The 391954-nt window shown below is 43.6% G+C and carries 346 protein-coding genes, 9 tRNA genes, 2 pseudogenes and 1 riboswitch (1 of these 358 cut by a window edge); of the genes and pseudogenes, 157 read left to right on the forward strand and 200 right to left on the reverse strand.

The window, feature by feature from the left end; translation table 11 throughout:
* From fliD (HUO09_RS10585) to HUO09_RS10625, 10 genes are all read left to right on the forward strand, one after another.
* On the forward strand, positions 1-27 hold the final stretch of the coding sequence (fliD, locus tag HUO09_RS10585) for a flagellar filament capping protein FliD (RefSeq protein ID WP_188233967.1). 1311 nt of this gene lie to the left of the window's left edge; only the last 27 of its 1338 coding nucleotides appear in the window; its start codon lies off the left edge, out of view; the stop codon is at positions 25-27.
* Between the two features lie 21 nt (positions 28-48).
* Complete coding sequence (gene fliS / locus HUO09_RS10590; RefSeq protein WP_188233968.1) at positions 49-435, forward strand: flagellar export chaperone FliS; 387 nt, start codon at positions 49-51, stop codon at positions 433-435.
* Positions 428-733, forward strand: coding sequence for a LafD (locus HUO09_RS10595; protein WP_223159419.1), 306 nt, complete (start codon positions 428-430; stop codon positions 731-733). The genes fliS and HUO09_RS10595 overlap by 8 nt, the downstream gene beginning before the upstream one ends.
* 3 nt (positions 734-736) lie before the next feature.
* Positions 737-1810 (forward strand): flagellar hook-length control protein FliK, encoded by a 1074-nt coding sequence (locus HUO09_RS22305; RefSeq protein ID WP_223159389.1) that lies wholly within the window; start codon positions 737-739, stop codon positions 1808-1810.
* Positions 1811-1833: 23 nt separating this feature from the next.
* Positions 1834-2331: a flagellar basal body-associated protein FliL gene (gene fliL, locus HUO09_RS10605; protein ID WP_188233969.1), complete on the forward strand. Its 498-nt coding sequence runs from the start codon at positions 1834-1836 to the stop codon at positions 2329-2331.
* Positions 2332-2342: 11 nt separating this feature from the next.
* The gene (locus HUO09_RS10610; RefSeq protein WP_167412607.1) at positions 2343-3071 is read left to right on the forward strand and encodes a FliA/WhiG family RNA polymerase sigma factor; all 729 of its coding nucleotides are present in this window, start codon (positions 2343-2345) and stop codon (positions 3069-3071) included.
* A gap of 9 nt (positions 3072-3080) precedes the next feature.
* Positions 3081-3938: a flagellar motor stator protein MotA gene (gene motA / locus HUO09_RS10615; RefSeq protein WP_188233970.1), complete on the forward strand. Its 858-nt coding sequence runs from the start codon at positions 3081-3083 to the stop codon at positions 3936-3938.
* The gene (locus HUO09_RS10620) at positions 3938-4924 is read left to right on the forward strand and encodes a flagellar motor protein MotB (RefSeq protein WP_167412609.1); all 987 of its coding nucleotides are present in this window, start codon (positions 3938-3940) and stop codon (positions 4922-4924) included. Before motA (HUO09_RS10615) ends, HUO09_RS10620 begins: the two co-directional genes overlap by 1 nt.
* 79 nt (positions 4925-5003) lie before the next feature.
* Complete coding sequence (locus tag HUO09_RS22310; RefSeq protein ID WP_223159390.1) at positions 5004-5291, forward strand: hypothetical protein; 288 nt, start codon at positions 5004-5006, stop codon at positions 5289-5291.
* Positions 5292-5466: 175 nt separating this feature from the next.
* Positions 5467-5697 carry a glutaredoxin family protein gene (locus HUO09_RS10625; RefSeq protein WP_042488833.1) on the forward strand — a complete coding sequence of 77 codons (231 nt, stop codon included), beginning with the start codon at positions 5467-5469 and terminating at the stop codon, positions 5695-5697.
* Between the two features lie 21 nt (positions 5698-5718).
* Here HUO09_RS10625 and HUO09_RS10630 read toward each other — a convergent pair whose 3' ends face one another.
* Complete coding sequence (locus tag HUO09_RS10630; protein ID WP_188233971.1) at positions 5719-6588, reverse strand: LysR family transcriptional regulator; 870 nt, start codon at positions 6586-6588, stop codon at positions 5719-5721.
* A gap of 133 nt (positions 6589-6721) precedes the next feature.
* Between HUO09_RS10630 and HUO09_RS10635 the strand changes: the two genes are divergently transcribed.
* Entirely contained in the window at positions 6722-7939 is a 1218-nt protein-coding gene (locus HUO09_RS10635) for an MFS transporter (protein ID WP_188233972.1), read from the forward strand.
* A gap of 43 nt (positions 7940-7982) precedes the next feature.
* Positions 7983-8540: a DUF1415 domain-containing protein gene (locus tag HUO09_RS10640; RefSeq protein ID WP_188233973.1), complete on the forward strand. Its 558-nt coding sequence runs from the start codon at positions 7983-7985 to the stop codon at positions 8538-8540.
* Positions 8541-8602: 62 nt separating this feature from the next.
* Here the strand turns inward: HUO09_RS10640 and HUO09_RS10645 are convergent, their stop codons facing one another.
* A complete protein-coding gene (locus tag HUO09_RS10645) occupies positions 8603-14065 on the reverse strand; it encodes a tandem-95 repeat protein (RefSeq protein WP_188233974.1) in 5463 nt (1820 codons plus the stop codon).
* A 425-nt stretch (positions 14066-14490) separates the two neighbouring features.
* On the opposite strand from HUO09_RS10645, the gene HUO09_RS10650 reads away from it, so the two are divergent.
* The 4 genes from HUO09_RS10650 to HUO09_RS10665 all read left to right on the forward strand — a co-directional run bounded on the left by HUO09_RS10650 (position 14491) and on the right by HUO09_RS10665 (position 17610).
* Positions 14491-15816, forward strand: coding sequence for a TolC family outer membrane protein (locus tag HUO09_RS10650; protein WP_373563694.1), 1326 nt, complete (start codon positions 14491-14493; stop codon positions 15814-15816).
* A gap of 1 nt (position 15817) precedes the next feature.
* Positions 15818-16441, forward strand: coding sequence for an OmpA family protein (locus HUO09_RS10655; protein ID WP_188233975.1), 624 nt, complete (start codon positions 15818-15820; stop codon positions 16439-16441).
* 121 nt (positions 16442-16562) lie between these two features.
* Positions 16563-16913, forward strand: coding sequence for a DUF2750 domain-containing protein (locus tag HUO09_RS10660; protein WP_042488495.1), 351 nt, complete (start codon positions 16563-16565; stop codon positions 16911-16913).
* Positions 16914-17034: 121 nt separating this feature from the next.
* Positions 17035-17610 (forward strand): nucleoside triphosphate pyrophosphohydrolase family protein, encoded by a 576-nt coding sequence (locus HUO09_RS10665; RefSeq protein WP_167413724.1) that lies wholly within the window; start codon positions 17035-17037, stop codon positions 17608-17610.
* Between the two features lie 277 nt (positions 17611-17887).
* Here HUO09_RS10665 and btuD read toward each other — a convergent pair whose 3' ends face one another.
* The 6 genes from btuD to cobT all read right to left on the reverse strand — a co-directional run bounded on the left by btuD (position 17888) and on the right by cobT (position 23418).
* On the reverse strand, positions 17888-18643 hold the full coding sequence (gene btuD, locus HUO09_RS10670) for a vitamin B12 ABC transporter ATP-binding protein BtuD (protein ID WP_188233976.1): 756 nt from the start codon (positions 18641-18643) through the stop codon (positions 17888-17890).
* Positions 18630-19625: a vitamin B12 ABC transporter permease BtuC gene (btuC, locus tag HUO09_RS10675; RefSeq protein ID WP_188233977.1), complete on the reverse strand. Its 996-nt coding sequence runs from the start codon at positions 19623-19625 to the stop codon at positions 18630-18632. Before btuC ends, btuD begins: the two co-directional genes overlap by 14 nt.
* 103 nt (positions 19626-19728) lie before the next feature.
* On the reverse strand, positions 19729-20757 hold the full coding sequence (locus HUO09_RS10680; protein ID WP_188233978.1) for a succinylglutamate desuccinylase: 1029 nt from the start codon (positions 20755-20757) through the stop codon (positions 19729-19731).
* Between the two features lie 263 nt (positions 20758-21020).
* The gene (gene cobU, locus HUO09_RS10685; RefSeq protein ID WP_188233979.1) at positions 21021-21575 is read right to left on the reverse strand and encodes a bifunctional adenosylcobinamide kinase/adenosylcobinamide-phosphate guanylyltransferase; all 555 of its coding nucleotides are present in this window, start codon (positions 21573-21575) and stop codon (positions 21021-21023) included.
* A complete protein-coding gene (locus HUO09_RS10690; protein WP_188233980.1) occupies positions 21572-22372 on the reverse strand; it encodes an adenosylcobinamide-GDP ribazoletransferase in 801 nt (266 codons plus the stop codon). Before HUO09_RS10690 ends, cobU begins: the two co-directional genes overlap by 4 nt.
* On the reverse strand, positions 22372-23418 hold the full coding sequence (gene cobT / locus HUO09_RS10695) for a nicotinate-nucleotide--dimethylbenzimidazole phosphoribosyltransferase (protein ID WP_262926944.1): 1047 nt from the start codon (positions 23416-23418) through the stop codon (positions 22372-22374). The genes HUO09_RS10690 and cobT overlap by 1 nt, the downstream gene beginning before the upstream one ends.
* A gap of 150 nt (positions 23419-23568) precedes the next feature.
* Between cobT and HUO09_RS10700 the strand changes: the two genes are divergently transcribed.
* From HUO09_RS10700 to cdd, 5 genes are all read left to right on the forward strand, one after another.
* Positions 23569-24285: an NAD(P)H-binding protein gene (locus HUO09_RS10700; RefSeq protein WP_188233982.1), complete on the forward strand. Its 717-nt coding sequence runs from the start codon at positions 23569-23571 to the stop codon at positions 24283-24285.
* Between the two features lie 143 nt (positions 24286-24428).
* Entirely contained in the window at positions 24429-25853 is a 1425-nt protein-coding gene (sbcB, locus tag HUO09_RS10705; RefSeq protein ID WP_188233983.1) for an exodeoxyribonuclease I, read from the forward strand.
* 48 nt (positions 25854-25901) lie between these two features.
* Positions 25902-26267 carry a CidA/LrgA family protein gene (locus HUO09_RS10710; RefSeq protein ID WP_167412859.1) on the forward strand — a complete coding sequence of 122 codons (366 nt, stop codon included), beginning with the start codon at positions 25902-25904 and terminating at the stop codon, positions 26265-26267.
* Positions 26267-26944, forward strand: a complete 678-nt coding sequence (locus HUO09_RS10715) for an LrgB family protein (protein WP_167412871.1) — start codon at positions 26267-26269, stop codon at positions 26942-26944. Before HUO09_RS10710 ends, HUO09_RS10715 begins: the two co-directional genes overlap by 1 nt.
* Before the next feature lie 203 nt (positions 26945-27147).
* Positions 27148-28035, forward strand: coding sequence for a cytidine deaminase (cdd, locus tag HUO09_RS10720; protein WP_188233984.1), 888 nt, complete (start codon positions 27148-27150; stop codon positions 28033-28035).
* Between the two features lie 70 nt (positions 28036-28105).
* Here cdd and HUO09_RS10725 read toward each other — a convergent pair whose 3' ends face one another.
* Positions 28106-30835: an EAL domain-containing protein gene (locus HUO09_RS10725; RefSeq protein WP_223159392.1), complete on the reverse strand. Its 2730-nt coding sequence runs from the start codon at positions 30833-30835 to the stop codon at positions 28106-28108.
* 330 nt (positions 30836-31165) lie between these two features.
* Between HUO09_RS10725 and HUO09_RS10730 the strand changes: the two genes are divergently transcribed.
* The 3 genes from HUO09_RS10730 (at position 31166) to purT (ending at position 34745) form a co-directional block, all read left to right on the forward strand.
* The gene (locus HUO09_RS10730; protein ID WP_188233986.1) at positions 31166-32041 is read left to right on the forward strand and encodes an AEC family transporter; all 876 of its coding nucleotides are present in this window, start codon (positions 31166-31168) and stop codon (positions 32039-32041) included.
* A gap of 112 nt (positions 32042-32153) precedes the next feature.
* Entirely contained in the window at positions 32154-33467 is a 1314-nt protein-coding gene (locus HUO09_RS10735) for a ferric reductase-like transmembrane domain-containing protein (protein WP_188233987.1), read from the forward strand.
* Between the two features lie 102 nt (positions 33468-33569).
* Positions 33570-34745 carry a formate-dependent phosphoribosylglycinamide formyltransferase gene (gene purT, locus HUO09_RS10740; RefSeq protein ID WP_167412864.1) on the forward strand — a complete coding sequence of 392 codons (1176 nt, stop codon included), beginning with the start codon at positions 33570-33572 and terminating at the stop codon, positions 34743-34745.
* Positions 34746-34837: 92 nt separating this feature from the next.
* On the opposite strand, the gene HUO09_RS10745 is transcribed toward purT, so the two are convergent.
* Positions 34838-35485, reverse strand: a complete 648-nt coding sequence (locus HUO09_RS10745; protein WP_167412865.1) for a thiopurine S-methyltransferase — start codon at positions 35483-35485, stop codon at positions 34838-34840.
* Positions 35486-35804: 319 nt separating this feature from the next.
* Between HUO09_RS10745 and HUO09_RS10750 the strand changes: the two genes are divergently transcribed.
* Positions 35805-36578: a phosphoribosylglycinamide formyltransferase gene (locus HUO09_RS10750; protein WP_167412866.1), complete on the forward strand. Its 774-nt coding sequence runs from the start codon at positions 35805-35807 to the stop codon at positions 36576-36578.
* A gap of 94 nt (positions 36579-36672) precedes the next feature.
* Here the strand turns inward: HUO09_RS10750 and ihfA are convergent, their stop codons facing one another.
* The 4 genes from ihfA to HUO09_RS10770 all read right to left on the reverse strand — a co-directional run bounded on the left by ihfA (position 36673) and on the right by HUO09_RS10770 (position 42215).
* Positions 36673-36969: an integration host factor subunit alpha gene (gene ihfA / locus HUO09_RS10755; protein WP_042488443.1), complete on the reverse strand. Its 297-nt coding sequence runs from the start codon at positions 36967-36969 to the stop codon at positions 36673-36675.
* Positions 36970-37415: 446 nt separating this feature from the next.
* On the reverse strand, positions 37416-39803 hold the full coding sequence (pheT, locus tag HUO09_RS10760) for a phenylalanine--tRNA ligase subunit beta (protein ID WP_188233988.1): 2388 nt from the start codon (positions 39801-39803) through the stop codon (positions 37416-37418).
* 18 nt (positions 39804-39821) lie between these two features.
* Positions 39822-40805, reverse strand: a complete 984-nt coding sequence (pheS, locus tag HUO09_RS10765; protein WP_042488441.1) for a phenylalanine--tRNA ligase subunit alpha — start codon at positions 40803-40805, stop codon at positions 39822-39824.
* A 291-nt stretch (positions 40806-41096) separates the two neighbouring features.
* Positions 41097-42215 (reverse strand): GGDEF domain-containing protein, encoded by a 1119-nt coding sequence (locus HUO09_RS10770; protein WP_188233989.1) that lies wholly within the window; start codon positions 42213-42215, stop codon positions 41097-41099.
* Positions 42216-42480: 265 nt separating this feature from the next.
* Here HUO09_RS10770 and HUO09_RS10775 point away from each other — a divergent pair, with 265 nt between their 5' ends.
* Positions 42481-43557, forward strand: a complete 1077-nt coding sequence (locus HUO09_RS10775; protein ID WP_188233990.1) for a PQQ-dependent sugar dehydrogenase — start codon at positions 42481-42483, stop codon at positions 43555-43557.
* 487 nt (positions 43558-44044) lie between these two features.
* Here the strand turns inward: HUO09_RS10775 and HUO09_RS10780 are convergent.
* From HUO09_RS10780 to uvrY, 9 genes are all read right to left on the reverse strand, one after another.
* Positions 44045-44120, reverse strand: a tRNA-Gly gene (locus tag HUO09_RS10780).
* Between the two features lie 8 nt (positions 44121-44128).
* Positions 44129-44215 (reverse strand) — tRNA-Leu (locus HUO09_RS10785).
* Positions 44216-44277: 62 nt separating this feature from the next.
* Positions 44278-44353: transfer RNA gene (locus HUO09_RS10790), tRNA-Gly, on the reverse strand.
* Between the two features lie 8 nt (positions 44354-44361).
* Positions 44362-44448: transfer RNA gene (locus HUO09_RS10795), tRNA-Leu, on the reverse strand.
* 62 nt (positions 44449-44510) lie between these two features.
* Positions 44511-44586, reverse strand: a tRNA-Gly gene (locus HUO09_RS10800).
* A gap of 2 nt (positions 44587-44588) precedes the next feature.
* A tRNA-Cys gene (locus HUO09_RS10805) sits at positions 44589-44662 on the reverse strand.
* 280 nt (positions 44663-44942) lie between these two features.
* Complete coding sequence (gene pgsA, locus HUO09_RS10810; RefSeq protein WP_042488433.1) at positions 44943-45500, reverse strand: CDP-diacylglycerol--glycerol-3-phosphate 3-phosphatidyltransferase; 558 nt, start codon at positions 45498-45500, stop codon at positions 44943-44945.
* 46 nt (positions 45501-45546) lie between these two features.
* Complete coding sequence (uvrC, locus tag HUO09_RS10815) at positions 45547-47379, reverse strand: excinuclease ABC subunit UvrC (protein WP_188233991.1); 1833 nt, start codon at positions 47377-47379, stop codon at positions 45547-45549.
* On the reverse strand, positions 47379-48023 hold the full coding sequence (gene uvrY, locus HUO09_RS10820) for a UvrY/SirA/GacA family response regulator transcription factor (protein ID WP_167413385.1): 645 nt from the start codon (positions 48021-48023) through the stop codon (positions 47379-47381). Before uvrY ends, uvrC begins: the two co-directional genes overlap by 1 nt.
* Before the next feature lie 395 nt (positions 48024-48418).
* Here uvrY and HUO09_RS10825 point away from each other — a divergent pair, with 395 nt between their 5' ends.
* Positions 48419-50782, forward strand: coding sequence for a DNA polymerase II (locus HUO09_RS10825; RefSeq protein ID WP_188233992.1), 2364 nt, complete (start codon positions 48419-48421; stop codon positions 50780-50782).
* On the opposite strand, the gene HUO09_RS10830 is transcribed toward HUO09_RS10825, so the two are convergent.
* The gene (locus HUO09_RS10830; protein WP_188234155.1) at positions 50779-52797 is read right to left on the reverse strand and encodes an EAL domain-containing protein; all 2019 of its coding nucleotides are present in this window, start codon (positions 52795-52797) and stop codon (positions 50779-50781) included. The two genes, HUO09_RS10825 and HUO09_RS10830, sit on opposite strands and share 4 nt — an antisense overlap.
* Before the next feature lie 168 nt (positions 52798-52965).
* Positions 52966-53733: a nucleotidyltransferase domain-containing protein gene (locus HUO09_RS10835; protein ID WP_167413387.1), complete on the reverse strand. Its 768-nt coding sequence runs from the start codon at positions 53731-53733 to the stop codon at positions 52966-52968.
* Positions 53734-53933: 200 nt separating this feature from the next.
* On the opposite strand from HUO09_RS10835, the gene yeiP reads away from it, so the two are divergent.
* Positions 53934-54500 (forward strand): elongation factor P-like protein YeiP, encoded by a 567-nt coding sequence (yeiP, locus tag HUO09_RS10840; RefSeq protein WP_167413388.1) that lies wholly within the window; start codon positions 53934-53936, stop codon positions 54498-54500.
* Position 54501: 1 nt separating this feature from the next.
* Complete coding sequence (locus tag HUO09_RS10845) at positions 54502-54822, forward strand: HI1450 family dsDNA-mimic protein (protein WP_042488411.1); 321 nt, start codon at positions 54502-54504, stop codon at positions 54820-54822.
* Positions 54823-54898: 76 nt separating this feature from the next.
* Here the strand turns inward: HUO09_RS10845 and yqfB are convergent, their stop codons facing one another.
* Positions 54899-55216: a N(4)-acetylcytidine aminohydrolase gene (yqfB, locus tag HUO09_RS10850; RefSeq protein WP_188233993.1), complete on the reverse strand. Its 318-nt coding sequence runs from the start codon at positions 55214-55216 to the stop codon at positions 54899-54901.
* A gap of 229 nt (positions 55217-55445) precedes the next feature.
* Between yqfB and hutC the strand changes: the two genes are divergently transcribed.
* The 5 genes from hutC (at position 55446) to HUO09_RS10875 (ending at position 61753) form a co-directional block, all read left to right on the forward strand.
* Positions 55446-56165, forward strand: coding sequence for a histidine utilization repressor (gene hutC / locus HUO09_RS10855; protein ID WP_042488404.1), 720 nt, complete (start codon positions 55446-55448; stop codon positions 56163-56165).
* Positions 56166-56291: 126 nt separating this feature from the next.
* The gene (gene hutI, locus HUO09_RS10860) at positions 56292-57497 is read left to right on the forward strand and encodes an imidazolonepropionase (protein WP_188233994.1); all 1206 of its coding nucleotides are present in this window, start codon (positions 56292-56294) and stop codon (positions 57495-57497) included.
* Between the two features lie 163 nt (positions 57498-57660).
* On the forward strand, positions 57661-59358 hold the full coding sequence (gene hutU, locus HUO09_RS10865; RefSeq protein WP_188233995.1) for a urocanate hydratase: 1698 nt from the start codon (positions 57661-57663) through the stop codon (positions 59356-59358).
* A gap of 11 nt (positions 59359-59369) precedes the next feature.
* Positions 59370-60905 carry a histidine ammonia-lyase gene (gene hutH / locus HUO09_RS10870; RefSeq protein ID WP_188233996.1) on the forward strand — a complete coding sequence of 512 codons (1536 nt, stop codon included), beginning with the start codon at positions 59370-59372 and terminating at the stop codon, positions 60903-60905.
* Positions 60906-61033: 128 nt separating this feature from the next.
* Positions 61034-61753: a DUF3581 domain-containing protein gene (locus HUO09_RS10875; RefSeq protein WP_188233997.1), complete on the forward strand. Its 720-nt coding sequence runs from the start codon at positions 61034-61036 to the stop codon at positions 61751-61753.
* Positions 61754-61824: 71 nt separating this feature from the next.
* Here the strand turns inward: HUO09_RS10875 and HUO09_RS10880 are convergent, their stop codons facing one another.
* Positions 61825-62286, reverse strand: a complete 462-nt coding sequence (locus HUO09_RS10880; RefSeq protein ID WP_167412009.1) for an isoprenylcysteine carboxylmethyltransferase family protein — start codon at positions 62284-62286, stop codon at positions 61825-61827.
* Between the two features lie 225 nt (positions 62287-62511).
* Positions 62512-65553, reverse strand: a complete 3042-nt coding sequence (locus HUO09_RS10885; protein ID WP_188233998.1) for an FAD-binding and (Fe-S)-binding domain-containing protein — start codon at positions 65551-65553, stop codon at positions 62512-62514.
* 258 nt (positions 65554-65811) lie between these two features.
* Between HUO09_RS10885 and HUO09_RS10890 the strand changes: the two genes are divergently transcribed.
* From HUO09_RS10890 to HUO09_RS10910, 5 genes are all read left to right on the forward strand, one after another.
* Positions 65812-66489, forward strand: coding sequence for a DUF3334 family protein (locus tag HUO09_RS10890; protein WP_167412011.1), 678 nt, complete (start codon positions 65812-65814; stop codon positions 66487-66489).
* 120 nt (positions 66490-66609) lie between these two features.
* Entirely contained in the window at positions 66610-67293 is a 684-nt protein-coding gene (locus tag HUO09_RS10895; protein WP_167412043.1) for a DUF2786 domain-containing protein, read from the forward strand.
* Between the two features lie 116 nt (positions 67294-67409).
* Complete coding sequence (locus HUO09_RS10900) at positions 67410-68078, forward strand: OmpA family protein (protein WP_167412012.1); 669 nt, start codon at positions 67410-67412, stop codon at positions 68076-68078.
* A 287-nt stretch (positions 68079-68365) separates the two neighbouring features.
* Positions 68366-69379 carry a J domain-containing protein gene (locus tag HUO09_RS10905; RefSeq protein WP_188233999.1) on the forward strand — a complete coding sequence of 338 codons (1014 nt, stop codon included), beginning with the start codon at positions 68366-68368 and terminating at the stop codon, positions 69377-69379.
* Between the two features lie 215 nt (positions 69380-69594).
* Complete coding sequence (locus tag HUO09_RS10910; protein WP_188234000.1) at positions 69595-69783, forward strand: hypothetical protein; 189 nt, start codon at positions 69595-69597, stop codon at positions 69781-69783.
* 27 nt (positions 69784-69810) lie between these two features.
* Here HUO09_RS10910 and HUO09_RS10915 read toward each other — a convergent pair whose 3' ends face one another.
* Together HUO09_RS10915 and HUO09_RS10920 are read right to left on the reverse strand one after the other, a co-directional pair.
* A complete protein-coding gene (locus HUO09_RS10915) occupies positions 69811-71787 on the reverse strand; it encodes a GGDEF domain-containing protein (protein ID WP_188234001.1) in 1977 nt (658 codons plus the stop codon).
* A 22-nt stretch (positions 71788-71809) separates the two neighbouring features.
* Positions 71810-73777 (reverse strand): GGDEF domain-containing protein, encoded by a 1968-nt coding sequence (locus HUO09_RS10920; RefSeq protein ID WP_188234002.1) that lies wholly within the window; start codon positions 73775-73777, stop codon positions 71810-71812.
* 418 nt (positions 73778-74195) lie between these two features.
* On the opposite strand from HUO09_RS10920, the gene HUO09_RS10925 reads away from it, so the two are divergent.
* Both HUO09_RS10925 and HUO09_RS10930 read left to right on the forward strand, forming a co-directional pair.
* On the forward strand, positions 74196-74615 hold the full coding sequence (locus HUO09_RS10925; RefSeq protein WP_223159394.1) for a hypothetical protein: 420 nt from the start codon (positions 74196-74198) through the stop codon (positions 74613-74615).
* A gap of 324 nt (positions 74616-74939) precedes the next feature.
* Complete coding sequence (locus HUO09_RS10930; RefSeq protein ID WP_188234003.1) at positions 74940-76043, forward strand: phosphoribosylaminoimidazolesuccinocarboxamide synthase; 1104 nt, start codon at positions 74940-74942, stop codon at positions 76041-76043.
* An 87-nt stretch (positions 76044-76130) separates the two neighbouring features.
* Here HUO09_RS10930 and HUO09_RS10935 read toward each other — a convergent pair whose 3' ends face one another.
* Positions 76131-76523, reverse strand: a complete 393-nt coding sequence (locus HUO09_RS10935; RefSeq protein WP_167412044.1) for a transporter — start codon at positions 76521-76523, stop codon at positions 76131-76133.
* A gap of 187 nt (positions 76524-76710) precedes the next feature.
* A complete protein-coding gene (locus HUO09_RS10940; protein ID WP_188234004.1) occupies positions 76711-79059 on the reverse strand; it encodes a helicase-related protein in 2349 nt (782 codons plus the stop codon).
* 219 nt (positions 79060-79278) lie between these two features.
* Between HUO09_RS10940 and HUO09_RS10945 the strand changes: the two genes are divergently transcribed.
* The 4 genes from HUO09_RS10945 (at position 79279) to HUO09_RS10960 (ending at position 83133) form a co-directional block, all read left to right on the forward strand.
* Positions 79279-80967 (forward strand): NAD-dependent malic enzyme, encoded by a 1689-nt coding sequence (locus HUO09_RS10945; protein ID WP_167412019.1) that lies wholly within the window; start codon positions 79279-79281, stop codon positions 80965-80967.
* 95 nt (positions 80968-81062) lie between these two features.
* Positions 81063-81386 carry a DUF3392 domain-containing protein gene (locus HUO09_RS10950; protein WP_223159396.1) on the forward strand — a complete coding sequence of 108 codons (324 nt, stop codon included), beginning with the start codon at positions 81063-81065 and terminating at the stop codon, positions 81384-81386.
* Complete coding sequence (locus tag HUO09_RS10955; RefSeq protein ID WP_188234005.1) at positions 81359-82207, forward strand: ElyC/SanA/YdcF family protein; 849 nt, start codon at positions 81359-81361, stop codon at positions 82205-82207. The genes HUO09_RS10950 and HUO09_RS10955 overlap by 28 nt, the downstream gene beginning before the upstream one ends.
* 98 nt (positions 82208-82305) lie before the next feature.
* A complete protein-coding gene (locus tag HUO09_RS10960) occupies positions 82306-83133 on the forward strand; it encodes a DUF2797 domain-containing protein (protein ID WP_188234006.1) in 828 nt (275 codons plus the stop codon).
* Positions 83134-83205: 72 nt separating this feature from the next.
* On the opposite strand, the gene HUO09_RS10965 is transcribed toward HUO09_RS10960, so the two are convergent.
* The 3 genes from HUO09_RS10965 to HUO09_RS10975 all read right to left on the reverse strand — a co-directional run bounded on the left by HUO09_RS10965 (position 83206) and on the right by HUO09_RS10975 (position 85915).
* Complete coding sequence (locus HUO09_RS10965) at positions 83206-84447, reverse strand: cysteine desulfurase-like protein (RefSeq protein ID WP_167412023.1); 1242 nt, start codon at positions 84445-84447, stop codon at positions 83206-83208.
* Positions 84431-85087, reverse strand: a complete 657-nt coding sequence (locus tag HUO09_RS10970) for a 2OG-Fe dioxygenase family protein (protein WP_188234007.1) — start codon at positions 85085-85087, stop codon at positions 84431-84433. The genes HUO09_RS10965 and HUO09_RS10970 overlap by 17 nt, the downstream gene beginning before the upstream one ends.
* 438 nt (positions 85088-85525) lie before the next feature.
* Positions 85526-85915, reverse strand: coding sequence for an ACT domain-containing protein (locus tag HUO09_RS10975; protein ID WP_167412025.1), 390 nt, complete (start codon positions 85913-85915; stop codon positions 85526-85528).
* A gap of 170 nt (positions 85916-86085) precedes the next feature.
* Between HUO09_RS10975 and trxB the strand changes: the two genes are divergently transcribed.
* From trxB to cydC, 3 genes are all read left to right on the forward strand, one after another.
* Positions 86086-87045: a thioredoxin-disulfide reductase gene (gene trxB / locus HUO09_RS10980; RefSeq protein ID WP_188234008.1), complete on the forward strand. Its 960-nt coding sequence runs from the start codon at positions 86086-86088 to the stop codon at positions 87043-87045.
* Between the two features lie 376 nt (positions 87046-87421).
* Positions 87422-89224: a cysteine/glutathione ABC transporter permease/ATP-binding protein CydD gene (cydD, locus tag HUO09_RS10985; protein ID WP_188234009.1), complete on the forward strand. Its 1803-nt coding sequence runs from the start codon at positions 87422-87424 to the stop codon at positions 89222-89224.
* Positions 89217-90938, forward strand: a complete 1722-nt coding sequence (gene cydC / locus HUO09_RS10990) for a cysteine/glutathione ABC transporter ATP-binding protein/permease CydC (RefSeq protein ID WP_188234010.1) — start codon at positions 89217-89219, stop codon at positions 90936-90938. Before cydD ends, cydC begins: the two co-directional genes overlap by 8 nt.
* A gap of 298 nt (positions 90939-91236) precedes the next feature.
* Here cydC and rluB read toward each other — a convergent pair.
* The 3 genes and pseudogenes from rluB to HUO09_RS11005 form a co-directional block, all read right to left on the reverse strand.
* Positions 91237-92095, reverse strand: a pseudogene (gene rluB / locus HUO09_RS10995) (23S rRNA pseudouridine(2605) synthase RluB); the annotation flags it as partial.
* A 213-nt stretch (positions 92096-92308) separates the two neighbouring features.
* Positions 92309-92929, reverse strand: coding sequence for an L-threonylcarbamoyladenylate synthase (locus HUO09_RS11000; protein ID WP_167412030.1), 621 nt, complete (start codon positions 92927-92929; stop codon positions 92309-92311).
* A 2-nt stretch (positions 92930-92931) separates the two neighbouring features.
* Positions 92932-93819 (reverse strand): PHP domain-containing protein, encoded by an 888-nt coding sequence (locus HUO09_RS11005; RefSeq protein WP_188234012.1) that lies wholly within the window; start codon positions 93817-93819, stop codon positions 92932-92934.
* A gap of 332 nt (positions 93820-94151) precedes the next feature.
* Between HUO09_RS11005 and HUO09_RS11015 the strand changes: the two genes are divergently transcribed.
* From HUO09_RS11015 to HUO09_RS11065, 11 genes are all read left to right on the forward strand, one after another.
* A complete protein-coding gene (locus tag HUO09_RS11015; protein WP_188234013.1) occupies positions 94152-95738 on the forward strand; it encodes an anthranilate synthase component 1 in 1587 nt (528 codons plus the stop codon).
* A 15-nt stretch (positions 95739-95753) separates the two neighbouring features.
* The gene (locus HUO09_RS11020) at positions 95754-96332 is read left to right on the forward strand and encodes an aminodeoxychorismate/anthranilate synthase component II (protein WP_188234014.1); all 579 of its coding nucleotides are present in this window, start codon (positions 95754-95756) and stop codon (positions 96330-96332) included.
* Between the two features lie 72 nt (positions 96333-96404).
* Complete coding sequence (gene trpD / locus HUO09_RS11025) at positions 96405-97403, forward strand: anthranilate phosphoribosyltransferase (protein WP_167412034.1); 999 nt, start codon at positions 96405-96407, stop codon at positions 97401-97403.
* 112 nt (positions 97404-97515) lie between these two features.
* Positions 97516-98886: a bifunctional indole-3-glycerol-phosphate synthase TrpC/phosphoribosylanthranilate isomerase TrpF gene (gene trpCF / locus HUO09_RS11030; RefSeq protein WP_188234157.1), complete on the forward strand. Its 1371-nt coding sequence runs from the start codon at positions 97516-97518 to the stop codon at positions 98884-98886.
* An 83-nt stretch (positions 98887-98969) separates the two neighbouring features.
* On the forward strand, positions 98970-100160 hold the full coding sequence (gene trpB / locus HUO09_RS11035) for a tryptophan synthase subunit beta (protein ID WP_042488314.1): 1191 nt from the start codon (positions 98970-98972) through the stop codon (positions 100158-100160).
* A complete protein-coding gene (gene trpA / locus HUO09_RS11040; RefSeq protein ID WP_188234015.1) occupies positions 100160-100966 on the forward strand; it encodes a tryptophan synthase subunit alpha in 807 nt (268 codons plus the stop codon). The genes trpB and trpA overlap by 1 nt, the downstream gene beginning before the upstream one ends.
* Before the next feature lie 340 nt (positions 100967-101306).
* Complete coding sequence (locus tag HUO09_RS11045) at positions 101307-102602, forward strand: dicarboxylate/amino acid:cation symporter (RefSeq protein ID WP_167412036.1); 1296 nt, start codon at positions 101307-101309, stop codon at positions 102600-102602.
* 141 nt (positions 102603-102743) lie between these two features.
* Positions 102744-103289, forward strand: coding sequence for a septation protein A (locus HUO09_RS11050; protein ID WP_167412037.1), 546 nt, complete (start codon positions 102744-102746; stop codon positions 103287-103289).
* Between the two features lie 117 nt (positions 103290-103406).
* The gene (gene yciA / locus HUO09_RS11055; protein ID WP_167412038.1) at positions 103407-103808 is read left to right on the forward strand and encodes an acyl-CoA thioester hydrolase YciA; all 402 of its coding nucleotides are present in this window, start codon (positions 103407-103409) and stop codon (positions 103806-103808) included.
* A 96-nt stretch (positions 103809-103904) separates the two neighbouring features.
* Positions 103905-104201, forward strand: coding sequence for a YciI family protein (locus HUO09_RS11060; protein WP_188234016.1), 297 nt, complete (start codon positions 103905-103907; stop codon positions 104199-104201).
* A gap of 1 nt (position 104202) precedes the next feature.
* Positions 104203-104598: a GspS/AspS pilotin family protein gene (locus HUO09_RS11065; protein ID WP_188234017.1), complete on the forward strand. Its 396-nt coding sequence runs from the start codon at positions 104203-104205 to the stop codon at positions 104596-104598.
* A 75-nt stretch (positions 104599-104673) separates the two neighbouring features.
* Here HUO09_RS11065 and metE read toward each other — a convergent pair whose 3' ends face one another.
* Positions 104674-106983, reverse strand: a complete 2310-nt coding sequence (metE, locus tag HUO09_RS11070) for a 5-methyltetrahydropteroyltriglutamate--homocysteine S-methyltransferase (RefSeq protein WP_188234018.1) — start codon at positions 106981-106983, stop codon at positions 104674-104676.
* Positions 106984-107272: 289 nt separating this feature from the next.
* Between metE and HUO09_RS11075 the strand changes: the two genes are divergently transcribed.
* Positions 107273-108610, forward strand: a complete 1338-nt coding sequence (locus HUO09_RS11075; protein WP_188234019.1) for a hypothetical protein — start codon at positions 107273-107275, stop codon at positions 108608-108610.
* A gap of 324 nt (positions 108611-108934) precedes the next feature.
* Here the strand turns inward: HUO09_RS11075 and HUO09_RS11080 are convergent, their stop codons facing one another.
* The 17 genes from HUO09_RS11080 to HUO09_RS22555 all read right to left on the reverse strand — a co-directional run bounded on the left by HUO09_RS11080 (position 108935) and on the right by HUO09_RS22555 (position 123564).
* Positions 108935-109237: a hypothetical protein gene (locus HUO09_RS11080; protein WP_188234020.1), complete on the reverse strand. Its 303-nt coding sequence runs from the start codon at positions 109235-109237 to the stop codon at positions 108935-108937.
* 10 nt (positions 109238-109247) lie between these two features.
* Positions 109248-110171 (reverse strand): OmpA family protein, encoded by a 924-nt coding sequence (locus HUO09_RS11085; protein ID WP_188234021.1) that lies wholly within the window; start codon positions 110169-110171, stop codon positions 109248-109250.
* Positions 110172-110177: 6 nt separating this feature from the next.
* The gene (motA, locus tag HUO09_RS11090) at positions 110178-111032 is read right to left on the reverse strand and encodes a flagellar motor stator protein MotA (protein WP_188234022.1); all 855 of its coding nucleotides are present in this window, start codon (positions 111030-111032) and stop codon (positions 110178-110180) included.
* Position 111033: 1 nt separating this feature from the next.
* The gene (locus HUO09_RS11095; protein WP_188234023.1) at positions 111034-111729 is read right to left on the reverse strand and encodes a sigma-70 family RNA polymerase sigma factor; all 696 of its coding nucleotides are present in this window, start codon (positions 111727-111729) and stop codon (positions 111034-111036) included.
* Complete coding sequence (locus tag HUO09_RS11100; protein WP_188234024.1) at positions 111730-112194, reverse strand: flagellar basal body-associated FliL family protein; 465 nt, start codon at positions 112192-112194, stop codon at positions 111730-111732.
* Between the two features lie 4 nt (positions 112195-112198).
* A complete protein-coding gene (locus HUO09_RS11105) occupies positions 112199-113191 on the reverse strand; it encodes a flagellar hook-length control protein FliK (RefSeq protein ID WP_188234025.1) in 993 nt (330 codons plus the stop codon).
* Between the two features lie 2 nt (positions 113192-113193).
* Positions 113194-113481, reverse strand: coding sequence for a hypothetical protein (locus HUO09_RS11110; protein WP_167413261.1), 288 nt, complete (start codon positions 113479-113481; stop codon positions 113194-113196).
* 7 nt (positions 113482-113488) lie between these two features.
* Complete coding sequence (locus HUO09_RS11115) at positions 113489-113881, reverse strand: flagellar protein FliS (RefSeq protein ID WP_167413262.1); 393 nt, start codon at positions 113879-113881, stop codon at positions 113489-113491.
* Positions 113882-113890: 9 nt separating this feature from the next.
* Positions 113891-115228: a flagellar filament capping protein FliD gene (gene fliD, locus HUO09_RS11120; RefSeq protein WP_188234026.1), complete on the reverse strand. Its 1338-nt coding sequence runs from the start codon at positions 115226-115228 to the stop codon at positions 113891-113893.
* 106 nt (positions 115229-115334) lie between these two features.
* Positions 115335-116081, reverse strand: a complete 747-nt coding sequence (locus HUO09_RS11125; RefSeq protein ID WP_188234027.1) for a hypothetical protein — start codon at positions 116079-116081, stop codon at positions 115335-115337.
* 202 nt (positions 116082-116283) lie between these two features.
* On the reverse strand, positions 116284-117129 hold the full coding sequence (gene lafA, locus HUO09_RS11130; protein ID WP_188234028.1) for a lateral flagellin LafA: 846 nt from the start codon (positions 117127-117129) through the stop codon (positions 116284-116286).
* Between the two features lie 212 nt (positions 117130-117341).
* Complete coding sequence (gene pseI, locus HUO09_RS11135; RefSeq protein WP_188234029.1) at positions 117342-118391, reverse strand: pseudaminic acid synthase; 1050 nt, start codon at positions 118389-118391, stop codon at positions 117342-117344.
* Between the two features lie 7 nt (positions 118392-118398).
* Positions 118399-119904, reverse strand: a complete 1506-nt coding sequence (pseG, locus tag HUO09_RS11140; protein ID WP_188234030.1) for a UDP-2,4-diacetamido-2,4,6-trideoxy-beta-L-altropyranose hydrolase — start codon at positions 119902-119904, stop codon at positions 118399-118401.
* Positions 119888-120595 (reverse strand): pseudaminic acid cytidylyltransferase, encoded by a 708-nt coding sequence (gene pseF, locus HUO09_RS11145; protein ID WP_188234031.1) that lies wholly within the window; start codon positions 120593-120595, stop codon positions 119888-119890. The genes pseG and pseF overlap by 17 nt, the downstream gene beginning before the upstream one ends.
* Complete coding sequence (gene pseC, locus HUO09_RS11150) at positions 120592-121779, reverse strand: UDP-4-amino-4,6-dideoxy-N-acetyl-beta-L-altrosamine transaminase (protein WP_188234032.1); 1188 nt, start codon at positions 121777-121779, stop codon at positions 120592-120594. Before pseC ends, pseF begins: the two co-directional genes overlap by 4 nt.
* Before the next feature lies 1 nt (position 121780).
* Positions 121781-122794 (reverse strand): UDP-N-acetylglucosamine 4,6-dehydratase (inverting), encoded by a 1014-nt coding sequence (pseB, locus tag HUO09_RS11155; RefSeq protein ID WP_188234033.1) that lies wholly within the window; start codon positions 122792-122794, stop codon positions 121781-121783.
* 212 nt (positions 122795-123006) lie between these two features.
* A complete protein-coding gene (locus HUO09_RS22555) occupies positions 123007-123564 on the reverse strand; it encodes a type II secretion system protein (protein WP_188234034.1) in 558 nt (185 codons plus the stop codon).
* 387 nt (positions 123565-123951) lie between these two features.
* On the opposite strand from HUO09_RS22555, the gene HUO09_RS11165 reads away from it, so the two are divergent.
* The 3 genes from HUO09_RS11165 to HUO09_RS11175 all read left to right on the forward strand — a co-directional run bounded on the left by HUO09_RS11165 (position 123952) and on the right by HUO09_RS11175 (position 127893).
* Complete coding sequence (locus HUO09_RS11165) at positions 123952-125271, forward strand: 6-hydroxymethylpterin diphosphokinase MptE-like protein (protein ID WP_188234035.1); 1320 nt, start codon at positions 123952-123954, stop codon at positions 125269-125271.
* Positions 125252-125554: a hypothetical protein gene (locus tag HUO09_RS11170; protein WP_188234036.1), complete on the forward strand. Its 303-nt coding sequence runs from the start codon at positions 125252-125254 to the stop codon at positions 125552-125554. Before HUO09_RS11165 ends, HUO09_RS11170 begins: the two co-directional genes overlap by 20 nt.
* Positions 125555-125808: 254 nt before the next feature.
* Complete coding sequence (locus tag HUO09_RS11175) at positions 125809-127893, forward strand: flagellar biosynthesis protein FlhA (RefSeq protein ID WP_188234037.1); 2085 nt, start codon at positions 125809-125811, stop codon at positions 127891-127893.
* A 72-nt stretch (positions 127894-127965) separates the two neighbouring features.
* Here HUO09_RS11175 and flgA read toward each other — a convergent pair whose 3' ends face one another.
* The 19 genes from flgA to HUO09_RS11270 form a co-directional block, all read right to left on the reverse strand.
* Entirely contained in the window at positions 127966-128646 is a 681-nt protein-coding gene (gene flgA / locus HUO09_RS11180; RefSeq protein ID WP_188234038.1) for a flagellar basal body P-ring formation chaperone FlgA, read from the reverse strand.
* Entirely contained in the window at positions 128639-129058 is a 420-nt protein-coding gene (locus HUO09_RS11185) for an ATPase (protein WP_102962634.1), read from the reverse strand. Before HUO09_RS11185 ends, flgA begins: the two co-directional genes overlap by 8 nt.
* Positions 129058-129336 (reverse strand): flagellar biosynthesis anti-sigma factor FlgM, encoded by a 279-nt coding sequence (gene flgM, locus HUO09_RS11190; protein WP_167413271.1) that lies wholly within the window; start codon positions 129334-129336, stop codon positions 129058-129060. The genes HUO09_RS11185 and flgM overlap by 1 nt, the downstream gene beginning before the upstream one ends.
* 64 nt (positions 129337-129400) lie before the next feature.
* The gene (locus tag HUO09_RS11195; RefSeq protein WP_188234039.1) at positions 129401-130429 is read right to left on the reverse strand and encodes a hypothetical protein; all 1029 of its coding nucleotides are present in this window, start codon (positions 130427-130429) and stop codon (positions 129401-129403) included.
* 12 nt (positions 130430-130441) lie between these two features.
* The gene (locus tag HUO09_RS11200; RefSeq protein ID WP_188234040.1) at positions 130442-131461 is read right to left on the reverse strand and encodes a FliG C-terminal domain-containing protein; all 1020 of its coding nucleotides are present in this window, start codon (positions 131459-131461) and stop codon (positions 130442-130444) included.
* Complete coding sequence (gene fliF, locus HUO09_RS11205; RefSeq protein WP_188234041.1) at positions 131458-133149, reverse strand: flagellar basal-body MS-ring/collar protein FliF; 1692 nt, start codon at positions 133147-133149, stop codon at positions 131458-131460. Before fliF ends, HUO09_RS11200 begins: the two co-directional genes overlap by 4 nt.
* A gap of 19 nt (positions 133150-133168) precedes the next feature.
* A complete protein-coding gene (locus HUO09_RS11210; protein WP_223159398.1) occupies positions 133169-133519 on the reverse strand; it encodes a flagellar hook-basal body complex protein FliE in 351 nt (116 codons plus the stop codon).
* Between the two features lie 45 nt (positions 133520-133564).
* The gene (locus tag HUO09_RS11215) at positions 133565-134398 is read right to left on the reverse strand and encodes an OmpA family protein (protein WP_223159399.1); all 834 of its coding nucleotides are present in this window, start codon (positions 134396-134398) and stop codon (positions 133565-133567) included.
* A 6-nt stretch (positions 134399-134404) separates the two neighbouring features.
* A complete protein-coding gene (locus tag HUO09_RS11220; protein ID WP_188234042.1) occupies positions 134405-135310 on the reverse strand; it encodes a flagellar biosynthesis protein FlgL in 906 nt (301 codons plus the stop codon).
* Positions 135311-135322: 12 nt separating this feature from the next.
* Complete coding sequence (gene flgK / locus HUO09_RS11225; RefSeq protein WP_188234043.1) at positions 135323-136699, reverse strand: flagellar hook-associated protein FlgK; 1377 nt, start codon at positions 136697-136699, stop codon at positions 135323-135325.
* 3 nt (positions 136700-136702) lie between these two features.
* Complete coding sequence (locus HUO09_RS11230; RefSeq protein ID WP_223159400.1) at positions 136703-137284, reverse strand: rod-binding protein; 582 nt, start codon at positions 137282-137284, stop codon at positions 136703-136705.
* Positions 137284-138408: a flagellar basal body P-ring protein FlgI gene (locus HUO09_RS11235; protein ID WP_188234044.1), complete on the reverse strand. Its 1125-nt coding sequence runs from the start codon at positions 138406-138408 to the stop codon at positions 137284-137286. Before HUO09_RS11235 ends, HUO09_RS11230 begins: the two co-directional genes overlap by 1 nt.
* Positions 138408-139103, reverse strand: a complete 696-nt coding sequence (flgH, locus tag HUO09_RS11240) for a flagellar basal body L-ring protein FlgH (RefSeq protein ID WP_188234045.1) — start codon at positions 139101-139103, stop codon at positions 138408-138410. The genes HUO09_RS11235 and flgH overlap by 1 nt, the downstream gene beginning before the upstream one ends.
* A 16-nt stretch (positions 139104-139119) precedes the next feature.
* On the reverse strand, positions 139120-139905 hold the full coding sequence (flgG, locus tag HUO09_RS11245; protein ID WP_188234046.1) for a flagellar basal-body rod protein FlgG: 786 nt from the start codon (positions 139903-139905) through the stop codon (positions 139120-139122).
* A gap of 21 nt (positions 139906-139926) precedes the next feature.
* Positions 139927-140661, reverse strand: coding sequence for a flagellar basal body rod protein FlgF (locus tag HUO09_RS11250; protein WP_188234047.1), 735 nt, complete (start codon positions 140659-140661; stop codon positions 139927-139929).
* Between the two features lie 2 nt (positions 140662-140663).
* Complete coding sequence (gene flgE / locus HUO09_RS11255; protein WP_188234048.1) at positions 140664-141860, reverse strand: flagellar hook protein FlgE; 1197 nt, start codon at positions 141858-141860, stop codon at positions 140664-140666.
* Positions 141861-141875: 15 nt separating this feature from the next.
* Positions 141876-142565 carry a flagellar hook capping FlgD N-terminal domain-containing protein gene (locus HUO09_RS11260; RefSeq protein WP_188234049.1) on the reverse strand — a complete coding sequence of 230 codons (690 nt, stop codon included), beginning with the start codon at positions 142563-142565 and terminating at the stop codon, positions 141876-141878.
* A 3-nt stretch (positions 142566-142568) separates the two neighbouring features.
* Complete coding sequence (gene flgC / locus HUO09_RS11265) at positions 142569-142994, reverse strand: flagellar basal body rod protein FlgC (protein ID WP_102965586.1); 426 nt, start codon at positions 142992-142994, stop codon at positions 142569-142571.
* Positions 142995-143036: 42 nt separating this feature from the next.
* The gene (locus HUO09_RS11270) at positions 143037-143384 is read right to left on the reverse strand and encodes a flagellar basal body protein (protein ID WP_102969381.1); all 348 of its coding nucleotides are present in this window, start codon (positions 143382-143384) and stop codon (positions 143037-143039) included.
* A gap of 285 nt (positions 143385-143669) precedes the next feature.
* Here HUO09_RS11270 and HUO09_RS11275 point away from each other — a divergent pair, with 285 nt between their 5' ends.
* The 6 genes from HUO09_RS11275 to flhB are packed head-to-tail and all read left to right on the forward strand — an operon-like array spanning position 143670 to position 147718.
* A complete protein-coding gene (locus HUO09_RS11275) occupies positions 143670-144431 on the forward strand; it encodes a flagellar motor switch protein FliM (RefSeq protein WP_188234050.1) in 762 nt (253 codons plus the stop codon).
* On the forward strand, positions 144424-144792 hold the full coding sequence (locus tag HUO09_RS11280) for a FliM/FliN family flagellar motor switch protein (protein ID WP_102962650.1): 369 nt from the start codon (positions 144424-144426) through the stop codon (positions 144790-144792). The genes HUO09_RS11275 and HUO09_RS11280 overlap by 8 nt, the downstream gene beginning before the upstream one ends.
* Positions 144785-145537 carry a flagellar type III secretion system pore protein FliP gene (gene fliP, locus HUO09_RS11285; protein ID WP_188234051.1) on the forward strand — a complete coding sequence of 251 codons (753 nt, stop codon included), beginning with the start codon at positions 144785-144787 and terminating at the stop codon, positions 145535-145537. The genes HUO09_RS11280 and fliP overlap by 8 nt, the downstream gene beginning before the upstream one ends.
* 2 nt (positions 145538-145539) lie before the next feature.
* Entirely contained in the window at positions 145540-145809 is a 270-nt protein-coding gene (locus HUO09_RS11290) for a flagellar biosynthetic protein FliQ (protein ID WP_167413345.1), read from the forward strand.
* 16 nt (positions 145810-145825) lie between these two features.
* Positions 145826-146599, forward strand: coding sequence for a flagellar biosynthetic protein FliR (gene fliR, locus HUO09_RS11295; RefSeq protein WP_188234052.1), 774 nt, complete (start codon positions 145826-145828; stop codon positions 146597-146599).
* Positions 146600-147718, forward strand: coding sequence for a flagellar biosynthesis protein FlhB (flhB, locus tag HUO09_RS11300; RefSeq protein WP_188234053.1), 1119 nt, complete (start codon positions 146600-146602; stop codon positions 147716-147718).
* A gap of 158 nt (positions 147719-147876) precedes the next feature.
* Here the strand turns inward: flhB and HUO09_RS22320 are convergent, their stop codons facing one another.
* The gene (locus tag HUO09_RS22320; RefSeq protein ID WP_223159401.1) at positions 147877-148932 is read right to left on the reverse strand and encodes a hypothetical protein; all 1056 of its coding nucleotides are present in this window, start codon (positions 148930-148932) and stop codon (positions 147877-147879) included.
* Entirely contained in the window at positions 148925-149956 is a 1032-nt protein-coding gene (parM, locus tag HUO09_RS11310) for a plasmid segregation protein ParM domain-containing protein (protein WP_167413348.1), read from the reverse strand. The genes HUO09_RS22320 and parM overlap by 8 nt, the downstream gene beginning before the upstream one ends.
* Positions 149957-150290: 334 nt before the next feature.
* Here parM and metR point away from each other — a divergent pair, with 334 nt between their 5' ends.
* Positions 150291-151202, forward strand: coding sequence for an HTH-type transcriptional regulator MetR (metR, locus tag HUO09_RS11315; RefSeq protein WP_167413349.1), 912 nt, complete (start codon positions 150291-150293; stop codon positions 151200-151202).
* A 12-nt stretch (positions 151203-151214) separates the two neighbouring features.
* Here metR and HUO09_RS11320 read toward each other — a convergent pair whose 3' ends face one another.
* Both HUO09_RS11320 and HUO09_RS11325 read right to left on the reverse strand, forming a co-directional pair.
* The gene (locus tag HUO09_RS11320) at positions 151215-151415 is read right to left on the reverse strand and encodes a DUF4250 domain-containing protein (RefSeq protein WP_042488289.1); all 201 of its coding nucleotides are present in this window, start codon (positions 151413-151415) and stop codon (positions 151215-151217) included.
* Between the two features lie 91 nt (positions 151416-151506).
* Positions 151507-152190, reverse strand: a complete 684-nt coding sequence (locus tag HUO09_RS11325) for a hypothetical protein (RefSeq protein ID WP_167413351.1) — start codon at positions 152188-152190, stop codon at positions 151507-151509.
* A 172-nt stretch (positions 152191-152362) separates the two neighbouring features.
* Between HUO09_RS11325 and HUO09_RS11330 the strand changes: the two genes are divergently transcribed.
* Positions 152363-154702: a YgiQ family radical SAM protein gene (locus HUO09_RS11330; RefSeq protein ID WP_188234054.1), complete on the forward strand. Its 2340-nt coding sequence runs from the start codon at positions 152363-152365 to the stop codon at positions 154700-154702.
* Between the two features lie 97 nt (positions 154703-154799).
* On the opposite strand, the gene serC is transcribed toward HUO09_RS11330, so the two are convergent.
* Positions 154800-155894 carry a 3-phosphoserine/phosphohydroxythreonine transaminase gene (serC, locus tag HUO09_RS11335; RefSeq protein ID WP_188234055.1) on the reverse strand — a complete coding sequence of 365 codons (1095 nt, stop codon included), beginning with the start codon at positions 155892-155894 and terminating at the stop codon, positions 154800-154802.
* Positions 155895-156032: 138 nt separating this feature from the next.
* On the reverse strand, positions 156033-157298 hold the full coding sequence (locus HUO09_RS11340; protein ID WP_188234056.1) for a DUF945 family protein: 1266 nt from the start codon (positions 157296-157298) through the stop codon (positions 156033-156035).
* 212 nt (positions 157299-157510) lie between these two features.
* Between HUO09_RS11340 and HUO09_RS11345 the strand changes: the two genes are divergently transcribed.
* The 3 genes from HUO09_RS11345 to HUO09_RS11355 all read left to right on the forward strand — a co-directional run bounded on the left by HUO09_RS11345 (position 157511) and on the right by HUO09_RS11355 (position 160695).
* A complete protein-coding gene (locus HUO09_RS11345) occupies positions 157511-159448 on the forward strand; it encodes an ATP-binding protein (protein WP_188234057.1) in 1938 nt (645 codons plus the stop codon).
* A gap of 13 nt (positions 159449-159461) precedes the next feature.
* Positions 159462-159959 (forward strand): response regulator, encoded by a 498-nt coding sequence (locus HUO09_RS11350; RefSeq protein ID WP_167412324.1) that lies wholly within the window; start codon positions 159462-159464, stop codon positions 159957-159959.
* Positions 159960-160146: 187 nt separating this feature from the next.
* On the forward strand, positions 160147-160695 hold the full coding sequence (locus tag HUO09_RS11355) for a hypothetical protein (protein WP_167412325.1): 549 nt from the start codon (positions 160147-160149) through the stop codon (positions 160693-160695).
* Between the two features lie 64 nt (positions 160696-160759).
* Here the strand turns inward: HUO09_RS11355 and HUO09_RS11360 are convergent, their stop codons facing one another.
* Complete coding sequence (locus HUO09_RS11360; RefSeq protein ID WP_167412326.1) at positions 160760-161350, reverse strand: TfoX/Sxy family DNA transformation protein; 591 nt, start codon at positions 161348-161350, stop codon at positions 160760-160762.
* A 366-nt stretch (positions 161351-161716) separates the two neighbouring features.
* Here HUO09_RS11360 and HUO09_RS11365 point away from each other — a divergent pair, with 366 nt between their 5' ends.
* From HUO09_RS11365 to HUO09_RS11385, 5 genes are all read left to right on the forward strand, one after another.
* The gene (locus HUO09_RS11365; protein ID WP_167412327.1) at positions 161717-162637 is read left to right on the forward strand and encodes an HDOD domain-containing protein; all 921 of its coding nucleotides are present in this window, start codon (positions 161717-161719) and stop codon (positions 162635-162637) included.
* A 19-nt stretch (positions 162638-162656) separates the two neighbouring features.
* Positions 162657-163562, forward strand: a complete 906-nt coding sequence (locus tag HUO09_RS11370) for a lysine exporter LysO family protein (protein WP_167412328.1) — start codon at positions 162657-162659, stop codon at positions 163560-163562.
* A gap of 135 nt (positions 163563-163697) precedes the next feature.
* On the forward strand, positions 163698-164210 hold the full coding sequence (locus HUO09_RS11375; RefSeq protein ID WP_188234058.1) for a hypothetical protein: 513 nt from the start codon (positions 163698-163700) through the stop codon (positions 164208-164210).
* Between the two features lie 126 nt (positions 164211-164336).
* A complete protein-coding gene (gene panP / locus HUO09_RS11380) occupies positions 164337-165983 on the forward strand; it encodes a pyridoxal-dependent aspartate 1-decarboxylase PanP (RefSeq protein WP_188234059.1) in 1647 nt (548 codons plus the stop codon).
* A 301-nt stretch (positions 165984-166284) separates the two neighbouring features.
* Positions 166285-167139: a MurR/RpiR family transcriptional regulator gene (locus HUO09_RS11385; protein WP_042488260.1), complete on the forward strand. Its 855-nt coding sequence runs from the start codon at positions 166285-166287 to the stop codon at positions 167137-167139.
* 47 nt (positions 167140-167186) lie between these two features.
* On the opposite strand, the gene HUO09_RS11390 is transcribed toward HUO09_RS11385, so the two are convergent.
* The gene (locus HUO09_RS11390) at positions 167187-168431 is read right to left on the reverse strand and encodes an iron-containing alcohol dehydrogenase (protein WP_188234060.1); all 1245 of its coding nucleotides are present in this window, start codon (positions 168429-168431) and stop codon (positions 167187-167189) included.
* Positions 168432-168782: 351 nt separating this feature from the next.
* Here HUO09_RS11390 and HUO09_RS11395 point away from each other — a divergent pair, with 351 nt between their 5' ends.
* Together HUO09_RS11395 and HUO09_RS11400 are read left to right on the forward strand one after the other, a co-directional pair.
* Positions 168783-169049 carry a GrxA family glutaredoxin gene (locus tag HUO09_RS11395; protein WP_102940607.1) on the forward strand — a complete coding sequence of 89 codons (267 nt, stop codon included), beginning with the start codon at positions 168783-168785 and terminating at the stop codon, positions 169047-169049.
* 173 nt (positions 169050-169222) lie between these two features.
* Positions 169223-170905 (forward strand): aspartate:alanine antiporter, encoded by a 1683-nt coding sequence (locus HUO09_RS11400; RefSeq protein WP_167412332.1) that lies wholly within the window; start codon positions 169223-169225, stop codon positions 170903-170905.
* A 124-nt stretch (positions 170906-171029) separates the two neighbouring features.
* Here HUO09_RS11400 and fabV read toward each other — a convergent pair whose 3' ends face one another.
* The 3 genes from fabV to HUO09_RS11415 all read right to left on the reverse strand — a co-directional run bounded on the left by fabV (position 171030) and on the right by HUO09_RS11415 (position 175367).
* On the reverse strand, positions 171030-172232 hold the full coding sequence (gene fabV, locus HUO09_RS11405) for an enoyl-ACP reductase FabV (RefSeq protein ID WP_167412333.1): 1203 nt from the start codon (positions 172230-172232) through the stop codon (positions 171030-171032).
* Positions 172233-172409: 177 nt separating this feature from the next.
* The gene (locus tag HUO09_RS11410; protein ID WP_188234061.1) at positions 172410-174692 is read right to left on the reverse strand and encodes an acyl-CoA dehydrogenase; all 2283 of its coding nucleotides are present in this window, start codon (positions 174690-174692) and stop codon (positions 172410-172412) included.
* Positions 174693-174737: 45 nt separating this feature from the next.
* Positions 174738-175367 carry a TetR/AcrR family transcriptional regulator gene (locus HUO09_RS11415; protein ID WP_167412335.1) on the reverse strand — a complete coding sequence of 210 codons (630 nt, stop codon included), beginning with the start codon at positions 175365-175367 and terminating at the stop codon, positions 174738-174740.
* 475 nt (positions 175368-175842) lie between these two features.
* On the opposite strand from HUO09_RS11415, the gene HUO09_RS11420 reads away from it, so the two are divergent.
* From HUO09_RS11420 to HUO09_RS11435, 4 genes are all read left to right on the forward strand, one after another.
* A complete protein-coding gene (locus HUO09_RS11420) occupies positions 175843-176517 on the forward strand; it encodes a response regulator transcription factor (RefSeq protein ID WP_167412336.1) in 675 nt (224 codons plus the stop codon).
* Positions 176517-177779, forward strand: coding sequence for a HAMP domain-containing sensor histidine kinase (locus tag HUO09_RS11425; protein ID WP_188234062.1), 1263 nt, complete (start codon positions 176517-176519; stop codon positions 177777-177779). The genes HUO09_RS11420 and HUO09_RS11425 overlap by 1 nt, the downstream gene beginning before the upstream one ends.
* Positions 177780-177851: 72 nt before the next feature.
* Entirely contained in the window at positions 177852-178775 is a 924-nt protein-coding gene (locus HUO09_RS11430; protein WP_188234063.1) for a 1-aminocyclopropane-1-carboxylate deaminase/D-cysteine desulfhydrase, read from the forward strand.
* Between the two features lie 11 nt (positions 178776-178786).
* Positions 178787-179056, forward strand: coding sequence for a DUF1496 domain-containing protein (locus tag HUO09_RS11435; RefSeq protein WP_188234064.1), 270 nt, complete (start codon positions 178787-178789; stop codon positions 179054-179056).
* 62 nt (positions 179057-179118) lie between these two features.
* Here the strand turns inward: HUO09_RS11435 and HUO09_RS11440 are convergent, their stop codons facing one another.
* Entirely contained in the window at positions 179119-179835 is a 717-nt protein-coding gene (locus HUO09_RS11440) for a carbonic anhydrase (RefSeq protein ID WP_188234065.1), read from the reverse strand.
* Between the two features lie 192 nt (positions 179836-180027).
* The gene (locus HUO09_RS11445; RefSeq protein ID WP_188234066.1) at positions 180028-180867 is read right to left on the reverse strand and encodes an SGNH/GDSL hydrolase family protein; all 840 of its coding nucleotides are present in this window, start codon (positions 180865-180867) and stop codon (positions 180028-180030) included.
* 161 nt (positions 180868-181028) lie between these two features.
* Here HUO09_RS11445 and gltS point away from each other — a divergent pair, with 161 nt between their 5' ends.
* Positions 181029-182255 carry a sodium/glutamate symporter gene (gltS, locus tag HUO09_RS11450; protein ID WP_167412342.1) on the forward strand — a complete coding sequence of 409 codons (1227 nt, stop codon included), beginning with the start codon at positions 181029-181031 and terminating at the stop codon, positions 182253-182255.
* A gap of 97 nt (positions 182256-182352) precedes the next feature.
* On the opposite strand, the gene HUO09_RS11455 is transcribed toward gltS, so the two are convergent.
* The 3 genes from HUO09_RS11455 to HUO09_RS11465 all read right to left on the reverse strand — a co-directional run bounded on the left by HUO09_RS11455 (position 182353) and on the right by HUO09_RS11465 (position 185724).
* Positions 182353-182440, reverse strand: a tRNA-Ser gene (locus HUO09_RS11455).
* A 158-nt stretch (positions 182441-182598) separates the two neighbouring features.
* Positions 182599-183048, reverse strand: coding sequence for an L-alanine exporter AlaE (locus HUO09_RS11460; protein WP_167411034.1), 450 nt, complete (start codon positions 183046-183048; stop codon positions 182599-182601).
* Positions 183049-183306: 258 nt separating this feature from the next.
* Positions 183307-185724: a hybrid sensor histidine kinase/response regulator gene (locus HUO09_RS11465; RefSeq protein WP_223159402.1), complete on the reverse strand. Its 2418-nt coding sequence runs from the start codon at positions 185722-185724 to the stop codon at positions 183307-183309.
* Positions 185725-185911: 187 nt separating this feature from the next.
* On the opposite strand from HUO09_RS11465, the gene HUO09_RS11470 reads away from it, so the two are divergent.
* Positions 185912-186484, forward strand: coding sequence for a YecA family protein (locus HUO09_RS11470; RefSeq protein WP_188234159.1), 573 nt, complete (start codon positions 185912-185914; stop codon positions 186482-186484).
* A gap of 86 nt (positions 186485-186570) precedes the next feature.
* Here HUO09_RS11470 and nadA read toward each other — a convergent pair whose 3' ends face one another.
* The 16 genes from nadA to cysS form a co-directional block, all read right to left on the reverse strand.
* Entirely contained in the window at positions 186571-187632 is a 1062-nt protein-coding gene (gene nadA, locus HUO09_RS11475; RefSeq protein WP_167411036.1) for a quinolinate synthase NadA, read from the reverse strand.
* 189 nt (positions 187633-187821) lie between these two features.
* The gene (gene ybgF, locus HUO09_RS11480) at positions 187822-188598 is read right to left on the reverse strand and encodes a tol-pal system protein YbgF (RefSeq protein ID WP_188234068.1); all 777 of its coding nucleotides are present in this window, start codon (positions 188596-188598) and stop codon (positions 187822-187824) included.
* Positions 188599-188614: 16 nt separating this feature from the next.
* On the reverse strand, positions 188615-189157 hold the full coding sequence (gene pal / locus HUO09_RS11485) for a peptidoglycan-associated lipoprotein Pal (RefSeq protein WP_188234069.1): 543 nt from the start codon (positions 189155-189157) through the stop codon (positions 188615-188617).
* Positions 189158-189185: 28 nt separating this feature from the next.
* The gene (tolB, locus tag HUO09_RS11490) at positions 189186-190538 is read right to left on the reverse strand and encodes a Tol-Pal system beta propeller repeat protein TolB (RefSeq protein WP_167411038.1); all 1353 of its coding nucleotides are present in this window, start codon (positions 190536-190538) and stop codon (positions 189186-189188) included.
* A 14-nt stretch (positions 190539-190552) separates the two neighbouring features.
* A complete protein-coding gene (tolA, locus tag HUO09_RS11495) occupies positions 190553-191623 on the reverse strand; it encodes a cell envelope integrity protein TolA (RefSeq protein WP_167411039.1) in 1071 nt (356 codons plus the stop codon).
* A gap of 14 nt (positions 191624-191637) precedes the next feature.
* The gene (gene tolR, locus HUO09_RS11500; protein ID WP_102954755.1) at positions 191638-192081 is read right to left on the reverse strand and encodes a protein TolR; all 444 of its coding nucleotides are present in this window, start codon (positions 192079-192081) and stop codon (positions 191638-191640) included.
* Between the two features lie 3 nt (positions 192082-192084).
* Entirely contained in the window at positions 192085-192768 is a 684-nt protein-coding gene (gene tolQ / locus HUO09_RS11505; RefSeq protein ID WP_167411040.1) for a protein TolQ, read from the reverse strand.
* A complete protein-coding gene (gene ybgC, locus HUO09_RS11510; protein WP_188234070.1) occupies positions 192758-193165 on the reverse strand; it encodes a tol-pal system-associated acyl-CoA thioesterase in 408 nt (135 codons plus the stop codon). Before ybgC ends, tolQ begins: the two co-directional genes overlap by 11 nt.
* A gap of 169 nt (positions 193166-193334) precedes the next feature.
* Positions 193335-193640 (reverse strand): cyd operon protein YbgE, encoded by a 306-nt coding sequence (gene ybgE / locus HUO09_RS11515; protein ID WP_167411042.1) that lies wholly within the window; start codon positions 193638-193640, stop codon positions 193335-193337.
* Positions 193633-193740 (reverse strand): cytochrome bd-I oxidase subunit CydX, encoded by a 108-nt coding sequence (cydX, locus tag HUO09_RS11520; protein ID WP_000270285.1) that lies wholly within the window; start codon positions 193738-193740, stop codon positions 193633-193635. The genes ybgE and cydX overlap by 8 nt, the downstream gene beginning before the upstream one ends.
* Before the next feature lie 12 nt (positions 193741-193752).
* The gene (cydB, locus tag HUO09_RS11525; RefSeq protein WP_188234071.1) at positions 193753-194889 is read right to left on the reverse strand and encodes a cytochrome d ubiquinol oxidase subunit II; all 1137 of its coding nucleotides are present in this window, start codon (positions 194887-194889) and stop codon (positions 193753-193755) included.
* Positions 194890-194904: 15 nt separating this feature from the next.
* Positions 194905-196491, reverse strand: coding sequence for a cytochrome ubiquinol oxidase subunit I (gene cydA, locus HUO09_RS11530; protein WP_188234072.1), 1587 nt, complete (start codon positions 196489-196491; stop codon positions 194905-194907).
* 459 nt (positions 196492-196950) lie between these two features.
* Positions 196951-197955 (reverse strand): Holliday junction branch migration DNA helicase RuvB, encoded by a 1005-nt coding sequence (gene ruvB / locus HUO09_RS11535; RefSeq protein WP_167411045.1) that lies wholly within the window; start codon positions 197953-197955, stop codon positions 196951-196953.
* 84 nt (positions 197956-198039) lie between these two features.
* Complete coding sequence (ruvA, locus tag HUO09_RS11540; RefSeq protein ID WP_188234073.1) at positions 198040-198657, reverse strand: Holliday junction branch migration protein RuvA; 618 nt, start codon at positions 198655-198657, stop codon at positions 198040-198042.
* Between the two features lie 125 nt (positions 198658-198782).
* Positions 198783-199304 carry a crossover junction endodeoxyribonuclease RuvC gene (ruvC, locus tag HUO09_RS11545; RefSeq protein ID WP_042486630.1) on the reverse strand — a complete coding sequence of 174 codons (522 nt, stop codon included), beginning with the start codon at positions 199302-199304 and terminating at the stop codon, positions 198783-198785.
* Between the two features lie 98 nt (positions 199305-199402).
* A complete protein-coding gene (cysS, locus tag HUO09_RS11550; protein ID WP_167411047.1) occupies positions 199403-200785 on the reverse strand; it encodes a cysteine--tRNA ligase in 1383 nt (460 codons plus the stop codon).
* 201 nt (positions 200786-200986) lie between these two features.
* Between cysS and HUO09_RS11555 the strand changes: the two genes are divergently transcribed.
* The 4 genes from HUO09_RS11555 to HUO09_RS11570 all read left to right on the forward strand — a co-directional run bounded on the left by HUO09_RS11555 (position 200987) and on the right by HUO09_RS11570 (position 204119).
* Positions 200987-201481 carry a peptidylprolyl isomerase gene (locus HUO09_RS11555; RefSeq protein WP_167411048.1) on the forward strand — a complete coding sequence of 165 codons (495 nt, stop codon included), beginning with the start codon at positions 200987-200989 and terminating at the stop codon, positions 201479-201481.
* Positions 201482-201543: 62 nt separating this feature from the next.
* Positions 201544-202272, forward strand: a complete 729-nt coding sequence (gene lpxH, locus HUO09_RS11560) for a UDP-2,3-diacylglucosamine diphosphatase (RefSeq protein WP_188234074.1) — start codon at positions 201544-201546, stop codon at positions 202270-202272.
* 100 nt (positions 202273-202372) lie between these two features.
* Positions 202373-203587: an EAL and HDOD domain-containing protein gene (locus HUO09_RS11565; RefSeq protein WP_188234075.1), complete on the forward strand. Its 1215-nt coding sequence runs from the start codon at positions 202373-202375 to the stop codon at positions 203585-203587.
* Positions 203588-203651: 64 nt separating this feature from the next.
* Entirely contained in the window at positions 203652-204119 is a 468-nt protein-coding gene (locus tag HUO09_RS11570) for a YchJ family protein (RefSeq protein ID WP_188234076.1), read from the forward strand.
* Between the two features lie 83 nt (positions 204120-204202).
* Here HUO09_RS11570 and HUO09_RS11575 read toward each other — a convergent pair whose 3' ends face one another.
* Positions 204203-204814 (reverse strand): DUF2057 family protein, encoded by a 612-nt coding sequence (locus HUO09_RS11575; RefSeq protein WP_188234077.1) that lies wholly within the window; start codon positions 204812-204814, stop codon positions 204203-204205.
* 72 nt (positions 204815-204886) lie between these two features.
* Positions 204887-205894 carry a porin gene (locus HUO09_RS11580; RefSeq protein WP_188234078.1) on the reverse strand — a complete coding sequence of 336 codons (1008 nt, stop codon included), beginning with the start codon at positions 205892-205894 and terminating at the stop codon, positions 204887-204889.
* 511 nt (positions 205895-206405) lie between these two features.
* On the opposite strand from HUO09_RS11580, the gene dinG reads away from it, so the two are divergent.
* From dinG to rsmS, 4 genes are all read left to right on the forward strand, one after another.
* Complete coding sequence (gene dinG / locus HUO09_RS11585; protein WP_188234079.1) at positions 206406-208481, forward strand: ATP-dependent DNA helicase DinG; 2076 nt, start codon at positions 206406-206408, stop codon at positions 208479-208481.
* A 99-nt stretch (positions 208482-208580) separates the two neighbouring features.
* Positions 208581-209360: a TSUP family transporter gene (locus tag HUO09_RS11590; protein WP_188234160.1), complete on the forward strand. Its 780-nt coding sequence runs from the start codon at positions 208581-208583 to the stop codon at positions 209358-209360.
* Complete coding sequence (locus tag HUO09_RS11595; RefSeq protein ID WP_167411054.1) at positions 209357-209905, forward strand: primosomal replication protein; 549 nt, start codon at positions 209357-209359, stop codon at positions 209903-209905. The genes HUO09_RS11590 and HUO09_RS11595 overlap by 4 nt, the downstream gene beginning before the upstream one ends.
* Complete coding sequence (gene rsmS, locus HUO09_RS11600) at positions 209906-210076, forward strand: pleiotropic regulatory protein RsmS (RefSeq protein WP_167411055.1); 171 nt, start codon at positions 209906-209908, stop codon at positions 210074-210076.
* A 41-nt stretch (positions 210077-210117) separates the two neighbouring features.
* Here rsmS and HUO09_RS11605 read toward each other — a convergent pair whose 3' ends face one another.
* Complete coding sequence (locus HUO09_RS11605) at positions 210118-212238, reverse strand: methyl-accepting chemotaxis protein (RefSeq protein ID WP_167411056.1); 2121 nt, start codon at positions 212236-212238, stop codon at positions 210118-210120.
* Between the two features lie 252 nt (positions 212239-212490).
* Between HUO09_RS11605 and xthA the strand changes: the two genes are divergently transcribed.
* Positions 212491-213297 carry an exodeoxyribonuclease III gene (gene xthA / locus HUO09_RS11610; protein ID WP_188234080.1) on the forward strand — a complete coding sequence of 269 codons (807 nt, stop codon included), beginning with the start codon at positions 212491-212493 and terminating at the stop codon, positions 213295-213297.
* 96 nt (positions 213298-213393) lie between these two features.
* On the opposite strand, the gene HUO09_RS11615 is transcribed toward xthA, so the two are convergent.
* The 4 genes from HUO09_RS11615 to HUO09_RS11630 form a co-directional block, all read right to left on the reverse strand.
* A complete protein-coding gene (locus tag HUO09_RS11615) occupies positions 213394-214071 on the reverse strand; it encodes an ABC transporter permease (protein WP_167411058.1) in 678 nt (225 codons plus the stop codon).
* Between the two features lie 2 nt (positions 214072-214073).
* A complete protein-coding gene (locus HUO09_RS11620; RefSeq protein ID WP_167411059.1) occupies positions 214074-214805 on the reverse strand; it encodes an ABC transporter permease in 732 nt (243 codons plus the stop codon).
* A 125-nt stretch (positions 214806-214930) separates the two neighbouring features.
* On the reverse strand, positions 214931-215707 hold the full coding sequence (locus HUO09_RS11625) for an ABC transporter substrate-binding protein (RefSeq protein WP_167411060.1): 777 nt from the start codon (positions 215705-215707) through the stop codon (positions 214931-214933).
* Between the two features lie 83 nt (positions 215708-215790).
* Entirely contained in the window at positions 215791-216561 is a 771-nt protein-coding gene (locus HUO09_RS11630; protein WP_167411061.1) for an ABC transporter ATP-binding protein, read from the reverse strand.
* 610 nt (positions 216562-217171) lie between these two features.
* On the opposite strand from HUO09_RS11630, the gene HUO09_RS11635 reads away from it, so the two are divergent.
* The 3 genes from HUO09_RS11635 to HUO09_RS11645 all read left to right on the forward strand — a co-directional run bounded on the left by HUO09_RS11635 (position 217172) and on the right by HUO09_RS11645 (position 222494).
* Positions 217172-218719, forward strand: coding sequence for a DUF3360 family protein (locus tag HUO09_RS11635; RefSeq protein WP_167411062.1), 1548 nt, complete (start codon positions 217172-217174; stop codon positions 218717-218719).
* 321 nt (positions 218720-219040) lie between these two features.
* Positions 219041-221320 carry a formate C-acetyltransferase gene (gene pflB, locus HUO09_RS11640; RefSeq protein ID WP_188234081.1) on the forward strand — a complete coding sequence of 760 codons (2280 nt, stop codon included), beginning with the start codon at positions 219041-219043 and terminating at the stop codon, positions 221318-221320.
* 187 nt (positions 221321-221507) lie between these two features.
* On the forward strand, positions 221508-222494 hold the full coding sequence (locus HUO09_RS11645; protein WP_167411064.1) for a lipid A deacylase LpxR family protein: 987 nt from the start codon (positions 221508-221510) through the stop codon (positions 222492-222494).
* 23 nt (positions 222495-222517) lie between these two features.
* Here the strand turns inward: HUO09_RS11645 and HUO09_RS11650 are convergent, their stop codons facing one another.
* Positions 222518-224398, reverse strand: a complete 1881-nt coding sequence (locus HUO09_RS11650) for a methyl-accepting chemotaxis protein (protein WP_167411065.1) — start codon at positions 224396-224398, stop codon at positions 222518-222520.
* A 237-nt stretch (positions 224399-224635) separates the two neighbouring features.
* Between HUO09_RS11650 and pflA the strand changes: the two genes are divergently transcribed.
* The 3 genes from pflA to HUO09_RS11665 all read left to right on the forward strand — a co-directional run bounded on the left by pflA (position 224636) and on the right by HUO09_RS11665 (position 226782).
* Positions 224636-225376 (forward strand): pyruvate formate lyase 1-activating protein, encoded by a 741-nt coding sequence (gene pflA, locus HUO09_RS11655; protein ID WP_167411081.1) that lies wholly within the window; start codon positions 224636-224638, stop codon positions 225374-225376.
* Between the two features lie 115 nt (positions 225377-225491).
* The gene (locus HUO09_RS11660) at positions 225492-226157 is read left to right on the forward strand and encodes an energy-coupling factor ABC transporter permease (RefSeq protein ID WP_188234082.1); all 666 of its coding nucleotides are present in this window, start codon (positions 225492-225494) and stop codon (positions 226155-226157) included.
* Between the two features lie 124 nt (positions 226158-226281).
* A complete protein-coding gene (locus tag HUO09_RS11665; RefSeq protein ID WP_167411067.1) occupies positions 226282-226782 on the forward strand; it encodes a YfbU family protein in 501 nt (166 codons plus the stop codon).
* An 85-nt stretch (positions 226783-226867) separates the two neighbouring features.
* Here HUO09_RS11665 and HUO09_RS11670 read toward each other — a convergent pair whose 3' ends face one another.
* Positions 226868-227620, reverse strand: a complete 753-nt coding sequence (locus tag HUO09_RS11670) for a MipA/OmpV family protein (protein ID WP_167411082.1) — start codon at positions 227618-227620, stop codon at positions 226868-226870.
* Positions 227621-227946: 326 nt separating this feature from the next.
* Here HUO09_RS11670 and HUO09_RS11675 point away from each other — a divergent pair, with 326 nt between their 5' ends.
* From HUO09_RS11675 to HUO09_RS11685, 3 genes are all read left to right on the forward strand, one after another.
* Positions 227947-229881, forward strand: coding sequence for a PrkA family serine protein kinase (locus HUO09_RS11675; protein ID WP_167411068.1), 1935 nt, complete (start codon positions 227947-227949; stop codon positions 229879-229881).
* 122 nt (positions 229882-230003) lie between these two features.
* Entirely contained in the window at positions 230004-231275 is a 1272-nt protein-coding gene (locus tag HUO09_RS11680; RefSeq protein ID WP_188234083.1) for a YeaH/YhbH family protein, read from the forward strand.
* Between the two features lie 11 nt (positions 231276-231286).
* Positions 231287-232846, forward strand: coding sequence for a SpoVR family protein (locus HUO09_RS11685; RefSeq protein WP_167411070.1), 1560 nt, complete (start codon positions 231287-231289; stop codon positions 232844-232846).
* Positions 232847-232984: 138 nt separating this feature from the next.
* Here HUO09_RS11685 and kdsB read toward each other — a convergent pair whose 3' ends face one another.
* The 5 genes from kdsB to HUO09_RS11710 are packed head-to-tail and all read right to left on the reverse strand — an operon-like array spanning position 232985 to position 238941.
* On the reverse strand, positions 232985-233740 hold the full coding sequence (gene kdsB, locus HUO09_RS11690) for a 3-deoxy-manno-octulosonate cytidylyltransferase (RefSeq protein WP_188234084.1): 756 nt from the start codon (positions 233738-233740) through the stop codon (positions 232985-232987).
* Positions 233740-233919: a Trm112 family protein gene (locus HUO09_RS11695; RefSeq protein ID WP_102940655.1), complete on the reverse strand. Its 180-nt coding sequence runs from the start codon at positions 233917-233919 to the stop codon at positions 233740-233742. Before HUO09_RS11695 ends, kdsB begins: the two co-directional genes overlap by 1 nt.
* Positions 233900-234907 carry a tetraacyldisaccharide 4'-kinase gene (gene lpxK / locus HUO09_RS11700; RefSeq protein WP_188234085.1) on the reverse strand — a complete coding sequence of 336 codons (1008 nt, stop codon included), beginning with the start codon at positions 234905-234907 and terminating at the stop codon, positions 233900-233902. Before lpxK ends, HUO09_RS11695 begins: the two co-directional genes overlap by 20 nt.
* Positions 234908-234916: 9 nt before the next feature.
* Positions 234917-236665: a lipid A ABC transporter ATP-binding protein/permease MsbA gene (gene msbA / locus HUO09_RS11705; RefSeq protein ID WP_167411083.1), complete on the reverse strand. Its 1749-nt coding sequence runs from the start codon at positions 236663-236665 to the stop codon at positions 234917-234919.
* 32 nt (positions 236666-236697) lie between these two features.
* On the reverse strand, positions 236698-238941 hold the full coding sequence (locus HUO09_RS11710) for a DNA internalization-related competence protein ComEC/Rec2 (protein ID WP_188234086.1): 2244 nt from the start codon (positions 238939-238941) through the stop codon (positions 236698-236700).
* A gap of 8 nt (positions 238942-238949) precedes the next feature.
* Between HUO09_RS11710 and HUO09_RS11715 the strand changes: the two genes are divergently transcribed.
* Complete coding sequence (locus tag HUO09_RS11715) at positions 238950-239465, forward strand: DUF2062 domain-containing protein (protein ID WP_167411074.1); 516 nt, start codon at positions 238950-238952, stop codon at positions 239463-239465.
* Between the two features lie 146 nt (positions 239466-239611).
* Here HUO09_RS11715 and lolE read toward each other — a convergent pair whose 3' ends face one another.
* The 3 genes from lolE to lolC are packed head-to-tail and all read right to left on the reverse strand — an operon-like array spanning position 239612 to position 242743.
* A complete protein-coding gene (gene lolE / locus HUO09_RS11720) occupies positions 239612-240856 on the reverse strand; it encodes a lipoprotein-releasing ABC transporter permease subunit LolE (protein ID WP_188234087.1) in 1245 nt (414 codons plus the stop codon).
* The gene (lolD, locus tag HUO09_RS11725) at positions 240856-241542 is read right to left on the reverse strand and encodes a lipoprotein-releasing ABC transporter ATP-binding protein LolD (RefSeq protein ID WP_102953892.1); all 687 of its coding nucleotides are present in this window, start codon (positions 241540-241542) and stop codon (positions 240856-240858) included. Before lolD ends, lolE begins: the two co-directional genes overlap by 1 nt.
* The gene (gene lolC / locus HUO09_RS11730) at positions 241535-242743 is read right to left on the reverse strand and encodes a lipoprotein-releasing ABC transporter permease subunit LolC (protein ID WP_188234088.1); all 1209 of its coding nucleotides are present in this window, start codon (positions 242741-242743) and stop codon (positions 241535-241537) included. The genes lolD and lolC overlap by 8 nt, the downstream gene beginning before the upstream one ends.
* Positions 242744-242992: 249 nt before the next feature.
* On the opposite strand from lolC, the gene HUO09_RS11735 reads away from it, so the two are divergent.
* The 4 genes from HUO09_RS11735 to HUO09_RS11750 all read left to right on the forward strand — a co-directional run bounded on the left by HUO09_RS11735 (position 242993) and on the right by HUO09_RS11750 (position 248481).
* Positions 242993-243562, forward strand: coding sequence for a PilZ domain-containing protein (locus HUO09_RS11735; protein ID WP_167411077.1), 570 nt, complete (start codon positions 242993-242995; stop codon positions 243560-243562).
* A gap of 8 nt (positions 243563-243570) precedes the next feature.
* The gene (mfd, locus tag HUO09_RS11740; protein WP_188234089.1) at positions 243571-247032 is read left to right on the forward strand and encodes a transcription-repair coupling factor; all 3462 of its coding nucleotides are present in this window, start codon (positions 243571-243573) and stop codon (positions 247030-247032) included.
* A gap of 72 nt (positions 247033-247104) precedes the next feature.
* Positions 247105-247878 carry a peptidoglycan binding protein CsiV gene (locus tag HUO09_RS11745; RefSeq protein WP_188234090.1) on the forward strand — a complete coding sequence of 258 codons (774 nt, stop codon included), beginning with the start codon at positions 247105-247107 and terminating at the stop codon, positions 247876-247878.
* Between the two features lie 63 nt (positions 247879-247941).
* Positions 247942-248481, forward strand: a complete 540-nt coding sequence (locus HUO09_RS11750) for a GNAT family N-acetyltransferase (protein ID WP_167413311.1) — start codon at positions 247942-247944, stop codon at positions 248479-248481.
* Positions 248482-248577: 96 nt separating this feature from the next.
* Here the strand turns inward: HUO09_RS11750 and HUO09_RS11755 are convergent, their stop codons facing one another.
* The 7 genes from HUO09_RS11755 to hinT form a co-directional block, all read right to left on the reverse strand.
* Entirely contained in the window at positions 248578-249867 is a 1290-nt protein-coding gene (locus tag HUO09_RS11755) for an NAD(P)/FAD-dependent oxidoreductase (RefSeq protein WP_167413312.1), read from the reverse strand.
* A 340-nt stretch (positions 249868-250207) separates the two neighbouring features.
* On the reverse strand, positions 250208-250747 hold the full coding sequence (gene ycfP / locus HUO09_RS11760; protein ID WP_167413313.1) for an alpha/beta hydrolase YcfP: 540 nt from the start codon (positions 250745-250747) through the stop codon (positions 250208-250210).
* Between the two features lie 100 nt (positions 250748-250847).
* The gene (locus HUO09_RS11765) at positions 250848-251702 is read right to left on the reverse strand and encodes a phosphotransferase (RefSeq protein ID WP_188234091.1); all 855 of its coding nucleotides are present in this window, start codon (positions 251700-251702) and stop codon (positions 250848-250850) included.
* 35 nt (positions 251703-251737) lie between these two features.
* Positions 251738-252328, reverse strand: coding sequence for a penicillin-binding protein activator LpoB (gene lpoB / locus HUO09_RS11770; RefSeq protein WP_167413315.1), 591 nt, complete (start codon positions 252326-252328; stop codon positions 251738-251740).
* Positions 252329-252348: 20 nt separating this feature from the next.
* Positions 252349-252738: a YcfL family protein gene (locus HUO09_RS11775; protein ID WP_102968138.1), complete on the reverse strand. Its 390-nt coding sequence runs from the start codon at positions 252736-252738 to the stop codon at positions 252349-252351.
* A complete protein-coding gene (locus tag HUO09_RS11780; protein WP_373563695.1) occupies positions 252738-254153 on the reverse strand; it encodes a COG3014 family protein in 1416 nt (471 codons plus the stop codon). Before HUO09_RS11780 ends, HUO09_RS11775 begins: the two co-directional genes overlap by 1 nt.
* A 43-nt stretch (positions 254154-254196) precedes the next feature.
* The gene (gene hinT / locus HUO09_RS11785) at positions 254197-254547 is read right to left on the reverse strand and encodes a purine nucleoside phosphoramidase (protein WP_042486751.1); all 351 of its coding nucleotides are present in this window, start codon (positions 254545-254547) and stop codon (positions 254197-254199) included.
* A 265-nt stretch (positions 254548-254812) separates the two neighbouring features.
* Here hinT and HUO09_RS11790 point away from each other — a divergent pair, with 265 nt between their 5' ends.
* Both HUO09_RS11790 and HUO09_RS11795 read left to right on the forward strand, forming a co-directional pair.
* Positions 254813-256804, forward strand: a complete 1992-nt coding sequence (locus HUO09_RS11790; RefSeq protein ID WP_167413317.1) for a methyl-accepting chemotaxis protein — start codon at positions 254813-254815, stop codon at positions 256802-256804.
* 176 nt (positions 256805-256980) lie between these two features.
* Complete coding sequence (locus tag HUO09_RS11795; RefSeq protein ID WP_167413318.1) at positions 256981-258141, forward strand: DUF1887 family protein; 1161 nt, start codon at positions 256981-256983, stop codon at positions 258139-258141.
* A 43-nt stretch (positions 258142-258184) separates the two neighbouring features.
* On the opposite strand, the gene fadR is transcribed toward HUO09_RS11795, so the two are convergent.
* On the reverse strand, positions 258185-259024 hold the full coding sequence (fadR, locus tag HUO09_RS11800; protein ID WP_167413322.1) for a fatty acid metabolism transcriptional regulator FadR: 840 nt from the start codon (positions 259022-259024) through the stop codon (positions 258185-258187).
* Positions 259025-259664: 640 nt separating this feature from the next.
* On the opposite strand from fadR, the gene nhaB reads away from it, so the two are divergent.
* A complete protein-coding gene (nhaB, locus tag HUO09_RS11805) occupies positions 259665-261257 on the forward strand; it encodes a Na(+)/H(+) antiporter NhaB (protein WP_167413319.1) in 1593 nt (530 codons plus the stop codon).
* Positions 261258-261340: 83 nt separating this feature from the next.
* On the forward strand, positions 261341-261874 hold the full coding sequence (gene dsbB / locus HUO09_RS11810) for a disulfide bond formation protein DsbB (RefSeq protein ID WP_188234093.1): 534 nt from the start codon (positions 261341-261343) through the stop codon (positions 261872-261874).
* 73 nt (positions 261875-261947) lie between these two features.
* Here the strand turns inward: dsbB and HUO09_RS11815 are convergent, their stop codons facing one another.
* Positions 261948-264815, reverse strand: coding sequence for a DNA translocase FtsK 4TM domain-containing protein (locus HUO09_RS11815; protein ID WP_188234094.1), 2868 nt, complete (start codon positions 264813-264815; stop codon positions 261948-261950).
* 188 nt (positions 264816-265003) lie between these two features.
* Positions 265004-265498, reverse strand: a complete 495-nt coding sequence (gene lrp / locus HUO09_RS11820) for a leucine-responsive transcriptional regulator Lrp (protein WP_004726475.1) — start codon at positions 265496-265498, stop codon at positions 265004-265006.
* A 156-nt stretch (positions 265499-265654) separates the two neighbouring features.
* Here lrp and ald point away from each other — a divergent pair, with 156 nt between their 5' ends.
* Positions 265655-266779 carry an alanine dehydrogenase gene (gene ald / locus HUO09_RS11825; protein ID WP_188234095.1) on the forward strand — a complete coding sequence of 375 codons (1125 nt, stop codon included), beginning with the start codon at positions 265655-265657 and terminating at the stop codon, positions 266777-266779.
* A gap of 42 nt (positions 266780-266821) precedes the next feature.
* Here the strand turns inward: ald and HUO09_RS11830 are convergent, their stop codons facing one another.
* Together HUO09_RS11830 and cysB are read right to left on the reverse strand one after the other, a co-directional pair.
* Positions 266822-268024, reverse strand: coding sequence for a methyltransferase (locus tag HUO09_RS11830; RefSeq protein ID WP_188234096.1), 1203 nt, complete (start codon positions 268022-268024; stop codon positions 266822-266824).
* 54 nt (positions 268025-268078) lie between these two features.
* Positions 268079-269053, reverse strand: a complete 975-nt coding sequence (cysB, locus tag HUO09_RS11835) for an HTH-type transcriptional regulator CysB (RefSeq protein WP_188234097.1) — start codon at positions 269051-269053, stop codon at positions 268079-268081.
* 310 nt (positions 269054-269363) lie between these two features.
* On the opposite strand from cysB, the gene HUO09_RS11840 reads away from it, so the two are divergent.
* Both HUO09_RS11840 and HUO09_RS11845 read left to right on the forward strand, forming a co-directional pair.
* On the forward strand, positions 269364-270128 hold the full coding sequence (locus HUO09_RS11840; protein ID WP_167412754.1) for a DNA repair protein: 765 nt from the start codon (positions 269364-269366) through the stop codon (positions 270126-270128).
* A 71-nt stretch (positions 270129-270199) separates the two neighbouring features.
* Complete coding sequence (locus HUO09_RS11845; protein WP_188234098.1) at positions 270200-270970, forward strand: tRNA-(ms[2]io[6]A)-hydroxylase; 771 nt, start codon at positions 270200-270202, stop codon at positions 270968-270970.
* A gap of 41 nt (positions 270971-271011) precedes the next feature.
* Here HUO09_RS11845 and pyrF read toward each other — a convergent pair whose 3' ends face one another.
* From pyrF to tig, 13 genes are all read right to left on the reverse strand, one after another.
* Complete coding sequence (pyrF, locus tag HUO09_RS11850; RefSeq protein ID WP_188234099.1) at positions 271012-271707, reverse strand: orotidine-5'-phosphate decarboxylase; 696 nt, start codon at positions 271705-271707, stop codon at positions 271012-271014.
* 103 nt (positions 271708-271810) lie between these two features.
* On the reverse strand, positions 271811-272980 hold the full coding sequence (gene lapB / locus HUO09_RS11855; RefSeq protein WP_167412757.1) for a lipopolysaccharide assembly protein LapB: 1170 nt from the start codon (positions 272978-272980) through the stop codon (positions 271811-271813).
* A 12-nt stretch (positions 272981-272992) separates the two neighbouring features.
* Positions 272993-273280 carry a LapA family protein gene (locus tag HUO09_RS11860; RefSeq protein WP_167412758.1) on the reverse strand — a complete coding sequence of 96 codons (288 nt, stop codon included), beginning with the start codon at positions 273278-273280 and terminating at the stop codon, positions 272993-272995.
* A gap of 129 nt (positions 273281-273409) precedes the next feature.
* Positions 273410-273688 (reverse strand): integration host factor subunit beta, encoded by a 279-nt coding sequence (gene ihfB / locus HUO09_RS11865; protein ID WP_042486798.1) that lies wholly within the window; start codon positions 273686-273688, stop codon positions 273410-273412.
* Positions 273689-273996: 308 nt separating this feature from the next.
* A complete protein-coding gene (gene rpsA / locus HUO09_RS11870; protein ID WP_167412759.1) occupies positions 273997-275667 on the reverse strand; it encodes a 30S ribosomal protein S1 in 1671 nt (556 codons plus the stop codon).
* A 104-nt stretch (positions 275668-275771) separates the two neighbouring features.
* Complete coding sequence (gene cmk, locus HUO09_RS11875) at positions 275772-276452, reverse strand: (d)CMP kinase (RefSeq protein ID WP_167412760.1); 681 nt, start codon at positions 276450-276452, stop codon at positions 275772-275774.
* A 241-nt stretch (positions 276453-276693) separates the two neighbouring features.
* On the reverse strand, positions 276694-276951 hold the full coding sequence (locus tag HUO09_RS11880; protein ID WP_167412767.1) for a helix-hairpin-helix domain-containing protein: 258 nt from the start codon (positions 276949-276951) through the stop codon (positions 276694-276696).
* Positions 276952-277153: 202 nt separating this feature from the next.
* Positions 277154-279013: a peptidylprolyl isomerase gene (gene ppiD, locus HUO09_RS11885; RefSeq protein WP_167412761.1), complete on the reverse strand. Its 1860-nt coding sequence runs from the start codon at positions 279011-279013 to the stop codon at positions 277154-277156.
* A gap of 154 nt (positions 279014-279167) precedes the next feature.
* Positions 279168-279440 carry an HU family DNA-binding protein gene (locus HUO09_RS11890; RefSeq protein WP_042486811.1) on the reverse strand — a complete coding sequence of 91 codons (273 nt, stop codon included), beginning with the start codon at positions 279438-279440 and terminating at the stop codon, positions 279168-279170.
* Positions 279441-279632: 192 nt separating this feature from the next.
* Positions 279633-281987: an endopeptidase La gene (gene lon, locus HUO09_RS11895; RefSeq protein ID WP_167412762.1), complete on the reverse strand. Its 2355-nt coding sequence runs from the start codon at positions 281985-281987 to the stop codon at positions 279633-279635.
* A gap of 152 nt (positions 281988-282139) precedes the next feature.
* The gene (gene clpX, locus HUO09_RS11900; RefSeq protein WP_167412763.1) at positions 282140-283420 is read right to left on the reverse strand and encodes an ATP-dependent protease ATP-binding subunit ClpX; all 1281 of its coding nucleotides are present in this window, start codon (positions 283418-283420) and stop codon (positions 282140-282142) included.
* Between the two features lie 83 nt (positions 283421-283503).
* Entirely contained in the window at positions 283504-284130 is a 627-nt protein-coding gene (gene clpP, locus HUO09_RS11905; protein WP_042486819.1) for an ATP-dependent Clp endopeptidase proteolytic subunit ClpP, read from the reverse strand.
* Positions 284131-284237: 107 nt separating this feature from the next.
* Entirely contained in the window at positions 284238-285542 is a 1305-nt protein-coding gene (gene tig, locus HUO09_RS11910; protein ID WP_167412764.1) for a trigger factor, read from the reverse strand.
* A 525-nt stretch (positions 285543-286067) separates the two neighbouring features.
* On the opposite strand from tig, the gene HUO09_RS11915 reads away from it, so the two are divergent.
* Entirely contained in the window at positions 286068-287861 is a 1794-nt protein-coding gene (locus HUO09_RS11915; protein ID WP_188234161.1) for an ATP-binding protein, read from the forward strand.
* 14 nt (positions 287862-287875) lie between these two features.
* Positions 287876-289216: a sigma-54 dependent transcriptional regulator gene (locus tag HUO09_RS11920; protein ID WP_167412765.1), complete on the forward strand. Its 1341-nt coding sequence runs from the start codon at positions 287876-287878 to the stop codon at positions 289214-289216.
* A gap of 84 nt (positions 289217-289300) precedes the next feature.
* Here the strand turns inward: HUO09_RS11920 and HUO09_RS11925 are convergent, their stop codons facing one another.
* The 7 genes from HUO09_RS11925 to HUO09_RS11955 all read right to left on the reverse strand — a co-directional run bounded on the left by HUO09_RS11925 (position 289301) and on the right by HUO09_RS11955 (position 297717).
* On the reverse strand, positions 289301-290662 hold the full coding sequence (locus tag HUO09_RS11925) for a TRAP transporter large permease (RefSeq protein WP_188234100.1): 1362 nt from the start codon (positions 290660-290662) through the stop codon (positions 289301-289303).
* A 3-nt stretch (positions 290663-290665) separates the two neighbouring features.
* Positions 290666-291328 (reverse strand): TRAP transporter small permease, encoded by a 663-nt coding sequence (locus HUO09_RS11930; RefSeq protein ID WP_167413533.1) that lies wholly within the window; start codon positions 291326-291328, stop codon positions 290666-290668.
* A gap of 71 nt (positions 291329-291399) precedes the next feature.
* Complete coding sequence (locus HUO09_RS11935) at positions 291400-292398, reverse strand: TRAP transporter substrate-binding protein (protein ID WP_167413534.1); 999 nt, start codon at positions 292396-292398, stop codon at positions 291400-291402.
* A 248-nt stretch (positions 292399-292646) separates the two neighbouring features.
* Positions 292647-293894, reverse strand: a complete 1248-nt coding sequence (locus HUO09_RS11940; protein WP_188234101.1) for an ABC transporter substrate-binding protein — start codon at positions 293892-293894, stop codon at positions 292647-292649.
* A gap of 24 nt (positions 293895-293918) precedes the next feature.
* Positions 293919-295373 (reverse strand): ATP-binding protein, encoded by a 1455-nt coding sequence (locus HUO09_RS11945; RefSeq protein ID WP_188234102.1) that lies wholly within the window; start codon positions 295371-295373, stop codon positions 293919-293921.
* A 5-nt stretch (positions 295374-295378) separates the two neighbouring features.
* Positions 295379-296107, reverse strand: coding sequence for a response regulator (locus HUO09_RS11950; protein WP_188234103.1), 729 nt, complete (start codon positions 296105-296107; stop codon positions 295379-295381).
* Between the two features lie 140 nt (positions 296108-296247).
* Positions 296248-297717 carry a protein adenylyltransferase SelO gene (locus HUO09_RS11955; RefSeq protein ID WP_188234104.1) on the reverse strand — a complete coding sequence of 490 codons (1470 nt, stop codon included), beginning with the start codon at positions 297715-297717 and terminating at the stop codon, positions 296248-296250.
* Positions 297718-298201: 484 nt separating this feature from the next.
* Here HUO09_RS11955 and HUO09_RS11960 point away from each other — a divergent pair, with 484 nt between their 5' ends.
* The 3 genes from HUO09_RS11960 (at position 298202) to HUO09_RS11970 (ending at position 301426) form a co-directional block, all read left to right on the forward strand.
* Positions 298202-299734, forward strand: coding sequence for a bifunctional GNAT family N-acetyltransferase/carbon-nitrogen hydrolase family protein (locus tag HUO09_RS11960; protein WP_188234105.1), 1533 nt, complete (start codon positions 298202-298204; stop codon positions 299732-299734).
* A 169-nt stretch (positions 299735-299903) separates the two neighbouring features.
* Entirely contained in the window at positions 299904-300524 is a 621-nt protein-coding gene (locus HUO09_RS11965) for a LysE family translocator (RefSeq protein ID WP_167413540.1), read from the forward strand.
* Positions 300506-301426 carry a DMT family transporter gene (locus HUO09_RS11970; RefSeq protein WP_167413541.1) on the forward strand — a complete coding sequence of 307 codons (921 nt, stop codon included), beginning with the start codon at positions 300506-300508 and terminating at the stop codon, positions 301424-301426. The genes HUO09_RS11965 and HUO09_RS11970 overlap by 19 nt, the downstream gene beginning before the upstream one ends.
* A gap of 49 nt (positions 301427-301475) precedes the next feature.
* Here HUO09_RS11970 and HUO09_RS11975 read toward each other — a convergent pair whose 3' ends face one another.
* Together HUO09_RS11975 and HUO09_RS11980 are read right to left on the reverse strand one after the other, a co-directional pair.
* Positions 301476-302726, reverse strand: a complete 1251-nt coding sequence (locus HUO09_RS11975; RefSeq protein ID WP_188234106.1) for a dicarboxylate/amino acid:cation symporter — start codon at positions 302724-302726, stop codon at positions 301476-301478.
* A 728-nt stretch (positions 302727-303454) separates the two neighbouring features.
* A tRNA-Arg gene (locus tag HUO09_RS11980) sits at positions 303455-303531 on the reverse strand.
* 200 nt (positions 303532-303731) lie between these two features.
* Here HUO09_RS11980 and folD point away from each other — a divergent pair.
* Complete coding sequence (gene folD, locus HUO09_RS11985) at positions 303732-304592, forward strand: bifunctional methylenetetrahydrofolate dehydrogenase/methenyltetrahydrofolate cyclohydrolase FolD (RefSeq protein ID WP_167410884.1); 861 nt, start codon at positions 303732-303734, stop codon at positions 304590-304592.
* Between the two features lie 67 nt (positions 304593-304659).
* Here the strand turns inward: folD and HUO09_RS11990 are convergent, their stop codons facing one another.
* Together HUO09_RS11990 and HUO09_RS11995 are read right to left on the reverse strand one after the other, a co-directional pair.
* Positions 304660-305631, reverse strand: coding sequence for a lytic transglycosylase domain-containing protein (locus tag HUO09_RS11990; protein ID WP_188234107.1), 972 nt, complete (start codon positions 305629-305631; stop codon positions 304660-304662).
* A gap of 20 nt (positions 305632-305651) precedes the next feature.
* On the reverse strand, positions 305652-305933 hold the full coding sequence (locus HUO09_RS11995) for a YcgL domain-containing protein (protein WP_167410886.1): 282 nt from the start codon (positions 305931-305933) through the stop codon (positions 305652-305654).
* A 191-nt stretch (positions 305934-306124) separates the two neighbouring features.
* Between HUO09_RS11995 and minC the strand changes: the two genes are divergently transcribed.
* From minC to minE, 3 genes are read left to right on the forward strand one after another with little or no spacing between them, the layout of a single operon-like run.
* The gene (gene minC / locus HUO09_RS12000; RefSeq protein WP_188234108.1) at positions 306125-306787 is read left to right on the forward strand and encodes a septum site-determining protein MinC; all 663 of its coding nucleotides are present in this window, start codon (positions 306125-306127) and stop codon (positions 306785-306787) included.
* Positions 306788-306808: 21 nt separating this feature from the next.
* The gene (minD, locus tag HUO09_RS12005) at positions 306809-307621 is read left to right on the forward strand and encodes a septum site-determining protein MinD (RefSeq protein WP_188234109.1); all 813 of its coding nucleotides are present in this window, start codon (positions 306809-306811) and stop codon (positions 307619-307621) included.
* 9 nt (positions 307622-307630) lie between these two features.
* A complete protein-coding gene (minE, locus tag HUO09_RS12010) occupies positions 307631-307894 on the forward strand; it encodes a cell division topological specificity factor MinE (RefSeq protein ID WP_042486075.1) in 264 nt (87 codons plus the stop codon).
* A 71-nt stretch (positions 307895-307965) separates the two neighbouring features.
* Here the strand turns inward: minE and rnd are convergent, their stop codons facing one another.
* From rnd to HUO09_RS12050, 8 genes are all read right to left on the reverse strand, one after another.
* On the reverse strand, positions 307966-309084 hold the full coding sequence (rnd, locus tag HUO09_RS12015) for a ribonuclease D (RefSeq protein ID WP_167410889.1): 1119 nt from the start codon (positions 309082-309084) through the stop codon (positions 307966-307968).
* Positions 309085-309187: 103 nt separating this feature from the next.
* A complete protein-coding gene (fadD, locus tag HUO09_RS12020) occupies positions 309188-310876 on the reverse strand; it encodes a long-chain-fatty-acid--CoA ligase FadD (protein ID WP_188234110.1) in 1689 nt (562 codons plus the stop codon).
* 142 nt (positions 310877-311018) lie between these two features.
* Positions 311019-311879, reverse strand: a complete 861-nt coding sequence (locus HUO09_RS12025; protein WP_188234111.1) for an alpha/beta fold hydrolase — start codon at positions 311877-311879, stop codon at positions 311019-311021.
* A complete protein-coding gene (locus tag HUO09_RS12030; protein ID WP_188234112.1) occupies positions 311876-312439 on the reverse strand; it encodes a Slp family lipoprotein in 564 nt (187 codons plus the stop codon). The genes HUO09_RS12025 and HUO09_RS12030 overlap by 4 nt, the downstream gene beginning before the upstream one ends.
* A gap of 37 nt (positions 312440-312476) precedes the next feature.
* On the reverse strand, positions 312477-312773 hold the full coding sequence (locus tag HUO09_RS12035; RefSeq protein ID WP_042486082.1) for a hypothetical protein: 297 nt from the start codon (positions 312771-312773) through the stop codon (positions 312477-312479).
* An 89-nt stretch (positions 312774-312862) separates the two neighbouring features.
* Positions 312863-313564, reverse strand: a complete 702-nt coding sequence (gene tsaB / locus HUO09_RS12040) for a tRNA (adenosine(37)-N6)-threonylcarbamoyltransferase complex dimerization subunit type 1 TsaB (RefSeq protein ID WP_188234113.1) — start codon at positions 313562-313564, stop codon at positions 312863-312865.
* Positions 313565-313572: 8 nt separating this feature from the next.
* Positions 313573-315504: an ATP-dependent DNA helicase gene (locus tag HUO09_RS12045; RefSeq protein ID WP_188234162.1), complete on the reverse strand. Its 1932-nt coding sequence runs from the start codon at positions 315502-315504 to the stop codon at positions 313573-313575.
* Between the two features lie 158 nt (positions 315505-315662).
* On the reverse strand, positions 315663-315872 hold the full coding sequence (locus HUO09_RS12050; RefSeq protein ID WP_167410894.1) for a hypothetical protein: 210 nt from the start codon (positions 315870-315872) through the stop codon (positions 315663-315665).
* Between the two features lie 197 nt (positions 315873-316069).
* Between HUO09_RS12050 and purU the strand changes: the two genes are divergently transcribed.
* Complete coding sequence (purU, locus tag HUO09_RS12055; RefSeq protein ID WP_167410895.1) at positions 316070-316903, forward strand: formyltetrahydrofolate deformylase; 834 nt, start codon at positions 316070-316072, stop codon at positions 316901-316903.
* A gap of 75 nt (positions 316904-316978) precedes the next feature.
* Here the strand turns inward: purU and HUO09_RS12060 are convergent, their stop codons facing one another.
* On the reverse strand, positions 316979-318982 hold the full coding sequence (locus tag HUO09_RS12060) for an NADPH-dependent 2,4-dienoyl-CoA reductase (RefSeq protein WP_188234114.1): 2004 nt from the start codon (positions 318980-318982) through the stop codon (positions 316979-316981).
* A gap of 207 nt (positions 318983-319189) precedes the next feature.
* Between HUO09_RS12060 and sppA the strand changes: the two genes are divergently transcribed.
* Positions 319190-321037, forward strand: a complete 1848-nt coding sequence (gene sppA, locus HUO09_RS12065; protein ID WP_188234115.1) for a signal peptide peptidase SppA — start codon at positions 319190-319192, stop codon at positions 321035-321037.
* 120 nt (positions 321038-321157) lie between these two features.
* The gene (ansA, locus tag HUO09_RS12070) at positions 321158-322171 is read left to right on the forward strand and encodes an asparaginase (RefSeq protein ID WP_167410898.1); all 1014 of its coding nucleotides are present in this window, start codon (positions 321158-321160) and stop codon (positions 322169-322171) included.
* Between the two features lie 88 nt (positions 322172-322259).
* Here ansA and HUO09_RS12075 read toward each other — a convergent pair whose 3' ends face one another.
* Entirely contained in the window at positions 322260-322544 is a 285-nt protein-coding gene (locus HUO09_RS12075; RefSeq protein ID WP_167410899.1) for a YeaC family protein, read from the reverse strand.
* A 192-nt stretch (positions 322545-322736) separates the two neighbouring features.
* Between HUO09_RS12075 and HUO09_RS12080 the strand changes: the two genes are divergently transcribed.
* Positions 322737-323558, forward strand: coding sequence for a DUF2989 domain-containing protein (locus HUO09_RS12080; protein WP_188234116.1), 822 nt, complete (start codon positions 322737-322739; stop codon positions 323556-323558).
* 42 nt (positions 323559-323600) lie between these two features.
* Here HUO09_RS12080 and msrB read toward each other — a convergent pair whose 3' ends face one another.
* Positions 323601-324005, reverse strand: a complete 405-nt coding sequence (gene msrB / locus HUO09_RS12085) for a peptide-methionine (R)-S-oxide reductase MsrB (protein WP_167410901.1) — start codon at positions 324003-324005, stop codon at positions 323601-323603.
* Positions 324006-324341: 336 nt separating this feature from the next.
* Here msrB and gap point away from each other — a divergent pair, with 336 nt between their 5' ends.
* Positions 324342-325337: a type I glyceraldehyde-3-phosphate dehydrogenase gene (gap, locus tag HUO09_RS12090; protein WP_167410902.1), complete on the forward strand. Its 996-nt coding sequence runs from the start codon at positions 324342-324344 to the stop codon at positions 325335-325337.
* Between the two features lie 131 nt (positions 325338-325468).
* A complete protein-coding gene (locus tag HUO09_RS12095) occupies positions 325469-326353 on the forward strand; it encodes a D-hexose-6-phosphate mutarotase (RefSeq protein ID WP_167410903.1) in 885 nt (294 codons plus the stop codon).
* Positions 326354-326454: 101 nt separating this feature from the next.
* On the opposite strand, the gene HUO09_RS12100 is transcribed toward HUO09_RS12095, so the two are convergent.
* Positions 326455-328338, reverse strand: a complete 1884-nt coding sequence (locus HUO09_RS12100; RefSeq protein WP_188234117.1) for a methyl-accepting chemotaxis protein — start codon at positions 328336-328338, stop codon at positions 326455-326457.
* A 288-nt stretch (positions 328339-328626) separates the two neighbouring features.
* Here HUO09_RS12100 and rlmA point away from each other — a divergent pair, with 288 nt between their 5' ends.
* The 7 genes and pseudogenes from rlmA to HUO09_RS12130 all read left to right on the forward strand — a co-directional run bounded on the left by rlmA (position 328627) and on the right by HUO09_RS12130 (position 338786).
* A complete protein-coding gene (rlmA, locus tag HUO09_RS12105) occupies positions 328627-329445 on the forward strand; it encodes a 23S rRNA (guanine(745)-N(1))-methyltransferase (protein ID WP_188234118.1) in 819 nt (272 codons plus the stop codon).
* Between the two features lie 257 nt (positions 329446-329702).
* Positions 329703-330059 (forward strand): hypothetical protein, encoded by a 357-nt coding sequence (locus HUO09_RS12110; RefSeq protein ID WP_167410906.1) that lies wholly within the window; start codon positions 329703-329705, stop codon positions 330057-330059.
* Positions 330060-331047: 988 nt separating this feature from the next.
* A pseudogene (locus tag HUO09_RS22325) lies at positions 331048-331213 on the forward strand (type VI secretion system tube protein Hcp); the annotation flags it as partial.
* 113 nt (positions 331214-331326) lie between these two features.
* The gene (locus tag HUO09_RS12115; protein WP_188234119.1) at positions 331327-333378 is read left to right on the forward strand and encodes a type VI secretion system Vgr family protein; all 2052 of its coding nucleotides are present in this window, start codon (positions 331327-331329) and stop codon (positions 333376-333378) included.
* Complete coding sequence (locus tag HUO09_RS12120) at positions 333375-334232, forward strand: DUF4123 domain-containing protein (protein ID WP_188234120.1); 858 nt, start codon at positions 333375-333377, stop codon at positions 334230-334232. The genes HUO09_RS12115 and HUO09_RS12120 overlap by 4 nt, the downstream gene beginning before the upstream one ends.
* 2 nt (positions 334233-334234) lie before the next feature.
* Positions 334235-337702 carry a toxin VasX gene (locus HUO09_RS12125; RefSeq protein WP_188234121.1) on the forward strand — a complete coding sequence of 1156 codons (3468 nt, stop codon included), beginning with the start codon at positions 334235-334237 and terminating at the stop codon, positions 337700-337702.
* A complete protein-coding gene (locus tag HUO09_RS12130) occupies positions 337695-338786 on the forward strand; it encodes a hypothetical protein (RefSeq protein ID WP_188234122.1) in 1092 nt (363 codons plus the stop codon). Before HUO09_RS12125 ends, HUO09_RS12130 begins: the two co-directional genes overlap by 8 nt.
* A 155-nt stretch (positions 338787-338941) precedes the next feature.
* Here HUO09_RS12130 and HUO09_RS12135 read toward each other — a convergent pair whose 3' ends face one another.
* Positions 338942-339391, reverse strand: a complete 450-nt coding sequence (locus tag HUO09_RS12135; RefSeq protein WP_167410916.1) for a YcgN family cysteine cluster protein — start codon at positions 339389-339391, stop codon at positions 338942-338944.
* Positions 339392-339555: 164 nt separating this feature from the next.
* On the opposite strand from HUO09_RS12135, the gene HUO09_RS12140 reads away from it, so the two are divergent.
* Both HUO09_RS12140 and aqpZ read left to right on the forward strand, forming a co-directional pair.
* A complete protein-coding gene (locus HUO09_RS12140) occupies positions 339556-339804 on the forward strand; it encodes a YkgJ family cysteine cluster protein (protein ID WP_167410951.1) in 249 nt (82 codons plus the stop codon).
* Positions 339805-339925: 121 nt separating this feature from the next.
* Entirely contained in the window at positions 339926-340627 is a 702-nt protein-coding gene (aqpZ, locus tag HUO09_RS12145; protein WP_167410917.1) for an aquaporin Z, read from the forward strand.
* A gap of 52 nt (positions 340628-340679) precedes the next feature.
* On the opposite strand, the gene recR is transcribed toward aqpZ, so the two are convergent.
* From recR to HUO09_RS12175, 6 genes are all read right to left on the reverse strand, one after another.
* A complete protein-coding gene (recR, locus tag HUO09_RS12150) occupies positions 340680-341282 on the reverse strand; it encodes a recombination mediator RecR (protein WP_167410918.1) in 603 nt (200 codons plus the stop codon).
* A gap of 14 nt (positions 341283-341296) precedes the next feature.
* Entirely contained in the window at positions 341297-341626 is a 330-nt protein-coding gene (locus tag HUO09_RS12155) for a YbaB/EbfC family nucleoid-associated protein (RefSeq protein ID WP_167410919.1), read from the reverse strand.
* An 80-nt stretch (positions 341627-341706) separates the two neighbouring features.
* Positions 341707-343848: a DNA polymerase III subunit gamma/tau gene (gene dnaX / locus HUO09_RS12160; RefSeq protein ID WP_167410920.1), complete on the reverse strand. Its 2142-nt coding sequence runs from the start codon at positions 343846-343848 to the stop codon at positions 341707-341709.
* A gap of 90 nt (positions 343849-343938) precedes the next feature.
* Positions 343939-344484, reverse strand: a complete 546-nt coding sequence (gene apt, locus HUO09_RS12165) for an adenine phosphoribosyltransferase (protein WP_042486144.1) — start codon at positions 344482-344484, stop codon at positions 343939-343941.
* A 137-nt stretch (positions 344485-344621) separates the two neighbouring features.
* Positions 344622-345014 carry a YbaN family protein gene (locus HUO09_RS12170; protein ID WP_368484412.1) on the reverse strand — a complete coding sequence of 131 codons (393 nt, stop codon included), beginning with the start codon at positions 345012-345014 and terminating at the stop codon, positions 344622-344624.
* A gap of 361 nt (positions 345015-345375) precedes the next feature.
* Entirely contained in the window at positions 345376-346479 is a 1104-nt protein-coding gene (locus tag HUO09_RS12175; RefSeq protein WP_188234123.1) for a response regulator, read from the reverse strand.
* Between the two features lie 236 nt (positions 346480-346715).
* Between HUO09_RS12175 and HUO09_RS12180 the strand changes: the two genes are divergently transcribed.
* A complete protein-coding gene (locus HUO09_RS12180) occupies positions 346716-347591 on the forward strand; it encodes a LysR family transcriptional regulator (RefSeq protein ID WP_167410922.1) in 876 nt (291 codons plus the stop codon).
* Between the two features lie 52 nt (positions 347592-347643).
* Here HUO09_RS12180 and HUO09_RS12185 read toward each other — a convergent pair whose 3' ends face one another.
* The 3 genes from HUO09_RS12185 to fadI all read right to left on the reverse strand — a co-directional run bounded on the left by HUO09_RS12185 (position 347644) and on the right by fadI (position 351777).
* On the reverse strand, positions 347644-348192 hold the full coding sequence (locus HUO09_RS12185) for an NAD(P)H nitroreductase (protein WP_188234124.1): 549 nt from the start codon (positions 348190-348192) through the stop codon (positions 347644-347646).
* 154 nt (positions 348193-348346) lie between these two features.
* Complete coding sequence (gene fadJ / locus HUO09_RS12190) at positions 348347-350470, reverse strand: fatty acid oxidation complex subunit alpha FadJ (protein ID WP_188234125.1); 2124 nt, start codon at positions 350468-350470, stop codon at positions 348347-348349.
* Positions 350470-351777 (reverse strand): acetyl-CoA C-acyltransferase FadI, encoded by a 1308-nt coding sequence (fadI, locus tag HUO09_RS12195; RefSeq protein ID WP_167410953.1) that lies wholly within the window; start codon positions 351775-351777, stop codon positions 350470-350472. Before fadI ends, fadJ begins: the two co-directional genes overlap by 1 nt.
* A gap of 591 nt (positions 351778-352368) precedes the next feature.
* On the opposite strand from fadI, the gene HUO09_RS12200 reads away from it, so the two are divergent.
* The 4 genes from HUO09_RS12200 (at position 352369) to HUO09_RS12215 (ending at position 356800) form a co-directional block, all read left to right on the forward strand.
* On the forward strand, positions 352369-352968 hold the full coding sequence (locus HUO09_RS12200; protein WP_175579637.1) for a sigma-70 family RNA polymerase sigma factor: 600 nt from the start codon (positions 352369-352371) through the stop codon (positions 352966-352968).
* A complete protein-coding gene (locus HUO09_RS12205; RefSeq protein WP_188234126.1) occupies positions 352961-353683 on the forward strand; it encodes a DUF3379 domain-containing protein in 723 nt (240 codons plus the stop codon). Before HUO09_RS12200 ends, HUO09_RS12205 begins: the two co-directional genes overlap by 8 nt.
* 242 nt (positions 353684-353925) lie before the next feature.
* Positions 353926-355206 carry an outer membrane protein transport protein gene (locus HUO09_RS12210; protein WP_188234127.1) on the forward strand — a complete coding sequence of 427 codons (1281 nt, stop codon included), beginning with the start codon at positions 353926-353928 and terminating at the stop codon, positions 355204-355206.
* Between the two features lie 304 nt (positions 355207-355510).
* Entirely contained in the window at positions 355511-356800 is a 1290-nt protein-coding gene (locus HUO09_RS12215; RefSeq protein WP_188234128.1) for an outer membrane protein transport protein, read from the forward strand.
* Positions 356801-356861: 61 nt separating this feature from the next.
* Here the strand turns inward: HUO09_RS12215 and HUO09_RS12220 are convergent, their stop codons facing one another.
* Positions 356862-357329, reverse strand: a complete 468-nt coding sequence (locus tag HUO09_RS12220; protein ID WP_188234129.1) for a low molecular weight protein-tyrosine-phosphatase — start codon at positions 357327-357329, stop codon at positions 356862-356864.
* Positions 357330-357414: 85 nt separating this feature from the next.
* On the opposite strand from HUO09_RS12220, the gene cobO reads away from it, so the two are divergent.
* Complete coding sequence (cobO, locus tag HUO09_RS12225) at positions 357415-358020, forward strand: cob(I)yrinic acid a,c-diamide adenosyltransferase (RefSeq protein ID WP_188234130.1); 606 nt, start codon at positions 357415-357417, stop codon at positions 358018-358020.
* Positions 358021-358110: 90 nt separating this feature from the next.
* On the opposite strand, the gene HUO09_RS12230 is transcribed toward cobO, so the two are convergent.
* The 3 genes from HUO09_RS12230 to apbC form a co-directional block, all read right to left on the reverse strand.
* On the reverse strand, positions 358111-360252 hold the full coding sequence (locus HUO09_RS12230) for an AsmA family protein (RefSeq protein ID WP_188234131.1): 2142 nt from the start codon (positions 360250-360252) through the stop codon (positions 358111-358113).
* Positions 360253-360404: 152 nt separating this feature from the next.
* The gene (gene udk / locus HUO09_RS12235) at positions 360405-361046 is read right to left on the reverse strand and encodes a uridine kinase (protein WP_042486176.1); all 642 of its coding nucleotides are present in this window, start codon (positions 361044-361046) and stop codon (positions 360405-360407) included.
* A gap of 208 nt (positions 361047-361254) precedes the next feature.
* Positions 361255-362328 carry an iron-sulfur cluster carrier protein ApbC gene (gene apbC, locus HUO09_RS12240; RefSeq protein ID WP_167410933.1) on the reverse strand — a complete coding sequence of 358 codons (1074 nt, stop codon included), beginning with the start codon at positions 362326-362328 and terminating at the stop codon, positions 361255-361257.
* 422 nt (positions 362329-362750) lie between these two features.
* Here apbC and metG point away from each other — a divergent pair, with 422 nt between their 5' ends.
* Positions 362751-364814 (forward strand): methionine--tRNA ligase, encoded by a 2064-nt coding sequence (metG, locus tag HUO09_RS12245; RefSeq protein ID WP_188234163.1) that lies wholly within the window; start codon positions 362751-362753, stop codon positions 364812-364814.
* A gap of 263 nt (positions 364815-365077) precedes the next feature.
* Positions 365078-365884 carry a hypothetical protein gene (locus HUO09_RS12250; RefSeq protein WP_167410935.1) on the forward strand — a complete coding sequence of 269 codons (807 nt, stop codon included), beginning with the start codon at positions 365078-365080 and terminating at the stop codon, positions 365882-365884.
* Positions 365885-365967: 83 nt separating this feature from the next.
* Here the strand turns inward: HUO09_RS12250 and udp are convergent, their stop codons facing one another.
* From udp to moaA, 7 genes are all read right to left on the reverse strand, one after another.
* Positions 365968-366726 carry a uridine phosphorylase gene (udp, locus tag HUO09_RS12255; protein ID WP_188234132.1) on the reverse strand — a complete coding sequence of 253 codons (759 nt, stop codon included), beginning with the start codon at positions 366724-366726 and terminating at the stop codon, positions 365968-365970.
* Positions 366727-366990: 264 nt separating this feature from the next.
* Positions 366991-367407: a CBS domain-containing protein gene (locus tag HUO09_RS12260; RefSeq protein ID WP_167410937.1), complete on the reverse strand. Its 417-nt coding sequence runs from the start codon at positions 367405-367407 to the stop codon at positions 366991-366993.
* 156 nt (positions 367408-367563) lie between these two features.
* Positions 367564-368019 (reverse strand): molybdopterin synthase catalytic subunit MoaE, encoded by a 456-nt coding sequence (gene moaE / locus HUO09_RS12265; protein WP_188234133.1) that lies wholly within the window; start codon positions 368017-368019, stop codon positions 367564-367566.
* A 1-nt stretch (position 368020) separates the two neighbouring features.
* On the reverse strand, positions 368021-368266 hold the full coding sequence (moaD, locus tag HUO09_RS12270; RefSeq protein ID WP_188234134.1) for a molybdopterin synthase sulfur carrier subunit: 246 nt from the start codon (positions 368264-368266) through the stop codon (positions 368021-368023).
* On the reverse strand, positions 368263-368742 hold the full coding sequence (gene moaC / locus HUO09_RS12275; RefSeq protein WP_188234135.1) for a cyclic pyranopterin monophosphate synthase MoaC: 480 nt from the start codon (positions 368740-368742) through the stop codon (positions 368263-368265). Before moaC ends, moaD begins: the two co-directional genes overlap by 4 nt.
* Positions 368743-368754: 12 nt before the next feature.
* Positions 368755-369261 (reverse strand): molybdenum cofactor biosynthesis protein B, encoded by a 507-nt coding sequence (gene moaB, locus HUO09_RS12280; protein WP_188234136.1) that lies wholly within the window; start codon positions 369259-369261, stop codon positions 368755-368757.
* A 77-nt stretch (positions 369262-369338) separates the two neighbouring features.
* Positions 369339-370328: a GTP 3',8-cyclase MoaA gene (gene moaA / locus HUO09_RS12285; protein ID WP_188234137.1), complete on the reverse strand. Its 990-nt coding sequence runs from the start codon at positions 370326-370328 to the stop codon at positions 369339-369341.
* Positions 370316-370465, reverse strand: a riboswitch (molybdenum cofactor riboswitch). It overlaps the preceding gene by 13 nt.
* A gap of 250 nt (positions 370466-370715) precedes the next feature.
* On the opposite strand from moaA, the gene HUO09_RS12290 reads away from it, so the two are divergent.
* Entirely contained in the window at positions 370716-371606 is an 891-nt protein-coding gene (locus tag HUO09_RS12290; RefSeq protein ID WP_167410954.1) for a YvcK family protein, read from the forward strand.
* A 99-nt stretch (positions 371607-371705) separates the two neighbouring features.
* Here the strand turns inward: HUO09_RS12290 and luxU are convergent, their stop codons facing one another.
* The 3 genes from luxU to uvrB all read right to left on the reverse strand — a co-directional run bounded on the left by luxU (position 371706) and on the right by uvrB (position 375759).
* Entirely contained in the window at positions 371706-372059 is a 354-nt protein-coding gene (luxU, locus tag HUO09_RS12295) for a quorum-sensing phosphorelay protein LuxU (protein ID WP_167410942.1), read from the reverse strand.
* A 2-nt stretch (positions 372060-372061) separates the two neighbouring features.
* Positions 372062-373462: a quorum-sensing sigma-54 dependent transcriptional regulator LuxO gene (luxO, locus tag HUO09_RS12300; RefSeq protein ID WP_167410943.1), complete on the reverse strand. Its 1401-nt coding sequence runs from the start codon at positions 373460-373462 to the stop codon at positions 372062-372064.
* Between the two features lie 266 nt (positions 373463-373728).
* On the reverse strand, positions 373729-375759 hold the full coding sequence (gene uvrB, locus HUO09_RS12305; protein WP_167410944.1) for an excinuclease ABC subunit UvrB: 2031 nt from the start codon (positions 375757-375759) through the stop codon (positions 373729-373731).
* Positions 375760-376386: 627 nt separating this feature from the next.
* Between uvrB and HUO09_RS12310 the strand changes: the two genes are divergently transcribed.
* Positions 376387-376462: transfer RNA gene (locus HUO09_RS12310), tRNA-Asn, on the forward strand.
* Positions 376463-376601: 139 nt separating this feature from the next.
* Here the strand turns inward: HUO09_RS12310 and HUO09_RS12315 are convergent.
* Positions 376602-377840: a glycoside hydrolase family 5 protein gene (locus tag HUO09_RS12315; RefSeq protein ID WP_167410945.1), complete on the reverse strand. Its 1239-nt coding sequence runs from the start codon at positions 377838-377840 to the stop codon at positions 376602-376604.
* A 39-nt stretch (positions 377841-377879) separates the two neighbouring features.
* Complete coding sequence (locus HUO09_RS12320; protein ID WP_167410946.1) at positions 377880-378578, reverse strand: family 16 glycosylhydrolase; 699 nt, start codon at positions 378576-378578, stop codon at positions 377880-377882.
* A gap of 442 nt (positions 378579-379020) precedes the next feature.
* Between HUO09_RS12320 and HUO09_RS12325 the strand changes: the two genes are divergently transcribed.
* The gene (locus HUO09_RS12325) at positions 379021-381345 is read left to right on the forward strand and encodes a glycoside hydrolase family 9 protein (protein ID WP_188234138.1); all 2325 of its coding nucleotides are present in this window, start codon (positions 379021-379023) and stop codon (positions 381343-381345) included.
* A gap of 223 nt (positions 381346-381568) precedes the next feature.
* Here the strand turns inward: HUO09_RS12325 and HUO09_RS12330 are convergent, their stop codons facing one another.
* Positions 381569-384016 carry a molybdopterin guanine dinucleotide-containing S/N-oxide reductase gene (locus HUO09_RS12330; protein ID WP_188234139.1) on the reverse strand — a complete coding sequence of 816 codons (2448 nt, stop codon included), beginning with the start codon at positions 384014-384016 and terminating at the stop codon, positions 381569-381571.
* Between the two features lie 23 nt (positions 384017-384039).
* The gene (locus HUO09_RS12335; protein WP_188234140.1) at positions 384040-385134 is read right to left on the reverse strand and encodes a NapC/NirT family cytochrome c; all 1095 of its coding nucleotides are present in this window, start codon (positions 385132-385134) and stop codon (positions 384040-384042) included.
* Positions 385135-385839: 705 nt separating this feature from the next.
* Between HUO09_RS12335 and HUO09_RS12340 the strand changes: the two genes are divergently transcribed.
* The 5 genes from HUO09_RS12340 to HUO09_RS12360 form a co-directional block, all read left to right on the forward strand.
* Positions 385840-386358 (forward strand): Hcp family type VI secretion system effector, encoded by a 519-nt coding sequence (locus HUO09_RS12340; protein WP_167413861.1) that lies wholly within the window; start codon positions 385840-385842, stop codon positions 386356-386358.
* A gap of 141 nt (positions 386359-386499) precedes the next feature.
* Complete coding sequence (locus HUO09_RS12345) at positions 386500-388542, forward strand: type VI secretion system Vgr family protein (RefSeq protein WP_188234141.1); 2043 nt, start codon at positions 386500-386502, stop codon at positions 388540-388542.
* Between the two features lie 8 nt (positions 388543-388550).
* The gene (locus HUO09_RS12350) at positions 388551-389342 is read left to right on the forward strand and encodes a DUF4123 domain-containing protein (RefSeq protein ID WP_188234142.1); all 792 of its coding nucleotides are present in this window, start codon (positions 388551-388553) and stop codon (positions 389340-389342) included.
* Positions 389339-391447: a phospholipase effector Tle1 domain-containing protein gene (locus tag HUO09_RS12355; RefSeq protein ID WP_188234143.1), complete on the forward strand. Its 2109-nt coding sequence runs from the start codon at positions 389339-389341 to the stop codon at positions 391445-391447. The genes HUO09_RS12350 and HUO09_RS12355 overlap by 4 nt, the downstream gene beginning before the upstream one ends.
* The coding region (locus tag HUO09_RS12360; protein ID WP_188234144.1) for a DUF2931 family protein at positions 391416-391954 on the forward strand (539 nt) is incomplete at its 3' end. The genes HUO09_RS12355 and HUO09_RS12360, both read left to right, overlap by 32 nt.

Here is a 391954-nt window from a genome sequence, read left to right on the forward strand (position 1 = left end):
AATCAGACAATGTCGATGTTCGGCTAAGTCTGATCAAGGAGAGACTTTATGTTAATGGATTCTGGTTATGACTCATACCAACAAGTGGACTTAAACGCTCAAGCCGCAGCAGCAACTCCACACCAATTGGTCGTTATGCTTATAGACGGTCTACTCGATGAAGTAGAACGTATCCGCGGCCACCTTGCTGAGGGGCGTCTAGCGGCTAAAGGCGCAGCCATAAGTAAATGTATGAATATTTTAATTGGTTTAGACAGTGCTCTCGACATAGAGAACGGTGGCGAGCTAGCAGAAAACCTACATCAGTTATACGACTTCTGCCAAATCGAGCTTTATCAAGCAAGCGTACAGAAAGACGTGCAACGCTTAACCAATGTTGAAACTGTGATGGGCAACATTAGAGAAGGATGGGTCAATTTTGGGCAACATGCGTAAGGTTTCAGCGGAGCGTTTCCGCTTTCTGACTCAACGGATAACGATAGCGACAAAGATGCAGGATTGGCGTGCTATTGCCCGTTACGACTCTGAGCTTAGTGAGCTTTTAAGTGCGGGTAGAGACTCTCTAACAGACCCACGTATTGTCCCGCATGTTGCTGAGGTAAAGGCTGCACATAAAGCAGCTTATGACGCTCTAAAAGAAGCGAGTTCAAAATTGGAAGCTCAAATGTCCAAGGCTAACGAGCAACAGGAAGGCACATTGGCCTATCAGTTAGCGATGTCAATGGAGGACTAGTTTTTGCAAGGACTGACCACAACTCAACAAACAACATCACCTGTAAAAGAGAATGCCTCTTTTACTAAATCAGTGCACCAGGCGCGTAGTTTTAATAGCGATGGGCAAGCGAACTCTGAAGTCTTTACTCTTGTTCAAATTCCATTTAATTCCGCATTGTCTTTAACGGAACATAAGCCTGTAGTCGATGACAATCCACACGCCACAAAGTCAAACGAACAACAAGTCAGTGATGATACTCAACAAGAGTTAACTATGTTGGTTCCGCCTACAGTTAGTATTGTGCAAGAAACAACCAACCCTGAATCCAGAAGCAACGCACAAGCACAAGGTGTAATTGTAGCTGGGTTTAATTTTGCCAATGGACAATCTACTCAAGGCAGAAATATAACAGGGTCTGAAGCTGGCGCATTGAACAACCAGATATCAGTTCCCCAAGCTACAAACGCAAATTTATTGCAAACTCCGTTAACAAACCCAGAAGTTAACAGTAGGACATCAAATACGCCTGTTGCAGACATCAAACTTGTCAGTGCAATCAACAGTGAGCTCAGTAACATAGGAGCCTCACAGCTAGATCCAACAGCACAATCAGCCCCCCTACACTCTTCATCTACTACAAATGTAACAACAGTTGAAAACCGACCAGAATGGGCAACCGTACGCATTGATACTCAGGCCGGGAAATGGGGCGAGCAGATGCTTCAGGTATTGCATGATCGTGTAACACTGCAAGCTCAACAAAACCTTCAGGAAGCAAAGATTCGTCTCGACCCACCGGATCTTGGAAAACTGGATTTGGTCGTTCGCATAGAAGGAGACCGCCTAAGTGTACAAATCAATGCGAATAGCGCAGCGACACGAGAAGCGCTAGTGCAGGTTTCGGATCGTCTACGTACTGAGCTTCAGGAACAAAATTTCGTCAATGTTGATGTCAACGTCGGCTCAGATCAACGCAATCAACAGCAAAGTCAAACCTTTGAAGAGCAAAACGGCAGAATTTATGACGCGAGAGAAACCTCTTCAGACCAAGAGTATACGCCAACGTCTGAACATTGGCTCAGTGCACAAGCCTAAAGCGAATATCCTAGGAAATAGTTATGTCCAAAAAACAAATTATCACAATGTTTATCATGGTACTCGTCACTAACATGCTCGTTACAGGTGGTATCGTATTTGGCGGTATTATGTATCTAAAGTCCCCGAACAATAGCGAATCAAATAGTTGGTTTGCGCAATCCCCATTGTCTTTTCTAACCTACAACTCGCCAGAAGACGCTCAAGCTCCAAGCTTTCGTTCACTAGAGAAAGTAGTACTCAGTATTAAAGGGGAAAAACAAAATCATTTCCTTATGCTTGAAATTGCCGTGGAAACCAGATATCCGGAAGCCATTGAAAATATAAACGATTATATGCCTGTTGTTCATAACTCAATGATCAAACTGTTTAGCGATAAAACCTATGAGGATATTCAGCAAGACGGCATCATCGACAAATTGCAAAACGAAGTGAAACAGTCCGTTCTTTCAGCGTTTGATAAAACAGATATTCTTCACAACATCGACGATGTGCTTCTTACTAAATTTGTTGTGCAGTAAGGTCAAGACATATGTTGGACATGCAGTATCAAGACGCTTACAGTCACTCAGAAGACATAAACTCCCCTGCTGTTGCCATTGATGAAAATTACCTACTCAGTCATTTTCAACATCTAGTGAAAAGGGTTTCTAACCAATTGCGTGTTCATGCCAATACCCATTGCAGTATCGAAGACATGCAACAAGTCGGGTTAATTGGCTTACTCGAAGCAGGACGCCGCTATGGTGACATTGATGACCCAAACTTTCCGGCATTCGCCGTATGCCGTATCCGGGGAGCGATTCTAGATGAACTGCGCCGGCTCGACTGGCGCTCAAGAAAAACACGACAAGACGCACACCAACTGAATGATGTTACTCGTGACTTAACGAGAAAACTCGGAAGACAACCGTCTGAAAGTGAGATTATTCAGGCCTTGGGAACCAATGGGGAAGACTATCATTCTCGTCTAAATGCGTTAGTTGCTGGTGAAATGCAAAGCCTCGATCAACTGATTGAAAACGGCGTTGAGCATTTTTCCGAAGATGGCTACGACAGCATTTCACATGAACATACTCGTCGAAGCTTGGAACGATCAGTAGAGCAGCTCAATAAACGTGAACAACTACTGCTAACGCTGTTTTATCAACATGAACTTAACCTAAACGAAATTGCGCTCGTACTCGATTTAACACCAGCCCGTGTTTGTCAGTTACACAAACAGGCGCTCAACCAACTCAATCATCATTTGTCTTCTTAGGAGTCACTTATGCAAAAGTTTCTTGGCGCCGTCATTATTTTATTATGTGTATTTGGCGGCTATATGTGGGCTGGCGGCAGCCTAATTGCCATTTGGCAACCGGCCGAATTTCTTATCATTATTGGTGCAGCTTTAGGTTCAATTATCATTGGTAATCCACCACATGTGATTAAGGAAATACGTCTTCAATTACGCATGATTTTGCGTCAACCCAAAGATGAGCAGAAATACTACATGGAGCTGATGGCTTTACTTCAGATTCTTCTGGAGACGGTTCGTACCAGTGGATTTAAATCTTTGGACCAACATATTGAAGCCCCACAAAGCAGCACCATATTCTCTCGCTACCCTCGTATCGCTAAAGACTATAGAGTCGTCGCCTTCATTGCGGATAACCTTCGTCTCATGGCAATGGGACAGATGTCACCTCATGAACTTGAAGGACTGCTCGAACAGGAAATAGATGCTGTTCAGGCGGATTTAATGGTGCCATCAAGATCGATTCAACGTACAGCCGAAGCTTTACCAGGATTTGGTATTTTGGCGGCGGTAGGCGGCATTATTATTACAATGCAATCAATTGACGGTTCTATCGCCCTTATCGGCCATCATGTTGCTGCTGCTCTCGTTGGCACCTTTATCGGTATTTTTGGTTGTTACTGCTGCTTAGACCCACTAAGTAATGCCATGGCTCAAAGAGTTAAACGCAATATGTCTGCTTTCGAATGTATTCGGGCAAGCCTTGTGGCATACGTAGCAAAAAAACCTACGTTACTTTCGATTGACGCTGGCCGTAAACACATTCAGTTAGACATCAAGCCAACTTTTAACGAAATGGAAAAATGGCTAACTGAGCAGGAGGTATAATGCAAAAGGAGCATATAGTGTTCAAACGCGCTAAGGCGCATGAACACGATGAACACCATGGAGGAGCCTGGAAAGTTGCGTTCGCAGATTTCATGATCGCCTTAATGGCGCTATTCCTCGTACTGTGGATCATGCAGGTTTCCAACGAGAAGGAAAGGCAAGCTATCGTTGCTCAAATCGCGAAAGCCAGCATTTTTGAAAGCGCAGGAAACCCTTTTGACACGTCACAAAGTTTGTCTCCTATTGATTTGGAAACCAATTCATCGACAGTACCAAGTAAAGCTGATTCCAATCATACTGTTACATCGTTTTATAGTGGCGACGGTGAAGGACCTGAATCTGATTCACTGATTGATGGAACCTTTGATACTCAAGAAGAGTTAGCATTACTCGCTAAAGTGATCGAAAACATGATCAAACAGATAAATGCCGAAGGTAATGTGTTCGTTTCCGTCACACCACAAGGTTTACGCATCGTTCTACAAGATGACTTCCGACAACATATGTTTGATCGTGGGGGTACAGAGTTAACACCGTACTTTGAAGATTTGCTGTTGGCTCTGGCTCCGATATTTCAACGCGTGAAAAACTCTTTGATTATCAGTGGGCACACAGACTCCGTCGCTTTTAAGCGCGCATTTAGTCATAACACCAACTGGGAATTATCAGCGAATCGAGCCAATATCGCTCGTCAAACTTTAGTTGCAGGAGGCATGCCGGAAGAACGCGTGTTACAAGTTACCGGGATGTCAAATCGAGCTCTACTCAACCCTGAAAATCCTAATGGCAGTGAAAACCGCCGAATTGAACTGTTCGTTCTCACTACGACTGCTTCACTGGTATTGGAAACACTGTTTAAAAGCGAAGACAATGAGCTTGAAAAGGCGAAAGATAAAGCTGATTTCAATCAACCTGTCTTACGTCAGGAAGCAATTAACTACCCCGTAGAAGTCGATAACACAAACAGCAAACGCCAAAAATCTTAAACATATCTTCACCCTCTGGCCCTAATTACAAACCAGAGGGTGATCTCTTTAAGCGTCTTATAACTTTACTGAGTACACCATGGATCGACATAACAACGAGAGCTGCGAAAAAGCCAATCTTAAAAAAGCGCTTTTATGGCTCATTGTTGTTGACTATTTTTTACTGACTACCTTTCTTTTCCAGTTAACCCATTTAACTATTAATAGTGGCACTTCGATAAGTCTTCTACTTGTTATATACAACGTCATATTGACAGGTCTTTGCTTCCTGCAAACAACCAAATACGAAACTTATATCATTTATCCGACTATTACAGCTACACTGCTGTCGTTTATCTGTTTTCTTTACTTCTTCTTTCTAATTTAAATTAGTTGAAAACCTTAAAATAAAGCCCCACAACATAATGGGTACTTGGTGAAGATTCATGTACCAAGCTATCGTCAAAGCAGAGATAGGTTTGCATCATTATCTGTGTATCGGTAAACTTTGCCGCTTTTCTACGCCACCTTAACTAAGCCACCTTACAAGCAGAGCGAATACCATGAAACGAGTTGTTTTATACGTCAAAGACAAATGCCCACATTGCAAAGACGCACAACGATACCTTGATTCTAAAGGGATAAAATACCGCTTATGTAACGCGAAGATGGAACGTGGGCGTAAAGAACTCGATGCTATGGGTGCTCGCAGCGTTCCTGTGCTTAAAATTGGCGACCGTGTAATGATTGGTTGGAACCCGAACAACTTCGACCGCATGTACGGCAAAGGCTAAGGCTTACGGCGCCTTAATGCCCTAAACGTATTTTTTGACGAACTCAATAAAGGTTCTGTCTGCATTCGACAAATAACCTTCTTTTCTCCAAGCCAGTGCCAAATCTAAATAGACGGGCGGATTAAACGGTATCGCTCGAACTTCTGATTCATGGTCAGTCACTAGCTCAAGTAACGCGGTAATCGCGTACTCGTGTTTCACAATGCTAAGAATCATTGGCAGTAAGTTGGTTTCAAACGAGATATTGGCTGATAATTTGTGTTCTTTACAGGTGTTGTCGATGAAGTCGCGGTGGAAATAGCCTGGTTTAAACATCACCAATTCATGGTCAAAAAATTCTTTGAATTCAATTTCTTTCTTCTCGGCAAGCTCGTGTTCTTTACCCACCACAGCAACCATTTGCGAAGACAAAAGAGGGTCAACTTCAAGATCTGGCGGAAGATCGTGATTGAGGATAACGCCAATGTCGAGTTCACCATTAAGTAGCATTTTGCGAATCGACTGCGTACCCGCTTCTACCATGGTCATCTTTAAATTGGGAAAATAGCTTTTAAACGCCATGATGATTTCTGGAAAGAAATACGACCCCATCATACTGGGGGTGCCAAGCCGCACTTCTCCCTTCACTAACCCTTTTAGCTCATCTACCGCCAGTTGTGCGTCTTCCAGTTGTCGCAATATCCGTAACGCATGTTCAAGCAGTACTTCACCTTCATGAGTGAGGCTGACCTTTCTTTCATCACGCCTAAATAAAGTGACGCCCAGTTGTTGTTCAAACTTCTTAATCGCAATGCTTAAAGCGGGTTGAGCTATATGCAAAGCATTCGCTGCATGAGTAAAGCTCTGATGCTGTGCGACTTCGACAAAATATTTAAGGTGACGAGTTTCCATAATTGGGCAATCAGCTATCTATAAATTATTTATATCGTGATTATAGTTTTAATATATTTTATTAATTTCTTTCACGCTGATAATTTGTGATCGTCTTCCAGTTTTACTCACCTGATGGTTTATTGAGAGCGTTATGATCGAATTACAAAGCCCGCAATACAAGAAAGTTACTTTTGCTCTCGCATTTGGTTCATTCCTCGTATTCTGCAATCTCTATCTATTTCAACCCATGCTGCCCTATATGGCTAAGCACTTTGCGGTATCTGAAACGCAGATCAACTGGTTGTTTGCCGCTTCCACATTCGCACTTTCAGTCTGTTTAGTGCCTTGGGCGATTACCTCAGAAGCGATAGGACGTCGAAGAGTCATGTTACTCGGTTTATTCGCCATGCCTTTTATCAGCCTAGTGATGTTAATCAGCGGCGAATTTTGGGTGATGGTTGCTGCAAGAGCGTTGCTTGGCGTTGCATTAGCGGCCTTCGCTTCTGTCGCCGTTGCCTATATGGTGGAAGAACTTTCACCTCAAGCTTTTAGCAAAGCTATTGGCGGGTATATTGCGGCGAATTCATTAGGTGGGATCAGCGGACGTATATTCGGTGGTTTGCTGACCGACGCTTTGGGTTGGCAACAAGCACTTATTATTGCGGCTATCTTCACTTTGCTGGGTGCGGTTTTAGTTTTAATTCTGTTACCTGTTCAAAAGAATTTCAAACCACAGCGTGGCCTTTTCTTCCACCACAATCGCGCGTTGGTAAAACACCTATCAAACAAAACACTTTGGTTTGCAATGTTGATTGGTGGCGCTAACTTCGCTTTATTCGTCAACCTTTATTCGGTTATGGGTTTCAGACTGGTGAGTGAACCTTATAACCTACCTATTGGTTTGGCGTCACTGATATTCGTTTGTTACTTGGCTGGTACCTTGAGCTCAAAGTTAACATCCAACTGGAGCAAACGCTTCTCTCCTATTTCAGGTATGGTTGCTGGCGGTTTTATTAGTCTTAGCGGCATGCTCGTGGCAATTATCGATTCCATTCCTATGATGCTTATTGGCTTGATGTTGATTAGCTTTGGGGCGTTCTTTACTCACACTTTGGCCTATGCTTGGGTAAGTCAAAAAGCAACTGAAGCAAAAGCGACCGCAACCGCTTTGTATCTGTCCCATTATTATATCGGTGGTAGTTTAGGTGGATTCTACTTGCTCTATTTTTGGCAACACGGTGGATGGACTATGGTTGCCGCTGCAGGTTTGGTTATCTATGCCTCGATGTTTGCCTTATGTTGGAAACTAAGCCAGACAGCACGTAACCCAATAACGGGGCAATCAGTGGTACTCAATTCAACCCACTAAACTGTGTTATGCTTGCGGCAAATAATAGCACCGACACAGAAATATGAGCTCAACAACTGATAATCAGACTATCACTCAACAAGTTAATCAATGGTTGAATGACGTAGTAATAGGGCTAAACCTCTGCCCTTTTGCCGCCAAGCCACAACGTAACAAGCAAATTAAAATCTTCGTTAGTGAAGCGGCTAGCGAAGAGAGCTTGCTGCAAGATATCCTAGACCAGTTACTAGAATTAGATAACAAAGAGCCCAGCGAGCTTGAAACCACTCTCGTTGTGGTTCCGAATATGCTGAATGACTTTGTTGATTACAACTTTTTTATTGATTGGGTTGAAGCACTGATCAAACAGCAAGATTGGGAAGGTATTTTCCAGGTTGCAACTTTCCATCCTGATTACTATTTCGCAGGAACCGATCCTGAAGATGCCGAGAACTTAACCAACCGTTCTCCTTATCCAATCTTTCATCTGATTCGCGAAGAAAGTATGGAAAAGGTGCTTAAGCACTACCCAAATCCAGAAGATATTCCGGATATCAATATTGAGCGAGTAAGTAACCTCAGCCCTGAAGACCGGAAGAAGCTATTTCCTTATTTGTTTTGATTTTTAATTGATAGATGTGAAAAGACCGGAGATAACTCCGGCCTTTTTGTTTAGCTAAAGGGCTAGTCCACTTTGAGAGTGTACTCTTGATTGTTAAACAGAACAGATACGATATCACCCGACACAATGTGTGAGTCCGCGCCGAAACTGCCTGCTGAGTGCAAAGCACTGTTCTGGTCAGCAACACTGATGGTCGCGGAACCATCTCCATTAGCGGTAATGAATAATGAAGAGCTATCTGAGTTCAAATAAGCTTGGATAGCATCATGTTCGTTAGAACTATCAATGTTAAGAAGTTCTGAAATATCAACAATATCTTCTTGGACGTTAAAATCCATAATCGTATCTGAGCTATTTGAACCTTCTATAACAAATACATCGCTACCGGATCCGCCAGTTAGCTGGTCATGTCCGTTGCCACCAATGAGAACGTCATCCCCAGCCTCACCAAAAAGCTTATCATCGCCATCACCACCAACAAGAATATCATTGCCCAAACCACCATAGAGGTAATCTTGGCCTTGCCCACCATCTAGATAATCATTACCTGATTCTCCCGACAATAAATCATCACCTTGCTGACCATAAAGCTTGTCATCACCAGATCCGCCTGACAGGGAATCTTGACCGGAGCCGCCATCTAAGATGTCATTGCCACTGCCGCTGATCAAGTGATCATCACCCTCTCCACCTTCCAGCCAATCATCACCAGCACCACCAAACAAATGGTCTTGAGCACCTAAGCCTTGAATATGGTCATTGACTGCGGTACCCACTAGATGATCGTTGTTGCTTGTACCCACTGAGTTTACGTAGTCGGTAACTTCTACGTTGTAGTCTGAATAAGTTGGATACGCCTCACTACCAAGTAGTTCATAACCAGAACCATCATTTAGGGAAACCTCAAGGACATACGCGCCACCTTGGTCCCAATAGATAACTTCAATTTGGTGAATACCATTTTCATCGACACTAAAAATAAATTCTTCCGACCTCACCGACGTGTTCGAATCAAATGAGGCAACAGTATGCCCATCAATGATAATTCTATAACCGTCATCTGCATTTACTTTTATTGAATATGTTCCCGCATCTAGCGCTACACCACCAGTGAGACGAACCACAGCATCATTTGAGTCTGTCTTATTCTTAAACTCCACTGATTGAGCATCATCACCCAACCATGATTCTAGATTGGTAGACTCGTTCCACCAATCGTAATCACCAAGATCATCCCAGTCCTGCCCAATGTAACTGATTTCATAAGAAGTAAACGTAGCATTAGCGTTCTGATGTTCAGTTACGTAGACAGCTTGAGCAATAGTGCCAAGTTGATAACCTACGTTATAGAACTCACCTTTTAATCCAGATGTGAAATCGTTGTCTGTTCCGGTATTTGGTGAAGTAGACGATACGATATCTCCATCTGCATCAACGATATCATAGGTTATCTCAACGGAATCACCCTTTGCCAGTTCAGCAAACTGTCTATAAGACCACTCACCTGTGCTCGAATTAAGTTCTATTTCAAAAACCTTATCGCCATGGCTATCTACCCAGACTTGAGTTTTTACCCCATCCACAACATCAGTAGACCCCAGGGTTACAGGTAAACCATCCGCCGTTTTAATATTTGTATCGGCTACACCTGTTAACGTAATTACACCAGCGCCATCGGCACCAAAATCAGCGGTAATAGTTCCTTCATCGGTCGCAATTACAGGATCGACAATTAAACTTTCAAACGACACAGATTTAATTGAGTAATCACTGTTGTCTGAACACCAACCATTACCGTTTGTTACCGCTTCAAATCGTACTTCATCGAAACCAGATGCAACATTAAAGCTAGCCGAATAATTGCCATTACTATGAGTAGCAATCAGGTCTTCTTCCTGTACAACTTTACCACCTAATAAGAAGATGATCTTACCTTTCTCACCCTCATTGGAGTAGAACTCAGCCAAACTCACCTGCATTCCATAGGCGACTTTGTTACCCAACTCCATGACTATTTTTTCTGAATTACCATACTGATAATCGATTTCACCATCAGTTCTGTCGTTAATCACTCCAAAGACTGATGACGATTTGACTCCCATACCACTGTCATTGGAGAAGGTTAACTCTTCATGATGAGTTCCAAGCAAGCCGACTGCATATACAAAGACTGAGTTCCCTGAATTTGTATCAATAAATGTATACGCATTATTATTGTGACAACCTGAATCATTTGGTCGTTGAGTAAAGTTGAAGTCTCCCAACGAAACCGTTGTTGTTTCATTATGTTCAACTGCATCGACAACGATATTTACTGGAACGTCTGGAGAATCGTCTTCTACTGTCACTGTAATGGAATCTTTGACAGTATTTGTGCCATCAGAAACTTCTACACCAACATCAAAAGACAACGTATCTTCTGCTGTTTTATCTGAGTGATCTAATGAACCCAACAAAGTGACAGTGTAGCTGTATGAACTAGGATTCGAAGAATCCTGAGATAGGCTGATTACCAGTATGGTTTCATTACCAGCTTTACCGACTAGATTTCCATTTTCAGTTGACCATTCAATGGCGACATTGTTGGAGTACAAAGCCACATCTGGAGCTATCAGAGAGACCGACAGATCGCTACTATCTGTGTCAACATCACTTACAGCAAATGTACCTTGAGCAATAGAATCGTTAGTTGTGTCAGATGTGCCTTCAGAATCTGGGTTAGCACTCAGAGCAGACAAGCCTTCTTCAGAGACGACTACACTATCTTGACCACTTTCGAATGTAATAACAGGCGCATCATCAACTGGATATTCACCGTTAATGGTTAGAGTTGCTGTGTCACTGCCACCATCACCATCTTCAACCGTGTAAGTAAATTGTTCTTCAAAATCATTCCTAGATTCAGAATCCGTACCACTATCGATGAACGTTGCAGAAGTCACACCAACTACTCGATAAAAGTCTATATTGTTGCCTTTTCCATCATGATGAACACCTAAAACAACATACCCAATCTCAGAGTAGTTAGATGTTGTTATTGTTGCTGTAACCCCAGAATCATCACTATCAGGAACATAGGTATAATCTATGTCATTTTTCAGCAGATTACCGTCAGAATCATAGACAGAAATGACGATTTCAGATGATGTAGCTTGATTTAGCGATATAGTAGCAGCACTCACTGAACCACCAAAATCAACAATTAGAGACTCACCTTCACTAAGTTTGCTTCCATTACCGCTACCGACTCCAGTACCAGCCCCATTTGAATTGGTGTTTCCTGCGTTATCTTCCAAATTGGCAATGTAGTCTTCAACTACTGACAAATCACCCGAGTTAACGCCGTACATAGCGATGCCATTGAGCAATTTTCCATTTGACTCCTCATTACCTGCATCACTATTTGCATCAGCACTCACTTCAAAAGTATAACTACCATCACTATTAATAGTTAAAGTGCCAGAAGGCGTTGTGATTACGGCTCCTGTATTTTCATCAATCGGATAATCAACCCCACCATAATTTACCGATGTCACTTTCAGTTCTTCATGAGGGGTGTCAACGTCAGTATCATTATCTAATACGTTACCGGTAACCGAAGTTTGCTCTTCCGTTACTGTGCCTTTGTCATCATCGGCTACTGGTGGATCGTTTTCAGGAATAACATTTACTGTAACAGTAGCTGTATCAACACCACCCTTACCGTCACTTATGGAGTAGGTAAAGCTATCTACGCCACTAAAGTTACTATTTGGCTGATAAACAATAGTACCGTTAACTAAAGTGACTGTACCGTTATGTTCAGAAGTTGTTGAAACTAATGTAATCGAGATCGTATCACCATCTGGGTCACTGTCATTTGCTAACAAATCAGAGACATTAATCGTTAAAGCTGTATCCTCAGTAGTCACTAAATCGGCATCTACAACACCCGTGACAACAATGTTGTCAACTAAAGCACCATAGCTATCACTGTTACCTGAACCGGATAGAATCAAATCTGTACTACCATCTTCTGATGAAGGAAAATTCCCGCTAATATGGTACCAACCATCGCTATCTGGTCCTTGGATTGAAACAGAAACACCTTCATCAGATGTACTAACGGTACCGTCAGCAGAAACAAATACTAAAACTGTTCCAACAGCAAATGTCATATTTGAAGACGAATTACCATCATGACGAGGGTTATAGTCAAACTCTATTCGTACACTGTCTTGTCCAGTGGTATCAATTGTTGTCTTAATTGAAGTATTAATATTAGCATCCAGCTCAGCATAATATTTGCCATCACTAGCATTGGTCACAACACCATTTGCTTGGATTTCTAAACCATGGTTTGACTGCCATGCGCTTGTAGCCTCTAACTCGGAGTTAGACAAAATCATCCAGTGACCCGAAGATAGCGATGCCATATTCTCAAAGGACTCAGTAAACAATATTGTTTCTTGTGAAGATGAGTAGGTATCGTCTACGGCTATAGGCGCGTCGTTCACCGGGTTGACCGTCACCGTCACCTTAGCGGTATCTGTTCCACCCTGGCCGTCTGACACGGTATACGTAATGGTGTCGCTGCCGTTGTAGTCGCCGTTTGGCGTGTAGTTCAACGTGCCATCCGCATTGATGGTCACGCTGCCGTGCTCGGCGTTCGCCGCCGTCACCGACAGGGGATCGCCGTCCACGTCGCGGTCGTTTGCCAACACGTTAATGTTGCTCACCGGCGTGTCTTCGTCGGTACTGATTGCATCGTTGTTCGCCACTGGATCGTCGTTCACCGGGTTGACCGTCACCGTCACCTTAGCAGTATCAATTCCACCCTGGCCGTCACTAATGGTGTATTCGATGTTTGCTTTGCCGTTGTAGTTTTCTGCTGGGGTGAATACGAGTTTCCCGTCAACAATTACCACTGTTCCCTGTTCTTGAGGAACTGTCGCCGATTCGATTGTCAGCAGATCGCCATCTTTGTCGGTATCGTTACTTAATACATCGATAGTAACTGTAGTATCTTCATCTACTGAGATAGTGTCATTTTGGGCTTTTGGAGCTGAGTTTTTGTCTTCAGCTTCTGTAGTAGCATTGGAGTTTGAACGATTCAGATTGATTAAGGCGAGGCTTTGCGTTTGAGAAAATCCTATTGATTCAAATCCAGATGTACTGAAGTCAGTTCTAGCGATAATTTCTGGTCCAGCACGTTCAATGCTTGCTGAGTCTGTAGGTGAAGAACCCAGACTACTACCAGCTGCAGGTGCCAGTTCTTCGTCGATTTGCGTTGGGTCTTGGCCTTCTTCTAAGGCTGCAATTAACTGTGCAACATCATCGGTTACATCTTGAAGCTCATTATTTTGGCCAACGAGTTGAGTTGTAGGTTCATTATTGAAACCCGCTTCATCTCCTCTTTGGATGACAACCGATCCTTCAGGCAATTTCTCGCCAATCGTCGCTATTTTTAGATCGCCATTTTTGTCAATCACTATCATTTGATTTACAGCTAGACTTGCGATTGAAAATAAAGAATCTTTTGCCATATAAGCCTCAAAAATACACGTTACAAACAGTTATGTATTTAACCGTTTAATATTCGATATAACCTCGAATATTTTGTGGGAAAAATCTGACCTACGATATCATCGTTCCTTCTTCCAACAAAGGCGAAAATTGCATCAAAATAACATTTTATTGACACTTCTTATTTTTACGACAAACAATTCCATGAATTAATGTCACATTCTATGCTAGCATTCGTGTAAGATTTTTCTTATCGAACTGCATGCATAAAATACTTATTCATTAGTTAGTTACATACAACATTGAATATGCAACAACTCAAAATCATGCAAAAAATCTATGTTCGTCACATTTTTAGTCACATTTTTGACACATCTAAGTGTTCGTCTTATCAATGAGACTTCTTTTGTCTTAGACTCGGTGTCCGTTGTACATGTCATTTTTGATGGAGTTCATCTTGAAAGGGTTCCCAACTAAAACACTTTTCTGCTCTTTAGTGCTCGCAGGATCCGTTTCTGCACAGACACTTGAACAAGCAGTATCGCTCACTCTTGCTTCAAACCCTGAATTGAAAAGTGCGTTTAACCAATATAAAAGTCGCTTATCTGACTCCAATGCCTCTTCTGGTGCATATTTACCTAAAATCGATCTCGATGCAGGTATTGGATACGAAGGTATCAATCCCGCATCATCTACAGGTAATCCTGATACAGATATGACCCGTAAAGATGCAGCCCTCACTCTCAATCAACTTATTTGGGATGGTTCATCTACTTTAAATGATATGGATCGTACAGCTGCTGAGGCTGAATCAGACCGCTATCAACTTCTTGCGGATGCTTCAAATAAAGCTCTGGAAGTCACTGATGTTTATCTCGAAGCGACCAAAGCCTACGAAATTCTTGTCCTTTCAGAAAAAAACTTGGCAACGCATAAAGAAATCTATCGAGACATCAAAAAGCGGGCTGACTCTGGTGTTGGCTCTATCGCTGATGTGACCCAAGTTGAAGCTCGTATCGCTAAAGCTATGGGTAACTTACTTGCGGCACAAAACAATTTGTTCGACACGCATACTCAATTTCGCCGTTTAGTCGGCCAAGAACCATTGGGTTTAACTTTTCCACGTGCGGACAGTACCGCTATTCCATACACTATTGATGATGCTCTAAAAAAAGCGTTCAACGAACATCCTGTCATTAAGGTGGCACAAACAGATGTGGATGCAGCACGTTTTCAATATAAACAGTCAAAAGCGCCCTATTACCCAACCATTTCATTGGAAGCTTCTCAACGCTGGTATGACGATGCCGGTGGTAATGAGGGTAACAGTGATGAGCTTAGTGCTATGGTGAGATTACGTTACAACATCTATAACGGTGGTAGTGATAGTGACCAATCTAAAAGTGCTGCTTATCAACTCAACAAAGCCAAGGATTTGCGTGAAAACACATTCCGAGCTGTGGAAGAAGGCCTGCGTTTATCATGGAGTGCTCTGGATCTGACACTGCAACAGAAAGAGTTTTTAGCTGACCATGTTGATTCAACTTCTCAAACCGTTGCTTCCTATCGTAAACAATACCTAATAGGCCAACGCACGCTGCTTGACCTACTCAACACGGAAAATGAACTGTTTGAAGCTCGCAAAGACTATCTGGATGCTAAGTACGCTGAGCAATACGCGAAATATCGCGTTATGAATGCTACTGGTAATTTGTTAGATGCGTTGCGGGTTGACGTAGCTCCGGAATGGACAGAGAAGGTGAAATACTAACATGAAAGGCGCATTAATTATTCTTACAGCGACGTTAAGTGCTGCGATGTTCGCTTATGCTGAAGAAAATGTAGCGAGCGATGAATATGATTACATTGCTTTACCGCCAATCAACCAAATCGCAGACTTGGAAGATGATGATAACGATGGCGTTATCAACGCTAGAGATCTTTGTCCAGACACTCCTGCTCTATCGGAAATCGATAATGATGGTTGTGGTACCTTTGTCAAAACATCGAAACTACAAAGCTTACACATTCTTTTTGCTAATGATTCTAGTAATATACCGCCCGTGTTTATCAGCCAGATCCGCCAAATGGCTGAGTTTCTACACACTTACCCTTCGGCGTCTATTGAAATAAAAGGCTTTGCAAGTAAAGTTGGGAACAAGGATTACAATCTCAACCTATCTAAGCGACGCTCAGAGGCGGTAGAAGCTCAATTACTTCGCTATGGTGTTGAAAGAAATAGGGTCAGAATTGTAGGTTTCGGGGATACTGAACTCGCTTCTAAAGATGAGACTCAGGTCGGCCATGCCCTAAATCGTCGAGTGACTGCAACGGTCGTTGGTTATAAAGGCGCGATTGTCAAAGAGTGGAGCATATTTACGGCATTACCCAAGTAAACCGAAATCTCAAGAAAGGCGGCGCATTAGCCGCCTTTTTATTGCGAGTAATCCAAATCTTAATGGGAAAAAATGCCTCAAAGTGCTACCCTTCGTGCATCATTCTTAATGAGAAAACAAAATGAGCAAATTAACAGCAGATGTTCAAGCTAACCTAGAACTTTTCATCAAAGAAACCCAAGAAAACCAACTGGTTTGGGGCTTACGTAATGAAGAAGGTTGGTTATCTTGTGAATCAACAGAATTTGAAGAAAGCGAAGTAATGCCTTTCTGGTCTTCAAAAGAAGACGCTGAGCTGCACAATGTTGAAGAATGGGCAGACTTCGAAGTTCTAGAGATCCCACTGGATATTTTCGTTGAAGATTGGCTGATCACTCTTGATGAAGATGGTGTTCTTGTTGGTACTAACTGGAACCAAACTTTAGACGGCAAAGAACTTGAGCCTTCAGAATTGGCAAAAATGTATCTTTAAGTGAATGGGTATCCCCCTTTCATGACCATTTAAAACAAGACGCGATTAGCGTCTTGTTTTGTATTTGTGGTTCGAGCTTTGGTACTATGGCGACCTGTTAATTTTCAACTGGATTGAACCCATGCATTTATCTAAGCTGACACAAGAAATTTACGACCACCTATACCGCGACATCAACGAATTCCGTAGCACGTTTGACTTACCAGTAGCGGATCCTGAGAGCTTAGATGCAAAAGCAGATACCCTTCATACCTCATTAGCAATCGAAGAACTGACCGAACTAGCTGAAGCAGACTGCAAAACAGAACAAGCTGATGCGATTGTCGATAGCGTGTATGTACTTATGGGTCGCCTAGTGCACCTTGGTCATAGCAATATCAATGACAATATCGCCATTAGCTACTTGATCGACCTTTTACTGAATGTTGCTGTCAATCGTGGTATTGATTTTCTTCCTTGTTGGGATGAGGTTCATAGCTCGAACATGAGCAAAGTATGCCGTAACGAAAAAGAATATGGCGATACAGAAGCGTTCTACGCTGAGCAGGGTATCAAACTAATGGCGGTGCAAAAAGGCGACTACCTCATCGCAAAATGTGCAGAAGACTTCGTTTCTGATAGCAAAACCATTCGTCAAGGTAAAGTTCTGAAGTCCGTTTATTACCGTCCTGCAAACCTAGAAGCTCTAACTCAATAGTTTCTTAACTGCTTATTTTGAACGTCGGATAATTTTAAGCTACTGGTATAGCAGACAAAAAAAGGCCACCTTGGGAGCAAGGTGGCTAATGAGACTATAAAAGCCTAACAAGAACGAGAATGTATCACTCTTATTGATGCTAATTGCGTGCCAACTTTTACATTAATACTAACTTGTTGATATTAAACAAAATTACCCTAATCCTTCTAAAACAATCAATAAGTTCGTACACCAGCCCTCTGAAACCTGAACCAGATTTGTGCTCCATGCACCAAAATTAATCGAAAATTAAATACGGTTTACCATCCAGTGAGACACATTTCACAGAAGTGTTAAACACATTATGTAGATTCTCTTCACTTAAGACTTCCGTTGGCTCACCGATACTCTGTACAACACCTTGCTTGAGCAGCAGTACTTTATCTGCGTTGCGTAAACTTCGGTTCAAATCATGATTCGCCATAACAATAGCCAATCCTTCTTGCGCCATTTTTTCAATCAATTGATAAAGCATACCTTCTTGAGCGATATCGAGTGGAGCGCCAGGCTCATCAAGTATGAGTAACTGAGAATATGGATTGATAGCAGGCCAAACTTGCAAGCAACTACCCGCTAGTCGTACCCGTTGCCATTCTCCACCAGATAATTGATGAATGGATCGGTGGAGTTTATCGTCAATCTTCAAAACATGAGTAAAGAACTTCACAGCTTCTTTGACTTTAGAGTCATGAAGTGAGCTGGTGACAGGGAGAGATAAAGCGAGATATTGGAAAACATCGAGATTAAAAGTAGGTTTCTCACTTTGAGAGAGGTAAGCTCTGCGCAGAGCCAACTCACTGAGAGAGTTCTTCTTGATATCAAAATCACCAAGCAGAATCTCACCAGCGCTATCAATTACACCCGCTAATGCTGACAGCAGAGTGCTTTTACCACTTCCATTCGGGCCAACTACATGAAGAATTTCCCCAGCTTGGCATTGAAATGATAAAGGCAGCAAACGTTGTTTAACGTGCAGGCTATTAACGCGAATCATGACTTCTTACCAGCATCCAAATGAAAATAGGTGCACCAATGGTGGTGGTGACGACGCCTAATGGCAGCTCAGCCGAATCCAGAGCTAAACGCGCAACAATATCGGCCAATACCATCAGGAGAGCACCACTGACAGCACTCAGAGGCAATAGCATGCGGTTTTCAGAGCCTAGTGCTAGACGCAATAAATGGGGCACAACCAAGCCAACAAAGCCTATCACACCGCCTAGAGCAACCGCAGCACCCACCAAAATGGAGACCGCGACAATGAGTTTCCAACGAATACTGGCAACGTCTACACCCAATTGTTTTGCATGAGTTTCTCCAAGCATCAGTTTATCCAGTACTGAACCTTGATATAACAACCAAATCATAACAGGCAAAGCGATAAGGGTAAGTGTGTGTTGATACCAACTCGCACCACCAATACTTCCCATAAGCCAATACATAAGTTGGCGTAAGCTCAGTTCATCACTGAAATAAAAAGCCCATGTCACAACGGAACCAGACAAGATACCCAGTGCAACTCCCACCAAAAGCAGTCGAGTTGTTGTAAGTCTCATAGCGTTGGCGATAAATACCAGCAGTAAGGTAAAGATCAGAGCGCCAATAATCGCTGAAATCATGAATGCTTCAGGGCTAGCCACTGCTGGAAAGAAAAACAGCAAGATAACCATCGCAACACTAGCACCACCAGAGATGCCGATAATCCCCGGCTCTGCCAGCACATTTCCGAGTAACACCTGAAGGGTTGCACCAGAAACCGCAAGTGCAGCGCCAATCATCATGGCTGCAAACAATCTTGGCAGACGCAAATCAAAAACCAAACGCGTTTCGAGAGAATCAAAAGAACTGAAAGGCGAGATAAAGATTTCACCAACCATCAGATAAGCCACGCTGGCTAATACTAGCAAGGCGAGCAAAAGATACCCTGCGCGCGTCCAGCGCTGCTGCTTGAGCAGCATGAGTTGACTAAAATCCATAGACTTTCATGCAAAAAATAATGGTTCAAAAAAGAATGGCTTAACCTTACCGTTAAGCCATTCAAATATAAAGCATCAATATAAAAGACGAGCACCAATATGGTTAATCGTATACCGCTTGACCATCTTCATAACGAATTTTCACTTTGCACACCATTAAAGCAGCTCGCTCTCCCACCGCTGCATGGCGATTCGGGAACACGATCGCTTCCTCTTCGTTCTTCGCCATAAGTGGTTTGTCACCATCATGTCCAAACACTTCACCGTGCATAAAACTTGTGAAGTTAGAAATGTTATCGTCAAACAAGAAATCAAAATCGTCATGGATGCGAACAATCGTTCGGCTCACACGATACATTGTAGCCTTTCTTGGTAAATGCTCAGATTGGCTTCTGGAAATCAAATCACGTAGAGACAGATCAAATGCCGTTAGACACTGTAAATCGTTAGAACCGATTTCAGCGACATGACCGAGTTCAATCATCATTGCTTGTGCAGCATAGGTTTCCGCACTATACCAGCTAAAGGTGCTTGCTGGCGCATTAGAGAACATCACAGCATCAATGTGGCCACTCTCGACAAAATCCAAGAGCTCTTTGCTGCGCACTGGGTGACGCGATTTAGGGCTGACCGCAAATGAATAATGTTTTGAATCACGAAAAGCACAATGCAAATCTAAATGCCAGCGAGACTTTACATCGCTATCAGCATAAAAATCTTTCATCACCAATTTCAAATTATCTGCAATTACGAGTTCTTGGCTTTCTTTATGAGGTTTTTCGTCAAACAGATGATTCAGATCTTCATCTAATGAACGCACATGCAATTTGGTTGCTTTAGGATTCGCAATAATGAATAAACATCTTTCGTTTACTGTCTGGAAGCCGCTTAGAATATCATTCACGAGCTTATCGACTAGCTCCATCGGCGCAGTTTCATCACCGTGAACACCACAAGAAACAACAATATTTTTGGTGTCAGCATCGTAGTTCTCTGGCACAACTTCCAAAACACCGCGCTGAAGCAATTTGAGAGTGACACCCGCAGGTGTCGACACCGCTGTGGACTTTATCGATTGATCAAGATCTAGACTGTCGAAGAGAAAAGATTGGCGAAATAGAGACTTCGTCATGCGCTACTCCTTTATTGCACAGCGGTATGTTAAAGAATTGAGCAAACAATTTATGTTGAAGCGATCTCACTTATTGAGCTGAACTTCAATATAAAATGAAATATGCCTGCTGTACTTTGATAACCTGTTCGACTATTAACTGAATGACGTTGAGGCGAATTCTATCCTAACTGCTATTGAGACTCTATACCCTAGAAGTTCCAATTCGTTGAAACGCTTGTCTTAAATCTCAATTTTGGATTTTCTTTTGTATTCACTGCGGATTACAGCTCAGAGTTTGGTGCCTTCAGTACTTTTGCTAAACCAGCAGCAACGAAGATAACCTCAGTCGAGATCTCTCCAATCCATTGATTCATCAAACCTGCATGTTCAATAAATAGGTGCGATACCTCACCTTCAGGAGTTAACCCCATACCGACTTCATTGGATACCAAGGTAATATCTGCAGGACTCTGTTTTAACACATCAATAAGATGTTTGATGACCAGCTTTATTTGTATCGAATTGCGCATTTGCCCATGATTGTAAATCACGTTATTCAACCAAAGTGTCAGGCAGTCCACCAGCACTACGTCATCATTAGATAACAGCTTAAGCGTTTGAGCTAACTCATAAGGGCTTTCATGTTCAATCCAGCCTTCTCCGCGCTGATTTTGGTGATGTTGGATTCTAGCCACCATCTCCTCATCAAAGGCGATCGCTGTCGCCACATAATGCAAAGCTTTTGTACTATCAAAATGCACGTTGTTCTTTGCTAATTTCTCAGCAAAACTGGACTTTCCGCTTCTTGCACCACCAAGTATCAAACGTACCGTCACCACTCAGCTCCTAAAACGGAGAAACCATTTTGCGCAAAAACAACGACCATGAGATAGATCATCAATTCCATTAGCTGTTGTGCAGCCCCCAGACAGTCACCGGTAAACCCTCCAAGTCGACTGATCAACCAACGTCTGAATAACTGACGAAAGGTTAAAGCCAAAACAACAAGAGCCACTACTAAGTAGCCATCTAACAATACGCAAGGAATTAATCCTGTGAGAACAACAACCGCCAGCTCGTTGTAACTCTGTTTCTGGGCTAACGGCTTACTCTTGCTGGTATCACTGTCGGAAACATAGGGCGTATTGAAAATAAACGATGACGCAACAGCGCGGCTCAAGGTGTAGCCAACCAACCAAATGGGAGTAAGAGAAATAATGTCGCTGGCTGCAACCAGCAACACATATTTACCCAACAGAGCCATGATTAGCGCAGCGGAGCCATAAGTGCCGATCCGGCTATCTTTCATGATGCTTAGACGGCGTTCTACCGTCATCCCACCGCCTACTCCATCCGCCATATCCGCGAGCCCATCTTCATGGAAAGCTCCGGTTAACATCAGGCTTAGCACCATAGTCAAGAAAACGCTGATTTCAGGCGAAAGAAGGCGATCAACTAGCGCATAAAAGGCTGCACAGACGACCCCTAGAAGTATGCCAACCAGAGCAAAATATCGACCAGACTGATTCATTCTTTCGCTGCTATAAGGCAAGTCAGCGGGAACAGGAATTCGAGAAAAAAAACTGAGCGCCAAAAGAAACAGTTCAAACTGATATTTGAGTTTAGCCAGCATTACACTGTCACTCCAGCCTCAGCAAAGCTCGCCATGTTATTGTAAAACTCTGCTGCTGCATTGATTAGTGGAACTGCGAGAACCGAGCCAGTGCCTTCACCGAGTCTTAAATGCAAGTTCAATAAAGGCGTTGCTTCTAATAACTTGAGCACATTCTTATGCCCTGATTCGTCAGAACAGTGCGCAAAAATCATATAGTCTCGACACTCAGGTTCAATAAGCGTGGCAACATAAGCCGCAACCGTGACAATGAAGCCATCAACTAACACAGGCGTTCGTTTACGATAAGCACCTATAAATGCGCCGGCCATTTGAACGATCTCGTATCCACCGACCTCGGCAAGTACCTCTTTAACACCTTTACCTTTCGCGCGCTCTACACCTTTCGCAACCAATTGATACTTTTTCTCAAGCTGCTGATCGGAAATACCGGTTCCTTTCCCGACGCACTCCTCAACAGACAAATTGGACAGACTGGCTAATAGAGCAGCAGCACTTGACGTATTGGCAATGCCCATTTCGCCAAACATCACCAAATTGCTGCCAGCTTCGATAATGCTCTCAACCAGTGATTGGCCGTAATCTAAGCCCTGTTCAACCTGCTCTAAAGACATAGCCGCTTGGTTAGCAAAGTTCTCGGTGCGGACACCTAAGCGTTGAACAATAAAATCAGGATGCTGCGCGTCCACTGGCAACAAAATACCTGTATCAATAACTTTCATTGCGACATTGTTCGCCCGACAGAAACAATTGATGGCAGCGCCACCAGCCAGAAAATTCAATACCATCTGTTGTGTTACTGCACTAGGAGCAATACTGACCCCTTCATCGGCAATGCCATGATCACCGGCAAAGACCAGGACCGTCGGCTGCTGAATCGAGATGTTTTCAACCGCTTGTTGTTGCCCTTGGCTTTGAATTAATGCCAGTTGATAAGCAACTTGCTCTAACTGCCCCAATGCGCCTAGTGGTTTGGTTTTTTGATTGATACGGTGCCAAATTGCATCGTTAAACGATAGGTCTAACATTATTAATTCCCTGAACAATGCGCTAATTTTCAAATAAGAGATGACGCAGTCTACTCACAAAATCCATTAGACGCCAAACCTACAAAGGCTCAATAAATGAAATACTTGTATATTGTCGAGTAATTAGCTTAATTTCACAGCAAGACACTAAAATAAATGGAAGCAACGATGAAAGACGCCCCTTTTACCGCTACAAGCAAACCCGTTCTCATTATCGCGGGAGCTTCGGGTCTAGTTGGCTCATCTTGTCTAAACATAGCTTTAAATGAGCATGCTCTTGAACATATTTTCACCCTAAGCAGAAAGCCCCTTCCGCCAGAGATTATCTCCGCGGCAAATGGCAAGTTAACCCAACTTATTGATGCAGAACTGAGTATAAAACATTGGGAAGAGAGAGACACTCGCCCACAGTTAGGGATCATTGCACTCGGCACGACATTAAAGCAGGCGGGTTCAAAACAAGGGTTGGAAAAAGTCGATTTAGAACTTGTTTGTCATGTCGCTCAGCAAATGAAACTGCTTGGAGTTGAAAGGTTAGCGGTTGTTTCTAGTTACGGCGCTCATGCACGATCACGTTCTCACTATTTACGTTGCAAAGGTCGCATGGAAGAAACCATTCGCCAAATCGGCTTTACTCATGTCACTTTCGTCAGACCGGGACCGCTAGTGGGTAAACGCGCAATCACTCGCCCCGATGAAGTTCTGCTACAAAACTTTATGAGAGTCGGTAAATACTTGTTGTTTGGAAAACTCAGAAATCTTATTCCAATCACCGCAGAAGTAGTAGCCAGAAGCATGCTTTACAGCTTGTTCGATACAGAATCAAAACATGTCTCTGTACTCGATAGCATCGCGATGCACCACTTGCTTGAGAAATACGGTTAATAGCAGACGCTAACTTGCCTAATAGTTAGCCAGACGGTGGCATAAGTTACTGAACATAGGCTTGTAACACACCATGGTGATTGCTTAGTCGTATGGGGGATGTTCTAATACCTTTAAATCTTTCAGCGATTTGGTAATCACACATGCAGCAGGAAAATTCGCCAACTTACTTCTTCTTCGATTATGAAACTTGGGGCACTAACCCAGCGAAAGATCGTCCTAGTCAGTTTGCTGGCGTACGTACCGATATGGATTTTAATATTATCGGTGAACCATTAGTCATCTACTGCCAATTACCTAGTGATTATTTACCTGCACCCGAAGCGGCACTGATTACAGGTATCACGCCACAAAAGGCGATGGCTCAAGGTCTACCTGAGCCAGAGTTCATTGCTCGTATTCATCACGAACTATCTCAGCCAAATACCACCAGCCTTGGTTACAACAGTATCCGATTTGATGATGAAGTAACGCGCTACACTTGCTATCGCAACTTTTATGACCCGTATTCTTGGAGCTGGCAGAATAGCAACTCGCGTTGGGATTTACTCGATGTGATGCGCGCTTGTCATGCTCTTCGTCCTGAAGGTATTGTTTGGCCTGAAAACGAAGAAGGTTTTACCAGTTTCAAACTGGAACACTTATCAAAAGCTAACGGTATTGAACACGAAAATGCGCACGATGCGATGGCTGACGTGATTGCTACTATTGAGCTGGCCAAGAAAGTCAAAGCGGCACAACCAAAGCTATTTGATTACTTCTTTACTATGCGGCATAAACGCAAGCTCAATGAGTTGGTGGATATCGTCAATATGACACCACTCATGCATGTTTCTGGAATGTTAGGCAGAGAGTGCCAATACACCAGTTGGATTGTGCCTATTGCGTGGCATCCAACCAATCAAAATGCTGTGATCGTGGCTGACTTAGCCAAAGACCCTCAGCCGTTAATTGAGCTTTCCAGTGAAGAATTACATACGCGCTTATATACAAAACGCGACGAACTTGCGCCTGACGAACTGCCAGTACCTGTTAAGTTAGTGCATCTCAACAAGTGTCCTATTCTGGCACCGGCAAAAACGCTGACGGCTGAAAATGCAGAGAAGATAGGCATCAATCGCGAACAGTGTTTAGAGAACTTGGCACTGATTAGACAACACCCAGAAATCAGAGAAAAGCTGGTTGCTCTGTTTTCGATTGAACGTGAATATGAACAGAACACCGATGTGGATACACAGTTGTACGATGGCTTCTTTTCTCCGGCGGACAAAGCGTCAATGGAGATTATCCGTAGTACGCCAGCGGAAAATTTAGCAGCAATGGATATCACTTTTGCGGACAAAAGAATTGAACCTTTGCTGTTCCGCTATCGTGCCCGCCACTTCCCATGGACACTGGATGAAAATGAACAGCGTCGCTGGGCGAATCACTGTCGCGATTTTTATGAATCGCGAATTGAAGATTACATGCTCAATTTAGAAAACTTAGTTCATGAGCATGAGAGTGACGAAAAGAAAATCGCTATTTTAAAATCTGTCTATCAATACGTTTCAAAACTCGTTTCCTAGGGGCATTCCCCTAGGTTTACCTATACATATAAATGGCAACAACGTTTCATGGCTCAAACCGCACTTAAATACCTGGTATCAATGGGAATGATATTTCTCTGTTTACTGGCAGGTAATAACCTTCAATCTTGGTTAGGCATTTCTATTCCTGGTAGCATTATTGGCATGTTGATCCTGTTTGGACTTATGTCGAGCGGACTCTTACCTTCTTCTTGGGTAAAACCAAGTGCGAGCTTATTCATTCGTTATATGGTTCTGCTTTTCATTCCGACCAGTGTCGGTCTTATGGTGCATTTCGACATACTGCTGAACAACATCTGGCCTATCTTAGCCAGTGCCATCGGTGGCACCACCATAGTGCTTGTGATCCTAGCATTCTCTCTTGATCGCATTTTGAAGAAAGGAGAGCAATGATGTGGTTGTTGGTCACTATTGCAGCGTTCTTTCTCTCTAGATGGGTCGCTCGCAAGTTGAATTCACCCTTTGCCAATCCCCTATTAATAAGCATTGGCATCATCATACCTGCTCTCATATTTTTAAAAGTCCCTTACGAGACTTACGAGCAAGATAACCTATGGGTAAACTACATGCTGCAGCCTGCTGTCGTTGCCTTAGCTTATCCTTTGTATGAGCAACTCCCTCAGATTCGAGCAAACTGGAAAATCATCATGCTTGCCTGTGGTGTAGGAAGCGTGCTTTCTATGCTGACAACAGGGATCATTGCCGCGTCAATGAATGTTGATATCGCTTTAATTGCAGCACTAATGGGCAAATCCGTCACCACACCAATAGCGATGGAAGTGGCAAATAATTTAGGCGGAGAGCCAGCTATTGCAGCCATCATGGTACTGCTGGTCGGTGTATTTGGCGCCATTGTGGCGTACCCGATATATAACCTGCTAAGCATTACGCATCCTATCGCTCGAGGCTTAACCATGGGTAACGTCTCTCACGCACTTGGTACGGCAACTTGCGCGGAAAAAGACCAGAAAGACGCGGCCTTTAGCTCGCTTGCCCTAGTCGTCTGTGGCGTCATTACCTCAGTTCTTGCACCTAGCCTATTTGCTTTTGTACTCTGGTTTGTTCACTAACTCATTGGCATCGCTAACGAATTGGGCTCAGATTGTATTTATCTTAAACTCTGAGCCTAACTCCCTACTTCTTAGTTCACATGTGTGACATCACTCTAATTATGAAAACATGTAATCCGTTGCATCTTATAATGAGATTTTGATCGCAGTAAATCTAACGTATTTCCCTACACTAAAGCTCAATGTATTTATTAGGAATAACTATGAAAGGCCGTATTGAACAGGCATTAGCAAACATGCAAAAGCCGATGGCGGAGTTTTTGTCGCCAATCGTATTAGCTGATGATTTTGACGCGACTCTATCTCCTGACCAATTTAAGCAACTACTTTCCGTTACAGGAATGAGTGACGCAGACCTTCGTATTGAGTTACTGCCTATCGCGGCAGCATATGCTTATGTACCTATTTCGAAATTTTATGTTGGAGCTCTGGCTCGTGGATTGTCTGGCCGCATTTATTTCGGTGGCAACATGGAATTCTCCAAAGTTCAGATGGGACAAACCATTCACGCAGAACAAGCCGCTATCAGCCACGCTTGGATGAAAGGTGAAGAAGGTATCAGTGATATCACAGTGAATTACAGTCCTTGTGGTCACTGTCGTCAGTTCATGAATGAGCTCACCACTTCTAAAAGCTTGATGATCCAATTACCAAAACGTGATGCCAACTCTCTGCAATACTACTTGCCAGAATCCTTCGGCCCAGCCGACCTAGGTATCACCCAAGTACTCATGCACAAAAACGATCACGGTTACAACGGCGAAGACTTAGAGCCAATGATGCAATCTGCCGTTGCAGCACTCAACAGCAGCTATGCCCCTTACTCTGAAAATTTAAGTGGTGTGGCATTGAAATCGTCATCAGGTGAAACATATTTGGGCGCATATGCTGAAAACGCAGCTTTCAACCCAAGTTTGCCGCCACTTCAAGTAGCTTTGATTCAAATGAGAATGGCTGGCGAATCTTTTGACAACATTGAAGCTGCAACACTTGCTGAACTTGAGAAAGGCAGTGTGAGTCACTTTATCGATACACAAGCGACGCTTGCGTCACTGAGTTCTTCTTTGCAACTAAGCTATATCGCGCTTTAATCGAACCTTAGTAATGCAAAAGCCAGACACTCGTCTGGCTTTTTTGTTTTCAGTGATTGTCTCATCAAACCTACTTGGCAAACTTTTCTAGAGCTTGGTTTTTATCCATAGGTTTAAAGAAATAATAGCCCTGAATTTCATCGACCTTCCACACATTCAACTTACGAAGCTGAGAAGCGGTTTCGACACCTTCCGCCACGGTTGTCATACCGAGCTCCTGAGACATATGAATAATGTTCCTGACTAAGGTCTTTGCTTTGTCGTTAACATCTAAATTATCAATATACGACTTATCAAGCTTGATGATATCAAGCGGGAAGTTACACAATGAGCTAAATGAAGAGTACCCCGTACCAAAATCATCCAGCGCAAGCTGAACACCCAAAGATTTAATCGCTTCCATTCGTTCAACGATCTCGTCTTCAGCACCTAACAAAATACTTTCCGTTAACTCCAATACCAGTTGTCCCGGTAACAACTGGTATTTCTCTATCAGGTTGACTAAAGTCTCCACCAAACTCTTATGGTGGAAATGAGGTGTCGACAAATTCACATGGATACTCAACCTGTTTTGCGAAGAACTGGTGCTCTTTTGCTGAATATCACTGATAAACTGACACGCCTGTTCAAGAATCACTTCGCCTAACTCAACGATCAATCGGCGTTGTTCAGCTAGCGGCACAAACAGTCCCGGAGAGACCATACCTAGTGTAGGATGGTGCCATCTTGCCAGCGCTTCAAAACCAACCACCTGACCGTTACTTGCATTCACAATAGGTTGGTAATAAGCAACAATTTCACCACTTTTAAGTGCTTTCATTATGTCGCGATTCAAAGCTAGCGACTCTTGTGACCTTTTAATCAGATTATCATCAACGGTCACCAGCCCCTTTCTACCTGTCGATTTAATCTCTGTTAACGCATAAAGTCCGACATAGCTGAAGTCCTCAAAATTCGCAAAGCTCGAAGAAGAACGAACAAACACCGCTTTTAAACCGATATCGAACTCAAAACCAGAAACACTGATCTTTGATGAGTAGCTATCTAGCAATCTGTTTGCCACTCTTTCTAGTTGGCGATAGTCTTCTTCAACACACCAAACCAAGAACTCATTTTCGCTGATTCGGCCAGTGAACTCGTCACCAAAACGACTCAGCAAATTATCAGCAAGGTGTTTTAAAACGCTGTCATGAACCAGATGTCCGTAAACTTCATCGATCTCTTTGAGCCTAGAAGCGTTGAAATAGACGACTGAGAAATTCTGTTCTTGATCTGAACTGTGGAAAAAGCCCTTGATAAGATTGATCACAGTCGGACGATTCAATAGTCCTGTTGCCGAATCTCGATGAGTTAAGGAGTCAATTAATACCGCTTGTTGTTTCTGTTCACTAATATCTTTTATCGACAACATAACAGCCATCTTGCCGTCTTGTTCAAATTGGGTCGCTTCAATCACACAGTGTACGGTTTCGCCATAGCAGTTGTTAAGACCCGCTTCAAACTGACGTAAGCCCTGACTCAAATTGATAAACAGTTGTTCAGCGCTGCAAATAGAATCACTACTGTGAGCACACAGCGTTTCCACATGTTGACCTATCAAATCACTGCGCTGATATCCAAGCAAAACTAACAATGCTTCGTTCACGTCAGCAATCAATTGATCGACCACAAGCACCATACCCAGTGTTTGGCTGTGATATAGCGCATCGAATTTTTGCAACGTATCTTTTAGCTTACCTTCTGTTTTTGAGGAGTTGTTAGCCAAAAACTGTACCAAAGTCGTGATGCGTTCAAACTCATCCCTATGGCCTTCAAGGTTCACTTCCTCACTCGAAATCAGCGCTTTTATGTCCTGTTCAAAGTAACTGAATCTTTTACCCACGTTATTACGGAACAGAATAAACACAATAATAGAAACAAAGGTTGCTACCAGACTAATAGCAATAATCAGGTAGTAAAAAACCGACTCACCTTTTTGGTAATAGGTACGAGGCTCACGTGTTTCTAAAACAGCGATTTTTTCACCAGAAATGCTATTAAGTGGCGTGTTGTGGTAGAGCTCTGAGTCCGTACGGAAAATATCGATATCACCAATGCCCTCCTGATGAATGTGTTCAGGCACACGCTTGATCTCATCAAGAGATGTGACGATAGAGTTTTGAGCAGTTAAGATTCCCGCAAAGTCCGAAGGGAAACGGTCCGACAAAAGCTGCCCCCACAACATCCATCCGGCAAACGCAGCTTCACGAGTTCCGTTACGCACGGGGGTAATACTGACCACCCAGATATCGTCACCCTCTCGGATTAACCCGTAAATACCGCTTTTACTGCTGTCCAGAACGTGTTTCATTTTATTGAGATGTTGAGCAATCCCCTTATCTTCTAGCAGCTTCTGTGCGAAGCTGTTGGGGTCCTCAATACCCCGCCCAAGGCCAGTCACATACTCATGTCGACTATTAATAAAGGACATGAAATCGAGCCCCAGCGAGTCAAGACTATCCATATACAAGTTGCGTTCTTCAAAACCGGTATCCGATTGTGTGAGAAGATCGTAGGCCTCACTCCAGTAAGCCCAGTCATGGGAGGCTTCTTCCTGCCTAACACTCAATGAATCAATGACGGCATAAGCTTGTGAACTAGCTCTATGAATCTCAATATTTTCCAGTTCATTGAGACTGTAGAGAAAGAAATAGCGGGTGAGAAAAAGACTACTGAAAATGATGCTAGCAAGTCCAACCGCAAATAAAAATGCAGTTTTCGTATGCAGAGTAACAAAGCGTAAGCGAGATGGTGTATTCAAGTAGCGTTTCAACTCTCAAGTTAACATTTGCGATACAAATAACACAAATTGGCTAAGAATTTAATGATAAACGTCGAATTACAATATGAAATAAAATATAAAATCTATAAGTATTTGGAACCAATACCTCTTATTGGGTATCTTCTTACAATGAAAACTGTCAATTTAATATTTCTCTGTCGGGTCGTTTACTTGAACAGCGATAAGCAGATGTACACCCTATCAACATTTGTATACAAAGCGCACAGATTAATGCCTATGCCCATGACGATGAGTTAATAGCCTGATAATTTTACTTTCTTTTCGTGTCAAACACTCGTAAGGATACCTATGTTTGAACAAGTTGTTCGGATACTGTTCCCCGTAATGGCGCTTGTCATTATTGGCTATGTTGTTGGTCGTTGGCTCAAACCTGATTTTCGTCCGATAAACAGAATCAACATGGATGCCTTTCTTCCGGCTCTGGTATTTTCTTCACTCTCCACCATGCCAATTAGCGCTAAAGAACTTCCCCTTATTTATGCTTCATTAGTATCCGTGCTTATTCCCGGGTTACTTATGATTCCGATATGCAAATTTGGTGGCTGGAACTTTAAAGCCTGGGCCCCTCTGCATATGTTCAGAAACAGTGGTAACTTGGCCATTACTTTGTTCACCTACGCTTTCGGTTCACAAGCGCTTTCTTCTGCGGTACTGCTGTTTGTTGTTTCTGCTTGTTTACACATCAGCCTCGGATTAGCCGTATTAAGCAAAGGAAGCTCATTTAAACAGATTTTTACAGCACCAGTATTTATCGCCGCTACCGCGGCCATGGGCTTTAATTTGTCGGGAACCAATGTCTGGGAACCACTGTATGAAGCAACAAAACTTCTTGGGCAGGCAGCCGTGCCTGTTATGTTGCTATCATTGGGCGCACAGATGACCAACATGAAAATGTCCGGCTTGAAAGTGGGACTGATCTCAACCGCTCAATCACTTTTTACAGGTGCAATAGCATTTGCCTGTATTTACTACTTCATTCCACTACCGCCGATGCAGTTAAAAATGATGGTGTTATTCACTATGCTTCCACCAGCAGTAATGAACTATCTCTTTGCGGAGCGATATAAGATTGAAGCAACCAATGTCGCCTCCATGGTGTTGTTTGGTAATTTCCTCAGTATTTTTACTCTACCTCTGTTACTCATTTTTGCCTTCTCACTATAGAGAATGCGATATGTAAACTTAGGTCAACAAGAGTAAAACTATATAAAGTCGCTATCTTCACTGAAGTCGCGAAACTACAATTAAACCATAGGAAACATGTGGAATAATTGTCATGAAAAAAATAACCTTACTCATCATTCTGTTGTGGCTGCCATCGGTGTGGCTTACATGGCAACCCGATGCCAATTATTTCTACTGGCGTCATCAACTCACCATGCTTACAGGTGCACTTGGCTTTGTCTATATGGCTGTAGCAATGTTGCTGGCTATGCGAATCCCAAGTATCGAAGAGTACGTACATGGGCTAGATAAAGGCTACGCCATTCATAAACAAATGGGGATTGGTGCTCTAGTCACTATGGTGATGCATTGGTTATTGATTAAATCAGCGAAATGGTTGGTCAGCCTAGAGATCATTGAAGGCCAACATAAAAGACAACGTCTGAGCCAGTTCGTTGAAAGTATCAACTGGACTCACTGGGCAAAAGTGGTAGGCGAATACACTTTTTATGTCTTTCTCGCGTTTGTAGCCATCAGTCTTATCCAAGCGATCAGCTATCGAAAATTCCGTCTCATACACAAACTGGGTGGTGCTATTTTCCTCGCAGGAACATTTCACAGTGTGTTTCTACTTGATTATCAATGGAGTTCAGCTGGCCTTAACTCACTAATTTGGCTAGCCGCAATTGCAGGATCAATCTTTGCGTTTATTTCACTAACAGGCTCCATTGGTCGTGCGCGCACAGTGGCTGGTCAAGTGACGGCCATCGAACGCATTCAAGATCAAGCAAGTCAATCTCGAGTGCTGCATGTGAAAATAAAGCTCAACGAAATGATGAAATATCGTCCAGGACAGTTTGCTTATCTCAACTTCAATGATGGCGAAGCTCCACATCCGTTTTCGGTGCTTAACTACGATTCCCACAACCAAGAGATGGAGTTCGCGATCAAAGATCTCGGTGACTACACCCATGACCTCTATGACGATTTGTCTGTGGGGAGAAAGGTTGCTGTCGAAGGCGGCTATGGTCGCTTCCAAATACCAAAATCATCAAATCAAGTTTGGATTGGTGCTGGCATCGGTATTGTACCTTTTATCGCATGGTTACACAGTTTGGCTCACCTGCCTCGTTCGACCAGCAGACATATTGATCTGTTCTACTGTCGTGATAATGATGACCAGACGTACTTTGTCAAATTGCTGGAAAAATTGGTAAGCAGATTACCTTGTGTGACGTTGCATGTTTATACCGCTAGCCACAATGAATTCTTGTGTGCGGACCGAGTTGCTCAACACGTTGATTTATCCGAAGCTAGTATCAGTTTTTGTGGGCCTATCAATTTTGGTAACACCCTGAAAAATAGGCTTTTAGGTTTAGGACTTAGCAAGCGGAACTTTCATTCTGAACGGTTTGTGATGCGATAATTAGCTCTCAGACGAAAACAGCGCAAACGTTTGCTTTTGCGGGATATTCCAGTATGATGACGGCAGTTTTTAGTGACTACTACACAATTAAAAGGAATAACTATGTTTGGGACTGCTACACGTGACAATGCAACCCGTGTACTTTTACTTGGCTCTGGTGAACTTGGTAAAGAAGTAGCCATTGAATGTCAACGCTTAGGCCTAGAAGTGATTGCTTGCGACCGCTATGCCGATGCCCCTGCAATGCAAGTCGCTCACCGCAGCCATGTTCTTAACATGCTCGATGGCGACGCACTTCAGAAGATCATCGAACTAGAAAAACCTGATTACGTGGTTCCTGAAATTGAAGCAATCGCCACTCAAAAGTTGGTTGAGCTTGAAGCACAAGGTCTAAATGTAGTTCCTACAGCGAGAGCAGCTCGCCTCACTATGAATCGAGAAGGTATTCGTCGTTTGGCCGCTGAAGAGCTCTCTCTGCCGACCTCTCCTTTTAAGTTTGCAGATAGTTATGAAGATTTCGTTGCTGCGGTTCAACACGTCGGTATTCCATGTGTCTGTAAACCAGTAATGAGCTCTTCAGGCAAAGGCCAGAGCGTGATTAAAACGGAAGCCGACATTGATACTGCGTGGAAATATGCACAAGAAGGCGGTCGCACTGGCGCAGGTCGCGTTATCGTTGAAGGCTTCATCGACTTCGATTACGAAATTACTTTATTAACCGTACGTGCTGTAGACGGCGTTCACTTCTGTGCGCCAATAGGCCACCGTCAGGAGGATGGTGACTATCGTGAATCATGGCAGCCACAAGCAATGTCTGAAAACGCGCTTAAAGCCGCAGAGTATGTTGCAGAGCAAATCGTGAACGCCCTTGGTGGATACGGTATCTTCGGTGTTGAGTTATTTGTCAAAGGTGATCATGTTATCTTTAACGAAGTCTCTCCTCGCCCACACGATACTGGTTTAGTAACGTTGACGTCTCAAGATGTGTCGGAATTTGCATTACACGTTCGTGCTTTTACAGGTATGCCTATTGGTCAAATTACCCAATATGGTCCGTCTGCTTCAGTTGCGATTCTTGGTCAAGGCACGTCAACCAATATCCGCTTTGATGGCATTGGAGAAGCACTGTCAGTACCTCAATCTCAAATCCGCCTATTTGGAAAACCAGAAATTGATGGTCGACGCCGCTTAGGTGTCGCACTTGCTCGTGGTAAAGATACAACCGAAGCGGTAGACAAAGCATTAGAATGTGCGAAAGCTGTGAAGATAGTTTACTAATCTCAACGTCTGAAACCTTCACGACCACTCTTGGTAAAGGTTAAGCACTAAAAAAATAACCCAGCATTGCTGGGTTATTTTTGTTTCAGGATTTAGTTTTTGATCAACCAAACCTCTTCTGAAAATCTCGATAAACCTTTTTTGGCTCTTTTTGGATGCTGTGCGTTCGCACTATCCTGATGCAACCTTTCAACCGAGAATTCCGCAAACAGTTGCTCTATTTCACCTTGAGGAACACTGAACGGAGGCCCAGCCATTTCGTGTTGTTCGTAGTCCAAAGTGACTAACAGAATACGTCCCCCTGGATTTAGCAACGACTTGAGTCTTTCTATATACTCTTTACGCATCTCTTCAGGCAACGCAATAAGCGCAGCTCTATCGTAAACAATATCGTATGTCTCTACAGGCGCTGTGAAATAGTCACCGGTGTAAATCGATAGTTCGTCAAACTGATACAACTCGTGGTGCGCATTCAGTTGAATCACTAACGGAGTATAAAAATGTTCAGCAAAAAAAGAACGAACAGCAATAGAGCTTAGTTCCACACCATGCACTTGATTATGCTTTGTTGCCAACCACACTAAATCTTCACTTTTACCACATAAAGGAACAAAGACTTTTTCTTCTCTTTTAGGCTCGGTTCTGTGCCAGTGTTCTATCAATAGCGGATTGACGTCTTCAAGATGGAAACCAATCTGGTTGGACGCCCACTTGCTGTGCCAGAATTCAGGATCTTTCATCAACACTCTCTAAATATGTTTAGCTTGTTACCGCATAAGGTTAACCATTTCTCATTTACAGAGATAGTCAAATTTTACTCAGCATAAGAAGAAACATTCATTTACAACCGATTAGGGAACTCTAAACACCAGTTAATACTCTTATCTACACAAGCTAAAAATGTGAACTGATAGACAATAACTATATTGAGTCGGCTGCTTAGATTGAATTCAACGCATACAGCCCCATTTCACTAATACAGCTTCTTGAAATTTGTTAACTGAAAAACGCGCCTTTAAATGCCACTTTTGATTTTTCAGCACAAACCAAGGAGAGTGAATGAGCCAGTTCCTGCGCACTGCGGCTTTAATGCTTCTAGTATTGAGCCGAGCACCGGCATTCGCAGCTGTGCCCCCTACCATGCCAGCAGAGGCACAGGGCGGTGAATTTGAAAATCAACTCACCTCTAAGCGCTTTAAACACAGCTTAAGCGGTTTATATTCTATTTCCAGCACACAAGAATCCGTATATCAACCCTATACCGACTTCGATGTTCTTTACAGCAAATCACACTACGCGCAGGCAGAGCTCGAAACCTTATGTAAAAGTACTGCGCTATTAACCTCAACCGAAGCCTACTTTGCGGGCGTGAAATCTGCTCAGCGAGCCAAAGTAAAAGTTCTTACCGAACTTGATGGTGACGTCACTCGTATCACCGACTTAGCACGAGCAACCATTGTAGCGAACGATGTATCCAGTCTTATGGATGCGTATGAGACACTAAGCAAAGAAGCAACGATAGTTAAAGTGAAGAATCGCTTTAAATCTCCCGCTCCTTCTGGCTATCGCGATTTGAATATTCTTATCGAGTTACCTAAGACGGGTATTATTGCGGAAGTGCAATTTCACTTAAAAGCGATTGCCGATGTAAAGAGTGGCGCAGAGCATAAGCTTTATGAACAAATCCAGCACATTGAACGTGTTGCAAAACGAGAACAACGTCCATTAACTTCACTCGAAACAGCCAAGATCAAACGTATGCGTAGTGAATCGAAAAACCTCTATCAGCAGGCTTGGCAACCCTACATCACCACTCATATTCAAGCAGCATAAAAACTTCAACCACCGTCAAAGGTGGTTGATACTTCATAGAACACTTCATATAAAACAAAAGACCACGCGATATGGCGTGGTCTAATACTGGCGACTATTTCGCGACTTTTATGTTCTCAACGCGGGCTTTTAATTTTTGCCCCGGACGGAACGTAACAACTCGTCGAGCGGTAATCGGAATGTCTTCACCCGTTTTTGGATTTCGACCAGGACGTTCATTCTTGTCTCGTAAATCAAAATTACCAAAACCGGAGAGTTTTACCTGTTCGCCACTTTCTAGTGCTTTACGAATTTCTTCAAAAAACACTTCAACCGTTTCCTTGGCATCCCGTTTGCTAAACCCGAGTTTTTCGAACAGGTTTTCAGCCAATTCGGCCTTTGTGAGCGCCATAAAACTTCCCTCAAAGCTATGTTAAACCTTGCTGTCCTACGACAGCGCCAGAGCAATTTTGCTTAGCCAATCAACGACATATCAGCTTTACGAGAAAAGTGTATGCCAAGCTTATGATTTTCGCCAACTTTTTTATTTAACGCGAACTTGCTAAAGCATTAAATCACACACATATAATTCTGATGGGAGCATAATTTAAAACTAAAAAACCGATAATGAAAAACATAAACAACGCAAAAAAACTTAAATGCGTTTATTTTTAAGAATTTTAATCTTATTGCATGATTTTGAAAATTTTTTCGACCATACCAGAACAATTTAGATATTTATCAATAAATTACATTTTTCCTAAACTGGAGACAATTCAATGTTGGTTTCTCAACATTACAGCGAAAAAAAAGCAGGTTATACAACCTGCTTTTATGCGTGAATATATTTAGTTGAAATTAGTCACGTAGACTAGCACCAAACTGTTCAGATACCGCTTTAACGATAGCTTCTACTGCTGCAGCAATATCCGCTTCTTCCAGCGTACGTTCAACTGATTGTAGCGTCAGTGCGATAGCAAGGCTCTTCTTGCCTTCTTCCACACCTTTACCTACGTATACATCGAACAGTTTTGCTTCTTTTAGAAGTTCGCCGCCAGATACGTAACAAGCAGAGACAATATCACCAGATGCAATGTTTTCATCAACAACAACCGCAATGTCACGACGGTTTGAAGGGAACTTCGACACAGAAGCGGCTTCAGGAATCACACGCGAATTAATTGCATTCCACTCGATTTCGAATACTACTGTGCGACCGTTCAGGCCAAACTTACGCTCAAGTTCTGGGTGAACAGTACCAATCACACCCACTTGTTTACCATCTACGATAATCGCAGCAGATTGACCTGGGTGTAGCGCAGGATGACGAGTCGCAGCAAAGCTGTAAGCTTTTTCATTCGCAGAGAGCTCGAGAATAGCTTCTAGATCGCCTTTCAAGTCGAAGAAATCAACCGTTGCCGTTTCAATACCCCAGTGCTCTTCACCGCGAGTACCCGCAATAACACCTGCAAGCATCGGCTCTTGGCGCATGCCGTTTTCTGCCGTCTCACATGGGATGAAACGTAGACCATATTCGAACAGACGAACACGTGGTTGCTGACGTTTTTGGTTGTGAACAACGGTGTTTAGCAGACCTTGAATAAGACCTAAACGCATCGCTGACATATCCGCAGAAATTGGGAATGGCAGAATGAGAGGTTCAACATCGTTAACGATCAGTTTTTGTTGCTCAGGTTCAACGAAGCTGTATGTGATTGCTTCGTGGTAACCACGGTCAACAAGAAGGTCACGAACGCGTTTAAGCGGTAGATTCGCTTCTTTGTGATCATTCATGTTTAGCGCAGCAACTGGTGCTTGGTTTGGAATATTGTTGTAACCGTAGATACGACCAACTTCTTCAATCAAATCTTGCTCAATCGCAATATCGAAACGCCATGTTGGTGCGGTTGCAGTCCAACCAGCTTCTGTCGCTTCAACAGACATACCAAGACGCTCTAAGATCTCAACCACTTCTGCATCTGCAATGTGGTGGCCTAGAAGGTTATCAAGTTTAGTACGACGTAGTGATACTGTATTTGGTTTAGGTAGGTCTGCTTCAGACTCAACCGCAACAACAGGTGCTACTTCACCACCACAGATGTCAACTAGAAGCTGAGTAGCACGTTCCATTGCGTTTACTTGTAGTGCGAAATCCACTCCACGTTCAAAACGCATTGAAGAATCAGTGTGCAAACCGTAGCTACGAGCGCGACCACGGATATGGTCTGGAGCAAAGAATGCACACTCTAACAGCACGTCTTTAGTTTCAGTGCTAACGCCTGAACCTTCACCACCGAAGATACCTGCAATCGCAAGAGCTTGTTTGTGGTCAGCAACAACTAGCGTGTTGTCGTTTAGTTCAGCTTCTGTACCATCTAGAAGAGTTAGCTTCTCGCCCTGCTCTGCCATACGCACAACAATTCCACCTTCAACTTTTGCTAAGTCGAACGCGTGCATTGGTTGACCTTGCTCTAGAAGAATGTAGTTTGTGATGTCTACAACTGGATCGATTGAACGAATACCACAACGACGTAGCTTTTCTTGCATCCAAAGTGGCGTTTCAGCTTGTACGTTTACGTTCTTGATAACACGACCAAGATAACGTGGACATGCCGCTGGTGCTTTCACTTCGATAGAAACTACATCATCGATTGAAGGTGCAACTGGCGCTACTGGAGGTTCAGTGACGTCTGCGCGGTTTAGAACACCCACTTCACGAGCCATACCACGAATGCTGAAGCAGTCAGCGCGGTTTGCAGTTAAATCGACATCAACTGTTACGTCATTTAGACCTAAGAACTCACGGAAATCGGTACCGATAACCGCATCTTCAGCCAACTCCATGATGCCTTCTGACTCAACATCGATACCAAGTTCAGAGAATGAACAAAGCATGCCGTGCGAAGGTTGACCACGTAGTTTTGCTTTTTTGATTTTGAAATCGCCCGGAAGTACAGCACCTACAGTTGCAACAGCAACTTTAAGGCCTTGACGGCAGTTTGGTGCGCCACAAACGATGTCTAAAAGTTCTTCTTCACCCACGTCAACTTTAGTCACGCGTAGTTTGTCTGCATCTGGATGCTGACCACACTCAACAACGTGACCGACTTTTACGCCAGTGAATTCGCCAGCCACTGGAAGTACGTCGTCGACTTCTAGACCAGCCATAGTGATTTGGTGCGTTAGTTCGTCAGTAGTAACCGCTGGGTTTACCCACTCACGAAGCCATGATTCGCTGAATTTCATTGTGTATTTACCCTTGAATTACTTGAACTGTTTAAGGAAACGAAGATCGTTTTCGAAGAACGCTCGTAGGTCGTTAACGCCGTAACGAAGCATAGTTAAACGCTCTACGCCCATACCGAATGCGAAACCAGAGTATTTTTCAGGGTCGATACCAACACTGCGCAGTACGTTAGGGTGAACCATGCCACAACCTAGTACTTCTAGCCATTTGCCGTTTTTGCCTTTCACATCAACTTCTGCTGAAGGTTCAGTGAATGGGAAGTATGAAGGACGGAAACGGACTTCAACTTCTTCTTCGAAGAAATTGCATAGGAAATCGTTCAAGATGCCTTTTAGCTGAGCGAAGTTTACGTTCTCATCAACCAACATACCTTCCACTTGGTGGAACATTGGAGTATGTGTTTGGTCGTAGTCATTACGGTATACACGGCCCGGTGCGATGAAACGGAATGGTGGCTTACCATTTTCCATGGTACGGATTTGTACACCTGAAGTGTGAGTACGCAACATCAAATCTGGGTTGAAGAAGAATGTATCGTGGTCAGTACGAGCTGGGTGATCTTCTGCAATGTTTAGCGCATCAAAGTTGTGGAATGCATCTTCGATTTCAGGACCAGACTCAGTGCTAAAGCCTAATTCGCCGAAGAACTTCTCAATACGCTCGACAGTGCGGGTCACTGGGTGAAGACCACCATTTTCGATACGACGACCAGGTAGTGTCACATCGATAGTTTCTGCCGCTAGCTTAGCTTCTAATTCTGCGCTTTGCAGAGCGTCTTTACGCAATGCGATCGCTTTTTGAACTTCGGCTTTTGCCACGTTGATTTCTTGGCCAGCTGTACGACGTTCTTCTGGTGGTAGCTTACCTAGGCTTTGAAGTTGAACCGTTAGTTCACCTTTCTTACCCAGATACTGAACACGCACTTCATCAAGTGCAACTAACGACGACGCAGCTTCAATCGCTGTTGTCGCATTAGCAATAATCTCTTGTAGATGTTGCATCGTTTCCTCGTCTGCTGATTAGCAGTTTCCATAAGGAGCCCAAAAGGGTTCCTTCGACTCCAAAAAAGGGAGCCACAAAGAGTTACCGAATGGGTTTCTTGGGATATCTCAAATAGCTTTACATAGTAACGAAAGCTGGCGTCAAAGCCAAATTGAAATACGCTTCAGCCGCACTTTCGTCTAAATATTAAGCAAGAAAATTTGATATAAGTTGGACCAGCAAGAGGAATGTTCGAATCATTAAAATTCAGGCCTATTTAGCCCATAAAATTAGGGCCTGTTGACCCCGCTTTATTTGTTTTCAAATTTCGCGAAACACACTTGATTGCGTCCATGCTGTTTGGCTTGGTAGAGAGCTTTGTCAGCAAGGCTCATAAGTGCAGTATATTCCTTCATTTCTGGATGATACTGCGCCAAACCTACACTGATACTGCCTTGCCAGTTATCTTCGCCGAATGACACTTTCAACTGATTAATCTCCGCCAGTACTTGTTGTGCGATATATAACCCACCCTCTAGGTCGGTATTAGGACAGATGACAAAAAATTCATCCCCCCCTAAGCGGCAAACAATATCATCGTTTCGAAACCTCTGTTTTAGACAACGAGAAAGCGTTATCAACACGGCATCCCCCGCTTCGTGCCCCCAAGTATCATTAACTTGCTTGAAATGATCAGCGTCAATCATCATACAAGTGAGATTTGTGCCATCCACTTTAGCGCGCAGCAAACACTCTTGTAGCTGCTGCATTGCTTGTCGGCGATTTGGTAAAGAAGTTAGGCTGTCGGTTAAAGAGAGCTTCTCCAACTGTTTGTTGGCACGATGCAACTGGCGAGTACGTTCTTCAACTTTATCTTCAAGTGATTGATTCAAACGCACCAGCTCTTTGTTACGGGCAGACACTTGCTGAAATAGACCGTTCAACGCATTAAGAAGCGGTTCAATTGCCGCATCTCTCTCTCGTTGTTCGCGCTTATAGGCTTCAAAAGGATCTTCTCCGGCTTCAACCGCCTTGACTTGTCGAGCCATACATTGATCGATACCCAAAATATGATAAGCAAGCCAATGAATAAGAAATTCGAGTAGCAGAACCGCTGGTCGGTGATCGTCGTCGGCAATAAAAGCCTGCATGCTATTAATCTCAAGCATAAAAGAGCGATGAACCTGAATATGTTCGCTGAGATGCTCCTCAGCGATGCCCGCATTACGCATCAATTGTTCTTCTTCTTTGAAATGAAACTCGGCATAGCGTGCTAATTCAAACAGTGCCTTGCGCACATCATCTGTTGACACGTTATTCTCTGACAACAGCCCTCCGTACTGGTTAACGAACCCGACCAAATACAAGTGCTGTTCGTCAACTTCGCTGAGACCTGTTTCAAAATGCTTATCCCACTCAAACGACTTCATCTGTGTTTCTGTTCCTTTCACCAGTGCGAAATGTTCACACTCATATACCCATAAAATATGTAATGTTAACGTCTTTTATTTAAGCACTATACGTTAAGCAATGTTTAAAATTTTGTATTTGAAGCACAGATTGGTTCACATCTATCTGCTTGATACGACAGATTTGAAATACTTACACACAAATTTGAAATGGTCTCACCAAGCATCTATTTCCATTTCTAACTATTCTTTTCTCAGGTATTAGCCAAAGATAAGAGCACGTTTAATGAAAAAGAGATTGTGGCTTCTGTTACTCTGCGTTATTTCCATTCCTGCTCAGGCACAATATCGAGCAGAAAAGGTTATGCAAGGTTTGTTGGTTCCGTGGAGTATCAGTTTCTTAAATGAAAGCCAGGCTTTTGTTACCGAACGCAATGGGAATATTCTGCTCGTTGATTTAAACAAAGGGACAAAAACAGAATTACTTCACATTGAAGATGTTGCCGCGCAAGGACAAGGCGGTCTGCTTGATATAGCCCTATCTCCCTATGATCCCCAAACGTTTTACTTCACTTACAGTAAACGGACGAGTACTGGCGCTGATACCACATTAGCCATAGCAAAATTCAATGACGATAAAGTAATCCAGTGGAACGATCTGTTAGTCACCACTTCAAACTCTGACACTTCTCGCCATTTTGGCAGCCGGATCAGTTTTATTGATAAGCATCTGTTTTTCACCGTGGGTGATAGAGGTAAAAGACCTAATGGTCAGGATCTTTCTACCCATGCAGGAAGCATTCTTCGTCTCAATCTAGATGGTACGGTTCCTCAGGATAACCCGTTTGTTGGAGTCAAAAATACCCTCCCCGAAATCTGGAGTTATGGACATCGAAACCCTCAAGGATTGTTCTTTGATCCACAGACTCAACACTTATGGGAAATTGAACATGGTCCTCGCGGTGGCGATGAAATAAATCTTATCAAGAAAGGGGCAAACTATGGCTGGGCTAAAGCATCCTATGGTAAGGAATATTGGGGGCCAGTAGATGTGGGCGAAAGTAAAGAAGCAGAAGGCATTAAATCACCTGCCAAAGTTTATATTCCTTCAATCGCTCCCAGTGGCTTACTACTCTACCGAGGCGACCGCTACCCTGAACTTAATGGAAAACTCTTAACCGGAGCCTTAAAGCTTACACACATCAATGTGATTACCATGGATGAGAACCAATCCGCGATTAAAGAAGAGAGATTGCTGGAAGATCTGCAAGAACGAATCAGAGATATCAAACTCTCCCCTGACGGCTGGATCTATTTCACTACCGACAGCGGCAACATATATCGCCTAATACCTGAGAGTTAAATTGGATGATAGATTTCAGACATAAAAAAACCTCGAAAATTCGAGGGTTCTTTTACTCTGGAGCGACACACGAGGTTCCCATTCTTTTGAACTAATAGGCGTGACCTCAACCTTGGCAAGGTTTGCGCTCTATCAAATGAGATTGTGTACTCTGAATTTCAGGCATAAAAAAACCTCGAAAAATCGAGGCTTCTTTATTCTGGAGCGACACACGAGGTTCCCATTCTTTTGAACTAATAGGCGTGACCTCAACCTTGGTAAGGTTACGCTCTACCAAATGAGATTGTGCACTCTGTGAATTTCAGGCATAAAAAAACCTCGAATTAATCGAGGTTCTTTTATTCTGGAGCGACACACGAGGTTCCCATTCTGTTGAACTAATAGGCGTGACCTCTACCTTGGCAAGGTTTGCGCTCTATCACATGAGATTGTGTACTCTGAATTTCAGACATAAAAAAACCTCGAAATAATCGAGGTTCTTTTACTCTGGAGCGACACACGAGGTTCGAACTCGTGACCTCAACCTTGGCAAGGTTGCGCTCTACCAACTGAGCTAGTGTCGCAATTTGTATGGTGCCCCGGGCCGGACTTGAACCGGCACGACTCGAAAGTCGAGGGATTTTAAATCCCTTGTGTCTACCAATTTCACCACCAGGGCACACAATTCTTTTTGATGACTTTTGTCATCTTGATACCGCGTTACGCCATATCAATTTAATTTGGAGCGACACACGAGGTTCGAACTCGTGACCTCAACCTTGGCAAGGTTGCGCTCTACCAACTGAGCTAGTGTCGCAATTTGTATGGTGCCCCGGGCCGGACTTGAACCGGCACGACTCGAAAGTCGAGGGATTTTAAATCCCTTGTGTCTACCAATTTCACCACCAGGGCACACAATTCTTTTTGATGACTTTTGTCATCTTGATACCGCGTTACGCCATATCAATTTAATTTGGAGCGACACACGAGGTTCGAACTCGTGACCTCAACCTTGGCAAGGTTGCGCTCTACCAACTGAGCTAGTGTCGCAATGGAGGCGCGTACCGGAATCGAACCGATGTACACGGATTTGCAATCCGGTGCATAACCACTCTGCTAACGCGCCTTCGACTTCAGAAAACCGCTTTAATCTAGCGTTCCTCTTGAGTACGGGATGCATTCTACGGATTCGATGGAATGAGTCAACACAATTTTTTTGATTTTAAATCGTTTGTCTATTTTGCGTTCAAAAAGCACCAAATTGGTCAATTTGTTAGCGAAAAAGCTTATGTTTTCCATGAGATAACTGAAATAGACAACCACGAAACTGCCGCTTGCATCCCCTGATACAACGAAAGCTAAAACCCCAAGAATAAAAAAACGGGCTTACGCCCGCTTCTATCTGTCTAGTGGTTTTCTTCGTCGAGAAGATCGTCTTTGGCAGCCATCAAATATTGCGCCATAGACCAGTAAGTTAAGAAGGTCGCAATATATAATGCGCCGTAGCCTAACCAAACCATCCAGTCATCGTAGCGCCAAATAAGTACCCAAAGCGCAAACATTTGCGTTAAGGTCTTTACTTTGCCAATCCATGAAACGGCAACACTTGCGCGTTTGCCTATCTCCGCCATCCATTCACGCAACGCGGAAATAATGATTTCACGGGCGATCATAGTTACGGCAGGAATGGTAATCCAGATGTTGTGGTAGTACTCGGTAATTAAGATTAAGGCTGTCGCGACTAGAACTTTATCGGCCACTGGATCAATAAATGCGCCGAAACGCGAAGTTTGACCTAATTTACGTGCCAACATCCCATCAAGCCAGTCAGTAAAACCAGCTACCCAGAACACCATTGCAGCAGCAAAAGGAGCCCATTGATACGGAAGATAGAACACGACAACAAATACTGGGATCAGAAAAAGTCGTAGTAAAGACAGAATGTTGGGAATATTAAAACGCATATAATAAGGCTCTTGTCGACTGCCACTTAATGGTGCTGCATTTTCGTTATTGTTTCAATGCCTGATAAATATTTTCTGCCAAAGAATTACTGATTCCCGGCACTTTGGCAATTTCTTCGACAGTTGCTCGTTTCAGCTCCTGAAGCCCGCCCATATATTTGAGCAAAGCTTGGCGACGTTTTGGACCAACACCTTCAATACCTTCTAAGGCACTGGTACGGCGAGTTTTACCTCGTTTCGCTCTGTGTCCGGCGATAGCATGGTTATGACTTTCGTCGCGAATATGCTGGATTAAATGCAGCGCTGGCGCATCACTCGGCATATTGAATTCATCACCATCTACGGTAATCAAGGTCTCCAATCCCGGTTTACGGGTAACACCTTTGGCAATACCAATCAGCCTCGGGCGTTTTGGCCAGTCTTCCCAGCATTTAGCAATCACTTCATGGGCGCGATTAAGCTGACCTTTACCACCATCGATAAAAATGATGTCTGGGATTTTTTCGACGTCTAGTTGTTTCGAGTATCGACGCTCTAACACCTGTCCCATCGCGGCATAGTCATCACCACCGGTAATACCCGTGATGTTGTAACGACGGTATTCTTGCTTAACAGGGCCTTCATGATTAAACACAACACAAGATGCGATGGTGCTTTCACCCATCGTATGGGATATATCAAAACATTCCATACGGCTGATGTTATCCATGTCGAGTTCGTCTTGCAGCGCTTTAAAACGCTGGTTAATCGTCATCTTATGATTAATCTTGGTCGTAATGGCCGTTAACGCATTGGTATTCGACAATTTCAAATAACGAGCCCGTGTGCCGGTAGGGTTCACATGGAAAGTGATCTTTCTGCCCGCGACTTGCTGTAATGCCTCGCGTAAAGGAACTGAATCTTCTAGCAGACCTTCATTAAGGATAATTCGAGTAGGTATCGTCCGCGCTTCATTGTGGTTCAAGTAGTATTGACTCAGAAAACTCTCAAACACTTCCTCTTGAGAAGTATTGTTCGGAATCTTAGGAAAATGACTGCGGCTACCGAGAATTTTGCCCTGACGAATCATTAAGATATAAATACAGGCGATGCCATTTTCCTGCGCAAAACCCAGTACATCCATATCATCCGTGCTGTCTTCAGAAACAAACTGTTGTTCTTGAACACGACGGATAGCCTGAATTTGATCGCGATATTTCGCTGCCTGCTCGAACCGTAACTGCTGGCTGGCATTTTCCATCTTCTCAATTAGAATTTCGAGAACTTGTTTGTCCTTACCTTGCAGAAAGTAACGGACATAGTCCACCAGCTCAGCATACTCTTGATCAGAAATAATGCTCTTTACACAAGGACCCGCACAGCGGCCAATTTGATACATCAAGCATGGACGAGTTCGGTTGCTATACACCGTATCTTCACATTGACGTACTGGGAATATTTTCTGGATCAGATGCAGTGTTTCGCGCACAGCACCCGCATCTGGATAAGGTCCGAAGTACTCACCTTTGCGCTTTTTGGCACCACGATGCAGTGACAAACGCGGATGTTTGTGACTACTGATAAAAATATACGGGTATGACTTATCATCACGCAGTAGCACGTTATATTTAGGCAAATACTGCTTAATGTAGTTGTGTTCGAGAATCAACGCTTCCGTTTCGGTATGAGTAACCGTCACGTCAATCTTGGCAATGTTACTGACCAGAGCGCGCGTTTTCTCACTGTCGATTTTTTTACGAAAATAACTGGAAAGGCGTTTTTTAAGATCTTTTGCTTTACCGACATAAATAACATCAGCATCGGCGTTATACATACGATAAACGCCGGGCTGATCAGTTACTGTCTTTAGAAAAGAGACCGAGTCGAACACTTCTGACACTAGAGTTTCTCTGTGTCTAGCATTCCATGTCGAATAGCTAAGTGAGTCAACTCTACATCACCACCGATATCCAGCTTGGCAAACAAGCGATAGCGGTAACTGTTGACCGTTTTAGGACTCAGATTCAACTGCTCAGAAATATCGGTTACTTTTTGCCCTTTGGTGATCATCATCATGATCTGAAGTTCACGTTCGGACAAATCGGCAAATGGGTTTTCAGAAGCAGGTGAGAATTGACTCAAAGCCATTTGCTGCGCTATTTCTGGAGAGATGTAACGTTGGCCACTGTTCACAACACGAATGGCGTTAACCATTTCGTCTGGTGCAGCACCTTTGGTTAAATAGCCCGCGGCCCCAGCTTGCATAACTTTCGTTGGGAACGGGTTTTCAGTATGTACTGTTAATACGATGATTTTTACGTCTGGATTCATGCGTAAAATTTTCTTGGTCGCTTCTAACCCACCAATGCCCGGCATGTTCATATCCATTAACACGACATCAGCATGGTTGTTACGACACCATTTTACCGCTTCTTCACCGCTATCAGCTTCCCCTGCTATGTTCATTCCACGGACGTCTTCAATAATACGTCGTATCCCTGTGCGAACCAGCTCGTGATCATCTACAAGGAAAACACTAATCACTCTTGTATCTCCACACTTATCTATTTGGCTCTGCACCCACCGAGGCAGTGGATAACAGCTTGGCTGCCTAGTCTAACTCAAAATTGGATTTTTTCTCACACTGAATATGTGCTCAAACCCAAACTTTAGCAAGCACTTATTTATAGGCATTGCCACAAATTGAGAATTTATAAAAATATCAACTTGTTGAGCAACCCGACAAACATATCAGGCTATTCTTACTTTAAAAGTGACTTTTATAGGAAGTTTGAGCGAGCTCTTGTTCTGTTCAACCAATCGTTACCTTATTGCATACGTTTTAAGCAAGACGCATAGATTCTGCTATTTGAAGAACTTTTTGCTATTATGCCCGCCTGTACAAACCACAAGCTCACTCTCTCGCTCGGAACGACCATTTGACTATTCAGCAAGGCTTTCTGCTAACACGACAAGCACGAGACATACAATGTAAAACTCACATCGAGCTTTGGCTTGCTACAGACTCGGGGCCGACTCAAGTAATCATCAAAGATGAAAAGCCGGTGTTTTTTCTTGAACAAACGTCCGTAGCAGTAGCAAATGAACTTCTTGGTGCAAGCAATCTCTCTGCAAACATTCGTAGCCTCGACATGTTGTCGTTTGAACAACAACCACTGGCGGCCTGCTATTGCGAAACCATTCAGCAATCCAACGCCCTAAAAACACTTTTCGAACAATCAGACATCCTGACTCTTGAGTCGGATATCAAGTTGGCTGATCGTTTTCTGATGGAACGATTTATCCAAGGCGGCATTACCTTTACCGGTGATTTCACACGCTACCCGAACTATCAGAGAGTTCTTAACGCAAAGTGTAAAGCCGGTGATTACACGCCAAAGTTGAAAGTGGTTTCGTTGGATTTGGAATGTTCCGAGAAAGGCATTCTCTATTCTATTGGCCTCGATAGCCCGATGGATAGCCGAGTCATTATGATCGGCGAACCGCAAGACGCTGAAACCAACATTCAATGGGTATCAAACGAATATGAGTTGCTACAAGCATTATGTGCTTGGTTTGAGCAATATGACCCTGATGTTATCGTCGGCTGGAGTGTTATCGATTTTGACTTTCGACTACTACATAAGCGAGCGGAATGGCACAAAATGAAACTGATGCTCGGCAGAGGTAATCAGCCAAGCTTTTTCCGCAGCGCGAGCCAAACTCAACAAGGGTTTATTACCATACCTGGACGGGTCGTTTTGGATGGTATCGATACGCTGAAAACCGCCACGTATCAGTTTCGCTCTTGGTCGCTAGAATCGGTTTCTCAGGAACTGCTTGGCGAAGGAAAAGACATTCACAATGTTCACGATCGTATGGATGAAATCAACCGTATGTATCGTCACGACAAGCCTTCACTGGCGAAATACAACTTACAAGATTGCGTGTTGGTGAATAAAATTTTCCAACACACTCACCTACTCGATTTCGCCATTGAGCGCTCTAAACTGACTGGGGTTGAGCTGGATCGTATTGGTGGCTCTGTTGCGGCATTTACTAACTTATATCTTCCACAACTGCACCGTGCAGGTTACGCCGCACCGAATTTGCATTCAGAAAACTGGTTAGCAAGTCCGGGTGGCTATGTCATGGATTCCTTACCGGGGCTATATGACTCGGTGTTGGTGTTGGACTTTAAAAGTCTATACCCGTCGATAATACGTTCATTTCTGATTGATCCTCTGGGTCTCATCGAAGGCTTAAAACTGGAAATAGGCAATAGTGAAAACCAAGCAGTACCGGGTTTTCGCGGTGGTCAGTTCCACCGTAGCAAGCATTTCCTACCGCAGATGATTGAAAACCTCTGGGCAGCCAGAGATATCGCCAAAAAGAACAACGACAAAGCCTTTTCTCAAGCCATTAAAATCATCATGAACTCGTTCTATGGTGTATTAGGTTCCTCCGGTTGTCGTTTCTTCGATACTCGACTCGCTTCCAGTATCACCATGCGTGGTCATGAAATCATGAAGCAAACGAAGGTACTGGTCGAAGAACAAGGCTACCAAGTGATTTATGGCGATACGGACTCAACCTTTGTCTCACTCGGGCATGAACACAACCAAGCCGATGCGGACAAAATCGGTAAAAAGCTGGTCGCCCATATAAACCAGTGGTGGACATCGCATTTAAAGCAGAATTATGCCCTCACCTCCAAATTGGAAATCGAATACGAGACTCACTATCGCAAGTTTTTGATGCCAACAATACGTGGTTCGGAAACGGGTTCTAAAAAGCGCTATGCAGGCCTGATTGGTGAGGGTGAACAAGAAAGATTGGTGTTCAAAGGGCTTGAAAGTGCCAGAACTGATTGGACACCACTCGCGCAGCGTTTTCAACACACCTTATACTCAATGATTTTCCACGGAGAAAACCCTGAAGATTATGTTCGCCAAGTCGTAGAGGATACCCTTGCGGGTCAATTTGATGATGAACTGGTTTATCAAAAGCGCTTGCGCAGAAAACTGCATGAATATCAGAAAAACGTTCCTCCACAAGTGCGTGCAGCCCGTATAGCTGATGAAATAAATGCACAACTTGGAAGACCATTGCAATATCAAAACCGTGGAAGAATTGAATATCTGATGACACTCAACGGCCCCGAACCGAAAGAGTACCTAAAAAGCCGCATCGATTATCAGCACTACATTGATAAGCAGCTTAAGCCTGTCGCGGATGCGATATTACCCTTTGTCGGTTTGCAGTTTGAATCCATTAGTCTGCCGCAGTTAGGTCTCTTCTAACTAACTCGCTGCGCTTGCGTTATGGAAGGAGAAGCTTGTACGTAGTTAATAAAATCCTCAGGTTTCAAAGAGCGACTAAACAACCAACCTTGAATGGATAAGTTCGGGTGATCGGCAATGGCATCTAACTGCTGCTGGGTTTCTACGCCTTCAACCACAACCGCTAAATCAAGCTCAGTAGCGACAGATTGCAAACTGGCAAAGACCTTTCGCCCTCTTTGCGTGTCCAACGCCAGCACAAACGAGCGGTCAATTTTGATCGCATCAATATCAAAGCGATTCAGATAGCTAAGCGACGAGTAACCCGTACCAAAATCATCAATGTAGATTTTCACTTTCATCGCGTGCAGGCGTTCTAATGCACATTGCAACGCCCGTTCGTCCACTAGCAATGTCTCTTCAGTAATTTCAATGTGAATCTGGCTACTGACTGCACCAATCGCAGAGATAATTTTCCCCAGATATTCATCATCGACCAATGTATCGGGAGTGATATTAACGCTCACGGGCACATGGATACCCAATTGGTTCCAATACACAATGTCTTTTGCCACTCTTTTAAATACCCACAAGTCCATATCTTTCATTAACCCGGCGCTTTCTAACCAAGGAAGAAAACTGCTCGGCGGTAACAAATTTCCTTGATCATCCATAGCTCTTACGAGCGCTTCACAACCGACTACCGCACCATTATGTTTTGCAACCTGAGGTTGATACTCCAAACAAAACTCTTTTTGGCTCATATTCTGGATCTGTTTTTCCACTCGCGCTTGATGATGCTCTTTTTGCTGGGCAAGAACGATAGGATCATCAGCTAACGTTTTCGCTTCCTCCTCACGGCGCATATAGGTGGTATCGAGTGAGGCAATACGAATCTCCCTTTCGCCAAATACTTGGTTGGTCGCTCTGACTGCGGGCAAATAAATCAGAATTCCCACCGCAAGATTGATGGCCTGTAATGCCACAGAATGCCAATCACCATGGGTAGCGATCAGGGCATTGACTAAAACTGGAGCGTTAAAAGGTACAGATACAGAAGGAATTTGCACCAAACCAAGGTTAACAGCGGTTAAACCGATGATCACATTAGCCAGCGGCGCTAATAAAAACGGTATAAATAAACGAGGATTAAAGATGATGGGTAAGCCAAACAACAAAATTTCATTCACGTTAATTAAACCGATTGGGATACTTGCAATCGCGATAAGACGTAGTGTTTTCTGCTTAGAAAACAACAATAGAGCTATCACCAATGATAAGGTTGAGCCACATCCGCCAATAAATACAAAAGTGCCCATAAACGACAGGTTCATTGCGTAAGGCGCACTGCCGCCTGCTGCTACTGTGGAATAAGTTAAGTCGCTAGCTTGTTGTAATAACTCAACCATGGGGAGTAAGGCGTAATAACCATGAATACCAAAAAACCACAATGTTGAATTTAATACTGCAAACACAGAACCGAAGATATAGGGATCATTGGCATAATCGAAGGTAAGCAGCTTGTCTAAAGAAAAAAGCGACAGTGACTCAAGAATGACAAAATTCACCAACATCACCATCGCCAAAGTGATGATCGCTGGTAGCACTAGGTTTAACGACTCCTTCACCATGGAACCAGCGCTTTCTGACGAAGTCACATGCAAAGCTTTTAGAGAAAACAGATAGGCGATCAAAGGGATAGCGTATAACGGCGTCACGATTGCCATAACGATATAAAGCATTTCAAGCGTACTGTGCGTTTTGATCAACGAAGCACTAACCACCAGATAGAGGATACTCAGCAAAGCCATCGGTGGTCTTGGAATACGCCATTGCATAGCGAGCAAATAAGATGTTGTCGCCGTCATTAGATAGGGAAATACGTCGCCAACAGCACTGTTCATATCATAGAAAGCCTGCACCCAAGACGGGCGACCTCCAATGTAAAACTCAGCGATACAAGCAACAAAAAGAGCCAGTGAGGAAAGCATCAAACAGGGAATTAACCAAATCATACCTTGTCGTATGGCATGCATAGAGGAATACCCATATTTCAGTACACGACCGAACAGATGATTTGGTTTTTCTTTGAGACTAACTGGCATACAACTGCTCCACCAACCCCTACTCTCTAAAGTTAGCACAGCGAAAATTAACTATAGAATTAGTTCGTTATATTGATAAATTTACTTCTAGTCGAATGACTAACCGATACGAAATTCGGTTTTCTGATATTGCTGAACCAACCAAGGCCCAAAGCTATCCAGCAAACCAATCACAGATCGTTTAGGGATTACTCGGTCTTTCAAGAGCAAACCTAAACGATCGACCTCTAGCTTCATCTCTGGATGGTAATGGAGGAAATTGTTCCCACACTCAACAGGATCATCAAACCACTTCCTATCTTTGTACATAATGAGAGAGTAGCTTGCGCGTAGCAGTTTTTTCGCCATCTGCTTTTGTGCTTTTAGCTGCTCTTGAGGTGTATTTGCTTTTACAATCCGGTCACGCAGAACTGGAACCCACTCAGAAATATCCATATTCCAATGCTTAGCGATTTCCCAGCTTGGTTCAAAATCACCAAAACATTCCGCCAAGTTATCACCATAAACACAGACACAGCAGTGCCTGAGCATAAAACCCCAAGTGAAAATGCTGTCTAACGTGGTAATCTCGTCGACCAGAGCAGTCTTGATATTGACATCAGTTATAAACGGGAAGCTCTTTTGGAATCGCCAGCGAATCGTATTAAGCAGCGTCACTTTACGATCTTCAAAAGGTCGTTTAGTAACAATCACCACGTCCATATTTGACTGACCAGCCACTGCCGTTTTTCTCGCTACACTGCCGTACAGATAGATACTGTGCAATGCATCCCCTACCCCAGCACGTAAAAAACGAACCAAATCGTCAACGGCGGGTTGGAACTCAGGTTGAAAAGGCTGTTTAGGGTCAATAACCAAAAGCGTCATGAACGAGTGTTAGCTCCATAGAGTGATGAGGCTGTTTATGTTCCCTTAAGCAGAAGCATGAATCAATAGCTTAGATGGTGTGTGAACGATGAAATACAAATTTAATGCATTATTCTCGTCTCAAGTTGCAGTCAGATATTCCTTTTCTGGCATGGCTAAATGTATAATGCGCCGAAACGAAAAACGAAGGATAAGACTCCATGCCAAAGGCAAGTGAACTTAAAAAAGGTTTTGCAATTGTATCAAACGGCAAAACACTACTAATCAAAGATATCGAAGTAACAACTCCGGGCGGCCGTGGTGGTTCTAAGATCTACAAACTACGTTGTACAGATCTAAACACTGGCGCTCGTGTTGATGAGCGTTACAAGTCAGACGATTTCCTAGATACCGTCGACATGAACAAACGTAACATTTCATTCTCTTACGTTGATGGCGACGAGTACATCTTCATGGACAATGAAGACTACTCTCAATTCAACTTCAAAAAAGCAGACATCGAAGACGAACTACTGTTCATCACTGAAGAAATTCAGGGTATGCAAGTAGTGCTTGTTGATGGCAAACCTGTTGCTATCGAACTTCCTTCTTCTGTTGAGATGGTAATCGAAGAAACTGATCCTTCAATCAAAGGTGCTTCAGCTTCAGCTCGTTCTAAACCAGCACGTTTCTCTACTGGTTTAACTGTTCAAGTTCCAGAATACATCGCTAGCGGCGAGCGCGTTGTTATCAACACGACTGAACGTAAGTTCATGAGCCGAGCGTAATATGTCTGAATTGATCTCATTAGACGACGCAATCGAAGCTGCATACGACATTTTCTTAGAAATGGCTCCAGATAATCTGGAACCCGTTGATGTGATCCTGTTCACCGCTCAATTTGATGATCGCGGTGCGGCAGAAGTCGTAGAAATTGGCGACGACTGGGTAGAACAAGTAGGTTTTGAATTTGATAAAGAAACTTACGCGGAAGTCCGTATTGGCCTCGTCAATGAAGACAATGATGAACTGGATGACGTATTCGCACGAATGCTCATCAGTCTCGATCCAGACCATAAAGCTTGTCATATGATGTGGAAGCGCGATTAATCGCAATCTCCGTATCATCAAGTGTCAAACGCCAACCCTAGGGTTGGCGTTTTTTATCTCTGTAACAGTGAGCGCATTATTCCACTCGCTCATAGTGGATCACATACAGAGATTCAATGCCCGGATAGATATCATTAATCACTTGCTTTAACTGAGGCAAAGTCATGTTCTCCTGCTCAGCATGAAATTCATTGAGATCAGAAAACAGTACGGGTTCCACAGACTGAATCTTTAAACGGCAAAACCAACGCCCCTCTTCCAATGTGCTTACATCAACCACTGAACCGGGTTGATAATCTTTTTCGCTTTCATCACGAATAGTAATCACTTTTTTACCAGAGAGAATATCGGCTTCAAAACGGGCGAAAAATGTCATTGTTGTAGGAAATTGCATAACTTATCTCTAGCGTAAAAGGAGTGACTCCCCCAGCTTGATAGAACAAAGCAAAGCTGGACGGGAACAAAAACAAACCATTGAAGGAGTATACAATTAGATGATACTTTGTGCCCTATCACATAAATAAAAATTTATTTACTTCAATTGCATAAAGAGAAAATCTGCCATTGCATTTTTCTTTTAAGTCGTAAAGTATTTGTATATTCAATTACACTTTGAGCGCAGCATGTCTTCATCACCACTTTATACACAGATCAAACACTATATTCTCGACAAAATTAATTCTGGTCACTGGCCTGTTGGTCATCGCATCAGCACTGAACTTGAATTAACCGAGCAATTTAATGTCAGCCGTATGACGGTGAATAAAGCGATCCGAGATTTGGTGTCCGAAGGCAAACTACAACGCCGCCCTCGTCTAGGTACTTTCGTTTGTGTACCTGAAGAAAAGGCTGAATCGCCACTATTGGATATTCGCAATATTGCTGACGAAGTGTTGAGCCGTGGCAAGCAATACCACAGTAAGGTTTTACAACAACGTGCAATCGTTGCTGATGAAAATGTCGCGATAAAGTTGGGCATTATGGTGGGTAGCAATGTGTTCTACAGTGAAATCCTGCATTACGCCAATGACACGCCGCTGCAACTTGAAATCCGTTGGGTAAACAGCCGTTATGCTCCGAATTATCTCGAACAGGATTTTTCGCAAATCACCCCTAACCAATACCTTTCAGCGAACTGCCCGTTAAGTGCTATCGAGCATACCGTTGAAGCAATCGTCCCAGATAGCCACATCAAAGCCTCTCTGGAACTGAGCAGCAATGAACCGTGCTTACTTCTTAACCGCCGCACTTGGAGTGAAGACAAGTTAGTGAGCTCTGCACTGCTTTACCATCCGGGTTCGAAATATAAACTCACTTCAAAAGTTTTATTGAACGAGAAATAAAATTCTCACATTTTCACAACATTCCGCTTGATCAAAATCTTTAATTGCACTATTAATTGTATATACATTTAAACATACAAATAAAATTGCAACTCGATAACGATCGTCTAAAGAAGTAGGAATGTTATGGAACTTGTTTTAATTAACGCTCGCATTGTCAGCATGGAAGCTGGAGACAAAGGTTACCAACCTAGTCAGCCTAAAACGATCGTCATCAAGAACGGACGTATTGAAGCCATTACCGATCAAAGCGTCGATACAACACATAGCTTTGTGGTTGATTGCACAGGTAAATTGGTTACTCCAGGACTTATTGATGCTCACACCCACCTTATCTTTGAAGGCAACCGCGCTAATGAATTCGAAATGCGTCTGCAAGGTGTGCCTTACCAGACCATCGCAGCGCAAGGTGGCGGCATTCTTTCAACCGTTAACGCTACACGCAAAGCGTCTATCGACCAGTTAGTTGAAAATGCACTGCCAAGATTAGATGGCTTACTTCAAAGCGGTGTCACTTCCGTTGAAGTGAAATCTGGTTATGGGTTAACACTGGAAGATGAAATTAAAATGCTGCAAGCGGCAAAAGAGCTTGAACAGCATCGTCGAGTAAAAATCACAACAACGTTACTAGCAGCCCACGCACTGCCCCCTGAATATAAAGATCGCCCAGACGATTACATTGAGCATATCTGCCAAGAGATCATCCCTCTAGTGGCAGAGCAAGAACTCGCCACCAGCGTAGATGTGTTCTGCGAGTCGATTGGTTTCAACTTAGAGCAGACCGAAAAAGTATTCCGCTGCGCTATTGAGCATGGCTTAAAAGTAAAAGGTCACACAGAGCAACTTTCCAACCTCGGCGGCACGGCTTTGACTGCTCGCTATAACGGATTATCCGCAGACCATATCGAATATCTCGATGAGCAAGGTGTTGAGGCACTGGCACAGTCCGGTACGGTCGCCATGCTGCTTCCTGGCGCATTCTATTTCCTACGTGAAACACAAAAGCCACCGATTGAACTGCTTCGCCAACATAAGGTTCCAATGGCTTTGGCGACGGATATCAACCCGGGCACCTCTCCCTTTGCAGACTTAACATTGATGATGAACATGGGCTGTACTCTGTTTGAACTAACACCTGAAGAGAGTTTACGCGGTGTAACTTGCCACGCAGCAAAAGCTCTGGGTTATGGCGATTCACGTGGTCAAGTTTCTATCGGCTTTGATGCTGACCTATCCATCTGGAACATCGACCATCCGGCGGATCTCAGTTACCAAGTGGGTGTGCCTCGACTGTATGCCCGAATCGTGGATGGCACCATTTGCAACGATTAACAACAACGATTTCAAAGTAACGACTCGCTGAATGCCGTTACTCAATTAAATCTCTATCTGTATAGAAAAACATTTAAATCAAGCTCCACGGAAACCGAGCTTAAACCAAATGATGTTTGGCCTTCAAAAGGCCAAATCAATTAATGATGAAAAGGAGTCTCACATGACGCAGCACCAAAACCAAGGTTCACGTCTTGATACTAGCCGCACGATTCGTGCGCCACACGGCACAACGCTTCGTGCAAAATCTTGGTTAACAGAAGCACCGCTTCGTATGTTGATGAACAACTTAGACCCAGATGTTGCCGAACACCCACATGCACTTGTGGTATATGGTGGTATCGGCCGCGCTGCGCGTAACTGGGAATGTTACGACAAAATCGTTGAAGTTCTAGAACGTCTAGAAGAAGACCAAACTCTGGTTGTCCAATCAGGTAAGCCTGTAGGTGTGTTCCCTACACACAAAAATGCGCCACGCGTACTGATTGCGAACTCAAACCTTGTTCCTCACTGGGCAAACTGGGAACACTTCAACAAGCTGGATAAAGAAGGCTTGATGATGTACGGACAAATGACCGCAGGTTCTTGGATCTACATCGGTTCACAAGGTATCGTTCAAGGTACATACGAGACTTTCGTTTCGGTCGCGAAGAAACACTTCAACGGCGAAGCAAAAGGGCGTTGGGTTCTGACTGGTGGTCTTGGTGGTATGGGTGGCGCTCAGCCTCTAGCGGCTACCATGGCAGGCTTCTCTATGATCGCTGTTGAATGTGACGAATCACGTATCGATTACCGTTTACGTACTCGCTATGTTGATAAGAAAGCAACAAGCCTAGATGAAGCACTAGCGATCATCAACGAATCTGACGAACCGGTATCTGTTGGTCTACTCGGTAACGCTGCGGATATTTTCCAAGAGCTGGTTGATCGCGACATCACGCCAGACGTAGTAACAGACCAAACTTCTGCGCACGACCCGCTAAACGGCTACCTACCGCAAGGTTGGAGCATGGAATACGCTGCTGAAATGCGTAACAGCGACGAAGCAAAAGTCGTGAAAGCGGCAAAAGCGTCGATGGCGGTACAAGTGCGTGCAATGTTAGAGCTACAAGCTCGCGGCGCTGCGACTCTCGACTACGGTAACAACATCCGCCAAATGGCGTTGGAAGAAGGCGTAGAAAACGCATTCGACTTCCCAGGTTTCGTTCCGGCTTATATCCGTCCACTATTCTGTGAAGGTATTGGTCCATTCCGTTGGGCTGCACTCTCTGGTGATCCAGAAGATATCTACAAAACCGACCAAAAAGTAAAAGAGCTCATTCCAGATAACCCTCATCTACACAACTGGCTGGATATGGCTCGTGAGCGCATCAGTTTCCAAGGTCTACCAGCACGTATCTGTTGGGTTGGTCTGAAAGATCGTGAGCGTCTAGGTCAGGCATTCAACGAAATGGTTAAAAATGGCGAACTTAAAGCCCCTATCGTTATTGGTCGCGACCATTTAGACTCGGGCTCAGTAGCAAGCCCTAACCGTGAAACCGAAGGTATGATGGATGGATCGGACGCCGTGTCTGACTGGCCACTACTTAACGCGCTGCTTAATACAGCCGGCGGCGCAACTTGGGTTTCACTACACCACGGTGGTGGCGTAGGCATGGGCTTCTCTCAACATTCTGGTATGGTGATTTGCTGTGACGGTACTCAAGATGCTTCTGAACGTATCGCTCGCGTTCTTCACAACGACCCTGCAACGGGTGTTATGCGTCACGCGGATGCCGGTTACGAAATCGCAAAACGCTGTGCAAAAGAGCAAAAACTTGACCTACCAATGCTCAATGAAGAGCTGGCTAAACTGAAGTAAGGACATCATAAATGTTAAATTTAGTCATTAAACCGGGCACTCTGACGCTAAACCAACTGCGTAACGTTAGCCGTTCACCTGTGATTCTTTCTCTTGATCCAGAAGCTATTCCAGCTATCGAACGCAGCACTAAAGTGGTTGAGCAAGTGATTGCCGAAGGTCGCACCGTTTACGGCATCAACACAGGTTTTGGTTTGCTAGCAAACACCAAAATCGCCCCTGAAGATTTAGAGACTCTACAGAGAAGTATTGTTCTGTCTCACGCGGCTGGTATTGGTCAATTCATGTCAGACGAAACTGTGCGTCTGATGATGGTTCTTAAAATTAACAGCTTAGCGCGTGGTTTTTCTGGTATTCGTTTAGAAGTTCTAGAAGCACTGATGACGCTAGTTAACCACCAAGTTTACCCATGTGTTCCTAAAAAAGGGTCTGTCGGTGCATCCGGAGACCTAGCACCTCTGGCTCATATGAGCACGGTTCTTCTAGGTGAAGGTCAAGCGCGTCACAATGGTGAAATCATCTCGGGCTTAGAAGCACTGAAGCTTGCTGGTCTTTCTCCAATCACGCTTGCTCCAAAAGAAGGTCTTGCGCTGCTCAATGGTACTCAAGCGTCAACAGCGTTTGCGCTTGAAGGCTTGTTTATGGCGGAAGACTTATTTGCCTCTGCAACCGTATGTGGTGCGATGTCTGTTGAAGCCGCACTCGGCAGCCGTCGTCCGTTTGATCACCGTATCCACGAAGTGCGCGGTCACCAAGGTCAAATTGACGCAGCAGCGGCATACCGTCACCTATTAGATGAAACCAGTGAGATTGGTCAGTCACACACTTCATGTGAAAAAGTTCAAGACCCGTATTCACTGCGTTGCCAGCCTCAGGTGATGGGCGCATGTTTAACTCAAATCCGTAACGCGGCAGATATTCTGCAAACGGAAGCAAACTCTGTTTCAGACAACCCGCTGGTATTTGCAGAAGATGGCGACATCATCTCTGGTGGTAACTTCCACGCAGAACCTGTAGCCATGGCGGCGGACAACCTAGCGCTTGCTATCGCAGAGATTGGTAGCTTGTCAGAACGTCGTATGGCTCTGCTCATCGACAGCGCACTGAGCAAACTGCCTCCGTTCCTAGTGGATAACGGCGGTGTAAACTCCGGCTTTATGATTGCGCAAGTTACAGCCGCAGCACTTGCAAGTGAGAACAAAACTCTGGCTCACCCAGCGTCTGTAGACAGCCTGCCAACCTCAGCAAACCAAGAAGACCACGTATCTATGGCAACCTTTGCTGGTCGCCGCCTACGTGATATGAGTGAAAACACTCGCGGTATCTTGGCGGTTGAATATTTGTCGTCTGCTCAAGGTCTGGATTTCCGCGCACCAAATAAATCTTCAGCTCGCGTTGAAGAAGCAAAGCAAATCCTGCGTGATAAAGTACCGTTTTACGATAAAGACCGTTACTTCTCACCAGATATTGAACAAGCGAATACTTTGCTTGAACTGGCGGTACATAACCACCTGATGCCAGCAAACATTTTGCCAAGTCTTCAATAATCCAAACCGGTAACTAGAGCCCTTCGGGGCTCTTTTTTTAACTGTTCTGCACCTAATTTGACTGATTGGACCATTAAAATAACTTTAGCAGTTATAATCCACACAGTTTTTGTGAAATAGCGTAAATTATGTTTCTAACACCATACTTCTCAAGCCAAGACAAACAATTCCAATTCACTCGCGAACAGGCTAGCCATTTCGCGAAAAAAGTGGCGGGTGATTACAACCCTATTCACGATGAAGACAGCAAACGCTTCTGTGTACCGGGTGATCTCCTATTCGCAGTATTGCTACAAAAAGAAGGCATCAGCAAAAAGATGCGCTTCAAGTTTTCTGGCATGGTGAACGACGGCATTGCTCTGCACATTGAAAACAAATGTGAGAAAGAGAGCGCCGTGGTTGATGGAGCAGGTAAAGAATATCTGCACATGAGCCGAGAAGGTGAAGTTAGCCACAATCCAGCATTCATTGAACACGTTGTGACTAACTACGTACAGTTCTCTGGTATGAACTTCCCTCATATCATGGTGCCTTTGATGGACGAACAGCAGATGATGATTAACCCTCAGCGTCCGTTGGTTATCTATGAAAGCATGGAAGTGGAATTTGAGCGTCTAGACCTAACGCACCCAGAAGTGGAATACACTGGCGCAACTTTCGACGTGGATGGTAAGCGCGGCGTGGTAACCATGACTTTCGCATTTAAAGAAGAAGGTGTGGTTGTCGGTCACGGTGTGAAGCGTATGGTTGCTAGTGGTCTGAAACCTTATGAACAAAGCGAGATTGACGATCTAGTGAATCGCTTTAACGAACGCAAAGAGACCTTTTTGGCTCAGCTTGCCGCTTAATCGTTCTAAAGAATAACCAAGCCCTACTCCGTTGAGTGGGGCTTTTTATTTACGTCACAAATGGGTTTACTTCAAATCCAGCGCCGGACACGGGTTTTATAGTCAACATAAGGCTGACCGAAAATCTGCGTTAAGGTACGTTCCTCTGGCTCTATCTGAAAACGGTTCATATACCAAACGAACCCAATACAGGTAAGCAAACTCAAACCATTCTGTTGCCAATATGCAAAGCCTATCAAGAGCAGTAGTAGCCCTAAATACATTGGATTACGTGAATAGTGAAAGATGCCGCTTTCTACTATGCTCGTCGCTTGATGGGGTTTAGTCGGATTCACCGTTGTTTTCGCTTTACGAAACTCATAGATTCCAGCAATTCCGATAAACCCTGAAAGCACAAAACAGATGCTCCAGACCACGCCAACATAGGGTAATGGAACATGAGCAAACGTGAAAATATGGGCAAAGCGATTAATCAGCACCATGGCAATTACAAACACGGCTACTGGCGGAATTTTCAGTTCCAGTCGATGCATTGATTTTCTCCGTTAGCATTCAATCAATATACTTATACCCAAACTACTTGGAGTTGCAGGTAGGCGCATGTGAGTAAATCCCCATGAGCATAGATAACTATGTGATTAGGGAGCCCCCTATACCAAAACATAAAGCGCTGCAGCTTCAAGTAGGAAGGAGATAATCGTCTAATAATGATAGATAAAATTAAGCCCGACAATGTCGGGCTTAACGCTTTAACTTATTCAGAGTAACTCTAATAACGCTTGTAACGGATGTTTAGGCTTAATGTGCTCAAAACGTTTTACCTGACTACGGCAAGAGTAGCCGGTAATCAAGCAGCGTTCTTTTGGTAGCTTTTCTAAACTTGGTTTCCAGCTTAGTCCGTAAATGTCTTTCGACATTTGTAGCTTATCAAGCTCATGTCCAAACGTACCGGCCATACCACAACATCCAACCGGTACGGTTTGCAGTACCCCACCAAAGTGAGCGAAGATTTCTCCCCATTCCTTTTCGGCATTCGGTAATTTGGTTTTTTCAGTACAGTGTGCCAGTAAATACCACGCTTCACCGTTTTTACTTTCAGAAGTCGCTACAAACTCTGACAGACGCGGTTTCATCCATTCATGAACCGTGAGCACAGAGAAATCGCCACGTTTGTCACCAAGCACTTCAGCGTATTCATCGCGATAACAAAGCACCAAAGCGGGATCTACACCGACCATAGGAATATCAAGATCCGCCACCTTCTCTAGGAAGGCTGCTGTACTTTCTGCCGTTGCTTTAAACTGCTTCAAGAAGCCTTTGATGTGCTGTGCTTTACCGTTTGGCTTGAACGGTAACAACACCGGCTTCTTACCCAGTTTAATTGCTAATGCGATAAAGTCTTCTACCACTTCAGCATCGTAATAACTGGTGAATGGATCTTGAACGATGATGACATGTTGCTCACGCTCATCTTTTGATATGCCAGCTAAATACTGCATATCAAAGTTCGCCACTGGGTGACGACGAGTACGCTGAGCCAAAGTGGGTATGGTTAGCAAAGGAGCATCCACATACCCTACCGTTTTCGCGGTTAGGCTCTGAACCCATTTCTGCTCCAGCACACCATTGACCAACTTCGGTGCTTTGCCCATTAGCGGCAACATGGTTTCGATATTTGCCACCAAATAGTCTTTAACCGGACGTTGATAACGTGAGTGATAGATATTTAAGAAACGCGAACGGAAGCTAGGAACATCAACTTTGATCGGACACTGACTTGCACACGCTTTACACGCCAAACAGCCATTCATCGCTTCATACACTTCGTGGGAGAAGTCATATTCATGACGTTGGTTGATGCGGTTACGAATACGGTCAATCATAGTTTTGATGGTGGCCGTCTTAGTCAGCGTTTGATTTTCTAAATCCAGAATATCAATACCCTGCTCGGTAAGCTGACGTAACCATTCACGTACGAGTCCCGCACGACCTTTCGGCGAGTGACGACGATCTGCAGTGACTTTCATGGACGGACACATTGGAGAGCTGGTTTCGTAGTTGAAACACAAGCCGTTACCATTACATTCCATCGCTTGTTTAAAGCTGTCACGCACTTGGACATCGATTTGACGATCGTAATAGCCACGTTTTTTGTCTGACACTTTAACCAGTTCAAAATTGGTGTTGAGCGGCGTACAGATTTTGCCCGGGTTCATCTTATTGTGCGGATCGAAGGCTTCTTTTACACGGCGGAGTTCGGTAAAGAGCTCTTCGCCAAAGAATTCAGGGCCGTACTCAGAGCGGAAACCTTTACCGTGTTCACCCCACATCAAACCGCCATATTTCGCCACCAGCTTAACCACTTCATCCGAAATTTCGTGCATCATTAGCTCTTGTTTCGGATCGCACAGATCCAAGGCTGGGCGAACGTGCAATACACCTGCATCTACGTGACCGAACATCCCAAAGGCAAGTTGTTTTGAATCCAGCAACTCTCTAAATTCAGCAATGAAATCGGCTAAGTTTTCAGGCGGAACACAGGTATCTTCAGTAAAGGGGACGGGTTTAGCACGCCCTTTGGCTGCACCCAACAGACCCACCGCTTTTTTACGCATGTTGTAGATGCGGTTGATACTGGCTAAATCGGTACACACTTGGTAGCCGATAATCCCCGCTTGGTGATTGGCTAAAGCTTCATCAAGGCTTGCCGTTAATTTGGCAACCAACGCATTTACCGTTGCTTCGTCTTGGTCTGCAAACTCAACAATATTGATGCCTTGCATCTCTTTGCCCGGAACGTCCGTGATAAGGTCACTAACGCTGTGCCAGACGATATCTTCTTTGGCAAGGTTGAGAACTTTAGAATCTACCGTTTCAACAGATAAGGCATTCGCTTCGACCATGAGAGGTGCATTACGTAAGGCAGAATCAAAGCTGTCGTATTTCACATTCACTAAAGTACGTGCTTTAGGAATAGGCGTCAGGTTAAGTTTAGCTTCAGTAATGAACGCCAATGAGCCTTCCGCACCACAAAGAACACGAGTGATATTGAACTCTCCCGTTACTTCATCAATAGCATTTTTCAAGTCATAACCAGTGAGGAAACGGTTAAGAGGAGGAAACTTATCGACAATCTGCTGGCGCTTGTCACGACATACCGCTTCCGTCACCTGCATCGCTTGATAAGCGTAATTACCTTCATCTGGCGTGCCGTGTGACATGTCGGTTTCAAGAATCGAACCATCGGCGAAAACCGCTTGCAAAGACAATACGTGATCAGAGGTTTTACCGTATTTCAATGAACCCTGACCGGAGGCATCAGTGTTGACCATACCGCCTATCGTTGCGCGGTTACTGGTGGAAAGATCGGGAGAGAAGAAAAAGCCGTAAGGACGAACAGCATCATTGAGTTGATCTTTAATCACACCACTTTGTACACGAACCCAGCCTTCTTCAGCATTGATTTCAAGAATCTGATTCATGTAACGAGAAAGATCGACCACGATACCTTTAGTCAGAGCCTGACCGTTAGTACCTGTGCCGCCACCACGTGGGGAAAAAGTCACTCTTTCAAATTCAGGTTTAGCACTCATCTTACCGATTAAAGCCACATCTTCTGTGGATTTAGGCAAAATCACTGCTTGTGGAAGTTGTTGGTATACACTGTTATCAGTGGCTACTGCCAAACGGCTAGAATATTGAGTTTCGATATCGCCGGTAAAACCAGCAGCTTCTAGTTCATGTAAAAACGTTAATACAACCGGATCGACATCAGATTGAAAGTGAAGTCTTGGTAACATTTGCTTCCTGCCCGTAAGTCGCTGATCCAATCAGCTATGGGTTTATAGGTTAATTATATGAATTCGGTCACTTTACAACATTTGAAAAGGTGATCAAATCAGAATCTCGTTGACAGAGCGAATCAAATCCATTTTTCTAACTGTTCAATTTCGTTTCGCTTGAAAACATAAAGTTACAGCTGTGCAAACGTTTGCCAAAAAGCTGGACTAAAAAGTTGTTATGCATTACCAAGGCCGATTGGCCTTTACGGATACACCATGAGAAAAAACAAAATCGTAACCACGGAAGATATCTTGCTAAAGCTGTGTCAATCCGTCTCTTCAGTTCTGACTTCCGCAACCAGTTCCAACATCGGCTATTCAGCCATGGTTCAGAAAATCAACAAAACATCCCTTAAACCAGATTTTGGTTGTTTTGTGCTTTTTGATGGCGGCTTTTCAGGATTAGTTGTTATCAACTTCACTGCGAAAGCAGCCCTTGAGGTCTACACAAACTACATGCGCAGCATGGGCATGCCAGAAGAAGAACTGGCTATTTTGCACACCTCCGATGAAGTAGGTGATGTTTTGGGCGAGTTAATGAATCAGTTAGTTGGTGACTTCACTAACAAGATCCGCAAAGAGCTACAAACCAACATCACCCAGAACCAACCAAAAATGTTGTCTTTGAACAAGCAGGTAATTTTGTCTGTTGATACCAACCTAGACAGGCCTCAAGTAAGACGAGTCACCTTCTCTACTGAGAAAAACAATATTTTCTATCTTGAACTCGCCATGGACAAAACTGAATTTATCCAACTTGAAGATTTTGAAATGGACGAAGATGAAAGCCCAGATGACATTCTTGAAAGTGCACAAAAAAGCATGACAACCAAGAAAGAGAGCAAACAAGAAGATGACGTCGCGTCAGATCTGTTGGACGAGCTAGGCTTATAGTATTAGTTGCCACCGACAAAGGTGGCATCTTCCCTTCCCCTAATGCTGCAAAAACGTTAAAATATCGGACTTTTCTAATCTCGGTACTAGGTCAACAGACCCTAAAGTTTTTGAATGTCGATTGATAAAAAGAAAGCCCTGAAAAAAATTGCCAAGTGTTTAGAGCTTGGAAACTCAGCAAACGTAAACGAAGCTGCCAATGCCATAAAAATGGCGCACCGTTTAATGCTGAAATATGGTCTTGATAAAGATGATATTGAATTCATTAAACTGGGTAAAACACAGTCTAGCCACTTGCTACCCGCCTCTATCAGCTCGGGTATTTTACGCATCATTCGTGGTATCAATACTAAGTTTGGCGTCGAAGCTGTACTTATCAATCACAAAGGTTTAAAGCGTGTAGAGTTTATCGGTGAAGCCGATAGAGCTATTTTTGCTGCTTTTGCTTTTGATATTGTTTACAGAGAAATGAACGAACATACAGGACAGTTCCGCAATAGTTTTGCTGGAAGTGGAACTTCTTCACTAGAAGTAAACAGACGCGTTAGCTCTTTTGTTTCTGGATGGATTGAAGGTGCGTTGGAAAAACTGCCTGTCATCTCGCCGGATGAAGACTCTGCAAACAAAATCAACGATTACATTGATAAAGAATTTAAGAACGTTGACCGCGAAACGTTCAAGCAACAGCTGCGTGAAGCAATGAAAAACCTGACTGCGGATTATGAAGTGGGCTTAAAGAAAGGTCGCAGAGTTTCTGTCAATCGTCCGATAAATGGTGCTCAAGCACCTAAACTATTGAAGTAGACCTTTCATTTAAAGTTTTTCGTCAGCCCTACGTTAAATCAGACTTTTCCTAGTTGATCTTCTGCTTCGAATTTCGTCTGATGCATGCGGAAAAAATAAGACATGGAGTAGATACCTTGAAAAAAATCACATTAGCCCTAGCAGTGGCAATTGCATTATCTGGTTGTCAGGCAACTCAACGCCAAAACGCGACAACCGGTGAAACAGAAACTAACTCTGCAACCAAAGGTGCTTTGCTCGGTGCTCTAGCAGGTGCAGCCGCAGGTTTAGCGACTGGTGATGACGCCAAAGAACGTCGCAAATACGCACTTATTGGCGCTGCAGGCGGCGCTGCTGTCGGTGGTGGCGTTGGTTACTACTTTGACCAACAAGAAGCAGCGCTTCGCAAAGAACTATTAAACTCAGGCGTACAAGTTGAACGTGTAGGCGAAAACCAACTGCTTCTTCGTCTGGAAAACGGTATCGGTTTCTCTACCAACTCTTACCAACTTGATTCAAGCATTCATAACACCTTACGTGGTGTTGCTCGTATTCTTGTTGAATATCCTGATACCAGCCTTGTGATTGATGGCCACACTGATAGCACCGGCAGTGATAACACTAACCAAATTTTATCTGAACGCCGTGCTGAATCTGTTCGTTCATTCCTAATTTCGCAAGGTGTTGCTACTGGTCGAGCGGTTGCCCGCGGCAACGGTGAGCGTTACCCGCTTTGCTCAAACAGCACTGCGCAAGGTCGTTCATGTAACCGTCGAGTAGAAATCCAAATTCTTCCGTTGAAATAAGCCTTTTTACAGAAAAGTCCAATACCGCAAAAAACGGAGTTTGGTTGACTTCAAAAGTTAACTCCGTTTAACTCGCTAGCGACTAACGTTAAGATAGACTTAGTTTAAATCCCAGCTATAAGGCTGGGATTATACTCGAACTACTTGGAGTTGCAGGTAGGCGACAAGTGAGTGAATCCCCATGAGCATAGATAAATTATGTGATTGGGGTGAACGAACGTCGACAACACCGCTGCAGCATCAAGTAGGAAGAGTATATTCTCTGAAGTAGAACACGGAAGGTCATCTTGAATCGACTGATTATTGGACTTATTTCACTCTGCTGGGCTTTCTCTTCTTATGCAGATACGGCCAGTGCTCAAATCGCTGAACTAAAGCAAAGAGCCAGCAATAACGATGCTGCCGCTCAATATCAGTTAGCCCTTCACTATCAAAAAAGTGAAGGCACTCCGCAAGATTTAAACGAAGCCTTCTACTGGTTTCAGCAAGCTTCCGAAAAAAAACAATCTCAGGCGATGCATCAACTGGCAAAGATGTATTTACAGGGTCTAGGTACTGAATTAAATACTGCGGAAGGCATTTACTGGCTAACCCAACTGGCGACGCAAGGGGATACTAAGGCGCAATATGAGCTAGGAAAGCTATATCAGACATTGAAAAACGCCCCTACTTCGCAGCAGATGGCAGAAATTTGGTTCCGTACAGCCGCCGAATCACTTCCTGAAGCAGAACAAGCTTACGCTCAGATATTGGAAGATAAGTTTAACCAACAAAGAGCAAAACAAGTCTCAGCGATTGACCAGCTCAACAACGAGGCAGCTTCTCAGCAAGAGACATTGACTACACCATCCGATTTAGACTTAAACAAACTGAATTGGGCCTATGTTGTGATACTGGCATCGATTGCTCTGCTAATGCTTGTGGCCTCACTCTATCAGCGCAAAAAAAGACAAAAACTTGAGACATCTGCGTCAGACCAATTAACCGAGCAACAACAGCTAGAGCAAAAGCTCGCAGATCATACCGCCGTTATTAAAAAGCAAAAAAGACAACTCGAAATTCTTTATCAGGAGTTAAAACGGTCACAAAAAAACCAAGCGAGTTCAAACCAAGATCAGAAGTTTCAACTCGCCTGCTCAGTATTTGGCTATCATCCAAGTCAACTGCCTGATGAGAAAGCCATTAAGGTTCGCTATAAGCAATTATCCAAGATCTACCATCCAGATATGAAAGGTAGCGACGAAGAGATGAAGCGCTTAAATGGCGCTCTCAAAACCATCCTAAATAAAGTTAACAATTAGTTACAAATGGAAGCCATCAACATCCTCATCCTTTTAAATACTTACATTTTGCAATCGATAACACTCTCATTATTACAACATTTTATTAACTTAATTCACTTTACTGTGGCATAATCCGCGCAAATTTGGCGCCTAGCTAGGAAGCTTTTCAGCTCGCTCTCATTTTTTCGAAGAGACTGAGGTGAAGACCTTTTAATTATCAGTAAGGAGAAGAAATGTTTACTATTGGAGGCGTGTGTGACTGGTGTAAAAGACCGAGTTTACTACTGACTAAGCACGAATATGTAGATGGTAAAGCCCATCACTCTTGTGACCGTTGTAATGACTTTGCACGTATGGATGTAAGACAATTCAATATCGCAGAGCAAGCGGTGAGGGAGCGACAACAAACGCACTCCCTATAGTTTTATAAGTAATTAACTCATAAGTGATTAATTTCTATTTGTGGTTCGAAACCTGTGTTTAGATTCATACATAGATTGATCAGCGAGATTCAGCGCATCATCGAGGGGAAGGTTTTTCTCTAGATCATTAACCATCCCCATTGAAACACTCACCAACAACTCAGTTTCTGTAATACTGTTATAAAATGTAAACTGTCTGATGTTATCGAGCATTTTCTGCGCCCGTTGTGCATCAACACTCGCGACCAACACAAACTCATCCCCACCGATACGGTACGCTTCTCCTTTCCAAAAGCGTTTGATGTTCGTACTTAGCTGTTTCAAAACCTTATCGCCAACATTATGACCATAGCAGTCGTTAATCTGCTTGAATTTGTTAATGTCCAAGTAAACAAGAACTTTTCTCTTAGGGAATTGATTGCCATATTTCTTATAAAGCGCCAGTCTATTTCTTAATCGTGTTAACTCATCGGTAATTGAGCGACGATGAAAAACAAACACCACACAAACCAAGATAGAAATAATAAACAGAAATCTAACAATAGTATTTCTACTTATTTTCTTTTGAGTTTGTATCGTTGTATACCAATCTGGTGGAAAATCATATTTTTTTATTATAGTTTCAACATTAATTAAATTAATCGCTTTGGAAAATAAATCAGACAATATTCTCCCCTTTTCGTTTTTCTGAAACCCGAAGCCCAACTCATAAGAATAAAATGCACCGACATCTTTATCTTCGACAATAGGTAGAATGTTTTTAGAATAACGCAATTTGTGGTTGAATGTAGCTCTAATTATTGCAATGTAGTCTACTTCATTAGTCAATAAACCATTAAGTAAGTCATTTTGTGTCTTATAGTAGACAAATTTTTTCTCAGGCAGCATTTCATTTAGCAGTGAAGCTAAGAAGTTACCTTCTATCACACCTATTTTTTCGATAAACATTTCAGAAATAGAGTGATACACACCGTCTTTATAATTTTTTCGTTTTGCCAGTATCGCTTCTGGACTGTAATAGCCATCACTGAAAAAGAACAGTTCTTTGCGCTTATCAGTAATCGCGAGAGGTGACAATACATCAATAGAGTGGTCAACTAAGCTGGTATACATGCTAGCCCAAGATTCATCAGCTTGGCTGACTAGCTGACAGTCAAGCTGAAGTACATTGCAGGCTTGAAACAAAATTTCAGCTGCGATGCCATCGACACTGCCGTCAAATTGATAGTTGGCAAACAATACCATGTTTTCGAGTTTTATTTTAATAGGCTCTCTTACATCCAATCCGCTTTGAATAACTTGCTTACGCAGAGCCTGTTTTCGTACAGACAATTGGTAGTTATCAACGGATTCTCGCGACAATTTTTGAAAACTTGGCGTGTGAGCATGGTCTTCAATAAGACCTAACAAATCCTGATTTTTGCCTTTTGGTGTAACAACTGATACCGGGTACAACGATATGTGATCATTAAATAAATACGCATCAAAGCCAGACAACATCATTTTTTCTAACTGATTCATACCGTCAACCACCCCATCGACTTGATGGGAGTTCAACATAGCTATTGCGTCGTCAATATTCCGATATTCAATAAATTCCAAATCCGGAAAACCTTCCGCAATGGTACTCTTTATTGTGGTATTTTCAGGAACAGCAAGAATGGAGATATTATCAATATCTGCCTTGCCTATGGTAAAAATGTAAATGTATTCAATACCAATAGGTAGAGAAAAATCTAAATCTTTGGTTCTTTCTTGTGTATATGTCACGTTAGATAGGAAATCGACATAGCCTCGTTCAACCGCCTCTAATGCTTCAGAGAAATTGTCAAATTCTATGTATTCAAATTTTATATTATTTTTCTTAGATACAGAATCAAACAGTATCTTTGTTATAATATCTTCATGTTCGGTTCCGACCAAATAGCTCGTTTCATTATTTGCCAGAACTCCGAATGAAAATAAGGAGACAATAAGTAAAATAAAGCATCGAAATTTATACATCGACCACCCCAACTTTCCATAATTAAGCCATCTTGGCTTTATACATTTGAGTGTCGGCGATATGAATACAATCATCGATAGACAAATTATCGCCCTTAGATAAATAATAACCATAAGAAATTGTCACATTGAATTTTCGACTGTATATATCAGTAAATTCAAAACAACCAATATTTGATAACTTTTGCTCAATATCTTTTTCGCGGATTTGGCCGATTAAAATGAATTCGTCGCCACCTATACGATAGCTGTCGCAGTTCCAGTAGAAACGTATATTTTCAGCTATTTTCTTTAGTACCTCGTCTCCAACTGCATGACCGTAAGTATCATTTATCGTTTTAAATTTGTTCACATCGAAATAGACCAACACCTGTTCAGGATACAAACCGTGTTTATATTTTTTATACAAAGCCAAGCGATTTTTCAGTTTGGTTAGGCTATCTGTAATCGATTGTTTATGCCAAATAAATGAAAGTAAAATCAATGCAAGCGTTATCACTAAAAACAGCTGTTGACTCTGATTTGTGAACCTTTTTTGGCTTAGTAGAGTTAGTTGCCAGTCTGGTTGGTAATCGTATTTTTTTATTATGCTATCCATATCGATAAGTCGAATAGCTTCATTGAAGAGTTCAGCAAGTTTTCCACCTTCGCTATTTCTTTTAAAAGCGATACCGATTCCATAGCTAAAGAAAGTGCCAATGGTGTCATCTTCTATGATTGGAAAAATTGTTCGAGCATCGCGAACAAGTTCGTTATACGACAGACGTGACATGGCAATATAGTCAATTTCGTTAGCCAAAAGCGCTTGTAGTTGCTCTGTCGCGGTCGTAAAAGCGTGAAAAGACTTGTGCGGAAGCCTACGGTGAAGAATGGCTTCCGTCATTCCGTCTTGAATCACGCCAATACGTTCAGATATAAGTTCAGAAACAGAGCGATATACCCCATCTTTATAACCATTGCGTTTTACAACGATAAGTTCATTAGTATAAAAACTTTCACTCAAATGAACTTGTTCTTCCCGACCAGATACCAACGCTATAGGAGATAGGATATCAATTTCTCCACTGAGTAAGTTTTCATACCGAGATTGCCAATCACTTTCTTTAGCGGCTTTAACATCACACTCAATACGCATCAACAGGCAAGCTTCAATCATCACTTCAGCGGCGATGCCTATAACCTTTCCGTTGTCATTTTGTACACCATAGCGACGGTAGTCCTCGACAGCCACTTTGAAGGGGCGATTGATGTCAACGTCACTCAGCAGCACTCTTTTTCTCAATGCTTGGCGTTGAACGTTGAATTGGTAATTTTCAGCGGTTGTTCGAATAAGGCGTTGAAAATCTGGGTGGTGTATTCGCTGTTCGATTTTTCGTAGAAGTTCGACATTTTCGGGTTTAGCTGTCACTAAAGAGACTGGTTTTAGTGGAAACTGGTAATTGAGTAATTGGGCGTTCATACCGGCTAATGCCATAAATCTCAACTGCACAGCCGAATCAATGACTCCTTCGACTGTGCCATTCTCAAGCCACTCTTTTGCTTGAGCGATATTTGTGTATTTTACGATCTTAAGATTAGGATTATGAGTTAGCATTAACTCAGCGAACACTGTTCCACTGGGAATAGCTAATGTTGAAATATCCCTAATATTGGTTTTGCCTAAACTGAAAAGATAAGTGTATTCAATGTTAGTTGGTTCTGAAAATATCAGCTTCTTTGCACGTTCTTTTGTATAGGTAACACCGATAGCAAAATCAATCTCACCTGTAACAACGGAATCTAACCTTGGTGCATATTCTGCAAAACGAATAAGATCAAACTTTATCGACAGCTCCTGAGCTACTCTTTCCAATATCGTTTCGGATATAACATCATCAGTGCTGATGGCAATACTATAAGTCGATTCGTCAGCAGCAACAGCATTACCTACTAGACGAACCAATAAGCATAGAAAAATGATAATGCGGTAAAAATACTGGAGAACTTTCATTCGCGACTTCGACTTAATGAATACAACAGAGAGTTTAATGGATACAAGGCAGACCAGCCTATAGAGGCTCTCGTAGGAAAATTCTCTAAATCTTGATGACTCTGGGAAATATAACCCTAAAGCATATAAAACCGCTGAATAGTCTCTGACCCAACTTCTTGATTCAGAAAGTATTCCCGCAACCAATGCTGTATAGGCTGTATAAGACCAAAAATCTAACGTTCCTCAATAAAACTTGAAATGAATCCGCGCTCTGAAATCGGCGAATATGCCTACGGTTTTTTATCATTTATCAATGAATTAGATATCTAACTATAATTTTTGCTCAAATTTCCCACAAAAATATCAATTTCTTCTTGATCAGTATTTGGTTTAATACTACTGTATACACATACAGCATGTATAAAAGGACAGTGTTATGCTTAATAGTGAATTGGTAGTTAACAAATCATTCGGTGTTGAATCAAACGTAACTCATTTTGGCAATCCAACGTGTGGGCACTCATATTCCGCGACACAAGCCGCAGATATGTTAGTTCGCCTTTCGCGTCTATCCCAGCACAAACAGTGGATCCTATTTACTGGTGAATGCCCACGTCCTCAATACCACGAGCTATCAGCACACCAAATACATTGCAGTAGAATTCTTCATATGAAGCCATCACAGTCACAATCAGAAATCACCATTGTGATGAAAGCCATTCAATCTGGTAACGCGAGTGCCGTCGTTGCTTCTGGGAACATCGATATTGTCAGCCAAAAACTACTCAAGCAAATGGCAACAGAATATCGCTGTGAAGTATTTTTCTTAGAACCAACATCACCACAATTTCACTAATTTCTATCACTGCTTTTGCCCTCTCCATGAGAGGGCTTTTTCTTCTATTTCCTGAATGCTTTGCATCCCCCACTCTCTAGCATTTCATTTTGTGCATGTTTCTATGACTCTATTTTTACACCATGTCTACGAACAAAAAGATATTTAAGCAAACGTTTGCTTTTTATATGGCGACATAAAATAGTTCTGGTATGATGCGCGCAGTAATTGATATCTCACCGTGCTTAGATATCTTCTTTCTATACCCTCATCTCTTAAGGCTGCCACTGCGACAGTTTATAAGTAACGGGTATATGACGTTTGAAATAAGATAGGAATGTCTCCATGAGCCTTGCTGACCAAGTTCTTGCCGTCAATGACGATCTCCCAATTCGTACCCATCAGCCTGTTCATAGCGGTAAAGTTCGCTCTGTGTACTGGCTAACTGAAGAAGACAGCCGTCGCCTTATCAAAGAGAAAGGCTATGACGTCGCTGAAGATGCCCCACTTGCCATCATGGTAATTAGCGACCGTATCTCTGCGTTCGATTGTATCTGGCATGCTGAAGGCGGCATTGCAGGGGTTCCGGGTAAAGGCGCGGCACTTAATGCTATCTCAAATCATTGGTTCAAACTTTTTAAAGACAACGGTCTTGCGGATAGCCATATTCTGGATATCCCACACCCATTTGTGTGGATTGTTCAAAAAGCCAAGCCAATTAAGATTGAAGCCATTTGTCGTCAATACATCACGGGCTCCATGTGGCGTGCATACGCAAAAGGCGAACGTGAGTTCTGCGGTATTGAACTTCCTGAAGGTTTAGAAAAAGACAAAGCTCTTCCTGAACTGCTAATGACACCTTCAACAAAAGGTATTCTAAAAGGCATTCCTGGCGTTCCTGAAGCAGACGATGTGAACATCACTCGTAAAAATATCGAAGACAACTTCGCAGCATTCAATTTCAGCAAAGCGGAAGATATTGCACTGTACGAAAAACTTCTGAAAGAAGGCTTTAGTGTGATTAGCCAAGCGCTGAAAGAAATCGGCCAGATCTTTGTAGACACCAAATTTGAATTTGGTTACGTAACCGATGCTAACGGCGCAGAAAAACTGATCTACATGGATGAAGTGGGTACTCCAGACTCATCTCGTATTTGGGATGAAGCACAGTACTTACAGGGCAACATCGTTGAGAACTCGAAAGAAGGCTTCCGTCAGTTCCTATTAAACTACTTCCCTGACCCGGATATCCTACTTAACAAAGAGCGTATGCCTGAGCGCGAAGCACTGGCACGTGACAATGCCCTGCCACTAGAAGCACTAATGGATATTTCACGCACTTACTTGGGTATTGCAGAGAAAGTTGTCGGCCATAAAATTGAGCTAAGTGATAATCCTAAGCAGGAAATCATCCAGATTCTAGACGGGCAATATGGTCTGATTGATTAATCTTCTGCTCAGTAAAAAGGGCGTTTAACTACCAGTTTCCAAAAGAAACTATTTAGTTAAGCGCCCTTTTCATTTCTGAATAAAACATCACAGAGTGATAATAAATTCGTCTTGCTTTCCCGCTTTAATATGAGCTTCACAGTGAGATTGGATAGACTCAAGCTGTTGTTCATCCAATGCATATGGCATCACAAGCTTAATTTCTTCAATTCCTTCGCGTTTCGCTAACTTCACCAGTTCAATAAGATTTGACTCATCGCTGTGGTTACTTGATAAACGCTTTAACGCTATTTCCCAAAGCCTATCTTCAGGACTCATTCTTTCTTTTACCGATTCATTCCAGACAGTACCAAAAACCGGAGCAAACGATTTCAGCGCTTCAGAAAAGGTCCATTTCTTGGAACTTGAGGTTCCTAAAAAAGTGGTGTAATCAAACACTGCGCAAATTCGTTGTGGTTTATCCATTCTGTTCCCCGACATAATTGGCAACACAGTGTTATCAATATTAGACATCCCTAACTTTATAGCAATACGATATAAAAAAACGTTCTTTTATGCCCTTATTTTCATGGTCACTGATATATAAAAACCAAATTGGTAACAAAAAGTAGCTACAGCGTTCAACAACCTATGCCTTAATGATTAATATTTTAGATTTAAAACATATTCAGCGGATATCTACGACTCTGCTGGCTTTGCGGTATTGAACCCGATAACCAGACCAACGAGGCAACTCCCAGCGTTTTGGGTCACCTTTGCGTAAACCACTTTGGTATATGACGCACACCAGTTTTCGTTGTACGTGATATTCAACTTGAAGCTGAATATCACTGAGGATTATTTCGAGCGGATATAACTCGGCGAACTCTTCTTTTTCCCAGTATGGTATGCCTTCAAACGGGAAATCGTCGCCACTGAACATCTCTAACTCTTCTAGTGAGCAAATACCTAGTGCTGTCAATTGTTGTTCAAACCAAGTTTCGAAAGTCAGATCGTCATGTTTTTTCGTATTCTCATCCAAACCTAGTTCAACATAGATTTTCCACAATTCAATTTCGGTTGTACGCTGCTTAGCAAATCCAGCAAAACACTCTTCAGCCAAGACGGCTTTTACGATTGATTGAATGGCAAACTTGCCACTGGCTTCTACGTTTTTAGACTTGATTACGCGACCGGCATAAATAAGCTGTTGCTCAGACATCAGCACACCACTATCAAGGCTAGCTTCGACCTGCGCCCAATGCCCGAGTTGTAATTCCTCAATCACATCAAAAGAAACAGGCATCATCACTGTGGCTAGAGTCAGTGTCTGCTTCACTCCCCGTCCAGGCAAACTGTGCTGGTCAAGTACCAATGCAGCTTCTGCGTTATCGGAAAATCGACTGTTTCGACCAATCAGTACTTCCATCTGCCCATTGGCCAGCGCGTCTTTGCGTCTCTCTCTTCGCACAAATACCAACTCTGGATGAAGTGCAGCAATCGTTTGGGTCAAATCGCTTTGTTGATAACGAGAAGCCACTTCTAGTTGGGGTAACTCGTAGATTTCTCGCATTTGTTCAGACAATCCTCGAGCTTCTTTTAAGGCTTCAATATCGAGGCTAACCGCCGAAAATTCTCGTCCTCGAACCAGTTGAATTAACAACTGACCATCACAACATCGAGGTTCTTCTTGATTGAGTTTTTCTAAAGCATCTTCGTTTGATGAGAGTTTATAGACAGATGCCGGTACAGAAAGCGCGGCAGCGAGATCGATCATCGCTTCTTTTAACGCTCTGGTTTCCATACGTGCGACCAAATCGGCATAAAGGGCATCCACCGGAAGTGGAGCTATCTGAACACCATGCTCAGTAATGTTTCCATTCTCATCAATCGCTTTCATTCCTGTGAGAATATCCGTTGCCTGTGATCGCGTTTTCTCTGGTAACGTTTCTAAAAATTGTAAGTCCGATAAACGATGGCCACAGCTCGCGGCTGCTAGCATAGGTTCAACCAGCTCTTCACGTTGTAAAGAAGGGGGCGTTACCGCTTCCAACGCAGCATGTTGCCCATAGAGACGAATCGCAATACCATCCATCACTCGCCCTGCCCGACCGCTTCTCTGTTTGGCGCTGGCTTGCGAAATCTGCTTGAGAGTCAGTGTCGTTCGCCCGTTACGCTGCACATTTCTGCGTTCTAATCCGCTATCGATTACCGCTCCGATATTAGGGATAGTGAGCGACGTTTCAGCGACGTTGGTTGCTAAGACCACTTTCTGCTGGGTTTGTGGAGTAAGAGCGACATTACGTTCTCCATCAGAGACAGAAGCGTGCAACGGAGCCACAACAATATTTTCAATATTGCTCAGTATTTGCTGACACTGCTGAATCTCTTTGCGTCCGGGAAGAAAAACTAAGATATCTGCGCTGGTTCTTGTTAGCACTTCTATAACTTCTTTTTTTACCCGTTCAGCAAGGTGACGAGCGTCTGGTAGCTGCCTTGAATCAGAGGCCCTGTATTCGACCGCAACAGCATAAACACGCCCTTCGGCTTTAAGCCGAACCGCACCTAAGTAATCCGCTAAACGCTCGCCCTCTATCGTCGCAGAGGTAACAATCAATCGGATTCTTTGTTGCTTCTTGAGTAAAGCAACGAGTAGGTCGGTATCCCAACGTCTTTCATGAAACTCGTCCACCATGACAATATCAAAGCTCGCCAGTTTGTCTTCCGAAAACCAACGTAACGCTACACCCGGAGTAGCAAAAACCACCTGTGATTTTTCGCTATAGTGATTTTCCAGTTTTATGGAATAACCAACGCTTTCCCCGACTCGCTCTTTACGCTGTACCGCTAAATATTCCGCCAGAGAGGTGCAAGCAATTCTACGAGGCTCGATGACAAGTACTCTGCCTTGCTCAGCGGCCCAAATAGGCAAACAAGTCGACTTGCCCGAGCCCGTCTCCGCTTCAACAATGACAGGGGATTGGCTAAGCGCGGTTAAAAAGGTGGATTTCAACGGCTGAATAGGAAGTAACGGCATAATAAATAACAAGATTAAACAAACAATGGATGAATGAGCCTACGCGAACATAGATTCTAATCGCGGCTTATCGACAGTATTTCAACTACGATTAACGTCAGTTGCCTTAGAATAATGCAGCATAATGTTCTGAAGTCTAGGGGTTGTCTATTTACAAGACAGTCACCAAGCCGTTATCATTTTTGTGTCAACCTTTTCACATAAATCCATAGGCCAAAAATGAATAACGACAAACGCCCTCTGTATATTTCATATGCTGGGCCTGCTCTATTGAGCACACCTCTACTTAACAAAGGTAGCGGTTTCTCAGCCGAAGAACGTGCACAGTTCAATCTTGAAGGGCTACTGCCTGAAACAACCGAAACAATACAGGAACAAGTGGTTCGTGCCTACCAGCAATATTGTAGCTTTGACAACGATATGGATAAGCACATCTATCTGCGCAACATTCAAGACACAAACGAAACGCTCTTCTACCGCTTAGTGCAAAACCACATTTCAGAGATGATGCCAATCATCTACACGCCGACCGTTGGCGCTGCATGTGAAAACTTTTCTAACATCTACCGTCGTGGTCGTGGCCTATTCATTTCATATTCTAACCGCGATCGTATTGATGACCTGCTTAACAACGCAGCAAACCACAACGTTAAAGTCATCGTTGTTACTGATGGTGAACGTATCCTAGGTTTGGGTGACCAAGGCATCGGTGGTATGGGTATCCCAATTGGTAAGTTATCTCTGTACACCGCATGTGGTGGTATCAGCCCTGCTTATACCTTGCCAATCGTGCTTGATGTCGGCACAAACAACCCGCAACGTTTAGCAGACCCTATGTACATGGGCTGGCGTCATCCTCGTATCACCGGCGCGGAATATAATCAATTCGTAGACGAGTTCATTCAAGCCGTGCAACACCGTTGGCCAGATGCGCTTATTCAATTTGAAGATTTTGCACAGAAAAACGCGATGCCTCTGCTTGAGCGCTACAAAGATCGTATCTGCTGCTTCAATGATGATATTCAAGGTACTGCAGCTATTACTGTTGGTTCACTACTGGCAGCTTGTAAAGCCGCTGGCACACAACTGAGTGAGCAACGCATCACTTTCCTTGGCGCAGGCTCTGCTGGCTGCGGTATCGCGGAAGCGATCATTGCTCAAATGGTTTCTGAAGGTATTTCCGATCAGCAAGCACGTTCACAAGTTTATATGGTTGACCGTTGGGGCCTACTGGAAGAAGGTATGCCGAATCTGCTGGACTTCCAACAACGACTTGTACAGAAAAAAGCGAACACCAAAGACTGGGTTTCTGAAAACAACGGTTATTCATTACTTGAAGTGGTTCGCAATGCTAAACCAACGGTTCTTATCGGTGTTTCTGGCGCTCCTGGCTTGTTCAGTGAAGAAGTGATCAAAGAGATGCATCTGCACTGTCCTCGTCCGATTGTATTCCCGCTTTCGAACCCGACAAGCCGTGTAGAAGCAACGCCAAATGACATTATTCGTTGGACAGACGGCGAAGCATTAGTCGCAACAGGCAGCCCGTTCGAGCCAGTGGTTCATGAAGGTAAAACTTACCCAATCGCCCAATGTAACAACAGTTATATCTTCCCGGGCATTGGCCTTGGTGTGCTTGCTGTTGGCGCAAAACGTGTAACAGATGCGATGCTGATGGAATCAAGCCGTGCGCTAGCAACTTGTTCACCATTAGCAATTAATGGTCACGGTCCATTATTACCACCTTTGGAAGCCATCCACTCTGTATCGAAGAAAATTGCCTTTGCTGTGGCGAAGAAAGCCATTGAACAAGGTGTTGCACTAGAGATTACAGATGAAGCACTAGAACTGGCTATCGAAAACCATTTCTGGCAACCAACGTACCGCCGCTACAAACGCACAGCGTTCTAATTCGATAGACCTAAGCCCCCACAAACCAAATGCGGGGGCTTTTTATATAGCACAACCATTCACCCAATAAATAATCTTCTGTTTGGTAAATACCTATGTTAAGTTTCTTTGCTCCTGCCGGACATTACATTGCCCCGTATCTGAGTGACATTTCCGTTGCCTTAATCGCCTGCTTGCTGGTGATGCTGGGTGGAGAGATTAATGCTTTATTACGCCGTATCATGCGTAATCAGCACTTTATTTTTAGAACTGTCGCCTTTATCTTAGTCAATGCGTTTGGTTACGGATTAATCATTATCAAAGCTAGCCCTTACTTAACTCGGACACTCGCAAACTTAGAACAGGGCATGATGTTTTGTTTAGTCACTGGCAGTTTTGTTGTAATTGGATTATGGGCTCAAAAACATCGTCACATCTAAAATCGAATTCGCTCAGTATGCGTATGCTTAAATGCAAAAGCTGTAAGTTTAAAAACATGCCTTGGCTTAAGCGTGGTTTGCGACTTCTCTCCATATTCGTGATCCTAAGTGCACTCTCCATATATGGAATCGATCGCTGGGTAAGCTGGAGAAGTGAAGACCATATCATTAGCGATATCACACAGGTTCCTGAATTTCAGGTAGCTGTGGTTTTGGGTACCAGTAAGTATCTGGGCAAAACACTTAACGAATACTATTCACATCGCATCAATGCGGCCATCTCACTTTATGACCTAGGTAAAGTGCATCGTTTCTTACTCAGTGGCGACAATGCCCACCGTTCCTACAATGAACCTTGGACGATGAAGCGAGATCTGCTGAAAGCAGGCATTCCAGACGCCAGTATATTTTTGGATTACGCGGGGTTTAGAACTTTAGATTCCATCATTCGCGCAAAACGCATTTTTGACACCGATAACTTCTTAATCATCACACAACGTTTTCACTGTGAGCGTGCGTTGTTTATTGCACAGTATCACGACATTAATGCCACCTGCCTAGCGGTTTCAGACCCAGTTAATCATTCCGGGCTTAAGATCCGAACTAGAGAAGTTTTTGCACGCACAAAAGCGTTTTTCGATCTCTACATTTTTAATACTCAACCTAAGTTCTTAGGTCCTAAAGAGCCAATTGTTATAGAGTCAGAACCTAACTCCGAGTTAGAAGCTACGATTGATTCGGAGCAATCCACAGACTCAACACCACAAACTCAAACAGTTGAAGAAATGGCAGAACAACCGCCACAGGACGACTCGCAATAGCTTTTAGCTGACAATTCTTGGTTTTTTGCCACCATTATTTATTGTTGCCACCATTTTTTGTTACAGTTGGCGCAAACTAATAAAACACGAGTATTGTCATGTCAGTCATCGCATCGGGCGTATTAAACAAAATGCGCGCTCAACTGGGCGAAAATGTCCATTATCAATTGCCTGTCGGCGAAGGTTTTGTCGACCTGAATCCGTTCATCAATAAACCCATCACGTTAAAGCACACTGGCAATATTTTCTGTTGTTCATGCGGTAAGAAAACCAAGAAAAGTTATTCGCAGGGTCATTGCTATGTGTGTATGACTAAGCTGGCGAGCTGCGACATGTGTATTATGAAGCCGGAAACTTGCCACTTTGAGCAAGGCACTTGCCGTGAACCAGATTGGGCACAAGATAACTGTATGGTTGATCATTATGTTTACCTATCAAACACGTCAAGTTTGAAGGTGGGCATCACGCGTCATACTCAAATTCCAACCCGCTGGATAGATCAAGGAGCGACTCAAGGCCTGCCTATCTATAAGGTTAAAACACGCCATATCTCTGGTTTGATTGAAGTTGAACTGGCTAAACACATCGCCGACAAAACAAACTGGCGTACATTGTTAAAAGGGAATGGTGACCCGCTACCTTTAGAGGAACAGTTCTCTAAACTACGTCCTCTGGTCGAAGAGAAGATTGCCGAGATTAAACAACGTTTCGGTGACGATGCCGTTGAAGAGGTCAATGCTCAAATCACCGAGATTCAATACCCTGTTGAAGTATTTCCAACTAAGATCGCCTCGCATAACTTTGATAAAGAACCAGTTGTTAGCGGCGTACTGCAAGGTATAAAAGGCCAATACCTCATTTTGGATACAGGTGTTATCAACATTCGCAAGTTCACCTCTTATGAAGTCGAAGTAAGTGCAGAATAAGCTCTATTTATAAAGAAGAAAGGCTCGGTATATTACCGAGCCCTTCGTTTTAAAACTTTGTTATTTCAGAACCTAAAAGCTAGAAAGCACTTTAAACAGCTCGTCTATTTCACTTTTAGTGTTGTAGTGCATAAAGCCTATACGAATCACACCACCATTTTGTTCCAACCCAAGCTGACGAACCAATCCCAGAGCATAGAAGTGTCCGTTCCAGACACAGATGTTGTGCTCACCTAAGGTTTTTGCGACAAATTCCGGCGGGAAATGATTGATTCGAATAGCAAATGTTGGGGTACGTTTCTCACTATCAGAATACGGTAAACCATAAAGTGTCACGCCATTAAGTTGGCTTAACTTTTCTAGAAAGTAAGCACTTAATTGTTGTTCATGGTGATTATACTGCTCAAAGCTCGTAGCTAACCTTTGGCGCAAACTGTCTTCAGGATTTCCCCATTGGGCGAGATATTCAATCGCCGCAATCACACCTGCTAAACCTTCAAAGCTTTGCGTGCCCGTTTCATAACGACCCGGACCAATATTGGTTGCAGGTTCAACCTTATAAGGCTTCAACGCATGCAACCAGTGAGGCGCAACATAAGCAATACCCACATGTGGGCCGAAGAATTTATAGGCAGAACACGCAAGAAAATCACAGCCCAACTGCTGGACATCAATCAGGTGGTGCGGCGCATAATGAACAGCATCAACATAGACGATAGCACCAAAGCGGTGCGCTTCATCGACAATTCGTTTCACATCAACAATTGATCCAGTGGTATTCGAAGCGTAAGTCACCGCCACCAATTTGGTTTTATGGTTAATTAAAGACAGCAAATGTTCGGTATCCAAAGTGCAATCTCTTGTATCCACTTGTGCCTGATGAACAACAACACCTTTGTCCTGTGCTGCTTGTTGCCAGCTTGAAACATTTGAGTAATGGTCAAGGGCTGTCACTATGATTTCATCCCCCTCATTCCACTCACGGCTGATAGCTCGGCTAAGCTGAAAGGTCAGTGACGTCATATTTGCACCAAAAACAATGTTGCCTGATGACTCTGCATTTAAAAGCGCCTGAGCATGTTCGCGAGCTTGTTGCATCAAGTCGGTGGTAATTCGGCTCGAAAAATAGTGCCCACCCAAATTGGAGTTGTAGTGACCAAGGTAGTGCGACATCTTTTCAATCACAGAATGTGGCACCTGAGAACCACCCGGCCCATCAAAGAAAATGACAGGCTTGTCGTTATGCATTTGAGAGAGAGCAGAAAACTGCCCTCTCACTGCTTCTAAACTGAATGCATTAAGATTGGAGGGCATTCTTTGCTCCTTTCGCGGTTAATACGAATACGTCCATATGCCCTTCTTCACCATGTTCGACTGAACGAATCGGACGAGCGTTATGCCAAAGTATGTTGTCTGCCAGCATGGCAACTTCACCGTTATCTAACACTTTGCGGAAAAACGGCGCGTCATGGCAGTCTTGGTACAGCATGATCTCCCCGCCCACGATATTGTGTCGGTCGATACCAATAATGGCGATATGGTCAAAGCCATCTTGATGAACCCCTTCAGGTGCGACTTGAGTTTCATCGTAAATAGCCGCTATACGCATCTGGTGAATTTCAATTTCATGACCGTCTGGCAATTCATTGCTGGTTACAAACAGCTCGCACATTTCTCTCATGCCTTCGCTTTTCAAAATCGCGGGTAAGATCGGTTCAAAGTGACGTACGACATTACCTTGGAAATGATTAATCTCGTCAGACTGCATAAAATCGTGTTTCTTTGTAGCAACAACTTCGCCTCCAATGAAACGAACCACAGAGTAACGACGTAGTCGATACTGTCCGTCAGCATGTTCAGTGCGTGGCAAGTTGACAAAGGATGGCGCAAGCTGAGATAAAGCGTTTTGACTCAATTGAGTGATATGTAGGGTATTTAAGTGTGAGTGCAACATCATCGACTCCTTAATGAATACACTTTTGTTATTATTATATTTAACAATTGTTTTACATTTATAGTACGCATTAATTTGGCTAATTCCAGTTTTTACGGCAATAAAACCCGCATATTTAAACAAAAAAGAATAAAACACCATTAAAATCGGAATTATGGTTCATTACTTCAATCCACAACCTTTAGATAGGTTAAATTTGAACGCTTTACCTTAAACTCACCTAACATACTCATTTAAATATATTATTCTTCATTTCCAGAGACGAATTCGCTTAACTTTACTTATTTAAAGGGTGAAGAATTTTTCGCTATGCAACAGGTCAAACGAAGAGACGAAAGCCTAAAGCAAAAGCTCTAGACTCAAGTCATTATGAAGTCATTTAATATCAGGCGTGATACGCGAACAACGCCGAAGAAATTCCCGCCCTTTCTCTTCAAACTACCAATTTGATAGAAGCGTTAATGCCGTTTCGGCATGACAGGATTGAACAAAGATATGGTCGTGATAAAAAGCGGCAATCACATTCGCGCTAATACCATGAGAAGCTAATTTGGTAGACACGGCAGCCGTTAAACCCACAGCATCGAGGCTGGAATGCACCGTTAATGTGATTTGTCGGTATGTGTTTTCAAACTCGATGTGATTCTCCAAAGCCGTCTGTTTACGTATCACCAAACTTAAGCCTTCTTCTTCACAGAAAGTCGCAACGGGCTGCCAGTGCAGATACTCATCCACCCTGCCAGTTAGTGTGCAAAACACAAATTCCTCTTCAACTAAATGCGGCTGCATTGAACTAAGTAGTTGTTGTAAGTCTGTTATTCCTGCCATTTTTGCTCCATTCTCAAGCTGATGGCTCAAATCCCTTTTAAAAACAAGGAATTCAACCCTATTTATAATTCTAAACTATAACCATTTATTCGGCTGTTTCTCCTTTTATTCCTAGTAAATTATCCCTACAATCGAGTTAACTTTTCGATCATTAAACGATTGGAGCAATAATGAGCGACGTTAAACACTGCAAACTTCTTATCTTAGGTTCGGGCCCTGCTGGCTATACCGCAGCGGTATATGCAGCGCGCGCGAATTTAAACCCTGTGTTAGTGACTGGCATGCAACAAGGCGGTCAGCTGACTACAACAACTGAAGTCGAAAACTGGCCAGGTGATGCTGAAGGTCTAACAGGCCCAGCACTAATGGACAGAATGAAAGAGCACGCAGAGCGATTTGAAACAGAGATCGTGTTCGACCATATCAACGAAGTTGATTTCAGCCAGCGTCCTTTCCGTCTAAAAGGTGATTCAGGCGAATACACCTGTGATGCGTTAATTATTTCTACTGGCGCCTCAGCGAAGTATCTCGGTCTGGATTCTGAAGAAGCCTTTAAAGGTCGTGGCGTATCGGCTTGTGCGACGTGTGACGGTTTCTTCTATCGTAACCAAAAAGTCGCGGTTGTGGGCGGCGGTAACACTGCGGTTGAAGAAGCGCTGTATCTCTCAAACATCGCATCTGAAGTTCATCTAATTCACCGTCGCGATAGCTTCCGTGCAGAAAAGATCTTGATAAACCGTCTGATGGACAAAGTTGAGAACGGCAACATCGTTCTGCACACCGATCGCACTCTTGATGAAGTTTTGGGTGACGAGATGGGCGTGACAGGTGTTCGCCTAAAAGATACTCAATCAGACAAAACTGAAGACCTAGAAGTTATGGGCGCATTCATCGCGATTGGTCACCAGCCAAATACATCGATGTTTGAAGGCAAACTTGAAATGAAAGACGGCTATATTGTCGTGAAATCAGGTCTGGAAGGTAATGCCACTCAAACCAGCATTGAAGGTATCTTTGCAGCAGGTGACGTGATGGACCACAACTACCGTCAAGCGATTACTTCTGCTGGTACAGGTTGTATGGCTGCGTTAGACGCGGAACGCTACCTAGACAGCCTTAATGACAAATAAACAAACAATTAATTTGCTTCAATTGTCATAACGTTATGCACGAACTAGTTGAGATTGCAGGTAGGCGGCAAGCGATTGAGGCCCCATGAGCATAGATAACTATGTGATTGGGGCGAAAGAGCGCAGTCAACACCGCTGCAATTTCAAATAGGATGTGCATATCTTAAACCCAGCGGTATATCCGCTGGGTTTTCTTTTGTATACTACTCAGCCTCAACAAAGCCCCCAACTTATTGACGTAACAGCTCGGCGGCAAGTGAATAGACTCCATTTATCACCAGCCAATAGGTGATCGGAGCCACTGAACACAGGCAGAACCGATGTCACTCCATCAAGGAAGGGGATTACATAATGATTATGATTAAGCCTTTACATAATGGATAAGAAAAAACAACGTAGCTTGAACGCATGGCTCAAGCAGCAAAGTAAATTAGCCAAACGCTGGCTTATGATTGCTGTGGGGCTTGGGGTACTTTCGAGCCTATTTCTACTTGCCCAAGCCGCACTGCTCGCGACAATTTTGCATCAGCTGATTATCGAGCACGCAGACAAATATTCTCTAATCCCTTACTTTTTGGGTCTAGTGGTGACTGTTGCTGCACGCGCTGGATGTACTTGGGGACGAGAGATCGCAGGCTTTAAAGCGGGTAAAGAAATTCGAATTTATATCCGCCAGTTGATCTTCGATAAACTGCGTGAGTTAGGCCCTGCTTATATCAAAGGAAAGCCGGCTGGCGCATGGGCGACTCTGACACTTGAGCAAGTTGAAAACATGCATGACTTCTTTGCTCGTTACTTACCGCAGATGTCGCTTTCCGTATTGATCCCGTTTGTCATTCTCATCGTGGTATTTCCAGTCAACTGGGCTGCAGGTTTGATCTTCCTGATCACCGCTCCCCTTGTTCCGCTATTTATGGCGCTTGTTGGCATTAAAGCGGCTGACGCTGGCAGAAAGAACTTCAAAGCACTGCAACGCCTCTCTGGTCACTTCTATGATCGCTTACAGTCAATGACGACGATTCGTCTGTTTGACCGTACAGCAGCAGAAACAGAGCACATGCGCGGCGCATCTGAAGTATTCCGTAAACGGACGATGGATGTTCTACGCATAGCATTCTTGTCTTCAGCCGTTCTTGAATTCTTTACTTCAATTTCAATTGCTATAACTGCGGTTTACTTCGGTTTCAGCTTTATCGGCGAATTAGAATTTGGTTACTACGGCGCAGGCGTCACCTTATTCTCAGGTCTATTTATTCTTATCCTCGCTCCTGAGTTTTATCAGCCACTGCGTGAGCTTGGTACTTATTATCATGCGAAGCAGCAAGCAGTAGGTGCGGCTGAAAGTATTGTTGAATTCTTACAAACCGATGTGAGCAAAGTGGCTTCGGGCTCAACGCCTCTTCCGACGAATCACCAAGCGACCAATGATTCTGTTGAGATCGTTGCTCGTGATTTGGAAGTTCTTAGCCCCGAAGGTAAACGCTTAGTTGGTCCTGTTTCTTTCACTCTAAATAGCCATGAAACCACTGCATTAGTTGGCCCAAGCGGCGCAGGTAAAACCAGCCTGATAAATGCAATATTAGGGTTTATGCCATATCAAGGCAGTTTAACGATTAATGGTATCGAGCTTAGCCAACTCGATCATACAAGTTGGCGTAAAGCGATTAGCTGGGTTGGTCAAAATCCGTTACTGGTACACGGCACCATTCGTGACAACGTAACTCTAGGTAAAGACGATATCACTGACCAAGCCGTTCAGGAAGTGCTCGATAATGCTTATGCTTCTGAGTTTGTTAATAAGCATGGCTTGGATTATATGATCAGTGACCGCTCTGGTGGCTTGTCTGTAGGGCAGGCACAACGCTTGGCCCTAGCCCGCGCTATGCTGCAAAAAGGCAATTTCTGGTTACTGGATGAACCAACCGCAAGTTTGGATGCACGCAGCGAACAGTTGGTCATGCAAGGTCTTAATACTCAAATTGCTGACAAAACAGCGCTGCTTGTCACTCACCAACTACTCCCATTGAAATCCGTCAATCAAATCCTCGTCATGCGCGATGGCTTGCTTGAACAATCCGGAGATTTCAATACGCTCAGCCAACAAGAAGGTCTATTTGCCTCAATGTTAGCGTCCAATCAAGCCGTTCAAGAAGCTGATAAGGGGAATCTCGATGCGTGATTTACTGCCGTACTTAAAACTGTATAAAAAGCACTGGTTTGGTTTGTCTCTCGGGATGTTGCTGGCATTTTTAACCCTGCTAGCGTCTATAGGTCTGCTCACCCTTTCCGGCTGGTTCCTCTCTGCCGCTGCGGTTGCTGGCTTAACCATTGCCCGTGAAACATTCAACTATATGTTGCCGGGTGCATTCGTTCGTGGATTCGCCATGGGGCGTACTGCCGGACGCTGGGGAGAACGAGTCGTTAGCCATAACGCAACGTTCAAGCTGCTGACTGACTTGCGAATTTTCTTTTTTGAAAAACTCGCGCCTATGATTCCAGGCCGAATCTCAAACCTGCGTGATGCAGACCTTTTAAACCGTCTTGTTGCCGATATTGATGCAATGGACCATGTTTACTTGCGTCTTATCAGCCCAGTGACCGTTGGTGTACTCGGTATTGCTGCAATCACTGCCCTACTTTGCTGGTTTGACTCAAGCTTAGGGTTAGTACTGGGTTCCGTGTTACTTGTACTATTACTGCTTTGGCCAGTGATGTTCTACAAGCTTGGCAAACGTAACGGTGCTGAACTGACCCAAAATAAAGCGGACATGCGTATTGCAACCATGGACTGGCTACAAGGGTATAGCGAACTCACTATCTTTGGTGCGGAATCTCGTTACCGCGAAGCCATTTACATTGCGCAAGAAAAACTACTGACCAACCAGAAAATCAATGCGAGCTTTACTGGTTTAGCCCAAGCCCTTCTGTTATTAGCAAACGGCTGGACACTCGTTCTTATGCTTTGGTTAGCCGCTGACGGTGTCAACGGTCAGGCACCTGACCCAATGATTGCTCTGATGATCTTCGCCACAATGGCAAGCTTTGAGCTACTTATGCCAATTGCAGGTGCGTTCCAACATTTAGGACAAACACTGACTTCTGCCCGCCGTTTGAATGAAGTTATTCTTAGTGAGCCTGATGTTGTATTCCCTAAGCAGAATGCACCACATTCAGGCGAGTTTTCCGTTGAGTTCGACGGAGTGTCGTTCCAATATCCTGACAGCGAACAGCAAGTGTTGAATAGCGTCCAAGTTTCAGTACCAGCCGGCCACAAACTTGCCATTGTGGGTCAAACAGGTTCTGGTAAATCAACGCTGATCCAATTGCTCTGCCGTTACTGGGATACTAACCAAGGTGAGATTCGAATCGCCGGAACGCCTCTGAAACACTGGAGTGAAAGTGACCTGCGCGCATCCATCAGTGTGGTGAGTCAGCGAGTCGACGTCTTGAATGGCTCCTTACGTGACAACCTGTTAATGGCGAAACCGAAAGCTACGGACGAAGAACTGTGCGCTATTCTAGAGCGAGTGGGATTACAGAAGCTACTTGAAGCTCCGGGACTAGATGCATGGTTGGGAGATGGCGGACGTCAGCTTTCAGGAGGAGAGAAACGCCGTATTGGCATCTCACGCGCTATTTTGCATAACGCCCCTATTCTATTGCTGGATGAACCTACCGAAGGTTTGGATAAACAGACAGAACAACAAATCATGGATCTGTTTAAATCGCATTTCGCGGGTAAAACGGTCATATTCATTACGCACCGTCTGATTAATTTGGATCAAATGGATGCGATATGCCTGATTGAACAAGGTGACGTAGTCGAACACGGCAGCCATCAAGCGCTACTCGCACAACAAGGTCGCTATTATCAGCTGACTCAGACCTTATAAAAGGCAAAGCCCTTTAGTTTCCTAAAGGGCTTTTTTGTTCTCGCCTCCACCCATGAAAATATGTAGGCTTCAGATACAAAAAATCCCAAGCTAAGCTCGGGATTTTTCAAATTAGAGAATCTAACAAATTCAGACTATTTACGCGTACGAGGTGTATTCTTTTGCGCTGGCCTTCCGCCTGATCTGCCTTTACCACCTGCTTGACCTTTGCCAGCCGTACCCGCTTTTGCGCGCGAACCGTGTTCACCCGATGAAGACTTATTAGTCGCTGTAGTTGGTTTACGACGACCTTTTGGTGCTGGTGCAGTGATACGCTCTTCATGACGACGAACAGCACGACGGATTTTCTGACTACGAGAACGCTCACGCTTACGAGAGGTGTTGTCTTTATCTAGATCCAACATCGTTTCATCTTCTGGACGCAGATCAACCAGTTCACGCAAGTAGTTTACTTGCTTAAGCTCCAGTTCCATCCAACCACCACGAGGCAATTTCTTATCTAGGAAGATATCACCATAACGTACACGTTTAAGACGGCTAACTGTGGTCTCTTGAGATTCCCAAAGACGACGAACTTCGCGGTTACGACCTTCGTTGATAACAACGTAGAAGGTGTGGTTCATACCTTCGCCACCAGCGTATACCACGTCTTCGAAACGTGCTAAACCGTCATCAAGTTGAACACCACGAACAAGGTTGCGTACTTTATCTTCAGTTACTTCACCGAAAACACGCACTAAATATTCACGTTCCACTTGACGGCTTGGGTGCATCAAACGGTTTGCCAACTCACCATCTGTAGTGAATAGGAGCAGACCTGAAGTGTTTGCATCCAGGCGACCTACTGAAATCCAGCGCGAACCGCGAATTTTCGGTAGACGGTCAAAAACCGTACGGCGACCATCAGGGTCATGGCGAGTACATAACTCACCTTCTGGTTTGTAATACGCAAGTACGCGACATACAACTTCTTCTTGTGCTTTTGCAGATACGGTATGCCCGTCAATACGTACAACAGCGCTTTCATCTTCTAAGCGCTCACCCAACGTAGCTACCTTGCCATTAACACTAACACGACCAGCTCTAATCAGAGCTTCTAACTCACGACGAGAACCATGACCGGCGCGTGCTAAAACCTTTTGTAACTTTTCGCTCATTTATCTACCTTTGTGTCGTCTTCTCAGACGTCGAAATATTAGTATGCGATCTGACTTCAGTACCAGTTTTTCTGGCAAAAATCGCGGTCGCGTATTATTACAGATTACACCGACAAAAGCATCCAGTTTATCCCCAAACAAAGTAGAGATTTCACAAGGCAGCCTGAGTGGACGCGAGCGTGAACAAAAAAGAATTTTCTCTCGTTTCACCGCTTATTCAAACGGTACAGGATCACCCGAACCGACACGAACAACTTGTGGCTCATCATCGCTGAAATCGATCACAGTTGTCGGCTGTTCACCCAAAAATCCGCCATTCAAAATCACATCCACCGCGTGTTCAAGACGATCACGAATTTCTTCAGGATCAGATTCCGTGGTTTCATTACCCGGCAAAATAAGCGAAGTCGACATCAAAGGCTCGCCAAGAGCTTCAAGTAGATCCAACGCGATCTTGTTATCTGGAATACGGATACCGATTGTTTTTCGCTTAGGATTCATTAAGCGGCGCGGTACCTCTTTTGTCCCTTTAAAAATAAAGGTGTAAGGCCCCGGCGTATTGTTCTTCAATAATCGGAATGCGGTATTGTCTACGCGGGCATATAGTGAAATTTCAGACAAATCACGGCACAACAGTGTGAAATTGTGTTTGTCATCTAAACGACGAATCTGACAAATACGTTCTAGTGCCTGTTTATTTTCTAACTGGCAACCTAGCGCATAACCGGAATCGGTTGGGTAAACAATCACACCACCATTACGAATAATTGCAACCGCTTGATTGATTAAACGCGCTTGTGGGTTTTCTGGATGAACATAAAAAAACTGGCTCATTATTATTCCTCATTACCTAGGGTCTCTTGCCCTAGTCTCTCAGCTCTATCTTTAGAGAGTATTTCCCAGTCTTTCCAGACTGGTTCCACGCCAGAAGGCAGCCATAAGTTTCGCCCTAACTCCATCCACGGAGACGGGTAATGAAAGTCACTGCCTTGAGAAGCTAATAGATTGTATTGTATAGCATAATCAGCCAAAGTGCGTCTTTCTTGTGGCGCTTGCTGAGGTTGAGCAACTTCCATTGCGTCACCACCGGCTTCTACAAACGCAGCAATTAAGCGCTTAAGCCACTTAGCCGTCAAGTTATATCGCGCCGGATGAGCAAGCACCGCCAGCCCTCCAGCAGCATGTATCGCATTAACCGCGTCGGCCATTGAACACCAGTTAGGTGGCACATAACCTGGGTTATCGCGGGTTAAAAACTTCTTAAATACCTGCTGAAGGTTTTTCGCATAGCCGGCATCCACCAGCCACTTAGCAAAGTGGGCTCTCGTGATCGGCGCATCGCCTGCGATCGCTTTTACTTCTTCAAGTACGCCTTCTCGAGTCGATTTTTCTAATCGATGGGCAATCAGTTCCGCACGTCCGACTCGGTGCTCTTTCTGTTGCTCAATTAACCCTTGCAGATGAGGGTTAAGAGGATCGATATTTAAACCAACAATATGAATGTCTTTGTTCTGCCAAACCGTCGAGATTTCAATACCATTGATGAGCGTGATCGGATGCTGTTTATCTTCAATATAAGCACGTGCTGGCGCTAACGCCTCAATGGTGTCGTGATCTGTAATCGCAAGAACATCAACATTAAATCCGATAGCGCGCTCGATCAGATCTTCGTGAGACATGCGGCCATCAGACGCTGTCGTGTGACTATGTAAGTCTATTTTCATATTTTTTAATTTTGCCTGTTTTTAAGGCTTGACTTTCACCTCTCGCACTAGTTTACTAGTACACAAATACGAGAGCACAAATTAAGACTTGCTATGTTACAAGAAATCAACACAAACCCATATTCTAATTTAAGCACAGCTTCTGCTGAGCTTAATATTAATTGGTGGCGTATGTGGTCAGATTCATGGCGGGCAAACGTGCACTTCTAATTCAGAGAAACGCATTCATAAAGCCCGCAATTAGCGGGCTTTTATTTTATCAGTTGACATATCACTCCCTCTACTTTCAACTGGTTATAGAACAAATTCAGACGATTTAATAAGGAGGTCTTGTGAACAAGGCCATTGAAATTGAAAACCTTGCACAGTTGGAAGTCATCAAGACTTCTATCCCTTATACGCAAGATCCTACTGCACTATTCCACGCACTGTGTGAAGGCAAAACAGACTGTTTATTGCTTGAGTCTGCTGAAATTGATTCAAAACAGAACCTCAAAAGCCTGCTGCTGATTGACGCTGCTGTGAGAATCACGTGTTTAGACCATAAGGTAACTTTCCAAGCTTTAACCGATAACGGCATGCAACTGATTGAAATATTGAGCCAAAACGTTGTCAATGCGATACCAGCGACGCTGGAAGGTTCGCTTCTTACACTAAGCTTTGAAGCACCGTGCGATACGTTAGATGAAGACTCACGTTTAAAAGAGGCGTCTTCATTCGACGCATTACGCCTTGTTCAGCACAGCTTTGACCTCAGCAAACAAGACAAACATGCTATTTTCATTGGTGGTTTGTTTGCTTACGACCTTGTTGCCAACTTTGAACCGCTCGGTGATGCAACGCAAAATAACCAATGCCCTGATTACGTTTTTTATGTGGCAGAGACGTTAATGGTCGTTGACCACCAAACTGAGACTTGTCAGCTTCAGGCAACCGCATTCTCACGTACCACAGAAACTCACACCGCGCTTATCAATCGCCTAGCGGTTATTACCGAGCAAGCAGCGATTCCTCAATTGCAGCCGAAAGCGGAAAAAATTGCAGACGTGTCGGTTAACACTAATATCAGTGATGAAGACTTTTGCTCCATAGTTCGAGACCTGAAAGACTACGTGGTAAAAGGCGACATTTTCCAAGTGGTACCGTCTCGTCGCTTTACGCTGCCTTGTCCTTCTCCACTTGCCGCGTATGAACAGCTCAAAAAGAGTAACCCTAGTCCTTACATGTTCTATATGCAGGATGAACGTTTCACGCTATTCGGTGCTTCACCTGAAAGTGCGCTGAAATACGAAAAGGAAACCAATCAAATTGAAATCTACCCAATTGCGGGTACGCGTCGTCGTGGCAAGCGTGCTGATGGCAGTATTGATTTTGATTTGGACAGCCGTATCGAATTGGAACTGCGTCTGGATAAAAAGGAAAACGCAGAACATATGATGTTGGTGGATTTGGCCCGTAACGATGTGGCTCGTATCTCTCAAGCAGGCACTCGCCATGTGGCCGATTTACTACAAGTAGACCGTTACAGTCATGTGATGCACTTGGTTTCTCGCGTAGTTGGTCAGCTTCGTCAAGACTTAGATGCTCTACACGCTTACCAAGCATGCATGAACATGGGCACGCTGACTGGTGCACCAAAAATCCGCGCCATGCAGCTGATTCGTAACGTTGAGAAAGAACGCCGTGGTAGTTACGGTGGCGCTGTAGGTTACCTGACTGGTGAAGGCGATTTGGATACCTGTATCGTGATTCGTTCTGCTTATGTCGAAAACGGTATTGCTCAAGTTCAAGCCGGTGCTGGCGTAGTGTTCGATTCGGATCCACAAGCAGAAGCAGACGAAACACGCGGTAAAGCTCAAGCCGTCATTTCAGCGATTCAACACGCTCACCAAGCGCAATCTTCTTTAAATAAAGCGTAAGTAGGGGAATAACTCATGGCGAATATCGTATTCATCGACAACTTTGACTCATTCACCTACAACCTAGTTGATCAGTTCCGTTCATTGGGTCATCAGGTCACGATTTACCGTAACAACATTGCAGCGGATACCATTCAACATGCGGTGGAATCATTACTACAACCGGTCATCGTTTTGTCTCCGGGTCCAGGCGCGCCTTCTGAAGCTGGCGTAATGCCAGAAATTCTTAAACGCCTAAAAGGTAAAGTACCTATGATTGGTATCTGCCTTGGTCATCAAGCGATTGTGGAAGCTTATGGCGGTACGGTTGCTGGCGCTGGTGAAATCGTTCACGGCAAAGTGTCTATGATGGAACATCAAAACCACGCACTTTACCAAGGACTCCCGTCTCCACTGGCGATTGCTCGTTATCACTCACTGGTCGCGACTCATGTGACCGAAGAGTTAACCGTAACCGCTGAAGTCGATGGGTTAGTCATGTCGGTTGTACATGAACAAGACAAGGTGTGTGGATTCCAGTTTCACCCAGAATCCATCATGACGACGCAGGGAGCAACACTGTTAGAAAACGCGATTGATTGGGCGCTCAGCTAACCACTAAGACGAATTCAACGAAAAAGATTAGAGCCCAACAAGACAGTGGCGAAAAGGATAAGGAATAGAAACATGCAAAACATCATCAACAAACTTTACGAACAACAGTCACTAAGCCAAAGCGAAAGCCAAGAGCTGTTCGACCATATCATTCGTGGCGAAATGGACCCGATTTTGATGTCTGCGGTACTGACAGCTTTGAAAATTAAAGGTGAGACACCGGATGAAATTGCGGGTGCAGCCAAAGCTTTGCTGGCGAATGCCAATCCTTTCCCGCGCCCAGATTATGACTTCGCTGACATCGTTGGTACTGGTGGTGATGGTTCCAATACCATCAATATCTCAACCACTTCAGCGTTTGTTGCTGCCGCGTGTGGCGTAAAAGTAGCCAAGCATGGTAACCGTGGCGTTTCTAGTAAATCCGGTTCTTCTGACCTTCTCGATTCATTCGGCATCAACCTCGCAATGAGTGCTGAGAACACTCGCAAAGCTCTGGACGATTTGGGCGTCGCCTTCTTGTTTGCCCCTCAGTATCACGGTGGTGTTCGTCATGCGATGCCTGTGCGTCAAACCATGAAAACTCGCACCATATTCAACATTTTAGGTCCGTTGATTAACCCTGCGAGACCCAATATCGAATTAATGGGCGTTTATAGCTTAGATTTGGTTCGTCCTATTGCAGAAACCATGTTACAAATGGGTCTCAAAAGAGCCGCTGTGGTTCATGGCTCAGGATTAGATGAAGTGGCTGTACATGGTGAAACCCATGTTGCAGAGATCAAAGACGGTAAGATTGTTGAATACACTCTGACACCGCAAGATTTTGGATTAGAGACTTACCCGCTGGAGGCAATCAAAGGTGGGGAGCCTGAAGAAAACCGCGCCATCATCACTGATATCCTCAATGGCAAAGGAACGCCTGCACAACTCGCTGCTGTTGCTGTCAACGTTGCTCTTCTTTTACGACTATTTGGAAAAGAAGACCTCAAAGCGAACGCGGCGCAAGCCATTGACGTTATGAACTCAGGTAAAGCTTACGAATTAGTTCAACAATTAGCGAATCGAGGTTAACGTCGACATGTCTAACGAAACCAACGTCAGTAACGAACTTCTTGCTAACGAGAAAGCTCAGAGCGGGGAAACACAACAACTCTCTGAACATATTTCCGTTGAAAATACGAAAATGGCGGAAGTGTTAGCCAAGATCGTCAAAGACAAAGCGGTATGGGTTAAAGAACGCCAGAAAGAGCAGCCTCTTGAGAGCTTTAAAAATCTTCTGACCACATCTGATCGCGATTTCTACCAAGCACTGAATAACGGCAAAACAGCGTTCATTCTGGAATGCAAAAAGGCATCGCCATCAAAAGGCTTGATTCGTCAGCATTTTGATTTGGATTACATCGCATCGGTGTATAACCAGTACGCGAACGCAATTTCTGTTCTGACAGACGAAAAATACTTTCAGGGTGACTTTGAGTTTCTGCCACGCATTCGCTCTCAGGTAACACAACCAGTATTGTGCAAAGACTTTATGATCAGCACTTATCAGGTTTATCTGGCTCGTCATTACGGCGCTGACGCAATTCTGCTAATGCTTTCAGTTCTCAATGATGAACAATATAAAGAACTGGCGGCTGTGGCTCATGAACTCGGTATGGGCATTCTGACTGAGACCAGCAACGAAGAAGAAATTCACAGAGCGGTTGCGCTTGAAGCAAAAGTGATCGGAATTAACAACCGCAACCTACGCGACCTATCAACCGATCTCAACCGCACCAAAGAGCTTGCTCCGCTACTACCAAAAGGTACAACGGTTATCTCTGAGTCCGGTATTTACACCCACCAGCAAGTGCGTGACTTGTCGCCATACGCTAGCGGTTATTTGATTGGCAGCGCGTTAATGGCGCAGGAAAACCTTGAACTGGCAGTACGTAAAGTCGTACTGGGCGAAAACAAAGTATGCGGGTTGACTCACCCTGATGATGCAGTAAAAGCCTATCAAGCAGGCGCGGTATTTGGTGGTCTGATTTTTGTTTCTAAATCAAAACGTTATGTTGATACAGAAGCTGCACGTTTAACCATGGCAGGCGCACCGTTGCAATATGTGGGTGTATTTCAGAATCACTCAGTAAAAGAAGTGGCAGACACCGCCGCTGAGCTTGGGTTGTTCGCAGTGCAATTACACGGTGACGAATCGCAAGCATTTATCGATGAACTGAGAGGTGTTCTGCCCGAACAGGTAGAAATCTGGAAAGCCTACGGGGTAACCGACCAATTGCCTGCATTTATTGAAAACCATGTCGACCGCCATTTGCTGGATGCCAAAGTTGGTACACAAAGCGGTGGTACTGGAACCTCATTTGATTGGTCATTGCTGGCAAACGCATCGATGACCAATATCATGCTGGCGGGTGGCCTTTCTGCGGAGAATGCACAACATGCAGCAACACTAGGATGTATGGGCTTAGATCTAAATTCAGGTGTTGAATCCGAACCCGGTAAAAAAGATGCGGCAAAGTTGAAGCAAGCCTTCAGTGCAATTAGAAATTACTAAATTTTAGAAAATACGAACACATCGACGACTATTATCGTATCCCCGAATAGACAAACGGGGAGCGCAATTAAGGGATAATGAACATGGCAAAACTCAACGCCTATTTTGGAGAGTACGGTGGTCAGTACGTACCTCAGATTTTAGTACCGGCTCTAGACCAACTAGAACAAGCTTTTATTGATGCTCAAGAAGACCCAGAGTTCCGTTCTGAATTTATGACTCTGCTGCAGGAATACGCTGGACGCCCTACTGCATTGACGCTAACGCGCAACATCACCAAAGGCACAAAAACCAAGTTGTACTTGAAACGTGAAGATTTGCTTCATGGCGGTGCGCACAAAACCAACCAAGTTCTTGGTCAGGCACTGTTAGCAAAACGTATGGGCAAAACCGAAATCATCGCTGAAACCGGCGCTGGTCAACATGGTGTGGCAACGGCATTGGCTTGTGCGCTGTTAGATTTGAAATGTCGCGTGTACATGGGTGCAAAAGATGTTGAGCGCCAAAGCCCGAACGTTTTCCGTATGCGCTTAATGGGCGCGGAAGTCATCCCAGTACACTCAGGTTCGGCTACCTTAAAAGATGCTTGTAACGAAGCAATGCGTGACTGGTCTGCAAGTTATGAAAATACCCACTACCTGTTAGGTACGGCTGCGGGTCCTCACCCATTCCCTACCATTGTTCGTGAATTCCAGCACATCATTGGTGAAGAGACTAAGAATCAGATTTTAGCGCGCGAAGGCCGTTTACCAGATGCGGTGATTGCTTGTGTTGGCGGCGGTTCTAACGCTATCGGTATGTTCGCTGATTTCATCGAAGAAGAATCCGTTCGTCTCATCGGTGTAGAGCCTGCGGGTAAAGGTATTGATACCGACCAACACGGCGCGCCTTTAAAGCATGGTAAGACAGGCATCTACTTAGGTATGAAAGCACCATTGATGCAAGATGAATACGGTCAGGTTGAAGAGTCTTACTCAATTTCTGCTGGTCTGGACTTCCCTTCTGTGGGTCCACAACATGCATATCTGAACTCAATTGGCCGTGCAGAATACGACAGCATTACTGACGATGAAGCTCTGGACGCGTTCCAACTGCTTGCTCGTAAAGAAGGCATCATTCCTGCGCTTGAATCTTCACACGCATTAGCGCACGCATTGAAAATGGCGTTTGCTGAGCCAGAAAAAGAGCAGTTATTAGTGGTTAACCTGTCTGGCCGTGGAGACAAAGATATCTTCACCGTGGACAAAATTTTACAAGATAAAGGAGTGCTGTAATGGATCGTTATCAATCTCTTTTTCAGCGCTTAGCTGAGCAAAACCAAGGTGCATTTGTTCCATTTGTAACGATTGGTGACCCTTCTCCTGAGCTTTCTCTGCAAATTATGCAGACATTAATCGATGCTGGCGCAGATGCTCTTGAGCTCGGATTTCCGTTCTCAGATCCACTGGCAGATGGTCCAACGATTCAAGGAGCAAACAATCGTGCACTTCAGGCGGGTACTACTCCGGATATCTGTTTTGACCTTATCAAACAAATCCGAGTTAAGAACCCAGACACGCCAATCGGTTTGTTAATGTACGCTAACTTGGTGTTCTCTCGCGGCATTGAAAACTTCTATCAACGTTGTCAGGAAGCGGGGGTTGATTCAGTGTTAGTCGCTGATGTACCAACCACAGAAAGCGCTGAATTTGTTGCAGCTGCGGAGAAATTCGGTATCAAACCGATTTTCATTGCACCACCAACGGCCAGTGATGAAACGCTGAAATCCGTTGCTTCATTGAGCCAAGGCTATACTTATCTGCTTTCTCGCGCTGGTGTGACAGGTGCAGAAACAAAAGCCAATATGCCAGTGCATGCGTTATTGGATCGTTTGAACCAGTTTGATGCTCCACCTGCACTTCTTGGTTTTGGTATCTCGCAACCGGAACAAGTAAAACAAGCGATTGTGGCAGGCGCGGCGGGTGCGATCTCAGGTTCTGCTGTGGTGAAAATCATCGAAACAAACCAAAACAACCCTGAAGCGCTGCTGAAATCACTGGCTGACTTCATTACACCAATGAAACAAGCGACCATCAAATAGCTGCCAATAAGGTAGGGTTTAGTGACCCTACCTCCTTCTCTCAATGATCAATTTTTAACTGGCAACTTTTAACTATCCAAAGGTTATCACTTAGAAGTTGATCATATTTTTTTAACATTTAACCGACTACTTCCGTCAAGTGCTCCCTGCTGCATCGGCTACTCATTTTTGTTACAAACCCCCCAAGCAAACGTTTTCTATGCTCAATAATTAACCACTTCATCCACCAAAATGGGTGAATAAGTCAAATCCTACGCAGATGCATATTGCCAATTGTGAAATATAAGTGTAAAAAACCGAGCAACATAATTTTCCACTAATCGAGGATTGGTTAGTGGTTATGTCTACAAATTTACACATTATTAGCACAGGGGTTAAGGAAGTGTTAAAACAAAAGAATTTACTACAGAACATTGGTGTTCAAGTTGTGATTGCCATGGTACTCGGTACTCTTATTGGTGCTGTCATGGGTCACGATGCGACAATGTTTTCTCCGTTGGGTGCCATTTTCATTAACCTAATCAAGATGTTAGTTATTCCTCTGGTTGCTGTTGCTCTGATTTCAGGTGCAGCTGGCCTAGGCAATAGCCACTCAGCAGGTAAAGTGGGTTTCGTGACCCTAGGTTACTTTGCTGTGACTTCTGCTTTGGCAGTTGCTCTTGCACTGGTTATGGGTGAAGTATTCCAACCGGGTATGGGTATTGATGTTTCTGGTGTTGAAGGCATGTTCTCAGCAGAATACGCATCAAAAGGTGAACTACCTACGTTTTGGGCAACCGTTATCGGTATGATTCCGACTAACGTATTCCAATCTTTGAACGACGCAAACATTCTGCAAATTCTCGTTTTCTGCTTGTTCTTAGGTATTGCCATTTCAAAACAGAGCCCAGAGAAACGCGAACCTGTCATCAATGGTGTAAACACTATCGTTGATTCAATGGTGTGGATGATCAACAAGGTAATGGTTATCGCTCCAATCGGCGTATTCGGTCTGATGGCTGAAGCAGTAGGTACATTCGGCTTTGGTGCCCTAATGGTGGTATTCAAACTGTTTGTGGTTTACACAGCCGCTATCCTGGTTTTTGGTTTCATCGTTTATCCAGCAATGATTCATTTCTTCAGCAAAACTTCAGCTAAGAAATTCATCAGTGCAATGAAGAAGCCACAGGCGGTTGCTCTTTCAACAGCATCTTCTATGGCAACACTTCCTGTTACTATGGATACCGTTGAGAAAGAGCTAGGTGTACGTAACTCGACAGCGTCATTCGTTCTGCCTCTAGGTGCAACGATCAACATGTCTGGTAACGCAATCTACTACGGCTTGGTCGCAGTGTTCTTTGCTCAACTATTCCACATTGACCTATCAATGGGTGCTTACATTGCAATCATCGTGACTGCAACGCTAGGTGCTGTTGGTCAAGCGGGTGTACCTGGTCCTTCATTCCTTGTTGTAGCAGTTCTTCTTGCTGCAGGCATTCCAATTGAAGGTCTACCACTGCTATTCGCTCTAGACCGTATCTTCGATATGATCCGTACCGCACTAAACATCACTGGTGATGCAGCTTGTGCAGTGATCGTTGATTCTATGATTGAAGATTCTGAAGCTGAAAAAGTTTATCAAGATCAGCAAGCTTAATAGCTGAATTTCTAACAAAAACCGCTCATCAGAGCGGTTTTTTCATTTCTCTAATTTGTAACTAAATCGCTAATAGCTATTCAGATGACAGAGCAAATTGAGTAGACTGTCGGCAACGAAAAGTTTGGATGTACCCACATAATGAAACAACTGATTGAGTTTATTCCTCTATTTATCTTCTTTGCTCTGTTTAAGCTATACGATATTTATGTTGCAACAGCTGCACTGATCGCTGCAACCGCGATTCAAGTAGCTATTTCGTACTTTGTGTACAAGAAAGTTGAAAAAATGCAGCTCATCACTTTTGCTGTTGTCGCCATCTTTGGTGGTATGACAATTTTCCTTCACGATGACAACTTCATTAAATGGAAAGTAACCATTGTTTACACAGTGTTTGCTCTGGGTCTGACCATCAGTCATTTGATGGGCAAATCAGCAATCAAAAGTATGCTAGGTAAAGAAATCACTTTGCCTGACAGTGTATGGGCAAAAGTAAACTGGGCATGGGTCAGCTTTTTCGCCATCTGCGCCGTAGTGAATATCTACGTTGCTTATCAGCTACCTCTAGATGTTTGGGTGAACTTCAAAGTGTTCGGCCTTCTTATCGCAACATTTGTCTACACGCTACTGACTGGCGTTTATATTTACAAACATCTTCCTAAAGAACAGAAAAATTCCAATCAATAGACTGTTCTACATGACTCTTAGGGGTTAATAAGCAGCAGAATTTACTGCTATAATGCCCTCTTTTCTGACAGCGACTTGGTAAACTCAGTCGCTGTTTTGCTTACTACGGAATTTGAAATGAGTCAGGAAGTCGGTTCCCCTAAAGGCCAGTTATTACTTAGAACCGTCGCTATGCCAGCAGACACCAATGCAAATGGCGATATTTTTGGTGGTTGGATTATGTCTCAGTTGGACTTGGCTGGCGGTATTTTGGCGAAAGAGATTTCTTCTGGTCGTATTGTTACAGCCTCTGTTTCCAGCATCGCGTTTAAAAAACCAGTGAAAGTGGGTGATGTGGTCTGCTGTTATGGTGAATGTACTAAAATAGGTCGCACTTCTATGTCGATTAACTTAGAAGTTTGGGTAAAACCCGTTAAAGTCGACGGTATCGGTGACCGTTTCCAAGTGTGTGAAGCAACATTTAATTATGTCGCAATTGATTCCAATGGACGCCCTCGCCCGATTAACGCAGGAAACTGATCACAGAAACATCACCATCAAGGTATTAATATTGCCAAGTTTCAGTACATTAACGCTGTTAACTTGCCGTCTCAGTCAATTATAAGGATATGGATTATGTGGTATGTCATTTTTTCTCAAGACGTTGAGAATTCTCTGGAAAAACGTATGAGTGTTCGTGCTGCGCACTTAGAACGCTTACAAGTACTTCAAGATGAAGGCCGTTTACTGACCGCTGGCCCACTACCTGCTATTGATTCAGAAAACCCGGGAGAAGCAGGTTTCACTGGCTCAACCGTTATTGCTGATTTCAACTCGTTAGAAGAAGCCAAAGCATGGGCAGAGGCAGATCCTTATGTCGCAGCCGGTGTTTATGCAGATGTCATCATCAAACCGTTCAAGAAAGTATTTTAATATGAAAAAAAGTATTGCTGGGTTTATCGCTTTCGGCTTAGTCCTGCTCTCAGGTTGTAGTTCTAATTCAGACAACCAGAGAAATCTTGAACTACTTGCAGATAATAGAGCCAGCCTGCTGAGCGCTGAACTGCCTTTAGAATATGGTCCACTCAACATCATGCGTGCGACTGCCAAAGACACCACCATTGAAATGATGATGGTTTATAACGCTGATGATAAAAATGCCAAACCTGTCACTCAGGTTATGCAAAGCAGTATCAGCACCTTTTGTTCAGACAAGAATATCAAAGCAAACCTTGAAGTAGGTTTAAGTTACCGTATTAAAATGCGTAACACTCGCGGGCAACTGATGGTCGATGAACTCATCACTGAGCAAACTTGCGCTTCACAATAGCTTTACTCTCTAAAATGCTTTGTTCTAAAGACAAGGGGCTCATTTGAGCCCCTTGTTTGTTATTCCAACTAGCGATTATGCTGCGTTACTTTGTGCTTCTTCGCGCAAAGTTTTTGCCGCTAACACCATGTTGATCAGCGACGCTTCCACTTCTTTCCAGTTACGCGTTTTCAGACCGCAATCAGGGTTTACCCATAGTCGTACTGCTGGGATCTTGGCAGACGCTTTACGCAATAAGCCTTCAATCCATTCTTGTGTTGGAATGTTTGGCGAGTGGATATCGTAAACACCCGGACCAATTTCGTTCGGATAATTGAACTCTTCGAACGCTTTCAAAAGTTCCATGTTCGAGCGAGAGGTTTCAATGGTAATCACATCTGCATCCAGCGCTGCCACTGAGTCAATGATTTCGTTAAATTCGCTGTAACACATGTGTGTATGAATCTGGGTATGCGATGTGGCGCTTGCCGCAGAGATTTTGAACGCTTCTACCGCCCAATCTAAGTATGCCTTGTGGTCACGTTTCTTCAGAGGCAAACCTTCGCGAATCGCCGGTTCATCAATCTGGATAATATTAATCCCTGCATCCTGTAAATCAGATACTTCGTCACGCAATGCCAGCGCCAGTTGCTGTGCGATTTCTTTGCGGCTGATATCTTCACGAGGGAAAGTCCAACATAAGATAGTAACCGGCCCTGTTAGCATTCCTTTCATCTTCTTATTCGTTAATGATTGAGCATAACTTGACCATTCCACAGTGATTGGTTTATCGCGTTCAATATCGGCAACCACAATCGCAGGCTTAACACAGCGAGAGCCGTAGCTTTGTACCCATCCAAACTGAGTGGTTTGGAAACCTGATAAGTTTTCAGCAAAGTATTCGACCATGTCGTTACGTTCTGCTTCACCATGTACCAATACATCCAGCCCCAGAGCCTCCTGACGCTTCACTGCATCAGCAATGTGACCTTTGAGCGCCGAGATATAATCCGCCTCCGGTATCGCACCTGTGCGAAAAGCGCTGCGTTGAGCACGGATCTCTCCAGTTTGCGGGAATGAGCCAATAGTTGTGGTCGGAAATAATGGTAAGCCCAACTGCTTAGCTTGTGTCACCGCACGTTGCTTGTACGGCTCACTGCGCTCCGCCAATGAAGCCGTGATAGCGTTAACCCTCGATTGCACTTGAGGCTTGTTTACATGCGTTGCGGTTTTTCTATCAACAATAGGCAGACTATAAGTGTCACAAGCCAGAATCGCTTCTTGGTTGCCATCTAATGCTCGTCCAAGTAGTGCGACTTCGGTGACTTTTTGCTTAGCAAACGCAAACCAGCTGCGTACTTCTGTTGAGAGATCCTGTTCGAGTTCTAAATTCACCGGGCTGTGAAGTAACGAGCATGAACTCGCAATCCAAAGGCGATCACCCAGCTTATCTTTTATTGGCTGCAATCTGTTACGCAGGTTGCCTAAATCTGCACGCCACACATTTCTGCCGTTGATAGCCCCCACAGACAACACCCACTGTTGTGGAAGCTTCTCTAGTACGCTATCTAGCTGTTGTGGCGCAGCTGAAATATCAATGTGAAGCCCGTTAACAGGCAGTGCAACAATTTTGTCTAACGTATCAATCACCGAATCAAAGTAGGTCGTTAGCAGCACTTTTACATCACCTTGCAGTACCTGATACGCCAGTTTAAATGCATCTTGCCATTGGCTTTCTAACTCCAGTGACAGTACTGGCTCATCGATTTGAACCCACTCTACCCCTTGTTTAGCCAATTTAGACAAAATGCTTTGATAAGCCGTTAGCAAACGTGAAAGCAATGTTAAACGATCAAAATTGTCTTCCACTTCTTTCCCCAAGTAGAGATAACTCACTGGTCCCAAAAGCACTGGTTTTACATTTGCACCTGTTTTCACCGCTTCATTGACTTCTTCAAATAGCTGCGGCCAGCTCACTTCAAACTTATCGTCAGAACTGAATTCAGGAACGATGTAGTGATAGTTAGTATTGAACCATTTGGTCATGTCCGATGCCGCACTGCCGCTACAACCACACGAATTTTGAGACTGACCACGTCCAACTCGGAAAAGAGTATCAAGATCTGGAAAGCTATCTTTGTTATGAGACAGATGATGACGAGCAGGAACATGTCCAAGCAGCAAGGTGGTGGTAAGAACATGGTCATACCATGCAAAATCTCCGGCTGTCGTAAAGCTTAAACCCGCTTCTTTTTGTAAAGCCCAGTTGTTATGGCGGATTTCACTCCCCACCGCTTTTAGCTCTTGCTGAGTGATATCACCACGCCAGTATTTCTCTAATGCAAATTTAAGTTCGCGTTTTTCGCCAATGCGTGGATAGCCCAAAATATGTGTAATAGTCGCCATATGATCGTTCCTTCTATTAATCTGAGGTTAGACAAAAAGATGTCTGGATGGCTAAACTATTACCCTAGCCGCTAATTGAAACAATCAACTAATATTCAACTTGTTTATTAAAAATATTCATGCGCGCTAAATCACTTCAGCAGCAAAGTAACAAACCAAACGACAAATGATGCTGAACCCCACTGTGCAAGCAGCCTTTCCTTTGCGACAAACAGACTAATCCTACATACAGCAAAATCCCCACGGACCTAAAATAGTGAGTTGAGTTTTAACCCCCATTTGAGTTTGAGTGATGAAAAAAATCCTGCTGACAGTCTTAGTTAGTTTATGTCTGGGCTTATTATTAAATGCGCTGCATCTAACAGTAATAACTGATGGCCTTGTTAAACAAAAAATACACGACTTCAATAACTTCATTTCTGTTTTTGATGCTGCGCGAGACAAACTGCATATTACGGGAAGCAATATCCAATCAGAATTAAGTAAAGAGCAGGATGCTTCCATCGTTGAAAAGCAAAATAGAGACGTAAAATATCTATTCGACGACAACAACATTGACCTTACGGATGTGATCACACTTGATGCTCTGACTCAGCTCTACAACAGCGCTCCAGAGTTTGTGAACAGCCAATATGTTAATGCGCTTAGCTACCTTTCATTCAACTCCAAATCGATCTTCTATAGTGTAAAACCGACTGGACGCTCGACTTATAAAGAAGAGATTAAATGTAGCACTTCTGAGTACTGTTCATTTCTTTACGACAACAGTAAATCCAGCACTGGCACCTACACTTATGACATTTTCGAGAATACAAAAGCAGGCGGGATAACTCTGACACTTTCTACCGCAATTACGCACAATGGTGAAAAAACGGGTAGCTTGATTTTAGATATCCCTGTCAAAGAAGCATTTAACACCAAAGTACTTATCGAGAAAAAATACGAGAACGGCAAGAACATCTATGTGTTCTCGACCACTAAGAATCCTCTTTTCAACTATCACGAAAATTACAATATCGACCAAAAGAACATTCTTAGGTTAAAAGTTTCGTATCTTGAGCTCTGGTTTAGCAAAGCCTACTTAACCGTCGTGTATTCACTGATCGCTTTCTGCATTATCTTTATGATCATTAACAAGCGTGATTTCGACAAAATGACCATGAACATGGTTGAACGAAAAGAAGCTTTTTACGATGACGGTACAAAAACCTACCGTTTTGAAATAACAAAGACACGCCATTTAGAAGATGTGGTTAACGGCAATGAAGTGAACTCTCTGATCCTAATTAAGTATGATTTGGATGAAGCCAAAGAACATAACGCTCATTTGGTTGCACAAAAATTCATGGTGGATACCGTTAGTTCTTTTATCCGAGCGAGCGACTATCTTATCAAGAATCCAAAACACGAAGATGAGTTGATCATGCTGCTGCCGAAATGTTCAACTGAGAACGCCACGAAGATCTTGAATAAGGTTTTCTACAACCTCAATGAAGAAACCTACTCAGATAAAAAACTGAAACTCAAAGCAACGCGTGTCATTGCCAACCTTCAAGACACGGCAAGTATTGATAACTTGCTGTCTATCGCTCAAAAAGAAGTGATTAAAGAAGGAAACGAGCGTTAACCACTTCCCACTTGTTTTCGAATACACAAAAGCTCTGCGATTGCAGAGCTTTTTTTATACCTCATATTCAAACTATACAACCTCACAGGAAATATCTGGTTGTTATTTGCTTCAAGGCTTTTCATTGAGGCCTGAGGTGCACTTTCATATCAACAGTATTGCCGAAATGAAAGAAGACTTTCTAATTATTCGTTGATACTGAGAAAGACAGTAGGTTGCACCATAACTCGCCTATCGCTCATCAATGCCGCTTGGATTTGTTGTATGTATTAGCAGTAAGGATTTGTGGTGATGGTTTCGTTTCACAGCTGTAATAACGACAAGCTAACGCCAGACACTCACCACGATGACAGCGCACGCTGTAAACACGCTGACGACACAGGGCACAGCGAGATAACGGTGGCTTTTCATTACAAATGTGCGTTTAGGAATGGAAATAACCATGCGGACCAACAGGTAGTTGTAGCCCAATAAGGATGCACCAATCATGAATATCCAAGAGGAATTCACATGCGCAGCAGTGGCGTAGATAACCGCCAGTAAATAATTAACTAAGGTCAGCCATGCAACCCAACGTTTTATTTGACGAAGTGTCGCATTACTGACCTTATGTATGCTTCTAAACAAGTATCAAAGCCTAATAAGATGTGGGTAGCTGATTGTCCCGAGCAGCTTTTGCAGCCTCTCTTTCCTGACGTTCAATAGTATCCATTACTTTTTTATCTGCTTCTTTGCCCGCAGATTCAATCTTCGGTAAGTTCTTATACACTTCGCTCAATTGTTTCTGTGCGCTGGTAGTAAGAACAAACACTTCTATGCGTCGGTTATCTGAGCTCTTAGGATCTTCGGGGTTGAGCGGCGCAGTGTCAGCCATACCGGATACTTGAAATATCTGATCATTAGAAACTCCACCTTGCGTCAAAAAGTAACGAGCTTGGTTGGCGCGGTTTGCCGACAGTTCCCAGTTGGTTGTTTTCGAACCTACATAACGACTTGCATCCGTATGACCAGTAATAACCATCGCGTTGGTAACACGTTTAAATACTGGCGCTAAGTGCAGTAACAAATCTTGGTAAAACGGCGTCATATTAGCGCCACCACGGTAGAACATCTGACCTTGATCTGAGTCACTGATCATGATTTTCAAACCCTGTGGAGTCACTGTAACTTGAACACTCCCCATACCTTGAATTTCTTCAATCTGCTCTTCAATCAGGCGGGCGAAAACTTCCAGCTCTTGCTGACTGTCTACTTCACCTTCAATCAGAGAAGTATCTTCGACACGATGCATGTCAGATTCATGATTTGAGGTCGCTATCTCTTGCAAAGCGATTGGGCTAACTGAGTTGCCCAAGCCATCGGCTTGCAATTGACCCGTCTGAAAATACTCCACCAGATCCTGACTATCTTCAGAGTCCATAACTGACAGAAGCCAAAGAATAAGAAACAGACACATCATTGAAATCATCAAGTCCGCCATGGCAACCTTCCAGCCACCATGAGTTAGGTCTGAACCTTTATTCTTTTTCTTCTTAATTATTGTTACACCAGCATTACTCATAACGGATTACCTTAGGCTTTCTAGTGTTTGCTCTAAGTCTGTAAAACTTGGCTTAACGTGGCTTTCAATGTGCTTACGACCAGCGTTGACACACATATGTGGAGACAGGTTTTGCAGATAGCCCGTGATGATAGAGCGAATGCAGTGAAGCGGCGCTACCTGTTCTTCAGCAATATCGTGCATTGATGCAGACAAAGGACCAAACATACAGTAACAACCGAAAATACCAGTAAAAGTACCAACCAGCGCGCCAGCAATACTCTGGCCGATGATAGTTACATCCGCATCCAAGTTCTGCATGGTTAAGATAATACCCATTACCGCCGCTAAGATACCGATACCTGGCATGGCTTCCGCAGTTGCATGAAGTTTGTTACCTGGCTTCTCATATTCTTCCATCAGCACTTCAATTTCTTCTTCTAGCGCCGCTTCTAACTCATGCGCCGAAATTTTAGAACTGATCACTTGGCGGAACGAATCGATAATGAAATTCAGCGTAATGGTGTCTTTCATGATCGCTGGATATTTAGTGAAGATGCTACTTGCTTCAGGGTTCTCAACGTGGGTATCTAGCGCTTTTAAGTTCTGCATTTTAACTACGTTGATCAACTCGAACATCAAAGAAAGCAATTCGTTGTAGTACTCTTTAGTATAAATACTCTTACCAACTGATTGCTTTATTTGAGATAGCATTAATTTCAGCGTTGATGATGAACACGAAATAATCAGCCCACCAAAAGATGCACCAAAAATAACTATAATTTCTGATACTTTAACCAATGCGCCTAATCTTCCGCCCCACATGACAAATGACACACCAATAACTGCTAATATCCCTACGAATGCCAATATTTGCTTCATTCTAAATTCTCTCCGCGCGAGATTTAATTACCTCGACACCTTTGTGTTTTAATCTGTGAACTTTAACTTCACTTATTTCTAGTGCGAGTGCGGTTTCCTGAGTACTTAATCCCATCACATACATTAAATACATGACACGCTGAACTTCCTCAGGTAATTTTTCCAACTCTTGTTGAATAAATAATGCCAGCTCTTCTTTATTATCGTCTTCTGTATTATCAACACTGTCATACAGCTCAATATCGTCACTTAATACAAGATCAGACATCGCATCTAGATATTCCTGCGCCGTAATATTAAGCACTTTACAAATTTCAGACTGTCTCGGAGTGCGACCAAGCTGCCCCATTAGAGCCGATTCAGCTTTCTTGATATTGTTTGCCAATGTTCGGTTATCACGACTCAAATAATCGCGAGAGCGAAGCTCATCTATGATGGCTCCGCGCATTCTTACCGTAACCGACTTAATGAAGTCTTCGTTGACGATATGGTCAAATTTACGCAGCTCAGTAACAAACGTTATCAAAGCCGTTTGACGCAGATCTTCTAATGTATCTTCGTCTACTGCTCCTCTGTATCGCTTCAGTGAACGATTGATCAAGGGCAGATTAGACTGAATGGCCGCAGACTCAATAGCATGCCTATGAGCTGTGGGCTGTAATTCCGTCTTTTGGTACGCTTGTTTACCTAGCAACATTTATTGATATACCGCTTTGGTGACTAAAACTTCCTTAACTCTCCACTGCTTTTCCTTTTTAAACATGTAATCCAAATCATCTTGAAGATTCAAAATGAACATTTCATCACGGAAATATTCAGCAGGCTTCAAACTAAATACTTTTAAAATTTGGTTTTTAATCTTAGGAATATGATTTTTCAGCTCTTCTTCATTATTTTCCGGTGTATATAGATAAAGATCTAGCAACAACAAACTTTGACGTTTTGAGAAGGTGATAGGAATTAACATTCCATGTAAAGGCACTTCAACCGTTGGTATATTCAAATCAAAGTTCTGAGGCGCATCTTTGATGACTTCTACTTTTTGTTGATCTGTAGACTCACCAGAAAATAGGCCACCAATATTGATACCTGCGAAACTTAAACCGATAATTGCGCCAACGGTTAATAATACGGATGCTAATACCGCAATTACAATTTTCATAATATTACGCTCTTGCTAATTCATTGTTATCGATGTCTTCTACTGCATCTAATTCAAGGCCTGCAGAATTATCTACAACCATAAATTCATCACTGGATACGAAATAGTCCTGCTCGGTGTTTTGTTGCTGATCACCAGAAACAGATACGTCGACATTTAAAAAGTTTTGCTCAACCAGCTCTGCTCTTAAGCGATCAGATGTCATCTGAATTGACTCTCGAGTTGTATTGGATGAAGCATTGATTTGAATATGAAGCTTGTCATTATCGAGTTTCACAACCAGCTCGATTTTCCCAAGATCTGGTGGATCTAAGCGAATGGTCGCTGTAGGTGTTTTTGCATTGATCTGCACACTGACTTTGTCTGCAATCGTTGCGCTTAAACGCTCACCTAACTCCTGCGCTGAAAGGGACTTATCCATAACCGCTCTAAACTGCAGGTTAGCATTAAGCTCACTGCGAGCAGATTGAGAGTGATTATTTAACAATGCATCAGCGGATACCGTTTGCTCTTTTACCGCAGCAACGTCAATCAATCTGCTATCTACGATGTTTTGTGCAACCAGCGAACTCGTTGCCAATTGATTAGTCGCAACTTGAGCGGTTGTCAGAGAGGCACTGGTGCTCATCACGTTTGAAACTGCTGATACGAGAGAGTCTTTCGCTGAAGAAGACGCAGATACTGAAGGTTCCTTTGTCGCGTTTGCTAAGTGTGTTGTTGCGACAGCGACAGCCGTCAATGCAGCAGCTTCGTCATTCATCTCCGCAGAAGCGTCGTCTGCTAGCGTTGAAACGAGATCAAGAGTGTCACCGGATTCAGCCTCCGCTGCACCTACACCTAACTCGAACTCTAAGGTTTCAGAGTCGGTTCCCAAAAGTAAAGCAGCAAAGCTCTGAGGCTTATTAGCGCTTGAACCGAATCCTTGCTTAGAATTCAGCACGGTGCCTTCTGCGAGTGTAGTTGTATCTGTAGAACTATGGCTTAAACCATTAATCATAATTATCGACTTAATTGCGTTTTTTGATAGGCAAAGTCTCTTGCCCTATTGTTCCCTAAACTATCCATTTCTACTTTGATGAGATCCCTTTCATTTTGAATAAACAAAGTTGCCTCTAGGTGAACCTGTTTGAGCTTTGCAAGCACGTCCAGGTTCTCCTCTGCTGTTTGGTCCACAGCGGGTAAATGCTTCTGCAACAGATTTACGCTGCGCTCGATGTTTTCAACGCTACGCTCATTAAGTGCACGTTGATAAAAAGCCAACAATTTGGTTAATTCTTGCTGATTCATAATCAAATTAGCTCAAAAGCTTCATCGCCCCTTCCCAACCTTCTCGTAAATCTGCGAGTGGTTGTTTCAGGTCTTTGATCACTTGAGTGTCTAAGTCTTTAGAACCTTTAAACACAGTGGCAATGCTGTGTTCATAAAGATTATGAATGTTTTCAATCAGTTCGTTAGGATTGTCCAAATCTAAAGAAGCATCTAAAGCCATCAGAATGTCGATGGCTTTTTGCGCTGCCTTTGATTTCTTAAGGAAATCCTTCTCTTCGATAGCAAACACAATCGTATCTAGCTCGATAGCTAAGCGGTCATGCAGCATACAAATCAGTTCAAAGGTGTTTGACACTGACGCATTAGCTTGAATCTGCACATTGCTATATGCCGCTTGTTGTTGATTACCTAATAACATTGTCTACCTTTAAGCAAATAGTGTTGAAATGGAGTTCATCGAATACATCATGTTATTCAAACTAGTAAACTGAGTAAGATAACGTCTGTAATACATTTCATACTTAGTATCGAGTTCATCTAACTTATCATTGACGCGCTCTTGTTGTAGAGAGTTACGATCCTTCTTCGTCTTTAGAGAGCCCGTGTTGTAATCCGCATATTTTTCAACGGTTGATTCCATAGTCTTGAACAGACCGCCTTCACCAACAAATATTGCGTCTAAATCATAAAGTTCAGAGGCCTCATCAAACTTCTCCGCATCGAGTTCCAACTCGCCCTCTTTGTTGAGCGATAGACCTACTTCGAACAAGCTGACGCCATTGTACGAGGTACGAATTAGGTTCTTCAGTTCACTAGTAATGCCACGAATTGAACCATCTGAAGCTAATACACCACGATCTTCTGTCTCACTACCTGAACGTGTTGCTTCATTTAGCACTTTCAGTGCTTCGTTATACGCAGCAACAAACTCGTTCAACGTTTCGATTGTGGCGGCACTATCAGGACCAATAGAGAAGTTTGTCGTATCATCGCCAGCTGCATTCGCTTTTGTGATAGTGATATCGACACCATTCACAACGTTTTCAAATGTGTTGCTACTGTTAGTCAGCTCAATACCTGAACCGTAATCACCCATCCAGATGATGGCATCACGCCCTTCTTTAATCACTTTTTGGTTAGCGGTTGTAAAAGCGTCTAGTTCTCCGCTATCTGCATGTGACGCCGTTACCGTAAACTGATTCTCAACACCGGTTTCCTCAGAGCTAAACAGCAGTTTCATGTCTCCGCTCGAACGCACTAACGAAGCGCTAACACCACCATCCATCGTTTTATTGAAGTAATTAACCATTTCCTGATAAGAGACATTGCCGTCGCCATCATCGTCAGCCTCTGCGCCCAGAGTGATTTCTTTGTCCACTCCGTCAAAATTCACGGCGAGCGTTGTTTTACCATCCGCAACCGCAAAGATGTCTGAGGTTTCTGTACCTGTCGCGTTAACTGCTATTTGGTGCGATGCTGCCGTCTGTTCTACAAAAATATCCATGTTGATATTTTTTGCGTAACCTGCAGCATTTACCGAGAAAAACTCTTCACTCGACTGAGTCACTGCACTTTGCGCGAGCGTACCTTTCGGCTTGGTAAACTTGTACAGGATGTTATCTAACGCATCCAAAGCATTATCGATTTTACCGAGCATGCTGTTTTGACTTTGCAGAGTACTCAACTGTGTTGAGTAACGGTTTTGAGCCGCATAAACCTCGTAATAAGCGAGTTGGTCAGCATATGCTGAGGCATCGATTTGCATAATTCTCTCCAAAAACGGCTCAACCGTTATGACAGATCTTTCTATTTATATGATAGGGCGTTAGCCAAAGTGGTAACATCTACCCCTGCTGATTCCTATGTAGGAATTAGCTTAGGATTGAAACCGCTACCTCTGGTGTTGTCTGCGTTCCCGCTAGCTGTTGAGCTCCATTAGGCTCGAGCATGGTACTTTTGGATGCAGTACTTGCTTGTTGCACACTTTGGCTATCAGCTGTTGAGTGCGAGGCATATGCATCTTGCAGTTGTGTATCAAGTTCAGCGCGAGTTTTTGCCAATTGGCTCATCAGTCCGGCATCGCCAGATAAATGCTGCTTCGCGATAGGTTTAGAATCTTCCGTTAACTCGATTTTGCTCAACGTTTCAGCAATAGATGATATTTCACTACTGTTGAACTTAACCTTTACTTCTTTTTCTTCGCCTGTAGCCAATGTTGAAAAACCAGAAGCTTCAGGTGTATGAGCGTCTTTCAGCTGTTTATTTAAGTCTTTTAGCTGAGCCCGTAACTGAGCGATTTTTTCGTTACCTTGTGCATCGTCTTGGTCAATCGCTTCATTTAGCTGTGAAGCTACGCTTTCCATTTCAGATAAAACGCTCTTAGTATTTTGCATATGAGCTAAAGTGTTTTGCGCTTCTTTCTGTTGGTAAGCAGGTAAATTCGAACGCTCTGCTAAACGATCGGCAATTTTGATGCTTGTTTGCTCGTTGTCATCGACAACCGCGTTTACACGTTCATCAATATTATTGACAGCGGTACTAGGCTTATTCACATCCGCAGTTACGGTATTCTGAGTCGTGAGATAAGCTTGATTATTAGTGGGGACAGAAATAATCATGATAATTTCCTTTTAAATGGTTAAATCAGCTTTTCTACACTTATTTATAACGACCTATTCAATAGCTTTATTTCGCTTAGATCATTCAAATCAATGGTTAAGGAATATTCCCACAAAAAAATGTAATAACTCTTAGCCAGCATTAGAAATATAAAAAAACCAGCGGCATGCGCTGGCTTTTACATTCAGAACTAATTTTAAATTAGCCTAGCATTGACATTGCTAGTTGTGGAATTGTCTTCGTTGCACTTAGCATTTGAGCACCAGATTGCATTAGCATTTGGTTCTTAGACATATTGCCTGACTCAGATGCGAAGTCTGTATCCATGATACGACCTTTAGACGCTTCTAGGTTCTCTGTCATGTTTGCTAGGTTGTTGATGTTGTGCTCTAGGTTGTTGATTTGAGCACCGAACGCCGCACGTGAAGCACCAACTTTGTTAATGAAGCCTTCTAGTGCTGTCATTGCTGATGTGCTGCCTGTTGCTGTTGCTAGAGACATTGAAGCGAAGCCACTTAACGCCGCGTTCAATGATGCTAGACCAGTGCTTACTGCAACGTTTGTTGTCTCTGCAGTGGTTGAACCTGTTTGGAATGTTACTGCACCTTGAGCAAAGATACCTGATGTTGCATCAAGCAGCTTTTGACCACCAAAGTTAGTGTTCTTAGAAATTTCACCCATTTGTGAAGCAAGTGCTTTGAACTCTGCGTCGATAGCTGCGCGGTCTTCTGCTGTGTTTGAACCGTTCGCTGATTGCGTTGCTAGATCGTTCATACGGTATGCGATGTTGGTCATCTCATCCATTGAAGATTCTGCTGTTTGCATCATTGAGATTGCGTCTTGAGAGTTACGTGATGCTACTGACATACCACGAGATTGAAGCTCTAGACGGTTAGCGATTTGAAGACCCGCTGCATCATCTGCTGCTGAGTTTACACGGTAACCTGTTGATAGACGCTCCATTGAAGTTGATAGCGCGTTGTTTGTGCTGTTTAGCGTGTTTTGAGTAACTAGGTTAGCGTAGTTAGTATGTAGTGAAATAGCCATAACATTTACCTCTTAGAAAATTCGGTTAGATACTTTTCGTATCCCTTTCACTTATTAGTTACGTCCGGGTGATTTTATTTATTTCAAAAAAAACGAAAATTAAAGTATTAACGGAATATTCCTACAGGAAAAATAATTAATCTTACAAGCACCGGCCAAAATAATAAAAACCAGCTATAAGGCTGGCTTTTATTATTGATATTAGAATGGCATTACTTAAACATATCGAACCTGACAGGATCTCCATAACTGCAATCACACTTCGCCTCTTTACCAAGAATGTCATCAAGATATTTAGGTGCAATTCCGTTGCCCGGTCGAATTGAACGGACATGGTCATGAGTGAATATTTCGCCTGCTTTTATGTCTTGAACTATATAAAGTGAACGTCTGAACTTTACGTTCCCTCGTTCAGACTCTGTTCTTTGATAATTGATTTGCCCTAATGACTGCCAAGCAGTTTTTGCGTCCCGACATAAATTTCGCAGCTCTTGAGGTTCTAATGAAAAACTATCATCGGGACCACCACCATTTCTATCCAGAGTAACGTGTTTCTCAATCACACATGCTCCCAGCGCAACCGACGTCACCGCAGTAGCGTTATCAATCGTATGATCTGAGAGGCCTGCGAGTACGCCAAAACGTGATTGCATATCTGAAATAGTGCGCAAATTATATTGCTCTGCTGGTGCTGGGTAACCACTCACACAATGCAGCACAACTAGTTCAGAGCAACCGTTTTGCGTTGCAACGTCAATAGCTTGTCTGATTTCTTCTTCATCAGCCATTCCCGTTGACATTATCATCGGCTTGCCAGTTTGGGCGACACGCCTAATAAGCGGTAAATCCACCAACTCAAAAGAAGCAATTTTATAAGCAGGAGCATCAAGTTCTTCTAACAAATCTACTGCTGTGAAATCAAAAGGAGAGCTAAAAATGGTAATACCTAATTCCGCGGCCTTTTCAAATAAGGGTTTATGCCATTCCCATGGCATATGTGCACCTCTATATAGTTCGTAGAGTGTTTGACCATCCCATAATCCACCCTGTATTTGAAAATCTTCCTTGTCCGATTTTATCGTGATCGTCTCGTGAGTATAGGTTTGTAGCTTGATAGCATCAGCGCCAGCCATCTTGGCTTCTTCCATTATTTGGAAGGCTCGTTGAATGTCACCATTATGATTCGCAGATAGTTCAGCAATAATATAAGGGGGGAAATCAGGACCTATTTTTCGTCCGTCTATCTCAATGTAAGAAGTCATAGAATGCTTAATTCCGAGGTTCGCGTATAAAAGTATCACTCGTCAATCTTCTATACTTGGCGTTTAAAAATAACTTCTGCGATGCTTGGTTGTCTTTCATAACGGTGGCTTTTATCACTAGGTCAGAATGACGAGTATCGACAAGCCTCAAAGCTTCGGTTGCAATACCTTTCCCATATCGAAAAGGGTCAATGAAAATAGATATCACATAGTCTTGACCACTTTTATCAAGTCGAACCACGCCTACTTTTGAGCCAGTAGATATCTCGCAGATCATGTAAAAGAAATCGTTGTGTGACTTTAGCTTTGCATTCATCCATGCCAAATGTTCTTCCCAACTAGGCACATCCGGATTCAGCGCAAAACGGCGAGTATTTGGATGACGTTGCCACTCATAGACAATAGGAATATCGTCTATGCTGGCGGGAACAAGCTTATATTGATTTTCACTCTGTTGAAGAGGATGACAAAGATTGATCATCGCTAAAACCACCCTATTTGCCCCTAAACCGTCGCAGATTCTTAAATTTGCATCTACGTACTGAGGCCAAGAGGTTGTAATCAGGGTTAGCTTATCCACTAATTCGCTATCTATTTCATTCAGTTGAACAACTAGAGCAGCTCCAGCCGCTTCTAACTGTATGGATGTCTCTCTTTGATTTTCCGCCAATGGAATAACGATACTTGGCAATCCGAGGCAAGCTCTTTCCCAACTCGTTGTTCCTGGAGCTCCAATGGCGCAGTCATGGTCTAACATCAGTTCAGCCATGTTATTGGAGAAATCCAGATGGGTGACGTTGGGGATTTGTTCGCACATAGTTTTCACTTGTTGGTAATGTGGCGATCTTGGGTTAAGCAAAACAGTGAAATTAGCCCTGTATGTACCAACAACTGCATTTATCACTTGAGAGGTCGCATTCGGCAAGTCCACCCCACCCATAGAGATCAGAATGCGCGGGATATTGTCACTCATCTTTCGACAAAAGGCCTGATTTCTGTATTTAACAAATTGTGGGGATAGCAGTGCGTACGAAGTACCAGTAAGAACTCGTTCACAGGTTGGGTAGTCGTTGCTTTTACGTCCAAGCGTTTGATCAATAACTAAATCAGCACTATGGCTCCTGCGTAAGTCATCCAAAGCAACCAGTTTACATTGCAAAGCCTCACGCACTTTATCTTGCCATACATGGTCTATAGCGTAGTGATCCGTCACAACAAGATCGGCATGATTAATATTCGATATAAAGTCCGCGGCATCTTGTTCTTGTGGCCGTTGTAACCAAGCAGAGTAGTCCGCGTCATGCTGGATTGCGATCGGATTTTCAGGTAGTGAAAGCTGTGAAATGGGAAATCCACGTTGTTCTATGATCGAAAACAGATTTCCTTCGAGAGGTAGGCAAGCAAAAATTACTTCATGCCCAAGGCTTTTTAGCGCATCGGCCAAAACCAAGCAACGCATGATGTGTCCACTTCCAATCCAAACAGACGCATCAGCCCTAATCACTACTCGCATATGATTCCTTAGATAATGAGAACAAAGCTTCCGCAAACACCCAATCTTCTAACGTATCAATATCTTGGACTCTGTGTCTGGGCAGAAGAACCACACGTGAGTGTTCAGAAAAAATGGCTTTTTTGGTCATGAATGCCTCTTTCTTTCCCCAGTAAAACTGTCCTGCATCATGATACGCTTCTTGCAAATCTTGTGAACGGACCATTTCATTTTCAGGAGAAAACATACTTACAGAGCCATTTTCAGACAGCTTTATCGCTCTTTGAATCGGAAAAGAATAGGTTGCTGCACTAAATACGAATTCAACATTCCCACTGTTTACTAATTTCTCATAGCCCTGTTTTAGGTCGCTTGCTGTAACAAATGGAGCCGTTGCATATATACAACATACATGGTCAATATGGTCTCCATTGCTTTCACACCAAGTGAGCGCATGATAAATAACGTCCATTGTTGTTGCATGGTCATCCGAAATCTCGGCAGGACGTATAAAAGGCGTTTGTGCACCGTATTGTCGAGCAATCTCGGCAATCTCTTCGTCATCAGTGGAAACAATCACTCTATCAAAGCAACCTGAATTTAAGGCGGCTTCTATTGAGTAGGCGATCATAGGTTTGCCGTGAAAAAGCTTAACATTCTTACGTGGTATACGTTTACTGCCACCACGAGCAGGAATAATCGCCAATTTCATAAGTTATCTTTTTGAACTTGGGATAATAGTACTTGAGATAAAACTTCAACCACCCGACCCTGCTGTTCGTTTGTCATACCGTGAAACATAGGCAGAGAAATCGCTTCTCGATAATATTGCTCAGATTCAGGAAAATCGCCGTTTCTAAAACCCATATTTTGGTAATAAGGCTGTGTGTGAACAGGTATATAGTGCAGATTCACTCCAATACCACTTGCCCTAAGCGCATCAAATACTTGCTTATGGGTCAAAGAGATGTCTGCAAGTTTTAAACGCACCACATATAGGTGCAATCCTGAATAGGTATTATCCAATTGGTGTGGAAGAACGAGCGGAAGATCGACCAAAAGCTGGTTGTATCGGCGAGCCAAACTATGCCGTGCTTTAATGAACGACTCTAGACGTTTCATTTGAGTGACACCTAATGCCGCCTGCAACTCAGTCATTCGGTAGTTGAAACCCAAATCAACTTGTTGGTAATACCAAGCACCGTGACTCTCTCCTTGCATGCATTCAATATCACGAGTAATACCATGACTTCGCAAAAGCGCCATTTTATCAGCAAGTTTTTTATCGTTGGTTACAGCCGCACCACCTTCGGCAGTGGTAATGATTTTCACCGGGTGAAAACTGAACACAGTGATATCGGAGTACTCACAATTCCCAATAGGCTTGTCATGATAGCGACCACCGATTGCGTGGGAAGCGTCTTCAATCACTTTAAATCCATATTCTTTGGCTAGTTTGTGAATCGCTTGCATATCACAAGGCTGGCCACATAAATGCACTGGTACAACGATTTTAGGTAACGTACCTTTTTGTTTGGCAACGATTAGCTTTTGCTCTAAAGCTTTCGGACACATGTTATAGGTCGATCGGTCAATATCGACAAAATCTACCTTTGCACCGCAATACAAGCCACAGTTAGCTGAAGCGACAAAAGTTATCGGAGAAGTCCAAAGCCAGTCACCTTCGCTAAGACCTAAAGCTAAGCATGCAATATGCAATGCAGAGGTTGCGCTATTGACCGCGGAGGCATACTTAGCACCAGTGTGTTGCTTCAGCGCGCTTTCAAACTCAGGAACCTTAGGCCCTTGAGTTAGAAAATCCGATGTCAAAACCTCAACAACCCCATCGATATCTTGTTGAGTAATTTCTTGCTTACCGTAAGGAATCACGTTCATCTCACACTGAAAAATTCGGGTCAACGTGCTTTACAACCAGTTCGCGCAGACTTTCTACGGTTTCCCACTCTGCATTAGTCCCGGAATTATATTTAAATCCAAAGGGCACTTTTTTAGCTTTGTGGTGAGCTAGATATTGCTCTTCTGAATACGTGAACGACACCGATGGCAAAATTGCGTAGTATTTCCCGAGATCGATAGTATTCAGAGAGTCGGTATCAGTGATCATCTCCTCATGCACTTTTTCTCCTGGGCGAATACCAACCATACGGATTTCACATTCAGGCGCGACGGCTTTGGCTACATCTAAAATTTTGTAAGACGGGATCTTAGGAATAAAGATCTCCCCACCAAGGTGGTGCTCAAGCGCGTACATCACCATATTCACGCCATCTTGAAGAGATATGTTGAAACGAGTCATCTCTTCATGAGTAATTGGGATAACGCCTTCTTCGCGCTTTTTCATGAAGAAAGGAATAACTGAACCACGTGAGCCCATAACGTTACCGTAACGGACAACACTGAAACGTATTTGTTTCGAGCCTTTGATATTGTTCGCGGCAGTGAACAACTTATCGGATGCGAGCTTTGTTGCACCGTATAAATTGATGGGCGCACAAGCTTTGTCTGTTGACAGTGCAACGACATCTTTAACGCCACACTGCAACGCAGCTTGGATAACATTTTCAGCACCATCAATATTGGTACGAATACACTCAGTTGGGTTGTATTCGGCAGTATCCACTTGCTTTATTGCAGCGGCGTGAATGATGACATCGACCCCTTCACAAGCTTGAATTAAACGATTCCCATCACGAACATCACCAATGAAAAAGCGCAATTGAGGATAGTCATATTGCGGATATTTTTGTTTTAGTTCGAATTGTTTTAGTTCATCACGAGAAAATACGATTATTTTTTTAACTTGTGGATACTGGGTCAAAATGGTTTTTATAAACTGCTTACCAAAAGAACCTGTTCCACCTGTAATTAATACGGACTTACCATTTAACATATTTATAAAGTCTCACGTCTGCATTGCTAAAAATAGTATTTATGTCCATATATTTCTTAGGCTTGATTCAAGGGAATCCTATTCGTTGAGAATCACTGCGCTATTATCATTGAGTTGATATAAAAAAAGTATTCTGTTAAAAACAAAGCTAACCACACCTACAAACAAATAGGATCAATCCTACACATGAAATAGTTGTGATAAAATTTTTCTTAGCAGCCACTGTCAAACATATCTACGTGAACATCTGTATTTTGGGGCTTACCGTTTTCGGCAACAAAATAATAAGCCACCATACAGTTAGCCTGTTTAACCGTGTAACCTTTAGGTATAAAGGCCATACCATAACCACTCCGTCCAGAAACGATATGGCGCAATGGTACCTGATCAACAACACATACGGATTCCGTGCACGTCTCATCTAAAAATGCGCTATTAGTGTATCCATTCCCCAAATAGGTAAACCCATTCGTCATTAACAATTCAAGTTTATTGGGCCAGATCTCTTGCGGGTAACCATAATATGTTCGAATTTGGACACCATCGACTTTTGTATAGGTATCATAGGTCTGATCCGTACCCTGAATTACAGATTTGAAGTAAACACCATCAATTACAAGCTGCAATGACGCTTTAATACCTTTCATTACGCTGGCTTTTGCATCGTCTTGTAAGTTCAGAAAACGCGGCGCAGCCGTCACACTTAGTATACCTAAGATAACAATGACGATAACCAACTCAATTAATGTGAAACCCTTTGCCGTTTTCATTTACTCGTTCTCAATCAGCACACCAAAATAAATGGAGAGCTTTTTTACTCTAAGAGCGTTTAAAAATCTTGCGGATTAGTTAAAGTCATCCAAGACTTACACCCAATTAAGCCTAAACAAACCTGTTGTCATCCATCATTCCTACTTATAGATATCTTCTTCTGTTAACAGCCATACAAATATAAAGTGACAGCGATATTTGTTTTCAAAAAACATCTTCTATATACGAACATACAATCAGAATTGTCTGATGGCTTTCCCTGCTCATAGAAATAAAATGTTAGGTCGTTTATCGATATTTCCCTTGCTACTAATAAGCACGGCGTCAGTCAGATTTAGTGTGGTTGATGATTGATATAAACCATTAAACATCAATACGAAGGTTTTATGAGTACAGAGTTTTATAACAGCAACATCGCAATATTGAAGCACCGATTCCCTAAATTAGCCGAAGCTATAGAGCAACATGATATCAGCCACCTCGAATTTGAAGTGGTCGAACGTCAGTTTGCCACATTGGCAGTCAATGGTATTCAATTAAGCAGCGCTTATGACCCTGTCGAAGAAGCGCTCGCCTATCGCAGTACCACTTCAGGAAACATTTACCATATGTGGGGATTTGGTATTGGTTCTGTGCCCGAAGTTCTGCTGAATGATAAGAACCTTAAAAAGATTCATATCTACATCTATAACCTTGATGTGATCAAGTTGGTGTTAACTCTAATGCCAAAACCGTGGTTGGATGATGAGAGGATAGCTCTGCATTATGTGCATAAAGATATGCCGAATAAGCTCAAAGCACTTGAGTGTTTATTTGTAAGCGACAGCTTCATCATCAATGCAGACTTGCACTTGTTAAAATACGCTAAGTTGGACTTAAGCTGGTTAGTTCATAGAATTGAAAATCGACTATTAACCGAAGTGGTTAACCGTTCACATACCAGCAAGGAAGGTTGGGAAAAGCTTAATAAGATAGATAAAAGCAACTACCCACTCCTAAAAAAAATGCCCGTCATCGATCACCTAATTGAGGGCAACCATTTTAAAGAAGTTCTCTGTGTCGGCGCTGGTCCTTCATTGGATGCGGAAATCGAAAAGGTTAAAGCGCTGGCACTCAAACCTAACCGTCCACTGTTCATGGCACCTTCTACAGCCTTAAATGCCCTGATCAAACACGGTTTAAAGCCAGACATTCTGTTTATCATGGATATGGGTGTAAAAGCGGAAAGTATTCCGTTTAGCAAGTTCGCTAAAACAGCGACTTTAATCGGGTCAAGCCGAATTCAGAAAGACATCTTTGAGCAATGGAAAGGTAAAAAATACTACTGCCACATGGTTGATGAAACCTTTGACGACATTAATGAGAGATTACCTTCAAAGTATCGTTTAAGTGTTATGGGTTCCGTCATTCATCCTATGACAAACCTAGCGATTTTATTTGGCGCGAAAACCATTCGCTTCGTCGGTTGTGACTTTGGTTTTCCCGGTGAAATCCAGCACGCATCTACTGTGGATAATTACGAAATAGACATGAGTGTCACTATAGAAAATGGGCATGGTGAGATCATTAAGTCCTCGCCGACCTATCGCCTATTTTGTTCTGGCATTGAAAACCTTATCGCTGCATCACCTCATGTTGACTACATCAACATGAGTCGCATTGGCGCTAAAATTATTGGTGCTCGTTATGAAGACGGGGAGAAATAAAGTGGAATCCTTTGATATAGAATCAAACTTGAAGCAATCTGCGGTTGCGTATTATCGACACGAATACAACTTGGCATCACTGTTGTTGAAAGGCTGTTTGCGTCGACTTTCTTTGCTTCCTCTCAACGCTGAGCAGGCTAACTACCTAAACAGCGCGATTGAAAAGATAAATGCCACAGTAAAAAGATGCGACTATACGGGCCTAGCTGACATTATTCACTTTGAATTAATCCAAGAGTTCCCAGATTTTAACTCTTTACTGAAAAGCGGCTCGGAACAATAAGACTTATTTTTGATTCCTAATAGTAGCTGTCAATTAGGTTGTTAGTTTTAACTAACCGCCTAATTGATACCATGCGTTCCACTATACACCTCTCATGCTAGCCTCTGCGGACAAATTCTCGCCGCTCCCTACAGGCATTATCAGAAATGTCTGATAGTTTGCATTCACCAATAAAAATAAAATGTCTGACCTTATTTTCTTATCTTTCATACTGCTTAGTAATGAAAGTGAACACTAACTAGTGAACCTAAGACATGTTAAAAGGCTTACAGATATTTAATTCTAAACTCGCGATACCACTCGTGCTGTTGATGATACTGGCGATGGTTATCTTACCGTTGCCGGCATTGCTGCTCGATGGTTTTTTCACTTTTAACATCATGCTGGCCATTGTGGTCTTGCTGGTCAGTAGTACTGTTAAGCGAATTCTCGACTTCTCCGTATTCCCTTCGTTGCTGTTAATTGCAACCTTACTTCGTCTCACGCTGAACGTTGCCTCTACTCGTATCGTACTTCTCGAAGGTCACAACGGTGGCGATGCTGCCGGTAAAGTTATTCAATCGTTCGGTGAAGTGGTTATCGGTGGTAGCTACGTCGTTGGTATCGTTGTATTCGTTATCTTGATGATCATTAACTTTGTGGTTATCACCAAGGGTGGCGAACGTATTTCAGAAGTATCGGCTCGATTTACCCTAGATGCTTTACCGGGTAAACAGATGGCGATTGATGCCGACTTAAACTCAGGCAACATCGACCAAGAACAAGCTCGTGCCCGCCGTAAAGAAGTGGGTGATGAAGCAGAGTTCTACGGCGCAATGGATGGTGCGAGTAAGTTCGTTCGTGGTGATGCTGTCGCAGGTTTGATGATACTGTTCATCAACTTGATTGGTGGTGTGCTGATCGGTATGTTCGAGCACGGTCTGACCGTTAGTGAAGCATTCCAAACCTACGCACTACTGACCATCGGTGACGGCCTTGTAGCTCAAATTCCATCGCTATTACTTGCTGTTTCAGCGGCAATCATCGTAACTCGTATCAGTGATAACGAGAACGACATGGCTGAGGTGATCAACAAGCAAATTCTTGCTTCGCCTTCAGTGTTATATATGACGGCTGGCGTGATGTTTATTATCGGTAGTGTACCGAACATGCCTCACCTCGCCTTCTATAGTTTCAGTGTTACCGTTGGTTTCGTCGCTTGGCGGCAAAGCAAAAAAGATGAAGGCGTAGATATCTCAAAAGCAGAGGTTGAAGCACCGTTAGAAAAAACATCTCTAAAAGATCACCCGCTAGATTGGTCTATCATTCCTGCCGTAGACGCCATTGCTTTGCGTCTCGGCTTCAAATTGGTTCCTCTCGTCACTAACAAAGAACAAAACTCGTTGTTAAAGAGTATTCGTGGTTGTCGAAAAACACTGAGTGAGCAAATTGGCTTTGTGATCCCAGAAGTCGTGATTCGTGATGACTTAGCACTGAAACCCGCCGAGTACGTTATTTTGGTCGATGGTGATGAAATTGAGCGCGGTGAAGTATATCCGGATATGCTGATGGCTGTAGGCCCAGGCGTTACTTCTGCCAACATAGATGGCACGCTTGGTGTTGACCCGGCTTATCGCCTACCTGCGCTTTGGGTTTCAAAAGAAGATAAAACCAAAGCGATTAACTTAGGCTTTCAGGTAATCGACATTCACGATGTGATTGCGACTCACGTGAGTAAAGTGTGTACTGAACATCTTGATGGCATCTTTAACTATGATGATGTGAAAGCACTGAACAAACGTCTGTCTTATGAACATCCAGAATTAGCTGAAAGCTTATCAAGTACCTTAACACCGAACTTGCAGATGATGGTGATTCGTCAGCTTCTGGCTGAGCAAGTGCCTATCATCAACATTCGTACGATAGCAAACACCTTGATTGAGAGTGGCGATAAGATTAAAGACCCTATCCTGCTTTCATCGAACATTCGTGTTGCGCTAAAGCGTACTATTTTGAACTTAGTGTCACCGTATTCTAAGTCGTTGAATGTGTTTACGTTGGGCGGGCAAGTTGAGCAAGACATTAAAGCAGGGATTACCTTGGCTCAACAAAATGACCCGAACACCCCGCTCGATGGCGTTCCGCTTGCACCTGAGCTGCTACAGAAGTTCCAGAACCGTATGCCTTCCATTGTGCAAACAATGCAGGCACAAGGTATGACACCGGTATTGTTAGTGACACCAATGGCTCGTCCAATTGTCAGCAAGCTGGCTCGTGCATTTGCCAAAGGTTTGATTATTCTGTCATTTAACGAAATCCCTAACGAATATCAAATCAATCCGTTAGGTCAAATCGACTAACCGCAATGTTTCAACATGCAAAAGGCTTCTCAATTGAGAAGCCTTTTTATATCTATGAATATGGAACAGTAACTAGTTTTGCTCTACTCTGTTTTCGCCAGTGACGGTAACGCTCAGCTCTCTGCCGGACTCTGAGTTCATAACGCGAATTCGGTCGCCAACCATACCGTCTTCCAAAGCTACGCCTTGCGTTTCTAGTGAAAAGCTATCTGAATGAAGTGAAATAATGACATGATGACCTTTGGTCGCCGCGTATTCCAACTCTACATAGCGACGAGTAAGAACCTGATTCGCCTTTGCTGAACGTCTGAGTTTCGTTCCCACCACATCTTCAATGTGCTGATAGACGGTGCCTTTGAGACTGAGCGTCTCCACATTCAGTTTTACATCGCTGGCTTCGATTCTATGCCCTTTGCGTAAAGGGCTTTTAGTACTTACAACCTTGGTATCTACGCTGACATTTGTCACCGCTTTAATTCGCCAGTTATTACCACACTTTACCCACCAGGTTTCAGAACCCAGATAATTTCCCATTGCTTTATCTGAAAACAAGGGTTGTTCACAAGCAGGAAGATTATTTACAGCACTGGCGATACGGAAATTAATTTGCAGGTTTTGCAAAGCAGGAAACTGCCCAGTAACGGCAGCTTCGATTCTTTGAGACAGATAAGATTCTATTTGAAGTTGTGCTGAGTCTGCCCATGCGGGAGCAGAGGCAAACAGAAGAGATAGAGGGAGTAGTGAATTACGCATTCACCTCAACTCGCAGAGATTCAACCGCATCTTGAATAACCTGCTGCTGCTGTATCACTAATCGAGTATGTAACTCAGTTTTGTTTTGACACTCTAAGACTAGCTCGTGGAGTTCATCCGTCGCTTTTTTAATTGTCTCTTGAGCTTTGCCACTCATTCTATGAACAAGTTCAGTGGCATAACGGTTGTGATTACAACCTAATTTGCCTGCCAGTTCTTTACGTTCAAAGTGCAACTTACGCAGGGACTCACTCAGATCCGTCGCTTTCTGGTTATATTCGCTCACCTTCTCGTGATCGAATTTCAGACTGAATTGACGGATATCATCCAGCGTAGCAGATAATGTTTTAGCGATTTTCGCGCTTTCAACCGTTGCTTGAAAGTATAACTTTAGCAGTTCTTTTTTATCCATTATCGTAAGTTAGCTAAAACCTGAGCCAACTCTCCCATATCAAATTTGATGCTACCATCGGCAATCTGTGATTTGATGTCAGCCACACGAGCCAAATCAACGTCATCCATTGCCTTTAATGATGCACTACCTTCCGCAATGATATTTTGTTCGTGCATATTGATGTCTACTTGCTGTTTAGCCGGAGCAACCGTTTGTGCTTTATTCAGGTCAGCAGTACGTGAAACGTTCTGTACGTCTTGGACACTGTATAACGCGCTGTTATTGTCAATTTTCATGGTTGGCTCCTACCTATCTGTAATCTCTTCAATAATACATTACGGCAATGTTTTAAGTTTTATTTCACTTTTTTATTAAAGAAACGACATTTTCTCTGTTCGGCCCGACATAGTGCTTTTGAATGGCCTTTAATGCGGAAGTACCATTCATTACAAACATCGCTTTTATGTTCTGCCCGAGATCATCCGAAGCTTTATGACAGTAGCCAATCAGTTTATCCGCAAGATGACTTTGTGAGTTGAGTATTTCCTGTGCGTGGCTGTGCATCTCATTTACACGGGCGATGACACGCTCAATCGCATCCAAAGCATCACTTGCTCTGATATCAAGCATAGTGATCATTTCCACGGTTGGATAACGCGTCAGTGCGCTGACCGTAATTGGGTTACCTTCTGGGTAACGCCCACCCTGACCAGAAATAAAAATCTTAAGATCCCATTTACGCCACATCTGGTCCGGCATAGCGATAATCAAACCATTCTCTTCATCTCGGCGTAATCGCATTTGACCCAAGGAAAACATGACCGAAAACTGTTCAAACAGACCTTGGTCAGATTCAACACGATCGAATGCTAAAGGAATCATTTTGTTGTTGATGTAGAGCGTAACCAGCTCGTTGGTCAGACGTTCGCGCACAAAATCCAGACCAGGGACATAAAAATCAATCTCAGCAATGTTGGTCGTGACCGGAGCAAAAGACGAATCAATGATGTGTCGCCCAAAATGCTGGCTATTCACCGCGTTCATAATTTCACGCTTGTGAATATCAACATTGTTCAGGTCAGCCGCACTCTCGGCGCCCTTAGAAACCAATCGCTTAATTTCTACTGCTGAGCGCGCAATCTTTTTCAACTGCTCTACAGCCAACATCAAACCATTCACAGTACGATGAGTATCCGCTAACTCTGCAATTAACCTTGGGCGTTCTTTCAAACGACTCAAAGCATGCTGAGACAACATGTTTGCCGAAGAAACCCTATTAATTGAACTGGCTTTTTCTGTTTTTGATAGACGCCCAGCCACTACGCTTGCTGTGGTTTGCCCGCGTAGAGGAGAGGTAGAAGTCGAGTTAGATATTGTCTGTGAGCGCACTAAAACCTAACCTTATGACAAACGAACTTCGTTAGAAATACTGAGCTGAATCACACCTTCGCCTTGCAGACGACGTACGATATCCAGAATTTCCTTACGGGCTCCTTCCACTTGGCTAACCGGTACAGCTCCGATACGCTGAATGTTTTCTTTTAGCTGAGTTGCCAGACGGTTCGGCATGGTGTTGAAGATGTAAGCACGGTTCTCTTCAGGCATACCTTTCATTGCAAATGCCCATTGTTCAATGGTCACTTCATTGTTAATAGCATCGATCGTTTCCTGACTCTGAGTAAACAGAGAGTAGAAGTCGAACATCGCTTCCTGAATCTCTTCTGCCATCTTCTCATCACGCTGAGTAAGGTATTCAAAGATTGCAGCTTTATCACCCTGTAGACGGTTAATAATGTCTGCCACCACTTTGGTACCTTTGATGGTTTGAGGCGCGCCATCGTTGTAGTTTTCTTTACAGCGGGCAATCAGGTCTTTCAATGTCTCTGTGATACCGGATGTCAGCACCTGAGTTTGAGAAATCTGATAAATCAGCTCATTGCACTCTTCCACTGTGTATTGCTCAAGCACCTTAGACGCATAATCTAAGGGTAAGTGAGCAATCAGCAAGGCCTGCATCGTAATGTGTTCGTGACGTAAATCTTCCACCAAAATATCGGCAGGGATCCACGCCAGCTGCTCGGCGTGAGTACGAATCTCATCACCGTAGATTTCTGAAACCAAGTCTTTCGCTAAGTTTCCGTTCAACGTCTTATCGAGCACATTGGTCAGATACTGGCGAGTACCACCAATGATGCCTGAGTGCGAACGGAAGTCTTCAAAGAAACCGACGATAGAACGCAGTGCATCATTGGCTTTAATATCTTTCATCTTACTCATCGAATGAGCCAGACGCTTGATTTCATCATGCGTAAAGCCTTTCAACACTTCAGAGCTGATATCTTCGCCCATAGTCAAGATGAGCAAAGCTACACCTTCAACCGTTTGATGGGCATTTCTTGGATTTTCTATTTGTTCACTCATGCATGCATCCACGTTCTCAGAATTTCAGTGACTCGTTTCGGATCGTTTTGAGCGATCATCTTCAGATGTTGAATCTGAACTTCTAACGGGCTGTCTGACTCTGGTAAGTTGTCATCCATGGCTTTAATACCTGCAGCGTCTAGTGCAAGTGAATCCAATTTATTTTCTAATCCCGCAGCCGCTGCCGCACTGTTCGTGCTTAGTGCAGCCATTTCACCGGTAGAGCCGACTTCCAGCCCTTCGGTCAGTTCTTCAAGTTCAGAACCGTCGGTTTTGGTTAAGTACTGAGCCAGAGGACGCAGTACCAGCACAATCAACAGAGCAGCAACCAGTGCACCAAGCAGATACTTGATCGGCTGCAGAATATCTTGGTCTTTGTACCAAGCCGTTTGTTCTGCATCTGGCATATTTGAAGCCACAAATGGGAAGCTAGTGACGTAGATAACGTCGCCACGGTCCTCTTCATAACCGACAGCACTGCGAACGACGTTTTGCATTCTATCTAGTGTTGCATCAGACCAACCTGCTTCTCCAGCCATGCTCTCATTAACGATCACTGAAATCGTTAGCTTTTCGACAATACCTTGCTGATGCTGAACATGGGTGACTTTACCGCTCACGGCGTATTCACGCTTTGATTCATTGCGGCTGGCTTTGGCTTTGTTCGTCTGTCCTTCCTGATTTTGCGTATCTTGGTCAGTGACAGGAGGAGTATTGCTTAATGCTCCCGGAATACCCAAAGCTAAGCTGCCGTTGTTCTCATCGCTCATTAATGTTTCAGCTCGAACAACGGGTGTGCCATAGGTTTCTTCAGTTTCCTGACGTTTTGAGAAATCAACCTTTGCAGATACCTGAACACGAAAATTCGAGGCACCTAAGATCGGCGTAAGCATGTCTGATGCTTGTGACACCAAGTGCTTTTCAATGTTACGACGGTAATCGGTTTGACGATTGGTCGATACCGCTAAGTCATCAAGCGAAGTATCTTTTGATAACAGACGACCATACTGATCCACCACACGCACATTTTCAGCTTTCAGGCCAATCACAGCACCTGAAACCAAGTTGACGATAGAGTCAACCTGACCCGGTTTAAGATCCATACCTTCAATAAGCTGAACCATCACCGACGCGCGTGCTTGTTCTTGGTCTTTACGCTTAAACAGTGATGCTTTAGGAATTGCCAGATGCACACGTGCAACCGCAATAGATTCCATGGTCACAATACTTCTTGCTAACTCGCCTTCTAAAGCATGACGATAGCGGGCCGTTTCCATAAACTGGCTTTCGCCTAATGAATCTGTGCTTGCTAAGGTGTCAAAGCCACTCGGCAGTTGCTGCTTTAGACCTTTTGCAGCCAGAATCATCCTTGTTTTTGCGACTTCATTGCTCGGCACCATAATTTGGCCGCTGTCGCTGTTTAGCTCATACTTGAGCCCTGATTGATCTAGGAGTTGCAGTACCTGACTTGAGTCATAATTTGAAGAAGTACTGTAAAGCGGGCGGTACTCTTCTGCAGACGCCCATAACATGACGACAATGATCGCAGCTGAGATCATTGAAAATATTGTGATTATGACAACATTACGTTGCGAGCTGCTCCAGAACGACTTTACTCTCTCCACGGCAGATTGTAATTTGTCGGATGCATTAGAAGCTACGATCGTAACCCCTTTCTCATTTGCCATATATTAACGCCTATCGTCACTAAACCGACATCTTGATGATGTCATTGAAATTCGTAACCATCTTGTTTCGAACTTGCATTAATGCTGAAAAAGAAAGCTGCGCTTTCTGCGCAGCCACTGTCGCGCCAATAAGGTCATCACTTTGACCCAGTTCAACTGCGGTGATTTTTGCTTCAGCAGTCTTTTGGCGAGCGTCAACAGTATCAAAAATTCCTTTTAATGTGCTGCCAAACTCAAGGCTTGAGGACATTCCTACGCGACTATCAGATATTTCGACAAGTTTAGTTAACGGGTTCTGAGTAATCGCCTGATTTTCATTCAGACGATTGATCATCGATTGTTCGATACCCGTAATAGCGTGTATTTCCAAAACTTTTCTCCTTACGCCTTTCTGTTTGAAAAGCGTACATTTTTTCTATTTTCTAATCAGTTCAACTTCAACGCGGCGGTTTTCGTCTCGCCCTTCTGCTGTGCTATTGGTGGCAATTGGATAGCGAGAGCCATGCCCTCTTAGTTCCATTTTCTCTTCTGGAACCCCAGCCAACATCATCCAATACGCCACATCGTCAGCACGTCTTCTCGAAACACTTAAATTCACCACTGTATCTCCGTGGCTATCTGAGTGACCGCTGATCAGGACCTTCTTAATGCGCTTATCGAACAGTACCAGTTCACTGATTTCCGCTAACTGTTCACGTTGTGCTTCTGTCAACGCTAACGCACCAGACTTGAAGTTGAAGACTGTCTTACGCGCCTCTTGATAACTGATTGGCGGCAATGCTGTTGTGCAGCTTTGAAAGGTTTCAATTGCACTGTGCATGTTGGCTGCTGGAAAGGTGACGCTATGAAAATCATCACGAACCGTTAACCAAGCGCCACTCATTACATCGCGATAGACAAAGTCTGCCCCTTGAATGACTTCTGCCGATTTCTTCTTGCGAATGAACTCATTCACCATGGTCGATTCATACAGAGCGTTTCCCCACACTGGCGGCTCAGTTTCAATCACCATGCTGTCGTTAAATGAACCAACACTGCGTCCGGAGATCACAAGAGAAATAGACTTACCTGCAACCACATCAAATTTGGCGTTGATGCCTGAGTGAGTGTCTTCTACAGAGAGATAACAGGTGTCACCATCATTCACCGCTTGCCATTGCACCTCATCAAAAGGCACAACATAGTCAGCAGCACTAGAGACAAAAGCAGCGCTTGAAAGCGCTGCCGTTATTAAGGCTTGGTATTTCATACAAAATCACATCAAGTCAAACAGTGATGAACTGGTCATTACTTTGGCAAACACTGACTGCGATGCCTGTAATGTGTTCATACTTTCAGTCAAACGAACCGATGCTTCTGCATAATCCAATGCATTGATATCTGTCTTGACCGTTTCCGCATACAGAGCTGCATCTGCATTATTGACGGCCATTCGATCAAGAGAGTTATAGTTTGCACCAAGAATAGTCACGGTGTTGAGGATGCTTTTTTGAGTGGCATCGGTACTATCGATTGCAGCACCTAAAATGGCATTCTTGTTCGCGGTTGGATTTTTCAACTCAGCAATCGCTGCATCCAACGTTGTGAAGAAATCCAAGCTACCTTGCAGCGTTTCTTGAACAGTAAAGTTGCTGTTCATTGAACCATCTTCACTGATTTTGGTATTGCGGTGATCCGCATTGCCACCAAACGAATAAGTAATAGGATTGGTAGAATCGTCCACAATAATCGCTTCTGAATACACGTCAGTACCAGAGAAGATATAGATACCATCTGACTTCTTATTAAAGGTGTCTAAAGCTTGCTGTCTCAACGACTCAAGCTCTGCGATGATACCGCCACTTGATTCTTCACCTACTGTGGCGTTATTCGCCTGCAACAACAGGTCATGCACGTCTAGAGCCAGTTCATTGACCGACATCAGATACGTTTCATATTCGCTGTACTTTGACTGCACATTTGCAATGTTGCTTGAGTACTGCTCAGCACTAGAAATAGTTTTATCTAGGCTTAACAGTTTCATCGAACCACTTGGGTCATCTGACAAACTGTTAATTTTGTTACCTGTAGCGATTTGCTCTGCGACACGGTTGATCTCAACGTTTGAGTTCATCATCGCTCGCGTCATCATAGTGGTAAATTGTGAATCTGTGACTCGCATAATAGTCTCCGATTAGAATGAGTTGAGCACGGTGTCGAACATTTGGCTAGCGGTAGAGATAACCTTCATGTTTGCCTGATACGCATTCATATACATCATCAAGTTTGCGGCTTCTTCGTCTGAGCTCACAGCACTGATACTGTCGCGCGCGGCTTGCGCTTCGCTGATGCTGATAGATGCAGTACTAAAGTTATTTTGAGCTTGCTGAGTGGCAACACCCACATAACCGTTGATTTTTGCGTAAGCGTCATACACGTTAATATTTGAGCCGCCGATAGAAATCGGTTGGTTTGCCAAATCCGCAAGAGCGGTTGCAAAAGAACCATCACCAATACTGCCTGTACCTGACAGTGCCAACTCTTCGGCTGTAATGTCAGTCAGACTTAAAGAACTGGCTGGGTTATCTGGGTCATAAGTAAACAATGCTTGACCCGCATTGCCGTTGAGATCAGTGGCACCCGCAGACGTCAGAATAGCGTTCACCGCATCGGCAAAACCCGCAGCGATGTTGTTGACGTCTTCCATAATCGGGAAATACTGGTCATTTTTCAGATCAGCAATCGCCCCTAGCTCACCACCTTTCGGGTCATTCAACGTCACTGTTTGACCGTTAAACGTCAATACAAGATCAGTGTTATAAGCACCGCCAGTTGCTTCATTTAAACTGATTTGGGCAACACTTTGACCAGACACTAATGGCTGACCGGACTTAGTGGAAAGCTCAACGGTACCGTCTTCTTTCGCTAGTACATTGACGCCAATCGATTTAGAAATTTCGTTCAGTTGAAGATCTAATGCGTCTTGCAGACTCGCAATATCCTGACCTTGACCAGATGCTTTACGAATTTGCTCGTTGAGTTTGGCAATGTTATCTAGCTGGCTGTTCAAGCTCTCAATGGTTTGGTTTTGCGTACGCATCAAAGTGCTGAGTTCATTTTCAATCTGACTCATGGTGCCATTGAAACGTGATGCTAAACTGCCCGCTGTTGCCAGAATCTGGTTACGGTAAACCAGAGATTCAGGGCTTAGCGTGGCTTCATCCAGTGCTGCGAAAAACTCATCAAAACCAGTACTGATATTCAAACCTTCCATACCCAGAACGTTCTCAATACCTTGCATACCTACCATATACGTTTGGTTGTATTGCATTTCCTGACCCGCAGTACGTAAACGTTCGATCGCCGCTTGATCAGAAACGCGGCGAATACTTGCGACCGTTACGCCATCGCCTGCACCGTAGTTACCTGCGCCACCGTAGACGACTGTTGCTTGCTCAACCACTTTGCGTGTGTAGCCAGCTACAGTCATATTTGCTGTATTTTGCGCTGTCACGTTCATAGCGACTTGGTTCGTCATTAAGCCTGACAAGCCTATGTTATACATACTCATGTGTTATACACTCCCTACGGTTTGTCCAGACAGTTGTTGATACAACAACTCTGCTAGTCCAAATGAGCTTTTCTTCGTCACGGAAATCGCCAATTGATTATCTAATAGGTCTTGAAACATTCCGTTTGAGTTATTTGATAATGGGTTTTCTTCGTCACCCAAAGCTTCAGTTGCCGTTCTCATTCTCTTTAGCATTTCTTGCACGAAAATCGCTTCAAACTGCTTCGAGACTTCGCGCAATGCGGCATCTTCATCATCGTGATACTTCAACGAATTGAGCGATGTCGGGTCAAACTGAAGCGCAGTGTTGTCATCAAAATTCAATGACGATAAGTCACCTGCTGACACCATTGCTTCGTCATAAATCGACGCCATATTTTGATTTAAAGATGACGTCATTACCTGTTGTGCAGTACGAGTACCATGACTCGACGAGCTTGAAAATGGCTGAACCATAGGAACAGAATTCAGCTCAGCATAATCAGCAATACCTGACACTTGGTTTGGATTAACACTGATGTTTTCGACATTACCAACGGCATTCGCCGCCTTGGCACTTTCTATCGCGATAATTGGATTTGTCATTAGATCACCACCAGCTCACCGTTAATCGCGCCCACTTCATCCAGCGCTTGAAGTATTTGCATCAGCACCATTGGTGAAGCGCCGATTCGGTTTACCGCATCGACAATTTCTTGTAACTGTGTGCCTTCAGGCCAGACCATAGCGCCGTTATCCACTTCACTAATCGAGATGTTGGAATCATTAATTACGGTTGTTTGGCCCGGTGCATTAAAGCTGCCGGCAGAGTTAGGTTGCGATACCAGCTGATCTTCACGAATAGACACCGTGAGGCCACCTTGTGAAACAATCGCTTCGCTTACCGTGACACCTTTACTGATCACCACAGTACCTGTACGCGAGTTAAAGACGATTTTCGGTAGCGATTCACCTTCGTTTACGTCCAACTGTTCAATCATAGACAAGAACATGATGCGATCTTCGCTGTCCGTAGGCGCCGCGACTTCCACCAAACCTTTATTCACCGCTTTTGCTACGCCACGACCAAAGGTTTTGTTGATCACTTTAGATATGTTCAATGCCGTTTGATAATGAGGTTTCTTAAGTTGAAGATGCAGTGTCGGGTCTTCGTCTTCAGCGCCAATAGCCGCACGCTCTAGCGTTGCGCCATTTGGAATTCGTGCCGCAGTCGGAGTGTTGTTCGTCACGCTAGAACCATCGTTGGCAGTCACTTTGTAACCACCCACGATCAAATGCCCCTGAGCCACAGCATAGACGTTGCCATCCACACCTTTTAGCTCAGTCATTAACAGCGTTCCGCCTTGAAGGCTTTTTGCATCACCAATCGAAGCGACCGTGACATCCAGCGTTTGACCCGGACCTTTGTGAGAGCTTACTACCGCTGTCACGCTTACCGCTGCAACGTTTTTAGTTTTTGGCTTTGAGCCATCTTCCAACTGAACGCCAAACTGTTGAACCATGTTTACAATAGATTGCTGGGTGAATTTCACTTGTGATTTATCACCAGTGCCATCCAGACCCACAACCACACCGTAACCAATCAATTGGTTAGTTCGGTCACCGTATACATCCGTGATATGGCTAATCGGTACTGCGCTTGCACTACCGAAAAACAAACAGCCAAACACTGCCAAAATGCAGTGTTTGAAATTAAGTCTTTGTTTCATTAAAATGGTACCCACGGAGAATTGAAGAACTGTGTTAACCAACCCGCTGTGTTCGTATCGGCAAATGTACCTCTGCCGGAATACGTAATTCGGGCATCAGCAATACGCTGAGAAGACAAGGTGTTGCCGGAACCGATGTCACTTGCACGCACGTTGCCAGACAAGCGGATAAACTCATCACCTTGGTTTAGCTTGAGCCACTTTTCGCCACGCACGCGTAGCACACCATTTGGCAAAACTTGGTATACCGTAACGGTGATAGAACCGCTCAGACTGTTGCCCTGCTTAGAGGCCGCGCTGCCGCTGAAATCACGGTTTCCATCAATGCTTGCCGAGAAACGATCGTAAGTTCGGCCACCCACGGTCGGCACATTAAGTGAAGCGCCAGAGCTTTTGCCGTATTTGGTGGTTGCACTTTTGTCCGACTCGGTTTTCTCATCCAATACCACAGTCAAAATGTCACCCACACGATAGGCTCGGCGATCTTGAAACAGTGTCATTGAAGCATTACCCGCGTAAAGGCTACCTTTACTCACTCGTTCAACTTCGTAGTTGAGTTCAGGCGGCGCATACGCTTCATCATCCGGCTTCGGCGGTACAAATTCCTGCCCACGTCCAGCACAACCGGCCAATAGCAGAATTGACGCAATGACAGCTGAACGTTTAGCGATACTTACAAGGTTTGTTAAACACATAAAACTAGCCATTCGCTTAGGTATGGTTTGCTAGGTACTGCAACATGTTGTCTGCCGCACTGACCATTTTTGCGCTCATCTCGTACGCACGTTGTGTTGAGATCATATCCACCATCTCTTCAACCACTTGTACGTTAGAAGTTTCTAGAGCACCTTGTTTGATGTAGCCTGCACCTTCAGTACCGGCAGCCAGCTCCATTGCTTCACCTGACGCTTCTGTTTCAGCCAGCAAGTTACCACCAAGCGCCGTTAAGCCTTGAGGGTTCATAAACTTAACCAGAGTGATTTCACCCAGATTTTGAGGCTCTGTTTCACCGGGAATGGTTGCAGATACGGTACCGTCTTCTGCGATAGACACGAGAATGGCATCATCAGGAACTGTAATTTCTGGTTGCAGCAGATAACCTTGCGTGTTCACCATTGAACCATCAGAGTTGACGTGAAACTGACCGTTACGTGTGTAAAGCATTTCGCCATCAGGACCTTCGATCTGGAAAAATCCATCACCCATGATCGCTAAGTCATACTGCTGGGAAGTGTTGTTGATGTTACCCTGCGTAAATACTTTTTCAGTACCGGCTACACGCACACCATTACCTAACTGAATACCCGTAGGGTGTACGTTAAGGTCATCGGTGCCTGTACCCGCTTGCTTTTCTACTGCGTAGAACAAGTCTTCGAAGACAACTCGGTCACGCTTAAAACCGACTGTGTTTACGTTCGCCAGGTTGTTGGAAATCGCGGTCATTTTTGAGTCTTGAGCCGCCATACCTGTTTTTGAAATCATTAATGCGCTATGCATAACTTACCTACTAAATTCTTATTACGCTTTCAGCAACTGGTTGCCAAGCTTGTCTATCTCTGATGCGGTTGCCATCGCCTTTACTTGCATTTCGTACTGACGAGAAAGCGACATCATGCTGACCAACTCTTCCAAACTTGAAACGTTGCTCGATTCCAGATAACCAGAACGAACAGAGACATTTGGATCAGCCATCAAGGTGTTGCCATCTTTCGCAACGAACAGACCTGATTTATCCAACGTCATATCGAAGTAATCAGGGTTAACCAGTTTCAAGGTTGCGATTTCCATTTCCGCGCCGCCTCCCGGAGGAGTAATGCTCAGAACACCATCTTTAGAGACGTTAATCGCTTGATACTCCGGAACAACAATTGGACCACCATCACTTAGCACCTGACGATCACCCACCATTAAGTTACCTTCTGGTGTGAGATTGAAATTACCCGCACGGGTATACAGCTCTTCTGGCTCACCTTGTTTGCCTTCCAAAGCAAAAAAGCCCGTACCGTTAATTTGTACGTCCAGAGGGCGGTCAGTACGAATTTCCGTACCGTGTGCAAAGTTGTTAGAAGCCGAGTTAGTGCGTGTTGTTGTCGAAGACTCAAAACCAGAACCATTAACCTTCATTGGTGTTGAGTGTTCCATGATCGCTTTGAAGCCGACGGTATTAACTTGAGCAAGGTTGTTGGCTCGAACTTCCTGAGCCAACATCACTCGCTCTGCGCCTTTCGCTGCGGTAAACAGAATTGGATTCATAATTAAACCGCGTTAAATAGCGACTGCATCAGTTGATCTGATGTAGAAATCGTTTTGGTGTTTGCCTGGTAGTTACGTTGCGCAGTCATCAGGCTTACTAGCTCTGACGTTAAATCAACGTTTGAGCTTTCAAGCGCTCCCGATGCAAGTTCACCAAACTGACCGGTACCCGGTACACCGTACACTGGGTTGCCAGATGCGAATGTTTGCGTCCAAGAGGTGTTTGAGGTTTGTAGCAATTCTTGCGGCGCTGTGAAGTTAGCAAGAACTAACTGACCTTGAAGCAGAGATTGACCATTGCTATAAGTGGCGTAAACCATACCGTTTGATTCGATACGGATATCCGCAAAGTCACCCGCTGTGTAACCATTTGCGCTGTTTTGAGAAACCACAAAGTCACTGCCGTACTGGCTAAGTGATGAGATATCAATAGTGATATCAAGCGGGTTTGCGCCAGATGCATTTGCCGTTACCGTGTACGACGGGTTTGAAGTCAGCTTACCTGTGGTATCAAAGGTTACTGGTGATTCAGTGATGACATTAGTGGTATCACCATCGACAACCGAATGAATTGTCCACTCATTGTCTGCTGTTTTTACAAAATACTGAGTCAACGTGTGCTCATTACCTAAAGAATCGTACACAGGTGTTGTGTATGAGTTGGTATAAGAGTTCACATCTGACGGATCAAATGGATAAGTGGCCGTATCAACAACCTCTGAACGAGAATCCAAGTTTGAAGTAAACGTCATGCTATCAGTTGCTTTTGCTGGTAGTGAAGCACTGTCGATCTTCAGGTTGCCCACTGAACCTTCAAGCAAGTTATTGTTTCCATCTACTTGGTACCCTTGCAGGTTACCGCCAGTATTGGAAACAATGTAGCCATTCGCATCCATAGAGAATGCGCCGTTACGGCTATAGCTCATCTGACCGTTACCTTCTTGGATAACGAAGAAACCGCCGCCCGTTAACGCCATATCCAGAGATCGACCAGTACCTGCGATCGACCCCAGTGAATCAAAGTTCTGGCTGATGCCATTCACTTGCACACCACCCGCTTGGCCACCGTTATATACAGAACCAAACTCGGTACGAGACTCTTTAAAGCCCGTCGTTGATGAGTTAGCGATGTTATTTGAAATGGTATTTAGCTCTTGGTTAGAGGCATTTAGACCGCTCAGGGCAATATTAAAACTCATAAAATACTCTCTTAATTAACTGTTGTTACTTTTCTGCCCAAAAGAGGCAATTTCGTAAAATGGAATGTCGCCAATGCCGTTGATAGTCAAGACACTAGCACCACCCGTAGATGGGATAGAGACCATTTCAACAGTTCCGTTTAGCGTAATATTAGGTGTGTAAGTTTGGCCTTCATCGAGCAGTACTTTCATGCTGTACTTGCCTTCAAGACCTAATTCAGCTGTATCAATAGAAAAATCGACTTTGCCAGAAGAATGGCTGCCCAAAGCAATGTTGGTCACGTTGCCTTGTTCATCAGTCAGTTCAAGCGTTACCGTGTTAGATGGCGATGTCAGCTCAATAGAGCCGTCGTAAACAGTGCTACCATCCGCTTGTAGTGTATCGGTGCGGACAGACACAGTTTGCCCCACCAAATCTGCGGTCGTCAGTACTTGTAAGTTGTCCATCATGATGGCGTTGTTGTTCAGGATAGTTACCATGTTCTCAGTACTTTGCACCTGAGCAAACGTCGCTAGCTGAGATACATATTCCGTACCGTCAGCAGGATTCAAAGGATCCTGGTTCTGAACCTGTGCCACCATTAAGGTAATAAATTGGTTATACAATGCATCCGCGCTGTTCTGATTGGTTGCAACAGCGGAAGCGGAAGTGGTGGCCGATTGAACGGTGACGCTAGTGTCTGCACCAGCTACTACAGTTGCCATCGATTACACCTCCCAAATACGCATCAAAGATTGCTGCATTGATTTCACGTTGTTAAGCACTTCAACGTTCGCTTCAAAACTGCGTGTTGAGGACATCATGTCTGCCATTTCATTCACCACGTTTATTCCCGTGTGGTAAACGTACCCTTGATCATTAGCCAAAGGGTTATTTGGCTCATAGCGAGTTTGTGCCAGACCATCCAACTCAATCACATCTGCAATTTTTACAGGTACCAGACCTTGATCTTTTTGTGCTGCAGACAGCGAGTTAAACGCTGCAGAAAAAACTGGCTTTAATGGCTTGTACACATCGTTTGGGTTACTCGCGACCGAATCTGCGTTCGCCAAGTTACTAGAGATTGTATTCAAACGAATGGTTTGAGCCGTCATAGCTGAACCGGATGTTTCGTAAATGCCGTTAAAAGACATGGTGCCCCTTAAATAAATGACTTATGGTTCTGTTTCAGAACCTTATTGACCTTCAATCGCTCGTTTTAAGCCTGATACTTTCGACTTTAGAAACTGCAAACTCTGATGGTATTCCATACTGTTTTGAGCAAATCGGGCTTGTTCAGATTGAAGCTCTACTGTGTTTCCGTCTCGAGAACGTTGCACTGGTATTCTGTACATCGTATCGGTTTGAATACGGGTCGAAGATACGCCGCCAATTTCAGACATTACCGCATTAAACGTAACGTCCTTTGCTTTGTAATTAGGCGTATCTACGTTCGCAATATTCGAAGCAAGTACCGAGGTACGTTCAGTTCGAAATTGCAGCATTGTAGGGTGTATCCCTAAAGCATCGTCTAAACTAATCATGGCGCTACAATAAAATCCTAATAATGCATTCATGGTTATTTCTGCAATGCATTCATAACCTGAAAATAAAACATTCAACATTAATGATCTGCATTATAAATAAATGGAATCATTTCGAATGTAGGAATAGTCCCAAACTCCTTCGTAGATCTTCCTAACAATCCTTACATAGCAATATATTAAGAATAATGAGCTGTTTTTCATTTGAAGTAATATTGCGCTTATGTATAATCGCCCGCCTATTACCGAACCCTATAATTCGGTTTAGTTCTTTGGAGTATTTTCATGCAACATATCGCAATAACCGATATTGGCAATCCGAAAATTGCCATAAAAAAAAGGATTGTTGAGTTTCTTCAAGAACATGCGAACGTAATTAAACGTCAGCTACGTGGTACCTTTAATGGTGTATCCGTCGAAGTTGAGCCACGAGAGGAAGGCTCTTCTGAAGAAGACTTACACGAAATATGCCTTGATATAAGTAATATCGGCATTATTTCTTTTTCTTTATCCATCAGTACTTTGGATAAACTATTTTGCAAACATCTGAATATTCCTACAAATAGTTCAGATAGCAATGTGGGCATTAATTCAATTACAGTTTCACACAGTAAATTTTTCGAACGCTTTGTAAGTAAAATAATTAATTGTTTATTTCCTAGCGAAAAGATAAAAACGATTCAATGTGAAAAGATTAAACACACTGACATTGGAATTAATTGCGAACTTATTGTAGGCAATATACATGAAGATATGTTTATTACCTTCAGTGAAGAATCGTTGAAATATTTTTCAAATGGTTTAAGAAAATACAAACCATTTACACAGAAAGATGTCGTCGCAACATTGAATCAAGTGCCCGTTGATATCAGCGCCATTCTGATGAAAACAGAATTATCTATTGATGCGCTTGATACCATCTCTGTCGGGGACGTAATCGATTTGCAAAAACCTGAACAAATTGACGTGAAAGTAAGTGGCAACACTCTATTTAAAGGTCAACTTGTCATTGATGAACATGCTCAATTTGGAGTGAAGTATGAGTGATTTAGACCAACTAGATGATCTTGACCTGCTAAATGATGACCTGGATTTCGATGCACAGGATTCAGCGTTAACATCGAATAAAGCACCTAACACGTTAGATGCACCAACAAGCAAGTCAAACATTGGTATGATTCGCGACATTCCTGTTGAAGTAACAGTAGAAGTTTCAAGACGCAGCCTTCCTTTAAAGGAAGTGATGGCAATTGAACCTTCTTCTGTTGTCATGCTGGATAAGCATGAAGGCGAACCCGTTGATATCAAAATCAACGGTGTTTTATTTGGTACAGGAAGCATTATCACTAAGGATGGCAAATACGGTGTTCAAGTTTTGTCTCTAGTCGATAGTGGAAGCCATGAATAAAAAGCTTTTAGGATGGCTAACAGTCATCCTTTTTTTATTGTTGCCTAACATAGCAGCAGCAGAACCAGAACTGAGCCTGTTCACCATCAATGATGCTTCAGGCTCCAGTGAATACTCGGTAAAACTGCAAATCCTCATTTTGATGACGATGCTGAGCTTTATTCCAGCATTTATCATCATGTGTACCTGCTTTACACGCATCATCATTGTATTGGGTATTTTAAGACAAGCGCTCGGTTTGCAGCAGTCGCCACCAAACCAAGTATTGGTCGGCCTTGCTTTGATCTTTAGTATCCTGATTATGCGTCCGGTTTGGACAGACATTTACGACAATGCCTACCAACCTTATGCCAATAATGAAATCACCTTAGTTGATGCTCTGCAAAGAGGCAGTGTTCCTTTGCGTGAATATATGTTGGCGCAAACGCAAACCCAGACTCTTGAACAAGTCACCAAAATCGCAGACGAACCTTTAGCAGACAAACCCGAAGACATTCCGTTTTTAGTGCTGTTACCAGCTTATGTACTGAGTGAACTGAAAATTGCGTTCCAAATCGGTTTCATGGTGTTCTTACCATTTCTAATCATCGACCTTGTTGTAGCATCCGTATTGATGTCTATGGGTATGATGATGCTTTCACCATTGATTGTATCCCTACCTTTTAAACTGCTGATCTTCGTCGTTGTTGATGGTTGGGGAATGCTGTTGGGTAGCTTGTCTCAAAGCTTCTGGGTAGGAGGCTAAACATGACGCCTGAACTTTCAGTCACGATCGTCGCACGTGCATTATGGGTCGTAGTCTCAATGGTATCGGTACTGATTGTACCTAGCTTGTTAGTAGGTTTGCTGGTGGCTGTTTTGCAAGCGGTCACTCAGATCAACGAGCAGACACTCAGCTTCTTTCCACGTCTTATTGTTACTATGCTGAGCATCATTTTTGCGGGCCATTGGCTACTGATGCAAGTGTCAGAATTTTTCGAATACATTTTCTTCACTGTACCGACTCTGGCACAGTAAGAAGCGCGGCTGTTGCATGCTCGATCTCACCTTCACACAAATTACAGAATGGCTTGGCTTTGTTTGGTGGCCTTTTGTGCGCTTTGCTGGCTTCTTTCTGGTGGTACCTTTCTTTGGTGACACCCGCATTCCTGTTGTGGTCAGAATTCTGCTTCCCATGATCTTTTCGATCATGTGTGCAGGCATTATTGAGAATGTTCCTTCTTTCAACCCGTTCTCAATCCAAGCCTATGTATTTGCTATCTACCAATTTAGCTTTGGCTTCATTCTGGGTATGGTTGTACTGCTGTTTATGAATATATTCAGTATTGGTGGGCAGGCGGTCTCTATGCAGATGGGTCTAGCTATGGCAGTGATGAACGACCCTAGCAGTGGCGCCAGCGTGCCAATCACTGCTCGTATCTTCAATATCACAGCAATGTTGTTGTTGCTTTCGTTGGACGCCCATTTGATCATTCTGGATATCTTTGTCGATAGTTTCCGTCACTGGCCATTCGATACGGTTTACCCATTTGAAGGCATCAAGCATGTTCTCACCATGTTTGGTTGGATGTTCTCTTCTGCCTTGGTTATTGCCATCCCAGCTATGTTAACCATGATGCTCAGTAACGTTACCTTCGGTTTCCTAGGCAAAATTGCGCCTTCATTAAATATTTTCACATTAGGTTTCCCGATGACCATGCTACTGGGTATGTTTGCCTTGATGCTTTCGATCTTTGGTGTCGGTGATATTTTCTTTGATCTGGTCAGCGAAATGCGCGACCACATGAATTACGTGTTGAGCCTATAAATGAGTCAAGGGGATAAAACCGAACAGGCCAGTAGTCAGAAACTCACTAAGGCGCGTGCAGAAGGTCAGATTGCACGCGCTAAAGAGTTTACCACTGCGATATGTATGATCGTTGGTGTGAGCTATTTCTACATGTACGGGCCGGAGCTCAAGCGCTCGATCTTTCTGCTATTTGAAACTGCGTTTACCTTTGATTCTACGACCATATTCGACATTGAACCTAGCTTAGAACTTCTGGCTCAATCCTTGTTTATTCTCATCAAACTGTTTGCGCCAATGATGCTGTTCATAACACTGACCGCAGTCGGTGCAAGTAGTGTTCTTGGCGGTTTCAACTTTAACTTCAAACAAATCAGTCCGAAGTTCTCTAAAATCAATCCCGCTTCAGGTATTAAGCGTATTTTCTCTAAACAGACCTTCGTTGAGTTTCTCAAGAGCGTGGTAAAAATCGCCATCATTTTGTTCCTGCTCTACACCACACTCAATAACAATGTAGGGATTATTAGTGGTCTTGTCAGAGCCTCATTTCAGACGGTGACACAAATTGCTTTTGGTAACCTAATAACGCTTGTCATCATGCTGATTTCTGTTGCCGTTATTTTCGGTTTGATAGATGTTCCCTATCAAAAATTGACGTTTAGCAAGCAGATGATGATGTCCAAAGAAGAGTTAAAACAAGAACACAAACAGCAGGAAGGTAGCCCGGAAGTCAAAGGCCGCAGACGTCAAATTCAAATGCAATACGCTCGTAACTCGGCCAACAAAATGGTTCCAACGGCAGACGTTGTTTTAATGAACCCTACGCACTTTGCTGTCGCTCTTAAATACGATATCGAAAAGGCGGAAGCTCCGTTTGTCGTCGCCAAAGGCAAAGACGAAGTCGCATTCTACATTCGTTCTTTGGCAGACAAACATGAAATTGAAGTATTAGTCGTACCAGAAATTACACGTTCTATTTACCACACAACGCAAGTCAACCAGATGGTTCCAAACCAGTTATACCTTGCTGTGGCGCAAATTCTGAAATACGTTCAACAGCTACAAGCATGGCGTAAAGGCCAACAAGCGAAACCTAACAAACTACCAAGCTTTACCATTCCTGAGAATATTCGCTATTAAGTTATTAATTACTAAATTATTCGTCTTTAAATACTCGCGTCGTTTTGTTGTCATCCATCACCACCATCTGAGTTAAGTTGATTTCGAGCTGACAGCAAAAAGCCAGCACTCACATATGCTGGCTTTTTAGTGTTAACGTCACGCTAAGATGCGATTAATTAAAACACGCCTTTCTTTTTCAGGCGTTGAACTTTCTCCAGACGTTCCTCGACAGACTCTTGCGGTTCAGCGCGGTTGGAAGGTGTTGCGACGACGCCACCCTGTTGCTTAATTTGTTGCATCAACTGGTTAATCAGTGTGTTTTGTTGCGTCACTACGCTCTTAAGCTCAGAGATTTGCTGGCTGTGATCAAGTTTGTCGCCAATGGCTTTCGCAATATCATGGCTGAGTGCTTGTTGATCCACCGATGCAAGCTGAGAGCTTGATAAGGAGCCACCCATCAGCTGTTTTTGGTGCTCAATTAACTGGCTACTAATGATGGAGGCAATGTCTTGGCTCAGTGCCAAAGTATCAATATCGTTAGACGAGGAACTCGGCATCAGAGTGATCAGGTCACGAAGTGCTTTTTCATTTTCAGCGAACTTACCACTCATCGTGTTAACAATTTCTTGGCTTAACGCCTGTGCGTCTATCTTGCTCTCAAACTGAGTATTGGCATGAGCGGCAATGTGCTCAACTAATGATTGCTGATGCAGCGCCAACTGAGAACTCATATGTTCAGTAATATGAGTAAAATCAGGAACTGACGGAGTGGTGTTGGAAGAAAAATCTATTTGAGAGAGATGCTCAGACAGTTTCATTTCGAGCAGATGTTCAATTTTTGATGAAACATTATCAATCACAGTGTCAACATCAAAGGCCATGCGTTCCGTTGACGCACCGTCTTCCACTCGATTTGGGACACCATGAGGTTGAATCTGGTGCACCTTGAGAATGTCCAGAAGCGACTGCTCGGTAATTGAATCGTTAGACAATGCCATCGCAAAGCTGGTCGCCAGTTCTGGTTTCAGACAATGCAGAAACATGCCACTCATATAGATATCTTTATGAATGTGGACTAACTGATGCAATTCCATCGCAGCGGTTGAATCCGCTGCTAATTCTTTACGTTTTTTCGACCAGCCAATAAACGTATTGTAAGCAAAACTATCTGGAATAGATTGCAGCGGGTCGAGGTAGATCGCTAGAGATACGCGTTTGAAGCGCTTATTCATCAACAGCTTCCTCTACATTGCTGCTGTTCTCGTCTGCATGATACAAGCACATTTCTTGAGCCAACGCGGATTGAGCGTTATCAACAAGGATGACTCGGTCACCTAATGTTGGATACGCTTGTTTCACTGCATCATAAATGAGGGTTGCACCGCCACCCACGAGGTAAACGCGGTTCGGATTCTTGGCAAATTTCTTCGCTTCAGTGACAACTTGTTTACCAAGCTCGTGAATTTTGGCATTCATTTTTTCACGAACCATCTCGATTTGAGATTCGTCGTTAATCACTTCGGACGCAAATTCGTCATCGTGACGACGGCGGATAAGTTCATTTGCTACAAGGTAGCTTGAATCACTGTCTGCAAACGCTAATGCTTTACGAACCGTATTGGTCACCATAGATACGCCGATTTCGTTGTTACCGTATACGCCTGACACTTCGTCAAACTCACCAACAACAATACCCATGTCTAAGGTTGTTCCACCCAAGTCGATCACAAGAGAGCGCGTAAATTCATTGCAGTTAGAGTTCACCAGAGTAGACAGAACCGCAGGCAAGCTTTCCGGCATGACTTCTACTTCGACCACATTGAATGTCTCACCTTTGTTGAGTGAGATTTCACGCATCAGGTTTTGACGCTTACGTTCAATGTTCTTTTCATTCTTTTGGCAATCTTCAAAACGGTAGTATTCGGTGATCGGTAACGTCACAACCAAAGAAACGTTACAAGGCTCTAGACCTGTTTGAAGTAATGCATGATGAACTGCCAATAAGTTCAAATCATCGTACTGATAATCAACGTGTGTTGTTTCTAATGCTTTATCAGATGTGGCGTCGTAAGTGTATTTAAAGCCATCAATTGTGTAGTTGTAGACTTTTTTATCGTTTCTTAACGCTGCACTCTTCCAATCTTTTCTAAATGAGTTTGGCGATACCAAACTTTTAATTTCACCGTCAGCCAGCCAACTTACTTTTACGTTTGTTGAACCATCATCAACAGCAAATTTCATCAAAGTATTAGTCATGTGTGTAACCTTAAGATAAAAACCAACTAAATAGGATCGAAGGCGGATGTTAACTGAAGCATTACCAATTAACCTAACTTAGGCAAAATATCAAAACCACCGCAAAACACACTTAAGCCATTGTTTTTAATTAACATTAATTAAAACAACCAAACCCAAACCTCTAGGATGACAGCAAAATAAGAAAAGCCTCACAACGCAAAACCTACGCACTTACAGCCTTAACTGACATATCATTCAAATTCAAAATAGACGTCTAGATGTTTACAGCTCCAAAAAAAGGGCGTAAGTTAGTTTTAAATTCATGATGCTTACGGAATGATGAGGAAATCTCATGATAGAGCTAAAACATTTAAGAACGATTGCTTCACTGCGTGATACAGGATCATTGACGTCGACAGCGACTTCACTCCATTTGACTCAATCCGCTCTTTCTCATCAGATTAAAGACCTTGAAGCGAGACTTGGTAGCCAACTTTTCCTACGAAAAACACGACCGGTAAAGTTTACTGCCGAGGGCGAAATACTGCTTAAACTTGCCGATGATATTTTACCGAGAATCGCCAGAGGGGAAAATGAACTGGCGAGCTTAAAAGAAGACGTGAACGGAAGACTGCATATGGCGATTGAATGCCATTCCTGTTTCCAATGGCTTATGCCCGCGTTAAGAGAGTATCAAGTGACTTGGCCAAGCGTCGCATTAGACTTTTCATCTGGCTTTGGCTTTGAACCCCTGCCAGCACTGCTCGCTGGTGAACTGGACTTAGTTATTACCTCCGACATTCTTCCGCGCTCAGAAGTGCACTATGAGCCTCTGTTTGATTTCGAAATGCGCTTAATCACTGCCACGAATCACCCCCTTGCTATCAAAGAATCAATTGCACCAGAAGATTTAGCGGAACAAACACTATTGAGCTACCCAGTACAAAAGCAGCGTTTAGATGTGGTGAAACACTTCCTCCAACCTGCAGGTGTGGAGCCAGCAAAATGGAAGCAAGCAGATAATACCTTGATGTTGGTACAGATGGTGTCTGCGGGCTTGGGCGTTGCTGCGCTACCAAATTGGGCCATCAGCGAGTTTTCACGTCAGGGACTGATCACCAGTAAACCATTGGGTAACGGTTTATGGCGTCGACTGTTTGCGGCAGTGAGAAACAGCGATAAAGATAAACGCTACTTACAAACCTTTTTTGCGACGGCAAAACAGCAATGCAAAAGCCACCTTGAGGGAATCAAGATGGCTTAAGACTATAAAGAATTAACGACCTGAAGATTTGAACTGGTTGGTCAATGGATCATAGCGAAAACCAAGATGACTCAATTTACCAACCACGCTTTCAACATCCATTTCATAAGTGGAAACCAGCTCATCTAAGCTGTCACACTCCAAGCGTAGCTTCTCATTTACTATGCCTAAAAGAATAATACTGTCCAGCTTATTCACATTGCTCAGATCCATATCGGCACTCCTTTGAACAAAACCCACCTGTTAAGCCTAGTCTGGATTTCACACAAGAAAAGTGATTTTGCTCTAGATAGCTAAATTCCGATTATTGAATCAGATAGAGACTGTGGAAGCCTGTACTCGCTAACAATACCAGCAAAAATGCTACCGCTAACTGACCTTTCTCCGGCTTCTTAGCCGTAATAATATGCCAGCTCCAAAAAACAATGCCCGCAATCAGTAAACTGAAACTAATCACTAACGGCATGGTTAATTCGGCTAACTGTTCACTTTCAAGCGAGTAGGCAAATGGAACGATACACAACGTCGTTGTCATTGCAGACAAAATTCCCACCACAGGCAAAATTCGATGGAACGCGTCTAATCGGCTACGAGCGATGGACAAAAGCATGTTTGCGAATACCGAACCCAGCAGGAATATCATCATGAACAGTGATAAAGAAGCACTCCAGCTAGGTGCTTCACTAATCAACACGCCGACATAGGCCAGTGATAGGCCGTTAACCAAATAAAGAACCCAAAGAGGCCCTTCATTACGAGTTTTGGTCGTTTGCACGCGGGAATAGAAGTAGAAAATGGCAAACACCACCAGAAATGCTTCAATTTTAATTGAAGCAACGGCCAGCCAAAGCACACCAATTGAAGGCAACACTTTATGTAAACGCCCACGTTGACCAGGACAAATGTCACCTTTGACCAAAATCATCGTCAGAATAATTTGAGCGCCCAAAAGCATAGGAGCAAAAACAGAAAGTAGTGAATAAACCATAATTTCAAATAAGTGAGCCAAGTTTTAATAGAGGGCGATAATAACAAAGCACGGTTATCTTTCCTATCTCTACCAACATAGAAAAATCCCCAACAAAGATGAGGTGATGTTCCGCTAGATACTCCATCTTCAAGCCGCTATAATGCGCACCTCTCAAATACAAGGTCAAAATATGTACAGCGATATCACTCCTATCCATCAACACAAAAAGTACTGGGCAGAATGCTTCGGTACAGCACGCTTTTTACCTACCAGCCGTAAAGAGATGGATGCGCTTGGATGGGATAGCTGTGACATTATCATTGTGACCGGTGACGCTTATGTCGATCACCCAAGTTTTGGTATGGCAATCATCGGTCGTCTGTTGGAAGCACAAGGTTTCCGCGTCGGTATCATTGCGCAACCAGAATGGCAAAATAAAGACGCGTTTATGGCGCTGGGTAAACCGAACCTATTCTTCGGCGTTACAGCAGGCAACATGGACTCGATGATCAACCGCTACACATCAGATAGAAAATTGCGTCATGATGATGCCTACACTCCGAACAATGAAGGCGGTAAGCGTCCTGACCGTGCAACACTGGTTTACTCTCAGCGTTGTCGTGAAGCATATAAAGATGTGCCAATTGTACTGGGTGGTATTGAGGCAAGCCTGCGTCGTGTTGCGCATTATGACTATTGGTCAGACAAAGTTCGCCGCTCAGTGCTGTTTGATGCGAAAGCCGACATTCTTTTGTTTGGTAACGCAGAACGTGCTCTGGTAGAAGTGGCACACCGCTTAGCCGACGGTGAATCCATCAGCGATCTGACCAACGTACGCGGCACGGCCATAAACCTTGCGACAGTACCTGAAGGTTTCAAAGTTATTGATTCATCAAGAATTGATAAACCAAGTACGCCATTTGTACCGACCAACCCATACGAAGTTGAAACACAATGTGAAACCAAGAAAGAGGAAGAAGAAGCGAAACCGATTACCGTTCGCCCTTCTCGTCATGATTCGAAAACCACAGCTGTACGTTTGCCTTCTTACGAAAAGCTGATTAATGACCGTATTCTTTACGCTCATGCAAGCCGCGTACTGCACTTAGAGACTAACCCATATTCTGGTCGAGCCCTGATTCAGAGCCACGGCAACCGTGAGCTTTGGGTTAACCAAGCACCAATCCCATTGTCTACAGAAGAGATGGATTATGTGTTTGATCTGCCGTATGCACGTGTACCGCATCCTAAATACGGTAAAGATAAAATCCCTGCGTATGACATGATTAAAACGTCGGTCAACATTATGCGTGGATGTTTTGGTGGCTGTTCTTTCTGTTCTATTACTGAACACGAAGGTCGAATCATTCAGAACCGTTCAAAAGATTCGATCATCAACGAACTCAAAGAGATCCGCGATAAAGTACCGGGCTTTACTGGCACTATCTCGGATTTAGGTGGCCCAACAGCAAACATGTACCGTTTAGGTTGCTCAGATCCTAAAGCAGAAGCTAACTGCCGTCGTCCATCCTGTGTCTTCCCAGGTATCTGTCATAAACTCAATACCGACCACAAGCACACCATCGATTTGTATCGTGAAGCGCGTAAAGTGGAAGGTATTAAGAAAGTGATGATTGCGTCTGGTGTGCGCTATGACCTAGCCATTGAGTCGCCAGAATATGTGAAAGAGCTTGTTACTCACCACGTAGGTGGCTACCTGAAAATAGCTCCAGAACATACCGAAAAGAACCCGCTTGATCTGATGATGAAACCGGGTATGGGTACATTCGACCGTTTCAAAGAAATGTTTGATAAATACAGTGCAGAAGCGGGCAAGAAACAATACCTGATTCCTTACTTCATCTCTGCACACCCAGGAACAGAAGATGAGGATATGGTCAACTTGGCGCTATGGCTGAAGAGCCATAATTACGAGTGTGACCAAGTACAGAACTTCTACCCATCACCAATGTGTAATGCCACGGCGATGTATCACTCTGAAGTGAACCCTTTAAAACGGGTGAAATACAAAAAACGTGAAGATGTCACTATACCGAAAGGTGATCGTCAAAGACGTTTGCACAAAGCGCTTCTTCGCTATCACGACCCACTAAACTGGCCACTGATCCGCGAAGCTCTAATCAACATGGGCAAGAAGCATTTGATTGGAGATAAACCTAACTGTTTAGTGCCTGCTGAAGATGGCGACAAACTCACGCCAGCACAACGCCGTAAGTCAGGGCGTCACGGTTCAAACCGTTTTGCTACTAAGCATACCAAGTCGCAACCAGGATTTGATGCACTTCGTGGTGACAATAGTCGTGGTGAAAAAGGCCGAAAAGAGAATAATCGTGGCGATAATCCACGTGGAAACAAAGCATCAGGCAACAACAAATCAGGTGCAAAAGGTTCCTACGGCAGTTCACAAGGCAGCAATCGTCCTCAAGGAAACGGCCGCCCGCAAAACAACGCTCGACCAAATGCGAACAAAGGCAAAGGACAAAACCGCTCTTCTCAACGCACACAATAAAACGTTGGTTAATCGCAAAGCATAAAAAAGCGCAGCTCTCAGGCTGCGCTTTTTAGTCAATCATCTGTTGGTTTTTATAAGCACAAACTAACGCACGTTACGCGTACTGCTCTTCAAACTCTTTCATAAACGAAACAAGTGCTTGAACACCTTCAAGCGTCATTGCGTTATAGATTGACGCACGCATACCACCGACAACGCGGTGACCTTTTAGTGAAGTTAAACCACGTGCTTCAGCTAACTCAAGGAAAGTAGCGTCGAGTTCAGGCTTCGCTAACTGGAATGGCACATTCATTAGAGAACGGTTGTCTGAATGAACACCATTACGGTAAAAGTCGGATGAATCAACATAATCATAGAGCAGCGCTGCTTTTTCACGGTTGATTTTCTCAATCGCTTTCACGCCACCCTGTTCTTTTAACCACTTAAATACCAAGCCAGATAAATACCAAGCGTAAGTCGGTGGTGTATTGAACATTGAATCTTGTTCTGCCAACAGTTTGTAGTTCAAAATGCCCGGTACTAGGTCACTTGCTAGCTCCAACAAATCATCACGTACAATCGCGATACAGATACCCGCAGGGCCAATGTTTTTCTGCGCGCCCGCGTAGATAACACCGTATTTCGAGACATCAATCTCACGAGAAAGAATCGTTGAAGACATATCGGCAACGATAGGCTTATCGGTCTCAGGTAAGTCATTGATCTCGATACCGTCGATGGTTTCGTTTGGACAGAAGTGTACATACGCTGCTTCTGGATCAATTTTCCATTCACTTGCTGGCAAAATGGCAATTTTGCCGTCATTTTCTACTTTCGCGTCAAAAACATCGGTTTCGCAATATTTTTTCGCTTCTTTAACTGCGCTTTCTGCCCAGTATCCACCATCAATATAAGTCGCTTTCTTAGCATTACCCATCAAGTTTAGAGGCACTGCTGCAAATTGTGCACGTGCGCCACCTTGGCAAAAGAGTACTTTGTAGTTGTCTGGGATATTTAGAAGATCGCGCAAATCTTGCTCAGCTTCTTGTGCCACCTTGATGAAGGGTTTACTGCGGTGGCTAATTTCCATAACCGAAACGCCCATGCCGTTCCAATTAACAAACTCAGCCTGTGCTTTTTCCATCACGGCTTTTGGTAACGCTGCTGGACCAGCACTAAAGTTATAAACAGTGTCCGTTTTCGGCTCCATGTGTTCCTTGCTCCTGCTATCGATGATGAGTGTGATTAATACCACTTTTTTCATCGGATAAAAAGCAAGAAAAGAGGTCTTTCGACCTCTTTTCTTCAACTAACCTAAATTTCAAAGGCTTTACATTGCCATAGCGGATTAACGCGCCATCATTCCGTACATAAGCAAACTAAAAAGAGGCACTTTATTTCCGTTTGAGAAAACAACATTTCCTTCTTTGATGTCCGCTTTTAATTGGTAGCCTTTGTCGTCTTGCGTCATCATCTCCATCATTAGTAACTCATCCACGCCTTGTTGAATAGATGGATAGTCCTCAGCAAGTTGATTTGATACAAACGCTTCAAGATCACCCGTTAATGCAGACATAATCACACTCGGATCTTTTTGTACGTCATTGGTGCCTTCAGGAATGTTAAGCGTCATTTTTGACGAAAACTCTCCCTCGCCAAGATTAAGAGCAAAAGGTTTGATGCTGACAAAGAATCCTTTAGAAAATAGTGAATCAACGTGTGGCATCGCCTTTTCAAGATCTTCCGCTTCTAAATAGGGATTACTTTGATAGATGTTTGACAGCGCAAGGAAAGCCTCACTGTCCGCATCACCTAATGTAAAATCAAGTTGAATATTGTTCACTTCACCATCATTCGCAGATAGCTTGCCAACGTTTAGCTTATGGTTGCTAGTAAAACGAGATTTTTCAGTGTTGAACTTAGACTCAAACTGATAGGACGTGTTGTCAGCAGCAAACAAATCGGTTCCCATGCCATCATCAACGGTTAAGCTACCAAGAGTGATATTTTGTTTTCCAATCCAAAATCCTGAATCCTGTTTACCATTGCCTTGACCTGATAAATCAGAAATCAACATGTTCTCGCCAGTTTCAAAATTCAGAGCGATAGACGGGATGGAAAGATTGAAATCCACTTGCCCCAAAGCCGTAACGGTTCCCGTAACTTGCGATGAAACTATAGAAATCGCGACAGAATCTGGGCCTTCACTTTGATAATGCCAGTTGTCTAGTGTGGAAGAGAAACGGGTATTTCCATTTAGTTGCGTCGTACTGTTAACCACCAGCGGCGACTCTGGATAATCAGGGAAGGTAGACACAGAAGAAATACTCGCCAACCCATGTTGAATATCGCTGTCTACGGTAACTTCGGTTGGCAGCCCCTCGTGCTGCATTTGCAGCTTAAGAACCGGGTTGGTAACAGTAAAACGTGTTTGCGCATGAGAAGACAGGTAACCACGGTCATAACTGAACAGTTCTGCAGAGATATCGTTATTGCTGATGTGTTTTAAGCCGTCGCTAATCACATTCTGACCAATTTGCCCGACGGCTAAAGGCCAACATAAAGCCAGCGAGACTGCACCACCAACTGCACCAATTAATTTTAGTTTTTTCATATAAGTAGGTTCCTATCCTGTTTCATGCAGTCTACCGACAAGGTTCAACGAGCTCAAGACGGCGCTTAGTGAATTGATTGTAAAAGTGTTTGTCCTTCCAGAATATGAGGTGATAGTTGCCGTTGATTTAGCATTCTAAAACCTCGCTCTCAGTTCGTTTTACGCTCACTTGCTAGAGTAATGCTGTCAGATTTCAATATGATGAGAGCAACGTGAATCAATACGCCCTACTCTGCTTAGATAACAACCCTATTAGTATCGAACAATGGCGACATGAACTGCGCTCGTTCGCCACTAAGTTTGACCTTCATACAGCAGACTCTTATGAAGAAGCACAACAGGCTCTGGAGTATTTGGAAGCACAAAATCAGACGGTTGCGTTGGTTGTAGCAAGCCATAACGAGAACTTAAACGGTGCGGACTTTTTGATTCATTTGGACAGAATGGATAACACCAAAACCGCGCGTAAGGTGCTTATTAGTTGTGGGCAAGATATTCAGGCGATAGTCAGTGCTGTCAATGAAGGCAGGCTGGATTACTGCTTAACTAAACCCTTGCAAGACAACGTGCTCTATAAAACGGTCGTCCAAGAGCTCACCACTTATGTGCTAGAAAATGACAAAGATAACGCTCTTCACTACAGCAGCGTTCTTGATCAGCAAAGACTGTTGCGTTCGCATATCGACAACAAAATGCACTCTTACCGGCAAGGGTTTATCTCTGAGTACCATCAGTTAACCGACGCTGAACTCGCTGATCAAGTGATTGGCGCGTTATATCAGTTTTTTGATAAGCAAGATGACACGAAGGCTTGTCGGACATATTCCGCAGAGCACTTACTGACTGTCGAAGGTCAGGAAAACCGCTTCTTATGGTTTATCACTGAAGGAGAAGTGGCTCTTTATAAAAAAGATAAACATGGTCAACAGCGTGAGGTAGTGAGGCACCAAAAAGGGAATATCGTTGGAGGGATGTCCTTTGTGACTGGTGAGAACTCCTTCTCTACCGCAGTTACTTTGACTAAAACCGAGGTGATTAAGCTAGACCGAGATGTATTCGCCAAAGTCATGCACACCAATACCAGCTTACTGCCTCTTTTTACCAACCTGTTATTGCGTCACTTCAACCGACGCTTACAGAGAAGCATCAACACAAAAATACAACTACAAGAAACGCTCGAGTCACTGGAGTCTGCGCATCAACAATTAATTGAAGGTGAAAAGATGGCGATGCTTGGACAGTTAGTCGCCGGCGTTGCCCATGAACTTAATAACCCTGTGTCAGCAATTTTGCGCGGTACCGATACGCTCTCCAATAATATTGAAAATATTGTCGAGTCATACGCTGATTCAGCAACTAACCATCAAGGTTCACAAATGCTCAAAGCGGCTCTGGCCGCAAAACCCATGTCAACTTCAGAAGAACGTGAACTCGCAAAACGGCTGGAAAGCCAAATACACCACCGACTTCTCGCTAAGAAAATGGTTAAACTCGGCCTTGATAATAACGAAGAGTCCATCAGGCAAGCCAAATCCAATCCAGATGCCATGTTGAAGCACTTGGAATCGTTAGAGCGGTACCATCTGACGGGAAGCACACTGCGATCCATTAAGGTGTGCGCGCAAAGAATTACCGACATGGTTAAGAGCTTAAAAGGCTACGCCAGAGCCGATGATGAAACCTTCCATATAGTTGATATACATGAAGGTATTGAAGATACGCTGGTCATTTTTGAAAACCGATTGAAACTTCATAAATTAGTTAAAGAGTATTCATCTATTCCGCCCGTGCGCTGCCTACCGATTGCACTTCAACAGGTATGGACGAACTTGATTTCCAACGCGATAGACGCTTTCCCCGACAAAGGAGTATTAGAGATACACTCTTATTTAGGAGAGAAAGACGGGCAAACTTATGCCGTTGTTAGCTTTAAAGATAACGGTCACGGTATTTCAGAAGAAACGAAAGAAAAGATTTTCGAACTCAATTACACAACGAAACGTGAAGGCAATTTTGGCTTAGGTATTGGGCTTTCTATTTGCCAGCAAATTATGCATCAGCATAACGGCTGGATTGACGTTGAGTCTAAACTCGGCGAATACACAAACATGCGAGTATGGCTTCCTTTACTCCTCGCCAGCACTGATTAATAAGGAAAATAACATGAACAAATTCATGATTTTATGTGTCGATGATGAACGAGAAGTTCTTGATAGCGTGATGCAGGATATTGATTGCTTTGAAGAAAACTTTATTGTTGAAGCAGCACAGTCTGTGAGCGAAGCCAAGTCAGTAATTGAAGACTACCGTCAGCAAGACGTGACGTTGGCATTAATCCTGTGTGACCACATTATGCCGGAACAGACCGGAATTAGTTTTTTAATTGAACTGAATGATGAGCCTGACACGGCAAAAACTCGTAAGGTTTTGTTAACAGGGCAAGCCGGACTCAATGACACTGTTGAGGCTGTTAACCATGCTAGCCTAGATTTTTTTATTGCTAAACCTTGGATGGGTGAACAACTGAGGTTAGTAGTAAAAGAACAGCTTACTCAGTATGTGATTGAAAATGAAAAAAATCTTATGCCTTGGGTACAAGTTTTAGATACAGAAAAAATACTCAATGCTATCGCAGAAAAGCGTATGGACTTTGGAGAGTAACCTTCGCTTATAAACTGGCATTTAAATTGCTAGAAATCTACAAACGACAAAACTATGACATTTTTTGATGGTTTCTCTATACATCAATGCTTTATGATGTCAAAAGAGTTGAAGCTGGATTCAGGAGCAAGTACGAATCCTTCTTTAAAACCATGGAATTAACGATAAAAACAGGTTTACCGTAACTATGCGTAAAACAATCATTGCAGCAGCACTACTAATTGCTTCGGGACAAAGCTTAGCCGAAGTTGACCGTAACAGCCCATCAATTATGAGCAACTTTAGTTATGACTATGCGGAAGCTCGAATTGGTGCGAGCCCAATGACTTTTGGTGCTGGTATCAGCAAATCAATTCACCCAAATGCTCACGTAATTGGCCGAATCGATTCTGAACTTGATAGCGATTACGCTGCCGCTGCTGGTTTTGGCTTCCACGCTCCAGTAAACAACTGGGCTGATTTCACTGGTGAAATGCTTTTCCGCATTGAAGATAAAAAAGACGGCGCAAGTGCAGATACTGGTATGGAACTAAATTTGGGTATCCGCCAATGGTTAGGTCCACAACTTGAAGTAGGCGGCAAAGGCGGTTACGTTTCAATCGAAAACAACGATGACTGGATTGCTTCTTTCTACGCACGATTCCACTCAACTGAACTATTCTCAATTGGTGCTGAAGCTCGTTTCAACGACTCATACGGTGACCAAATTATGTTTACAACTCGCTTCAAGCTTTAATTTGAATCAAATCGTGACATAAAAAAGAAAAGCCGAAGATTATAACTTCGGCTTTTTAATTGGGTTAACGCTGGCAACTCTCTAATAGCTGACGTTTACGAGGTTCTTGCAGCAACTTCCAGTGAATACCTTCTATCGCACCGGCAAATTTCCACAACAGTTTAATATCTACGTCATTTCCATAGGTCTGACAAACCTTATTAAACACCGTAGCTGCGCCTAGTTTTATAAACGTATCTACATCATCTACACCGGACTTTTTAACCATTCTCTCCAATGTAAGTTGCATGTTAGGCAAATCTCTTAGACGACGATTAAGCGACGACTTTTGCACAACACGTTGAGAAACCGCGTTTTTAATTGACGTGCCAACAATGGCATCTAATTCCTGATAATTACTCGAGTAAAGATCTGTGATGTCATAGTAGTTCACTGTTGCTACCGTTTGTTTCTTCACATGACGGTACTTTTCACAACCTAACTCGGTTAACTGTTCGTCTAACTCCTCTCCACCACGGATATATATGCAATCGTTAGTCAACAATGCATACATAGCATCCTCTTGGAATAAACCTATACCACCAAACATTGAACGCTGTTGGCTTTCACCAAACTTATTTACATAATCGAAAAATGTTCGCTCTACCATAGTCATTGACCCTTTAATCAAATTCCCCGATTAAGAAAGATCACCAGATAGCAGTACAATTTAGCGAATAAAATTAATGAGTTAATTATTAGCACCCCATTGCAATGAGGATACCTACTTTGTTATGGCACTATGATAGTTAACGAAGCGAATTAAGTCAGGACATATCTCACACTCAACTACTTTTTATTTATCAAAAATGAGAAGTAAGTCGCATTGGTATTTTTTAACGCATTTCACAGTCAAAAACCCCTTCCATATTCCGATTTTCGGCTTGCAATAGAAGAATTTAGCAGCATTGAGAGGGAATCGGTTGCTTATACACATTAGCGATAGTTAAAATATGCCGACTTCTGCCTACTACTAATAATTATGAATCACTTATCTTTTTACTGGCTTCCAGACAACAAGCAACTTCTGATTAAAGGAGTCGAAAGCGAGTTTGCGAAACTTGTAGAAACCTCAATCAGCTCAGGGAAAATCACGCTCCCACCAATACCCGATGTGGTATTAAAAATTCAAAAGATGACGTCACAAGAATCGACGACAGTGTCGGACGTGGCAAACTGTCTTGCCGATGACCCTAGCCTTGCAGCTGTTGTTATTCGTATTGCGAACTCTGTCATTTTTAACCGTCGTAATATTACCTGCAATGATTTGACCACTGCCGTTTCACGACTTGGGATTCTGCGCGTTAGAGATATCGTGACAGCTCAAGCCATCGAGCAGCTCAAACACGCAACGAACCTGAGCAAAGAGTGCAACAATATGTTGATTCACAGTGCTACCGTTTCTCGGGAGTTCGGTGCGACTATGGTACTGGTCACTCAGGCTTTTAAAGAAGTGGATCCAGAGCTCTATCATCATTTGGAGCAGGAAAAATCTCTACTTGTTGGTTTGCTAGCTGACATCGGTTTGTTTTGCTTGGTCAACGAGTACCATCAGTATCTAGAAAATGGAAACTATCTTGATCAAGATATTGCTCTGCAAATTTTCCACTCTCGCTGTTCAGAAACAAGCCAATTGGTATTAAAACATTGGGGATTCGATGCTGACTTTTTAGACGTATGTTGCAACAAACAAAGTGTGGAACATTCTTTCGAAGTCAGTTACCTTGATGTAGCACGAATATCAAACCACTTGCTTATGTTTAGAAAACAAGACGATGCCCTTGATGACCACGAAGTGGAAATCAATACAACTGGTGCGGAAGTTCTCTTTAACCTGAGCAATCTTAGCGATGTGGAATTTAATTCAAAACTTAGAGCGGTTATAAACGCCAGCGGTTTCTAAACCTTATTTCGAGGAATGTATGCTTTCAGGGATGCTGTTTATCTTTGCCCCACTTGTAGTGGGGTACCTGTTCTCTATTCACAATAAAAATTGGCTAGTAAAACTCAACAGTGCGACGGCGTCGCTTGTTTATGTGATTTTGTTTCTCATGGGCTTAAGTCTGGCCTCTCTCGACAATTTGGGGGACAACTTACAGCTCATCCTTAAATATACAGCGGTATTCTTCCTCGTCATTGGTAGCTGCAACCTAGTAGTTTTGCCGTTTGTCGACAAACTTCTGCCATTAGAAACCGATGTCAGCCACACCAAATTACCCCTTTCCCGAATGGCGCTTGAATCTGCAAAGTTAATTTTAGTTGTGGGAGGAGGATTAGCCATTGGCGTGGTGCTTGGTTTTGATCTGAGTTGGGTAGATACCGCCAGTGAGTGGATTTTATTCATTCTGTTGTTCTTCATTGGTATTCAACTAAGAAACAGTGGACTATCTCTAGGCCAAATTTTGCTGAATAAACATGGCATGGTTATCGCCAGTGTCATTGTCGCGACAAGTCTTCTGGGCGGAATAATTGCTTCATTCATTTTGGATATCTCTCTTTATCAAGGGCTAGCGATGGCGTCAGGGTTTGGATGGTATTCTTTAGCCGGTATTTTGATGGGTGACGCTTTCGGCCCTGTTTTTGGCGGAGCATCTTTCTTAATCGAATTGCTACGTGAATTGATATCTTTGGTTCTTATCCCTATGTTTATTGGCCGTATGCCTTGCACATCTATCGGATATGCAGGTGCAACAGCGATGGACTTTACATTACCAGTCATTCAAACTACTGGTGGAGTTCGTTGTGTTCCTGTCGCTATCGTCAGCGGATTTATACTAAGCCTGCTCGTACCCGTTTTGATGCTATTTTTTGTATCTCTCTCTCACTAATTGCATGAGAATTTATGTACATTATGCAACGCTTATAAAAGACGAATTTGTCAGCCCAACATAAAAAAGAAATGCCAAGCAAATCAGAAAATGATGAGTAAGAGCATAATAACAATAGTTAACAAAGGAACCGTTATGAAACGCCTTCTATCCACGCTACTTCTTTCCGTCACTTCACTAAGTGCGACTGCCGCAGATAACCAGTGTTTCGCTGGTAAATATGACGCATACATTGATGCTTCATTGGGGTGGTATGAGGATCTTGCAAAACTGACTACGGATAATTACCCAGAACTGGCAGATGTTAGCCAATGGTTTTTAGAAGGCCGTAAACATCACTTCGAACTGAATCGAGCAGCGGTTCACTACTATTTAGATCACGATGCATCCAAAGTTGCAACTAGCCAACCTGTTGAAGCGTGGCTCAAACTCGAACAAAAGGACATTAAGGTGCTCGCATCACGCAGTGATGACTTAGGTAAAATTGCAAAAACGACCTTTGATGATCGCCAAGCAAAACCACACGAAAAAAATTATGAGTTACGTTCAGCATTTGCAGAACTTTTAAGCCACCCGAAACAAATCGATACTGCGCTTAATCGCTACAACAATGCGATTGCGAAACTCGAAAAAATTGAATGTAAGTAAAACTGCAATTTTTAGCTCACAATTTTCGTAATTTAGGCTTTCCGAATTAAGACGGGACATTAGTCCCGTTTTCGTTTAGATTGTCCCGCTTGCAACCCTAAAACTACAACTATATATAGACGCGACATGGTATCAGAACAAAGAACCGCTGATGCGAATTTCGAATCTCTGCTTCGAATCTTCACCGTACCAGAAGGGCCAGACTCAACGCTGACCAGAATAGAAGAAGAACTCTCACGCAATCTAAACAAGTTTTTGCGCGAGCATATCGTTGCCGAAGAGAAATCTCTCAAAGATATCGAAAAAGATTTTTCCGATGCTCACATTCCTGAGCAACCTGAATTTGTGTCTGACCATACGCAGCATCTGCTAGACACCCTAGTGTCCCATTCTGTTCATACCGCTTCCCCAAGTTTTATTGGTCATATGACATCGGCTTTGCCCTACTTCTTAATGCCGTTGTCAAAAATCATGATTGCCTTAAACCAAAACTTGGTAAAAATAGAAACATCAAAAGCTTTCACGCCGCTAGAACGTCAGGTTTTAGGCATGTTACATCGCTTGATTTACAACCGTGATGACAGTTTTTATTCCTCTTGGATGCACAGTGCAGAACACTCTTTAGGTGCTTTCTGCTCAGGCGGCACCATTGCCAACATCACCGCACTTTGGGTCGCGCGCAACAAAGCATTAAAAGCGCAAGGCAGCTTTAAAGGCGTAGAGAAAGAAGGCCTCTTCAAAGCCATGAAACATTATGGTTATGAAGGCTTGGCTGTGCTCGTCTCCGAACGTGGCCACTACTCTCTCAAGAAGGCGGCCGATGTTCTTGGAATTGGGCAAGAAGGTTTAGTGTCAGTGAAAACTGCAGATAACAACCGCATCTGCCCCAAAGACCTGCAAGATAAAATTGCCCAACTTAAACAGCAAAAAATCAAGCCGTTTGCAGTTATTGGTGTTGCTGGAACCACCGAAACTGGCAATATCGACCCGTTAAGAGAAATTGCGAAAATCTGCCAAGATGAAGGCTGTCATTTCCACATCGATGCTGCTTGGGGTGGTGCCACATTAATGTCGAATAATCACCGTCACCTGCTCGATGGTATCGAACTGGCGGATTCAGTAACCATTGACGCCCATAAACAGCTCTATATCCCGATGGGTGCAGGTATGGTGTTGTTTAAAGACCCTGACGCAATGAAGTCGATTGAACACCACGCTCAATATATCTTGCGTAAAGGCTCAAAGGATCTCGGCAGTCATACGCTAGAAGGTTCTCGCTCTGGTATGGCAATGCTGGTTTATGCAAGCATGCACATCATCAGCCGAGCGGGTTATGAGCTGTTGATAGACCAAAGTATTGCTAAAGCACGCTATTTTGCTGACTTAATTAAAGCGCAACCAGATTTTGAGTTGGTATCAGAACCCGAGCTATGCCTGCTAACCTATCGCTATTTGCCCGCACATATTAAACAGGCATTAGAAAAAGCAGATGCTAAGCAGAAGCTTGCTCTTAACGAATTGCTCAATGAGTTGACCAAATTTGTACAAAAAACCCAGCGTGAAACGGGTAAGTCATTCGTATCTCGTACTCAGTTGAATCCAAAGTGTTGGGATCAACTTAATACGATCGTTTTCCGTGTAGTGTTAGCAAACCCGCTAACGACACACGATATTTTACATTCGGTGCTCGATGAACAACGTAAAATTGCTCAACAGGCGCCTAACCTAATGCGTCAAATTGAACAGATGACGCAAAGTATCCTAAGCGCGTAAAAAGCTTTAAAAGTTACAGTGAATTTGAAAATTACTTTCGATTTACTGTAACTTTTTCATCATTCACTCGCTAATATTCTCTAATATCGATAAATCAAAGCTAAAAACTGTAGTTTTTTTCAATTTTTAGTTTGAGGCTTGTCATATTCTCATCATCCCGTAGATTTTTCGTTTCGGGATTCATACAGCTTAGGTTTATACTGACCTCATGGCGTTGGTATTAGGAAATTTATTATTTCCTTATTTTTAAATGGTTTAACCATGAAACCAACAAGTTGTTCTCTATGCCTGCGTGAACACTATGAATACATTAGAAAAAATTCAAAAAAATCTGGAAAATTTTAGCAAGTCAGAGCGCAAAGTCGCTGAAGTCATTATGGCTTCACCGCAGACCGCCATTCACTCTAGCATTGCAACATTAGCGAAAATGGCTGATGTGAGTGAACCGACTGTAAACCGTTTTTGTCGTCGACTAGACACAAAAGGTTTTCCTGATTTCAAACTACATTTAGCGCAAAGCCTCGCCAACGGAACACCTTACGTCAATCGTAATGTTGAAGAAGACGATGGCCCGGATGCTTATACCCATAAGATTTTCGAATCAACGATGGCGTGCTTAGATGTGGCTAAAAACAGCTTAGAGCCAATGCAAATCAATCGTGCTGTTGACCTGCTAACACAGGCGAAGCGCATTTCGTTTTTCGGATTAGGCGCATCTTCAGCGGTAGCCCGCGATGCCCAAAACAAATTTATCCGTTTTAATATTCCGATCAGCTGTTTTGAAGATATTGTCATGCAACGAATGAGCTGCATTAACTGCACTGATAATGACGTTATCGTTCTCATCTCGCATACTGGCAGAACGAAGAGCCAGGTTGAAATCGCAAATCTCGCTCGTGAAAACGGCGCGACTGTTATCGCGATTACAGCAAAAGATTCACCACTTGATAAAGCGGCGTCATTATCTATTTGTCTGGATATTCCAGAAGATACTGATGTGTATATGCCGATGGCGAGCCGAGTTGTTCAGATGACGATCATCGATGTTTTGGCTACAGGCTTTACTCTGCGTAGAGGCTCTGGTTTCCGCGAAAACTTGAAGAGAGTTAAAGAAGTATTGAAAGACTCTCGCTATGACAAGTCTTCACAATTCTAAAAAAACGGAGCTTCGGCTCCGTTTTTCTTTCCCTTTCATTGCGTTAACTATTCCGTTTTGGAACCTTCTTCTCGCATAGAATTATAGAGAAGTTCTACCTTACCGCTCATCTGAACCTCAGCTGGTTCTTGGCAAGCGCCGCTGCACTCGCAAACTTGATTCAATATGTACACTAAGCGCTCTTTGGTCAGTGGGATCGGGTTTCCCTTTATCGAATTGGATTGCAATGCATCTTGAGCCACTTTATCAAATGAGGTATTGCATACACCAAAGCTACTTAGTAACGGCAATCCCAGCCTATTGAGCATATCTTCAACCCAGGCGACTCCGTCTTCAATTTCTGCCTGATTGTTCCCTGTAAGAAGTTCCGCTAAGTGTTTGTATCGATGAAGAATGTCATTTCGGCCAGCTAATCGCGCGGCATTAACGTTTTCAAGCATGACATATGGCGAGAGACGCGCAGTAATGACACTGTGCGGAGCTTCCAGTTTGCCACAAAGTGCCGATGCTAACCCGTGAGCAGCACCCAGTTTAGCGTTAGTAGACGCCATACCTCCTAGCATGGCCGCAAAAGACAGATCAGCACGAGCGGTTTTATCATCTTGCAAACATGCTGGCAGTACTGCCCGAGCGAGTTTTCGCATCCCTTCTTCACACACCATATCCGTCAGTGGATTCGGCTCTCCGCAAACATACGACTCCATAAGATGCGTAAAGGTTTCCATTGCACCTCGCCCAGATATAAGCGGCTCTGTGCCATAAGTTAACGTAGGGTCAACAATCGCAACATCAGGGATCATATCAGGGCTACGCAGGCTCACTTTCACCTTATCCTGACCAGATTTTAGAACCGCTTTCCGCGTGACCTCCGAACCGGTACTGGCGGTGGTTGGAATCGCGATCATAGGTAAGGGTTTGGTTTTGAGAGGAACACATCGACCCAGCACTTCAACATAGTCATAAACGTTACCCTGATTGGGAATGATCGCCGCTAACGCTTTACCCATATCAAGAACGCTACCACCGCCTATTGCAACAACAAGATTCGGAGAAAAACGACGACCAATTATGGCTGTTTCTTCCACCATGGTGATATTAGGCTCACCGGAAATAGACACATGCTGATAGCGGAGCTTCTGTTGATTGAGGTAGTCAATAATTGGACGAGCGCGTTCGCTCTGCTTACCAGAAACTAAGAGAACGCTGTAACCAAACTGTTTAATCAATGAGAGGGAGTTTTCGAGAGCCCCTTCCCCAAAGATAATTCGGCTAGATGTCATAAACTGAAACATAGAGGAACTCCATTCCGCTACAATAAGTTGCAACTAGCTTGCCCCTATCCACAACGCTTTTTTTTGATGCAGGGCAATTCGTAAGCAATAACCACTTTTTTTACCTGAGAATATGCTCCAAATCACGTATGCCTAATTTCAGTGATGACGTCTCCTTTTCAGCCCTGCTTTAACAGAATAATAATTAACCGCAAAAAGTCGGCATTTTAGACAACTTATTACTTCATCAGTAACACGTCCAAAACGCCCTTCTTTCAATAGGTTTTAACTATTAAAACAAGTGATAAATGCAGCTTTATTTTCTATGTGGGATCGGGCATAGTAGTCTCAAATGAATTATAGGAGAAAGATATGTTCGCAGTTATTTTTGGTCGCCCAGCTTGCCCTTATTGTGTTCGTGCTAAAGAGCACGCTGAAACGCTAAAAGCAAAACGTGACGATTTTAATTACCGTTATGTTGATATTCATGCGGAAGGTATCTCAAAAGCTGATTTAGAAAAGACTGTTGGTAAACCTGTAGAAACGGTTCCTCAGATCTTCCTTGACCAAGTACATATTGGTGGCTGTACCGAGTTTGAAGCTTACGCGAAAGAACACTTAGGTCTTTTCGACGAGTAAGAATGCAAATTACTGCATAAAAACGATTGCTAAAAGGCCCGCAAAATTATGCGGGCTTTTTTATTGATGAACGACAGGTTTGCTCAAGAATTTACTTATTTTTTTCTGTTATTACGTTAGAATCGTCACACTTTATAGTTCTACTGTTGCACATGTAATAATTGAGATAATTTGTGAACATCGACGTCGTCCTTTTACTTGAACAAAACCCAATATTGCTAATTTTTGTCGTATTAGCACTTGGCTTAGCTATCGGCAAAATTCGTTTTGGCAGCTTACAGTTAGGCAACTCTATCGGCGTACTCATCACTTCATTGTTGATGGGACATTTGGGATTTTATATTAATCCTGAAATGTTAACCGTAGGCTTTATGCTCTTTATCTACTGTGTCGGCATTGAAGCTGGACCGAACTTTTTCAGTATCTTCTTCCGTGACGGTAAAGATTATCTCATTCTCAGTATCGTAGTACTCGCGACCGCAACATGGATCACCTATTTCGGTGGTTACTATCTCAATCTCGATTTTGGACTTGCCGCTGGTATGATGGCCGGTGCGCTCACCTCGACCCCCGTGTTAGTGGGTGCTCAAGATGCATTGAATTCTGGGTTGGCCACCGTACCTCGTAATATGGAGTTGTCGACCATTTTGGAAAATATGTCTGTCGGCTATGCGATGGCATACGTGATTGGTTTAACCAGTATGATTCTGTTTGCCAAACTGCTGCCTAGACTGCAAAAACAAAATCTTTCTGACTCAGCACAACAGATCGCTCAAGAACGCGGCATTGGTGGTAACAGCCAACGCAAAGTGTATCTACCTATTATTCGTGCTTACCGCGTAGGACCTGAGCTCATCAAGTGGATCGATGGTCGTAACCTTCGCGAACTGGGCATTTATGGTCAAACTGGCTGTTATATAGAGCGTATACGTCGTAATGGCATACTCGCGCATCCAGACGGTGAAGCTATTTTGCAAGAAGGCGATGAAATTGCTCTGGTTGGCTATCCTGATAGTCACGCTCGTCTTGATTCCAGTTTCCGTGAAGGTAAAGAGGTTTTTGATCGTAACTTGCTGGATTTACGTATTTCTGAAGAAGAAATCGTGGTTAAGAACGACAAATATGCACAGAAACGTTTATCCGATTTGAGCCTATCTGAATACGGTTGTTTCCTTAACAGAGTTGTCCGCGCGCAGGTAGAAATGCCGATGGACTTAGATATAGTGCTTGCTAAAGGCGACATCCTGCAGGTGAGTGGCGAGAAAAGCAAAGTTCTAGGTTTAGCAGAAAAAATCGGTTTCATTTCGATTCACAGCCAAATGGCAGATTTGCTAGCCTTCTGTAGTTTCTTCATCTTAGGCATAATGTTCGGCTTAGTCACCATGACTTTCGGTCAGGTCTCATTTGGTTTAGGGAATGCTGTTGGTCTTTTACTTTCAGGGATTACTCTAGGCTTCTTACGAGCAAACCACCCTACCTTCGGTTATGTTCCGCAAGGAGCATTGAACATGGTGAAAGACTTGGGCTTGATGTTCTTTATGGCGGGCATTGGTTTAAGCGCAGGTGGTAACATGTTCCAGCATTTATCTGAAGTGGGTGTGCAAGTACTTGGTCTTGCGTTCTTGGTAAGCTTCGTACCTGTAGTGTTTGCTTACCTAGTTGGTGCTTACTTGCTTAAGATGAACCGAGCACTTCTGTTCGGTGCCATCATCGGTGCCCGTACTTGTGCCCCAGCAATGGACATTGTGAACGACTATGCTAAGTCGACCATTCCGGCTCTGGGTTATGCAGGTACCTATGCGATTGCCAACGTTCTGATGACGCTGACAGGTACCATCGTTATTCTCTTGTTCTAGCTTTCAAATGCCGCTGTTTAGGCAGCGGTTTGAAGCGATGTCCAGAACTATAGAAGCCAAAAATCGATGAAAAGAAAAAAGGCGCTTATAATAAGCGCCTTTTGTTTATTTCGAATCCGAGGGATTAGATATCGATAACGTCAAATTCCACTTCTGGGTTAACGTCTGCATCGTAATCCACACCTTCAACACCGAAACCGAACAGTTTTAAGAACTCTTCTTTGTACATTTCGTAATCTGTCAGTTCTTTTAGGTTCTCAGTGGTAATTTGAGGCCATAGGTCGCTACAGTGTTTTTGGATATCTTCGCGAAGTTCCCAGTCATCCAGACGCAGACGGTTTTTCTCGTCTGTTTCTGGCACAGTGCCGTCTTCTTTATATAGACGCTGGCTGAACATGCGGTAGATTTGCTCCATACAACCTTCATGGATGCCTTCTTCACGCATTTTCTTAAATACCATTGCAATGTACAGAGGCATTACCGGAATTGCTGAACTTGCTTGAGTTACAACAGACTTAAGAACTGCAACATTTGCAGTACCGCCTGTTGCTGATAGCTTCTCATTCAGAGCTGTTGCTGCACGATCTAAGTCCATCTTCGCACGACCTAACGCACCATCCCAATAGATTGGCCAAGTTAGTTCAGTACCGATGTAGCTATAAGCAACGGTTTTACAGCCTTCAGCCAGAACACCACCTTCTTCAAGCGCTTGCATCCAAAGTTCCCAGTCCTGACCACCCATTACAGTGATAGTATCTTGGATTTCTTCTTCAGTTGCAGGCTCAACGCTTGCTTCGATGATGACATCTTTATTAGTATCAACCGCTGTTGAAGTGTAAGTCTCACCAATTGGTTTTAGTGAAGAGCGAACCACTTCGCCTGTTTCAGGCATTTTACGAACTGGAGACGCAAGAGAATAAACAACCAGGTCAATTTGACCTAGGTCTTGCTTAATAAGCTCTACAGCTTTTTGTTTCGCTTCGTTTGAGAATGCATCGCCGTTCAGGCTTTTCGCATATAGACCTTCTTCGTGAGCAAGTTTGTCAAATGCTGCTGCATTGTAGAAACCTGCAGTACCAGTCTTCTTCTCTGAACCCGGTTTTTCGAAGAAAACACCGATAGTTGCAGCACCGCCGCCAAACGCAGCAGCAATACGAGAAGACAGGCCGTAACCACTAGAAGAGCCGACAACAAGCACGCGCTTAGGCGCATTCTTGATTGGACCTTGTGCTTTAGTGTAAGCAATTTGTTCTTTTACATTAGCTTCACAACCCACTGGGTGCGTTGTTGTACAGATAAATCCGCGAATTTTAGGTTTGATGATCATATTCAACTTCCTTCAAAAATCTTCGCTAGGATAAAAGGTTCAACCACAATTCGCACCCTATTTCTGTAAAAATAGTCCGATTTAGCAAGTGGTTGGATCACTTTCCACCGACATTTGCCAAGCGACATGAAAAAGGCTTCACAATGGAAGCCTTTATGTAAGTGGACACTCTTATCCTTAAGCTACGTTGTTTAGCTTAGGTTTCACTGTCTGATTGGTCAAAACTTTTGAAAAATCATGGCTGAAGTGATCCACTTGAATCGCTTTATAGCGTAGTTTTTCTGCCGCTAAGATGGCATCAATTTCGTCAGCAGTGAGCACACCCGCTTCTTTGGCTTGGATTAAACGGTCTGCCAGTAAACCTTTACGGGTCACTTTACCCTCTTTCACTCCTCGATAGAGTTTCTTCTCAAGGCCTTGAATACCGTAAAGCGACAAGAATGCTTTTTCCATCAAGCCGACGCTGTCATCTTCTTCCTTACCTATGTAACAAAGGTGAGTTAAACGGTCACGATGAGCCCCCGGAATCATTAAGCTTTCTGCAACGGCTAAGCTTAAGTCATTGCTTGGTGCTTCATAATGATTACCCAGTGGGAATAACAAACCTTTCAGCAACTTACCTACCGCTTTAGACGGATAGTTTCGGTACACTTCGTTCAAAGACTTCGCAGCATGGTACAAACAATGTTGCATTGCGTAGTGTACGTAATTGAGATCAGATTGTTGACGACCATCATCTTCGTATTTCTTCAATACCGCAGACGCCATATACAAGTAACTCAAACCATCACCTAAACGCGCTGAGATCATCTCTTTGCGTTTCAGTTCTCCGCCAAGCGTTAACATTGCCATGTCAGCACTCACTGCCAATACACGGCTTAGACGAGTGAGCTGTTTATAGTAAGTCTTCGTTGGACCACTCATATGCGCTTTAACAAATGCAGAGCCCGTTAACGCCGCAGTAAGCGCACCAATCGAGTTTTTCGTTGCGTGACCAATGTGCTTGAATAGCAACTTATCAAATTGTTTTGCCCCTTCTTTTTCATCAGGGTTCGCCGCCGCTTCCATCTCTTTTAACACATATGGGTGACAGCGCGTCGCACCTTGACCAAAAATCATCAGATTGCGGGTAAGAATGTTTGCACCTTCTACGGTAATCGCAACCGGAACTCCGAGATAGTGGCTCGCCAGATAGTTCATCGGGCCATCCTGAATTGCGCGTCCAGAATGAATATCCATCGAGTCATTCAAAATTGTACGAGCAATTTCTGTCATATGGTATTTAGCAATCGCAGTCACAATACCCGGTTTCTCTTTGAGATCTAGAGATGTGGTGGTCAGTGTTCTGGTTGCTTCTAGCAGATAAGTTAAACCACCAATTCGACCTAGAGATTCAGCTACACCTTCAAACTTACCAATAGGCATGCCGAACTGTTTACGAACATAAGCATAAGCCCCGGTAGTACGAGCGGTTAAATGACCAATTGCAGTACCCAATGCTGGCAGAGAAATGCCGCGACCAGCAGACAAACATTCCACCAGCATACGCCAGCCTTTACCTGCGTAATCTGAGCCGCCAATCAGCCACTCCATTGGAATAAACACATCGGTGCCGCGTGTTGGTCCATTCATAAACGCAAGTCCGAGTGGGTCATGGCGTTCACCAATCTCGACCCCTTCGTGACTCGCAGGAATCAACGCACAGGTAATGCCGATATCTTCTTTGTCACCCAGTAACTTTTCAGGGTCGCTCAGTTTGAATGCTAAGCCCACTACCGTTGCCACTGGTGCAAGTGTGATATAGCGTTTGTTCCAGCTTAAACGAATACCCAGTACCTCTTTACCTTCGTGTTTGCCGTAACACACTACGCCTTGGTCAGGAATACCGCCCGCATCAGAACCAGCTTCTGGCCCTGTGAGTGCGAAACATGGAATGTCCGTACCGTCTGCAAGTCGTGGTAGCCAGTAGTCTTTTTGCTCTTGAGTACCATAGTGAGAAAGTAACTCACCTGGACCTAAAGAGTTAGGCACCATGACAGTCACAGCTGCGCTGATTGAGCGTGTCGCAATGCGAGCAACGATGGTTGAGTTCGCCAAAGCAGAAAACTCACGGCCGCCATACTCTGAAGAAATATTCAAAGAGAAGAAACGCTCTTTACGCATGAATGTCCAGACATCTTCTGGCAAATCACGGTCTTCTTTTACGATTTTGTAGTCATCAAGCATAGCAAGCAGGGTTTCCAGCTCGTTATCCATAAATGACTGTTCTTCAGCAGTAAACGACGGTTTTGGGTAATGGTGAAGCTTTTGAAAATCTGGTTGACCAGAAAACAGTTCACCATCCCACCAAACACTGCCCGCTTCCATTGCTTCTTTTTCAGTACTAGACAGCGGTGGCAATACCTTCTTAAACAACTTAAAGGCAGGGTCACTTATCCATTTTTGTCGTAGAGAGCTCATTGTTCAGATCCTTTTGTTCACGGGACTTTATTATTATTTTTTTGCTTATATTTTCGCTGCAACGCCAGCAGCAAGATATGGAATGATCTGGTCAACAACGACTTTTGCATCGACCTTACTTCCAAAATCATTTTCTGCGATATCTGCCAGCGCCTTACTTGAAGCCATAGTGAAAACACATGTGCCTAAGGTAAAGTGCAGACGCCAAAACAGAGTTTCGCGTGTTAATTCAGGGTTTGCTTTCATTACCGAGTCAGTAAACAATTTCAATACATCTTGATAACGAGTGGTGATAAACCAGCGCAGATGCCCCTGCACATCGGTATAGCCTCGTCCGATCAACAACATAAAGCGGCTCGTACCGTGAGTACTGACCTGGTTGAGGTTCTTCAAAGGCCCACGCAGTGATTCAAACACATCCTCCATTGAGTAAGACTCACGTTGATTCAATGCAATCAGAGCTTTGTGTACTTCAGGCATAAATGCCTCTAAGTAGCGGTTCAGCACTGCGCGAACCAAAGTTTTCTTATCACCGAAGTGATAATTCACTGAAGCTAAATTGACTCCCGCTTTACCAGTAATCGTTCTTAACGAGGTATCATTAAAACCTTGTTCAGCGAAAAGCCCTTCAGCTACATCCAGTATTTTTTCTTTGGTACTACTTCTCGACGCCATTCATCACTCACAGGAAACACTTAAATCAAACACCTGTTTGAAATATACTTCTGATACACAAAATTAACAACAGATTAACATCACACTTTCCGATCTTGCTTTGCCATTTCCTTCCATCACCTTGTAATCAACAAACAAAAACAAAAAACTTCATATTTTTTCATTTCCCAAGGAACTAAACCAAAAACGCACAGTCCTAATTAATGTACGTTGTTAGCGCATTAAGAGTTTCACAGGCCGTCAAACTGTTTTTCTTCTGACAACACGAACACCACTGCTTTTTCATATTTAACTCCATTTTGTATCCGCCCAGATCGCTTTATGTTCTGGGCTTTTTTTATGCGTTTCAAACACTCACTCGTTCATTCACAAGGGATTTCGGCTTTTCTTCGACGATGAATAGAGGCAAGATAGAACCAGATAAGTCTAGGCTTACGCTTTTAGGCGGTAGCGGTGCAATTGAACGAGCGTTGAAATGAGAAAAATATTACTGGTCGAAGACAATCGAGAAGTGGCGGGGATCTTGTTTGATTTCTTTGAAAGTGAAGGGATGGAGCTCGACTATGCCGATAATGGCGAGCTAGGCCTCAAACTGGCTTTAGAAACCGCGTTCGACGCCATCATTTTAGATTTGATGCTGCCGCGTATGGATGGGTTAACCGTCTGTGAGAAACTGAGAGAAGCCGGTAATACCACGCCAGTGCTCATGCTTACTGCTCTGGATAGTCGCGAAGATATGTTAAGCGGCTTTAAATACGGCGCAGATGACTACCTCACCAAACCTTTTGATCTCGAAATTCTTGAAGCTCGACTGCACGCATTAATTAAACGCTATAGAAGAACCGTGACTGAAACGTCTCTCGAATTCGCTAGTCTTCGCATCGATCAAAAAACGCATCAGGCGTATCGCGACGGCATCAAACTTTCATTAAATCCAACCACCTATTCCATTTTAGAACTGCTTTGCCAACGCGCTCCCGATGTGGTCACTCGTGAAGAAATTACAGATATGCTTTGGCAGGATAACGAACCAAACAACGATGTACTGCGAAGCCACATTTACCAACTGCGTAACCAGTTAGATAAACCTTTTGAGTCTTCTATGCTGGTCACCGTACCGAAAATTGGCTTCCGTTTGGAGAAGGTATAATGAACACCATTAGTTTTGCCAATACCCGTACTCTTACTGGCCAGTTAGCTCTGTTTTTTACTGGTGTTGCTTTGGTTATGGGCTTAGCCAGTTACATTATTTTTTATACCGCTCTGCACTGGTCAGAAGACAAAGTGGGTGAACGACGTATCGAAATAGATAAAAACGAAGCCATTGCTCGATTTATGAATGGTGAAGAAGGCAAAATCGCCATTGATGTTCTCACCACTGCCTATAACGATATCAACTTAGTTCCCGCTGAATATCATAAGTATTTTGAAGGCAGAGATAGTTTTGTAGGTGAAGTCGGTAGCGACCCAGATTCACGTATGGTGTTTTTCAGCTACTACTACAAAGATGGTTCCAGAAAGCCCGTCATCTTGCTGTCGGATATCAACCAGATAGAGTTCGGGAAAAATGAAACCTTATTCTCTGGCCTGATTGTTGTCACCAGTGTTGCAGGACTTCTACTCATCTTTGGCGGCCTACTATTACGACTCTCTCAACGTTTGATTGAACCGATTAATAGCCTCACAAAACAGCTGACAGAGCACAGTGGCAATGCTGCACATGTATTTGACATTCCCAGCGGAGGGGCGACTGAATTTAAAATTCTTGCCGATGAGCTTAATCAATATCGTCACGAAATTCATAACTTAATCAAACGAGAGCAAGCTTTTGCCCGCTACGCCAGTCATGAACTAAGAACACCACTAACCATAGTGAAAGGTGCATGCAAACTGTTGGAACGGAATGTATCTGACGATTTCCAAAAACGCCAGATCGTACGTATTAACGATGCAACATCACAAATGAGCACTATGGTTGACGCTCTACTCGGACTGGTTCGTTATGAACGCAGCGAAGATGAAGCAGTTGCAAGAGAAGTAAGTAAGATTGAATTTGAAACAATTATTGAACACAACAGTGCTCAGGCAAAAGACAAAGAGATCGACATTGAACTGATATTTCACCAAATGCCTCAATTAAAGGCTTCTCCTGCCGTTTTAAACATGGTGGTAGGGAATCTGCTACGAAATGCCATTGCAGCCACGCAACAAGGTGAGATCACACTGGAAGTCTCCGCAAACTCTTTATCCATAAGAGACAATGGCCCCGGTTTAAATCAAACAAAAAATCAAGACGGGCATGGCTTAGGCTTGTTGATAGTTGAAGACTTATGTCGCCGATATCTCTGGAGTTTTTCGATTAAGAATCGCCCTACAACTGGCTGTGAAGCCCTAATTACTTTTGGGCAATAAACTTACTTATGAGGTGAGTTGTTAAGGTTATAATACGCTTCCATTGGCTATTTCATTGCAACAGGAAGAGTTATGAAACTCGCAAACAGCCCTATTACCGAACACCATTTCAATGGTCATCATTTTTATCTAAAACGTGATGACCAATTGCATTCGCAGTTTAGCGGTAATAAAGCCCGAAAGTTCATGTCTCTACTCGACGCTGATTTGCCTCAAGTAACAAACCTGATTGGCTACGGCTCCGCTCAGGCTAATTCCCTCTATTCTATGGCAGCTTTAGCTCGCATTCGTGGATGGCAGCTAGAGTTCTATGTTGACCATATTCCTGCATGGCTAAAACAGCGGCCAATTGGCAACTACCGTGGGGCTCTGGAACTTAACGCTCACATCATAGAAACCCGTCCATTTGGTCTGCATCCCAGAGAGTATATTGAACAGATTCGACAGCCAGATGAAAGCTGCTTGTCAGTTCCTGAAGGTGGTCGTTCTAAGTTGGCCGAAGCTGGTGTCAAACAGCTGGCATCTGAGATTCTGGAATGGACTCGCATGCAACCTAAACAAGAATGGCGTGTTGCTCTGCCTTCGGGAACGGGAACTACGGCGCTATTTTTACACAAAGCTCTTCAACCCCATGGTGTTCAAGTCATTACTTGCCCTTGTGTCGGTGGCGCAGAATACCTTACGGAACAATTTCACGAGCTGGGCGAAACAAGCCATCCAGAGATACTGCATCTTGGCAGTAAGCATTACTTTGGTCATATCTATCGTGAAGATTTTGATATCTGGCAACAGCTTAACGAACAAACCCATGTGGAATTTGATTTACTGTATGACCCTCTCATGTGGCGCTGTTTAATGTCATGGCTGGAAAAAGAGAAATTAACACACTCAGATATGCGAACTGTAAATCGCCCTGCTCTCATCTATATTCATCAGGGTGGTCTGTTAGGAAATGAGAGCATGCTTCCTCGTTACCAACGCCAATTTGACCTATAAGGAACAGATGTATGCCTAAATATTTCGCCCTATTATTGGTACTTATTAGCCCAATTTCGCTCGCTAAAACAATCTCGACTCCGGCGACTCCCGTTCCTGTGGTTGTCGATGGCAATGTAGGTAAACGCGTTTGCTACTATCAGGACCAAGCGTATTCAGAAGGGGCATTATTGCAGGTTGGAGAGCTGTATATGGTTTGCCAATCAGCAAACAAGTTTGAAACTAACGGGCAGCTAAAGTGGGTTCAACTCAATAATGACAAGAAGTCTCACAAAGAGTGATTAATGTGTGAAATTAGGAAGCCTACTCGATACCAAACTTATCAAAGTAGGCTTCATAGCCGTTACTGCCCCATGACCACACGGGCATTAATTGCTTGAATTGGACGGTTGTTATGCCCCATTAACTGTTCAAACTTCTCAACCTGATCGGCTGAAATAGTAAGTGGCTGTTTCAATACCAACCAACGTACGCCTTCAGAACATGGCGGAGTGGTTAACGAGCCATTAAAACGGTAGTACTGCTTTTCTTTTGGTAACAGAGAAGTCACGTCAAACGGTTTTGACAAATCCGCTTTTGCTTCTTCTTTCGGCGCTACAGCCAGTAATTTTTCCAGCTCCGCGTTCTGCTCACCCAATTTAAAAAACAGAGAGACAACCGCTAAGTGACCGTCTTTATCAGCATGAACATAATGCGCTTCTAACGGATAAGACTGGCCATCAACATGGTTTTCTGAAGGCGTATGGAAATGAAACTGCTTTAACTCAAAAGCCTTATCATCAACCCACAATGTATTCTGTTCAGAGACGGAAGCTTGCAGAGTGTGACCGTTGTTAGTGACAGACACTGCCTGACCCGAATAATCAAACTTAAGGTTTTTCAGTTCTGCTTTTGTTACGCCACTGATGTCGATGGGACTTTGGTTTTGTCCTTGAGCACATATCGCAGAAACCTTACCCCAATGCTCAGGCGCATGCTCCCCGTGATATCCCCAATCAGAAGCTTGAACTTGGCTCATTGAAGCAAGCATCATTGCAGCAGCCACTAGCGTTTTTTTCATCGTTTATCCCTGTTAACTAATAGAAAAACCGGATAATTACACAGAGCAATAGCTGAAAAATCGATGAAATCTTTGATTACTCAATTGTGATAAATCTGGGTCACCGAAGTTAGAGACTGATGCAAATTTTCAATCAGCTAATAGCTATCTATTCGACTCCAAAACAGTGATAACTTTGTTCTCAGTCCTTTGCTAATCGTGAGTGAAATAGCTGTCCAGCATTGGCGTTAATAGTGACAACCACTTTCCATATGCATACGAGTTAAGGTGAAGGTCATCGGCACTGCAAGTTAATGGCAATACACCTTGCGGGCATATTACCGCATTCAAATCGATGTACTTTGCTCCAGTGTTGTTACACAGTTTGATGAGTTCTTGGTTCAACTGCGCAACAAGAGGATTTAACTCGTTTAGACGCTGACCAACAAATAGCGTCGATTGTACCCATACCTCGATATCTCTCTGATGCCAGTAGTTCAGCATTTGGCTATAGTTCTCTATAATTTCGTCTACGCTATAGCCTTGAGACAAATCGTTAATTCCAGCCATCATGCAGATGAGTTTCGGTTGACAAGCGGTGGTGCTTTCGATTCGATATTTCATGCCATCTGTTGTATCACCACTTAAACCACGGTTTGCTAACGTTATGCCTTGAATACCATCATGCCAAGGTCCCCATTCTGTTATGGAATCACCATACATCACCAGATCAACTGGTTTAGCAAAAGCTATGTGGTTATCGTTGGTTTGCATAAAACGGATTACCTTTTGAGTACGTTGATTAAGATCGAGCGACTGAGCTATTTGCTTAAACTGCTCTGGAGCGATATTGAAATCGTCAAACGATTGAGTGAGTTTCTCAACATCTGTTTTAAACCTCGACATTCGCGTAGTTAGATCATGTTCATCCCGTAATGTATAAAGTTTCTCGACCAGAGTATAAAAATGTTGGGAAGGGTTATCTTGGTAAAGCTTTACCAAATCTATGCATTCGGTACTCGTAAGTTCATTTAACAGCTCTTCTCTGGTCATTTTTTAACTCCTTTCTTCTCATCTGATGATAAAACCGATGAAAGTCTTACATTAGCTATCAATTTTTTCGGAAAATGCCTTTAAGGGCTTGCTATTACCCTACAAGACGCATAACACTCTTACCTCAAGAACGATGAATATAACCACGAATAAGGGGCAATATGAATCATTTGATATCAGTAAGTGCACTTGAGTCATTTTTAGTTGCAATCAGTGTACTTTTCCTAGGGCACTTCATTAATGCCAAGTTGCCAATTCTCAACAAGTTTAACATTCCAGAGCCAATTGTTGGCGGCCTGATCATCGCCTGCGCTATCACGGTACTGCATTTCTACGGCGTCGATTTGGAATTTGATTTACCGCTACAAAACACTTTTATGTTGATGTTCTTTGCCACGGTGGGTCTCGCTGCAAACTATACACAGCTGATGAAAGGCGGAGCGAAAGTCTTTATTTTCTTAGCTGTAGCTTCCGTCTATATCATCATTCAAAACGCTGTGGGAGTGTCACTGGCAACCGCTTTGGGTTTAGAACCACTAATGGGATTGATAGCAGGTTCAATCACCTTGTCCGGCGGCCACGGTACAGGTGCGGCATGGTCTCAGACTTTCCAAGATGTCTATGGCATGAATAATGTTCTCGAAATCGCAATGGCATCCGCTACCTTTGGCTTGATCATAGGCGGCATTATTGGTAGCCCTGTTGCACAACGTCTGGTGGAAAAGAACAACATCGAATCAGAGTATGGCAGAGGTTCAAAAACGCACGAGAAGTTCCCAGAACTGGTTACCTACAATGAGTATGAAGAAGACAAAGTGACAGCGAAAAAAGTCATCGAAAAACTGTTCTTTCTGCTCATCTGTGTGACAGGAGCCAAGTATCTCGAACAGTGGGTCAGCTCATATGAAATCTCATGGCTGATGATTCCTGATTTCGTTTATGCTTTGTTTATTGGTGTGATCATTACTAATTTCTTAGAAGTCACTAAAATCCGAAAATTGGATGCTGAAACCATCGATATGTTGGGCACAGTATCTTTGGCGCTGTTCTTAGCCATGGCACTGATGAGCCTTAAACTGTGGAACATTTTCGACCTTGCTATTCCATTCCTAGTAATATTGGCAGTTCAGTCAGCCATGCTGGCTGTATTTACCTATTATGTGACCTTCAAAATAATGGGCAGCAATTATGACGCGGCGGTCATCTCAGGTGGACACTGTGGTTTTGGTTTAGGAGCAACACCCACAGCGGTGATGAATATGGGATCTATCGTTAACCGTTTTGGCCCGTCCCCTCAAGCGTTCATGGTGGTTCCTATTGTCGGAGCATTCTTCATCGACATTGTTAACCTAATCATCCTGCAGGGCTACATATCGTTTTTAGGTTAAGCAACTCTAAAGGCTAGATCAAAGAAAGGTACGCATTGCGTACCTTTCTTTTTTAGATAAGAAAAAAGACGCCCTAGGACGTCTTTTTTCAAGAATGTGGCGGTGAGTGAGAGATTCGAACTCTCGATACGTTGCCGTATACACACTTTCCAGGCGTGCTCCTTCAGCCACTCGGACAACTCACCGTAGGTTAACCATATTGGCTAACGAGGCGCTAATTTAATGATTCAGCTAATGATCGTCAAGGAAAAATCCCAAAAAAAGCGTTCTAACTAAGTTATTTGCTTACTAATTGGCTAAATTGAATATTTTCCCTACAACTGTGTTTTATTTCTTCGGCGTATCACATAGCACGGTAATAACCGGGCACTTTAAACCAACGGCGACACATATCGAGGAAGTAGCCATAAATCACCCCCATACCGCAAGAAACCACAGCGTTACTCGCAACGGCTGTCACGATTTGGTCTGTTGAAGCACCAACTGTGTATAAGATTGCAGCATATACAGGAGATTGGAAAAGCACATAAGCAACCAAGTCAGACACATTTTTCATTACACTGGTTTCTGAAATACGGCGACCTTGCTTCAACATAAAATCTCGAAATACACCGTAAGGCCAAGCGATGGCGATATTTACGGGGATAGACAAAGTTCGCGACGCTAGTGACTGCTCAAATGTCATCTGAGAGATAAAGATTTCAATAATCATCCCCGATACAAAGCAGAATACAACCATAGCAAAAGTGTCCGCAGCAGCATGACGTATACAAAAAGGGCCACGAGCTTTCATTTATGTCCTCACAAGATAATAAACTGCAAAATTAGCGCTCTTATAACACATATCACCACCACAAAAAGATCGGGCAGTTGATGGCGCCATTAGAACACAACCAATGCAGTTTTTGATCTCGTATTTTTAATTAGTTGGTAAATAAACAACCATAAATGAAAAGTAAAGTAGCATCTCTCTCTTATTTCACACAGTTATAACAAATGATTCTTCTATGCTCTGATGTTTAGAAGCATAAACTGGGTAGTCTTTCGGGGCTTAATAATCTGACAGCAATATCGTTAATAAATCGATGGAGGATTTAGGAGGTAACTCGCCCTCAACCAGATGAGATTTTACGGCAATAAGTGCCGTTACCAACTGGCTTTCACTAGGGAGTTCTAGAGAACTTTCCAGCAACTCAACAATATCCAACGCTTCACTCAACGCTTTGTTTTCGATCGCGATATAGAGTTTGACTAACATTTCTTCGGCATTGCCACTGAATGTTACTTTAGGTATCTCTGAGTGGTATTGGTAAAGTTTGTTAATGTGTTTATAGAGAGTATCATCGAGTTCAACGGCATTGATGGGTTTGGCAACAATAGAGTCCGCTCCTGCGTTCATTAGGCTTTCTCTTGTGTCTTTGAATACATCTGCAGTACATCCGAGGATCAGAACTTTGGATTGAGGGCTTTCTAGTTTGCGTATTGATTGAATGGCCTCAACACCGTCTTTGACGGGCATGTGGTTATCCATAAGAATGAGGTCAAATTGTCCATTCGCAACCGCTTGTATGGCGAGTTCACCATTTTCGACACACTCACACTCAAAACCTTTATTTTTCATAAAAGTTTCGATAATCATCGTATTGGTGCGGTTATCTTCGACTATCAATACTTTCAAACCTGAATAACTTAAATGGCGTGAACGATTGTTCTCAAAGGCTTCGGGTTCGCAAACATCAATTTTCAAATTCACTTGAAAATTGGTACCGATATCCACTTTGCTGTTAACAGAAACCGTACCTTCCATAAGTTCAGCTATCTGTTTAACAATCGCTAAACCAAGACCTGTACCACCAAACCTTCGAGTAGTTGAAGACTCAGCCTGTTCAAATGGTCGGAATATTTTCTCCTGTGCGGCCTTCTCAATACCAATACCGGTATCACTGACTCTTATGCTTAAGTACAGTTGACCATCGAGTTTCACTTCACTGAAAAAGACTTCTACAAAACCGCGTGAGGTAAATTTCACCGCGTTGTTCAACAAATTAAACAGGATCTGACGAATTCTGGCTTTATCTGAAAAATACCAACGGTTTGCGGGTACTTCTGAGTAAACTTTAAACTGTAGGCCTTTCTCCTGGCAGAGAGAGGAATAAACACTGGTGACACTGCCAATTATAAATTCAAGTGGAAACTTGCTGTTGTCGAGCTCCATATGACCTTGCTCGAATTTGGAGAAATCAAGCATCTCATTAAGGAGCGACATCATATGTTCGCCAGATTCATATAGCGTTTTCAATTGTCTACGTTGTTGAGGCTTTAAGTCACCACGCAGTAGTATTTGAGCCATCCCGAGAACACCATTCATTGGCGTGCGAATCTCATGGGACAGAGTCGCGAGGAAAATACTTTTCGATTTTGTCGAAGCCTGCGCCTTAATTTTCTCGGCTTCCAAATAAACCGTCTTTTGATTGAAAGTATCAATTAAATAACGAATTTCATCTTGGCTATTGTACGCAATATCAATGGTTCCACCCTCTTTTGAATCATCAACTTTTTGTGCAATAACAACAATGGGTTTAATCAGATAGCGATTAATTAAGTAGTACCCCAACATTAAGCAAAAGAGCAAAAATGGCAGGATCCCTTTTTCGACACTCATCACTAAGTCATAAACGTCGTCATCGACCAAGCGATGAGAGTTAACAACATCAAGTTTCCAGTTGAAATCACCAAAAGTATACTTGCTGACATACGCGCCATCTCTTAACCGGAAGTTATGCTCAGCGATGTTTGAACCGTATGAGTCTCTCAATGAAACCCCTAGTTGATATCTCTCGGCGTGAAGAGCGATCAACTCCTTTAAGCTATGTAATGAAAGATCTACAGTGGCTACGCCAGCAAATTCACCGTTCACATAATAAGGTGAAGTTACTGTGATCATTTGGATTTGAGTGAAAGAGTCTACGTAAACAGGAGACCAGAATATACTACCGCTCGGTTCTTCCATTCCTGACACGTACCAAACTTCACTGTCATATCCACCTGCTTCAGGGTTATTCCAAGAATAAAGTTGATCGATTTTTCCATCTGTCGCTCTGTTGAAGAACAACCCTTTGTACTTGGCATCGGGGGCGATACTGAACGGCTTGGGCCAAATGCCGCCGCTGATAACCACATCATCAACAGTAGAAAATATCGAACGTAGCATGCGTGAAGCCTCTTCTTGGCTTTCTGAAGCTTGAGCAATACTAACAATACTTTGGAGAACGCCTACCGAACGATTGAGGGGATCTAAAACTTGTGACGACAAAAGCTCAGCGCGCACATCCAAATACTGCTTCAATTCTTTTCTGAAAGGTGAATCTACAGCTAGGTATGTTAGCGAGCCAATTGTGGCTAGGAAAAAGCACAAATACACGATGAGAGCCAACATGCTCTTGCGCTTTAATGATGAACGTATTTCCATAAGCCTTTGAAAAAAAATCCTTTAGCGACAGTATAGTGAAATTATATGGGATTTTTTCCATTCGAGGCTGCAAATATTAACTCAAACCACATTTTGTTTGCTAAAAACGGTTTCTTCTGTGAACTCGCATCAAAAGACGGTTAAAGGTAAGATAGCGTTAATTTTTCGCAGTAAAGTATGGAACCTTATTTTGACCTTACACGATATCCTTACCCAACCTGAATTTGAAGATAAGTTGCTTAACGAAGCTAAGTCACGTGGCTTTGTTGCCGCTATGTCCTGCGCGCCAAACATTCTTCCACCGCAGGAATGGCTTCCTTTCCTTTGGGGTGGCGAAGAAATCGCGCCTTTTAGCGATGGAGAGCAACTAGAAACCTACATCCAACATATTATTGATATGTGGAACCAGTATCGTTCTTCATTTTTAGAGGGTACTTGGGTTTGGCCTCAAGGTTATGACCTTGATGAAGAAGAAATTGTTACCGATTCAGTGCGTGATTTCTGTGAAGGTGTACTGCAGGGTTGGCAGCTTGCCCGTGATGATTGGGAAGTATTAATGCCGGAAGAAAGCCAAGACAATGCCCTACTGGGTGGCGTACTGCTTTCCCTCAGCATGCTTTACGATCCTGAGACGGCACTGACCACTTTAAATGAGCAAGGTATGGAAGGCTTAGATCAGTTTGAAGAGATCTACGCTGCGATCCCAGTCATGCTCTGCGGCTTAACTCAGCGCGGTGTTGCTCTCGCTGAAGCTCAATAGAACACATCTTCTATGAGAAACAAAGAAGCCAGCATTATGCTGGCTTCTTTCATTTTATTGGCTTATCAATTCGTTGGTAGCCGCGCTTAAGCGTTGCCTTTTACCTTGATATTAAGCTGCTCTGCGAAATCCAACATACGGTTTAGCGGGATCAACGACTTAACACGTAACTCTTCATCAACGAAAACTTCGTGTTCGCTTCCACCGTCTTTCAGTGCTTTTTCAATCGCTTTTAAGCCATTCATTGCCATCCAAGGGCAATGCGCACAGCTGCGACAAGTCGCGCCTGCACCTGCTGTTGGCGCTTCAATCAGCTCTTTTTCAGGTACGAGTTGCTGCATCTTAAAGAAAATACCTTTGTCTGTTGCGACAATCATTTTCTGATGAGGCAATTCTTTCGCTGCTTTGATCAATTGGCTTGTCGAACCTACAGCATCGGCAAGTTCTACCACACTTGAAGGCGATTCTGGATGAACCAAGATAGCCGCTTCTGGATAGAGGCTCTTCATCTTCTTCAGTGCGTCTGCTGAAAACTCATCGTGTACCACACACTCGCCTTGCCAAAGCAGCATGTCTGCGCCGGTTTTATTTGCAATGTAAGAACCAAGATGACGATCTGGACCCCAGATGATTTTCTTGTCTTCAGAATCAAGCTGCTCAACAATTTCTAAAGCAATACTAGAAGTCACTACCCAGTCAGCTCGCGCTTTTACAGCGGCAGAAGTGTTCGCATACACGACCACAGTATGGTCTGGGTGTGCATCGCAAAACTCTGAGAACTTGTCAGCAGGACAGCCAAGATCTAGTGAGCATTCTGCTTCTAGCGTTGGCATCAAAATTCGTTTCTCAGGCGTAAGAATCTTCGCAGACTCGCCCATGAAGCGTACACCAGCAATAATCAGTGTGCTTGCTGGGTGGCGGTTACCAAACTTTGCCATTTCCAGAGAATCACCAACAAAGCCGCCTGTGTCTTCCGCAAGGGCTTGGATTTCTGGGTCTGTATAATAATGCGCGATTAAAACTGCATCTTTCTCTTTCAGCAGCTTTTTAATACTCGCAAGGTAGGTTTGCTTCTCTTCCGCCGATAATGGAATCGGTTTTGGAGGGAATGGGTAAACCGTATCGATTTTATCTAATATATGGCTCATTGCTCATGCTCTATGCAACTTCCTTTAATTCGGGCATTGTACACCGACATAGAATAGATAGGCAAAAATGATTCCTTTGGGCAACGACAGAAAATTTTATTACTCGTCAGCGATATTCGTTGCTTTAGATAGGTGTAAAAGGAAAAAGAGGCTGCCATTTGGCAACCTCTTTTCTATCATCTGCTTTTATTATTTCAGATTTTCACTGGCGACTTTCGCTGAAGCACTGGTTGGGTACTCGTCAACCACTTGCTGATAGTACTTGGTAGCCTGTGCAGCGTTGTTATTTCGCTTAGCAATGTCTCCTAACTTCACTAAAGCATCCGCTCGCTTGTTAGAATCTTTATAAGAAACCACAGCAGCAAAACTGGTCACAGCTTCTTTATCTTGTTTCTTAGCAAAGTACAGTTGTCCTAACCAATAATGAGCATTGGGAGCAAAGTTCGAGTTTGGATAATCTTTTTGGAATTGTTGAAAAGCAGCTATCGCTCCGGCGTAGTCGCGTTTCTTCAGAATTAGGTCTACGGCATTTTGATAGGCCGCTTGTTCATCAGCATCACTGCTGAAAGTACCTTTAGGTACGTCTTCATCATTAGATGCAACCACCGCAGGTGTAGGCTTTTTCATTTCACCACGAACACGGTCAAGCTCGACAAACAACTCCCTTTGGCGTTGTAACATCTGCTGCATATCGTAGTTATTTTTTTCTATCTGCCCACGTAATTCATTAATTTCGAGAGCCATGTCGTCTAGCTGTTGCTGCATTTGCACTTGGAGGCGCGCACGATTTTCAAGCAGACGCTCTAATCGCTGAACTTCCGATTCTGAAGAAGCAGTCCGAGTAAAAGAGGCTTGGCTAGATGAATTATTGCTGAGATCAGATACTGGAGCTGGTGCAGCGAACGAACTGTTCGCTGCACTTGCCAGTAACGTAAGCGTGATCACGCGCTTTAAGTTACTGAACATGAGGTTCATCCCCGAATTAGTATACTAGAACTGCGCGGCGGTTCTTAGCATATACTTCGTCAGATTGGCCAAGAAGAAGAGGCTTCTCTTCGCCGTAGCTAACGATAGAAATTTGGTCAGCTTGAACACCTAGTGCTTCTAGGTATTTAGCTACAGCTTGTGCACGACGCTCGCCTAGTGCGATGTTGTACTCTGGAGTACCGCGTTCATCAGCGTGACCTTCAATAGTTACTTTAAGGCTTGGCATTTTGCTTAGGTAAGCTGCGTGAGCCGCTAGCATTTCTTCGTAGTCGCCAGCGATAGTTGCGTTATCGAATGCGAAGTAAATGGTTGAAGTTTCACGTAGAGCTTGCTCTTTAAGCTCTTGCTCAGAAAGCTGACCATTTTGATCCATTGGAGAAACAACAGTTGTATCAACTTGGTTAGCTGAACCTGAAATTGATTGGTTAGTTGTTTCTGAACCAGCGTTGCTTGCTGCGTCATCGCTTGAACTACAAGCTGTCACTGCTAGTACAGGTAGCGCAATTAGTAGCCCTTTAAGAACTTTATTAAGTTGCATCTTGTTTTCCTTTATTTTGTATTTTTCGCTATAAGAACGGAGACCAGGCAGGAGCGCGTACACGTCCATTGGTTGCCGGTAATCTAGCTTTAAATCTTCCGTCTATTGAGACCATCGACAATACGTTGGTCTTGTTGTAGATGGAACTGTATATAACCATACCACCATTCGGCGCAATACTTGGAGACTCATCAAGCAAAGTTTTTGTAAGAACTTGTACTGACCCTGTTTCCAAATCTTGTTTTGCCAGGTTAAAGCCAGAGTTTGAACGATTCACCATAACGAGGAATCTGCCATCCGGAGTAATCTGACCGCCTAAATTTTGGCTGCCCTGCCAAGTCAAACGCGTCGTCGCACGGTCTGACAAATTTACTTGATATATCTGTGGTTTACCACCCCGATCTGATGTAAATATGAGTGATTCACCATTCGGATGCCAAAATGGTTCCGTGTTATTTGAGCGACCACTCGTTATTTGCGTCAGCTTACGGGAAGCCAGATCCAAGGTATACACTTGTAGACTGCCTGTTTTAGACAGTACCAACGCCAACTGTTTTCCGTCAGGAGAAAATTTTGGAGCCCCATTATGGCGTGGGTATGACGTCACTTTTTCACGAGTTCCAGTGTAAATGTTCATCAGGTAAATTTCTGCGTGACCATTCTGGAAACTAACGTAAGCCAGTGTTTTGCCATCTGGTGACCATGACGGTGACATAAGAGGCTGCTTAGAACGAAGAACCAGTCTTTCGTTATAACCGTCGTAATCGGCAACACGTAGTTGATAAGGGTATGGATCTTTATCGTTCACGACCACATAGGCGATACGAGTTAAAAACGCACCTTTTTCCCCTGTGAGTTGCTCATAGACAAGATCTGAAATACGGTGCGCATACTCTCGTAGTCGCTTCGCGGGTACAGTAGCAACCTTGTTGAACAGCACATGATCTTTAGAAAGAACCAACTGACCGTCTGGGCTCAACGATTTACCTTGGCCTTGAGTCAACTGTCCACGAACAACATCTACTAGTTGATAATTAATAACATAATTGCCTTCAGCATTTTGAGTAATGCTTCCTGTAAGCAGCGCATCGACACCAATACTGGTCCAAGCATCGAATTTCACCTGTGCTTCAGTGTATGGAGTTTGTGGCATTTTGTTTGTAGGAATTGGGCTAAACTTCCCACTTCGTTGTAAGTCAGATGAAATAACAGCCGAAACATCTTGTGGTAAAGGAGCGGAACCTTCCCATTTGAACGGAACAATAGCAATTGGCCGCGCAGAATTGATACCGTCGGTAATAACCAGCTCCAACGCTGCATTGGCAAATTGCAGACTACTTGTGATGACAAGTACACATCCTAAAATCAATCGCTTAAACACAAGCTTTATCCTTTTTACTCTGGTACTACGGTTAAATTAATATTTTTCAGTTTTTCGACTACGTCAGAATCGTCTTTCGGTAATGGAAATGTTCCAACTTGCGCTACTGCACGTCTTGTTGCAGAACATAGGCGTGAATCACCGTTCATAACCGATAACTCTCCTACTATTGCGCCTGCACCTGTTGGTATCAAACGTAAGTTCACCTTACATTCTTTTCCTTTAAAACTGTCTTCCAGTAACAAATTTTGCTGAATCATCTGGGTATATATTGCGCCCCAACGTTCCGCTTCACTCATTACATATTGTGAACGAGCCGAGGTGTTTTGCTGAGCTTCACTTTCTAAGCCTGAAAAAATACTGTTCAGTGCTTTTTCTTGTTCCAAACGCTCTAGCCTTGCTTTTTCTGCTCTTTCTTTCTCTAGTCTCGCTTTTTCAGCCGCTTCTTTTGCCGCTTTTTCTTTCGCTATTCTTTCTTGCTCTGCTTTTTGCGCAGCCTCGCGTTCACGACGGGCTTTTTCTTGAGCTTCCTGAGCCGCTTTTTCCTTTGCTACTCTTTCTTGCTCGGCTTTCGCTGCCGCGGCCTCTTTCGCTACGCGTTCAGCTTCCGCTTTCTTCGCTGCTTCTTCTTTAGTTTTACGCTCTGCTTCAGCTTTAGCTGCTTGTTCTTTTGCTACGCGCGCTTTTTCTGCAGCAACCTTTTGCTGTTCTTCTTGCTCTTGACGACGCTTTTCCGCATCTCTTGCGGCTTTAGCCTCTTTGGCTTGCTGCTGTTTCAGCTTACGAATACGCTCTTCTTCCGCTTTGCGATTCTTTTCAAGCTGCTCGCTTTCCCTGCGTAGCTTGTCTAAACGCTCTTGCTCTTTTTTAGATGCAGCTTCGCGTTGACTACGGATTTTATTCGCTTGCTGCTTAACTAAGTTGGGGTCAATTACAACCGCTTGCACCATTTGTCCAGACGGTTCTGGTTTGGACATAGTGAAGTCTGTGCCCCAAAGTAAAGTGACAATTAAAATTACATGAAGGCCGACAGACAACGCTATCGGCTTGGTGTATGAGCTTTTCTTCGACTTATGATCTTTCATGAACGATGTTAAGCCTATTCCTTGATATCCGTTAACAACCCGACTTTTGGTATACCGGCTCGACTTAATTCATCTAACACAAGTACCACTTCTGCATACGGTGTGGCAGCATCACCGCCCACGGCGACAGGAGAATTTGGCTTAAGTGATAGCTCTGCTTTCACTCTGACAATAATGTCTTGTAGTGATAACCCTCGCTGAACCTCTTCATTGTTAACGCTCAACCCTAAGTTACCTTCTTTATCAATTTCTACAATGATAAAGCTCGCATCACTATCCCCAGCCATCTCAGACGCTGGTTTAGCCGTTGATGTTTTAGGTAACTCTACATCGACACCTTGCGTAACAAACGGTGATGTGACCATAAAAATAATAAGCAACACCAGCATAACGTCGATGTAAGGTACAACGTTGATTTCAGCGGTGAGTTTACGCTTTTTTGGCTGATAACCGGCCATTGATTATTCCCTACCCGCCATTGCTTGACGGTGTAAAATGCTATGGAATTCTTCAGAAAACGTTGCGTAAGCGTGCTCTAACTTGCCAACCGTATTGCTTAAACGGTTGTATGCCATTACCGCAGGAATGGCTGCAAACAGACCCATTGCTGTCGCAACCAACGCTTCAGCGATACCCGGCGCAACCATTGCTAATGTTGCTTGCTTTACTGCGCCTAACGCAATGAACGCATGCATAATACCCCAAACCGTACCAAACAATCCGATATAAGGGCTGATTGAGCCCACCGTTGCTAGGAATGGTAAGTTTGTTTCCAGCTCTTCTACTTCGCGTGCCACAGAAACACGCATAGCTCGCCCGGTACCTTCCATCACGAAGTCTGGTGAATCAGAGTTGGTTTTGCGTAGGCGAGCGAATTCAGTGAAACCTGAGTAGAAGATTTCTTCTGTACCCATAATCTCATCTTTACGTTTTTTCACATCTTGATAGAGAACGGCTAAATCTGTACCTGACCAAAACTTGTCTTCAAACGCTTCAGCATCTCTCGTAGCCTGTGACAAAACTTTATAGCGCTTGATAATCATCGCCCACGAAACAATCGACATTCCCAAAAGAATAAGCATGACCATTTTGACTAACAAACTGGCCTGAAGGAAAAGGTCGAGAATTGAAATATCAGCTTGCACAGTTGGTTAACTCCGAAATAATTAATTGAGGCATGGCCTTAGGTCTCATCTTCTCATTGTCGATACATGCTACCTTAACTATTGCTTTACACAACACCTTGTTATCAGGATTGACGAGCTCCTGACAGAATATTAGCGATGCTTTCTTGAGTTCTGAAATAGTCGTGACAACGTTGAGCTGTTCGTCCAATCGAGCGCCTTGTATAAAATCAATGTCGGCATGTCTGACAACAAATCCTATACGTTGTTCCAATAAAACTTGTTGGGATACACCGATGGCACGCAGCATTTCCGTACGAGCCCTTTCAAAGAATTTAAGGTAGTTCGAATGATAAACAACACCACCTGCATCCGTGTCTTCGTAGTAAATGGTGATTGGCCAATGAAACGCTTTCATAATTTTGGATTAATTGATTTACCGAATGAGGTTTTACTATAACGCAACTCGTCGTCGATAGTACAAGGGGGAATGAGTTAATTCGTAACAGTGTGTCAAAAAAATTAGCGCTACCTCAAAGAGAAAGCGCTAATTCGTTTATTTCTTCACCAACCGTTATTTCAATCACTTAAGCGAGAAGTCGTATCCCAGCGAAAATAACCAGTATTGGAAGTGAAATGTAAGGGCTAAACAATAGCTGCCAAACCCAAAAGCGTGGTTTAAACCCTACGCCGTAAACCATACTTGAGCACATTGCCCAGATGATCAATGGAGCGACGATGGCATTAAATCCACCAATACTATCAGCGTAAGATTCTGGGTTCCACATAATGGAAAATAAATGGTAGAACCCCAGAGCCAAGGATAAAACCTTGAATAAGGTTTTATCCATTGGAGAGTGGAACTTGGCAACCTGAGTCGACAAGTTATTCACTATCTTTATCCATCATTTCAGTGTGCTCTAGCCAAAGAGCATTGATGATGCCAAATGCACAAGCGAGTAATACGCCTAAAATCCATGCAAAGTACCACATAATTTTTGCTCCTTAGTAAAGTGAGTTCTTGTTTTCTTCAATGAACTTGTTGTCAAGACGACCAAACATCTTGTAGTAAGTCCATGAAGTGTAAGCCAGAATAATTGGCACCATTACAAATGCTACAACCGTCATTAGATTAAGAGTCAGTTCGCTTGATGTAGAATCCCACATCGTTAAGCTGCTCTTCGGATCTAAGCTTGATGGCATAACAAATGGGAACATAGCCAAACCAGCAGTGAAGATAACACCCGCGTTACCTAGGCTTGAAGCCAAGAACGCAAAGCCACCTTTCTCAAAACGAGAAGCTAAAGCTGCAAGTAGTGGCATTACCACACCTAATGCAGGCGCTGCCCACATTAACGGATATTGCTCAAAGTTGTTCATCCAAGCACCCACTTCACGCACGACTTCTTTGTTTAGAGGGTTAGACACTGCATTGCCGTCAATACCGCCAGCAATAACGTATCCTTCAAGACCCTGAACCCAGAAGCCAGCGGCAACAAATGCAACTGTCGTTAACAGACCCATAAGCTGAGCCACGCCACGAGCTCGAGCATGAACCGCATCTGTCGTCTTCATTTGTAGCCAAGAAGCGCCTTGTAGAAGGATCATGAACAAGCTAACTAGGCCACACAAAAGTGCAAACGGATTTAGCAGACCAAAGAATGAACCGTGATAAGTCGGCATAAGGAAATCATTCAGTTGGAATGGTACACCTTGTAGCAAGTTACCAAATGCCACACCAAAAATGATTGGTGGAACAAAACCACTGATTGAGATGCAGATATCCCATACATTGCGCCATTTTGGATCTTCGATTTTTGAACGGTAATCAAGACCAAGTGGACGCAACCAAAGCGCAGCCAAAGTCACAATCATCGCTAGGTAAAAACCAGAGAACGATGTTGCATAAACCAAAGGCCATGCCGCAAACAAAGCACCACCCGCTGTGATCAACCAAACTTGGTTACCATCCCAGTGAGGAGCGATAGAGTTAATCATTACACGACGTTCATTGTCGCTTTTACCGATAACCGGGACTAGCGCGCCAACGCCCATGTCAAAGCCATCTGTAATTGCGAAACCAACCAGCAATACACCAATTAGTACCCACCAGATTAGTCGCAAGATTTCATAATCAAACATGTGTTCTCTCCTTGCTTATGCTTCTACTTGGCGACTAACTTTGTCTTCTACAGAGTTAGCGTCCTGCTCAAAATGGTAACGACCAGTTTTCAGGCTGCTAGGGCCTTTACGAGCAAACTTAACCATTAGATAAACTTCAGCAATCAGGAATATTGTGTACAGAGCCAAAATCGCGAATAGAGACGTCAAGATTTCACTCGCACTTAGCGCAGAAGCGGCAACGTTTGTTGGTAAGATTTCACCAACGGCCCAAGGTTGACGACCGTATTCAGCTACAAACCAACCTGATTCGATTGCAATCCAAGGTAGCGGAATACTGAATAGTGCCGCTTTAAGAACCCAAGGTTTCTGTTCGATTTTTTGACGACATGTCTGCACGAATGACATACCAAATACAAACAGCATGATAAAGCCAACGCCCACCATCACACGGAATGACCAGAATAGAGGCCATACTGTTGGGATAGAGTCATCTGCTGCTGCTTGAATTTGCTCTTCAGTCGCGTCAGTAACTTTGTCTGTGTAGCGTTTAAGTAGCAAGCCATAACCTAGGTCATTTTTCACTTCATCAAATGCCGTCATGTTTTCTGATGATTTATCACCAGCACGAAGTTTTTCTAGCAGTTCGTACGCATACATACCGTTACGAATGCGATCAACGTGTTCATCACGAAGGTCACGCAGACCTTTTACTTCAGTATCAAATGAACGAGTCGCGATAATACCCATTACATATGGAATCTTAACTGCGTAATCCGTATGCATGGTTTCTTGGTTTGGAAGACCAAACATGGTGAACGCTGCTGGAGCCGGTTCTGTGTGCCATTCCGCTTCAATAGCAGCCAGCTTCACTTTCTGAACCTCACCGACTTCGTAACCTGACTCATCACCCAGTACGATTACTGACAAAATTGCCGCCATACCGAATGATGAAGCGATAGCAAAAGAGCGACGAGCAAAAGCAACATCACGACCTTTCAATAGGTAGTATGAACTGATACCAAGAATGAACATTGCACCCGTTGTGTAACCAGAAGCCACGGTATGAACAAACTTAACCTGAGCTACAGGGTTAAATACAACTTCAGCGAAACTCACCATTTCCATACGCATGGTTTCGAAGTTGAATTCAGCACCCACAGGGTTTTGCATCCAGCCGTTAGCGATCAAGATCCACAGTGCAGAGAAGTTTGAGCCTAGTGCAACTAACCACGTAACCGCCAAGTGTTGACGCTTAGTGAGTCGGTCCCATCCAAAGAAGAACAAACCAACGAAGGTAGATTCTAGGAAAAACGCTACTAAGGCTTCGATTGCAAGAGGAGCACCAAAAATGTCGCCTACGTAGTGAGAGTAATAAGACCAGTTGGTACCAAACTGGAATTCCATTGTCAGGCCTGTAGCCACACCCAATGCGAAGTTGATACCGAAAAGCTTACCCCAGAACTTAGTCATGTCCTTGTAGATCTGCTTGTCAGTCATTACATATAAAGACTCCATAATGGCTAGTAAAAAAGCCATACCGAGAGTCAATGGAACGAACAAGAAGTGATACATCGCTGTCAGTGCGAACTGCAACCGCGACAGATCAACTACGTCAATCATAGTAACTCCTTTGTGCCGGCTGAATGACACCTTATGACATATTACAACAACCAAACACCTGTTAAGGACAACGGTAAAATGTTGCCACTTAACAACCAGTTGTTGCATTTATGTGCTTTTGTGGTTAGTTAATTGTTAAGTAACAGCTAATATAGCTTGAGCTAATACTACTGAGAAAAAACCTACGTTTCAAAAGATTTCTCGTACAAAAGCGCTTTGACTTAAATCAATTTTATTGCGTGAATTTTATACAACAGAACAACAAAATGACCCAGATCAACAGAAACTGATATTTATTGTTAGCGTTAGGTAAAAATAGCCGAGGAGAGCAGGTTTTGAGCAACAAAGGGTTAACAAGCCAACAAACTATGATAACCCTTTATAACCTTTTAAGATTTTTGAATTGTGACACCAATCACAAAGCGCGTGTCTACAATTTAATCAAAAACAATTGTAACTTTATTTAACCAAACCGAAATGCAAATAAGCACGGTCAGTAGCAATACGTCCACGTGGTGTTCTTTGTAAATAGCCTTGTTGAATTAGATACGGTTCGATAACATCTTCGATGGTATCTTTCTCTTCACCAATGGCTGCAGCAAGGTTGTCGAGACCAACAGGACCGCCAGAAAACTTCTCCATGATAGCTAAAAGTAGTTTTCTGTCCATATAGTCAAAGCCCTGATTATCGACATCCAGCATATTCAATGCTTTGTCTGCAGTATCATCACATATGTGCCCGTTACCTTTCACTTCCGCATAATCTCGAACACGGCGTAATAATCGGTTAGCAATTCGAGGCGTTCCTCGTGCTCTACGAGCTATTTCCAAAGCCCCTTCGCTATCCATAGACAAACCTAGGCAATTTGCACTTCTCTGTACGATATGTTGCAAGTCTGCAATCTTGTAATATTCGAGACGCTGGACAATGCCAAAACGGTCTCTTAAGGGAGAGGTCAGCGACCCAGCTCTGGTTGTTGCCCCTATTAACGTGAATGGAGGCAAATCTATCTTGATTGAGCGAGCCGCAGGCCCTTCACCAATCATGATATCCAGTTGATAGTCTTCCATTGCCGGATAAAGAACTTCTTCAACCATAGGACTAAGGCGATGAATCTCATCGATGAAGAGCACATCGTTCTCTTCTAAGTTGGTAAGCAGTGCGGCTAGGTCACCTGCCTTTTCGAGCACAGGACCAGATGTGGTGCGAATGTTTACTTCCATCTCATTAGCAACAATATTCGCTAATGTGGTCTTACCCAACCCGGGAGGGCCGAATATCAACAGATGATCGAGCGCCTCACTGCGCATTTGCGCCGCTTTGATAAAAATTTCCATTTGATCACGAACGTGATTCTGACCTTGATAATCGGCCAATTTCTTAGGACGAATCGCACGATCAATCACCTCTTCATCTTTAAATGAAGGGTTCATTGGAGCAATAAGGCGATCAGCTTCAATCATATATACTTTCCTAACGTCTGCTCTTCGTCGTTGTTATGTGCCAATACTTCTAAGATAAAACACGTCCGCAATAATCCAATCATTCTAAACCATGGATTTCAATGCTTCACGGATAAGTTGCTCACTGGTCATCCCCGGTTTAGCAACTTGAGACACGACTTTAGCCGCTTGAGGTGCTTTGTAGCCTAGAGAGAGCAGAGCACTTACCGCTTCGTCTTCTGCTCCTTGCTCTTGTGAATTAGGCAGAGAATCCATTGGTGCAGCATCAGTTGCAGGCGTAAACAGATCTCCTGCCCCCCAACCTTTCAAACGGTCTTTCATTTCGACAACCAGACGCTCAGCGGTCTTCTTGCCGACGCCTGGGAGCTTAACCAAAGTTGAAATATCTTCTCTCTCAACACAAGAAACAAATTGAGATGCCGTCATACCAGACAGGATACCCAAGCCCATTTTAGGTCCCACCCCATTTGCTTTAATCACTTCACGGAACAATGCTCGTTCGCTAACAGTATTAAAACCGTAAAGAAGCTGTGCATCTTCTCTGACAACAAAGTGAGTATAAATGATGGCTTCTTCACCAATGTTTGGTAGTTCATAGAAACAACTCATCGGCATTTGCACTTCATAACCGATGCCGCCAACTTCAATTAATAGTTCTGGTGGTTGCTTTTCTATAAGAGTGCCACGAAGACGTCCAATCACTTGAGATTCCTTTGGTTGGGAAATTTGTAATGGGAAAGATGATAATAAATAACTGGATATATAGCCAGTAAAAGATAGGTAAGGAACATATCACACTCTCTTTAGTGTCAATGAGAGTTCAAACCTTATCGGTAGCGCCCTTTTCTGGCCCCTGTCGCTTTGCCAGCCAGAGCTATCAGGGTTTTATTGGTATTGGCGTGGCAAATCGCAACCCCCAATGCATCAGCTGCGTCCGCTTGTGGTTTGGCAGGTAACTTCAACATTTGTTGAACCATATGCTGAACTTGGGACTTATCTGCGCCACCCGTACCGACAACCGCTTGTTTGATTAGACGTGCGGCATACTCGTAAACCGGAAGGTCTGCGTTTACCGCTGCGACAATAGCACTGCCTCTCGCCTGCCCTAACTTAAGTGCAGAGTCAGCGTTCTTCGCCATAAACACTTGCTCAATAGCAAACACATCCGGCTGAAACTGGGTAATGATTTCGGTAACACCTGCATAGATTTGCTTTAGGCGCGTGGGAAGATCTTTCTCGGAGGTGCGAATACAGCCACTGCCTAAGTAATAAAGGTGTCTGCCTTGTTGTTTGATCACGCCATAGCCCGTTATACGAGAGCCGGGGTCAATCCCTAAAATAATCGACATTCAGTGCCATTTAAAATTTGAAGAACACAAAAAAGAATCTAGAAAACGAAAATAGTCTAGATAAAGAAAGTGGGCTTACGCCCACAATCTCTAATGAATTACTTACGACGCCAAGTTGTACCCGCTGGGCCATCTTCTAAAACGATGCCCATCTCGTTAAGCTTGTCGCGAGCTAAATCCGCATTTGCCCAATCTTTCGCAGCGCGAGAGTCATTACGTAACTTAATCAAAGCTTCAATTTCTGCCGCTTCATCGTCGTCACCTTGACCACCTTTTAGGAAAGCTTCTGGGTCTTGGTACAAAATACCAATCACATCTGCAAGTTCCCGCATCAATGCCCCAAGAGCACTCGCGTTGGCCATATCTTCATTCTTAAGGCGGTTCACTTCACGAGCCATATCAAACAGCACTGAATAAGCTTCAGGTGTGTTGAAGTCATCATTCATCGCAGCAGTAAAGCGGCTAACATACTCTTCACCACCAGCCGCTGCCGCGTTCATGTCTAAACCACGAAGTGACGTGTATAAACGCTCAAGAGAAGCACGCGATTGGTTTAGGTTCTCTTCGCTGTAGTTCAGTTGGCTACGGTAATGACCAGACATCAAGAAATAGCGTACGGTTTCTTGGTCGTAGTGGTTCAATACATCACGAATGGTAAAGAAGTTACCTAGTGATTTAGACATTTTCTCTCTGTCTACCATCACCATGCCACTGTGCATCCACGTATTCACGTACTGAGTACCGTGCGCACAGCAAGATTGTGCAATTTCATTTTCATGGTGCGGGAACATTAGGTCTGAGCCACCACCGTGAATATCGAAGTGATTACCTAATATTGAAGAGTTCATCGCTGAACACTCAATATGCCAACCTGGACGACCCGGTCCCCATGGAGATTCCCAAGTCGGTTCTCCCGGCTTAGACATTTTCCAAAGAACAAAGTCTAATGGACTACGTTTTGCTGTTTCGATATCTACACGAGCGCCTGCTTGCAGTTGATCTAAGTCTTGGCGAGACAATTTACCGTATTCATCATACTTGCTAACTTCGAACATAACGTCGCCGTTATCAGCAACATATGCAAAACCACGCTCAATTAAACGTTCAACCAGCTCGATGATTTCTTGGATATAAGCCGTTGCACGCGGTTCAATGTCAGGACGCTTGATGTTTAGCGCATCAAAATCGGTGTACATTTCTTGAATCAAGCGTTCAGTTAGTGAATCACATGACTCTTGGTTTTCAGACGCACGCTTGATGATTTTGTCATCAATGTCAGTGATGTTTCGAACGAATGTTAAATCATAGCCCAAGTAGCGAAGGTAACGTGCAACCACATCAAATGAAACGAACGTACGGCCATGTCCGATATGACAAAGATCATATATGGTCACTCCACAGACATACATGCCGACTTTACCAGCAGTAATGGGTTTAAATTCCTCTTTCTGTTTTGTTAGTGAGTTATATATTTTCAGCATGATCTCTATCTAATTACCGTTAAAACCAAAATAGTGGTGCAGTATAACAACTCTGTTATCGCTAGGTCATCCATTTGATGTTTTGAATGAGCAAAAAGTTAAGCTAAGATTAGGGTCTGTTAGCCTGTTGAGGTTAATTTTCATTCAAAATTGCCTTCACAGGTCTTAGATACTCAAACAAAACAAGCAAAGGTAAAGCACATGATCACCCTTCATACAAACTTTGGTGACATTAAAGTTCAGCTGAATACAGAGCAAGCACCAGAAACTAGCGCAAACTTTTTACAGTACTGCCGCGACGGTTTCTACGACAACACTTTGTTCCACCGTGTTATCGACGGCTTCATGATCCAAGGTGGCGGTATGACTTCTGGTCTACGTGAAAAAGAGACTCGCGCACCTATCCGTAACGAAGCAAACAACGGCCTAAGCAACAAAGTGGGCACTCTTGCAATGGCTCGTACTATGGAACCACACTCTGCAAGTTCTCAATTCTTCATCAACGTAAACAACAACACATTCCTAGACTTCCGTTCAGAAAGCCTAGATGGTTGGGGTTACTGTGTTTTTGCAGAAGTTGTAGAAGGCATGGATATCGTAAACAAGATCAAAGGCGTTAGCACTGGCTCTTACGGTATGCACCAAGACGTACCACTAGAAGATGTTGTCATCACTGGCACAACTATCGAAGAGTAATCTTTAAAGTGGGGCGCTTAATGCGCTCCACTGTTTGCAACTCAACATAAAATACTCTTCCTATGCATACATTATTTATTTCAGACCTCCACCTCACTCCTAAGCGCCCAGATATTACCGATTGTTTTATCTCTTTTATGCGTGAAGATGCCATTAAGGCAGATGCACTCTATGTACTAGGCGATCTTTTCGATTTTTGGATTGGGGATGATGATCCGACCAACTTTGCAGAGCAGATTAAAAGCGAATTTAAAACACTGGTTAGCAAAGGCATTCCCGTATTTTTCTCACATGGCAACCGTGATTTTCTGGTTGGAAAAAGATTTGCTAAACAAACAGGTGTCACACTGCTCGACGAAGAACAGGTAATCAATCTCTACGGTGAAAACGTCGTGGTACTTCATGGCGATACATTGTGTACCGAAGACGTGCGCTATTTAGCATTCAGAGAGAAAGTACATAAACCGTGGTTACAGTGGTTTTTCAATCGCCTACCTTTCTTCATCAAAACCCGAATAGTAAGAAAGATCCAATCTGATACCAGCAGCGATAAAAGCAACAAATCTATGTCTATTATGGATGTGACACCGAGCGAAGTTTTAGCTGTGATGGAAAAGCATCAGGTAAACACCATGATTCACGGACATACCCATCGTCCAAACATCCATAAAATTTCGTCGTCAGGTGAAGAAAAGACTCGCATTGTTTTAGGTGATTGGTATACACAAGGCTCTATACTTGTTTATTCAGACCATGGATATGAACTGCAAAACAAAACATTTGCATCGTGAAATTGGCGACCAATGTCGCAGAGGGATATGAGGATGTGCACAATAAATCGAGTTTATATTGATATAATTGGCACACCAAAAATGGAGTTAGGGTAAAGCCTTGAAGTACTCATATATCGCTAGACAGCCTATATTAGATGGCGACCGAAAAACTTTCGGTTATGAACTGCTATTTAGAGACGGTCCTAAGAATACGTTTCCAGAAATTGATCCCGATAAAGCAACCAGCACGTTGCTTTCGGATCATTTCCTTTCGACCCACTATCAGACTCTGGGAAATCATGTCGGCTTTGTAAACTTCCCTTATCAGAGCCTAATAAACCTAGTACCTACCCTCTTTCCGTCAGACAGTTTGGTTGTTGAAGTTCTAGAAGATTGTGAGCCAACCTCAGAGCTTTTAGAAGCGATTAAAAAGATAGCTACGCAAGGTTATAGAATCGCACTGGATGATTTTGTACCAAGCAAAGAATGGCAGCCGTTTTTACCCTATGTCTCTTTCATCAAATTTGATATTCGAATCGTTCCTATTGCAAAAGCGGGTGTCTTCATCAGCAAACTTAAAGGTTCAAGAATTAAGTTTTTGGCCGAAAAAGTTGAAACCTATGACGAATTTGAGCAAGCGAAAAAGGCTGGGTTTGACTATTTCCAGGGTTATTTCTTTAGTAAACCAGAGCTCATTCAACGTAAAGCTTTACAGCCAACATTTTTAACCATAGTTCAGTTGTGTAAAGAGATAGCGAAAGACGAGATTGACTACAAAGAATTGGAGTCTTTGATAGCCAGAGATCTTTCTCTTTCCTATAAGCTGCTCACTTTTGTTAATTCTTCAGCTATCGTTAGCTCTAAGATACAGTCTTTCAAGCAAGCGCTGGTGTATTTAGGTGAACAGCGACTAAGGCAATTTATTTCGCTTGTAGCCATTGCTTCGACTGACAGCTCTAAACCTAACTATCTCTATGGCCTTTCCATTCAACGCGCTCGCTTTTGCCAGTTAGCATGGAGCAAAAGCAGACAAAGTAGTGATGCAGATCTTGCATTCCTTACAGGCATGTTTTCGTTACTCGACTGTCTGTTAGATCAGCCTCTAGAAAGTATCGTAGAGCTGATTCCCATTGACGAAGCAGTGAAACTTGCATTAACTCAAGGTAAAGGCGCATTAGGCCAGATCTTATCACTGTCAAAAGCTTATGAGCATGCAGATTGGGATCAGGTGTCAGAACTGGCCAAAAGTTTAGAGCTCAGCGATGAGGTGTTAAGTCAGAGCTATGATGAAGCACTTCAATGGAGCGCTGATCTTCTACAAGTCGATATCTAGACTTTTAATCTATACATCCCTAAACTTGGCCTCAATTTGAGGCCATTTTCATCCCTATCATCTTATGAACAACTGCTATTGCGGTAACGCAAAACCTTATTCAGAATGCTGCCAGCCTATTCACACTGACCATGCCCAAGCACATACGCCAGAGCAATTGATGAGAGCTCGCTATAGCGCTCATGTGCTCGGCTTAGTAGATTTCGTTGTGAATACATATCACCCTTCTTGCAATGCTGAAAACGACCGTGCCGCGATTGCAGATTCCATCAAGAGTGACTGGTGCAGATTAGAGGTTATCAATAGTGCAAATGGGACAACGGCCAACGAAGGCTTCGTCCATTTTAAAGCCTATTTGACGGACCAAGGTAAAGAGCTGTGTTTAGAAGAACGTTCGCGTTTTGTCCGTGAAGATGGTTTGTGGTTTTATATTGATGGCGAGTTTCCTACCTCTTCTGAAGATAAGAAAATCGGCCGTAACGATCCATGCCTATGTGGCAGTGGTAAGAAGTTTAAAAAGTGCTGTGGCTAAATCTACTACCCTCTATTTACAAGTACTAAGTTAATGAATAGCGACAAAAGCAAACGCCAGTCTAAAGACTGGCGTTTTGGAATTTATTCTTGATCGATCATCCAACGGCGGAAAGCTTTACGCTCTTCGGTTGATGATTGTAGATATATAACTTGAAGCTTTTGAACATTAGTCCCCTGCACATCACCTAAATTATCGGAGAGGTCTGACAGGTCTGCTACTACTTGATTGGAAACAAGTAATCCATTTTTCTTATTGTAAGCAGTTACAAGTGCTGGAACATCAGCATATGGGAAGAAGTTTGAAATAGGTGGCAACAGCGCCTGCTCTGATTGAACAGAATTACCATCTACTTCAATTTCGAAGAGCGGCAGCGACTTTTCGCCAGCGTTTGAAACATCTTTATACTTATTTGAAATCAAAGAAACATGTACATCAGAACTTATTTTTTCTAAGTATATTACATACGGTTTTGAGGAATAGTATTCGGAACTAGGTCCATTAGACAGCTTCCCTGCAAAGTCAGCTGAAAGCTGTAAACTTCCATAATCAAAAGTATAGTGACCATCATCATCAGGTTTAACACTAGACCCGTTTATAGTGTGTACAGTTATACCTTTGTCAACACTTAAAGTAGCAGCTTGAGACAGCCAAGGGCTGGTTATAAAAGCAACCAACAATAACTTTTTAATCATACTTACCATTACCTTTTAAAAGAAAAGCCAGTGCAATTTTGCACTGGCTTTAAATTCTCAAACTCTCTCAAATTAGAAAGTTAGGTATAGACCTGCTGCCATAAAGTCCATTTCTTGCTTAGCTGCAACATCAGAACCACTTAGTTCAGCTGCGTTGTATTCAGCAAATGCAGTTAGGTTTGCCATTACAGCGTATTCAACACCAACGTACCAGTTTTTGATATCTGCATCTAAGTTAGCACCGCTAGTAGTCTTATCAGCCATGATAGTTTGGTAAGCACCGTAAACTTTATAATCGCTGAAAGAGTAAGATGCTGCTAGAGCTGCAGTGTTACCATCGTGGTCGCCAAGATCGTAAGAAGTATCACCACCTTCAACGTTCACATCGCCTTGACCTTCATACTGAGAGTATGTAGCTGCAACGTATAGACCATTTGCTTCATAAGCTACAGAAGTACCTACTGCGTTGCGATTGTACGTTACTGCATCTTCGTCAGCTTGTTGGTATGCTAAACCGATGGTGAAATCGCCAATTGAGTAATCTGCGCCAACTGCCCAGTCATTACCTTTGTTAGCATCTTTAGTAGTTTGGTAGTCAGCAGATAGGTATAGGTTGTCTGCTACTGTGATTTCGTAACGAATACCGTGACCATCTGACTCAGTTGAGTTGTAAACTAGGTCAGTATCAGCGCCTTCATTTGTTAGCTCAGCTTTTTCAAGAAGAGCGTAAGAGCTACCAGTTTCACCGATTTTAACTTTACCAAAAGCACCTTTAAAACCAACAAAAGCATCATCAACGCTAGTTGTAGAACCATTGTCACCTTCGATTTCGAAAGAACCAAACGCTGTTACCGCATCAGAAAGTTTATGGTCGATGTCGAATTGAACGTTAGCCCAAGCAGAAAGTGCACCATCTGTATTTTTGTAATTTGCGCCACCAGACTTAACTGATAGGTCTTTGTATAGCGCGTCAATTTCACCTGAAATGTTTACTGCTGTCGCGTCGTTTTCATATAGGTTAGCTGCGTTTACAGAACCTGCTGCTGCAAGAACTGCTAGTGCTAATAGAGTCTTTTTCATAGTAATCCACTGCCTTTTCTTAAATGTGGGAAATCCTTATCCGGTTCCCTTTTATTTTTGATGGTAGTGACCAACTCTTCGGTTAGTTCCTACCGCCACTAAATTTCGAGGTTTAGATTGCAAAAGAATATCCTGCGTGTCAAATACTCTAAATCGCTCGCATAAAAATAAATAAATACCATAAAATTCATGATGTTAACCTAAAAAACGTACATTTATCGAACAGGATGTATTGAAATATTCATAAAAATGTAAACGTTTCACAAACAATCAATTCAGAACAAAACTCTGAAAGACAATTAAAAAAACCAATCAATCAGGATTAAATAAACTTATGAGCAATATTGTTAAGTTTTATATTTTTTATTTTGTGAATTAAATTTAAGTTCCTGAAGGTTCAGTTTTTTTTTGTGAAGGAGATCTATATTCCTTTCAAAATGATGCAAATTCGTGAGCTACGTAGGATTTGCAAACTGTGTTAACATGCGATTCCCGTCACGCAGGGCTCGTTATGCTTACAAAAAAAATCCAACAATCGATCCGAAGTAGTTACCAAAACCTACAAAATCAGCTCGATAATTTCGTTCCTCGCCGAGCGCAAAACTTTCTTGTTGCAGAAATTGCAAAAACATTGTGTGGCAACCATCACAAATCAACTCGAATGATGGTAGCTGAAGCTGGCACCGGAATTGGTAAGTCGCTCGCCTACTTAATGGGAGTGATTCCTGTCGCTGTGTCCAATAATCGTAAAGTCGTCATATCAACCGCTACCGTTGCGTTACAAGAACAGCTTGTTCACAAAGATTTGCCTTTATATAGACGAATCACTGATCAGAGTTTTACTTTTATTATTGCTAAAGGTCGCCAACGCTATTGTTGTGCTGAAAAGTTGGCTTCGGCTTCTGGTGCAGATGGTGCTCAACTCGCAATGTTTGAAACTAAGCCCAAGGCGGCTGACATCAAAATGTTAGAAACCATGTACGAGGCTTTCGGTAAAGGGAAATGGGACGGGGACAGAGATTCCTGGCCTAAAACGATCAGCGATGAAATCTGGAATTCCATCGTCAGCGACAAACACAGCTGTAATGGCAGCTTTCCAGCACACAGACACTGTCCATTCCAAAAAGCGCGCTCAGAATTAGATAAAGCGGATGTAATTATTGCAAACCACAGTTTAGTAATGGCAGACGCGGATTTGGGAGGTGGTATCATACTGCCAGAGCCCGAAAATACGATTTACATCTTTGACGAAGCACACCATCTTCCCCACGTAGCTAGGGATCACGCTTCAGCTGCAACCTCACTAAAAGGTGCTGCCTCCTGGCTTGAAAGCCTGAATCGCTCTTTGACCAAATTGAGCAATCTCGCTGACGCAAAACGCGCGTCTCGCTTTTTAGATGAAGCGCAAACTGCGATTCAAGAGTTGATTCCCGGATTAAGCCAGCTTACCCAGCGCTTCGACCCTGCGTCTTTTGAAGACAACATTTATCGCTTTGAGCACGGTGACTTACCTCAATGGTTGGAAGAGGAATCAAAACATCTAAAACGCCAGAGCCAAAAAGCCAACCAAAGTGTTGCGAAAATTGCGGATTTGATTGCAGAGAAAGTAAAGGAAGGAGAACTGGCTTCTCGCCTAGCTGAACCAGCGCTGACTGAGCTGGGTTTCTATATTCAACGTTTAGAGAATTTATACCAAGTATGGAATTTAATGGCGGAACCTAAACGAGAAAAAGGCGCTCCGCTTGCTCGTTGGTTACAGACCCATACAGAACGCGAAGGTGATTTTACCATTCACGTTTCACCTTTAGAGATCGGTTGGCAGCTAGATCAACAAATTTGGAGCCGTTGTATCGGTGCTATTCTGGTATCCGCGACATTACGGGCTCTCAACTCTTTCAGCTTTTTCTGCCGCCAAGCAGGTATCAGTGAAAAACCTGAAGATGGTGTTCAATTTCTCTCATTAGCATCACCGTTTAACTATATAGAACAGGGGGAGCTGTTGGTTCCTACAATGAAACTTGAACCACCAGCGAAAGATTTTACTCCTTATCTCGCCGATAAAGTAAAACAGTATCTTGTTGCTGATAAAGCCAACCTTGTTCTGTTTGCTTCTTATTGGCAAATGAAAGAAGTCGCGGAAAAACTATCGCAACTTATTGCCCAAAAGGGGTGGACGCTGCAGATACAAGGTGAAAAATCTCGCGGTGAAATTCTAAAAAAACATAAAATGCTCGTGCAGTGCGGAAAAACAAGCGTGCTATTTGGTACTGGAAGTTTTTCAGAAGGATTAGACTTACCGGGTGACTTATTAGAAAACCTGATTATTACCAAGATACCGTTTGCTGTTCCAACTTCACCTGTTGAGCAAGCGCATGCGGAGTATATTGAGCATCGTGGCGGCAATCCGTTTTTACAAATATCAGTACCAGAGGCAAGTAAAAAGCTGATTCAGTCAGTGGGACGTTTGCTGCGTAAAGAGAAGGATTCTGGTAGAGTCGTGATACTTGATCGCAGAGTGGTATCAAAACGATACGGAAAGGCGTTGTTAGACTCCCTTCCCCCGTTTAAACGAACCATCGAGTATTAAAGGACGCCGTAATTCGCTTACTGCCTAACTGCAACCCATAGTGTGGGTATATCTTTCCCTATTTATCACCTTAAAAAAGAATTCAGGATCGTATTTTTGATTGAATTAGTCGAACCAACCATGTTGGTCGTGTTGGCTTTAGTGGCTTTTATCGCTGGGTTTATCGACGCTGTTGCGGGCGGTGGTGGCATGTTAACTGTCCCCACATTGCTTTCTCTAGGGCTTCCCCCGCATATTGCACTGGGTACCAATAAACTAGCAGCGACTTTTGCGTCTTCCACCGCTGCGCTTACTTATTACCGAAAGAAGCTTTTTAAGCCAAAGTACTGGCTACGTGCTTTTGTTATGACCCTAATCGGCGCCACTGTGGGTACGCTTGTCGTTGATGCCATCAGCACCGACTGGTTACAAAAAGTGCTTCCGTTAATCATTCTTGCCGCTGCAATTTATACAGTTTGGCACAAAGCGCCGACAACGGTACAAAATGAAATGCCCGCCGGATGTAAGAAATTCAATACTAAGCAATATCTCCAAGGTTTTGGCTTAGGATTTTACGATGGCCTAGCAGGCCCAGGAACAGGGGCATTCTGGACAGTGAGTTCAATGGCACTTTATCGCTTAAACATACTATTGGCATCAGGCTTAGCCAAAGCAATGAATTTCACCAGCAACCTGACATCCTTGATCACCTTCGCGATTTTAGGTCATATTGATTGGGTACTCGGTTTAACCATGGGTGTGTGTTTAATGGCAGGCGCTTTTGTTGGTGCGCATTCTGCCATTCGCTTTGGTGCTAAATTTATTCGGCCTGTATTTGTCACCGTAGTCAGTATACTTGCGGTAAAACTTGCTTATGATGCTTGGTTCGTGACGCTATGAAAGACTTATCCAGATTAAATCCCCTCATCGAAGAGCTAAAATCAAATGCGGCACTCATAGACCGTACTCGAGGTGAGCACTATCGCCCTCTGTTTGATGACACTTTGTTTCACTGTCACGGTAAGCTGTTGACTCCGTGTGTTATTGAAACAGAGAGCACACTGAATGCAATTCTCCGCGAGCAAAATGCAGGTAAGCTAACTCAACTTCGAGCGGAATATCTTACCGAGCGCCTTCTTGCGCAAATTAGTGCAATTCAGCGTGAAATGTCGACCCAAGCGATTCGCAAAAAAGAACCAAAACATTTCAGAGATACAAGAAAGCCAATCAGCGACTTATATCAAGATTTAGCACAACACCAAGACTGGGAACGTAGACTGATGCTCCTTGTTCAAGATAAGCAAGCTGCCGTTGAAAGCGCATTTGGAAACAATAAGACAACCGCTCAGCAAGCACTGCTCGCAGCGGAACAGAGGCTTCAACGCTGCCAGGAAGCAAAAACAAAAATTGAAAAACAGATTACCTTTCGAGAGAAGAATCAATAAATGAACGACAGCCACTCCTCTTTAGAAAATGCACCAGATGAAATCAAGCTTGCCGTTGATCTTATTTACCTTCTGGAATCCAATAACGTTGACACTGAAGTTGTTCTCGCAGCGCTAGAAATCGTAAAGTCCGATTTTCAAGCTAAACTAGAAAAGGAAAAGAGCGCTTAATTAGCGCTCTTTTTTTATTACAATTAATCACTTAGAAGCAATTAGCTTACTTTAAACTGATTCACCAGTGCTTGCTGCTGTTTTGAGAGCGAGCTGATTTCTGCACCCACAGCTTCAGATTCTCCGGCCTGCTCTAGTATTTGAGCGCTCAAATCCCGAATATTCGCTACGTTTTGGTTCACTTCAGCGGACACCGTTTGTTGTTCTTCTGCCGCTTTCACAATCTGAGAGTTCATATCGTTAATGGCTGAGATGGCATCAAAAATTTTGTTTAACTCAGCTACCGCTTGCTGTACATGAGACGCCGTTCCATTCGCTAAGCTATTGCCTTCTTGGATAGCGTTCACCACATCGCTGGTGCCTTTTTCAACTTTCTCGATGACCGTTCGGATTTCACCAACCGACGTCTGAGTGCGACTAGCAAGATTACGAACTTCATCTGCAACCACTGCAAAGCCTCTTCCTTGTTCACCAGCACGAGCCGCCTCAATTGCAGCATTGAGTGCCAATAAATTCGTCTGTTCTGAAATGCCTTCAATCACTTCAAGAATATCGGTGATGTTGACGTTGTTACGCGCCAGTTCCTCAACAATAGGCACAGCGCGGTTCATGGTATCGACCAAGTTGAGCATCTCTGCTTCCGAAGTTTTAATCACTTCTTGACCGATACGGGCAGACTCATTCGCTTGTTCTGCCGCGTGTACAGCATTTTCGGCGTTGTGGACGACTAAACTTGCGGTCTGCGTCATCTCTTCAGAGGCAGTCGCAACAAGGTCAACTTCTTTAAACTGCGCTTCACTGCTACGTCTTGTCTCACCAGCAGTGATCTTTGCTTGCTCAGTGGTGTCCGCAACAGAATGAGTAGTTTCAATGACTTGCCTAATGGTTGATTGAAGCTTATCGAGGAATTTGTTAAACCCGTGAGCTAATTGACCAATTTCATCTTGCGATTGCACATCGAGTCGTTGCGTTAAGTCACCTTCTCCGTCTGCAATATCATTTAAACGCACCACAACTTCACGAATGGGTTTAACGATACGAGACGCCGTATACGCGATAACAGATAACCCAATTACCGAGAACAACAAACCTGCGAATAACTCGACTTTAACACCACTCTCTACTTGTGCAGTAATGACAGTATTGAGCTGATCAGCGTCTTTTAGAACACTGCTTCGAGGCATTTCAAATATAACGCCCCAAGTTTGATTGGCAACAGTAATCGGAGCAAACACCGTCATCCATTGCCCGTCTTCACTCCATAATGATTCGACTTTCTTGCCAGACAAAAGACTTGAGACCTTGTCTTTAGAAATGCTTGAACCAGCAAATGGTTGTCCTATAGTCAGAGCTTGATCATCACTGGCGATGAGTGTTCCGTCCAAACTAATAATGAAAATTTTGCCTTCACCATTAAATAAACTGCTGTCTGAATCTTTTGCGATAACTAATAAAGGATCTAGCTTTAGGTCAATTCCGTAAAAACCAATCACTTCCTCATCAACGACGATGGGCACTGATATCGAAGTGGCTAAAAACTGCTCGGTTCCTTGATTAATTAATCGTGGAGAAGTGACACATGCATTGCCGTCATTGATCGGGCATGCAAAACGCTCGCTATTTGTCGCCTCCGACAATTGTTTCTCAGTTAAAACTTCATTGACGGCATTCTGACCATCATCTGCTGATCGCCAATATGGAGCAAAGCGTCCGATATCGTTGGAACCTACATAATCGGCATTCACATAATTGCTGTCTTCAGAATCGAGAGCATTAGGTTTGAAGACCAGATAAGCACCTTCGATAGTTGGAAAATCTAGCACTGATTTGCGAACCATTTCGTTCAGAGCAGTCCTCAGTGCTTCGCTTTCACCAAAATTGTCTTCCGAGTTTTTCTTTAGGAATAAGGCGTTCGAAGAGAGCATTTCTGCACGATAAATCGCTTCACTGAGATATTCAGATACTTCAGTAGAATTTAACTGTGCGCGAGTTTTAAGTAACTGTTGAGACTTGTTGATAACGGATTCAGCGCTCTGATTTTTAATCACCTGCTGATTCGTCACAGCATTGTAAACCGAGAACCCGATAAGAGATAACGAGGTTACCAGCAGGCAAAAACCTGCCAACAGTGTAATTTTCCACTGAACTGATAGTGTTCGCATACAACATCCTTATGCTAGCGTTTAAACTCATATATTCGAATGAGATAACTCGAAATTAGACCACAATCTATCGATATATCAATACAAATCTGACATAAAACCCACCATTTTCGGACACAATCAGTTTGAGCGAGTTCTTCAGTTTGTTCTGTTCGAGCTAAGTGGTAACATCAATCTCGTTCGTTGTTACCTGTTTATGTAATCAATTCAATTGGTAACGACTTAATAAACATAAAATTCAAGGACTAACCAATGAAAGTTATCAGCTTTAACATCAATGGGTTACGAGCAAGGCTTCACCAACTCAAAGCACTGATTGATAAACATCAGCCTGATGTTATCGGCTTACAAGAAATCAAAGTTCATGATGAAGCCTTTCCTATTGAAGATGTCGAAGCCATGGGCTACCACGTCTATTTTCACGGCCAAAAGGCACACTACGGCGTAGCCATGCTGTGCAAGAAAGAACCGATTGAAGTTAAGAAAGGCTTTCCTACCGACAACGAAGATCATCAAAAACGTATGATCATGGCGACATTCTTGGATGATAACGGCGAAAAGGTTACTGTTCTTAACGGCTACTTCCCACAAGGCGACAACATTACACATGAAGTTAAGTACCCTTACAAACGCCAGTTTTATAAAGATTTAATGACGTATTTAACTGAACACCACAGTAATGAAGAACAACTGATTGTTATGGGCGACATCAACATCAGCCCTATCGATTCAGATATCGGCATTGGCGAAGTAAACCGCAAGCGTTGGCTAAAAACAGGTAAATGTTCATTCCAACCAGAAGAACGTGAGTGGCTAAAAACACTCACTGATTGGGGCTTTGAAGATACCTTCCGCAAACTTCACCCTAGCGTTGAAGATAAGTTCTCGTGGTTTGATTATCGTTCTCGTGGCTTTGACGACAACCGCGGTCTGCGTATTGATGTCATATTAGCTACGCCGTCTCTAGCTCAAAAATGCGTCGAGGCGGATATCGACTATGAACTTCGCGGTATCGACAAACCTTCTGATCACGCCCCTATCTGGTCGGTGTTCAAGTAGTTGTCCCGATTCCATATCAGCCCAATTATGACAAAGCCCCGATTCTGGGGCTTTGTTTATTTCATGCTTAATCCACGGATAGACTTGTCTTAATCGTTAGCTAAGTGGGCGCAAATAGCGCAAGAAACGTTTTTCAGCGCCTTTAAAACACCAAAGTACAATGAACGTTAAGCTCATATAGAACAAACCAGCAGTCAGGAATGATTCAAATGGAGCGTAATAGCGTGAGTTGACCAAGCGAGCAGCACCCGTTAAATCCATAATGGTAACGATACCGGCCACTGCGCTGCCATGAATCATAAAAATCACTTCGTTACTGTATGCAGGCAACGCACGACGAAGTGCACTTGGCAGAATAATACGGCGATAAGTTTGGAATACACTCATACCATAGGCTTTCGCCGCTTCAACTTCACCTTTTGGTAAGCCATTAATTGCACCACGCACAATCTCTGCAGTGTAAGCTGAAGTATTGAGAATGAACGCCACCAACGCACAGAACCAAGCATTTTCCCAAAGTGTTCCTTTAACAGGGAAGAACTGATCCATACCGTAGTAAATCAAATACAACTGAACCAGTAATGGCGTACCACGGAAGAAATAGATGTAACCCCAAGAAGGCAAATTCAGTACATAGTTTTTACTGTTACGTGCGATAGCTAAAGGAATCGCGATACAAATACCAATGATCAGAGATAAAGATACTAACCATACTGTTGTCCATAAGCCTTGAAAGTAAATTGGAAGGCTTTCAATAATCAATGAAAAGTCCATATCTACCTCGTATGAATACTAAATTTACGCTCAACTAACTTAAGCAGGCCAGTCGAAATGCTGGTGAACAGAAGGAATATGACCGCAACCGTCATGTAGAAGGTAAATGGCATCTTGGTCGAGCCTGCAGCAAGTGAACTCATACGTACCATATCTTCTAAGCCGATGATGGATACCAATGCAGTGGTTTTAAGTAATACCAGCCAGTTGTTACCAAATCCCGGTAGCGCATGTCGAATCATTTGCGGTAGCAGTATGCGTCTGAACGACAGCACTGCGCTCATACCATAAGCTTTGGCTGCTTCCATTTCGCCTTTATCCACCGCCATGATAGCACCACGAAAGGTTTCCGCCATGTACGCACCAAAGATAAAACCAATCGTCAATACACCAGCAATAAATGGGCTCACATCGATATAATCAGGCACATACTGTACCCATTCATCGGCTGTACCAAGCCAGTTATTTAGAGATTCATTGATCGAATAAAGACTGTTATTCAGTAAGATTTGACCACCGAAGAAAATCAACATCATCAGAACAAGGTCTGGAATGCCGCGAATGATGGTGGTGTAGAGAGTCGCGATTCCCTTAGCCCATGCATAAGGAGACAATTTTGCCAGTGCGCCTAACATGCCAAGCACAACGGCTAACAAAAGTGAAAGTATGGCAACTTCAATGGTGAGTACAGCCCCTTTTGCGATAGAGGCTTCATATCCATGTAGATCCAGCATAAAAACTTCCTAGTCCTTAAAGCTTGGCTGCTGGGTACTGCTACGAACTAGGAACCAACAGCCAAGAATGCCTTTAATATTGTTTCGTCTCTGCTGTTCAACACAACAGAGACATTTGAGGCTTATTAATCGCCGTATACGTCGTACTTGAAGTATTTAGCAGCGATTTGTTGATAAACGCCTTTTTCACGAAGTGAAGCGATAGCGCCATTCAACTTTTCAGTCAGGTCTTTATCTTGTTTACGAGTTGCAATACCGAAACCGTCACCAAACCATTTAGGATCAGTCAATGATGGACCAACGAACTCGTAGCCTTCGCCACCTGGTTTGTTTAGTACGCCATCTTCTAGTGCTGACGCATCACCTAGAACAGAAACAATACGGCCATTTGCAAGATCAAGATAAGCCTCATCGAACGAACCGTAACGAACGATCTCTACAGAGTCACCGTAGTTATCCGTTAGGTACTTATCGTGAGTTGTTGCGCGTTGGACACCAATCTTAACGCCTTTAAGACCTTCTTTAGAAAAGTCTAAGCCCGCGCCTTTTTTAGCGATAAATTTGTTTGGGATAAGAGCGTATTTGTTTGTGAAATCGACTTTCTTCTTACGCTCTTCAGTGATAGACATCGCAGCGATGATCGCATCGTACTTACGAGCAAGTAGAGAAGGAATAATGCCATCCCAATCTTGGGCAACAATTTGGCATTTAACTGCCATCTCTTTACAAAGCGCGTTTGCCATATCAACGTCAAAACCTTTCAGAGAACCATCTGATTCTGTCCAGCTAAACGGAGGGTAAGCGCCTTCAATACCAAAGCGTACAGTTTTCCACTCTTTCGCTTGGGCAACACCGGTCGCAGCTGTAGCAGCTATCGCCGCAACTAATAACCACTTTTTCATTTCCATACTCCTGTGATTGTTGTGTTTTATTTTTACTTTAGTTTTATCAGCCTATCTTTAGTGAAGCGAGAGGCTGAAAGAATTTAATAAATTGAAGAGATAAACTGCTTGAGACGTTCTGAATCCGGATTACTAAACAGCTTTTTAGGATCGCCTTGTTCTTCCACCAATCCTTGATGCAAAAACAACATATGGTTAGAAACGTCTCGCGCGAAAGCCATTTCATGAGTCACCACTAACATGGTTCGCCCTTCTTCAGCTAACGAACGCATAACTCCCAGCACTTCTCCCACCAACTCGGGGTCAAGCGCGGACGTAGGCTCATCAAATAGTAATACTTCAGGCTCAACAGCGAGCGCTCTTGCAATTGCCGCACGTTGTTGCTGACCTCCGGATAGATGTCCCGGATAGTAATCTTTTCGCTCGTAGAGACCCACTTTATTTAATAGCAGCTCTGCATTTTCAATCGCTTGAGCTTTAGGAACACCAAGAACGTGAACAGGTGCTTCAATCACGTTTTCCAGCACTGTCATGTGTGACCAGAGGTTGAATCCTTGAAAAACCATCGCTAAGCGTGAACGGATACGCTGCACTTGTTTCTCATTAGCAGGAAGAGAGATACCTTGACGGTTTTTTTTCATTTGAATCAATTCGCCATTGACCCATATTTCGCCATCTGTAGGTGTTTCGAGTAAATTAATGCAACGCAGAAAGGTACTTTTGCCAGAACCAGACGAGCCAATAATAGAGATAACATCCCCTTTATGTGCTTGAAGTGAGATACCTTTCAGAACTTCATTCTGGCCAAATGTTTTGTGCAGTTGTTTTATATCGAGCGCGGGTACTTCATTCATGCGCTTTAACTCCCTGTATTTTATGACACTGCAGAGCATTCCAGCTCAATTTCGCTACAAAGTATCACTCGACGCCATAACATGCAACAAATTATTAACCTGCAAAATTGAAATATTTAATTATTTTATGTGAGTATTAATTCATAAATTGGCTATTTCTTCTTCAAAGGTCGCATATTCAAACACTCTACATCTGTCTAACACAACCAAGCTAATTTAACAAAAATGCCAAAAGCAAGACATATAGCAAACTTTGAAACATAACCACCACATATATATTTTCACGTTTTGGCAAGCTAAAAAGGGGTAATAAACATCACACTTTGAAAATAAATTTCAACTCAAAAATCCTCTATGTGACTGATTTCATTACTACGATGTAGTTTTCTTTCATTTCCCAAACTAAAGTGATCAAGATCAATCACTATAAAGGGTTAGCACGTTAAACTCGCCAGCAATTATAAGGCGATTCTAATGCCCATTATTATTACGTTGGCTATGCTATAAAGCACAACAGAAACGTGTTACATATTCAGCCGAAACTTTCGCTATTGCGGACACTTAAGCAGAATTCATTTCAGAATTAATAACTTTATACAATGAGGAATCTATGTCAGAAGCAGTGAATAAAGCGCATTCTGATTCAGATATCGAGACTAAGAGCTACAGTGAGCTTCATCGTCCAGCGTCTGAGTTCGACAGCCGTTCAGATTACTTAGATCATGAACTACAAATTATGAAGCCTCGTCGCTTTGGCTTAAACTTGCCAGGTCGCGATTTCCGTTTCGAACTTGAAGATTTCGTTCCCGCTCTTGCTGGTACTATCGGCATCATCGCGATGTACTCCGCAGTTATGATGTCTTGGGCGGAAGGTTTGACACAAGCTTGGGATCACGTTCATCTAACGAAAGAATTCGCTATCGAAGTCGCTCGTGTGGAAATGTTGATTCCTGCCCTTTTATTCTGTGTGCTTGCTTCTGGTGTATTTAACCCTAAAGCAAACTTAGCAGGTAACCACGGTCCGATGATTCCACTTATCGGTACTATCGCCCTAGCTGGTGCCCACCCTCTTGCGTTAGCACTGCTTATTGGTGTCTTTGGTCTGCTGCTTAGCTTCTTCAAAGGTGGCTCTAAGCTTGTTAACCTTACTTCTGAAGGCACCGCTGGTGGTTTACTTATCTTCTTAGGTTTAACGGGTACGATCAGTCAGATCAACTCCATTCAATCTTGGGCTGTGAGTTTACAATCGGCAGATGTAGCCGCTGGAAGTATGGGTTACGTGGGCTTAGTTGTACTTGGTGTAACTGTTGCTATCTACGCTTACCTAGCTAAGATCAACAAACGCTGGCTGGCAATCCCTGTGTGTGCGTTTACTGGTCTAGCTATCGCGTTGTTATTCGGTGCCGGTTTCGACATTAAATTTGAAACAGAAATGGGGCTTCCAAACCTTAACCCTGTTTACTGGTGGGGCAGTACTGAAGAAGGCTGGATGTTAGGTCTTCCTAACGTAGAACACTTCATCGCATCTCTACCATTCGCAATTCTTGCAGTAGCAATGTGGTCTCCAGATTTCCTTGGTCACCGTATTTTCCAAGAGATGAACTACCCTAAAGGAACTGAAAAAGTATTGATGGATGTAGATGACACTATGACTATGTGTTCATTCCGTCAAATGGTAGGTACAGCGGTTGGTGGTGGTAACATCACTTCATCTTGGGGTACGTACATGATCCCAGCAGCTATCGCTAAACGTCCAATTCCTGCAGGTGCAATTCTGCTTGGCTTGATCGTAATGACAGTTGCGGTACTTGGTTTCCCAATGGACGTTGCAGTATGGCCACCAGTAATGCGTGTTGCTCTACTAGTAGGTGTATCTCTACCTCTACTAGAAGCGGGTATGCAAATGGTTCGCGATACTAAAGACTCACAAGCGGCTGGTATCTGTATCTTTGCTTCTATCGTAGCCAACCCTGTATTAGCTTGGGCTCTAACCATGTTCCTAGACAACAACGGTCTAATCGGCGACAAAGAACGTGCTGCACGCTTGTCTTTCATGGATAAAATTGTTATCCCTGTAACCGTGTTTATTATCTGTCTTGTTGCTATGCTTGCAGTTGGTATGCTAGAAGCTCAATATGGTCTAAAAGCTTGGCTTTAAGTTAAAAAGATTAAAGACTAAACGGGTAGCGCAAAGCGCTACCCTCTTTTTATTATCTGATTATCTTTTTCAACTTTTTTTTGTTTTATTCAACTTTTATTGATTTAGTTTAAGTTTTACAAATTTTTTTTAGTGTAATGTAATTTCATCAAACGGACATTTCACTGTAAGAACAAGTAACAATATCTATAGTATTAATCTGAGATTATGAACTATACATATTGTTATTAAATAGAGTGTACTGCCTCTCTTTAACTAAAGAGATAGCTGGCTCAACGGCGAAACAGTACGTGTTTTTTCTACTAAAAAGGTAGGTATGTCATGGCAGAGCAATTTGCTAAAGCTTGGGAAGGTTTTGCTGCAGGTGAGTGGCAAAATGAAGTAAACGTTCGTGATTTCATTCAAAAGAACTACACTCCATACGAGGGTGACGAATCTTTCCTAGTTTCTGAAGGAACTGAAGCGACTAATGCGCTTTGGGCTAAAGTAATGGAAGGTATCAAACAGGAGAACTCTACTCACGCTCCTGTAGATTTTGACACTTCTATTATCTCTACCATCACTGCTCACGATGCAGGCTACATCGACAAAGATCTAGAAACTATCGTTGGTCTTCAAACTGACGCTCCACTTAAGCGTGCAATCATCCCTAACGGTGGTATCCGTATGGTTGAAGGTTCTTGCAAAGCTTACGATCGTGAACTTGATCCACAAGTTAAAAAAATCTACACAGAATACCGCAAAACACACAACGCTGGTGTTTTCGACATCTACACTCCTGACATCCTTGCATGTCGTAAGTCTGGTGTACTAACAGGTCTTCCAGATGCATACGGCCGTGGTCGTATCATTGGTGACTACCGCCGTGTTGCACTTTACGGTATCGACTTCCTAATGAAGGACAAATACGCTCAGTTCACTTCTCTACAAGAGAAGTTCGAGAACGGCGAAGACCTTCACATGACTATGCAACTTCGTGAAGAAATTGCTGAGCAACACCGCGCTCTTGGTCAAATCAAGCAAATGGCTGCGAAATACGGTTGTGATATCGGTCGTCCAGCTGAAACAGCACAAGAAGCTATCCAGTGGACTTACTTCGGCTACCTAGCTGCTGTTAAGTCTCAAAACGGTGCTGCTATGTCTCTAGGTCGTACTTCTACATTCCTAGACATATACATTGAGCGTGATATCGCTGCAGGTAAAATCACTGAAGCTCAAGCTCAAGAAATGATCGACCACTTCGTAATGAAGCTACGTATGGTTCGTTTCCTACGTACTCCTGAGTACGATGAGCTATTCTCTGGCGACCCAATCTGGGCAACAGAGTCAATGGGTGGTATGGGTCTTGACGGTCGTACGCTAGTAACGCGTTCTAACTTCCGTTTCCTAAACAGCCTATACACTATGGGTCCTTCTCCAGAGCCAAACATCACTGTTCTTTGGTCTGAAGCGCTACCAGACGGTTTCAAACGTTTCTGTGCAAAAGTATCTATCGATACTTCTTCTATCCAGTACGAAAACGACGACCTAATGCGTCCAGACATGAACTCTGACGATTACGCAATTGCATGTTGTGTATCACCAATGGTTGTTGGTAAACAAATGCAGTTCTTCGGTGCTCGTGCGAACCTTGCTAAAACGATGCTTTACACCATTAACGGCGGTATCGATGAGAAACTGAAAATCCAAGTTGGTCCAAAAATGGACAAAATCACTGGTGAATACCTAGATTACAACGAACTGTGGGACAAGATGGACCACTTCATGGATTGGCTAGCTAAGCAGTATGTAACTGCACTGAACAGCATCCACTACATGCACGACAAGTACAGCTACGAAGCGTCTCTAATGGCTCTACATGACCGTGACGTTAGACGTACAATGGCTTGTGGTATCGCGGGTCTATCTGTTGCTGCTGACTCACTATCTGCAATCAAGTACGCGAAAGTGAAACCAGTTCGTGACGAAGATGGACTAGCAATCGATTTTGAAATCGAAGGCGATTACCCTAAATTCGGTAACAACGATCCTCGCGTAGATGACATCGCTTGTGAGCTTGTTTCTGTATTTATGAACAAGATCCGTAAGCTTAAGACTTACCGTGATGCAATTCCTACTCAGTCAATTCTTACTATCACTTCAAACGTTGTGTACGGTAAGAAGACTGGTAACACTCCAGATGGTCGTCGTGCTGGTACTCCATTTGCTCCAGGTGCAAACCCAATGCACGGTCGTGACGAGAAAGGTGCAGTTGCATCATTGACTTCAGTAGCGAAACTACCGTTTGCTGACGCTCAAGATGGTATCTCTTACACCTTCTCTATCGTACCAAACGCGTTAGGTAAAGAAGAAGCAAGCCAACGTGCTAACCTTGCTGGTCTAATGGATGGTTACTTCCACCACGAAGCTGGCAAACTAGAAGGTGGTCAACACCTAAACGTTAACGTGCTTAACCGCGACACTCTACTTGACGCTGTTAAACACCCAGAGAAATACCCTCAGCTAACTATCCGTGTATCTGGTTATGCTGTTCGTTTCAACTCTCTGACTGCTGAACAACAAGCTGACGTTATCGCTCGTACATTTACTGAGTCAATGTAAGACTTCTCTTAAATAATGAGCTACAAGCCCTCGCATTTGCGGGGGCTTTTTATTTATTCACTATATTTATCAAAGCGTTAACAATGCGTAACGCGACTCAAATACTTAAATCCTCCTTTTATCACTACTCGTCTTAGTCTTTTCAATCAGTTAAACTCACGGCTCTGTTGTATTCGAGTTGTATTAAATGTCCATATCCCGAATTTTCCTTTTATTAACATGCAGTTTTTCCGCTCTTGCTGCTCAAACATCGACTGTAACTCTCAACGTTGATAACGATGGTATTTACGGGATAGACCAAGACTACACCAGTGGCCTTTTCCTCTCTTACACGTCAAGTGCTGTTCGTCCAAGTTGGTGGACGAAGCCACTTAGTCTTTCCGCTTGGGGCGCAGCCAGTTTAGATAAATGGGAAATCAGTGTTGGTCACAAAATGTGGACACCCTCAGACATTACGCTTGATACCCCGCAGCCTAACGAACGTCCTTATGCAGGTTTGTTGCATGGCGAGTTTAGCTACATCAGTTTGCACCCACAGCAAGCCCAACGTTTCAATCTTCTAATCGGCACCACAGGTGAAAGTTCACTATCTGAAGAGGCGCAACGTATTGTGCATGCCATTACAAAATCTGATGACCCGAATGGTTGGGCATATCAGGTTGAAGACAAAGTCGTGGGTAGTGTTGGCTATCTGTCTCATTTCAATTTAATTCGCCGTCGTTTTACCATGAGCACCGATTTTGAAATCTCCAACATTTCAGAAGTAAACGTCGGTAACTACCGCAGCGATGCCGCTACTGGGTTTATGGTTCGTTGGGGACAAGATCTGGCGGGTAACTTTGGTAGTGCACAGATTTCGGTAGAAAACCCATTTAAGGCGGGAATGATTGGCGCATCTGATTACGGTTGGTTTGTATTTGGCGGTATTGAAGGACGCTATCGTTTTAACGACATTACAATCGAAGGGAACAGACCATTAGAAGGTCTGGATCATCCGGCAAGCTATTACGAAGTGACTCTAGAACCTTGGCAGGCAACAGCAGTTGCTGGCGCAGCATGGTACAGTCGCCACTTCGGTTTTACTTTTACAACGACCGCCAATACCTCTGAGTACAAACAAGATAAGAAATCCCTGCACGGTACTGGCGGCGTTTCTTTCTACGCGTTTTTCTAGGCGCGATGATGGGAAACTGTTGCTTAAATACTAAAGCGTTGACAATCCGAATTTAGCTCTGAAGAACGTTGGTCAACGACACGGCTGATTGAACGCAACTGCTCGTTGTTGTCTTCCAGTTCCTTCATTGCCACTGAAATTTGGGTCATATTGTCAGCCATTGACTGACTCGTCGTCGCCAATTCTTTGATAGAACTGACGGTAATTTCCGTCTGGTGCGCCGCCTCACCCGCTTTATTGGTGATCTGAGCCAGTGCTTCCATCGCTTCGTGACCTCGCTCTTGACCAACCTGCATGGTTTGCTCAGATTGACCAAATTTCTGAATAACTTCCGCACTCTCTTTCTTCATCGTCTCGATAGTGCCGGAGATTTCCGCCACCGCATTCACGGTACGAACAGCCAAGTTTCGAACTTCATCTGCCACAACCGCAAAACCGCGTCCTTGTTCTCCTGCTCGTGCCGCTTCTATAGCGGCATTTAGCGCTAGCAAGTTAGTTTGCTCAGCAATGCTGTTGATGATGTCCATCACTGAGTCAACTTTGGTTGAAGCCTCTTCCAGTTGCTGAATATTGGTCGTTGCGGAACCGAGAATTTTACCAACGTCCTCTAATGAGCCAATGGCCGCAGCAATGACTTTCGCGCCATTTTCCGCCGCTTCTGTCGATGACTTGCTGACATCCGCAACAAACGCCAGAGAATTAGACACTTCATGAGTCGTAACACTGACCTCTTCAGTGGCTGAAGCCAATAGCTGAGTTTGCCCCAGTACATCAGATTGCCCATTCACGAGATCATCAATACCGGAATTAAGTTGTGCCGCATCTCCCGATAAAGCTTCACTTCTTTGCTGTACGGCTTTCACCAACTCACCAAGATGTTTACAACTTTGGTTAATTGCCACCGCCAATTGGTTAAATTCATCGTTAGGGTTATTCGATATCGGCATTCGTTGTGACAAATCACCTTGTGATAGGCGCTCCATTACCGCCTTAGTTTGTGACAGTGAACGAGTCAAAGAGATACTTAGCATGACAAAAATAGAAATGGTAATCACCGCTAAAACCGCACAAGCCACCAGCACAGACCATTGAGTTTGAACTCCAGCTTTTTCCGCTTGTTGCTGATACGTTTCACTAAGGCTCTCAATCTGTTTAGATAAACTTTCAATTAAACTTTTCGCTTGAGATTCACTGGCAATCAATTGCGTTTGCTGCTCGTTAACCAACTGCGAAAGCTCACTGACACGCAGAAAAGTTTCTTTAAATTGCGCCACTTCTTTTTCATAAAGAGAAAGCATTGAGTAACTTTTCGACATATTGATAAAGCCCGCCATTGCACGATTAAACAGCTTTAGGTTCTGTTCGCTTGGCTGAAGCAGATAGTTTTGTTGAGCTTTGACAACAGCTTGGAAGTCGGAGTTGATAGTCACCATACCCGTTTCAGCAATTTTCGCTTCTATGGTTGTTGCCAAATTTTTTAACTCACCCAACTTGCCTTCTTCAACATTGAAGCCCAATTCCGACTTAAGCTCCATCCAAGGCAAGAGCGACTGTTCAAACTGTGAAGTGACTTGTAGCAACTGCTGAGATTCTTCACTGAAATTCAACTGCTGTAGAAAAGTGATATCTGCCTGTACATGTTCCATCAAACTGCTTAACTTATCCTGCGCTTGAGATACCTGATCTGCAGTAAGACTTTCTTTTTCGGAGGCCAAAGCAAGAAGGTTTGCTTGGGTTGAGTGCAGGGCTAGCGCCCCAGACGTAATGTCTGAACTTTGCTCATATTTTGAACCCATACCAGACAGGCTCATTGCGGTGTAAAGACCAAGGCTAACGAAGCCAATACATAAAACAATTATAAAAAGTGTGATTTTTTGCTTCTGAGATAATTTCAGTACATCCATGCTAATCTTCCTTGTCACCATCCTGTGACTTTAGACTTCAAGATACTACGGGCCAAAAGTGACATAATGTTTCAATTACATATTTGTCACTAATATCTTTTTTATAACACCCATCTTCAGCAATTTCGATTTTTTTTTAAACTATTTGTTACAACTCAGAATGGAATAAGGAAAACCTATTTAATCCACACTATTTGTAATAAAATGACGACTAAATTACACAATCGAGAGCAGCACATGTCTACTTCTGGTCGAATTCACTCATTCGAATCTTGCGGTACGGTTGATGGCCCAGGAATTCGCTTCATCGTTTTTCTTCAGGGTTGCTTATTCCGTTGTAAATATTGTCACAACCGTGACACTTGGGACACGCACGAAGGCAAGGTAGTTACTGTTGAAGAGATCATCAACGAAGCTAAGTCTTACCGTCACTTTATGAATGCCTCTGGCGGAGGTGTTACGTGTTCTGGTGGTGAAGCCATGCTTCAGCCAGAATTTGTGCGAGACTTCTTCCGAGCGGCGAAAGCAGAAGGCATACACACTTGTCTCGACACCAACGGTTACATTCGTAAATTTACGCCTGTGATCGATGAAGTTCTTGAAGTCTCTGATCTTGTGATGCTCGATATCAAACAGATCAACGACGACATCCACCAAGATTTAGTGGGAGTATCCAACAGACGTACTCTCGATTTTGCTCATTACCTGCACAAGATTAACCAACCTACCTGGTTGCGCTACGTGATTGTTCCCGGATATACCGATGACGATGAATCCGCGCATAAACTTGGTGAGTTCATAAAAGATATGGACAACATTGAGAAGATTGAGCTACTTCCCTATCACAAACTTGGTGCTCATAAATGGGAAGCGATGGGCGAAGAATACCCACTGGAAGGTGTTGAACCTCCAAGTAAGGAAACTATGGATAGAATTGTCTCTATTCTTGAGCAATATCACTCAAACGTAAAATACTGATTCAAACTCAGTCACTATTCGTGAAAAATGCCAACCTTAATAGGTTGGCATTTTAGTATCCGTTCCACACACTATGAAATGCATTAAAGGATGAACTTAACACTGAGGGATTATTTTGCAGTTACAAGAACTGGTCGCACTGGCTATCGTGGTTATCTTTTTCATCGTCTCGCTCAAAGATGTACAACACGCTTTCCTGCCAAAGTTTAAAACTGAAAAATCCTTTCAGCACCTGACTTATGCTGTGATGTTTGCCCTTGTTTTACTTTGGTCAGCCCAAGCCAGCGTAAAAGAAGGCCTTCAAATACATTTCTTGGCACTCACAACACTGACCATGATGTTTGGCTGGCGAAGCGCTTTCATGCTTACCATTCCAGTAAGTTTTGCTCTGGTCATCGTGGGGAAATTAACGCTGTTTGCTCTGCCTGAGTTTTTATTACTCTCCAGTCTGGTTCCAATTCTGATCTCTTATGCCGTATTCTCGTTAAGCTACCACTATCTGCCACGCAACATTTTTGTATTCATTTTTGTCGCAGGATTTTTCAACGGCGGTTTAACAGGAAGTCTTCACCTTGCCATCAATGCGGGTTATCAACTCAATTTGGGAACTCACGACTGGAAAACCATATTAGATAACTATCTGATCTTCGTGCCTCTGCTCGCCTTCCCTGAAGGGCTTCTTAACGGCATGGCTCTGGCGATACTTTCCGTTTTTAAGCCAGAATGGCTGCGCGTGTTCTCTGATCGAGACTATATCTACAATCACCATCACAAAAAATAGTCACACCTCTGCATATTTTATGTACTATCTCTATTAAAACAGTGTTGAGATCATGTTTCAGATTAATGCATTACTGTTAACCTAACCTCAGCAAAAAAATAATCAATTTTTAGTGAGGCCAGCTATGGAAATGACTAACGCTCAACGTCTTATTCTTTCAAATCAATACTTCTTAATGTCTCAGCTTGACCCTTCAAACTCGGCAAAATACAAGCGTATGCAAACCATTGTTGAACGCGGTTATGAACTTCAAATGTGTGAATTGAATAAAGAGTTCGGCTGTTTGAATGATGCACAGTGTCGCGAAGTTATCGACATTATGGAGATGTATCATGCGATGCAAGAGTCACACAAAATGCTCAGTGAAGAAGCCAGAAAAGACGTTGATGTACGTCGTTTGAATTTCTTAGGCTATGACATTGCAACAGAAAGTCAGTTGGTTAACTACGTGCGCTTCTTAGTCGATTCTGAAGGTCTTTACCCTCAGTTTGACAAAGGTGACCACCACTTCAACAGTCAAATGCCAATGGCTGAGAAATACCGTCGTATGCTCGCGACATGGCGCCATTGCCCGCGTCAGTACCATTTATCTGCGAATGAATTGCGTCAGATCTTTAACGCATAGCAAAAAGCTAACCACCATTAAAAACACTAGTTAAAAATGCAATAAGGCGGACACTGTCCGCCTTACTTATATCTAAAATTCGTGCTTAGAAAAGGTAAGCAATACCAAAAGAGACGGTAGTACTAATACCACTTTCTATGATTGGACTTTTTTCTATATCGCCTTCTAAATTCGTATAACGAACGTTTCCAGTCACTCTAACTGTATCAATAACATTCCAGTAAGCTGACGCGCCGATAAAGTACTGACCATCCCACTTCGCTTCAAATTCTGGCAATCCACTACGTGCCGCTTCTTCACGAGAAACACCATAGAGATGGTTATTTAACTTATCTGAGTTGTATGAATAACCAATACCCGGTGTCACTCCCCAATGACCAAAACGTAACGGGAAACGCAACGCCATTTCCGCATACAAACCATTATGCGTATCGCCAATGTCTGTCGCAGCAGAGGTTTCAAGCATACCTACAGGAGTCCTCAACTGATAACTGACACCGCCTAAAATTGTTGAAGAACGCTTATCCAACATTTGAATTTGTGCGTTGTCTGAATCTCCCGGTTTGAGTGTTCTCGGATCATAGATCAATCTGAAAACAAAGTTTTGCGGAGAACTCATCGGAAGGACTCGATAACCTGCATTGAAGCCACGTAGAAACAGGTGTTCGCCTTCATAACCGATAACAGGAATAACCGTTTGATTCGACGGGGTTTCCTTATAAACCGCCGGTGAATACGCGGCTGCGACGCCTAACGACCATTGATCAGGCTGCGCTTGAACAGGGAGTGCCATTGTTAAAGAGGAAGCAACAAACGCAGAAAAATAGAACTTATTCATAGTGATAGTTATGTCCATAGGTATGCAATCCATTGAACGACATCATACGAACCTATGCACACATTGACAATAAACATGAGAACTATTGTGATTTATAGCCTTTAAAACTGTCTTAGGGTCTCATTCATGAACCACTTTCGACGTAACAAGCACAAAATATTTCTTCTGCAAATATCAATTTCGAAATTTCTTTTTATCATCACTAATTTGAAATAAATGCATAATCTCTAAGCAAAATCGTGAATAGCAAACTAGTCTTAATTTGTTAGGTACTTATGTTTTAAAGCGGTTGGATGTCTGTGTGACATTATTAGAGGGGACTTATTATGAGTATTTTTGACCACTTTCAGGCACGCTATGAAGCAGCCAAGGATGAAGAGCTAACAATTCAAGAGTTCTTGAATCTATGTAAGGAAGACAAAAGCGCATACGCAAATGCAGCCGAACGCCTGTTGCTCGCCATCGGTGAACCCGAGATGATAGATACTTCAAAGGACCCTCGACTAAGCCGTATTTTTTCAAACCGAGTTATCTCCAGATACAAGACTTTTCAAGACTTCTACGGCATGGAAGAAGCGATAGAGCAAATCGTTTCGTACTTAAAGCATGCCGCTCAAGGTTTAGAAGAACGTAAACAAATTCTTTACTTACTAGGCCCTGTGGGTGGTGGTAAGTCTTCTCTTGCTGAAAAACTCAAAGCACTGATGCAACAAATGCCTATCTATGTCCTTTCAGCAAATGGCAAACGCAGCCCTGTAAATGATCACCCGTTTTGCTTGTTCGACGTCAACGAAGACGGAGAACTTCTCAAACAAGAATACGGTATAGAAAAACGCTACATCAAATCCATCATGTCACCTTGGGCAGCCAAGCGATTACATGAGTTTGGCGGTGATATTACCAAGTTTAAAGTGGTGAAAGTGCGCCCTTCCATCTTGGATCAAGTCGCGATAGCGAAAACCGAACCGGGTGATGAAAACAACCAAGATATTTCTTCACTGGTAGGTAAAGTCGATATTCGTCAGTTAGAACATTTCTCTCAAGATGATCCTGATGCTTACAGCTACTCAGGGGCATTATGCCGTGCAAACCAAGGTTTAATGGAATTCGTAGAGATGTTTAAAGCGCCAATCAAGGTGCTCCACCCTCTACTAACCGCGACACAAGAAGGGAACTACAACGGTACTGAAGGTCTTTCAGCCTTGCCGTTTGACGGAATGATACTCGCCCACTCAAACGAATCTGAATGGCAGGCTTTCCGCAATAACAAAAACAATGAGGCATTTCTAGACCGTGTTTACATCGTCAAAGTTCCTTACTGTTTGCGAGTTTCCGAAGAAGTCAAAATCTACCAAAAACTGCTTGATCACAGTGAGCTTTCCAACGCACCATGTGCACCAAGTACACTCGATCTGCTTGCTCAATTCAGCGTACTTTCACGTTTGAAAATTCCTGAAAACTCATCGCTATTTTCAAAAATGCGAGTTTACGATGGTGAAACACTGAAAGACACCGATCCAAAAGCGAAAAGCTACCAAGAGTATCGCGACTACGCAGGTGTCGATGAAGGCATGTCGGGGCTTTCCACTCGTTTCGCGTTCAAAATTCTCTCTCGTGTATTCAACTTCGACCACAGTGAAGTGTCAGCAAACCCAGTACATCTCTTCTATGTGATTGAACAGCAAGTGGAACGTGAACAGTTCCCACAAGAAACGGCTGACCGTTACTTAGAGTTTGTGAAAGGCTACCTAGTGCCGCGTTATGTCGAGTTCATTGGTAAAGAAATTCAAACTGCATATTTGGAGTCCTACTCTGAGTACGGTCAAAACATTTTCGACCGCTACGTCACCTATGCGGATTTCTGGATTCAGGATCAGGAATACCGAGATCCGGAAACTGGGCAACTGTTTGACAGAGCTTCACTCAACGGAGAATTGGAGAAAATCGAAAAAACCGCTGGGATCAGTAATCCGAAGGATTTCCGAAATGAAATCGTCAACTTCGTATTACGTGCACGTGCGAATAATAATGGTAACAACCCAGCTTGGACCAGCTACGAAAAATTGCGCACCGTTATCGAGAAGAAAATGTTCTCGAATACTGAGGAACTACTACCTGTTATCTCCTTTAATGCGAAAACCTCTTCTGAAGATCAGAAAAAACACGACAACTTTGTCGCTCGTATGATGGAGAAAGGTTATACCGAAAAACAAGTGAGACTGTTGTCTGAGTGGTATTTACGCGTACGTAAATCGTCTTAAACACTGTCTGTACCCAAAGAACTTGTTGTAAAGGGTATATCTGAAATTCAACTCAGCAGGCATCCAAGGACAGGATGCCTCGTTGGGGGAGCTATTCAGGTGACGTATACGGGGGAAGACTCATGCCGCAATTCATCGATAGACGATTAAACGGTAAGAACAAAAGCGCGGTGAACAGACAACGCTTTTTACGCCGTTATAAAGAACAGATTAAAGAGTCGGTTTCCGATGCGGTAAACCGCCGTTCAATCACGAACACAGAAACCGGCGAAGATGTCTCTATCCCAAATAAAGACATCAAAGAGCCGATATTTCACCAAGGTCAGGGAGGTATGCGTGAGCGTGTACACCCGGGCAATGACCAGTTCATACGCGGTGACAAAATAGAGCGTCCTCGCGGAGGCGGTCAAGGCGGAGGATCAGGCGAAGGTGAAGCCAGCCAAGACGGTGAAGGCGAGGACGAATTTGTATTCCAGATTTCCAAAGACGAATATTTGGATATTCTGTTTGAAGACCTCGAACTGCCCAATCTCGAAAAAAACCAAATCAATAAGATCACCGAGTGGAAAACCCATCGAGCTGGATACCAGACTGCGGGTTCAGCTTCTAACATTGCAATTGTCCGCTCTTTACAACAATCATTGGCACGCCGCACGGCGATGACCGCCAATAAGCGTCGTTTAATGAAAGAACTAGAAGAAGAGTTAGAGCGGATTAAAGCCGCAGAACCAGCTCAGCTTCTGGAAGAAAAGCGCATTAAAAAGGAGATTGAAGAGCTGCGCGCCAAAATTGAAAGTGTACCTTTTATTGATACCTTCGATTTACGTTTCAAAAATTATGAAAAGCGCCCTATTCCATCCAGCCAGGCCGTTATGTTCTGTTTGATGGACGTATCCGGTTCTATGGACCAAGCAACGAAAGACATCGCAAAACGTTTTTATGTCTTGCTCTATCTGTTCCTAACGCGCACATACAAAAATGTCGAAGTGGTTTTCATCCGCCACCATACACAAGCGAAAGAAGTCGATGAGCAAGAGTTTTTCTACTCTCAAGAAACAGGCGGTACCATTGTTTCTAGCGCGTTGAAGCTAATGGATGAAATCGTTAAAGAGCGTTATCCATTAGGAGAATGGAACATTTACGGAGCTCAAGCATCTGATGGTGACAACTGGGCAGACGATTCCCCTCGCTGTAAGGAACTTCTCACAGAAAAACTGTTACCTGCTTGCCAATACTATGCCTATATCGAGATTACTCGTCGCTCACATCAAACCTTATGGCACGAGTATGAAAAACTGCAACCAGCCTTTGGCAATTTTGCTATGAAGAACATTCGCAGTGTAGAGGATATCTTCCCTGTCTTTAGGGAACTATTCCAGAAGGAAACCGCATAGGGGGAGCGCGTATGACAACCAATACTACAAAAAATAAGTCAAATGCTGCGCCGAAGAAACGCGCAACCAAATCGAAAATTCTGCCCGATGGGCCGGATTGGACCTTTGACATCCTTGAGCAGTACCACACAGAGATAAAACGTGTTGCTGAGTTTTATAAACTGGATACCTATGAGAACCAAATCGAAGTCATCACTTCTGAACAAATGATGGATGCCTATTCCAGTATTGGTATGCCTATCAATTACAACCACTGGTCATTTGGTAAGAAGTTTATCCATACCGAACAAAACTATAAGCATGGGCAGATGGGGTTAGCGTATGAAATTGTCATCAACTCAGACCCTTGTATTGCCTATCTGATGGAAGAAAACACCGTCACCATGCAAGCGTTAGTTATGGCTCACGCCTGTTACGGACACAACTCTTTCTTTAAAGGAAACTACCTATTCCAGACATGGACCGATGCAAGTTCAATTATCGACTATCTGCTGTTTGCTAAAAATTACATTGCCGGATGTGAGGAGAAATATGGCGTTGATCAGGTAGAACGCCTATTAGACTCATGCCATGCCTTAATGAACTACGGTGTCGACAGATACAAACGCCCTGAGAAGATTTCTATCGCGGAAGAGAAAGCACGCCAAGAAGAACGCGAAGCGTATTTGCAGTCTCAGGTGAATGCCCTCTGGCGTACCGTTCCACAAAAAGCGAAAGCGGAGGACGACCAACCACGTTTCCCAAGTGAGCCACAAGAAAATATCCTCTATTTCATCGAAAAACACGCTCCACTGCTTGAACCTTGGCAGCGTGAAATCGTGCGTATCGTGCGTAAAATTAGCCAGTACTTCTATCCGCAAAAACAAACACAAGTTATGAATGAAGGCTGGGCAACGTTCTGGCACTACACCATTTTGAACCACCTGTATGACGAAGGATTAGTGACAGACAAGTTTATCCTAGAGTTTCTGCACAGCCATACCAGCGTTGTGGCGCAACCGCCATACAACAGTCGTTACTTCAGCGGCATCAACCCTTACGCGTTAGGGTTTGCCATGTTTACCGACATTAAACGTATTTGTGAAAAACCAACCGATGAAGACTACGAATGGTTCCCTGAACTGGCAGGGACAGACTGGTTAGAAGCGGTGCATTTCGCTATGCACAACTTCAAAGATGAAAGCTTTATCAGCCAGTATTTATCACCGAAACTGATCCGCGATTTCAAACTTTTCGCCATTACAGACGACGACAGAAAGAACTTCATTGAAGTCACCGCCATTCACAATGACAGCGGCTATCAGCAAATACGGGAAAAGCTCGCTGCTCAATACAATCTGAGTAACTTGGAACCTAACATCCAAGTATTCAGCGTCGACGTTCGTGGAGACCGTTCCATTACATTGCAATATGTCCCCCACGACCGAATTCCTTTAGACCCAAGCTACGAGGAGGTACTTAAACACATGCATCGCCTATGGGGTTTTGAAGTCAAATTAGAGGAGGTAAAAGACACTGGAAGAAGAGAAATCCTCGCAACCTGTCCTAAAAAAGGTGATCACGAAAAGTGATTATCGTTGCGACAACTAAAACATCTAACCTAACAATTAGTTGTAAAAGTAAGTAGTTGTAAAAGTAAATAGTTCTATATAACGAACAAAGCCCCGGACTCTCGTCTGGGGCTTTTCTTTGTTTTGATTGCTTATGACTTACGACTGCTTTGCCACAATACTGCGTACTAACTCCAAATCTTCTGGAGTATCCACACCGGCAGAAGGCGCTTCCAGCGCAACTGCCACGTGGATTTTTTCGCCATACCAAAGTACGCGCAGTTGCTCTAAACATTCAATTTTCTCAAGCTGGCTAGGCTGCCAGTTGATATAGGTATTAATGAAACCAGCACGATAAGCGTAGATACCAATGTGACGCATTAAAGGCTGCACAATGGTTTTGTCTTCGGAAGCAAAGTTATCGCGATCCCATGGTATCGTTGCACGGCTAAAGTAGAGTGCATAACCGTCCTTATCCGTCACCACTTTCACAGCGTTGGGATTGAACACTTCACTTTCATGGTCAATTTCAACCGCCAGTGTTGCCATAGGCGCTTTGCTCGCAGCCAAATTATCCGCAACCTGACGAACAATAGCAGGTGGAATCAATGGTTCATCACCTTGCACATTGACTATGATGTGGTCATCTTCAATACCCATCAGTGCAACGACTTCAGCCAGACGCTCTGTGCCTGACTGATGGTCTGGAGAAGTCATACATACCGTACCGCCGAACGCTTTAACCGCCTGTTCAACACGAGCATCGTCAGTTGCAATAATCACTCTTTCAGCGCCCGCTAACAGAGACTGCTCATAAACCCACTGAATCATAGGTTTACCACCGATATCCGCGAGCGGTTTACCCGGTAAACGTGTCGACTGATAACGAGCAGGAATAACAACGGTAAATGACATTATCGTCCCTCGTCCATTGACATAGTACGAGCTTCCGGTTCAAGGAGAACAGGAATGCCCTCTTTGATTGGATAAGCAAGACGATCAAATTTACAAATGAGTTCTTGTTTATCTTTATCGTAAGTCAGTTTGCCTTTACATAAAGGACAAGCAACGATTTCAAGCAGACGGTGATCCATACTGTTCCATAACCTCTTTAATTGTTTCCACAATATGCTGCTCATCATGATGAGAGATCTGCGCTGAGACTGGTAGATACCACCAGTTTTCTTTCGCAAATGCAGCACATTTTACAGCGTCTTTTTCTGTCATAACCACATGATCCCCACGTGTTGCTAATGCAAACAACTGTGATGAATCAAAATCTTGGTGGTCAGCAAATCCATGTTCTACGACAGGTTTAGCACCAAGCTCTTTTAAGGTATTAAAAAAGCGTGGAGGGTGCCCAATACCCGCCCAAGCAACGATGTTCGACAAAGTATTCACAGGCACTCTTTCTCCCGTGACCATATTTACCGCCAAATCAGGTTGCAGTGTCATTGCCACTTCGCCCGCCAGCGGCGTTCCGCCGTTAGTAATCGTAAAATCCACTTCCTTCAAACGTGACACAGGCTCACGCAGTGGACCCAAAGGCAGTAACTGCTCATTGCCAAATCGTCTCACGCCATCAACAACGGCAAATTCAATATCACGATCCAGTGCGTAATGCTGCAAACCATCATCGGTAATAATAATATCGATGTTTTCTTTCAGCAGTGCTTTCACAGCATTAGAGCGAATGGGGTCAACCGCAACAGGCGCTTTGGTGCGCTGATAAATAAGCTTGGGTTCGTCACCACAGTGGGCTGTCGACGTGTTATCTGCAACTATCAATGGATAAGAAGGCGCTTTCGCTCCATATCCCCGAGAAACCACACCGGGTTTATAACCTAGACGTTGAAGCGTTTCGACCAACCAAATAACCACGGGCGTTTTACCATTACCACCAGCCGTAATATTGCCAACGATAACAACAGGCACTGGTGCCTTGTAGCTCTGTTTCTTTCCGGATTGAAATGCCTTTCTGCGTGATCGGCTCACCGCTTTAAACACAAGGCTTAATGGCCACAAAAGTGGCCATAAAAGAAAACGAATCGGATGATGTTGAAACCAGATTTTTTCAATCACAGTTCGAACCTACTCACCAAATTGAATTCGGTGTAGCTGCGCATAAGCACCATCTTTTTCAATCAATTCAGCGTGTTTACCGCGTTCAATAATTTCACCTTCATCAACAACCAAGATTTCATCTGCTTGTTCGATGGTTGAAAGTCTGTGTGCAATAACCAGTACAGTTTTGTTCTTTTGCAGCTCATCCAACGCCGCTTGAATAGCACGTTCAGATTCGGTATCCAACGCCGATGTTGCTTCATCTAGAATCAACACTGGGGCATCACGCAATAGTGCTCGCGCAATAGCGATACGCTGACGCTGACCACCAGATAAGCTTGTTCCATTCTCACCAATAATGGTATCTAGACCATGCTGCATACCATTAATAAACTCCATCGCATGAGCTAAACGAGCCGCTTCTTCAATTTGCTCTCGAGTGTACTCACCCTCTGCAGCGTAAGCGATGTTGTTTGCAATCGTATCATTGAACAAATGCACGTTCTGTGAAACCAAAGCGAAGTGTTTACGCAGGTTAGTCAGTTTGAAATCACGAACATCGTGGCCATCTAACTCAATCGCACCGGAGTCCACATCGTAAAAACGTGTAAACAGGTTAGCAATGGTTGATTTACCCGAACCAGAACGCCCAACCAGAGCCACGGTTTTACCCTGAGGGATCTCAAAACTCACGTGTGATAACGCTGGCTTTTCTTTGCCAGAGTAAGTGAAAGTCACATCTTTCACTGCAATCTCACCACGAACCTTATCCGTTTCAAAAGTACCGGTATCGCGCTCGGTTTCAAGATCCATTAGGTTGAATAGTGTTGAACTTGCCGCCATACCACGTTGGAACTCAGAAGTTACATTGGTCAACGCTTTTAAAGGACGCATCAAACCAAACATCGCTGAGAAAACCACACTAAAAGTACCCGGAGTCAGTTCAGCACGAATACTGTCATTACTGGCGAGCAGCAACACAGTCACTAGCGCTAACGACGCAATCATTTGGATTACGGGATCCGCAATAGATTGAGCCGCGACCATCTTCATGGTTTGCTGACGCATGCGATTACTCACGTCGTCAAAACGTTCACGTTCTACCGCCTGACCACCGTAGCTTAGTACCACTTTATGGCCTTTCAGCATTTGCTCAGCCGACGACGTCACATCGCCCATCGTGGTTTGCATATTTTTAGAAATTTTGCGGAAACGCTTAGAAACAAAGCGGATACCTAAAGCAACTATCGGTGCAACAACGATCAGTACTAACGAAAGCTGCCAGCTGTTCCAGAACATCAGTGTGAGCAAACCGATAATGCTTGCACCTTCACGTACGATACTCACTAAAGCTCGGCTAGTCGCACCAGATACTTGTTCAGAGTCGTAAGTAATACGTGACAATAAGCTACCGGTTGGTTCTTTATCAAAGAACGTGACTGGCATGTGCATGAAATGGTGGAAAATCGCGCGGCGCATTTGCATGACCACATTCCCGGAAACCCAACTTAGGCAGTAGGAAGAAACAAATCCACTCAGGCCTCGAACAGCCATCACACCAAGAATAATAAACGGGATTACTTGTAAGAAATTAGATTCAACGTCACCAAAACCTTCGTCAAGAAGAGGTTTCAGTAGAGAAATCATGTAGGTATCAGAAACGGCATTCACTATTAAAGCAATGACAGCGACATATAGCCCTGTTTTGTAGAGGCGGATGTAAGTCCACAAGCGTTTAAATGTTTGCCATGTTGTTTCGTCGGTATTCAGTGACATATAAGTGCTTATTCTTATTTCAATATTGGGCGTCATTCTACCTCTTTACGTAGCATCTGCCTATACCAAGGGATAAGCCCATGTCGTCGTAGAGTGGTTAAATGGCGACTTTCCGCTCTATATCGCAGTGTTATCTGGCCGCTTTCCCCTGTGTCATACCATTCAGCACCCAAACTTGTGTATCTCTTCACTATCTCAGGGTTGGGCAGATTCCATCGATTCGTTTTATCTAAAGAAGCAATCGCGAGTTTTGGTGAAACTCGCTCAATAAACGCGACGGTGGACGATGTTTTGCTGCCATGATGAGGAACGATCATGACATCACTTTGTAAAATTGCATTGTCTCGCGCCAGTAACCATTCACCAACAGCAGTAACATCCCCCGAAAGCAATACGCTATGGGTATGCTTCATATCTGAAACGCGGACTACGCATGAATGCTGATTGAAGGCACGATCAACTCGCTTTGGCGGCCATAGCACTGAAAAATACAAACCTTGCCACTGCCACTCTTCACCGCGTACACAAGCCAAAGCGTCTTTCAGATACTGACTGGTATAGATATAGCTCGGAGACAATAACTGGTCGACATCCTCTCTGCCACCAGCATGGTCATCATCGAAATGGCTGTATATCACCGTATCAATTGTGTCCGTCCCCCTTTTTGCAAGCAGTGGAGCAATGACAGAGTGAACATAGCTACCGTTGTCCCAACTGCTTCCTGTATCGTAAAGCAAGGTTTTCCCCTCCTTTTCAATCACAACGGCCAGACCGTGACCAACATCGAGTACATCTATTCGCCAATCATAAGATGGAGTTCTAAAAAATAAGGTTCCAGCTAAAACTACCGCTATCAACACTTGACTAAAACGGCTAACAATTGTTCTCAGTAACCCAATTAGGGTCAAAACCAACATCAACTGAAAAAGCCATTCACTGATGTTAATCCAACCTGAAGTCGCGTAAGGAAGCGCATGCGCAAGTGGTTGAAAAGAAAAGTCGACGAGTTGCCACAAACCTTCGATATAGGGAAAATCAAGGCAGGTAGCAATTACCGCCACGAAAAGCATTGGGATAATAAAAAAAGAGAACCAAGGGATAAAAACCATATTGAACAGGGTCGATACCCAGCTTACTCCACCAAAGAAGTAAGCACTTACAGGCGCCATCAGCAACACCAATGTCACCTGCCCTGCGATAAATCTAGTCCACCATTTTTTCCAGTGAACCGTGATAGAACAAAGATAAATAACGATACATACAGCAATAAAAGAAAGCCAAAAACTGCTCGCTAAAGAAGCGAATGGGTCAGTAATGAGCACAGCAGCTAAGGTGAGCAAAATTCGCCGAAATACGGATACATGTATCCGCAAGACAATAAGAAGCACATTGAGCAAACACATAATCAATGCTCGCTGTGTTGGCAACGTAAAGCCAGCAAGCCACGCATAGCTCACCGCAAAGGAAACGCCCAAAACAAACGGAAACCAAACCAAACTCGGATGGAGTCTTGATATCCCCAGACCAAGCACATAGCCTATTCCAAATGCGATCCCTATATGCAGACCTGAAATCGCCACCAGATGAATTAACCCACTGTTTCTTAGTTGCGTCCAATCTGTTTGACTTAACCCAGAACGCTCGCCGAACATCAAAGCAGTAATCATTCCTTTAAAGGGACTGCTCGATATTTGTGTTTGAACCGTGTCGTGAATCCGGGATCGTATACTTAATCCAGAAATAATCTGAAAGCGAGAATTGTTAACGACCGATGCTCTCGCCACCCAACCTTGGCTTAAATAGTAGGATTCCGCATCAAATCCAACTTCATTCAATCTGCCAACAACCGGTTTTAATTTCACTGCAAATTCAAAGTGTTCACCAATTTGCAATGGCAGAGGCGATATCAAACGAACACGAGGGGGGAACCATTCACTAACAAAGTGGTCATTTATTTGATGTATGGCAACTGAACCTTCATATCCATAACTTATTTGTTTAAAAAAGCTGTCAACTTTTCCTTTTATGGTAATATCCAGCCCTGCTTGAAAAATGCTACTGGATTGAGTTTTTACAGCGTTGCCATGTGTTATTATCACAAGCAATGCAAGTACGATCCCGCCCCAGCACCTAAGCTTAGTGAATCGAACACTAAGAATGATAAAAAGTGGGCAAAATAGCGCAAAACCCAAATCTGGCATATAAGGCCAATAGGGCGATGACAAAACAGTGAGCGAAAACGAAGCAAGCGTCCAATTTTTCGATAAGAGAGTCATGGTTCCCTATGCCAAGAAAATTCATCAAAAAATTTATGCCTAACCATGACGTTATTAAGCGTCAAAAGGCATTAAAAATTTTTGGCAATGTCCTATATAACCCTAACTTGTGGTGTCTAAATAGACGCTCAGCAGCGGGTGCTTTTGCTGTTGGTCTCTTCATGGCGTTTGTTCCACTGCCAAGTCAGATGATCATGTCCGCAGGTATAGCCATCGCTTTAGGTGTTAATCTGCCGTTAGCTGTTGCTTTGGTATGGATTACAAACCCAATTACCATGCCGTTCATTTTCTACATCGCCTATAAGCTTGGAGCTTGGTTACTTAACATCCCACCGCAGAATTTTCACTTCGAGCTTTCTTGGGATTTTCTGGCACATCAAATGGGCACCATCGCTCCACCATTCCTGTTAGGATGCGCGATTTGCGCTGTGGTGGCTTCCATAGTCGGCTACTTCGGCATTCGTGGTTTATGGCGTTATTCTGTAGTGAGAAGCTGGCAGAGACGACGTACGAAAATAACCTGAAAACTCAGAGATAAAATAAGGCACGTTCGAACTTGAGATAAGCTTATTAATCAGTGATGAAACGAATGTAGCGCAAACATGAAAAAAGGACCTTACGGTCCTTTTTTCTTTTCCATCACCTAACTGAGGTAGCTAACGTTGGCGTTTTATTTGCTGCTCAGAACAGAGGCAGGATTGAGCTTACTCGCTCTGGATGCCGGATACCAAGTTGCCAACAAACTTAAGGCAATTGCAGTCCCTGACACTAACAACACATCTCCTGCAATCACTTGCGATGGTAAGAAATCCACAAAGTAGATATCCCCAGATAAAAATTGATGACCAATCAATGACTCTAGACCTTTCACCATAGGAGTAAGATTTAACGCCACCAACACGCCCAACACGCTGCCAACAACGCCACCTAGCACGCCTGAAAACACACCTTGCCAAACAAAAATGCGCTTAACCAAACCATCGCTTGCACCCATGGTGCGAAGAATCGCGATTTCTCCGGCTCGGTCTTTTACCGCCATCATCAGAGTAGAAACAATGTTGAAGCTGGCGACCCCTATTACCAATACCATCACGAGATACATGATGCTGCGTACCATTTGAATATCACGATAAAGAAAACCGAACTTTTGCTGCCAGCTACGAAGGTAGACATATTCATTTAACGTCGTCCCCACTTCGCGCACTACAGTCGTTGCAGACAAAACATTACGCACTTTGATAGAGACACCCGTAACCGCATCGCCCAAGTTTGAATATTGCTGCGCATCTTCAATCGGCAGGAGTGCCAGACTGTGATCAATTTGCCCATTTAAGGCCAAAAGCCCTGCAATTTTTACCCGAACCCGCTTCGGCGCTTGAACTCTGTTTTCGCTGTTAGCGCTAGGGATCATCAAGGTAATGAAATCGCCAACTTTAGCGTCCAATTTATCGGCAACACCTTTGCCCAGAATCACTTGTTGCTGACCAGCCGTAAAAGCTTGCCACGCATTATCGGTTACGTATTGAGAAAGGCTGGAAACCGCTCGCTCCATCTGCGGATCAACGCCTCGAACTTCGATGGCTTTGAGCTGAGATCCTTTTTCTGCCAATGCCGTCATTTTCACATAAGGCGCTGCGGCCTCTACTTCAGAATTTTCATTCGCTTTTTTAACAATGTCCTGCCAGTTATTAATCGGCTGGCGGACACCTTCAAACTCGCCATGTGGGATCACAGACAGAACACGATTTTGCAATTCGCGCTCAAAGCCGTTCATTGCAGAAAGGCCGATAATGATCACCGCAACCCCCACCGCAATACCGATGGTTGAAGAAAGAGAAATAAAGGAAACCATTTTATTCCGCTGTTTTGCACGACTAAAACGGCCTCCAATGAACATTGATAGTGAAGAGAACACTACGCCTCCTCCACATCAAGCAATAAACCATCTTTCATATGCATCTGGCGATCCATTTTCGCCGCCAGTTCCCCGTCGTGGGTGACGACTAGGAAAGCGGTTCCTGATTCTCTGTTCAGTTCACGCATCAGATCATAAATGGACAATGCCGTTGTGTGGTCCAAGTTACCCGTTGGTTCATCTGCCAACACAAGATCAGGTTTGTTGACCAGTGCTCGAGCAATCGCAACACGTTGGCGCTCGCCACCAGACAATTCTGAAGGACGGTGCTCTAAACGGTGACTCAACCCTACTCGTTCCAGCAAGGCTTGCGCCGCCGCTTTCGCTTCAGAAACTTTCATACCACCAATCAGAAGTGGCATAGCCACGTTTTCCAAAGCAGAAAAGTCAGCCAATAAATGATGGAACTGATACACAAACCCCAGGTGCTTGTTGCGAATTTTCGCCTGCTTATTGGAATGTAAACTTGTCAGATCTTGCCCAAGAAACTCAACACTACCTTCGGATGCATCATCAAGCGCGCCGAGAATGTGTAACAGAGTACTTTTACCCGAGCCGGAAGAACCGATAATTGAGACGAGTTCTCCACGCTGAATATCGAAGCTGACGCCTTTTAATACCTGAGTTTGTAGTTCGCCTTCTTGGTAAGTTTTGCAAACTTGGTGACAACGTAAAAGGTTATTCATAACGTAAAGCCTCAGCGGGTTTAACAGATGATGCACGGTAAGAAGGGAATAAAGTTGCAAGCAGGCTCAGGCATATCGCCAAGACCACCACAATGAAGATTTGAGTTGGGTTGATAACCACTGGCAACTCACCACCCAGCGAGAACAGAGCAACACCCAAGCTATCCAAAATGGTATTCAAGTTACTCGCCAGCAACACGCCTAAAGTTCCACCTACGATGGCGCCGATCACACCGCTGCTGGCTCCTTGAACCATGAAAATCGCCAGTACTTGACGGTCTGTCATGCCCTGTGTTTTCAGAATAGCGACTTCAGCCTGTTTCTCCATCACCACCATAATCAGGGCAGAAATAATATTAAAAGCTGCTACACCAACAATCAGCCCGAGCATTAAGCCCATCATGTTCTTTTCCATCCCTACAGCTTGGAAAAGCTCACCGCGCTGTTCACGCCAGTCCGTCCAATGCCAACCTTCTGGTAACTTTGTATTAGCAAGCTCACCTACAACAAATGGGTCTTCAAAAAACAGGCGCCATCCAGATACCGTATCTTGATTAAATCTCAGCAATTTTCCCGCATCGCTGATATGGGTAATCATTAACTGCCCGTCAACATCGGAACCAGTATTAAAAATGCCCGCTACTGTAAAATTACGCTGACTTGGAATACGTCCCAGAGGCGTAAACTGACTGGCACTGGTAACCATTAATCTGACTTTATCGTGCAGTGATACATTGAGATTGCGAGCCAATGTATGCCCCAAAAACACTCGGTATTCACCTGCTTTAAGAGCCGAAAGGCTGCCAGCAATCAGGTAATCCATAATTGGGTCATTGTCATTCGGCTCAATACCAACCATCAATCCCGCAGCTAACTGAGACGGGCTCTGTATAACCGCTTCGCTGCGAACAATGGGTTCAGGACTACGCTGACTGGATAACTGAGTAATAAATGCTGGCGCTTGCTCTGTAAGAGTCGTTTTATCTTGAGCTTGAGAAACCACCGCTTGTGGCAAAACGCCAAGAATGCGACTTTTAAGCTGTGCTTCAAAACCATTCATGACAGAAAGAACGGTCACTAGAGACATCACGCCTATCGTAATACCAGCGGTAGACATATAAGACACGAATCGACTGAACCTGTCACCGGAGCGTCCTCTGAGATAACGCAGGCCGATAAAGGTCGATATCGGATGAAACATAATAAAAACCAATAAAATAAGATGCCGATACTGTAACGATAAACCCGCCAAGGTTGTAGCTTTTCTTTGCCAAATCTCTGTAAGAGCACAAATTATTGTTGAGTAAGACAAACATTCAATTCGCGAACGTATCTCAGCCAAGAAAAGCCAATATTTACGAGTAAAACAATTATTTGCGCCTTATGGACAGGCATAACTTGATTACTTGGTCGGTATGGCGATAATCAACAAAGAAAAGAAGGAACTTATATGACAGATCAAGAATTTTTCACTGTACATCATGCACTCACTATTAATGTCGAGCCCCTGTCGGACGATTTCATTTTTCCTTCTTATGAGATTTTCGTTGCGGAGATTCCCGCGCCATTTGTCGTCGCCAGTGAATTCAGCCAGTTGGATCAACTCAATGATGCAGCGAAACTGGAGCTCAAAAACAGTGACTTCAAGCATGTTGTCCAGTTGCTGGATACTCAGAACTCAAAGCTGAATCTGTTATTGACCTTCATGTTATCCCAACAAGATGAACCCGAGCTGCGCCACCAAACCACTGCTTTTGGAGCAAGCCAGTTATCGTACTTAACCGATAAAGCACCAAAGGTGGGCACGAAGCTGCGTATCAAGCTATTTATAGAACATCCTGCGGCGGCAATTTATTGTTACGCCACTGTCCACAGTGTTGAAGAACTCGATGCTGAAAAAGTCGTCACTGTAAAATACGATTTGCTGCGTGACACTGACCAAGACTTGCTGATCAAAGCAGCCCTCTATCAGCAGCAAAAACTTCTGCGTCAACGCTCTTTGGATAGAGATAAAACATAAGCGTTTCCATGACTAAAAATACACTACTCTCTTTGAATTCGGCATCCGCTGCCGGAGACAAAAAGCACATAGGTAACCTAAAAGGTGCCAGTTTGGCATTGGCTATCGCTGAAATAGCGAATGGTCATTCAGGTCACACATTGCTAGCGGTGCCTGACCCTCAAACCGCACTGAAACTGCTTCATGAAATTGAGCAGTTCAGCGAGAACGAAGTCGCTCTTTTCCCTGACTGGGAAACCTTACCTTACGATAACTTCTCGCCTCATCAGGAGATTATCTCTGACCGCATCTCCAGACTGTATAAACTGCCTACGTTGAAGTCAGGTATCACCATAGTCCCCGTAAGCACACTGCTTCAACGTCAGACACCTCGAGAATTCTTACTTCAGCACACCTTGATGGTAAAACGAGGTGATCTTTTCTCGTTAGAAAAACTGAGAATACAGCTGGAAAAATCGGGTTATCGCCATGTAGACCAAGTGTTTGGCCCCGGTGAATACGCAAGTCGCGGCTCGATTCTCGATCTGTTCCCTATGGGTAGTTCAGACCCATATCGTATTGATTTCTTTGACGATGAAATTGATACCATCCGCACGTTCGATCCAGAAAACCAACGTTCAATTGAAGAAATTCAAGATATTTGCCTGCTACCAGCGCACGAATTTCCAACAACAGAAAGTGCAATCGAAGATTTTCGAATTCGCTGGCGTCAACGCTTTGAAGCGCGCCGCGAGCCTGAGTCCGTATATATGCAGGTTTCAAAAGGCACTTGGCCTGCGGGTATTGAATACTGGCAACCACTGTTTTTCGAACAAACCGAGACTCTGTTTGATTATTTGCCAGCGGACAGTCAGCTCATTTCTGTTGGGGATATAGAAAAATCCATCGACCAATTCTTAACAGACGTCGACTACCGATACGATCAGCGCAAAGTAGACCCACTACGTCCCCTGCTTCCACCAGAAGAACTGTGGCTTAAGAAAGACGAACTGTTTACACAGTTCAAGGTTCTGCCTCATACCGTGATGAGTATCGACCCTGTGGCTGAAAAAGCCGGTCGTACTAATCCTGATCTCAGCGCTCTTCCTGCGCTTGCGGTTCAGCACCAAAACAAAGAGCCGATGGCGGCACTGCGTCAGTTCAGCGAGCAGTTTACTGGCAAGATCATTTTCTCCGTCGAATCGGAAGGTCGACGTGAAGCCTTGCTTGAACTGTTGCAACAGATCAAGCTTCGCCCACACAGCAAAGACTCATTTAGTGAGGCGCTACAAAGCAGCGATAAATTTGCGCTGATTCTTGGCTCCTCAGAGCATGGTTTTATTTTTGGAACCGATAAGGTCGCACTGATCTGTGAAAGCGATTTACTCGGTGACCGCGTCATTCAACGTCGCAAAAAAGATCGTAAAACCACCAATAGCGATGCCGTCATTCGCAACCTTGCCGAACTCAAGCCGGGTCAACCAGTGGTTCATATCGACCACGGTATCGGCCGTTATGTTGGTCTGCAAACTTTGGAAGCTGGAGGTTTAACCACAGAATACGTGACACTAGAGTATTTGAATGACGCAAAACTCTATGTTCCGGTTTCATCGCTAAACTTAATTAGCCGATACTCTGGTGGCGCGGAAGAGAGTGCTCCGTTACACAAACTGGGCAGTGAATCTTGGACTAAGGCTCGTCGCAAGGCCGCCGAAAAGGTTCGTGACGTCGCAGCTGAATTGTTGGATGTCTATGCCAAACGCGAGCTCAAACCGGGCTTCAAGTTCACTCTGGATAGAGACCAATACGCGACATTCAAAGCGGGATTCCCGTTTGAGGAAACCGATGATCAGGCAATGGCAATCAACGCGGTACTGTCTGATATGTGCCAAGCCAAAGCGATGGATCGACTGGTGTGTGGTGATGTGGGCTTTGGTAAAACTGAAGTGGCCATGCGCGCAGCGTTTTTGTGTACGGATAACGATAAACAAGTTGCTGTCTTAGTTCCGACTACCCTGCTGGCACAGCAACACTTTGAAAACTTCCGTGACCGATTTGCTAACCTGCCGATTCGTGTCGAAGTGCTCTCTCGTTTCAAATCTGCCAAAGAGCAAAAACAAATTCTGCAAGACGTAGCTGAAGGCAAAGTCGACATTTTAGTCGGCACGCACAAGCTGCTTTCTAATGATATTAAGTTTGCCGATTTAGGTTTGCTGATTGTTGATGAAGAACACCGTTTCGGTGTTCGTCAGAAAGAAAAAGTGAAAGCGATGCGTGCGGATGTAGATATTCTTACTCTCACCGCAACGCCAATTCCACGCACATTGAATATGGCAATGAGTGGAATGCGTGATCTGTCGATCATTGCCACTCCACCCGCTCGTCGTTTGGCAATCAAAACCTTTGTCCGCCAAAGTGAAGACAGTGTGATTCGTGAAGCTGTTCTGCGTGAAATTATGCGTGGTGGTCAGGTGTACTTCCTGCACAACCAAGTCGAGACGATTGAAAAGGTGGCGGAAGACTTAACCAAGCTGATTCCTGAAGCACGAATTACCACTGCACACGGGCAGATGCGTGAACGTGAACTAGAACGAGTGATGAATGATTTCTATCATCAGCGCTTCAACCTGTTGGTGTGTACCACCATTATTGAAACAGGTATCGACGTTCCAACCGCCAACACCATTATTATGAATCGCGCGGATTCATTAGGTTTGGCACAGTTACACCAATTACGTGGTCGCGTAGGTCGATCACACCACCAAGCTTATGCTTACTTACTAACACCACCGCCTAAGGCAATTACCAAAGATGCGGTTAAACGTCTTGAAGCGATCGCTTCACTGGAAGACTTGGGTGCAGGCTTTACGTTAGCCACACACGACTTGGAAATTCGAGGGGCTGGTGAACTGTTGGGCGATGAGCAAAGTGGTCAGATCCAATCTATCGGTTTCACCCTTTACATGGAGATGCTGGAACAAGCTGTCGAAGCATTGAAATCGGGTAAAGAGCCATCCTTGGATGACTTGCTCCGTGAGCAAACCGAAGTGGAAATGCGTTTACCAGCGCTGTTGCCGGAAGACTATATCCCTGATATCAATACGCGCTTGTCGATGTATAAACAAATTGCCAGCGTCCATGATGAAAGCGAGCTTGCTGAACTGAAAGTAGAATTGATTGACCGCTTCGGAAAATTACCGGATGCAGCTTTGAATCTGCTTGCTCTTGCACAACTTAAGCTTGATGCAGCACAACTTAAAATTCGTAAAATTGAAGCCCATGAGAAAGGTGGCTATATCGAGTTCTATCCAAATGCTGACATTAACCCTATGTTTTTGGTTAAACTGTTGCAGTCTCAACCGAAAAAATTTGCGATGGATGGTCCAACCAAATTTAAGTATGCGTTACCATTAGTCGACAGAAGAGAACGAATTCAGTTTGTTGCAGACATGCTGGGAGAATTCCAGCAAAATCTACTTCCAACAGCGTAAAGGCCTCACCTAATTCAGGAGTGAAGCCTTAAAAATGATGTAAGGTGCAAAGCACCGAATGACGGAGTCATAATGAAAAAACTGATCCCATTACTGCTTTTACTGGTTTCGATGCCAAGCTTGGCTCAGAGACAGTTTGATATTGAAGTCATCATCTTCAAAAGAGCAGTAGATGCAGAAAAAATCAGCGAATCTTGGCCAGACAACCTGCCTGAAATTAATATGGCTAGAGCTGGCAGCTTTTCTGATGCTTCTTATCGTCAGTCGAAAGGCGTTAAGATGCTCGCCTATTCAGATTATCAACTTAACGACCAAGTCCAAGAGTTGAAAAAGCACGCTGGCTTTGACGTCTTGCTACATACTGCATGGCGTCAGGGTGACGAAGGAAGAAGTTCTGCACCTGTATTCCATATTCAGGCAGGTAAAGATTATTCTCGTCAATACCGTCCTGATGGCAGCGCCATTAATAACACAACCACACAAACATCGATTGATGGTGTAACAGAACAAAGCATTGCTAAACCCTTCTATGAGCTTGACGGTACATTGCAGATTTACGTTCAGCATTATCTCTACGCTGAAGTAATGATGAACTTGAAAGAACCAAGTGTTCGCGAAGTTCTGATGCAAGACGAACCTCTGGAATTGACTCCAGCAGATGAACAAGCCGACGGCACGGTTCAGGCAGGTAACTTAGCGCCAGTTTCGCCGACAAGAAAAGTAGAAAGCTTCTTGAAAAGCTATCGCATCGACCAGAAAAGACGTATGCGTAGCAGCGAAACACATTACCTAGATCACCCTTTGATGGGCATGATTATTCAAGTGCGAAAAGTCGCAGAGCAGTAAAAAATTAAGCGCCCGTGGGCGCTTTTTTGTATTCATAAACCAGTGCAAGAATTGAGATGACACATGGTGCCAGACTTTCAGATTGTGACTCAGCGGCTACAACTAAGGTTGCTAAAACTAGAAGAAGCGGAAGCTCTATCCGATTGCATTCGCCACTCTCCTTCTCTCCATCAATGGGTTGACTGGTGTCATGATCAGTTTTCAGCGAAAGATGCCGAGCAGTTCATCTTAGCTAACCGTTTAAATTGGGTTAAGGCTGATGCTTATGGCTTTGGAGTGTTCGAGAAGAAGCAGCAGACATTAATCGGAATGGTTGCGATCAACGAATTCTATCGCGTATTTAATATGGCGAGTTTAGGCTATTGGATTGCCGATAAACATCAGCACAAGGGTTATGCAAAAGAAGCGGTTGAGGCAATAATTGAATTCTGTTTTAGTCAGCTAAAACTCACCAGAATAGAAATTGTGTGTGACCCCGAAAACTTACCGAGTCAAAAGCTGGCATTAACGTGTGGTGCATTGAAAGAGCATATAGCCCGCAACCGATTCATGTTTAATGATCAACCCAAAGACGGGATTGTATTTTCTTTAATCCCCGACTGAATATGGGTTAAGTAAACGGATAGCACCAATAACCAAATTACCAGACATAAAAAATCCCACTATCTAGTGGGATTTTTCATATTGAATCAAAACCGATTAGTGCAGTTTTAAGTTTGGACGCAATACTCGGTTAATACGGCCCACCAACATCATCAAACCAGTTTTGAAAATGCCGTGTAGCGCCATCTGATGCATACGGTACAGTGAAATGTACACAACGCGTGCGATACGGCCTTCAACCATCATAGAGCCTTTGGTTAAGTTACCCATTAAACTACCCACGGTAGAAAAACGGCTTAGCGAAACCAGAGAACCATGGTCTTTGTAGACATAGGGTTTAAGTTCACGACCATTAATCATTGCCACAATGTTCTTAAACGCTTGTGATGCCATTTGGTGGGCAGCTTGAGCACGAGGTGGTACAAACGAACCGTCAGCCTGTGTACATTGCGCAAGGTCACCAATAGCGAAGATGTTGTCGTCACGAGTGGTTTGCAACGTGCCTTTCACCACTAGTTGGTTAATACGGTTAGTCTCAAGACCTGCAATATCTTTCATGAAATCTGGCGCTTTAATACCCGCCGCCCAAACCATGATTTGCGCCGTGATTTTTTCGCCATCTTTGGTTGTTAAACCGTCTTTTTCTGCCTGCGTAACCATAGTTGCTGTACGTACGTTAACGCCAAGCTTAGTCAGCTCACTGTGCGCCGCAGACGAGATACGAGGAGGCAATGCAGGAAGAATACGTTCACCCGCTTCAATCAGGTTTACATTCAGTTTGCTTGAATCGAGATCACCGAACCCGTAGGTACGAAGTTCTTTAACCGCATTGTGCAGTTCTGCTGACAGCTCAACACCCGTCGCACCAGCGCCAACAATCGCGATATCCACAGTACCGTGACCATTTTTCGCATGCAGCTTCAAAAACTCATTATTCATTTCCGTGCGGAAACGATGAGCTTGCTCTGGGCTATCAAGGAAAATACAGTTCTCGCGAACTCCTGGAGTGTTGAAATCGTTTGAGGTTGAACCGATCGCCATGACCAGAATGTCATATTCCAGCTCACGTTTTGGCATCAACAATTCACCGTGATCGTCACATAATTCGCTTAGTACGATTTTTTTGCTGTCACGGTCAATAGATTCAAGACTTCCTAACTGGAAATCAAAGCTGTGGTTTTTCGCGTGTGCACGATAGCTCAACGCATCAACCCCTTCATCTAGGGAGCCCGTCGCGACTTCATGCAATAACGGTTTCCAAAGGTGACTGGATTTTCTGTCTACCAGAGTGATATCTGCTCGTTTTTTTCGGCCCAAGGTACGTCCAAGCTTAGTTGCAAGCTCAAGACCACCAGCGCCACCACCAACTACAATAATGCGTGTCACAACAACATTCCTCAAAAATAATGAAAAATCAAAGATCAGCATGACAAGTTCACACTGAAGAAATTCTTAAGTTCGTACTAAGCTCAACGATTTGAGGCTAATTATTAATGTTAAGTGTTTGGGACAGAAATGGATTTACATCTCAATTCTAGGCAAGTTTTATGTCTTGCTCTTTATCGTTTTTTTGATATACATCAAATTTATTTTGAGGGTCACATTATATATCGCAGAATCCTTCACGCAACCTTATATTCACTCAAACTGTAGGGAATTAAACCATCTGTTACACAATAAAAAACGGCCAACTGTGCGGCCGTTATTCATATTGAAATTAATCAAATCAAGCCATTTTAAAGGCTTTTATTGCTTGAAGATGCTGGGAGATTTTCTTGAACTTATGAGACTGAGTTTCATCCCAAATGATGTCGTAATAATCTTCTAATGCTTTCGCCGTGAGTTGATTATCAAGCATCTCATCGTTACGTGACAGTATCACCAAGCAGCGCCCTTTGTTCTTCACCCGATACTGTTCAACACATTTGGTCGCAATGTCCTCGTATTCTTCAGGACGATCAATTTTACCCGTCATGTTACTTTCAGGGTTGAGATTCGGGTTAAAGATCACCTGCTTGATACCGCACAAGAAGCCAATACGTTCAGACCAATACCCCCCTAAACCTACCCCACAAATAATCGGGTTGGGATCATTAGAATGCTCAATCACTTTATGGACTTCTTTCAGAAGATGCTGCATATCGTGTTTAGGATGTAACGTGCTGTAGCTGATAAAGCGAACATCGTCATCGATGAATTGCAATTGCAGAACTTTTTCGTGGTTCCCTGGACTGGTTGAGTCGAAACCGTGCAAATAAATAATCATAATACTCCCCCGCTCCTTGAGGCTTTAATCTACCACGAACGCTAAGGTTTTAAAGTAAATCGTACGAAAACTAATGAGACATAAACAACAAACAGTGATCCTAACTACAAAATGTTTCTTTAATTTTAAGCGCCTGATGATAATAGTGCTCATCGCCCCACAACTGAAAAGCAAGCAGATACCAAAGCATTGCCATCACAGTTGCTCTTGGCAGCCATGCTTTAGCGCCTTCAATCCAAACATCAATATCGACTATTTCTCTCAGTTGACAGTAACGAGCAATCGCTTCTGATGAGTTTTCACCCGCGACATCAATACTCAAAGCGAGATCCAGCCTTGGGTCGGCGATTGAAGCATACTCCCAGTCAATAACCTTAATGCCATCTTCTGTTTTCACCATGTTATAGCCTGCCAAATCAAAATGGCACAAAGCGTAGCCTACGTCAGGTAAACTTGGCGGATTTCTCCAATCACGATACAGCTTCTCAAATTCAGGCGTTTTAAAACGATCGTTAATTTGAAACCAATAATGATCAATTCGCGCTAAAAATGAGAAAGGAACAACAGGAATTTTGGTCGTATCAATAGAGTGGATTCTTGATTGTATTTTGAGTAACGAGTCGAACTTTACCCCGTTGTGAAGTGATTGCCCCTCCACCCATTCAACTAACAGCCCTTGATCACTAATGAATACTGGTGCTGGGCCAATGTGTGTCGATTCAATCGCCTTAAGAATCTGGTATTCCTGAAAACGAGAAATAGAAAAGGCTTTGGTGATAGGGGTATTAGGTCGCCAGACATAGGCTTTGCCTTTCTGGCAAACCACTTTCCAGCAACGATTGGTTAAACCGCCCGTCAGGGTTTGTGCATATTCGGGCGGAAAAGAAAAAAAGTGAGCAACAGACTGTAAAGTCGGGTCTAACTGACACGCTTCTAGCCAAGACATCCTAGCCATTGCTCACCTCATTCAATTTTCCACACTAGATGGGATTAAAGACCAAGTAAACTTTTCGACTCTTGCTTACGAATTTCAGTTTCATCTGCCCATTCAATCAGGCCTGTTTGCAGATCCATTAAGCGCATTGTCATTTTATAGTAAACATCTTTATCGCTGCCCGCATTCTTCACAATGCTGGCTAGGTTTCCGTACAGCATGTACTGAGCACCCACCATTTTACCGAACTGAATCGCGGAGCTTTGGTTTACAAGCTCATCATTGTTCTGGAACTTAAGTTGCTCACGAACTGACTCTACACGGTCCATATCGACAAATCGGAACTTTCCTGAATTCAGCATTTTAGTGCTGATAGTGTCAGTAATCGATTCAGTATCAATATGCTCGCTAGTTTTATTCTTAATGCGTTCGACAAAAACGATTGGACGAGAATCACGGGTAATCGCCGCAACAGAGCCGGACATCATCATGCTGTCGACCATCTCTCCAGCGATTCTTTGCAGATCCGTTGAACCGAAATCAACAGTCACCGTTTCTACTGCTTGCGCATCACCATAACTGACTTTGTTTGAACATCCACCAAGAATCACAGCTAATCCAAGCAACGCAATAACACTCTTTTTCATTTGGCTTCCTCTAAAATTGCCTAGTCGTCAGATTCACGGATCTGAACGCGAAATTGTTTCCCATTTGGATTTACCGACACTTCTGAGATAGAGATACTTTCCATGCCACGAACGATCGCTTGCTTCCAAGGCGCAAGACGAGTGTTCACTTCCAAACCGTTATCGTCATACCAGTAGAATCGGTACTGAATATGTTGATCGCCGTTATAGTTGCTGACTAAACGAACCACGCCTCGAGCATGTCCATCGACTTCTATTGTCGATATATCATCAATAACAAGTCGATTGCCTAGTACGTTATCAGCAAATAATACTCTTTGCGATTCACCTTCAACACTGAGTCCTGCTGTGTTTTTACTACAGCCCACTATCGCTAACGTCGACAGTAAAGCTACAAGCCATTTTTTCATCACAATTTCCCTAGTTGCTTGTGCCACATAGTTGCATTCGACCCTTGTTGGGACACCCAAACAAGAGTGGTTCCTTTATCAGGAACATTGAATTGGTATGTCTTACCAGCGGCATTCAAAGTCTGCTCGCCTGATGGTACGATTTCAGTGGCACCGTTAACTGACGCTGGTAATGTAATCCAGCTGCGTGTATCTGGTTGTTCTGTCAATGTATTCCATACATTTAACACCAAATTACCGACATCATTGCCATTAGTGGTTTCTTTACGCAACTGTTCTTTGGCCACCACACGTAAAGCTTGTCGAATTGCAATGGTTGGCATCTTTTCCGACAAATTCCGCTGTGCCATTAAATCTACGTTAGTTAATGCAGAAGAAGCCACTTCTTTCCCATTCAACTGCATATGAAACTTCTGCTGCACTACGCTGTTGTTATAGTACGGTAAAGCTAAAGAATACAGCGCACTATTCCCTCTGCTGTCATAAAGAGGTAAAGATAATCGCCAGCTTTCCATCGCCTTTACAACACCTTGCTCATCTAAAATAATAACTCGCCCTTGACCTTCTTGCAGAGTTTGTGCCGAACCGTACTGCTTTTCCAATAAAGTTAAGTCTTCTTTCATACCAAGGCGTTTAGCAACTCGCAAAGTTCCATCGATCACAGCTTTATTATCCGGGGTAACGGCTAATGCTCGTCTGTAATCGACGTAAGCGCTGTTAAGATCATTTGAAGCTTCGTAAAGAAGTGCAGAAAGATAGAGTAGATAACCATTTTGCACAGCCTGCAATGTTTTGCCTGCATCAGGATATCGGGAAAGAACGCTGCCCAAATTGGCACTGACTCCGTTTTCACGTAGCTCACTTTGAGCACGTTCAAGTTCAGCTTCACGATTCGCGCGAGCTTGCTCTTGAACTTGGTTCGCTCGGCGCATCTCAACTAAAGCACCATCGAGATCATTAGCTTTCACGTAGTTAAGCCCAAGGTAGAGATGCAGAAAACCTAACTCATAATCCGCAGGCTGGTAATCATTTAGGTTGTCGTTGACAGCGAGCGAACCCACACTGGTCGCGGTGTCTGAAACGGAAATGACCGCCTTGCTTTGCTGCTGTTTAATAGCTTGGTCTGAAAGTTCAAGAGTTGCTTTACTTTCGGCATACTGCTGATTCAAAAAATAGACGCGACCTTTCTCCAGATTGTCGAGAATATCGCCCGCAACATAATCTTCAAATAAATCGGTAGCTTCAGAGTATTGCCCCTGCTTGACCGTTTGATATAGGTCTTGATTCTGGGCGCTATAATGACTGAACAGATTACCTGCCGTCATATTGGCACACGCGCTTAACAGCAAACAGGCTATGGAAACCGTAATGTGTCGCTTTTTGGCCTTCACCACACACTCCGCAAAAATTAGGATGGAAACAATAATGCCCCGTCGTGGAACAGGGCATTATTCATACTTAACTCATCAATAGCGGACCTAGCGGGCGGCCACCAACAAGGTGCATGTGAATGTGGTAAACCTCTTGTCCGCCATGAGAGTTACAGTTTACAAGTAGACGGTAGCCATCTTCTGCAATCCCTTCTTCCTTCGCCAATTTTTTCGCAACGGTAAACATACGTCCAAGTGCAAGTTCATCACTTTCTTCCACGTCATTCACAGTAGGAATCAATTTATTTGGAATGATTAAAATGTGGCTTGGAGCGCGAGGATTGATGTCTCGAAATGCGGTAACTAAATCATCCTGATAGAGGATATCTGCTGAGATCTCTTTGCGAATAATTTTACTGAAAATGGTTTCCTCAGCCATAAAGTGCTCCGTAGTAGGCATTTTGTATAAATCATGATGCATTTGAGTATGCGTCAAGGTGCTTCAAACCTCAATACAAAACATTATCCAGTTAACAGAATTCAATTTTTGCGACCGCCAAATTACAATTTTGTAACTTTCCTCTAAAAACTGACGACTAATCATTCATAGAATGGCGCTTGCTTGTTTAGTCGTCGAGCCATTTGCCATAGAGCAATTTTTTATTTTTTTATTTTTGAGAATGTATTTATTTGGGGGTAGAAGTATGCAAGGTTCCGTAATAAGACGGATGTATGCTGGTTTTGCATTAATTATCGTCATGTTCGCTGTAACAGTTGCCATCATGATGAGTGGAATGAATCAAATTCATTCTAATTTTGAAAGTGTATCGAAAACAGCTCTACCGCTCGTTTCTTTATCTAACCAAACTAGCGTTCAATTGTTGTCTGCAGACAAATCCTTCAAAGACTTTCTGACCACTCAGAATCTTGAGCGTATGGATGATATACGCAACTCATTTGTTGACGCTCAGAACAAGTTCAGCGAAACGCTAAATCAATTGCAAGGTGCTAGTGTTTCTCACCCTGATCTCATTGAGCGTGTAGATGCATTGAAGCAATTAGAAAATCGCTATTTCGCCGAAGCAGATAAGGCGATGAACAACTATCAGGCGATGTTTGATGCTCAGGCCAAGGTTCAGAAATCAACCCGTGAGTTCCAACGCTTACAGGCTGAATTAAGCGCTGGAATGAAAGAAGCCGTTGATGGTGAAAACAATATTTCAGTGAAAGTCATGGCGAAAAGCTACTTCATCAAACTACGTGATGCTGAAGTCATTACATCAGATGCATTAGCAAGCAGCGATGTGGCTTTTGTTGAAAAGGCAGTGGCTTTGAACAAGAAAGCCGTTACCCACCTCAACTACGCATATCGCGGTCTGGTCACTCAGCTTCCGGGTCTAAAAAGTGCTTTTGACGAGAAAGTTAAGCAGTTTACTCAAGACATAGGTCAAAAAGGCGGCGTACTAGATCAACATAACGAATACCTTAAAGCGCGTGCAGCACTCTATGAAAACATTGGTAACCTAGCGGCAGAAATCGATAACGCGATGACCATTTTGGATTCATTTAACGAAACGGCGACCAACGACCTAAACGGCTCACTCGTTGAAGCGGGTGATGTTTATCAGCAAGGCCTCTACAAAGCCGTGGGCATTGGTATCGCGGTGCTGGTTATTGCTATCGCGATTGGCTACCACTTGGCACAAAGTGTTCGTGAGCCTTTAAAACGCATACTAACCACACTAGAAAGCTTAACTGATGGTGATATGACTCAGCGCATCGATATTCGTTACAACAACGAATTCAGTCGAGTGAGCGGCCATATCAATACCCTAGCTGATAGCCTGCATGACATTCTGAAAAAACTAAACCAAGCTTCGGATGCCCTAACCTCAACCTCAAATAACAACCAAACAACGTCGCAAGGTGCACAGTCTCAGCTAAACAGCCAACGTGAACAAACAGCGAGCGTTGCTACAGCTATGACAGAGATGGCGCACTCAGTAGGAGAAGTTGCGAGCAGCGCTCAAAGTTCTCTGCAAATGGTACAGCAAGTTGAAACAGCTTCTGAATCTGGTCGTGTCATTATGAGTCAAAATATCTCGACTATTAACCAACTGGAAGCACGTTTGAATGAGTCTGTGGAAGCAACCAACGATCTGCGCCGAATGAGCAGCCAAATTGGTAGCATATTGGATGTGATTCGTAACATCGCTGAGCAAACCAACCTGCTTGCACTAAACGCCGCGATTGAAGCTGCACGAGCTGGTGAACAAGGTCGTGGTTTTGCGGTGGTTGCTGATGAGGTACGCGTTCTAGCACAACGTACAACTGAATCAACCGCTGAAATCGAAAATATGATTAGTAATCTTCAATCAAGCTCAACTTCTGCAAGTAAAGTGATTGAAAGTTGTATGAAAGATATGGAGCAGTCTGTTGAGCAGGCTTCAAATGCCAACAGCGCAATGGAAGAAATACAGGCACTCATTATAGAAATCAGCCAAATGAGTACTCATATTTCTCAAGCGGCTGCTGAACAAAACGAAACAACTGCGAGCATTGCCCGTAGCATCGAAGACATCAACTTAATCTCAGATGAGAGCTACCGAGCGATGGTAGAAATTGCCGATAACAGCACCAACTTGACTCAACTTGCATCACAACAAAGTGCGTTAGTGCACAGATTTAAACTGTGACCTCGCTGTGTACTTTACGCTCTAGATTGTAATCATTAAGTAAAAACTACCATAAGGGTGACCTTTTCTATAAGGTCACCCTTGTTTTTTCAGCCTAGCACCGTTATATGATAGCTATGGCTTGCGCAAACCTTTCATACTTAACTCTTTTTGCAAGCCAAACATGAGGAAAAACTATGGCTGTTCATGTTGGCATTATTGACCAAGACCCCGTTCGTCTGGTTACTCCACTTTTAGATAACAGAACTGCAAGTCGTCATATTGTTTTCGTCGGGGATAGATCGCAAGAAGCAATGTATCTTCGCTTAAACAAAGTACTAAGCCAGCGCGATATCACCTCTGAGTTTTTCGAAATTCCGGCAGGATCGAATGTTGCAGAGATAAAGAAAGCGATCAATGTTCTCGCTGACGACTTAAAGCAACGCAACCTGCCAATAAAACTCAATGCAAGTTGCGGTCTCAGACACAGACTTCTTTGTGTTTACGAAGTGTTCCGTACCTATCACTGGCCAATTTTTGTTGTGGAACCTAACAGTGACTGCTTATGTTGGCTTTACCCTGACGGCAATGCGGATACTCAGGTACAAGATCACATCACTATCTCTGATTACCTAACCATATTTGGAGCTCGAGGCGAGTTCAGTGAACACAACATTACACCTCAGTTGGATGAAAAACTTTATAACTTGGGTGAACGTTGGGCTGGTAACGCTTTGGAACTTGGTCCTGGCTTAGCAACGCTGAACTACTTAGCAACAACGTGTCGTAAAGAGCAACGATTAGATGTCGAGCTATCTGAAAAGCAACAAGGTTACCGAGAACTGAATATGTTGCTTAATGATTTGGTAGAAACAGAGATTGCAACCTATGAAAATGGCGTACTTACTTTTGCAAACGAAGATGCCCGCAGATTTTCGAATGGCGAATGGTTAGAAACACTTGTGCACAGTACGGTGAAACAAATTCAAGACAACTTACCGACCATTCAGGATCGTTCCCTCAACGTTCAGGTTTACCGACAACTGGGTGAAAAAGAAGTACGTAACGAATTGGATATCGCAACGGTTGTTAACAATAAGCTCTATATCATCGAATGCAAAACCAAAGGTATGCGTGATGATGGTGATGACACCTTGTATAAGCTGGAGTCGTTAAGAGACTTGCTTGGTGGGTTACAAGCACGAGCGATGTTAGTGAGTTTCAGACCTCTGCGCCACAACGATATCACTCGCGCAGAAGATCTTGGACTCGCGTTAATTGGTCCTGACGAATTAAAGGACCTCAAAACGCATCTAACGGCTTGGTTTAAGCAAGCTGGCGGTAGAGAAAACATCTAGAAATTTAACGATTAAAAAAGCCCGCTTTCCAGCGGGCTTTTTATTAGGAATCGTCTTCAGTGAAGTTCGATGGCAAGGTATCTTTCATCTTGTTCCAAATCTGAGCACTATCGATACCATAGTGACGAATCACATTCGGTAAGTGCTCTCGATCACCTGAACGACAAATCGTCAATAGTTCACGATAAAACGCCAAAGAACGTTCGCGAGCTTCTGGGTTAGAAAAATAGTAGCTCCCCACTCGGTCGTAGAGTTTTCTAACACCGTTAAAGATTAATCCGTAGATTTGGTTGCCAGAATGGAACGCTAAACGCTGAAACAACATATAGTCGTAATAGTTAAAAGTCTTAGCAATCAATACTGATTGACGCTTTTCTTCGTCTTTTTCACCGTCATCTTTGACATGCTGCTGCAACTTCTCTGCAAATGGCGAATTGGCCATAAATGCATCCCAAGATTCAGAAGCAAGAAGTGATTCACACGATTCAATGACATTCGTAATCGTACGTTCTGAATTCTCTTTATTTATCTTAAATGCATAACGCATAAAGATAGGACTAATATTTGTACGAGCCGCTAGCAAGTCTTCAACAATACTGGTTGCATTGTCTGCATCTAACGTCATTAGCGTATCTAAAATATGCAAACCAGATGTTTCCATGAACTGGTTTACTTTCGTTGGTTTACCATGCTGAATCGTCAGCCAACCATCACGCGCCAAACGCTGAAGGACTTCGCGCAACGTTGTTCGAGTAACTCCTATGAGTTCAGAGAGTTCACGTTCTGCAGGAAGAATGGAGCCAGGTGGGAAACGACCGTTCCAAATGCTTTCGATGATGTATTTTTCTGCGAAACCTGCTGGGCTTTTTGCCTTAATAACCATTAAGTACTGATCCAGTTTTCTATTTATAAGATTCAAATGTGACTCATCATACCACTAGTTATCACCAAGCGGAAACAAAGCAACCCTAAACTTGTCACAAAGCTAACTAATGGAAAAGGAATTAACCAATGACTCGATTCTGAACTCAATAAAATCACTTAAAATATGTATCAAAATATTTCTATTGGTAACTTTTGATGCATAAAAACCACATAAAAAAAGAGAGATTAATCACAATAATAATTGAGCAAAAAGCAAAATAAACTTACCTAAATAGAGTAATTTACGTGAGCTTTGTAGTATTTACGCACATTTATTAATCCTATAGGCTTGAAAATAATTTTTTAATTAGCTTCAGGTTATAAATGAAGCCACAATATCACGCTAAAAAATAAATATTCCTAGCTTCAACACCTTCAAAACGAATGTTGACTAAATAAGTTATGAAGGTAGAGTTGCGGTCGAAGTCTAGAGTGCTTGTTTTGATCAGGGAGTGACTTGGCAAGGTTCTAAATGGGCAATTTTTCTTTATTGCCTCTCTAAGTCACTGTTGAAAGACTTTGATTCCAGACCTATTAGGGTTCAAATCAAAGCTGGCACATATCCTTGTTAATTTTTTATAACAGTGAGAGTAATTACCATGCCGATGTCCCTTGGAAACGCTTTTATCAAGAATTTCCTAGGAAAAGCACCTGATTGGTACAAAGTTGCCATAATTGCCTTTCTTATTATTAACCCCATCGTTTTCTTTTTCATCAATCCGTTTATTGCTGGCTGGCTACTTGTCATTGAGTTTATTTTCACTTTGGCAATGGCACTTAAATGCTACCCGCTTCAACCTGGCGGTTTATTGGCAATAGAAGCCATTGCGATTGGAATGACGAGCCCAGCCCAGGTAAAACATGAATTAGTTGCCAACATAGAAGTGCTACTTCTACTGGTATTTATGGTTGCAGGTATCTACTTCATGAAGAATCTGCTGCTGTTTATCTTCACCAAAATACTACTTGGTATCCGTTCTAAAGTTGCCCTTTCCGTTGCGTTTTGTGTCACCGCTGCATTTTTGTCTGCTTTCTTGGATGCACTGACCGTTATCGCCGTGATTATCAGTGTCGCTGTCGGCTTCTACTCTATTTACCATAAGGTTGCTTCAGGGCAGTCCTTCAATTCATCACATGACCACACTCATGATGAACACATTTCTGAACTGACACGAGATGACTTAGAGAATTACCGTGGCTTTTTACGTTCACTATTGATGCACGCTGGTGTGGGTACCGCTTTAGGTGGTGTAATGACCATGGTTGGTGAGCCTCAGAACCTTATCATCGCCGATCAAGCTGGCTGGTTCTTTGGTGAATTCTTAATTCGCATGTCTCCTGTCACCGTGCCGGTATTTTTCTGCGGTATTTTGACCTGTGTATTAGTTGAGAAATTCAAAGTGTTCGGCTATGGCAGCGATCTGCCAGTCAACGTTCGTCAAATCCTTATCGATTTCGATACAGAAGAACGCAAAACTCGTACTAATCAAGATATCGCCAAACTTTGGGTACAAAGTATTATCGCAGTTTGGTTAATTGTCGGATTAGCGCTTCACCTAGCAGCTGTTGGTCTTATTGGACTTTCCGTAATTATCCTCGCAACCGCATTTACGGGTGTTATCGAAGAACATTCGATGGGCAAGGCGTTTGAAGAAGCATTGCCGTTCACTGCCCTACTCGCCGTATTCTTCTCCGTTGTTGCGGTAATCATTGACCAACATCTGTTCAAGCCAATCATCGATGCCGTACTTCATATTGAAGACAGCGGTACACAGTTAGCTTTGTTCTATGTAGCCAACGGTTTGCTATCAATGGTTTCGGACAACGTGTTTGTCGGTACTGTGTATATTAACGAAGTTAAAGAAGCCATGGTTCAAGGGATTATTACCCGTGATCAATTTGATTTGCTTGCTGTGGCCATTAACACGGGTACTAACCTGCCATCTGTTGCTACGCCAAACGGTCAAGCTGCATTTCTGTTCTTGTTGACTTCGGCACTGGCTCCGTTAATTCGTCTTTCTTACGGTCGAATGGTAGTTATGGCGCTGCCATATACTTTGGTACTTACATTGGTAGGCCTAGCTGGCATCATCTTCCTAGCCGAGCCAATGACACATATGTTCTACGATTTTGGCTGGCTTTCTCATCATTCGGTGTCTGCAGTTGGCAGCTTGGCTCCAGAAAGTCACTAAAATTTGTATTGAATAGGAAACTATTTCAAGATAAAAAGCTCTGATAACTCAGAGCTTTTTCATATAAACGGTAAGGATAAACTGTGAATTTCTTTTCTAAATTGCACACTTTTTCAAAAAACCGAATCTCATGGATGTTGTTGTTGGGATTTGTGTTGTTTTTTGAAGCGTGTGCGCTTTTCTTCCAACATGTGCTGGTGCTAGCGCCATGCGTTATGTGTATTTATGAACGCGTTGCGATGTTGGGAATAGCTGGAGCGGCAATTGTGGGATTAATTGCACCGAAGAACCCACTGTTTCGTTGGTTAGGATTAGCGGGTTGGGGATATAGCGCTTACCATGGCCTAATGCTATCTCTTCAGCACGTTCAATATCAGTTTCACCCTTCTCCTTTTGCTACATGTGATGTGTTTGTCAAATTCCCGAGCTGGGCACCACTAAACCAATGGTTCCCTTGGATATTCGAAGCCTATGGGGATTGTAGTAAGATCGTTTGGCAATTCTTTGACTTATCAATGCCTCAATGGCTAGTCATTATTTTTGCCGCTAATCTCTTAGTCCTTGCTGTTATTGTTATCTCTCAGTTTTTTAAAGAGAAGAGACGTTTCTTCAGCTAACAGAACTGTTAACAAAAGATCATTAAAAAGGCGCCGATTGGCGCCTTTTTCGATACTGATAACTGGTTTATTGTTAATCCCTGATGGGGGCAGGAGAAAGAACTTCACGGTTACCATTGTGCCCTGGAGCACTTACGATACCTTGCGCTTCGAGCTGTTCAACAATACGAGCTGCTCGGTTATAACCAATTTTAAAGCGACGTTGAACACCTGAAACAGAACCTCGACGCGTTTCTACAACGTGTTCAACTACCTGATCAAACAGAGGGTCAACCTCTTCATCACTTTCCATTCTTTCACCTGGCAGCATCATCTCTGGGCTTTGATCGCCACTGATAATGTCACTGATGTAATTTGGTTTACCGCGTGCTTTCCAGTTATTCACAACAGCATGCACATCATCATCGGATGCGAATGCACCATGCACGCGGATTGTATGACTGGAACCCGGAGGAAGATAAAGCATATCACCCATGCCAAGCAACGATTCCGCACCACCTTGATCTAAGATGGTTCGAGAGTCAGTCTTAGTCGATACCGTAAACGCCACACGAGTTGGAATGTTCGCTTTGATTAAACCTGTAATAACATCAACTGACGGACGTTGAGTTGCCAATATCAGGTGAATACCTGCGGCACGCGCTTTCTGAGCAAGACGAGCAATCAGCTCTTCGACTTTCTTACCCACCACCATCATTAAGTCAGCGAATTCATCCACGACCACAACAATGTAAGGTAACTTCTCTAGCAATGGAGCTTCCGCATCCATACTGTCACCTTCTTTCCACAATGGGTCGTGAATCGGGTGACCAGCTTCAGCGGCCATCTTCAACTTGTCATTAAAGCCTTTGATGTTTCGTACACCTAATACAGACATAAGCTTGTATCGACGTTCCATCTCGCCAACACACCAACGCAATGCATTTGATGCGTCTTTCATATCTGTCACTACTTCAGACAGCAAATGCGGTATGCCTTCATAAATAGACAGCTCCAACATTTTCGGGTCAATCATAATGAAACGCACATCTTCCGGTGTCGATTTATACAGCATACTCAGAATCATGACGTTCACGCCGACCGATTTACCCGAACCTGTAGTACCAGCCACAAGAACATGCGGCATTTTGGCAAGATCGGCTACCACAGCTTCACCGGCGATATCCTGCCCTAACACGATGGTAGTCGGGGATTTAGACTCTTTGAACTGAGGGCTGCTAATAACATCGGACAAATACACGGTTTGGCGACTCATATTCGGCAATTCCAGACCGACATATGGTTTACCCGGTATAACTTCAACCACACGTACTGCCATAGCAGACAGAGAACGTGCTAAATCCATCGACAAGCCCGAAATTCGGCTAACCTTAACACCCGGAGCCAAATCCAGTTCAAAACGCGTGATAACTGGCCCAGGGAAGATATCGACCACTTCCGCTTGTATCTTATAATCGGCCAGTTTTGCTTCTACTAAACGAGCGATCTCTTCCAAAGCTGCTCGGTCGATGAAGTTTTCACGTTTTTCTGGGTGATAAAGCAGTTCCAGGGTCGGCATTGGCTCAGTTGGTTTTGGCAAGTTCACGTCTTTTTGCATCAAAAATGGGTTTTGTTGCCCTGCCATATTCGCCTGAGCTTCAGACACTAAACTTTGGAAAGCCGTGAGATCTTGGTCTTCTTCTGTCTCGCCACTGTCTTCATCTTCATAATCATCATTTTCGTATTCAGACTGTGCCGACTGAGGTTGCCATTCTTCCTCGTCATCATCGAGAACATCAAAGTTAGAAATGGTTGGCTCAATGTGAGAGTCATCTTCGAACTCTACAGTATTCACAACATTTTCAAGTTGGCGAGCATCGACTGGTGGTTCGTCAGAAATATCAATTTGGTCAATGGCATTCTCTTGTTCCAGCTCGGAGCTAGAAGGGACTTCATCTTGAGCAAAGTCATCCGATTCACGGGCAACCATATCGAGTTGTTCGATTGTTGCTGAGAGCTGCTTGCTACGAGGCGGAATTTCATCATCCTCGTCATAATCATAGTTCGGCGCTGGTGTAAGTGGCGCTGAAAACGATTCATCCGCTTCAGCTTTAGAGCTGATAACCGGCTCTTCTTTCGGCATATGAATATTAAAACGGCGTGCTGTTGGCTGAGACTCGTTTTCTGTCTCTAGAGGAATAGCCGAAATGCTTTCAACAGAATCAAGTGTTTCATCTGTTTGTTCTAACGCTTTGGTATGAATTGGTTCTACGAGCGATGGAGGTGTCAGTTGAGGCTCAATGATTTCGTCTTTTTCACCACGCATGCGATTAAGTACCCAATGCAGACCCGCAATACTTAAATCGCCTAGCCCCTCAACAATACTCAACCATGAAATGCCTGTTAATAGCGTAAAACCTGCGCCCCAGAAAAACAGCAAAGCCAGTGTCGTACCCAGCACATTTAACGTAGGCAAAGCTAGGCTGGTAAGAACGTCACCGACAACACCACCAGACGAAAAGTACCAGATGTCGTCAAAATTAATATCCGCCAACCCACAACTGGTTAGCAAAAGGACGACTAGCCCAAGCAAGCGTGTCCCCCAAAGCATTAAATCAATGCTTTCATCTTCGCGGCGTTTACGAAACACCACCCACGCAACCGCAGTTAGAATAATAGGTAAAGGATAAGCAAGTGAACCGAAGACAAAAAACAACGTGTCAGCGACCCAAGCGCCAACAATTCCGCCACCGTTTTGAATATCAGAACCCCATGCAGTTTGAGACCATGAGGGATCGGCAGGACTAAATGTAAATAGTGCTACTGCTAATAAAATAGAAGCCAGAACAGCCAGTATTAGCCCGCACTCTTTAAGTCTTTGAATACCATCCAAACGTCCAGAATCAATTTCTTCACTCGTTTTGATAATAGTTTCGACTTTATTTTTGTTCTCTTTGAACATAAACCAACTTGAATATGATTATTACGGCCAACGTGAGTAACACTATACTCATATTGGATAGGTGAAAACAGTCCGAGCGGCAAAAGCCGCTCGGTTTGTTCGAAGATTTAACCATATCAAGGTCAAAAACCCAATTATCTAAAGTCAGAATGCGGAAAGAAATACCACTATTCTGAACTTCAGCACGATTAACGGGTTTTAATAACTAACTGATTGGTTTGTTTAACTTCTTCCATTACTACGTAGGTACGAGTGTCGTTTACACCAGGTAAACGCAACAAGGTATCCCCAAGTAATTTACGGTAAGCACCCATGTCTGATACACGAGTTTTCAACAAATAGTCGAAATCACCTGAAACTAAATGACATTCTTGAATATCATCCAGTTTTTGTACTGCAGTATTAAACTGTTCAAACACGTCTGGCGCACCACGGTTTAGAGTAATTTCTACAAAAACCAATAGTGATGCATCAAGGTATTGAGGGTTTAATAACGCGGTATAGCCAGTAATGTATCCCTGACGTTCTAAGCGACGTACACGCTCCAAGCACGGCGTTGGAGATAGACCTACTCGTTTAGATAATTCAACGTTCGAGATACGACCGTCTTTCTGCAACTCATTCAAGATGTTGCGGTCGATACGATCAAGATCCTTGGACGGCCTTTTATAGTTGTCTGCCATTTTTATATTCCACCTTAATTACTTCCTTGCAAAAAATATACTACAACTTTTTAATATGCAGTTTCAAATCTTAAACAATAGCGCATATACTAGCAATAAACTCGTCATAAAACTCAAGACACAGTCAATACAACCAAGTAAGACTAAGGAGTTAGGATGATCATTGGTGTACCTAAAGAAATCAAAAACCACGAATACCGTGTTGGTATGATCCCATCAAGTGTGAGAGAGCTTGTCTCTCACGGCCACCAAGTTCTGATAGAAACAAATGCCGGAAATGGCATTGGTATTTCCGACAACGATTACATCGCGTCGGGCGCATCCATTCTTCCTACCGCTGCCGACATATTTGCGAAAGCAGAGATGATTGTAAAGGTTAAAGAACCTCAAGCTGTAGAACGAGCATTGCTCAAAGAAGGGCAAATATTATTTACTTATTTACACCTAGCTCCAGATTTTCCACAAACTGAAGAGCTAATCAAGAGCAAAGCTGTCTGTATAGCATATGAGACTGTAACAGATAATATGGGTCGCTTACCACTATTAGCACCAATGTCTGAGGTCGCTGGCAGAATGTCTATTCAAGCGGGTGCACAGGCTTTAGAGAAATCACGTGGTGGATGTGGTTTATTACTCAGCGGTGTACCGGGGGTCGCTCCCGCGAAAATCGTCATTCTAGGCGGTGGTGTAGTCGGCGCAAACGCCGCTCGAATGGCTGTTGGCCTTAGAGCTGACGTTACTATCATTGATAAAAATATCGATACGTTACGCAAGCTTGATGAAGAATTTCAGGGCAGCGCGAAAGTCTTATTCTCGACCAAAGATACGGTAGAGCAAAATGTTCTAACTGCTGACCTAGTGATAGGTGCGGTTTTAATTCCCGGTGCAGCAGCGCCAAAGCTGGTGACTAAACAACACATTAGCCAGATGAAAGCAGGCTCAGCCATCGTCGACGTTGCGATTGACCAAGGTGGTTGCTTCGAAACGTCCCATGCCACTACACACGCAGAGCCGACATACATCGTCGATGATGTGGTTCACTACTGCGTAGCAAACATGCCGGGAGCAGTCGCCAGAACGTCTACCTATGCTCTCAACAATGCCACGCTCCCTTATATTCTCAAACTGGCGAACAAAGGGTATCAAAGAGCATTACTTGAAGATTCGGGATTGCTTAATGGGCTAAACGTTATCCACGGTAAAGTGACTTGTAAAGCCGTCGCTGATGCCTTCCAGCTTGACTACGTAGATCCTAGACAAGCAATAGAAATGTTTAATTAAACCCAAAAGGACACCGAGTTTAAGCTCGGTGTCCTAGACGCTTTAAAAGCTCTCATTTCTCACTGCATGAATCAGGATATTTCTCGGCGTGTCCTCTCTGTTGCAAAACTCGCTCAACTCAACTTGATAACCTTTCTCCCACAAAAACATCGCCTTATCTAATACCAACCAAATTTCCAATAAGCGGCGAAAACTTTGCTGAACTAAACTAAGCCGTTCCATCTGCCAAAAGTATTGAATGCCTATTTTTTCATAATGCGCGAAATTCAATTTTGGAAGAAGGATGCCTTTTTGCTCGGCCGCCCATATACAGAACGCTTCAAACCCTTCACTTAACATTGATTTCTTGATGCTAGGAACGGGCATATACTCGCTAAACCCGAGTTCTTCTCTCAGTAAAGCATCTAACCCCAACCTGAAACTCATTTCTTGCTGCCTATGGCGTTTCACCCGTTCTCCACCAGTTACGGTTTCCTGAAGTGGAATTCGCAGTTCTTGCTTGGTTAATCGGAGTTCAGAGTTTTTGCCTAAAGAAGATTGCGCTTGATAAGTATCATGGTGAGTTAAATGGTAACAACATGGTGAAAAGCTAACCGCTTTTGTCTTGGCCACCGCTGCGTTATGCATCAATCGAACATGCAAATCGCCACAGGCATGCAGCGCAACCGCATGTTGATCAGAGTGAAAAACTTGTGCACTTTCGGATTCAAAAGCGTCGCCTTGAACGAAAGTCATTGGCAAATCGAGATGTTCAGCTTCACTTTGGCCTGATTCACAAAGCGCTTGCTGATATTCAAAACTCACAACGGGTTGCTTTGAATTAAAAGCCAGAATTCGACCGAGGTAGCCTTTTCCAGCGCACCATTCTAACCACTCGTGGCCGTGATGTTGTTTCAGTACGCTCTGCCCTAGCGCTTTAATCTGAGATAGCTTTCTTCCCGGAATTCCCGCCTCAAGAGTGAGGTTTCGTTCCAATACTGAATGTTGAGTAAAGGGCAAACGAGTCAGTTGAGGAATAAGGCTAAGTTCAGGAATCAAGTTAGACAGCTGATTAATCAACTCATCAGTGTCATTCTTCAATCGCTCGATCTCTTCAATGCTCAGACTCTCGAGCCAGTGATGCAACTGAGGGAATTGCTGTTGCCACAAAGAAACACCTTCAAAGCATCGCAAAAATGCTTCAAAACGCCAAAGAGACTGGTGCGTAACTAAAAAGGTATCGATTGTTTGAAATCTGGACTGCATAGCTCCCCCTAAACAGGGGGTAGTTTAGAGGGAGAGAGAAATGAAGTAAAAGCCTTAACGCACCGGAAGTTCAATATCTTTAAACATCTCTTCAATCTCCATGTTGGATTTTAGAGAGATAGCTTGTTCTACAACCGGACGGGTCAAATGAGGCGCAAAACGCTCCATAAAATCAAACATATAAGAGCGTAAGAAGGTGCCTCTGCGGAAACCAATACTGGTTGTACTCGCGCCAAAGATATGGCTCGCATCAATCGCGACAAGGTCTTTATCTTGCTCTTGATCAATCGCCATGCTGGCAATCACCCCCACACCAATACCCATACGAACATAAGTTTTGATAACATCGGCATCTGTTGCGGTGAAAACAACCTTAGGTGTTAGACCTACTCGGTTAAAAGCAGTGTCCAGCTCAGAGCGCCCTGTAAAACCAAACACATAAGTGACTAACGGGAAAGCCGCCAAATCTTCAATAGTGATTTGCTCTTTCTTAGTCAGCGGATGATCTTTCGGTACGACAATTGAACGGTTCCAGTGATAACAAGGCAGCATTACCGCATCTTGGTATAGATGCAACGCCTCAGTCGCAATAGCAAAATTTGCGACACCTTTGGCAATCGCTTCAGACATTTGACTCGGCGTCCCTTGGTGCATATGCAGAGAAACCTTAGGATAACGAGCAGTAAATCCCTTTATGACGTCAGGCAGTGCATATCGTGCTTGGGTATGAGTGGTGGAGATATTTAGCGTACCCATTTCTGGATGAGTATGTTCACCCGCAACAGCTTTTATACTTTCTACACGGGAAAGTATTTCTGTAGCTATACGTACGATGTCTTCACCAGCTTGCGTTACCTGTGTAAGGTGCTTACCACTGCGCTCAAATATTTGAATCCCCAGCTCATCTTCTAATAAACGAACTTGTTTACTGATCCCTGGCTGAGATGTGTACAAACTCTCGGCTGTGGCAGAAACGTTCAAATTATGATTGACCACCTCAACGATGTATTTTAATTGCTGCAACTTCATAATTGCCCTAATTCCTTGCCTAAATGAGTATGCTTTATAATTATTAGTTATATACCCATACTAGTAGAATTTGCAAGGTCTCACGGCGCAGCAAACGGATAAATTTGATAAAACAGTGCTTAGGATGAAAATTTAACTCTATTCTTAAGTATTAGCAGTAAAACTTTGTGCGAACCTTCAAACAAAATAGATAGGAGCGTTTTTTTGCTTCAAAAAAAACATAATGAAATTAGTAAATTTGTAGGTGTAGTGATAAGTTATGTTGTTGTATCCTATTCACTAGTCATTGAAAAATGAAGACACGGAATTTATGAATATAGGTTTAATCATTGCGCTGGTTGCAGTACTGTTAGTTTTGGTTTTGGGCTACAACATCATGTTGCAGTATAAAGTCAAAGTTGAAGCGGCAAGAAAGCAAGAATCCTCAAAATACTTGGCCATCATTGATGCTACCGAAGATTTGATCGGTAATGCACATCACCTGCCTTTTAGTAAAGAATTACTGCTTTGCCTAAATATTCGAATTTTGGATTGCTTACAAAACATGCTTGAACTTGAGCCAAAGAACAAACAGTTGGCCCAGCGTATTGAACATATGAATGCGCAAATTAAGCATTTGAAAGAGCACCATCCAGGTGGTGACAGTACAACGTTTAAAGTGCCTAGTAGTGATAAACAAGCGATTGTGATGCTTAAACTGGTTAAGCGTTTACGTGACACAATTAAAAGTGAGCATAATAAAGGTCGCTTTGAAACCCAAGCCTACGTAACAGAAAATGCTCGCCTTGAGAATATTCAAGTCCGTATCAACATTGAAAACGTCATTAAACGTGCAAATGATTCGATCATCCGAGGCCAACCTGGCACGGCAATTCAATTGTTGCGTAAAGGCTTAGATGTTCTGAGCACAAAGAACGACAACTACTCGAACCAAGCACGAGATAAGCTACAACAAATGTATGATGATCTTGAGCATAAACGTCAATCGAAAAGTGCCACTGAACTTCAAGAGATCGAAGAGAAAGAACGTAACAGTGATATGGAAGCGCTCTTTGGTGAAAAGAAAAAGTGGTAATATACTCGTTACCAACGTAACACTCAGTTTGATGAAAGGTTGCCTCGGCAGCCTTTTTTATTATAAGAATTATGAACCAAGACCAAACCTTTAATACACTGCTCACGCCAATTCATCAGTTTCTTCAATGTTCAACTCCTGATGCTTGGATTGAAGAAGCAAAAAAGTCTAAAAATCTATCTAGAATCCTGCGAGACCATCTCTTATGTGAGCTGAAGGCGGCTCAGAGCGCTGTGTTTTTATTAAAGCGATATGTGCTTACTGAAGAAGGTAAAAAGCAGATCACCCAGCTTGTGGAGCCATATGAGTTATTTGCTTACAAAGGCATAGGTAACCTAGATACGCTGCGCGGGAAAAGCCAACTGTCTAAATCTATTGAAGCCAAACAAGGTTGTTCCTATGGACAAGAGATGATTGACAAAATGGTGCTTCTTATCAAAGAAGAGCTGCATCACTTTTATCAGGTTTTAGAAATCATTGAACAACAAGGCTTAGACTATCGTCCTATCACGGCGAGTCGTTACGCAAAAGGAATGATAAAACATGTCCGTACGTACGAACCAGAAGCTCTTATCGATAAGCTAATTATCGGTGCGTACATAGAAGCACGTTCGTGCGAACGCTTTGCTAAACTCGCCCCTTATTTAGAAGAGTCTATTCAGAAGTTCTATATTTCACTTCTACGATCTGAAGCTCGCCACTATCAGGATTACTTAGCCTTAGCTGAGAAAATATCTACCCACAATATTGCAGACAGAGTTAAGTTTTTTGGCGAAGTTGAAGCTGAACTCATCTCTTCCAGTGACAACGAGTTCCGATTCCATTCCGGTTCCCCGATATAGCAAAAGCCAGCGACATGCTGGCTTTTTTGTATTTCACTTGATTACGCTAATGATGCGTTAATTTCTGCTAGAACGGCTGCAGGGTCTGCAGCTTGAGTGATTGGTCGGCCAATGACTAGGTAATCAGAACCAGCTTGAACAGCTTCATATGGCGTCATAATACGGCGTTGGTCACCAACATCAGCACCTGCCGGACGAATACCAGGAGTCACCAATTTAAACTCCTTACCTAGGCTTTGTTTGAGCATTTGAGATTCTTGTGCTGAACACACCACGCCATCTAAGCCTGCATTCTTCGTTAAGCTCGCTAAACGCATCACTTGTTCCTGAGGCTTAACATCCAAGCCAATGCCCGCAAGATCGCTTTGCTCCATGCTCGTCAATACCGTTACACCGATCAACAGTGGACGGTCTTTACCATATGGCTCTATGATTTCTCGAGAAGCGGCCATCATGCGCTCACCGCCACTCGCATGAACATTTACCATCCAAACGCCAAGTTCAGCGGCAGCTTTTACTGCTTTAGAACAGGTATTTGGGATGTCATGAAACTTAAGATCCAAAAATACAGAGAAGCCACGTTTATGTAGTTCACGAACGAAATCTGGACCAAAAAGCGTAAACATCTCTTTGCCCACTTTTAAGCGACAGCTTGTTGGGTCGATTCTACTGACAAATTCAAGCGCATCCGCTTGATTATCATAATCCAGTGCAACGATCACTTTCTGGTCGTTCATTTCTACTCCTAAGTATTGATTGAGCTTAAAAAAATGCAGCCATTAGAGCTGCAAGTCTTATTGGTTGATAACAAACCAACAATAGTGGCCGTTTGACCTATTACTATTCTCCGTCTAAACCACGAATGGGTTTGACTGACCCCCATCCTTTACAAGAAGGACAGTGCCAATATAAAGAATGGGTTGAAAATCCACATTTCCGACATCGATAATGCGGCTTCACTTTTAACTGTTCACCAACAAGCTTCTTAAGTGTAGACAAACTTGCTTTTGCTCGTCCCTCTTCTGCCTCAGCGATATGATAATCGATCAGGCGATAGAAGCCCTTCATCGTTGGGTTCTTCACTAACTGACGAGTTAACAGCTCCTGAGCAGTCGCAACCCCTTCATGCTGCGCAACTAACTGAGCCAACATCAACTCCGCAGAGACACCGGCTTTATTTTCAATACACTTACGCAGAAACTCTACAAGCTCGTGCTCTTGGCCAAGATGGTAGTAACACTCTGCCAATGTCGGTAAGACTTCGCCTATAAAGTCGATATCTTGGTCCAACACCATCTTCATGTAATGAATAGTCTGCTTATAATCTTCACTTTCTAAATAGGACTTGCCTAGAGCAATGCTTGCTCTCACACATTTAGGGTCTTCTGCTAATGCACGCTTAAAAAGTTGAATACTTTTGCTTTCGCTACCATTGGCTTTCTCTTGCATTGCCAACTCACATAGAAAATGCGCAATGTTGCTTTTCATGCGTTTACGGCCCATTTTGACCAGCGCTGATGCACATTCGATAGCCTTGTGCCACTCGCGAGTCTGCTGATAAATGGCCGTCAGTTGTTGCAAGGCTGACTCGCGATGCTCTGGTTCATCGATAAGTTGCTCGAAGATTTTCTCTGCACGATCCAAGAAACCAGACACCATGTAATCTTTCGCTAGCTGCTGAAGAGCCAGATTTTTTTGCTCTATCGTTAGCCCAGAGCGTGAGATTAAGTTTTGGTGGATGCGAATGGCACGGTCTACTTCACCGCGAGAACGAAACAAATTACCCAAAGCAAGATGAGTATCTATAGTTTCGTTATCTACTTGAAGAAGCTCAATAAAGTGATCAACTGCCTTGTCTGATTGATCAGACAATAACAAGTTTAAACCCGTAACATATTGACGCGAGATTTGGTGAGAATGCTTCTGCTTGTCATGCTGGGCACTACGATTACCCATATACCAACCATAAGCGGCAGCGATTGGTAGTAACAAGAAGAGAATTTCTAACATCTAAAAACAGCCTTATCCAATATTAACTCTGTTTTCAGGTGAGTCTTTAACTGCTGGTGTCGCTTTTTTCAGTTGTTTGTTTAACTTACGTACTTTCAACTGCGATTTCAGATGTAAGCTACCAAAGATAACCCAAGCAAGAACGAAGCCAGTAACAAATACAGAACCGAGGAGAGTGGATAGATGAAACTCACCTTGTGCGAGTAGATAATTGAAAGTCACGACTTCTTGGTTTTGAGATCCCAAAGCCAGTGCAATCAAAAAGAGAGCGAGTACCACAACGATTTTTATAATTTTCATAGTCCATCACCTATCAATAAATCGGCTTTACTGATTATGCAGGAAAATGCCCTGACAAACCATGTCTATATATCATAAAAAAGCGGCACACCTCGTCAGTATGCCGCCTAATTCATTTAGCTAGAGAATTTAACCGTTCACTCTCTCGCGCAATTCCTTACCAGGTTTGAAATGAGGCACGTATTTGCCTTCAAGTTCCACCTTTTCACCTGTCTTAGGGTTACGGCCAACGCGAGGCTCACGGTAGTGAAGAGAAAAACTACCGAAACCACGAATTTCGATGCGATCTCCACTCTCTAGAGTGTTGGCCATATGCTCAAGAATATCTTTTACCGCATCTTCGATTTCTTTTGCCGACAGATGTGTTTGCTCAGCACAGAGCCTTTCGATCAATTCAGACTTAGTCATAACTTCCCTCACAGATTTTTATTACCCATTATAGTGAGTAATATCAATTCCAACAAACACTTACTTAGTATTGTAGAAAATGATCTAGCAAAACACCTAATAGTTTTCTAAAGATTTTCTGTTTATTTACTAAACATTAGCTCATTTAGCTTAAATGATGCCGATCAAACTCTCTCTTTCAATGAAAAATGGCACTAACTGTATAAGCTTCAGCGGGTTAAACAATCTAGAGTTTTAATATTAGAAAGTATTAAGGCAAAAAAAAGGAGCCTTACGGCTCCTTCTTATTTAGCGATAGCTAGAAGCTATTATTCGCCTTTAGCTGCTTTGAAAGCGTCTGCCATTGCGTTACCGAAAGAGCCACCATCTTCTTGGTTGATAGAAGCCATTGCTTCTTGCTCTTCAGCTTCATCTTTAGCTTTGATAGATAGGTTGATTACGCGGTTCTTACGGTCTACACCAGTAAATTTCGCTTCAACGCTGTCACCAACGCTTAGGATTAGAGTTGCATCTTCAACGCGGTCACGAGCAACTTCAGAAGCGCGGATGTAACCTTCTACGCCTTCTTCTAGCTCGATAGTTGCGCCTTTAGCGTCAACTGCAGTAACAGTACCGTTAACTAGAGCACCTTTCTTGTTGTCAGCTACATAAGCATTGAATGGGTCGTTTTCCATTTGCTTAACGCCTAGAGAGATACGCTCACGCTCTGCGTCTACTGCTAGAACAACTGCAGAGATCTCGTCGCCTTTCTTGTACTCACGTACAGCTTCTTCTCCAGGAACGTTCCAAGAGATGTCAGATAGGTGAACTAGACCGTCGATGCCGCCGTCAAGACCGATGAAGATACCAAAGTCAGTGATTGACTTGATCTTACCAGTAACTTTGTCGCCTTTAGCTTGCGCTTCAGCGAATGACTGCCATGGGTTAGCTTTACACTGTTTCAGACCTAGAGAGATACGACGACGCTCTTCGTCGATATCAAGAACCATAACCTCAACTTCGTCGCCAACATTAACAACTTTAGATGGGTGGATGTTCTTGTTAGTCCAATCCATTTCTGAAACGTGAACTAGACCTTCAACGCCTTCTTCGATTTCAACGAAGCAGCCGTAGTCAGTTAGGTTAGTTACGCGACCAGATAGTTTGTGACCTTCTGGGTAACGCTTAGCGATTGCTACCCATGGATCTTCGCCTAGTTGCTTAAGACCTAGTGATACACGAGTGCGGTCACGGTCGAACTTAAGAACTTTAACTAGGATTTCGTCACCAACGTTAACGATTTCTGATGGGTGCTTAACGCGTTTCCATGCCATATCAGTGATATGTAGTAGACCGTCAACACCACCAAGGTCAACGAATGCACCGTAGTCAGTAAGGTTCTTAACGATACCTTTAACTTCAGTACCTTCTTGTAGAGTTTCAAGAAGTTCGTCACGCTCAACGCTGCTTTCTGATTCGATAACAGCACGACGAGAAACAACAACGTTGTTACGTTTCTGGTCTAGCTTGATAACTTTGAACTCTAGCTCTTTGTTTTCTAGGTGAGCAGTGTCACGGATAGGACGTACGTCTACTAGAGAACCTGGAAGGAATGCACGGATACCGTTTAGTTCAACAGTGAAACCGCCTTTAACTTTACCGTTGATGATACCAACAACAGTTTCAGCTTCTTCGTATGCTTTCTCAAGAACGATCCATGATTCGTGACGCTTAGCTTTCTCACGAGAAAGTTGAGTTTCACCGAAACCGTCTTCAACAGCGTCTAGAGCAACATCTACTTCAGAACCAACTTCAACTTCAAGTTCGCCAGCAGCGTTCTTGAACTGTTCAGCAGGGATAGCAGACTCAGACTTAAGGCCAGCATCTACAAGAACGTAACCGTTCTCGATAGCTACTACAGTACCTTTAACGATACTACCTTGTTGGAACTCAGTTTCATTTAGGAACTCTTCAAAGAGTTGAGCAAAAGATTCAGTCATTTATTTAATCTTCAATAATTAAACGTCCACGGGTATCCTACCGCATGGGGTTATTAAATTCGCCGGTCATCATCCTTGCAACCAACGCTCTTAGCTGACGTGGTTTATTCCGCCAACTTCGATTCGATATATTGTAGTGCTTTTTCGACAACTTCGTCGATAGACATTTCGGTTGAATCAAGCACAAGCGCATCCTCTGCAGGGCGTAATGGAGCCACTGGGCGGTTACGATCTCGGTCGTCACGCTCTTGGATTTCGCTTAAAAGGGCGTCAAATTTAACATCAAGCCCTTTCAGTTGCAACTGCTTGAATCGTCTACGAGCTCTTTCTTCAGCACTTGCATCTAAGAAAATCTTAGCCTCTGCGTTCGGAAATACCACGGTTCCCATGTCACGGCCGTCCGCCACTAAGCCTTGGCCTTCAGCAAAGGCGCGTTGTCTGCGAAGCAAAGCCTCACGAACACGGGGTTGTGCAGCTACTTTAGACGCTGCCATACCAGTTTCTTCTTTACGCAGCTCTTTCGAAACGTCTTCGCCCTCAAGGATAACTTTAACTAAGTCACCTTCAGCAATGAATTGAACATCTAAATGCATAGCCAGTGGCACTAACGCGTCTTCGGACTCAAGATCCACTCCATGATGGATAGCCGCGAGAGCTAACACTCGATAAATCGCGCCTGAGTCTAAAAGATGAAAACCGAGCTTGTTTGCCAAAAGCATACAAAGGGTGCCTTTGCCTGCGCCACTAGGGCCGTCTACAGTAATCACCGGAGTGTGTGAGGGCATGTTTTACTCCATTTATTGTTATTCGTAGATAACTTATTTTTCCGTAGATAAACGGTATCCACGTTTCATCGGCGAAAAATTATAGAGGGAATAGAGCAAAGGTGCTAGGAAGGATTTCTATATATTGTATTTTAATGAACAAACACGAGGCTGGTAGAAGGATATGAAACAAATATAAGGCTCAAGTAATTTCTCGAGCCTCTATTTAAAGCAAAATGGTTAGATATTGAACGCTACACCATTAGAGTAATATTCGATCTTCGTTTTTCTTTACAGTCGCAGCTCCGATGCCTTTTACCTTAGTAAGCTCATCTTTAGATACGAATGGCCCATTCTGATCGCGGTATTCCACAATAGCTTGTGCCTTTTTAAGCCCTACACCTTTTAACAAAGTCGATATTTCTTCTGCCGATGCAGTATTTACATTCACCGTTATCACAATGTCGTCTGTTTTCACTATCTGAGTTGCACTGTTATCCGCTGCGTACACACTAGCCATTGGTAGCGCTACCGCTAATAAGCATGCTAGTAACCATTGATTTGCCAAACCGATTTTTTTCACCATTTCTCTACTCTCATTGTTGATTAAACGAAGCCATCTTAAACAAGCTGCAACGAGAGACAGATTTAGGTTTGAACAAAATAAAAGGAGCTGCAATAGCAGCCCCTTTCGTTAAACATATCAATTACATTTTTAGAGCTTATTGGCTCACAGCGAAGTATTCGATATCCGTATTCGCTCTTAGCACAGACAGCACACCCGCAATATCTTGTTGCACGGCAATACGTGAAAGTTGAGCACCAATTTGATTTTGATACTGAGGCTCAATCTTCGCTTCAACTTTGCTTAGTTCAATCAGAACGATATTGCCGTCTAGATCTTTAGCTTGACCGTACACAACCTTGTCAGCTTGCGGTTTAGGCATTGAGTAAACAGTCTGAGCAAGTTGAGAACCACGGTCTACCGTTTCTAGCTCACCAAATGCCAGTTTGTTTTCTTCAAGCAGAGTCTTATCGCCTTGTTTAAGGCCCGCAATCAATTTATCTGCAAGCTCTAACGCTTGTTGCTCACCTTTTACTTTAGACAGTTGTGCAACAACCTGATCTTTGACTTCTTCTAAAGGCAGAACCATTTCAGGGCGAGTTTCATCAACACGAACAACAACAACATGCTCTGGTGCAATTTCAATGACAGAAGAGTTCAAGCCATCTTCTTTCACTTCAGGAGACTGAATCGCTTGCTGAACGGATGCATTTTGCAGAGCTGATGGCATATCTGATTGAGAAACAAAGTCTGTCTTAACGACACTACCCGAAACCGCTTTAGCAGCCTCATCGAGCGAATCTGGATATTCAAACGCAACTTTCTCTAGCTCTGTTTGTAGCTCGTAGAAAGTGTCTACCGCTTTTTGAGAAGACAGTTCAGTCTTAATTTCTGCAGCCACTTCTTCCAACGGCTTAGCCACTGAAGCTTTGATGCCATCTAATTTGATAATGTGGTAACCAAAATCAGACTTAACAAGACCCGATACATCACCGACTGAAGCCAAGCCAAACGCTGCTGCTTCAAATGCAGGATCCATTGTATCGTGTTCAATCCAACCTAATGAGCCGCCATTGCCTGAGCTACCAATATCTTCAGACTTTTCTTCAGCAAGTTTCGCAAAATCTGCACCTGCGTTCAGTTCATCAAGAATCGCTTGAGCTTTCGCTTCGTCATCACCTTGCACTAGGATATGACTAACTTCGCGTTGCTCAGAAGTTGAATACTTGTCTAGATGCTCTTGATAGTACTCTTTCACTTGTTCATCGCTGATGGTGACTTGCTTAGACAGTTTCTCTGCTGATAGCTCAATATAAGAGACTTTTACTTGTTCTGGACGAGTGTAACGTTCTGGATTCTCAGAGTAGAACTTCTGTACGTCTTCATCACTTACAGTTACATTTTTGGCAAAGTCTTTCAAAGACAATGTAACGGTACGAATATCTCGTGTTTGTGCAATCAACGCGCTTTGAGCGTCAATCTCACCCTGTAGAGTAAACTCACTACCTTGTAACGCTGACGTTAGCTGGCTACGCAGCATATCGCGACGCAGATACTCAGCAAAAGACTCAGCATTGAAGCCAGCACGACGCAGTGCTGCTTGGTAGATTTCTTGGTCGAATTTGCCTTCAGATTGGAACTGAGGCATTTCCAAAATCAGATTACGAACTTGTTCGTCACTGATTCTTAGACCTAGTGAATTCGCATGCTGCTCGATGAGGACATCGTTGATCATGCGGTCTAAAACAGATTTACGGAAAGAAGCAACGTACGCTGGATCTGCTAGTAAGTTAGCAAAATAGTCACCCATCTGAGATTGCATACGGTTTCTTTCGTTTTGATAAGCTTGCTCAAACTGACCACGGTCAATCTCAATGCTGCCAACTTTAGCCGCCGCGTTATTACTGCCACTGACTAGGTAGCTACCTACCCCTGCGAAGATAAAAGAAAGGATGATTAGTCCTAGGATAATTTTTACCGCGATGCTGTTAACACCCTCGCGTAATCGATCCATCATAGTTTTACTGCTCTCCGGATTTGAAGTTCACACTTCAGCCAAAAATGAATAGCGCGATAATATCAGAAAAAGAAATGCGCATCAGTAGGATGCGCATAATTAAAAAAGGTTCGAATAAATTTTGCTGCAAACAGCAAAAAGTCATTCTAAGAAATTAGTTACAAGCGTCTTTCAGTGCTTTACCAGCTTTGAATGCAGGTACTTTAGCTTCTGCGATTTGGATTTCTTCACCAGTTTTTGGGTTACGACCAGTGCGTGCTGCACGAGTACGAACTTGGAAAGTACCAAAGCCAACTAAAGCTACTTGGTCGCCAGACTGAAGAGTATCGCTTACTGCTTCGATAAATGCGTCTAGAGCACGACCAGCTGAAGCTTTTGATAGATCAGCGTTAGCTGCGATTTTTTCTACTAATTGTGTTTTATTCACTGTGATTCCCCTTTGGTCGCCAATTTATTATTTTGTTCGGCGCCTTTTCGTTCCATTGATGTTTAAAGATAACCTAAAGCCTTGTTACAACTGGGCTGAAAGCTATAGTGAATAACGGTAGCCTCCAAAAAAAACGCTGACAAGCCCTTTTTGAGCCTATCAGCGTAATCTTTTACTTATTTTTGCTGCACATCACTCTTTTTCGGCTTCAAATGCCACACCAGTAGGGTCATTTTCCAGTGCAACCTTCAAAACTTCGTCAATCCAACGTACAGGAATGACTTTAAGATCAGCGATTACGTTGTCAGGAATCTCTTCCAAATCACGTTCATTGTCCTTCGGAATTAACGCAGTTTTGATACCACCACGATGAGCTGCCAACAGTTTTTCTTTCAAGCCACCGATTGGCAAAACTTCTCCACGAAGGGTAATTTCACCTGTCATCGCAACATCAGCTTTCACTGGGTTACCAGTTAAGCAAGACACTAAAGCCGTACACATTGCCGTACCAGCACTTGGTCCATCTTTCGGTGTCGCACCTTCAGGCACGTGCACGTGAATATCGCGTTTTTCGTAGAAATCTGGGTTAATGCCCAGTTTTTCTGCGCGAGAACGTACGACTGTCATTGCTGCCTGAATAGACTCTTGCATCACTTCACCAAGAGAGCCCGTCTGAGTCAACTTACCTTTACCTGCCATAGACTGAGCTTCAATCGTTAGCAGATCACCGCCGACTTCTGTCCAAGCAAGACCCGTAACTTGACCAATACGGTTGTGTTCGTCGGCTTTACCAAAGTCAAAACGTTGCACGCCAAGGTATTCTTTAAGATTCTCTTGATTCACCGTGACGTGTTTTACATCTTTGTTTAACAAGATATTTTTCACGGCTTTACGACAGATTTTTGAGATCTCACGTTCTAGACTACGTACACCCGCTTCACGCGTGTAGTAGCGAATCACACCCATAATCGCTGAATCTTCAATGGTAATTTCAGAAGGCTTCAGACCATTACGTTCTATCTGCTTTTCAACCAAGTGACGCTTAGCAATGTTCAGTTTTTCATCTTCGGTGTAGCCTGATAGACGAATAACTTCCATACGATCCAACAGTGGACCCGGAATATTCATCGAGTTAGACGTTGCAACAAACATTACGTCAGACAAGTCATAGTCCACTTCGAGATAGTGGTCATTGAATGAGTTGTTTTGCTCTGGGTCTAACACTTCCAAGAGTGCAGAAGCTGGATCACCGCGCATATCCGATGCCATCTTATCGATTTCATCAAGTAGGAATAGCGGGTTTTTTACACCAACTTTCGACATTTTTTGGATAAGTTTACCCGGCAGAGAACCGATATAAGTACGACGGTGACCACGAATCTCAGCTTCGTCACGAACGCCACCGAGCGCCATACGCGTGTACTTACGTCCTGTTGCCGCCGCAATTGAACGACCTAGCGATGTTTTACCCACACCAGGAGGACCAACTAAACAAAGGATCGGGCCTTTTAACTTACTAATACGACTTTGAACCGCCAAGTATTCAAGAATGCGTTCTTTAACACGCTCAAGACCATAATGGTCTGCATTAAGAATCTCTTCTGCTTTTGCCAGATCACGTTTCACTTTAGAACGTTTAGTCCACGGAACATTGATCATCCAATCGATATAGCTGCGAACGACCGTTGCTTCAGCTGACATCGGAGACATCATTTTAAGCTTCTGCAACTCTTGTTCTGTTTTTTCACGCGCTTCCGCTGGCATTTTTGACTCTTCGATTTTCTGCTTTAGAACTTCGAACTCATCAACACCATCTTCAGTCTCGCCCAGCTCTTTCTGAATCGCTTTCATTTGCTCATTCAGATAGTACTCACGCTGAGATTTTTCCATTTGCTTCTTAACGCGAGTGCGGATGCGTTTTTCAACTTGTAGCAAATCGATTTCAGATTCCATCTGTCCCATCAGAAACTCTAGACGTTCTGTCACATCTAAAATTTCAAGAACTTTTTGCTTATCCACTAACTTAAGAGGCATGTGAGCTGCGATAGTATCCGCTAGACGTGCAGCTTCCTCGATGCCATTCAATGAAGTCAGTACTTCGGGTGGAATCTTCTTATTCAGTTTAATGAAGCTATCGAACTGATTAATAGCACTGCGTACTATCACTTCCTGTTCTTTATCATCTAACTCTGGAGTGATCAGGAATTCAGCACTTGCAGAGAAGAACTCACCTTCATGAAACTCATTAATTTTGGCGCGCTGTTGACCTTCAACTAACACTTTCACCGTGCCGTCAGGTAATTTCAGCAATTGCAGAATGGTAGCAACCGTACCCACTTCGAATAAGTCCGAAATAGTAGGTTCATCTGTTTCGGCCTGCTTCTGTGCAACCAGAAGAACTTGTTTGTTGTTATCCATTGCCGCTTCTAGGCACTGAATCGATTTCTCACGACCAACAAACAAAGGGATCACCATATGTGGATACACAACCACATCACGTAAAGGTAATACGGGGATCTCTATACGCTCGGAACGCTCCAAGTTCATATTATTCTCTCTTCCGCTTTGATATATATCGGAGTATATGGGGGCTAACTAACTGGATTCAATAACAGAATAAAAAAAAGGAGGTAATGATTACCTCCTTTGATTATTTATTGGCTCTTTATGGCTTTTAAACCCAAAGAGACTTGGCAAATTTACTCACCGCCAGCGGCTTGGCTCTCGTTACCTGAGAAAATCATTAGTGGTTCTGATTCGCCGTTGATCACTGACTCATCAATCACAACTTTCTCAACATCAGACATTGAAGGTAACTCGTACATTGTCTCAAGCAAAACACTCTCAAGAATTGAACGTAGACCACGAGCACCTGTCTTACGCGCCATCGCTTTCGCTGCAATTGCACGAAGTGCATCTTCACGGAACTCCAGATCAACATCTTCAAGTTCGAAAAGTGCTGCATACTGTTTCGTCAATGCGTTCTTTGGCTCACATAGAATCTGAATCAGCGCTTCTTCATCAAGCTCGGTCAGTGTTGCTGTCACAGGTAAACGACCAATGAATTCTGGAATCAGACCATATTTCACTAGATCTTCAGGTTCTACCTGAGTGAACAACTCGCCCACGGTTCTGTTTTGATCTTTAGAACGAACTTCCGCGCCGAAACCGATACCAGTACCCGTTGCTACACGTTGTTCAATCACTTTATCTAGACCCGCAAATGCGCCGCCACAGATAAATAAGATCTTAGAAGTATCGACTTGCAAGAACTCTTGTTGAGGATGTTTACGGCCGCCTTGCGGAGGAACCGATGCAACAGTACCTTCAACCAGTTTCAATAGTGCTTGCTGAACACCTTCACCAGAAACGTCGCGTGTAATTGACGGGTTTTCAGCCTTACGAGAAATCTTATCAATTTCATCGATATAGACGATACCGCGCTCCGCTTTTGCTACATCATAGTCACACTTCTGAAGCAGTTTCTGAATGATGTTTTCAACATCTTCACCAACATAACCCGCTTCAGTTAGCGTTGTAGCATCTGCCATCGTAAATGGTACATCTAGGAAGCGAGCCAGTGTCTCAGCAAGGAGAGTTTTACCGCTACCTGTTGGGCCGATCAGCAAAATATTACTTTTACCAAGCTCGACACCATCACTTGTCGTATCACCATTACGTAAACGCTTATAGTGGTTATATACCGCAACAGCGAGCACTTTTTTAGCGTGTTCTTGGCCAATTACATAGTCGTCAAGATGTTCACGAATTTCACGAGGCGCAGGCAATGCTGACGACTCTTTCTTAGGTAATACATCTTTAATCTCTTCGCGAATAATGTCGTTACATAGATCAACACATTCGTCACAGATATACACAGAAGGACCTGCAATCAGCTTGCGAACTTCGTGCTGGCTTTTGCCACAGAAAGAGCAGTACAGCAGTTTACTACTACCACCCTCTTTGCTTTTATCTGTCATTCGCTAACCTCTTAGCCTTTACTCTTTATGGTTTGAGTGTATAACAATTTCATTTAAATTGCGTTAAACAATTACCAGAACTGTTACTCACCACGGTGGGTCAGTACTGAATCCACCAAACCGTATTCCACTGCTTGTTCTGCAGACATGAAATTGTCGCGGTCAGTGTCTCGCTCAATAATTTCAAGCGGTTGACCGGTATGCTCTGCCAATAAGTGGTTCAATTTGTTCTTAATCGATAAAATTTCTTGCGCGTGAATTTGGATGTCCGAAGCTTGGCCTTGGAAACCACCTAGCGGTTGGTGAATCATTACGCGCGAATTTGGTAGAACATAACGTTTACCTGGTGCGCCACCAGCTAGTAAGAACGCGCCCATAGAACAAGCTTGTCCCATACATACCGTGCTCACGTTTGGTTTAATAAACTGCATAGTATCGTAAATAGACATACCTGCAGTCACACTACCACCAGGAGAGTTGATGTATAAGAAAATATCTTTGTCCGGGTTTTCTGACTCTAAGAAAAGCAGCTGAGCCACGACAAGATTTGCCATGTGGTCTTCTACCTGACCCGTTAAGAAAATAACTCGCTCTTTTAAAAGACGTGAATAGATATCGTATGAACGTTCGCCACGGGAAGTTTGTTCAACCACCATTGGTACTAGCGCATCAATAATCGGCGACATTGCGTTTTTTTCTTGGTAGCTCATAGTCTTAATATCCCTAAAAATAAATGGCCCGGATGATGTATATCATACGGACCATTGTTAGCAGAATAGTTGATGTCTCGTCAACCTTCTACGCTATAGATTGCTTATTAAGCAGCAACTTGAGGGTTCATTAGCTCGTTAAAGCTAATTGCTTTCTCAGTTACTGTTGCTTTAGCAATGATCGCGTCAATCGCTTGTTCTTCTAGAGCTACGTTGCGCATGTTGTTCATCATTTGCTCGTTTTGCTCGTAGTAAGAGATAACTTCGGTTGGATCTTCGTAAGCTGTTGCCATCTCTTCGATAAGTGCTTTCACTTTCTCATCGTCAGCTTTTAGCTCTTCAGCTTTGATTACTTCACCTAGAAGTAATCCAACAACTACGCGACGTTTAGCTTGCTCTTCAAACATTTCACGTGGAAGTTGGTTTGCAGCTTCGATGTTACCACCGAAACGTTGTGCAGCTTGTTGACGTAGAACGTCGATTTCTTGGTCTACTAGAGCAGCAGGAACGTCGATGTCGTTCTCTTTCACTAGGCCTTCAATCGCTTGATCTTTGATACGCGCTTTGATTGCTTGCTTAAGTTCACGTTCCATGTTCTTACGAACTTCAGCTTTAAGTGCGTCAACACCGCCTTCAACAACACCAAACTTAGCAACGAACTCGTCATTGAGTTCTGGAAGCTCTTGAGCTTCTACTTTATTCACTTTGATAGCGAACTTAGCTGCTTTACCTTTTAGGTTTTCAGCGTGGTAATCTTCTGGGAAGTTTACGTCGATTTCGAATTCCATACCTTTAGTTTTGCCAACGATACCGTCTTCAAAACCAGGAATCATGCGACCAGCACCCATTTCTAGAGGGAAGTTTTCAGCTTTACCGCCTTCAAACTCTTCGCCGTCGATAGAACCAACGAAGTCGATAGAAACGCGCTTACCGTTTTCTGCAGCTTCTTCTACTTCAGCCCAAGTAGCTTGTTGCTTACGTAGTGTTTCTAGCATCTCTTCAACGTCAGAATCTTGAACTTCTGCTGCAGGCTTTTCTACAGTGATGTTTTCAAGACCTTTCAGTTCAACTTCTGGGTAAACTTCGAAAGTTGCAGTAAATACTAAGTCTGCACCTTCTTTAACTTCTACTGGTGCGAAAGTTGGAGCGCCAGCTGGGTTGATTTTCTCTTTTACGATTGCTTCAATGAAGTGGCGTTGCATCACTTCACCAAGAATGTCTTGACGTACTGCTTTGCCGTACATTTGAGCAACCATCTTCATCGGTACTTTACCTTTACGGAAACCGTCGAAACGACGATTTTTCGCGATGTTGCGTAGTTCAGCTGCCACTGCATCTTCGATGTTTGCAGCAGGAACAGTAATATTCAAACGGCGCTCTAGGCCTTCTAGCGTTTCAACAGTAACTTGCATTGTATATAAACCTCAAAACTGGCTCAGTATTCCTGAGCATCATGAGCCAACATCTCTGTTTGGCTTCATCCTTATTTTGTGCTCGATAGAACACTTAACTTGTAAATATTGAGCATCGATACTCTCAGTGAACTTCACCTAAATACCGAACTAATGAGTGACATCTTTTGTCGATTTGCGCCGAATAAAGGTATCTCTGATTAGCCTCAGGACTAAAAAATTAGACGCGATATACTACCGATCTCAGCTTTAGCTGTCGAGCGAATACCCGGCAAGAAAAAGCCAATGTCCTAAAAAACTCTTTGAGTGCTAAAAAATTCATCAACGAATAGTTCACTCGATGGCACTGAAATGGGGACAATATAGGCTTTTTCAAGAGAATCGAGGGATTTTTTTCCTCAAATAATCAAAAAGAGATCTGGCTCTTGTTTTGTCTCCCATATTCGATATGTTTTTGAATCGGAAAATGGAACTTCCCAGTATCATGAATGGCGAAATAAACAAGGAATAAAAAATATGACAAGGATGCTGTCTGTACGCCAACTCTCAGTATTGTTTTTGATCATTTATGTTGTCATCGCTGCTATGGCGGCTCATCTCGTTTGGCGCTATAGCTATCAATCTCTATTGATACAGCAACAGTCAGAACTTGAACGCTTCTCAAGCCATATCTCAGCCAAACTCGACAAATACGCTCACATACCTCGATTGCTCTCTAAAGACAAAGAGCTCGTTGATGCGCTCAATCATCCTGAAAACAGTGCACAAATAGACTTAACTAATCGCTATTTGGAGCAAGTTAACGAGGTTATTCAGGCTGCAGACACTTACTTACTTGATGACATAGGCAATACCATCGCATCCAGTAACTGGAACCTAGACCGTTCCTTTATAGGGCGAAATTTTGCGTGGCGCCCTTATTTCTACGATGCTATTTCCGGCCAAAAAAGTCAGTACTTTGCGCTGGGGTCAACCTCAGGACAACGAGGCTACTACTACGCCTATCCTGTCATCTATGCTGCGGAAATTATCGGTGTTGTGGTGGTAAAAATGGATCTTTCATCCATTGAAGACAACTGGCAAAGCAAGAACAGTTACTTCGTTGCAACAGACGCTAACAACATTGTGTTCATGTCCAGTCGCCCAGACTGGCTATTCCATAGTGTTTCCGAACTGAGCGAACAGTCACGCCAAAAAATACAGGATACGCGCCAATACTTAGACAACACTATCCCTTCTTTGGGTTTTTATGGTGATGTCAATATTAATGAAACGGAATGGGTACAGCCTAATCAAGGTTGGATTAAAAACGACTACATCGTTTCTACTAACAAGCTCAACGAGCTTGCGCTCAACATTCATGTCTTATCGCCCAAAGTAAAAGTGTTCTGGGATACCTTTGGCTTCTTAATCATTCTGACAATGATATTCGCCATCATCTATCTCGCTTTTTTGCTGTTACATCACAGGCAAGCCCGTCAGCGTCAGATAGAACGACTACAAGCGGAAGCCAAACAGAAGCTTGAATTTTTGGTGATGGAGCGAACCTCAAAGCTTCATGTAGAGATTGACGAACGGACAAGAGCAGAACAGGCTTTAAGACAGACTCAAGAAGAGTTGATCCAAGCCGCTAAGCTGGCTGTGCTCGGACAAATGTCTGCCAGCATCAGTCATGAGCTGAACAATCCACTTGCGGCGATTCGCAGCTTTGCCGATAACGGCAGACGATTTCTTGCCAATGGAAAGCCAGAACGCACCGATGAAAATCTAGGGCGTATATCCGCATTAACGGTGCGTATGGCAAAAATAAGTGAACAGCTTAAATCTTTTGCCAGAAAAACAGAAACTGGCGATCAGATTGAAGCGCAACTGCTTCCCCTGATCATCAATGCAAAAGAGCTTATGCAGCCACAGTTTAAATCGAATTACGTCGAACTTGATATTCAAGCACCAGAGTCTCCGATTCGATGCAGCATTAACCCCATCCAGCTGGAGCAAGTAATCATTAACTTGCTGACCAATGCAATGCAGGCTGTTGATGAACGGGAGACAAAAAAAGTGGTGCTGACATTAGAAGAGCACCAAGACCGTATCTGCATTCACGTTGACGATTCAGGTACTGGGCTCCATTTGAATCAAATGAAAAACCTGTTTGAACCCTTCTTCACTACCAAGAAAAATGGTTTAGGGTTAGGGTTATCTATCTCGCAGCAAATCATGCACGGCATGGGTGGCGATCTTACCGCCCACTCGTCACCGCTAGGGGGAGCGAGGTTTACGATTACACTAAACAAACCCCAACAAAGTTCAGAGCAGTAAATTAAGGAAGTTGTATGTGCGATGTATTTTTTATTGATGACGAAGACGATATTCGAATCGCCATTGAGCAAAGCTTTGAACTGGCAGACATCGATGCTCGTTTTTTCTCAAGTGCTGAAGACGCATTATTAGCCATTAAGCAGGACAAACTGCCCATGGTGGTCGTCACGGATATTTGCTTGCCCGGTTTAAGCGGACAAAATCTGCTTTCATCCATTCACCATCAGGATAGCGACGTCCCAGTTATTCTCATCACTGGTCATGGCGATATATCGATGGCGGTACAAGCAATGCATGACGGAGCGTATGACTTTATCGAAAAACCTTTTGCTCCAGAAAGATTAATAGAGACTGTAAACCGAGCGATTGAGCGCAGAAAACTGACGTTGGAAAACCAGCAACTGAAACGCAGCCTTAAAGCCAGCCAGACCCTTGGCCCTCGAATTATCGGTGAAACAAACAGTATCATCGCATTAAGAGAGACCATTACACACGTAGCTGACACTAATGCAGATATTCTGCTGTTTGGCGAAACGGGCACAGGTAAAGAACTCATTGCCCGCTCATTGCACGAACAAAGTTCTCGAAGAGAACAAAATTTCGTTGCGGTTAACTGTGGCGCAGTGCCGGAAAACCTGATCGAAAGTGAACTCTACGGGCACGAAAAAGGCGCGTTTACAGGTGCAGATGCGAAACGTATCGGTAAATTTGAACATGCCCAAGGTGGTACACTGTTTCTCGATGAAATCGAGTCCATGCCAATGCAAGCGCAAATTCGATTACTGCGAGTACTGCAAGAACGAGTGATTGAAAGAGTCGGCTCCAATGAGCTGATACCACTGGATATCCGAGTCATTGCTGCTACCAAAGTGGATCTAAAAAAAGCAGCTCAAGAAGGCACTTTTCGTCAGGACCTATACTACAGACTCAACATTGTCACGCTGGATATTCCGCCGCTGCGTGAACGCCGGGAAGACATACCAGCCCTTTTCCACCACTTCCTACTTGTGGCAGCAGCACGTTATGGTAAAGCCGCTACCGCATTGCCCCAGAGTGCATTACAGGCGCTTCTCAGTCATAACTGGCCGGGAAATGTGAGGGAACTGCGCAACGCAGCGGAGCGTTATGTTTTACTTGGCAAGCTTTCAGAACTAGGTGAACAAAGCACAAACGCCAAAGAGCTGACCAGCCTTGCCGAACAGGTGGCCGAGTATGAGAAATCACTTATCGAACAAACGCTGATAGAATGTTCCGGTAGCATTAAAGACACCATGGAGCTGCTTAAGACTCCAAGAAAGACACTCTACGATAAAATGCAGAAATATCAGATAAATAAAGACAATTACAAAGAATAAGCTCCATCTTTGTAGAAAGTCGTTTAGAGATAAAAAAAGACGCCCTGTAATATTGGGCGTCTTTTTTTTCAGGTTTGATCAAGCCTATCGGGTAATAATTTCTGGCCCCATAAGTAACGTAGGTAACCAAGTTGATACAGCCGGTATATAAGTAACGATAATCAAGAATAGGAACATAATCGCTACCCAAGGTAATGCCGCTTTAACCACATGCATCATAGACATCTTCGCTACCCCAGCAGTCACAAACAAGTTGAGCCCCACCGGCGGTGTTATCATACCTATCTCCATGTTCACAACCATCATGATACCAAGGTGAATTGGGTCAATCCCTAACTGAATGGCAATTGGGAACACCAACGGAGCAACGATAATCAACAGTCCTGATGGCTCCATAAACTGTCCACCAATCAACAGCAAAACGTTAACCACGATGAGGAAAGCAATCGGACCTAAACCGGCGGAAAGCATAGATTCCGTGATCATCTGAGGTACGCGTTCTTCAGTCAATACATGTTTCAAGATCAGCGCGTTAGCGATGATAAACAATAACATGATTGTCAGTTTACCTGCGTCATACAAGGTATTTTTTGTATCTTTATGTACAAAAGATTCAAACACTTTTACTACAGCGGGTTTGGTGTTTTTCCTATCAGCAAAAGGCCCCATATCACGGTAGATAAAGTTCGCTAGGATGAAAGAGTATACCGCAGCAACAGCAGCCGCTTCCGTTGGTGTAAAGATACCCCCATAAATACCACCTAAGATGATAACCACCAGCAGTAAACCCCAGCTTGCATCTTTTGCCGCGATCATCGCTTCACCCCAGCCAACAAATGGCTGCTTTGGAAGGTTCTTAATACGTGCTGCAATGTAAATGGCAACCATCAACATCAAGCCCGCTAAAAGCCCAGGGATGACACCGCCTAAGAACATACGACCCACAGAAACATCCGTTGCCGCTGAGTACACAACCATAACAATCGACGGCGGTATCAGAATGCCCAAAGTACCTGCGTTACAAATTACCCCAGCAGCAAACTCTTTCGAGTAACCATTTTTCACCATGCCAGTGATAACAATACTACCAATAGCAACAACCGTAGCTGGTGAGGAACCCGACAATGCCGCGAACATCATACACGCCACAACCGACGCCATCGCTAAACCACCGCGAAACCAACCTACCATCGCAATCGCAAAACGAATAATACGCTTCGCCACACCACCCGTAGACATAAAGCTAGAAGCCAAAATGAAAAATGGTATTGCTAATAGAGTGTAGTGCCCTTCAAACGCATTGAATAATGTTTGTGCCACCGAAGCGAGAGAAGCTTCAGAATGCCACATTAAAAATAGAATACTGGAAAGTCCCAGAGATATGGCAATCGGCACACCAACGAGCATGAAGCCAATTACTAATACGAATAACAGCAAAATATCCATAATTTACTGCTCCTTGTTCTTATTGGTGGTGCTCATGACATCTTCCACATCTGCCATTTCTGCTTTCAGAGCATCAAGATCTTCTTCCGCTTCATGACCTGAAATCATACGGTCCAATTTACCCGTTAAAATTTGGTATGCGATTTGTAAGAAACGGAAAGTCAGTAGTGCCATGCCGATAGGCAAAGCCATATAAGGAATAAAACGTGGTAGTTTTTCGTAACGCTCACCTTCATTGAGCCAGTCTGCTAGGAATTGCAGCATATCTGGCATCGGAATATCGTCGGTTTCATACCAGGCGCGTTCACTTACAAAGGGATACCAATAGTTCCATGAACCAATTAAAAGCAACACTGAAAACGTTAAACAGCAAGCGACCGCGATTAGCGCATAAATTTTTCGCCCGCCTTCTGGGGCTAAGTTAATCACCACATCAACACCGATATGGAAATGCTTTTTAACCCCGTAAGAAGCCCCAACTAAAACCATCCAGGCAAACATAAAAACGGTAAGCTCAAGCGCCCAAAGAATGTTGTCATTAAACATGTAACGCATAATGACATTGACGAACGTAAGTAACGTCATTGCCCCCAAGAAGAAAGCAATAAGTGTCTCTTCAGCTTTGTCAGTGAATCGACCGACTTTTGCAAAAAATGACTGTTCCATAAGATACTTAGCTCTTTTGTAATCGTTATTTTGAAAATGCCCCTACCCTTAGTGAGCAGGGGCAAACATCATTACTTCTGATTAGAAGCCAAAGCAGCATCAATCAGATCGCTACCAATATCTTTCTCAAACTTCTTCCATACCGGTTTCAATGCATCAACCCATTGCTGACGCTGCTCTGGTGTTAGTTCACGAACCACACCGCCAGCCTCAATAACGTATTGTTTATTCTGCGCTTCAACCTTGTTGGATTCTGCGTTACGCGTTTCAGTCACTTCTTTCAATATTGTTGCAAATTGATCACGAACGTCTGCTGGTAGACCATCCCACCACTTGGTAGAAGTCACGACTAGGTAGTCTAGAATGCCGTGGTTTGTCTCTGTAGTACCATCTTGAACTTCAAAGAACTTCTTACCATAAATGTTTGACCACGTGTTTTCCTGACCATCAATAACTTTGGTTTGTAGGCCGCCGTACACTTCAGCAAATGACATTTTTTGAGGGTTGGCATCTAACTGTTCAAACTGTGCAACTAACACGTCAGACGCTTGAACACGGAACTTAAGCCCTGCTGCATCAGAAGGAAGCACGATTGGCTTGTTAGCAGAGATTTGTTTCATGCCGTTATGCCAGAATTCAAGACCACGAACACCACGACGATTCATCGCATTTTTCAACTTGTCGCCCGCTTCAGAGTTTTGGAATCGGTCCACGGCATCTACATCATCAAAAAGGAAAGGTAAGTCGAAAATGCGGAACTTTTTGGTGAATTTTTCAAATTTTGAAAGAGATGGTGCCGCTAACTGAACATCGCCGTTCAACATTGCTTCTAACACTTTGTCATCATCATAAAGCGTTGAGTTTGGAAATACCTGCATACAGGCTTTACCGTTCATTTCTTCGTTTACACGTTTTTCAAGCAATGAAGCAGCGATACCTTTCGGATGCTTATCTGTGTTAGTTACGTGGCTAAACTTAATCACGATTTCACCCGGATCACAGTTTGCAGCAGCGTTGAAGCTTGTAACAGCTAAGATAGAGGCAGTCAGTAGGGTAAGAGGCTTTAACATTATTATTCTCCTTGGTTTATATCATCAGCTAACTCATCAATGAGCGCTGCATGAACTCTATAGAGCAAGGAGCAAGCCAAGTTGAAACAATTAATTAACATTCATTTAAAAACAATTGGTTACATTTAATTTATAAGTATCAAATTGATAACACTAGTTTTGAAGGGTTTAGAAATGGGTGGAAAATGACACATTGAAAATTAACATTTGTGTCATTTCCCGCCTATAGAAAGAAAGTAGCCTTGAAACTACATTGAGGATTTAACTACTTTGGTGAGACGTTGCACCGCCTCTTTTGGCGTTTCATTTGGATTATTGAAGAAGTTGGTGATCACATCAAACATCGCGCTTTGAACATAGCTGGTGGTCGACATCCCATGAGCCATACTTGGAACCAGATCGCCGGTTTTAGCCGATGATTTAAACTCTCGCATCGAATCGAGGGCACACTGGTCGAAATGAGACATATCCATATCCAGCCGAACAGGGATAGAACCTTTATTTAAGTTAAAAACTTCCTGAAACTTGGGGTCAAGGATGGTAGAAGCCAGCGCTTGTTGTGCTTTAAAATTTTCTTCATCTTGAAGATCAAAAAACGCAAAACTGTCGACGTTGTAAGTGAATTTCCCTGCTGTACCAAATGCTGGTGCACAGACATAGTCTTTTCCCGGTACTTTTCCTGCCGCAGAAAATTCGCCTTTTGCCCAGTCACCCATGATCTGCATTCCCGCCTCACCCTTGATTACCATAGAGGTCGCGGTCATCCAGTCTCTCCCTGGCGAGTTATTATCAACATAGCTTCGAACACGTTTAAACTGGGTGAAAACCTCAATCATTTTTTCACCACCTAAAGTGTCCATATCCAAGTCGACAAACGCTTTTATGTAATCTTTCGCACCCAAGACATCGAGAGCAATAACTTCAAACAGCGTGGCATTTTGCCAAGGTTGGCTACCGTGAGCTAAAGGGATTAAGCCAATGGCTTTGATTTTATCCGCTGCCGTAAAAAACTCATCCATAGAGGTTGGAATCTTTGCCCCTGCTTTCGCAAACACTTCGGAGTTAGCCCAGAGCCAATTCACGCGGTGCACATTAACAGGAACAGCAACATAGTGATTATCGTACTTCATAACATTAGTAATCATTTTGGGAATCACATCATCCCAATGCTCAGGATTCGCAACGCTATTTAAGTTGGTCAAAAAACCAAGTCGCGCCCACTCTTGAATGTCGGGGCCTTTAATGTTGGCCGCAGATGGGGGATTACCAGAAACTGCACGCGTTCTTAACACTCTCATTGCGCTTTCACCGCCACCGCCTTCTACACCGAAATCAATCCATGAGTAACCTTGCAGCTCCAGCATGTCTTTCAGTACAGAAATCGCATTTGCTTCGCCACCCGCTGTCCACCAGTGAAGCACTTCCACTTCTCCCGCACTTGCCGGCGTTACTGCAGAAATTAATGAAGCGGCGAGAAGAGTTTTCGTTATTTTCATTGTTTTTCCTTGTGAGTAAGGAATTTACACTTCGAGTGTCGGTGGGATGAATAGTTTGACGCGCAAACCACCACTCAACAGATTTTCTATCACCATGTCCCCGCCATGTCCGCGAAGAATGCTGCGGCTAATCCCTAGACCAAGCCCATGCCCTTCATCATCGTTGGCAATGCGGAAATAAGGCTCAAAAACCGTTTCCAGTTTATCTTTAGGGATACCTGGCCCACGGTCCTCTATGCTGATGGTAATCCAGTCTTCTGTCTCTTCAATACTCACCCAGACCTCATAACCGTACTTCACACCATTGTTGATCAAATTGGTAAGTGCTCGCTTCATCGCTAACGGTTTTGCGACAATAGGTTCAATGACAATTGGCTTAAAGTGCACGAGTTGAGTCGTTAAGTTATGCCCTTCTGCAATCGACATAATCAATTCATTAAGATCGATAAAATCATTGTTTTCGTGTAAGTCAGTATCACGAACACATTGCAATGCGCCCTTCACCATCATTTCCAGTTCATCCAAATCCCGATTAAACTTCTCTCGCTTAAGATCGTCTACAAGCAATTCTGCTCTTAGCCTTAGACGAGTAATCGGTGTTTTTAAATCGTGGGAAATGGCAGAAAAAAGATTCTCCCTGTCTGATACATAACGGCGGATACGCAGTTGCATCAGATTAAAAGCTCGGGTGGCGGTGATTAACTCACTGGCGCCTTCTTCGTTCAAAGGTCGCGGTTCGATACCCATGCTCATATCATTGGCAGCGCGCGCTAAATTCTTTAAAGGTCTCACTTGCCTGCGCATTAACAGGTAAGTCAGCACTAACAATATGGAGGTAGAAAAGAACAGATAGATAATCTGCTCTTTGCCTATGATGGTGTCATCTAATGTGATGTATGGTGAAGGCAACAAGGCGGCGATGTATATCCACTCTTTTTCGTCCAATTCGATCTGCACCACCATCACAGGCGGGTTCAAAGGCTCCAACGTCAACGTATGGTGAACCCATGATTTCGGCAAATCGTTCATGAAAATACTGTTTTTGAGTAAACGCAGTCTTTCCGGTCGAGAAAAATCGACCAGCACCTGACCAACATTGTTCAGTTTGTCGTTCAAGACCTTTTTCACCGCCTTCACTGAGGCGATTTTCAAACTCGTTTCTTCTATCGGTTCAACAATTAATCTTTCCTTGTTAAAGGAAACAAAAAACCGTGTCCCCCCCATGTTTCGGATCTGATCCAAGATGATGTGACGATACCGGACAGGCAGAGACTGGAAAAAAGTCACCGTAGAAGCAAACATACCCGCCATACTGGCTGACGCCGAATGAATACCTTCCAGTTCTTTGGCTTTTGATTGGCTATACCAGACCGAGGTAGCAATACCTTGAGCAATAACCACCGCAAGCAACGTTAACATTAAGGTACGAGCAACTAACGAATTGGGCTTAAAACTTTTCCAAAAACGAGGGACTGACATAAAGATTAATGCTCATATTGAACAGAAATGGCTAACTTATAACCATTACCACGCATGGTTTTGATGTAGTGAGGAAACTGCTCACTGCTGCCAAGACGTTGTCTTAAACGACTTAGTTGAACATCAATACCGCGCTCATAAGGCAAAGCTTCACGTCCACGGGTTGCCATAGAGATAGTATCTTTGTCGATCACTTCATTAGGATTGGTCAAAAACAACATTAGCAACGCAAAATCACTACCGGATAAATCATGCTCTTCGCGAGTGTGGGTATTCATAATACGATGAGAAGTTGTATCTAAACGCCAATCACCAAACTCGATATGTTTCGGTAAAACGTCTTCGCCTTTCTCTTCGTTGGCATTGAAACGTCTTAGCACCGCTTTGATTCGAGCCACCAGCTGTCTTGGACTAAACGGCTTCGCGATATAGTCATCCGCACCGATTTCCAAGCCTATGATTTGATCAGTTTCATCCGATACCGCAGTCAACATAATGATAGGAACATTTGAATCACGGCGAATATGTTGGCATATGTCGAAACCGTCATCACCCGGCAACATGACATCCAGCAAGATAAGATCAGGATAACCTTTGGAATCTAAGTAAGCCTGAAGTTCTACACCGTCACCAACCGCGGCGACATTGAAACCAGATTTACTCAGATACTCATCCAGCAGCTCACATATTTCTTTATCATCATCAACGACGAGGATGCGAGTATCTTCCAGCATGTTTCTTCCATATTCTCTATGTCACAAAAAGTGAATCAATTTTATAACCGCAGCGCTTTCTTGATTACGCTTATTTCACTAAAACTTGAATTCATCATGGATAAAGATCACATTATTCAGTCAAATTATTGTAAACGTTCTCATGAAGAGCAGCTTATCTCCAATGTTTTGCCCCACTCTGGCGGTAACTTGGCGTAATGTTCGTTGTGAGGTTGCTCATCAAATGGCTTTTTCAATAGCTCTGCTAAGCGTTCTAACTCTGAATAATCGCCTTCTTCGGCTCTATCAATAGCAACCTGCGCCAAATAGTTCCTTAATATGTATTTTGGGTTTACTTGACGCATTTTTTCACAGCGTTGAGCCACACTGACTTGCTTGCCTCCGCTGCTCAACTCGCGGTCACAGCGTGTGAGATAAGTGTCCAACCACTGGCTAGATTGCTCACGGTCGAGAAACAGGTCAACCACCTCTTGCGGCTTCGCTGTATCCAACATAGAGATCTGGCGGAAGAATCTCGTGTAGTCCACCTTATTGGCAGCCAAAAGTTCAAACATGGTATCGAAAATCGCACCATCGTCAGGTAAACGCGTTAACAAGCCAAGTTTGTTGCGCATCATTTCGCTAAAATAACCGTTAAGTTGAACTTCGTATTGGCTCAGCGCCTGTTCGAGATCTTCCCTCTCAATTAATGCCGACAAAGAATGTGCCAGTGCCGATAAATTCCATAACGCAATTCTTGGTTGCTGATCGAAAGCATAACGCCCCTGATAGTCAGAATGGTTGCAGATAAACTCAGGATGATAGTCATCCAAAAAGCCAAAAGGACCGTAGTCAAAAGTCTGCCCAAGAATAGACATGTTGTCGGTATTCATTACCCCATGGGCAAAACCCACAGCTTGCCACTGCGCAATCATCAGCGCAGTTTTATCAACGATTTGATTAAACATCATGGCGTAGGGATTTTTCTGATTAGCACATTCAGGGAAATACCACTCAATCACTTTGTCAGCGAGGAGTTTTTGCTGATCTAACTGATTGGTATAGAAGAAGTGCTCGAAATGACCGAAACGAATATGAGTGTCAGCCATACGAATCAGCAACGCGCCAAACTCTTGTTTTTCACGATAAACCGGTGTGTCACTAGTCATTAAACCGAGCGCTCTAGTGGTTGCAATTCCCAGCCCAGCCATTGCTTCACTGCACAAATATTCGCGCACCGAAGAACGTAATACCGCACGCCCGTCACCCATTCGCGAATAAGGAGTTAAACCCGCCCCTTTAAGGTGAATATCCGCAACTTGACCACTTTTCGATGCCACTTCTGCCAACAACAACCCACGCCCATCCCCCAAATCAGGGTTATAAGCGCCAAACTGGTGACCAGCGTACTTCATCGCCAACGGAGCAAACTGCTCTGGCACTTCCTGCCCAGAAAATGCCTGTAAGATTTCGTCCGTTGGTTGTTCAGGAAATCCATAGTGCTTGGCTAAGTCACAATTCCAAGTTACCCATCGGGTATTACTCAGAGGCTGAGGGTCAATAGGTGTGTAAAAAGCTTTAGGTAACTCGCTAAAGCGAGTCGTCAATGTGACGGTATCCCAGAACGACATAACATTTCTCACAAGGATCGGTTGCGCTGATTTATTTGTTCGAACGTTAGCAAATACCTGAGTTAAATACTAGGTTATATAAAACAGAGATAAAAAAGCCCCAACTTCGTTTGGGGCTCTCAGTGTCACTTGCTGATTTACAGTTAAATCAGAGCGAATACGCTTACTACCGCAACTAAGGAAAACACTAGCGTGCGACCAATAACGCCTAAAAGAGTTGGTTGAATCATTTCTACATGCATAATGCTCTCCTCGATAAATATGACAATGTAATGACAATATGATGAAAATTTCGCAAATGAGCAATAACTAGACAGATTAAATTTTTGTTACAACGTAAGCAACTCGCGCAACGCACTCCAGAATGTAGCCATAAAAACTATGTGCCTTACCTATCGGCAAAGCCTTGACTGCATTAGCCCTTGTATTGACGCTTCAAATTGTCCAGTATGAAAAAAGGACAGCAATAGAAGGATAAGGATGAATGAGAAATCCAACGCCGCGCCTAACGCTGCGCGTGATTGAAAAAAGCGACTATCCAGAATTAGCAGAGCTAATGGATTTAGTTTTTCATGACGTGGGCGGAGCTTGGCCACGCATGACAATTATGGATTTGATTCACCAGTTTCCTGATGGACAAATTTGTATTGAAGATGACGGCAAAATCATTGGTGCCGCTCTCACTATCAAAGTCGATTACAACCGCTTCTCTCTTCCTCATGTCTACACAGACATAGTCAACGAAAACAATGTTATTCAACACAAAACCAACGGTGATGCACTCTACGGGCTAGACGTGTTTGTACACCCTGATTATCGTGGTTTGCGCTTGGGACGACGCTTATATGCCGCTCGTAAAGAGCTTTGTCGCAGTACCAATTTGAAAGCAATTCTCGCTGGCGGAAGAATTCCCGGATACAGCGCTTACGCCAATACCATGCCAGTGACCGAGTACATAGAGAAAATCAAACGTCGCGAAATTCATGATCCCATTCTCTCCTTCCAGCTCTCTAATGACTTTGACGTGAAACGAATTATGCGTCACTACCTGCCAGAAGATGACAATTCGCGTGGTTACGCCACCTTATTGGAGTGGGATAACTTCTTTTATGAAGATGACATTATCTCCATTCACGACATCGAGAAAACGCTGGTCAGGATTGGTATCGTACAGTGGCAAATGCGGGCTGTGACCAGTGTTGAAGACTTAATGGATCAAGCGGAATTCTTTGTCGATTCCCTTTCCAACTACAAAGCCGATTTCGCTCTCTTTCCGGAATTTTTCAACGCCCCATTAATGGGACTCAAAAACGATCAAAATACGGTCGAAGCGATTCGTTTTCTTGCGTCGTTCAGTGAAGAAATAAAACTGCGCTTTTCTGAGTTAGCGGTGACTTACAACATCAACATCATTGCGGGTAGTATGCCTGTGCTGGAAGACGGCATTCTCTACAACGTGGCTTATTTACTTCATCGTGATGGAACCATTGATGAACAAAGTAAAATCCACATTACTCCGCATGAGAAGCGAGATTGGGTGATTGATGGTGGCGACAAAGTTCAAGTATTTGAAACCGACGCAGGCCGTGTTGGTATTCTGATTTGTTACGACAGCGAATTTCCTGAACTAGGCAGAATGATGGCTGAGAAAGATGTGCAAATTATCTTTGTTCCATTCTGGACAGATACCAAAAACGGCTATCAACGGGTGCGTCTGTGTTCACAAGCTAGGGCAATAGAGAATGAGTGCTACGTTGCCATTGGGGGCAGTGTCGGTAACTTACCACGTGTAGATAACGTCGATATTCAATACGCTCAATCTGCGGTATTTTCTCCATCCGATGTTTATTTCCCTCACGATGCGACGATCACAGAAGCCAGCCCTAATACAGAGATGATCATCTTCGCAGACGTCGATTTAGACAAGCTTAAGCAGTTGAATACCGAAGGTTCAGTTACTAATCTTCGTCATCGCAGAATGGATCTTTATGGCGGATTCACACAACCCAAGTCCTAGGCCGTAAACAAAGACTGCTAGAACTTCTGAACGCACAGTAATCACTGTGCGTTTTTGATTGAATTTCACTTTTATCCCACTTTTTCTGCGAACCCCTTCAAACAAATATTGATCGCCATACGCTCTACGCTTATTGTTGTTCTCTTACTTTCAAGATATGGATATCTCTATGAATACCGCGCTGTTAGGAATGTTTATTCCTACCTTTTTCTTCGTTTCTATCACCCCAGGTATGTGTATGACATTAGCACTTACTTTGGGCATGACCATCGGCTATAAACGTACCCTTTGGATGATGGTAGGAGAATTAGTAGGTGTAGCTGTGGTCGCGGTTTCAGCGGTTGTGGGGATTGCCGCCGTCATGCTGACCTACCCTTGGTTATTCACCGTCTTTAAGTCTATTGGCGCTTGCTACCTTTTTTACCTCGGCGTGCAAATGTGGCTATCGAGAGGCAAGCTCGCATTAAATGTTGATAGCGAACAAACATACACAGGCAGCAACTGGGAACTGACAGCGCAAGGTTTTATTACCGCTATTGCTAACCCTAAGGGGTGGGCTTTCATGATTTCTCTGTTGCCTCCATTTATCGACCAATCCATCAGCCTGACGCCACAACTTATCTTTCTAGTCTCCATTATTCTCGTGTCCGAGTTTGTGTGTATGACGCTTTACGCAACTGGCGGCAAAGGTCTTAAACGCGCACTAGGCAAAACACAGAACGTGAAGCTTATGAACCGCATTTCAGGAACGTTAATGATGGGTGTCGGTATATGGCTATTTTTGAGTTAGGTCGTTTAAATACGGGAGTCAGAAAGCTTTCCGAATCGCGCGCAGTGATCGTGTTTGTCTTCTTACTGCCACCGCTTTTCTGGGCAGGCAATTTTATTGTTGGTCGTGCGGTTCGCGATGAGATCCCACCGGTGACGCTTTCGTTCAGCCGCTGGGTTCTGGCAAGCATTTTATTACTGCCTTTTTCTTATAAATACATTCTCAAAGAATGGAAACTCTATATTGAGCAGTGGCGTTTAACGCTGGTCACCTCGATTACAGGCTTTGCCGCGTTTAACTCTTTTATCTATCTTGGTTTGCAATCGACACCTGCAACCAACGGCACCTTACTAAACGCCTTTATTCCTATTCTTATCAGCATCTTTGGCGCTCTGTTTTTTGGCCTAGCCATAACTTGGCGGTTGTGTTTGGGTATTACTCTTTCACTAAGTGGCATACTGACGATTGTCAGTGCAGGTGACTGGAACAACCTTCTCGCACTTAACATCAATCATGGTGACTTTATTATTTTCTTCGCCATGGTTTGTTGGGCGATATACACCATTGGCCTTAAACAATTGCCCCCAACCATCAATCGACTGGGTTTGATGTCAGTACAAATGATATTAGCGATACTGGCTCTGCTACCGTTTTATTTGTGGGAAGTGTATTCAGGTCAATATCCGGTTTGGAATGCCCACTCTATTTTGAGCTTGCTTTATATCGGCATTTTCCCTTCTATAGGTGCCTTCTTGCTTTACATGCAAAGCGTGAAGCTGCTAGGCCCGGCGAAAGCCAGCCTTTCCGTTCACTTGATTCCTGTGTTTGGCGCCATGCTCTCAGCTCTATTTCTTGGTGAATATGTACAGCTGTATCACCTTTGGGGAATCATGTTAATTTTCCTTGGCATTATCCTTAGCTAAAAAAAAGCCAGCGAATCACTCCGCTGGCTCTTTTTATACAAATTTGAACTTAAGAAGCGTGATATGTTTCTTCGTTAAGTTCACCTTCACTCTTCGCCACCAGTACAGCAACCATCATGTCACCACAGATGTTGATTGTTGTACGCGCCATATCGAGAATACGGTCAATACCCGCAACAATCGCTAAACCTTCAATTGGCAGACCAACGGTACTCAACACCAAAGACAACATAATAAGACCAGCACCCGGAACACCCGCCGTACCAATAGAAGCCAGAGTCGCAGTGAGAATGATTGTTAGGTAGTCTGAAGTTTCGAGATCAATACCAAAAGCTTGTGCAATGAATAGCGCACACACACCCTGATACAACGCGGTACCATCCATATTGATCGTTGCACCGAGAGGAAGCACGAAGCTTGAAACCCCTTCAGAGACACCTAATTCTTCGCGAGATGCTTTAATCGTCGCAGGTAAAGTGCCTGAACTACTAGACGTGGTAAACGCAACAGCTGCTGGGTTAGTAATGCTACGTAAGTAGTTGATAGGATTTAAACGACCCAAAATACTCAGTAGGCCAGAATAGAACACAAGGATGTGAATTAGCGCGCCAATGTAGACCGCAGCAATCACTTTGATCAAAGGTAGAAGTACATCTAAACCGTAAGTACCAGCAACCCAAGCCATCAGACCAAAAATACCGTAAGGAGCAAGTGTCATAACAATTTCTGTCAGCTTATACATAGCTTCAGCTAGGCTTTCAAAAATTTTAACTGCGGGCTCGCCTTTGTCCCCAACTAAAACTAGCGAAACACCCAGACCAACGGCGAATACAATAATTTGTAAAATATTGCCTGCCGCCATTGCGTTCACAGGGTTTTGCGGAATCATCGCTAATAATGTCTGAACAAGTTCTGGAGCAGCTTTGCCACTGTCTTCAAGGTTCTGCGCAACCATATTTAGACCAGCACCCGGCTCCAATACTGTGGAAAGCCCCATACCGATGGCAATAGCCACTGCCGTTGTCCCCATATAGAGGACGATAGCTTTTACGCCAATACGTCCCATCTTGCGAGTGTCCTTCATTGACGTGATGCCAACAATTAGTGAACAAAAGACCAGAGGGACAATTAGCATTTTAATGGCGTTAATAAAGAGCGTCCCGATAGGTTTCAGTATCGCTGCGCTTGGCCCCATAATGGTACCAACCACGATTCCTGCAACCATACCTATCAGAATTTTTTTCCACAGTGCTAGACCAGACCAAAACCCTTTGGGTTGCGATTGTACTTGCGTATTCATCTCATTCCTTGTTTCTTACAAAAAGTGCTAGTGAAAATCAAAAAAAATTGAAGGACGAATTACACAACAAAAGACAAGTGAGGTAAATAGCGATAACTAAGCGGTATACCGAGCATTTATATACGTCATGAGTAAATTTTATTTAAGAATTCTATTAATTCTTATTAAGAATTTTATTTAAATAAAATATTAATTTATTTATTTCATAAGGTTATACCTAGTCAGCGATAAACTTGCTAATAATTCAAGCCTATCTCAGCAATCATCGATTCATTAAGGCTGCTTAGAGATAAACAGATCTGACCTCCTATATTATTTGGAGTCATTACTCTATAAATATACATACCGATAACATTCGGCCTTGGGGCATCACAATACAATTAAATAGAGTTCCGTTCTTTCCACTCTATTACCACACTGAATATTCGATACATTTCATTATTAACGAGCAAAAATAATCGATACAAACCAACCCAATTGCTATGTCGTAATCGCATTTGAAATGCATCGAGCTCTGAATTCAACGCCAAATTTAACGCTGTGAAAACCCAAGTGTTGACGTTTAAAGAAACAACAAATGCACGGTAATAGATTACAAAACGGAGAACAGATGAGATGTGAAAACTTACGTCTTTGCCAATATACGATTGACACCGGAAAGAAAGAGAGATGAGATATACAAAAATGAAAAAACCTCGGCAGAGTTAACGTACCGAGGTCTTAAATAATGGCACGCCCTACAGGATTCGAACCTGTGACCACCTGCTTAGAAGGCAGGTGCTCTATCCAGCTGAGCTAAGGGCGCGCTACAGGGAAAGGATTATACGAGTTAAAGATGGTAAATCAACGGCTTTATCTTAGTTTCTGATTTAAATGCCTAAAAATTTACCACTCAACCAACTAACGCCGAAAAATAAACCAAAGCAAACGTTTGCTTATAGATGTTCATCAAAATTTCTGCGACAATGCGCGCAAAAATTTTCGCTCTAAATGTGAAGGAAAGTCATGACTGCTCAAAATATTGATGGAACACTTATTTCTAAAACCGTGCGTTCAGAAGTTGCTGCACGAGTAAAAGCTAGAACAGAAGCTGGATTACGTGCTCCGGGACTAGCAGTAGTGCTTGTAGGCGAAGACCCTGCATCACAAGTTTATGTTGGCAGTAAGCGACGCGCTTGTGAAGAAGTGGGCTTTATTTCTAAATCTTTCGATTTGCCAGCAACAGCTTCAGAAAAAGAACTATTGGATTTGGTTGACCAACTTAACCAAGACCCTGAGATCGATGGCATTCTTGTTCAGCTTCCTCTACCCGCTGGCATCGATTCAACACACGTACTAGAACGCATTCACCCAGAAAAAGACGTGGATGGCTTCCACCCATACAACGTAGGTCGCTTAGCTCAACGCATTCCAAAACTACGCTCATGTACACCAAAAGGTATCATTACCCTTTTAGACCGTTACAACATTCCTATGCGCGGTAAGCATGCCGTCATTGTTGGCGCATCAAACATTGTTGGTCGCCCTATGACACTGGAACTGTTGCTTGCTGGTTGTACAACCACAACGTGCCACCGATTCACCAAGGATCTTGAGGGTCATGTTCGCCAAGCGGATATTCTGGTCGTCGCTGTGGGTAAACCAAACTTCATTCCGGGCGCTTGGATCAAGGAAGGCGCAGTGGTGGTCGATGTCGGTATCAACCGATTAGAGAATGGTAAACTGGTAGGCGACGTTGAGTACGATGTGGCAAAAAGTACTGCGAGCTTCATTACACCAGTACCAGGCGGTGTAGGTCCAATGACAGTCGCGAGTTTGATAGAGAACACTATGATTGCGTGTGAACAATTCCACACCAAGAAATAAGTGACCAAGTAGACACTAAAAAGGGCTCTGTGAGCCCTTTTCTATTTTCAATGCATTTCAATTAACACTAATACACGATTCTATCTGCCAAATGACTAACCGCTAATGCAAAGTAATACGAGCGGTTCCATTTCATCAGCACGTTGTAGTTGTTGTAAACCAGATACGTACGACCATCTTCGTCATCAGGCATAATCAGCCATGCTTTAATATCATCGCTTAGTGCTGGTAGTGGCTTACCATCATAACGAGTAATACCCAGCTCGTTCCATTCACGTAAGTACTTGCCTTTCTCAGGCTGGCGACCTTCAAGGTTTTTATCTAAGCCATGAGGCACTTTGACTTGGCGACCCCAAGTGTATTTATCATCCCAGCCAGATCGGCTTAGATAATTCGCTGTTGAAGCAAACACATCCGACTTACTGCCCCAAATATCTTTCTTGCCATCACTATTGCCATCGGCCGCAAAAGCTAAGAATGAACTTGGCATAAACTGACATTGCCCCATCGCACCAGCCCAAGAGCCTTTCATATCATCAGGCGTAATGTGCCCTTGCTGAAGAATTTGCAACGCTGCCATAGTTTCTTTACGGAAAAACTCTTCGCGTCGGCCTTCGTAAGCCATGGTTGATAGAGCATCAATGACGCTAAAGCGCCCCATATTGGCACCAAAATTACTTTCCACACCCCACAAAGCAACAATAAAACGAGGCTGAACACCATATTGTTCACCAATACGGCTCAGCTCTTGGTAATGCTTTTCATACAGAGCGCGAGCTTGCTTTACTTTCCAATCCGGTACTGCACTTGGAATATATTCGTCCAGTGTTTTCTTTTTCTCTGGCTGATTACGATCAGCCACCACTGCACGAGGCTTGTATTCTACCTTGGTAAAAGCAGTTTGAAGAATCTGCTCTGAAATACCTTCTTCGCGGGCTTGTTGTTTCAGTCCTTCTACATACTGTTCGAAACTCAATTCGTTCGACAATACTGGCGCAGAGAGGCTTAACCCCAAAACCACTGATAAAAATTTTCTCAACCTAGCCTCCTTGAGTATTCTCACTCAGGATTGTTCTGAGCTTTTCTTTCTTTATGTTGTTCTAATAGATTCACTGGTGGTGGCGGCAATTGCAAGAAGAAACCTTGTTCATCCAACGACGCTTTGACTTTTTCCACATTTACCTGAGCTAATTGGCGTGATTCTAGGTTAACCAACATAACAAATATTGGTTTACCAAATGTTTGCATCAGCGCTTCTGGGATCTGTGAGAAATCATCTCTTTTTGGAATATAGAGATAGGTGCCTTCTTTCTTAGAACTTTTGTAGATAGAACAAAGCATGATGAGCCTTTTATTGTAAATAACACGTACTAATGACGAGTTTTGTCTAGAAATGGTCAAGATTCGACAAAAATGCGACCAAATCACTTAATTAACCGCAAGATAACTTGCTGAGTATGGGCGCTGAATATAACATGACACCCCTAGTCTCAGGCAACGCCTAGCCAAGAGTTTATGAGGTCAACGTTTCAATGTCTAATACACCTGACCTAAAAGGTAGTAGTTTTACTTTGTCAGTTTTACACCTTTCTGACAATCACATCAGCAACACTATAGATTTTCTCAAACAAAAAATCGCGCAAGCGCCTGCATTTTTTGCAAATGCTCCCGTCGTTATCAATATTGCTAAAGTCGATGGAGACATTGATTTTGTACAGTTGAAAAGCGGCATTAGCGAAGCAAACTTAATTCCTGTTGGTATTTCCGGCTGTAAAGATAAACGCAGTCAAACGCTTGCTTCTGAAGCGGGTTTTGCCGTGATGACAGCCAGCAACAGCCCAACGAACGCGCCAGCAAAGATGGCACCAACCAAAGTGGTACGCACCCCTATTCGCTCCGGTCAGCAAGTTTATGCCAAAGATGGCGACTTAGTGATACTCAACCATGTCAGCGCGGGTGCTGAAGTCATTGCCGATGGTTCAATTCATATTCACGGTACACTGCGTGGACGCGCTATCGCAGGTGCGAGCGGTCAAAAAGAAGCACGTATTATTTGTCACGATTTACAAGCTGAGCTAGTCTCCATTGCTGGAAATTATTGGCTTAGCGATCAGATTGAAAGTAAGTTTTGGCAGCAGAAAGTCATGCTGAGTATGAATGATGACTCACTGCTGTTCGAATCTCTCGCAATTTAAGTTTTAAAGGAAGTAATAAAAATGGCACGCATAATTGTCGTAACGTCGGGTAAAGGCGGTGTGGGCAAAACCACATCTAGCGCAGCGATTGCGTCAGGCTTGGCTTTAAAAGGTAAAAAGACAGCGGTTATCGATTTTGATATCGGCCTACGTAATCTTGATTTGATTATGGGCTGTGAACGTCGCGTTGTTTATGACTTCGTCAACGTGATCAACGGTGAAGCAACGCTGAACCAAGCGATGATCAAAGACAAACGTAACGAGAACTTATTCATTCTTCCTGCTTCTCAAACTCGCGATAAAGATGCATTGACCAAAGATGGTGTGCAACGCGTATTCGATGAGTTAAAAGAAATGGGCTTTGACTTCATCATCTGCGATTCTCCAGCAGGTATTGAGCAAGGTGCTTTAATGGCACTTTACTACGCAGATGAAGCGATAGTGACAACTAACCCAGAAGTCTCTTCTGTGCGCGACTCGGACCGAATTCTTGGCATTCTTGATTCTAAGTCACTGCGCGCAGAACAAGGTATGGAGCCTATCAAGCAGCACCTGCTTTTGACTCGTTACAACCCAACACGTGTTAATCAAGGTGAAATGCTTAGCGTACAAGACGTTGAAGAAATTCTGCACGTGCCTCTATTGGGTGTTATTCCTGAGAGCCAAGCAGTATTGAACGCATCAAACAAAGGTGTTCCAGTCATTTTTGACGAGCAATCTGATGCAGGTCAGGCATACGATGACACCGTATCACGTCTGCTTGGCGAAGAAATCGAATTCCGTTTCCTAACCGAGCCGAAGAAAGGCATCTTTAAACGACTTTTTGGGGGCTAAACAGCGACTATGTCTTTACTTGAATTTTTCAAACCACAGAAAAAAACATCCGCAAGTTTAGCGAAGGAACGTTTACAGATCATTGTGGCAGAACGTCGTAGCCAGAATGATCCTGCGCCAACCTATTTGCCTCAGCTGAAAGAAGACATTCTTCAAGTGATAGCAAAATACGTGGCAATAGACCCGTCAATGGTCGAGCTCTCTTTCGAACATAAAGATGATGATATTTCAGTGCTGGAGCTGAATGTTAAGCTTCCAGACGATGAAAAATAAATTGCGATGATCATAAAAAACAGCCGACATTTCACTGTCGGCTTTTTTTTATTCGCAGAAACTCTACAGACTTAATCCACCAGCTTGTCTAAGCGTTCGCCAAGAATAGGCAGACGCCATCCACTCATCACATCAGGAAGATGTTCAGGATCACGATCGTTATTCCAGACCCAACTTAATAGTTGATTAAGCTGTTTTTTCGATGCCAAAAATTCCGTCGCAAGTCCTGTCGATTGAGAGACCGACTTCACTTCATCTTTTAGCTTCTTAAACAGTTGCTTGTAACCCGGGTAATCCATCAAAGGAACGATTTTCTCTGGATAGTAATCTTCCGGTGTTTGCATTGCATCTTTCACGATTTGAATCAGCTTGGTACTGTGGCGACGCACCGCGTGCGGATCTACACCCTCTTCGATCATACGTTTAGGGCTACGCAGTGCCAAGCGAGCGATAGTCAGCAACTCATTTTCACGAACGACAAAGTTCAGGGCTAAATCGCGTTTTACTGCTTCCTTATAACGCCACGTTGCCAGCGGTTTTAAGATAGCCAGTTCTTTAGGGCTAAGCTGCCATGCGCCTTTGATATCTAAATACACGTTATCAGGATTAACTGACTTAATGCGTTTCTCTACCAGTAGTTCCGATTCCTGCTGTGCAGCATCCCACCAGCCGACTTGAGTCACTTTCTCTAACAGTTGCTCATACATTGGCTGTAAATAGAAAACATCCGCAGCAGCGTAATCAAGCTGCTTTTGTGATAAAGGACGAGCTAGCCAATCCGTACGAGATTCACTTTTATCTAACTCAACACCCAGCAGATCCTTCACCAAAGAAGCAAAGCCTGTGGAAAGGCCATAACCGAGAAAAGCAGCCATTACTTGGGTATCAACCATTGGAAATGGCACACAACCAAAAGCATTCTGGAACACTTCCAAATCTTCACCACAAGCATGAAGCACTTTCAGAACCGAGGTGTCTTTTAGTAACTCGGTAAATGGCGACATATCATCCATAGCGAGAGGATCAATCAAAGAAAGATTTTCACCATCAAACAGCTGGATAAGCCCTAACTGCGGAAAAAAAGTACGGGTACGAACAAATTCGGTATCGAGCATAACGACATCGGCGTCTCGTGCTAACAAGCACACACGCTCTAATTCGTTAAGCTGGGTAATAATCTGATAATTCACAAATGGCTCACTATGAGTTTCCCTTTTCGGCATCAGCATGATTTCAACGGGAACAAAAATGCCGACGGTTTAGGTCGGCATTGTAACATCATTAAATATAAGGTTACGCACTTTTAGCTGAAGCTGCGTCGTTCTCTTCACGCAATACGCGACGCAGAATCTTACCAACGTTCGTTTTTGGTAGTTCATCTCTGAACTCAACTAACTTAGGTACTTTATATCCTGTTAAGTATTCACGACAGTGCTCGATGACATCTTCTTTGGTTAAGCTTGGGTCGCGTTTAACCACGAAAATTTTCACTACTTCACCAGAAATCTCATGAGCTTGACCAATCGCAGCCACTTCTAGAACTTTTCCATGCAGGGCGACCACATCTTCAATTTCATTTGGATAGACGTTAAAGCCTGACACCAGAATCATGTCTTTCTTGCGATCAACAATATGCAGTAAGTAATTTTCGTCAAACCTTACGATGTCACCCGTTGATAACCAACCATCTTCATCCAACACTTCTTTGGTCGCTTCAGGGCGCTGCCAGTAACCTTGCATGACCTGTGGGCCACGTACTTGCAGCTCACCCACTTGGTCATTCGGCAATACGTTACCTTCATCATCAACGATACGAACTTCCGTTGACGGTACAGGTAAACCAATCGCACCAGTATATTCAGTAAGGTTATGAGGGTTGCCAGTCACCAACGGGGCACATTCGGTCAAACCGTAACCTTCGAGCAAATGGATACCGGTGATCTTTTTCCATTTCTCAGCTACCGCACGCTGTACAGCCATACCGCCACCAACCGATAATTTCAGGTTGCTGAAATCCAGCTCATGGAAGTCTTCATTATTGACCAGCGCGTTAAACAAGGTGTTTACCCCTGTAATAGCGGTCGCAGATGTTCTCTGTAACTCTTTAACAAAACCCGGAATGTCTCTCGGGTTGGTGATCAGCAGGTTGTTGCCACCCATCTCAATAAACAGAAGACAGTTCACGGTGAGTGCGAATACGTGGTAAAGCGGCAACGCCGTAACCACTAATTCACGGCCTTCACGCAATACCGCACCGTAGGCACCTTTTGCCTGCAACACGTTAGCAATCATATTTCTGTGTGTCAGCACTGCACCTTTCGCAACACCCGTAGTACCACCGGTATATTGAAGGAAAGCAATATCGTCACCCGCCATGAAAGGCTTCACATACTGCTGACGGCGACCTTTATGCAATGCTTTACGCATAGAAATAGCACCAGGAAGATGATACTTCGGCACCATTCCTTTTACGTACTTCACGACGAAATCAACTACCGTGCCTTTTGCACGTGGTAGCATCTGACCAAGGCTGGTCAAAACAACGTGTTTAACTTGTGTGTTATCAACGATTTTTTCTAACGTGCTGGCAAAGTTAGAAACAATAACGATCGCTCGCGCATCCGCATCATTTAGCTGATGCTCTAACTCACGTGGCGTATAAAGTGGGTTCACATTAACCGCAATAAGACCCGCACGCAAAATACCGAACAACGCGACCGGATATTGCAAAAGGTTTGGCATCATTAACGCTACGCGATCGCCTTTCTTTAATTTCAAATCGTTTTGCAGATACGCAGCAAATGCTCGGCTACGCTCTTCCAATTTGCGATAAGTCATTACCGTGCCCATGTTAATGAAAGCAGGCTGATCAGCAAATCGATTAACAGATTGTTCGAACATTTCCACCAATGATGGATATTGATCGGGATTTATGGTCTCTGGTACTTCACTTGGGTAACGTGAAAGCCAAGGTTTATCCACAGTAATACTCCTCGTTATTGGCTGGCAATTTGTCGTCAACGACCTTCTTTTGGTGGATTGACTTTATGTCGCGCCATTATTTTTATGGCGCTTATTACAGCACAGCCTCGATGCTTGAGCACGAAAAGGCTCAAACACTTGTTTAAATTTTGTTAACTACGCCAAAAATTAGTTCTGCAACCTGCTCAGGTTGTTCTAAATGGCAATGATGACCACCAGAAACAGTGAACGTCTCTAGGCGACTTTGCTCCGAAATGCTGCGATGTTGCTTTAAACTCTGAAAACCCTGTTCACCGATAATCAGTCGATGAGGACATTGAATCGCATTGATAATTTCGGCCGCATGTTGCGGTGACATCCGATATAAAGATTCACTTTTTAACTTAACGTCATGACGCCAGTGCCATTTTCCATCCACCGCTTTCATACCACGTTCGACAATCGGTGTTATCAACTCAGGAACAATGTGGTTGGCCATCGACCGGCGCTCTATTGCTTGTGATATGTCGTCATAGCCATGTTGCGGCTTCTTGCGTAAGCGTTGGCGGCTCATGACACCCTGACGAATTCTCTCAACGCTTTCGGAAGCAGACTCAGCCAAAGGCTCATAGCCTTCTATCTGAATTAATCCATCGACCCGCTCTGGAAAGGCGGCACTATAGCAACTTGCAATCAAAGCACCAAGAGAATGACCTACGATCACCAGCTTGTTTGCTGAGAAATTAAGCGATAACTGACCAAAATCATCAATATAGTCGTGAAAAGGGTAAAAATTGCTGCCATTTTTATGCTCAGACAACCCATGCCCAGGCAAATCGATTGCGCAAAGGTGTAACAATGGCTCAAGAGCCGTCAGTCTTTGCATTACTGAGAAAAAGCTCGCTGCGTTATCTAGCCAGCCATGAATAAAAACGACCGAAACTTCGGCCGTTTTTGCATCTCCATATTCCACTGCCGCTATCTTGCCGCTATGGATTAAGTATTGAGTCTGTTTGAACATCATTTCACTTCTTGTATTACTCTGCCTTCACGATACATGTCATCTCTATCACGGCAGAAATAACTTAAACAGTGGTGAGATAAATAAGGTCCGCTGTCTTGCATGATGATGCGTTCTTCGACACGCCAGAGGTGATAACCCTTCACTGTCATTACCGGATACTTATGTTCGAAATCACCCACCTTGCCTGTTTCTGGCTCAGCCGTGTTGCCTAATAACGTCACCAATCGACCTTCTGAGAAAGTGACCGGATCTAAGAACTCATTCACATAACCGACGAAACGCCCCTGCGGTTCAACTTTAACGCTTGGTCTGCCAACACTATCAATCGGCACATTCACCACTTCGATGCGGGTTCTATCTTTGAGGTTGGTAATATTGGCGATAACGCCGCCTAATCGAACTTCACTACCTTGCGCAGTGCCAGATTCCACCCATGTTTTGTAATCAGAAATAACCGTTTCTTCTGAGGAAGCGTTCAGTTCGGTTGGTAATGAGGTACAGGCGGAAATAACAAAGACAGCCGACAAGGCAAATAAATGGCGTAAAGTGAATCGTGTCATGATGGCCTCTCAGGCTAGGCTTTAAGATGCAAATGGTTCAAATATAAATATCGACCCCTAACAGCTGGGCTAGTTCCTCTCTTTTAGCACGATTCATCACATCCATATAAGCTTCCATGGCTTTTCTGGAGCGGCCTTCCGGTAAATCGTACTCAACTTGAGCTCGATGGATTTCAGATTCATCAACGGGACGAATAGAGTGCGAGACGGCTTCAGCTACTTTCGTCGCTCTGGTCGCAACTTCAGTACCCTTTTTGACCCCGTTGTTTTTCTTTGCCTTGGATGTTCGGTTGGTATTCGAGACATTGCCGGGCAATCCATTAATTGAAACCATAAAGCTCCTACAGTAAGTGGGGTAAGGTTTTCATCCTTACCCTTGCAAGTGACTTGTTCTCAACTCAACGCTTATCCGCGACCTTACGTTTACTCACGTCCCGGTAGCTTTTTCCATGCCACTGTGTCACGCAAATACACTGGGCTAGAGTCTTCTACTACTGTTGTATTGCCTTTTGCCCATTCAAACTGAGCGAGATAAACAATGTCTTGCGAATCTGGGTACAGTATTTCGCTCTCGATCAACGTCAGTGGCAGCGCTGCCAAATCATCAGCGTAAGCTTCCCAACCTGTACCTACTTTTGCCCAAGTTTTATCATCTTTCTGAACTTCTTCAGCTAAAACAGACGGTGGAATCACGCATTCCGCGTCGACTTCATTCCAACTGCCATCTTCTTGACGCTCAAAACGGCCCCAATACACTTCACTCATTCGTGCGTCGATCGCACTCGCAACGTGAGTCACACCGTGTTGACGGTACGCACCCTGTGCCATTGCCGCTAACGTTGATACACCAATCATGGGTAAATCCGCACCGAATGCTAAACCCTGTGCAATTCCGATACCAATTCGAACGCCTGTAAAGCTACCCGGACCACGACCGAAAGCAAGCGCGTCTAAATCACTCAGCGCTAAACCCGCTTCTTTTAGAACCTCATCCACCATTGGCAGAATTTTTTTTGTATGGTCGCGAGGAGCAAACTCACTGCGAGAATAAACTTTATCACCAACCATTAAGGCGACTGAACACTGCTCTGTCGCTGTGTCTAAGGCAAGAATTTTTGCGCTCATGAATATCTCTAAATTGTTTCTATTTCTGATAATTGTGCAAGAAAGCTTTTGACCACATCCAAATCTCGCGTACGCGGGATAGGAGGCAAACTGGCAAGAAATATTCCGCCATAGTCTCGGGTCACTAATCGATTATCACAAATGATCAATGCACCTTTATCTTTCTTGTCTCGAATAAGTCGTCCGACACCCTGCTTTAAGGTGATCACCGCTTCTGGCAACTGAACCTGAGCAAACGGATCTCCGCCTCGTAAACGGCAATCTTCGATTCGCGCCTTTAACAGCGGGTCATCTGGAGCGGTAAACGGAAGTTTGTCGATGATAACACAGCTTAATGTGTCACCTCTAACATCAATCCCTTCCCAAAAAGCACCTGTTGCCACCAACAAGGCGTTGCCTAACTCCATAAACTCAGCCAGCGTTTTCTGCTTACTGGTTTCACCCTGCATTAATACCGGTAAGGTTAGCGTTTCTCTGAATTTCTCACCCAGTTCTCGCATCATGCTGTGTGAAGTACACAAGAAGAAACAGCGCCCTTGGTTTTGTTCTATGACTGGTGCCAGCATGCGTACCAGTTTGTCGGCAAGCCCCGGACTGTTCGGCTCAGGCAGATACCTTGGAACACACAGTTTTGCCTGATTCTGATAATCAAAAGGACTCGGCAGAGAAAACTGCTCTCCGGGCTGCAACCCCAAACGATGAGTGAAGTGTCCGAAGTCGTCACTGACTGCCAATGTGGCGGAGGTAAAAATCCACGCCCCTTGTTTCATTTCAATCTGTTCGTGGAACTTGTCGGCAACAGAAAGCGGCGTAATATGCAAACTGAAATGACGTGGTGTGGTATCAAACCAATAGGAGTAACCAGTAATTGAAACATCACACACTCTTTCAATTCGACCTTTAATCAGGTTGGCACGCTCATAGGCAGCATCCAATAGCTGGCTGCGACCTAAAGCAATTTTGAGTACTTCTATGGCGAAATTGAGGCTGTCTTTAACTCGCTCAATTTCACGGGCAATCGAAGGGGAAGCCATCGCTTCTCGCCAGTTACCTCTGTGCCCTGAATCGCCAAGCACGATGCGTAAATCAGCCGCAGACTGAACCAGCTTATCGCCTACTTTTTGCAGTTGGCGCATATCCTTAGCTTCAGTGCGATAAGCAATTTCAATGTCTTTAGCGAGATCTTGAATTTGTCGACTCGACACCGACTGACCAAAATATTGGCTGGCAATATCAGGCAACTGATGTGCTTCGTCAAAGATAAACACTTCCGCTTCTGGAATCAGTTCGCCAAACCCAGTCTCTTTGATGGCTAAATCAGCTAAGAACAGGTGATGGTTGACCACCACGATATCCGCGTCCATCGCTTTACGTCTTGCTTTATTAACGAAGCAATCGGTATAGCTCGGGCAATCTTTGCCTAAACAGTTGTCATTGGTGGAAGTGATGGTTGGAATGATCATGCTGTCTTCAGGCAATGTATCGCACTCACCTAAATCGCCGCTTCTGGTCTCCGATGACCATGCCCTTACTTTTACAAGTTGTGTGAGCAATTGCGGGTCAGCAGCATCGTTGGTGTGACTTTCAACCATTTGTCTGCTCAGGCGGTCTAGGCACAAATAGTTAGAACGACCTTTGAGTAATGCGACATTGCCGTGAAAGCCCAGAGCATCAACCATTAAGGGAAGATCACGGTGAAACAGCTGCTCTTGCAGGTTTTTAGAGCCCGTGCTGATGATGGTTTTCTTACCGCTTAATAGCGCAGGCACGAGATAAGCAAAAGTTTTACCCGTTCCTGTTCCTGCTTCCACGACCAACTGCGATTCGCCAGCAATTGCTTTTGCAACTGCCTGAGCCATATCGATTTGAGCTTGTCGCGGCTGGAAGCCCGGAATGGCTTTGCCTAATGCGCCTTGTTGAGAGAAGGTTTTTTGGATCATCCACGTCGAAAAAATAATAACTTTGGCGCGATTATGGCAGGTTTTTAAGTCGGGGGCGAATGCAGTTAGACCCCGCTCTTTGAGAAGGGGCGACATGTACTTACATTCGAATTAGATTATGTCAGGTACGAACCCAATCCATACCTGACATAAGGGCATTATTTCCGAGTCAAATAGCGGTTTAACCACTTAGAACCGACTTCCAGCGAGGTTAGCTCAACTTGTGGCATCATCGCCTTCGCCGCCTCTTCTGGTGACGCTTTACTCTCCCACATAAACTCTAAGATATCGTCATCAACACTGTGATCACCCATTAATGAAATAACACGTTCAACGTACAATTTACGTGCAAGTAATTCTTTGTCCATAAACACCACCTTCGCAAAACAAGTACCAACAGAAGAGACGCTTTCAATAGCCGAGGATTCACTGAGCCTAGTTATATTAGTTGAAACCAATAGGAGAATAGATTAATTATAGAAGCCAAATTCGAAATTGGTTTGCCGTTCAAGCCAATCTATCTCTTCTAAGAATGAAAAATTTGCACGCCCGGAAGTCGTAATTAATGGAAAAGAAAACTCTCCTAACGCATTGCAGTGATGCACCAGGACTTATCTCAAAAATCACCAACATCTGTTACAAGCATCAGCTAAACATCATTCATAACAATGAGTTCGTTGACAATACCAGTGGTCACTTCTTCATGCGTACTGAGCTTGAAGGCTACTTCAATGACCACACGCTGTTGGCAGACTTAGACCAAGCTTTACCTCAAGGTGCAAAGCGCAAATTGGTCGATTCATCACGTAAGCGTATTGTGATACTGGTCACCAAAGAAGCGCATTGCTTGGGTGATATTCTGATGAAAAACTACGATGGCAGCTTAGATGTAGATATCGCAGCTGTGGTGGGTAACTACGACAAACTGCAAACCTTAACTGAGCGATTCGACATCCCTTACCACTGTGTGTCTCATGAAGGTCTTAACCGCCAAGAACATGAAAAAGAGTTGTTGGAAGTGATTGAACAATATCAACCAGATTATATTGTTCTTGCTAAATACATGCGTGTTCTGACTCCGAGCTTTGTTGAGAAATTTCACCACAAGATCATCAATATTCACCACAGCTTCTTGCCTGCGTTTATCGGCGCGAAGCCATACCAGCAAGCTTATGAGCGTGGTGTGAAGATCATTGGTGCGACGGCTCACTTTGTGACCAACGATTTGGATGAAGGCCCAATTATCAAGCAAGATGTCATTCCTGTGGATCATACATTCAGTGCTCAAGATATGGCTCAGGCTGGGCGTGATGTTGAAAAGAACGTTCTTAGTAAAGCTCTGAACAAAGTGATCAATGACCACGTATTTGTCTACGGCAATAAGACTGTGATTCTTTAATCTACGAGAGCAGAATCTACGAGAATAAAAAATGGCGCTGATTCAGCGCCATTTTCGTTTGCTCATAACCAGTCATTAAATAGACACGGCCAACTTCACCCCTTGGCGAATGGCACGCACCGCATCCAGCTCTCCCGCAAGTTCTGCCCCACCAATCACATGGAGCTTATCAGACAAATCTGCCCACTTGTCTTCAAACGGACGTACTGAAACCTGCCCTGCACAGATAATGACTTTATCCACATCAAGAAGCTTTGATTCACCGTCAACACCGATATGAAAACCTTGGCTATCAATACCCTGATATTGAACACCGCCCAGCATGTGTACGCCACGCTTCTCTAGAGTGCGTTTATGAACCCAGCCTGTTGTTTTGCCCGGCCCTTTACCGACACTGCCTTTGCGACGTTGTAGTAACCACACCTCTTTTTCACTGCGTGAATCAGGATAAGGGTACAAACCGCCCGGGTAAGTAATCTCTTTGTCTATGCCCCACTCGTGTAACCAGTCATCCAAATCATGCTCGGATGGCTCAGTGATCATGCTTGCAACATCGACACCAATACCACCAGCACCAACGATAGCGACTTTATTGCCTACCGGTGTCTTTTCGCGAATCAGCGTTTGGTAATCCACCACTTTTTCGCTGTTTTCTAAGCCTGCAATGTCGACTTTGCGCGGTTCAACACCCGATGCCATGACGACTTCGTCATACTCCGCTAACATAGAGAAATCGGCTTCCGTTCTTAAATGCAAACGTACACCAGTTTCGTCAATGCGATTCGCGAAGTAACGAATCGTCTCACGGAACTCTTCTTTACCCGGAATTTGCATCGCTAATCGGAACTGACCACCAATGCGATCGCTTTTTTCAAACAGGTCAACGTCATGTCCTCGTTCTGCCAACGTCGTTGCACAAGCTAGACCCGCAGGACCTGCACCGATCACTGCCACTGTCTTCTTAATGCTGGCAGGTTGAACCACAATTTCTGTTTCGTAACAGGCTCGCGGATTAACCATGCACGATGCACGTTTACCTTTAAACACGTTATCCAAACAGGCTTGGTTGCAGCCAATACAAGTATTAATAAACGCAGCTCGACCTTGCTCTGCCTTGTTGACAAATTCAGGGTCGGCCAAAAATGGTCGAGCCATTGAAACCATATCCGCTTTGCCTGAAGCAATAATGCTCTCGGCTTCGTCTGGAGTATTGATACGGTTACAAGTGATCACTGGAATCGACAAGTGAGGTTTAACCTTCTCCGTTACCCAGCTGAATGCTGCTCGAGGAACTTGCGTCACTATGGTTGGAATCCGAGCTTCATGCCAACCGATTCCTGTATTGATGATCGTCACACCCGCCATTTCTAACTCTTTCGCCAGCATCAACACTTCTTCAAATGTACTGCCTTGCTCAACCAAATCCAGCATCGACAAACGGAAGATAATGATGAACTCTTCACCCACCGCTTCACGAATAGCTCTGACTACTTCAAGTGGGAAACGGATTCGATTGAGATAACTACCACCCCAGTCGTCATAACGCATGTTCGTGCGTTTACAAATAAACTGGTTTAGCAAGTAGCCTTCAGACCCCATAACTTCAACGCCGTCATAACCTGCGAGCTGAGCCAGCTCAGCACTATTGGCAAAGGCTTGAATGGTTTTTCGGATCTGGCGCGGTGTCATTTCGCTAGGAACAAATTTACTGATTGGAGATTTAATGGCAGACGCGCTCTGTGAGAATGGATGCATGGCATAACGGCCAGCATGAAGAAGTTGCAGCGCAATTTTACCACCATGTTGATGTACCGCATCGGTCACCACTTTATGCGCTTTAGCATGTTTCACACTACTAAACTCGGCACCAAATGGGTGTAAACGTCCGCGAAGATTGGGCGAGTATCCACCCGTAACAATTAGGCCCACACCACCTTTAGCTCGTTCTTCATAAAATGCGGCAAGCTTATGTAAACCTTCTTTTTCGTCTTCTAAACCAGTATGCATTGAACCCATCAACACTCGGTTTTTTAACTGAGTAAATCCTAAATCCAATGGCTGTAGCAGATTTGGGTACATGGAGAGTTAACCTTTATCGTTATTGTTTTCCGACCACACTATTCCTCACTCACACAAAAATCAAACAAGTGTTTACATTTTTGTAACACCGATCAATCTTGCGGTTGTTTGCGTATACTAGATCACGTACGATGCAACTTAATTAATATTCCAAGGTGTTGTTTTGGTGATATTAACAAGCATTTCGATGGCATTGCTGGAGACACAATGAAGACAATATTCCGATTTATTGGGCTGCTTTTAAAAGGGATTTGGAAACTAATCACTTTCATTCGTATCGCTCTTACCAACCTCATTTTTCTACTCAGTATCGCGTTAGTGTATTTCCTTTACGCTTATGAGACCCCAGCGCCTGTGGTTGAGAAAAAATCTGCCTTAGTGCTCAACCTATCCGGACCTATCGTTGAACAGAGCAGTTATTTAAGCCCGATGGACTCCGTCACTGGCTCTGTATTAGGCAAAGATTTGCCAAAAGAAAATGTGTTGTTTGATATTGTGGAGACCCTTCGTCACGCAAAAGACGACGACAAAATTACGGGCTTAGTTTTGGCTCTGCGTAATATGCCAGAAACCAACCTAACCAAATTGCGTTATATCGCGAAAGCCATTAATGAATTTAAGGCCTCTGGCAAGCCAGTTTTTGCTCTGGGCGACATGTACAACCAAAGCCAATATTATCTGGCAAGTTATGCCGATAAAGTATTCATGGCACCTGACGGCGCAGTTCTGTTACATGGCTACAGTGCTTACAACATGTATTACAAAACTCTACTGGAGAAACTCGATGTGAACACTCACGTGTTCAGAGTCGGTACCTACAAATCCGCTATTGAACCTTTCATCCGTGATGATATGTCAGATGCGGCACGTGAATCGGCTTCTCGTTGGTTAACTCAGTTATGGGGAGCCTACATTGATGATGTAGCAACCAACAGAGGTATTGATGCTGACGCATTAACACCAAACATGGATGAGTTCCTCGCTCTTCTTGAGCAAACATCGGGAGACTTAGCGCAACTGTCATTGAACATTGGACTCGTTGATGAATTGGCAACTCGCCAACAAATTCGACTTGAGCTTGCTAAAACCTTTGGCAGTGACGGCAAAGACAGCTACAACGCGGTCAGCTACTACGACTATGCTCCAACAGTCACACCTAAAATAAGTGCGACCAGCGATGATATCGCGATTGTGGTGGCCAGCGGCACGATTATGGATGGCTCTCAACCTCGCGGTAGCATCGGCGGTGACAGCACGGCAGCTCTTCTTCGCCAAGCACGCAATGATGACAACGTCAAAGCGGTGGTTTTACGAGTAGACAGCCCAGGGGGCAGCGCGTTTGCTTCCGAAGTGATTCGCAACGAAATCGATGCTCTAAAAGCGGCGGGTAAACCTGTGGTCGTTTCAATGTCGAGCCTGGCAGCTTCCGGCGGTTACTGGATTTCAATGAGTGCAGATAAAATCGTGGCTCAGCCAACGACCTTGACCGGTTCAATCGGTATCTTCAGCGTCATTACGACGTTTGAAAAAGGTCTTAACAAGCTGGGCATTTCTACCGATGGTGTGGGTACTTCGCCATTCTCGGGCATTGGTATCACTACAGGCCTGAATGAAGGGGCACAGAAAGCGCTGCAAATGGGTATCGAACATGGATACCACCGTTTCATTTCACTCGTGGGTGAAAGCCGTGGTATGTCCGTTGAAGACGTTGATCAGGTAGCTCAAGGCCGAGTCTGGACAGCCCAAGATGCACAGAAGCTTGGTTTGGTCGACAAACTGGGTGACTTTGACGACGCCGTTAAGCTCGCGGCTGAACTGGCAAAATTGGACGACTACAACCTGTTCTGGGTGTCTGATCCTCTAAGTCCAGCGCAGCAAATTCTGCAAGACCTCTTTGGTCAGATAAAAGTAAGCTTAGGCTTGGACGTTTCCAGCATGGTTCCAGCCGCGTTTCAACCTGCAGCAAGTCAGTTGCTGAACGATGCGAACATGTTAAGCAGCTTTAACGATCCAAAAGGACAATACGCGTTCTGTCTGCCCTGCCAAGTACAATAGTCAGACTAACAGCACGAAATTTCCGTTTAAGGGGCGCTAAACACACAGCGCCCCTTTTTATTACAATCGTTTTCGTTATAATCGCCACACTATTTACCACCACCTTTAGTAGTTGTAATCATGGCAAGAAAACATATCTATATCGCCTATACAGGCGGCACTATCGGCATGAAGAAATCCTCTCACGGATATGTTCCTGTAGCTGGATTCATGGAAAAGCAGTTGGCGAATATGCCAGAGTTCCATCGTGACGAAATGCCTGAGTTTACGGTTCATGAGTACGAGCCTTTGATTGATTCTTCAGATATGACACCAGAAGACTGGCAAAAAATCGCTGATGATATCAACGACAACTACGACAAATACGATGGTTTCGTTATTCTGCATGGCACTGACACAATGGCGTATACCGCTTCTGCTCTGTCATTCATGTTAGAAAACTTGGGTAAGCCCGTTATTGTGACAGGCTCACAAATCCCACTTGCAGAACTACGTTCAGATGGTCAGGCCAACTTGCTGAATGCACTGCACATCGCTGCAAACTATCCGATCAATGAAGTTACACTGTTCTTCAACAATCACTTGATGCGCGGTAACCGCAGTACTAAATCTCATGCAGATGGTTTTAATGCGTTTACTTCACCCAACATTCCGCCACTGCTTGAAGCGGGTATCAATATTCACGTCAGCAACGGTGTGCAAATTGGACAGGTACCTGAAGGCAAGTTCCGTGTTCACCACATTACACCGCAACCTATTGGTGTGATCACCATGTATCCGGGCATCTCCCACGAGGTGATTCGCAATACCCTATTGCAACCAGTCAATGCCATGATTCTGCTGACTTTCGGCGTAGGTAACGCCCCTCAAAACCCAGAATTACTTGCACAACTGCAAGCTGCATCTGAACGCGGTGTGATTGTGATGAACTTAACCCAATGTTTGGCTGGTAAAGTGAACATGGGCGGCTACGCGACAGGTTGTGCGCTTGCCGATGCAGGTGTGATCAGTGGCTACGATATGACGCCAGAAGCGGCGTTAGCAAAACTTCACTACTTGTTGAGCCAAGACCTCTCTTACGAAGAAGTGAAGCAAAAAATGCAGCAAGTACTGCGTGGCGAAATGTCTCTATAGACTCGATCTGGCTACGCTTAACAAAGTGCCCTATAAGTAAGAAAACCCCGCACTCACATGCGGGGTTTTCTTTTTCCTGCCATAACCACTACTCGTGATTAGGATTGATACGTACGATATCTTCTTGATTATCTTGAAAACGTTTTTTTAATTCTGCTTTCGATTTAAAGATCATCTCACCACCAACGCCAATGCTCATATGGTCAGCGTTGTCATTGTGCTTTGATTGGTACAACATCACAGCTTGCATACAAGAATCTCGCTGCTCTGGAGAAAGTGAAGTACCTTCAGGCCACTTACCGGTTTCAACAGCAAACAATAAACGCTCATAGGCTTCCGGTGTAATAGCTGCAACAAGTTGATTTGCGTCCATGGTGTATTCCTAATTTAACGATTTGCGCCAAAATAACTTGTTGGCATATTGAGTCAAGGCAAGCTAAATAAATAAGTGTATCGGATCACAAGCTAAACATTTTTCTAACATAATATGGCATAGCTTCTGCATCTACTCAGTTCAATCCGTTACAAAAAGAATTTTTTAGAAATAAGGTCAACAGGCCAAACTATGAACATAACAAAAACCATCTTAGTCCTATCACTGCCTTTGGCTTTATCAGGGTGTTTTGAAAATAAAAAGAACACAGATAAACTTTGCGCAGACAATCCATCACTGCAGTGTGAAAGACTCAATATTAATGACGGACAATGTCGCATTCCCAGAACTGACCTAATCTGGCATCGCTTCGAAGTACTTAAAAACCCAACACCAGTGAACAAAATTGAAGAGTACAATCTAACCAGCGCTTACCGAAAGTGCTTAGAACTCGCATCTCAGATTCAAACGATAGACCAAGCAGAACTCAAGCAGAAGCGCGTTACTGCCTTGGTTAATGCTGGTGACGATTTAAAACGTATCGCAACTGAACTTCGCCATGATCGTACGCCAGAATCTTTGTATTTTTTATGGAGCCAAGAAGGTGACCATAAAGCTCGCCGAGAATTTTTGCAGTTGGAAGGCAAACCAGAACTTGAAACGGCTGAACTGCAGTACGCTTTAGCCACCTTTTATACATCGCGAAACCGCGAAAAAACCATCGTCTTACTTAATCATGCTTTAGAGTTAAGTAAACCGGATAATATCAACACCGAGATTTTTAAATCACTCGCGAGCAATTACCATGCAGCAGGCGATAAAGAACATGCCTATGTCTGGGCTATGGTCGGTAAAGAATACAAGGTACCTATCGCAAGTGATTCTGAACTCGCTTTGATGTATGGCTTTAATGAAGAGAAATTTGAGAAGCTTAACGATATTGCAGAAGCAGTGATTAAGTCGATCAAAGAGAGACAATACCGGAAAAGCATCGTCCCTAACTCTTTGAAATAATGTTGCTATCAAACAAAAGTTGGTGCTCTATCACCAACTTTTTCACTTTTTGTTGAAAATTAACGACACCGAGTTAACACAAAAGCGTTCACCTGTAGTCTGCGGACCATCAGGAAATACGTGCCCTAAATGGCTATCGCAAGCGGCACAACGAATCTCTGTTCTTACCATTCCGTGACTCAGATCTTCTAAATAACGAATGGCCTGATCATTAATCGGCGCATCAAAACTCGGCCACCCACAACCGGAGTCGTATTTGTTTTCAGAACTAAACAAAAGCGCATTGCAGCAAGTGCAATGGTAATCACCCGTTAGCTTGTTATGCAGCAACTTGCCAGAGAAAGGCGCTTCCGTTCCTTTCTGGCGACACACGTAATATTCCTCTTCCGATAACTGGTCTTTCCAGTATTCATCAGGCTTTTCTAGATTTTGGGCTTTATCAACCACGCTTTAACTTCTCCATTTTTCTAATAATTATTTTTGACTTTTTTCGCTAAAAACTTGCGTACCTATGATTTTGTAGCACATACTTTTTCACCATGGTATTGCGGGTTATTTGAGCATTGATAACCTCGAATCTTGATTATTTTACGTCAATTGGTAGTGATGAAAAGCAGTAGCACGTCTAAAAACTAATCAGTTGTAAGTGATTGTGAAAAAAAGCGACAGTTTTTTTTGACTTTAAACAAGTTAAGTCGGATTATCTGTTGCAGATGTTTACTGGATTTTGTAATTTTACTACCAGTTATCTTTAATCAGAAATTAAGTTGTGGAGCAACTATAATGACTATCAAAGTAGGTATTAACGGTTTTGGCCGTATTGGCCGTTTCGTATTCCGTGCAGCACAAGAACGTAATGACATCGAAGTTGTTGGTATCAACGACTTAATCGACGTAGATTACATGGCTTACATGCTTAAGTATGACTCAACTCACGGCCGTTTCAACGGTACTGTTGAAGTTGAAGGCGGTAACCTAGTAGTAAACGGTAAGACTGTACGTGTTACTGCAGAGCGCAACCCAGAAGAACTAAAATGGGATGCAATCGGTGTTGACGTAGTTGCTGAAGCAACTGGTCTATTCCTAACAGACGAGACTGCTCGTAAGCACATCACTGCAGGTGCTAAGAAAGTTGTTCTTACTGGTCCTTCTAAAGACGCAACTCCAATGTTCGTTAACGGCGTAAACTTCGACACTTACGCTGGTCAAGACATCGTTTCTAACGCTTCTTGTACTACTAACTGTCTAGCGCCAATCGCTAAAGTTCTTAACGACAAGTTCGGTATCGTTTCTGGTCTTATGACTACAGTTCACGCTACTACAGCAACTCAAAAAACTGTTGACGGTCCTTCTGCTAAAGACTGGCGCGGTGGTCGTGGTGCTTCTCAAAACATCATCCCATCTTCAACTGGTGCTGCTAAAGCTGTAGGCGTTGTACTTCCAGAAGTAAACGGCAAACTAACTGGTATGGCTTTCCGCGTACCAACTGCTAACGTTTCTGTAGTTGACCTAACAGTTAACCTAGAAAAAGGCGCTTCTTACGCTGACATCTGTAAAGCAATGAAAGAAGCTTCTGAAGGCGAACTAAAAGGCGTTCTAGGCTACACTGAAGATGCAGTAGTATCTCAAGACTTCATCGGTGAAACTTGCACATCTGTATTCGATGCAGCTGCTGGTATCGCTCTAACTGATAACTTCGTTAAAGTTGTATCTTGGTACGACAACGAAATCGGTTACTCAAACAAAGTTCTAGACCTAATCGCTCACATCTCTAAGTAATGTAAGCATTAGCGAAGAAATTCGTTGAGAATATGAAAAGGCGGCCAATGTGTCGCCTTTTTTGTTTCTACGGTTTTGATTTTCCTAATAACAATCAGTCTAAGCAAAAAGCTGAATGAGGAATGAAATTTATGGATCTACTTTCTCTCCCTACCCTTACATACCTTTCTGACAGCGTGACTATCGTTGAAAAAGATGAGGTTAAAATTGTTCGTGTCATCCACGACAAGGCTACAGCCGCTATCGCGCTACATGGAGCTCATGTTCTTTCTTATGTTCCTGCGGGAAAAGAAGAGCTGATTTGGATGAGCAGCAACACCCCTTTTGACGGTAAAGCAGCACTACGTGGTGGTATTCCTGTTTGTTGGCCTTGGTTTGGCAAAATTGCAGAACCTGGACATGGTTTTGCACGTATCAGCCAATGGAAATTGGCACAACACAGAGAAAATGAACAAGGCGTTGTGGTTGTCCTAGAACTTGAAGAGTCAGAAGAAACGCTGGCAATTTGGCCATACAAGTTTAAGACCCGCTTGTTCGTCGAAATTGGCGATGAATTGAAAGTGACATTGGAAGTAAACAACACGGATGAAAAAGCGTGGACCTTCTCAAGTGCACTTCATACTTACCTGAATGTTGGCGATGTGACACAAATTACCACGACAGGTATGGGCGCTGAATACATCGACAAACTGCAAGATTCTAAAATTTGCCAAGGTGAAGAGACACTGGTACTCACTGATACGATCGATCGTGTCTACACTATGCCGGAATCAAAAATCACAGTGACAGACCCAGTGCTAAAACGAGCGCTATTGGTTGAAAACAGTGGTCACAATTGCGCAGTGCTGTGGAACCCTTGGTCTCAAGGCTCAAAAGCGATGGCAGACATGCCTGATGACGGCTACAAAACTATGTTCTGTGTCGAATCAACCATCCATGCACCATGCCTTTCAGCAGGTCAAACGTTGCAACCGGGTGAACAGTACCTATTAGCAACAACCATTTCGGCAAACTAACCATCTCGTCTTAGTGCGGCTCGAACTCTAAAAGAAAAAATCCGATAAACACTGTTTATCGGATTTTTGTTTATGTATTTAAGTAAAGCGTCTAAACAAGGTTAAACTTTGAAGCGACGAATCTCTGATTCAAGCTCATTAGAAAGCGAAGAGAGTCTCGCAGCTTGCTCTGCTGCATCTTTCGCTTCCATCGAGAACTCGTTAGATACATCACGAATACCTTGTGTATTACGAGTAATCTCCGACGTCACAGATGCCTGCTCTTCCGCCGCAGTTGCAATGTGCGTTGCCATATCACTAATCGCAGACACAACCGTTCTGATTTGCTCTAACGACTGAGAAGCATTGATTGCATCACTCACGCTGGTTGTAGCCAATGTGCGGCTGTCATTCATGATAGATACCGCTTTGCCTGTTGTACTTTGCAGCGTATCGATCATCTGCTGAATTTCTTTTGTCGATGCGTAAGTACGTTGGCTCAACACTCGAACTTCATCAGCAACAACCGCAAATCCGCGCCCCTGCTCACCCGCTCGTGCAGCTTCAATCGCAGCATTAAGTGCTAGCAAGTTTGTTTGCTCTGCAATACCCTGAATCGTCGATAGGATATTGCTGATTTGGTTGCTGTGACCTTCAAGCTCAGTAATAACGCCTGTTGCCACTTCTACTTCAGTCGCTAGATTTTCAATAGAAACCTGTGTTTGAGAAACCTGACGAGCTCCCGCATCACAGGCAACAACGGCATCATTCGAATTGCCAGCCGTCTGTTCTGCGTTACCCGCGATCTCATGGGTTGCAGCTGACATTTCATTGATCGCAGTCGCAACCATGTTGATTTCATCTTGCTGCTGCTGAATACGCATATTGTTTTGTTCTGATTGCTTCGCCGCATGCGCTGATTGTTGTAAAAGTTCAGCAGAAACATTGCCTAAGTTCGCCACCATTTGCTGCATATTGCCAACAAACTGGTTAAAGCTTTGCGCCAACTTACCAACCTCATCTTCAGAATGAATGGTCAGACGTTGTGTCAAATCCGCATCACCCGAAGCGATTTCTTCCAAAGCTTTGCTTACACGAGACAAATCTCTAATCAGGAAGTTAACTAACCACGACACGGCGATTAAAACTAAAAGCGTAACCACAACCGCCGTTGAAATTAACCCCCAAAGCAATGAATCCGTTGATGCAAGCTCTGTATTTTTATCCAACTCGACAGCAAAGATCCATTGAGTTCCCGGTACAGCCTTGAAGTAATACCACTTTTGTACGCCATTCAGCGTGACAGGAATAAAAGTATTGTCTTTCGCTGCTTTGGTAATCGCGTCGATAGTTAACGCTTTTGACACTGCAGAAACAGGTTTTAGCGTGAATTCTTTATTTGGATGCGCCAACCAATTCCCATCTTGAGTATCGATAAGCATAGTTCTGGCATTCTCACCCGCATCGGATGAAAGCACATCAGAGACTAGCTGCTCAATCAGCACATCAGCGCCAACAACACCAGAAAAACGACCATTGATAGTCACTGGCTCAGCGATAGTGATAAGCAACGCATTAGTTACTGCGTCTTGATAAGCCGTGGTTACAATCATTTTGCCCGCTGCCGCTGCATCAATATACCAAGGACGTTTACGAGGATCGTAACCTTCTTGATATCTCTCAGGATACGAACGGTTCATCACACCTTCGGTGGTGCCGTAATACAGCTCGTCAAAACCACCCGAAACTCGGCCTAGTTGTAAAAAAGGCGTTGGGTCAGCAACGTTTGCATAAGCTTTAAATGTTGAGGTGATTGATTTCCGGTCACCAACCCAATCCGAGATACCTTTAGTGGTAGCCGTCGTTAGAGATTCAACACGCTCTAACATTGCTTTTTGCGTCTGATCATAGATGCGGTCTATAGACAACCACGTTAATGCACCAGCCATAACAACAACTGCGGTTAGGCTAGCTCCAATTAACTTTTGCTTTAGCGAAAATGACATTATTAAACAGCTCTCAATATTGTTGTTTTTACAGGCGAGATACTAACCTCATTACCATAGGCTATCCACTAAAAAGATATAAAACTTTCAAGACATAAATCTTTGTTATACAAGGGCTAATGTCAATAAATTGGCAAAAAAACAAATTCTTGTCACCTCGATAGTATAAACGCAATAAAAGTAAGACTTTACTTCCAAAAGTTATGCAAACTCCTGTCTGTTAACTTACTTTTTATTTGGCTGAGTAACCGCTACACTTACGCTTCCATTTATTACCTTGAGAACACCATGGCTTACCAGTGTCCGCTTTGCCAGCATCCCCTCACTCTTCATCAACGCACGTATTCTTGTGCGAACAACCATCAATTTGATTTAGCAAAAGAAGGCTACGTCAATTTGATGCCTGCTCACCATAAGCGATCGAAAGATCCCGGTGACAACAAAGAGATGATGCAAGCAAGACGTCGTTTTCTCGATGGTGGTCATTACAACCCAATGCGTGAGAAAGTCGCTGAGTTGTGCCAACGTTTCTTGGTAAACACAGACCACCAACTGTTAGATATTGGTTGCGGTGAAGGTTACTACACAACCTATATTGCAGATTGCCTAAAACAGCAAAACCCGCAAGCAAACACCTTTGGACTGGACATTTCCAAAGTCGCTATTCGATATGCGGCAAAACGCTATTCAAACTGTGATTTTACGGTTGCCTCAAGCCATCGTTTACCTTTTGCCGATGAAGCGCTCGACGGAATTTTACGTATCTATGCGCCTTGTAAGGCAGATGAACTGAATCGTTGTATCAAATCTGGCGGTGTTGTCATTACAGTCACCCCAGCAGCAAGGCATTTATACGAGTTTAAACAAGGTATCTATCAAGACGTACGCTTGCATGAAGAGCAACCTGAAGTCATTGAAAACTTCACCTTAGAACACGAAGAGAAAGTGAACTACTTGATGACACTAAGCGGAGATGATGCATTTGATTTACTTCAGATGACTCCGTTTGCTTGGCGCGCAAGTGAAGCTTACAAAGCTGAACTAAAAAACTCAGCCAGCGTGCAATGCGAAGCAGACTTTATGATTCGAGTGTATAGAAAAGCCTAATTGCCCCTATCTGCGGAATAGCACAAGTGAATTGAAGTTACAGCGACAATAAAAATGGCTGTAACTTCAATAGCAAACAATACATCTCTTCCCCCAGCCACCCCCATAAATTCCTTGCGTAACACCATACCAAAACAGCATAAAAAACAGGCATGCTAATTGCTTTGTAGGAAACAAGGAAAATAAGTTAAAAAAATCACACAAGTTTGACATAAGCCTGTCGATATATTAATTGAGGATGGATTTAGGAGAGCAGCATGAACCCAGTAGGCGCAGGATCAGTATCCAATCTGAATGCCCCCCAAGCGGTAAAAAATCAAGCTTCAGCGAATACAGAGTCGGCTTCGCCAGCACCTCTGAAAGTCGAACAAAACAAAGTAACGCTTTCTGATGAAGGAAAGGCGTTGCTTGCCGCATTACAAGACATCGATCAAAACGGCAAAATGCCTGAAGGTGATAAAACCATGAGTGATAAGGTGGAAGCCTTTACCTATGGCGCTTTAGGTATGGAACATCCAGACAAAGTAAAAGAGAAAGATGATTCGTTCTTCTCTGCGGGGCAATATCTTTCCGCAGCGGCAACCGTTGGTAGCCTATTGCTCTTATTAGCCTAACCCCACTCTCCCAATTCTTCTCAGGCTTTAAAAAATCCCACAATGTTTAAGTGCACTGTGGGATTTTTGATATGTGAGATTTCGTTTCGATTAGGGTGGTTCAAATGTGCAAAAATTAATTGTTGTTTTTATGAATCATGATAGAAGCCAGCAATATCAATGGATTCCAGACTTTCTCAACAAGTAGTCCTTTCTTTGGTCAAAACCAGAGCAAATATTCCCACAATTCTCTCCTCTCCCATCAACGAAATCGAACCAAATCTAGACGTTTGATGCACGTCAGCGCTCTGCTATACAGGAAGTGCATAATCATACAAACATAAACCCTTGCAACAAACTTTTGGACAAAAATCATTTAGCGCGATGAACTCCCCCCATCGCCTGAGCAACTTTCACAGCCAATATTTTAGCTGACCTCGAGTGTGGTAAAGCCCACAGTAAAGCTCTCGCTTTCGCGCAAGATATAAACCTGTCTTCACTCATTACAAAGTGGCATTCATTTTCTCTAACATCCTTTACCTGCATATCTATCACCCACTTTCCCTTAGGAAGTTATTCAGGCTTACGCCGTTCCGTATGTCACTTAATTCCAGATTAGATACCCACTCTAGTGCGGAGAGTACAACTATCAAAAAAGGGCTCTGACCAACACCTTTCCGACTCTCATTACTATTCTGGCCATACGTATTAACCAGCTCTTCGGCTTTATTCAGAATCCGAGGGGCATCTGGTGATACAGAGGGTTCACTCTTGTCGTGGTGAGCTACGCTTCTTACGACTTCAGGTCGCACGGGCAGAGATAAGTTACGTGATCTCGCTTCGGGCAACTTTTTGCTCAATTGAGCAAGAAGTTGCCCCGTTTGAGCAACTTCTTGCTCACTGAAACATTACATAATTATAAACCATTGAATTTTAATGATATTTGCACTGGTGCAATTATTGCTTCAGGTAGACCTCGATGGTTCGTTGTTTACTAGAAAGGAATGCAATGCCAACACCATGTTGTATATCCATTAATGGGAAAGCTCAGGGCCTTATTATTACGGGGGGTGTACAACGTATTCTATTGTTGATTCTTACGTTGGGGTCACGAAGGTAGAATGCGGGTTCAACCGTTTAATTACACCGTGACGGTTCCTACTGATCCACAATCAGCCAACCGTCCGTCACTTAATCCCGCACTCCAACTTAAATGATGGAACCTTAACCCAATCAGGTTATTTTAGCCTGATTGGGTTAAGGCACTCAGTGGTATGAAGGAAAACGCATGGCAACGCTGCATTACACGCTCACCGTTGATGGATTAGACGATAACAGTCTCGTGGTTCGGGGCTTTGAAGGGCAAGAAACACTGTCGGATGGTCTATCTCTGGACTACTACGGCTTTCGATACGAGATAACGCTGGCAAGCCGCCGCCCCGATTTATCCCCTGAGCAAATGGTGGATATGCAGGCAGAGCTCAAACTCTATCGCAATGGTGAGTTGAAACAGCGAGTACACGGAATTATTCGCCAGTTTACCCAAGGCGACATTGGGCATCATCACACCTTCTACTCTCTCACGTTGGTGCCCGCGTTAGAGCGCTTATCCCTTCGTCATAACAGCCGCATATTCCAGCAGAAAAACGTTAAAGACATCATTACGATTCTCCTCTCGGAAATGGGTGTTCAGGAGTATGCGTTCTCGCTAACCAGATCGCTCCCTGTGCGTGAGTTTTGCGTGCAGTACCGTGAAACGGATTTGGCCTTTGTGCAACGGCTAGCCGCAGAGGAAGGCTTGGTGTACAGCTTTGAACACAACCAAGGTAAACACACCATACTCTTTAGTGACAGTTCTGAGTCATTACCCAAACTGGAGGCGCCCATTCCTTATCACAACACTGCCGGTGGTGTGGTGGATGAGGCGTACATTTCTGGGCTGCAAAGACGCACCCAATCGGAAACCTCCGAAGTCTCTCTCCAAGACTACAATTTTAAAAAGCCCGATTACAGCTTATCCCAAACCCAGCACGGTACGGAGATGGCATATCAACGAGAAGGCTATCAGTACTTTGATGCACCAGGGCGCTACAAAGACGATACAAGTGGAAAAGCTTTCAGTCAGGTCCGTCTCGATTACTTGCGCCGAGAAGCTCATATCGCCACGGGACAAAGTAATCATATGCAGATTCGCGCAGGGGTACGATTTGAGCTTCAAGACCATTTATCCCAAGAGATGAACCAAGATTGGGTGGCCGTTTCTGTCCGTTGCAAAGGTACTCAAGACCAAGCGCTTGAAGAATCAGGAGGCGAAGGTGCCACCACGTATGAGAATTCGTTCACGTTGATTCCGGCGACGATGACGTGGCGAGCTACCCCGCAACCGAAACCACAAGTCGACGGGCCAATGATAGCCCTTGTGGTGGGACCAAAAGGGGAAGAAATCTACTGTGACAAACATGGACGCGTGAAGATTCATTTTCCATGGGATAGGTATTCCTCTGGAGATGAACATAGCTCCTGTTGGGTACGGGTCTCACAAGGCTGGGCGGGGGCACAATATGGCATGATGGCTATCCCTCGCATTGGACATGAAGTGATTGTGGACTTTCTCAATGGTGACCCAGACCAACCGATTATCATCGGACGTACTTATCATGCGACCAATACCCCACCGTATGTGCTCCCTGAGCATAAGACCAAAACCGTCTTGCGCAGTGAAACACACCAAGGGCAAGGCTTTAACGAGTTGAGCTTTGAAGACCAAGCTGAATCAGAGAAAGTGTACCTGCATGCACAAAAAGATTTTGAAGCGGATATTTTGAATGACCACACCACGCATATTAAACACGATAAACACCTCACAGTAGAAAATGACCACTTTACCCACATCAAGAATAATCATCACCTGACGGTCGAAGGTGAAAGCCGTAATAAAATCACCAAAGACCAGACTCTGATGGTGGATGGTAGTGTCCATATAAAAACAGACAAACTTTGGGCGTATGAGGCTGGTGGTGAAGTTCACCTAAAAGCCGGACAAAAGGTCGTGATTGAAGCTGGTTCTGAGCTGACCATTAAAGCCGGTGGCAGCTTCGTAAAAGTGGATGCCTCTGGTGTCAGTTTGGTTGGCCCCGCTATTAATCTTAATTCCGGAGGTAGTGCGGGCAACGGCAGTGGTTTTGGTGGCCAAGCTGCAGTATTGCCCAATGGCGTCGAAGCGGTTGAGACACCGAATGCTGAAATTGTTCGCCCTCCTATGTCGCCACTGCTAAGAAGCAGACAGATTGAAGCGCTCAAAGGTAACGAGCCGATTTGTGAGGTTTGTGAAGAGCAATGAGCGAAAGTCTGATCTCAACGGTGCCTGTTATGTCTATCAGTGAAAAGGAAACACTTTATCTTTTAATTGATGGTTCCCAGATTGAAGAACTGGCTAAGAAGTTATACGGCATTACTGGTGAACTAAATCTAGAAGCGATCTATCTGTTTGAGCCCTATCTCGAGTTACAGTCTGTTTCTCCTTACTTAATTCAGGTAACAGATTCTGTAAAGCAGTGGTTTCTAAATCTTAATCAACCCACGCTGGGATTCTTCTTTTCCTCTCCTTTGGTTCTTCGACGAGTAGCAGAAAAGTTAAGAACCTTAATTAAAGCAGAGTCTCCTTATGGGTCGTCGGTATTCGTAAAATTCGCCAATAGTGAGTGTGCTCATGTACTGCTCACTACTCACTCTCCTCATCTATGGCAAGCGATGAATAAAGTGTGGCTACCAACCAGATATGGCTGGCAGCACTTAACTAAACCCGAGTCATTACCTCAAGTTAGCAGGGAACAACATAAGTTCAATGACGAGCAATGGAAGTTGATGGGAAAAATTACCTGGCGTAACAGCTTGGATAAAATTGAAACACACATGCTTCAGTGGTTTCCAGAACGTTACCAACAATACTTTTCACAGCCTCAATCTCTTGAAGAACAAGCTCAAGGCGCTTACCAATTGGGTTTTGGTAGTGAACGCGACCTATTGCTGTTTTTTAACGTGATCGGTTTTCTTGGGCTTGAAGCTATTGCGTCAAATAAAGCATACCCAGAAATCTATCAACTTATTCACCAAAGCTCTCAGCAAACGCCATCTCAACGTATTGAACAAGCGGCTGAATTTGCCTTTCAGTACTCACAACCTCAGGAGAAATAGTAATGAGCAATGCCAATGAGAGTGCAAACACAGCTTCGACAAAGGATTCTCAAAGCCCTGTAGGAACCTGTCCGTTGAAAAAGAATAAACTGCAGCTTATTCCTGTGAGATATGGGCTAGTAGAGTCTAAGCCAGCCCATCCTGCTGTATCCAGTAAATTAGAATCAAAAGTGTCATTCAGACCTGTTGGTGTCAGACCAGTAGAAAGTGGATACCTATACGTCATACATAGTCAGCGCAACGATATTATTTACGTCTATGAGATCTCGGGTAAAGGGGAATTAAAGAAGCTTGATCAGCAGTATCTCGAAGGAGATTCTAGCGGTCAGGAGTACGTATATGTTGAATCAAAAACAGGGCTAATTGTTGAAAGAAGTGGAAACATCGAAGTCTTATTTAGTCCAACTAAAATTTCGCCAAAACTTCAATCGCATCTGCTGAGGTCAGAGCCGTTACGTTCAAAGATGATGCAAAGTTGTAACCTTGGAGAATTCGATTGTTTAAGCGGTAGCAAACATTTATTACCGACCAGTGCGTTAGAACAAAATTTAGCGGATTGTGAACCGCGTAAAAGTGATTATGAGGAACCGTTTCAGTGGTGTTGGCTTGAGGAAAAGCCGGAAACTTACCAAGCAGATGCCCTGCTAAGTCATGTGAAACCTGAATATAAACAAGACTCAGCAGTATTGGTTCTGGAAGACCCTATGGGAATTATGACGGAGCTGGCGAGTTGTGATATCAGCATCAACAACATGGAAGTGGATTGGTTTGAGCAAGATAATAACAGGGCTAAATATTTTGCCGCATCTCAAATCAAGTTGCTTATTGAAATAGGAGAGCAGCAATTTAATGCAAATACTAATAATGGAAAGCTTACACAATACATCTCAGTACATGAGCAAGATCTAAAAGAGCGATTTATTGCTTATCAACAAGCCAAGAAGTTGTATTGGAATTTGGTTGCTGACAAAACAAGTGCCCCTCATTCTCGCTATTCTTTGTCTGTGGATAGTATTCAGTCATCTCCAGAATTTGAAAATTATCAGCAACAACGTCTGTTAAACAATCAAATGGCTCAAGACATTGGCATTACTCAGACCGAGCTAGAATCCTTTTTCCATCAGGTTAAGAAAGATAACGATAAGCTCGTTGAAGGTGAATTTGGCGGTTGGCTAGGTGACAGAGGGATCCTCGCTCGTATCGAATACGATGAGATGGAAAACTGGTATCGTGATGCTCAAAGCAACATTAACCAATGGCGTCAGCTGACAGATATGATCGAGAATGACCGAGTATCGGTTCTGCCTTTTGCTTATGATGTCATCCCTGTTTTTGACAAAGAAAATAAAGATGCTTTTGTTGCCCGTTTACTCAGTGAAAATCATTGGCTGGAAAACTTAGCAGAAGATGAAGAAAATAAGAAAATAGTGCGAGACTTTTTCTATGCCTCCGTGGGTGAACAAAACTTGCACACTTATGTGAGTAATAATGAACATATCGGTACCGTAGAAGCGAAGTATAACGACTGGAAAGAGTGGGCAAAATATATCCCTCCGATTAAAGGCGTTAAAGACGGTGTCGATGGGACCTTAGATGGCTTGTCGGGGCTGCGTGAATTCCAGGATCTGCTTCAAGGGCAACATTTGATAGAGTTCGATGATGTTCCAGATGAAGTAAAAACGCAGCTCAATCGCTTTGGGTCGAAATTATCAAGTTTCGCACTGGATGAGCTAAACGAATTAGTAAACAACTTAAATACTGCCCAAGGGAGAGCTAACTCTCTCATTTATCAGGCTAGGCCGGGAATTATCGCCACACTGCTGGTGCACAAAAAGAACGCCAATGTGATTTTTGACGTTGGTGGCAATGCGGGTATTGAGCACTTTAATCAGCATTTTTCGAAACTGGAGAGTATTCGAGCGCAAGCCGAAGAACTGTTAACCAAACGCAACAATGTTGAAACGCAGTCCAAAGGTTTTACCAAAGCGCAGAAAGATGCTTTTCGAGCTGATTACACACGTCAAATAAAACTATTAACGGAAGAGTCGCAGCAAACCTTAATGGCGTTAGCGGCCAGTTCAGAGCCAGTAGCCAGAACGGGGCAAGCCCACTTACCTTCTCATATCACAGTTAAGGCTTCAGGAGCTACTGCCAATGACATCAACGAACTGTTGCTGTTAAGACGAAAAGTGCTAACCAATGAATTGTTGTATGGTGTTTCTGAGGGTAAAGGCATAAAAGGAGCTATAGGTAGCGGCAGTGTCTCACTGGTGATTTTTGCGATTAATGCCTGGAACTGGGGTAATACTCAGCAGGAGTTTGCGCAAAAATCAGCTTTAACTCGTGCAAAATTCGCAGACTATTTTGCATCCTTTACAAGCTTTTTGGCGGCAGGAACATCAGTTGCAGTTGAAGTGTTAAAAATAAAAGCCAGGCTGGACTGGATTAAGCTGGCGACAGAGGCCAATGAATTTGCCATCGGTAAGGTCGTCACGATTGGAACAGCTTCTGTGTCTTGGTTGACCGCTGGCTCTAGTTTGTTAGATATCTATAAACAATCACAAAAAATTAGCCAGAGTTGGCGCCAAGGTGATATTGCGCCGCTATTAGCGGCATCTATGGCGATGACTGGCGATGCGCTACAAGCTTGGCATGCTGGCAAAGTAGCGTTTAAAGGTGCAGGATTGGCGATGTCTGCTGCGCAAGGGCAAATTACTTGGACAGTAGCAGCAGAACAAACTTTTGGGGTGGTAGCCCGGGCAAACCCTTGGATGTTAACCGCCTCTGCACTCATTCTGCTGGGTGAAGTAGGGTATAACTTTTTACAGTCTACTCCATTGATGAACTGGATCAGTCAATCTTCGTGGGGGAAAAATGGTATTTGGTTTTGGCACAACAAGGAAGACTGGGACTATGATATGCAGTTTACCAAGTGGCTGGAGGCCACTCAAACACCCGTCGTTCGAGTGTGTACAGAGGCTTATAAACAGGAGTTTATGTCTGCCAGTGGCAACTGGGCCACACAGGTCACCAAACATCGTCTAAAGACATTACGTATAGTCGTGCCGATGGCGACACCGACTCAGGTTAGGTTAGCGGGTTATGGGGTCGTATTATCCAGTGAGGAGCCAATAAATCTTACCGCAGAGTTGATAAAGTACAGCCGCGTAATCTATGACGGTATTAATACCATTTATGAAATGGATTGGCCGCAGGATTTTCAACGCCAGAAAAATTTACGCTACTTAGATCTAATGGTGGAAGTGACCACCATTTATGGAACCATATTGTTTGTCGAACAACGGGGCGCACGGTTTACTTTGGATTTACACAACTTAGGTAGTCAGGACACCCAAGATTGGTATGATATTGAGTTATTGGAAGAAGGCGATATTCAAGCTGTTGAAAAAAAGCAGTTATCTTCTTCGCTAACGTCAATCGTTAACAAAACAGAGGCAGAGCATGAATAACTCTTTATTTCCATTTGTGGCCGGGCAGCGAACCGATAAATTATTCGGCTCTAGCCATGTGCTTAGCCCTCTGCCAGTAAAAACTCTGTTACCCAGAGCCAAACAGTGTGATCAGTTAATTAAAAAAACCGAACACTATATTGATTTGGGTGGCGCGGGTGGGATGATATTTCAAACCCAGTTAATGTGGATGTATTTTTTAATGGGTTTTTTTTCATTCGCTTGGTTCTATAGTAATTTTGGCGGCTTCTATGGCATTTACATAGGGTCATACAAAGAAGTATTGATTAATGGAGAGTGGCAACAGCAATTTGATACATTTGATTTTTTTGGTGCGCTTTTTGCGACATTTAGTCCTTTATGCCTATCGCTTGTCATTAACTATAAAGTCGTAACTTCTGCTCGAGCCATGCTCTCTCAAACGATACCCTGCCGTTTTCATCGCCAACGCCGTGAGGTGTTGTTTTCACGCTGGAATAAAGAGCTTAAAAAAATAGAAACCCGCGCTGTACCTTGGGAAAAGGTGTGCGTAATGGTAGGCCAAGGTGTATCCGCCACAACCGGTGGTGTCGTTTCCTCCGCTTCGCTGGTGATAGCGGTTAATGATGAAGAGAACTACGGCAATTTCTGGTCAGCATTGCGGATAGGCGCTATTGATAAATTTCATGCTGCCTCCATCTGGGAGATGATTCGTACCTTTATGGAACAAGGCGCTGACGCCATTGGTGAACCCGCCCCACTGACGTTAGAAGGTGTTATTGAACAGCACTGCCAGGCTCATAAGATTAAAAGGGAAGAGTTCAGCAATGCGACCAAATTCTGGTGGTATATCAACGGCACCATGCTGGGAATTTGGCGAGTGAACTATGAAATGCGCAAACTCAATCAACGCACCGAAGCCTTTACCGAGGTAGAAGAGTGGAGTAAACAGCTACCAGAAAGTGAATGGCAACAACCGAGTGTGCAGCTTAAGCATGTGAACGACATGCTGGCACGCAATGAATATGCTCAAGGGCATACTATTCTATCAATTGGTGACGCTTGTACTCGATACATGCAGAAAGAGGAAGTTAATATTGAATAGGCAAAGCCGTTTTTTTCCCTTAGTTATAAAAAATCGGTACGTCTTTTTACTATTTCAAATCAGCTTGAATGTGGTAGACGCACCTCCCTTCTAGCGTCGCTGTACCAAACTAAATATATGGCTCACTAAAAGCTATTCTCAACTTTTAAAGTTAACTAACTCTTTTTAGCCCATTCAGGTAAGTTTTGAATGTGATCTTCCCAATTCACAACATCGATTTCATATACGACTTTATTGCGGACACTTTCACCTGCGGCGTGCATTGCGGCTTTTGAGCCGGTGATGAGCGGGTGCCATTGTGGTAGCGGTTCACCTTGAGACAGTAATCGGTATGCGCAGGTATCTGGAAGCCAGTGGAACTCATCGATTTTGTCGCGCGTGAGTTTCAAGCACTCTTCACCTGATTCAAAACGGTTTGGGTAGTCTTTACAAGCACAGGTATTGCTATTTAGCCAGCTACAAGCAACGTTGGTGTAATACACCTCATCGCTGTCTTCATCCATCAGCTTATGCAAGCAACACTTACCGCAGCCATCACACAGTGACTCCCACTCTGCTTCTGTCATTTGCTCTAGTGTTTTGCTTTCCCAAAATGGTGTTGTCATTGCTGAATTCTTTCTGTCTGTAACCGGGGGACGTGTTATACCGCCCCACCACATAAAATTCAAGGACAAATATGTTGAAAAAAACGTCGTAAAATGTCTACCGACGCTGCTTTTTCTGTTAACATCTGCGCCCTTCTTTTTGCTTTTACTTGCAGTAGGTCATGATGAATTGTCGACTTGGATGTGGTGCATGTTGTATCGCACCTAGCATATCTTCTCCAATTCCAGGTATGCCAAACGGTAAGCCTGCCGGTGTACGATGCATTCAATTGAATGACGATAACTTATGTAAGTTGTTTGGCAAGCCGGAGAGACCGAATGTCTGCCACTATTTCAAACCCTGCCCAGACGTGTGTGGCTCAACCAATCAAGAAGCTCTGCAAAATCTCATTGAGCTCGAACAATTGACGTAATATCAGCCATTTTTAGATCTAAGTACCACTTTTGAAACAGAATAATTTCCCTTTACTCTAAGTGAGTTGCCTTTTTCTACTACGCTTCAGATGTGTCTTTGTTACATATAGGAATGTGACTATGAAGAAATATCTTGCAGAGCTAGTAGGTACATTTTGGTTGGTTCTCGGAGGTTGTGGCAGCGCAGTTTTAGCCGCTGGATTCCCCGATGTCGGCATTGGCTTACTAGGCGTATCACTCGCTTTTGGTTTAACGGTTCTCACCATGGCTTTTGCCATCGGTCATATCTCAGGTTGCCATCTAAATCCTGCTGTTACCTTCGGTTTATGGGCTGGCGGTCGATTTGAAAGTAAAGATATTCTCCCTTATGTTCTCGCCCAAGTCATTGGTGGCGTAATTGCTGGCGGCGTATTGTATGTCATCGCAACAGGTCAATCCGGTTTTGATATTGCTGCATCAGGATTTGCAAGCAATGGTTATGGCGAGCACTCTCCCGGCGGATACTCTTTCATGGCCGCTTTGGTGTGCGAATTGGTCATGACAGGCGTCTTTTTGTTCGTCATTATGGGCGCGACGGACTCCCGAGCACCGAAAGGTTTTGCTCCGATAGCTATCGGCTTGTGTTTGACGCTCATTCACCTGATCAGTATTCCGGTGACGAATACGTCGGTTAACCCCGCTCGAAGCACGGGCGTGGCCGTTTTTGTTGGTGACTGGGCAATGTCGCAATTGTGGTTGTTCTGGGTAGCACCCATTGTGGGCGGAATGATCGGAGCCATTGTCTATAAAATTGTCGATGGCGAAATAAAAGAGATCGATTGAAGATAAACAAAAGCCGCTGTGACAAGCAGCGGCTCTGGATTCTAAATCGAATTTAGGAAAGCTTTTGGCGACCTAACAAAGAGTGGGACAACGTTGTGCCATCAACCAACTCTAATTCACCACCAACAGGTACACCATGAGCAATACGACTTGCAGAGATCTGATGTTCACGACATAGCTCTGCGATATAGTGCGCTGTCGCTTCGCCTTCTACCGTCGGATTGGTTGCTAAAATAACTTCGCTGATCCCGCCTTTTTGAAGACGGAAATCCAGAACATCTAATCCAATATCACTTGGGCCGATGCCATCAAGTGGAGACAAGTGTCCCATCAAAACAAAGTAACGCCCAGAAAACTGGCCTGTTGCTTCTAAAGCTGCAATGTCCGCAGGGCTTTCAACAACACAAAGCTGCCCGTTTTCCTGACGTTTAGGATTGTTACAGATATGACAGGTTTCTTCTTCAGTGAATGTTCGGCATTCGCTGCAATGGCCGATATCCACCATTGCCTGACCAAGAGCTTCAGCGAGAAGTAACCCACCTTTTCTGTCGCGCTGTAACAAATGAAAGGCCATACGTTGGGCAGACTTGGGACCAACCCCAGGCAGACAACGTAAGGCCTCCATCAAATGCTCCAGCATATGACTGGTACGCATCAATCACCTACTTTTTAGAAAGGCATCTTCATGCCTGGTGGTAGTTGCATACCGCCAGTAACTGATGCCATTTTCTCTTTTGAAGCTTCTTCGATACGACGTGCAGCATCATTAAACGCAGCTGCAATCAAATCTTCCAGCATTTCTTTGTCGTCTTCCATCAAGCTTTCATCAATATCAACACGACGTACGCTGTGGCTACCAGTGATAGTCACTTTAACTAGACCAGCACCAGATTCTCCGGTGATTTCCATGTTTGCGATTTCTTCTTGCATTTTAGCCATGCGATCTTGCATTTGTTGGGCTTGCTTCATTAAGTTGCCCATTCCGCCTTTACCAAACATCTTTATCTCTCTGGTTTTATCTTGGATTGTTTCACATACAGTGGGGATAAAAGATTAAAAACTCAACCCCACCGTTTCGGTTAAATTGGTCTTACGCTGTCTTTATCGAGTTCTGCGCTAAAACGACGCTCAATAAATTGTACATTAGGATCTGTCGATAGTTGGCTCATAGCGTGAGAAAGTTTCTCTTGGTATAGCCTTTCGCGCAACTCGAGCGGAGTTTCCCCTTCTTCGCCTAAAGAGACTGAAAGTACACACTCTTCACCTAATTTTGCGTTAAGCGCTTGTAGCAGCTCGCTTTGAGCTTTATCCGTATTCAGATGAGCGTGGCTGGGGCGCAATAGCAGCTCGATAACATTCCCCTGCTTCTTATACACAGAATTGAGTGCCAGTTGCTCTACAAGCTTCGCGGTTTCTAAACTTTGAATCAAACTCGCCCATTCATTTTGAGCACAAGCTTCATCAATAAGCTTAGCTGTCATCTCTGGAGTCTTTTCATGCTCCAAAGATTTTTTAATTTGAGTCGGTGTCAGTTCTTTTTTTACTTCAACTTCAGCAACTGGCTGAGTTGGACGCCATTGATACGCTTCTTGCTCTTCAGGTTCATTGCTCTCATACGTTGGCGACATCGGCGAAGCATTCTGAGCACGTTGTGCCACTCGCTCTAACACCGAAGTAGGTTTTGCTGATGCCGCTTCAGACTTTTTTGAGCCGTGACCTGTATTTCCTTGACCAACATTTCCTTGCTGATTCAGACCTTCACGCTGTGAACGCAACTGATGTCTTAACCCTGTTAAAGGAGAAGATGTTTTGCGTTCTTGCTGAGGCGGTTCTGCAACGGTTTTCTGCTCTGCGGGAACATAAGGTTCAGGCTGAGAAACCGGATTCATCGGCGCTTGGGAGTCACGCGGCGCGTTATATTGCTCAGCAGGATTTTGTACAGGTTGACTGTGAACTGGCACTGATTGTGGCATAGGTTGAGCCGGAACCGCTGAGTGTTGCGGAGCACTTGGTGCTACAGGAGCCGAAGGTGCAACATACTGGCGAGGTGCCACAGGTACTTGAGCAGATGATTCTGCTTGTGTTGTTAATGTTGCGGGCTCACTCTGCGTCGATATCGCAGAAGTCAACGACACTTGAGAAGGTCTGAATGCCATCATTCTCAAAGCGATCATTTCCATACCAATTCGCCCTGTCGGGGAAGCCGCAAGATCAGCTCGGCCTTTCAACGCAATTTGATAGTAAAGCTGCACATCCTGTGGTGTCAGTGACTTCGCTAACCATTCAATTTTATCTGCATCTGGTGCAGATTTATCTAGGCTTGCTGGCAGTGCCTGAAACATGGCGACGCGGTGCAATTGGCTCGCTAACTGCTGAAGAAGCCCATCCCATTCAACACCATTCTGCGCAAATGTCTCAATTGACTCCATCACCATTTGTGGCTGTTTAGAGCTAATTGATTGCAATAGATGCAGTGCTTGGTCGGTATCAAGTGTACCTAACATGTGTGAAACGATATCGTTACTCACATGATTGTTACCCAGCGCAATTGCCTGATCGGTTAAGCTTAATGCGTCACGCATACTGCCATCAGCGGCATGAGCGATAAGACCTAACGCCTTGTTCTCAAATGCTACGTTTTCTTCACTGAGAACATGCTCAAGCTGCTGCTGAATATTTTCAATACTGATCGGTTTTAGATGAAATTGAAGACAACGAGACAAAATCGTCATCGGCAACTTCTGAGGATCGGTGGTCGCAAGCAGGAACTTCACATACTCAGGCGGTTCTTCCAACGTTTTCAATAATGCATTGAAACTGTGGCGCGACAGCATGTGAACTTCGTCTATCAGATAAACCTTAAAGCGACCACGCGCTGGCTTATACTGAACGTTATCGAGAAGCTCACGAGTATCTTCAACTTTGGTGCGCGACGCCGCATCGATTTCTAGTAAATCAACAAAACGTCCTTGGTCAATTTCTTTACAGGTTGCACACTCGCCACACGGCGTTGATGTTATGCCTGTTTCGCAATTGAGCCCTTTCGCAAAAAGTCGTCCAATCGTCGTTTTACCCACACCACGAGTACCACTGAAAAGATACGCATGGTGAAGCTGATTGTGAGCCAAAGCATTTTCTAAAGCTGTTAATACATGGGCCTGCCCTACCACTTCTTTAAACTTGGTAGGACGCCATTTACGCGCTAAGGCAAGATAACTCATGAAACCTTCCGTTGTAGATGTTTATATCTAATTAGTCTATTCAGTCATTGAGCTGTAGAGAAAACAACCTCTCCAATGACTGAAAAGGCATTAGTGGCCTTCAAATTCACAGATGCTGTAAACGTTTAAGCCTAAACCTTCTAAACGCTTGTCACCACCAATTTCTGGTAGGTTGATAACAAATGCTGCATGTTCTACTTCACCACCAAGTTGGCGAATCAGCAAAGTGGTTGCTTCAATAGTACCGCCTGTCGCTAGCAGATCATCAACAACAAGTACTTTGTCGCCTGATTTAATAGCATCGACATGAATTTCCAGTACGTCTGTACCGTATTCCAATTCATAAGATTGAGCGATGGTTTGACGAGGCAGTTTACCCGGCTTACGCACTGGTACAAAACCTACGCCTAGTTCTAGAGCTAGTGGTGCACCGAAAAGGAAACCACGAGCTTCTGTACCTACAACCTTGGTAAATCCCATATCCTTGTACTTATCAACCAATAACTGAATAGTTGCTTGATATGCTTGAGCATCTTCCAACAGACTCGTTACGTCACGGAACAAGATTCCTGGCTTTGGATAGTCTTGAATTGATTTGATGCTTGATTTGATCAGTGAAAGAGTTTCGGTTGTCATAACTAAATTAACTTCGGTTCATTCAGTACAAGAACTTATGTACTGGTATTAAAATTCCGGCACACCCTAAATTAATATTTCATAGCGCCGAAAAAACAAACGCCCACTACGAAGAGTGGGCACACTTCCCGCTAATGCTAGTGATTTTCTTGCTGGTTAGCAACCAGCTCGTAGGTAGGTATACGCTGAAACCCAGTGATCAATACCACAAGCCCAAAAAACAGTAGAAGTTTTAACCAAAAATGAGGCACAAACCAGATAGAAAATGAAAAACTGGCAATGATAAATACGGTTCCTCGAATCTTCACTTTCTTGGAAACAGCTCGATTCTGATGCCAATTTTCTAAAATAGGGCCGAATAAGGCGTGTTGATGCAACCAGCGATGAAAGCTTGGGCTTCCTCTGACGAAGCAAGCACTGGCTAACAAGATAAAAGGGGTGGTTGGTAGCAAAGGAAGGATGATGCCCAGAATGCCTAGGCATACACTCACAGCACCAACAATATTATAGATATAGCGACGAATACTGATGGTGAAACCTCTAAATAATTAGAAGCCCTCGTATCCACTAAATACGCGAATCCAAGTCAATGTTGCTGGAAGCGTTGGGATCAATAGGGCTGCAATAAAACCTAAAAAGTATAAAACGTTATATGGTTCTTTAAAATCTTTGTCTGCCATGGGTACATCTCTGAGCTTGTGTGTTGAGTCTTGTTATTGCATCTCGTTAATGACAAGTAAACGAATTGATGCATCATTGTTTTCGGCGCAGACTATACCTTAAACAATTCAACTTAAACACAGAGTAATTGTGTGGTTATTGGCGAGTAGATACTGGGCTCACACTATGCGTAAGAGTAAGCATCAATAACTGAGTGTAGCGACCGAAGCCTTATGCTCCGGCACCACGATGAATATCAAGAGAAAAACTACTTACACCTATCTTACCCAAGGAAAGCTGACACCCTCCGTGAATCAGAAGATCTTTGGTAATAAAGTTTTTCATGCAGTTTTCACCAAGATTCACACCTGCAGAAATATGTTGCGTCATATAACCGTTTGACCACTGGCTATCCAGCCCTGCAGGCAAAATAGACAGTGTACCGTCCGTTAAGTCAGCCAAACCAAACAGCGCCGACACAGGTTTCGCGCAAGGCGAACATTCAAGCCCTTTTTCTAAAATATCAGCTAAGTCTTTGAGATCCGCACTAAAACTGCGCAGGTTACGCAAGTAATCATGAAAGAGTGCTCTCACCAATAATGTACTGGCAACGTTGTCTTCATCATTCGTCGATGAATCAACTAAATAGAAAGCAAACTGACCATTCATCAGCCACGCATAGTCAAAGACTAACGGCATCGTATCTGTAGACTGAAGGAGACGATAACTGCACTTCCACACCCCTTGTGAAGTATCATTTTCAGGCAGCAAGGCGTGCAACAAATCACGGGCTGCATTTGGGTTTGAACGCAGAAAGTCTAAATGCCAATGCAACTCTTGCTCTTCGGGCACATCACCGCCTCCGTCAACACGGAACCATTGGCTGGAAAAATCACGTTGTTCAACAATATGGCTGTTGGAATCTTCTAAGGTGCTTTGTATTGCACAGCCTAAATGAGCGTGGTTACCTATTGGCTTGGCGAGAAAATCTTTTATCCCATATCGTAGAGCTTTTGCCACATCAGACATCTCATCAGTCGCAGACACAACGATCATTGGCAGCGACGGGTACTCTAAACTGACTTCTTCGACAAACTCTATACCGTCTAACACAGGCATCGACAAGTCACAGAGCACTAAATCAGGCTCTGTAGTTCTTAGTTTTCTAAGGCCATCTAAGCCGTTCTCGGCCTCCATCACGTCATAACCTTGAGCAGACAAATAACCACTTGTGATACGTCTAAAAATGGGGTCATCATCAACCAACATGATTAGCTTCTTGTGTATCGACTCCGCTATCGGTTGCGAATCCATACATGGATGAGTTTTGTACATAGCCTAACCCCACTATGCGTTGTTATATGCAATGACGTTGACTTCAAAGCAGGTGAATTAGTTATTTAAAAAGTAGTCAGTAAAAAGGATTTATACAAATATTCCGCTTTCAGCTCTTGTTGCATACTATATGTACGCTATGTCTCAAAATCGTCAAACAAGTTGACATGACTCAACCTTTGCTTTCAGATATCCGTATAAGTTAAGCAAATTCGTAAAATAATGTGTCAGGAAAAATGAAACTAGACGATCTAAATCTCTTTCGACTGGTGGTCGAGAATGGAAGTTACACGGCAACTTCTCGCAAAACGATGATTCCAGTTGCAACGATCACTCGACGCATTCAAGCTCTCGAAGATTCATTGAACTTGAGACTTCTTAATCGCCACGCTCGTAAACTCTCTCTTACCGAAGCTGGGGAACGTTTCTTCAAAGATTGCTCTCCTCTCTTGCACCGTTTGGCTTCAATGGCGGAAGAAATCACCGATGAATGCCGTGGCGCATCAGGCAAACTTAAAATTTCTTCACCTTCAAACCTGACGAAGCGTTTGATGATGCCGATGTTCAATGAGTTTATGAAGCAGTACCCCGAAATTAATATCGAGCTGACGACTAGCAATCAAGCAGACCAACTTGACCCGACCGAGTGGGATGTCATTTTCAGAATTGGCCCACAACGCGACTCAAGCTTAATTGCCCGTAAAATCAGTGAAGTAAAAGATATCTTGGTTGCAAGCCCGGCTTATTTGGCAAAGAATCCGGCACCTAAGCATGCGGAAGAGCTGAGCCGACATTCATTGCTTAAAGGACATCCTTTAATGAAATGGCAGCTCACCAACACTGAAGGCGAAACGGTCATTAACTTAGATAAAGGTCGTTTCCAAGCCAACACTCTCGATGTGGTGCGCATTGCTTGCTCTGAAGGGTTAGGTATTACACTGATGCCGAACGTCATGATCACCGAATACATTGCCGAAGGCAGTTTGGTTCGAGTACTTGACCAGTGGAGTGCGAATCCGCGCGATATTTACATGCTCTACAACCATAAAGACCACCTTCCGGAAAAAGTGCGTCTCTTTATCGATTTTGTTATCGCCTACCACTTGCATTAAAAAAAGGGCCATTCGGCCCTTTTTGTTTATCTCTACTTTCTATTATTAAAGACTAAAGAAACTCAACAAACTTACTTAATTCACGCTCAGGCACTTTCATCGTACTACCTTCTGGAGTACCCAGATAAAGGAAGCCGACGACGTGGTCTTCCCCTTCCAAACCAAAAGCGTTTCGTACTTCAGGGTGGAACATCAAATTACCAGAACGCCATATTCCCTGAAAACCTTGTGCTACCGCAGCCATTTGCATCGCTTGAACGGCACAACCCGCTGACAAGTGCTGTTCAAACGCAGGCACTTTTTCATGTGGCGTCACCTTGGCAATCACAGTAATTACCATAGGTGCTCGGAAAGGTGCGTTTTTCATCTTAGCAACGGCTGCTTCATCGTTGTTGTCAGCAATCGCGGCTTTAACCAAAACATCCGAAAGTTTATGAAGACCACTCCCCTGCGCGATCACAAAACGCCAAGGCGTCAGGTTTGCGTGATCGGGTGCGCGTAACCCAGCACGGATAATATTTTCCAGAGCTTTGCCTTCGGGAGCAGGAGCAACAAGCTTGGCCATAGAGCGGCGGTTGAGCAGCAATTCAAGAGCATCCATGATAAGTCCTTCTTAAGTGCTTAATTTGTTGAAGATATAAATCTAAGCCAATCCTAGCATAGAAATTTTTATTCTCATCAATGCAAAAAGTGAGGTTTTCACCTCACTTTCTGTTTTTACTTCTTAAAAATAGAAGGTCTATAGATAGAAGACGTTATGAATAGAAAGTCTCGCCAGTTCCAGCGCGAGTTAACAATCCATCACAAGGGGCAAATCTATCCCCATATTTCTCGGCATGTTGATTCATCATTTCCACTAGTTTTGGAAGACCGATATGGTCCATATAGCGGAAAGGGCCACCTAAAAACGGAGGAAAACCAATGCCGAATATCGCGCCAATATCACCATCTCTTGGGCTACGAATGATGCCTTCATCTAAACAGCGTACTGCTTCATTTAACATTGGCAGCATACAGCGCAATGATATTTCACTCTCGCTGAGATGCGACTCTGGTTTCAAGTTCAGTAGCTTATAGACTGATTTATCAACTTCTTTTTTCTTGCTGCCTTTATAGATATAAAACCCTTTGCCAGACTTACGACCTTTACGGTTATCGTTAAGCAATTTATCGAAAACCTCTGGTCCTTGGAAACGAGGGCCAAGTTCTTTGATCAAAATAGGCATAATTTTCGCGCCAATATCGATACCGACTTCATCCAATAAGGTAATCGGGCCGACAGGGAAACCAGCGTTCAACAGCGCAGTATCAATCTCTTCTATCGGCACCCCTGCCATTAGAATTTGCGCTGACTCATTCATATAAGGAGCAAGAATACGGTTAACGTAAAATCCAGCTTTATCTTTAACAACTATCGGCGTTTTACCCTGTTTGCGAGCAAGTGCCACTACAGTTGATACCGTTTCATCAGAAGTAGTTGCGTGCGGTATCACCTCAACCAACGGCATCTTTTCAACCGGGCTGAAGTAATGCAAACCGACCACATGTTCAGGGCGAGCGGCTTTTTCAGCGATCTGATGAATCGGTAACGAGGAGGTATTGGTCGCAAAGATTGTCGTTGGCTTAGTATGTGTTTCAATGTCTGAAACCATGGATTGTTTTAGTTCCAAGTCTTCAAACACCGCTTCTATCACCACATCAGTCAAATTAAACGCGGTAAAGTCGGTGCCTCCAGACAACTTCATCATCTCATGTTGGACTTGAGCTTTGCTCAGAATACGACGCTTACGCTGCTTCTCGAACAATCCGTAGTTGTATTTGAGCGCATTCAGCACGCCATCGTTAGAAACATCTTTAATGCGAACTGGCACTTTAGCTTTTGATACGCTGACGTGACTGATTCCCGCCCCCATCAAACCGCCACCTAATACACCCACTCGCTCCACTTTTCTTGGCTCAGCATCACTACCGTTTTCTTTCTTCATTTCCGTAGTCGCAAAGAAGATCGAGCGCAGAGCTTTCGATTCGGACGTCATCACTAACTCACCAAATCTTTCTGCTTCTAACTGAAGTCCGGCTTTCATGCCTTTTTCTAAGCCAAATTGAATCACTTCCAAAATAGCTTTCGCCGCAGGATAGTTACCGCGCGTCTTTTGTTCAGTTTTCTTAGAAGCCTGTTCAAACACAAACTTACGTCCAAGCTGAGTTCCCGAAATCATTTTTTCTTTGGTTGTTAGTTTGACTTTGCTGCGCTTGTTATTTTTTTCATTCACAAAACGCTTAGCGACATCCAACAGCACACTGTTTGGTACACAAGCATCAACAACACCCAACTTTTTCGCTTTCGCAGCACGCAATTGTTTACCAGTAAGAATCAGATCTAATGACGGCAATAAACCAATCAATCGAGGCAAACGCTGTGTACCGCCAGATCCTGGAAGTAAACCCAACATCACTTCCGGCAAGCCCAAACGAGTTTTGTCATCATCGCTACACACACGGTAATCACACGCTAAGGCAAGCTCTAAACCGCCACCCAAACATGGGCCATGAATCGCAGCGATAACAGGGAATGGGAGATCAGACAGTTGCTGGAACATCTGTTGACCTTGGGTCGCCAACTCCTGCGCTTCTTTTGCAGAAGTGCAAGAATCCAACATTCGAACATCTGCGCCTGCAATAAAGTTGTCTGGCTTGAGAGAGTGAATGATCAGCCCTTTTACTTGATTCTTTGACTGATTCAGTTCAGTGAACACCTCCTGCATTTCCGCGGCAAACGCAGATTGAAGCGTATTCATTTTTTCTCCCGGAACATCGATGGCAAGCCAAGCAATACTGTCTTCATCAATTCTAAGATGGAACGCTTTCGACTCACTCATTACTCAACCTCCAAAATCATAGCTGCACCCAGTCCGCCTGCGGCACATGCCGTATTCAATGCAAGACCACCACCTCGGCGTTTTAACTCTCGAAGTGTTTGAGTGATCATCCGTGCACCAGTCGCCGCAAATGGGTGACCGTAGGCAATGGATCCACCAAGCACATTAAACTTATCCATGTCCACTTCACCAATCGCTTGGCTACGCCCCAACACTTCTTGGGCAAATTTATCGCTGGCAAACATTTTCAAGTTCGCCAAAGTCTGGGCGGCAAACGCTTCGTGCATATCAATCAAGGTAAGATCAGAAAGCGTAATACCCGCTCTGTCTAAAGCGACAGGCGTTGCATGGGATGGCCCCATCAGCATGTCTTGTTGAACACCAATAGCTGAAAACGCGTAAGATCGGATGTAACCCATAATGTCCAGTCCCAACTCTTTCGCTTTACCTTCACGCATCAGAATAATGGCTGCAGCGCCGTCTGTAAGAGGTGTACTGTTGGCAGCGGTTACTGTGCCATATTGACGGTCAAAGGCTGGACGCAATTTGGCGTACCCTTCCAAAGTCGAATCATGTCGAATGTTGTTGTCTTGTTCGATCCACTTTTTATAAGGCTCAGGAAAGGCAGTCATAACCTCGCCTTGGATTTTTCCATCATTCCAAGCGATTGAAGCGAGAGAGTGTGAGCGATGAGCTAATGCATCTTGGTCAGCTCTTGAAATTCCGTGAGTTTTAGCCATTTGCTCGGCAGTTTGTCCCATGGAAAGCCCTGTTGAATACTCCGCAACAGCTGGCGGTACAGGCATCAAATCTTTAAGCGACAGTGATTTCAGTACTTTGAGTTTCTGGCCGATTGTTTTGGTTTTACTTAAAGCCAATAAACTCGCTGCTAGATTTCTTGAAACACCAATAGGCAATAGCGATGATGAATCCGCACCACCAGCAATACCGATATCAATCGTGCCAGCCATAATACTTTCAGCAATGTTCACAGCCGATTGAAAGCTGGTTGCACATGCTCGCGTCACACTGTAAGCATCCGTATTAATATCCATACCAGTGCCAAGTACAATTTCTCGCGCAATATTTGGTGCCGCTGGCATCTGAACCACTTGCCCAAACACTACTTGCTCAATCAATTTAGGATCGATATTCGTACGAGCAAGTAATTCACTCACCACCATTTTTCCGAGATCAACAGCGGGAACTTGGCTGAACTCGGTACTTTGACGCGCAAAAGGAGTTCGGAGACCTGCGACGATAGCGACACGTTCACCCGAACGCGTTTTGACTTCCTGTTTGCCCATTATCTGTTTACCCATTACTTTTCCTTAGAATAAGAGGTCTGACCTGCTTATTGTAACGAGATTGTTAATACAATCAAACAAGTGTTTAGAAAACGTGATATCAACAGCGAAACAAGTATTCAAGGCGAAGCTCTGCTACCCTTTATTGCAACTTCTCTTAATGGTTTAGAAGTGATTGATAGGAGAAAAGGTAAGTAATTCGTTCAGAAACACGAATAGAAAGCAAAAAAAAACCACACAGAACTGTGTGGTCGGAATATATAGTAAAACAATTAACTCACGCCAATTGAAAATAATCAGTTTCCTGATTAGGAGAAAGTAAAGTCAGCCTTCAAAAGGAAGTGTCATCTTGCTCAACATGCTAGCCACAAGGGCTAACTAGATGACGTGAACAACTATAACCGCTCCTGAACAATAGATTTTGAAATAGATCAATTTTAATGTGATTTATTGAACGGAATGAAATTAATTTCGTCCAAAAGCTGTTTTAAGCAAAATTTCCATATCTATGCTAAAACACAATTGCTAAAAAGAGCCTGAATATCCATTTCAGTGGCTAAGTGCTCACTTTAGTGTCCAAATTGGAATGGAATGAAAAATCACACTGCGAAGCCATCGGAGACTCGAGTGTCAATAATTAAAATATTTGGAAAGAAATCGGCTAACCATCCGGTCAATAACGGTATGGATAGACAAAGAAAATACGAAGCGCTTGTACGTGCTTATCACACCGATCTCTATCGCTACGCATACTGGTTATGTAAAGACCAAAGCGTGGCTGAAGATTTGGTGCAAGAAACTTGCTTACGAGCATGGAAATCACTCGAAAGCTTGCAGGATGAAAAAGCCGCGAAGTCTTGGCTCATTACTATATTGAGGCGAGAGAATGCGCGCCGCTTTGAGCGCAAACAATTTGATTTAGTAGATATCGAGACACATGGAAATGAAGCAAAAGTTTCAGATGATGTTCATCACCAAAGAGAGTGGTTGCAAAAACAAATCATGAAGTTGGAAGATGAGTATCGCGAGCCACTGTTTCTGCAGATCATTGGCGGTTTTAGCGGTGAAGAGATAAGCGAGATCCTAGAACTCAATCAAAATACCGTTATGACTCGACTTTTCCGAGCTCGTAATCAATTAAAAGAAATGTTGGATTCTTCCGAAAACTTTAGAGGGCAGCAAAATGGATGATTTAGAATTTCGCCGCCGCGTCATGTCAGAACCGAAACAAAAAAGCGGTGAGTACTCTGATGCACTATCCAAAGAGGCTAACCAAAAGTTCTTGGACGATGTGCTAAAACTCGATGCACAAATCGCCGATGCAATGAAGGTTGACGTACCTGAAGGATTGGCAGATAGAATTTTATTCAATCAAAGCTCACACGCCGACAATGTGACTACCGTTAACTTTGCTCGTAAAGCGATGGCAATGGCGGCATCTATTGCTTTTGTATTCGGTTTAGTTGTAGGTCAGGTCAACTGGGGAAAACTCATCGTTCCACCAGCACAAGCAAGCTTAGTGGACATCGCCATTAAACATGTGGTTGATGAAGAAGGTTTTGTATCAAATATTGATGAGCAAGTCAGTTCTAGACAGATCAATGCAAAGTTACTGCCTTTTGCCTATAAGTTCGCCGAGAACTTCCCTTACCACGTTTATTACCTAAATCACTGCGGATTTGGACAATCAAACGCTCTACACATGGTTTTCCAAGGCGAACACGGCAAAGTTACGCTTTTTCTCGCTGGCGTTCAAAGCGATATCAATGGACATTTTAATAAAGATGGGATGTCTGGTATGGTCGAGTCAGTTGGCGATAAAAGTCTAATCATCGTCGGTAATAGTAGTGAAAACATAGGTAAAATCGCAGATAACCTGCTACCTCTACTTACCCCTCAAAAATAACCAAATTTAGCCCGCAATAAACCCACAACCTATGTGGGTTTATTGCATTTTATCTAGAGTTAAAACTCTAAATAATCATTATTTCTTACAAATTCGTGTCAGTTACACACCATTTCTATAATTTTCTCGTCCAATTAGACAATGGTCGGATTTCTATATTGTAGACTAGAGACTAGGATCAGCCCCAACTGAGCAATTGCTCAAAAAAGCCCACTAGAGGCTATACAAAAAAGGAAAAACTAATGAACAAGACGCGTCTGTTTAAACGTTCACTACTAGCAGTGACAGTAACACTAGCTACGCAGCAAGCAATGGCTGCTGGCTTCCAGCTCAACGCTCAATCAGCAACTGGTCTAGGCCGTGCATTTGCTGGTGATGCAGTAATCGCAGATAACGCTTCAGTAATGGCGCGTAACCCTGCAGCAATGGCACTTTTCGACAAAACTGAGCTATCTCTTGGTTTTGAGTCAATCACTACAATGATTGAAGTGAAAGATGCAAAGTACAATGGTACATCAATTGCTGATACTGACGATGTTGGCAGCACATCTGTTGCGCCAAACATTCATTTAATTGTTCCAGTAAATGACAAATTTGCGTGGGGTATTAACGCTTATACTAATTTTGGTACTCGCACTGAATTTTCCAGTAGTTACCCAGCTTCAGAATACGGTGGCATTACTGATGTAAAAAGCGTTAACTTTGGTCTATCAGGCTCATACAGACTAAACGAACAATTAAGTTTTGGTGCAGGATTAGATTTGATCTATGGTCAAGGCACTTTACAACGCTATGCTAGTTCCACATTAGCCGCTGGAATTAAACAACAATATGGTTTAACTGTTCCTGCAGGAACTGCACTTGCCAACGTTGATAAGGCTGATGGCTGGGCAGTTGGTTTTAACGTAGGTACTGTATACGAGCTTGATGAAAACAACCGTTTTGGCTTTGGCTATCACTACAGCCCAGAGTTCAAAGCAGAAGACGATTATGGTCAAGAGATAGTTCTTCCGCTACCTGATATCGCTGAGTTCTCTGGCTTCCACAAACTTGAAGATACTTCATTTGCTGTACACTATAGCGTGCAATGGATTGGTTGGTCTGCATTCGACCAAATCGATGTCAACAACCTAAGTGCGAGTCAATCTCCAATCGCTTATAAGTTAGCTGCTGCAAAAGGAAGCTCAACTTATACTCGTGATTACCAATGGCAAGATGGTTGGCACTACTCTCTTGGTGGTACTTACTACCTAAACAGTGACTGGACACTACGCGCAGGTTATATGTATGACACAAGTGCTCAGGACTCTGTAACTTCAATTTCAGTACCAGACTCAGATCGTCAGTGGTTCTCAGCAGGTTTCACTTACGCAGTTGATGATGCATCAAATGTAGACTTTGGCTTCACTTATCTACTAGGTAAAGATGTAGCTGTAACTGAGAAATCAGCAGGTACTACTTTGACAGCAACGACTCACGCAGATGCAATCTTAGTAGGCTTACAATATAGCCGTTCTTTCTAATCAATAGTTAGAAACAACACAATCGCTAAAGGGCTGGTTTACCAGCCCTTTTTTACATCTTTCCGAATAATCTTTTTTATTTTAAGCGCACAGCTGTATCTTAAAACCCTCCTTACCCCCTACACGTGTACGCTGAAAATTCATTCACAGAAAAAATTAAGCAGTCATATGTTTTTAATATCATAACTTTTTAGCATTTTATTTTATATATCAGTTAAAAGCTGGTTTTCATTGTTCATGACTGATTTTCACTTTTAGACTTTACCGTTCAGTTTTTCCAAATTTCAGCGAACATAAAATTAAAATGAAAACAAATAAGACTCTCCTTACTCTAGCAGTGGCTGCTAGTTTGGCTAGCGTACCAACTCTTTCTCATGCTGCTGGTTTTCAACTTGCCGAGTACTCAGCGACAGGCTTAGGCCGCGCCTACGCAGGTGAAGCAGCGATGGCAGATAATGCCAGTGCACAATGGCGCAACCCTGCAATGCTTACTTATCTAGACGGCACTCAAGTTTCAACAGGCGCTATTTATGTAAACCCAAATGTTGATGTACATGGTGATGTAACTTTTAACAACTCGACGACACGTGTTGAATCGAATGACTATGCAAACGATGCTGTTATTCCTAACTTTTATCTCTCTCACCAAATCAATGAAAAGTTAGTTGCCGGCCTTGCTCTAGGCACAAACTATGGTATGGAGACTGAACTCGGCTCTAACTTCTCAGCCAGTCACTTCGGTGATGAAGCGATGGTAAAAACCATGGAAGCGAATGCCAACCTTGGTTATCAACTGACTGACGCTGTTAGTATCGGTGGTGGTGTTCGTTACGTTATCGGTGAAGGCCACTTCGGTGCCAAATCACCAAAACAGACAGAAGCATTAGGTTTACCTCAAGGCACAACTCTGAAATATATGGAAGGTGATGATACGGCTTGGGGATGGCAAGCGGGTGCTGCATGGCAGATCAACCCGAGTAACCGTATTGGCTTAACCTATAAATCAGAAGTTGACTTGAAGCTAACTGGCACTGCGAACATGTATGTTTCAGATTATAAAAGTGTAATTAATGATACTGGCTATATGTCGCTAACCATGCCTGCAACAGCCGAAATAGCCAGCTTCCACCAAGTAACAGATAAACTTGCCTTACACGGCAGTATCAACTGGACAGACTGGAGCAGCTTCGAAAAACTTGAAGCACAGTTAGATAAACTTAAAACCGTTATGGTCAAAGAGGAAAACTGGAAAGATAACTACCGTTTCGCTCTTGGTGCAACTTACCAGTTAGATTCAAAGCTTGCTCTACGTAGCGGTGTGGCTTACGACATGGGTGCCGTTAGTGATCAAAACCGAACGATTACGATTCCAGAAACGGACCGTATCTGGCTAAGTATTGGTGCTGGCTATGACGTAACAGAACAGTTCACTGTTGATGCAGGTTTTACGTATATCGTGGCTAAAGATGCTTCAATCAAAGAATCTCGTGGTTATGAGTCAGATAATTCGGCTCAAAAAGTTGGTGGACAATTCACAGGTCAAACTACCGGCAGTGTTTGGTTACTAGGTGTTCAGGCGAGCTACCGCTTCTAAAGCCATTCCTTCCAAAAGCTTTTGTTTCTAAGAACTATTGCTCACTCAACTAGGCCAGTGTTTACCACTGGCCTCTTTCTTTTAGGAACAGTAGGAACTGCTCACTGGCTTCTTCTACTAAATCCAATACCAACTCAAAGCCTTGGTCTCCCCCATAATACGGATCAGGAATCTCTTCATAGTTGGATTTACCGTGGCTCAGAAATAACGACAATTTGTACTGCAATTGTTTAGGACACATAAGCATAAGATCTTCCAAATTCTCATGATCGGCCGCCAATATGTAGTCAAAATCTTCAAAATCTCTTTTTGTTACTTTACGAGCCAGCATCCCGGAAAATGAATAACCTCTTCGTTCTCCAGCGGCTCTCGCTCGTTTATCCGGAAGGGCTCCTTGGTGATAGCCAATCGTACCTGCCGAATCCACTTCAATATTTATACCTAGTTGATCAGCCTTACTTCTTAAAACCGCTTCTCCGGTTGGTGAACGACAGATATTCCCCATGCAAACCACTAAAATTTTTGTCATTGTAATTCCTTGTTTTTGGTCTGTGTTTGCCAACGCATCATTCAGTTATCATAGTCACTAGAATCAGATTGAAAAAGGAATAGTCATGTCCAACGATGATGTGAAACAAGAGCGTCACAAAGCTCGCCAGCAAAAAGTGAAAGAACAGGTCGATGCGCGAGTCGAAGCCGCTCAGGAAGTGAAAGGACTATTGTTGGTTATTACTGGTAATGGTAAAGGTAAGTCTACTTCCGGCTTTGGCACTATTGCCCGTGCCGTTGGACACAATAAAAAATGTGCGGTCGCCCAGTTCATTAAAGGAACCTGGGATAATGGTGAACGCAATTTGCTTGAAAAGTTAGGCGTTGAATTCCAAGTTATGGCAACTGGATTCACTTGGGATACGCAAAATAAAGAGAGCGACACAGCTGCAGCGCAACTTGTATGGCAAGAGTGCAAGCGAATGCTAAAAGATGAATCTATTGATGTCATTCTGTTCGACGAACTGACCTACATGGTCAACTACGGCTACATAGATTTAGACGAACTGGTTGAAGCACTAAGCCAGCGTCCACATATGCAGTCTGTCATTATTACTGGCCGCGCAGCACACCGAACCTTAATTGAAATGGCAGACACGGTTTCCGAAGTAAAGAACACCAAACACGCATTCGAAGCAGGAGTTAAAGCTCTGCAAGGTGTCGACTGGTAAAGCTCTAGTTAAAGCCTATTTCGTATTAATAAAAAGAAAGCGAGCGGACATTACACCCGCTCGCTTTTTTGTTTATCAGAGGAATTAAACTTAGTTAAACAGGCCTTTCAGTAAGCTATCAACCGCTTTCTTAGTATCTTCGTTTTTGATCTTATCGCTCAACTTCTCGATACCACGGTCCACTTCTTTTTGAGCTTTCTGTTTGAGTACATCATCAAACACAAGCTTGTATTTAGGCTCAGACCATTTACCTGAAATATTGATTGGAATCGTCACATCGCGCAGTTCATCAACGTCTTTACCACCTTGACCTTTCAACGAACCCACAACCGAAGTGCTAAGTGTAAAGTCTACCGTTTCATCTAAATAGTTCGCTTTACCCTGCCCTCTAATACGAAGAGCTGGAGACTGCATATGCAGATCATTGGTAGTGATATTGCCTTTATCAAGCTTGAGCGTTGCTGTCATCGCACTGAAATCGGTCTTCTTAACTTGATCAGCTTCAGTAACATTACCGCCAGTTATCTTAGCGTAGTTAGTACGCAACAAGTGCGCGACGTTGATACCATTAACAGCACCATCAGCAAAGTTGATTGCAACAGTGCCGACTAAGTTCTTTTGAATACCCGTAGGCGTTAAACTTTTACCCTGAACATTAACGTCAATGTTGCCAGTACCCTCAAGCATATTGTTATCAAGTACATCCACCAGCATAGGTTGTACCTTCACACCTTTAACCGATTTTTTCACCGTATAAGTGGCTGGCGTTTTACGCGCATCCATTTGTGCAGAAGCACTCACAGAACCTTGATACAGGTTTGCATTAAATGATTTAAGCGTGACAAGGCCGCGGTTAACAACCACATCCGCTTTTACATTTTGCATTTTCGCATTGTTCGCTTTTAGCTTATCGATAGTGATGTCGCCCGCAACGTCGAGTGTTTGCAGTGCAGATAGATCAGGCTCCACCTCTTGTTTGCTTGTGGTAGCGGGTTTGGTTTCTGTCGACGCTGGCTTCTCAGAAGCCGTTTCTGATGAACTTGCTGCAGCCGCTTTCTCATTACCAAGGAAGGCATCCACATCAATATCTGGACTATGCAGGCTGAATCTTACTTTCGGAATATCCGCCAACGCTACATCGAGTTTACCGTCAAACTGCAATGCATTTGCCGTTAACTTCGCAAGTACAACATTGAGCGCATTTTTGCTGATATCAAAAGCAATATCCGATTGCATCCCAACCTTCATCGGTGACTGAGGTAAAGCAGCTCCTTGCAGATTCGCTTCCAGAGTAAATCCGTTTGCCACCACTTTGGTGATTGCTTTGTTAACCACCAGCGAACTAGAGCCTTTCGCCTCTAACATCATATCTGCAGCTTTACCTTTTACAGAAAACTCTAGCGCATTTGGCTTATCAAAATCGAATGTCGCCAGCGCTAGCTTCGCAGACTCAATATTGTTTGCTTGGTCGCTAAAGCTCGCGTCCACATTGATATTGCGTAGCGCGTATTGGGCAAAATCTTTGGACAATTTAATTTCTGCGTTACCAGTCGCTGCAAAGTTCTGCGGATTGTTCTTTTGTTGATCATTACGTCCTTTTGCAGCGAAGCTCACTAAGGTCCACTTATCAGCTTCAAACTCATCCACTTTTAACTGAACATCGTAGAGCTTGGTCTCCGTTCCCGCTTTACGATCCTGAATATCCAACAACGCATTGTTGACCGTGACGCCCGCCAGTTGAATTGTCCAATCCTGAACACCGCTGGTTTGCTCAGGAGTTGGAGAAGGACTTTTGCTTTCTGCTGGTGCTTGAGTCTCAGCAACCTCTTGTGACGTTTTCGCTTTGGTCAAACTGTCTAAATTTGTTCGGCCATCTTTCAACGTTTCTAAATAAATTTCAGCACCATCAAGCTGAACATTGCCAATAACGAGTTGTTTGTCTAACAAAGGCATCACGGATACATCCACCCCAACATTGTCCACTTTGAACATATTTGGGTTAGTGAATCCCTGTGGGTTTTTCAGTTCGGTTTTGCCGATTTCAAAGCCAATGGAAGGGAAGAATTTCCAGCCAATGTCGCCTTCAATCATTAAATCTAATCCGGTTTGCTTCTTCGTTTGTTCAACAATTAAAGGCTTGAACTGGTTTGGGTTCACGAATAAAACAAGTGCTGCGACTGCGCCTAAAACGACGACTAAGATTACAGCAACCAAGAGCAACAGTTTTTTCATCTGTTTAATCCTTGCTTGAAAACATCAACACCTGTGACTAACCGATGATTTTCAATCAATTAATCAATGATATAGATATAAAAAAAGTGACACTTAAAGTGCCACTTTTCAGTTAAAAAATAAAGTCGGCTAATGCCAAGCATTAGTCAAAATTACGATTTTAGCAATTTCGCAATGTGTGCTTTTAACACATCGATCGCGATACGGTTTTTACCGCCACGAGGAACGATGATGTCAGCATATTGTTTTGACGGCTCTATAAACTGGAGGAACATAGGACGAACCGTTTTTTGATATTGCTTCAGCACTGAATCCATTGTGCGACCACGATCTTCTACATCACGCTTCACGCGGCGCAGCAAACAGATATCTAATGGAGTATCCATAAATACGGTTACTTGCATAAGCTCACGTAGGCGAGGGTCAGTCAGCAGCAGAATACCTTCTAAAATGATGACTTTTTTAGGTGTCATTGTGGTGGTGTTAGCAGTACGAGTATGCTCTGTGTAGCTATACTCTGGTACTTCAACAGCATGACCATTCATTAGCTGTGTTAAATGTTCACACAGTAAATCATGATCCAATGCACTTGGGTGATCGTAATTCGTTTTAACACGCTCTTCCATGCTCAGATGGCTTTGGTCTTTGTAATAGCAATCTTCCGTAATCACACCTATTTGGTGGTCACCAACTTTCGCACTCAGTTCATTGTAAATTGTGCTGGCTATAAGACTTTTACCAGAAGCTGATGCGCCAGCGATACCAACGATGACGCATTGATTATTATCAGACATGTATGTGCACTCGATACGTGTATTTTGGGAATTAAGTTAAACCGCCTGATTATAGGGAGTTCAAAAGGGTTATACCAGTTTGCATTAACGTTAAATGACAGTAATTTCTGATGTTGAACAATAAAAAGTCAGAGTAAACGATTACATTTACTCTGACTCAGCGACCATACATTTCGATCGTCTTCTTATTCTCAGAAAATGACCAAACTTACTCAACCATAGTAAACATGATCGATTCTGGTTTAGTCTTACCTTGCCAGTACATCGAAGCGCAAACACGTTCAGCCAGTTGAATATAAACTGCGGCATGTTCACTGTCTGGGCGAGCTGAAACCGTGGGTTTACCAGCATCAATATCTTCGCGCATGCTGATGTGAAGCGGAATTTGAGCAAGTAGCGACAAGCCAAACTCATTTGCCAGCGCCTGCGCACCACCATGACCAAAGATGTGCTCTTTCTCACCACAATGGCTACAAATGTGATAGCTCATGTTCTCGACCATGCCAATCACTGGCACATCCACTTTCTCAAACATTGCCGCGCCTTTACGTGCATCCGCCAACGCCAGATCTTGAGGTGTAGTCACAATAAGCGCTCCGGTAACCGGAATTTGCTGAGATAGCGTTAACTGGATGTCACCCGTACCCGGTGGCATATCAATAACCAGATAATCCAGTTCAGGCCATTCTGTCTCAGTGAGAAGCTGGGCCAATGCTTTTGATGCCATCGGACCACGCCAGATAGTCGCGTCTGATTTATCCACCAGATAGCCAATAGAATGAGTGTAAATGCCATGCGCAGGTATCGGTTGCATCCATTTGTTGTCACGAACTTCTGGTTTTGCATCCAACTGCCCCAGCATCATAGGTACTGAAGGACCATAAATATCCGCATCGAGCAAACCGACTTTCGCACCACATTTTGCAATCGCTAATGCAAGGTTGACCGCCGTGGTTGACTTACCCACACCGCCTTTTGCTGATGTCACAGCAATAATGTTTTTTACGCCTCGAACTTCTGAAGCGACATGAGTCTCCAACGCTTTCGGGCTAACGACAACATCATAGTGAAAAGAAGGGACTTCACCTGATTTCTGCTGTTGTGTAATCCAGCTTGAAAGTTCTTCAGGCAAAGAGAGTGCGGCAAAAGGGAGTGTTATCTTAAAGCCTTGAGCTTCCACCGAAACAATTCCCGGTTGCGAAGCCCAATCTTGAATAAGAAAAGGATGCTGAAATTGGTTTAACCAATCACAAAAATCTTGCTTTGAACTGAATTGACGCATAGGTCCTCCTTATATACCTAAGTAACCTCAAGATACTGGTTCAGCGAGAATTTATTCGCTCTTAGGCAAGGCACTGATTTGAAGACATAGTTATTCTACGTAGAAAATCAGTAACGCAGTATAAGAGCGAATAAAACTCGCCCTTCGGGAGCTCATCAACGAGTCCATTCCGGCGCTCAATAACGTTGAAAGGGAATGACCATTCCAGCCATTATTAACCTTGGCCTGAACTCGTTGATGAAGCTCTGAATCCTGTATCTTGAAGTCACTTAGGTATACGCCCTATGCTACCACCAGCGAAGCCTGTACAGAACCCCGAAAAAACTAAGGCAATCACACCTTTGACACCTTGGAGTTAGATGGCTCATGGGGTAGTATTACCCATCAAATTTTTATACCTATCAAGAAAGCGAATATTAAGTATGGCAAACGATCCAAGACTCTCTACCGCAAGGAAATTGCTGGTAACTTGTGCCCTTCCTTACGCTAACGGTTCAATCCACTTAGGTCACATGCTTGAACATATCCAAGCTGACATCTGGGTTCGCTACCAGCGTCTACGCGGCAACACTGTAAACTTCATCTGTGCTGACGATGCCCACGGCACGCCAATTATGCTTAAAGCTCAACAGATGGGTATTACACCAGAAGAGATGATCGCCGCTGTTAGTGAAGAGCACCAAAAAGACTTCGCAGGCTTTGATATCAGCTTTGATAACTACCACAGTACTCACTCAGATGAGAACCGTGAGCTGGCTTCACACATCTATCTAGAACTGAAAAAGAATGGCTTTATCTCTAGCCGTACTATTTCTCAGCTTTTCGACCCTGAGAAAGAGATGTTCCTGCCAGACCGTTTCGTAAAAGGTACTTGTCCTAAGTGTAAGTCAGAAGACCAATACGGTGACAACTGTGACGCATGTGGTGAAACATACAGCCCAACAGAACTAATCAATCCGAAATCTGCAGTTTCTGGCGCTACGCCAATCATGAAAGATTCTGAGCACTTCTTCTTCGACCTGCCTCAGTTTGAAAGCATGCTAAAAGAGTGGACTCGTTCTGGTTCCCTTCAAGCTGAAACAGCAAACAAAATGCAAGAGTGGTTTGAGTCTGGTCTGCAACAGTGGGATATCTCACGCGATGCACCTTACTTCGGTTTTGAAATTCCGGGCGAAAAAGACAAGTTCTTCTATGTTTGGCTAGATGCACCGATCGGCTACATGGGTTCATTTAAAAACCTATGTAACAAGCGTGATGACCTAGATTTCGACGAATACTGGAACAAAGACAGTAAGACAGAACTTTACCACTTCATCGGTAAAGACATCGTTTACTTCCACAGCCTATTCTGGCCAGCAATGCTGGAAGGTTCTGGTTTCCGTAAACCTAACAACGTTTTTGTTCACGGCTACGTAACCGTTAACGGCGCTAAGATGTCCAAATCTAAAGGTACTTTCATCAAAGCAAGTACTTACCTAGAGCATTTAGACCCTGAGTGTCTGCGTTACTACTACGCTGCGAAGCTAAACAGCCGTATCGATGACCTAGACCTGAACCTTGAAGACTTCACTCAGCGTGTCAACGCTGACGTAGTAAACAAGATTGTGAACCTTGCTTCTCGTAACGCAGGTTTCATCGCTAAGCGTTTTGATGGCAAGCTTTCAGACAACTTTGTTGAACCTGAGCTTTACAACGAGTTCGTTGCAGCCGCTGATCGTATCGCAGAGCAATTTGAAGCTCGTGAGTTTGGTCGCGCTATTCGTGAAATCACGGCACTGGCAGACAAAGCAAACCAGTACGTTGATGAAAAAGCACCTTGGGTTGTTGCAAAACAAGAAGGTAAAGACCAAGAACTACAAGATATCTGTTCAGTGGGTATCAACTTGTTCCGCGTTCTGATGACTTACCTAAAACCTGTTATGCCTGAACTCGCAGCTCGTACAGAAGCCTTCCTAAACCAAGAATTGACTTGGGAAGGTATCGCTACTCCGCTAACTAGCCATGAAATCACAGCGTTTAAGGCACTGTTCAGCCGTATCGATCCTAAAAACATCGAAGCGATGATTGAAGCTTCGAAAGAAGATGCAGCCGCTGAAGTGGCAGCGAAAGAGAAAGCAGAAGCTGCACAAGCAACTGAGCTGAGCAAAGATCCGGTTGCAGAAGAAATCGAATTTGATGACTTTGCAAAAGTTGACCTTCGCATTGCTAAAATCGTTTCATGCGAAGCTGTGCCAAAAGCAGACAAACTACTGAAATTCCAGTTGGATATTGGTGGTGAAATGCGCCAAGTATTCTCAGGCATCAAAGCCGCTTACAAGCCAGAAGACTTAGTGGGTAAGCTAACGGTTGTCGTTGCAAACCTTAAGCCTCGTAAGATGAAGTTTGGTATGTCTGAAGGCATGATCCTAGCTGCTGGCCCTGGTGGTAGCGAGCTATGGATTCTTGAGCCACACGAAGGAGCTCAGCCTGGTATGCGCGTGATGTAATCACTCAGAAAATCAGCGTTAAGAAAGCCCTAGCGTGATAAACGCTGGGGCTTTTTTTATGAACCAGCTCACACTTTTAGTTCAATTTGCACCATGATGGTGCGAAATTTCAATCAGTAAAAACTTAACTTATTGATTTGAAAAGTAATATTCCTTGGCATTAAAGCTGCAATTCCTCTAGCAAATAATAAAATCCTTTCACTGGTTGACGCACAGTTTCAGCTGTTACGCCTCAACGACAAGGTAGCAACAAGGAGTTGGTTATGTTTGTCATTGTCTCAATGCTGATCTCTATCGGCATACTTGGTTTGATGTTCTACTTTTCTAAGCAAAGAGAATCCACTTTGCAGCGCAAATATGAACTTCTGATCGACCTTCGCCAACTGTTATATCTGAGCCGACAGCACCGCAGTGCGACTCATCATGCGTTGATGTTCGGCGAGAAAAGAGAAGCAGAACTGAGTCACCTTCAAGATTTACTGCATGAGAAGTCGAATCATCTGATTTCAACATCGCATTTCGATAACAAACCTATGTATCGAGTGTTGCAACTTAAATTAAAAGCTCTGATGAATAACTGGCAGGACAGAAGTGTTGCCCGCAACCAGATGATGCACGGCAAAGCCATTCGTCACTGCATGTTTTTGATGGACGAAGTAATGTTGGCTTGGTTGGTGGAATCAAACCGTGAAGATTTAAGTGATGAGTACCACATGAACTGGCAGCAAGTGATTGACTCTATGGATACTCTGACGCAACTGCGTATTTCGATTGAAGATATGCATACCCAAGATGGTTCAACACGTTTGCGCCATTACTGCGATCTACTACGCCGTAAGCTTAATCAGCTTGCACTGATCAGTCCGTTGTCAATTGCGTCACCGGCCTGTTCAAAAGCAATGCATATACTAAGCGAGCTGCACGAAAATCCGGCCTTTGATATTCCACAAGAACAGTTATATCAGCTGACTTCCGATGTCTCGTTAAGCATTGCGCACGTTTACGACCAAATGCTGGCAGATGTCAGTGAGTGTCTCTATATCCCTTTACCAAAACTCGTCGTCGCTTAATAAGCAAAAACGCCATACTGCAAACAGTATGGCGTTCAAATTCAGGTATTCTCTAAGCAGTTTAAACTGCTATACCACGAGAATTAAAGCATCTTACGAGCCGCTTCTACGACCACTTTGATTGAGCGAGCTTCTGTCTCTTTCAAAGTTGCGTGATCTGGAATTTCTTTTTGCGTACGGTTGATGATAACACCTGCGACACAACCTGCTTTCAAACCAGAACTTGCACACATAGTAAGCAGAGTTGCTGATTCCATTTCAAAGTTTAGTACGCCCATTTCCTGCCATTCTTTCATTGAACCTTGGAAACGCTTAACAACACGACCTGTGAATGTGTCATAACGTTCTTGACCAGGGTAGAAAGTGTCACTGGAAGCAGTAATACCCATGTGAACTGTCGCACCGCTCTCTTCCGCAGCCTGTTTCATTGCAATTGCGACATCAAAGTCAGGAACAGCAGGGAATTCCATTGGAGCAAAGTGAAGGCTTGCGCCATCTAGACGAACAGAACCTGTCGTCACAATCATGTCACCAACATTAACGTTTGGTTGAATTGCACCTGTTGTGCCTACACGCAAGAAGCTACGCACACCTAGCTGAGCCAACTCTTCTACTGCGATAGAAGTTGAAGGGCCGCCGATACCAGTAGAACAAACGACAACCGACTTGCCGTCAAGTTCTGCGCGATAAAGCGTGTATTCACGGTGGCTTGCAAGAAATACTGGGTTATCCATTAACTCTGCAATTTTTTGTACACGCGCTGGATCACCAGGAATGATCGCTAACGTTGCGCCATTAAGATCAGCTTCGGTAACACCAAGGTGGAATACTGCTTGAGACATAGGTTGCTCCTTCATGCGGCTTATTCAGCTCATAAATATAAATTAGGTACAGGACAACTTTAGCTCAGTATCAAAAGCTATAGAGTGATAAAAATCACACCATTAAAAGCAAGATATACTCCCGTTTCACATTTAAGTGACACAAATCACATTTAATAGCTCAAATACTTATGCACTGTATGGGAAAACTCAAAAAGCACAGCGTTTAACTGTGCTTTGAAGAAAGAAAATTACATTGATGGTGTGGAATGAGGAGGTTGCTTTCTATACTTGATGTTTAAAACAATTGGCTAAGTTTTTACCTATTGCTCTTAACACATCACGCCGCGTAATAATCCCTACCAGTTTGCCATTATCAATAACCGGATAAACTTTAGGCTTTCCGACTTTCATCATATCGGCCAACTCAATGATCGACATTTCCGGAGAAACAGAGAGCACATCTTTATACATGCAGTCACTGACAATATGAGTGTCCTGACAGAAGTAACTCACTTTGACCAATTTATCGAGCAAGTCCTGTTCTGAAAGGAAGCCAATTACGCGTTCTTTATCATCAATAACAGGTCCACCCAAGTGATCGGAACGAATCACTTTATCGAGCGCAGCAGACAAAGGCATATCAGGAGTAAAGGTCACCGCTTTAACGGTCATGTAATCTTTTACTTTTAGTGAATCCATTTCAGTCTCCTTAGGTTCCTTATAGAAAGGTAGCTGATATTCTAAGTGTTGACTAATTTCTTGATTTTACTAAATGGGATTCACCATTTTTTTGATTGTTGCTGCCTGTGGCTAGGTAAAAATTCTGTTGGTCTTACCTTTGGTACAACGATAACTCTACTTCACCCAACGCTGAGCAGCTTTGGCATCTGAATCTCTTGAGTCAATCCAGCGAGTGCCATCCGTTGTTCGCTCCTTTTTCCAGAAAGGGGCCTTAGTCTTTAAATAGTCCATTACAAATTCACACGCTTCAAAAGAGGCAGAGCGATGAGCGCTGCTGACACCAACGAAGACAACTTGATCACCGATATCTAAATCACCAATTCGGTGAATCAATCTCAACCGCAATAGTGGCCAGCGTGACTTCGCTTCATCACAGATTTCGTTTAGAGATTTCTCCGTCATCCCCGGATAATGTTCTAAATGCAGCCCTGTCACATGGTCACCTAAGTTCATGTCACGAACTTTACCGATGAAGGTCACGACAGCACCGGCATCTGTGCCCGAAGAGAGCGCCTCGTACTCATCAGCGACAGAGAAGTCTGCTACCTGAACCGATACATAGCTGTCCATATTAACCTCCAGTTACCGGTGGGAAGAAAGCCACTTCATCGCCATCTTTAAGTTCAGAATCCATCGGTACAATTGATTGGTTAACCGCAGCCAACAATTTGCCTGACTCTAATGCCAGTGCCCATTTGTCCGATCTCGCAGCAAGATGAGCTCGCAATGCTTCAACCGAATCAAACTTATGCTCAAGTGACAAACCATCGCAGTCCACTAATTCTCTTGTTTGGGCAAAAAACAAAACACTAATCATACATCTACCTTAAAATGACCCGATTTACCGCCCGTCTTTTCTAACAAGCGAATTTGCCCAATTACCATATCTTTCTGCACAGCTTTACACATGTCGTAAATCGTCAATGCGGCAACCGAAGCCGCAGTTAGCGCTTCCATTTCAACACCGGTTTTGCCTGCGAGTTTACACACTGATTCAATACGAACCTTGTTTTCGGATTCAATCGCTTCTAGCTGAACTTCCACTTTTGAAAGCAGTAACGGGTGGCAAAGTGGAATTAAATCCCATGTTTTCTTTGCTGCTTGAATACCAGCAATACGTGCCGTGGCAAACACATCACCTTTGTGATGCTGACCCGATACGATCAGTTGTAATGTTTCTGGTACCATATGTACAAAAGCTTCTGCACGTGCTTCTCTTACCGTTTCCGCTTTCGCCGAAACATCGACCATGTTTGCTTCACCAGAAGCGTTAATGTGAGTGAATTGAGTCATTGTTCCTCACTCTTACAAATGCGGCATAAAGTTACATGGACGGTGGCTCGCATCTAGCTGCTGCTTGATGATTTTCGTCCAACCAGTACGGCAAGCCCCTGTAGAACCTGGCATCGCAAAAATAACGGTATGGTTTGCAAAACCAGCCACAGCGCGAGACTGAATAGTAGAAGTGCCAATTTCTTCATAAGAAACCATACGGAACAGCTCTCCGAAACCTTCTACTTCTTTATCAAACAAAGGCTTTAACGCCTCTGGAGTGCTATCGCGCGAAGTAAAACCAGTACCACCTGTGATTAATACTGCCTGAACCTTTTCATCCGCAATCCACTTTGAAACCACTGCACGAATTTTGTACATGTCGTCAATAACGATTTGTTTATCAGCAAGGTGATGCCCTGCTTCCTGAAGCTGCTCAGCAAGGTAGCGACCTGAAGTATCATTTTCTTCTGTACGTGTATCTGAAACGGTTAACACTGCGATATTCGCTGGTTGAAATTTGCTTTCTGCGTGACCCATTTGTTCACCTTAATTCAATTATTATTCGTTAATTTAAATCTGATTAACCATGATGATTTCTGGCCTTCGAAATGGCCTTAACCACCAATAGACGCTAAATGCGGAGTCATGCCTGTATTTCCTTCTTGAAGAAAATGGCTGACGGATTTGTTCTGTAGCTGCATTTGAATACGTTCGATCAACTCGGCTTCCTGTTCGTCTTCCTGAAGCAAATCTCTGAGCTCAAGCCCTTGTTCGCCAAACAGACAAAGATGCAGTTTGCCCAAAGCAGATACTCTAAGTCGATTGCAACTCTCACAGAAGTTCTTTTCGTAAGGCATGATAAGGCCAATTTCGCCCTGATAATCTGCATGCACAAAGACCTGAGCGGGACCATCATTGTTTTCTCTTGCTTTTAGAATCCATCCGTTAGCAATCAGCTGATTACGGATTGTGACTCCAGAGATATGATGTTTAGCAAACAAATCGTCCATTTCACCCGTTTGCATCAGTTCGATAAAACGCAACTGAATTGGACGGTGTTTGATCCATTCAAGAAACAAAGGAAGTTCGTGGTGGTTGCGGTCTTTCATCAACACCACATTTACTTTAACTTGTTCATAACCGACTTCGAACGCGCGGTCGATGCCCGCCATGACTTGATGAAAGCGGTTTTCACCCGTGATTTGATGAAACATTCTCGGGTCTAAACTATCGACGCTAACATTGATATGTGTGAGGCCGGCGTCTTTCCAATCTGCAACCCCCTTTTCCATCCGGTAACCATTGGTTGTGGTGGCTATTTTCTTAATATTTGAGTTATCGGCAACCACGCGGATGATATCGGTAAAGTCTCTACGTAATGTAGGCTCACCACCGGTAATGCGTATTTTGGATGTACCACAATCAGCGAAAGCATTCACCACACGACGGATTTCTGGAAGGGTTAAAAAAGACGAGTTTCTGCTCCCCGAAGGTTTATAACCATCAGGCAGGCAATACGTACATTTGAAGTTACAAACATCAGTAACTGACAGACGTAAATAATAAAATTTACGCTGGAATTTATCTTCGAATTGTTGCGCCACGGAACACCTTTCCAAATACGGGAGGCATAAACATTTCCACTTATGCCCTCGTGACAATATGCCACTGGCTTTTTAACCATATCACTATCAATAGATTCAAGTAACTTAGATGAAAAAGCTCGGAGTTATGGCAGCCGGCTAGAAAGCGGAACGCTTATCTAATCAGCGACTACTGGCAGTAAAATACTGAAAAACGCATCATGTTTCTAGTAAATCAGTTGCAAAAGAAAACCAAAGTCCTAATTTACCCCTAAATAAGTATATGTCGTTTTCAATATCCTATACATTCTAGTACACCCAAGCCTCTTGGGGTTGTTGATGGGCAACACATTCACAACTTAACTTCCATCGGTTAAGGGCTTATCAAATATTAGAAGAATAACGATGATGAACTTATATAAAGATAAAAAAGTGGTCGCTATTGGCGGCGGCCACGGTTTAGGACGCATTTTGGCAGCGTTAAAACATTTCGGTTCTAACGCAACGGGTATTGTAACAACTACGGACAACGGCGGTTCGACTGGGCGAATTCGCCACTGCCAAGGCGGAATTGCCTGGGGTGATACGCGTAACTGTATTAACCAATTGATTACCGATCCTTCCATCAGCTCAATGATGTTTGAATACCGCTTTAAAGGCAGTGGCGAACTTGATGGGCACAACCTCGGTAACCTGATGTTAACTGCGCTGGATAACCTTTCGGTTCGCCCACTTGACGCCATCAATCTTATCCGGACCATGCTGAAAGTGGATGTAAACATTATTCCTATGTCAGAACATCCGTCCGATCTCACCGCATTAGCTACGAACGGTAAATGGGTAACAGGTGAAACCAGCGTTGATGAGATGGAAGACGATTTGTTACGACTAGACCTAGAGCCAGAGGTTGCAGCAACGATCGAAGGTGTAGAAGCAATTGCTCAGGCAGATGCGATCATTCTTGGACCCGGCAGTTTTCTTACCAGCATAATGCCGCCTCTGCTTTTGCCTAAAATCGGCCAAGCGATTTTTGATAACAAAAAAGCCAAGGTAATTTTTATTGAGAACTTATCACCTGAGTATGGTCCAGCGGGTCGTATGAGCCTGAAACAGAAGCTGGAATGGTGCGAACGCGCTTGTAAAAATCGCAAAATTGATGTGGTAATTGGCCCGAAAGAACACTCAGATTTAAACCAGGATTGGAACTGTGTGACTCGTGATTTGGCATCACCAAACCGCGATTGGCGTCATGATCGAGACAAGTTGCGCCTTGCCATTGAAGAACAGTTGAACGATTAACTCGGCAACCAAACTTGTTGTTTACCGCTGCGGCTGAGATTGTTGGTCGCAGTGGTGCTGACTAGCCACCGATAATCGGTGACGACTGGCAATCAGTGATTAGTCACAACTGCTGGTGACAATCAACTGCTGATAGTAGCCGTGAGTCTGGTTAAGAATGTCCACCATATTCGCTATTTCTACCGCTTCATCAATTTGCTCACCCAATTTTGCCTTAGCGTCAATGTCGACTGCCTTTGCACAAAGCCTATCGGCACCAAAACTTGCCGCACTGCTCTTTAATGCATGGCTGATCTCTTTAAGGTATTGAGATTTATCGATTAACTCATCACTGGTTAAACTTTGCTGATAGGCAACTAGCTCTCCAAGAAAAATTTCGAGGAGCATTGGTACGTTCTCTTCACCAATTTCTTTTGCTAATTTCTCTATCTTGCTTTGGTTTAACACGTCCATAATTATCGACTTTCCTTCTCTTTCTCATTCCACGTTTGTAGTTTTCTGTAGAGCGTTGAAGGGCTGACATCCAAATAGCCTGCGGCTTTTGGAATGTTGCCATCGCAAGCTTCTATCGCTTTTTCGATCGCCTGTTTTTCTGTCATCCAAAGAGGAAATATTTCATGCACGGTAATAGGGCCGCTCATCGGTATTTCTACGGGTTCAATTCGTTCCTGAGGTAAATTCAACGGTGGAGGTAACATCTCCTGAGTTATCTCTTTACCCTCATTCAACACCACTACATTGCGCAATACGTTCTGCAACTGGCGAACGTTACCCGGCCACTCATAGCGCTTAAAGCGCTCAACCACTTCAGGAGACAAACGAACAAAACCTTTGCCTTCTTCTTTAGACATATAACCCAACAGCGAATAAGCGATTTCAATAACATCATCGCTGCGTTCACGTAAAGGTGGCAGATGTAATGGGATAACATAGAGTCGATAGTATAAGTCTTCTCTAAAACGCCCTTCCTGCACTTCTTTCCATGGATCACGGTTGGTTGCACAAACGAATCGTACATCCACGCTTTTCATCTTAGAAGAGCCAACTTTTTGAAATGTGCCCGTCTGAATAAAGCGCAGCAATTTTGTTTGCAATTCTAGATCCATCTCGCATAACTCATCGAGAAACAGTGTGCCGCCGTCTGCTAATTCAGCAGCACCTTGTCGGTCAGCCGCAGCGCCAGTAAAGGCACCTTTCACGTGACCAAACAGCTCACTTTCGATCAAATCTTTAGGAATCGCTGCACAGTTAATGGCAATAAACGGTTTGTCACCACGTTTGCTCGCTGCATGTATTGCCTCGGCACACACTTCTTTACCCGTACCACTTTCTCCGGTAATGAAAATGCTCGCTTTACTGCTAGCCGCCGAGTCTATGGTGCGATACACCGCCTGCATAGTCTGACTACTTCCGATAAAACCCTGATAGTTTTGATTATTCAGTCCATCAGCATCATTTTTGAGCTTGCTGGCTTTGCGAATTGCGTTGTTCACCGTGACACGTAGTCGATCCGCCTCACAAGGCTTGATCAAAAAGTCCTGAGCCCCGTGACGCATCGCTTCAACCGCAGTATCAATCGAACCGTGCGCTGTCATGAAAATAACGGGTACATCCGGCGACTTCTGTTTTACGGCATGCAAAACATCCATGCCAGTCATATCGGGTAATCGGAGGTCGAGAAGAATTAAGTCTGGCTCACGAGCGGCGATACTTTCTATTGCTTCGCGTCCCGTCCCTACTATGTTGATATCTATTTCAAGTGGAGTGAGATAAGAACGATACAATGCCGCCACGGACACGGTATCTTCGACCATCAATAAGTATTTTGCTTTTTGTGGTGTGTGATTGTGTTGCATAACCTAGCCATTTATTTTTGCATTTTGCTTCATGATTGCATTAGAAGTTGCATTTTGCAAATAAGCAGGGGCTAAACCATACAACTAGTATGATAATCGAACAAAATTGGTATTTTATACTTGGCACGCTAAATGCTTAGTACTTATTGACCCTAACGGGTCACCTAGCCAACTGACGTTGTTAGTGAATACTATATTCACGAAATTACAGCCAATAGAGACGATTTCTATTGGCTATTTTTTTATCTGGTTTTTCTTCTTCACTGCTATGAGTTTGCAATAAACTGCTTTCTTAGCTCCTCGATTTGATCGCGTGTTTTCGCCGCCATCTCGAATTCAAGGTTTTGTGCATACTTGTACATTTGACCTTCTAACTTACTGATCTCTTTGTCCAATTGTTGTGGCGTTAAAGACCCATAGTTAGCTGCATCCTCTGCGACTTTAGACAGTGCAACCACTTTACTTGATTTCTGTTTGCGGGATTTAGCAATATCGCCGATTTCCATAATGTCTTTGATATTACGTTTTAGCGCCTGTGGTTTAAGTCCCATGGCCTCGTTATAAGCACGCTGTTTCTCGCGACGACGGTTGGTTTCATCCATCGCTTTCTTCATCGACTTCGTGATGCTGTCAGCATAAAGAATAGCTCGACCTTCAAGGTTACGAGCAGCACGGCCAATAGTCTGAATCAAAGAACGCTCTGAACGTAAGAAGCCTTCTTTGTCCGCATCCAAAATTGCAACTAGTGATACTTCAGGCATGTCCAGACCTTCACGCAACAAGTTGATGCCCACCAACACATCAAATTCACCCAAACGCAAATCTCGAATGATCTCGACCCTTTCTACCGTATCGATATCCGAATGAAGATATCGCACCTTAACGCCATGTTCATGAAGATATTCGGTTAGATCTTCTGCCATACGTTTGGTCAATGTAGTGACAAGTACTCGCTCATCTTTTGCAGATCGGATTCTAATTTCGGACAACAGGTCGTCAACCTGCGTAGCCACAGGACGAACTTCCAGCTCAGGATCCAATAATCCGGTAGGACGAACCACTTGGTCAGCCACTTCACCCGCCGATTTTTCTAACTCATAATTGCCCGGTGTCGCCGAAACAAAAATCGTCTGCGGTGCCAGTGCTTCGAATTCTTCGAATTTAAGCGGTCGGTTATCCAAAGCAGAAGGTAAACGGAAACCAAATTCCACCAGCGTCTCTTTACGTGAACGGTCACCTTTAAACATTGCGCCAATTTGCGGAACAGTCACATGAGATTCATCAATCACCAGCAAACCATCATGAGGTAAGTAATCAAAAAGTGTCGGTGGCGGCTCGCCCTCATTACGTCCACTCAAAAATCGAGAGTAGTTTTCGATACCCGAGCAGAAACCTAGCTCGTTCATCATTTCAATATCAAATTGCGTCCGCTGAGTAATACGCTGCTCTTCCAGCAGCTTATTATTTTCAAGCAGGTACTTACGGCGCGACTCAAGCTCCACTTTAATGCTCTCAATCGCTTCGAGAATACGTTCACGCGGTGTGACATAGTGCGTTTTCGGGTAGACAGTAAAGCGCGGCAAGTCTCGCTGTTTTATTGCACCAGTGAGTGGATCAAATAAGCTGATGCATTCGACTTCTTCATCAAACATTTCCACGCGAACCGCGTCTTGGTCAGATTCTGCTGGGAAAATATCAATCACTTCACCACGCACACGGAACTGACCGCGCTCAAAAGCAACATCATTGCGGGAATATTGAAGCTCCGCCAAGCGACGCAACATATCACGCTGATTAATCACATCTCCTCGGCGTAAATGAAGCATCATCTTCAAATAGGAATCAGGGTCACCCAAACCATAAATCGCAGAAACAGAAGCCACGATGATGGCATCTTTGCGTTCCAGCAATGCTTTAGTAGCGGAAAGACGCATTTGCTCGATATGAGCGTTAACCGATGAATCCTTCTCTATGAAAGTATCCGTAGTCGGCACGTAAGCTTCAGGCTGGTAATAGTCGTAGTAGGAAACAAAGTATTCGACGGCATTGTTAGGAAAAAAAGCTTTCATCTCGCCATAGAGCTGAGCCGCAAGCGTCTTATTTGGCGCAAGCAAAATCGTCGGCCGTTGTGAGCGAGCAATGACATTCGCAAGGGTAAACGTTTTACCAGAACCCGTAACACCCAACAGGGTTTGATGCGCAAGTCCTGCTTCAATTCCTTCTAAAAGCTGCTCTATCGCTTTAGGTTGATCGCCGGATGGGCGATACTGTGATACCAATTCAAACGCCTTACTCATTACGCTTTCTTCCTCAGTCTGAACGAGGAACTATTGTCGCTGCTTGCCTTACGGCATGGCAAGTCATAATTGTAATTTACCCTTATGGAAGCTTTATATACGTTTCCTACACCCATCGATTAGCGCTCATGAAACAGTTTCATAACGACGAATCAAACTTGTGTTTCAGATCTAACACCTCTAAAAAATAACATTCGCATCGTATTCAAAAGTTTGTTAACATCGTTGCCCCACCGAGTTGCACCATCCTAAAATACCCCAATAATAATCCACTGGTTTTCCCCAAAATTTTAAATCCTGACATTAAATTGACCTTTACTTAGCGGATCGTAGTCATTAGAAAAAACAGTGGATAACAAGTTTTATTAAATAAAAATCATAACGTTAGGTGAATCATACAATCGATTACATTTAGAGTTTTCACTTAAATCTAAACACTTCAAATGATTGCTCAAGTTTCATCAACACACTTATCCACAAATTTGGTGGATAAGTAAATCCAGCGTAATACCCATAAGGGGTACAGAAAAGTAAACTATTTTTTTTGAAAAAAATTCGCTGAAATTTTTAGTGTAAAGGTTGACACTCCCCGTCCCTCTAAGTAACATCCGCACCGCACTAAGCAATTCCCCCTTAGTTCAGTCGGTAGAACGGCGGACTGTTAATCCGTATGTCGCAAGTTCAAGTCTTGCAGGGGGAGCCAAATTCAAGAAGAAAGACGTCCTAGGACGTCTTTTTTTGTTTTTCAAGAATTAGCATGCATGAAGATATATTTACCTGTAAAAAGCTTATTAATCTCTTTTGCTAAGCAATTGGCTTACTCAAATAGTTACGATGCCAACTCAATGATTATCCACGCTTTCAGGTATTAATCCTCCAAGTAGTGCTTTTCGCCACTGCCCTGAGTGAGGGTCGTAAGCACCAAAACCGGAGCTATACTCCCAATAATTCCAGCTATACCCTCTCTTTTCTGCTTCTCTTGTAATGAATGCAGTCCAAGCTTGCTGATCCTCTGGCGGAGCATATTGGCTGTATACACCAAACTCACCAATATTTATTTCAAAGCCACGATTTGGAACTGCGTTCCATGACTCTACAACATTTAGGTAATCTAGCAGCACTTTACGCTGGGATTGTGTAGCCAACCAACGTGTGCCAATCCATGCATTAGCGCCTTCGACCCATGAGGCTCCCTGATGAGTAAATTTAAACGGTTCGTAGAAATGTACAGTGATGATTGTATTTTTGGGATTTGCCGCCCTTGGAAGTCGAAGATATGGCAGTTTCGCCACTCCGCCCCAATCAGCCGTTCCAATCATGACCTTGCGTTGCCCAAAAGCATTGTTTTGAGTGCTAGCGTTCTTGTTCCAAACAAGATTGGTTAAATCTACAACTAGGCTATTCCATTCTCTCACACCAACGTCTTCGTGAGGTTCATTTAGAAACTCAAAAATCAGCTGATCCTCACCGTATTGACTGATGGGGAAACGGCTCGATATTTGGTCCCAAAACTTCAATAACCGATCACGTTGATAGTTAAAGTCTTTAGCGTCATAAAATAGTTCATTAAAATGATGGGTATTAATAATAACCTTTAAGTTTTCTTGGATAGCTTGATCAACCACTTCTTGAACCCGTGACATGAAAGCATCATCAATAGTATTGGGATCGCTAGGCAATGTATGAGCGCTCCAGCGAATGGGAATCCTCACACTTGAAAACCCTGATTGACTGATATTTTTAAAATCACTCGCCTGAATAGTCAGATTGTTATTCCACTCACCTTCATTGTTGGGAGACTCTAGATAATTTCCCATATTGATACCCCGGCCAAGCAGAGTAAAATTAAGGCCTTTGCTCGAATTCCAGCCATACATATCTGTGTAATAACTTTTTTCTAGAACCACAGATTGCTCTCTGTTTTCCCTATTATTGGAATCCGAACCACATCCGATAATGACGAAGAGACTGACAGAAGCCACACTGATTATCTTTATCCCATAATTCATAATTTTTCCTATAAAACTCACTACCAAGAAATATAAATTCAAGACTAGAGATAAAATAATCCTTACTTCCATATCGAAGTAAGGATCATTAAAATACAAATCTTTATTTAATTATTCGTACGGTAAAAATCTAACTTGTCGATATTTAGCATAAACAGGATAGCCATTATAATAACTTGGCGGAAATTGAGGATTGGCACTTATCCAGTTATTAATAAAAATTTGCATATAGTCCGATACTTGTTTATTGGCTCTACGAACTTGAACCCATCGATTCTGATAGCGGCTGAATACTTCCCAAGTCACACCATACTGGTCTATCGTGAATGCATATTTTTCCATGCTCCAAATCGACATACCATACTGCCCTAAGTCAATATCTAAAGGAGACTGTTGGCCGCCAATCCATACGTTAGTGTGCAGTAAATTAGTTCCTCCCATTAACTCAATATCCACTTCATAATGACTGTAAGTACCCGCTTCTCCTGCATAGGTAAAAAATGAACTTATGGTTCCAGGTACTGCACCTGCCTGCATTTCAACTTCATAGCGACCACGTCGGACATATTGATCGGTCCGAATTTCAGAGCAACTCTTACCATAAGATTCTGACTTTGCATGCATGATTAATAAGTCAGCTTCGCGCCAAATATTTTGCGCTTTCCATGTACAATCAAACTCACTTCCTCCATTTTTCCAACCATCAGAAACAAGCCAGTTCATCCCACTCCAATTAAGAGCATAACTGGAAGAAGCAAATAAAATATTAAGTATCACTGCATAACTACAGCGTCGTAAAATAGTTTTCATTGTTAATCTCTTAGCTAGGATAATATACTCGATGTATAACTTCATAGTTTTCAAGAACAAAGCACAACAGCAAAATACCTTTGTTTTCTCTTTTTCTTCAGGAATAAACTCTAGAGTTATTTCTTGAAAATTGTCTATACCTAGCTATGAAAACCTCAAATAAGTCATTTATAAAAATTTGAAAAAATAGGTGCTATCACAGTTCCTTCATCGCCATGAAATAGTTTCTTGGAACTGATTAAATTATTTAACTGACGTACAAAATACACATCTAGGCGAAAATCTATTGCCAAATACACATACACACCACTTGTAATATTCAGTGACATGTCGTGTTATAAAAATCCAAATTTAAAAAACTAAAAGTACATTCTTACCCTATAGGGGTTCACGGCGAGTACAAAGATTTCTATTTGTATTGATAAAATTTCACGAGGTTAAAATGAATAAAAAGCGGCTAAGTGTCGTTGCTATTGTTAGTTGTGGTTTTATTGGACTTAGTGGCTGTGCGGTTGAGCAAGCTACAGCAAATAATGCCAGCGTGGGTCAAGAAGAGCTCATCACTAATGGCAACTTTTCACAAGGTACTGACGGTTGGTGGGCTGCAGGAGCAGATTTGCAGGCTACCGATGAAATGGGCTGTATAACATTTACCAAAAGGGGCAGTAATCCTTGGGATGTTATCCTTGGGCAATCAGGTCTCGCTTTGAAAAAAGGCGAAAACTATCATCTGGAATTTAGTGCTCTAGCGAAACAGTCTATAAATGTAAAAGCTCTCGTACAACATAATGGTGCTCCTTACACTAACCATTTTGTTAAGGATATTTATCTCAATCAAGAGCTTAAACCGTTTGAGTTTTCATTCAAGCCATCTGGTGATGACGATAGTGTTCAGTTTCAATTTCAAATGGGCACTGAAGCGCCAACAACAGTGTGCGTTAAAAATGTTTCTTTAACCGGGCCTAAATATGTTAAAGACAACGATCTTGCTAGCGTCAGAGTTAACCAAGTCGGCTATTTTGTCCACGGACCTAAACATGCCACCGTCGTCACCAAAGAAACTTCACCAATGGGTTGGAAGCTGTTAGACGTAGACAAGAAAATCATCGCTAAAGGCCAAACAAAGCCATTTGGCTTAAATAAAGCCTCTGGTGAACATGTCCAATTAATCGACTTTAGCAGTGTGCAGACTCCGACGAAAAAAGCCATCTTGGAAGTTGACGGACATCAGAGCCACCCATTTGCCATTGATAATGGCATCTATAGCAAAATGAAGTATGACGCTCTCTCTTTCTTCTATCAGCAACGAAGTGGCATTGATATTCTTCCTGAATACGTACAAAGAGCCGATCTTGCTCGACCTGCTGGGCACAAACCAGAAAAGGTTACTTGTTTCAATAAAACCGATGCGAAGGGTAATCAGTGGCCAGGATGTGATTTCTCATTAGATGCCACCGGCGGCTGGTATGACGCGGGCGATCATGGGAAGTACGTGGTAAACGGCGGTATTTCGTTGTGGACACTGACGAACTACTACGAGAGAGAAAAACAGGCTGCTCGCAGCAACGCATTTGCGGATGGTAAGGTCCAACTTCCAGAGAATAAGAATAAGTTCAACGATCTTCTCGATGAATCTCGCTGGATGATGGATTTCTTGATGTCAATGCAAGCGCCTGAAAACAGTAAAGTCTGGGTTCCCGTAGGTGATCAATCCAGCCAACTCGATCATTTAAAACTCACTCAAATTAATGCAAGTGGTATGGCTTTTCACAAAGTTGCTGATGATGCTTGGACGGGAATGCCTTTACCTCCTCACAAAGATCCACGCGAGCGATTTTTAAGCTATCCGACAACAGCCGCAACGCTCAATTTGGCCGCAACAGCAGCCCAATGCGCGAGAGTTTGGCAAGAACTGGATCCTAGCTATGCTCAGCGCTGCCTGACTTCTGCAGAAAAAGCGTGGAAAGCGGCTAATAAACATAAAAATGTTTATGCGTACGACAATTTTGTGGGTTCAGGCCCATATGATGATACCCAACTGGACGATGAATTTTACTGGGCAGCCGCTGAACTATTCGTCACAACTGGGAAAGAAGAGTACAAAAAAGCCGTTCAATCTTCACCTTTCTATCTAGCTACACCTAAAGGAGATATTAAGGCAACTGGAGATCTATACTGGCAAGGAGTGAGCGCAGCGGGTACATTGTCCCTAGCTATCGTTCCGAATAGCTTACCGAGCAAAGAAATCGAAAAAGCGCGCGCTAACATCATTAAAACTGCAGACGCTTATTACCAATCTATTGAAAAAGAAGGCTATCAAATTCCATACAGCACAGAAGAATATCCTTGGGGTTCCAACTCAAATTTAATGAATCGCAGTATCTTCTTGGGCGTTGCTTATGATTTCACAAACAATACCAAGTACGTAGACGGTATTATTGATGCAATGGATTATATCTTGGGACGTAACGCTTTGGATCAGTCTTATGTTTCGGGCTATGGTAGCCGTCCGCTACTTAATCCTCATCACCGTTTCTGGGCCCATTCCGCTGACAGTGAATCGCCATTAGTCGCTCCAGGAGTCATGTCCGGCGGTCCGAACTCCATCAACTTCAGTGATCCTGTTGCAGCATCAATGAAAGGCAAGTGTATTGGACAAACTTGTTGGAAAGATGATATCGGGGCGTGGACGCTTAATGAAATTACGATCAACTGGAATGCTCCATTCTTCTGGGCGGCAAGCTTCCTAGATGAAACCGTTCAGTAGTTAAATAACCATGGAGAGACTAAGCCGGAAATAAATCCTATTTCCGGCTTTTTTATTTAACTAGATTTTTTATTTATCTAACTTTTTATCGTTCTAGAAGCCTAGCCCCCGCCTTCAACGCAATCAATATGCCTAGCACCTTGAGTGACATGCTTAGGCCGATTATATGCATTAAAAAAGACGTCCTAAGACGTCTTTTTGGGTACTGCTCTACTCAAATGACCTAACTGATCATTGGCGGTTCAAAAGCCGTGAGTTTGAGTGCTTCACCTGTATATTTCTCAATACGCACCAGCGCCGAGTTAGCAGCACAGCCATTTGCCAAACGAGAGGTTGGAATATCCAGAGTAAGAACATTACAACCACCGTTCTTACATAAGCCTGTCTGTTTATCAAAATCTGGCCATGCACCTTCGTGAATACAGACTGAACCCTGTTTGATTCTGTCAGTGACTTCAGCACCAACCAGCACCTGCCCTCTTTGGTTAAAAGCACGAACAAGGTCACCAGTTTTAATACCGCGCTCAGCCGCATCTTGAGGGTGAATCCAAATAGGCTCCCTGTCAGCAATAGCATATTGCTCTCGAATTGCTGCGTAGTTGAACTGACTGTGCAGACGGTGCGCTGCATGCGCTGTCATTAGCTGCAGCTCTCCATCTTTGGCATTACCTGTATATTCATCCGGAGCCAACCAAGTTGGATGAGGAGGACAGTCCTTGAGGTTATAGCTTTCAATCGTTTTGGAATAAATCTCAATCCTACCGCTTGGTGTACCTAACGGATTTAGAACGGGATCCTCACGAAATGCAGCGTGGCGAACAAACTTAGCGTTCTTTTCATTCCACTTCATTTCAATAAGCTCGTTGTCTTCCCAGAACTTACTGAAGTTCGGCATCGCAACTCTTGCGTTACGACCACCCTGTTGAGCGGCAGTATAGAATCCGTAAAGCCATTCCATTTCCGTTTTGCCTTCGGTATACACATCGTGTCCACCCGGCGCTAACAGTTCAGACATGTCGGCAAACACATCGAAATCGTTACGTGACTCCCCTTCTGGTTCCACCACTTTCTTCATTGGCACTAGATGTTGATTACTGTAGTCACCCGTCATCGTCAGATCATTACGTTCAAACGATGTTGTTATTGGCAACACTACATCGGCATGTTTCGCCGCTGCTGTCCAATACGGTTCAGAAATAACAATCAACTCAGGTTTTTGCCACGCTTTAATCAATCTATTTGTATCTTGGTGATGGGTGAAGTTGGCACCACCTGCCCACCAAATCATCTTAATATTAGGGAACTTACGCTCATGCCCGTTATGCATATAAGACTTACCTGGATTTTCCAGAGCTTCGACGATACGAGCGACAGGGAAACTTTCCGTTGCACCGGACACCGCCCAGTCGTTCCCTGCAGAAGAGCCACCCCCCAAGGAAGCAGAAATCGCAGGAAGTACACCCGCATCGCGAGTTGGGTTACCACCATTTGAATAGTGATAAGAAAGACCAAAGCCTCCACCAGGTAAACCAATTTGGCCAAGCATCGCCGCTAAAGTAGCAATCATCCAGTGTCTCTGCTCACCATATTGTTGACGCTGCATACCCCATCCAGACATCAACATAGTTCGATTCTGAACGAAAATATCCGCCAACAAATCAAGCTGCTCCGCTGGAACACCACAGATCTCAGATGCCCATTGAGAGGTTTTTTCTACCCCGTCTTCTTGCCCCATCAGATAAGCTTCGAACTTATCAAAGCCCGTAGTGTATTTATCTAAGAAAGCTTTATCGTGCTTACCTTTTTTCACTAAGGTATGAGCGATACCAATCATCATCGCCACATCGGTCATTGGATGAGGCGCGATCCATTGTGCATTCTCTCCAAAAAACTCAATGGTTTCTGAACGAATAGGATCTATAGCAATGATGGTTTTCCCGGACTGTTTCAGTTGATGGAAAAACTCAAGCCCTGCACAGTCTGTTGAACTCCACGCGATTTTTAGTGTGTTAACAGGGTTTAATCCCCACAGAACCACTACTTCACTGCTTTCCAAAATCACAGGATAAGTCGTCTGTTGTTCATACACTTCAATGGAACCCATCACATGCGGCATAATGACTTGAGCGGCACCAGTAGAATAGTCTCCGATGTGACCTGAATAACCACCAGCCATACTCATGTAACGTTGCAATAGGGTTTGAGCTTTGTGTAACACGCCACTTGAACGCCAACCATAAGAGCCCGCAAAAACGGACGAAGCGCCATATTGCTTACGAATGCGCATATGCTGTTCATGGATAAGCTTGTACGCTTTCTCCCAAGAAACACGAACAAACTCGTCACTGCCTCGCACACCTTGCGGAGAGCTAGGATTGGCAAGAAAGCCTTTACGCACCATCGGATATTTCACCCGAGCTTTAGTGTACACCTGATCAGGTCCTGTACTCTGCAGGCTATTCGGCATGGTTTGAGCCAGTGCATTTTTCGAGGAAACCAACTTCCCATCTTTCACTTCACATAACAGTGGCCCCATTCGGCCAGCGGTTAAAACGCCACTTCCACGGCTATTTAACGCAGCTACTGAGAGAGGCGAGAAAGAGCTGTACGCGATAGCACCAGCAGTAATACCAGTACCCTTTAAAAAATTACGGCGAGTCAAATTAGTCATAATATTATCCTTCTCTTATACCCTTAGTGACCAACCACATCTTTCGCGTGGTGTTGGAAGAACTTAGTGAGAATTTCTAAGTTTTCGACAGAAATATCTGTACGATCACCCATACTCTTCGCAACAGGTCCCCATGCGTTCACCGTAAAGTGATTCGAAGGTATTTTTGCATGACAAGTCGAACAGTAAACGTTGTCCAACTCTTCTGCGTATGACCAAACAGGGTCTAATGAACTGACAACCGGAGAGTTAATCGCCCCTGTTAACGACACTTTGCGCCATTCATTGCCATAATCATCCGCTTTGTACTCGCCAGCTTGCAGAGCTTGTTGCCCTTTTTCTGTCAATGTCGCCACAATCGCGCGTTGGCCTTCACCCATGTAAAGCACTTGTTCAGCACCTTTCATCTGGTAAGCATCAAGTTTAACTGTACGCTCATCACCATTAACGTCGATCACATTTAACTCTGCAGTTGGATTCAGTTTACCCAAATCTGCCATTGCAATTTCCGTAACGGGATAGACAATTTTCGCATCAGATGGCGTTTTCTTAGTAAACGACATCAATGTATCGAAAGCTTTGCTATCAAGTTCGACTTCAGGTGCAAAGTGAGCAACACCTTTGTGACAGTCAATACAGGTTTGATTTTCTTCGATACCGTATGCGTGCATTTTTGCAGCTTCTCTAGACTGGGCAAATGGCTCCATGGCATCGGCATCATGACAGCTTCGGCATGTCGCTGAATCATTCTCACGGAATTGTTGCCAAACCATCTCAGCCAACTCTTTTCTGTGAGCTTCATATTTTTCAGGGGTATCTATCTTGCCAGTGATAAATTCGTGATAAATATCTTTGGTTGCACGAATCTTGGTAAACAAGTAATCCACTGTATCGGCAGGGATGTGACAGTCTGAGCATTCAGCTCTTATCCCTTTTGCATTACTGAAGTGAACGGAACCTTGGTATTCCTTATAGGGAATTTCCATTGAGTGACAAGAAAGGCAAAATTCTGTATCTGAGGTGTAGTGCATAATAGCCGCACTACCTCCCAACGTTAACCAACCGATACCTATGCCCACCAGCATTAACAAAGCGACGTATCTTTTTTTTATCGACATATTTAGAACCGCTTAAATTTGGAATGTAAAGATAAGTGTAATGTAATTTCTAACACTTTCTAGTTATACGACTTAGATCAAACTCTACCTGTTTAATACAAACTTTATGTATATCGCGTAACTGTCTCATAGGTATTTACGAAAACTCTGACAACGGTCATAGACTTGTTACGTTTTCTCATAGAAATCATTCTGCTGCTGTTGTTTTAACCATAGCCAGATTTGAGATAAATGCGGTTGATAGATATCTCGAACCGCGTTCAACACTACTTCAAAGTAAGACTTGGTCTTTGTCCATCGCCCGATCTTCTATGTTGATGATGACCTGCATATAGGCAAAGATTGAAATCACTAACACAGTCAACCAAACATTGACCACCGCATAGTGGCGGTTTTCGTTTAGATTCAGTGTAGTTCACCGTTGCATATGCACAAATTCAAGTCTGTACTAATTAAATATCATCATTTCTTTTACATTCTTTTATGCAACAAGATTTGGCACCAATCGTTATAAAAGGAGCTTTTGACAAAAAAATAGCCTCTTGAGCAACTTTTTGCTCGATTCAGGCAACTTCTTGCTCAGTTCAGGCAACTTCTTGCTCAAATAGTTTGCGCTCCTCAATAACTAATTGATAATTAATGAAATAAAAGTTGGCACGCCCCTTGATGCACCAAGTGACGTAATCATTTAAAAAAGGAAAAGTTATGCCAACTCCATGTTATATCTCAGTTAACGGTGAAACTCAGGGCCTTATCACCGCTGGCGCTTGTACTGCAGATTCAATCGGTGATTCTTTTGTTGAAGGTCATGAAGATGAAATGCTGGTTCAAGCGTTTTCTCATGACGTTACCGTGCCAACCGACCCACAATCCGGTCAACCTTCCGGTCAGCGTGTTCATAAAGCGTTTAAGTTTACCGTGTCACTCAATAAAGCGGTGCCGCTTTTGTACAATGCACTGTCCTCCGGCGAGAAAATGAGTGAAGTGACGCTCAAATGGTATCGAACCTCCATCGAAGGTAAGCAAGAGAACTTCTTTACCACCAAGCTAGAGAACGCCTCCATTATTGATATCCGATGTGAGATGCCTCACTGTCAGGACCCATCAAAATCAGATTTTACGCAAAACCTCACCGTATCGATGTCTTACCGCAAAATTACGTGGGACCACGTGAACGCGGGTACATCGGGCTCAGACGACTGGCGTAAGCCGGTAGAAGCGTAAGCGCTTTTAATCGTCACTTGACCTTAATAGTCAGCGTCACTTAAGCGGTCGAGATCACCTAAGTGATCTTTACCACAACGTGTTTGCTATCTAGAGAGTGGCTTGTGGTAAAGGTGCTTGGTACACAAAGAGGAATTTGGTATGGCAAGATTGCGTTTTACGTTTCAAGTCGAGGGGCTATCGGAAGCGCTGTTGGTGGTTCGAGGCTTTGATGGGCAAGAATCGCTATCAGACAGTTCGTTTAATCACCGGCGGTGTTTAGGGTTTTGCTATCAAATTAAGCTTGCCAGCCGTCAAGGGAACATAACGCCTGAGCAAGTAGTGGACAGGTTGGCGGAATTGCATGTGTATCAAGATGGTGAGCTAACTCAGCGCGTTCATGGTATGGTGCGCAACTTTACCCAAGGCAATATTGGTCATCACCATACGTTCTATCAAGTGACCTTAGTCCCTGCTTTAGAGCGTTTATCCCTCCGTCACAATAGCCGCATATTTCAGCACAAAAGCTCGGTTGATATAGTGACGACCTTACTGCAAGAGATGGGGATTACCGATTATGCGTTCTCACTCAAACGACAAAGTGAGCCGCGTGAATTCTGCGTGCAGTATCGGGAAACCGATTTAGACTTTGTGCATCGTTTAGCGGCCGAAGAGGGTTGGACGTACTGTTTTCAGCATGATTCGGGTAAGCATACGCTACTGTTCAGTGACAGTTCCCAGTCGCTGCCAACGCTCAGTGAGGCTCTCCCTTATAACAGCAATGCTGGCGGTGTTGCGTCAGGCAATTATATCTCCTCATTCAACAAGCACACTCAAAGCGATGTATCAGAAGTTATGCTCAAAGACTACAGCTTTAAAAAACCGCAATACAGCTTCCTTCAACAGCAACTTGGCGCCGATGTCGCGTATCAACGGGAAGGGTATGAGCACTTTGACGCGCCGGGGCGTTACAAAGATGATGACAGCGGTAAAGCGTTCAGCACCGTACGATTGGAATACTTACGCAGAGAGTCACATCTTGCTTTGGGCAAAAGTAATCACGGTGGTCTTCGGGCGGGTATGCGTTTTGAGCTGGCTGAACATCTTAACACCTCGTTAAACCACCGTTGGTTGGTGGTTAAAGTCAACCACAAAGGCGAGCAGCCTCAAGCCTTAGAAGAAGATGCAACCCAAGGGGCGACAACCTACCACAATACCTTCGAAGTCATACCAGCGACGCAGAATTGGCAAGCCACCCCTCAAGCACAGCCGCAAGTCGATGGTCCAATGATGGCTATCGTTGTCGGTCCCGAGGGTGAAGAAATCTACTGTGATGAACATGGTCGAGTCAAAGTTCATTTTCCCTGGGATAGGTATTCAAACGGTAATGAGCACAGCTCTTGCTGGGTACGGGTTTCACAAGGTTGGGCTGGCGGTCAATATGGCATGATGGCACTGCCACGTATTGGTCATGAAGTGATTGTTTCGTTTTTAAATGGTGACCCTGACCAACCAATTATCACCGGTCGTACGTACCATGCGACCAATACACCGCCCTATCCACTGCCAGAAAACAAAACCAAGATGGTCATTCGCAGTGAGACCCATCAGGGGGAAGGATTTAACGAGCTGAGCTTCGAAGACCAATCAGAGAACGAAAAGGTCTATCTGCACGCACAAAAAGATTTTGAAGCGAAGGTGAATAACGACCACAGCAGCCACATTCACCACGATAAGCATCTCATCATAGAGAACGACAGCTATCAGGACATCAAGCACAATCAACATATCACCATGGGTGGCGAGCAGCGTACTCATATAACGAAAGATAACAGTCTCGTTATTGATGGCAGCGCTCATCAAAAAGTGGGCAGTCTCTACGCATTGGATGTGGGCAATGAAGTGCACATTAAAGCGGGTCAAAAAGTGGTGATTGAGGCCGGAGCAGAGCTGACGATAAAAGCCGGTGGCAGCTTTGTAAAAGTGGACGCGTCTGGCGTGAGCTTAGTTGGGCCAGGTATCAAACTTAACTCTGGTGGCAATGCGGGCAATGGTAGCGGTTTTGGCGGACAAATGGCACAACTGCCGAACGGAGTTGCAAACGTTGAGCCACCAACTCAAACCGCAACGGTATCTTTCCAAGCGCTTCTAAAAGCTGAGAACGAACACATCGCGGCAGTGAAATCCTGTCCGTTACAGTCTTAAGGATGTATATGAAATCGTGGATAACAGAGCAGCACAGTCCCACTTATTGGCTTGCGACCGCCAGTGTTTACCAAGAAGCTATACAACAGTTGCTTTCGATCGATGGTGCTACGCCATTGTTTGACGGTAAATCGTATGAGGTGGTCATGTCACTCTCTCCTTGGCTCGTGCCCGCATCGTCTTTAGCCGAGCTTCATGCCGATACCCTGAATAAAGGTATGATATTAACTTCCAAAGCAGAGACGAACGTGGTATTGGCGCACCTTCGCAGTTTACTCACCGCTGGGCTTGAGGGAGAAGAGGTTCTGTTTCGTTTTTATGACCCACAGGTCATTATGCCTATGCTGGCACTGATGAATGAGATGGACAGACATGCCCTACTAGGCAACCTCACCAGTTGGTCTGCAGTTGGGTCATCAGAAAACCATGAGTCAAACATCATTACCTATTCGAACAAGTCTGATCTTGATTTTTCGGTTAATAAAGCCCCTTGGTGGGTCATAAAGGCAGAGCACTTTGAAGAAAATCAAAATATTCCTCAACTTGCTCATCATATTGAACGGCGTTTATGGGCAACACTACCTCAAGTGATAAGCAAAATGTCTCATCCTAAAAAAACGTTTATCGAAATTTTACAAAATGCTCAAGAAGCTCATGTCAACCAAACGGATGCTCAGTTGATGCTCTTAGCGACTTTGATTGTAAGCCAAAGCGCTCCTATTGAAACCGTCTCAAAAGCACTATCGCTATCATGGGATGAAGAGAAGCGCTTACAGGTCTTGGTGGAGGAAATGGTATGATAATTGGGCCGATAGGAGTCAGCGCGCACTGCGTCCCTTGTGAAAAGTATACCCACTGGATAGAAATCCTCATTCGAGATGAACATAACCAACCTTTTCCGAATGTGAAAGGCATTCTGATTGATAGCACTGACGCGCAATTCCCCATAACGGTCGGTGAAGCGCCCATCTTGCTCACTAAACTAGCACCGGGGCATGTCACGCTGCATTTAGAGACAGAACACTGGCGCAGTGAAACAGAAAAACGCATGCCGAATGATGAGCGATTACCGCAAGTGGATGCGTGGCTGAACGAGTTAGCGTTAGGTTATCAAGATGCCCCACGCCACTACCATCATTACACGATGGGAGACTTTCTCTCCTCAAGAGATAATCGCAAACTGCCTAAGCGTCATCAAGCGGGAAAACTTGGAGAGGTCAAACTGGAGACAGACAAAAGCCATGTAGTGACGGTCCAAGGTTGTCGTTACATCACATTAAGGCTGGGGATGTTCTTTGATGGTACGGCGAACAACACTTACAGTGCGCGTTGGGGTAAAGAACGACTAAACACGTATTACAACGATTGGTTGGGGCTTTATCTGGGCTCAGAGGGACAGGCGCCGGGTTACGATGAAGTCCCGGCAACGCGCTTGCATGAGAAGTGCTTTGAGTACCCTAAAAAACCTGAAAAAGTCGAGGGCAGCGCCAGCAACGAGTTAACCAACATCCAAAAGCTGTTTGATTTGTACCAGAGTAATGAATTTGATCAGACGCAACGCGTGTTTTCTCACGCGCAGTACATTACGGGGATTGGTACTGGTAACAGTACGGATATCGCCAAAGCAGACGAATCGGATTTGGGGCAAGGATTAGGTCAAGGAGATTATGGTGTAATCGACAAAGTTGCTACGGGGATTGAACAAGTTTGCGGTGCCTTTGAAAGCATCGTCACTTTCATCAAACGAGACTCAGGCATCGACCTTGATGGCTTTAGCAAGCTAGAATTTGATGTATTTGGTTTTAGTCGTGGGGCAGCTGCGGCTAGGCATTTTATTAATACCACTCTCGATGGTCAGCGCAGTTTATTTGCCAAAAAGTTTGAGAAAGCGTGCCAACAATTTGAGGTACAGTTGACATCTGATTTTAAGTGGCACAGCAATGACCATTGTGAAGTGATGTTTGCCGGTTTGTTTGATACCGTGGCCGCAGTGGTCGGCTTAGATTTGTCGGCGCACGATAATAAAAACGGTGACGTTCGTTTGTGGCTTGATCCGAAACGGGTTCGTAAAGCAGTCCATTTGGTGGCGCACAATCAAACCGAATATCGTAAGAATTTCAGTTTGAATAAACTCAATCCCGCCCCACAGTTTGACGAGTTGGTCCTGCCTGGTGCGCACTCGGATATCGGTGGAGGATATCACTCTCGTGTAGCTTTCTCACAAGATAAATACTTATTGCCACTGTTAGAAAATAAGCTGATTAAAACCGTCGAAGATGCAAATTTGCCGCTTTTGGGTGTTGCCAAGCGCCTTCAAGCGCTGACAAAGCAGTTAGAGGAAGCGTTAGATTTTGAGGTGAGCCAAGGTTGGTCTCGAAATGATTTTATTATTATCGAACCTAAGGTAGTCGATGTGAGGCGAGAGTCTAGTGTAGCTCAAGGCCACCTTATTTACCGTAAGTGTACAGAGGGAGACTTATCACGTTTATATTTAAGGGTGATGTATGGCCTAGCTGAGTTTGCAGGTGTGCCAATAAGTGACAGAGAATATGATAATGAGGTGTGGAGTTGTACGAAAAGCAATTTTGATGCGCACTTACATTACCCTGTTCAACATGTGTTTAATAACGATATATCTAAGTATTGCTTTCCCTTTAAACTGCTGTGCGAGCAGGCACTAGATACAGCGAAGCAAGGGGATGCGGAAAAAATACAGCAAATGCTAGGCTCTGATGCACAAAGACGTAATTTTATGGAGTTAGGGTTAATTCATCACTCATCTGATGAAAGTAAGTCAATGGGAATATTGAAGCCTTTTAGTCCACATACCATTAATGGGAACTACCAACGTGAGGAGTACGAGTGTGAACAAAATGCTCATATTAACGATTACGGCGCTTATTAGTACCACAGCATGTACCGACCAAGGTTACCCCGATGATGACCATTTTCAGGCGTGGCGGATTGGGGCGGCAATTTCTTATGAATTTCCATCAGGGGTATTACAAGCCTATGGGGTCAATGAGGAAGAAGATTGGACTAGTATGATGTTACCATATGGAAATCTTGTACTTGAGCCTCGTCTGACAATTGAGAACTACCGCCGTTATACTTACTCAGACTATGACGGAAACGTGCTTCCTTTAACGGGGGCATTAAACTTTACCCCAAACCAGTTGGGGAAAGGTAAAAAGTCTCTACCAGACCAGTTATATGTCTACTGGCGTAATAACTCCACGGACTACACCACCGTTGTCGACGTCACCCCTCAAATCAAAGCAGCAATGGTGAAACCTTATCCGCATCCTTGGCTTGAAGGGCAGCATTGTTATCAAACAGAGTTTTTATTCGGCCTATTACCGGATGGGCGTGCAAAATTATGGCTTAAAGGTTGCGACTATTATACCTATAT

Source organism: Vibrio sp. Y2-5, from assembly GCF_014596725.1.
In the GTDB taxonomy this organism is placed as follows: Bacteria; Pseudomonadota; Gammaproteobacteria; order Enterobacterales; family Vibrionaceae; genus Vibrio.

Excerpts from the sequence above, each read along its gene's own strand:
- HUO09_RS10970 (WP_188234007.1), bottom strand. The coding sequence starts at position 85,087 with ATGTTGCACTCACACTTAAATACCCTACATATCACTCAATTGAGTCAA.
- trpB (WP_042488314.1), top strand. The coding sequence starts at position 98,970 with ATGGCAAAACTCAACGCCTATTTTGGAGAGTACGGTGGTCAGTACGTA.
- HUO09_RS11920 (WP_167412765.1), top strand. The coding sequence starts at position 287,876 with ATGTGCGATGTATTTTTTATTGATGACGAAGACGATATTCGAATCGCC.
- HUO09_RS12115 (WP_188234119.1), top strand. The coding sequence starts at position 331,327 with ATGGCAACGCTGCATTACACGCTCACCGTTGATGGATTAGACGATAAC.
- HUO09_RS12095 (WP_167410903.1), top strand. The coding sequence starts at position 325,469 with ATGGATCTACTTTCTCTCCCTACCCTTACATACCTTTCTGACAGCGTG.
- HUO09_RS11650 (WP_167411065.1), bottom strand. The coding sequence starts at position 224,398 with ATGGATGTACTGAAATTATCTCAGAAGCAAAAAATCACACTTTTTATA.
- HUO09_RS11105 (WP_188234025.1), bottom strand. The coding sequence starts at position 113,191 with ATGATTAATGGTTTAAGCCATAGTTCTACAGATACAACTACACTCGCA.
- HUO09_RS11815 (WP_188234094.1), bottom strand. The coding sequence starts at position 264,815 with ATGTTCAAAGAGAACAAAAATAAAGTCGAAACTATTATCAAAACGAGT.
- HUO09_RS11960 (WP_188234105.1), top strand. The coding sequence starts at position 298,202 with ATGAGAAATCCAACGCCGCGCCTAACGCTGCGCGTGATTGAAAAAAGC.
- tolA (WP_167411039.1), bottom strand. The coding sequence starts at position 191,623 with ATGAAAGATCATAAGTCGAAGAAAAGCTCATACACCAAGCCGATAGCG.
- HUO09_RS12080 (WP_188234116.1), top strand. The coding sequence starts at position 322,737 with ATGAACATAACAAAAACCATCTTAGTCCTATCACTGCCTTTGGCTTTA.
- HUO09_RS12315 (WP_167410945.1), bottom strand. The coding sequence starts at position 377,840 with ATGGAAGTAAGGATTATTTTATCTCTAGTCTTGAATTTATATTTCTTG.
- cydC (WP_188234010.1), top strand. The coding sequence starts at position 89,217 with ATGCGTGATTTACTGCCGTACTTAAAACTGTATAAAAAGCACTGGTTT.
- HUO09_RS12205 (WP_188234126.1), top strand. The coding sequence starts at position 352,961 with ATGGATGATTTAGAATTTCGCCGCCGCGTCATGTCAGAACCGAAACAA.
- trpCF (WP_188234157.1), top strand. The coding sequence starts at position 97,516 with ATGGCGGAAGTGTTAGCCAAGATCGTCAAAGACAAAGCGGTATGGGTT.
- tsaB (WP_188234113.1), bottom strand. The coding sequence starts at position 313,564 with ATGAGCGCAAAAATTCTTGCCTTAGACACAGCGACAGAGCAGTGTTCA.
- HUO09_RS10620 (WP_167412609.1), top strand. The coding sequence starts at position 3,938 with ATGCAAAAGGAGCATATAGTGTTCAAACGCGCTAAGGCGCATGAACAC.
- HUO09_RS11645 (WP_167411064.1), top strand. The coding sequence starts at position 221,508 with ATGTCCATATCCCGAATTTTCCTTTTATTAACATGCAGTTTTTCCGCT.
- HUO09_RS11250 (WP_188234047.1), bottom strand. The coding sequence starts at position 140,661 with ATGAATCCAATTCTGTTTACCGCAGCGAAAGGCGCAGAGCGAGTGATG.
- ihfB (WP_042486798.1), bottom strand. The coding sequence starts at position 273,688 with ATGACTAAGTCTGAATTGATCGAAAGGCTCTGTGCTGAGCAAACACAT.
- HUO09_RS11100 (WP_188234024.1), bottom strand. The coding sequence starts at position 112,194 with ATGAAAATTGTAATTGCGGTATTAGCATCCGTATTATTAACCGTTGGC.
- HUO09_RS10960 (WP_188234006.1), top strand. The coding sequence starts at position 82,306 with ATGTCAGTCATCGCATCGGGCGTATTAAACAAAATGCGCGCTCAACTG.
- HUO09_RS10940 (WP_188234004.1), bottom strand. The coding sequence starts at position 79,059 with ATGCCGTTACTTCCTATTCAGCCGTTGAAATCCACCTTTTTAACCGCG.
- HUO09_RS11230 (WP_223159400.1), bottom strand. The coding sequence starts at position 137,284 with ATGACAAATCCAATTATCGCGATAGAAAGTGCCAAGGCGGCGAATGCC.
- dinG (WP_188234079.1), top strand. The coding sequence starts at position 206,406 with ATGCTTACAAAAAAAATCCAACAATCGATCCGAAGTAGTTACCAAAAC.
- HUO09_RS10880 (WP_167412009.1), bottom strand. The coding sequence starts at position 62,286 with ATGCATCGACTGGAACTGAAAATTCCGCCAGTAGCCGTGTTTGTAATT.
- recR (WP_167410918.1), bottom strand. The coding sequence starts at position 341,282 with ATGCGTACCAGTCATATGCTGGAGCATTTGATGGAGGCCTTACGTTGT.
- HUO09_RS12075 (WP_167410899.1), bottom strand. The coding sequence starts at position 322,544 with ATGGACGCAAATCAACTTGTTGCAGCTATTACACCGGAAGCCTATGAG.
- HUO09_RS11235 (WP_188234044.1), bottom strand. The coding sequence starts at position 138,408 with ATGAAACAAAGACTTAATTTCAAACACTGCATTTTGGCAGTGTTTGGC.
- HUO09_RS10660 (WP_042488495.1), top strand. The coding sequence starts at position 16,563 with ATGAGCAAATTAACAGCAGATGTTCAAGCTAACCTAGAACTTTTCATC.
- HUO09_RS10845 (WP_042488411.1), top strand. The coding sequence starts at position 54,502 with ATGTCTGAATTGATCTCATTAGACGACGCAATCGAAGCTGCATACGAC.
- yciA (WP_167412038.1), top strand. The coding sequence starts at position 103,407 with ATGAGTCAGGAAGTCGGTTCCCCTAAAGGCCAGTTATTACTTAGAACC.
- gap (WP_167410902.1), top strand. The coding sequence starts at position 324,342 with ATGACTATCAAAGTAGGTATTAACGGTTTTGGCCGTATTGGCCGTTTC.
- trxB (WP_188234008.1), top strand. The coding sequence starts at position 86,086 with ATGAGCGACGTTAAACACTGCAAACTTCTTATCTTAGGTTCGGGCCCT.
- HUO09_RS11340 (WP_188234056.1), bottom strand. The coding sequence starts at position 157,298 with ATGAAAAAACTAAAATTAATTGGTGCAGTTGGTGGTGCAGTCTCGCTG.
- HUO09_RS11680 (WP_188234083.1), top strand. The coding sequence starts at position 230,004 with ATGCCGCAATTCATCGATAGACGATTAAACGGTAAGAACAAAAGCGCG.
- HUO09_RS10875 (WP_188233997.1), top strand. The coding sequence starts at position 61,034 with ATGTTTCTAACACCATACTTCTCAAGCCAAGACAAACAATTCCAATTC.
- HUO09_RS12215 (WP_188234128.1), top strand. The coding sequence starts at position 355,511 with ATGAAAACAAATAAGACTCTCCTTACTCTAGCAGTGGCTGCTAGTTTG.
- cydA (WP_188234072.1), bottom strand. The coding sequence starts at position 196,491 with ATGATTGACGTAGTTGATCTGTCGCGGTTGCAGTTCGCACTGACAGCG.
- HUO09_RS10715 (WP_167412871.1), top strand. The coding sequence starts at position 26,267 with ATGTGGTTGTTGGTCACTATTGCAGCGTTCTTTCTCTCTAGATGGGTC.
- HUO09_RS11430 (WP_188234063.1), top strand. The coding sequence starts at position 177,852 with ATGAAACTCGCAAACAGCCCTATTACCGAACACCATTTCAATGGTCAT.
- HUO09_RS11095 (WP_188234023.1), bottom strand. The coding sequence starts at position 111,729 with ATGTTGCTAGGTAAACAAGCGTACCAAAAGACGGAATTACAGCCCACA.
- sbcB (WP_188233983.1), top strand. The coding sequence starts at position 24,429 with ATGCAGCAGGAAAATTCGCCAACTTACTTCTTCTTCGATTATGAAACT.
- HUO09_RS12355 (WP_188234143.1), top strand. The coding sequence starts at position 389,339 with ATGATAATTGGGCCGATAGGAGTCAGCGCGCACTGCGTCCCTTGTGAA.
- pseC (WP_188234032.1), bottom strand. The coding sequence starts at position 121,779 with ATGAACGTGATTCCTTACGGTAAGCAAGAAATTACTCAACAAGATATC.
- HUO09_RS11575 (WP_188234077.1), bottom strand. The coding sequence starts at position 204,814 with ATGATTAAAAAGTTATTGTTGGTTGCTTTTATAACCAGCCCTTGGCTG.
- HUO09_RS12335 (WP_188234140.1), bottom strand. The coding sequence starts at position 385,134 with ATGTCGATAAAAAAAAGATACGTCGCTTTGTTAATGCTGGTGGGCATA.
- lapB (WP_167412757.1), bottom strand. The coding sequence starts at position 272,980 with ATGTTAGAAATTCTCTTCTTGTTACTACCAATCGCTGCCGCTTATGGT.
- pheS (WP_042488441.1), bottom strand. The coding sequence starts at position 40,805 with ATGCAACATCTACAAGAGATTATTGCTAATGCGACAACAGCGATTGAA.
- HUO09_RS12030 (WP_188234112.1), bottom strand. The coding sequence starts at position 312,439 with ATGACACGATTCACTTTACGCCATTTATTTGCCTTGTCGGCTGTCTTT.
- pheT (WP_188233988.1), bottom strand. The coding sequence starts at position 39,803 with ATGAAATTCAGCGAATCATGGCTTCGTGAGTGGGTAAACCCAGCGGTT.
- cydX (WP_000270285.1), bottom strand. The coding sequence starts at position 193,740 with ATGTGGTACTTTGCATGGATTTTAGGCGTATTACTCGCTTGTGCATTT.
- HUO09_RS11625 (WP_167411060.1), bottom strand. The coding sequence starts at position 215,707 with ATGAAAAAGTGGTTATTAGTTGCGGCGATAGCTGCTACAGCTGCGACC.
- metG (WP_188234163.1), top strand. The coding sequence starts at position 362,751 with ATGGCAAACGATCCAAGACTCTCTACCGCAAGGAAATTGCTGGTAACT.
- yeiP (WP_167413388.1), top strand. The coding sequence starts at position 53,934 with ATGCCAAAGGCAAGTGAACTTAAAAAAGGTTTTGCAATTGTATCAAAC.
- ybgF (WP_188234068.1), bottom strand. The coding sequence starts at position 188,598 with ATGTTCAGTAACTTAAAGCGCGTGATCACGCTTACGTTACTGGCAAGT.
- lafA (WP_188234028.1), bottom strand. The coding sequence starts at position 117,129 with ATGGCTATTTCACTACATACTAACTACGCTAACCTAGTTACTCAAAAC.
- HUO09_RS10925 (WP_223159394.1), top strand. The coding sequence starts at position 74,196 with ATGCTTAATAGTGAATTGGTAGTTAACAAATCATTCGGTGTTGAATCA.
- HUO09_RS12045 (WP_188234162.1), bottom strand. The coding sequence starts at position 315,504 with ATGATCCAAAAAACCTTCTCTCAACAAGGCGCATTAGGCAAAGCCATT.
- HUO09_RS11795 (WP_167413318.1), top strand. The coding sequence starts at position 256,981 with ATGGCTGTTCATGTTGGCATTATTGACCAAGACCCCGTTCGTCTGGTT.
- HUO09_RS11580 (WP_188234078.1), bottom strand. The coding sequence starts at position 205,894 with ATGAAAAAGACTCTATTAGCACTAGCAGTTCTTGCAGCAGCAGGTTCT.
- pal (WP_188234069.1), bottom strand. The coding sequence starts at position 189,157 with ATGCAACTTAATAAAGTTCTTAAAGGGCTACTAATTGCGCTACCTGTA.
- HUO09_RS11215 (WP_223159399.1), bottom strand. The coding sequence starts at position 134,398 with ATGAAATACCAAGCCTTAATAACGGCAGCGCTTTCAAGCGCTGCTTTT.
- HUO09_RS12200 (WP_175579637.1), top strand. The coding sequence starts at position 352,369 with ATGAAAAATCACACTGCGAAGCCATCGGAGACTCGAGTGTCAATAATT.
- ruvB (WP_167411045.1), bottom strand. The coding sequence starts at position 197,955 with ATGATTGAAGCTGATCGCCTTATTGCTCCAATGAACCCTTCATTTAAA.
- udk (WP_042486176.1), bottom strand. The coding sequence starts at position 361,046 with ATGTCTGATAATAATCAATGCGTCATCGTTGGTATCGCTGGCGCATCA.
- fabV (WP_167412333.1), bottom strand. The coding sequence starts at position 172,232 with ATGATCATCAAACCTAAAATTCGCGGATTTATCTGTACAACAACGCAC.
- HUO09_RS11370 (WP_167412328.1), top strand. The coding sequence starts at position 162,657 with ATGCTTTCAGGGATGCTGTTTATCTTTGCCCCACTTGTAGTGGGGTAC.
- tolR (WP_102954755.1), bottom strand. The coding sequence starts at position 192,081 with ATGGCCGGTTATCAGCCAAAAAAGCGTAAACTCACCGCTGAAATCAAC.
- HUO09_RS11175 (WP_188234037.1), top strand. The coding sequence starts at position 125,809 with ATGTTAAAAGGCTTACAGATATTTAATTCTAAACTCGCGATACCACTC.
- HUO09_RS11115 (WP_167413262.1), bottom strand. The coding sequence starts at position 113,881 with ATGTTATTAGGTAATCAACAACAAGCGGCATATAGCAATGTGCAGATT.
- yqfB (WP_188233993.1), bottom strand. The coding sequence starts at position 55,216 with ATGCAATTTCCTACAACAATGACATTTTTCGCCCGTTTTGAAGCCGAT.
- HUO09_RS10950 (WP_223159396.1), top strand. The coding sequence starts at position 81,063 with ATGTTAAGTTTCTTTGCTCCTGCCGGACATTACATTGCCCCGTATCTG.
- HUO09_RS10930 (WP_188234003.1), top strand. The coding sequence starts at position 74,940 with ATGAGCCTTGCTGACCAAGTTCTTGCCGTCAATGACGATCTCCCAATT.
- HUO09_RS11325 (WP_167413351.1), bottom strand. The coding sequence starts at position 152,190 with ATGGTTTATTCACTACTTTCTGTTTTTGCTCCTATGCTTTTGGGCGCT.
- HUO09_RS10830 (WP_188234155.1), bottom strand. The coding sequence starts at position 52,797 with ATGCATGCCATACGACAAGGTATGATTTGGTTAATTCCCTGTTTGATG.
- xthA (WP_188234080.1), top strand. The coding sequence starts at position 212,491 with ATGAAAGTTATCAGCTTTAACATCAATGGGTTACGAGCAAGGCTTCAC.
- metE (WP_188234018.1), bottom strand. The coding sequence starts at position 106,983 with ATGGCGACTATTACACATATTTTGGGCTATCCACGCATTGGCGAAAAA.
- HUO09_RS12125 (WP_188234121.1), top strand. The coding sequence starts at position 334,235 with ATGAGCAATGCCAATGAGAGTGCAAACACAGCTTCGACAAAGGATTCT.
- HUO09_RS11060 (WP_188234016.1), top strand. The coding sequence starts at position 103,905 with ATGTGGTATGTCATTTTTTCTCAAGACGTTGAGAATTCTCTGGAAAAA.
- flgG (WP_188234046.1), bottom strand. The coding sequence starts at position 139,905 with ATGCATAGCGCATTAATGATTTCAAAAACAGGTATGGCGGCTCAAGAC.
- pflB (WP_188234081.1), top strand. The coding sequence starts at position 219,041 with ATGGCAGAGCAATTTGCTAAAGCTTGGGAAGGTTTTGCTGCAGGTGAG.
- HUO09_RS11065 (WP_188234017.1), top strand. The coding sequence starts at position 104,203 with ATGAAAAAAAGTATTGCTGGGTTTATCGCTTTCGGCTTAGTCCTGCTC.
- HUO09_RS11995 (WP_167410886.1), bottom strand. The coding sequence starts at position 305,933 with ATGCTTTGTTCTATCTACAAAAGTTCTAAGAAAGAAGGCACCTATCTC.
- HUO09_RS12330 (WP_188234139.1), bottom strand. The coding sequence starts at position 384,016 with ATGACTAATTTGACTCGCCGTAATTTTTTAAAGGGTACTGGTATTACT.
- flgH (WP_188234045.1), bottom strand. The coding sequence starts at position 139,103 with ATGTGTTTAACAAACCTTGTAAGTATCGCTAAACGTTCAGCTGTCATT.
- trpD (WP_167412034.1), top strand. The coding sequence starts at position 96,405 with ATGCAAAACATCATCAACAAACTTTACGAACAACAGTCACTAAGCCAA.
- HUO09_RS11465 (WP_223159402.1), bottom strand. The coding sequence starts at position 185,724 with ATGGAAATACGTTCATCATTAAAGCGCAAGAGCATGTTGGCTCTCATC.
- HUO09_RS11670 (WP_167411082.1), bottom strand. The coding sequence starts at position 227,620 with ATGAATAAGTTCTATTTTTCTGCGTTTGTTGCTTCCTCTTTAACAATG.
- purU (WP_167410895.1), top strand. The coding sequence starts at position 316,070 with ATGGAAAAGAAAACTCTCCTAACGCATTGCAGTGATGCACCAGGACTT.
- HUO09_RS12350 (WP_188234142.1), top strand. The coding sequence starts at position 388,551 with ATGAAATCGTGGATAACAGAGCAGCACAGTCCCACTTATTGGCTTGCG.
- HUO09_RS10610 (WP_167412607.1), top strand. The coding sequence starts at position 2,343 with ATGTTGGACATGCAGTATCAAGACGCTTACAGTCACTCAGAAGACATA.
- lpxH (WP_188234074.1), top strand. The coding sequence starts at position 201,544 with ATGCATACATTATTTATTTCAGACCTCCACCTCACTCCTAAGCGCCCA.
- pyrF (WP_188234099.1), bottom strand. The coding sequence starts at position 271,707 with ATGAACGACCAGAAAGTGATCGTTGCACTGGATTATGATAATCAAGCG.
- hutH (WP_188233996.1), top strand. The coding sequence starts at position 59,370 with ATGTTAAATTTAGTCATTAAACCGGGCACTCTGACGCTAAACCAACTG.
- HUO09_RS10915 (WP_188234001.1), bottom strand. The coding sequence starts at position 71,787 with ATGTATAAATTTCGATGCTTTATTTTACTTATTGTCTCCTTATTTTCA.
- HUO09_RS11790 (WP_167413317.1), top strand. The coding sequence starts at position 254,813 with ATGCAAGGTTCCGTAATAAGACGGATGTATGCTGGTTTTGCATTAATT.
- HUO09_RS11385 (WP_042488260.1), top strand. The coding sequence starts at position 166,285 with ATGAATACATTAGAAAAAATTCAAAAAAATCTGGAAAATTTTAGCAAG.
- lpoB (WP_167413315.1), bottom strand. The coding sequence starts at position 252,328 with ATGAAAAAGAGTGTTATTGCGTTGCTTGGATTAGCTGTGATTCTTGGT.
- HUO09_RS11955 (WP_188234104.1), bottom strand. The coding sequence starts at position 297,717 with ATGTCGTTCTGGGATACCGTCACATTGACGACTCGCTTTAGCGAGTTA.
- cysS (WP_167411047.1), bottom strand. The coding sequence starts at position 200,785 with ATGCTGAAAATATATAACTCACTAACAAAACAGAAAGAGGAATTTAAA.
- HUO09_RS12050 (WP_167410894.1), bottom strand. The coding sequence starts at position 315,872 with ATGGACAAAGAATTACTTGCACGTAAATTGTACGTTGAACGTGTTATT.
- ybgC (WP_188234070.1), bottom strand. The coding sequence starts at position 193,165 with ATGAAAGCGTTTCATTGGCCAATCACCATTTACTACGAAGACACGGAT.
- rpsA (WP_167412759.1), bottom strand. The coding sequence starts at position 275,667 with ATGACTGAATCTTTTGCTCAACTCTTTGAAGAGTTCCTAAATGAAACT.
- HUO09_RS11355 (WP_167412325.1), top strand. The coding sequence starts at position 160,147 with ATGCGTAAAACAATCATTGCAGCAGCACTACTAATTGCTTCGGGACAA.
- HUO09_RS11045 (WP_167412036.1), top strand. The coding sequence starts at position 101,307 with ATGTCTACAAATTTACACATTATTAGCACAGGGGTTAAGGAAGTGTTA.
- HUO09_RS11765 (WP_188234091.1), bottom strand. The coding sequence starts at position 251,702 with ATGGCTAGGATGTCTTGGCTAGAAGCGTGTCAGTTAGACCCGACTTTA.
- HUO09_RS11710 (WP_188234086.1), bottom strand. The coding sequence starts at position 238,941 with ATGACTCTCTTATCGAAAAATTGGACGCTTGCTTCGTTTTCGCTCACT.
- HUO09_RS11930 (WP_167413533.1), bottom strand. The coding sequence starts at position 291,328 with ATGGAACAGTCATTTTTTGCAAAAGTCGGTCGATTCACTGACAAAGCT.
- ald (WP_188234095.1), top strand. The coding sequence starts at position 265,655 with ATGATCATTGGTGTACCTAAAGAAATCAAAAACCACGAATACCGTGTT.
- HUO09_RS11975 (WP_188234106.1), bottom strand. The coding sequence starts at position 302,726 with ATGAATACGCAAGTACAATCGCAACCCAAAGGGTTTTGGTCTGGTCTA.
- minC (WP_188234108.1), top strand. The coding sequence starts at position 306,125 with ATGTCTAATACACCTGACCTAAAAGGTAGTAGTTTTACTTTGTCAGTT.
- uvrB (WP_167410944.1), bottom strand. The coding sequence starts at position 375,759 with ATGAGTAAGGCGTTTGAATTGGTATCACAGTATCGCCCATCCGGCGAT.
- flgC (WP_102965586.1), bottom strand. The coding sequence starts at position 142,994 with ATGTCTTTTAACGGCATTTACGAAACATCCGGTTCAGCTATGACGGCT.
- HUO09_RS12290 (WP_167410954.1), top strand. The coding sequence starts at position 370,716 with ATGAACTTATATAAAGATAAAAAAGTGGTCGCTATTGGCGGCGGCCAC.
- hutI (WP_188233994.1), top strand. The coding sequence starts at position 56,292 with ATGGAACTTGTTTTAATTAACGCTCGCATTGTCAGCATGGAAGCTGGA.
- mfd (WP_188234089.1), top strand. The coding sequence starts at position 243,571 with ATGACTAAAAATACACTACTCTCTTTGAATTCGGCATCCGCTGCCGGA.
- clpP (WP_042486819.1), bottom strand. The coding sequence starts at position 284,130 with ATGAGCTACCAAGAAAAAAACGCAATGTCGCCGATTATTGATGCGCTA.
- HUO09_RS10690 (WP_188233980.1), bottom strand. The coding sequence starts at position 22,372 with ATGCTGGCTAAACTCAAATATCAGTTTGAACTGTTTCTTTTGGCGCTC.
- HUO09_RS12035 (WP_042486082.1), bottom strand. The coding sequence starts at position 312,773 with ATGGTTTCAATTAATGGATTGCCCGGCAATGTCTCGAATACCAACCGA.
- HUO09_RS12210 (WP_188234127.1), top strand. The coding sequence starts at position 353,926 with ATGAACAAGACGCGTCTGTTTAAACGTTCACTACTAGCAGTGACAGTA.
- HUO09_RS10625 (WP_042488833.1), top strand. The coding sequence starts at position 5,467 with ATGAAACGAGTTGTTTTATACGTCAAAGACAAATGCCCACATTGCAAA.
- HUO09_RS11415 (WP_167412335.1), bottom strand. The coding sequence starts at position 175,367 with ATGGCGTCGAGAAGTAGTACCAAAGAAAAAATACTGGATGTAGCTGAA.
- HUO09_RS10655 (WP_188233975.1), top strand. The coding sequence starts at position 15,818 with ATGAAAGGCGCATTAATTATTCTTACAGCGACGTTAAGTGCTGCGATG.
- HUO09_RS11665 (WP_167411067.1), top strand. The coding sequence starts at position 226,282 with ATGGAAATGACTAACGCTCAACGTCTTATTCTTTCAAATCAATACTTC.
- HUO09_RS12320 (WP_167410946.1), bottom strand. The coding sequence starts at position 378,578 with ATGAAAACTATTTTACGACGCTGTAGTTATGCAGTGATACTTAATATT.
- folD (WP_167410884.1), top strand. The coding sequence starts at position 303,732 with ATGACTGCTCAAAATATTGATGGAACACTTATTTCTAAAACCGTGCGT.
- HUO09_RS11425 (WP_188234062.1), top strand. The coding sequence starts at position 176,517 with ATGAACACCATTAGTTTTGCCAATACCCGTACTCTTACTGGCCAGTTA.
- HUO09_RS10945 (WP_167412019.1), top strand. The coding sequence starts at position 79,279 with ATGAATAACGACAAACGCCCTCTGTATATTTCATATGCTGGGCCTGCT.
- HUO09_RS11860 (WP_167412758.1), bottom strand. The coding sequence starts at position 273,280 with ATGAAAATTATAAAAATCGTTGTGGTACTCGCTCTCTTTTTGATTGCA.
- HUO09_RS11320 (WP_042488289.1), bottom strand. The coding sequence starts at position 151,415 with ATGGATCTGAGCAATGTGAATAAGCTGGACAGTATTATTCTTTTAGGC.
- HUO09_RS11830 (WP_188234096.1), bottom strand. The coding sequence starts at position 268,024 with ATGCAGTCCAGATTTCAAACAATCGATACCTTTTTAGTTACGCACCAG.
- fliR (WP_188234052.1), top strand. The coding sequence starts at position 145,826 with ATGCTCGATCTCACCTTCACACAAATTACAGAATGGCTTGGCTTTGTT.
- minE (WP_042486075.1), top strand. The coding sequence starts at position 307,631 with ATGTCTTTACTTGAATTTTTCAAACCACAGAAAAAAACATCCGCAAGT.
- fliF (WP_188234041.1), bottom strand. The coding sequence starts at position 133,149 with ATGGCAAATGAGAAAGGGGTTACGATCGTAGCTTCTAATGCATCCGAC.
- gltS (WP_167412342.1), top strand. The coding sequence starts at position 181,029 with ATGAATCATTTGATATCAGTAAGTGCACTTGAGTCATTTTTAGTTGCA.
- HUO09_RS10890 (WP_167412011.1), top strand. The coding sequence starts at position 65,812 with ATGAGAAAAAACAAAATCGTAACCACGGAAGATATCTTGCTAAAGCTG.
- HUO09_RS12025 (WP_188234111.1), bottom strand. The coding sequence starts at position 311,879 with ATGATGTTCAAACAGACTCAATACTTAATCCATAGCGGCAAGATAGCG.
- sppA (WP_188234115.1), top strand. The coding sequence starts at position 319,190 with ATGAAGACAATATTCCGATTTATTGGGCTGCTTTTAAAAGGGATTTGG.
- HUO09_RS12120 (WP_188234120.1), top strand. The coding sequence starts at position 333,375 with ATGAGCGAAAGTCTGATCTCAACGGTGCCTGTTATGTCTATCAGTGAA.
- HUO09_RS12345 (WP_188234141.1), top strand. The coding sequence starts at position 386,500 with ATGGCAAGATTGCGTTTTACGTTTCAAGTCGAGGGGCTATCGGAAGCG.
- metR (WP_167413349.1), top strand. The coding sequence starts at position 150,291 with ATGATAGAGCTAAAACATTTAAGAACGATTGCTTCACTGCGTGATACA.
- HUO09_RS11460 (WP_167411034.1), bottom strand. The coding sequence starts at position 183,048 with ATGAAAGCTCGTGGCCCTTTTTGTATACGTCATGCTGCTGCGGACACT.
- lon (WP_167412762.1), bottom strand. The coding sequence starts at position 281,987 with ATGAACTTGGAGCGTTCCGAGCGTATAGAGATCCCCGTATTACCTTTA.
- ycfP (WP_167413313.1), bottom strand. The coding sequence starts at position 250,747 with ATGATTATTTATTTGCACGGTTTCGACTCAACCAGTCCAGGGAACCAC.
- HUO09_RS11840 (WP_167412754.1), top strand. The coding sequence starts at position 269,364 with ATGAATATAGGTTTAATCATTGCGCTGGTTGCAGTACTGTTAGTTTTG.
- fliP (WP_188234051.1), top strand. The coding sequence starts at position 144,785 with ATGAATAAAAAGCTTTTAGGATGGCTAACAGTCATCCTTTTTTTATTG.
- moaC (WP_188234135.1), bottom strand. The coding sequence starts at position 368,742 with ATGACTCAATTCACTCACATTAACGCTTCTGGTGAAGCAAACATGGTC.
- HUO09_RS11390 (WP_188234060.1), bottom strand. The coding sequence starts at position 168,431 with ATGTTTCAGTTTATGACATCTAGCCGAATTATCTTTGGGGAAGGGGCT.
- fliS (WP_188233968.1), top strand. The coding sequence starts at position 49 with ATGTTAATGGATTCTGGTTATGACTCATACCAACAAGTGGACTTAAAC.
- udp (WP_188234132.1), bottom strand. The coding sequence starts at position 366,726 with ATGTCTCAAGCAGTATTCCACCTTGGTGTTACCGAAGCTGATCTTAAT.
- HUO09_RS11260 (WP_188234049.1), bottom strand. The coding sequence starts at position 142,565 with ATGGCAACTGTAGTAGCTGGTGCAGACACTAGCGTCACCGTTCAATCG.
- HUO09_RS12155 (WP_167410919.1), bottom strand. The coding sequence starts at position 341,626 with ATGTTTGGTAAAGGCGGAATGGGCAACTTAATGAAGCAAGCCCAACAA.
- HUO09_RS11395 (WP_102940607.1), top strand. The coding sequence starts at position 168,783 with ATGTTCGCAGTTATTTTTGGTCGCCCAGCTTGCCCTTATTGTGTTCGT.
- HUO09_RS12185 (WP_188234124.1), bottom strand. The coding sequence starts at position 348,192 with ATGGATGCTCTTGAATTGCTGCTCAACCGCCGCTCTATGGCCAAGCTT.
- HUO09_RS11020 (WP_188234014.1), top strand. The coding sequence starts at position 95,754 with ATGGCGAATATCGTATTCATCGACAACTTTGACTCATTCACCTACAAC.
- HUO09_RS10835 (WP_167413387.1), bottom strand. The coding sequence starts at position 53,733 with ATGACGCTTTTGGTTATTGACCCTAAACAGCCTTTTCAACCTGAGTTC.
- HUO09_RS11735 (WP_167411077.1), top strand. The coding sequence starts at position 242,993 with ATGACAGATCAAGAATTTTTCACTGTACATCATGCACTCACTATTAAT.
- HUO09_RS11270 (WP_102969381.1), bottom strand. The coding sequence starts at position 143,384 with ATGATTAGTTTAGACGATGCTTTAGGGATACACCCTACAATGCTGCAA.
- HUO09_RS12130 (WP_188234122.1), top strand. The coding sequence starts at position 337,695 with ATGAATAACTCTTTATTTCCATTTGTGGCCGGGCAGCGAACCGATAAA.
- HUO09_RS11945 (WP_188234102.1), bottom strand. The coding sequence starts at position 295,373 with ATGTCAGTCCCTCGTTTTTGGAAAAGTTTTAAGCCCAATTCGTTAGTT.
- nadA (WP_167411036.1), bottom strand. The coding sequence starts at position 187,632 with ATGAGCCATATATTAGATAAAATCGATACGGTTTACCCATTCCCTCCA.
- HUO09_RS11185 (WP_102962634.1), bottom strand. The coding sequence starts at position 129,058 with ATGGATAAAAAAGAACTGCTAAAGTTATACTTTCAAGCAACGGTTGAA.
- HUO09_RS10635 (WP_188233972.1), top strand. The coding sequence starts at position 6,722 with ATGATCGAATTACAAAGCCCGCAATACAAGAAAGTTACTTTTGCTCTC.
- btuC (WP_188233977.1), bottom strand. The coding sequence starts at position 19,625 with ATGGATTTTAGTCAACTCATGCTGCTCAAGCAGCAGCGCTGGACGCGC.
- luxO (WP_167410943.1), bottom strand. The coding sequence starts at position 373,462 with ATGCAACACAATCACACACCACAAAAAGCAAAATACTTATTGATGGTC.
- purT (WP_167412864.1), top strand. The coding sequence starts at position 33,570 with ATGTTTGGGACTGCTACACGTGACAATGCAACCCGTGTACTTTTACTT.
- rsmS (WP_167411055.1), top strand. The coding sequence starts at position 209,906 with ATGAACGACAGCCACTCCTCTTTAGAAAATGCACCAGATGAAATCAAG.
- HUO09_RS11290 (WP_167413345.1), top strand. The coding sequence starts at position 145,540 with ATGACGCCTGAACTTTCAGTCACGATCGTCGCACGTGCATTATGGGTC.
- hutC (WP_042488404.1), top strand. The coding sequence starts at position 55,446 with ATGTCTTCATCACCACTTTATACACAGATCAAACACTATATTCTCGAC.
- HUO09_RS10700 (WP_188233982.1), top strand. The coding sequence starts at position 23,569 with ATGAAAGACGCCCCTTTTACCGCTACAAGCAAACCCGTTCTCATTATC.
- HUO09_RS12325 (WP_188234138.1), top strand. The coding sequence starts at position 379,021 with ATGAATAAAAAGCGGCTAAGTGTCGTTGCTATTGTTAGTTGTGGTTTT.
- HUO09_RS11570 (WP_188234076.1), top strand. The coding sequence starts at position 203,652 with ATGAACAACTGCTATTGCGGTAACGCAAAACCTTATTCAGAATGCTGC.
- HUO09_RS10955 (WP_188234005.1), top strand. The coding sequence starts at position 81,359 with ATGGGCTCAAAAACATCGTCACATCTAAAATCGAATTCGCTCAGTATG.
- HUO09_RS11350 (WP_167412324.1), top strand. The coding sequence starts at position 159,462 with ATGAACAAATTCATGATTTTATGTGTCGATGATGAACGAGAAGTTCTT.
- luxU (WP_167410942.1), bottom strand. The coding sequence starts at position 372,059 with ATGGACGTGTTAAACCAAAGCAAGATAGAGAAATTAGCAAAAGAAATT.
- apbC (WP_167410933.1), bottom strand. The coding sequence starts at position 362,328 with ATGCGTCAATTCAGTTCAAAGCAAGATTTTTGTGATTGGTTAAACCAA.
- HUO09_RS11685 (WP_167411070.1), top strand. The coding sequence starts at position 231,287 with ATGACAACCAATACTACAAAAAATAAGTCAAATGCTGCGCCGAAGAAA.
- HUO09_RS12135 (WP_167410916.1), bottom strand. The coding sequence starts at position 339,391 with ATGACAACACCATTTTGGGAAAGCAAAACACTAGAGCAAATGACAGAA.
- HUO09_RS22320 (WP_223159401.1), bottom strand. The coding sequence starts at position 148,932 with ATGAATAAGCGCTTCAAACGCGTATCTCTAGCGATCTACCTCGACCCG.
- HUO09_RS11965 (WP_167413540.1), top strand. The coding sequence starts at position 299,904 with ATGAATACCGCGCTGTTAGGAATGTTTATTCCTACCTTTTTCTTCGTT.
- HUO09_RS11915 (WP_188234161.1), top strand. The coding sequence starts at position 286,068 with ATGCTGTCTGTACGCCAACTCTCAGTATTGTTTTTGATCATTTATGTT.
- fliL (WP_188233969.1), top strand. The coding sequence starts at position 1,834 with ATGTCCAAAAAACAAATTATCACAATGTTTATCATGGTACTCGTCACT.
- hutU (WP_188233995.1), top strand. The coding sequence starts at position 57,661 with ATGACGCAGCACCAAAACCAAGGTTCACGTCTTGATACTAGCCGCACG.
- fliD (WP_188234026.1), bottom strand. The coding sequence starts at position 115,228 with ATGCAAATCGATGCCTCAGCATATGCTGACCAACTCGCTTATTACGAG.
- HUO09_RS12180 (WP_167410922.1), top strand. The coding sequence starts at position 346,716 with ATGAAACTAGACGATCTAAATCTCTTTCGACTGGTGGTCGAGAATGGA.
- trpA (WP_188234015.1), top strand. The coding sequence starts at position 100,160 with ATGGATCGTTATCAATCTCTTTTTCAGCGCTTAGCTGAGCAAAACCAA.
- ihfA (WP_042488443.1), bottom strand. The coding sequence starts at position 36,969 with ATGGCGCTCACAAAGGCCGAATTGGCTGAAAACCTGTTCGAAAAACTC.
- HUO09_RS22555 (WP_188234034.1), bottom strand. The coding sequence starts at position 123,564 with ATGAAAACGGCAAAGGGTTTCACATTAATTGAGTTGGTTATCGTCATT.
- HUO09_RS11365 (WP_167412327.1), top strand. The coding sequence starts at position 161,717 with ATGAATCACTTATCTTTTTACTGGCTTCCAGACAACAAGCAACTTCTG.
- ansA (WP_167410898.1), top strand. The coding sequence starts at position 321,158 with ATGGCAAGAAAACATATCTATATCGCCTATACAGGCGGCACTATCGGC.
- pseF (WP_188234031.1), bottom strand. The coding sequence starts at position 120,595 with ATGAAATTGGCGATTATTCCTGCTCGTGGTGGCAGTAAACGTATACCA.
- HUO09_RS12100 (WP_188234117.1), bottom strand. The coding sequence starts at position 328,338 with ATGTCATTTTCGCTAAAGCAAAAGTTAATTGGAGCTAGCCTAACCGCA.
- HUO09_RS10775 (WP_188233990.1), top strand. The coding sequence starts at position 42,481 with ATGAAAAAGAGATTGTGGCTTCTGTTACTCTGCGTTATTTCCATTCCT.
- HUO09_RS12060 (WP_188234114.1), bottom strand. The coding sequence starts at position 318,982 with ATGTACCCAAATCTGCTACAGCCATTGGATTTAGGATTTACTCAGTTA.
- HUO09_RS11630 (WP_167411061.1), bottom strand. The coding sequence starts at position 216,561 with ATGAATGAAGTACCCGCGCTCGATATAAAACAACTGCACAAAACATTT.
- nhaB (WP_167413319.1), top strand. The coding sequence starts at position 259,665 with ATGCCGATGTCCCTTGGAAACGCTTTTATCAAGAATTTCCTAGGAAAA.
- rlmA (WP_188234118.1), top strand. The coding sequence starts at position 328,627 with ATGGCTTACCAGTGTCCGCTTTGCCAGCATCCCCTCACTCTTCATCAA.
- cmk (WP_167412760.1), bottom strand. The coding sequence starts at position 276,452 with ATGCCCTCACACACTCCGGTGATTACTGTAGACGGCCCTAGTGGCGCA.
- pflA (WP_167411081.1), top strand. The coding sequence starts at position 224,636 with ATGTCTACTTCTGGTCGAATTCACTCATTCGAATCTTGCGGTACGGTT.
- motA (WP_188234022.1), bottom strand. The coding sequence starts at position 111,032 with ATGAAGCAAATATTGGCATTCGTAGGGATATTAGCAGTTATTGGTGTG.
- msbA (WP_167411083.1), bottom strand. The coding sequence starts at position 236,665 with ATGTCACTGAATACCGACGAAACAACATGGCAAACATTTAAACGCTTG.
- HUO09_RS10885 (WP_188233998.1), bottom strand. The coding sequence starts at position 65,553 with ATGTTACCAAGACTTCACTTTCAATCTGATGTCGATCCGGTTGTATTA.
- cobO (WP_188234130.1), top strand. The coding sequence starts at position 357,415 with ATGTCCAACGATGATGTGAAACAAGAGCGTCACAAAGCTCGCCAGCAA.
- HUO09_RS10680 (WP_188233978.1), bottom strand. The coding sequence starts at position 20,757 with ATGACGAAGTCTCTATTTCGCCAATCTTTTCTCTTCGACAGTCTAGAT.
- HUO09_RS11635 (WP_167411062.1), top strand. The coding sequence starts at position 217,172 with ATGTCAGAAGCAGTGAATAAAGCGCATTCTGATTCAGATATCGAGACT.
- flgK (WP_188234043.1), bottom strand. The coding sequence starts at position 136,699 with ATGAGTATGTATAACATAGGCTTGTCAGGCTTAATGACGAACCAAGTC.
- HUO09_RS11220 (WP_188234042.1), bottom strand. The coding sequence starts at position 135,310 with ATGCGAGTCACAGATTCACAATTTACCACTATGATGACGCGAGCGATG.
- pgsA (WP_042488433.1), bottom strand. The coding sequence starts at position 45,500 with ATGCGTTTTAATATTCCCAACATTCTGTCTTTACTACGACTTTTTCTG.
- minD (WP_188234109.1), top strand. The coding sequence starts at position 306,809 with ATGGCACGCATAATTGTCGTAACGTCGGGTAAAGGCGGTGTGGGCAAA.
- serC (WP_188234055.1), bottom strand. The coding sequence starts at position 155,894 with ATGGAGCCGAAAACGGACACTGTTTATAACTTTAGTGCTGGTCCAGCA.
- HUO09_RS11750 (WP_167413311.1), top strand. The coding sequence starts at position 247,942 with ATGGTGCCAGACTTTCAGATTGTGACTCAGCGGCTACAACTAAGGTTG.
- lolC (WP_188234088.1), bottom strand. The coding sequence starts at position 242,743 with ATGTTTCATCCGATATCGACCTTTATCGGCCTGCGTTATCTCAGAGGA.
- HUO09_RS10935 (WP_167412044.1), bottom strand. The coding sequence starts at position 76,523 with ATGTCGGGGAACAGAATGGATAAACCACAACGAATTTGCGCAGTGTTT.
- HUO09_RS10920 (WP_188234002.1), bottom strand. The coding sequence starts at position 73,777 with ATGAAAGTTCTCCAGTATTTTTACCGCATTATCATTTTTCTATGCTTA.
- HUO09_RS10710 (WP_167412859.1), top strand. The coding sequence starts at position 25,902 with ATGGCTCAAACCGCACTTAAATACCTGGTATCAATGGGAATGATATTT.
- HUO09_RS11440 (WP_188234065.1), bottom strand. The coding sequence starts at position 179,835 with ATGAAAAAAACGCTAGTGGCTGCTGCAATGATGCTTGCTTCAATGAGC.
- HUO09_RS11410 (WP_188234061.1), bottom strand. The coding sequence starts at position 174,692 with ATGAGCTCTCTACGACAAAAATGGATAAGTGACCCTGCCTTTAAGTTG.
- HUO09_RS12260 (WP_167410937.1), bottom strand. The coding sequence starts at position 367,407 with ATGGATTCACTAAAAGTAAAAGATTACATGACCGTTAAAGCGGTGACC.
- HUO09_RS11555 (WP_167411048.1), top strand. The coding sequence starts at position 200,987 with ATGATCACCCTTCATACAAACTTTGGTGACATTAAAGTTCAGCTGAAT.
- flgM (WP_167413271.1), bottom strand. The coding sequence starts at position 129,336 with ATGAAAATTGACAATAACAGCGCGTTATACAGTGTCCAAGACGTACAG.
- HUO09_RS10770 (WP_188233989.1), bottom strand. The coding sequence starts at position 42,215 with ATGAAGTCGTTTGAGTGGGATAAGCATTTTGAAACAGGTCTCAGCGAA.
- HUO09_RS11125 (WP_188234027.1), bottom strand. The coding sequence starts at position 116,081 with ATGATTATTTCTGTCCCCACTAATAATCAAGCTTATCTCACGACTCAG.
- HUO09_RS11950 (WP_188234103.1), bottom strand. The coding sequence starts at position 296,107 with ATGCTGGAAGATACTCGCATCCTCGTCGTTGATGATGATAAAGAAATA.
- pseG (WP_188234030.1), bottom strand. The coding sequence starts at position 119,904 with ATGCGAGTAGTGATTAGGGCTGATGCGTCTGTTTGGATTGGAAGTGGA.
- HUO09_RS11445 (WP_188234066.1), bottom strand. The coding sequence starts at position 180,867 with ATGACCAGAGAAGAGCTGTTAAATGAACTTACGAGTACCGAATGCATA.
- HUO09_RS11940 (WP_188234101.1), bottom strand. The coding sequence starts at position 293,894 with ATGAAAATAACGAAAACTCTTCTCGCCGCTTCATTAATTTCTGCAGTA.
- HUO09_RS10640 (WP_188233973.1), top strand. The coding sequence starts at position 7,983 with ATGAGCTCAACAACTGATAATCAGACTATCACTCAACAAGTTAATCAA.
- flgE (WP_188234048.1), bottom strand. The coding sequence starts at position 141,860 with ATGAGTTTTAATATTGCCCTGAGCGGTCTAAATGCCTCTAACCAAGAG.
- parM (WP_167413348.1), bottom strand. The coding sequence starts at position 149,956 with ATGACTAATACTTTGATGAAATTTGCTGTTGATGATGGTTCAACAAAC.
- lolD (WP_102953892.1), bottom strand. The coding sequence starts at position 241,542 with ATGAATAACCTTTTACGTTGTCACCAAGTTTGCAAAACTTACCAAGAA.
- HUO09_RS10595 (WP_223159419.1), top strand. The coding sequence starts at position 428 with ATGCGTAAGGTTTCAGCGGAGCGTTTCCGCTTTCTGACTCAACGGATA.
- HUO09_RS10730 (WP_188233986.1), top strand. The coding sequence starts at position 31,166 with ATGTTTGAACAAGTTGTTCGGATACTGTTCCCCGTAATGGCGCTTGTC.
- HUO09_RS11595 (WP_167411054.1), top strand. The coding sequence starts at position 209,357 with ATGAAAGACTTATCCAGATTAAATCCCCTCATCGAAGAGCTAAAATCA.
- HUO09_RS11620 (WP_167411059.1), bottom strand. The coding sequence starts at position 214,805 with ATGCTGGATCTACATGGATATGAAGCCTCTATCGCAAAAGGGGCTGTA.
- HUO09_RS11005 (WP_188234012.1), bottom strand. The coding sequence starts at position 93,819 with ATGAAAATAGACTTACATAGTCACACGACAGCGTCTGATGGCCGCATG.
- HUO09_RS12340 (WP_167413861.1), top strand. The coding sequence starts at position 385,840 with ATGCCAACTCCATGTTATATCTCAGTTAACGGTGAAACTCAGGGCCTT.
- HUO09_RS10645 (WP_188233974.1), bottom strand. The coding sequence starts at position 14,065 with ATGGCAAAAGATTCTTTATTTTCAATCGCAAGTCTAGCTGTAAATCAA.
- motA (WP_188233970.1), top strand. The coding sequence starts at position 3,081 with ATGCAAAAGTTTCTTGGCGCCGTCATTATTTTATTATGTGTATTTGGC.
- dnaX (WP_167410920.1), bottom strand. The coding sequence starts at position 343,848 with ATGAGTTATCTTGCCTTAGCGCGTAAATGGCGTCCTACCAAGTTTAAA.
- HUO09_RS11695 (WP_102940655.1), bottom strand. The coding sequence starts at position 233,919 with ATGGATCACCGTCTGCTTGAAATCGTTGCTTGTCCTTTATGTAAAGGC.
- HUO09_RS10665 (WP_167413724.1), top strand. The coding sequence starts at position 17,035 with ATGCATTTATCTAAGCTGACACAAGAAATTTACGACCACCTATACCGC.
- HUO09_RS12250 (WP_167410935.1), top strand. The coding sequence starts at position 365,078 with ATGTTTGTCATTGTCTCAATGCTGATCTCTATCGGCATACTTGGTTTG.
- HUO09_RS11170 (WP_188234036.1), top strand. The coding sequence starts at position 125,252 with ATGAAGACGGGGAGAAATAAAGTGGAATCCTTTGATATAGAATCAAAC.
- HUO09_RS11775 (WP_102968138.1), bottom strand. The coding sequence starts at position 252,738 with ATGAAAAAATGGCTTGTAGCTTTACTGTCGACGTTAGCGATAGTGGGC.
- aqpZ (WP_167410917.1), top strand. The coding sequence starts at position 339,926 with ATGAAGAAATATCTTGCAGAGCTAGTAGGTACATTTTGGTTGGTTCTC.
- HUO09_RS10735 (WP_188233987.1), top strand. The coding sequence starts at position 32,154 with ATGAAAAAAATAACCTTACTCATCATTCTGTTGTGGCTGCCATCGGTG.
- HUO09_RS10910 (WP_188234000.1), top strand. The coding sequence starts at position 69,595 with ATGTTTACTATTGGAGGCGTGTGTGACTGGTGTAAAAGACCGAGTTTA.
- moaD (WP_188234134.1), bottom strand. The coding sequence starts at position 368,266 with ATGATTAGTGTTTTGTTTTTTGCCCAAACAAGAGAATTAGTGGACTGC.
- HUO09_RS11330 (WP_188234054.1), top strand. The coding sequence starts at position 152,363 with ATGTACAGCGATATCACTCCTATCCATCAACACAAAAAGTACTGGGCA.
- btuD (WP_188233976.1), bottom strand. The coding sequence starts at position 18,643 with ATGATTCGCGTTAATAGCCTGCACGTTAAACAACGTTTGCTGCCTTTA.
- HUO09_RS11050 (WP_167412037.1), top strand. The coding sequence starts at position 102,744 with ATGAAACAACTGATTGAGTTTATTCCTCTATTTATCTTCTTTGCTCTG.
- HUO09_RS10745 (WP_167412865.1), bottom strand. The coding sequence starts at position 35,485 with ATGAAAGATCCTGAATTCTGGCACAGCAAGTGGGCGTCCAACCAGATT.
- HUO09_RS22310 (WP_223159390.1), top strand. The coding sequence starts at position 5,004 with ATGGATCGACATAACAACGAGAGCTGCGAAAAAGCCAATCTTAAAAAA.
- HUO09_RS12140 (WP_167410951.1), top strand. The coding sequence starts at position 339,556 with ATGAATTGTCGACTTGGATGTGGTGCATGTTGTATCGCACCTAGCATA.
- HUO09_RS11605 (WP_167411056.1), bottom strand. The coding sequence starts at position 212,238 with ATGCGAACACTATCAGTTCAGTGGAAAATTACACTGTTGGCAGGTTTT.
- HUO09_RS11085 (WP_188234021.1), bottom strand. The coding sequence starts at position 110,171 with ATGAGTAATGCTGGTGTAACAATAATTAAGAAGAAAAAGAATAAAGGT.
- moaB (WP_188234136.1), bottom strand. The coding sequence starts at position 369,261 with ATGGGTCACGCAGAAAGCAAATTTCAACCAGCGAATATCGCAGTGTTA.
- HUO09_RS11110 (WP_167413261.1), bottom strand. The coding sequence starts at position 113,481 with ATGAATCAGCAAGAATTAACCAAATTGTTGGCTTTTTATCAACGTGCA.
- moaE (WP_188234133.1), bottom strand. The coding sequence starts at position 368,019 with ATGGACAGCTATGTATCGGTTCAGGTAGCAGACTTCTCTGTCGCTGAT.
- HUO09_RS11435 (WP_188234064.1), top strand. The coding sequence starts at position 178,787 with ATGCCTAAATATTTCGCCCTATTATTGGTACTTATTAGCCCAATTTCG.
- HUO09_RS11745 (WP_188234090.1), top strand. The coding sequence starts at position 247,105 with ATGAAAAAACTGATCCCATTACTGCTTTTACTGGTTTCGATGCCAAGC.
- flgA (WP_188234038.1), bottom strand. The coding sequence starts at position 128,646 with ATGCGTAATTCACTACTCCCTCTATCTCTTCTGTTTGCCTCTGCTCCC.
- HUO09_RS11925 (WP_188234100.1), bottom strand. The coding sequence starts at position 290,662 with ATGGATATTTTGCTGTTATTCGTATTAGTAATTGGCTTCATGCTCGTT.
- flhB (WP_188234053.1), top strand. The coding sequence starts at position 146,600 with ATGAGTCAAGGGGATAAAACCGAACAGGCCAGTAGTCAGAAACTCACT.
- HUO09_RS11360 (WP_167412326.1), bottom strand. The coding sequence starts at position 161,350 with ATGACTATGGTAGAGCGAACATTTTTCGATTATGTAAATAAGTTTGGT.
- HUO09_RS10630 (WP_188233971.1), bottom strand. The coding sequence starts at position 6,588 with ATGGAAACTCGTCACCTTAAATATTTTGTCGAAGTCGCACAGCATCAG.
- HUO09_RS12220 (WP_188234129.1), bottom strand. The coding sequence starts at position 357,329 with ATGACAAAAATTTTAGTGGTTTGCATGGGGAATATCTGTCGTTCACCA.
- HUO09_RS11845 (WP_188234098.1), top strand. The coding sequence starts at position 270,200 with ATGAACCAAGACCAAACCTTTAATACACTGCTCACGCCAATTCATCAG.
- HUO09_RS11675 (WP_167411068.1), top strand. The coding sequence starts at position 227,947 with ATGAGTATTTTTGACCACTTTCAGGCACGCTATGAAGCAGCCAAGGAT.
- cdd (WP_188233984.1), top strand. The coding sequence starts at position 27,148 with ATGAAAGGCCGTATTGAACAGGCATTAGCAAACATGCAAAAGCCGATG.
- cydD (WP_188234009.1), top strand. The coding sequence starts at position 87,422 with ATGGATAAGAAAAAACAACGTAGCTTGAACGCATGGCTCAAGCAGCAA.
- HUO09_RS11200 (WP_188234040.1), bottom strand. The coding sequence starts at position 131,461 with ATGAGTGAACAAATAGAAAATCCAAGAAATGCCCATCAAACGGTTGAA.
- HUO09_RS11615 (WP_167411058.1), bottom strand. The coding sequence starts at position 214,071 with ATGGACTTTTCATTGATTATTGAAAGCCTTCCAATTTACTTTCAAGGC.
- HUO09_RS11880 (WP_167412767.1), bottom strand. The coding sequence starts at position 276,951 with ATGGCTAGTGTGTACGCAGCGGATAACAGTGCAACTCAGATAGTGAAA.
- ruvC (WP_042486630.1), bottom strand. The coding sequence starts at position 199,304 with ATGTCGATTATTTTAGGGATTGACCCCGGCTCTCGTATAACGGGCTAT.
- pseI (WP_188234029.1), bottom strand. The coding sequence starts at position 118,391 with ATGACTTCTTACATTGAGATAGACGGACGAAAAATAGGTCCTGATTTC.
- HUO09_RS11280 (WP_102962650.1), top strand. The coding sequence starts at position 144,424 with ATGAGTGATTTAGACCAACTAGATGATCTTGACCTGCTAAATGATGAC.
- fadI (WP_167410953.1), bottom strand. The coding sequence starts at position 351,777 with ATGGGCAAACAGGAAGTCAAAACGCGTTCGGGTGAACGTGTCGCTATC.
- fadJ (WP_188234125.1), bottom strand. The coding sequence starts at position 350,470 with ATGAGTGAGTCGAAAGCGTTCCATCTTAGAATTGATGAAGACAGTATT.
- hinT (WP_042486751.1), bottom strand. The coding sequence starts at position 254,547 with ATGGCTGAGGAAACCATTTTCAGTAAAATTATTCGCAAAGAGATCTCA.
- HUO09_RS12175 (WP_188234123.1), bottom strand. The coding sequence starts at position 346,479 with ATGTACAAAACTCATCCATGTATGGATTCGCAACCGATAGCGGAGTCG.
- HUO09_RS11275 (WP_188234050.1), top strand. The coding sequence starts at position 143,670 with ATGCAACATATCGCAATAACCGATATTGGCAATCCGAAAATTGCCATA.
- ppiD (WP_167412761.1), bottom strand. The coding sequence starts at position 279,013 with ATGATGGATCGATTACGCGAGGGTGTTAACAGCATCGCGGTAAAAATT.
- HUO09_RS11420 (WP_167412336.1), top strand. The coding sequence starts at position 175,843 with ATGAGAAAAATATTACTGGTCGAAGACAATCGAGAAGTGGCGGGGATC.
- HUO09_RS11000 (WP_167412030.1), bottom strand. The coding sequence starts at position 92,929 with ATGAGCCAGTTTTTTTATGTTCATCCAGAAAACCCACAAGCGCGTTTA.
- HUO09_RS11375 (WP_188234058.1), top strand. The coding sequence starts at position 163,698 with ATGAAACGCCTTCTATCCACGCTACTTCTTTCCGTCACTTCACTAAGT.
- tig (WP_167412764.1), bottom strand. The coding sequence starts at position 285,542 with ATGCAAGTTACTGTTGAAACGCTAGAAGGCCTAGAGCGCCGTTTGAAT.
- kdsB (WP_188234084.1), bottom strand. The coding sequence starts at position 233,740 with ATGTCATTTACCGTTGTTATTCCTGCTCGTTATCAGTCGACACGTTTA.
- panP (WP_188234059.1), top strand. The coding sequence starts at position 164,337 with ATGGTATCAGAACAAAGAACCGCTGATGCGAATTTCGAATCTCTGCTT.
- cysB (WP_188234097.1), bottom strand. The coding sequence starts at position 269,053 with ATGAAGTTGCAGCAATTAAAATACATCGTTGAGGTGGTCAATCATAAT.
- HUO09_RS10750 (WP_167412866.1), top strand. The coding sequence starts at position 35,805 with ATGAGCCAGTTCCTGCGCACTGCGGCTTTAATGCTTCTAGTATTGAGC.
- HUO09_RS12110 (WP_167410906.1), top strand. The coding sequence starts at position 329,703 with ATGAACCCAGTAGGCGCAGGATCAGTATCCAATCTGAATGCCCCCCAA.
- HUO09_RS11970 (WP_167413541.1), top strand. The coding sequence starts at position 300,506 with ATGGCTATTTTTGAGTTAGGTCGTTTAAATACGGGAGTCAGAAAGCTT.
- HUO09_RS10650 (WP_373563694.1), top strand. The coding sequence starts at position 14,491 with ATGGAGTTCATCTTGAAAGGGTTCCCAACTAAAACACTTTTCTGCTCT.
- cydB (WP_188234071.1), bottom strand. The coding sequence starts at position 194,889 with ATGTTTGATTATGAAATCTTGCGACTAATCTGGTGGGTACTAATTGGT.
- HUO09_RS11935 (WP_167413534.1), bottom strand. The coding sequence starts at position 292,398 with ATGTTAAAGCCTCTTACCCTACTGACTGCCTCTATCTTAGCTGTTACA.
- HUO09_RS11165 (WP_188234035.1), top strand. The coding sequence starts at position 123,952 with ATGAGTACAGAGTTTTATAACAGCAACATCGCAATATTGAAGCACCGA.
- HUO09_RS10965 (WP_167412023.1), bottom strand. The coding sequence starts at position 84,447 with ATGCCCTCCAATCTTAATGCATTCAGTTTAGAAGCAGTGAGAGGGCAG.
- lrp (WP_004726475.1), bottom strand. The coding sequence starts at position 265,498 with ATGGCAGACAACTATAAAAGGCCGTCCAAGGATCTTGATCGTATCGAC.
- clpX (WP_167412763.1), bottom strand. The coding sequence starts at position 283,420 with ATGACAGATAAAAGCAAAGAGGGTGGTAGTAGTAAACTGCTGTACTGC.
- HUO09_RS11715 (WP_167411074.1), top strand. The coding sequence starts at position 238,950 with ATGCCAAGAAAATTCATCAAAAAATTTATGCCTAACCATGACGTTATT.
- HUO09_RS12230 (WP_188234131.1), bottom strand. The coding sequence starts at position 360,252 with ATGAAAAAACTGTTGCTCTTGGTTGCTGTAATCTTAGTCGTCGTTTTA.
- pseB (WP_188234033.1), bottom strand. The coding sequence starts at position 122,794 with ATGTTAAATGGTAAGTCCGTATTAATTACAGGTGGAACAGGTTCTTTT.
- HUO09_RS10975 (WP_167412025.1), bottom strand. The coding sequence starts at position 85,915 with ATGGCAGGAATAACAGACTTACAACAACTACTTAGTTCAATGCAGCCG.
- fadR (WP_167413322.1), bottom strand. The coding sequence starts at position 259,024 with ATGGTTATTAAGGCAAAAAGCCCAGCAGGTTTCGCAGAAAAATACATC.
- apt (WP_042486144.1), bottom strand. The coding sequence starts at position 344,484 with ATGACAACCGAAACTCTTTCACTGATCAAATCAAGCATCAAATCAATT.